The organism is Streptomyces sp. NPDC025651 (assembly GCF_055558735.1).
This window is the reverse complement of the sequence record NZ_JBVHLZ010000008.1, coordinates 115,344-524,921: the sequence shown is the minus strand read 5'-3', so window position 1 is coordinate 524,921 and position 409,578 is coordinate 115,344. Positions and strand designations below refer to the sequence as shown.

Annotated in this window: 369 protein-coding genes, 2 tRNA genes, 8 pseudogenes and 1 riboswitch (1 of these 380 cut by a window edge); of the genes and pseudogenes, 140 read left to right on the top strand and 239 right to left on the bottom strand. The window is 72.2% G+C overall.

Annotation, left to right across the window (positions count from 1 at the left end; genetic code table 11):
• On the bottom strand, nt 1–2,093 hold a 2,093-nt coding region (locus tag ACZ4D5_RS28830; protein WP_467775329.1), incomplete at its 3' end, for a condensation domain-containing protein.
• A gap of 15 nt (nt 2,094–2,108) precedes the next feature.
• Entirely contained in the window at nt 2,109–10,766 is an 8,658-nt protein-coding gene (locus ACZ4D5_RS28825; RefSeq protein WP_467775328.1) for an SDR family NAD(P)-dependent oxidoreductase, read from the bottom strand.
• A gap of 609 nt (nt 10,767–11,375) precedes the next feature.
• Between ACZ4D5_RS28825 and ACZ4D5_RS28820 the strand changes: the two genes are divergently transcribed.
• Nucleotides 11,376–12,134 carry a 3-hydroxyacyl-CoA dehydrogenase gene (locus tag ACZ4D5_RS28820; RefSeq protein ID WP_467775327.1) on the top strand — a complete coding sequence of 253 codons (759 nt, stop codon included), beginning with the start codon at nt 11,376–11,378 and terminating at the stop codon, nt 12,132–12,134.
• A 278-nt stretch (nt 12,135–12,412) separates the two neighbouring features.
• The gene (locus ACZ4D5_RS28815; RefSeq protein ID WP_467775326.1) at nt 12,413–13,591 is read left to right on the top strand and encodes an acyltransferase family protein; all 1,179 of its coding nucleotides are present in this window, start codon (nt 12,413–12,415) and stop codon (nt 13,589–13,591) included.
• A 62-nt stretch (nt 13,592–13,653) separates the two neighbouring features.
• On the opposite strand, the gene ACZ4D5_RS28810 is transcribed toward ACZ4D5_RS28815, so the two are convergent.
• A tRNA-Pro gene (locus tag ACZ4D5_RS28810) sits at nt 13,654–13,727 on the bottom strand.
• A 109-nt stretch (nt 13,728–13,836) separates the two neighbouring features.
• Here ACZ4D5_RS28810 and ACZ4D5_RS28805 point away from each other — a divergent pair.
• On the top strand, nt 13,837–14,367 hold the full coding sequence (locus tag ACZ4D5_RS28805; RefSeq protein WP_467775325.1) for a DUF309 domain-containing protein: 531 nt from the start codon (nt 13,837–13,839) through the stop codon (nt 14,365–14,367).
• A 112-nt stretch (nt 14,368–14,479) separates the two neighbouring features.
• Nucleotides 14,480–16,546, top strand: coding sequence for an MDR family MFS transporter (locus tag ACZ4D5_RS28800; RefSeq protein WP_467775324.1), 2,067 nt, complete (start codon nt 14,480–14,482; stop codon nt 16,544–16,546).
• A gap of 38 nt (nt 16,547–16,584) precedes the next feature.
• On the opposite strand, the pseudogene ACZ4D5_RS28795 reads toward ACZ4D5_RS28800, so the two are convergent.
• From ACZ4D5_RS28795 to ACZ4D5_RS28765, 7 genes and pseudogenes are all read right to left on the bottom strand, one after another.
• Nucleotides 16,585–17,168 (bottom strand): annotated as a pseudogene (locus ACZ4D5_RS28795) (sulfite exporter TauE/SafE family protein); the annotation flags it as partial.
• Between the two features lie 43 nt (nt 17,169–17,211).
• Nucleotides 17,212–18,729 (bottom strand): long-chain-fatty-acid--CoA ligase, encoded by a 1,518-nt coding sequence (locus ACZ4D5_RS28790; RefSeq protein WP_467775323.1) that lies wholly within the window; start codon nt 18,727–18,729, stop codon nt 17,212–17,214.
• Nucleotides 18,730–18,836: 107 nt separating this feature from the next.
• On the bottom strand, nt 18,837–20,024 hold the full coding sequence (locus tag ACZ4D5_RS28785) for a thiolase family protein (RefSeq protein WP_467775322.1): 1,188 nt from the start codon (nt 20,022–20,024) through the stop codon (nt 18,837–18,839).
• A gap of 117 nt (nt 20,025–20,141) precedes the next feature.
• On the bottom strand, nt 20,142–20,594 hold the full coding sequence (locus ACZ4D5_RS28780; RefSeq protein WP_467775321.1) for a MarR family winged helix-turn-helix transcriptional regulator: 453 nt from the start codon (nt 20,592–20,594) through the stop codon (nt 20,142–20,144).
• Between the two features lie 121 nt (nt 20,595–20,715).
• Nucleotides 20,716–21,936, bottom strand: coding sequence for an NAD(P)/FAD-dependent oxidoreductase (locus ACZ4D5_RS28775; RefSeq protein WP_467775320.1), 1,221 nt, complete (start codon nt 21,934–21,936; stop codon nt 20,716–20,718).
• On the bottom strand, nt 21,936–23,363 hold the full coding sequence (locus ACZ4D5_RS28770) for an FAD-dependent oxidoreductase (RefSeq protein ID WP_467775319.1): 1,428 nt from the start codon (nt 23,361–23,363) through the stop codon (nt 21,936–21,938). The genes ACZ4D5_RS28775 and ACZ4D5_RS28770 overlap by 1 nt, the downstream gene beginning before the upstream one ends.
• Nucleotides 23,363–24,823: an FGGY family carbohydrate kinase gene (locus ACZ4D5_RS28765; RefSeq protein WP_467775318.1), complete on the bottom strand. Its 1,461-nt coding sequence runs from the start codon at nt 24,821–24,823 to the stop codon at nt 23,363–23,365. The genes ACZ4D5_RS28770 and ACZ4D5_RS28765 overlap by 1 nt, the downstream gene beginning before the upstream one ends.
• A gap of 300 nt (nt 24,824–25,123) precedes the next feature.
• On the opposite strand from ACZ4D5_RS28765, the gene ACZ4D5_RS28760 reads away from it, so the two are divergent.
• Nucleotides 25,124–26,140, top strand: coding sequence for a hypothetical protein (locus tag ACZ4D5_RS28760; protein ID WP_467775317.1), 1,017 nt, complete (start codon nt 25,124–25,126; stop codon nt 26,138–26,140).
• A gap of 54 nt (nt 26,141–26,194) precedes the next feature.
• Nucleotides 26,195–27,721, top strand: coding sequence for an amino acid permease (locus tag ACZ4D5_RS28755; protein WP_467775316.1), 1,527 nt, complete (start codon nt 26,195–26,197; stop codon nt 27,719–27,721).
• Nucleotides 27,722–27,758: 37 nt separating this feature from the next.
• On the opposite strand, the gene ACZ4D5_RS28750 is transcribed toward ACZ4D5_RS28755, so the two are convergent.
• The 6 genes from ACZ4D5_RS28750 to ACZ4D5_RS28725 form a co-directional block, all read right to left on the bottom strand.
• Nucleotides 27,759–28,313: a GNAT family N-acetyltransferase gene (locus ACZ4D5_RS28750; RefSeq protein WP_467775315.1), complete on the bottom strand. Its 555-nt coding sequence runs from the start codon at nt 28,311–28,313 to the stop codon at nt 27,759–27,761.
• 51 nt (nt 28,314–28,364) lie between these two features.
• Complete coding sequence (locus ACZ4D5_RS28745; RefSeq protein WP_467775314.1) at nt 28,365–29,099, bottom strand: SDR family oxidoreductase; 735 nt, start codon at nt 29,097–29,099, stop codon at nt 28,365–28,367.
• Between the two features lie 97 nt (nt 29,100–29,196).
• Nucleotides 29,197–29,562: a hypothetical protein gene (locus tag ACZ4D5_RS28740; RefSeq protein WP_467775313.1), complete on the bottom strand. Its 366-nt coding sequence runs from the start codon at nt 29,560–29,562 to the stop codon at nt 29,197–29,199.
• Nucleotides 29,563–29,606: 44 nt separating this feature from the next.
• Nucleotides 29,607–29,716, bottom strand: a riboswitch (SAM riboswitch).
• Nucleotides 29,717–29,738: 22 nt separating this feature from the next.
• Nucleotides 29,739–31,097: a radical SAM protein gene (locus ACZ4D5_RS28735; protein ID WP_467775312.1), complete on the bottom strand. Its 1,359-nt coding sequence runs from the start codon at nt 31,095–31,097 to the stop codon at nt 29,739–29,741.
• A 107-nt stretch (nt 31,098–31,204) separates the two neighbouring features.
• Nucleotides 31,205–32,725 (bottom strand): alpha/beta fold hydrolase, encoded by a 1,521-nt coding sequence (locus ACZ4D5_RS28730; protein ID WP_467775311.1) that lies wholly within the window; start codon nt 32,723–32,725, stop codon nt 31,205–31,207.
• On the bottom strand, nt 32,725–33,189 hold the full coding sequence (locus ACZ4D5_RS28725) for a hypothetical protein (protein ID WP_467775310.1): 465 nt from the start codon (nt 33,187–33,189) through the stop codon (nt 32,725–32,727). Before ACZ4D5_RS28725 ends, ACZ4D5_RS28730 begins: the two co-directional genes overlap by 1 nt.
• A 217-nt stretch (nt 33,190–33,406) precedes the next feature.
• On the opposite strand from ACZ4D5_RS28725, the gene ACZ4D5_RS28720 reads away from it, so the two are divergent.
• From ACZ4D5_RS28720 to ACZ4D5_RS28710, 3 genes are all read left to right on the top strand, one after another.
• Nucleotides 33,407–34,576, top strand: a complete 1,170-nt coding sequence (locus tag ACZ4D5_RS28720; protein WP_467775309.1) for a sensor histidine kinase — start codon at nt 33,407–33,409, stop codon at nt 34,574–34,576.
• Entirely contained in the window at nt 34,573–35,256 is a 684-nt protein-coding gene (locus ACZ4D5_RS28715) for a response regulator (RefSeq protein WP_467775308.1), read from the top strand. The genes ACZ4D5_RS28720 and ACZ4D5_RS28715 overlap by 4 nt, the downstream gene beginning before the upstream one ends.
• Before the next feature lie 108 nt (nt 35,257–35,364).
• Complete coding sequence (locus ACZ4D5_RS28710) at nt 35,365–37,158, top strand: translation initiation factor 2 (protein ID WP_467775307.1); 1,794 nt, start codon at nt 35,365–35,367, stop codon at nt 37,156–37,158.
• Nucleotides 37,159–37,222: 64 nt separating this feature from the next.
• On the opposite strand, the gene ACZ4D5_RS28705 is transcribed toward ACZ4D5_RS28710, so the two are convergent.
• The 7 genes from ACZ4D5_RS28705 to ACZ4D5_RS28675 form a co-directional block, all read right to left on the bottom strand.
• Nucleotides 37,223–39,331, bottom strand: a complete 2,109-nt coding sequence (locus tag ACZ4D5_RS28705) for a hypothetical protein (protein ID WP_467775306.1) — start codon at nt 39,329–39,331, stop codon at nt 37,223–37,225.
• 42 nt (nt 39,332–39,373) lie between these two features.
• Nucleotides 39,374–40,396: a Gfo/Idh/MocA family protein gene (locus ACZ4D5_RS28700; RefSeq protein WP_467775305.1), complete on the bottom strand. Its 1,023-nt coding sequence runs from the start codon at nt 40,394–40,396 to the stop codon at nt 39,374–39,376.
• The gene (locus tag ACZ4D5_RS28695; RefSeq protein ID WP_467775304.1) at nt 40,393–41,412 is read right to left on the bottom strand and encodes a Gfo/Idh/MocA family protein; all 1,020 of its coding nucleotides are present in this window, start codon (nt 41,410–41,412) and stop codon (nt 40,393–40,395) included. The genes ACZ4D5_RS28700 and ACZ4D5_RS28695 overlap by 4 nt, the downstream gene beginning before the upstream one ends.
• Nucleotides 41,413–41,466: 54 nt before the next feature.
• Nucleotides 41,467–42,351, bottom strand: coding sequence for a carbohydrate ABC transporter permease (locus ACZ4D5_RS28690; RefSeq protein ID WP_467775303.1), 885 nt, complete (start codon nt 42,349–42,351; stop codon nt 41,467–41,469).
• Entirely contained in the window at nt 42,344–43,291 is a 948-nt protein-coding gene (locus ACZ4D5_RS28685; RefSeq protein WP_467775302.1) for a carbohydrate ABC transporter permease, read from the bottom strand. The genes ACZ4D5_RS28690 and ACZ4D5_RS28685 overlap by 8 nt, the downstream gene beginning before the upstream one ends.
• Nucleotides 43,288–44,544, bottom strand: a complete 1,257-nt coding sequence (locus tag ACZ4D5_RS28680) for an ABC transporter substrate-binding protein (RefSeq protein ID WP_467775301.1) — start codon at nt 44,542–44,544, stop codon at nt 43,288–43,290. Before ACZ4D5_RS28680 ends, ACZ4D5_RS28685 begins: the two co-directional genes overlap by 4 nt.
• Nucleotides 44,545–44,611: 67 nt before the next feature.
• Nucleotides 44,612–45,745 (bottom strand): ROK family transcriptional regulator, encoded by a 1,134-nt coding sequence (locus ACZ4D5_RS28675; RefSeq protein ID WP_467775300.1) that lies wholly within the window; start codon nt 45,743–45,745, stop codon nt 44,612–44,614.
• Between the two features lie 232 nt (nt 45,746–45,977).
• Between ACZ4D5_RS28675 and ACZ4D5_RS28670 the strand changes: the two genes are divergently transcribed.
• The gene (locus ACZ4D5_RS28670; protein ID WP_467775299.1) at nt 45,978–46,790 is read left to right on the top strand and encodes an SAM-dependent methyltransferase; all 813 of its coding nucleotides are present in this window, start codon (nt 45,978–45,980) and stop codon (nt 46,788–46,790) included.
• 26 nt (nt 46,791–46,816) lie between these two features.
• Here the strand turns inward: ACZ4D5_RS28670 and ACZ4D5_RS28665 are convergent, their stop codons facing one another.
• Nucleotides 46,817–47,959, bottom strand: a complete 1,143-nt coding sequence (locus ACZ4D5_RS28665) for an amidinotransferase (RefSeq protein WP_467775298.1) — start codon at nt 47,957–47,959, stop codon at nt 46,817–46,819.
• A gap of 182 nt (nt 47,960–48,141) precedes the next feature.
• Between ACZ4D5_RS28665 and ACZ4D5_RS28660 the strand changes: the two genes are divergently transcribed.
• From ACZ4D5_RS28660 to ACZ4D5_RS28640, 5 genes are all read left to right on the top strand, one after another.
• Nucleotides 48,142–49,155: an SPFH domain-containing protein gene (locus ACZ4D5_RS28660; RefSeq protein ID WP_467775297.1), complete on the top strand. Its 1,014-nt coding sequence runs from the start codon at nt 48,142–48,144 to the stop codon at nt 49,153–49,155.
• Nucleotides 49,152–50,066, top strand: a complete 915-nt coding sequence (locus ACZ4D5_RS28655) for an NAD(+)/NADH kinase (RefSeq protein WP_467775296.1) — start codon at nt 49,152–49,154, stop codon at nt 50,064–50,066. Before ACZ4D5_RS28660 ends, ACZ4D5_RS28655 begins: the two co-directional genes overlap by 4 nt.
• 225 nt (nt 50,067–50,291) lie before the next feature.
• Nucleotides 50,292–51,383: a mechanosensitive ion channel family protein gene (locus ACZ4D5_RS28650; RefSeq protein WP_467775295.1), complete on the top strand. Its 1,092-nt coding sequence runs from the start codon at nt 50,292–50,294 to the stop codon at nt 51,381–51,383.
• A gap of 94 nt (nt 51,384–51,477) precedes the next feature.
• Complete coding sequence (locus ACZ4D5_RS28645; protein ID WP_467775294.1) at nt 51,478–52,404, top strand: cation diffusion facilitator family transporter; 927 nt, start codon at nt 51,478–51,480, stop codon at nt 52,402–52,404.
• An 81-nt stretch (nt 52,405–52,485) separates the two neighbouring features.
• Nucleotides 52,486–53,490, top strand: a complete 1,005-nt coding sequence (locus ACZ4D5_RS28640; RefSeq protein WP_467775293.1) for a YdcF family protein — start codon at nt 52,486–52,488, stop codon at nt 53,488–53,490.
• A gap of 9 nt (nt 53,491–53,499) precedes the next feature.
• Here ACZ4D5_RS28640 and lipB read toward each other — a convergent pair whose 3' ends face one another.
• Nucleotides 53,500–54,162, bottom strand: a complete 663-nt coding sequence (gene lipB, locus ACZ4D5_RS28635) for a lipoyl(octanoyl) transferase LipB (protein WP_467775292.1) — start codon at nt 54,160–54,162, stop codon at nt 53,500–53,502.
• A 180-nt stretch (nt 54,163–54,342) separates the two neighbouring features.
• On the opposite strand from lipB, the gene ACZ4D5_RS28630 reads away from it, so the two are divergent.
• Nucleotides 54,343–54,768 carry a hypothetical protein gene (locus ACZ4D5_RS28630; protein WP_467775291.1) on the top strand — a complete coding sequence of 142 codons (426 nt, stop codon included), beginning with the start codon at nt 54,343–54,345 and terminating at the stop codon, nt 54,766–54,768.
• Nucleotides 54,769–54,780: 12 nt separating this feature from the next.
• Here the strand turns inward: ACZ4D5_RS28630 and ACZ4D5_RS28625 are convergent, their stop codons facing one another.
• Nucleotides 54,781–55,152 carry a hypothetical protein gene (locus ACZ4D5_RS28625; protein WP_467775290.1) on the bottom strand — a complete coding sequence of 124 codons (372 nt, stop codon included), beginning with the start codon at nt 55,150–55,152 and terminating at the stop codon, nt 54,781–54,783.
• 118 nt (nt 55,153–55,270) lie between these two features.
• Here ACZ4D5_RS28625 and ACZ4D5_RS28620 point away from each other — a divergent pair, with 118 nt between their 5' ends.
• Nucleotides 55,271–59,074: a BTAD domain-containing putative transcriptional regulator gene (locus ACZ4D5_RS28620; protein WP_467775289.1), complete on the top strand. Its 3,804-nt coding sequence runs from the start codon at nt 55,271–55,273 to the stop codon at nt 59,072–59,074.
• Here ACZ4D5_RS28620 and ACZ4D5_RS28615 read toward each other — a convergent pair.
• Both ACZ4D5_RS28615 and ACZ4D5_RS28610 read right to left on the bottom strand, forming a co-directional pair.
• On the bottom strand, nt 59,049–60,086 hold the full coding sequence (locus tag ACZ4D5_RS28615) for a helix-turn-helix transcriptional regulator (RefSeq protein ID WP_467775288.1): 1,038 nt from the start codon (nt 60,084–60,086) through the stop codon (nt 59,049–59,051). The genes ACZ4D5_RS28620 and ACZ4D5_RS28615 overlap by 26 nt on opposite strands.
• A gap of 287 nt (nt 60,087–60,373) precedes the next feature.
• Nucleotides 60,374–61,051, bottom strand: a complete 678-nt coding sequence (locus ACZ4D5_RS28610; protein WP_467775287.1) for a formylglycine-generating enzyme family protein — start codon at nt 61,049–61,051, stop codon at nt 60,374–60,376.
• Between the two features lie 55 nt (nt 61,052–61,106).
• Here ACZ4D5_RS28610 and ACZ4D5_RS28605 point away from each other — a divergent pair, with 55 nt between their 5' ends.
• Nucleotides 61,107–62,882 carry an ankyrin repeat domain-containing protein gene (locus ACZ4D5_RS28605; RefSeq protein WP_467775286.1) on the top strand — a complete coding sequence of 592 codons (1,776 nt, stop codon included), beginning with the start codon at nt 61,107–61,109 and terminating at the stop codon, nt 62,880–62,882.
• A 24-nt stretch (nt 62,883–62,906) separates the two neighbouring features.
• Here the strand turns inward: ACZ4D5_RS28605 and dctA are convergent, their stop codons facing one another.
• The 4 genes from dctA to ACZ4D5_RS28585 all read right to left on the bottom strand — a co-directional run bounded on the left by dctA (nt 62,907) and on the right by ACZ4D5_RS28585 (nt 66,800).
• Nucleotides 62,907–64,247 carry a C4-dicarboxylate transporter DctA gene (gene dctA / locus ACZ4D5_RS28600; RefSeq protein WP_467775285.1) on the bottom strand — a complete coding sequence of 447 codons (1,341 nt, stop codon included), beginning with the start codon at nt 64,245–64,247 and terminating at the stop codon, nt 62,907–62,909.
• A 47-nt stretch (nt 64,248–64,294) separates the two neighbouring features.
• Entirely contained in the window at nt 64,295–65,350 is a 1,056-nt protein-coding gene (locus ACZ4D5_RS28595) for a tartrate dehydrogenase (RefSeq protein ID WP_467775284.1), read from the bottom strand.
• A gap of 132 nt (nt 65,351–65,482) precedes the next feature.
• Nucleotides 65,483–66,349, bottom strand: a complete 867-nt coding sequence (locus ACZ4D5_RS28590) for a LysR family transcriptional regulator (protein ID WP_467775283.1) — start codon at nt 66,347–66,349, stop codon at nt 65,483–65,485.
• Nucleotides 66,350–66,359: 10 nt separating this feature from the next.
• Nucleotides 66,360–66,800: a MerR family transcriptional regulator gene (locus tag ACZ4D5_RS28585; RefSeq protein ID WP_467775282.1), complete on the bottom strand. Its 441-nt coding sequence runs from the start codon at nt 66,798–66,800 to the stop codon at nt 66,360–66,362.
• 130 nt (nt 66,801–66,930) lie between these two features.
• On the opposite strand from ACZ4D5_RS28585, the gene ACZ4D5_RS28580 reads away from it, so the two are divergent.
• Together ACZ4D5_RS28580 and ACZ4D5_RS28575 are read left to right on the top strand one after the other, a co-directional pair.
• Nucleotides 66,931–67,758 carry an oxidoreductase gene (locus ACZ4D5_RS28580; RefSeq protein WP_467775281.1) on the top strand — a complete coding sequence of 276 codons (828 nt, stop codon included), beginning with the start codon at nt 66,931–66,933 and terminating at the stop codon, nt 67,756–67,758.
• A gap of 797 nt (nt 67,759–68,555) precedes the next feature.
• Nucleotides 68,556–68,858, top strand: a complete 303-nt coding sequence (locus tag ACZ4D5_RS28575) for a hypothetical protein (protein ID WP_467775280.1) — start codon at nt 68,556–68,558, stop codon at nt 68,856–68,858.
• A gap of 581 nt (nt 68,859–69,439) precedes the next feature.
• On the opposite strand, the gene ACZ4D5_RS28570 is transcribed toward ACZ4D5_RS28575, so the two are convergent.
• Nucleotides 69,440–69,513 (bottom strand) — tRNA-Pro (locus ACZ4D5_RS28570).
• Between the two features lie 137 nt (nt 69,514–69,650).
• On the opposite strand from ACZ4D5_RS28570, the gene ACZ4D5_RS28565 reads away from it, so the two are divergent.
• Nucleotides 69,651–70,373: a transketolase gene (locus tag ACZ4D5_RS28565; protein ID WP_467775279.1), complete on the top strand. Its 723-nt coding sequence runs from the start codon at nt 69,651–69,653 to the stop codon at nt 70,371–70,373.
• Between the two features lie 84 nt (nt 70,374–70,457).
• Nucleotides 70,458–71,381, top strand: a complete 924-nt coding sequence (locus ACZ4D5_RS28560; protein ID WP_467775278.1) for a transketolase family protein — start codon at nt 70,458–70,460, stop codon at nt 71,379–71,381.
• A 180-nt stretch (nt 71,382–71,561) separates the two neighbouring features.
• On the opposite strand, the gene ACZ4D5_RS28555 is transcribed toward ACZ4D5_RS28560, so the two are convergent.
• Together ACZ4D5_RS28555 and ACZ4D5_RS28550 are read right to left on the bottom strand one after the other, a co-directional pair.
• Nucleotides 71,562–71,942, bottom strand: coding sequence for an MmcQ/YjbR family DNA-binding protein (locus tag ACZ4D5_RS28555; RefSeq protein ID WP_467775277.1), 381 nt, complete (start codon nt 71,940–71,942; stop codon nt 71,562–71,564).
• A 77-nt stretch (nt 71,943–72,019) separates the two neighbouring features.
• Nucleotides 72,020–72,997, bottom strand: coding sequence for an alpha/beta fold hydrolase (locus ACZ4D5_RS28550; RefSeq protein ID WP_467775276.1), 978 nt, complete (start codon nt 72,995–72,997; stop codon nt 72,020–72,022).
• 138 nt (nt 72,998–73,135) lie between these two features.
• Between ACZ4D5_RS28550 and ACZ4D5_RS28545 the strand changes: the two are divergent.
• A pseudogene (locus tag ACZ4D5_RS28545) lies at nt 73,136–73,510 on the top strand (sugar phosphate isomerase/epimerase); the annotation flags it as partial.
• Here the strand turns inward: ACZ4D5_RS28545 and ACZ4D5_RS28540 are convergent.
• The 5 genes and pseudogenes from ACZ4D5_RS28540 to ACZ4D5_RS28520 all read right to left on the bottom strand — a co-directional run bounded on the left by ACZ4D5_RS28540 (nt 73,480) and on the right by ACZ4D5_RS28520 (nt 76,868).
• Nucleotides 73,480–74,061: a GNAT family N-acetyltransferase gene (locus ACZ4D5_RS28540; RefSeq protein WP_467775275.1), complete on the bottom strand. Its 582-nt coding sequence runs from the start codon at nt 74,059–74,061 to the stop codon at nt 73,480–73,482. The pseudogene ACZ4D5_RS28545 and the gene ACZ4D5_RS28540 overlap by 31 nt on opposite strands.
• Nucleotides 74,058–74,621: a helix-turn-helix domain-containing protein gene (locus ACZ4D5_RS28535; protein WP_467775274.1), complete on the bottom strand. Its 564-nt coding sequence runs from the start codon at nt 74,619–74,621 to the stop codon at nt 74,058–74,060. The genes ACZ4D5_RS28540 and ACZ4D5_RS28535 overlap by 4 nt, the downstream gene beginning before the upstream one ends.
• Nucleotides 74,622–74,686: 65 nt before the next feature.
• A pseudogene (locus ACZ4D5_RS28530) lies at nt 74,687–74,875 on the bottom strand (ABC transporter ATP-binding protein); the annotation flags it as partial.
• 65 nt (nt 74,876–74,940) lie between these two features.
• Entirely contained in the window at nt 74,941–76,077 is a 1,137-nt protein-coding gene (locus ACZ4D5_RS28525; protein ID WP_467775273.1) for a PQQ-dependent sugar dehydrogenase, read from the bottom strand.
• 161 nt (nt 76,078–76,238) lie between these two features.
• A complete protein-coding gene (locus ACZ4D5_RS28520) occupies nt 76,239–76,868 on the bottom strand; it encodes a TetR/AcrR family transcriptional regulator (protein WP_467775272.1) in 630 nt (209 codons plus the stop codon).
• A 211-nt stretch (nt 76,869–77,079) separates the two neighbouring features.
• Here ACZ4D5_RS28520 and ACZ4D5_RS28515 point away from each other — a divergent pair, with 211 nt between their 5' ends.
• The gene (locus ACZ4D5_RS28515; RefSeq protein WP_467775271.1) at nt 77,080–77,895 is read left to right on the top strand and encodes an SDR family NAD(P)-dependent oxidoreductase; all 816 of its coding nucleotides are present in this window, start codon (nt 77,080–77,082) and stop codon (nt 77,893–77,895) included.
• Between the two features lie 37 nt (nt 77,896–77,932).
• On the opposite strand, the gene ACZ4D5_RS28510 is transcribed toward ACZ4D5_RS28515, so the two are convergent.
• The 6 genes from ACZ4D5_RS28510 to ACZ4D5_RS28485 form a co-directional block, all read right to left on the bottom strand.
• A complete protein-coding gene (locus tag ACZ4D5_RS28510; RefSeq protein ID WP_467775270.1) occupies nt 77,933–78,832 on the bottom strand; it encodes a LysR family transcriptional regulator in 900 nt (299 codons plus the stop codon).
• 87 nt (nt 78,833–78,919) lie between these two features.
• The gene (locus tag ACZ4D5_RS28505; RefSeq protein ID WP_467775269.1) at nt 78,920–80,119 is read right to left on the bottom strand and encodes a glycine C-acetyltransferase; all 1,200 of its coding nucleotides are present in this window, start codon (nt 80,117–80,119) and stop codon (nt 78,920–78,922) included.
• A gap of 42 nt (nt 80,120–80,161) precedes the next feature.
• Complete coding sequence (gene tdh, locus ACZ4D5_RS28500) at nt 80,162–81,190, bottom strand: L-threonine 3-dehydrogenase (RefSeq protein WP_467775268.1); 1,029 nt, start codon at nt 81,188–81,190, stop codon at nt 80,162–80,164.
• A 123-nt stretch (nt 81,191–81,313) separates the two neighbouring features.
• The gene (locus ACZ4D5_RS28495; RefSeq protein WP_467775267.1) at nt 81,314–82,498 is read right to left on the bottom strand and encodes a Gfo/Idh/MocA family protein; all 1,185 of its coding nucleotides are present in this window, start codon (nt 82,496–82,498) and stop codon (nt 81,314–81,316) included.
• A 240-nt stretch (nt 82,499–82,738) separates the two neighbouring features.
• Nucleotides 82,739–83,482: a hypothetical protein gene (locus ACZ4D5_RS28490; RefSeq protein ID WP_467775266.1), complete on the bottom strand. Its 744-nt coding sequence runs from the start codon at nt 83,480–83,482 to the stop codon at nt 82,739–82,741.
• Nucleotides 83,483–83,731: 249 nt separating this feature from the next.
• Nucleotides 83,732–83,971, bottom strand: coding sequence for a hypothetical protein (locus ACZ4D5_RS28485; RefSeq protein ID WP_467775265.1), 240 nt, complete (start codon nt 83,969–83,971; stop codon nt 83,732–83,734).
• 36 nt (nt 83,972–84,007) lie between these two features.
• Here ACZ4D5_RS28485 and ACZ4D5_RS28480 point away from each other — a divergent pair, with 36 nt between their 5' ends.
• The gene (locus ACZ4D5_RS28480; protein ID WP_467775264.1) at nt 84,008–85,897 is read left to right on the top strand and encodes a DUF2264 domain-containing protein; all 1,890 of its coding nucleotides are present in this window, start codon (nt 84,008–84,010) and stop codon (nt 85,895–85,897) included.
• A 26-nt stretch (nt 85,898–85,923) separates the two neighbouring features.
• Here the strand turns inward: ACZ4D5_RS28480 and ACZ4D5_RS28475 are convergent, their stop codons facing one another.
• The 7 genes from ACZ4D5_RS28475 to ACZ4D5_RS28445 form a co-directional block, all read right to left on the bottom strand.
• Complete coding sequence (locus ACZ4D5_RS28475; protein ID WP_467775263.1) at nt 85,924–86,505, bottom strand: GAF domain-containing protein; 582 nt, start codon at nt 86,503–86,505, stop codon at nt 85,924–85,926.
• The gene (locus ACZ4D5_RS28470; protein ID WP_362326578.1) at nt 86,502–87,095 is read right to left on the bottom strand and encodes a GTP-binding protein; all 594 of its coding nucleotides are present in this window, start codon (nt 87,093–87,095) and stop codon (nt 86,502–86,504) included. The genes ACZ4D5_RS28475 and ACZ4D5_RS28470 overlap by 4 nt, the downstream gene beginning before the upstream one ends.
• Nucleotides 87,073–87,444: a DUF742 domain-containing protein gene (locus ACZ4D5_RS28465; protein ID WP_362326575.1), complete on the bottom strand. Its 372-nt coding sequence runs from the start codon at nt 87,442–87,444 to the stop codon at nt 87,073–87,075. The genes ACZ4D5_RS28470 and ACZ4D5_RS28465 overlap by 23 nt, the downstream gene beginning before the upstream one ends.
• Nucleotides 87,445–87,446: 2 nt before the next feature.
• The gene (locus ACZ4D5_RS28460) at nt 87,447–87,881 is read right to left on the bottom strand and encodes a roadblock/LC7 domain-containing protein (protein ID WP_362326572.1); all 435 of its coding nucleotides are present in this window, start codon (nt 87,879–87,881) and stop codon (nt 87,447–87,449) included.
• A gap of 85 nt (nt 87,882–87,966) precedes the next feature.
• Nucleotides 87,967–89,748: a sensor histidine kinase gene (locus tag ACZ4D5_RS28455; RefSeq protein WP_467775262.1), complete on the bottom strand. Its 1,782-nt coding sequence runs from the start codon at nt 89,746–89,748 to the stop codon at nt 87,967–87,969.
• A 340-nt stretch (nt 89,749–90,088) separates the two neighbouring features.
• A complete protein-coding gene (locus ACZ4D5_RS28450; protein WP_467775261.1) occupies nt 90,089–92,254 on the bottom strand; it encodes a GH36-type glycosyl hydrolase domain-containing protein in 2,166 nt (721 codons plus the stop codon).
• 34 nt (nt 92,255–92,288) lie between these two features.
• Nucleotides 92,289–93,464, bottom strand: coding sequence for an MBL fold metallo-hydrolase (locus tag ACZ4D5_RS28445; protein ID WP_467775260.1), 1,176 nt, complete (start codon nt 93,462–93,464; stop codon nt 92,289–92,291).
• 167 nt (nt 93,465–93,631) lie between these two features.
• On the opposite strand from ACZ4D5_RS28445, the gene ACZ4D5_RS28440 reads away from it, so the two are divergent.
• Nucleotides 93,632–94,201 carry a carboxymuconolactone decarboxylase family protein gene (locus tag ACZ4D5_RS28440; protein WP_467775259.1) on the top strand — a complete coding sequence of 190 codons (570 nt, stop codon included), beginning with the start codon at nt 93,632–93,634 and terminating at the stop codon, nt 94,199–94,201.
• Here the strand turns inward: ACZ4D5_RS28440 and ACZ4D5_RS28435 are convergent.
• Nucleotides 94,186–94,923, bottom strand: a complete 738-nt coding sequence (locus ACZ4D5_RS28435; protein WP_467775258.1) for an SIMPL domain-containing protein — start codon at nt 94,921–94,923, stop codon at nt 94,186–94,188. The genes ACZ4D5_RS28440 and ACZ4D5_RS28435 overlap by 16 nt on opposite strands.
• Nucleotides 94,924–95,253: 330 nt before the next feature.
• Between ACZ4D5_RS28435 and ACZ4D5_RS28430 the strand changes: the two genes are divergently transcribed.
• Entirely contained in the window at nt 95,254–97,152 is a 1,899-nt protein-coding gene (locus tag ACZ4D5_RS28430) for a propionyl-CoA synthetase (RefSeq protein ID WP_467775257.1), read from the top strand.
• A 72-nt stretch (nt 97,153–97,224) separates the two neighbouring features.
• On the opposite strand, the gene ACZ4D5_RS28425 is transcribed toward ACZ4D5_RS28430, so the two are convergent.
• Together ACZ4D5_RS28425 and ACZ4D5_RS28420 are read right to left on the bottom strand one after the other, a co-directional pair.
• Nucleotides 97,225–98,058, bottom strand: coding sequence for an SGNH/GDSL hydrolase family protein (locus tag ACZ4D5_RS28425; RefSeq protein ID WP_467775256.1), 834 nt, complete (start codon nt 98,056–98,058; stop codon nt 97,225–97,227).
• Between the two features lie 85 nt (nt 98,059–98,143).
• Nucleotides 98,144–99,946, bottom strand: coding sequence for a glycoside hydrolase family 36 N-terminal domain-containing protein (locus ACZ4D5_RS28420; RefSeq protein ID WP_467775255.1), 1,803 nt, complete (start codon nt 99,944–99,946; stop codon nt 98,144–98,146).
• 189 nt (nt 99,947–100,135) lie between these two features.
• On the opposite strand from ACZ4D5_RS28420, the gene ACZ4D5_RS28415 reads away from it, so the two are divergent.
• Nucleotides 100,136–100,933 carry a tyrosine-protein phosphatase gene (locus tag ACZ4D5_RS28415; protein WP_467775254.1) on the top strand — a complete coding sequence of 266 codons (798 nt, stop codon included), beginning with the start codon at nt 100,136–100,138 and terminating at the stop codon, nt 100,931–100,933.
• 32 nt (nt 100,934–100,965) lie between these two features.
• Here the strand turns inward: ACZ4D5_RS28415 and ACZ4D5_RS28410 are convergent, their stop codons facing one another.
• The 19 genes from ACZ4D5_RS28410 to ACZ4D5_RS28320 all read right to left on the bottom strand — a co-directional run bounded on the left by ACZ4D5_RS28410 (nt 100,966) and on the right by ACZ4D5_RS28320 (nt 122,160).
• Complete coding sequence (locus ACZ4D5_RS28410; RefSeq protein WP_467775354.1) at nt 100,966–101,088, bottom strand: DUF6126 family protein; 123 nt, start codon at nt 101,086–101,088, stop codon at nt 100,966–100,968.
• Between the two features lie 53 nt (nt 101,089–101,141).
• On the bottom strand, nt 101,142–101,786 hold the full coding sequence (locus tag ACZ4D5_RS28405; protein WP_467775253.1) for a helix-turn-helix domain-containing protein: 645 nt from the start codon (nt 101,784–101,786) through the stop codon (nt 101,142–101,144).
• A gap of 94 nt (nt 101,787–101,880) precedes the next feature.
• Complete coding sequence (locus ACZ4D5_RS28400) at nt 101,881–103,266, bottom strand: aspartate aminotransferase family protein (protein WP_467775252.1); 1,386 nt, start codon at nt 103,264–103,266, stop codon at nt 101,881–101,883.
• On the bottom strand, nt 103,263–105,221 hold the full coding sequence (gene dxs, locus ACZ4D5_RS28395; RefSeq protein WP_467775251.1) for a 1-deoxy-D-xylulose-5-phosphate synthase: 1,959 nt from the start codon (nt 105,219–105,221) through the stop codon (nt 103,263–103,265). The genes ACZ4D5_RS28400 and dxs overlap by 4 nt, the downstream gene beginning before the upstream one ends.
• A gap of 25 nt (nt 105,222–105,246) precedes the next feature.
• Nucleotides 105,247–106,413 (bottom strand): flavodoxin-dependent (E)-4-hydroxy-3-methylbut-2-enyl-diphosphate synthase, encoded by a 1,167-nt coding sequence (gene ispG, locus ACZ4D5_RS28390; RefSeq protein WP_467775250.1) that lies wholly within the window; start codon nt 106,411–106,413, stop codon nt 105,247–105,249.
• 4 nt (nt 106,414–106,417) lie between these two features.
• Nucleotides 106,418–107,440, bottom strand: coding sequence for an adenosyl-hopene transferase HpnH (gene hpnH / locus ACZ4D5_RS28385; RefSeq protein WP_467775249.1), 1,023 nt, complete (start codon nt 107,438–107,440; stop codon nt 106,418–106,420).
• 5 nt (nt 107,441–107,445) lie between these two features.
• Nucleotides 107,446–108,099 (bottom strand): phosphorylase family protein, encoded by a 654-nt coding sequence (locus tag ACZ4D5_RS28380; RefSeq protein WP_467775248.1) that lies wholly within the window; start codon nt 108,097–108,099, stop codon nt 107,446–107,448.
• Entirely contained in the window at nt 108,099–110,087 is a 1,989-nt protein-coding gene (gene shc / locus ACZ4D5_RS28375) for a squalene--hopene cyclase (protein ID WP_467775247.1), read from the bottom strand. Before shc ends, ACZ4D5_RS28380 begins: the two co-directional genes overlap by 1 nt.
• Nucleotides 110,088–110,191: 104 nt before the next feature.
• Nucleotides 110,192–111,337, bottom strand: coding sequence for a polyprenyl synthetase family protein (locus ACZ4D5_RS28370; RefSeq protein WP_467775246.1), 1,146 nt, complete (start codon nt 111,335–111,337; stop codon nt 110,192–110,194).
• On the bottom strand, nt 111,334–112,743 hold the full coding sequence (gene hpnE / locus ACZ4D5_RS28365; RefSeq protein ID WP_467775353.1) for a hydroxysqualene dehydroxylase HpnE: 1,410 nt from the start codon (nt 112,741–112,743) through the stop codon (nt 111,334–111,336). Before hpnE ends, ACZ4D5_RS28370 begins: the two co-directional genes overlap by 4 nt.
• Before the next feature lie 124 nt (nt 112,744–112,867).
• Nucleotides 112,868–113,818, bottom strand: a complete 951-nt coding sequence (gene hpnD / locus ACZ4D5_RS28360) for a presqualene diphosphate synthase HpnD (protein ID WP_467775245.1) — start codon at nt 113,816–113,818, stop codon at nt 112,868–112,870.
• Nucleotides 113,815–114,714, bottom strand: a complete 900-nt coding sequence (gene hpnC, locus ACZ4D5_RS28355) for a squalene synthase HpnC (protein WP_467775244.1) — start codon at nt 114,712–114,714, stop codon at nt 113,815–113,817. Before hpnC ends, hpnD begins: the two co-directional genes overlap by 4 nt.
• A 347-nt stretch (nt 114,715–115,061) precedes the next feature.
• Nucleotides 115,062–115,868: an ABC transporter ATP-binding protein gene (locus ACZ4D5_RS28350; RefSeq protein WP_467775243.1), complete on the bottom strand. Its 807-nt coding sequence runs from the start codon at nt 115,866–115,868 to the stop codon at nt 115,062–115,064.
• A complete protein-coding gene (locus tag ACZ4D5_RS28345; RefSeq protein WP_467775242.1) occupies nt 115,861–116,802 on the bottom strand; it encodes an ABC transporter permease in 942 nt (313 codons plus the stop codon). Before ACZ4D5_RS28345 ends, ACZ4D5_RS28350 begins: the two co-directional genes overlap by 8 nt.
• A 95-nt stretch (nt 116,803–116,897) precedes the next feature.
• Nucleotides 116,898–117,743 carry a glycosyltransferase family 2 protein gene (locus ACZ4D5_RS28340; RefSeq protein WP_467775352.1) on the bottom strand — a complete coding sequence of 282 codons (846 nt, stop codon included), beginning with the start codon at nt 117,741–117,743 and terminating at the stop codon, nt 116,898–116,900.
• A gap of 44 nt (nt 117,744–117,787) precedes the next feature.
• Nucleotides 117,788–118,567: a CDP-alcohol phosphatidyltransferase family protein gene (locus tag ACZ4D5_RS28335; RefSeq protein ID WP_467775241.1), complete on the bottom strand. Its 780-nt coding sequence runs from the start codon at nt 118,565–118,567 to the stop codon at nt 117,788–117,790.
• A complete protein-coding gene (locus ACZ4D5_RS28330) occupies nt 118,545–119,612 on the bottom strand; it encodes an iron-containing alcohol dehydrogenase family protein (protein ID WP_467775240.1) in 1,068 nt (355 codons plus the stop codon). Before ACZ4D5_RS28330 ends, ACZ4D5_RS28335 begins: the two co-directional genes overlap by 23 nt.
• Nucleotides 119,600–120,352 carry a phosphocholine cytidylyltransferase family protein gene (locus ACZ4D5_RS28325; RefSeq protein WP_467775239.1) on the bottom strand — a complete coding sequence of 251 codons (753 nt, stop codon included), beginning with the start codon at nt 120,350–120,352 and terminating at the stop codon, nt 119,600–119,602. The genes ACZ4D5_RS28330 and ACZ4D5_RS28325 overlap by 13 nt, the downstream gene beginning before the upstream one ends.
• Nucleotides 120,349–122,160, bottom strand: a complete 1,812-nt coding sequence (locus ACZ4D5_RS28320) for a DUF5941 domain-containing protein (RefSeq protein ID WP_467775351.1) — start codon at nt 122,158–122,160, stop codon at nt 120,349–120,351. The genes ACZ4D5_RS28325 and ACZ4D5_RS28320 overlap by 4 nt, the downstream gene beginning before the upstream one ends.
• Nucleotides 122,161–122,713: 553 nt before the next feature.
• Here ACZ4D5_RS28320 and ACZ4D5_RS28315 point away from each other — a divergent pair.
• The 3 genes from ACZ4D5_RS28315 (at nt 122,714) to idi (ending at nt 125,897) form a co-directional block, all read left to right on the top strand.
• Nucleotides 122,714–123,652: a cation diffusion facilitator family transporter gene (locus ACZ4D5_RS28315; RefSeq protein WP_467775238.1), complete on the top strand. Its 939-nt coding sequence runs from the start codon at nt 122,714–122,716 to the stop codon at nt 123,650–123,652.
• 246 nt (nt 123,653–123,898) lie between these two features.
• Nucleotides 123,899–125,158: a GNAT family N-acetyltransferase gene (locus ACZ4D5_RS28310; protein WP_467775237.1), complete on the top strand. Its 1,260-nt coding sequence runs from the start codon at nt 123,899–123,901 to the stop codon at nt 125,156–125,158.
• A 145-nt stretch (nt 125,159–125,303) separates the two neighbouring features.
• Nucleotides 125,304–125,897 (top strand): isopentenyl-diphosphate Delta-isomerase, encoded by a 594-nt coding sequence (gene idi, locus ACZ4D5_RS28305; RefSeq protein WP_467775236.1) that lies wholly within the window; start codon nt 125,304–125,306, stop codon nt 125,895–125,897.
• 3 nt (nt 125,898–125,900) lie between these two features.
• Here idi and ACZ4D5_RS28300 read toward each other — a convergent pair whose 3' ends face one another.
• Both ACZ4D5_RS28300 and ACZ4D5_RS28295 read right to left on the bottom strand, forming a co-directional pair.
• Nucleotides 125,901–126,377 carry an ATP-binding protein gene (locus ACZ4D5_RS28300; RefSeq protein WP_467775350.1) on the bottom strand — a complete coding sequence of 159 codons (477 nt, stop codon included), beginning with the start codon at nt 126,375–126,377 and terminating at the stop codon, nt 125,901–125,903.
• 129 nt (nt 126,378–126,506) lie between these two features.
• Nucleotides 126,507–127,154 (bottom strand): HdeD family acid-resistance protein, encoded by a 648-nt coding sequence (locus ACZ4D5_RS28295; protein ID WP_467775235.1) that lies wholly within the window; start codon nt 127,152–127,154, stop codon nt 126,507–126,509.
• A gap of 110 nt (nt 127,155–127,264) precedes the next feature.
• On the opposite strand from ACZ4D5_RS28295, the gene ACZ4D5_RS28290 reads away from it, so the two are divergent.
• Nucleotides 127,265–128,017: an enoyl-CoA hydratase/isomerase family protein gene (locus ACZ4D5_RS28290; RefSeq protein ID WP_467775234.1), complete on the top strand. Its 753-nt coding sequence runs from the start codon at nt 127,265–127,267 to the stop codon at nt 128,015–128,017.
• 25 nt (nt 128,018–128,042) lie between these two features.
• Here ACZ4D5_RS28290 and ACZ4D5_RS28285 read toward each other — a convergent pair whose 3' ends face one another.
• On the bottom strand, nt 128,043–128,675 hold the full coding sequence (locus ACZ4D5_RS28285; protein WP_467775233.1) for a DJ-1/PfpI family protein: 633 nt from the start codon (nt 128,673–128,675) through the stop codon (nt 128,043–128,045).
• Nucleotides 128,676–128,682: 7 nt separating this feature from the next.
• Complete coding sequence (locus ACZ4D5_RS28280) at nt 128,683–129,678, bottom strand: GlxA family transcriptional regulator (protein WP_467775232.1); 996 nt, start codon at nt 129,676–129,678, stop codon at nt 128,683–128,685.
• A 115-nt stretch (nt 129,679–129,793) separates the two neighbouring features.
• On the opposite strand from ACZ4D5_RS28280, the gene ACZ4D5_RS28275 reads away from it, so the two are divergent.
• The 3 genes and pseudogenes from ACZ4D5_RS28275 to ACZ4D5_RS28265 all read left to right on the top strand — a co-directional run bounded on the left by ACZ4D5_RS28275 (nt 129,794) and on the right by ACZ4D5_RS28265 (nt 133,428).
• Entirely contained in the window at nt 129,794–130,684 is an 891-nt protein-coding gene (locus tag ACZ4D5_RS28275) for an SCO6745 family protein (protein ID WP_467775231.1), read from the top strand.
• Between the two features lie 95 nt (nt 130,685–130,779).
• Nucleotides 130,780–130,908: pseudogene (locus ACZ4D5_RS28270) on the top strand (LPFR motif small protein); the annotation flags it as partial.
• Nucleotides 130,909–131,022: 114 nt separating this feature from the next.
• Nucleotides 131,023–133,428: a Tex family protein gene (locus tag ACZ4D5_RS28265; RefSeq protein ID WP_467775230.1), complete on the top strand. Its 2,406-nt coding sequence runs from the start codon at nt 131,023–131,025 to the stop codon at nt 133,426–133,428.
• Between the two features lie 37 nt (nt 133,429–133,465).
• Here ACZ4D5_RS28265 and ACZ4D5_RS28260 read toward each other — a convergent pair whose 3' ends face one another.
• From ACZ4D5_RS28260 to ACZ4D5_RS28240, 5 genes are all read right to left on the bottom strand, one after another.
• Complete coding sequence (locus tag ACZ4D5_RS28260) at nt 133,466–135,124, bottom strand: ABC-F family ATP-binding cassette domain-containing protein (RefSeq protein WP_467775229.1); 1,659 nt, start codon at nt 135,122–135,124, stop codon at nt 133,466–133,468.
• A gap of 230 nt (nt 135,125–135,354) precedes the next feature.
• On the bottom strand, nt 135,355–136,386 hold the full coding sequence (locus ACZ4D5_RS28255; RefSeq protein ID WP_467775228.1) for an oxidoreductase: 1,032 nt from the start codon (nt 136,384–136,386) through the stop codon (nt 135,355–135,357).
• Between the two features lie 214 nt (nt 136,387–136,600).
• Nucleotides 136,601–138,280: a BCCT family transporter gene (locus ACZ4D5_RS28250; RefSeq protein WP_467775349.1), complete on the bottom strand. Its 1,680-nt coding sequence runs from the start codon at nt 138,278–138,280 to the stop codon at nt 136,601–136,603.
• Nucleotides 138,281–138,414: 134 nt separating this feature from the next.
• Complete coding sequence (locus ACZ4D5_RS28245) at nt 138,415–139,695, bottom strand: M14 family metallopeptidase (RefSeq protein ID WP_467775227.1); 1,281 nt, start codon at nt 139,693–139,695, stop codon at nt 138,415–138,417.
• A complete protein-coding gene (locus ACZ4D5_RS28240) occupies nt 139,692–141,680 on the bottom strand; it encodes a Xaa-Pro dipeptidyl-peptidase (protein ID WP_467775226.1) in 1,989 nt (662 codons plus the stop codon). The genes ACZ4D5_RS28245 and ACZ4D5_RS28240 overlap by 4 nt, the downstream gene beginning before the upstream one ends.
• Before the next feature lie 201 nt (nt 141,681–141,881).
• On the opposite strand from ACZ4D5_RS28240, the gene ACZ4D5_RS28235 reads away from it, so the two are divergent.
• Nucleotides 141,882–143,408 carry a M1 family metallopeptidase gene (locus tag ACZ4D5_RS28235; protein ID WP_467775225.1) on the top strand — a complete coding sequence of 509 codons (1,527 nt, stop codon included), beginning with the start codon at nt 141,882–141,884 and terminating at the stop codon, nt 143,406–143,408.
• A 27-nt stretch (nt 143,409–143,435) separates the two neighbouring features.
• Here ACZ4D5_RS28235 and ACZ4D5_RS28230 read toward each other — a convergent pair whose 3' ends face one another.
• Nucleotides 143,436–144,263, bottom strand: a complete 828-nt coding sequence (locus ACZ4D5_RS28230) for an oxygenase MpaB family protein (protein WP_467775224.1) — start codon at nt 144,261–144,263, stop codon at nt 143,436–143,438.
• 66 nt (nt 144,264–144,329) lie between these two features.
• Nucleotides 144,330–144,716 carry an oxygenase MpaB family protein gene (locus ACZ4D5_RS28225; protein WP_467775348.1) on the bottom strand — a complete coding sequence of 129 codons (387 nt, stop codon included), beginning with the start codon at nt 144,714–144,716 and terminating at the stop codon, nt 144,330–144,332.
• Nucleotides 144,717–144,853: 137 nt separating this feature from the next.
• Here ACZ4D5_RS28225 and ACZ4D5_RS28220 point away from each other — a divergent pair, with 137 nt between their 5' ends.
• Together ACZ4D5_RS28220 and ACZ4D5_RS28215 are read left to right on the top strand one after the other, a co-directional pair.
• Complete coding sequence (locus ACZ4D5_RS28220; RefSeq protein WP_467775347.1) at nt 144,854–145,741, top strand: oxygenase MpaB family protein; 888 nt, start codon at nt 144,854–144,856, stop codon at nt 145,739–145,741.
• 3 nt (nt 145,742–145,744) lie between these two features.
• The gene (locus tag ACZ4D5_RS28215; protein WP_467775223.1) at nt 145,745–147,205 is read left to right on the top strand and encodes an aldehyde dehydrogenase family protein; all 1,461 of its coding nucleotides are present in this window, start codon (nt 145,745–145,747) and stop codon (nt 147,203–147,205) included.
• A 206-nt stretch (nt 147,206–147,411) separates the two neighbouring features.
• Here ACZ4D5_RS28215 and ACZ4D5_RS28210 read toward each other — a convergent pair whose 3' ends face one another.
• The 4 genes from ACZ4D5_RS28210 to ACZ4D5_RS28195 form a co-directional block, all read right to left on the bottom strand.
• Nucleotides 147,412–148,206, bottom strand: a complete 795-nt coding sequence (locus ACZ4D5_RS28210; protein ID WP_467775222.1) for an alpha/beta fold hydrolase — start codon at nt 148,204–148,206, stop codon at nt 147,412–147,414.
• A 70-nt stretch (nt 148,207–148,276) separates the two neighbouring features.
• On the bottom strand, nt 148,277–148,843 hold the full coding sequence (locus tag ACZ4D5_RS28205; RefSeq protein ID WP_467775221.1) for a F0F1 ATP synthase subunit B family protein: 567 nt from the start codon (nt 148,841–148,843) through the stop codon (nt 148,277–148,279).
• A gap of 338 nt (nt 148,844–149,181) precedes the next feature.
• Nucleotides 149,182–150,660 carry an amino acid permease gene (locus tag ACZ4D5_RS28200; RefSeq protein WP_467775220.1) on the bottom strand — a complete coding sequence of 493 codons (1,479 nt, stop codon included), beginning with the start codon at nt 150,658–150,660 and terminating at the stop codon, nt 149,182–149,184.
• Between the two features lie 159 nt (nt 150,661–150,819).
• Nucleotides 150,820–152,625 carry an AMP-dependent synthetase/ligase gene (locus tag ACZ4D5_RS28195; RefSeq protein WP_467775219.1) on the bottom strand — a complete coding sequence of 602 codons (1,806 nt, stop codon included), beginning with the start codon at nt 152,623–152,625 and terminating at the stop codon, nt 150,820–150,822.
• Nucleotides 152,626–152,803: 178 nt separating this feature from the next.
• Here ACZ4D5_RS28195 and ACZ4D5_RS28190 point away from each other — a divergent pair, with 178 nt between their 5' ends.
• Entirely contained in the window at nt 152,804–153,532 is a 729-nt protein-coding gene (locus ACZ4D5_RS28190) for a MerR family transcriptional regulator (RefSeq protein ID WP_467775218.1), read from the top strand.
• Here the strand turns inward: ACZ4D5_RS28190 and ACZ4D5_RS28185 are convergent.
• The 6 genes from ACZ4D5_RS28185 to ACZ4D5_RS28160 form a co-directional block, all read right to left on the bottom strand.
• Complete coding sequence (locus tag ACZ4D5_RS28185; protein ID WP_467775217.1) at nt 153,519–154,289, bottom strand: hypothetical protein; 771 nt, start codon at nt 154,287–154,289, stop codon at nt 153,519–153,521. The two genes, ACZ4D5_RS28190 and ACZ4D5_RS28185, sit on opposite strands and share 14 nt — an antisense overlap.
• 108 nt (nt 154,290–154,397) lie before the next feature.
• On the bottom strand, nt 154,398–156,581 hold the full coding sequence (locus ACZ4D5_RS28180; RefSeq protein WP_467775216.1) for a 3-hydroxyacyl-CoA dehydrogenase NAD-binding domain-containing protein: 2,184 nt from the start codon (nt 156,579–156,581) through the stop codon (nt 154,398–154,400).
• Between the two features lie 236 nt (nt 156,582–156,817).
• Complete coding sequence (locus tag ACZ4D5_RS28175; protein ID WP_467775215.1) at nt 156,818–158,032, bottom strand: acetyl-CoA C-acetyltransferase; 1,215 nt, start codon at nt 158,030–158,032, stop codon at nt 156,818–156,820.
• A 49-nt stretch (nt 158,033–158,081) separates the two neighbouring features.
• Nucleotides 158,082–159,224, bottom strand: coding sequence for an acyl-CoA dehydrogenase family protein (locus ACZ4D5_RS28170; protein WP_467775214.1), 1,143 nt, complete (start codon nt 159,222–159,224; stop codon nt 158,082–158,084).
• 44 nt (nt 159,225–159,268) lie between these two features.
• The gene (locus ACZ4D5_RS28165) at nt 159,269–160,294 is read right to left on the bottom strand and encodes an LLM class F420-dependent oxidoreductase (RefSeq protein ID WP_467775213.1); all 1,026 of its coding nucleotides are present in this window, start codon (nt 160,292–160,294) and stop codon (nt 159,269–159,271) included.
• The gene (locus tag ACZ4D5_RS28160; protein ID WP_467775212.1) at nt 160,294–161,469 is read right to left on the bottom strand and encodes a CaiB/BaiF CoA transferase family protein; all 1,176 of its coding nucleotides are present in this window, start codon (nt 161,467–161,469) and stop codon (nt 160,294–160,296) included. Before ACZ4D5_RS28160 ends, ACZ4D5_RS28165 begins: the two co-directional genes overlap by 1 nt.
• A gap of 145 nt (nt 161,470–161,614) precedes the next feature.
• Here ACZ4D5_RS28160 and ACZ4D5_RS28155 point away from each other — a divergent pair, with 145 nt between their 5' ends.
• A complete protein-coding gene (locus ACZ4D5_RS28155; RefSeq protein ID WP_467775211.1) occupies nt 161,615–162,064 on the top strand; it encodes a 2-thiouracil desulfurase family protein in 450 nt (149 codons plus the stop codon).
• Between the two features lie 28 nt (nt 162,065–162,092).
• Here ACZ4D5_RS28155 and ACZ4D5_RS28150 read toward each other — a convergent pair whose 3' ends face one another.
• Entirely contained in the window at nt 162,093–162,479 is a 387-nt protein-coding gene (locus ACZ4D5_RS28150) for an MmcQ/YjbR family DNA-binding protein (RefSeq protein WP_467775210.1), read from the bottom strand.
• A gap of 84 nt (nt 162,480–162,563) precedes the next feature.
• On the opposite strand from ACZ4D5_RS28150, the gene ACZ4D5_RS28145 reads away from it, so the two are divergent.
• Nucleotides 162,564–163,757 (top strand): saccharopine dehydrogenase family protein, encoded by a 1,194-nt coding sequence (locus ACZ4D5_RS28145; protein WP_467775209.1) that lies wholly within the window; start codon nt 162,564–162,566, stop codon nt 163,755–163,757.
• 78 nt (nt 163,758–163,835) lie between these two features.
• On the opposite strand, the gene ACZ4D5_RS28140 is transcribed toward ACZ4D5_RS28145, so the two are convergent.
• Both ACZ4D5_RS28140 and ACZ4D5_RS28135 read right to left on the bottom strand, forming a co-directional pair.
• On the bottom strand, nt 163,836–165,281 hold the full coding sequence (locus tag ACZ4D5_RS28140; RefSeq protein WP_467775208.1) for a glyceraldehyde-3-phosphate dehydrogenase: 1,446 nt from the start codon (nt 165,279–165,281) through the stop codon (nt 163,836–163,838).
• Nucleotides 165,282–165,339: 58 nt separating this feature from the next.
• Nucleotides 165,340–166,065 (bottom strand): endonuclease V, encoded by a 726-nt coding sequence (locus ACZ4D5_RS28135; RefSeq protein WP_467775207.1) that lies wholly within the window; start codon nt 166,063–166,065, stop codon nt 165,340–165,342.
• Between the two features lie 282 nt (nt 166,066–166,347).
• Between ACZ4D5_RS28135 and ACZ4D5_RS28130 the strand changes: the two genes are divergently transcribed.
• On the top strand, nt 166,348–166,863 hold the full coding sequence (locus ACZ4D5_RS28130) for a hypothetical protein (RefSeq protein WP_467775206.1): 516 nt from the start codon (nt 166,348–166,350) through the stop codon (nt 166,861–166,863).
• Nucleotides 166,864–166,935: 72 nt separating this feature from the next.
• Entirely contained in the window at nt 166,936–168,369 is a 1,434-nt protein-coding gene (locus ACZ4D5_RS28125) for a flotillin family protein (protein WP_467775205.1), read from the top strand.
• A 30-nt stretch (nt 168,370–168,399) separates the two neighbouring features.
• Here ACZ4D5_RS28125 and ACZ4D5_RS28120 read toward each other — a convergent pair whose 3' ends face one another.
• Genes ACZ4D5_RS28120 through ACZ4D5_RS28100 form a run of 5 tightly spaced genes read right to left on the bottom strand, consistent with a single transcriptional unit; the run spans nt 168,400 to nt 172,438 of the window.
• Entirely contained in the window at nt 168,400–169,656 is a 1,257-nt protein-coding gene (locus ACZ4D5_RS28120) for a PP2C family protein-serine/threonine phosphatase (protein WP_467775204.1), read from the bottom strand.
• The gene (locus tag ACZ4D5_RS28115; RefSeq protein WP_467775203.1) at nt 169,653–170,657 is read right to left on the bottom strand and encodes a SpoIIE family protein phosphatase; all 1,005 of its coding nucleotides are present in this window, start codon (nt 170,655–170,657) and stop codon (nt 169,653–169,655) included. The genes ACZ4D5_RS28120 and ACZ4D5_RS28115 overlap by 4 nt, the downstream gene beginning before the upstream one ends.
• The gene (locus ACZ4D5_RS28110; protein WP_467775202.1) at nt 170,654–171,172 is read right to left on the bottom strand and encodes an anti-sigma regulatory factor; all 519 of its coding nucleotides are present in this window, start codon (nt 171,170–171,172) and stop codon (nt 170,654–170,656) included. Before ACZ4D5_RS28110 ends, ACZ4D5_RS28115 begins: the two co-directional genes overlap by 4 nt.
• On the bottom strand, nt 171,156–171,551 hold the full coding sequence (locus ACZ4D5_RS28105; protein WP_467775201.1) for an STAS domain-containing protein: 396 nt from the start codon (nt 171,549–171,551) through the stop codon (nt 171,156–171,158). Before ACZ4D5_RS28105 ends, ACZ4D5_RS28110 begins: the two co-directional genes overlap by 17 nt.
• An 8-nt stretch (nt 171,552–171,559) precedes the next feature.
• Complete coding sequence (locus tag ACZ4D5_RS28100; RefSeq protein WP_467775200.1) at nt 171,560–172,438, bottom strand: STAS domain-containing protein; 879 nt, start codon at nt 172,436–172,438, stop codon at nt 171,560–171,562.
• A 438-nt stretch (nt 172,439–172,876) separates the two neighbouring features.
• Here ACZ4D5_RS28100 and ACZ4D5_RS28095 point away from each other — a divergent pair, with 438 nt between their 5' ends.
• Nucleotides 172,877–174,388, top strand: a complete 1,512-nt coding sequence (locus tag ACZ4D5_RS28095; protein ID WP_467775199.1) for an MFS transporter — start codon at nt 172,877–172,879, stop codon at nt 174,386–174,388.
• Nucleotides 174,389–174,631: 243 nt separating this feature from the next.
• On the opposite strand, the gene ACZ4D5_RS28090 is transcribed toward ACZ4D5_RS28095, so the two are convergent.
• Nucleotides 174,632–175,774, bottom strand: coding sequence for an MFS transporter (locus ACZ4D5_RS28090; protein WP_467775198.1), 1,143 nt, complete (start codon nt 175,772–175,774; stop codon nt 174,632–174,634).
• A gap of 248 nt (nt 175,775–176,022) precedes the next feature.
• Nucleotides 176,023–176,616, bottom strand: coding sequence for a malonic semialdehyde reductase (locus ACZ4D5_RS28085; RefSeq protein ID WP_467775197.1), 594 nt, complete (start codon nt 176,614–176,616; stop codon nt 176,023–176,025).
• 144 nt (nt 176,617–176,760) lie between these two features.
• Here ACZ4D5_RS28085 and ACZ4D5_RS28080 point away from each other — a divergent pair, with 144 nt between their 5' ends.
• From ACZ4D5_RS28080 to ACZ4D5_RS28060, 5 genes are all read left to right on the top strand, one after another.
• Nucleotides 176,761–177,267: a MarR family winged helix-turn-helix transcriptional regulator gene (locus tag ACZ4D5_RS28080; protein WP_467775196.1), complete on the top strand. Its 507-nt coding sequence runs from the start codon at nt 176,761–176,763 to the stop codon at nt 177,265–177,267.
• A 373-nt stretch (nt 177,268–177,640) separates the two neighbouring features.
• Nucleotides 177,641–179,464: an AMP-dependent synthetase/ligase gene (locus ACZ4D5_RS28075; RefSeq protein WP_467775195.1), complete on the top strand. Its 1,824-nt coding sequence runs from the start codon at nt 177,641–177,643 to the stop codon at nt 179,462–179,464.
• 182 nt (nt 179,465–179,646) lie between these two features.
• Nucleotides 179,647–180,909 carry an ABC transporter substrate-binding protein gene (locus ACZ4D5_RS28070; RefSeq protein WP_467775194.1) on the top strand — a complete coding sequence of 421 codons (1,263 nt, stop codon included), beginning with the start codon at nt 179,647–179,649 and terminating at the stop codon, nt 180,907–180,909.
• Nucleotides 180,910–180,921: 12 nt separating this feature from the next.
• On the top strand, nt 180,922–183,738 hold the full coding sequence (locus tag ACZ4D5_RS28065; RefSeq protein WP_467775193.1) for an ABC transporter permease subunit: 2,817 nt from the start codon (nt 180,922–180,924) through the stop codon (nt 183,736–183,738).
• Entirely contained in the window at nt 183,735–184,559 is an 825-nt protein-coding gene (locus ACZ4D5_RS28060) for an ABC transporter ATP-binding protein (protein ID WP_467775192.1), read from the top strand. Before ACZ4D5_RS28065 ends, ACZ4D5_RS28060 begins: the two co-directional genes overlap by 4 nt.
• Here the strand turns inward: ACZ4D5_RS28060 and ACZ4D5_RS28055 are convergent.
• The 6 genes from ACZ4D5_RS28055 to pqqA are packed head-to-tail and all read right to left on the bottom strand — an operon-like array spanning nt 184,556 to nt 188,865.
• A complete protein-coding gene (locus tag ACZ4D5_RS28055; RefSeq protein ID WP_467775191.1) occupies nt 184,556–185,665 on the bottom strand; it encodes a PQQ-dependent sugar dehydrogenase in 1,110 nt (369 codons plus the stop codon). The two genes, ACZ4D5_RS28060 and ACZ4D5_RS28055, sit on opposite strands and share 4 nt — an antisense overlap.
• Nucleotides 185,666–185,703: 38 nt before the next feature.
• Nucleotides 185,704–186,810: a pyrroloquinoline quinone biosynthesis protein PqqE gene (pqqE, locus tag ACZ4D5_RS28050; protein WP_467775190.1), complete on the bottom strand. Its 1,107-nt coding sequence runs from the start codon at nt 186,808–186,810 to the stop codon at nt 185,704–185,706.
• Entirely contained in the window at nt 186,807–187,085 is a 279-nt protein-coding gene (gene pqqD / locus ACZ4D5_RS28045; RefSeq protein WP_467775189.1) for a pyrroloquinoline quinone biosynthesis peptide chaperone PqqD, read from the bottom strand. The genes pqqE and pqqD overlap by 4 nt, the downstream gene beginning before the upstream one ends.
• Nucleotides 187,082–187,807, bottom strand: coding sequence for a pyrroloquinoline-quinone synthase PqqC (pqqC, locus tag ACZ4D5_RS28040; RefSeq protein ID WP_467775188.1), 726 nt, complete (start codon nt 187,805–187,807; stop codon nt 187,082–187,084). Before pqqC ends, pqqD begins: the two co-directional genes overlap by 4 nt.
• Entirely contained in the window at nt 187,804–188,712 is a 909-nt protein-coding gene (gene pqqB, locus ACZ4D5_RS28035) for a pyrroloquinoline quinone biosynthesis protein PqqB (protein WP_467775187.1), read from the bottom strand. The genes pqqC and pqqB overlap by 4 nt, the downstream gene beginning before the upstream one ends.
• 12 nt (nt 188,713–188,724) lie before the next feature.
• Complete coding sequence (pqqA, locus tag ACZ4D5_RS28030) at nt 188,725–188,865, bottom strand: pyrroloquinoline quinone precursor peptide PqqA (RefSeq protein WP_467775186.1); 141 nt, start codon at nt 188,863–188,865, stop codon at nt 188,725–188,727.
• Between the two features lie 298 nt (nt 188,866–189,163).
• Between pqqA and ACZ4D5_RS28025 the strand changes: the two genes are divergently transcribed.
• Nucleotides 189,164–189,955 carry an aldo/keto reductase gene (locus tag ACZ4D5_RS28025; RefSeq protein ID WP_467775346.1) on the top strand — a complete coding sequence of 264 codons (792 nt, stop codon included), beginning with the start codon at nt 189,164–189,166 and terminating at the stop codon, nt 189,953–189,955.
• Between the two features lie 170 nt (nt 189,956–190,125).
• On the opposite strand, the gene ACZ4D5_RS28020 is transcribed toward ACZ4D5_RS28025, so the two are convergent.
• The 3 genes from ACZ4D5_RS28020 to ACZ4D5_RS28010 all read right to left on the bottom strand — a co-directional run bounded on the left by ACZ4D5_RS28020 (nt 190,126) and on the right by ACZ4D5_RS28010 (nt 192,287).
• Nucleotides 190,126–191,079, bottom strand: a complete 954-nt coding sequence (locus ACZ4D5_RS28020; protein ID WP_467775185.1) for a class I SAM-dependent methyltransferase — start codon at nt 191,077–191,079, stop codon at nt 190,126–190,128.
• Between the two features lie 150 nt (nt 191,080–191,229).
• Nucleotides 191,230–191,970 (bottom strand): class I SAM-dependent methyltransferase, encoded by a 741-nt coding sequence (locus ACZ4D5_RS28015; RefSeq protein WP_467775184.1) that lies wholly within the window; start codon nt 191,968–191,970, stop codon nt 191,230–191,232.
• Between the two features lie 8 nt (nt 191,971–191,978).
• The gene (locus ACZ4D5_RS28010; RefSeq protein ID WP_467775183.1) at nt 191,979–192,287 is read right to left on the bottom strand and encodes a 4a-hydroxytetrahydrobiopterin dehydratase; all 309 of its coding nucleotides are present in this window, start codon (nt 192,285–192,287) and stop codon (nt 191,979–191,981) included.
• An 82-nt stretch (nt 192,288–192,369) separates the two neighbouring features.
• On the opposite strand from ACZ4D5_RS28010, the gene ACZ4D5_RS28005 reads away from it, so the two are divergent.
• A complete protein-coding gene (locus ACZ4D5_RS28005; RefSeq protein WP_467775182.1) occupies nt 192,370–193,221 on the top strand; it encodes a helix-turn-helix domain-containing protein in 852 nt (283 codons plus the stop codon).
• Nucleotides 193,222–193,231: 10 nt separating this feature from the next.
• On the opposite strand, the gene ACZ4D5_RS28000 is transcribed toward ACZ4D5_RS28005, so the two are convergent.
• Entirely contained in the window at nt 193,232–193,654 is a 423-nt protein-coding gene (locus tag ACZ4D5_RS28000; RefSeq protein WP_467775181.1) for a hypothetical protein, read from the bottom strand.
• Between the two features lie 229 nt (nt 193,655–193,883).
• Between ACZ4D5_RS28000 and ACZ4D5_RS27995 the strand changes: the two genes are divergently transcribed.
• The 4 genes from ACZ4D5_RS27995 to narI are packed head-to-tail and all read left to right on the top strand — an operon-like array spanning nt 193,884 to nt 200,467.
• Nucleotides 193,884–197,567: a nitrate reductase subunit alpha gene (locus tag ACZ4D5_RS27995; RefSeq protein WP_467775180.1), complete on the top strand. Its 3,684-nt coding sequence runs from the start codon at nt 193,884–193,886 to the stop codon at nt 197,565–197,567.
• A gap of 1 nt (nt 197,568) precedes the next feature.
• Nucleotides 197,569–199,170: a nitrate reductase subunit beta gene (gene narH / locus ACZ4D5_RS27990; RefSeq protein ID WP_467775179.1), complete on the top strand. Its 1,602-nt coding sequence runs from the start codon at nt 197,569–197,571 to the stop codon at nt 199,168–199,170.
• A complete protein-coding gene (gene narJ / locus ACZ4D5_RS27985) occupies nt 199,167–199,745 on the top strand; it encodes a nitrate reductase molybdenum cofactor assembly chaperone (protein ID WP_467775178.1) in 579 nt (192 codons plus the stop codon). The genes narH and narJ overlap by 4 nt, the downstream gene beginning before the upstream one ends.
• Nucleotides 199,742–200,467, top strand: coding sequence for a respiratory nitrate reductase subunit gamma (gene narI / locus ACZ4D5_RS27980; RefSeq protein ID WP_467775177.1), 726 nt, complete (start codon nt 199,742–199,744; stop codon nt 200,465–200,467). Before narJ ends, narI begins: the two co-directional genes overlap by 4 nt.
• Nucleotides 200,468–200,515: 48 nt before the next feature.
• Here the strand turns inward: narI and dnaK are convergent, their stop codons facing one another.
• Nucleotides 200,516–202,393 (bottom strand): molecular chaperone DnaK, encoded by a 1,878-nt coding sequence (dnaK, locus tag ACZ4D5_RS27975; protein ID WP_467775176.1) that lies wholly within the window; start codon nt 202,391–202,393, stop codon nt 200,516–200,518.
• 150 nt (nt 202,394–202,543) lie between these two features.
• Nucleotides 202,544–202,969, bottom strand: a complete 426-nt coding sequence (locus tag ACZ4D5_RS27970) for an OsmC family protein (RefSeq protein WP_467775175.1) — start codon at nt 202,967–202,969, stop codon at nt 202,544–202,546.
• 312 nt (nt 202,970–203,281) lie between these two features.
• Here ACZ4D5_RS27970 and ACZ4D5_RS27965 point away from each other — a divergent pair, with 312 nt between their 5' ends.
• Nucleotides 203,282–204,913, top strand: coding sequence for a DUF6345 domain-containing protein (locus ACZ4D5_RS27965; protein ID WP_467775174.1), 1,632 nt, complete (start codon nt 203,282–203,284; stop codon nt 204,911–204,913).
• Nucleotides 204,914–204,976: 63 nt separating this feature from the next.
• Here ACZ4D5_RS27965 and ACZ4D5_RS27960 read toward each other — a convergent pair whose 3' ends face one another.
• The 3 genes from ACZ4D5_RS27960 to ACZ4D5_RS27950 all read right to left on the bottom strand — a co-directional run bounded on the left by ACZ4D5_RS27960 (nt 204,977) and on the right by ACZ4D5_RS27950 (nt 209,106).
• Nucleotides 204,977–206,371, bottom strand: a complete 1,395-nt coding sequence (locus tag ACZ4D5_RS27960; RefSeq protein ID WP_467775173.1) for an amino acid permease — start codon at nt 206,369–206,371, stop codon at nt 204,977–204,979.
• 81 nt (nt 206,372–206,452) lie between these two features.
• Entirely contained in the window at nt 206,453–208,591 is a 2,139-nt protein-coding gene (locus ACZ4D5_RS27955) for a phage holin family protein (RefSeq protein WP_467775172.1), read from the bottom strand.
• An 86-nt stretch (nt 208,592–208,677) separates the two neighbouring features.
• Nucleotides 208,678–209,106, bottom strand: a complete 429-nt coding sequence (locus ACZ4D5_RS27950) for a recombinase family protein (protein WP_467775171.1) — start codon at nt 209,104–209,106, stop codon at nt 208,678–208,680.
• An 84-nt stretch (nt 209,107–209,190) separates the two neighbouring features.
• Between ACZ4D5_RS27950 and ACZ4D5_RS27945 the strand changes: the two genes are divergently transcribed.
• Nucleotides 209,191–209,976 carry an MBL fold metallo-hydrolase gene (locus tag ACZ4D5_RS27945; protein WP_467775170.1) on the top strand — a complete coding sequence of 262 codons (786 nt, stop codon included), beginning with the start codon at nt 209,191–209,193 and terminating at the stop codon, nt 209,974–209,976.
• Nucleotides 209,976–210,587, top strand: coding sequence for a DedA family protein (locus ACZ4D5_RS27940; RefSeq protein ID WP_467775169.1), 612 nt, complete (start codon nt 209,976–209,978; stop codon nt 210,585–210,587). The genes ACZ4D5_RS27945 and ACZ4D5_RS27940 overlap by 1 nt, the downstream gene beginning before the upstream one ends.
• On the opposite strand, the gene ACZ4D5_RS27935 is transcribed toward ACZ4D5_RS27940, so the two are convergent.
• The 3 genes from ACZ4D5_RS27935 to ACZ4D5_RS27925 form a co-directional block, all read right to left on the bottom strand.
• Nucleotides 210,584–211,579, bottom strand: coding sequence for an MBL fold metallo-hydrolase (locus tag ACZ4D5_RS27935; protein ID WP_467775345.1), 996 nt, complete (start codon nt 211,577–211,579; stop codon nt 210,584–210,586). The genes ACZ4D5_RS27940 and ACZ4D5_RS27935 overlap by 4 nt on opposite strands.
• 59 nt (nt 211,580–211,638) lie before the next feature.
• Nucleotides 211,639–212,886, bottom strand: coding sequence for an aminotransferase class I/II-fold pyridoxal phosphate-dependent enzyme (locus ACZ4D5_RS27930; protein ID WP_467775168.1), 1,248 nt, complete (start codon nt 212,884–212,886; stop codon nt 211,639–211,641).
• A 256-nt stretch (nt 212,887–213,142) separates the two neighbouring features.
• On the bottom strand, nt 213,143–213,850 hold the full coding sequence (locus ACZ4D5_RS27925) for an ANTAR domain-containing response regulator (protein WP_467775167.1): 708 nt from the start codon (nt 213,848–213,850) through the stop codon (nt 213,143–213,145).
• A gap of 74 nt (nt 213,851–213,924) precedes the next feature.
• On the opposite strand from ACZ4D5_RS27925, the gene ACZ4D5_RS27920 reads away from it, so the two are divergent.
• Nucleotides 213,925–215,097, top strand: coding sequence for a PAS domain-containing protein (locus tag ACZ4D5_RS27920; RefSeq protein ID WP_467775166.1), 1,173 nt, complete (start codon nt 213,925–213,927; stop codon nt 215,095–215,097).
• On the opposite strand, the gene ACZ4D5_RS27915 is transcribed toward ACZ4D5_RS27920, so the two are convergent.
• Nucleotides 215,045–215,857, bottom strand: a complete 813-nt coding sequence (locus ACZ4D5_RS27915; protein ID WP_467775165.1) for an RNA polymerase sigma factor SigF — start codon at nt 215,855–215,857, stop codon at nt 215,045–215,047. The two genes, ACZ4D5_RS27920 and ACZ4D5_RS27915, sit on opposite strands and share 53 nt — an antisense overlap.
• 273 nt (nt 215,858–216,130) lie before the next feature.
• Here ACZ4D5_RS27915 and ACZ4D5_RS27910 point away from each other — a divergent pair, with 273 nt between their 5' ends.
• Nucleotides 216,131–217,933 carry a thiamine pyrophosphate-requiring protein gene (locus ACZ4D5_RS27910; protein WP_467775164.1) on the top strand — a complete coding sequence of 601 codons (1,803 nt, stop codon included), beginning with the start codon at nt 216,131–216,133 and terminating at the stop codon, nt 217,931–217,933.
• 97 nt (nt 217,934–218,030) lie between these two features.
• On the opposite strand, the gene ACZ4D5_RS27905 is transcribed toward ACZ4D5_RS27910, so the two are convergent.
• The gene (locus tag ACZ4D5_RS27905; protein WP_467775163.1) at nt 218,031–218,165 is read right to left on the bottom strand and encodes a hypothetical protein; all 135 of its coding nucleotides are present in this window, start codon (nt 218,163–218,165) and stop codon (nt 218,031–218,033) included.
• A gap of 152 nt (nt 218,166–218,317) precedes the next feature.
• On the opposite strand from ACZ4D5_RS27905, the gene ACZ4D5_RS27900 reads away from it, so the two are divergent.
• Nucleotides 218,318–218,758, top strand: coding sequence for a CBS domain-containing protein (locus tag ACZ4D5_RS27900; RefSeq protein WP_467775162.1), 441 nt, complete (start codon nt 218,318–218,320; stop codon nt 218,756–218,758).
• Between the two features lie 4 nt (nt 218,759–218,762).
• On the opposite strand, the gene ACZ4D5_RS27895 is transcribed toward ACZ4D5_RS27900, so the two are convergent.
• The 4 genes and pseudogenes from ACZ4D5_RS27895 to ACZ4D5_RS27880 form a co-directional block, all read right to left on the bottom strand.
• Nucleotides 218,763–219,194, bottom strand: a complete 432-nt coding sequence (locus tag ACZ4D5_RS27895; RefSeq protein WP_467775161.1) for a TIGR03086 family metal-binding protein — start codon at nt 219,192–219,194, stop codon at nt 218,763–218,765.
• Nucleotides 219,109–219,300: pseudogene (locus tag ACZ4D5_RS27890) on the bottom strand (maleylpyruvate isomerase N-terminal domain-containing protein); the annotation flags it as partial. The pseudogene ACZ4D5_RS27890 and the gene ACZ4D5_RS27895, both read right to left, overlap by 86 nt.
• Nucleotides 219,301–219,374: 74 nt before the next feature.
• Nucleotides 219,375–219,608: a DUF6158 family protein gene (locus ACZ4D5_RS27885; protein WP_467775160.1), complete on the bottom strand. Its 234-nt coding sequence runs from the start codon at nt 219,606–219,608 to the stop codon at nt 219,375–219,377.
• A gap of 129 nt (nt 219,609–219,737) precedes the next feature.
• Complete coding sequence (locus tag ACZ4D5_RS27880; protein ID WP_467775159.1) at nt 219,738–221,366, bottom strand: ABC-F family ATP-binding cassette domain-containing protein; 1,629 nt, start codon at nt 221,364–221,366, stop codon at nt 219,738–219,740.
• A 140-nt stretch (nt 221,367–221,506) separates the two neighbouring features.
• Here ACZ4D5_RS27880 and ACZ4D5_RS27875 point away from each other — a divergent pair, with 140 nt between their 5' ends.
• The 3 genes from ACZ4D5_RS27875 (at nt 221,507) to ACZ4D5_RS27865 (ending at nt 224,203) form a co-directional block, all read left to right on the top strand.
• Nucleotides 221,507–223,039 (top strand): phosphatase PAP2 family protein, encoded by a 1,533-nt coding sequence (locus tag ACZ4D5_RS27875; protein WP_467775158.1) that lies wholly within the window; start codon nt 221,507–221,509, stop codon nt 223,037–223,039.
• A 103-nt stretch (nt 223,040–223,142) separates the two neighbouring features.
• Entirely contained in the window at nt 223,143–223,952 is an 810-nt protein-coding gene (locus ACZ4D5_RS27870; protein WP_467775157.1) for a class I SAM-dependent methyltransferase, read from the top strand.
• 80 nt (nt 223,953–224,032) lie between these two features.
• Nucleotides 224,033–224,203 (top strand): hydrophobic protein, encoded by a 171-nt coding sequence (locus ACZ4D5_RS27865; protein ID WP_467775156.1) that lies wholly within the window; start codon nt 224,033–224,035, stop codon nt 224,201–224,203.
• A gap of 44 nt (nt 224,204–224,247) precedes the next feature.
• On the opposite strand, the gene ACZ4D5_RS27860 is transcribed toward ACZ4D5_RS27865, so the two are convergent.
• From ACZ4D5_RS27860 to ligD, 11 genes are all read right to left on the bottom strand, one after another.
• Nucleotides 224,248–224,511, bottom strand: a complete 264-nt coding sequence (locus ACZ4D5_RS27860) for a gas vesicle protein K (RefSeq protein ID WP_362326817.1) — start codon at nt 224,509–224,511, stop codon at nt 224,248–224,250.
• A 36-nt stretch (nt 224,512–224,547) separates the two neighbouring features.
• The gene (locus tag ACZ4D5_RS27855; RefSeq protein ID WP_467775155.1) at nt 224,548–224,736 is read right to left on the bottom strand and encodes a gas vesicle protein; all 189 of its coding nucleotides are present in this window, start codon (nt 224,734–224,736) and stop codon (nt 224,548–224,550) included.
• Complete coding sequence (locus tag ACZ4D5_RS27850) at nt 224,733–225,599, bottom strand: GvpL/GvpF family gas vesicle protein (protein WP_467775154.1); 867 nt, start codon at nt 225,597–225,599, stop codon at nt 224,733–224,735. The genes ACZ4D5_RS27855 and ACZ4D5_RS27850 overlap by 4 nt, the downstream gene beginning before the upstream one ends.
• Complete coding sequence (locus ACZ4D5_RS27845; protein ID WP_467775153.1) at nt 225,580–225,942, bottom strand: gas vesicle protein; 363 nt, start codon at nt 225,940–225,942, stop codon at nt 225,580–225,582. The genes ACZ4D5_RS27850 and ACZ4D5_RS27845 overlap by 20 nt, the downstream gene beginning before the upstream one ends.
• Entirely contained in the window at nt 225,939–227,108 is a 1,170-nt protein-coding gene (locus ACZ4D5_RS27840; RefSeq protein ID WP_467775152.1) for an SRPBCC family protein, read from the bottom strand. Before ACZ4D5_RS27840 ends, ACZ4D5_RS27845 begins: the two co-directional genes overlap by 4 nt.
• Complete coding sequence (locus tag ACZ4D5_RS27835) at nt 227,101–227,811, bottom strand: DNA primase (RefSeq protein ID WP_467775151.1); 711 nt, start codon at nt 227,809–227,811, stop codon at nt 227,101–227,103. The genes ACZ4D5_RS27840 and ACZ4D5_RS27835 overlap by 8 nt, the downstream gene beginning before the upstream one ends.
• A gap of 3 nt (nt 227,812–227,814) precedes the next feature.
• The gene (locus tag ACZ4D5_RS27830) at nt 227,815–228,054 is read right to left on the bottom strand and encodes a gas vesicle protein GvpG (RefSeq protein ID WP_467775150.1); all 240 of its coding nucleotides are present in this window, start codon (nt 228,052–228,054) and stop codon (nt 227,815–227,817) included.
• A 4-nt stretch (nt 228,055–228,058) separates the two neighbouring features.
• Nucleotides 228,059–228,799 (bottom strand): GvpL/GvpF family gas vesicle protein, encoded by a 741-nt coding sequence (locus tag ACZ4D5_RS27825; RefSeq protein ID WP_467775149.1) that lies wholly within the window; start codon nt 228,797–228,799, stop codon nt 228,059–228,061.
• Nucleotides 228,799–229,224, bottom strand: coding sequence for a gas vesicle structural protein GvpA (locus ACZ4D5_RS27820; protein WP_467775148.1), 426 nt, complete (start codon nt 229,222–229,224; stop codon nt 228,799–228,801). The genes ACZ4D5_RS27825 and ACZ4D5_RS27820 overlap by 1 nt, the downstream gene beginning before the upstream one ends.
• A 67-nt stretch (nt 229,225–229,291) precedes the next feature.
• Nucleotides 229,292–229,708: a gas vesicle protein GvpO gene (locus ACZ4D5_RS27815; protein WP_467775147.1), complete on the bottom strand. Its 417-nt coding sequence runs from the start codon at nt 229,706–229,708 to the stop codon at nt 229,292–229,294.
• A gap of 66 nt (nt 229,709–229,774) precedes the next feature.
• Complete coding sequence (ligD, locus tag ACZ4D5_RS27810) at nt 229,775–230,701, bottom strand: non-homologous end-joining DNA ligase (protein WP_467775146.1); 927 nt, start codon at nt 230,699–230,701, stop codon at nt 229,775–229,777.
• 187 nt (nt 230,702–230,888) lie between these two features.
• On the opposite strand from ligD, the gene ACZ4D5_RS27805 reads away from it, so the two are divergent.
• Nucleotides 230,889–231,440, top strand: coding sequence for a hypothetical protein (locus tag ACZ4D5_RS27805; RefSeq protein WP_467775145.1), 552 nt, complete (start codon nt 230,889–230,891; stop codon nt 231,438–231,440).
• 6 nt (nt 231,441–231,446) lie between these two features.
• Here ACZ4D5_RS27805 and ACZ4D5_RS27800 read toward each other — a convergent pair whose 3' ends face one another.
• A complete protein-coding gene (locus ACZ4D5_RS27800) occupies nt 231,447–233,294 on the bottom strand; it encodes a transketolase (RefSeq protein WP_467775144.1) in 1,848 nt (615 codons plus the stop codon).
• Nucleotides 233,287–234,681 (bottom strand): NAD(P)/FAD-dependent oxidoreductase, encoded by a 1,395-nt coding sequence (locus ACZ4D5_RS27795; protein ID WP_467775143.1) that lies wholly within the window; start codon nt 234,679–234,681, stop codon nt 233,287–233,289. The genes ACZ4D5_RS27800 and ACZ4D5_RS27795 overlap by 8 nt, the downstream gene beginning before the upstream one ends.
• 199 nt (nt 234,682–234,880) lie before the next feature.
• Here ACZ4D5_RS27795 and ACZ4D5_RS27790 point away from each other — a divergent pair, with 199 nt between their 5' ends.
• The 3 genes from ACZ4D5_RS27790 to ACZ4D5_RS27780 are packed head-to-tail and all read left to right on the top strand — an operon-like array spanning nt 234,881 to nt 237,564.
• Nucleotides 234,881–235,840: a TIGR03557 family F420-dependent LLM class oxidoreductase gene (locus tag ACZ4D5_RS27790; protein ID WP_467775142.1), complete on the top strand. Its 960-nt coding sequence runs from the start codon at nt 234,881–234,883 to the stop codon at nt 235,838–235,840.
• 31 nt (nt 235,841–235,871) lie between these two features.
• Nucleotides 235,872–236,969, top strand: coding sequence for an enolase C-terminal domain-like protein (locus ACZ4D5_RS27785; protein ID WP_467775141.1), 1,098 nt, complete (start codon nt 235,872–235,874; stop codon nt 236,967–236,969).
• A gap of 43 nt (nt 236,970–237,012) precedes the next feature.
• A complete protein-coding gene (locus tag ACZ4D5_RS27780; RefSeq protein ID WP_467775140.1) occupies nt 237,013–237,564 on the top strand; it encodes a hypothetical protein in 552 nt (183 codons plus the stop codon).
• 11 nt (nt 237,565–237,575) lie between these two features.
• Here ACZ4D5_RS27780 and ACZ4D5_RS27775 read toward each other — a convergent pair whose 3' ends face one another.
• Nucleotides 237,576–238,067, bottom strand: a complete 492-nt coding sequence (locus tag ACZ4D5_RS27775) for a phage holin family protein (RefSeq protein ID WP_467775139.1) — start codon at nt 238,065–238,067, stop codon at nt 237,576–237,578.
• Nucleotides 238,068–238,154: 87 nt separating this feature from the next.
• Here ACZ4D5_RS27775 and ACZ4D5_RS27770 point away from each other — a divergent pair, with 87 nt between their 5' ends.
• The 4 genes from ACZ4D5_RS27770 (at nt 238,155) to ACZ4D5_RS27755 (ending at nt 241,439) form a co-directional block, all read left to right on the top strand.
• The gene (locus ACZ4D5_RS27770) at nt 238,155–238,703 is read left to right on the top strand and encodes a hemerythrin domain-containing protein (protein ID WP_467775138.1); all 549 of its coding nucleotides are present in this window, start codon (nt 238,155–238,157) and stop codon (nt 238,701–238,703) included.
• A 130-nt stretch (nt 238,704–238,833) separates the two neighbouring features.
• Nucleotides 238,834–239,187, top strand: coding sequence for a VOC family protein (locus ACZ4D5_RS27765; RefSeq protein WP_467775137.1), 354 nt, complete (start codon nt 238,834–238,836; stop codon nt 239,185–239,187).
• Between the two features lie 55 nt (nt 239,188–239,242).
• Nucleotides 239,243–239,947: a GntR family transcriptional regulator gene (locus tag ACZ4D5_RS27760; RefSeq protein WP_467775136.1), complete on the top strand. Its 705-nt coding sequence runs from the start codon at nt 239,243–239,245 to the stop codon at nt 239,945–239,947.
• Between the two features lie 187 nt (nt 239,948–240,134).
• Complete coding sequence (locus ACZ4D5_RS27755; RefSeq protein ID WP_467775135.1) at nt 240,135–241,439, top strand: amidohydrolase; 1,305 nt, start codon at nt 240,135–240,137, stop codon at nt 241,437–241,439.
• Nucleotides 241,440–241,482: 43 nt separating this feature from the next.
• Here ACZ4D5_RS27755 and ACZ4D5_RS27750 read toward each other — a convergent pair whose 3' ends face one another.
• Nucleotides 241,483–243,456, bottom strand: a complete 1,974-nt coding sequence (locus ACZ4D5_RS27750; protein WP_467775134.1) for a DUF5107 domain-containing protein — start codon at nt 243,454–243,456, stop codon at nt 241,483–241,485.
• A gap of 179 nt (nt 243,457–243,635) precedes the next feature.
• On the opposite strand from ACZ4D5_RS27750, the gene ACZ4D5_RS27745 reads away from it, so the two are divergent.
• Nucleotides 243,636–243,977 (top strand): DUF6204 family protein, encoded by a 342-nt coding sequence (locus ACZ4D5_RS27745; RefSeq protein ID WP_467775133.1) that lies wholly within the window; start codon nt 243,636–243,638, stop codon nt 243,975–243,977.
• Here ACZ4D5_RS27745 and ACZ4D5_RS27740 read toward each other — a convergent pair.
• The 12 genes from ACZ4D5_RS27740 to ACZ4D5_RS27685 form a co-directional block, all read right to left on the bottom strand.
• Nucleotides 243,952–244,524, bottom strand: a complete 573-nt coding sequence (locus tag ACZ4D5_RS27740) for a GNAT family N-acetyltransferase (RefSeq protein WP_467775132.1) — start codon at nt 244,522–244,524, stop codon at nt 243,952–243,954. The genes ACZ4D5_RS27745 and ACZ4D5_RS27740 overlap by 26 nt on opposite strands.
• A 31-nt stretch (nt 244,525–244,555) precedes the next feature.
• The gene (locus ACZ4D5_RS27735; protein WP_467775131.1) at nt 244,556–244,870 is read right to left on the bottom strand and encodes a hypothetical protein; all 315 of its coding nucleotides are present in this window, start codon (nt 244,868–244,870) and stop codon (nt 244,556–244,558) included.
• On the bottom strand, nt 244,867–245,112 hold the full coding sequence (locus ACZ4D5_RS27730) for a LapA family protein (RefSeq protein ID WP_467775130.1): 246 nt from the start codon (nt 245,110–245,112) through the stop codon (nt 244,867–244,869). The genes ACZ4D5_RS27735 and ACZ4D5_RS27730 overlap by 4 nt, the downstream gene beginning before the upstream one ends.
• Nucleotides 245,113–245,331: 219 nt before the next feature.
• Nucleotides 245,332–246,276 (bottom strand): S66 peptidase family protein, encoded by a 945-nt coding sequence (locus tag ACZ4D5_RS27725; protein ID WP_467775129.1) that lies wholly within the window; start codon nt 246,274–246,276, stop codon nt 245,332–245,334.
• On the bottom strand, nt 246,273–248,252 hold the full coding sequence (locus tag ACZ4D5_RS27720; RefSeq protein WP_467775344.1) for a dipeptidyl-peptidase 5: 1,980 nt from the start codon (nt 248,250–248,252) through the stop codon (nt 246,273–246,275). The genes ACZ4D5_RS27725 and ACZ4D5_RS27720 overlap by 4 nt, the downstream gene beginning before the upstream one ends.
• A 26-nt stretch (nt 248,253–248,278) precedes the next feature.
• Nucleotides 248,279–249,658, bottom strand: coding sequence for a M20/M25/M40 family metallo-hydrolase (locus ACZ4D5_RS27715; protein ID WP_467775128.1), 1,380 nt, complete (start codon nt 249,656–249,658; stop codon nt 248,279–248,281).
• Nucleotides 249,651–250,484, bottom strand: coding sequence for a M55 family metallopeptidase (locus ACZ4D5_RS27710; RefSeq protein WP_467775127.1), 834 nt, complete (start codon nt 250,482–250,484; stop codon nt 249,651–249,653). The genes ACZ4D5_RS27715 and ACZ4D5_RS27710 overlap by 8 nt, the downstream gene beginning before the upstream one ends.
• Before the next feature lie 111 nt (nt 250,485–250,595).
• Complete coding sequence (locus ACZ4D5_RS27705; RefSeq protein WP_467775126.1) at nt 250,596–251,111, bottom strand: copper chaperone PCu(A)C; 516 nt, start codon at nt 251,109–251,111, stop codon at nt 250,596–250,598.
• Nucleotides 251,108–253,438 (bottom strand): heavy metal translocating P-type ATPase, encoded by a 2,331-nt coding sequence (locus tag ACZ4D5_RS27700; protein ID WP_467775125.1) that lies wholly within the window; start codon nt 253,436–253,438, stop codon nt 251,108–251,110. Before ACZ4D5_RS27700 ends, ACZ4D5_RS27705 begins: the two co-directional genes overlap by 4 nt.
• On the bottom strand, nt 253,438–253,662 hold the full coding sequence (locus ACZ4D5_RS27695) for a hypothetical protein (protein ID WP_467775124.1): 225 nt from the start codon (nt 253,660–253,662) through the stop codon (nt 253,438–253,440). The genes ACZ4D5_RS27700 and ACZ4D5_RS27695 overlap by 1 nt, the downstream gene beginning before the upstream one ends.
• Before the next feature lie 50 nt (nt 253,663–253,712).
• A complete protein-coding gene (locus ACZ4D5_RS27690; RefSeq protein ID WP_467775123.1) occupies nt 253,713–254,189 on the bottom strand; it encodes a Fur family transcriptional regulator in 477 nt (158 codons plus the stop codon).
• Nucleotides 254,190–254,233: 44 nt separating this feature from the next.
• Nucleotides 254,234–255,202: a GHMP family kinase ATP-binding protein gene (locus ACZ4D5_RS27685; RefSeq protein ID WP_467775343.1), complete on the bottom strand. Its 969-nt coding sequence runs from the start codon at nt 255,200–255,202 to the stop codon at nt 254,234–254,236.
• A 192-nt stretch (nt 255,203–255,394) separates the two neighbouring features.
• Here ACZ4D5_RS27685 and ACZ4D5_RS27680 point away from each other — a divergent pair, with 192 nt between their 5' ends.
• The 6 genes from ACZ4D5_RS27680 to ACZ4D5_RS27655 are packed head-to-tail and all read left to right on the top strand — an operon-like array spanning nt 255,395 to nt 261,423.
• On the top strand, nt 255,395–256,387 hold the full coding sequence (locus tag ACZ4D5_RS27680; protein WP_467775122.1) for a pyridoxal-phosphate dependent enzyme: 993 nt from the start codon (nt 255,395–255,397) through the stop codon (nt 256,385–256,387).
• A 29-nt stretch (nt 256,388–256,416) separates the two neighbouring features.
• On the top strand, nt 256,417–257,256 hold the full coding sequence (locus ACZ4D5_RS27675; protein WP_467775121.1) for a Rossmann-like domain-containing protein: 840 nt from the start codon (nt 256,417–256,419) through the stop codon (nt 257,254–257,256).
• Nucleotides 257,253–258,530 carry an MFS transporter gene (locus ACZ4D5_RS27670; RefSeq protein ID WP_467775120.1) on the top strand — a complete coding sequence of 426 codons (1,278 nt, stop codon included), beginning with the start codon at nt 257,253–257,255 and terminating at the stop codon, nt 258,528–258,530. Before ACZ4D5_RS27675 ends, ACZ4D5_RS27670 begins: the two co-directional genes overlap by 4 nt.
• A complete protein-coding gene (locus ACZ4D5_RS27665; protein WP_467775119.1) occupies nt 258,527–259,633 on the top strand; it encodes a FecCD family ABC transporter permease in 1,107 nt (368 codons plus the stop codon). The genes ACZ4D5_RS27670 and ACZ4D5_RS27665 overlap by 4 nt, the downstream gene beginning before the upstream one ends.
• Before the next feature lies 1 nt (nt 259,634).
• Complete coding sequence (locus tag ACZ4D5_RS27660; RefSeq protein WP_467775118.1) at nt 259,635–260,408, top strand: ABC transporter ATP-binding protein; 774 nt, start codon at nt 259,635–259,637, stop codon at nt 260,406–260,408.
• Between the two features lie 16 nt (nt 260,409–260,424).
• Complete coding sequence (locus ACZ4D5_RS27655) at nt 260,425–261,423, top strand: ABC transporter substrate-binding protein (protein WP_467775117.1); 999 nt, start codon at nt 260,425–260,427, stop codon at nt 261,421–261,423.
• Between the two features lie 2 nt (nt 261,424–261,425).
• Here ACZ4D5_RS27655 and ACZ4D5_RS27650 read toward each other — a convergent pair whose 3' ends face one another.
• Nucleotides 261,426–262,307, bottom strand: a complete 882-nt coding sequence (locus tag ACZ4D5_RS27650; RefSeq protein ID WP_467775116.1) for an SMP-30/gluconolactonase/LRE family protein — start codon at nt 262,305–262,307, stop codon at nt 261,426–261,428.
• On the bottom strand, nt 262,307–263,074 hold the full coding sequence (locus tag ACZ4D5_RS27645; protein ID WP_467775115.1) for an IclR family transcriptional regulator: 768 nt from the start codon (nt 263,072–263,074) through the stop codon (nt 262,307–262,309). The genes ACZ4D5_RS27650 and ACZ4D5_RS27645 overlap by 1 nt, the downstream gene beginning before the upstream one ends.
• Nucleotides 263,075–263,255: 181 nt before the next feature.
• Here ACZ4D5_RS27645 and ACZ4D5_RS27640 point away from each other — a divergent pair, with 181 nt between their 5' ends.
• The 6 genes from ACZ4D5_RS27640 (at nt 263,256) to mmsB (ending at nt 270,505) form a co-directional block, all read left to right on the top strand.
• On the top strand, nt 263,256–264,422 hold the full coding sequence (locus ACZ4D5_RS27640; protein WP_467775114.1) for a mandelate racemase/muconate lactonizing enzyme family protein: 1,167 nt from the start codon (nt 263,256–263,258) through the stop codon (nt 264,420–264,422).
• A 37-nt stretch (nt 264,423–264,459) separates the two neighbouring features.
• Nucleotides 264,460–265,479 carry a zinc-dependent alcohol dehydrogenase gene (locus ACZ4D5_RS27635; RefSeq protein ID WP_467775113.1) on the top strand — a complete coding sequence of 340 codons (1,020 nt, stop codon included), beginning with the start codon at nt 264,460–264,462 and terminating at the stop codon, nt 265,477–265,479.
• 129 nt (nt 265,480–265,608) lie between these two features.
• On the top strand, nt 265,609–266,577 hold the full coding sequence (locus ACZ4D5_RS27630; RefSeq protein ID WP_467775112.1) for a hypothetical protein: 969 nt from the start codon (nt 265,609–265,611) through the stop codon (nt 266,575–266,577).
• A gap of 3 nt (nt 266,578–266,580) precedes the next feature.
• Complete coding sequence (chvE, locus tag ACZ4D5_RS27625) at nt 266,581–267,693, top strand: multiple monosaccharide ABC transporter substrate-binding protein (RefSeq protein WP_467775111.1); 1,113 nt, start codon at nt 266,581–266,583, stop codon at nt 267,691–267,693.
• The gene (gene mmsA, locus ACZ4D5_RS27620; RefSeq protein WP_467775110.1) at nt 267,690–269,255 is read left to right on the top strand and encodes a multiple monosaccharide ABC transporter ATP-binding protein; all 1,566 of its coding nucleotides are present in this window, start codon (nt 267,690–267,692) and stop codon (nt 269,253–269,255) included. The genes chvE and mmsA overlap by 4 nt, the downstream gene beginning before the upstream one ends.
• A gap of 8 nt (nt 269,256–269,263) precedes the next feature.
• Nucleotides 269,264–270,505, top strand: coding sequence for a multiple monosaccharide ABC transporter permease (gene mmsB / locus ACZ4D5_RS27615; protein WP_467775109.1), 1,242 nt, complete (start codon nt 269,264–269,266; stop codon nt 270,503–270,505).
• A 92-nt stretch (nt 270,506–270,597) separates the two neighbouring features.
• On the opposite strand, the gene ACZ4D5_RS27610 is transcribed toward mmsB, so the two are convergent.
• Nucleotides 270,598–271,596 (bottom strand): methyltransferase, encoded by a 999-nt coding sequence (locus ACZ4D5_RS27610; RefSeq protein ID WP_467775342.1) that lies wholly within the window; start codon nt 271,594–271,596, stop codon nt 270,598–270,600.
• Between the two features lie 147 nt (nt 271,597–271,743).
• The gene (locus ACZ4D5_RS27605) at nt 271,744–272,763 is read right to left on the bottom strand and encodes a LacI family DNA-binding transcriptional regulator (RefSeq protein WP_467775108.1); all 1,020 of its coding nucleotides are present in this window, start codon (nt 272,761–272,763) and stop codon (nt 271,744–271,746) included.
• A gap of 182 nt (nt 272,764–272,945) precedes the next feature.
• On the opposite strand from ACZ4D5_RS27605, the gene ACZ4D5_RS27600 reads away from it, so the two are divergent.
• The 5 genes from ACZ4D5_RS27600 to ACZ4D5_RS27580 are packed head-to-tail and all read left to right on the top strand — an operon-like array spanning nt 272,946 to nt 277,390.
• Nucleotides 272,946–274,004 carry an ABC transporter substrate-binding protein gene (locus ACZ4D5_RS27600; protein ID WP_467775107.1) on the top strand — a complete coding sequence of 353 codons (1,059 nt, stop codon included), beginning with the start codon at nt 272,946–272,948 and terminating at the stop codon, nt 274,002–274,004.
• Nucleotides 274,001–274,786 (top strand): ABC transporter permease, encoded by a 786-nt coding sequence (locus ACZ4D5_RS27595; protein WP_467775106.1) that lies wholly within the window; start codon nt 274,001–274,003, stop codon nt 274,784–274,786. Before ACZ4D5_RS27600 ends, ACZ4D5_RS27595 begins: the two co-directional genes overlap by 4 nt.
• Entirely contained in the window at nt 274,750–275,589 is an 840-nt protein-coding gene (locus ACZ4D5_RS27590; RefSeq protein WP_467775105.1) for an ABC transporter ATP-binding protein, read from the top strand. Before ACZ4D5_RS27595 ends, ACZ4D5_RS27590 begins: the two co-directional genes overlap by 37 nt.
• Nucleotides 275,586–276,341: an ABC transporter permease gene (locus tag ACZ4D5_RS27585; RefSeq protein WP_467775104.1), complete on the top strand. Its 756-nt coding sequence runs from the start codon at nt 275,586–275,588 to the stop codon at nt 276,339–276,341. The genes ACZ4D5_RS27590 and ACZ4D5_RS27585 overlap by 4 nt, the downstream gene beginning before the upstream one ends.
• A 35-nt stretch (nt 276,342–276,376) precedes the next feature.
• Nucleotides 276,377–277,390 (top strand): amidohydrolase family protein, encoded by a 1,014-nt coding sequence (locus ACZ4D5_RS27580; protein ID WP_467775103.1) that lies wholly within the window; start codon nt 276,377–276,379, stop codon nt 277,388–277,390.
• 24 nt (nt 277,391–277,414) lie between these two features.
• On the opposite strand, the gene ACZ4D5_RS27575 is transcribed toward ACZ4D5_RS27580, so the two are convergent.
• From ACZ4D5_RS27575 to ACZ4D5_RS27540, 8 genes are all read right to left on the bottom strand, one after another.
• Nucleotides 277,415–278,755: a S41 family peptidase gene (locus ACZ4D5_RS27575; RefSeq protein WP_467775102.1), complete on the bottom strand. Its 1,341-nt coding sequence runs from the start codon at nt 278,753–278,755 to the stop codon at nt 277,415–277,417.
• A gap of 121 nt (nt 278,756–278,876) precedes the next feature.
• Nucleotides 278,877–279,602 (bottom strand): class I SAM-dependent methyltransferase, encoded by a 726-nt coding sequence (locus tag ACZ4D5_RS27570; RefSeq protein ID WP_467775101.1) that lies wholly within the window; start codon nt 279,600–279,602, stop codon nt 278,877–278,879.
• A 159-nt stretch (nt 279,603–279,761) separates the two neighbouring features.
• Nucleotides 279,762–282,209: a SpoIIE family protein phosphatase gene (locus ACZ4D5_RS27565; RefSeq protein WP_467775100.1), complete on the bottom strand. Its 2,448-nt coding sequence runs from the start codon at nt 282,207–282,209 to the stop codon at nt 279,762–279,764.
• A 141-nt stretch (nt 282,210–282,350) separates the two neighbouring features.
• Complete coding sequence (locus tag ACZ4D5_RS27560) at nt 282,351–284,786, bottom strand: MFS transporter (protein ID WP_467775099.1); 2,436 nt, start codon at nt 284,784–284,786, stop codon at nt 282,351–282,353.
• A gap of 239 nt (nt 284,787–285,025) precedes the next feature.
• Nucleotides 285,026–285,469, bottom strand: coding sequence for an SRPBCC family protein (locus ACZ4D5_RS27555; protein ID WP_467775098.1), 444 nt, complete (start codon nt 285,467–285,469; stop codon nt 285,026–285,028).
• A gap of 117 nt (nt 285,470–285,586) precedes the next feature.
• A complete protein-coding gene (locus ACZ4D5_RS27550) occupies nt 285,587–286,834 on the bottom strand; it encodes an SLC13 family permease (protein WP_467775097.1) in 1,248 nt (415 codons plus the stop codon).
• Nucleotides 286,835–286,878: 44 nt separating this feature from the next.
• Nucleotides 286,879–288,255 carry a phenylacetate--CoA ligase family protein gene (locus tag ACZ4D5_RS27545; RefSeq protein WP_467775096.1) on the bottom strand — a complete coding sequence of 459 codons (1,377 nt, stop codon included), beginning with the start codon at nt 288,253–288,255 and terminating at the stop codon, nt 286,879–286,881.
• Nucleotides 288,252–288,932 (bottom strand): TetR/AcrR family transcriptional regulator, encoded by a 681-nt coding sequence (locus ACZ4D5_RS27540; RefSeq protein ID WP_467775095.1) that lies wholly within the window; start codon nt 288,930–288,932, stop codon nt 288,252–288,254. The genes ACZ4D5_RS27545 and ACZ4D5_RS27540 overlap by 4 nt, the downstream gene beginning before the upstream one ends.
• 96 nt (nt 288,933–289,028) lie before the next feature.
• Here ACZ4D5_RS27540 and ACZ4D5_RS27535 point away from each other — a divergent pair, with 96 nt between their 5' ends.
• The 4 genes from ACZ4D5_RS27535 (at nt 289,029) to ACZ4D5_RS27520 (ending at nt 292,728) form a co-directional block, all read left to right on the top strand.
• The gene (locus tag ACZ4D5_RS27535; RefSeq protein ID WP_467775094.1) at nt 289,029–290,063 is read left to right on the top strand and encodes an Rv2578c family radical SAM protein; all 1,035 of its coding nucleotides are present in this window, start codon (nt 289,029–289,031) and stop codon (nt 290,061–290,063) included.
• Between the two features lie 191 nt (nt 290,064–290,254).
• Complete coding sequence (locus ACZ4D5_RS27530) at nt 290,255–291,811, top strand: alpha/beta hydrolase (RefSeq protein ID WP_467775093.1); 1,557 nt, start codon at nt 290,255–290,257, stop codon at nt 291,809–291,811.
• Complete coding sequence (locus ACZ4D5_RS27525) at nt 291,808–292,206, top strand: RidA family protein (protein WP_467775092.1); 399 nt, start codon at nt 291,808–291,810, stop codon at nt 292,204–292,206. The genes ACZ4D5_RS27530 and ACZ4D5_RS27525 overlap by 4 nt, the downstream gene beginning before the upstream one ends.
• Nucleotides 292,207–292,728, top strand: coding sequence for a GNAT family N-acetyltransferase (locus ACZ4D5_RS27520; protein WP_467775091.1), 522 nt, complete (start codon nt 292,207–292,209; stop codon nt 292,726–292,728).
• 43 nt (nt 292,729–292,771) lie between these two features.
• Here the strand turns inward: ACZ4D5_RS27520 and ACZ4D5_RS27515 are convergent, their stop codons facing one another.
• Nucleotides 292,772–293,341 (bottom strand): adenylosuccinate lyase, encoded by a 570-nt coding sequence (locus ACZ4D5_RS27515; protein WP_467775090.1) that lies wholly within the window; start codon nt 293,339–293,341, stop codon nt 292,772–292,774.
• Nucleotides 293,342–293,694: 353 nt separating this feature from the next.
• Between ACZ4D5_RS27515 and ACZ4D5_RS27510 the strand changes: the two genes are divergently transcribed.
• The 9 genes from ACZ4D5_RS27510 (at nt 293,695) to pssA (ending at nt 304,595) form a co-directional block, all read left to right on the top strand.
• Complete coding sequence (locus tag ACZ4D5_RS27510; protein ID WP_467775089.1) at nt 293,695–295,476, top strand: 3-hydroxyacyl-CoA dehydrogenase family protein; 1,782 nt, start codon at nt 293,695–293,697, stop codon at nt 295,474–295,476.
• Between the two features lie 94 nt (nt 295,477–295,570).
• Complete coding sequence (locus tag ACZ4D5_RS27505) at nt 295,571–296,395, top strand: TetR family transcriptional regulator (RefSeq protein ID WP_467775341.1); 825 nt, start codon at nt 295,571–295,573, stop codon at nt 296,393–296,395.
• 418 nt (nt 296,396–296,813) lie between these two features.
• Entirely contained in the window at nt 296,814–298,151 is a 1,338-nt protein-coding gene (ccrA, locus tag ACZ4D5_RS27500; protein ID WP_467775088.1) for a crotonyl-CoA carboxylase/reductase, read from the top strand.
• A 22-nt stretch (nt 298,152–298,173) separates the two neighbouring features.
• Entirely contained in the window at nt 298,174–300,222 is a 2,049-nt protein-coding gene (locus ACZ4D5_RS27495; RefSeq protein ID WP_467775087.1) for a protein meaA, read from the top strand.
• Nucleotides 300,219–301,184 (top strand): HpcH/HpaI aldolase/citrate lyase family protein, encoded by a 966-nt coding sequence (locus tag ACZ4D5_RS27490; protein ID WP_467775086.1) that lies wholly within the window; start codon nt 300,219–300,221, stop codon nt 301,182–301,184. Before ACZ4D5_RS27495 ends, ACZ4D5_RS27490 begins: the two co-directional genes overlap by 4 nt.
• A gap of 6 nt (nt 301,185–301,190) precedes the next feature.
• A complete protein-coding gene (locus ACZ4D5_RS27485) occupies nt 301,191–301,718 on the top strand; it encodes a MaoC family dehydratase (RefSeq protein ID WP_467775085.1) in 528 nt (175 codons plus the stop codon).
• Between the two features lie 4 nt (nt 301,719–301,722).
• Complete coding sequence (locus ACZ4D5_RS27480) at nt 301,723–302,928, top strand: acyl-CoA dehydrogenase family protein (protein WP_467775084.1); 1,206 nt, start codon at nt 301,723–301,725, stop codon at nt 302,926–302,928.
• 169 nt (nt 302,929–303,097) lie between these two features.
• Nucleotides 303,098–303,754: a phosphatidylserine decarboxylase gene (locus ACZ4D5_RS27475; RefSeq protein ID WP_362325603.1), complete on the top strand. Its 657-nt coding sequence runs from the start codon at nt 303,098–303,100 to the stop codon at nt 303,752–303,754.
• Entirely contained in the window at nt 303,741–304,595 is an 855-nt protein-coding gene (gene pssA / locus ACZ4D5_RS27470; protein WP_362325600.1) for a CDP-diacylglycerol--serine O-phosphatidyltransferase, read from the top strand. Before ACZ4D5_RS27475 ends, pssA begins: the two co-directional genes overlap by 14 nt.
• A 141-nt stretch (nt 304,596–304,736) precedes the next feature.
• Here pssA and ACZ4D5_RS27465 read toward each other — a convergent pair whose 3' ends face one another.
• From ACZ4D5_RS27465 to ACZ4D5_RS27445, 5 genes are read right to left on the bottom strand one after another with little or no spacing between them, the layout of a single operon-like run.
• Nucleotides 304,737–305,993: an ABC transporter substrate-binding protein gene (locus tag ACZ4D5_RS27465; RefSeq protein WP_467775340.1), complete on the bottom strand. Its 1,257-nt coding sequence runs from the start codon at nt 305,991–305,993 to the stop codon at nt 304,737–304,739.
• 41 nt (nt 305,994–306,034) lie between these two features.
• Nucleotides 306,035–307,141, bottom strand: a complete 1,107-nt coding sequence (locus tag ACZ4D5_RS27460; RefSeq protein WP_467775083.1) for a branched-chain amino acid ABC transporter permease — start codon at nt 307,139–307,141, stop codon at nt 306,035–306,037.
• Complete coding sequence (locus tag ACZ4D5_RS27455; protein ID WP_467775082.1) at nt 307,134–308,024, bottom strand: branched-chain amino acid ABC transporter permease; 891 nt, start codon at nt 308,022–308,024, stop codon at nt 307,134–307,136. The genes ACZ4D5_RS27460 and ACZ4D5_RS27455 overlap by 8 nt, the downstream gene beginning before the upstream one ends.
• Complete coding sequence (locus tag ACZ4D5_RS27450) at nt 308,021–308,911, bottom strand: ABC transporter ATP-binding protein (protein ID WP_467775081.1); 891 nt, start codon at nt 308,909–308,911, stop codon at nt 308,021–308,023. Before ACZ4D5_RS27450 ends, ACZ4D5_RS27455 begins: the two co-directional genes overlap by 4 nt.
• Nucleotides 308,908–309,720 carry an ABC transporter ATP-binding protein gene (locus tag ACZ4D5_RS27445; RefSeq protein WP_467775080.1) on the bottom strand — a complete coding sequence of 271 codons (813 nt, stop codon included), beginning with the start codon at nt 309,718–309,720 and terminating at the stop codon, nt 308,908–308,910. The genes ACZ4D5_RS27450 and ACZ4D5_RS27445 overlap by 4 nt, the downstream gene beginning before the upstream one ends.
• 262 nt (nt 309,721–309,982) lie before the next feature.
• On the opposite strand from ACZ4D5_RS27445, the gene ACZ4D5_RS27440 reads away from it, so the two are divergent.
• Nucleotides 309,983–311,227, top strand: a complete 1,245-nt coding sequence (locus ACZ4D5_RS27440; RefSeq protein ID WP_467775079.1) for a PucR family transcriptional regulator — start codon at nt 309,983–309,985, stop codon at nt 311,225–311,227.
• Nucleotides 311,228–311,257: 30 nt separating this feature from the next.
• Here the strand turns inward: ACZ4D5_RS27440 and ACZ4D5_RS27435 are convergent, their stop codons facing one another.
• The 3 genes from ACZ4D5_RS27435 to ACZ4D5_RS27425 all read right to left on the bottom strand — a co-directional run bounded on the left by ACZ4D5_RS27435 (nt 311,258) and on the right by ACZ4D5_RS27425 (nt 314,139).
• Nucleotides 311,258–312,013 (bottom strand): bestrophin-like domain, encoded by a 756-nt coding sequence (locus tag ACZ4D5_RS27435; RefSeq protein ID WP_467775078.1) that lies wholly within the window; start codon nt 312,011–312,013, stop codon nt 311,258–311,260.
• On the bottom strand, nt 312,010–312,600 hold the full coding sequence (locus ACZ4D5_RS27430) for a hypothetical protein (RefSeq protein WP_467775077.1): 591 nt from the start codon (nt 312,598–312,600) through the stop codon (nt 312,010–312,012). Before ACZ4D5_RS27430 ends, ACZ4D5_RS27435 begins: the two co-directional genes overlap by 4 nt.
• A 417-nt stretch (nt 312,601–313,017) precedes the next feature.
• Complete coding sequence (locus ACZ4D5_RS27425) at nt 313,018–314,139, bottom strand: glycerate kinase family protein (protein ID WP_467775339.1); 1,122 nt, start codon at nt 314,137–314,139, stop codon at nt 313,018–313,020.
• Nucleotides 314,140–314,380: 241 nt separating this feature from the next.
• Here ACZ4D5_RS27425 and ACZ4D5_RS27420 point away from each other — a divergent pair, with 241 nt between their 5' ends.
• Nucleotides 314,381–316,105 (top strand): BCCT family transporter, encoded by a 1,725-nt coding sequence (locus ACZ4D5_RS27420; protein WP_467775076.1) that lies wholly within the window; start codon nt 314,381–314,383, stop codon nt 316,103–316,105.
• A gap of 74 nt (nt 316,106–316,179) precedes the next feature.
• Here the strand turns inward: ACZ4D5_RS27420 and ACZ4D5_RS27415 are convergent, their stop codons facing one another.
• Entirely contained in the window at nt 316,180–316,398 is a 219-nt protein-coding gene (locus ACZ4D5_RS27415; RefSeq protein WP_467775075.1) for a hypothetical protein, read from the bottom strand.
• Nucleotides 316,399–316,511: 113 nt separating this feature from the next.
• Here ACZ4D5_RS27415 and ACZ4D5_RS27410 point away from each other — a divergent pair, with 113 nt between their 5' ends.
• Nucleotides 316,512–317,600 carry an ADP-ribosylglycohydrolase family protein gene (locus ACZ4D5_RS27410; RefSeq protein WP_467775074.1) on the top strand — a complete coding sequence of 363 codons (1,089 nt, stop codon included), beginning with the start codon at nt 316,512–316,514 and terminating at the stop codon, nt 317,598–317,600.
• A gap of 19 nt (nt 317,601–317,619) precedes the next feature.
• The gene (locus ACZ4D5_RS27405; RefSeq protein WP_467775073.1) at nt 317,620–318,120 is read left to right on the top strand and encodes an NUDIX domain-containing protein; all 501 of its coding nucleotides are present in this window, start codon (nt 317,620–317,622) and stop codon (nt 318,118–318,120) included.
• Between the two features lie 30 nt (nt 318,121–318,150).
• Here ACZ4D5_RS27405 and ACZ4D5_RS27400 read toward each other — a convergent pair whose 3' ends face one another.
• The 7 genes from ACZ4D5_RS27400 to ACZ4D5_RS27370 form a co-directional block, all read right to left on the bottom strand.
• Nucleotides 318,151–318,654: a methylated-DNA--[protein]-cysteine S-methyltransferase gene (locus tag ACZ4D5_RS27400; RefSeq protein WP_467775072.1), complete on the bottom strand. Its 504-nt coding sequence runs from the start codon at nt 318,652–318,654 to the stop codon at nt 318,151–318,153.
• 80 nt (nt 318,655–318,734) lie between these two features.
• Nucleotides 318,735–320,231, bottom strand: a complete 1,497-nt coding sequence (locus tag ACZ4D5_RS27395) for an AlkA N-terminal domain-containing protein (protein ID WP_467775071.1) — start codon at nt 320,229–320,231, stop codon at nt 318,735–318,737.
• 92 nt (nt 320,232–320,323) lie between these two features.
• Complete coding sequence (locus ACZ4D5_RS27390; RefSeq protein ID WP_467775070.1) at nt 320,324–320,851, bottom strand: O-acetyl-ADP-ribose deacetylase; 528 nt, start codon at nt 320,849–320,851, stop codon at nt 320,324–320,326.
• Nucleotides 320,848–322,260 carry a phytoene desaturase family protein gene (locus ACZ4D5_RS27385; protein ID WP_467775069.1) on the bottom strand — a complete coding sequence of 471 codons (1,413 nt, stop codon included), beginning with the start codon at nt 322,258–322,260 and terminating at the stop codon, nt 320,848–320,850. The genes ACZ4D5_RS27390 and ACZ4D5_RS27385 overlap by 4 nt, the downstream gene beginning before the upstream one ends.
• An 89-nt stretch (nt 322,261–322,349) precedes the next feature.
• Nucleotides 322,350–323,177 (bottom strand): inositol monophosphatase family protein, encoded by an 828-nt coding sequence (locus tag ACZ4D5_RS27380; RefSeq protein ID WP_467775068.1) that lies wholly within the window; start codon nt 323,175–323,177, stop codon nt 322,350–322,352.
• A gap of 92 nt (nt 323,178–323,269) precedes the next feature.
• Nucleotides 323,270–325,117 carry a gamma-glutamyltransferase family protein gene (locus tag ACZ4D5_RS27375; RefSeq protein ID WP_467775067.1) on the bottom strand — a complete coding sequence of 616 codons (1,848 nt, stop codon included), beginning with the start codon at nt 325,115–325,117 and terminating at the stop codon, nt 323,270–323,272.
• An 85-nt stretch (nt 325,118–325,202) separates the two neighbouring features.
• On the bottom strand, nt 325,203–326,174 hold the full coding sequence (locus ACZ4D5_RS27370; protein WP_467775066.1) for a MerR family transcriptional regulator: 972 nt from the start codon (nt 326,172–326,174) through the stop codon (nt 325,203–325,205).
• A gap of 99 nt (nt 326,175–326,273) precedes the next feature.
• On the opposite strand from ACZ4D5_RS27370, the gene ACZ4D5_RS27365 reads away from it, so the two are divergent.
• Complete coding sequence (locus ACZ4D5_RS27365; RefSeq protein WP_467775065.1) at nt 326,274–326,888, top strand: RNA polymerase sigma factor; 615 nt, start codon at nt 326,274–326,276, stop codon at nt 326,886–326,888.
• Nucleotides 326,889–326,914: 26 nt separating this feature from the next.
• A complete protein-coding gene (locus tag ACZ4D5_RS27360; protein ID WP_467775064.1) occupies nt 326,915–327,568 on the top strand; it encodes an SDR family NAD(P)-dependent oxidoreductase in 654 nt (217 codons plus the stop codon).
• Nucleotides 327,569–327,614: 46 nt separating this feature from the next.
• Here the strand turns inward: ACZ4D5_RS27360 and ACZ4D5_RS27355 are convergent, their stop codons facing one another.
• Nucleotides 327,615–328,988, bottom strand: a complete 1,374-nt coding sequence (locus ACZ4D5_RS27355; protein WP_467775063.1) for a cryptochrome/photolyase family protein — start codon at nt 328,986–328,988, stop codon at nt 327,615–327,617.
• A gap of 265 nt (nt 328,989–329,253) precedes the next feature.
• On the opposite strand from ACZ4D5_RS27355, the gene ACZ4D5_RS27350 reads away from it, so the two are divergent.
• Nucleotides 329,254–330,318 (top strand): lipoate--protein ligase family protein, encoded by a 1,065-nt coding sequence (locus ACZ4D5_RS27350; protein ID WP_467775062.1) that lies wholly within the window; start codon nt 329,254–329,256, stop codon nt 330,316–330,318.
• Between the two features lie 19 nt (nt 330,319–330,337).
• On the opposite strand, the gene ACZ4D5_RS27345 is transcribed toward ACZ4D5_RS27350, so the two are convergent.
• Entirely contained in the window at nt 330,338–331,009 is a 672-nt protein-coding gene (locus ACZ4D5_RS27345) for a DUF4232 domain-containing protein (protein WP_467775061.1), read from the bottom strand.
• A gap of 117 nt (nt 331,010–331,126) precedes the next feature.
• On the opposite strand from ACZ4D5_RS27345, the gene ACZ4D5_RS27340 reads away from it, so the two are divergent.
• From ACZ4D5_RS27340 to ACZ4D5_RS27330, 3 genes are read left to right on the top strand one after another with little or no spacing between them, the layout of a single operon-like run.
• Nucleotides 331,127–331,792, top strand: a complete 666-nt coding sequence (locus ACZ4D5_RS27340) for a TetR/AcrR family transcriptional regulator (protein ID WP_467775060.1) — start codon at nt 331,127–331,129, stop codon at nt 331,790–331,792.
• 13 nt (nt 331,793–331,805) lie between these two features.
• Nucleotides 331,806–332,405: a DUF2867 domain-containing protein gene (locus ACZ4D5_RS27335; protein WP_467775059.1), complete on the top strand. Its 600-nt coding sequence runs from the start codon at nt 331,806–331,808 to the stop codon at nt 332,403–332,405.
• A 10-nt stretch (nt 332,406–332,415) separates the two neighbouring features.
• Entirely contained in the window at nt 332,416–333,264 is an 849-nt protein-coding gene (locus tag ACZ4D5_RS27330) for a helix-turn-helix domain-containing protein (RefSeq protein ID WP_467775058.1), read from the top strand.
• On the opposite strand, the gene ACZ4D5_RS27325 is transcribed toward ACZ4D5_RS27330, so the two are convergent.
• On the bottom strand, nt 333,233–334,387 hold the full coding sequence (locus ACZ4D5_RS27325; RefSeq protein WP_467775057.1) for an MFS transporter: 1,155 nt from the start codon (nt 334,385–334,387) through the stop codon (nt 333,233–333,235). The genes ACZ4D5_RS27330 and ACZ4D5_RS27325 overlap by 32 nt on opposite strands.
• Before the next feature lie 172 nt (nt 334,388–334,559).
• Here ACZ4D5_RS27325 and ACZ4D5_RS27320 point away from each other — a divergent pair, with 172 nt between their 5' ends.
• Nucleotides 334,560–335,543 carry a carbohydrate kinase family protein gene (locus ACZ4D5_RS27320; RefSeq protein WP_467775056.1) on the top strand — a complete coding sequence of 328 codons (984 nt, stop codon included), beginning with the start codon at nt 334,560–334,562 and terminating at the stop codon, nt 335,541–335,543.
• On the opposite strand, the gene ACZ4D5_RS27315 is transcribed toward ACZ4D5_RS27320, so the two are convergent.
• The 13 genes from ACZ4D5_RS27315 to ACZ4D5_RS27255 all read right to left on the bottom strand — a co-directional run bounded on the left by ACZ4D5_RS27315 (nt 335,518) and on the right by ACZ4D5_RS27255 (nt 348,088).
• Nucleotides 335,518–336,024: an NUDIX hydrolase gene (locus ACZ4D5_RS27315; protein WP_467775055.1), complete on the bottom strand. Its 507-nt coding sequence runs from the start codon at nt 336,022–336,024 to the stop codon at nt 335,518–335,520. The two genes, ACZ4D5_RS27320 and ACZ4D5_RS27315, sit on opposite strands and share 26 nt — an antisense overlap.
• A 41-nt stretch (nt 336,025–336,065) precedes the next feature.
• On the bottom strand, nt 336,066–337,361 hold the full coding sequence (locus ACZ4D5_RS27310; protein WP_467775054.1) for a UbiD family decarboxylase: 1,296 nt from the start codon (nt 337,359–337,361) through the stop codon (nt 336,066–336,068).
• On the bottom strand, nt 337,358–337,951 hold the full coding sequence (locus tag ACZ4D5_RS27305) for a phosphoribosyltransferase (protein WP_467775053.1): 594 nt from the start codon (nt 337,949–337,951) through the stop codon (nt 337,358–337,360). Before ACZ4D5_RS27305 ends, ACZ4D5_RS27310 begins: the two co-directional genes overlap by 4 nt.
• Nucleotides 337,948–339,105 carry an IMP dehydrogenase gene (gene guaB, locus ACZ4D5_RS27300; protein WP_467775052.1) on the bottom strand — a complete coding sequence of 386 codons (1,158 nt, stop codon included), beginning with the start codon at nt 339,103–339,105 and terminating at the stop codon, nt 337,948–337,950. Before guaB ends, ACZ4D5_RS27305 begins: the two co-directional genes overlap by 4 nt.
• Nucleotides 339,106–339,124: 19 nt before the next feature.
• Nucleotides 339,125–339,793: a GTP cyclohydrolase I gene (folE, locus tag ACZ4D5_RS27295; protein ID WP_467775051.1), complete on the bottom strand. Its 669-nt coding sequence runs from the start codon at nt 339,791–339,793 to the stop codon at nt 339,125–339,127.
• Nucleotides 339,793–340,416 (bottom strand): 7-carboxy-7-deazaguanine synthase QueE, encoded by a 624-nt coding sequence (locus tag ACZ4D5_RS27290; protein ID WP_467775338.1) that lies wholly within the window; start codon nt 340,414–340,416, stop codon nt 339,793–339,795. Before ACZ4D5_RS27290 ends, folE begins: the two co-directional genes overlap by 1 nt.
• Before the next feature lie 188 nt (nt 340,417–340,604).
• Entirely contained in the window at nt 340,605–341,006 is a 402-nt protein-coding gene (locus tag ACZ4D5_RS27285) for a 6-pyruvoyl trahydropterin synthase family protein (RefSeq protein ID WP_467775050.1), read from the bottom strand.
• A gap of 479 nt (nt 341,007–341,485) precedes the next feature.
• Nucleotides 341,486–342,505 carry a TIGR03842 family LLM class F420-dependent oxidoreductase gene (locus ACZ4D5_RS27280; protein WP_467775049.1) on the bottom strand — a complete coding sequence of 340 codons (1,020 nt, stop codon included), beginning with the start codon at nt 342,503–342,505 and terminating at the stop codon, nt 341,486–341,488.
• A gap of 36 nt (nt 342,506–342,541) precedes the next feature.
• Nucleotides 342,542–343,945 (bottom strand): dihydropyrimidinase, encoded by a 1,404-nt coding sequence (hydA, locus tag ACZ4D5_RS27275; protein ID WP_467775048.1) that lies wholly within the window; start codon nt 343,943–343,945, stop codon nt 342,542–342,544.
• 36 nt (nt 343,946–343,981) lie between these two features.
• The gene (locus tag ACZ4D5_RS27270; RefSeq protein WP_467775047.1) at nt 343,982–345,265 is read right to left on the bottom strand and encodes an aspartate aminotransferase family protein; all 1,284 of its coding nucleotides are present in this window, start codon (nt 345,263–345,265) and stop codon (nt 343,982–343,984) included.
• Complete coding sequence (locus ACZ4D5_RS27265) at nt 345,262–346,104, bottom strand: nitrilase-related carbon-nitrogen hydrolase (protein WP_467775046.1); 843 nt, start codon at nt 346,102–346,104, stop codon at nt 345,262–345,264. Before ACZ4D5_RS27265 ends, ACZ4D5_RS27270 begins: the two co-directional genes overlap by 4 nt.
• 204 nt (nt 346,105–346,308) lie before the next feature.
• Entirely contained in the window at nt 346,309–347,667 is a 1,359-nt protein-coding gene (locus ACZ4D5_RS27260) for a hypothetical protein (RefSeq protein ID WP_467775045.1), read from the bottom strand.
• A 169-nt stretch (nt 347,668–347,836) separates the two neighbouring features.
• Nucleotides 347,837–348,088, bottom strand: coding sequence for a helix-turn-helix domain-containing protein (locus tag ACZ4D5_RS27255; RefSeq protein WP_467775044.1), 252 nt, complete (start codon nt 348,086–348,088; stop codon nt 347,837–347,839).
• Nucleotides 348,089–348,136: 48 nt separating this feature from the next.
• On the opposite strand from ACZ4D5_RS27255, the gene map reads away from it, so the two are divergent.
• Together map and ACZ4D5_RS27245 are read left to right on the top strand one after the other, a co-directional pair.
• On the top strand, nt 348,137–348,904 hold the full coding sequence (gene map, locus ACZ4D5_RS27250) for a type I methionyl aminopeptidase (protein WP_467775043.1): 768 nt from the start codon (nt 348,137–348,139) through the stop codon (nt 348,902–348,904).
• A gap of 46 nt (nt 348,905–348,950) precedes the next feature.
• On the top strand, nt 348,951–350,828 hold the full coding sequence (locus tag ACZ4D5_RS27245; protein WP_467775042.1) for a WD40 repeat domain-containing protein: 1,878 nt from the start codon (nt 348,951–348,953) through the stop codon (nt 350,826–350,828).
• Between the two features lie 41 nt (nt 350,829–350,869).
• Here ACZ4D5_RS27245 and ggt read toward each other — a convergent pair whose 3' ends face one another.
• Entirely contained in the window at nt 350,870–352,678 is a 1,809-nt protein-coding gene (gene ggt / locus ACZ4D5_RS27240; protein WP_467775041.1) for a gamma-glutamyltransferase, read from the bottom strand.
• Between the two features lie 104 nt (nt 352,679–352,782).
• Between ggt and ACZ4D5_RS27235 the strand changes: the two genes are divergently transcribed.
• From ACZ4D5_RS27235 to ACZ4D5_RS27225, 3 genes are all read left to right on the top strand, one after another.
• Complete coding sequence (locus ACZ4D5_RS27235; protein WP_467775040.1) at nt 352,783–353,538, top strand: hypothetical protein; 756 nt, start codon at nt 352,783–352,785, stop codon at nt 353,536–353,538.
• 134 nt (nt 353,539–353,672) lie between these two features.
• Nucleotides 353,673–354,860 carry a L,D-transpeptidase gene (locus ACZ4D5_RS27230; protein WP_467775039.1) on the top strand — a complete coding sequence of 396 codons (1,188 nt, stop codon included), beginning with the start codon at nt 353,673–353,675 and terminating at the stop codon, nt 354,858–354,860.
• Nucleotides 354,861–354,987: 127 nt separating this feature from the next.
• Nucleotides 354,988–356,583 (top strand): alpha/beta fold hydrolase, encoded by a 1,596-nt coding sequence (locus ACZ4D5_RS27225; RefSeq protein ID WP_467775038.1) that lies wholly within the window; start codon nt 354,988–354,990, stop codon nt 356,581–356,583.
• 54 nt (nt 356,584–356,637) lie between these two features.
• Here the strand turns inward: ACZ4D5_RS27225 and ACZ4D5_RS27220 are convergent, their stop codons facing one another.
• From ACZ4D5_RS27220 to ACZ4D5_RS27195, 6 genes are all read right to left on the bottom strand, one after another.
• The gene (locus ACZ4D5_RS27220; protein WP_467775037.1) at nt 356,638–357,519 is read right to left on the bottom strand and encodes an amino acid ABC transporter permease; all 882 of its coding nucleotides are present in this window, start codon (nt 357,517–357,519) and stop codon (nt 356,638–356,640) included.
• Entirely contained in the window at nt 357,516–358,160 is a 645-nt protein-coding gene (locus ACZ4D5_RS27215; protein WP_055697800.1) for an amino acid ABC transporter permease, read from the bottom strand. The genes ACZ4D5_RS27220 and ACZ4D5_RS27215 overlap by 4 nt, the downstream gene beginning before the upstream one ends.
• Nucleotides 358,161–358,169: 9 nt before the next feature.
• Nucleotides 358,170–359,111: a glutamate ABC transporter substrate-binding protein gene (locus tag ACZ4D5_RS27210; RefSeq protein WP_467775036.1), complete on the bottom strand. Its 942-nt coding sequence runs from the start codon at nt 359,109–359,111 to the stop codon at nt 358,170–358,172.
• Between the two features lie 15 nt (nt 359,112–359,126).
• Nucleotides 359,127–359,870: an amino acid ABC transporter ATP-binding protein gene (locus ACZ4D5_RS27205; protein ID WP_467775035.1), complete on the bottom strand. Its 744-nt coding sequence runs from the start codon at nt 359,868–359,870 to the stop codon at nt 359,127–359,129.
• A 144-nt stretch (nt 359,871–360,014) separates the two neighbouring features.
• Nucleotides 360,015–360,461 carry a DUF6278 family protein gene (locus ACZ4D5_RS27200; RefSeq protein WP_467775034.1) on the bottom strand — a complete coding sequence of 149 codons (447 nt, stop codon included), beginning with the start codon at nt 360,459–360,461 and terminating at the stop codon, nt 360,015–360,017.
• A gap of 115 nt (nt 360,462–360,576) precedes the next feature.
• Nucleotides 360,577–361,068, bottom strand: a complete 492-nt coding sequence (locus ACZ4D5_RS27195; RefSeq protein WP_467775033.1) for a MarR family winged helix-turn-helix transcriptional regulator — start codon at nt 361,066–361,068, stop codon at nt 360,577–360,579.
• Between the two features lie 143 nt (nt 361,069–361,211).
• Here ACZ4D5_RS27195 and ACZ4D5_RS27190 point away from each other — a divergent pair, with 143 nt between their 5' ends.
• The 11 genes and pseudogenes from ACZ4D5_RS27190 to ACZ4D5_RS27140 all read left to right on the top strand — a co-directional run bounded on the left by ACZ4D5_RS27190 (nt 361,212) and on the right by ACZ4D5_RS27140 (nt 371,395).
• Nucleotides 361,212–362,135: an SDR family NAD(P)-dependent oxidoreductase gene (locus ACZ4D5_RS27190; RefSeq protein ID WP_467775337.1), complete on the top strand. Its 924-nt coding sequence runs from the start codon at nt 361,212–361,214 to the stop codon at nt 362,133–362,135.
• Between the two features lie 5 nt (nt 362,136–362,140).
• Complete coding sequence (locus tag ACZ4D5_RS27185; protein WP_467775032.1) at nt 362,141–363,022, top strand: amidohydrolase family protein; 882 nt, start codon at nt 362,141–362,143, stop codon at nt 363,020–363,022.
• 12 nt (nt 363,023–363,034) lie between these two features.
• Nucleotides 363,035–364,570 (top strand): acyl-CoA synthetase, encoded by a 1,536-nt coding sequence (locus tag ACZ4D5_RS27180; protein WP_467775031.1) that lies wholly within the window; start codon nt 363,035–363,037, stop codon nt 364,568–364,570.
• Nucleotides 364,567–365,022, top strand: coding sequence for a MaoC family dehydratase (locus ACZ4D5_RS27175; protein ID WP_467775030.1), 456 nt, complete (start codon nt 364,567–364,569; stop codon nt 365,020–365,022). Before ACZ4D5_RS27180 ends, ACZ4D5_RS27175 begins: the two co-directional genes overlap by 4 nt.
• Nucleotides 365,023–365,032: 10 nt before the next feature.
• Complete coding sequence (locus ACZ4D5_RS27170; protein ID WP_467775029.1) at nt 365,033–366,394, top strand: MFS transporter; 1,362 nt, start codon at nt 365,033–365,035, stop codon at nt 366,392–366,394.
• Nucleotides 366,395–366,411: 17 nt separating this feature from the next.
• Nucleotides 366,412–367,788, top strand: a complete 1,377-nt coding sequence (locus ACZ4D5_RS27165; RefSeq protein ID WP_467775028.1) for an alpha/beta hydrolase family protein — start codon at nt 366,412–366,414, stop codon at nt 367,786–367,788.
• Nucleotides 367,789–367,859: 71 nt separating this feature from the next.
• Nucleotides 367,860–368,006: a hypothetical protein gene (locus ACZ4D5_RS27160; RefSeq protein ID WP_467775027.1), complete on the top strand. Its 147-nt coding sequence runs from the start codon at nt 367,860–367,862 to the stop codon at nt 368,004–368,006.
• Nucleotides 368,007–368,071: 65 nt separating this feature from the next.
• Nucleotides 368,072–368,692 carry a PRC-barrel domain-containing protein gene (locus ACZ4D5_RS27155; RefSeq protein ID WP_467775026.1) on the top strand — a complete coding sequence of 207 codons (621 nt, stop codon included), beginning with the start codon at nt 368,072–368,074 and terminating at the stop codon, nt 368,690–368,692.
• The gene (locus ACZ4D5_RS27150; protein WP_467775025.1) at nt 368,692–369,150 is read left to right on the top strand and encodes a PRC-barrel domain-containing protein; all 459 of its coding nucleotides are present in this window, start codon (nt 368,692–368,694) and stop codon (nt 369,148–369,150) included. The genes ACZ4D5_RS27155 and ACZ4D5_RS27150 overlap by 1 nt, the downstream gene beginning before the upstream one ends.
• A gap of 97 nt (nt 369,151–369,247) precedes the next feature.
• Nucleotides 369,248–369,547, top strand: a pseudogene (locus ACZ4D5_RS27145) (hypothetical protein); the annotation flags it as partial.
• A gap of 75 nt (nt 369,548–369,622) precedes the next feature.
• Nucleotides 369,623–371,395 (top strand): SGNH/GDSL hydrolase family protein, encoded by a 1,773-nt coding sequence (locus tag ACZ4D5_RS27140; RefSeq protein WP_467775024.1) that lies wholly within the window; start codon nt 369,623–369,625, stop codon nt 371,393–371,395.
• Between the two features lie 24 nt (nt 371,396–371,419).
• Here the strand turns inward: ACZ4D5_RS27140 and ACZ4D5_RS27135 are convergent, their stop codons facing one another.
• The 3 genes from ACZ4D5_RS27135 to pcaDC are packed head-to-tail and all read right to left on the bottom strand — an operon-like array spanning nt 371,420 to nt 374,215.
• Nucleotides 371,420–372,199 (bottom strand): exodeoxyribonuclease III, encoded by a 780-nt coding sequence (locus ACZ4D5_RS27135; protein WP_467775023.1) that lies wholly within the window; start codon nt 372,197–372,199, stop codon nt 371,420–371,422.
• Between the two features lie 30 nt (nt 372,200–372,229).
• On the bottom strand, nt 372,230–372,907 hold the full coding sequence (locus tag ACZ4D5_RS27130; protein WP_467775022.1) for an MBL fold metallo-hydrolase: 678 nt from the start codon (nt 372,905–372,907) through the stop codon (nt 372,230–372,232).
• Between the two features lie 12 nt (nt 372,908–372,919).
• Nucleotides 372,920–374,215: a bifunctional 3-oxoadipate enol-lactonase/4-carboxymuconolactone decarboxylase PcaDC gene (gene pcaDC / locus ACZ4D5_RS27125; protein WP_467775021.1), complete on the bottom strand. Its 1,296-nt coding sequence runs from the start codon at nt 374,213–374,215 to the stop codon at nt 372,920–372,922.
• 172 nt (nt 374,216–374,387) lie between these two features.
• Here pcaDC and ACZ4D5_RS27120 point away from each other — a divergent pair, with 172 nt between their 5' ends.
• Nucleotides 374,388–375,341, top strand: a complete 954-nt coding sequence (locus ACZ4D5_RS27120; protein WP_467775020.1) for an ornithine cyclodeaminase family protein — start codon at nt 374,388–374,390, stop codon at nt 375,339–375,341.
• 17 nt (nt 375,342–375,358) lie between these two features.
• Here the strand turns inward: ACZ4D5_RS27120 and ACZ4D5_RS27115 are convergent, their stop codons facing one another.
• The 12 genes and pseudogenes from ACZ4D5_RS27115 to ACZ4D5_RS27060 form a co-directional block, all read right to left on the bottom strand.
• Nucleotides 375,359–376,552 (bottom strand): MFS transporter, encoded by a 1,194-nt coding sequence (locus ACZ4D5_RS27115; protein WP_467775019.1) that lies wholly within the window; start codon nt 376,550–376,552, stop codon nt 375,359–375,361.
• Between the two features lie 49 nt (nt 376,553–376,601).
• A complete protein-coding gene (locus ACZ4D5_RS27110) occupies nt 376,602–377,204 on the bottom strand; it encodes a TetR/AcrR family transcriptional regulator (protein WP_467775018.1) in 603 nt (200 codons plus the stop codon).
• Between the two features lie 62 nt (nt 377,205–377,266).
• A complete protein-coding gene (locus ACZ4D5_RS27105; RefSeq protein ID WP_467775017.1) occupies nt 377,267–378,895 on the bottom strand; it encodes an ATP-binding cassette domain-containing protein in 1,629 nt (542 codons plus the stop codon).
• A gap of 147 nt (nt 378,896–379,042) precedes the next feature.
• A complete protein-coding gene (locus tag ACZ4D5_RS27100; RefSeq protein WP_467775016.1) occupies nt 379,043–379,645 on the bottom strand; it encodes a sugar kinase in 603 nt (200 codons plus the stop codon).
• A gap of 4 nt (nt 379,646–379,649) precedes the next feature.
• Nucleotides 379,650–380,807: an ROK family glucokinase gene (locus tag ACZ4D5_RS27095; RefSeq protein ID WP_467775015.1), complete on the bottom strand. Its 1,158-nt coding sequence runs from the start codon at nt 380,805–380,807 to the stop codon at nt 379,650–379,652.
• Nucleotides 380,808–380,988: 181 nt separating this feature from the next.
• Entirely contained in the window at nt 380,989–381,810 is an 822-nt protein-coding gene (locus ACZ4D5_RS27090) for an ATP-binding cassette domain-containing protein (protein ID WP_467775014.1), read from the bottom strand.
• Complete coding sequence (locus tag ACZ4D5_RS27085; RefSeq protein ID WP_467775013.1) at nt 381,807–382,862, bottom strand: ABC transporter permease; 1,056 nt, start codon at nt 382,860–382,862, stop codon at nt 381,807–381,809. Before ACZ4D5_RS27085 ends, ACZ4D5_RS27090 begins: the two co-directional genes overlap by 4 nt.
• A complete protein-coding gene (locus tag ACZ4D5_RS27080; RefSeq protein WP_467775012.1) occupies nt 382,859–383,878 on the bottom strand; it encodes a sugar ABC transporter substrate-binding protein in 1,020 nt (339 codons plus the stop codon). Before ACZ4D5_RS27080 ends, ACZ4D5_RS27085 begins: the two co-directional genes overlap by 4 nt.
• A gap of 118 nt (nt 383,879–383,996) precedes the next feature.
• Nucleotides 383,997–384,992, bottom strand: coding sequence for a sugar ABC transporter substrate-binding protein (locus ACZ4D5_RS27075; protein WP_467775011.1), 996 nt, complete (start codon nt 384,990–384,992; stop codon nt 383,997–383,999).
• Nucleotides 384,993–385,134: 142 nt separating this feature from the next.
• Nucleotides 385,135–385,866 (bottom strand): GntR family transcriptional regulator, encoded by a 732-nt coding sequence (locus ACZ4D5_RS27070; protein ID WP_467775336.1) that lies wholly within the window; start codon nt 385,864–385,866, stop codon nt 385,135–385,137.
• 938 nt (nt 385,867–386,804) lie between these two features.
• Nucleotides 386,805–387,239, bottom strand: a pseudogene (locus tag ACZ4D5_RS27065) (transposase); the annotation flags it as partial.
• Nucleotides 387,240–387,281: 42 nt separating this feature from the next.
• Nucleotides 387,282–387,611, bottom strand: a complete 330-nt coding sequence (locus tag ACZ4D5_RS27060; RefSeq protein ID WP_467775010.1) for a hypothetical protein — start codon at nt 387,609–387,611, stop codon at nt 387,282–387,284.
• Nucleotides 387,612–387,773: 162 nt separating this feature from the next.
• Here ACZ4D5_RS27060 and ACZ4D5_RS27055 point away from each other — a divergent pair, with 162 nt between their 5' ends.
• Nucleotides 387,774–388,046: a hypothetical protein gene (locus ACZ4D5_RS27055; RefSeq protein WP_467775009.1), complete on the top strand. Its 273-nt coding sequence runs from the start codon at nt 387,774–387,776 to the stop codon at nt 388,044–388,046.
• Here ACZ4D5_RS27055 and ACZ4D5_RS27050 read toward each other — a convergent pair.
• The 4 genes and pseudogenes from ACZ4D5_RS27050 to ACZ4D5_RS27035 form a co-directional block, all read right to left on the bottom strand.
• Nucleotides 388,043–388,210 (bottom strand): hypothetical protein, encoded by a 168-nt coding sequence (locus ACZ4D5_RS27050; RefSeq protein ID WP_467775008.1) that lies wholly within the window; start codon nt 388,208–388,210, stop codon nt 388,043–388,045. The two genes, ACZ4D5_RS27055 and ACZ4D5_RS27050, sit on opposite strands and share 4 nt — an antisense overlap.
• A 65-nt stretch (nt 388,211–388,275) precedes the next feature.
• A pseudogene (locus ACZ4D5_RS27045) lies at nt 388,276–388,659 on the bottom strand (hypothetical protein); the annotation flags it as partial.
• A 153-nt stretch (nt 388,660–388,812) separates the two neighbouring features.
• A complete protein-coding gene (locus tag ACZ4D5_RS27040) occupies nt 388,813–389,277 on the bottom strand; it encodes a hypothetical protein (RefSeq protein ID WP_467775007.1) in 465 nt (154 codons plus the stop codon).
• Nucleotides 389,278–389,301: 24 nt separating this feature from the next.
• Nucleotides 389,302–390,363, bottom strand: a complete 1,062-nt coding sequence (locus ACZ4D5_RS27035) for a twin-arginine translocation signal domain-containing protein (RefSeq protein ID WP_467775006.1) — start codon at nt 390,361–390,363, stop codon at nt 389,302–389,304.
• Between the two features lie 1,160 nt (nt 390,364–391,523).
• Between ACZ4D5_RS27035 and ACZ4D5_RS27030 the strand changes: the two genes are divergently transcribed.
• Together ACZ4D5_RS27030 and ACZ4D5_RS27025 are read left to right on the top strand one after the other, a co-directional pair.
• Nucleotides 391,524–392,480 carry an ArsR/SmtB family transcription factor gene (locus tag ACZ4D5_RS27030; protein ID WP_467775005.1) on the top strand — a complete coding sequence of 319 codons (957 nt, stop codon included), beginning with the start codon at nt 391,524–391,526 and terminating at the stop codon, nt 392,478–392,480.
• A gap of 461 nt (nt 392,481–392,941) precedes the next feature.
• Nucleotides 392,942–393,946, top strand: a complete 1,005-nt coding sequence (locus tag ACZ4D5_RS27025) for a Gfo/Idh/MocA family protein (protein WP_467775004.1) — start codon at nt 392,942–392,944, stop codon at nt 393,944–393,946.
• Between the two features lie 30 nt (nt 393,947–393,976).
• Here the strand turns inward: ACZ4D5_RS27025 and ACZ4D5_RS27020 are convergent, their stop codons facing one another.
• From ACZ4D5_RS27020 to ACZ4D5_RS27010, 3 genes are all read right to left on the bottom strand, one after another.
• A complete protein-coding gene (locus ACZ4D5_RS27020) occupies nt 393,977–394,369 on the bottom strand; it encodes a PaaI family thioesterase (protein ID WP_467775335.1) in 393 nt (130 codons plus the stop codon).
• Between the two features lie 203 nt (nt 394,370–394,572).
• Nucleotides 394,573–395,268, bottom strand: a complete 696-nt coding sequence (locus ACZ4D5_RS27015; protein ID WP_467775003.1) for a response regulator — start codon at nt 395,266–395,268, stop codon at nt 394,573–394,575.
• On the bottom strand, nt 395,265–396,536 hold the full coding sequence (locus tag ACZ4D5_RS27010; protein ID WP_467775002.1) for a sensor histidine kinase: 1,272 nt from the start codon (nt 396,534–396,536) through the stop codon (nt 395,265–395,267). Before ACZ4D5_RS27010 ends, ACZ4D5_RS27015 begins: the two co-directional genes overlap by 4 nt.
• A gap of 158 nt (nt 396,537–396,694) precedes the next feature.
• Here ACZ4D5_RS27010 and ACZ4D5_RS27005 point away from each other — a divergent pair, with 158 nt between their 5' ends.
• Complete coding sequence (locus tag ACZ4D5_RS27005) at nt 396,695–396,901, top strand: hypothetical protein (RefSeq protein ID WP_467775001.1); 207 nt, start codon at nt 396,695–396,697, stop codon at nt 396,899–396,901.
• 33 nt (nt 396,902–396,934) lie between these two features.
• Here ACZ4D5_RS27005 and ACZ4D5_RS27000 read toward each other — a convergent pair whose 3' ends face one another.
• The 3 genes from ACZ4D5_RS27000 to ACZ4D5_RS26990 all read right to left on the bottom strand — a co-directional run bounded on the left by ACZ4D5_RS27000 (nt 396,935) and on the right by ACZ4D5_RS26990 (nt 399,079).
• Complete coding sequence (locus ACZ4D5_RS27000) at nt 396,935–397,342, bottom strand: ribonuclease (RefSeq protein WP_467775000.1); 408 nt, start codon at nt 397,340–397,342, stop codon at nt 396,935–396,937.
• A 108-nt stretch (nt 397,343–397,450) separates the two neighbouring features.
• The gene (locus ACZ4D5_RS26995; RefSeq protein WP_467775334.1) at nt 397,451–398,362 is read right to left on the bottom strand and encodes a DMT family transporter; all 912 of its coding nucleotides are present in this window, start codon (nt 398,360–398,362) and stop codon (nt 397,451–397,453) included.
• A gap of 108 nt (nt 398,363–398,470) precedes the next feature.
• Nucleotides 398,471–399,079, bottom strand: a complete 609-nt coding sequence (locus ACZ4D5_RS26990) for a dihydrofolate reductase family protein (RefSeq protein ID WP_467774999.1) — start codon at nt 399,077–399,079, stop codon at nt 398,471–398,473.
• A 222-nt stretch (nt 399,080–399,301) separates the two neighbouring features.
• On the opposite strand from ACZ4D5_RS26990, the gene ACZ4D5_RS26985 reads away from it, so the two are divergent.
• A complete protein-coding gene (locus ACZ4D5_RS26985; RefSeq protein ID WP_467774998.1) occupies nt 399,302–400,042 on the top strand; it encodes an SDR family oxidoreductase in 741 nt (246 codons plus the stop codon).
• A gap of 80 nt (nt 400,043–400,122) precedes the next feature.
• Here the strand turns inward: ACZ4D5_RS26985 and alc are convergent, their stop codons facing one another.
• Nucleotides 400,123–401,238 carry an allantoicase gene (gene alc / locus ACZ4D5_RS26980; RefSeq protein WP_467775333.1) on the bottom strand — a complete coding sequence of 372 codons (1,116 nt, stop codon included), beginning with the start codon at nt 401,236–401,238 and terminating at the stop codon, nt 400,123–400,125.
• A 19-nt stretch (nt 401,239–401,257) separates the two neighbouring features.
• Nucleotides 401,258–402,631, bottom strand: a complete 1,374-nt coding sequence (gene allB / locus ACZ4D5_RS26975; protein ID WP_467774997.1) for an allantoinase AllB — start codon at nt 402,629–402,631, stop codon at nt 401,258–401,260.
• A 350-nt stretch (nt 402,632–402,981) separates the two neighbouring features.
• On the opposite strand from allB, the gene ACZ4D5_RS26970 reads away from it, so the two are divergent.
• Nucleotides 402,982–403,797 carry an IclR family transcriptional regulator gene (locus tag ACZ4D5_RS26970; protein WP_467774996.1) on the top strand — a complete coding sequence of 272 codons (816 nt, stop codon included), beginning with the start codon at nt 402,982–402,984 and terminating at the stop codon, nt 403,795–403,797.
• Nucleotides 403,798–403,937: 140 nt separating this feature from the next.
• Here the strand turns inward: ACZ4D5_RS26970 and ACZ4D5_RS26965 are convergent, their stop codons facing one another.
• Nucleotides 403,938–404,663: an ABC transporter ATP-binding protein gene (locus tag ACZ4D5_RS26965; protein ID WP_467774995.1), complete on the bottom strand. Its 726-nt coding sequence runs from the start codon at nt 404,661–404,663 to the stop codon at nt 403,938–403,940.
• Nucleotides 404,660–405,763: an ABC transporter permease gene (locus tag ACZ4D5_RS26960; protein ID WP_467774994.1), complete on the bottom strand. Its 1,104-nt coding sequence runs from the start codon at nt 405,761–405,763 to the stop codon at nt 404,660–404,662. The genes ACZ4D5_RS26965 and ACZ4D5_RS26960 overlap by 4 nt, the downstream gene beginning before the upstream one ends.
• 227 nt (nt 405,764–405,990) lie before the next feature.
• Here ACZ4D5_RS26960 and ACZ4D5_RS26955 point away from each other — a divergent pair, with 227 nt between their 5' ends.
• Both ACZ4D5_RS26955 and ACZ4D5_RS26950 read left to right on the top strand, forming a co-directional pair.
• A complete protein-coding gene (locus ACZ4D5_RS26955) occupies nt 405,991–407,202 on the top strand; it encodes a sensor histidine kinase (RefSeq protein WP_467774993.1) in 1,212 nt (403 codons plus the stop codon).
• On the top strand, nt 407,199–407,852 hold the full coding sequence (locus ACZ4D5_RS26950) for a response regulator (protein WP_467774992.1): 654 nt from the start codon (nt 407,199–407,201) through the stop codon (nt 407,850–407,852). Before ACZ4D5_RS26955 ends, ACZ4D5_RS26950 begins: the two co-directional genes overlap by 4 nt.
• A gap of 38 nt (nt 407,853–407,890) precedes the next feature.
• On the opposite strand, the gene ACZ4D5_RS26945 is transcribed toward ACZ4D5_RS26950, so the two are convergent.
• Nucleotides 407,891–408,385: a universal stress protein gene (locus ACZ4D5_RS26945; protein WP_467774991.1), complete on the bottom strand. Its 495-nt coding sequence runs from the start codon at nt 408,383–408,385 to the stop codon at nt 407,891–407,893.
• Between the two features lie 102 nt (nt 408,386–408,487).
• Here ACZ4D5_RS26945 and yczR point away from each other — a divergent pair, with 102 nt between their 5' ends.
• Nucleotides 408,488–409,578, top strand: the 5' portion of a protein-coding gene (gene yczR / locus ACZ4D5_RS26940) for a MocR-like transcription factor YczR (protein WP_467774990.1). It continues 379 nt past the right edge of the window; the window shows 1,091 of its 1,470 coding nt (coding positions 1–1,091); it begins with the start codon at nt 408,488–408,490; its stop codon lies off the right edge, out of view.

Sequence of the window (409,578 nt, the reverse complement as noted above, 5' to 3'; positions counted from 1 at the left end):
CCATCCGTCGCCGTGAACAGACGCGTCACATTCCGGTGCTCGACCATCACACCCTTCGGCGTCCCCGTCGACCCCGACGTATAGATCACATACGCGAGATCACCCGGAGCGGAACCGACCTCGGCCCGACCCAGATCACCCTCGGGCAGCCCGGCCCACACCTCGGCATCCACCCGCACGTCCACCACCGGGATACCGGCCGTTTCCAGCCCGTCCGGGATCGCCCCGTCGACCAGCAGCACCTGGGGCGCGCTGTCGCTCAGCACGTGCTCAAGTCGCTCGACGGGGGCCGCGGGGTCCAGCGGCACGTAGCCGCCGCCCGCCTTGAGGACGGCGAGGACGCACACGACGATCCACTCGCTGCGCGGCAGGCACAGCGCCACCAACGTCTCGCGTCCGACGCCGAGTTCACGCAGGTGGCGTGCCAGACGGTTGGCGCGGGCGTTCAGCTCGCCGTACGTCAGCGCACGACCCTCGAACTCCACCGCCACCGCGTCCGGCGCACCCGCCACCACCCCCTCGAACCACTCATGCACACACCGCTCCTCCGCCACCAGACCCGCCGGAGCCTCGTTCCACTCCTCCACCACACGCCGACGCTCGGTCTGCGGAAGCTCGGTGAGCCGGGAGATCCTCTCCTCCGGCTCGGCGGCGACGGAGGCGAGCAGGTGGGTGTAGTGGCGCACGAAGCGCCGAATGGTCTCGGCGTCGAACAGGTCGGTGTTGTACTCGATGAAGCCGGCGAGCCCGTCCGGGGTCTCGCGCAGGTCGAGGGTGACGTCGAACTTGGTGGCCTGTACGTCGAACTCGACCGGCAGGACCTCCAGTTCGCCCAGCCTGGCCTCTTCGGAGGTCTGCGCCTCCTGGAGCACGAACATGTTCTGGAAGACCGGCGAGTGGCTGAGGCTGCGCTCCAGGCGCAGGGCGTCCACGACGGCCTCGAAGGGCACGTCCTGGTGCTCGTACGCCTCAAGGGCCCGCCGCTTCACCTGGGCGAGGAGCTCGGGGAAGGTCGGGTCGCCGGACAGATCGGTGCGCAGCACCAGGGTGTTGGCGAAGAAGCCGATGAGCCCCTCGAACTCGGCGCGGCCGCGGTTCGCCACCACCGTGCCGACGGCGACGTCGGTCCGCTGCGTGTAGCGGTGCAGCAGGGCGGAGTAGGCGGCGAACAGCGTCATGTACAGCGTGGCGTCGTTGCGGGCGGCGATCTCCCGCAGGGCGTCGAGGAGTTCGGCCGGGCAGCGGAAGGTCTCGCGTGCGCCGTTGTACGTCTTGACCGGCGGGCGCTCGCGGTCCGTGGGCAGGGAGAGCCGCGGATCGACGCCGGCGAGCCGCTCGCGCCAGTAGGCGATCTGCGGCTCGCGCACCCCGTCGTCGAGCCACTCGCGCTGCCAGTTCGCGTAGTCCGGGTACTGGATCGGCAGCGGCTCCAGCGGCGAGGGACGGCCCTCGCACAGCGCCTCGTAGAGGGCGACGAGGTCGCGGTAGAGGACGCCGATCGACCAGCCGTCGGAGACACCGTGGTGCATCGTCACGAGCAGGACGTGCTCCTGGTCGGACCGGCGCAGCAGCCGGGCCCTGATCAGCGAGTCGTGCTCCAGGTCGAAGGGGGCGGCGGCCTCCTGCGCGCAGATGCGGGGCAGCTCGTCGGGGTCGGCGAGGTCCTCCTGCCGGACCTCGAAGTCCGTGCCGTCGCCGATGTGTTGGTACGGGACGCCGTCGCGGTCCACGAAGCGGGTGCGCAGGGCCTCGTGCCGCCGCACCACCTCGCGCAGCGCGCCCACGAGGGCGGGGCGGTCGAGGTGCCCGCGCAGCCGCACCGCCATCGGGATGTTGTACGCCGAGCCCGCCCCGTCCAACTGGGTGAGGAACCACAGGCGTTGCTGGGTGAAGGAGAGCGGCACGGGCTCGCCCGGGCGGCGCGTCGGCAGCGGAACGCCACCGGACGCGGAGAGATCGCGTACGAGGTCGAGTACGGAGAGGTCGACGCCCTGCTTCTCCAGCAGCGTCATCAGGGCGCGCCGCCGCTTGGGCGGCAGCGATCGGATCCTGTGCGCGAGATCCTGCACGCCCGGCTCATTGATGATGGTCATCGTCGTCCTGTCTGCTTACTTCGCGATGTCCAGTGCGTCGAGCTCCGCGTCGCTCATGGCTTCGACGAGGGCGATGCCCTCGAGAATCGCCTTCACGTCGAGGGCTCCGGTGGATCCGACGGGGGTACGGCGCTCCAGCTCGGCGGCCATGTCGGCCAGGCGCGGCGCTTCGAAGAGCGCCTGGACGGGGAGCTCCGCTCCGGTCCGCCGCTTGAGCAGGTTGATCAGCCGCGTGGCGAGCAGCGAATTGCCGCCCAGGGAGAGGAAGTTGCTGGTCGGCCCGAGGTCGCCGGCGTCGATGCCGAGGAGCTCCGACCAGGCGTCGAGCAAGGTCTGCTCGGCGTCGGTGAGGGCCGGGTCCTGCCGCCGCGTGGAGCGGTCGGTGGCGGCGCTCGCGGCGCTGTCGGGTGACGCCGCGCCATGAGCCGCGCCGTCCCGTGCGGCGGGCACGGCTCCCGGTCGGCGCCCGACCCAGTACTGCCCCGGCATGAAGGCCGTCGGAGGAAGCGGCGCCAGACGGCGGCGGCCGTCGTGCAGTCCGCCCCACGGCACGGCCGCCCCGCGCACCCACAGCTCGGCGAGGTGCTCCAGCGCGCGGTCCGCGACGAGCCCCGCGAGGAACGCCTCGCCCCGGGTGCCGGAGAGGACCGTGCCCAGCGGGCCCGCGTCCTCCTCGGCGTTGCCGTGGTGGACCGGCACGGGGGCGAGCGCGTCGCCCGCCTCGCCCGCGCCGTCCGCGAGGTACCAGTCGAGGCCCCGCTTCAGCTCGTCCGCGGAGCCCGCCACCACGGCGAGCCGCTCGGGCATCGGTTCACGGCCCAGCTGCGAGGTGTACGCGATGTCGGCGAGGCCCGCGGACACGTCGTCGTCCAGGTACGCGCTCAGCCGCCGTGCCGCCGTCCGCAGCCGCTCGGGCGTGGCCGCGGACACCACCACCAGCTGGGGTCCCGCGTCCCGTGCGGAGTCCGTGTCCTCCCGCGCGGCCGGCGGCGCCTCGACGACCAGGCTGACGTGACTGCCGCCCGCGGCCACGGAGTTGATGAGCGCGCGGCGGGGCGACGGCGCACCGTCCGCGTCCGCGGTGCCGCGCGGCCGCCACTCCGTGAGCTCCTCGCACAGGCTCAGCGGGGTGCCGTCGAAGTCCAGGTTGGGGTTCGGGTCGCCCGCCGCCGCCAGGGGCGTGAGCTCCCGGTGCTGGAGCTGGAGGACGACCTTGGTCAGCTGGGCGATGCCGGAGGCGGCCTCGGGGTGGCCGAGGTTCGACTTCACGGTGCCGAGCGCCACCGGCTCGGCCACCCCGTCGAACACCTCGCGCAGGGCGCGGAACTCGACCTCGTCGGAGAACGCCGTTCCGTTGGCCGCGGCCTCGACGTATCCGATGGAGTCCGCCGCGACACCGGCCTGCTCCAGGGCCCGCCGCATGACCTTCACCTGCGTCCTGCGGCTCGGCGTCATGAAGCCGTTGGCCCGGCCGCCGTGCATGGAGGCCGTGCCCTTGATGACGGCGTGGATCCGGTCCCCGTCGCGCACCGCCGCGTCCAGCGACTTGAGCAGTACGGCCCCGACGGCCTCGGCGGGCAGATAGCCGTCCCCGTCGCGGAAGCTGCGGCTGCCGGGGCCGCTGCCGAGCAGCTGCAGCTCGGCGAGCGCCACGTACTTGTCCGGGTGGACGGTGAGGTTGATGCCTCCGGCGACCGCCAGTTCGGCCTCGCCCCGCAGCACGTCCGCACAGGCCAGGTGGATGGCCATGGCCGACGACGCGCACATGCTGTCCACGGCGAGGCTCGGCCCTTCGAGGCCGAAGAAGTGCGAGACGCGGTTGGCGATCATGTTGTACGAGGCCGCGGAGGTCAGCGCCGCGAGGGCGGGGTCCGCCGACTCGTCGGCGCGGTACAGGTGGTAGGCCGCGCCGACGTAGACGCCGACGCGCCGCCCGTAGCGCCGCTCGATGGCCTCCTGGGTCACACCGCTCTGCTCCAGGAGCTGCCAGACGGTCTCCAGGAAGAGCCGCTGCTGCGGGTCGAGGGCCGCGGCCTCGCGGGGCGAGATGCCGAAGAGCAGCGGGTCGAACCGGTCGACGCCGTCGAGGAAGCCGCCCCACTTGCCGGGCCGGGCCCGGCTCTCGTCCAGGCCGCCGAACAGGGCCTCGTGGTCCCAGCGGTCGGCCGGCACCTCGGTGACGCCGTCCTTGCCGTCGCGGAGGTTCGCCCACAGCGCGCCGAGGTCGCCGGCCTGCGGGTAGCGCCCGCTGATGCCGATGATCGCGACGTCCTTGGCGGGAGCGGACTCCTGTGCGGGGGCCGCGGCTTCCCCGGCGGGGGCAGCGGCGCGGTCACGTACCTCGACACGGGCCTCGGGGGCCGCGGGGGCGGGCGTTTCCGGGGTCCTTGAGGCCTCCGGCGCGGGCGCCGCGACCGCGGGACGTGCCGGTTCGCCGAGCAGTGCGCGCAGCGCCTGCGGGTGGTCGGTGATGAAGTACCGGGCCAGGTCGCGGATGGTCTCGACCTCGAAGAGCAGGGTCCGGGACAGCCGCCCGAACGACTCCTCCAGGCCGGAGATCACGCCCACCGCGATGACCGAGTCCATGCCGTACCGCTCCAACGGCGCGTCGACGGCGATGCGTTCGGGACCGAGCTTGAGCGACGCCGCGAGCACGCGGCGCAGGTGGGCCACCGTCTTGTCCTCGAGGGCCGCGTCGTCGGGCGTACCGGAGGGGGCGGTGACGGCGGCGGGAGATGCGGGCTCCGCCGCGGGTGCGGCCTCGGGCGCGTTCGCCGCGGCCCGCGGCTCCTCCTCGTCGGCGATGAGCCGGGACAGCACCCCGTCCCGCTCCCCCACGACGACGATCAGCCTGCCGTCGGCGAGGCCGTTCTCCGCGGGGGCCAGGGCGCACCGCAGGGCCGTGAGACCGCGGGCCGTGTCCAGGGGTGCCAGGCCGACGCCGCGCAGGTTCTCGCGCACAGCGGCGCCTCCCATGCCGCCCTCCTCCCACAGCGGCCAGCCGATGGACACGGTCCTGCCGTGGCGCGCGCCCGCGTCGGCGAGGCGGTTGCGGTAGGCGGCGTACGCGTCCATGAACGCGTTGCCCGCGGCGTAGTCGGCCTGCCCGGCGTTGCCGAAGGCCCCGGCGATGGACGAGAAGCACAGGAAGACGTCGAGCGGCTGGTCCGCGCTGAGCTCGTCCAGGTTCACCAGGCCCGAGACCTTGGGGGCAAGGACCCGCGCCAGCTCCTCCTCGCTCTTGCGCAGGAGGTAGCCGTCCTCGACGACGCCCGCGCTGTGCACGATGCCCGTCAACGGCCCGTGGTTGTCCGCCACATGGGACAGCACACGGGCGACCGCGGCACGGTCGGCGACGTCGGCGCGCTGGTAGTCGACGGTGAGGCCCGCCGCGCGCAGGGCGTTCAGCGCGCCGCGCCGCTCCTCGCCGAGCGGCGAACGGCCGGTGAGCACCACGGTGGCGTGCCCGACGGACGCGGCGATCTCGTGCGCCACGATCCGGCCGAGGCCGCCGACGCCCCCGGTGATCAGGTAGACGCCGTTCTCCCGCCAGGGCGCGGCCGCGCTCGTCGCGGAACGGATCTCCGTCGGCCGTACCAGCAGGCGGCGCCCGTCGCGGTGGCGCACCTCGGGCTCGGGGTCGGGCACGGCTTCCGCGGCCAGGCGGGCGGCGACGGTCGCCGGTGCCGCTCCGTCCAGGCACTCGACGTACTGCGTGCGCAGCAGGGGGTTCTCCTGGTGGGCCGTGCGCAGCAGCCCCGCGAGGCCGCCGAAGCAGGCAAGGCGCTCTCGTTCGGCTTCCGTTCCCGCGGCGCCGACCAGGGCGACCTGCAGCAGCGCCGGCTGCCGCACACCGCCCTGGAGGATCGTGCGGGCCAGTGTGAACACGCGCGCGGCGGCCAGAGCGTACCGTCCGTCCAGCGCGCCGTCCGCGAGGTCCACGAAGTGGTGCGCCGTACCGGCGGGCAGCGCGGACCGCAGGGCGTCGCGCTCCGCCTCCCCGAGGCCGCCGATCACGACGACGTGGCGCTCGCCGAACTCCGCGCCCCCGGCGCCCTGTTCGCGTACGGCGGCCCGAGTGTCCTCGACCCACTCGGGGCGCAGCAGCACCATCTCGCCCTGCACGTCGCCTCCGACCGGTCCGTTCTCCACGCGTACGTCGCCTCCGACCGGTCCGTTCTCCACGCGTACGTCGCCTCCGGCCCGGCCGCTCTGTACGCCACCCGTGGCCTGCCGTCCGTCCGGCGCTCCGCCCGGCTCCGGGTCGAACCAGCACCGGTCGCGGGCGAAGGGGTATCCGGGCAGGCTGACGCGCCGGGGAGAGGGGTGCGAGCGGTGCAGCGCCTCCCAGCGCACCGCGGCTCCCCGCACCCACAGGCGCAGCAGCTCGCCGGGCTCCCCCCGGTCCGTCCAGTCCGCCACCGCGGCGCCCAGCGGGCCGTCACCGGAGCCGTCGGGCCGATCCCCGAGGCGTACGGTGCCCCGCGCCCACGCACCCGGGCTCCCCGGGGCGGCGACGAACGCGTCGAGCAGCGCACCCGCCTCGTCGAGGGAGGCCGCCGCGAAGGCCAGGCGCTCGTCCAGCGCCATGCGGCCCGTCTGCAGGGTCCACGCGACGTCCTGAAGGGTGCCGTCGGCGAGCTCCGGCAGGCGCGCACGCAACTGCCGTGCCTGCTGGACGAGTTGGTCCTCGGTCTGCGCGGAGAGCACGAGCAGCTCGGGGCGCGCGGGTGCCGCGCGGCGCGGGGTCTGCGGCACGTACTCGGCGACGACGACATGGGCGTTGGAACCGCCCGCGCCGAAGCCGGAGACCCCGGCGGTCCTCGGGAGCGTCCGCGGCTCCCCGTCGACCACCGTGGTGGGCCGGTGCCACGGCTCCAGGCGCTGCTGCACCCGCATCGGGGTGCTGTCGAAGTCGATGCGCCGGTTGAGGGTGTCGGAGTGCAGGCTCGGGACCAGTTCGCCGTGCCGCATCTGCAGGAGCACCTTGGTGAGCCCCGCGATGCCGGCCGCGCTCTCGCAGTGTCCGATGTTGGACTTGACCGAGCCGATCGCGCAGTGGTCCGGCAGGACGCCGTGCGCCTCGAACGCCTTGTTCAGGCCGACGACTTCGAGGGGGTCGCCCAGGGCCGTTCCGGTGCCGTGCGCCTCCAGGTAGCCGAGCGAGCGCGTGTCGACGCCGGACGCGGTGAGCGCCTCCGCGATGACCGCGCCCTGCGCCGACGGGGAGGGCACCGAGTAGCCGGAGGTCCGGCCGCCGTGGTTGAGGGCGGTCGCCTTGATGACGCCGTGGATGTGGTCCCCGTCGGCGACAGCCCGGTCCAGGGGCTTGAGCAGCACGGCGCCGACGCCCTCGCCGGGGACGTAGCCGTCGCCGCCCTCGCCGAAGCTGCGGCACCGGCCGTCGCTGGAGAGGAACCTGCGCTGACTGAGCATCAGGAACTTGTTGGGGTGGGAGTGGAGGTTCACGCCGCCGGCGAGCGCCGTCTCGCACTGACCGCTCCTGATGGCCTCGCAGGCCAGGTGGATGGCGGTCAGGGACGACGAGCACATGGTGTCGACGGTCATGCTCGGCCCGGTGAAGTCGTAGAAGTACGACACCCGGTTGGCGACGCTCGACGCGCTGCCCGACAGCGCTGCCTGCTGTCCGCGCTCCTGCGCCTGCGCGCCGTGGAGCTGGTACTCCTGGTACATCACACCGACGAAGACGCCGACCTTGCCGGCCGGTCCCGCCGCGTATCCGGCGTCCTCCAGCGTGTGGTGGGCGCACTGGAGGAAGAGCCGCTCCTGCGGGTCGAGCAGCTCGGCCTCGTGCAGCGAGATCTGGAAGAACAGCGGGTCGAACCGGTCGATCCCGTCGAGGAACCCGCCCCACTTGCCCGAGGAGGAGCCCTCGGCGGCGGCGTTGCGGCGGTGGTCCCAGCGGTCCGCGGGCACCTCGGTGATGCAGTCGCGGCCGGAGCGGAGGTTCTGCCAGAAGGCGTCCAGGTCCGGCGCCTGCGGGTAGCGTCCGCTGACTCCGATGATCGCGATGTCGGTCGCGGCCCGCGGCGCGGGCTCGGCCAGGAGGGCGGGCTGGGCCGAGGGCTCGGGCGAGGGCGCGCGCTCGACCGGCGGGGCGACGTCCGCGGGGCGGGAGGCCTCCGCCAGGACCCGCGTGCACAGCCCGGTGACGTCCGCGCACACCCGGCCGTACTCGTCGAACACGGTCACGTCGAGGCGCGCCGTCGCGGAGTCGGGGTCGCTGCCCGACTGGTGCCGCACCCAGGCGTACGCCGTGGCGGGCGTGGCGGCGACGGCCTCCACGTGGTCCAGGGCGAACGGCAGCGCGGGGCGGGCCTGTCGGCCGTCGCCCCGCCCCGGCGCGAGGCGCAGTCCGACGGTGGCCTGGAGGGCTCCGTCGATGACGCTCGGGTGCAGAAGGCAGTCGTCCAGGGCCGGCGCCTCCGGGGGAATCCGCAGCTCGGCGAGGACCTGGGGCCGCCCGGCGTCGTCGGTGCCGAGGCCCAGCTCCACCAGGGACCGCTGCGCCGGGCCGTAGTCCATGCCGACGGAGGCGTACAGGTCGTAGACGTCGGCGGCGGGAATCGTCCGCTCGGCGCAGCGCGCACGCAGGTCGTCGAGGCGCGGCAGGCTCCGCCCGCCGGTGGTCACCAGGCTCGCCCGGCCCTGGCTGTACGGTGTGGCCGCGCCGTCCGCGCCGACGCCAGTGATGGCGTACTCCCAGTCACCCGCGGCCACCTCCCGTACGTCGACGCGCAGTTCGAGTCCGTCCGGACCGCTGACCGCAGGCCGCAGCCACACCACGTCGTCCAGGCGTACGGTGCCGGTGCGCCCCTCACCGAGGGTGCGGGTCACCGCCGCGCGCGCCATCTCCAGCTGCGCGACGGCGGGGAGGATGCGGTCGCCGCGCACCTGGTGGTCGCGCAGGAACGGCTCGTCGCCGGCGAAACGGGCCCGGTGGGCGGTGGTGCCGTCGTCGGCGGGCACGGCCGCGTGCAGCAGGGAGTGCAGGCGCGCCGGAGCCTCCTCGGCGGAAGCGGCCTGCGGGAGTTTCCGCCGAGCCCCACCGAGCTCCGCCGCGAGGTCCCGTACGGTCCGGTGGGCCGGGAAGGCGGCAGGGGCGAGCGGCACCCCGAAGCGGTCGGCGAGCCGGGCGGCCAGGCGGCCGATGCCGGTCATGTCGAGGCCGAACTCGGCGAACTCGGCGTCCGGGTCGACCTCCGCGGCAGGCACACCCACCTGCGCGGCGATCTCGTCGGCCAGGACGGCGAGGGTCGCGGACTCGGCCGCGACAGCCGCACGCACCCCGACCTCGGACACTCCAGCCTCACGCACCCCAGCCGCAAGCACCCCGGCCTCACGCACCCCGGCCCCGGACGCCCCGGCCTCACGCACCCCAGCCTCACGCACCTCGGCCCCGGACGCCCCGGCCTCACGCACCCCAGCCTCAGCCACCCCAGCGGACCGCCCCCCGGCGGCCGCACCCGTCGCCTCCGCCGCGTCCTCCCGAAGCCCCGCCGCCACCTCGGCGATCGACCGGTACTCGAACATGACCGTCGGCGAGAGCTGCCGGGCCAGCCGGTCCTCCAGCTCGGGCACCAGGGAGACCAGGTCCGCCGAGGCGAGCCCCAGCTCGTAGAAGCTTCCGTCGACGTCGACCCGTGCCGCGGGCACACCGAGGCGCGCCGCGACCAACTCCCGCAGCACGGCCCCGACATCGCGCCCCGCGGCGGGCGCGGCCACAGGCACAGCGGCCGCAGGCACGGCGGCCACAGGCGCGGCGGAGGCGGCCGCACCGGCGACCCCGGCACCGGAGCCCGCATCGCCCCGCACGTCCAGCGCCGTCACGGCCCGCACCCGCTTGGCCGAGAGCCGGCCGATCTCGGCGACCTTCGCCCCGCTCTCGTCGTAGAACTCCACGGCGAGGCGGATGAGTTCGTCGTCCCTGCCCATCGAGTCGGCGGGGACCCGGACGAAGCAGCGCCTGCCCAGCGGCGAGGCCGCCCGGAACGACTCCAGGACCAGAGGCAGGTAGAGCCCTTCGGCGGCCTCGCCCTCGTGCAGCATGTGGCTGCCCACGCTGCCGCCGAGCAACCCGCCCTCGAACAGCGCGGGGTGGAAGAGGAATCCGTCCGCGGTGGCGTGGTACGCGGGATCGAGTTCCACCTCCGCGACCCAGTCCCCGCCGCGGTGGTGCACGGCGCCCCTGATCCTCATCAGCCCCGAGTGGACCAGTTCGCGCCCGCGCAACCAGTCGTAGATGTCGGAGAGTTGGGTGACCCGTTCGGCCCCGGCGAGCGGCAGCGAGAGCCGCTCGCCGAAGGCGGGGCGAGTGTACCGGTCGACCGACACCACCGCGTGCAGGACGTCCGTGGCGTCCTGGCTCCGGCGGCTGCGCACCTCGACGCGCAGCCCTCCCGCGGGTGCGGGCCGACCGGTCACGGTGGCCCTGACCTCCTCACCCGGCGCCGCGACCAGCGGCGCCAGGATGGTGAGGTTCCGCAGTTCGACCTCGGGCATGGCGTGACCGTGCCGGGCCAGGACCTGCAGCACGAGGTCCACATAGCCGACACCGGGCAGAAGATGACGCCCGTGCACGACGTGACCGTGCAGCAAAGGATTGTCGGAGGTGACGGTGAAAGTCTCGTCGAATGACGACACGTCGCTCATCGGTATCCATTCCAGAACAGCATCGGACCAGCCCTGGGGCACGGTCCTGGAACATTCACGGAACAACCGCGAAAACATTCCCGAACCGTGTAGGGCACTTATTGCTCACGCACGCGCGAGGTGGCGCGGAAGGAATCTGGGCACGACACCATCAACCGGGTTCGGATATGAACGACGGGTTGCGTCCAAGGGACGTAATGGCGTCCGGAAGGCATGAAGCCTCGACGGCACAGAAGAAACGGATAACGCCTCTACCATGCAGAACGCAGGAAAATGAACCTGCTACACCAACATGAGACTTATGCTGGCGCAAACATGGGAAGCAAAGTAAAAGTTTTCATAAAATCCCCCGTTACAGTACTGAAACTGCAAATTTGCACAGCCGCAAGGACTTCCACGTAGGGACTCGCTCCGCATTCGTTCATCCATAGGGCTGGGGATGACGCTACCCCGTCGGGAGCAACCCGATCAATAAGCAGAGTGTGATGATCCATTCCAGCCACTGAACGGAGCGTGACATCTCCCTCGGACACCGTCGACCGTCATCGGCGCAAGATAGGATCACGCCCCTTCTGGGCACATCGGAACTTCGCAGAACAGGAGCACAGGGTGCGAATCGAAGGAAGCGTCGCGCTGGTCACCGGGGGGACGTCGGGCCTCGGCCTCGCGACGGCGCGGGAGCTGCGCGACCGGGGTGCGACCGTGGTGGTCCTCGGCCGCTCCGCACGGGGCAAGGAGGTCGCCGAGGAGCTCGGCGACCGCGTCGCGTTCGCCCAGGGCGACGTGACCAGCGAGGAGGACGTCACCGCGGCCGTCGACCTCGCGTCGGACCTCGGCACCCTCCGCATAGCCGTCAACTGCGCGGGGATCGGCAACGCGTTCAGGACCGTCGGCAAGAACGGCCCGTTCCCCCTGGACGCCTTCAGCAAGGTCGTCCAGGTCAACCTGATCGGCACCTTCAACGTCGCCCGGCTCGCCGCCGCCCGCATGACGCGGTCCGAGGAGGACGGCGAGGAGCGCGGCGTGATCATCAACACCTCTTCGGCGGCCGCCTTCGACGGTCAGATCGGCCAGGCCGCCTACGCGGCCTCCAAGGCCGGCATCGCGGGCATGACCCTGCCGCTCGCCCGCGACCTCGCGCAGGAGCGGATCCGCGTCGTCACGATCGCCCCTGGCCTGTTCCGTACGCCGATGTTCGACGTCCTGCCCGATTCCGCCATCGAGGCGCTCGGCCGCCAGGTGCCACATCCGGCCAGGCTCGGCCACCCCGAGGAGTTCGCCGCGTTCGCCGCGCACGTCGTGGAGAACCCCATGCTCAACGGCGAGACGGTCCGCCTGGACGGAGCCATCAGAATGGCTCCCAGGTAAGGGAGTTGAAGAGAAACGGACCGCATCACTACGGAACGGCAAGAGTATTTTCCGGCCAGGATTTCTGAACTTGCCGTACTGTATGGCTGATTCAGCACTGTTCACCGTGTCCGGCTGTCCATTTTGATGATCGCCAGCTGTCGGCACCCTTCTGCCTGCCGCCCCTCTGGGCGTGCGGAGTACCGCGGCGTTCCCAACCGGTCTGCCCACACCAGTACTTGGGCGCCGTCCCTGTTCCGAAACACCTCACACCCTGGAGGCAAGGACTCATGTCCGGCGTGCCCACTTCCGGCCGTCTGCCGTCGCTGACAAGCCTGCGCTTCATCCTCGCCTGTCCCGTCATCTGGTACCACATGACCTTCTCCTCGGGACTCTTCGACGGCTCCCTGCACGATGGCCTCGGCACCGTCTTTCCGTTCGCCACGGGCGCGGTCAGCGGTTTCTTCGTCCTGTCCGGCTTCGTACTCGCGTGGGTGCACCGGCCGGACGACCGGCCGCGCGCCTTCATACGGCGCCGGTTGTGGAAGATCTTCCCGAACCATCTGCTCGGCTGGACCGCGACGTTGGTGTTCTTCGTCGTCACCGCCGCCCAGGTGCCCATCACCGCGCCGCCCGGCAACGACACGACGGCCTCCCTCACCAACCTCTTCCTGGTGCAGAGCTGGGTGCCGGACGGGGACGTGTACGGGGGCTTCAACACCCCGGCGTGGTCGATCTCCTGCGAGCTGTTCTTTTACGCCCTCTTCCCCGCGCTGATCGTCCTGGCCCACAAGATCACCGCCGAGCGGCTGCGCCGCGTGTGGCTGGGCCTGGCCGCCGCGATCCTCCTCATGCCGCTGGTGTCCACGCTCGTCCCGGGCCCGAAGCCGTACGACTGGTTCCCCATCAACGAGCGCAGCATGTGGTTCATCTACAACTTCCCGCCGGTGCGGCTCCTGGAGTTCGTCCTCGGCATCATCACCGCCCGCATGCTCCAGACCGGCACCTGGCCCCGCGTCAGCCGGTGGGCGATCACCGGTGGGTTCGTGGTGTTCGTCCTCGCGCTGCCGGCGCTCCCCCCGCAGTACGTGTTCGCCACCGCGATGGCGCCGATGCTCGCCGCGCTCATCGCCAAGATCGCCGTCAGCGACCTGGAGGGCCGCTCGCGGTTCCTGCCCCGCCCGGCCCTGATCACCCTGGGCGACGCCTCGTTCGCCCTCTACATCACCCACTTCCCGCTGATGATGGCCGTGCGCCACGTCATCGGCCCCGACCCCGACCTGTCGACGGGCGCCCGCTTCGCGGTCGTCGCCGGGATGATCGTGGTGGCCGTGGGGCTCTCCGTGCTCATCTGCCGGTACTTCGAGCTCCCCTTGATGCGCCGCTGGTCCAAGAAGCGCGGCGACAAGCAGCCCGCGCCCCGCCCCGACGCCACGGACGGCCGGCAGGACCCGGCCCCCGCGACGTCACGGGGCTGACAACACGCCAGAGGCCGTATCGGAATGCTCCGATACGGCCTCTGTTTCACGACTTCGAAAAGTCGGGACGACAGGATTTGAACCTGCGACCCCTTGACCCCCAGTCAAGTGCGCTACCAAGCTGCGCCACGTCCCGTTGTGTTCGGCGCGGTGCGTTCCGCGTGATCACAGGTAGAACTCTACCCCACGCTCCAGGGTGCTCCGTTCCACGGTGACCGCGGTCGGGCTCGCGCGACAATCGGTGTATGAGCACTGCACCTGGACCGTACGGCGCCGACCGCGAGCGGGATCGTGACGCGGAGGGACGGGCCCGCAACCAGCGGCCGCGCGACGGACTCGGACGCCCCCTGCCGTACGGCGCCAAGGGAGTGGCCCGGCAGCCCGAGGGCGTCGTGCGCACCCCCGAGGAGTCCGTCGCCGAGGCGCAGGACCTGCTGGACGCCGGGCGGCCCTTCCACGCGCACGAGGTCTTCGAGGACGCGTGGAAGTCGGGGCCCGAGGCCGAGCGCGGCCTGTGGAAGGGCCTGGCCCAGCTCGCCGTCGGCCTCACGCACGCGGCCCGCGGCAACACCAGGGGCGGGGCGCGGCTGCTGCTGCGCGGAGCCGGCGCCGTCACCGCCTGGAGCGCGCAGGCCGGGCAGAAGCAGCCGTACGGGATCGGCGTCGCCGAACTGGACACCTGGGCGCAGGCGTTGGCCGAGCGCCTGGAGCGCGAGGGCGCCGCGGTGGACGCGGCGGCCCACGCGCCACGTCTTCGCGGCGGCCCACGGGTATAGCACGCGCCGTGTGAGAGGGCGGGCCCGGAGCCTCCCGAGAGGCCGCCCGCCCCGTCACCGGACCGGACTCGCCCCGCATGCACCGGCCACGCCCCGGTGTGAGGGTGGCCGTGTGACCACCACCGCTCCCGCCGAGCCGCAGGCGCCCCCCGTCCTCGACCGGCGTCGCCGCAACGTCGTCTTCGTGACGATCATGCTGGGGATGCTGCTCGCCGCCCTCGACCAGACCATCGTGGGCACCGCGCTGCCGACGATCGTGTCGGATCTGGGCGGGGCGGAGCACATGTCATGGGTCGTCACGTCCTATCTGCTCGCGGAGACCGTCGCGACGGTGCTCGTCGGCAAGTTCGGCGACCTGTTCGGGCGAAAGATCGTCTTCCAGGTCTCGGCGGTCGTCTTCATCACCGGCTCGTTCCTGTGCGGCCTGTCCACGAACATGACGCTGCTCATCGCCTGGCGGGCGATGCAGGGCATCGGCGCGGGCGGCCTGATGGTGACGTCGATGGCGCTGATCGCCGACGTCATCCCGCTGCGCGAGCGCGGCAAGTACCAGGGTGCGATCGGCGCCGTCTTCGGCGTCTCCACCGTCATCGGGCCGCTGCTCGGCGGGCTCTTCACGGACCATCTGAGCTGGCGCTGGGCGTTCTACGTGAACGTGCCCATCGCGATCGTCGTGGTCCTCGCGGCGGCCAGGACGATCCCCGTCGTGAAGTCGGCGGCGCGGCCCGTCATCGACTACCTGGGCATCGCGCTCGTCGCTCTCGGCGCGAGCGCGCTGATCCTGGCGACGAGTTGGGGCGGCAACCAGTACGCGTGGGGGTCGCCGACCATCATCGGGCTCTTCGCCGGCGGCCTAGTCGCGCTCGCGCTGTTCTGCGTCGTCGAGACGCGGGCCGCCGAACCGATGCTGCCGATGCGGCTCTTCGGCAACCCGGTCTTCACGGTCTGCTCGATCCTCAGCTTCATCGTGGGCTTCGCGATGCTCGGCGCGATGACGTTCCTGCCGACCTATCTGCAGTACGTCGACGGGGACTCGGCCACGATCTCGGGCGTGCGGACACTGCCCATGGTGATCGGGCTGCTCATCGCGTCCATCTTCAGCGGCAACGTCGTCAGCAAGACCGGGACGTACCGGATCTTCCCGATCGTCGGGGCGCTGGTGATGGCGCTCGGCCTCTATCTGCTCTCGCTCATGGGGAGCGCCACGAGCGCCTGGCTGGAGTCGCTGTACATGTTCGTGCTCGGCACCGGCATCGGTCTGTGCATGCAGGTCCTGACGATCGCCGTGCAGAACACCGTCGCGTACGCGGATCTGGGCACCGCGACCTCGGGCGTCACCTTCTTCCGTACGCTGGGCAGCTCGTTCGGCACGGCCGTGTTCGGCACCATCTACGCCAACACGCTCTCGCCGAACCTCAAGGACGGGGTCGCCGAGGCCGTGCGGGCCGGGGGCGGCGACCCGGCCGCGGTCGGCAGGGCGGCGCAGAGCCCGGAGGGGCTGCACGAGCTGCCCGCGGCGGCCGCCGCGCCCATCGTCAAGGCGTACGCGGACACCCTGCACACCGTCTTCCTGTGGACCGTGCCGGTCGCGCTCCTCGGATTCGTGGTGGCGCTCTTCCTCAAACAGGTCGAGCTGCGCGACAGCGCGCGCCTGGGCGCCCCCGACATGGGCGAGGGCTTCGCGCAGCCGACCAGCGGCGACTCGGGGCACCTCCTGGAGCGGGGCGTCGCCACCATCATCCGCAATGTCGGGATGAACACCGCGCGCGGCATCATCCGGGACTCCGAGACGCGGCTCGACATCGCGGGGGCCTGGGCGGTCATGCAGGTCGCCCTGTTCACCCGGATGGTCGGCTACGCCAGTCTCGGTGTGATCGCGGCGCGGCGCAGGATTCCGCCGGAGGTCCTGGTGCCCGTCTTCGACCGCATGGTCGAGGAGGGGTATCTGACCCGCGAGGGCTCGTACTTCTCGCACACGCCCGCCGGGGAGCGCGAGGCGGAGATCATCGCGAAGGCGTGGTCGCAGTGGCTGGGCGAGGAGGTCCAGAAGGACATCGGCAGGCCGCCGGACAAGGAGCTGACCGCGGCGGTGGACGCGATCGCCAAGCGGCTGCTCGCCGAGGACCTGGAGCAGGGTCTGTCGCCGGAGACGGCGGGGGCCGCGGTCGGCGGCCGCTGAACCGGCCTCCGAACACCTTCAGCGCGGCAGGAGTTGGAGGCCGCCTTGCCGAGCAGCGCGCCGGGGACCACGAACAGCACGAGCGCCGCGTCGACCAGCAGGGAGCGGGCGTCGATCAGGCCGAGGCCCGCGCTGAACGGCACCTTCGAGGTGTCGACGATGAGGAAGAACCACGCGGACGTGCCCAGGAAGCCGAGCTTCCGGAAACCCGCCGAGAGCAGGTACATCGACATGACCGGGCCGCCCGCATCGGCGACCATCGTGGTGAAGCCGCCGAGGACGCCGTAGGAGCGGGCCTTGAGGCGGCCGCTCCGTGAGGCGTCCTCCTCCGGCTCCGGGCGTCCCGCGGCTCTGCGGCGCGCGACCGTGACCCCGGCGGCCGCGGGGAGGAGCCGCCAGAGGGTGGGCCAGTGGGCGTTGCGGCGGTAGATGAGCACGGCGAGGACGTCACCGGCGATGAGACGGGCAGCAGCACGCCGGTCGAGGCGCGGGCCGGCAGGACGGCGGCGAACACCGCGAGGCTGACGGTGTTGGCCCCGCTGACGGCGGTCTTGGAGAAGCCGACGAGCATCGCCGCCGCGGCCGGCGCGGCGAACTGGGCCGCCGAGAGATCCCACCCCATGGGGAGAACTCTTGCGCCTTGTGCTGCCTGCGCGCCCTCCTGCCTACGCGGCGTACCGGGTGCGCAGTTCCCGCTTGAGCACCTTCATGCTGGGGCCGAGCGGGAGCTGGTCGGTGAACTCCACGCGGCGCGGGTACTTGTGGCGGCCCAGGTGCTCCTTGGACCAGGCGATGATCGCTTCCGCGCCGTCCGGCACCGCGTCGGGCGCGGGGACGACGACGGCGCAGACCTCCTCGCCGTGCACGGCGTCGGGCAGGCCGATCACGGCGGCCTGGGCGACGGCCGGGTGGCGCATGAGGACCTCCTCGACCTCGCGCGGGTAGACGTTGAAGCCGCCGCGGATGATGACGTCCTTCTTGCGGTCGACGATGGTGAGGAATCCGTCGGCGTCCTTGGTGCCCAGGTCGCCGCTGCGGAACCAGCCGTCGACGAGCGCCTCGGCACTCGCCTCGGGGCGGCCCAGGTAGCCGGAGAAGACGTTGTGGCCGCGGATGACGACCTCGCCGAGCTCGCCGGTCGGCAGGAGTTCGACGCGGTCGTCCACGTCGGCGCGGGCGATCTCCACGTCGACGCCCCACAGCGGGTGGCCGATGCTGCCCGGCCTGGTGCCGAAGTCGGGCTGGTTGACGGAGGCGGCCGGGGAGGTCTCGGAGAGTCCGTAGCCCTCGTAGACGGGGGTGCCGAAGGCCTCCTCGAAGCGTTCGAGCACGGCGACGGGGAGCGAGGCGCCGCCGGAGACGCACAGTCGCAGCTTCGGCAGTTCGGCCGCGCTGGCGGCGGCCGCGACGAGGCCGACGAACATGGTGGGCACCCCGTGGAAGGTGTTCGCCCCTTCCGCCGCCATGAGTTCGATGGCGCGGGCGGCGTCGAAGCGGGGCAGCAGGACGAGCGTGGCGCCCGCGCGCCAGGTGGAGTTCATGGAGACGGTCTGGCCGAAGGCGTGGAAGAGGGGCAGCGCGCCGAGGGCGACGTCGTCGGGGCGGACGTCGTTCGCGTCGAAGGCGTTGACGGTCGCGTTCATGACGAGGTTGAAGTGGCTGAGCACGGCGCCCTTGGGGACGCCGGTGGTACCGCTGGTGTAGAAGACGACGGCCGGGTCGTCGGCGTCGCGCGTGACGTACGAGGCGAGGGGCTCGGTCCTCTCGGCCATGGCCTCCACCTCGCCCTCGGCGCCGAGCCGCAGCATCCGTACGCCGGTGGCCTCGGCCGCGGCCCCGCCCGTCGCCGCCTGGGCCGGGTGGCACAGGAGCAGCGTGGCGCCGCTGTCCCGCAGGACGTGCTCGACCTCCTCGGCGGAGAGCAGCAGGTGGACGGGGACGACGACACCGCCGGCGGCCAGGATCGCGTAGTAGGCCTTCGGGAACTCGGCGGTGTTGGGCGCCATCAGGGCCACGCGGTCCCCCGGCCGCACGCCGCACTCCGCGAGGGCCGCACCCTGGGCGCGGGCCTGGCGCCACAACTCCTTGAAGGTGAGCCGCAGTTCACCCTCGACGAGGGCGGTGCGGTCCGGGTGGCGGCGGGCGGGCTCGGCGAGGATCGCGGCGAGGGACAGCGTTGCCATGAGGGGTGGTGCTCCGTTCCGTGCGGCCTTGCGGTGGTTCGGACTGCTGCTCGACGGCGGCGCGCGGCGCCCGCCTCACCGGAAGAGGGGCAACCGCGCGCCCGGGTTCAGTCGCGCTCGACCAGGAGCGCGCTGCCCTGCCCCACGCCGACGCACATGGTGGCGAGGCCGCGCGTGGCCCCGGTGCGGCGCATCCGGTGCAGCAGCGTGGTGAGGATGCGGGCGCCGGAGCAGCCGAGGGGGTGGCCGAGCGCGATGGCGCCGCCGGAGGGGTTGACCAGCTCGGGGTCGATGCCGAGGGCGTCCACGCAGGCCAGGGCCTGGGCGGCGAACGCCTCGTTGAACTCGGCCTCCTGGAGGTCGGCGACGCTCCAGCCGACGCGGTCCAGCGCCTTGCGGGTGGCGGGGACGGGGCCGATGCCCATGACGTCGGGGTGCACGCCCGCCGAGGCCCCCGCGACATACCGGCCAAGGGATTCGAGGCCCAGGTCGTTGAGGGCCTCCTCGCTGACGAGGAGCAGGCCGGCGGCGCCGTCGTTCATCGGTGAGGCGTTGCCCGCGGTGACCGTGCCGCCCTTGCGGAAGACCGGGCGCAGGCCGCTGAGCTTCTCGTACGAGGTGTCCTCGCGCACGCACTCGTCCGTGTCGACGACGACGCCGTCGGGCCTGGTGACAGGGAGCAGCTCGTGCGCGAAGTGGCCGTCCTTGCGGGCGGCGGCCGCCCGCTGGTGGCTGCGGAGCGCGAAGGCGTCCTGGCGCTCGCGCGAGACGCCGTGGCGCCCGGCGACCTCCTCGGCGGTCTCGCCCATCGCGAGGACGCCGTGCAGGTCCTTCATCGCCGGGTTGACCAGGCGCCAGCCCAGGCGGGTGTCGAAGGTCTCCATCTTGTGCGGCAGGGCCTCGTCCGGGCGGGGCAGGACGAAGGGGGCGCGGCTCATCGACTCGGAGCCGCCGGCGAGGACGATGTCGGCCTCGCCGGCGGCGATGGTGCGCGCGGCCGTGGTGACGGCTTCGAGGCCGGAGGCGCACAGCCGGTTCACGGTCGCGCCGGGCACGGACTCCGGGAGTCCCGCGAGGAGGGCCGCCATGCGGGCGACGTTGCGGTTGTCCTCGCCCGCCTGGTTGGCGGCGCCCCAGTAGATGTCGTCGATCCGGGCGGGGTCCAGCTGCGGGATGTCGGCGACGAGCCCTCGCACGACGCCCGCCGCGAGGTCGTCGGGGCGTACGGAGGAGAGGGCGCCGCGCAGTTTGCCGATGGGGGTGCGGCGGGCGGCGGCGAAGTGGACGGTGCGCACGATACGGCTCCGGATCGGTCTCGCTACGTAAATTAGCGGTGCTAGTTTTGGAGTCTATGCGGGAGGCGGGGGCCAAGGGAAGAGGGGGCCGCCGCCGGCCCCGGAGCCCCTGCCGCCCTACGCCTGCGCCCGCCCCAGCTCCGCCAGGCGGGCCAGGACGGGCAGCGCCTGCGCGAGAGCCGTGCGCTGCTCGGGGGTCAACTGCTCGATGAGCGGCTCCAGATGCCGGGCCCTGTCGGCGTGCCGGGCGCGGCCGATCGCGCGGCCCGCCTCGGTGATGTGGACGAGCACGGCGCGCCCGTCGCTCGGATCGCGGCGCCGCTCCACCAGGCCGTCCCGCTCCAGGCGGGTGACCAGCTGGGTCATCCCCGGCTGGCTGACCTGCTCGGTCCGCGTCAGCTCGGTCAGCCGCTGCGGGCTGCCGCCGAACGCCAGGGTGTCGAGCACCGAGAGCGTCGTGAACGGCAGCTTCTCCAGGACGGGCATCCGGATGTAGAAGCGGTTGAAGTTCTCGATCGCCGCGGTGAAGGCACCCACGTCCAGCTCGTCGTTCAGGTGGTCGTCACTCAAGTCGTCGTTCCGCATCACAGCCGCCTCGGAGAGAAGCACATCACGTGCCTACGTGGATCGACTGCCTATTTAAGCGGCCCGCGCCGCTCCCCGTGGGGCAGGCCCCGGGGAGAGGCCCTGGTCAGCCGAGACCGATCCGTACCGCGCCGCCCCCGACGTCCACCCCGTCCGTCCAGGAGCCGGAGAGGCGGAACGGCCGGTTCGGGACCGCGGGGCGCCGCATGCGGGTGCGGTGCAGGGTCCTGCCGTCCTGTGTGACGACCAGAGTGGGGCGCGCACGGAGCGCGGCCGTCCGCAGGGTGAAGCCGCCGCACGGCTCGTCCGGGGTCAGGCGGTTCGGCGCGACCCAGGCGAGCGGGGCCGCGACCCGCAGCGGCACCGACGCCGCGGGCCAGTCGCCCTCGCAGAGGTAGCGCCGCACGGCGGCCGCCGCCGCGGCGCCCTCCCGCGCCACCACGCGGGCCGGCTCGACGGCGTGCAGGACGTTGCCCACCGCGAAGACGCCGCGCTCCGGCGTGCGGAAGGCCGCGTCGATCGCGGGCCCCCGCGTGCCGGGGTCCAGCGGCAGCCCGCCGCGCCGGGCCAGTTCGTGGTCGGGCACGAAGTCCCCGGTGAAGACCACCGTGTCGCAGGCGACGTACGCCGTCCTGCCGTCCCGGTGCCGCAGGCCGACCCCCGACAGGCGCGCCCGGCCGTGGAGTCCGGTCACGGTGGCGTCGGTGAGCAGGGGGATGCCGTGCCGCAGCCGGGCGTCCAGGGCGCGCAGCTGCGCCGCCTGGGGGCGCGGGTGCTCGGTGACCAGGGCGGCGACGGCGACCCCGGCCCGCCGCAGGGTGTCCAGAGCCGCGAAGCTCACGGGCTCGGCGCCGACCACGACGGCCCGGCTGCCGATCCGCTGCCGGTACAGGTGGACGGCCTGCTGGAGCTCGCCCGTGGTGTAGACCCCCGCGGGCCGCGTGCCCGGCACCAGGCGCGCGGCGCGCGGCCGCTCGCGGGCGCCGGTGGCGAGGACCACGGCGCGGGCGGTGATGCGCTCCAGGCCCCGCGGGCTCGTGGTGTCCAGGGTGAGCGGCGCCGCCCAGCCCGTCACGGTGACGCCGGTCCGCAGCACCGCTCCGGTGCCGACGGCCGCCGCGACACAGCGCTCCGCGTACTGCGGTCCCGTCATCCCGAGGCGTCCGAACCCGCCGTGCGGACAGTGCCGCGGCACGCCGCCGGCCTGCCGCTCGCGGTCCACCACCTCGACCTCGCCGACGCCTGCCGCGGCGAGCGAGGCCGCGGCGGCGAGGCCCGCGGGACCCGCGCCGACGACCAGCGCGTCGACGATGCGCTCGCGCCTCATCACTCCCCCAACTCCCGGCCTTCTTCGAAGCGTTCCCGCTCGAAGAGGGCCCGTACCTCGGCCCCGCAGTAGAAGCCCTGACAGCGCCCGCCCCGCGCCCGTGTGCGGCGCCGCAGGCCGTCCAGCGACGCCGGCGGCACCGTCGAGGCGAGGGCGTCGCGGATCTCGCCGCGCGTCACCCGCTCGCAGTGGCAGACCACGGCACCGTACGCCGGGTCGGCCGCGATGAGGTCGGCGCGCCGGTAGGGGCGGGGGAAGGCCTCGCCGAGGTTCGGCATGCGCACGGGCGCCAGGTCCCGCGCCGCGGGCAGGTCCAGACCCGTGGCGCCGAGGAGTTCGGTGACGTGGGCCGCGATGGCCAGGGACGCGGTGAGCCCGGTGGAGCGGATGCCGCCGACGGTGACGCAGCGCAGCTCCTTGTGGGCACTGATGCGGTAGTCGTCCTGCTCGGTGGCGGCGCGCAGGCCCGCGTAGACCGCGGTGACCTCCTCGTCGAGCAGCTCGGGCAGGATCCGGCGGCCCTGCTCGCGCAGCGCGGCGATGCCCTCGGCCGTCGACCCTGTGGCCGTCTTGTCGTCCGACTCCTCGGCGGTGGGCCCGAGAAGAACGTTTCCGTACACGGTCGGGGCCACCAGGACGCCCTTGCCGAGCGCGGTGGGGACGGGCAGCAGGATGTGCCGCACCAGATCGCGGGCGAGCTTGTCGAAGACGAGGAGCTGGCCGCGGCGCGGGGTGACGGTGAAGTCGTCGTGGCCGAGCATGCGGTCGACCGCGTCGGCGTGCACTCCGGCGGCGTTGACGAGGAAGCGGGTGCGCACGGGGCCGCGGGCCGTGGTCAGCACGTGCCGGTCGGCCTCTTGGCCGGCCCCCTCCACACGGCAGCCGAGGTGCAGGTCCACTCCCGCGCGCACGGCCTGGGTGGCGTACGCGAGGGTGGTCGTCCAGGGGCAGATGACGCTCTCGCCCGGGACGTCGAGCGCGCCGAGCGCCCCGGGGCCCAGGTGCGGCTCGCGGGCCCGCGCCTCGGCGGGGCCGATGATCCGCGCCTCCCGGTAGCCGTTGCGCTCCGCCTTGGCCAACAGGCCCGGGAGCGCGGCACGTTGCCCGGCGTCCCAGGCGACGAGCAGCGCGCCGACGGGCTCCACGGGGATCCCGCACTCGGCGGCGTACGCGGCGAGCAGCCGCTGCCCCTCGCGCACGAGGCGGGACTCGAGGGAGCCGGGCACGGCGTCGAACCCGGTGTGCAGGATCGCCGTGTTCGCCTTCGACGTGCCCTCGCCGACGTCGTCGGCGGCCTCGACCAGGGCGATCCGCAGGCCCTGGTGGCGGGCCAGTTCGCGGGCGATCGCGCAGCCGACGACTCCGGCGCCGATGACGGTCACGTCGTACGTCACGTCCGGCGGCGCGCCGTTCCTGGTGACCGCCATCAGGGCGTACGTTCCATCAGCGCGGCCACCGCCGAGCGGAAGCCGGCGAGGCGTTCGGCCGCCAGGTCGGCGTCGATCCGCGGCTCGTACACGGCGGCGGGCCGCCACCTGGGCACGGCGTCGGCGACGGTGAGCGCCGGGTCCAGGCCGATGCGGGCGACGGCGGCCGCGCCGAGGGCGGTGACGTCCGGCAACGCCGAGACCTCGACGGGCAGTTGGAGCAGATCCGCCTGGGTCTGCATGAGCAGCGCCGAGCGGGTCAGGCCGCCGTCGACCCGCAGGCTCGTCAGGGGCTCCCCCATGTCGCGGGCCACCGCGTCGGCGAGCGCGGCGACTTGGGCGGCGATGCCCTCGCACAGGGCGCGGACCAGGTGTCCGGGGGTGGTGTCGAGGCCGAGGCCGGTCAGTGAGCCGCGCAGGTCGCCGCGCCACCAGGGGGCGGCGAGCCCGGCGAGCGCGGGCACGAAGGTGACGCCGCCGGAGTCCGGGACGGCGGAGCCGACGGGGTCGATGTCCTCGGCGCCGCCGATCACGCCGAGGCCGGTGAGCCAGCGCACGGCGGACGCGGCGGTGTAGACCTGCCCGTCCAGGCAGTAGCTGCTCTCTCCGGCGAGCCGCCAGGCCACGCAGCTGACCAGGCCCGAGCCGCCGCGGCGGGGCCGCGGGCCGGTCTGGGCGAGGAGGAACGCGCCTGTGCCGTAGGTGCACTTGGCGCTGCCCGGCGTGGTGACGTCCTGGGCGAGCAGCGCGGCCTGCTGGTCGACGAGGAGCCCGGTGAGCGGGAGTTCGGGGCCGAACGCGGTGGTCGTGCCGACCGGTTCCGCGGCGTCGACGACGCGGGGCAGGCGCTCGTCGGCGAGCCCGTAGAGGTCGAGGGCGCGCGGCGACCACGCCACGGCGTCGAGGTCGAGGAGCTGGGTGCGGCCCGCGGTGGCGGCGTCGGTGACGAAGGCGCCGGTGAGGCGGTGGACGAGCCAGGCGTCGCTGGTCGTGACCACTCCGCGCCGGGTGCGGTGGCGACGTATCCACGCCATCTTGGGCGCGGCGAAGTAGGGGTCGAGCGGGAGCCCGGTGAGGCCGCGCAACTCATCGGCGTGGTCGGCCAGTTCGGCGCAGACCGACTCCGCGCGGCGGTCCTGCCAGACGAGGGCGTCGGTGAGGGGTTCGCCGGTCTCCGGGTCCCAGGCGAGGACCGTCTCGCCCTGGTTGGCGAGGCCGACGGCGGCGACGGGTTCGCCCGCGTCGGCGAGCGCGCGACGGCCCGCGTCGACGACGGAGGAGAGCAGCTCGGCGGGGTCGGCCTCGACCAGGCCGCCGGGCAGGAAGCGGGGGCGCACCGGCGCCGTGCCCGAGCCGATCACGCCGCGCTCCGGGCAGACCACGAGGGCCTTCGTGCCGGAGGTGCCCTGGTCGACGGCGAGCACGGGGCGCCGCGCCGAAGGCCGCTCATAGGTGATCACCGCGGAAGACTGCTACAGGGTGCCGGAGGGCGTCAAGGGACCCGGCCTGACCCGCCAGCAGACCGAACTCCCCGGTTCCGCCGCAGAAATGACAACGATGGCCATCAAATGAACACGCGGGGCGCCGCGTTGACAAAACGTCGACAGACCGTTGCCAAAACAGGGCCACAAAAGATCGCGGAAGTGCCCTGGAAACGGAAGGGCCGGATCTACACTGACCGCCGAACGACACCGTCAACTCCCTTGCAGGACAACTCCGTTCAGCCGCCGATCCCCTCCCTCTCCCCCGACTGAGGACTCATGCCCATGCCGTCAGGCCGCCCGGTGTACCACCCGGCGGGCCACGACGAAGCGCTGCGCGCGGTGCTCCAGGACCTCAAGGCAGGCCGCTGGGTCTCCACGCGCAACCTGCTGACCGAGACGCCCGACTGGGGGCTGTGGACACAGCGCACGCAGATCCTGGCGGCGGCCGTCGCCGGTTCCGACGTGGTGCGGACCTGGCGCGCCGAGGAGCCGCACAGCGCGTCGGCCGCCGTACTGCACACCCGGGTCCTGGTGGAACGTGCCCTGCGCGCCCACCGGTCGGGCCACCGGCGGACCAACGACCTGTGGCGCGAGGCCGTGACGGCGTGCGGCGCCGCGTCCGCCATGTCCCCCGAGGACCCCGTGCCGTGGATCTGCCTGCTCGCCCTGGCCCGGCTCGACGAGGGCCAGCGGTGGGACGAGCACCGGATGGCACCCCCTGAGCCGATGCTCTTCCCCGGGCCCTGGCAGCTCCTGGCCGAGGCCGACAAGCGCGACCCGGGCAACCGCGAGGCGTACCACCGGATGCTGCAGTTCGTGTACGGGCGCCGTGCCCACGGGCCGCTCACCGAGGCGTACAACTTCGTGCAGTGGGCGTCGGCGGCGGCCCCCGCGGGCTCCGCGCTGCACCTGCTGCCGCTGTACGTCCACGTGGAGCGCCACCGCAGGGAGGCGGGCCAGGAACGGGCCCTCGACCTGCACTGGATCTCCGAGGACGCCACGCGCGGCGCACTGCGCGCCCTGCAGCTGTGGTTCGACCACGCGCCGCCGCCCGCCACGGCCTCGCTCCTCGACCTCAACCACCTCGCGCACGCGCTGTGGGGCGCCCATCAGTTCCACGACGCGGCACGGGTGTTCACCGCCCTCGACCCGTTCTTCACGGTCGTGCCCTGGACGTACCGCACCCCCTCCCCCGGCACCCCCTCCCCCGGCACCGCCGACGCGGCCGCCGAGGTCTTCGTCCAGGCCCGCGCCCGCTGCTTCAACGCCGCCGGGGACCCCGGCCCCGCCTAGTCCCCCGCGGCTCCCCCGCCCCCCCACCACCACCGCTCCCCCGGAGGTCCATCCGTGTCCCGCACCACCTGGTCGTCGAGCACCGTCCCAGCACCACGCCAGGACGAGGAGGAGAGGCTCAGAGAGCTCGGCTACCAGCCCGTCCTGGCCCGCCGCATGGGCGGGTTCGGGAACTTCGCGATCAGCTTCTCTGTCATCTCCGTCCTCTCCGGCTGCATGACGCTGTACGGCTTCGGCCTGACCACCGGCGGCCCCGCCGTGATGCTGTGGGGCTGGGTCGGCGTCGGCCTCTTCGTGCTCTGCGTGGGCCTCGCACTCGCCGAGGTCACCAGCGCCTACCCGACGTCGGGCGCCCTCTACTACATGGCCGACCGGCTCGGCGGGCGCCGCTGGGGCTGGTACACGGGCTGGCTCAACCTGCTCGGCCTGCTCGGCGCCATCGCGGGCATCGACTACGGCGCGGCCCTGTTCACCGGCGCGTTCCTGAACCTCAGGTTCGGCTTCGAGCCGACCGCCGAGAAGACCTTCCTGATCTTCCTGTGCATCCTGCTGCTGCACGCCGTCCTGAACCTCTTCAACGTACGCCTGGTCAGCCTGCTCAACTCGATCAGCGTGTGGTGGCACGTGGCCGGCGTCACCGTGATCGTCGGCGTCCTCGCGATCGTCCCCGACCACCACCAGGCCCCCTCCGACGTCTTCTTCACGTACTTCGACGGCACCGGCTGGGACAACCCGCTCTACGTCACCGCGATCGGCCTGCTCCTCGCGCAGTACACGTTCTCCGGGTACGACGCGTCGGCACACCTGTCCGAGGAGACCTCCAACGCGTCGGTGACCGCGGCGCGCGGCATCGTGCGCGCCATCTGGGCGTCGTGGATCGCCGGCTTCGTGCTGCTGACCGGGCTGACCTTCGCCATCCGGGACTACGCGGGCACGCGGGCCACGGAGACCGGGGTGCCGCCCGCGCAGATCATGATCGACGCCATCGGCGAGTCCGGGGCGTCCGCCCTGCTGCTCATCGTGATCGTGGCCCAGCTGTTCTGCGGCAACGCCGAGACGGCCGCCGCGAGCCGCATGGTGTTCGCCTTCAGCCGCGACAACGCCCTGCCCGGCTCCGCCCTGTGGCGCAAGGTCAGCTCCCGCACCCAGGTGCCGGTGCCCGCGGTGTGGCTCTCGGTGGGCCTGGCCGCGGCGATCGCCCTGCCGTCCCTGTACTCGGCGACCGCGTACACGGCCGTGACCGCGATCAACGTCATCGGCATCACGCCCGCGTACGCCATCCCGATCTTCCTGCGGCTCCGCGCGGGCGACCGCTTCCGGCCGGGGCCGTGGAACCTGGGCCGCTGGAGCAGGCCCATCGGCTGGATCGCGGTGCTCTGGGTGGCGTTCGTGACGGTGCTGTTCTGTCTGCCGCAGGTCTCGCCGGTGACGGTCAGCACGATGAACTACGCCTCGATCGCGCTCGCCGTGGTACTCGTCCTGGCCACCGTCTGGTGGTTCGTCGCGCGCCGCTCCTACAGCACGCCGCGGGCCTACGGCTCGGACCGCGAGCAGGCGGAGGTCGCGGAGAACATCGTCTGAGGCCGCTCCCGCAGGAGCTTCGCCGGGCCGAACCCGCCTACACCGAACGGTCGTTGAGGATCTTCTGGAAGAGCCGGTGGTCGCGCCAGGCGCCGTTGATGTACAGATAGCCCGGCGCGAGCCCGTACTCCTCGAAGCCGCACTTGGCCAGGACGCGCTGCGACGCGGTGTTGTGGAGCAGGGTGCCCGCCTCGACGCGGTGCAGGCCGAGTTGGGCGTCGGCGGCCTCGCACACGTGCCGCGCCGCGCCGGACGCGAGGCCGCGGCCCTGGTGCTCCGCGTCGATCCAGTAGCCGAGGTTTCCGCTGCGGGCCGGGCCGAGCACGATGTTCGACAGGGCGGCGTGCCCGACGATCTCACCCCCGCTGTCGAGCACCCAGTGCGCCGAACGCCCCGCACGGCCGTCCGCCAACTGCGCCCGGACCCGCTCGACTTGGCCCTCCTCGGTGAAGAAGGCCTCGGGCCGGTCCGGGTCCCAGGGGCCCAGGTGCGCGCGGTTGCGCCGGTAGGCACGCGCGAGCGCCCGGGCGTCGTCGAGCGTGACGGGCCGGATGAGGACGTCTGCCGCGAGGGTGACCGCTCCACTGATCATGCGCCAAGCGTACGAGGGGCCCCCGGCGCGGAGGGTTCGCCCCTGGGAGCGTCAGCGCCCGCCCGCGACCCTCAGCACCGTTCCCGTCGTGTACGAGGCGTCGTCCGACAGCAGCCAGGAGACGGCCGCCGCGATCTCCGAGGGCCGGCCCGAGCGCCCCATCGGAATGCCGGACGCGAGCTTCGCGGGCCGCTCGGGGTCGGCGTGGAACTCGGTCCAGATCACGCCGGGGGCAACGGCGTTGACGCGGATGCCGTCGCCCGCGACCTCCTTGGACAGCCCGATCGTCATCGTGTCGACGGCGCCCTTGGCGGCGGCGTAGTGGACGTACTCGCCCGGGGAGCCGAGGGTCGCGGCGGCGGACGAGACGTTCACGATCGCGCCGCCGCCGTTCGCCCTGAGGTCCCGCACCGCGCGCCGGGCGCAGAGCAGATAGCCGAGGACGTTCACTTCCAGGGCCCGGCGCATGCCCTCGGCGTCGGCATCGGCGAGCGGGCCGACGGGGCCGCTCACCCCGGCGTTGTTGACCAGGCCGGTGACCGGGCCGAGCTCGGCCGCGGCGGTGTCGAAGAGGCGGTCGACGTCGGCCTCGTCCGCGGTGTCGACCTGCACGGTGACGCAGCGGCGGCCGGCCGCGCGCACCGCTTCGGCGGCCCGCTCGGCGGCCGCCTCGTCCGAGCGGTAGCCGATGACGACGTCGTGACCGTCCTCGGCGAGACGGGCGCTGACAGCGGCGCCGATACCGCGGCTGCCGCCGGTGACGACGGTGACGGGCTGGTGCTGCACGGGGACCTCCGGCTGTGGGTGGCTGACTGTCGCGCCGCCCGGCCGCGGGGATCGCCCGCGTCCGGCACGGCGTCATCCTACGAAGCGGTGATCTTCGTCAGCGGCCCGGGGCCGCGGGCTCCGCCCCGGGTGCCACGCACACCAGCGTGGTGCCGACGGTGTCGCGCCGCAGCCGCAGCAGGTTCCAGCGGGGCTGCCACTGGGCGAGGCCCTTGTGCTCCCGCAGCAGGGCGCGCAGCCGTGCCGGGTCGTGCGTCCACAGGGTGGCGGGCACGCCCCGGGTGGGGCCGAGCACATGGAGGGCGATGCTGCCGTCGTCCCGTACGTCGTGCGAGGACAGCAGCACGTCGACGAGCGTGCCGGGGTCCTTCGCGCTGCCGCGGGCCTGGATCCAGTGGACCTGGTGGCCGGGCGTACGGGTGGCGCAGGTGGCGTGGTCGCAAAGGGCGTTCGGGTACGTCATGGAGCGCCTCCGGAGTCGTGGACCCCGGGTGTCGCCGACCCGGTGATCCGCCGTTCCCCGCGCACGTCGCGCGGGGCGGGTCGTCACCCGGGGCACCCGCGACGGAGCGGGGTGCCGTCCAGCGAGCCGGGGCTTGACACTGGAACTCGTGACCCGCCCCGACCGTAACACGGGCCCTACCGAGGCGTCGCCGGAGTAATCGCGTCCTCCGGAGCGGCCGCCTCCGCGGGCAGGCTGTCCATGAAGGAGCTGACCGAGAAGACCGCGTTGCCGGGTCCCGCCGGTCCGTAACCGGGCGGCGAGGACAGGCCGTTGGCCTCCATCGTGGCCCGGTAGGCCTCCAGGAGGCGCACGTGGTACTCCAGCGGGGCGCCCTGCGGATTGGCCTTGCCCAGCGGCGTCGTGGGCTCCGGGCACCAGGTGGTGAAGCGGGGCGTGATGCCGCGCGACATGAAGTACTGCAGCCCCTCGACGGTGGAGTCGATGGCCTCGTCGACCGTCTTGAAGCCGAACGGCTCCGCCATCTCCACGCCCGCGACGAAGTTGGGGATCACGTTGCGCGGGCCGAACACCTCGGCGGAGTCCAGGATGCGGCGGTGCCACTCGTCACGGCCGACGTAGCGCTCCTTGCCGGGGCAGTACCGCTCGAAGAGATACGGGTCCCACACCTCGTAGTTGGGGTGGTAGATCCGCACGCCGTAGTCGTGGAACCGCTGGACGTCGGCCTTGGGCAGGGCCTGCGCGACGACCTTGCCGATCCAGCGGCCGGGGAAGCGCTCCTCGATGGCCTTCGCGTACTGGCCGTAGAAGTCGGCCTCGTCCTTGCCGCCGACCTTCGAGGTGACGGCGCCGCCGGTCAGCGTGTAGGCGGTGGAGGACTTGTTGGTGTCGTACTTGTCGATGATCGCGAGCGCTTCGAGTACCTCCTCCACCGGCTTCACACCGGTGTAGGGGCGCCCGGCCGCCTTGTGCTGGCGCCAGTTGTGGTTGATGTCGCAGTACTGGCACTCCTCCTTGGCGCCGAAGTACTGGCAGACCCGGAAGACCGTCAGATAGATGAGGTAGCCCCACTGGATGGTGGGCGCCACCTCCATCACGGACTTGCCGTTCTCCAGCGTGTGCCGGTAGTAGTCCGGCATCGGCGGCAGGCCCACGTCGGAGATCCGCACGCCGTCCAGGTAGAGGCCGAGCACGCCGTTGTCGTCGGCCGCGACCCGGTAGGGCGAGGCCGGGTTGACGCGGACCGAGACGACGGTGCGGCGCAGCTCGTAGGGGCCGCCGGTGAGGACGATCTCCTCGGGCGGGCGGCGCAGGGCCGCGGCGCCCAGCTCGGGGAGCGTGCCGTGGTCGAAGGAGAAGATGAAGTACGACTTCGGCTTGACGTCGCCGCCTTCGTTGTCGCTGAGCGCCGACTCGTCGAAGGCGATGCCCCCGCGCAGCAGATCCTCCTTGATCACGGCTTCCCGCGGCACGTGCGGGAACCGCTCCATGAGTGACTCGATGAGTTCGGTACGGCTCTCGCTGCGGCTTGGCATGGGCCGGGCACCTCGGAATCCTGTCGGTCGATCTGTCCCGTCCACGCTAATACGCGCCCGATCCGCCGCGGATCCGGCTCCGGTCGCAGGGCGCATCGCCCGTAGGGCTAGGCTCCTGGTGGCGTGCCTCCTTCGACGACGGTCCCCGGCTTCGGTACGTCGAGGTCCGTGAGATACCGCACGACCGTCTCCGCCTCCGCGCCGCCGTTGAAGATCTTCACGGCGTGGCCCCAGCCCGCGACCTCGACGAGCGTCGCCGCGTCGCCGAGCCGTTCCCTGGCCGAGCGCGCCCAGTCGATCGGCGTGGCGTTGTCGTGACGGGCGCCGATGAGGAGCAGCGGCGTCTCGACCTCGGTCGGCCCGGTCGCTTCGGCGCTCGGGGCCGGAACGCCCTGGCAGAGGTTGGCGTACGAGACGGTGTTCGGGGAGTGGCCGAAGCGGGGCGCGGCCTCGCGGGCGGCGCGCTGGTCGGCCAGGTAGGCGCCGGCGTCCGGTACGCGAAGGTTCAGGTCGGCGCAGACGGAGAAGTCGGCGCCGGGCAACAGCTTCCCCAGGGGGGCGTCGCCTTCGTCCGTCTCCCAGGCCTTGCCGGTGTCGAGGCTGTCCAGGTACTCGGCGACGGCGGGCCAGGACGGGGTCAGGAGCATCGCGTCGATCGTGCCGTCGAGCTCGGTGCGCGGGACGTTCTCGCCGCCACCCCGCAGCTTCCCCTCGGCGGCGCGCGCCGCGAGGCGGTCGTAGACCTGCCGGGCGTCACGCCCGCCCAGAGCGCAGTCGCCGCCGCGCTCACACCACCTGGCGAACTCCTCGAAGGCGTCCTCCAGGGCCTTCGCACCGGTCACGCCGAAGGCTCGGCGGCCCATGCCGGGATCCATGACGCCGTCGAGTACGGCGGCCCGCACCCGGTCGCCGTGCTCGGCGGCGTACCGCTGGCCGTAGACCGTGCCGTACGAGTGGCCGTACAGGGAGATCCTGTCCTCGCCGAGCGCGGCGCGGATGACGTCCATGTCGCGGCTGACGCTGCCCGCGTCGGTGTGCCGGGCGACAGGTCCGGAGGTCTTCGCGCAGTCCGCGGCGAGCTCGGTCACGCGCTTCTTCATCCGCGCGAACTCGCCGGGCGTCGCGGCGGGCCGCCGGTCCTTCAGCGCGGCGGCCATGGGCCCGGACGGGCACTGGACCGGGCTGCTGAGGCCGACGCCGCGCGGGTCGAAGCTCACGACGTCGAAGCGACGCTCGGCACCGCCCCACTCCTTGGTCTGCGCGACGTTCTGGACGCCGGAGTTGCCGGGCCCGCCGGGCAGGAACATCAGGGTGCCGATGCGCTGGTCGGGGCGGGTCGCCTGGCGCCGGACCACCGCGACGTCGATCTTCTCGCCGTCCGGCGAGGACCAGTCCACGGGGACGCGGACGGTGCCGCACTCGGCGCCCTCGGGCGCGCCTTCGGTGGCGTCGGCCGGGCAGGCCTTCCACGTGATGCGCTGCCGCTCGGGGCCCGCCTTCTGGGGGCGCTCGGGTGTGCCGGAGGAGCAGGCGGCCAGCGCGAGGAGAGCGGCGCCGGTGGTGGCGGCGGTCAGCGCCCCCTTCGTACGTGCCCCTTTCGTACGTGCCCCTTTCGTACGTGACCGCATCAGCGCTTCGCCTTCATCGCGACGTCCTTGTCCTGCCAGGCGTACAGCGCGCCGTCGACCTTCGCGCCGGACCACGTGCCGCAGTTCGTGTCGGCCTTGGCGGCGAGGTCGGAGGGGAACCAGTCGGCCTTCAGCCGCGGCTCGCCCTGCGGGTCGCCCTTGGTGCACTGGGCGGGGAACTTCCCGTCCGGGGTCCTGAACGTGATGATCCGGTCGTCGCCGGTCGTCGACATGACGTACTTGATGCCGGACGCGTCGTCGGGCAGCCAGCGCGGCATGGAGTTGCGGGCGCTCTTCGCCGCGGCCCCGTCCTGGTAGGACGCCTTCTCCTCGTGGTCGTCGAAGGGGTTCATCGAGCCGGCGCAGGCCGTCAGGGAGAGGGCGAGGGCCGCGGCGCCGAGCGCGCAGAGCGTGGTGCGCGCGGCGCGGGGGCGGAGCTGCGCAGGGCGGAGAGGTCGGTGCATCGTGGTCGCTTTCCTCGGAGTCGGAGCGGTTGAGCCGATCTGACTGAGTCGGGTGACTGAGTCGCGCCGACTGGACCGGAGTGGCTCAGTCGGAGTGGCTGCCTCCACGGTCGTCGCCCCGGGGGTCTTCGCGCCTCGGCCCATCGGTCGATCACCGACGCCCCCATCAGGCTTTCGGCTGATCCGTCCGGTACGACCTGATGCGTACATTCGGTACGTGGATGATCACCGCCCGCCGCCCGGGCCCGCCCGTACCCGCCTCGGCAGGACCCTGCTGTTCGCCGTCCCCGCCGTGTTCCTGTGGCTCGGCGACCTGGTGTCCAGCCGACCCGACGGCCCCTGGGCGACGCTCGTCTCGGGGCCACTGGCCGTCGCCGTGCTGCTGATGCGGCGCGGTCCCGGCATCGAGGTGCGGGCCGCCGTCGCCACGCTGGGGTCCGCGGCGCTGACCCTCGGCCTGTACCTCGCCTCCGCGACCGGCACCTGGGGCCTCCTGGAGTCCTTCGCACTGCTCGCCCTGCTCACGGTCACCGCCCGCACGGCGCGGCTGCCCGCCGCATACGCCCTGTGTCCGCTGCTCGCGGTGGCCGTCGCGGTGCTGCCCGTCCGGACGGGCATCCACTCCGACGCCGAGACCTTCGCGTTCATCCTCACCGTCGCGGCGGGCGGCGCCCTCGCGCTCGGCGGCTATCTGCGGTCCCTGGACAACCGGCGGGCCCTCGCGGTGACCGCCACGCAGGAGGAGGAACGCCGCCGCATCGCCCGCGACCTGCACGACTTCGTCGCGCACCACGTGACCGGCATCGTCGTACAGGCCCAGGCGGCGCGGGCCATCCGCGAGGTCGCCCCCGAACAGCTCGACCCGCTCCTCGCCGGGATCGAGAAGGCCGGCGGCGAGACCCTCGACTCGATGCGGCGCCTGGTCCACGTCCTGCGCGCCGAGCCCGGCGCCACGACCCGGCCCGACGACCTGCTCGCCGAGTTGGCCTCGCTGGTCGCGGCGGCCCACGGCGAGGCGGCCACCCTGGAGGTGAGCGCGCGGGCCCGTGCCGCCGCGCTCGCGCCCGAGGTGGAGACGGCTGTGCACCGCGTCGTCCAGGAGGCGCTCACCAACGTCACCCGGCACGCGCCCGGCGCCACGGACATCCGGGTGCGGCTCGCCACCGAGGCCGGGGAACTCGTCGTCGAGGTCGTCAACGGCCCCGCGGGGCAGCGCCGTTCGGGAGACCGGACACCGCCGGGCGGCCACGGCGGCCTCGGCCTGATCGGGCTGCGGGAACGGGTCAGCGCGGTGGGCGGCGGCCTCGACGCGGGCCCTCTGGAGGACGGGGGCTGGCGGGTCCGCGCCGCGCTCCCCGTGCTGCGCCTGCCAGAATCGGGGACATGAGCAGCGGAACGCCGGTGAGGGTGCTGATCGCGGACGACCAGGAGATGGTGCGGACCGGGTTCCGGCTCATCCTGTCCGCGCAGCCGGACATCGAGGTCATCGGCGAGGCCGCCGACGGCGCCGCGTGCGTGGAGCTCGCCCGGCGCCTGCGGCCCGACGTCTGCCTGGTCGACGTCCGCATGCCGAAGCTCAACGGCCTGGAAGTGACCCGCAAGCTCGCCGGGCCCGGCGCCGTCGACCCCCTGCACGTCGTGGTCGTCACCACCTTCGACCAGGACGACTACCTCGACGAGGCGCTGCGCGGCGGCGCCGTCGGCTTCCTCCTCAAGGACGCCGGCCCCGGACTGCTCGTGGAGGCGGTGCGCGCCGCCGCCCGCGGCGACGCGCTCGTCTCCCCCGCCGTGACACTGCGGCTCCTGGAACGCATGGCGGACCGGCACGGCCCGCAGTGCGGCGCTGCGGCCACCGCGCCCGCCCCCGGCACCCTCTCGGAGCGCGAGCTGGACGTCGTCCGACTCGTCGCCCGCGGCCGCACCAATCAGGAGATCGCCGAGGAACTGTTCATCTCCCTCGGCACCGTCAAGACCCATCTCGCGCACGTCCAGACGAAACTGGCCGTGCGCAACCGAGTGGAGATCGCCGCGTGGGCCTGGGAAGCGGGCCAGGTCGGTCGCCTCTGACACCCGTCGGACCGGCCCGGTACGATCTCCGGCATGCCGCCCGCCGACCCCCTCATACCCGCTCCGAAATGCGGAAACGGGCCCCCCTCCAACCCCACCCGGACTAGGATGAACCCTGCCGCAGCGGGCAGCGGGCAGCGGGCAGCGGGCAGCGGGCAGCGGGCAGCGGGCAGCGGGCAGCGGGCAGCGGGCAGCGGGCAGCGGGCAGCAGGTCCTTCCTCAGGTGAGAAGCGGGTCCTTTTCGCCGCGCGGTCGGCGACCGCTCTGCACCGGCTCCTCGACGTCCTGCCCGTCTTCGCGGGCGACGACCGCATCCGGCGTCGCTTCACCCTCGTCCCCGGCTCCGACTTCGCCGCCGACGCCCTCGCGGCCGTCGAACGCGCGGGCGGGCACACCATCCCCTGGGCCGAGGCCCGCGCCCACCGCCACGACCTGATCGTCGCCGCGAGCCCAAAGGGCCGACTCACCGAGCTGCGCGGGCCGCGCGTCCTGCTCCCGCACGGCGCGGGCTACAACAAGGCACTCGCCGAAGAGGACACAGCGAACGACTCCGCCTCCGGCATGGACCCCGAGCTCCTGATGCCGGACGGACGCCCCCTGGCCCACCTGCACGCCCTCGCGCACCCCTCCCAAGCCGCCCGCCTCGCCACCAAGTGCCCGCCCGCCGCCGCCCGAGCGGCCGTGACCGGCGACCCCACGCTCGACCGCGTCCTCGCCTCCCTGCCGCTGCGCGAACGCTACCGCGCCGCGCTGGGCACGGACGGCAGGAAGCTCGTCGTCCTCACCTCCACCTGGGGCCCGCACTCCCTCATCCGACGCCACCCGGAACTCCCCGCACGCCTGGCCGCGGAGCTCCCCCACGACGCGTACCAGCTGGGCCTCGTCCTGCACCCCAACGAACACAGCAGGACAGGGGAGTTCGACCTCGCACAGGACCTCGCGCCCGCCCTCGACGCCGGCCTGGTCCTGGCCCGCCCCCACGAGGAGTGGGCCGCGCTCCTCGTCGCCGCCGACGTACTCGTCACGGACCACGGCTCGGCCGCGCTGTACGTCGCCGCGGCCAAGGACGTCCCGATGGTCGCCGCGTGCGACGGCGGCGGCGAGCTCATCCCGGGCTCCCCCATGGCCGAACTCCTCGCCCGCATACCGGCGCTGGGACCCGTCGACCGGCTGACGACGGCCGACCTGGAGCGCGCCGTCGGCGCGCACAGGCCCGGTGTCCCCACGGCCCTCGCCGAGCCCGCGTTCGCCGAGCGCGGCAACGCCGTGCGCCGACTGCGCGAGGAGCTGTACCGCATCCTCGACCTGACACCCCGAGGCCACCCGGCCGGACCGCGCCCCCTGCCGGACCCCGCGCCACCCGCCCGTACCCCGGGCGCCTTCGCCGTACAGGCGTACGTACGGCCTGCCGACGAGGGCACCCCGCAGGTGCATGTCGAGCGGCGGCCCGCCCACTTCCGGTCTCCCGCACACCACCTGGCAGCCGAAGACGGCAAGGCCTCGGACACCCAACTCCAGAGCGCCGGGCTGCTGTTCCGCCGCGCCGCGCCCCGCTCCCCCGCCGCGCAGGGCGAGCGCTGGACCGCCGACGGCTGGACGCGCCACACGCTCACCGCCTACGGCGGCCTGCGCACCGCCGCGGTCGCCCTGGACGCCGAACACTGCCTGCTGCGCCGCACCGACGGCGACCTGTTGTCCGTCCGCGTCGAGCCGCACCACCTGCCGGACGGCCGGGTGCTGCGCGCGGACCCGGCGGCCGCGCTCTCGGCCGTGCACGCCTGGCTCGTCCACCAACAGGCCACGCCCCGACACCCGGTGACGATCCGCTGCGTCATCGCGTCCCGTACCCATCAGGCGACGCTCACCCCCGCCACCCCCGAGGAAGCCGGGTGGGAAGTCTGAGCACCCCACGCCCACGACGGGCGCGGGAAACCGGGCGCCGCCCGCCGGACAGCGAGCAGCAGGGCTACGCGGGCTCCGCCAGCCCCCCGCCCCTCTCCCGCACACTCCGCGCCGCCGCACGGAAGGACGCCGCGCCGCCCTCGTCCCCGCACTCCTGCGCCACCGAGGCCAGCGCGTCCAGGACCCGCAGTTCCTCGCGCACGGACCCGCTGAGGCGCGCCTCCTCCAGAGCCGCGTCGTAGAGCTCCCTGGCTTCGCCGGTACGCCCGACGCGGCGCAGCACATGGCCCAGGGCGAAGCCGGTGCGCGCGGCCATCCTGGCACGCCCCAGGCCCTCGGCACCCGCATGCGCGTCCCTCAACAAGCAGGCGGCCTCGTCCAGTTCACCCAGTTCCGTGAGGGCCTTGCCCCGTAAGTAGGTCTGCAGCATCACTCCGTACGCATTGCCGATCTCGGCGTGGACGCGCCGCGACGCCTCGTAGGATTCCGCCGCTGCCGCCCAGTCGCCCCGCGCCGACGCGAGCAGGCCGTGGAACTCGACGACCGATGCGCGCAGCTTCCTGTCCTGGACCCCGTCGCCCAACGCCTGCGCACCGGCCGACGCGAGCCGCAGCTCGGTCTCGGCCTCCTCGAAGCGCCCCCGCTCCCACAGCGGACGCGCGAGCTGACACCGCATGCGGACCAGGGCGGCGAGCGGATGCCCGGCGCGCAGCGCGGCGTCGCGCCCCGCGCCGAACGCCTCGATGACCTGGGCGTGGTGCGGGTGGTCGAGGTAGTGGGTCCACAAGGGCTCGCACAGCGCCCAGGCCTCCGTGTCCAGCCCGTGAGCGTGGGCCAGGCGTACGCAGCCGTGCAGCGCGAGCCGTTCGGCATCCAGCCAGTGCAGGGCCTTCGCCTTCCGCTGCCGGTCCGTGTCCCCCTCGGCGATCCCGAAGTCCGCGTCGGGGGTGTCCAACAGCGCGGCCACCGGCTCGGCGAAGGTCATGCGCGCTCCGGCCCGCAGCGCGTCGGCGCGCTGAGCCTGGCGCAGATACCAGCGGACGACTCGTCTCCTGCCCTCGTCGGCCTCGCGGCTGTCGCCGGCACGCCGTGCCCGGCGCCCCGCGTGCGCGCGCAGCAGATCGTGCAGGCGCAGTCGCCCGTCACGTCCGAGGGTCAGCAGGCTCGCCCGCACCAACTCGTCCAGGGCGTCCTCCGCTTCGTCCTGCCCCCTGCCCAGCAGCGCGGTGGCCGCTTCGGGGGTGATCCACGGCCCTGGGTGCTCGACGAGGAGCCGGTAGAGCGCGGCCGCCCCCGGGGCGAGGTCCTGGTAGGCGGCGTCCCATACGGCCTCCACCGTGGGCACTCCCTTGTCGTCGAGCTCGGCGGCGAGTCGGGCGGTGAGCCGTGCGATGCGGCGCGTGCGGTGCTTGCGCAGCCACTCGGCGGCCACGTGGAGGGCGGCGGGCAGGCCGCCGCAGATACGGGTGAGTTCGGCCGCCGAGGCAGGGTCGGCGGCCAGCCGCGGGTCGTCGACGATCCGGCGCAACAGCCGTCCCGCGTGCGGCTCTTCGAGCGGACCCACGGGAAGTTCGAGGTCGACACCGCCCTCGACGTCGTACAGCCTCTCCTGGCCCGCGGCGATCACGACGCTCTCCGTGGACGAGGGAAGGAGCTGGGTGATCTCGGTGCCGGAGCGGACGTTGTCGAGCACGAGGACGAGGTGCCGCTTCCCCGTCTGCTCCCAGTACTGCTTGCGGCGCCCCGCGAGGGTGCCTTCCAGAAGGTCGGTCACCCCGAAGGAGCGCAGCAGTTCGCCGAGGACGTCGGCCAGGTCGGCGCCGCCGTCGGGGCGGTGGTCGTCGAGGTCGACGTACCGCACCACGTAAGTGCTCGTCTCCGCGAGGCGGCGGGCGAGGTGTACGGCGAGGGCGGTCTTGCCGACGCCGTGCACTCCGGTGACCGAGACGACGAGGGGGCGACCGGGCGGTCCGGGCCGCACCACAGCGCCCAGCACGCGGGAACGCTCCTCGTCGCGATCCTCGAAGTGGCCTGCTTCCGGGGGCATCTGATGAGGCATCATGCCCTCGTCGGGCCCGCCGTGCAGGTGCAAGACCCCTATGGAGTCCGCCTGCACGAGCGCCCCGACATGTGCCCGCCCGCCCACGCTGTTCCGCGTCCGTTGCTCGTCCACGGCCCAACTCTATGCGGCGGCGCGGGTGGGCGGTCGGACGCCTCAGCCGTGCCCCACCGGCACCGGGACCCCGCTGCGCGCCGAGGCGTAACCGGCCGCCACGACCCGCAGCGTGCGCAGTCCGCCCTCGCCGTCGGCGACGTCCATGCCGCCCTCCTCGGGGCCGTACAGGAAGGCGCGCAGCATGCGTTCGTCCAGGTCGACGCCGAACGGCAGCTCCGTGCCGCGCCCCGCCCGCTCGCTGAAGCCGTGCACCTTCTGGTCGAAGGCGTCCATCTCCAGCGTGGCCCGCTCGCCGACGACGGTCATCTCCAGGCCGCCCCAGGTGTGGTGGGAGCGGGGGTGGGACCAGCTGCAGTCGATGGTGGCGACCGTGCCGTTGGCGTAGGTCACGCTGACCAGGCCGGCGGTCTCGGCGGCGACCTCGCCGGCGTAGAGGAGGTTGTTGGTCTGCGCGTAGACCTCGACGGGCGGGGCGGCCTCGCCGAAGAGGTCGTCGAGCAGGTCGGCGATGTGCACGGTGTGGTCCATCAGGGCGCCGCCGCCGGAGAGTTCGGGCTCCGCGAACCAGCGGCGGTCCCGGGTCGGCATGGCGCCGTTGTTGGCGCCGGACACCGCGAGGACCCGTCCCGCGTCGCCCGAGGCGACGGCCGCCTTCACCGCGGCGTACGCGGGACTGAAGCGCACCGGGAAGGCGACCGCGAGCCGCACCCCGGCCGCGCGACAGGCGGCGACCATCGCCTCGCCGTCCTCGACGGACGCGGCCAGCGGCTTCTCGCAGAGCACGTCCACGCCGTGCGCGGCGGCCCGTTCGACCAGGGGGCGGTGGCGGGCGTTCTCCGAGCAGACGATCACCGCGTCGGGGCGGCCTGCGAAGACTTCCTCGTACGTGTCCGCGTACGCGACGCCCAACCGGTCGGCGAGCGCCCGTCCGCGCACCTCGCCGGGCGCCGCGCGGTCGGTGTCGGGGTCGCTGCCAAGGACCTCGACGCCGGGCATCCTCGCCAGCAGGCGCAGATAACCCGCCGCGTGGACGTGGGCGAACGACAGGACGGCGACCTTCATCGCGCTGCCTCCTCGATCTCGACGACACGGCCGGTGCGGCTGGACTCCACGGCGGCCTCGGCGATGCGCACCGCCTCGATCCCGTCCCTCGCTCCCACCCGGGGTTCGGGCCCGCCGTCCTGCCACGAGGCGGCGAACTCGCGCAGCTCCGCCAGGTAGGGGCTCTCGCTCATGGGGGTGGACGGGATGCCTTCGTTCGCGGCGCGCACGCCCTGCGCGGTGATCCGGAAGCCGGGCACGGCGGTGGAGTCGTGGTGGAGCAGGCCGCCCGCTCCCGCGACCCTGAACGTGGTACGGAACTGCTGGTCGGGCAGGCCCCAGAGGCCGTTGATCTGGCTGACGGCGCCCGACGCGTGGGTGAGGACGGCGGTCGCGGTGACGACCTCGGCCGGGGTGCCGGTGGCGTGTTCGACGCCGCGGGTGCGGGCGTGCACGCGGACCACGTCGCCCGCGAGCCAGCGGGCGACGTCGATGTCGTGCACCATCAGGTCCATGATCACGCCGCCCGACTGGGCCGGGTCGCCGAACCACGGCGCCCACTGGGGACGCGCGCTGGCGCGGGTGAAGCGCAGCACGGCGGGCTCGCCCAGGTCGCCGCGGACGACGGCCTCGCGCAGCGCCGCGTACGCCGGGAAGTAGCGCACCACATGGGCGGGATGGAGGCGCACGCCCGCCGCCTCGGCCGCGGCCGCGATCTCCTGCGCGTCGCGTGCGGTGAGGGCCAGCGGCTTCTCGCAGACGACGTGCCGGCCCGCGGCGACGGCGGCCAGGGCGAGGTGCCGGTGGGTGGGGGTGGGCGTGCAGACGTCGACGGCGCGCACGTCCGCGAGGAGGCCGGTCAGGTCGTCGACGGCGCGTACGTCGTGGCCGCAATCGGCGTACTCGGACGCGAGCTTCTCCGCGGAGCCGTCGACGGTGTACACGCTCACCCGGGCGCCGAGCGCCAGCCAGCCGGGCAGATGGGCGCGGGCGATGCCGCCGGCACCGAGCAGGCCGATGTGAAGCGGTGGTGGCATGAAGGAGGCTGCCTTTCCGGAGGGAGGGGGATCGACTCGGGGATCGGCTCGGGATCAGCTCTTGGAGCCGGACAGGGCGACGCTCTGGACGAAGTGCCGCTGGAGGAAGACGTAGACCAGCAGCATCGGCAGGCTCGCGATGAGCGAACCGGCCATCATCACCGGGTAGTTGGTCTCGAACTGCCCCTTCAGAGAGGTCAGTCCCGCGCTGATCGGCATCTTCGTCGGGTCGGTGTTGACCACCAGGGGCCACAGCAGGTCGTTCCAGGACCACATGGCGGTGATGACGGCGAGGGCGGCCAGGGCGGGCCGGATCAGCGGCAGCATGATCGACCAGAAGATCCGGAAGGAGCCCGCGCCGTCGATGCGGGCCGCCTCCTCCAGCTCCTTGGGGAGCGTCAGGAAGAACTGGCGCAGCATGAACGTGCCGAAGGCGCTGAACATGCCGGGCAGGAACAGCGCGGGCGGGGTGTTGAGCAGGCCGAGGCCTTGGACGATGTCGTACTGCGGCAGGATCAGGAGTGAGCTCGGCACCATCAGGACGGACAGGAAGAGCGCGAACAGGACGTTGCGGCCGCGGAATCGCATGCGGGCGAACGCGTAGGCGGCCAGCGAGCAGAACACCAGTTGGCCCGCGGTGCGACCGACGGTGTTGAGCAGGCTGTTGGTGAGCATCTCCCGGAACGGCAGCGCGGTGAAGACCTTCTCGAAGCTCGCCCAGTTCCAGTCCTCGGGCAGGAAGGTGGGCGGGACGTGCGAGGTCTCGGGCAGTGTCTTGAGCGCGGTGAGCAGCTGCCACAGGAAGGGGAAGACCATGACGAGCGCGCCGAGCGAGAGGGCGGCGTGGGTGGCGATGGATCCGGCGTTCGGGCGCCGCCGTTTCGCCTCGGGCACGGTCGCTTCAGGCGCGGCGGCTTCGGACACAGTGGCTTCAGGCATAGTGCACCCACCTCCGCTGGAGCCGGAACTGCAGATATGTGAGGGCCGCGATGATCAGCATGAGCAGGAAGGCGAGCGCGGCCGCGGCTCCCTGGGCGTTCTCGATGAACGCCCATTTGTAGAAGAGCCCGACGACGGACTGCGTATCGCCGATCGCGGGATTCTTCTCCGCCATCATGATGTAGATCAGGTCGAAGGTCTGCAGTGAATTGATCATGCAGATGACGGAGGCGAAGAAGATGGTCGGGCTGAGCAGCGGGAGCGTGATGGTGAAGAACCGGCGCAGCGGCCCCGCGCCGTCGAGTTCCGCGGCTTCGTAGTAGTCCTGCGGAATTCCCTTGATGCCCGCCATGAAAATGACGAGGTAGTAGCCGGTGGTCGACCAGACGATCACCGTGCCGATCGCGTAGACCGCGGTGGCCGGGTCGGACACCCAGTAGTGGCGGTCGACGCCGAACCAGCCGAGTACTTCGTTGAGCAGGCCGAAGTCGCCGTTGTAGAGCCAGTTCCAGACCAGGCCGACGGCGACGGGCAGGGTCACGAACGGCACGAAGTACAGGGCCCGGTAGACGGGGACTCCGCGCAGTCCGCGCCGGTTCAGGAGCGAGGCGACGACGATCGCGACCGGCAGGGCGGTGAGCCCGATGGCGCTGTATATCAGCGTGTTGCCGAGCGCCTGCCAGACGGTCACGTCCTTGACGACGCGCGCGTAGTTGTCGCCGCCGATGAAGGTGTGGCCGCCGAACGCGCCGAATTCCGTGAAGCTGTAGTAAAAGGTCTGCAGCAGCGGCCAGAAGTAGAAGACGGCGAAGCCGATGCCGAGCGGCGCGATGAACCAGTAGGCGGCCCGCTGGTTTCCGGATCCGCGCCGCGCGCCGGACGCGGAGGCGCTGCCGCGTCCGGCCGCCTTCGCGGCCGCCGTGGCGGGAAAGACACTCATGAGGCGCGTTCCTCCTTCAGGACCCGGTCCATCTGTTCGCCCAGCGTGCGGGCGGCGCTCTCGATTCCGCCCTTGCCGCTGAACGCGGCGCCGAGCAGCGGGTACTGGAGGTTCTCCCAGACGGCGGTGTTCTCCGAGCTCGGATAGGGGACGCCGTACTCCTGCATCTCGATGAAGTGCTCGAGGTCGAATTCGGGCATCGACTTGAGCCAGGCGTCCTGCGTTCCCGCGTACGAGGAGATGGTGACGCCCGCCCTGGCCTGGATCTCGGCGGCCTCGCGGCCCGCCATGAAGTGGACGAACTTCCAGGCCGCCGCCTTCTTGCGGCTCTTGGCGGAGATGACGTTCGCCAGGCCGTGGATGATGGTGGCCCTGCGGCGGCCCTTGGGCAGGACGGCGATGCCGCCGTGGTCCTTGAGCGCGGGCACGGCGTACATCTGGCCCGCCATCGCGGAAAGGTCGTAGTTCATGGCGACCTTCTCCGACCAGTAGCGCACGCGCCCGATGGACTCGACCATCGCGCTCTGCGGCGGCGACCAGCCCCGGTCGATCATGTCGGTCAGGAAGCGCAGGCCCTCGATGGAGCGCTCGTCGCCGAAGCCGGAGCGGCCGTCCTCGAGGACGTAGCCGTCGGCTCCGCACATGGCCGGATAGATCTTGATCTGCCGGTCCATCTCGGCGGCGAAGCCGTGCACTCCCTCGCGGGGGTTGGTCAGTTCGGCCGCGGCGTCGCGCACCTCGTCCCAGGTCCAGCTCTCGTCCGGGTACCTGATGCCCGCCTTGTCGAAGAGCGCCTTGTTGTACCAGAGCCCGATGGTGTCGAAGTCCTTGGGGATTCCGTACTGCGTGCCGCGGTGGGAGTAGAGCTTCACCAGGGATTCCGGGTGACGGTCCACGGGGGTGGCGTCGGCCTTGATGTGTCCGGAGAGCGGTTCGAGGACGCCGCCCGCCGCGTACAGCTGGAAGTTGACGGCGTTCATCCAGAACACGTCCGGGGCCGTGCCGCCCCGCATCGACGTCTTCAGAGTGGTCCAGTAACTCGCCCAGGGCGTCAGCTCGATCCGCACGGAGATGCGGGGGTTCCGCTTCTCGAACGCGGCGATGATCTTCTCCATCCCCGGTGCCTGCGCCGGGTCCCACATCCCGTACGAGAGCGTGGTCCTGCCCCCGCCGTCCGTGCCGCCGCCCCCGTCGGAGCAGGCGGCGAGCAACGGGGCCGCGAGCGCCCCGCCGAGCAGAGTCCTTCTGCGCATGTGCGCCTTCGCCTCCCAGGAAGTCGTCGGGCACCGCGCCGGCACGTCACCGCGTCGGGGCGTGCGGTCACGGCGCCGTGTCAGCGAGCAGTTCCTCCTCCACCCGGTCGAGCGCCTTGCGTACGGCGCCGATGGCCACGCCCCGCTCACCGAGCGCGCTCAGGGCGATGCGCGGGACGTGCAGGGTCATGGGGCGCAGCCGCTCCTCCAGCAGCGGCACCAGATGCCGGCCGACGGGGGTGGCCCCGCCGGTCAGCACGATCAGTTCCGGGTCGACGGCGAGGGCGAGGGCCGCGATGCCCGGCGCGATGCGGTCGGCGAAGTCCGCGACGGCGGCGAGGGCCCGGGGGTCGGCGGTGTCCGCGGCGCGGGCGAGCGCGGCCACTTCGGACTCCCCGGCACGCCGTGCGCCCGGCCAGCTCAGGGCCTGGTGGGCGGTGTCCATGCCGAGCAGCGGAAGCATGCCGAGCTCGCCCGCGGCGCCGCGCCTGCCCCGGTGCAGGCGGCCGCCGATGGTGAGGCTGCACGCGACGCGGTGCCCGGTGAGCACGCACACGACGTCGCCCGCGAGGGCCGCCGCCCCCTGCCAGCGCTCGGCGAGGACCGCGAGGTTCACGTCGTTCTCGACGAGGGTGTGGCCCGGTTCGCCGTCCGAGAGCAGCCGCTCGAGGTCCACGCCGGACCACTCGGGCACCACCACGGAGGTGATGACCCCGCCGGCGTCGACCACTCCGGGCACGCCCACGCAGCGGGCGAGGACGGCGGCACGGCGCGGCGCGCGGGCGTCGAGGAAGGTCTCCGCGCCGCGGCGCAGCAGGTCGAGCCGGGCGCTTCCGCTCAACTCCGGGTCGATGTCGAAGCGTTGGGCGGCCAGGACGGTGCCGCCCAGGTCGGCGAGGAGCAGCACCATCTTGTGCAGGCCTATGTCCGCGCCGAGCACGTACCCGGCCTCGGCGCGGAAGCGGAAGCGGCGGGCGGGCCTGCCTGGCGCGCGCTCGCCGGTCTCCTCGGCGGACTCACCGACGAGGCCCCGCTCGGCGAGCTCCTCGACCGCGGCCTCGACGGTGGGCCTGGACAGGCCTGTGCCCGCGGCGAGTTCGGCGAGGGTCTGCGGGCTGCGGCGGTGCAGCGCGCGCAGGACGACGGTGGTGTTGAGCCGCCGCAGCGCGATCAGATCGTGACCACGCGCCCGGTATCGCATCAGTGCTTCACCTCGAAACCGCACGACGGCAGCCCTGTTGACGGCCTGGAACGTCCCCCGGGCCCCGGAATTAGGGAGGAGACTTGCATATCCATGACGGCGCGGGAAGCCCCTGGACGGCATGCGTCGGAAGGCTGGCGCGGGAACGGCCCGGCCACGATGATCGAACGGCGCCCCGTCGGGTGCTCGGTCCGCACACCTCATCAGCCGTTCGCTTCAAGGGAGTTGACGCATGCCCGCGACCTCACCGGACCCGTCCGCCGCCATCGACACGAGCAAGCCCCACACGGCCCGGGTCTACGACTGGTATCTGGGCGGCAAGGACCACTACCCGGTGGACGTGGAGCTCGGCCTGCGGATCGTGTCGCTGGAGCCGCAGGCCAAGTACGTGGCACGGCACAACCGTTGGTTCATGCAGCGCACCACCCGCCACCTGGTGAAGGAGGCGGGCATACGCCAGTTCCTGGACATCGGCTCCGGCATCCCCACCGAGCCCAATCTGCACCGGATCGCCCAGTCGATCGCGGCGGACGCCCGGGTCGTGTACGTCGACCACGACCCCACGGTCCTGGCGCACGCGGCCCCGCTCCTGAGCGGGACCCCCGAGGGCCGAACGGAGTTCCTGCAGGCGGACGTGCGCGAGCCCGGGAAGATCCTCGAACGCGCCGCGGCCGTCCTGGACTTCACACGCCCGGTGGCGCTCTCGATGAACGCGCTGCTGCACTTCGTCAGCGCACAGGACGGCGCCCGCGCCCTGGTGGAGCGGCTCGTGGCCGCCCTGCCCACGGGCAGCCATCTGACGCTCTCGCAGGTCGCGGTCGACTACGACCCGGAGCGCACGAAGGAGGCCGTGGCGATGTACAGGGCGGGCGGTGTCACGCTCGTACCGCGCTCGCGCTCGGAGGTGGCGGCCTTCTTCACCGGGCTCGACCTGCTGGACCCCGGCGTCGTGTGGCTGCCGGACTGGCGCCCGGAGCTCGCGGTCGACGAGGAGCGGGACGGCTCCGCGGTGCCGATGTACGCGGGGGTGGCGCGCAAGCCGTAGACGCGGCCGGCGGGCGGTGGCAGCGGTCAGCGGGTGTAGGACTCCAGCGTGCCGCGGCGCCGGACGTCGAGCGTCGCGCAGTGGAACGAGCCGCCGAACGGCGCGTAATGCAGCAGGTCACACGGGATCGGCTCGAACCCCCAGGACTCGAGCGCGCGCAGCATGCCGGTGTGGTGCCGTTCGGCGATGACCCGCTTCTCGTCGATCATGAGGACGTTCATGCTGAGCCACTTGCCGCACAGCGAGGTCATCTTGAGGAGCCGTTCGTCGATCGGGTCGGGCTCGGGGGCTATCAGGACGTCCCAGGAGCTCAGCGCCTCGGGCAGCCGGTCGACGTCGACGTACTCGGGGTTGACGAGGACCTTGCCGGGCGCGAGCGGGACGAGCGTGGTGTCGATGTGCATGGGCGTGCGGCAGCTGCTCTCGATCTCGTGGATGCGGTAGCCGGGGCCGAGGTGACGGCGCAGCCATTCGATACCCAGGCGGTTGGTGACGTTGCTGCGCGTCACGAACAGGTCCCGGCCCGCGCGCGCGAAGTCCGCCGCGTCGAAGACCGGTTCGAACTCGGTGAGCAGGTAGCGCATGGGCTCGCCGTCCGCGGGGGGACGGAAGTCCGGCTCGAAGAGTTCGTCGGTGAGCTGCGGTTTCGGTGCCGCCGTCCAGCGTGCGCCGCGCCGGAAGTAGTCCTTGAGCAGCGCGCGGTAGGAGTGGGTCTCGAAGTACCGGCACGGCCATGCCATCGGGGTCTCGATGATCTCGTCGCCGATGACGAGCATGCTGTCGCGCGGGCAGGTGTTGCAGAACCCGCGTGAGGACCAGTCGGGGGCGGCGAAACGCTGCCGGTGCTCGACCGCGTCCGGGCGCTTGACGGTGACACCGAGGGACCGCAGCAGCTCCACGAACCGATCGAGTTCCTGCTGCGCGGGCTCGATCAGCACGCGCGGATATCTGCGGCCTGCGGCGAGCCCCTGCAGCCGGGCGGCCCACGGCGGGATGTTGCAGGCCACGGCCGGATGGCCGGAGGGGATCGTGGCTCCGTCGAGGCGCCCGACGACGACCTCCTCCAGCGGGTCCCACTCGTTGTGGGAGCCGACCGGCGAGACGAGAGCCGGTGCGGCACCGCTGTCGCCGTCGCCCGGCAGGACCTCGGAGTTCTCCACCACAGTCATGGTCACCGAGTACCGGGTTCCGCCATGTCTATGCCATCCAGGCGACGAACGCGCCCACCTCGCCATTTCCGGTCCACTTGACCATAAAGGTGGAGCCTCATATCGTCGGAGCGACGAAAAGGGGGCTTCGGAAGAGCATCGCCCGCCCCGTCAGCGAAGACCGACCGAAGACAAGGCCCGCCATGCCCGACATCACCCGCCGCCTCGGCCTGCGCCACCTGCGCTCCGCGCCCACCGCCCACGTCCGCCACCACAGGCGCGGCAAGCTCGTCCACGACGGCCCCGGGCTCAGCTTCTGGTTCCGGCCGCTCAGCGCCGCGCTCTCCGAAGTGCCCGTCGACGACCGGGAGTTGGCGGTCGGCTTCCACGCCCGCACGGCCGACTTCCAGGACGTCTCCGTACAGGCCACCGTCACGTACCGGATCAGCGACCCGGCGCTCGCCGCCGCCCGCATCGACTTCTCCGTGGACCCGGACACCGGCGCCTGGCGCGGCGCCCCGCTGGAGCAACTCGCCGCGCTGCTCACCGAGTCGGCGCAGCAGCACGCGCTCGCCGTGCTCGCCCGCACCGACCTCGCGGCCGCGCTCGCGGACGGCGTCGCCACCGTGCGCGAGCGGATCGCCGCGGGCCTCGCCGACGAGCCGCGCCTGCCCGCCACCGGCATCGAGGTGGTCGCCGTCCGCGTCGTCGCCATCCGCCCCGAGCCCGAGGTGGAGCGCGCGCTGCGCACCCCCGCCCGTGAGCGCATCCAGCAGGACGCGGACCGGGCGACGTACGAACGGCGCGCGGTGGCCGTCGAGCGCGAGCGCGCCATCGCCGAGAACGAGCTCGCCAGCCGCATCGAACTCGCCCGCAGGGAGGAGCAGTTGGTGGAGCAGCACGGCACGAACGCCCGGCGCGAGGCGGAGGAGAACGCGGCCGCCGACGCCGTACGCGCCGAGGCCGAGGCCGCCCGCACCGTACGCCTGGCCCACGCCGAGGCCGAGTCGGCGCGCTCGGTCGGCGAGGCCCGCGCCCAGGCACAGGCGTCCTGGCTGCGGGTGCACGCCGACGTGGACGCCGCCACGCTGCACGCCCTTGCCGCCACCCGCCTCGCCGAGAACGTCCCGCGCATCGAGAGCCTCACCCTCTCCCCCGACGTCCTCACCGGCCTGCTCGCCAAGCTGGGCGGCCCGAACGGGGGCGGGCGGCGGTGAGCCTCGCGCCGCGCGCCGTCCTGGTCCACCGCACCACGGAGTACGAGGAGTTGCTCGCCCGGCACGGCACCCACGGGCAGGCCGCGTTCTTCCTCTCCTCGCGCGGCCGCAGCATCCGGGAGGTCGCCGAGCGGCACCACCGGGCGCGCCGCGCGCTCGACGAGACCGCCGCCGCGGTGCCGCTCGCCTGGCGGCAGAGCCGGGTGGAGCGCGCCGACCTCGACCGCTTCCTCTTCGGCCCGGAGGACGTGGTGGTCGTCGTCGGCCAGGACGGCCTGGTCGCCAACGCCGCCAAGTACCTGACCGGGCAGCCCGTCGTCGGGATCGACGCCGACCCCGGCCGCAATCCGGGCGTGCTCGTGCGCCACCGGGCCGCCGACGCCCCGAAGTTGCTCCCGGCCGCCGCTGACCGGCGTACGCCCGTCGAGGACCTCACCATGGTCGAGGCCGTCACGGACGACGCCCAGCGCCTGCTCGCCCTCAACGAGATCTACGTGGGCCCGCCCGGACACCAGACCGCGCGCTACTCGCTGAGCGCCGACGGACCGGGGGCCGACGGCGAAGAGACGCCCGCCGAGGCCCAGGCCTCGTCCGGCGTCCTGGTCGGCACCGGAACCGGCGCCACCGGATGGCTGCGCTCACTGTGGCAGCAGCGCGGCAGCACCCTGCCGCTGCCCGGCGCCGTGGAGGCGCGCCTCCTCTGGTTCGTGCGGGAGGCCTGGCCCTCGCCGGCCACCGGCACCGCACGGGTCGAGGGCGTCCTCTCGGCCGGTGAACGCCTGCGCGTGAGTGTGGAGTCCGACCGGCTCGTCGCGTTCGGGGACGGCATGGAGAGCGACGCCCTGGAGCTCGCCTGGGGGCAGACCGTGCGCCTCGGCGTCGCCGACACCGCGCTGCGGCTTGCCGGTTGACGGATCAGGCCAACCTGTGAAGATCCAGGTGGGGGTATGTGCGACCGCCGTGCACACATGCGGCAGGATGACGTCCGCGCCGGGCCGTGCCCTCGTCCCGGCGTGACCGCACTCCCCGGAATCGAGCAGGTATCACAAGGTGACGACACATCACATAGGCCGCGTGCGGGAGCATTCGCCCCGCCCCACGTCCCGTCCCGGCTCCCTCACGACGGGAGCGAACCGATGACCCGTGCGCTGACCCTGCACGACTGGATCACCGCCGGGATCGCCGTGGTCGCCGGCATCGCGGCGGGGCTGCTGCTCCGCATGGTGCTGCGGTGGCTGGGCGAGCGCGCGAGCCGGACCCGGTGGAGCGGCGACGACGTCATCGTCGACGCGCTGCGCACCCTCGTCCCCTGCGCGGCCATCACCGCCGGGCTCGCCGCCGCGGCGGGCGCGCTGCCGCTCACCCCGCGCACCGGACGCAACGTCACCATGACGCTCACCGCGCTGCTCATCCTCGCGGCGACGCTCACGGCGGCCCGGATCGTCACCGGTCTGGTCAAGGCCGTGGCGCAGTCCCGCTCCGGAGTGGCCGGGTCGGCGACCATCTTCGTGAACATCACGCGGGTCGTGGTGCTCGCGATGGGCTTCCTCGTCGTCCTGCAGACCCTCGGCATCTCCATCGCGCCGCTGCTCACCGCGCTGGGCGTCGGCGGTCTCGCGGTCGCCCTCGCGCTGCAGGACACCCTCGCCAACCTCTTCGCGGGCGTGCACATCCTCGCGGCGAAGACCGTGCAGCCCGGTGACTACATCCGGCTCAGCAGCGGCGAGGAGGGCTACGTCGTCGACATCAACTGGCGCAACACCACGGTGCGTCAGCTCTCCAACAACCTCGTGATCATCCCCAACGCCAAGCTCGCGGGCACCAACATGACCAACTACAGCCGCCCCGAGCAGGAGCTGTCGATCATGGTGCAGGTCGGTGTCAGCTACGACAGCGACCTGGAGCACGTCGAGAAGGTCACGATCGAGGTCGTGGACGACGTGATGACCGACATCACGGGCGCCGTCCCCGACCACGAGGCGGCCATCCGCTTCCACACCTTCGGCGACTCGCGGATCAGCTTCACGGTGATCCTGGGCGTCGGCGAGTTCAGCGACCAGTTCCGCATCAAGCACGAGTTCATCAAGCGCCTGCACCAGCGCTACCGCGCCGAGGGCATCCGGGTCCCGGCCCCCGCACGCACGGTGACCGTCCAGCAGGGCGAGCTGCCCCCGCCGCTCGGCATCCCGCACCAGCGCGACGTCTCGGACCCGCCGCGGGTGCACTGAGCGACGGACGTGCGGGGCCGGCCGCGGGACGCACTGAGCCGACTGGCCGACCGCTCGGTGGCGGCCTCCGGAGCCACGTGTTCCACTCGCGGGCATGGGGCACGACCACGGCCCGTCCGCGGCGACGGCGGGCGGCACGCTCAGCGGCACGTACCGCAACCGCCTGTTGTGGACCATCGGCATCAGCGGCTCGATCACCGTCATCCAGGTGGTCGGCGCGCTCCTGTCCGGCAGCCTCGCGCTGCTCGCCGACGCCGCGCACAGCCTGACCGACGCGGTCGGCGTCTCGCTGGCGCTCGGCGCCATCACCCTCGCCCAGCGGGCGCCGACGCCGCGGCGCACCTTCGGCTTCTACCGGGTGGAGATCTTCTCGGCGGTCCTCAACGCCCTGCTCCTCGTCGGCATCTTCGTCTGGGTGCTGTGGTCGGCGATCGGCCGGTTCAGCGAGCCGGTGGAGGTCAAGGGCGGCCTGATGTTCGTGGTCGCGGTGGGCGGACTCCTCGCCAATCTGGTGGGCCTGTGGCTGCTGCGCGACGCCAAGGAGAAGAGCCTCAATCTGCGCGGCGCCTACCTGGAGGTCCTCGGGGACGCGCTCGGCTCGGTCGCCGTGATCGTGGGCGGCCTGATCATCCTGCTGACGGGGTGGCAGGCCGCCGACCCGATCGCCTCGATCGTCATCGGTCTGCTGATCGTGCCGCGCGCCTACGGCCTGCTCAGGGACTCCGTGCACGTCCTCATGGAGGCGACCCCGCAGGACGTCGACCTCGGCGAGGTGCGCAGGCACCTGCTGGAGGAGCCGGGCGTCGTCGCGGTGCACGACCTGCACGGCTGGACAGTCACCTCGGGGATGCCGGTCCTCACCGCCCACGTGGTGGTCACGGAAGAGGCCCTCGCGGGCGGGTACGGGGAGCTCCTGGGGCGGCTGCGGCGGTGCGTGGGCGACCACTTCGACGTGGCGCACTCGACGATCCAGCTGGAGCCCGAGGGCCATGAGGAGGACGACGGAGCCCTGCACACCTAGGCACGCCTGGGCACATACGCCGGGGCACCCCCTGGGCACACCTGCCCCTCGACCTCATCCGATCACCCTTACCATTCGGACATGTTTGCCCATATCGGCGCCGCGCTGTTCTTCGTCCTCTTCGCCGTGGGCGTCCTGCGCGACCGCCGCCGCTTCAGCAACGCCGTCTTCCTCGGCATCGCCCTCGCCTTTCTGGGCATCAGCCTCATCAGTGAGCTGAGCAGGGCCCCGATGGGCGTCGCGGAGGTGGCGATGGTGCTGGTCCTGCTGCTGCCGGCGCTCGGCACGCTCACCGTCGCCGTCTTCCTGGTGGCCAACGGCGTGAAGATGGTCCGCAAGGAGGGCAGACGCCCCACGAACCTCCTCTCCCTCCTCGCCGGGCTCGCGATCTTCGGTGTCGTCGGGCTGCTCATCGCCTCGTTCAGCACCCACTCACGGCCGCTGATCATCATCACCGGCACCACGCTCCTCGTGGTCTGTTACGTCTGCTTCCTCTTCCTGTGCTTCATCACGTACGCCTTCCTGTACGGCCGCATGAGGGTGCGCGGCACCGTGGACTTCGTGATCGTCCTCGGCTCGGGGCTGATCGGCGGCACGCGCGTACCGCCGCTCCTCGCCAACCGCCTCGATCGGGGGCGCACCGTGTACGAGGCGCAGCGGGCGCGCGGCGGCGATCCGCTGCTGATCACCTCGGGCGGCCAGGGACCCGACGAACAGCTCCCCGAGGCCGAGGCGATGGCCGACTACCTCGTCGAGCGCGGCTTCCCCGCGGACCGGATCCTGCGCGAGGACCGCTCCCGTACGACCGAGGAGAACCTCGCGTTCAGCAGGGCGCTCATGGACGAGCGGCGGCCCGGCGGCCGCTGCGTGATCGTCACGAACAATTACCACGCCTTCCGCGCGGCGCTCGTGGCCCGCCGCACGGGCGTGAACGGGCAGGTGGTGGGCGCCCCCACGGCCGCGTACTTCTGGCCGAGCGCCACCATCCGCGAGTTCGCCGCGGTCTTCCTCTCCCACAAGACGGTCAACTTCGGCGCCTGTCTGCTGCTCGCGGCGCTCGGCACGGCGGCCTGGTGGAACGTCTGAGCCGCGCCGCTAGACCGGGGCTCCGGCCCGCCGCGCGCCGAAGGCCCGTGCCACCGCGTCCCGCACCGCCTCGTCGCCGGGCGCCGCGACACCGCGATCCGCGGCCATCTCGGCGAGGGAGGTCATCGCCACCTCGGGCAGCCCGCAGGCCGTGAAGCGGGTGAACTCGTCCAGGTCGGATGCGACGTTGAGCGCGAAGCCGTGGCTCGTGACGCCGCCGCGGATGCGCATGCCGATCGAGACCAGCTTGTCGTGACGCGGCGTCCACACGCCCACGAGGCTCTGCGCGCCGGACGGGGTGTCGCGCCGCACGGTCTCGAAGCCGAGCGAACCGACCGCGTCGATCAGCCCGTTCTCCACCCAGCGCACGATGTCGCCGGGCCCGCGCTCGCGCAGATCGAGAATCAGATAGCCGACGAGCTGGCCCGGCCCGTGGTACGTCGCCTGTCCGCCGCGGTCGACCTCGACCAGCGGGATCGGCGAGTCCGCGCGCGGCAGTTCGTGCGGCGGCGTGCGGGTGCCGTACGTGATGACGGGCGGGTGCGTGAGCAGGACGAGGCGGTCGCCGACGGTCCCGGCGCGGCGCTCCTCGACCCAGCCCCTCATCGCCTCCATGGCGTCGAGGTAGGGCACCTCCCCCAGATCCACACGTTCCAGCACCTGGGCACCCACCGCGCGGCCTCCTCGGATCGCTCACTCGTCCGACGGCTCCAACTCGCGGGCCGGGCGGAGCATTCCCGTAGGTCTCACCGACGTTCCTTTCACCCCATGCGCGTCGATTCACCACTGTTCGGGGCGTCTTGCCTATCTTGAGCCGTCACACGATCCGCACCGGGACCACCGAGACCTTGGATGGGCACGTTGAACATGCACCGCGCGCAGTACGCCTCCCTCTTCGCACTCGCCGCCGCGGCCGCGCTCCTGGGCCCCGTGGCGGGCCACGCGGCGGCGGCGCCGCGGTCGGCCGTGACCGCTCCCCCGGCCACGGCCGACCGCTCCCCCGTGCCCGCCCTCACCGCCAGTGCCACGGTGAGCAGTGTGCGGGCCTCCCAGCAGTTCCGCATCCAGGGCACGAGCCGGCACCTGCCGCCCGGCACCCCCGTCACCCTGCAGCAGCTGCAGGGCGGGCGCTGGGTGGACCTGCCCGCTTCGGTGAACACCACGTCCCGAGGGACGTACACCATGCGGGTCCTGCTCGACCTCACGGGCCGCAACGCCCTGCGCGTGGTCGGCGGTGGAGCCGTCTCGCCCGTCGTGTACGTGACGGTCCACCCCTGAGCGCCGACCGCGCTAGATGTGCGCCCGGAACAGGTATCCCCTGGCCGGAGACGTCGTCTTGACCCAGGACGTCCCCTGGGAACTGACGCAGGTGTAGTTGTAGCGAATCGTCCTGCCCTTCTTGACGATCGTCCTGATCGGCGCGCGGCTCGACATCCCCTTGCGTATGGGGGCCTTCCGCTTCGTGTGCGCGATCTTGGTTCCCACGTACGCGCAGTCGAAGCGTGGCGCCGCTCCGGGGGACACGGCCCCCGGAGCGGCCTCCGACGCGGCCGCCACGTCCTGGTTCCGGTCCGCCCACGCGGGACCGGAGGTGGCCGCGAACATCCCCGCCGCGACGGCGCAGACAGCGAATCCCCGCAGCGCCCTCCGCCCGTACCTCATGGATCTCCCTTCCTTTGTTCGTCGCGTGCTGTCCCCTGCGCAGCACCGCTCCCCTCGTTCCTCACTAGTGTGATCCAGGCAGTTGGACGGATCACTGGCAGAAGCACTGGGCGGTTGTATGGGCGGCGGAAAGGTCGAGGGGCCGTTACGGTTCTCCCTCCTGGGTCCGGTGCGGGCCCTGCGCGACGACGAACCCCTGGATCTCGGCGCCCCGCGGCAGCGATCCGTGGCCGCCGTGCTCCTGCTGCGGGCCAATCGGCCCGTCACGCGGGGGCAGTTGATCCAGGCGGTGTGGGGAGAGCCCTCGCCCGCCTACGCCGTCAACCAGCTCCAGAAGTACGTCTCCGCGCTGCGGCGGGTCCTCGAACCCGGCCGACGCCCCCGCTCGCCCTCGGGGATCCTCACCTGGTCCGACAGCGGGTACGTCCTCGAAGTGCCGCCGGACGCCGTCGACCTGACCGTCTTCGAACGCGGGGCGGACCTGGCCAGACAGGCACGGCTGCGCGGCGACGCGGAACAGGCGGCGGACGAACTGCGCACGGCACTTGGCCTGTGGCAGGGCCCCGCGCTCGCCAACGTGTCGAGCGCCTTCCTGGACGCCGAACGCGGCCGCCTTGAGGAACTGCGGGCCGCCGCCCTGGAGGAACGCGTCCAGGCGGAGCTCGACCTGGGGCACCACCGCGACGTCGTGCCCGAACTGTCGCGCCTGGCCGCCGAGTTCCCGCTCCGCGAGCGCGTCACGGCCCTGCTGATGCTGGCCCTGTACCGGTCGGGCCGCCAGAGCGACGCCCTGAACGTCTACGGGCGGACCCGCCGCCACCTGCGCGAGGAGCTCGGCGTTGACCCGGGGCCGGAGATCCAGGAGCTGCACGGCCGCATACTGGCGCTCGAACCGTCCTTGTCGCCCCGGCCCGCGTCGCCCGGGGCCGCTTCACCCAGGCCCGCTTCGCCCAAGTCCACGTCCCCCGGGGCCGCCGAGCCGCGGCCGGAGCGGCCGTCCGCCACGGAACCCGCGCAGGACCCCCCACCCACTCCGGAAGCCGTACAGGGCCTGCACCAACTCCCCATGGACATCCCCGAGTTCGTCGGCCGTGAGCAGGAGCTGAGCGCGCTGTGGGAGCTGGTGGGCGACGTCGGAGCCGCCGACGATCCCGGCGACAGGGGCGTCGTCGTGGCCGTCGTCGAAGGCATGGCCGGGGCGGGCAAGACACGGCTCGCCGTGCACGCCGCCCACCGGCTCGTCGCCGCGGGCCGCTTCCCCGACGTACAGCTGTGGGCCGACCTCAAGGGCTTCGCGCCGGACCGCGAACCGGCCGACCCCGCGGCCGTACTGGAGTACTTCCTACGGCTCCTGGGGGTGCCCGGCGCCCACATACCCGCCCAGCCGGAAGCCCGCGCGGCGCTGTACCGCGACCGGCTCGCGGGCAAGCGGGCCCTGGTGGTCCTGGACGACGCGGCCGACGACGAGCAGATACGGCTCCTCCTGCCCGGCACATCGTCGTGCCTGCTGCTCGTCACGACTCGGCGCGCCCTGACCGGACTTGACGGCGCCCACTCCCTGCGCCTCGGCGGATTCGCGCCCGTCGAGGCGGTCGCGCTGATGCGGCGCGTCACCGGGCGCGCACAGCTCGGCCCCGACCCCGCCCCGTCCCTGCGCGTGGCCGAACTCTGCGGACACCTCCCGCTGGCGGTGGCGCTGGCAGCACGCAGGCTCCGCAGCCGCCCCGCCTGGTCCATGGCCGATCTGGCCGCCCGCCTCGATGACGGCGAGGAGAGACTGCGGCGCCTCGCCCTCGGCAGCCGGGCGGTGGACGCCGCCTTCGCGCTCTCCTACCGGTCGCTTCCCGCCCGCCGGCAACTGGCCTTCCGGCGCCTCGCGCTGCACCCCGGCGAGGACTGCACACCGGGCTCGGCCGCCGCGCTCCTGGACACGGACCACCGCGAGGCCGAGGACCTCCTGGAGGCGCTGCTCGACGAGCACCTGCTGGAGCAGCACACCCGTGGGCGCTACCGTCACCACGCCCTCCTGCGGCTCTACGCCCACGAGCGCCTCCGCGACGAGGACGGCGGGCAGGGCGAGGGCGGCGGGCAGGGCGAAGACGGCAGGCATGGCGGGGACTGCGAGGACGGCGAGGACGGCGAGGACGGCGAGCAGCGGTGCACGGCCGCCCTGCGCCGCCTCGTCCGCTGGTACTGCGCCACGGCCGAGGCGGCCCGGCACGCGCTCGAACCATCGCGCGGGCCCTCCCTCGCACCGTCGCGCCGCCCTTCCCTCGCATCCCCCGAACCCGCGCACGACCCTCGGCCCGGGCCTCTGGAGTGGCTGGAGCAGGAGCGCGCCAACCTCCTCGCGGTCAGCCGCGAGGCCGCGCGGCGCGGCTGGCACGCCGACACCTGGCGCCTGGCCGCGGCGGCCCACTCCTTCCTGGGGCTGCACGCGTACGGCACGGACTGCCTCACCGGACTGCGCCTCGGCCTCGCGGCGGCCCACGCGACCCACGACCGGGCCCGGCAGGCGCGCCTCCTGTGCGACCTGGGTCTCGTGTACGACGCCCTCGGCCGCCACCCGGAAGCGGAGGAGCACCATCGCGGCGCACTGGAGCGGTTCGAGGAGGTCGGCGACCTGCGCGGCGCGGCCGACGCGCTGTACGGCCTCGGCCGCACCTCCGAGGCGTGCGGGCGGTACGAGGAGAGCGTCCGGTGGCACGAGCGGGCCCTGGCGCTGTTCCGGGAGGCCGGCGACCGGCACGGCGAGGCGCGCGCCACCTCGGGCCTCGGCCTCGCCCGCTGGTTCGCTCCCACGGGACACGGCGAGTCACAGGCGCGGCACCGCGACGCGCTGGTGCTGCTCCGGGAGACCGGGGACAAGCGGCGGCAGGCCCACGAGATCGGCAACCTGGGGCTCGCGCACTGGTTCTTCGGCAACTACGCGGACTGCGCCCGCGAGCACCGTCGCGCGCTCGCCCTCTTCGAGGAGGCCGGCGACCGCCGGGGCCAGGCCGCCGCCCACCACGGACTCGGCCTGGCCGACTGGCACATGGGCCGCCCGGGTGAGGCCCGCGAACACCATCAGTACGCCCTGGCCACCTTCCGCGACCTCCGCGACCCGCGGGGCGAGGCCCTGACGCTGCAGCGCCTGGGGTACGTCCACTGGACCATGGGCAGGTACGCACAGGGCGAGGCCGAACTCCGCAGGTCTCTCGCCCTCAGCCGGAGCACCGGGAACCGCAACACCGAGGCGTGGGCGCGCACTTCACTCGGGTTCCTGTGCCAGCGGCTGCGGCGGGACCGCGAGGCGCGGGAGCTGCTGCGGCAGGGCCTCGGCCTCTCCCGGAGCATCGGGGACCGGCACTCCGAGTCCAGCGCCCTGCTCGGTCTCGCCCTGGTCGCCCTGAACCAGGGCGAGTTGACGGTGTGCGAGGAGAGATCCCGGCAGTCCCTCGCCCTGACGCGGGAGATCCGCAATCCGCACGGCGAGGCCTGGGCGATGATCGGCCTGGGTCTCGCGCTGTGCTTCGGCGGGCGGCACGAGGAAGGCACCGTGTGGCACCAGCGTGCCGCCGCACTCGCGCGGCGGATCCACGAGCCCCACACCGAGGCCATGGCACTCAACGGCCTCGGCTACGGCTGCACGCACTTGGCGCGCCACGAGGAGGCCGAGCGGCACCTGCGCGCCGCGCTCGCGCACCGACGACGCATCCTGGACCGGCACGGCGAGGCCGAGACACTGACCGACCTGGCCGCCCTGCTGCGCGCCACGCACCGCCCGGAGGCGGCCCGCGCCGGGGCGGAGCGCGCCCAGGCGATCTACGAGGAGCTGCTCGGCCCCCGCCACCGCTCCCTGCCAACCTCCTTACAGGACGCGGAACTTGATGCCCAGGAAGCCGCCGAAGGACCTAGGAGGCGGCCAGACAGGCGATGAGTTCCTCCCTGCTGGATACGCCGGTCTTGCGGTAGACCGCCTTGAAGTGGTCGTTCACCGTGTGCGGCGACAGGTCGAGGCGGCGGGCGATCTGCTTGACGGCGAGGCCTTGGAGGGCCTGCTCGACAACGGCCCGCTCCCTGCGCGAGATGCCGTACCACCGGGCGAGCGCGGGCAGCAGTTCGGCGGCCGGGGCGGGGCGCAGCGTGACCACCACCTCGTCGGCCCGCGCACCCTCCAACGGCTGCGCCCGCAAGGAGAACCACCCCTGGCAGGTGGGCGCGCGGGTGAGCGCGGACGCGCCCGTGCGCCGTGCGGTGTACGTGATGTGCCGCAGGAAGCCGAACCGCTCCTGACCGCCGGTGGGGTAGACGCCGGGCAGGAGCCCGCGCAGGGCGTCGCGCCCCTCGGCGGTGACTCCGGCGACCTCGTTGTCCCGGTCGACGATGACGATGCCGAGCGGGAAGTGCCCGTTGCCCGGGCGCAGCGGCTTGCCGGTCACATAGCGCTGGACGGCGAGGGCGAGCGGTTGCGCGAGCTCGGCGGCGCGGACGGTCTCGGCGGGCGAGAAGGGCCGGGCGCCGCGCTCGCGCAGGAGCACCAACACGCCCCAGGTGACGCCGCGTTGGTGCAGGGCGATGCACATCTCGCTGCCGTAGCTGTCGGCGGCCATGATGGTGTGCAGCCTGCGCGCCTCGGGGCTCTCGTCCCGCGCGCCGGAGCCGAGCACGGTGACCGGGCAGGGGCCTTCGATGAGGGCGGCGATGGGGCTCCGGGTCCGGCCGAGGGCGTCCTCGCTGTCCATGCGGTGCCGTGCGCTCGCGCCGTAGCTGTTCTCGCAGGCGAGGAAGCAGCGCGCGCCGGTGACGGGGTCGAAGCCGGAGAGGAGGTACCCGTCGTGCGGGACGAGGTGTCTCAGGTGGCGCGAGAACTCGCCGCCGAGCTCCGCGACGGTCCCGGCCCGCGCCGCCGCTTCCGGCACCGAGCGGCCCACCGATTCCACTGAGCCCACCGCGCACACCCCCTGTGGCCGCCCCTCGGGTCTGGCACGACCGGACGATCCAACTCCCATGATGCACCGGTTCGTTGGTCGCCATCCCTGAATTTCGGGATACCGGGCGCCACGTGCGGCGACATACCTTCGGTGCGGCGGTTCGGGTCAACCGTCTTCACGGGGGAACATCCCCGCGCCGGGGGAGCCGGGCGGATCGTCGCCGCCGACTGCGGCGGTCCGCCCGGCAGCGCCCCGGCCGCGGCGCACGTGGCACGGACGTGACTCACGCGGCACACGGACGCAGCTCAGAGGGAGCGCGCGACGCGGAACCCCACGTCGTCCACCCGGAAGGTCGGATGGCTGCGGCGCCGCACGGAGGCCCGGCAGCTCCACCTCTCGTCGAACCAGCCGCCGCCGCGCAGCACCCGGTAACTGCCGTACACCTCGGGGTCGTAGAGGTCCCAGCACCACTCCCACACGTTCCCGAGCATGTCGTGGAAGCCCCACGGATTGGGCCGCTTGCCGCCCACTTCACGGATGCGCTCGCCCGAGTTGCCCCGGTGCCAGGCGATCTCGTCGAGGGGGCCGTAGCGCGGTCCTGTCGTGCCCGCGCGGCAGGCGTGCTCCCACTCCGCCTCGGTCGGCAGCCGGTATCCGTCGGCCCGCGCGTCCCACGCGACGCGTTCGCCGTCATCCCCGTCGTCCTGGATGCGGTAGGCGGCGGTCAGCCCTTCCCGGCCGGACAGGGCGTTGCAGAACCGGACCGCGTCCCGCCAGGAGACCCCCTCGACGGGCAGCGCGTCGCCCGCACCCGCGCTCGGCCGCTCCCCGGTGACCTTCGCGTACAGCGCCTGCGTGACCGGGTGCGCCGCGAGCCGGAATCCCGCGAGTTCGACCGTCCAACTGCGCTGTGTCCGCCGGTCCGAGAGCGTGACCGCCCCCGCCGGGACCGTGATCGTGTTCAGCTCCGCGCTCCCCTGCATGATGCGGACGATCTTAGCGACGTGAGTTGTCAGACCCCCCTGCCAGGATGCGCACATGGGATTCTTTGACGACTTGGTGCTGCCCGAGGAACCTGCGGAACCGCGCGACGTGGTGATCAGGCAGGGCCCGCCGGGGGCGGACGCGGGCCAGGAGCGGCCGCCCGCCGACTGGTTCGTGCCGGAGTTCGTGTCGCAGCTCGCGGTCGCCGGCGCCGGTCCCGCCGCCAAGGTGGTGGTGCGCGGCTGGTCCGTGTGGCCGCGTTCGGTCACGCTGCACCTTTCCGTGCACCGGCCCGTCCACCGGGGCGGCGACGAGGCGGGCAGGAGATCCGGTCTGCGGGTGGGGCTCCTGCTCTCCGACGGACGCCGGGTCACGTCGCTGGACGCATCGCGGGACGGGCCGGTGGCCGTGGCCGGACCGGCCCACGTACGGGCGGCGTTCGCGGCGCTGGAGGAGCCGACGGGCCTGATCCCGCTCGACACCGGCATGAGCCATGCGCGGACCTCGCTGTTCAGGACGGACGTCGACCTGTACCTGCCCGAGCTGCCGCCCCTCGGCGAGACGCGGCTCGTGGTGGAGTGGCCGGACGAGGACGTCCCTGAGACCAGTACGCCGGTCGACGCCGGGGCTCTGCGCGCCGCGGCCGAGCGCTCCTTCGAGGTGTGGCCGGATCTGCCGGAACCGGACCCGCTGACCCAGCCGGACTCCTTGGCGGTGTTCCACATGAGCGGGCCACCGTCCTTCCTCGCCCCGCCCCTGTCCAGGCACCACCGCGCGATGCTGCGCGAGCAGGAGGAGGCCCGGCTGCGCTATGTGCCGCGCGCCGACTGGAGCGGTATGGGGTACCGGGACTGGGCCGACGCGGAGTTGATCCGTGCCCGGCTGTCCGGCGGCGCCCCGCCCGACGGCCACGAGCCGTCGAGGACGACGCCCCTGCACCTGGCGGCGGAAGACGGCGGCGCCGAGGCCGTGGCCGCCCTGCTCCCGCACGTCACGCGGATCGACGCCCCCGACGACGCCGGTCATACACCGCTGTGGCACGCCGCCTGCGCCGTGGACGAGGAGAGCGTCCGACTCCTGATCGATGCCGGAGCCGACGTGTGGACACCGCAGAAGGGCCCCTGGTCGCCGGGCCGCCTGCTGCTGACGACGCGACTCGCTCCGCTCGTGGCGGGGCTGCCGGGCGCGGTTGCGCTGCCCGCGGAGGAGGCGGCCGCCTTCGCCGCGGCCGACGCACTCATCCAGGCCTTCGACGAAGAGGACATGTACACGGAGGGACTCGGCATCGCCTTCGTCCGCGACCTGGACGAGGACGAGGTGATCCGGCGGCTCGGCGGAGACCCGGCACACTGCCCTCGAGTCGGCCCGGAGGAAACGCCGTTCGACGAAGACTTCGGCGAAGACGACGAAGACGACTACGACGCCGAGCTCAACTTCGTGGCAGTGACCGCCCTGCCGGGTTCTCCTGGAGGCTGCGTCATCACCCAGCAGGCGTACATGCCCAACGACGACGGCGTACTGCGCGCGCTGTCGGCGGGCACCGCGGCGTACGGCGTGTACTTCAACCCCAAGGGCGGCACGTTCGGCACCCTGGCCCGCGACGGCGAGATCGTGCGGAGCGAGGAGATAGGCCTCTCGCCGGACGAGGACGAGGCGGCCGCCCACTGGCACTTCCGCTTCTGGCAGCGCGACGAGAACGCCCCCTACGGCGCGCGGGACCTCGCGTACTCCTGCGGCGCGGCCGGACTGCGCATCAGCGACGGTACGGCGGCCCTGGACCACGAGGCCCCGCGGCGCTGGGTCGAGCTGTCCCCTGAGCTCCGCCGCTGATCCGGAGCCTCAAGGCTCGCTCGCCTACTCCCCCGAGGGATCCCGCTCCGCCCCTGACCGGTCGCGCCCGCGCAGCACTCGGTTGACCCGCCCGGCGTCCAGGACGCCCTCCCAGCGGGCGACGACCAGGGTGGCCACGCTGTTGCCCGCGAGGTTGGTCAGGGCCCGGCACTCGGACATGAACTTGTCGATGCCGAAGATCAGCATGATCCCGGCCGCGGGGACCGTCCCCACGGTCGTGAGCGTCGCGGCCAGGGCGATGAACCCCGCGCCGGTGATCCCGCCGGAGCCCTTGGAGGTGAGGATCATGACCGCGAGCAGGCCCAGTTGCTGGCCGAGTCCGAGTGGGGTGTCGGTGGCCTGGGCGATGTAGACGGCGGCCAGGGACAGGTAGATGGAGCTGCCGTCGAGGTTGAAGGAGTAACCGGTGGGCACGGTGAGCCCCACGATCTCGCGGCGTACCCCGAGCCCTTCGAGCTTGGCCATCAGCCGCGGCAGCACGCTCTCGGAGGACGAGGTGCCGAGCACGATCAGGAACTCCTCGCGCAGATGGTGCAGGAGACGCAGGATGTTGATCCTGAGCAGCGCGGTGACCGAGCCGAGGACCACCAGGACGAAGAAGAGCGAGGTGCCGTAGAACAGCGCGATGAGCTGCCCGAGGCTGGTGAGGGTGGAGATGCCGTACTCGCCGATGGTGTAGGCCATCGCGCCGAACGCTCCGACGGGGGCGGCCAGCATGATGTAGTGCAGGATCTTGAAAACGACGGCGCTGAGCCGGTTGACCCCGTCGACGATCGGCTGCCCGACCGGGCCGACGGCCTTGAGGGCGACGCCGAACAGCACCGAGAAGAAGATGACTTGGAGGATGTTGCCCTCGGCGAAGGCACCGACGGCGCTGGAGGGCACGATGTCGGTGAGGAAGTGCCACCAGCTCTGGTCCTTGCCGTCCTCGACGTACTGGGCGGCGTCGCCCTCCAGGCGGAGGTCGCCGGGGTGGGCGTGTACCCCGGCGCCCGGCTGGAAGACGTTGACCGCGATCAGGCCCACCACGAGGGCCGCGAGCGTGCCTGCCTGGAAGTACGCCAGCGACTTCAGCCCCACGCGCCCGACCCGGCGCAGGCTGTCGACACCGCCGATGCCCGCCACGATCGTCAGGAAGACGATGGGCGTGATCAGCATCTTGATGGCGGACACGAAGGTGGTGCCGACCGGTTCCAGCGCGACGCCCACCGACGGCCACAGCCAGCCGGTCAGGATGCCGGAGGCGATGGCGGTGAGGACCCAGAAGTACAGCTGCTGGTACCAGGGGCGGGACGGCGTGCCGTCCGGGGGTGACACGGTGGGCGTGGACGCCGGCGCTGCCATGGCGTGACTCCTGTTACTCCTCGTCGAGGAACGGGGACGCGGGGCGCTCAGAGCAGTTCGAGCACCTTGTCGGTGAACGCGGCGGTCGTCGCGGTGCCGCCCAGGTCCGGCGTGCGGACGTCGGTCTTGGCCAGGACCGAGGCGAGCGCGTCGGTGACGGCCGCGGCGGCGTCGTCGTGGCCGAGGTGGTCGAGCATCATGGCGGCCGACCAGATGGCACCCATCGGGTTGGCGATGCCGCGTCCCGCGATGTCGGGGGCGGAGCCGTGCACGGGCTCGAACATGGAGGGGAAGTCCCGCTCCGGGTTGAGGTTGGCCGCCGGGGCGATGCCGATGGCGCCGGCCACGGCCGCGGCCAGGTCGCTGAGGATGTCGCCGAAGAGGTTGGAGGCGACGACCACGTCGAAGCGGGCGGGGTCCAGGACGAACTTGGCGGCCAGCGCGTCGATGTGCTCCTGATCCCACGTCACCTGCGGGTGCACGGCGCCGCGTTCGGCGACCAGCTCGTCCCAGAAGGGCAGCGTGTGGACGATGCCGTTCGACTTGGTGGCGGAGGTCAGGTGCCCGCCGCGCCGGTCGGCCAGCGCGAAGGCGTAGTCGAGGAGCCGGGTCACCCCGGCCCGGGTGAACACGGCTTCCTGCAGGGCCATTTCCTCGGGGAACCCCCGGTTGAGCCGGCCGCCGATCTCGCTGTACTCGCCCTCGACGTTCTCGCGTACGACGACGAAGTCGACCTCCCCCGCGGCAGCCGACCGCAAGGGGCTCTCCAGGCCTTCGAAGACGCGGATCGGCCGCAGGTTGACGTACTGGCGAAAGCCGCGGCGGATCGGTATCAGCAGGCCCCACAGCGAGACGTGGTCGGGCACGGCGGGGTGACCGACGGCGCCGAGCAGGATCGCGTCCTTGTCCCGCAGTCGATCGAGGCCGTCCTCGGGCATCATCGCGCCCTCGCGCAGATGCCGTTCACAGGACCAGTCGTACTCGGTGAAGGTCAGCCCGATGCCGTGGCGTCCGGCCACGGCCTCCAGGACCCGGCGCGCGGGCGGCAGCACCTCGGTCCCGATGCCGTCACCGGGGATGAGGGCGATGTGGTGGTTCGTCATGCGTCGATTCCAGCAACGGGGCCGTGCGGGCGTCCAAGACGTGCTGGTGATGTGCCTGATAGGCCGTGCCTGTCAGTGGAGCTCGGCGGGAAGGCCACCCCCGGAAGACCGGCCCCGGAAGACCGACTCACATCAGGCGCACTCCAGGAACGCCTCCGCGGCGGGCGAGAGCAGCCCGCGGCGGCTCACCAGCGCGATGCTCAGCTTCGTCTCGGGCTCGATGTCCAGGACGCGGACGCCGATCCGCTCGGCCGTGGTGCGCCAGGACTCCGTCACCACGGCGAGGCCCACCCCCGCGAGGACCAGCGGCAGGATCGCCACGCGGTGCTCGGTCTCGGCGGCGACGCGGAGGGCGATGCCGCGCTCCAGGAGACCGTCGACGTAGGCCCGCATGCCGGTGCCGCGCTGACCGACGATCAGCCGCTGTCCCGCCAACTCCTCGCAGGAGACTGCCTCTTGGGAGCCGAAGGGTCCGCCGGGCGGCACGAGCAGAACAAAGCGCTGCTCACCGACCGGACGGACGACGACCTCCTTGTCGGGCAACGGCCCCGAGGCCGCGAGCAGTCCCAGCTCCGCGGCACCCGTACGCACCATGTCGACGACGTCCCGCGAGGTGAAGGCGGCCTTGACGGCCACGGACACGTCCGGATGGCGGTCGTGGAAGGAGCGGACCATGGTGGTCAGCGGTTCGACCGCCTGCGAGGGCATCGCGGCCACGTCGAGCCGACCCGACCGCAGCTCCCGCACGGCGGCGACACTGGCCCGCGCCGTCTCCAGGCCGCGGACGGCGGCCCGGGCGGGCTCGATCAGCGCCCGCCCGGCCTCGGTGAGCACGGCCCGCCGCCCGATGCGGTGGAAGAGATCACTGCCCAGGTCCCGCTCCAACGCCCGCACCGACTGCGACAGCGAGGGCTGCGACAGGTACAGCGCGCTTGCCGCACGGTTGAACCCACCGTGATCGACGATCGCCAGAAAGTACTCCAGCTGCCGGATGTCCATGGCCCGATTCTCACCCGCCGCCTTCCTGAGGCCTGTCGGCCTCGGCGGCGCCGGGGAGGGTCGGGTTCCAGAGGCGGTCCGCTTCGCCGCGGGCGAGATGGTCCTCGTAGATCCGCACCTTGTACCGCATCACGTCCAGGGTGTCCCGCAGCTCGCGGATCTGCGCCTCCACGCGCCTCTCGTGCCGGCGCAGCAGTTCGAGGCGCTCGGTTTCGTTGCCCGGGCCCTGGCGGGCCAGCTCGACGTAGCGCCGGATCTCCGCCAGGGACATGCCGGACGAGCGCAGCTTCGTGCAGATGGCCAGCCACTCCACGTCTTCCTCGTGGTAGATCCGGCGCCCGTTGGACAGCCGGCGCACCGGATTGGCGAACAGGCCCTCCCGCTCGTAGAACCGCAGGGCGTGCACGCTCAGCCCGCTGCGTTGCGCCACCTCACCGATGCTCAGATCCATGAGCTCTCCTCCCCCGCACAACCGTTCACTCAGCCGTTCACGCAACCGTTGATCTAGACCCGACTCTAGGTTCTAGCGTCTCGGTGTCGGCCCGTCGGGCCGTGGAAACAGAGGGAGACAGGGGGAGAACATGAGCGTCTGGTTCGTCACCGGGGCATCGCGCGGGCTCGGCGCGGAGATCACCCGGGAGGCGCTGGACCGCGGACACCGCGTGATCGCCACGGCGAGGGACGCGTCCGCGGTGCTGCGGGCGCACCCGCAGGAGCCGGAGGGTCTGCTCGCGGTGAACGCGGACGTGACCGAGCCGGAGCAGCTGTCGGCCGCGGTCGAGGCGGGCCTGGCGCGATTCGGCCGGATCGACGTCGTGGCCAACAACGCCGGTTACGGCCTCCTGGGCGCGATCGAGGAGACCTCTGACGACGCCGCCCGGGCGCTGTTCGACGTCAACGTCTTCGGCGTGCTCAACACCTTGCGGGCGACCCTGCCGACGTTGCGCGCCCAGGGCTCGGGACACGTCCTGAACATCAGCTCCGTGGGCGGCTTCGCCACCGCGCCGGCGGTGGGTCTGTACGGAGCGTCGAAGTTCGCCCTCGAAGGCATCTCCGAGGCACTGCACGGCGAGCTGGCCCCGCTGGGCGTCCGCGTCACGATCGTGGAACCGGGCGGGTTCCGCACCGACTTCCTCAGCAGCTCCAGCATGCGGGTCGAACCGGCCTCCATCCCCGACTACGCCGCCGGCACGGGCCCGGTGCGCGAGGCGCTGGCCCAGAACGACGGCCGCCAGCCGGGCGATCCCGCGAAGGCGGCGAAAGCCGTCGTCGACATCACCGAGATCCCCGAGCCGCCGCTGCGCCTGCAGCTGGGCGCGGACGCGATCGAGCGCGTCGAGGCGAAGCTGGATCTGGTGCGCCGAGAACTCGACCAGTGGCGCCACGTGGCACTCTCCACCGGCGCCTGAGCGCCTCCGGCTCCGCCCCCGGCATGGGCACGGATACCCGGCCCAAGGGCGCCACCCGCCGCCGCCCATCCACAGCGCGCCGTCCCTGACCTCGGGGACGGCCGCTGCCCCGCCTGGAGGTTCAGCGTTCGGGGATGCTCGTCCGCGGCTTGACGTCGGTCCGCATCGACATCTCGCGCAGTACGCCCCACGCAGTACGCCCCACGTCTCGGCCGGGTTCATCCGTCCGAGCGCGAGTACGACTCCGGCCGCCCGGCCGACGGTCGCGTGCGTCCACACCGCATGCTTCAACTGGGCGGCCTCGTCGACCAGTTCCCCATCCTTTCCGCCGGGGGTACCCCCCGGCGGCGAGCCCGGGGTGGCGAGGGTCAGGTGTCGACGCGGTCTCCTCAGGACGCGTTCCCGTTCCACAGATCCCCTGGCCAGCCGGGACGACGCAGCCCTCAACCGAGCGTCTGATCCCGGAGAGTTGGCCCTCCGGTTCCGTTCCCGGGGAGTCGCGGGGGAGTGCCATGAGTCGTGCATGACCGCTCGAGGTCGGGCTATCCAGGGAGCCCGTGCGGGAGTAGATTCGTCGTAGCCCGTGGAATATACCTCGCCGTCAGCGCGGTGATGTGGTTTCGGCGATCTCTCAGGGCCAAGGAGCCCTCCACGCCAGCGGCTGTCTTCGCGGGACTCTGATCCCGCTTCATCAGCACCACTGCGATTCCGGATGGACGACGTCCGTCCCGGCTCCCCATGGCGGTGCACTCCCTTCGGGGTCCTTGATGCGTGACTACTTCGTAGACAAACTCCTGATGATCACTCCGCTTCACGGCACGCCCGGCGTATGCCTGTACGGCGAGGTCACCGGTGCCCACAAGGGCCCGCTGGCCATCGCCGTGACCGACCACAGCCGCACCGCACAAGAGATCACCATCGACCTCACCCGGGTCGAGTACCTCTCGAACGGCGTCCTGGAAACCCTCGCCGTCCTCGCCCGCAGCCTGGGCACACACCAGAGCCTCCACATCATCGCGGCCCCCGAACTGGGCCTCGAGGAACGGCTCGCCGCCCACGGCTGGGCCGACATCGAGTCCCTGCGGGTGAGCTCCGACTGACAGTGTGGTCCGCCCTGCCCCCCCGCAGGCCGTCGACGTCGGCGCGGCCGAGAACGAAACGGTCAGCATCAGGCGCGGTGGAAGGCCGCGTGCGGGCTGGGCCTGGGATGCGGATCTTGCAGGTGCGCCGCCTCGGGACGCCCCGGTCGAGGTCTACGCCGAGTGGCGCGCCCTCGGCGGGCCGACGGCCCGGGAGGAGTTCTTCCCCCTGAGGGCCACGGGCGCGGGAACGGCCCTTCGTACGAGTGAACCTGCCGCCGCGCCTCGTCGTGCTGAGCGCTCCGGCGGAAGTGGCGGCTCGGGAACGCCCCGCGGTCGTCGGCGGTCGCGCGGCACTGGCTGCCGTATCCGCGCCTGGGACGCGCACAAGATCACCGCTGCGGGCGCCGCGCTCTCGGCGCATCACACCTGGACGTGCCGCGCGCTCCCCGGTCCCCGCCGGACCCCGCCGTGATCACCCACTGACGCGGTCACGAGCGCTGGTCCCCGGCCGGCCCCGGCCCTCGGCTTGTCCCCGAAGACGATCGAAGGGCCGTATCAGAGAGATCTGATACGGCCCTTCGACCTGCGACTCTTACGAGTCGGGACGACAGGATTTGAACCTGCGACCCCTTGACCCCCAGTCAAGTGCGCTACCAAGCTGCGCCACGTCCCGTTGCCCGTGTGACCTGGGGTTTCCCCTGGCCGAACGCGCAGAGAAACCATACCGCACTCCGACTGGTGATCGCTCACCCCTTTCGCCGCCCGGGCCACTGTTGACCTCAAGCGCGGTTTAAGTTGCACGCTCTCCGCATGACGACGACCACGGAACGCACATACGGATACAGCGACCTGCCCGGCCTCATGGGCCTCATGACGGGGGACGAGAAGCACGGGCCCGCCGCGACGTCGACCCTCGACGCGCTCTGGGTGCTCTACGACCGAGTGCTCAGCGTCACACCGGAGCGGGTCGACGATCCGGGACGCGACCGGTTCCTGCTCTCCAAGGGGCACGGGCCCATGGCCTACTACGCCGTCCTCGCCGCCAAGGGGTTCCTGCCCGTCGACTGGCTCGAGGGCTTCGGCTCGTACGACTCCCCGCTCGGGCACCACCCGGACCGGGTGCTCGTGCCGGGTGCCGAGATCGGCAGTGGTTCGCTGGGGCACGGGCTGCCGCTCGCCGTGGGGACGGCGCTCGGCCTGAAGGCGCAGGGGCTCACCGCACCCCGCGTGTGGGTCCTCGTCGGCGACGCCGAGATGGACGAGGGCAGCAACCACGAGGCCATCGCCTATGCCGGGCCCGCGGGCCTGGAGCAGCTGCACACGCTCGTGATCGACAACAGCTCGGCGAGTTACGCGAGGCCCGGCGGGATCGCCGCCCGGTTCGAGGCCGCCGGATGGTCCGCCGAGACCGTCGACGGGCGTGATCACGAGGCGCTGTACGCGGCCTTCACCGCGCCGCATCCGGGGCGGCCGCGCGTGGTCGTCGCGCGCGTCGAGCCCAAGGAGTCCGCGCGCGAACCGAAGGTCGCGTGAGCCCTCGCCGCCGCCCCTGTCTCCTCTCACCCCACCCGTTCACCCCACCCCTGCCCGCGCACCTCCCGGAAGGACCCTTCTGCCATGGACACCATGCGTGACCGTTTCGCCCCCGTCGTCTCCCGGCTGCTCGACGAGGATCCCCGCGTCGCCGTCGTCCTCGCCGAGATCGGCAAGGACCCCTTCGAGGAGGCGATGCGCAAGCACCCGGACCGGGTGATCAATGTGGGGATCAGGGAGCAGCTCCTCGTGGGGGCGGGCGCCGGGCTCGCGCTCACCGGGCTCCGGCCCGTCGTGCACACCTTCGCGAGCTTCCTCGTGGAGCGGCCCTTCGAGCAGATCAAGCTCGACTTCGGGCACCAGGGCGTGGGCGGCGTCCTGGTGAGCGCCGCGGCGTCCTTCGACTGGCCCGCGGGCGGCTTCACGCACATGTCGCCGGCCGACGTGGCGCTGTTCGACACCCTCGACGACTGGACCGTGCACGTGCCGGGCCATCCCGACGAGGCCGAGACGCTGCTGCGGCACGCCGTCGCGGCGGGCGACGACAAGGTCTACGTACGCCTCTCGGTGCAGTCGAACGCGCAGGCGCTGCCCGTCGACGGTGCGGGGTTCCTCACCGTGCGTGAGGGCCGGGGCGGTGTGGTGATCGCCGTCGGGCCGATGCTCGACGAGGTCCTCGCCGCCACGGAGGGGCTGGATGTGACCGTGCTGTACGCGACGACCGTGCGGCCCTTCGACGAGCAGGCGCTGCGCCGGGCCGTCGGTGCCGACGCGGCCGCCGATGTGGTGGTCGTCGAGCCGTATCTCGCGGGGACCTCCACCACCGTCGTGAACGACGCCCTCGCGGATGTGCCGCACCGGGTGCTCGGCCTCGGCGTGGGACGGCGTGAGCTGCGGCGTTACGGCCAGATAGCCGAGCACATGGCCGCGCACGGGCTCGACGCGGAGTCGCTGCGCGGGCGGATCAGCGCCTTCCTGGGCGAGCGGACCGCGGTGCGCGCTGCGTGACAGCCGCGACGCGCGCTGCGTGACAGCGGCTTGCGGCCCGCTCCGGGGTGGGCGCCCACCGCCCCTGAGCGGGACCGACTCCGTCCGCAGGCGCTCGCGGCGAGGCCCGCGAGCGCCTGCCCCCAGGGGCGGCAGGGACCGGCGAAGGGTCCCGCTGGAAGAGAGAAAGGGCGTGTCCGGTCAGCCCGCGGACGGAACGCCCAACTCCGGGTGTGCTTCCAGGAGTCGGGGCGGTGCCGCCTGGCGCCAGGAGTCGGCCAGGATGTCCTCGAGCTCCGCCTCGTCCAGCGCCGCGAGGCGCACCCTCACCCATGCCGAGGCCGCCTCGTGGGCGGCGACCCAGAACTTGTCGGGCTCCGCGAGGACCAGTTCGTCGCGCTCGACCTTCGGGCAGCGCACGGCGAAGGACGTCTCGTCGTCGGGAACCGTCACGAACATCTTTCCGGCCACACGGAACGTGGGCATGCTCCACGCGATCTTCTCCACCGTGTCCGGCAGGGCGAGGGCGATGCGGCGCACGTCATCGGAGGTGACGCGCGCACGGGATCTGGACTTCGACATGCGATGAACCGTAACCAACCCCACTGACAATCACCCGGCGATCACCCGGCGCCCCGTGGCCGCGCGGACGCCACGGCTCACAGCACCCGCTTGTCCAGCCACGCCGTCAGATCCTCCTGGACCTCGTCCCGATTGGTCTCGTTGAGGATCTCGTGGCGCGCGTCCCGGTAGCCCTTCCACGTGAGGTCCTCGACCCCCACGTACCGGAAGTCCTCCAGGAGTTCGTGGACGAGCGTCATCCGCTGATTGCACGGATCCTGCTCGCCGACCACCACGTGGATCGGCAGATCGGCCAGCACGCGCGCGAGGTTCCGCGGGTCGTTGATCTTCCGGATCCCCCGCAGCCAGTCCACGCTGAGCCCCGCCGAGAAGGCGAACCCGCAGCGCTCGTCCTGTGCGTAGACGTCCACCTCGGCCTCGTCGCGCGAGAGCCACTCGAAGCCGGTGCGGTGGACGTACGGGGCGTTGAACGAGGCGAAGAGGTCGGGGACGTACGAGGAGGGCGCGGCCCGGCCGCGCTCGGCGATGTCGCGCTCCAGACGGGCGATGTCCCCCTCCGTGTCGGCACCCGGCAGCGAGCGGAACGTACCCGAGAGGATCACGCCCGCGAGTCCGTCCGCGTACTCCTGGGCGTAGTCCCGCGCGAGCATCGCCCCGAGGCTGTGGCCCAGCAGGAAGAACGGCAGGCCGGGGTGCAGGGTGCGCACCTGGTCGCCGATGGCCCTGAGGTCCTCGACGATCGCCCGCCAGCTGTCGGCGTCCTCGGCGCCGGATCCTCCGGAGGTCACGCCGTAGCCACCCGTGGCCTGCGCGGTGGCGCCGTGGCCGCGGTGGTCGGAGGCGACCACTCCGTAGCCGTGCGCGGCCAGGTGGCGGGCGAACCGGTCGTACCGCAGGGCGTGTTCGGCGGCGCCGTGCGCGATCTGCACATAGGCGCGCGGCCTGCCGTCCGCCGGCAGCCAGGTGTACGTGGCGACGGGCACGCCGTCCGCCGCGTTGAGCAGCCCTGCGGTGTACGCGGCACTGGGGGTGGTGTCGTCGGCTCGGTCGGGCATCGCTGCGGCTCCCTGGAGGTGCGGCTGGTTTCCACCGGGCAGCCTCCCCCGCGCGCGGGACGTCATGCGGACACAAGAGACACCGAAGAGCGCAGGGGGACGGCTCCGAGGGGCCCGTACGAGGACAGGCGCTGGGTCGCGCCGCAGACGCCGGACGGATTCCGGGAGGCGGCGCGGCAGTTCAACGGGATCGGGCGCGCTTCGCGCGACGCGGGTCTCGGCCCCGTGCTCTTCCACGACCACGGCACGGACCACGGGGCGGTGAGGGGCGGCGCGGATCGGGCGACGTACTTCCGGTGTCATCCGCGCCGCTTCCCCGCGCCGCAGGTCAAGGACATGGCGGCGGACGGCCGCTTCGCCGACGTCGGTTCGGACACGCTCGATTTCGCCGCGATGTTCGCGCACGCGCGCGTGGGCGGCGTCCGGCAGGGGCTGGTCGAACACGACACCCCTGCCGACCCGTTCGCGACGGCGCGCGACAGCTACCCGTGTTTGGCGGCGCTGCGCTCCTGACCGCCCGGGTCCGTGCCGAGCCGCTTGTAGAAGAACGTCGTCGACCGGAGGGCCCCCGCCGGGTCCGACGCGTAGTCGGGGATGGTCCCGGACCGGTTCCAACCCGCCTTCTCGTACAGGGACTCGGCGGGGCTGCCGGTCTCGGTGTCCAGGACCAGGAGGGTCACGCCCGCTTCGGTCGCCGCCTCCTCGGCCGTGGTCAGGAGCGCGCGGGCGAGGCCCTGCCCGCGCGCGGAGCGGTGGACCATCAGCTTGACGACCTCGGCGCGGTGGCGGCCGTTGGGCCGGTCGACGAAGGCCACACTGACGGTGCCCGTGACGCGCCCCGCGTCGTCGCGGGATGCCCAGACGGCGAGCCGCCCCTCGGCGACGGCCGTGTCGAGCCCGCGCCACCAGGCGGCCGCGGCGGCGTGGTCGAGGTCCGCGAGGAAGCCGACGGACGCGCCGCCGTGCACGGCGTCGAGCAGGAGGGCGGCCAAGCCATCGGCCGAAGAGCGGAACTGGTCCGCGTCAAGACGATCGACGCACGCCCGCTTCGGGAAGACGGTCACGGCTTGACCACCACGAGCGCGTACCGCACGGCCTCCTCGCCCAGGCAGCGGAACCGCGACGCGCCCCACAGCCGGTAGCGCAGGCAGTCGCCGGTGCCGATCGCGTGCGCCTCCCCGTGCACCGTGACCTCCAGGGTCCCTTCGAGCACCCAGATGTGCTGCTCCAGGCCGGGCACGGCAGGGCGGTCGTACGCGATGTCGGCGCCGGGCTGCAGCCGCCCCTCGACGAGTTCTCCGCGCATCCCGATCTGCGGCGGGGAGACCTGCCAGCGCATGAAGCCGGCGTCGTCGTCCGCCCAGACCGCCTGGTCGACGGCGCGCACCAACTGCGCGGGCTCCGCCTCCACCTCGCTCAGGAGCTGCGACATGGTCCGTTCGTAGACCGCGCAGAGCCGGTTCAGGAGGGCCGCCGTGGGGCTGATCTCCGCGCGCTCGGCACGTGACAGGGTGGAGCGGCTGATGCCGCTCAGCTCGGCCAACTCGCCCAGGGACCAGCCGCGTTCGGCACGCAGCTCGGACAGCCGGGCGGCGAGACGCGCGTCGACTCCATCGTGTTCCATATTCGGCACGCTATCCCGCATGTGGGACGACAACAAGCGTGATCCACCTCTCAGCCCTCCCCCCTTCAGTCGTGCGCCGAGACCGCCCCGAGCAGCTCCCCGGTCCGGCCGGTGGCGGCCCTGAACTCCGGGGAGGCGAGCGTGGCGGCGTACTCCCGCTCGGTCGGCAGACCCACATCGACGCCCTCCGTCACCGCGCCGGGACCCGGGCTCATCACGACGACGCGGTCCGCGAGGAACGCGGCTTCGGCGATCGGGCGACGCCCTCGGCCGCGAAGGACTGCACGGACGCGAGGGCCGCCGCCAAGCCGCCAAGCCGCTAAGCCGCTTCGATGCGGTAGACGCTGCCGCCGATGTCGAACACGTACAGCTCGCCGGTGCCGCCCTGCGCGAAGGAGATGACCTCGCCGCCGTTGACTCCGAGGTCGTTCACGCCGGTGACCTTGCCGTTCTTCATCTCCAGGGAGCGGACGGTGCCGTCGCAGTAGTCGCTGAACACGTACTGGCCCCTGAGGGTGGGGATCGCCTTGCCCCGGTAGACGAATCCGCCGGTCACCGAGCAGCCGAGGCCGGTGCGGTCGTACTCGTGCACCGGCGGCACGTGGTTCGCGGGCTCCGCGCCGTCCCGGAAGGGGTGGTTGCCCTCCATCTGGGACCAGCCGTAGTTCTCGCCGCCCTCGCTCCTCGCCGGGGCCCAGTCGATCTCCTCCCAGGCGCTCTGACCGACGTCACCGATCAGCAGGTCGCCCGTGCCCGCGTCGAAGGAGAACCGCCACGGATTACGCAGCCCGTACGCCCAGATCTCGTCCTTGGCCTTCGGATCGTCCACGAACGGATTGTCCGAGGGGATCGCGTACGGCTTGCCGCCCCTCGGGTCGATCCGCAGCAACTTGCCGAGCAGCGTGTCCAGGTTCTGCCCGTTGCCGTGCGGGTCGCCGCCCGAACCCCCGTCACCCAAGGCGATGTAGAGGTAGCCGTCGGGGCCGAACTTGATGTCGCCGCCGTTGTGGTTCGCGTAGGGCTGCGTCTGGGTGATGACGGTGCGCCGCGTCTCGGGCCGGAGCTTGCCGTGCCGCACGGCGAACTCGTCCACGGTGCTGGTGCCTTCGAGGTTCGTGTACGAGATGTAGAAGTGCGCGCGCTTGTTGTCGAACGCGATGCCCAGCAGGCCGCGTTCACCGTCGGTGGTGGTCTCCTTGGAGATGTCGAGGACGGGCTCCCCGAGCCCCTGACCGCTCAACACCCTTACGGTGCCCGCGCGTTCGGCGATCCAGAGCGTGCCACCTGGACCGGCCGCGCCGGCGATCGGATTCCGGGCCGTCGCCACCTTCTCGAGCGCGACCTTCGGCGCCTGGCGCGGGGCGGCGGACTCGTCGGCGGATGCCGTGGTCAGGGCGAGCGAGGCGACGAGGCAGATGGTGCCGACGATCGCCGTGGTTCTCGTGCGAACTTTCACCGTGATCCTCCTGGAGGCGGCGCATGGGAGGTCACCCGGCTGCGGGGGCAGAGCTGGGTGGGCGTCGCCCGTGCCGGCACGCAACCTGGGTGGGGGGATGGTGTGCCACTGGCCACGGCTGAGGATACTGGGACGGCGGAGGCTGGTATAGACCTACCGGGTCAGGATCCGGCGACACCTGACTGACCGCCACCGATGCCGCGCAGCAACGTGTCGACCACGAGCGTCGCCAGCGCGTCGACGTCGTCGTCGGCACCTTCGCCTTTCTCCTGACGGCCCTGGGCGGCCTCGTGGATGAGGGCGTAGTAGGCGCGGCGGGCCCAGTCCAGGTCGGTGTCGGGGCGCAGCACGCCCGCCTCGCGCGCCCGGCGGAAGAGGCGGTCGCACTGGTCGAGCACGTCGGCGTGCGCCTGCGCCACCTCCGGATCCTGCGGGGCGGTCCTGCTCATGGCGAACCCCCAACTGATCTTCACGCGAAGGACGTTGGCGGTCGCCTGGTAGAGGGCGATCAGCGGCGGCGCACTGTCGGGGCGGGCGCTGGTCACCGCCTCGTGGAACTGACGCGTCGCCCACGCGGTCAGCGCGTCCACCAAGGCGTCGCGGCTGGTGAACCGCCGGTGCACGGTGGTGCGCGCCACACCGGCCGCCGCCGCGATCTGCTCCATCGTCGCCGCCGGGTTGGCGCCGAGGACGCGCTCGGCGGCCTCGAGGATGGTGCGCACGGTCCGCTCCGCGTCCGCGCGCAGAGGCCGCCGCCCGTCGCCGCGCGACTCCTGCCGGGTGCGCTCCACGTGGCTCCCTCTTTCGTTCTTTCACCGAATCGCTCTCGCCAAGATGTTACGTCAGGGGCACTGGTACGCAGATAGTTGCAACACTGATGTTGCAGGTCCTATGGTTCAAGCGTCTTCGACGACTCACCTACGGCTCAAGAGTCGCCCTCAGGATCAGGACCAGGGCCAGAAACAAGACCAGGACCAGAACAGAACAGAACAGGGGAACTCCATGGATCTGCAGCTGACCGGCAAGACCGCCCTCGTGACCGGCGCGAGCCGCGGCATAGGACTGGCCACCGTCTCCGCACTGCTCGACGAGGGCATGCGCGTGGTGGCGGCGGCCCGCACCATCACGCCGGAACTCAAGGCCACCGGCGCCATCGGCATCTCCGTGGACCTGTCCACGGCCGAGGGACCCGCCCGCCTCGTGGAGCAGGCGATGGCGGCGCTCGGCGGAGAGGGCGGAGACGGCGGGGACGGCGGGCTCGACGTCCTCGTCAACAACGTCGGCGGCGGCGACTCGGGCGAGGGGTGGACGGGCGGCTTCCTCACCTTCACCGACGAACAGTGGCACGAGGCCTACGAGTTGAACTTCTTCGCCTCGGTCCGCGTCACCCGGGCGGCCCTCCCCCACCTCACCGCGCGCGGCGGCGCCGTCGTCAACGTCTCCTCCACCAGCGCGAAGACGCCGCACGCCGGGCCCATCACGTACAGCACCGCCAAGGCCGCGCTGACCGCGTTCGGCAAGGCGCTGGCCGAGGAGTTCGGGCCGCGGGGCGTACGCGTCAACACCGTCACGCCCGGCCCCGTCCGCACCGACATGTGGGAGAGCCCCAACGGGTACGGCTCCGAGGTCGCCAAGGCCATGAACGTGTCGCAGGAACAGCTCCTCGCCCAGCTCCCCGCCATCGCGGGCATGGTCACCGGCAGGCTCGTCACCCCGGCCGAAGTCGCCGCCCTCGTCGCCTACTTGGCCTCGCCGCTCGCCGCGAGCACCACCGGGGCGGACCACGTCGTCGACGGGAACTCGGTCAAGAGCGTGTGACGGCCCGCGCGTGCGGCAGCCCGCCGCGAGGCGACGCTCACCCCGCCGCGTCCCCCAGCGCGTCCAGCACCGGACGGATCAGCGGGTGCTCCTCCGCGCCGCACCGCACTGCCGCGAACACCCGGCGCGTGGGGGCCGCCCCCTCCACCGGGCGCACCACGGCCCCCGACACGTCCATGCCGCGCAGCGCCGAGCGCGGCACGAGGGCGACTCCCGCACCGGCCGCGGCGAGCGCCACCACCGCCCTGAAGTCATCCGACCAATGCTCCAACATCGGCTGGAATCCGGCCTGTTCGCAGGCGAGCATCACCACGTCGTGGCACGGGTTGCCCGCGAAGGGGCCGATCCACGCGTCCTTGGCGAGCTCGGCGAGCGGCACCCGCTCGGCGTCGGCGAGGCGGTGGCCGAGCGGGAGCACCGCGTCGAAGGGCTCGGCGTAGAGCGGGACGCGGGTCAGCCGGGGGTCGTCCGCGCCCGGCGCCCCCCGGTACTCCACGGCGACGGCCACGTCCACCTGCCGGTCGAGCACCATCGGCAGGCTCGCGTCGCCCTCGGCGTCCTGGACGCGGAGCCGGATGCCGGGTGCGGAGTCGGCGAGGCGGGCCACGGCGGGGGCGACGACCAGGCCGATCCCGGTGGCGAAGGCCGCGACGGTCACCGTGCCCGCCGCGCCGGAGCTGTAGGCGGCGAGCTCGGCCTCGGCGCGCTCCAGCTGGGCCAGGACCGCGTTGGTGTGCGCGAGCAGGATCTCGCCCGCCGCCGTCAGACGCACCCCGCGCGCCGAGCGCTCGACCAGGCGGTGGCCCGTCTCCTGCTCCAGGGCGGTGAGCTGCTGGGAGACCGCGGACGGGGTGAGGTAGAGCGCGGCGGCAGCGGCCGTGACCGTGCGGTGGTCCGCCACCGCACGGAGGATGTGCAGCCGCCGTGCTTCGATCATGCGGATGATTCTCCCTCACCGGGAGCCTCATCCGTACCCCGGGCCGCGCCACTCCCGGCAGGCCCCCCAGCCCTCCGGCTCGGCCCCCTAGCCCTCCAGCTCGGCCCGCGCCGCGACGAACGCGTCGACCGCGCGGTTCACGTCCTGCGTGGAGTGCGCGGCCGACAGCTGGACGCGGATGCGGGCCTGGCCCTGCGGCACCACGGGGTACGAGAAGCCGATCACGTACACGCCCCGCTCCAGGAGCAGCTCGGCCATCCGTCCCGCCACGGCCGCGTCGCCGATCATGACGGGCGCGATGGCGTGGTCGCCGGGCAGGATGTCGAAGCCCTCCTCGGTCATCCGCGAGCGGAAGAGCGCCGTGTTGGCGGCGAGCTGTTCGCGCAGGTCACCGGCGGACTCCAGGAGGTCGATGACCTTCAGCGAGGCCGCCGCGATCACCGGGGCGAGGGTGTTCGAGAAGAGGTAGGGGCGCGAGCGCTGGCGCAGCAGCGCGACGATCTCCGCGCGGGCCGCGACGTAGCCGCCCGACGCGCCGCCGAGCGCCTTGCCCAACGTACCCGTGATGATGTCGACGCGGTCCATGACGCCGTGCAGCTCGGGGGTGCCGCGGCCGCCGGGGCCCACGAAGCCGACGGCGTGCGAGTCGTCGACCATGACCATGGCGTCGTAGCGGTCGGCGAGGTCGCAGATCTCACGGAGCGGGGCGACGTAGCCGTCCATGGAGAAGACGCCGTCGGTGACGATCAGCTTGCGGCGCGCGCCGCCCTCGGCCGCCTCCTTCAACTGCCGCTCCAGGTCCGCGAGATCGCGGTTGGCGTAGCGGAAGCGGCGCGCCTTCGACAGACGGATGCCGTCGATGATGGACGCGTGGTTGAGGGCGTCGGAGATCACCGCGTCCTCGGCGCCGAGCAGCGTCTCGAAGACACCGCCGTTGGCGTCGAAGCAGGAGGAGTAGAGGATCGTGTCCTCCTGGCCGAGGAAGGCGGACAGGCGCGCCTCCAGCTCCTTGTGCACCTCCTGCGTACCGCAGATGAAGCGGACGGAGGCCATGCCGTAGCCCCAGCGGTCCAGCGCCTCGTGGGCGGCGGCGACGACCTCGGGGTGGTCGGCGAGGCCGAGGTAGTTGTTCGCGCAGAAGTTGAGGACCTCGCCGGGGCGGCCTCCCGCGGTGACGGCGACCGTCGCGGACTGCGGGGTGCCGATGACGCGCTCGGGCTTGTGCAGCCCCGCGGCGACGATCTCGTCGAGGGTGGCCTGGAGGTCTTCGCGTACGGAGTCGAACATGCGTGATTCCTTAGGGGTGTTCGGAGGACTACGGGCCGGAGGTCAGGCGGTCCAGTCGAGGATGACCTTGCCGCCGCGGCCGCTCGCCGCGTCGTCGAAGGCCGCCTCGAAGTCGCGGTGGCCGTAGCGGCCGGTGATCACGGGGGCCAGGTCGAGGCCGCCTTCGAGCAGGACGGACATCGCGTACCAGGTCTCGAACATCTCTCGGCCGTAGATGCCCTTGATCGTGATCATCGAGGTGACGATCCGCGCCCAGTCGACGGCGAACTCCTCGGACGGCAGGCCGAGCATGGCGATCTTGCCGCCGTGGGTCATGTTGGCGACCATGTCGCGCATCGCCCGCGGGTTGCCGGACATCTCCAGACCGACGTCGAAGCCCTCGCGCAGACCGAGTTCGCGCTGCCCGTCGGCGATCGTCGACTCCGCCACGTTCAGGGCGAGCCCGGCACCGACCTTGCGGGCCAGCTCCAGGCGCTCCTCGCTGACGTCGGTGACCACCACGTTGCGGGCGCCGGCGTGCCGGGCGACGGCCGCCGCCATCAGACCGATCGGCCCGGCCCCCGTGATCAGCACGTCCTCGCCGACCAGCGGGAAGGACAGGGCGGTGTGCACGGCGTTGCCGAAGGGGTCGAAGATCGCGGCCACGTCGAGGTCCACGGGGACGCGGTGCACCCATACGTTCGACGCGGGCAGCGCGACGTACTCGGCGAAGGCGCCGTTCCTGCCGACCCCGAGGCCGACCGTGGCGCGGCACAGGTGGCGCCGCCCGGCCAGACAGTTGCGGCACTTCCCGCAGACCAGGTGGCCCTCACCGCTGACCAGGTCACCGGCGGTGATGTCCGCGACGTCGCGGCCGGTCGCCACGACCTCGCCGACGAACTCGTGCCCGACCACCAGGGGCGCGGCGATCGTCTGCTGCGCCCAGCCGTCCCAGGCCCGGATGTGCAGGTCGGTGCCGCAGATCCCGGTGCGGAGCACCTTGATCAGGACGTCGCCGTGGCCGATCTCCGGCTCCGGGACGTCCATGAGCCGCAGACCCGGCTCCGCCTTCTCCTTGACCAGCGCCTTCAACGCAACGGCTCCTGTCGTACGTCGCTTCTTCCTCCGACGACACAGGAATCTTCCCTACGGCGGCGCCCCGGTCCATCGAGGATTTCTTAAGCGCCGCCGCAGCTTTCCTTCAGACCTCGCGGGTCAGCGGGTCTGACCGGCTGCGAAGTAGGCGATCAGCCCGGGGTCGAGCGCGGGCACCTCGCGCGGTGTCCCGCCGTCCCGCAGCGACTGCGTGGCCCGCACGCCGGCGGCCACCGCCATGCGCGCCGCGACGGGCGAGGTGTCGGTGCGGCCTCCCTCGCGTACGAAGCGGACGAACTCGTCGACGAGCAGCGGGTCGGCGCCGCCGTGCCCGCCGTCGTCCTGCGCGTCCGGCACGGGGTACGCGGCGTCGGGCTCGCCGCGGTAGCCGGACCGGCGCGCGTTCCACACCTTGACGACGCCGCCGGGTCCGTCGCCGAAGTTCTCCAGGCGGCCCGCGTCGCCGATGACGGTGTAGTTGCGCCAGTAGTCCGGGGTGAAGTGGCACTGCTGGTAGGCCGCCAACACCCCGTTGTCCAGGCGCATGTTGACCAGCGAGACGTCCTCGACGTCGATGACGGGGTTGAGGTCGCGCTGGGTGTGCGGCGGCCAGTGGCCGTCCTTGGTGTACCAGTCGTCCGTCTTCGGCTCGCCCGGCGCGCGGCGGTGCGGGTTGTCGCCGTAGACCATCAGGTCGCCGAGGGCCTGCACCTGCCGGGTGTAGCCGTTCGCCAACCAGTGCAGTACGTCGATGTCGTGGGCGGCCTTCTGCAGCAACAGGCCTGTGGTGTACTGCCGTTCGGCGTGCCAGTCCTTGAAGTACCAGTCCCCGCCGTAGCCGACGAAGTGGCGCACCCAGACGGTCTTGACCGCGCCGATCTCGCCGCGCTCGATGATGTCGCGCATCAGCCGGACCACGGGCATGTGCCGCATGTTGTGCCCGACGTACAGGCGCGTGCCCGTCTCGTGGGCGGTCCGCAGGATCTCGTCGCACGCCTCGACGCTCGTCTCCAGGGGCTTCTCGACGAAGACGGGCTTGCCTTCGCGCAGGGCCTCGCAGGCGAGCCGGGCGTGGGTGTGGTCGGGCGTGAGGACGACGATCGCGTCGACGTCCGGGTCCTCGACGACCTTGCGGTGATCGCCGGATATCAGCGCGCCGGGAAAGGCCACGGCCGCCTCGGCGCGGGCGGTGGCGTCGTGCTCGGCCAGCGCGGTGACGCGCGAGCCCGCTCCCGGCCGGTGTGCGGTGCGGGCGAGCGAGCCGCGCAGTCCGTAGCCGAGAACGCCGAGACGGAGGTCGGTCATGGAACTTCCTTCGCTTGTGCCGGTGTTGCGGGTGCGTGGCTCAGGGATCCCCGACGTGATTCCCGTGGTGGTTCCCTTGGTGATTGCTTCGGTGATTCCCGTGGTGCGGACGAGCTTGATCCTTATCTATCCGGCCCCGGCTGTCCGTGTCGAGGAGTGTGCGCGGGTGAGTACGCACGAAGGCCCGGCCCCCCAGCAAGTAGGGGCCGGACCTCCGTGGTTCGTGGGGCGCCGCGTCCGTCAGAGGATGCCGACGTGCAGGCCGAGTTCCAGGTCGAGGGAGACGTCGATGTCGGCGTCCAGCTCGACGTCGGCGTCGAGGCCCGCCTGGACCGCCGCGTCCAGGTCGACGCCGAGGTCGGCGGCCAGATCCGCGTCCAGGACCACGGCCGCGCCGATGGATCCGGTGAGCAGGGTCTGGTCCTCCTCCAACTGCACGCCCAGGATGCCGTGCAGCCGCGCCGCGGCGTCCGCGCCGAGGTTGATGTTGTTGTCGGACACCAGGCCGATGACGACGTAGAGCAGGTTCGAGCCCGCGTCCGAGCGCAGCCGCAGGCTGCTGGTGTCGATGGTGCCGAGGACCATCGCCTTGCCCGCCACGGTCGCCCGGACGGTGCCCGTGGCGATGTCGATGGAGATGTTCTTGACGGTGGCCAGGTTGTTGCCGGCCTTGAGGGTGACGGAGCCGCTGAGCCTGATGGTGCCGCCGGTGATGCGGTTGTTGCTGTGGATCAGGCTGCCGCCGGCGACCTTCAGGTTGGCGGCGCCCTCGAGGTCGAGCAGCGAGTCGACCTCCAGCGAGGTCGGGCCCGAGACGACCGGGGTGGTGTCGCCCGGCACCGACACCGGGGCGGCGGCGCGAGCGCTCACGGGGGTCGCCGATGCGGCGGCAGCGGGTCCCGCGAGGGCGGCGACGACGGCGACCGCCGCGGCCAGCGAGGCGGTGCGCAGCAGACGGGAGCGGTGGCCTGAGGAGTGGGGCATGAACCTCACGGTTCCCTTCGTGGAGTGCGTGGCGTCGGGTCGTGGAGTGCTTGACGTCAGGTCATGGAGTGCTTGACGTCGGCAGCGATAGTGCGACTGGTCACTTAGTGGGACAATTCCCTCGCCGTCGACCGCTCCGCTCCCCTCGGCCGCCTCTTCCACCCATACGGCCCCAGCGATGCGCCCCCGGCTAGGGATGCACGAGCACGTGGGAGAGGCCCACCCGTCCGGTGCCCGTCAGCCTGATCCTCACGAATTCGGCCGTATCGCCCCGCCGAGTTCCAGGAGGGTGGGGCGCAGCGCCCTCCCGCTCACGTGCCGGGTCCCGGCGTCGGCGAAGTCCGCGGTCCTCGACGGCTGGGCGTCGAAGTCCGCGGTCGTCATCGAGGCGTCGTTCCGCACCTCGATCTGCCGCACGCGCCGGACGCCGCCGAGCTCGGCCTGCCACGGCCCACCGTCGACGCGAGCCCCTACCGCGAATAGGGTCACCCGACCCGCATCACCCATCGAGGAGTTACGGACCCCATGCCCGCACCGCACCTGACCCTGCCGCCCACCGACCGTGTCCTGTCCCCCCTCACCGGCTGGACCCGGGCGCACTGGGAGGCGCTCGCCGACCGGCAGTTGGAAGCGCTCGTCCCCTACGCGACGCCGGGCTTCGCGCAGTACCGCCTGCCGGGGCGGGGCAGCTGGTCGGGGGTCGTTTCGGACGGGCTCGAAGGGTACGCGCGGTCATTCCTGCTGGCCTCCTTCCGGATCGCGGGAGCGGGCGGCGAGGTCGACCCCCGTCTCACAGAACGCTACGCGCGGGGTCTGACAACGGGCACGGACCGCGGCAGCGGCGAGGCCTGGCCCGAACTCACCGACTGCTCCCAGCAGATGGTGGAGGCCGCCTCGATCGCGATCGGACTGCACGAGACCCGCCCCTGGATCTGGGACAAGCTCGACCCCCTGGTCCAGGAGCGGGTGGTGGACTGGTTCTGCGGGTTCGTCGGCGCAAAGACCTGGGACAACAACTGGCGGCTCTTCCAGGTGGTGTCCGAGCAGTTCCTCGCCTCGGTCGGCGCCCCGTACAGCCGGTCGGACATCGACGGCGGCCTCGACCGCATCGAGGACTGGTACCGCGGCGACGGCTGGTACAGCGACGGCGACGGGCGCAACTTCGACTACTACATCGGCTGGGCCATGCACCTGTACCCACTGCTGTGGGCCCGCATGGCCGGCGACGACGACCAAGGCCGCGCCGAGGTCTACCGCGCACGCCTCGCCCAGTTCCTCGCCACGTACCCGCACTTCTTCGGGGGCGACGGTGCCCCCGTCCACCAGGGCCGCTCCCTGACGTACCGGTTCGCGGCGGCCGCGCCCGTGTGGATGGGCGCCCTCGCCGACTGCACCCCGCTCGCGCCGGGCCTGACCCGGCGGCTCGCCTCCGGCACGGCCCGGCACTTCGTGGAGCGCGGCGTCCCCGACGAGCGCGGCCTGCTCCCGCTCGGCTGGTACGGGACGTTCCTGCCCGCGACACAGGCCTACTCGGGTCCCGCGTCGCCGTACTGGGCGAGCAAGGGCTTCCTGGGGCTGCTCCTGCCCGCCGACCACCCGGTGTGGACGGAGCGCGAACTCCCGCTGCCCGTCGAGGAGTCCGACCGGTACACGGCGCTTCCGCAGCCGGGCTGGCTCCTGCACGGCACCCGGCACGACGGCATCGTCCGCCTGGTCAACCACGGCAGCGACCACAATCCTCTGGAGGGCCCGGCCCAGGACGACCCGCACTACGCCAAGCTCGGTTACTCGACGGCGACGGCCCCCGAGACCGCCCCGCGCGCGTGGGAGCGCGCCGTCGACGGCCATCTGGCGCTGCTCGCCCCTGACGGCACCCCCTCGCGCCGCCGCCGCATCCACCCGCTGCGGTGCGAGGGCCGCGTCGCCGCGTCCCGCCACGACGCCGAACTGCCCTCCCAGGACGGCGAGGTGTTCCCGATCGAGACGACCAGCGCGCTGCACGGACCGTGGGAGATCCGCGTGCACCGGGTGCTGGCCCCGGCCGGAGCGGGCGTCCGGGAGGGCGGCCACGCGGTCGCGGACGAGACGCCGCCGCACGCCGAACAGGGCCCCGGCTGGGCGCTCACCCGTACGACCACCGGCCTGACCAGCGCGGTCGTCGCCCTGCACGGCTGGGCCAAGGAGACGGGCATCGCCCGCGAGGTGGCGGCCAACGCGTACGGACCGCACTCCGCGACACCGTTCCTGACGGCGAAGGACCACCCCGGGGGCACGAGCGTCCACGTCACCCTGGTCGCCCTGTCCCAGGACACGGTCCACCCGCGGGCGCTGCGGGAGTCCCTCACCTGCGACGTGAGCGACGACGGCGGCCGTGTCCGCGTCCGCTTCCCGGACGGGGCCGAGCTCGACCTCTGAACCGGCCCTGGGCCCGAGGCCCTTGGTCAGATCCCGCCGTCCTCCCGTCGGTGGATCTGCTCGACCAGCTCCGCGGCCATGGACTTGATCGTGTCGAGCCCCGCCCTGCCCCAGCGGCGCGGCTCGACGTCCACGACGCAGACCGTGCCGAGCACGATCCCCGTCCGGTCGATGAGGGGCGCGCCCAGGTAGGAGCGGATGCCGATCTCGTCCACCACGGGGTTGCCCGCGAACCGCGGGTACTCGCAGACGTCCTCCAGGACGAGGGCCTTGCGGCGCACCACGACGTGCGGGCAGTAGCCGTGGTCACGGGCCATGTAGCGGTGCGCCTCACCGCCGCCGGGCGGCGCTTCGGCGTCGGCGGTCTGCTCCGCGCCGAAGCACGCCCCCTCCGGAGTGTGCAGCCCGGCGAAGAACTGCCGTCGCTCGTCGATGAAGTTGACCATCGAGTAGGGCGCTCCGGTCAGCTCGGCGAGCCGCTGCGCGAAGGCGTCGAAGGCCGGTTCGGGGCGCTGCCCGATGCCGAGCCCGCGCAGTCTGCGCACCCGCGCGGGCGCCTCCTTGTCCACGGGGGTGAGAAGCAGGTGCCCGGTCGGGTCGTACATCACGTGTGGGCTCCGTAGGTCGGCGCCGGGGCATGGTTGAGCAGGTGTTTGACGAGGGTGAGCAGCGTCTGGATGCCGGAACTGGAGATCCGCGCGTCGCAGCGCACGACGGGCACTTGAGGGTCGAGGTCGATCGCGGACCGCACCTCCTCGGGTTCGTAGCGGTAGGCCCCGTCGAATTCGTTGATCGCCACGATGAAGCCCATGCCGCGCTGCTCGAAGAAGTCCACGGCGGCGAAGCAGTCCTCCAGACGCCGGGTGTCGGCGAGGACCACCGCGCCGAGCGCGCCTTCGGAGAGCTCGTCCCACATGAACCAGAACCGCTCCTGGCCCGGTGTACCGAAGAGGTACAGCACGTGTTCGGGGTCGAGCGTGATCCTGCCGAAGTCCATCGCGACGGTGGTCGTGGTCTTGTTCTCCACGCCCGACAGGTCGTCGGTGCCCTCGCTGACCGTGGTGAGCAACTCCTCGGTGCTCAGGGGCGCGATCTCGCTGACCGCGCCCACAAAGGTCGTCTTTCCGACCCCGAAGCCACCCGCGACCAGGATCTTCAGCGCGGTGGGGAAGGGGTCAGAGCTGTCGTCGTAATCCATCGAGCACTGCCTCCAACAGGGACCGGTCAGTGGGGTTGTGGTAGAAGTCCGGGGCCTTCGTGGTGAGGACCCCGCAGTCGAGGAGATCGGAGAGGATCACTTTGGTCACGACCGCGGGCAGCTTGAGCTGCGCCGCGATCTCGGCGACGGAGACGGGCGCCTCGCACAGCGCGAGAGCCTCGGCGTGCTCGGGCCCGAGGTAGCCGAGGGGGGTGGATCCCGTCGCCATCACCTGGGAGAGCAGGTCGAGTTGGCTGGTCGGTCTGGTCCGTCCGTTGCTGACGGTGTAGGGGCGGACGAGCCGGCCCGCGGCGTCGTCGAGCCAGGGCCCGTCGTGCGGGGCCGCCATCCTCAGTGCCTCATCGGCGCGGGTTCGCCGGCGGGTTGCCGGGGCGCGGTGATCAGGTACGGGCGGACGCTCTTGACCAGCATGGCCATTTCGTAGCCGAGGACGGCGGCGTCCGCGTCGCGTCCGGCGAGCACGGCCAGACAGGTGCCCGAGCCCGCGGTGGAGACGAACAGGAGCGTGGAGTCCAGCTCCACGACGACCTGGCGGACGTCCCCGCCGTCGCCGAACCTGACCCCCGCGCTGCGCCCGAGCGAGTAGAGCCCCGAGGCGAGGGCGGCCATGTGGTCGGCGCTGTCCGGGTCGAGGCCGTGCACCGACTTCACGAGTCCGTCGGAGGAGAGCAGGACTGCGCTGTGGGTGTGCGGCACACGCTGGACGAGGCCGCTCATCAGCCAGTCGAGATCGGATACATGGCCGGTCGGCGCATCGCTCGCCATGGTGGATCGACTCCTTGGAGGTACGGACGTACGTGGGTCTGCCGGGGCAGAGGTGGTGGGGGGTGATCGGACGTGAGGGTGTGCGTCAGCCGCCTTGTTCGCTCCCGTCGTGAGGGACCCCGGCCCCGTGCTCCCGCTCCCGGGACGCGGGATCGCGCGCTTCCTGCGCCTGGGCGAGGCCGATGCCGCGCTGGAACGCCGCCATCAGGCCCGGGTCGTGTCCGACGACGTGCTCGCTCTCGGGGCGCGGCGCCGGGGAGTCGCGCAGCTGGGGCGCGATGTGCTCCTGGGCGCGGCGCTTGGGGAGTTGGGGTCTGCCGACGCGGCCGCGCACGGCGCCGTTGCGCGGGATCGGCGGCGCCCCGGCGTGCTCGGCGGCCGCCTGCCGGTCCTCGGGCCTGATGCCGGGGACGGCGTCGGCGGGCGTCGGCCGCTCCTGGCGCGCGCCGCGCACGGGGAGGGGGGCGGGCGCGGTGCCGTTCGCGGCGTGCGGCTGGGCGGGGACGGGGGCCGGTTCGGGGCGGGTCTCGGGGCGCGGCTCCTGCGGGACTTCCGGGCGGAGCTGGGGCTGAGGCTGGGCCTGGGGCTGAGGCTGGGGAGCGGGTGTGCGCACCTGCGCCGGGGCTTCGTCCCGCGCCTTGGCGCGCGGGTCCGGCTGCGGTTCGGCGCCGAGGAGCTCCTGCGGCAGGATCAGCACGGCCTGGACGCCGCCGTAGATGTTGGTCTGCAGCCGGACCGCGACCCCGTGCCTGCGGGCGAGTGCGGAGACCACGAAGAGTCCGATGCGCCCGTCCTGCAGGAGACTTGCGACGTTGACCTGGTCGGGGTCGGCGAGCAGCCGGTTCATCTTGTTCTGCTCGGTGAGCGGCATGCCCAGGCCCCGGTCCTCCACCTCGACGGCGAGCCCGGCGGTCACGAGGTTGGCGCGCAGCAGGACTTGGGTGTGCGGGGCGGAGAACACCGTGGCGTTCTCGATGAGTTCGGCGAGCAGGTGGATGACGTCGGCGACGGCGTGCCCACGCAGGGTGCCGTCGATCGGCGGCACCAGTTTGACGCGCGAGTACTGCTCGACCTCGGCGATGGCGGAGCGCATCACCTCGGTCATGGAGACGGGGTTGCTCCACTGGCGGCGCGAGACGGCGCCGCCGAGCACGGCGAGGTTCTCGGCGTGCCTGCGGATGCGGGTCGCGAGGTGGTCGACGTGGAAGAGGCCCTTGAGCAGTTCGGGGTCCTCCACCTCGTTCTCCAGGTCGTCGAGCAGGGAGATCTCGCGGTGCACGAGCGACTGCAGGCGCCGGGCGAGATTCACGAAGACCTCGACCTTCTGCTCGCTGCCCGCGTGGCTGGAGAGCTGTGCGGCCTGCACGACGGCGCCGACGGCGACCTCGTGGGCGCGCGTGAGTTCACCGGCGAGCAGGTCGAACTCGTCGCCGCCGGGCCTGCTCCGCTCCGGCGCCCTGCGGGCGGGCGGCTGCTCGCCGCGGCGCAACTGTTCGACGACGGACCGCAGTTCGGACTGGCCGCGCGCCGTGACGCGGCGCAGCGCGCCCACCCGCTCGCGCACGGCCCGCGCCGCGCGGTCGGCGGCCACACCGGCGATCACGATGCCGGCCAGGCCGACCAGACCGGCGGCGCCGAGGACAGCGAACAGGACGGGCCCGGGCCGGGTGCCGGTCGAGCGCAGCGTGAACAGGACGGCCGCGCAGGCGCTCAGGCCCACGGCGACGGCGGGCAGCACCGCGATGCGCAGGAGTTGGGGCCGTATGTGCGTCTCGGGCAGTGCGGCGGCGGTGCGGCCACCGGTCCTGCCGTGCCGGCCGCCCTCACGGCGGTCTGCACGGGCGGCCGGTGCGCGTAGGTGAGACATCAGCGTCCTCGGTACGTTGCGACGAGGGTCCAGCGGTCGGCCGACTCCGTCTTCTCGGCATGGTCGCGGCGTCTTTGTTGCGGCGCCTTTTCGGCATGGTTGCGGCATCGCCGTGCCGGTCGGCAGGTCGCGATGTCAGCCCTGGCTCGTGATCCCTGCGTCGCCCGACGGCCACACACGGTAGTCGGCAACGCATCATGTGCGGTGGGCAGTTGACAAAGTCTGCGGGACAGCATCCCGCTCTGGTATGACGCCTCGCACGGGATTCCGATTACCGTCGTACGCAGGTCCGATTCAGTCGTCGGACGTCAGTTCCCCGACGCCTTCGCGGTCCGCGGGGTCAGCCCCAGACGACCGCGCCACTGCCGCCGTACGTGCGCCCGTCGGCCGTCACGACCTCGGCGGGACCCTTCGCGCTCAGCCGCCCCGAGCCGTCGGGGCGGACCGTCAACACGCGGCTCTCGAAGAACCCTCCACCGTGTACGCGGAGTTGACCCGTGGGGGTGGGTTCGACACCCAAGAGGCGCAGATACGCCAGGAGCGGCTGGGCGTGGCTGTGCAGATTGGCGACCGGCCAGGCCTGCATGGCGACGCCGACGTCCGGCATCGCCCAGGTGTGTCCGGCCCGTTCGGACTCGGGCGGCAGATAGGCGTCGGGGCCGGAGAGCGTGCCCTCCCAGATCTCCGGGTACGCGGCCGCGTGCGCGTGGAGCGTCATGCGGCGCCAGTGCTCGCGCGCGAGGCCCGGCTCGACGCGGGCGGCCGCCCAGACCAGCGTCTGGTTGATCGCGTACCAGATGGTGCCGCGGTCCCCGGGGGCCGAGCCGTCGGCCGCGGGGCCGAGCAGCCGGGCGCCGAGCGGGGAGTCCTTGGCGCACAACTCCTCGATGGTGCCGAGCAGTTCACGCGCGCGGTCGGCGTCGGCGGCCCCGCACAGGATCGCCCAGGGCTGCACCTCCAGCCACAGCTCGTGCTCGCCGACGGGTGCGGCGCCCGGCCCGTGGGCGCGACGGAACCAGCGGCCGTTCCACTCCCCCGCGACCGCCTGCCGCAGCCGCTCCCCGAAACCGCGCGCCTCGGCGGCCGTCCCCGCGTCGCCGAGCCGCTCCGCGAGGCCCGCGTAGACGGGCAACACCCAGGCGGCCATCGCGGAGTTGAGCACGGACTCGCCGCGCTCGATCATCGTCTGCCGGTCGATTCCGGTGTCGTCGAGGACGAGGTCGTTCCAGTCGGCGTTGCGGATCCGCAGGTGCCCGCGCTCGCCGACGCCCACGACATCGCGTACGTAGTGGAACTGGCGCCGCAGGTGCTCCTCGAGCGGCACCTCGGGCGCCCCGTACGAAGGGTGGAAGCCGACCGGCTCCGCCAGCGCGGCGAGGTCGCCCGTCCCCGCCGCGTACTCGGCGGCGAGCCACAGCGCCCACAGGTTCTGGTCGGAGGGGCGGTAGAGATCGATGCGGGGGCGCTGCGACGGGTCGAGGGCGTAGGGGAGTTCGCCGTCGGGGCTCGCCCAGGCGCAGGTGTTGCGCAGCACGGACAGGGCGAGGTCCGGCTCGGTGTACACCAGCGGCAGCGCGTGCTGCAGCGGATCGCGCGCCGCGCCGTTGAAACCGTGCCGGAAGGAGTAGGCGGAGCCCTGGTCGAGCGTGTGGCCGCCCAGCAGCCCGTCGGCGCAGGCCCCTCCGGCGAGCAGGGCGGCGTGCCAGGGGATCTCGACGCAAGCGTGCGGCATCCCGTCCGCGTCCGCGCGCGGGAGGCGGTCGCGCAGCGCGCGCAGGCTCGCTTCGTACGTCTCCTCGGGATCGCCCCCGAAGGCGGCGCCGGCCACTCCGCACCGGAACCACACGGTGCGCCGCTCGCCGGGCCCCAGATCCAGGACGCACGCCGCCCGCAACGTCCCGCGGTCGGCGACGGATCGGGCGCCACCTCCCTTCGGGCCGAGCAGCTCGACGACCAGCGGAACGCCGCCTTCGCAGGGGATCGTCTCGGGGCGCGGCCCCACTTCGAGGTACGCCAACTGCCGCTGCCGCACGTCCCATTCCTCGACGAGCCGCCACCGCCCGACCTGCGCGCCGCGGTTGACGACCTCGACGCGGACGAGCACCCAGGGGTCCTCCCCCTCCGGACACAGCACGGTGCGTTCCAGCCCGGCGCCCGCCGCGGCGACCCGCACGCGCGCGTAGGCGGGCCCGAAGGCCACCTCGCCGCCCGCGTCGTCGGAGCGCAGCACTTCGGGCGACGGCGTTTGCACGCGCTCCAGCACGCTCACGCCCGTGCCGCGCGGCTCCGGTTCGGTGAGCCAGCGCAGCCCGTCGTGCTCGTCCCACAGACCGCTGCGGCCCTCGGTGTCGGCCACGAGCGTGACGCGGCGGTTGCCGAGGTGCAGCCAGCGACGCCGGGTCGGCGGGTCGAGGACGCGGTCCCACTCCGTGCGGGGCGCGTCGGGGTGCAGGACGAACGCGGGCAGACCGTGGTGGTCCTCGATCCAGTCGCCGTACGCGCTCATCCCTGCCTCCTCGGCGCCGCGGGGCCGTGAACGGCTATCCGACGGGTGCCGCCTCGGGGTCCCCGCTGGTCACGGTCACCGGCTCGGCCCACCCGCCGTCCGGCTCGACGGCGACGCCCCGCCACCACGGGGCGCTCGGCAGGTTCCCGGCCGCGGGCTCGAAGGGCTCACCGGGGCAGGGCAGCGCGATCCTGGCGCCCGCCCGGCGCGCGGCGGCGACCGTGCCCTCGCCGGGCTCCGACCAGGCGTGCGGGGCGAGGTTGAACGTGCCCCAGTGGATCGGCAGCATCACGCCGCGCGGCTGCCCGCCCTGGAGGTCCAGGTGGGCCCGCATCCCCTCGTCGGGCGTCATGTGGATGTCGGGCCAGAAGTCGCTGTACGCGCCGATCTGGATCATGGTCGCGTCGAAGGGGCCGTACTGCGCGCCGATCTCCGCGAAACCCCGGAAGTACCCGGTGTCACCGCTGTGGTACAGACGGTGCTCGGGTCCCGCCACCACCCAGGAGGCCCACAGCGTGTGCTGCTGGTTGCGCACGCCGCGGCCGCAGAAGTGCCGTGCGGGCGTGGCCGTCAGCGTCAGCCCGGCCACCTCGGCCGTCTCGTGCCAGTCCAGCTCGCGCAGCCGGTCCGCCGGCACGCCCCACCGCTCCAGATGGGCGCCGACGCCGAGCGGCACCGCGAAGACCGTGTCCGTTCCCGCGAGCGCCTTGATGGTGGGCAGGTCCAGGTGGTCGTAGTGGTCGTGGGAGATCACGACGGCGTCGACCGGGCCGAGAGCCTCCAGCGGCACCGGCACCGGGTGCAGCCGCTTGGGCCCCGCGAAGGAGAACGGAGAGCACCGCTCGCCCCACACCGGGTCGAAGAGCACGCGCCGCCCGTCGATCTCGGCGAGGACGCTGGAGTGCCCCATCCAGGTGATCCGCAACCCGCTGACCGGCGGCTTGGCGAGGTCGGCGAGGGTCGTGGCGTGCACGGGCACCGTGCCGGTCGGGCCCCTGCGGACGCGCTCCTCCTTGCGGAAGTAGATCTTCGCGAACTCCACCGACGAGCCGGACGGCCTGGTCCGCGCCCCCTCGGGGTTCCGGAAGGAGCCCTCGGCCACGGAGAAGTTCGGTGACCTGCGGATCCGCGCCAGCCGCTGCCCCGCTGGATCCGCACCGAAGGCAGCGGGGCGCAGCGAGCGGAGCCCGGGGATCAGGGACCGGGACACGGGACCTCCTGAAGGGGGGTGGATGGGCCTCCCCATTATGTCCACGACCCCCGATGTCACATTCCCGGAGCCCCGATCCGTCGCAGCAGTGATCCGGTGACCGCCGCCGGAGAACGACGGACGACGTACGACGAACCACGTACGCGGTACGACAACGGAGGCACTCCATGGCCCGCATCTCGCTCACCCCGCGCCGCACCCTCTTCTTCCGCCTCATGGAGTGGTACTCCAAGCGCGCCTACGGCCAGGTCCTCGACCCCGGCAAGGCGATGGCCCACCACCCGCGCCTGCTCTGGTCGTACCTCCGCATGGAGCAGGGCGCGGCCAGGTGGAACAAGCTGGACGCCGACCTCAAGGAGCTGGCCGTGATGGCGTCGGCGGCCTCGATCGGCTGCTCCTGGTGCATGGACTTCGGCTACTGGGAGTCGCACAGGCGCGGCATGGACCCGCGGAAGCTGCGCGACGTGCTCGCCTGGCGCGACAGCGACGTCTACACGCCGCTGGAGCGCGACGTCATGGAGTACGCGGAGGCGATGACTGCGACCCCGCCCGCCGTCGAGGACGACCTCGCCGAGCGCCTGCGCGTCCGGCTCGGCGAGCCCGCCTTCGTCGAGCTGACCACGATGGTCGCCCTGGAGAACCTCCGCTCCCGCTTCAACTCGGCCATGGGCCTGACGAGCCAGGGCTTCAAGGACTCCTGCGACCTGCGTGACGTGCGGAGTCAGCGCATCTCGTAGACCGCCGTCACGGAGACCTCGTCCTGGATCTGACCCGGCGCGATCGGCACGCCCTCCTTCGCGAACGCGGCCACCGGCATCGCCACCGGCCGCGGGCGTCCGCCGTCGCTCTCGTCGAGGGAGACCAGGCGGCCGAGGCGCCGCCCGGTCAGCTCGGCGTACTGGGCGGCCTTGTCGCGTGCGTCGCCGTACGCCGCGTCGCGCGCCTTGGCCCGCAGCTTGCCCGCGTCCTCGATGTCGAAGGCCACCGCGTGGACGCGGCCCGCGTCGCCCGTCGCGTCCACGACCGCCTGCACCACGGACCCGGTCTTCTCGATGTCCCGGATCTTCAGCGAGAACACCTGCGAGGCCTGGTAGCCGATGAGCTTCGCCGTGCCGTTCTCGTCGCGGTAGACGGCGGACAGGGAGAGGTTCTCCGTCTTGGTGTCCCGCTCGGCCACGCCCGCCTTGCGCGCGGCGGCCAGGAGCGCGTCGGCCGCGTCGCTCTGGGCGGCGAGCGCCTTGCCCGCCGTCGGCTCGGTGACCTCGACGCCTGCGGTGAGGATCGCCATGTCGGGCGCGGCGGACGCGCTTCCGGCGCCGGTCACGGTGACCGTCGTCGGCGCGGGGGCGGGGGCGGGCGCGACGGCCGGGGCGGCGGGCGCGGACTCGGCCGCCACGGCGGGCGCCGCGGGCAGGCCGAGGGCGGCGAGGGTGACGGCGGCGGCGCTGACGGAACGCACTGAACGCACTGAACGCATACGAGGGGGTCCTTCCGGCTCTCCGTCCCTCCAGGGACGATTCGCCGTCATCCCAGCACCGGCCCGCGCGCCCCCGTCCGCGCCACTCCCGCCCTGTCACCTCACCGGTCGAGCACGGAACGGCCCACCGCTCGCGTACGGAACCGATCCCCTCTGCCGCACAGGATCCGATCCCCTCTGCCGCACAGGATCCGATCCCCTCTGCCGTACGGGATCCGATCACCGCTCCCACCCCTTCGCGTGCTCGAATCCCTTTACGATGACGGGCGTTCGCCCTCAGGCGCGTACCCCGCAGATGATCGGAGTGACCGGTTGCCCAGTCCGACGAGCTACGAGAGCCTCCACCGCGAGAGCCTCCAGGACCCGACGGCCTTCTGGGGCCGCGCCGCCGAGGCCGTCGAGTGGTCCGTGCGGCCGCGCACGATCCTGGACACCGCCGCGCCCGCCCGGCCCCGCTGGTTCGCCGACGGTGAGCTGAACACCTGTCACAACGCCCTGGACCGCCACGTCCTGGCCGGTCACGGCGACCGCCCCGCGCTGATCCACGACAGCCCGGTCACCGGCTCGGTCCGCACCTTCACGTACCGCGAGCTCCTCGACGAGGTGGCCCGCACCGCCGGCATGCTGACCGAACTGGGCGTCGGCAAGGGCGACACCGTCGTCCTGTACCTTCCGATGGTCCCCGAGGCGGCCGTGGCGATGCTGGCCTGCGCCCGCATCGGTGCCGTGCACTCCGTCGTGTTCGGCGGCTTCGCCGCGCCCGAACTCGCGGCCCGCATCGACCACGCCCGCCCCAAAGTGGTGCTCTCCGCCTCGTGCGGCATCGAGGTGGACCGCGTCATCGCGTACAAGCCGCTCCTGGACGCGGCCCTCGACCAGTGCGCGCACCGCCCCGACGCCTGTGTGATCCTGCAACGCCCGCAGCGCCGCGCCGAGTTGCGCGAGGGCCGCGACCTCGACTGGGCGGCCACGCTCGCCGCGGCACCGGCCGTGGACTGCGTGCCGGTGGCCGCCACCGATCCGCTCTACATCCTCTACACCTCGGGCACCACGGGCGCCCCCAAGGGCGTGGTCCGCGACAACGGCGGGCACGCCGTGGCCCTGCGCTGGTCCATGGAGCACATCTACGACGCCCGGCCCGGCGAGGTGTTCTGGACGGCGTCCGACGTGGGCTGGGTCGTGGGCCACTCCTACATCGTGTACGCCCCGCTGCTGATGGGCTGCACGACCCTGCTGTACGAGGGGAAGCCGGTCGGCACGCCGGACGCGGGCGCATTCTGGCGCGTGGTCGAACAGCACGGCGTACGGACCCTGTTCACCGCGCCCACGGCGATCCGCGCCATCAAACGGGACGACCCGAAGGGCGAGCTCAAGGCCCGCCACGACCTCTCGTCGCTGCGCGCCCTGTTCCTCGCGGGCGAGCGGCTCGACCCCGACACCTACCACTGGGCCCGCGACCTCCTCGGCGTCCCCGTCGTCGACCACTGGTGGCAGACGGAGACGGGCTGGCCCATCGTCGCCAACCCGCTCGGCATCGAGGCGCTGCCCGCCAAGTCGGGCTCGCCCGGCAGGCCCGTGCCCGGCTGGGACCTGCGGGTCCTCGACGAGACGGGCGCTCCCTGCCCGCCCGGCACGGACGGCACCCTGGCGGTGCGGCTGCCGCTCCCGCCGGGCAGCCTGACCACCCTGTACCGCGACGACGAACGGTTCGCCGCCACCTACCTGAGCCGCTTTCCCGGCCACTACCTGACCGGCGACGGCGGCCACCTCGACGAGGACGGCCATGTCTTCGTGATGGGCCGCCTCGACGACGTCATCAACGTCGCCGGGCACCGTCTGTCCACCGGCGCCATGGAGGAGGTGCTCGCCGACCACGCCGACGTGGCGGAGTGCGCGGTGGTCGGCGTCGCGGACGAGCTCAAGGGCGAGATGCCGCTCGGCCTGGTCGTGCTGCGCCAGGGCGTGGACCGTCCGCACGCCGAGCTGGAGGCCGAACTGCGCACGCTGGTACGGACCCGCATCGGCCCCGTCGCCACACCGCGCCGCGTGGTGACGGTGGCGCGGCTGCCCAAGACGCGCTCCGGCAAGATCCTGCGCGCGACGGTCAGGGCCATCGCCGACGGCCGCGACTACACCGCCCCCGCCACGATCGAGGACCCCGCGGTCCTCGCCGAGATCAGCGCGTCGCTGGCAACGCTCCGCGCGGAGTGACCGACGACGCCGAAGGCGCCCCGCGCGGGGCGCCTTCGGCGTCGTCGATGTCCGCAGAGTCGTACCGGTCCGTCAGGAAGCCGCCTCGATCTGCATCTTGATGGTGTGGGGGTTGCGGAACCCCTTCGCCTCGACGTGGTCTCCGGAGCTCTCGCCCCGGATGCGCCGGCCGATCCACGGCACCAGGTACTCGCGCGCCCAGTGGATGTCGTCGCGCCGCACCTCCAGCGTGCCGCGCGGGGGCAGCGGCGGCCACGGCTGGTCGGGGTCGGCGGGCACTTCGAGGCCGAGGACCTGCCCCGCGCGCAGCGCCACGCGCGTGTGCCCCTCGGCGGAGAGGTGCAGCCGGTCGCCGTCCCAGGCCCTGCGGTCCTGGACGGTCTTGAGGGACCACAGGTCGAGCACCGGGCAGCCGTACCGGTCGGCGATCGCGCGGACGTGCATGTTGTACGTGGCGATCTTGCCGCGCAGGTGCTTGAGCACCGCGACGCCACGGGTGTCGAAGCCGGTGGTCACCATGACCGTGCCGACCGCGGACGAGAGGTCCGCGACGGCCCGCTCGAAGCGCTCGGCGAGCTCGTCGGGGTCGGTGCCGGGGCGGATGATGTCGTTGCCGCCGGCGCAGAACGTCACCAGCTCCGGGGCGAGCTCCTTGGCGCGCGGCACCTGGTCCGCGACGATCTGGTCGAGGAGCTTGCCGCGGACGGCGAGGTTGGCGTACCGGAAGGTGTGCTCGGGCACCCGGTCGTCCAGCAGGACGGCGAGGCGGTCGGCCCACCCGACGAACGCGCCGTCGGGCCCCGGGTCACCCACGCCTTCGGTGAAGCTGTCGCCGACCGCTGCGTAGGAGTTGAATACGCCGTTGTTGATGGGGTGATGGATGAAGGATGTCGACTCTGCGCTCACGGAGTCATATCCTTCACCTCCCTAAGTGACCTACGCCACCGTAGGGAGGGGTTGACGGGGCGTGAGATAAGCCATTGGTCAAGATTCACCCAAGCCGGAATAACCGCCGCAAGCGGAACACCGCCGCGTCCGTATCGCCGCCAAGCCCGGTCCGCAGCCCACGGCGCAGCAACACCGCCCCGCGGTACGACTCCCCCGTGTCCGCGCACGAGTAGAGCGCTGCGGGGTCGAGCCCGCGCAGCCGCAGCGGCGCCGGTTCCTCCCCCTGGGCCCGCTCCGACGGCAGGACGAGAACGACCGAGTGGTCGTCGAGGACGTACTGCACGGCGCTCAGTCCGCCGTTCGGGGGCCGCAGCCGGTAGAGGTCGCCGAACTGCACCACCGGCCTGATCTCCTTGTGGAGCTCCACCCAGTCGCGGGCCTCGGCCAGCTCGTCCTCGCTCCAGCGCGTCAGGTCCGCGCCGATGCCGAGCGCCCCTGCCATGGCGCCCACGAACCGGCGGGAGAGCGGGCCCGCGCGGTCGTTCACCCGGGTGGCCAGCATCTGGGTGGGGTAGAGCAGGCCGAGACCGTGCAGGGAGGGGGCGTCGAGGTCGCCCCGACCGCCGCCCCAACAGGGCTGGAAGGTCACACCGGGGTGATCCCTGCGCAGCCGGTCCACCAGGTCGTACGAGTGCTCTCCGAAGGCCCACGGATCGTCCCACGTCACGTGGTCGACCGGCGCCGCCGCGAGCAGGGCGCGAAGCCGACGCCGCAGCCGCACGTGGGCCTCCCCGAGCGAGAGGCCGCCGCCGGGGTCGACCGCGTCCGGCGCCACCCGCGTCCCGAACCGCATCCCCAGGGAGTGCACCTCGTCGGCGAGCGCCCGGAGCCCGCCCCGCGTCCCGTCGAGCGCGCCGTGCGTCCCGTCCACGACGAACAGCTCGACACCGAGCCCCGCCGCCTTCTGCGCCAGGGCCCGCTGCCGCTCCTCGGACAGGTCGGACCCGGCGGCCCCGCCCGCCTCGTACAGCACGGGCAGCACCGTGTCCGCGTCCGGCAGGACGTGCTCGCGCCGATAGGCGTGCCAGGCCCGGCCGGCGCCGCCGAACCCCTCGCCGCTCCACAGGCCGGCGAAGACGGGGGTGACGATCGCGGTGCGGGGCTCGAGGACCCTGGCACCGAAGCCGTCGTACCCCGTCCCGCCGGTGATCCGCACGGCGCCGTCCGGCAGTCGGCGCACGGCGATGCGCCAGGACTCCGCCCGTGCGAGCGCGCAGCTGTAGACCTCGCCGCTCTCCTCGCCCGCCCCCTCCGCGTCGAGCGCGACCCACGGCAGATGCGGATGCCAGGCGGACCCCCGGCCGCCGATGACCTGCTCCCCGTACGCGAGATCGCTCCGCACGAGCCGCGACCACGACCACACCTGCGCACCGCCCTGCCCGCCGCCGTGCAGCTGCGAGAGCCGCCAGCGCCCACGGCGGGGCAGGTTCCAGATCCCCGAGTCGACGCGCGGCAGTTCGACGCCCCGCGCGCGGTGATCGCCCTCGTGGACGAGGACGGCGTACCGCTCGACGACGTCGCCCCGCAGCCTGTAGGCGAGGGTCGCCTGCAGATGGCGTGAGGCGTCGCGGAAATGGACCTGCAACTCGTCGTCGCCCACTGCCGAGTTGCAGTACCGCCACTCGGCGGAGCCGTCGAGGGGATACTCCGCGCTGCCGCCCCACGACGAGGCGAAGTCCCGCTCCTGGGGCGGCGGCTCCGCGGCGAGGGCCTCGGCGTCGGCGAGCGCGACGCGCGCACCCCAGTACAGATGCCGCAGCTCGTCCCGTTCCGTGAGCCGCAGCGCGTAACTGCTCGTGGGCCCCGTCAGGAGCCAGGTCCGTCCGTCCTCGCCGACCTCGACCATCAGACCCCCCGCAGAGCCCGCCTGCGATCCGGACAGGGAACACGCGCGCGTACGTACGCACATGGTCAGGGCCGGGTTCCCGGCCAGGCAACCGTTGCGCGGGGGTGATTGCCTCAGGAACCCATGTCGTATCGTCGAAGGCGCAACCACCGGCGAGCGGCGCCGGACGCAGATCATGAGGGAGAGCCCGTGACGCAGCAGGTCCCGTCGACCGAGCCCGAGCTGGCCGGAGTGCGCAACTTCCGCGACGTGGGCGGACTGCCGACGGTGGACGGCCGCCGGGTCAGGACCGGCCGGCTGTTCCGCAGCGGTCACCTCGCGCACGCCACCGAGACCGACTCCGCCTTCCTCGCCTCGCTGGGCCTGCACACGATCTTCGACTTCCGCAACGTCGCCGACCAGCGCCTGGAGGGCCCGGACGTGACGCTGCCCGGCGTGCGCAACGTGAATCTGCCGCTGAGCGACCCGGCCGACGGCGCGGAGTTCTGGAAGATGGTCCGCGACGGCAACCTCGACGAGCTGCGTGCGCTCCTGTCGGACGGCAAGGCCGCCGACCGGATGTCGTCCTCGTACCGCTCGATCATCAAGGAGCGCACCGCCGAGCACAGCCAGGTGCTCCACGCGCTCGCCGAGGACAGCGTCCCCGCCCTGATGCACTGCGCGGCGGGCAAGGACCGCGCGGGCCTGTCCATAGCGGTCACGCTCCTCGCCGTCGGCGTCGAGCGCGACGCCATCGAGGCGGACTACCTGGAGTCGAACGCGGCGCACCGGCGCTACAAGGTGCACCGCACCGACGACTCCCCGAACGCCATGTCCCCCGAGGTCATGGAGCTCCTCAACCCGCTCTTCGACGCCCGCGCCGAGTACCTCGCGGCGGCCTTCGAGACGATCGAGCAGACCTGGGGCGACACGGACACGTACCTCTCCGAGGGCCTCAAGCTGAGCGCGGCGACCCGTGAGCGGCTCCGCGAGCGCCTCCTCGACTGACGACCACCGACCGGCCTGGGGGCGGACCGGCCCTACTGGTTCTGCGCCCCCAGCTCGAACAGCAGATAAATGAAGGCCGCGAAGATGTGGCCCACCGCCACATAGATGATCAGGCGGATCCAGAGCGCCCTGGGGAACTTCTCCTCCATGCGCATCGCCTTGCGGGCGGGCTGCTCCGGAGCGGCGGGCCCCTGCGGTTCCGGTTCCGTCATGTCGGGTCTCCCTGAGTAGGGCCACCGAGGCACAGCGCGGTGGCGGGGCTCTGCAGCAACGTGTGGACGAACAGGAGATCGGCGCCGGCCCGGTCGGCGGCGGCGATCCGGTGCGGGGTCAGCGAGTCGAAGTGCGCGCTGTCCCCCGGGCCGAGGGTGTGCACGGTGTCGCCGAGGGTCAGGCGCAGCCGCCCCCGCAGGACGTACAGCCACTCCTCGCCGGGGTGGACGCGCACGATGTCGCCCTGCGCCCCGTGCGGGACGTGGACGCGCAGGGCCTGCATGGAGCGGCTTCCGGCGCCCGCCTGCCAGTAGGTCCAGCCGCCGGCCCGGGTCGGTTCCATGTCCGCGGCGCGGACGACCGCGTCCCGGTCGGCGACCGTCTCGCCGAGCAGTTCCGAGACCGTCGTACCGTAGACGCGGGCGAGCGCGAGGAGCATCGGCAGCGACGGCTGGCGCTGCCCGGTCTCCAGGCGGGACAGATGGGCGGGCGAGAGCCCGGCGGTGCGGGCGGCGGCCTCCAGTGTGAGGGACGCGCGGCGGCGCAGTTCGCGCAGCTGGGGAGCGACGGCGGGCAGCGCTTCGGCCGCCTGCGGCGGCTCGGCCGGCTCGACGGGCTCTACTGGCTCGGCAGGGCTCATGCCTTGATTGAGCCAGAGCCTTGCCTCTCGGGCAACTTTCTTGCCCGAGAGGCAAAAGACTCCTGAACGGCGGGGATCTCCCCGCTCCGCGGTGTCAGCGGTTGGCGACCGCCTGCTTCACCAGCGTCTTGCCGAAGTCCCACATCAGCCCGCCGCCGCTGTGCGCCTCGTCCATGACGGCGGCGAAGGCCTCGACGAAGCGGTCCACCTCGCGCTCCCCCACGGTCAGCGGCGGGATCAGCTTGATGACCTCCAGGTGGTCGCCGGAGACCTGCGTGAGGATGCGGTGCTTCTGCAGCAGCGGCACGACGACCATCTGCGCGAACAGCCCCTTGCGGGCGGCCTGCAGCATCGTCCAACGGCCGCGCAGCTTCAGCGACTTGGGCCGGCCGAACTCGATGCCGACCATGAGACCGCGGCCGCGCACCTCGCTCAGGAGCTCGTAGCGGTCCACGAGCGCGGCGAGCCGCGTCCTGAGCAGCTCGCCCGTCACCCGGGCGTTCTCGACGACCTTCTCGTCCTCCAGCACGGACAGCACGGCGAGCCCGGCCGCCATGGCCTGGGCGTTGGAGCCGAAGCTCGCCGAGTGCACGAGCACCCGGTCCATCGACGAGTAGACCTTCTTGAAGATCCAGTCCTTGCCGAGCGTCGCGCCGACCGGCACATAACCGCCGGACAGCGCCTTGGCGACGCACACCAGGTCGGGCTCGACGCCCTCCTCGTGCTGGTAGGCGTAGAAGTCACCGGTCCTGCCGAGACCGGTCTGCACCTCGTCGGCGATCAGGAGCGCCTTGTGCCGGTGCAGCAACTCCTGGGCGGCGCGCAGATATCCGGGGGGCGTCTCGTGCACGCCCTTGCCCTGGATGGGCTCGACGATGAGCCCGGCGACGTCGCCCTTTGCCAACTCCCGCTCCAGGGCGTCCAGATCACCGAGCGGGACGGCCGTGTCGGGCAGCAGCGGCGCGAAGCCGTCCCGGAAGCCGCTCTCTCCGTTGACCGAGAGCGATCCCGTGGTCAGGCCGTGGAAGGCGTGCGCGCAGTACAGCACCCGGGGCTTCCCGGTCGCGTACCGCGCGAACTTCAGCGCGGTCTCGACGGCCTCCGTCCCGCTGTTGCCGAAGAAGACCCGCTCCAAGTGCGGGCTGTGCGTGAGCAGTTGCTCGGCGAGCAGACCCGGCAGCGGCTGGCAGTCGAACCGGGTGAGGTCGGCGAGCGAGGCGTCCAGGACGTCGTGCAGGGCCTTGCGTACGACGGGGTGGTGCCGACCGAGGCCCATCACCCCGAACCCGGCCAGCATGTCGAGGTAGTCGTTGCCCTCCGCGTCCCAGAAGTACGCGCCCTCGGCCCGCTCGTAGACCTTGTCGAAGCCGATGGTGTGCAGCATGCGCGGCAGCTGGTGATTGAGGTGCCTCGCGTGCAGTTCGTACCGCTCGGCGCCCCGCTCGGCGAGGAGCCTGCCGAGGTCGAACTCCTTGGTCATGCGCTGTGCTCCTTGCCTGGGTCCGGCTCCCCCGCGCCCCCCTTGCCCGGGTCCGGCTCCCCCGCGCTCTCCGTGCCCTGCCTGCTCTCCTTGACGGCCAGCGCGGCGCTGATCCGCCCCGCGATCTCGACCGGCGTGAGCCCGAGATCCGCGAGGACCTCGCCCCGCTTGGCGTGCGCGAGGAACTGCTCGGGGATCCCGAACCGCTTGACGGGTACGTCCACTTCGGCCTCGTCCAGCGCGAGCGCGACGGCCGCGCCGACCCCGGCGGCCCTGCTGTTGTCCTCGACGACCGCGACGACGCGGTGGCGGGCGGCGAGGCCGGGCAGCTCGGCGTCGACCGGTTTGACCCAGCGCGGGTCGACGACGGTGCAGCGCAGCCCGCGCTCCCGGAGCAGCTCGGCGGCCTGCAGACAGACCGGCGCCATCACCCCGACCGCGACGAACAGGACGTCGGCGTCGGGCTCCTGGAGCAGCACGTCCATGCCGCCGAGCCGGTCGACCGCGGGGATCGCCGGGCCCACGGACTCCTTGGGGAAGCGGATGAGTGTCGGCGCGTCGTCCACCGCGACCGCCTCCCGCAGCTGTGTGCGCAGCTGGTCCGCGTCGCGCGGGGCGGCGATCCTGAGGCCCGGCACGACCTGGAGGATGGAGAGGTCCCACATGCCGTTGTGCGAGGCGCCGTCCACACCGGTCACCCCGGCCCTGTCGAGCACGAACGTCACCCCGCACCGGTGCAGCGCGACGTCCATCAGGAGCTGGTCGAAGGCGCGGTTGAGGAAGGTGGCGTACACCGCGACCACCGGATGCAGCCCGCCCGTGGCGAGCCCGGCGGCCGACACCGCGGCGTGCTGCTCGGCGATGCCGACGTCCCAGACCCGGTCGGGATAGGCCTCGGCGAACTTCGTCAGGCCGACCGGGCCGAGCATGGCCGCGGTGATGGCGACGACGTCCTCGCGCTCGGCGCCGATGCGGACGATCTCGTCCCCGAACACCGAGGTCCAGGAAGGCCCGTTGGACGGCGCGAGCGGCTCGCAGGTGAGCGGGTCCATGACGCCGACGGTGTGGAAGCGGTCGGCCTCGTCGGCGAGCGCGGGCTCGTACCCGCGCCCCTTCTCCGTCAGGCAGTGCACGAGGACCGGCCCGTGGAAGCGTTTCGCACGTCGCAGCGCCGACTCCACGGCACCGGTGTCGTGCCCGTCGATCGGCCCGACGTACTTCAGGCCGAGGTCCTCGAACATGCCCTGCGGCGCGAAGGCGTCCTTGAACCCCTTCTTGGCGCCGTGCAGCGACTCGTAGAGCGTGCGTCCGATCACGGGTGTGCGCTGGAGTATGTCCTTGCCCCAGGCGAGCACCTGCTCGTAGCTGTCGGTCGTGCGCAGCGTGGCGAGGTGGTTGGCAAGGCCTCCGATGGTCGGGGCGTAGGAGCGTTCGTTGTCGTTCACGACGATGATCAGCGGCCGGTCCTTCGCGGCCGCGATGTTGTTGAGCGCCTCCCAGGCCATGCCGCCGGTGAGCGCGCCGTCCCCGATGACGGCGACCACGTGGCCCCGCTCGCCGAGCACCTGCCGCGCCTTGGCCAGGCCGTCGGCCCAGCCGAGCGCGGTCGACGCGTGGCTGTTCTCGACGATGTCGTGCTCGGACTCCTCGCGCGAGGGATAGCCCGAGAGGCCGCCCTTGCCGCGCAGCTTGGAGAAGTCCTGCCGCCCGGTGAGCAGCTTGTGTACGTAGCTCTGGTGGCCGGTGTCCCACACGATGCGGTCGACCGGCGACTCGAAGACCCGGTGGAGGGCGATGGAGAGTTCCACCACCCCCAGGTTGGGCCCGAGGTGTCCGCCGGTCCTCGCGACCGCGTGCACCAGGAACTCCCTGATCTCCTCGGCCAGTTCGCCGAGTTGGGCCTCGGACAGCGCCTTCAGGTCGCGCGGCCCCCGAATGGTGTCGAGAATGGTCATGCTCGGGCCCCCTCTCTGGTTGTTCTCAGCTCACGGTGACGTCGGGCGCCCCTGACGGGACGCCGGCGTCCTCCATCTGCGCGGCGATCTTCATCGCCTCTTCGATGAGGGTCTCGACGATCTTCGACTCGGGGACGGTCTTGATGACCTCGCCCTTGACGAAGATCTGGCCCTTGCCATTGCCGGACGCGACCCCGAGGTCGGCCTCGCGGGCCTCCCCGGGACCGTTGACCACACACCCCATGACGGCGACGCGCAACGGCACCTCCATGCCGTCGAGCCCCGCCGTGACCTCGTCGGCCAGCTTGTAGACGTCGACCTGGGCACGTCCGCAGGACGGGCAGGAGACGATCTCCAGGCGGCGCTGCCGCAGCCCGAGCGACTCCAGGATCTGGATGCCGACCTTGATCTCCTCGGCGGGCGGCGCGGACAGCGAGACGCGGATCGTGTCGCCGATGCCCTCGCTCAGGAGCGCCCCGAAGGCCACCGCCGACTTGATCGTGCCCTGGAAGGCGGGACCCGCCTCCGTCACACCGAGGTGCAGCGGATAGTCACAGGCCGCCGCCAGCTGACGGTAGGCGTTGACCATGACCACCGGGTCGTTGTGCTTCACCGAGATCTTGATGTCGCGGAAGCCGTGCTCCTCGAAGAGGGAGGCCTCCCAGAGCGCCGACTCGACGAGCGCTTCGGGCGTCGCCCTGCCGTACTTGGCGAGCAGTCGCTTGTCGAGCGAGCCCGCGTTGACGCCGATCCGGATGGGCGTGCCCGCGTCGTCGGCCGCCCGTGCGATCTCGCGCACCTTGTCGTCGAACTGCTTGATGTTGCCCGGGTTGACGCGGACCGCCGCGCACCCGGCGTCGATCGCCGCGAAGACGTACTTCGGCTGGAAGTGGATGTCCGCGATCACCGGGATCTGCGACTTCCGCGCGATCGTCGCAAGCGCGTCCGCGTCGTCCTGCGTCGGGCACGCCACCCGCACGATCTGACAGCCGGACGCGGTCAGTTCGGCGATCTGCTGCAGCGTCGCCCCGATGTCGGACGTACGCGTCGTGGTCATCGACTGCACCGAGACCGGCGCACCGCCCCCCACGGCCACCGGCCCGACCTCGATGCGCCGCGAGAGGCGGCGCTCGGCGATCGGCCGGACCGGCAGCTCCGGAAGGCCCAGAGAAACGGGCTCTCCAGGGGTCATGACGTCACCCGCGGTTTCCGGAGACCGTCTCGCGGGCCGCGCGGATGGACTCCTTGAGCGAGCCCATGGTGGCGAGGACGGCGGTGGGTTCGTAGCCGCAGTGCGCCATGCAGTTGGCGCAGCGCGGGTCCTTGCCGCGGCCGTACTTGCTCCAGTCGGTCTCCTCGATGAGCTGCCGGTACGTGGGGACGTAGCCGTCGCTCATCAGGTAGCAGGGGCGCTGCCAGCCGAACAGGGAGTAATTGGGGATCGCCCACGCGGTGCACGGGAAGTCCGCCTTGCCCTCCAGGAAGTCCAGGAAGAGCGGCGAGTGGTTGAGCCGCCAGCGCCGCCGGTTGCCGCCGGCGAAGGCCTTCTTGAAGAGCTCGCGGGTCTGGTCGACGCCCAGGAAGTGCTCCTGGTCGGGCGCCTTCTCGTAGGCGTAGGCGGGCGAGAGCATCATCTCGTCGACCTGCAGGTCGTCATTGAGGAAGTTCAGGACCTCGATGATGGTCTGCGGGGTGTCCGTGTTGAAGAAGGTCGAGTTGGTGGTGACACGGAAGCCGCGCCGCTTGGCCTCCTTGATGGCCTCCACCGCCTCGTCGAAGACGCCTTCCTTCGCAACGGACTCGTCGTGCCGCTCCCGCATGCCGTCGATGTGCACGGCGAAAGCGAAATACGGGGAGGGCTTGAACTTGTCCATCTTCTTGCGCAGCAGCATGGCGTTGGTGCAGAGGAAGACGTACTTCTTCTTCGCCACCAACTGCCGCACGATCTCATCGATCTGAGGGTGCATCAGCGGCTCGCCGCCGGCGATGGACACCATCGGCGCACCCGATTCCAGAACGGCGCCCACGGCCTGGGCGACCGGCATGCGCTGCTTGAGCACACCGGCCGGGTGCTGGATCTTCCCGCAGCCCTCGCACTTCAGGTTGCAGGCGAAGAGCGGCTCCAGTTCGACGATCAGCGGGAACTTGTCCCGCTTGCGCAGCTTCTGTTCAAAGAGATACGTAGCGACCTTGATGGACTGGCGCAGCGGCATGGCCATCTGGCTCACCTCCGGGGGAGCAAAGAAGAACGGTGCCATTCGAAGAAAGCGGGGAGCACGGCACGCAGGACGCGGAAAGCTGATATTCCACCGCGCACCGTGCCGATGCGGACGAGTTCGTGCTGTGGGGCGTCCACGACCACCCGGACGGCCGCAACGGGCCGCGCTCCGGCGCGTACGGCGCTGTGCAGCGTCGCGGCGGACTCCATGTCCACGGCGATCGCGCCGGTGGCCAGGAGGTCGCCGCGCTCATGGCCGCGGACGACGTGGTCGGAGCCGGTGAGCGGTCCGGTGTGCACGGTGCGTCCGGGCACGGCCCGCACCAGCTCCTTGACCAGCAGACCGGTTCCCGTGCAGGGGGTGCTGCCGCGCGCGTCCCTGGTCTCCTCGGCGACGACGAGGTCGCCGGGGTGCATACCGGGGGCGAGTCCGGCGCAGAAGCCGGTGGCCAGGACGGCCGCGTCGCGCAGGGGCTCCTTGCCGAGCGCCCCGCTGACGGCGCGCTCGGCGTTCCGCGGGCCCATGCCGGTGCGCAGCACGGTCATGGCTCCCGGCGCGCCGCTGCGGTCCCCGGTGCGCAGGGCGAAGTGCTCGATGCCGAGCGCGCAGGCGATCAGCAGCGGCGCGGGACCCGGCCGGGGGGCCGGGGTGCGGTCCATCAGCTCCCCTTGCCGCCCGCGAAGGGCTCTCCGTTGACGTACCTGCCGAGAGCGGTGAGGGGGAACACCTGCCGGTACAGGTGGTAGTTGATGGAGAAGTCCCACGGGAAGCCGGTGCCGGTGAAGTACGGCTCGTCCCAGGAGCCGTCCTCGCGCTGCGTCTCGGCGAGCCAGGCGATGCCCCGCTCCACGGACTTGGCCTCGCGCTCCCCGGCCGAGAGCAGCGCGAGCAGCGCCCAGGCGGTCTGCGAGGCGGACGAGGTGCCGTGGCCGACCCAGCCCCGGTCGCGGTAGGAGCGCAGGTCCTCGCCCCATCCGCCGTCGTCGTTCTGCACCGACTCCACCCAGGCGACGGCGCGGCGGATCGCGGGGTGCGAGGCGGGCATCCCGGCCGTGATCAGGGCGGGCACCACCGACCCCGTGCCGTAGATGTAGTTGACGCCCCAGCGCCCGAACCAGGCGCCGTTCTCCTCCTGTTCGGCGAGGAGCCACTCGATGCCGCGCCGGGTGCGCGGGTCGTGGGACCTGCCCTCGACGGCGAGCATCTCCACCACGTGACCGGTGACGTCGGCGGACGGCGGGTCGATGACCTCGCCGAAGTCGCAGAACGGCAGGCGGTTGGGGAAGGCGCTGGTGTTGTCGACGTCGAAGGCGCCCCATGCGCCGTTCTTCGACTGCATGCCGAGGTTCCAGCGCACCCCGCGCTCGATGGCGTTCTCCAGGCGCGCCTTGTCCGGGTGCTTGACCCGGCGCAGCGCGAGCGCGACCTCGGCGGTGTCGTCGATGTCGGGGTAGTTGTCGTTGTGGAACTCGAACGCCCAGCCGCCGGGCGCCAGTCGGGGTCTGCGCACCGACCAGTCGCCGGGCCGCACGATCTGCTCGCCGAGCATCCAGTCGGCGGCCTTGACCAACTGCGGGTGGTCCGCGGGCAGTCCGGCGTCCGCGAGCGCGATGGTGGCCAGACAGGTGTCCCACACGGGCGACTGGCAGGCCTCGATCATCCGGGCGCCGTCCTCGCGCCACACGGCGAACCGGTCGAGGGATGCGAGCCCGGCCCTGAGGACCGGGTGGTCGAGGTCGTAGCCGAGCAGGTGCAGCGCGATGACGGAGTACACGGCGGGCGGCTGGATCCCGCCCCAGCAGCCGTCGTTCTCCTGCCGCTCGATGATCCAACGCGCGGCGCTGTTCATGGCGGCCTTGCGCACCGGGCGCGGCGCGACCTTGTGGTAGAGGTGCAACGCCTTGTCGAGCCGCTGGAAGAGGCCGTCCCAACTGGCCACGGGGGCAAGGGGTTTGGCGGGGCGCGGGTTGCGCGCGTCGGCGTGCAGCTCGTCCAGGGCGAAGGGCGCGGGGCGCACCGGGCGCTTGGCGGAGACGATCGTGAGCGGCACGATGGTCTGCCGCGCCCAGCAGCCGAAGTCGTAGATGTTGAGCGGGAACCACTTGGGGAAGTAGATGAGCTCCGGCGGGAGTTCGGGCAGGTCGTCCCACTTCCACCAGCCGAAGAGGGCCAGCCAGATGCGCGTGAAGACCCGGCTCGCGGCGATGCCGCCCTGGTCACGGATCCACGCGGAGGCCTTCGCCATGTGCGGCGCGTCGGGCCCGTCCCCGGCCAGGCGCAGCGCGACGTACGCCTCGATGGTGGTGGAGAGTTCGCCGGGCCCGCCGTAGAAGGTGGCCCAGGTGCCGTCGTCGCGCTGCTCGCCGCGGATGAAGAGGGCGGCGGCGTGCGTGGTCTCCTCGTCCCTGATCCCGAGGAACTGCCGCAGGAGGAGGTCCTCGGCGTCCATGGTCACGTTGGTCTCGAGGTCGCCCTTCCACCAGCCCTGGGCGTCCTGTCGGGAGAGCAGGAACTCTGTGGAACGTTGTATGGCGCGCGCGGCGGCGTCGCGTGTGCCTGCCGCCGCGGCGGTCGTCTCGATGGTCTTGCTGGCCGAGGCTGCGCGGGGCGTGGCCGCTCCGGTGCTTCCGTCGGTCGTCGCTGTCATGGCTTCCCCTTCGTGCAGTGCAGTGGCTACGTCTGCTGTGGGTCCGCCGTCGGCCGACGCGAAGCGCCGGCCGGCGACTGCGAGTCATATCCGCGCGATAGTGATCATCTCTTTCGTACAACGACGAAGTCGGCGAGCGCGACGAGCTGCGCCCGTACCCGGTCCGGCATCTGGACGGTGTCCAGCGCCTCGATGGCGATGGTGTGCTGGCGCCGGGCCTCCTCGGCGGTCCACTCGCGCCCGCCGGCCTCTTCGATCAGGGCGGCGCGCGCGGCGAACTCCTCCTCGGAGAAGTTCTCGAAGTCACTGCTCTTGGCGTCGGCGGCGAGCAGCTCGCCGAGCCGCTCGGACGCGGGGCCGCCCGCGGCGAGAGCGGCGACGACCGGCAGCGACTTCTTGCGCTGGCGAAGGTCGCTCCAGGTCTGCTTGCCGGTGGCCTCCGGGTCGCCCCAGATGCCAAGCAGGTCGTCCACGGCCTGGAAGGCGAGGCCGAGGTGGTAGCCGTACTTCTCCAGGACGTCGGCGGTGCGGTCGTCCGCGCCGCCGAGCACGGCGCCGATGGAGACCGCGCAGGCGAGCAGGGCACCCGTCTTGTTGCCCTCCATCTCCAGGCACTCCTCGACGGTGACCCGCTCGCGGTGCTCGTACGAGATGTCCTGCGCCTGGCCGTCGATCAGCGCGCGCGTGGCGGTGGTCAGGCGGCGCGTGGCGCGGCCCGCCTCGACGGTGCCGAGCTCCAGGAGGACTTCGTTGGCGAGCGCGAAGAGGGCGTCGCCGACGAGGATGGCCTGCGCGGGGCCGTGCACCTTCCACACGGTGTCGCGGTGGCGGCGCTGCTCGTCGCCGTCCATCAGATCGTCGTGCAGCAGCGAGAAGTTGTGCACGAGCTCGACGGCCACCGCGCCGGGCACGCCGACCTCGGGCGCCGCGCCCGCGGCCTCCGCCGAGAGCAGCGCGAGCGCGGGGCGCACGGCCTTGCCGCCGTCGCCGTCGGCGGGGTTGCCGGCGGCGTCGATCCAGCCGAAGTGGTAGGCGGCGACGGTGTCCATGGGCGGCGCGAGGCGGTCCACAGCGGCCCGCAGCACCGGGGTGGCCAGGGTCCTTCCGCGCTCGAGCAGTGAGGCCACGTCCACCGTGTCGGCAGCCGTTTTTTCGGCCGGGGGCACAGTCGGCACAGTTTCTCCTCTTGTTCCGGTGCTTGTTCCGGTGCGAAGTTCCTGGGGACCTGCCCCCAGAAGATCCAGCTTCACGCCGCCGCCTCCTCGAATGCGAAGAGGTGATCACGGGGGCGATCGAGGGTGGAGAGGGCGGCTTCGGCCGCGCTGATGCCGCTGCGCACGGCGCTCTCCATGGTCGCGGGCCACCCGGTGGCGGTCCACGCGCCCGCGAGGTACAGCCCGCGGGCCTTGGTGCGGGCGCCGGGCCTGAGCCTGCCGACACCGGGGGTGGGCGCGAAGGTGGCGGTGCGCTCGCGGGTGACGAAGAAGTCCCGCACCCCGGCACCGTGCGCGGCGGGCAACAGCCGCTCCAGCTCGGGCAGATAGCGCTCTCGCAGCGCGGCCACGGGCGCGTCGATCTCGTCCTGTGCGGCCGACTGCGACAGCGCGAGGTACTGGCCCTCGGCGAGGCCGGAGGCCTCGGTGCGGTCGAAGACCCACTGGACCGGCGTGCCGAGCGCGGCGAAGAAGGGCCGCTTGAGGACCTTCCTGTCGTACACGACGTGGATGTTGAGGATCGGCGCGTCGTCGATGTCGAGCAGCCGGTCGGGCCGGTCCAGGGCGCCGTCCGGGAGCAGATCGTGCGTCTCGTGCTGCGGCACGGCGAGCACGACGGTGTCGGCCTCGATGGACTCGCCGGGAACCTCCACGCGCCAACCGCCGTTGTCCGTACGGGAGATGGAGGTGACGCGTGTCTTCAGTTCCGTACGGACTCCCGCGGAGTCGAGCGCCTTGCGGGCCAGCGTGTCGTGCAGATCACCGAGGGGCACCCGGGACCAGCCGATGTCGGCGGCGCCCGGGTCCGAGAGCAGCCCGGTCTTGAACACCATCGCGGCGAGCCCCAGCGAGGCATCTCCCGCGACGGCGTTGAGGGTGGCCACGCCCACGAGGTCCCAGAGGGCCTCGACGGCGCGCGCCGACTGGCCGTGCCCGGCCAGCCAGCTGCCGAAGTCCTGGCCGTCGAGCACGGGATCGGCCGGGTCGAGCCCCTTGAGGGCGAGCGCCGCGCGCCCCACCTTGGCGCGCTCGGCGACCGACAGATGCGGATACGTGGCAAGGCTCGCCGCCAGATGCAGCGGCACGGGCAGCGCGGTGCGCCGCAGCCGTCCCAGCCGGTTCCGGTCGGCGTCGAGCACGGGCACGTCGAGACGTTCCTGCAGGGGTGCCAGGTGCGCGCCCTCGATGCGGTCGAGGAACCACCGGTACGCGGTGCAGCAGCGCAGATAGACGTGCTGGCCGTTGTCGACGGTCAGCTCGCCGCGCCGGAAGGAGAACGCGAGCCCGCCAAGGCGCGGCCGCCCTTCGAGCAGTGTCACGCGCAGCCCCGCGTCGGCGAGCGAGAGCGCGGCGGTGATGCCGGCGAGCCCCCCGCCGACCACTACGGCGGCCGCCCCACCAGGGCGGCCTTCGGTATCCGCGATCAGCCCCTCGGGCCGCATGTCCTCGCTCTTCATGCACCCTCCCCTTCGGCCGTTGCAGTCTGTGACGCGACCATAGAGCGGAGGGTTGCCCGCCGCTTTGCGAAGGTTGTCCCAGCCGCCCCACGATCACCCTGGATGCGCATCACACACGCCTCCTGATGGTCTGTCGTGACACGTTCCGCGCGTCGAGGCCGGACAGGCCGCGCACGGCGACGTACGCCTTCTCGCGACCGGGCAGCGAGACGCGGCCACGCAGGACCGCCTCCGGCTCCCGCTCGATGCGGTCCAGGAGGCGGCGGTAGATGCCTGCCATGGCCGCCACACAGGCACCACTGCGCCGGTCCAGCATCGGCAGCAGGCGATAACCCTCGGCGAACAGGGCACGAGCGCGGCGCACTTCGAAGTGGACGAGGCCCGCGAAGTCCGACCCGGCGGGCGGCTCGGAGCCCGAAAACCCGGCGGAACAGCCGAACTTGGCGAGGTCCTCGGCGGGCAGATAGGTCCGCCCGCCCTCCGCGTCCTCGCGAACGTCCCTGAGAATATTGGTGAGTTGGAGCGCCAGACCGAGCGTGTCCGCGTACTCCGGCGCGCGGTCGGCGTGGAGCGCCCCCCGCTCCGTGCCGAACACGCCGAGTGAGAGCCGCCCGATCGCCCCGGCCACACAGCGGCAGTAGACCTTCAGGTCCTCCCACGTCTCGTAGGTCTCGCCGCGTACGTCCATCAGGACCCCGTCGATGAGTTCGTCGAGGCCGCTCATCGGGATGGGGAAGTGCGCGGCGGCGTGCGCGAGGGCGACCGCCACCGGGTCGGTGTCGTCCTCCTCCACCTCGCCCGCGCTGATCCGGGCGAGCAGCGCCCGGGTGTCGTCGAGCCGGTCCGCCTTGACGTCCGGCGCGAGCGCGCCGTCGCCGATGTCGTCCACCCGCCGCGAGAGCGCGTAGAGCGCGGACATGGCACGCCGCTTCGGCGTCGGCAACAGCCTGATGCCGTACGCGAAATTGCGCGCCTGCTGTCCGGTCACTGCCTCGCAGTAGCTGTACGCGGCGAGCACCGGCGCGGACACGTGCGGAACTGTCTCCACGGTCCGGCTCACCCCTCTCCTCGCAGAACCGCCCCTGCTTCACGCAGCAATCGGGGCTTGGTGGGCTTGGGTGGTCCAGGAAGCACGTCGTATCCGGCAGCGACGATCGCCTGGACCGCCGCCCTCCCCCCTGCCACGAACCCCGCCAGCAGCAGCTTCAGCCTGCCGTGGACGCTACCCACCAGGGGGGTGCCTTCATTCAGGAGGCCGCGGGCGCGTTCTGTTTCGTATGCGACCAGAGCGCGCACCGAAGCGCCCGCCGTGGGCCGGGCGAGATCGGACTCGCTCACGTGGAATCGCTTCATGTCCTCGGCGGGCAGGTAGATGCGGTCGCGCCGCAGGTCCTCGGCGACGTCCTGGAGGTGCTCGACGATCTGCAGACCGGTGCAGACGGCGTCCGACCTGCGGATGCGCTCGGGGGTCTGGGTGCCGGTGATGGCGAGTACGAGGCGGCCGATGGGGTTCGCGGAGAGCGCGCAGTAGGCGACGAGGTCGTCGTAGGTCTCGTAGCGCGAGACGAGCTGGTCCTGGCGGTTGGCCGCGATCAGGGCCAGAAAGGGCTCCGCCGTCACGCTCCCGCGCTCGGCGACCGGGCGCAGCGCCCGCAGCAGCGGATGACCGGCGCCGGCACCGTCGAAGACCCTGCGCAGGTCCGCCTCGACCGCGTCCAGCAGCCTCAGCGGATCCGTGGCGGCCGCCCCGTCCACCCCGAGATAGCGGGCGTGGGCGGCTCCGGGGGCGAGATCACCGTCGCCGATGTCGTCGATGAGGCGGACGACGCCGTACACGGCCATGAGGTCCTCGCGCCAGGCCCGGGGCAGAAAGAAGGGCGCCACGGGAAAGTTCTCGTCCGCGGCCTTGTCGAGGACGGCGGATGCATCGCGGAGCTGGAGATCATCCGTAGCCATTGCCGTCACATCTCCCGTTCTACACTGCCGACCCAATACATCCTATTTCGGACACGCCGCCCGGCTCTCCGCGACGCGGACCACGCTCCGGGCCGGGGCGCCGCGCGATATCGCCCCACTTGCCGCGAATCAGCACCGGTACAGCTTACGTTGTACAACCCATGGCGCATCGTCGGGGTGTTCCGCACATCACAACAACGCACCGATTGGCGTCAATCTTCCCTGGGCGAGGGTGAGTTGAGAGGCGGACGGGGCAGCGGGGACCCCAGGACACGACAGGGCCCCGCCGGGTTCTCCCCGGCGGGGCCCTGCTGCCGAACGGGTGGCGGCCCGATGGCTCGATCGGGCTACTTGCCCGTGAACTTCTCGTACTCCTTGATGACCTCGTCGGTCGGTCCGTCCATGCGCAGCTCTCCGCGCTCCAGCCACAGCACGCGGTCGCAGGTGTCGCGGATCGACTTGTTGTTGTGGCTGACCAGGAAGACCGTGCCCGCCTCCTTGCGGAGCTCGCGGATGCGGGCCTCGGAGCGCTTCTGGAACTTGCGGTCGCCGGTGGCCAGGGCCTCGTCGATCATGAGGACGTCGTGGTCCTTGGCGGCCGCGATGGAGAAGCGCAGGCGGGCCGCCATGCCCGAGGAGTAGGTGCGCATCGGCAGGGTGATGAAGTCGCCCTTCTCGTTGATGCCGGAGAAGTCGACGATCTCCTGGTAGCGCGCCTTGATCTGCTCGCGGGACATGCCCATGGCGAGCCCGCCGAGAATGACGTTGCGCTCGCCGGTGAGGTCGTTCATCAGGGCCGCGTTCACCCCGAGCAGCGAGGGCTGGCCGTCGGTGTAGACCTTGCCCTTCTCCGCGGGGAGCAGGCCCGCGATGGCCCGCAGCAGGGTGGACTTGCCCGAGCCGTTCGAGCCGATCAGGCCGATGGCCTCGCCCCGGTAGGCGGTGAAGCTGACCCCGCGCACGGCGTGCACCTTGCGCACGCCGCGCTCCTCGCCGCGCCGGAGGATGCGGCTCAGCGCGGAGGTGGCGCTGCCCTTGCCCGTCTTCGCGCCGTTGACGCGGTAGACGATGTGCAGCTCGTCGGCGATGACGGTGGGGATGTGCGCCTTGGCGACGTCGTCGGCCTTGTCGAGGGTGGTCTTGTCGTCAGCCACGGCCGTACCGCTCCTCAGCCTTCCAGAAGTACACGAACCCGCCGACGGCGACGAGGAGGGCCCAGCCGACGGCCACTTCCACGGCGTGCGGCGGCAGATTCCTCTCCCAGCCATAGCCGTCGATCAGCGCCCACCGCATCATGTCCATGTAGATGGCCGCCGGGTTCCACTGCAGGATGTCGGCCACCCAGCTCGGCCTGTCCTTGAGCATGATCGGGATGGAGAACATCACGCCGGACGCGTACATCCACGTACGCATCACGAACGGCATCAGCTGCGCGAGGTCCGGGGTCTTGCTGCCCAGCCGCGCCATGATCATCGCCAGGCCGGTGTTGAACAGGAACTGCAGCGCCAGGATCGGGACGATCAGCAGCCACTTCAGCGTCGGATAGCTGCCGAAGCCGATCGTGATGAGGAACAGCACGATCATCGAGAACAGCAGCTGCTGGAGCTGCTGCAGCGAGAACGAGATCGGCAGCGAGGCGCGCGGGAAGTGCAGCGCGCGCACGAGGCCGAGGTTGCCCGAGATCGCGCGGACGCCCGCCATCACCGAGGACTGCGTGAAGGTGAAGACGAACACGCCGGTCACCAGGAAGGGGATGTACACGTCCTTCCCCATGCCGCGGTCGGCGCCCAGGATCAGGCCGAAGATCAGGAAGTAGACGAGCGCGTTCAGGAGCGGCGTCGCCACCTGCCACAGCTGGCCGAGCTTGGCCTGGCTGTACTGGGCGGTCAGCTTCGCCTGCGAGAAGGCGAGGATGAAGTGGCGCCGTCCCCAGAGCTGGCGGACGTACTCGACGAGTCCGGGCCGTGCGCCGCTGACGGTCAGACCGTACTTGGCGGCGAGGTCGGCCCGGGAGAGCCCGTCATCGGGCGGCGGAGTCGACAGGGATGCTGTCACGGCGACCCCGCCGTCATGCGTTGTCTCACTCACGAGTGGAAACTTTCGTCTTCAGATGCGCAGCCGGTCGGGCGTAGGCGTGGGCCAGGGACCGGGGTATGGCCCAGATGCTCTCAGACCCGAGCTTGTCAGATGACAGGAGGTCGGCCCAGTCGGGTCAGCCGCCACACCGTACGCCACTTCATGGGCTTGCGCGGTCCGCAGGGCGTGGTCCAGCCCTCCTTGAAGCCGCCGAACCAGGCCTTGAGGGCGGGGCCCGAGGGGCGCCGGGCGAGGGTGAGGAGCAGCCAGACCCCGAGGTAGACGGGGACGAGCGGCGCGGGGAGGTTGCGGCGGGCGAGCCAGACGCGGTTGCGGGCCACCATGCGGTGGTAGACCGCGTGCCGCGACGGCGCGGTCGTCGGGTGGAACAGCACCATGTCGGAGCGGTAGTCGATCATCCAGCCCGCGTTCAGCGCGCGCCAGGCGAGGTCGGTCTCCTCATGGGCGTAGAAGAACTCGTCCGGGAGTCCGCCCACCTCGGCGATGACCTTCGTACGGACGGCGTTGGCGCCGCCGAGGAACGTGGTCACGCGCGAGGAGCGCATCGGGTCGGAGGCGCGCAGGCGGGGCACGTGGCGCCGCTGGGTCTCCCCCGTCTCCGGGTCCGCGATGCGGAAGCTGATGATGCCGAGTTCGGGATCGGCGGCGAAGGCCTCACGGCACAGCTGGGCCGTGTCCATGTTCGCGAGGAGGCCGTCGTCGTCCAGGAAGAGCAGGATGTCGACGTCGGTGCCGCCAGGGCCGAACGCCTCGATGCCGACGTTGCGGCCGCCGGGGATGCCGAGGTTCTCGGGCAGCTCGACGGTGCGTACGCCGGAGGGGACGTCCGGCACGGGGGCGCCGTTGCCGACCACGACCACCTCGACCGGGTCGCCGTCCTGCTTGGCGACCGAGTCGAGGAGGGCTCGCAGCTCCTGCGGCCGGTTGCCCATCGTGATGATGACGGCGCCGACCTTCAGCTTGTCTGCCGGGGTGTTCACTTCAACCTGCTCGATACGAGGATGGACACGAGGTGGAGCAGGGTCTGCAGGAGCGCGATGCCCGCGAGCACCGCGACGCCGAGACGCGAGAAGAACAGGTCGCCCCGTGCCTGGTCCACGATCGCGAGGACCAGGATCAGCAGGGACGCCTCGACACCGAGGATGAGGCGGTGGAACTTCAGCGCCGCGGCCGCCTTGCGGGCCAGCGCCATGCCGGACGAGCGCGGCTCGGACGCCGACTCCTTGACCGGCTCCTTGCCCGTCTGGTGGCGGGCGACGCCGACGAGGTCCGTCTCGGCCTTGATCAGGATCGCGCCGAGGGCGGCCAGGGTGCCGAGGAAGGCCCACAGCCAGTCGATGCGCCCGCTGCCCCACAGGTCGGCGGCGCGCAGGCCGAAGCCGACCAGGACCGCGGCGTCGCACAGGTAGGCGGCGACCCGGTCGAGGTAGACGCCGGCCATCGAGTACTGCTTCTTCCAGCGCGCGATCTCGCCGTCGACGCAGTCGAGCAGCAGGTAGAGCTGGACCGCGAGCACCCCGAGCACGGCACCGGTGATGCCCGGCACCAGCAGGGCCGGGGCGGCGAGGGCGCCGGCGACGGTCATCACGTAGGTCAGCTGGTTGGGCGTGACCCGCGTGTTCACCAGGTGCCGGTCGACGCGCAGGGAGACCTCGCGCATGTAGAGCCGGCCGGCCCAGTGCTCGCCGCTCCGCCGGTCCTTCACCCCCGGGGGGTGGACGACCGGGCGGAGCTCAGCTACCGATGGTTTTTGCATAGTCGGCGTATGCGTCCCTGATCTGGTCGGTGGACAGGTCGAGGTGTTCGAGGATCGTGTAGCGGCCCGGGCGGGTCTGCGGAGCGAACTCCACGACCTTCACGAACTCGTCCACGGTGAAGCCGATCTCCTCGGGCAGCACGGGCAGGCCGTGGCGGCGCAGGACCTGGGCCATGAACGCCGACTCCTCGCGGGCACCGCGCAGGTGCATCGCGAAGGCCGCCCCCAGGCCGCACTGCTCGCCGTGGCTGGCCGCGCGCTTGGGGTAGAGGAGGTCGAAGGCGTGGTTGATCTCGTGGCAGGCGCCGGACGCCGGGCGGGAGTCGCCCGACACGGACATCGCGATGCCGGTGAGGACCAGGCCTTCGGCGAGGACCTGCAGGAAACCGTCGTCGCCGACGCCGCCGGGGTGGCGCAGCACGGCCTCGCCGGCCTGGCGCGCCATGGCGGCCGCGAGGCCGTCGATGTCCTCGCCGCGCTCGCGGGCGGCGAGCTCCCAGTCCCGGATCGCGGAGATGTTGGACAGGGCGTCGCCGATGCCGGAGCGGACGAAGCGGACGGGCGCCTCACGGATCACATCGAGGTCGATGACGACCGCGATGGGGTTCGGCACGCCGTACGAGCCGCGGCCCGCGTCGTTGTCGAGGGTCGCGACCGGCGAGCAGAGGCCGTCGTGCGACAGGTTCGTCGCGACGGCGACCAGCGGCAGGCCGACGCGCGCCGCGGCGAACTTGGCGCAGTCGATGATCTTGCCGCCGCCGAGGCCCACGATCGCGTCGTAGCGGCCCGACTTCTTGATGGCGTCGGCGAGCTTGATGGCGTCGTCCAGCGTGCCGCCACCGACCTCGAACCACTCCGCGCCGCTCAGCGAGGGCGAGAGCCGCTCACGGAGCACCGCGCCGGAGCCACCGCTGATGGCGATGGCGAGCTTGCCGGTCGACGAGCAGATCCGCTGGTCGGCGAGGACATCGGCCAGGTCGTCGATCGCCCCCGGCCGAATGTCGACGACGACCGGCGAGGGGATGAGCCTCGTCAGTACTGGCACGCGATCTCCCGGCCCTTGGCGAGGTCGTCGTGGTTGTCGATCTCGACCCACTTGACGTCGCCGATCGGCGCCACGTCGATCTTGAAGCCGCGGTTGACGAGCTCCTGGTAGCCGTCCTCGTAGTAGAGGTCGGGGTCGCGCTCGAAGGTGGTCTTCAGCGCGTCGGCGAGCTCGTCGGCCGCCTCGCCCTCGATGAGGGTGACGCCGATGTACTCACCGGTGGCCGTGGCCGGGTCCATGAGCTTGGTGATCTTCTGGACGCCCTTCTCGGGGTCCACGATGACCTTCATCTCCTCGTCGGCGAGGTTCTTCACCGTGTCGAGGGCGAGGATGATCTTCTTGCCGTCGCCGCGGGCGGCGAGCAGCGTCTTCTCGACGGAGACCGGGTGCACGGTGTCGCCGTTGGCGAGGATCACCGAGTGCTTGATCGCGTCACGGCCGCACCACAGGGAGTAGGCGTTGTTCCACTCCTCGGCCTTGTCGTTGTCGATCAGCGTGAGCTTGAGGCCGTACTTCTCCTCCAGCGCCGCCTTGCGGTCGTAGACCGCCTCCTTGCGGTAGCCGACGATGATCGCGACCTCGGTCAGACCGATCTCGGCGAAGTTCTTCAGGGTGAGGTCGAGGACGGCCAGCTCGTTCTCGGTTCCCTCGCCCACGACGGGCACCAGCGCCTTCGGCAGCGTTTCGGTGTAGGGGCGCAGACGCCGGCCGGCGCCGGCGGCCAGGACGAGGCCGATCATGCGGGTTCTCCTTCATCGTGTACGGCGGGTGCACCGAGTTTGTGGGCGGTCACCCAGAAGCGGATGCTCTCGACGAGCACCACGAGTGCCACGGCCACGGCGAGCGCCGTGAGCGCGACGGTGAAATCTGTGGTGGGCAGCAGGGCCGCGGCCAGCGCGACCACGAGGGTCCTGCCCTCCTGGCCGCCGATCGCCCGCACCAGCCAGCGCGGGGGTGCGCCGGTGCCGCCCTTGATGCGGTACACCGTGTCGTAGTGATGGTAGGCGACCGCGGCCACGAGCCCGAAAGCCGCGGGAAGCGCTCCGTTCACATCGGCTTTGGCCGCCAGTACCAGGACCGTGCCGTACTCGGCGGCGCGGAAGAACGGCGGGACCAGCCAGTCGAGGGGGGCCTTGAGAGGGGTCCCCAGAGCGAGGCCCGACAGGATGACGTACGCCACCGCGGCCACCACGACGACAGGGCTGCCGTAGGAGTTGGCCAGTGCCGTGCCGACGACCGCGGCGCCGCCCGCGAAGGCGATGACCGGCGCGGGGCGCAGCCAGGGGCGACGGCCGAGGGCGGCGAACGCGGAGGCCAGCGGGCCGTTGTCGGCGAGGTCGCCGAGGGCCCGCGCGGCGCGGTCGGTGCGGGTCGCCTTGCGGGTCAGCGAGCGCAGGACGCGGCCCGCCGTGGTGTAGCAGGCGGCGAGCGCGCAGCCGACGAGCAGGACGACCAGGGTGACGCGCGGGGTGGTGAGCGCGGTGAGCACGGCGATCATCGCCCAGCGCTCGCCGATCGGCAGCACTATCATCCGGCGCGCCCAGACCGTCCACCCGACGCTGTCGAGCTTGTCCGAAAGGGCCGCGGTGGGGCTGGTGTTGGCGGTGGCGGCGACGCTGTCTGCGTTTGCCTCGTTGAAGGAGAAGTCCACGACGTGCCGGCAGGTCTGCAGGATCATCGCGCCGAGGGCAAGGGCCCACACGTCGTCGCCGCCGCGGGCGGCGCCGAGCGCGAGGCCCGCGTAGTACGCGTACTCCTTGGCGCGGTCGAACGTCGCGTCCAGCCAGGCGCCGAGCGTCGAGTACTGCAGGGAGTAGCGGGCGAGCTGTCCGTCCGTGCAGTCCAGGACGAAGGAGAAGAGCAGCAGCAGGCCTGCCGCGACGAAGCCGCCGCGCGTGCCGGTCGCCGCGCAGCCCGCCGCGATCAGGGCGGTGAGCAGCGAGGCGGTGGTGACCTGGTTCGGGGTCAGTCCCCGGCGGGCGCACCAGCGGGCGATGTAGCGGGAGTACGGGGAGATGCAGTACGTGGTGAAGAAGCCGTCCCGCGACTTGACCGCCGTACGCAGCCGCACGGCTTCGTCGTCGACGGCGGCGACGGCCTGCCGCGCCTCGTTCCGCGCCTGCGGATCGGTGGGCACGGTGGCGACGAGGGTGCCGAGCTCGGGGCGGTGCACGTCCGTGGCCGCGGACTCCATGGCCGCGGCGATGTCGTCCGGCAGCGCGTCGAGCGTCACGACGCCGCCCGCGGCGGTGGCCATCGCGCGCAGGGCGCGGGTCAGCTCCTTGCGGACCTGGGGCTGTGCGGTGACGGCGCCGGTCACGGCGGACGCGGGGAAGCGGGGGTCGGTGAGACCGAGGCGCAGGGCGTGGACGTGGCCGACGAAGCGCGCGTCGACGACCGCGACCCTTTGGTCGCCGGGCACGGCGGCGAGCAGCGTCTCGACGTCCGCCGCGTCGGAGGCGACCCGCACGTCGAAGCCGAGGGACCGCAGATCGCCTTCGAGCGGCGACCCGGGGACCGGCTGACCGGTGAGGATGGCGGTCGACAGACGAACTCACTCCTTGAGTCCCGGCGCGGCTCGCGCCGGGCACATGCGTAAGGGGGACGCCCATGGCCCACAGCGGCCGGGCGGCACGTCGGCAGAGGCTATCGGATGATGGGAAGCGGGCGTTCATCACCCGTTCACGCCCCGATAAGGGCGGCCTGCGAGGGCCTGGGCCTTGGCGATCATCATGGTGGAAGAGGGGCCGCGCCCACAAACCGCGCCCACACGGTGCCCGGCTTGCCCGCATAGCGCCCACTCGGTGCCCCGCACGGGCCGAAGCCGCTTTTGTACGCGGATCGAAGGCGTTCCCGTACGCGCAACGATCACCCTGATCGGTGAGATGTGTGCGGACAGCGCCCCGCCGCACCCCGGAGCTGATCGTTCCGAGGCTCTGACCTGCACCCTCTCCTTGCCGGTAATCATTGCCATTTTCGCAGGTCAGAGCATATGACAACGGTGTTCAGTGCCGCGTTGCCAGATACCCCCCACCCGTAGTTCACTGTGGGCGCGCGACCACCGAACAGCAGACCGATGACCGACGCGGGAGGGCGGCTCCATGGGGGCTGGGCACGATCACGGACACACGCACGGGGCACCGACCACGGGGACGGCGGCCAACGCCCACAAAGGGCGGCTGCGGACAGCGCTCATCATCACGATCACCGTCATGCTGGCGCAGATAGCGGGCGGCATCCTGGCCGACTCCCTCGCGCTCGTCGCGGACGCGGCGCACATGGCGACGGACGCGCTGGGCCTCGGCATGGCCCTGCTCGCCATCCACTTCGCCAACAGGCCCGCCACCGAGAACCGCACCTTCGGCTACGCACGCGCCGAGATCCTCGCCGCGCTCGCCAACTGTCTGCTGCTGCTCGGCGTCGGCGGCTACGTGCTCTACGAGGCGGTGCAGCGCTTCATCACGCCCGCCGAGACACACGGCGGCCTCGCCATCTGCTTCGGCGTCTTCGGCCTCGTCGCGAACATGATCTCGCTCTCGCTCCTGATGCGCGGCCAGAAGGAGAGCCTCAATGTGCGCGGCGCCTTCCTGGAGGTCGTGGCGGACACCCTCGGCTCGGTCACGGTCATCGTCTCAGCGACCGTGATCATGCTCACCGGGTGGCAGGCGGCCGACCCGATCGCCTCGCTCGTGATCGGCTTCATGATCGTCCCGCGCACGGTGAAGCTCCTGAAGGAGACCCTGAACGTGCTCCTGGAGTCGGCGCCCAAGGGCATCGACATGAGCGAGGTGCGGGCCCACATGCTCGAACTGCCGGGCGTCGAGGAGGTCCACGACCTGCACGCCTGGACGATCACTTCGGGCCTGCCCGTGCTCTCCGCCCACGTCGTGGTCGGCTCCGACACCCTCGACGCGATCGGCCACGAGAAGATGCTGCACGAGCTCCAGGGCTGCCTCGGCGACCACTTCGACGTGGAGCACTGCACCTTCCAGCTGGAGCCGAGCGGGCACGCGGAGCACGAGGCGAAGGTCTGCCACTGAGCGACCGGGCGAGGGCCGGGTCACCACGTTGCGTGTTATCGTGGCCAGAGATTCTTGAGGACTGAGGAGGTGGGTTGATGACTGTCGTGACGAGCGCTGCTCTCGCACTGCGCAGCGACACGTGCATCCCCACTTCCCGGGTCCACGGCTGACGTCCCTCACCTTTCACAGGTCTCCTCTTCGTACGTCTCGACGCGTACGTCGCACACGTCCGCCGGGCCCCTCTCACTCAAGGGTTTCCCTACGTTGACCGACAACGCTTCTTCCGTCACCGACGCCTTCTTCGCCCTGCACCACGGACTTCCCCGGCAGGGCCCCGGCTCCGACGACACCACCCGGCGGCTGCTCTCCCTCGTGGGGGCGCTGCCCGAGCGGCCGCGCGTGCTGGATCTCGGCTGCGGACCCGGCCGGGCCTCGCTCCTGCTCGCCGCCGAGGCCGGCGCCGAGGTGACCGCCGTCGATCTGCACGAGCCGTTCCTCGACGAGCTGCGCGCGTCCGCACGGGCGCGCGGGCTCGAAGGATCCCTCACCGCCGTCAACGCCGACATGTCCGAACTCCCCTATCCGGACGGTTCGTTCGACCTCGTCTGGGCCGAGAGCTCGGTCTACGGCATCGGCTTCGACACCGCTCTGGGCGCCTGGCGGCGCCTGCTCGCCCCCGGTGGGGCGCTCGTCCTCACCGAGTGCGAATGGACGACCGCCGAGCCGTCCGCCGCGGCACGCTCCTTCTGGGAGCGGCACTACACGCTGCGGACGGGCGAGGAGAACCGCCGGGCCGCCACCGGCGCCGGGTACTCCGTGCTCGGCGTGCACCCGCAGCCCGAGTCCGACTGGGACGAGTACTACGGCCCGCTGGCCGCCCGCGCGGACGCGGCGGATCCGGGCGCTCCCGGCATGGCCGAGGCGCTCGCCGCCACCCGCGAGGAGATCGCGATGCGGCGCGAGCACGGGACGGAGTTCGGCTACACCGGCTACGTCCTGCGGCCCGCGGACTCCTGGCCGACCCGGCCGGAGACCGCGGCCGACGTCGCGGCGGTGCACGCCGTGAACGCCACCGCCTTCGAGACCGAGGCGGAGGCCGACCTCGTCGACGCGCTGCGCGCGGACCCCGAGGCCTGGCTGCCGGGCCTGTCGTTCGTCGCCGAGGCGCCGAACGGCTCGGTCGCGGCGTACGCGCTGATCACCCGCTGCCGGGTGGGCGGCGCGCCCGCCCTCGCGCTCGCGCCCTGCGCGGTCCTGCCGGAGTACCAGCGGACGGGGGCCGGCTCGGCCGTCGTGCGCGCCGTACTCGATGCGGCACGCGCGCGTGGCGAGCGGCTCGTCCTCGTCCTCGGGCATCCCGCGTACTACCCGCGGTTTGGTTTCAAGCCTGCTTCCGGGTACGGGATCCGGCCAGGGTTCGAGGTGCCCGACGAGGCGATGATGGCGCTCGTCCTGAACGAGTCCGACGGTTCCGCGCCGCTGCCGCAGGGCACGATCAAGTATCCGACCGCTTTCGGGGTCTGAGGCCCTGAGGGACGCTTCTGCCCAGAGGCGTCCCCGCATGTCCCGTCGCGCCCGCGCGCGAGGGGACATGCGGGTCCTCGGAGGGCCGGGAGTGTCCGGAAAGTACGGCAGACTTGAGGTTCGAAGACCGAAGCGAAGGATGGGTATGCCGATCACACCTGCCACCGCGGCGAACAGCTCGTCGAACGGCACCGGAGAAGCGATCTTGCTGGAACTCGTGGACGAGGACGGCAGGACGATCGGCACAGCGGAGAAACTCTCCGCGCATCAGGCCCCCGGACAGTTGCATCGGGCCTTCTCCGTCTTCCTCTTCGACGAGCAGGGGCGGTTGCTGCTCCAGCAGCGGGCCCTCGACAAGTACCACTCCCCCGGCGTCTGGTCGAACACCTGCTGCGGTCACCCCTACCCGGGCGAGGCACCGTTCGCCGCGGCGGCCCGGCGCACGTACGAGGAGCTGGGCATCTCGCCCTCGCTGCTCGCCGAGGCGGGCACGGTGCGCTACAACCACCCGGACCCGGACTCGGGGCTCGTCGAGCAGGAGTTCAATCACCTGTTCGTGGGCATGGTGCAGGCCCCGCTGCGGCCCGACCCCTCCGAGGTCGGCGCGACCGCGTTCGTGACGGCACAGGAGCTGGCCGTGCGGCACGAGGAGGGACCGTTCTCCGCGTGGTTCATGACCGTGCTCGACGCGGCACGGCCCGCCATCAAGGAGCTGACCGGTCCCTCCGCGGGCTGGTAGCCGCTAGACGCCGTCGGGCTTCAGGGGCAGGGCCGCCCAGATGACCTTGCCCCCACTCGCGGTGTGCTCGACGTCGCAGGCACCGCCCGCCTCCTGGGTGATCTCGCGTACGAGAAGGAGTCCCCTGCCGCCCGTCTGCCCGTGGTCCGCGACCAGGGCCGTCGGGCGGTAGGGGTGGTTGTCCTCGACGGACACCCGCACCCACTCGGCGCCGACGGCGACCTCCACCGCGAGCATCGGCGAGAGCAGGGCCGCATGGCGCACCGCGTTGGTCACCAGCTCGGAGACGATGAGCAGCAGGCCCTGGATCAGGTCGTCGGACGCGGGGACGCCCTGCCGGGCCAGCAGGTCCCGCACCGCGTGCCGCGCCTGGGGCACGGAGGCGTCGACTGCGGGGGCGGTGAAACGCCATACGCCCTCGTACGGCACAGGTCCGTCGCACCTGGGGAGCGGGCCGGAGCCCCTCCCGTCGTTCTCCATCGTCCGGTCGCCGCCCTTGCGCTCGATTGTCACCACACATCGAGTGTTGGTAATGCTCTGGTCCGGACCGCGCTACTGACCAGAAGTCAGCGACTATCGACGGGATTTGATCGGTGGCGTATGACAGGGTCAGTTGTGTGACTGTTCCTGCTCTCCTTGTTCTGCCTTCACGCGTTCTTCAGGTTGTACGAGGCTGACGATGCGGCGCCCGCCGACGCCGGTGGCGATCAGGCCGAGGCCGTCGACGAGCAGTTCCAGGGAGAAGAAGAACCCGATGACGTACTGACTGCTGCTGGGCCAGTCGGCGAGGACCAGGATGCCGATCAGCAGGCCGAAGGCGCCCTGCAGCAGGGTCATGGCGAACTGCGGCCCCCGCACCACCAGGCTGCCGACCAGGCGGAACACGCCGCCCGTGAGGAAGAGCAGGGCGGCGAACATGGTCAGCGCCTCCGCCGCCACGTCGGGCCTGCGGATGATCACCACGCCCGCCGCGAGGTTCAGCGCGGCCACCACGACGCCCAGCCAGAAGAAACTGGTACCCCGCGACTGAATGGCGTGCAGCAGGCCGACGACGCCACCGATCAGCAGGAGCCAGCCGAAGAGCAGCATGGAGGTCAGCGTGGCGACGCCGGTGTAGACGAGGCCGACGAGACCGGCCACCGCCAGGATCACGCCGAGCACCGCGAGCCAGCCGAAGCTGCGGCTGAGGCGTGCGCCCTGGGCCTGCGCGCTCTCGTTCCCCGGGTCGGTGGGCTTGGCGTCCTTGAGTCTGGCCATGAGCGTCTCCGTATCGCTCGGCGGAGCCTTGTGCGCCCCATGTTCCTCGTGCGCGTTCCGTCCCACCCTTCTTGATCGTACGTTCGAGGGGTGCGGATAGCATCCGGCGCATGGAGCCGCAGCTGAGGCACACCGTCACGGACGGCGTCGCCACCGTCGTCATCGACCATCCGGCCAAGCGCAACGCCATGACGGCGGACATGTGGCGCCAGGTGCCGCCGCTGTTCGCGGGGCTCGCCGCCGACCCGGCCGTGCGCGCCGTCGTGCTCACCGGTGAGGGCGACACCTTCTGCGCGGGCGCCGACATCTCCTCGCTGCGCGAGTCGGGGGGCACGGCCCAGGAGCTCGCGGTGCTCGCCGAGGAGGCCGTCGCGGCCTTCCCCAAGCCGACGCTCGCCGCCGTACGGGGCTACTGCGTGGGCGGCGGCTGTCAGCTCGCGGGGGCGTGCGATCTGCGGTTCGCGGACGAGGGGGCCTTCTTCGGGATCACCCCGGCGAAGCTCGGCATCGTCTACTCCGCGTCGTCCACCCGGCGCCTGGTCTCCCTCGTGGGGCCCGCCACCGCCAAGTACCTGCTCTTCTCCGGGGAGCTGATCGACACCGAGCGGGCGCTGCGCACCGGCCTGGTGGACGAGGTGCTGCCCTCGGGCGAACTGGACAAGCGGGTCGCGGAGTTCACCCGGGTCCTCGCGGCGCGCTCGCAGCTGACGCAGGCCGCCGCGAAGGAGTTCGCGGCGGGGCGCACGGACCGGGACGCGTACTGGGCGCGGCAGGCGCGCGGCAGCGGCGACACCGCCGAGGGTGTCGCCGCCTTCCTGGAGCGCAGGCAGCCGCGCTTCACGTGGACCGTTCGGGGCGACTGAGCCACCGCAGGGCCCTCACCCGGCCTCACTGGTCGAAGCGGCTCCCGTCGCGGAACTTCGCGACGATGTGCGCGGGGGCCTTCTCCGGCGATCCGGCGTCGTACGGCGGCTGGGGGTCGTACTCGGTCAGGAGCTGGACGGTCTGCGCGTGCTCGTCGCCCGCGATCCTGCCCGCCAGGGCGAGGCCCATGTCGATGCCCGCGGAGACACCGGCGCCCGTCACGTACTTGCCGTCGAAGACGACCCGCTCCCCCGTCGGCTCGACGCCGAGCCTCGCCAGCTCGGGGAGGGCCAGCCAGTGCGAGGTGGCGCGACGGCCCTTGAGGAGCCCCGCGGCGGCGAGGGCCAGGGAGCCGGTGCACACCGAGGTCGTCCAGGTGGTGGTGGCGTCCACGGCGCGGAGCCAGCCGAGGAGCTCTTCGTTCTCCATCTGGTCGCTCTGCCCGGGGCCGCCGGGGACGACCACGATGTCGGGGCGCCGCACCTCGTCGAAGGTCTTGCCCGCGACGAGCCGGAGGTTGCCGCTGTCGTCGCCCACCGGGCCCGTCCGCTCGGCCACGAAGACCGTCTCGGCGCCGGGGAGGCCGCTGAGCATCTGGTACGGGCCGACGGCGTCCAGGACGGTGAAACGCTCGTACAGGGCGATGGCGATCTGCATGGTGTCCCTATCGGTGAGTGCCGGATGTGATGGATGTGGCGGTCCGCGCGGGGTGGAAGCGGCGGCGGTACTCGGCCGGTGCCGTGCCGAGCGCCTTGACGAAGGCGCGGCGCATGGCCTCGGGCGTGCCGTAGCCGCAGGCGCGTGACACCTCCTCCACCCCGTCGGAGGTGTCCTCCAGGAGCCTGCGCGCGTGTTCGATGCGGACGCGCTCGACGTACTTGCCCGGTGTCAGGCCGGTCTCCGTCTGGAAGGCGCGGGCGAAGTGGCGGGGCGAGAGGCGGGCGCGCGCGGCGAGCGCGTCGACCGAGAGGTCGTCGTCCGGGTGCTCGGTGATCCACTGCTGGACCTCGCGCAGCGGCTCGCGCCGCGCGGTCTGCGTGGCGAGCTGGACGCTGAACTGCGCCTGGTTTCCCGGGCGCCGCAGGAAGACCACGAGGTACCGGGCGACGGTGAGCGCCACCTCGCGGCCCAGGTCCTCCTCCACGAGCGCCAGGGCGAGGTCGATGCCGGCGGTGACCCCGGCGGACGTCGCGACATGGCCGTCGCGTACGTAGATGGGGTCGGGGTCGACCTCGATGCCCGGGTGGTCCTTGGCGAGCTGCTCGCAGGACGCCCAGTGCGTCGTCACCCGGCGGCCCTCCAGGAGGCCTGCCTCGGCGAGCGGGATCGCGCCCGTGCAGACGGACACCAGGCGCTCGGCGCGCGGGCCGTTCGCCCGCAGCCAGTCGACGAGCCCGGGGTCCGCGCCGCGGGTGCCGCTGCCGCCCGGGACGAGCAGCGTGTGCGGCACGGGGGCGTCGGGCAGCGCGCAGTCCGGGACCACGGTGAGGCCGCTGGAGGTCCGCACCGGGCCGCCGTCCAGGGAGGCGGTGCGCACGAGATAGCCGCCCTCGGGGTCGCCGAGGCAGTGTCCCGCGCCCGTGAACACCTCCACGGGGCCTGTGACATCGAGGCTCTGGACGTCGTCGAAGAGGACGACCAAGACGGTGCGCTGCTCCATGTCCTCGATTCTTGGCCCGGCGCGGGATGGCCGCAATGACGAGTACCCCACCTTTCCTGCCATCCGTGACGAAGGCCTCGCGCCCCACATACCAACCAGTAGGTACCGTGCCCTCATGACCTCTTCGACGACCTCGTCCTCGGCCGCCGCGCTCCACCCGCGCGCCGGACGCCGCTGTCACAACGTGCTCAACTCGCTGCACTCGACGCACTACTTCTCGTCCGACGTGACGCGGGAGCTGGGCGGGCTCGGGATAACCCACCCCAGCGCGGTCAACTTCGCCGTGCGCTCCGCGGCGCTCGGCGCCGTCGGCCCCGGCACCGTGGCCGCCGCGTTCTACAACTACAAGTACGAGCTCGTCGCGGCACACGTCCCCGACGTGTGGCGGACCGCCTCCCCCGAGGACGTGCTCGCGGCACGCCTGCGGGGCGTCGACACGACGCTGCGGCGCCTGCTCGGCGAGGAGCTCGTCGCCTCGCCGGAGATGGCGGAGGCCGCCACGCTCGCGCTGCGCGCCGCCGAGGCCTGCACCCGCGGCGCGCGTCCGCTGTACGCCGCACACGCCGACCTGCCCGTCCCCGAGGCGCCGCACCTGGCCTACTGGCACGCGGCGACGCTGCTGCGCGAGCACCGCGGCGACGGGCACCTGACGGTGCTGCTCGGCGCCGAACTCGACGGCGTCGAGGCCCTGGTGAGCCACACCGCGACCGGCAAGGGCATGACCCCGAAGTGGATCTTCACGACACGGGGCTGGAACCAGGACGAGTGGGACGCCGCCGTGGAGCGGCTGCGCGGCCGCGGACTCCTGGACGGCGAGGGCGAGTTGACGGAGGCCGGCGAGGCGCTGCGCCGGGACATCGAGGCGGAGACGGACCGCCTCGACCGGGCGCCCTACGAGCACTTGGGCGCGGCGGGCGTCGAGCGGCTCACCGAGCTCGGCACCACGATCATCGGGACGGCGCTGCGGGCCGGCGCGTTCCCCGCGGACCTGCTCGGCAAGCGCTGAGCCGTACGTCACGCATGGCAACGGGCGTGCGAGGTACCCGTCCGTCGTCCGGAGCCGCCGACCCGGCGGCTCCGGCGGACGAAAGGGGAAACTTCATGTTCCGTGCCATCGCGGACGTACTGCGACAGATCGCCGCCGCCATCGCCACCGTCGTCACGCTGCCGTTCCGGGCGCTGGCCCGGCTGTTCGGCGGAGCCTCCCGTTCCGCGGGGCGGGGCGGCAGGGGCGCCGGTCGGCGGTCGGGGCGCGTGGGCCGGGCCCGCCGGGTCTGATCACCCGTTGTCGGCACCACCTGCCACAATTGCCCGGCAACCTCAGTGAGAAGGCGGTACCGGAACGTGGCAGCTTTGACGACGTCCACTCCAGCGTCCATCGAAGGCAGGATCGCCGAAGAACTCGGCGTACGGGAGCGGCAGGTGAAGGCCGCCGTCGACCTGCTCGACGGCGGCTCCACGGTGCCCTTCATCGCGCGCTACCGCAAGGAAGCGACCGAGATGCTCGACGACGCGCAGCTGCGCACGCTCGAAGAGCGCCTGCGCTACCTGCGCGAGCTGGAGGACCGGCGCGCCGCGATCCTCGACTCGGTCCGTGAACAGGGCAAGCTCACCGACGAGCTGGAGGCGCGGATCCGCGAGGCGGACACCAAGGCGCGCCTGGAGGACATTTACCTGCCCTTCAAGCCGAAGCGGCGCACGAAGGCGCAGATCGCCCGCGAGGCCGGCCTCGAACCGCTGGCGGACGGGCTGCTCTCCGACCCGACCGTGGAGCCGCAGGCCGCCGCGGCCGCGTTCGTGGACGCCGACAAGGGCGTCGCGGACCCGCAGGCCGCACTGGACGGCGCCCGGGCGATCCTCGCCGAGCGGTTCTCGGAGGACGCCGACCTGATCGGCGAGTTGCGCGAGCGCATGTGGGTGCGCGGCCGCCTCGCCGCGAAGGTCCGTGAGGGCAAGGAGGAGGCGGGCGCCAAGTTCGCCGATTACTTCGACTTCGCCGAGCCCTTCAAGGAGCTGCCCTCGCACCGCGTCCTCGCGATGCTGCGCGGCGAGAAGGAGGAGGTCCTCGACCTCGTCCTGGAGCCGGAGGAGGCCGACGCCACACCGGGGGTTGCGTCTTCGTACGAGGGCATCGTCGCCCAGCGCTTCGGCATCGCGGACCGCGGCCGCCCCGCCGACAAGTGGCTTCAGGACACGGTGCGTTGGTCCTGGCGCACCCGGATCCTCGTCCACCTCGGCATCGACCTGCGACTGCGGCTGCGGACGGCCGCCGAGGACGAGGCGGTGCGGGTCTTCGCGTCGAACCTGCGCGACCTGCTGCTCGCGGCCCCCGCGGGCACGCGCGCCACGCTGGGCCTCGACCCCGGTTTCCGTACGGGTGTGAAGGTCGCCGTGGTCGACGCCACCGGCAAGGTCGTCGCGACCGACACGATCCACCCGCACGTCCCCGCCAACAAGTGGGACCAGTCCCTGGCCACGCTCGCCCAGCTCGCCAAGGAGCACGCGGTCGACCTGATCGCCATCGGGAACGGCACGGCGTCGCGCGAGACGGACAAGCTCGCCACCGAACTCATCGCCAAGCACCCCGACTTGAAGCTCACCAAGGTGATGGTCTCCGAGGCGGGCGCCTCCGTGTACTCGGCGTCGGCCTTCGCCTCCCAGGAGCTCCCCGACCTCGACGTGTCCCTCCGCGGCGCCGTCTCCATCGCGCGACGCCTTCAGGACCCGCTCGCCGAGCTCGTGAAGATCGACCCGAAGTCCATCGGCGTCGGCCAGTACCAGCACGACCTCTCCGAAGTGAAGCTCTCCCGCTCGCTCGACGCGGTCGTCGAGGACTGTGTGAACGGCGTCGGCGTGGACGTGAACACCGCCTCCGCCCCGCTGCTCGCCCGGGTCTCCGGCATCGGCGCGGGCCTCGCGGAGAACATCGTGGCGCACCGCGACGCGAACGGCCCGTTCAAGAACCGCAAGGGCCTCAAGGATGTCGCCCGGCTCGGCCCGAAGGCGTACGAGCAGTGCGCGGGCTTCCTCCGCATCCGCGGCGACGACCCGCTGGACTCCTCCAGCGTGCACCCCGAGGCGTATCCCGTGGTGCGCAAGATGGTGAAGTCGGCGGGCGGCGAGGTCGCCTCGCTGATCGGCAACACGGCGGCGCTGCGCGCGCTGAAGCCGGGTGAGTTCGTGGACGAGGTCTTCGGACTGCCGACGGTCACCGACATTCTCAAGGAGCTGGAGAAGCCCGGGCGCGACCCGCGTCCCGCCTTCAAGACGGCGACCTTCAAGGACGGCGTCGAGAAGATCTCCGACCTCGCCTCCGGGATGGTGCTCGAAGGTGTCGTCACCAACGTGGCCGCGTTCGGCGCCTTCGTGGACGTGGGCGTCCACCAGGACGGGCTGGTGCATGTCTCCGCCATGTCGAAGACGTTCGTCAAGGACCCGCGCGACGTCGTGAAGCCCGGCGACATCGTCAAGGTGAAGGTCATGGACGTCGACATCCCGCGCAAGCGGATCTCGCTGACACTGCGCCTGGACGACGAGGCGGCCGCCTCCGGCGAGGACCGGCAAAAGCGGGGCGGGCGTCCGCCGCAGCAGCGGCAGGGCCAGCGGCAGGGACAGGGGCAAGGTCAGCGCGGTGGCGGACGGGGCGGTCAGCGCGGGCAGAAGCCGCAGCGCCAGGCGCCGCCGCCCGCCAACGACGCGATGGCCGAGGCGCTGCGCCGGGCCGGGCTCGTCGACCCCAAGCGGCGCTGACGTACTGCCGTACCGAGCGGCGCCGAGGTGGCGGAGGTCAGAGTGACAGCTCGGTCACTTTGCCCTCCGCCACCTCCAGGCGGCGCGACACCTGGACGGCGTCGAGCATCCTGCGGTCGTGCGTGACCAGGAGCAGCGTGCCCTCGTAGGACTCCAGGGCCGACTCCAGCTGCTCGATCGCCGGCAGGTCGAGGTGGTTCGTCGGCTCGTCCAGGACGAGGAGGTTGACGCCGCGGCCCTGGAGCAGCGCCAGGGCCGCGCGGGTGCGCTCGCCCGGTGAGAGCGTCGCCGCCGAGCGCAGCACGTGGTCGGCCTTGAGTCCGAACTTGGCGAGCAGCGTGCGGACTTCGGCCGGTTCGGTGTCGGGCACGGCCGCGCAGAACGCGTCGAGCAGGGACTCCTCGCCGTGGAACAGCGCGCGGGCCTGGTCGACCTCGCCGACCAGCACGCCCGAGCCGAGGGCCGCGTGGCCCGCGTCCAGCGGGACGCGTTCCAGGAGGGCGCCGAGCAGCGTCGACTTCCCCGCGCCGTTCGCGCCGGTGATCGCCACGCGGTCCGCCCAGTCGATCTGCAGGGTGACCGGGCCCAGTGTGAACGCGCCGCGGCGCACCTCCGCGTCGCGCAGGCTCGCGACGACCGCGCCCGAGCGCGGGGCCGACGCGATCTCCATGCGGAGCTCCCACTCCTTGCGGGGCTCCTCGACGACCTCAAGGCGCTCGATCATGCGCTGCGTCTGGCGGGCCTTCGCCGCCTGCTTCTCGCTGGCGTCGCTGCGGAAGTTCCGGCCGATCTTGTCGTTGTCGCCGCCGCCTGCCTTCGCGGCCTTGCGGCGGGCGTTCTTGACGCCCTTGTCCGCCCAGGAACGCTGCATCTGGGCGCGGCTCTGGAGCGCGGCCTTCTTGTCGGCGTACTCCTCGTAGTCGTCGCGGGCGTGGCGGCGGGCCGTCTCCCGCTCCTCCAGGTAGGCGTCGTAGCCGCCGCCGTAGAGGTTGATCTGCTGCTGGGCCAGGTCGAGTTCGAGGACCTTGGTGACGGTGCGGGTGAGGAACTCGCGGTCGTGGCTGACGACGACCGTGCCGGCGCGCAGGCCGCGCACGAAGCTCTCCAGGCGCTCCAGGCCCGCGAGGTCCAGGTCGTTGGTCGGCTCGTCCAGGAGGAACACGTCGTACCGGGACAGGAGGAGGGAGGCGAGGCCCGCGCGGGCCGCCTGGCCTCCGGAGAGCGACGTCATCGGCTGGTCGAGGCCGACGGCGAGGCCGAGGGAGTCGGTGACCTCCTCGGCGCGCTCGTCGAGGTCGGCGCCGCCGAGGGCCAGCCAGCGCTCCAGGGCGTTGGCGTAGGCGTCGTCCGAGCCGGGGGCTCCGTCGACGAGTGCCTGGGTGGCCTCGTCCATGATCCGCTGCGCCTCGGCCACGCCGGTGCGGCGGGCCAGGAAGGCGCGGATCGTCTCGCCCGGGCGGCGGTCCGGTTCCTGGGGCAGGTGGCCGACGGAGGCGGTGGGCGGCGAGAGCCTCAGCTCGCCTCCCTCCGGGGTGGTCAGGCCCGCGAGCAGCTTCAGGAGGGTGGACTTTCCCGCTCCGTTGGCGCCGACCAGGCCGATGACGTCGCCGGGGGCGACGACCAGGTCAAGACCGGAGAACAGGGTGCGGTCGCCGTGGCCGGCGGCGAGATCTTTGGCGACGAGGGTTGCGGTCATCAGGGGGTGATTGTAGGACGTCGGGGGGGTTGGGGGTGGGCCTCGCGTGGGGGGCCTCGTGTGGGGCGGGGACGCGGGGGTATGTACGTGCTCGCCATCCCTGCGCCGCGCCGCACGGACAAAGGCGCCAATGTTTCCTCGGTGCTCCGCGCGCACATACCCCCGCGTCCCCTCGCGCGCGTTTACGGCCGCGGGGCCGGGGGTGTGCTGTGATCCCAAGGGGACCTTTCCTACGGTGACGTCGGTGCGACCAGCACGCTGGTGGAGGTGCGGGCCACCACGTAGGCGTCGCCCTTTGTGGTCTTGGGTGCCAGCGGGACCCTGTGCTCGCCCGGTTCGAGCACCTCGTCGAAGACCTCGTGCACGCGGGTGCGGGACAGGCGGTCCAGGCGGTAGGCCGTCAGTCGGACCCGGCACGTCGAGGTGACCTCGAGCTCCGCCGAGCGGGGGTCGGCCGCCAGGCGGGTGAGGCGGCGCTGTTCCTGGGGGCTGCGGTCCAGGGCGTACTCGATCTGGGCTACCAGGAGCGGGATGATCGGGGCGAGGCCGTCGACGTAGGCGACCTCGACCCCGGCCCGGTCGAAGGCCTCGCGCACGGAGGTCCGGGTCGTGTCGGGGACGGCGCGGCCGAAGGCGACGGCGCCGTAGGTGCGCAGTTCGTCCGGTGGGACGCCCGCCGCGTCCGCCGCGATCTCCGCGCCGATGCCGATCGTGCGGAGCGCGGCGGCCAGCTTGGCGAGGACCGCGACGCGGGCTCCGATCAGCAGGACGCGGCGGCGGGCCTGCGGTTCGCCCTCGGTGAGCAACTGGCCCAGCGCGTCGCGGTATTCGGTGCCTCTGAAGCGGAAGGGCCCTATGCCGTGGTAGCCGTTGAGCGTCAGATCGGCGGGTTCGGCGGTCTGCCAGGCGAAGTCCCGCCAGACGAAGTCGTCGCTGCCGTCGGTGGCCTTCTCGATCACCGCGGTGACCGCGCCGCACTCCAGGCCCTCGCATTCGGGGCAGCCGTATATGACGTACCGGCCGTCGCGCAGGGGTGCCTCCGCCTCCAGGAGCAGTCTGCGGACATGGGCCGTGAAGATCGCCGGCGGGATGTCGGCGGCGAGCGGGGAGACGGCGTCGAGGTCGGACAGTTGGAACAGCAGGGGGCGCCCGTTCACGATGAAGTCGACGAAATCACGGTGCACTTGATAGCCACCGTCGGCGAGGACCCCACCGGCGCGCATGGCCGGTGCCAGACCGAAGGTCGCGTACTCGGCAGACATGCTGTGAGTATCCCCACCAGATGTGTGATGTGAGCACGGCATCACACATTCCGCTACGCAGGCCGCTCACGTCCCTGTGTGTACGGGGAGTTGACGGGGCGCGGCGGGTTCCTCGGCGTACGGATGGTCGAGGGCGTACATGCCGGGACACCGTTGGACGGGCTGGTGCCCAGGAGGCGGCGCGGATGGTGGGCGTCGCCTCCTGGGCTGCCGGTCAGCGGGTCTCGACCGGGTCGTTGTCCCTCTCGGGGCCGTCGCCGTTGTCGTCCTGGGCGGGGCCGATCTGGAGCTCGAACTCGCCGTCGTACTGCTCGTGACCGGCGATCACGGCCTTCTCGACGGCTTCCGTGCCGTGCTCACCGCGCACGATCAGCGGGTCGTGGCGCAGGTCCCGCATCAGGGCCACGCACATGCCGATCATCACGAGGGTGAAGGGCGCCGCGACGAGGATCGTCAGATTGCGCAGGCCCGTGAGCGCGTCGTCCTTTCCGTCGCCGATCAGGAGCATGATCGCGGCGACGGCGCCGGTCACCATGCCCCAGAAGATCACGACGAGCCGGCCGGGTTCGAGGGCGCCCTTCTGCGAGAGCGTGCCCATCACGATGGACGCCGCGTCCGCGCCGGACACGAAGAAGATGCCGACGAGGATCATCACCAGCAGGCTGGTGACCGTGGCGATCGGGTACTCGTGCAGGAGGCCGAAGAGCTGCGCCTCGGGCGTCGTCTCGTCCTTGAGGCCGCCCCGGCTCGCGACCGTCATGGCGCTGCCGCCGAAGACGGCGAACCAGATGAGGCTGACCGTGCTCGGCACCAGGATGACGCCGCCGACGAACTGGCGGATCGTGCGGCCGCGGCTGATGCGCGCGATGAACATGCCGACGAAGGGCGTCCAGGAGATCCACCAGGCCCAGTAGAAGACCGTCCAGCCGCTCAGCCACTCCGCGACGCCCTTGCCGCTGGACGCCTCGGTGCGGCCGATCAGCTGCGGCAGGTCGTCGAGGTAGGCGCCGATCGACGTCGGCAGCATGTCGAGCATGATGACGGTGGGGCCCGCGATGAAGACGAACACCACGAGCAGCAGCGCGAGCACCATGTTGATGTTGGACAGCCACTGGACGCCCTTCTCCACACCGGAGACGGCGGACGCCACGAAGGCCAGGGTCAGCACGGCGATGATCACGACGAGCAGCCCCGTGCCCGCGTTCTTCATCCAGTCGAGGACCTCGATGCCGCTGCCGATCTGCAGGGCGCCCAGGCCCAGCGAGGCGGCCGAGCCGAAGAGCGTGGCGAAGATGGCGAGGATGTCGATGACCCGGCCCCACGCACCGCTCGCGTGCTTCTTGCCGATGAGCGGCTCGAAGACGGCGCTGATGGTCTGCCTGCGGCGGCGCCGGAAGGTGCTGTACGCGATGGCGAGGCCCACGACCGCGTAGATCGCCCAGGGGTGCAGCGTCCAGTGGAAGAGGGTGGTGGCCAGCGACGTCTCCATCGCCGCGGCCTTGTCCGCCGGGTCGGTGCCCGGCGGTGGCGTCATGAAGTGGGCGAGCGGTTCGCTCACGCCGTAGAACATCAGGCCGATGCCCATACCGGCGCTGAACATCATGGCGACCCACGAGACGGTGCGGAACTCCGGCTCCTCGCCCTCCTTGCCGAGGGTGATCTTTCCGTACCGGCTGACGGCCAGCCAGAGCGCGAAGACGACGAAGCCGGTGGCGGTCAGCATGAAGAACCAACCGCCGTTGTGCATCAGACCGTTGAGCATGTCCGTGGAGACATCCTCGAGCGAGTCCGTCGCCACCGCGCCCCAGACCACGAAGGCCAGGGTGAGCCCGGCGGTCACGCCGAACACCACCCGGTCCGTCTGTGGGGACCGGCCGGCGGGGGCGGGCGCCATGATGTCGTGCGCCCCTCCCCCGTCGTCCGCCTTTTGCTGATCCTGCGTCACAGGTGACACCTTTCAAGGGGTCGATTACGTCGAGACTTTGTTCTCCGTTACCCCCTACCACATGTGACGCACATCTCACCCGCTCAACAGCTCATGTCGGGCCGACCTGTGACGATGTGATAGGTGGCACGCTCGTCCAGGAGCAGCGGCACGAGGGCCCGTGCGGACTGCCGCAGGGGGACGTACGCGCCGTTCTTCTGGCGCCTTACCGTGACGCCGTGCAGGGCCAGTTCGTCCTTGACGTCGCGGTACTGGGCGGCGTCCAGGCGGTAGCCGCAGGGCGGGTCCTGGATGATCTCGGACGGCTCGGCCGGGTCGTTGTCCGCGCCGCCGACGTAGACCGGGCCACGGTCGCGGAAGCCCTCGACGCGGGCCGCGTCGGTGGCCCTCTCCAGCTGCCCGCGGCGCTCGTCCGTGAAGTCGAACAGACCGCCGAGCGCGGAGCGTTGGGAGGCCACGCGGCGCCGGTTGTTCAGTGCCTCGTCCTTCTTCTCGGCCTCTGTGAGGGGGTCGACGCGGCTCTCGATGAGCAGGCCCGCGGCGTGCTTGATGCCGGAGACGTTGCGCAGGATGCGCTCCTGGCCGTCGCCCGCCACCTGCTTGATCGGCTCGCCGGTTTCGGGGTCGGTCCAGATGCCGTAGGTGCCCGTCGTGTAGCCGTCGTGCTCGGCGGCCGGGCGCACGTACGCCTTCGAGAGGGTCTGTGCCTCCTTGTGGACGGCCTCGTCGGTGTTGAGGTTGCGCGGCCAGAGGTCGAAGAGGTCCTTGTCGTAGTACTTGGGGGTCGCGCCGTACTCGTGCAGGTCGTAGATGACGTCGGGCTCGCGGTCGCGGATCACGGCGGCCATGGCGCGGCCCTCCGCGGTCCGCAGGGCGATGTGGTCGCGGTTGATGTCGACGCCGTCGGAGTTGCCGCGGGTGTCGGCGGCGCGCCCGTCCGGGTTGGCGGTGGGGACGAAGAGGAGCGTGGTGCGGTTCAGGAAGCGCTGGGTCTTCTTGTCCTTCGCGTACGCCAGGTCGCGGATCGTCGACAGGCAGGCCTCGCGGCCCGACGGCTCGTCGCCGTGCTGGCTGCAGATCAGCAACACCGTGTTCTTCGTGCGGCGTTCCCCGATGCGGACCAGCTGGAGCGGACGGTCCTGCTTGGTCTCGCCGATGCGGGACACGGACACCCGGTCGCTCGCCTTGTCGACGGCGGCCAGGAGGTCCTGCTCCTCGGGCTGCGAGGTCCAGCGGGCGCCGTTGGTCTCCTCGAAGCCGGTACGGGGCGGTGTCGGCGTCGCCTGCGCGGGCGCCGACAGGAGTGGCGCGGCGAGCGCTACGGCGGCGCAAGAGAGCGCCAGGGTGCGGATGCGCGGTGTCATGAAGTGCTGCCTCCCGGGCGGGGGTTGAGCGGACGCGGCGGGGCCACGCCGTCGAGACGGGGTTCGCGGGGGGTGACGGCCTCTGAGGTGGTGAACGCGCCCTTGCCGCCGACCAGCGGCAGCTTCGCGAAGGTGCGGCCCAGGTCGATGGCGAGCGTCGGGGTGTCCGCGGGCGGCACGATGAGGTTCTTGTCGGTGCCCGCGATGATCAGCGCGAGGCGGTGGCCCTTGGGCACGACGTGGTCGCTCGCGGCGAGGTCGAGCGTGATGGTGTGGGGCTTGCCCGGGGTGAGCGGGCGGCCCTTGTGGGGGTCGGCCCAGTTGCCGAGGTCGGCCCAGCCGCGGCTGAAGATCGTGTACTCCACGTCGGCGGTCTTCGCGCGCGTCTCCTTGAAACAGGAGCTGTCGCCCTCGGTGCTCGCGCCCCAGCAGGTGCGCTCGGGGAGGGTGACGATGCCCTCGTCGTCGTCCGCGTAGTCCCGGATGGTGGCGGGGCCGAGGTCGACGAGGACCGCGGAGAGGTGGGCGGTGCGCGTCGTCGGGGTCGCGGTGACCGTCACGGTCGAGGAGCCCGACAGGCGCAGGTCACGGGCGAGGGGCTTGCTGAGGAAACCGGCCTTGTCGGGCGTCGGGGTGTCGATGCGCTCGGCCCAGTCCGTCTCGCTCAGCCGCCGGTCGTCGGTGAAGGTCTCGGTGCCCTTGCCGCGGCGCGGGCCGAGGGCGCCGACGCCGGGTGAACCGCCCTTGGACGGGCGCAGCGTGACGGTGTCCGTGCCGCGCGGCGGCCAGACGCGGTCGGTGGTCCAGCGGTCGGGCGCGCGCTCGATGTCGGCCATCGGCTCGCGGTCGATGCCGTTGTCGTAGCCGAGGAGTTCGTGGTCGAACCAGCGGTGCAGGGTGCGCACCCATGCCTCGCGGCGGAAGTCGAAGGGGTCGACGTGGCCTGCCTGGCTGAGCCAGAGCTTGCGCTCGACGCCGTTCGCGGCGAGGGCGTCCCACCACTGACCGAAGTGCTTGGTGCGGACGTTGAGGTCCTGCATGCCGTGCACGGCGAAGACGCTGGCCCGCACCTTGCCGGCGTCCGGCACGTGGTCGCGCTCGCTCCACAGCGGGGTCCAGTCGCCGGTGCGGGGCGCCCCGTCGATCAGGCGCTGCTGCACGGCGCCGCAGCGGTCGCGGGCCTCGGGGCTCTGCACGCCGCGGGCCAGGCCGTCGGGGCCGCTGTTGAAGAGCGGGGCGCCCTTGGCGAAGTAGTAGTCGTACCAGGAGGAGATGGCGCCGATCGGCACGATGGTCTTGAGACCTCGCGCTCCGGTGGCGGCCACGCCGTTGGCTATGGTCCCGTCGTAGCTCTTGCCGATCATTCCGGTGTCGCCGTTGGTCCACGACGCCTTCGTACGCTCGTTCCCCGTGCGGGTGGTGTAGGCGCGGGCGCCGCCGTTCAGCCAGTCCACGACGGCCTTGGCGGACCGGACGTCGGAGCGGCCGCCGATGTCGACGCAGCCGTCGGAGCGGTTCGTGCCCGTGAGGTCCACCGCGACGTAGCCGTAGCCGCGCGGCACGAAGTAGTTGTCGTAGTAGAGCGGGAAGAGGACGGGGTTGCCGTCCGCGTCGTAGGTCTTCTTCTGGCTCTCGTTGCCCCGGCCGCAGCAGGAGTAGTACGGGCTCGCGTCCATGATCACGGGTATTCGGCGGCCCGCGCGGTCGAGTTCGCGGGGCCTGACGATGTCGACGGCGACGCGGTCGGTCCTGCCGTCCGCGTCGCCGTCGATTCCGGTGTCGACCCATACGGATTCGCGTATCGCGTCCTCGTACGAGTACACGGGTCTGCTCTCGTCCGGCGTCCTTGAGGCCTGGTCCGGCGTGCGCGGGGCCTGTGCGGCTCCCGCGGCGCCCGGGGACAAGAGGGTGGCGAGCAAGGCGGTCAGGGCCGCCGCTAGCAGCGTTCTCCACAGGAGGCGGGTGCGTCGCGCACGTATCGGCATGGCGCGAAAGGTACATCGGTGAACTCCCGTGCGACAGAGGGCCGCACGCTGTCGTGTCATGCGTGTGGGACATCAAGGCACATGTCGGCCGAATGGCGATCGTGTGACGTCCGGGGCCATGGACATGACGCGTGAGGGAGGGCTGAATAGGGTCGACGATCAGGACGAACAGATGATGTGCCCCTACGACTTGGAGTTTTCGTGCACCGCAGACTCATCGCCCCGGGCGCGCTCGCGGCCTCCCTCCTGCTGGCGATCCCGGCATCGGCGGCGGACTTCTCCCCCGGGGCCCCGGGCATCGGCGACCCCTACTACCCGGCGAGCGGCAACGGCGGATACGACGTCTCGCACTACGACCTGCGTCTGAAGTACCAGCCCGCCACCGACCTCATCGAGGGCACGGCGACGCTCAACGCCAAGACCACGCAGAACCTCTCGCGCTTCAACCTCGACCTCGGCCTGAAGGTCTCCGAGGTGCGGGTCAACGGCAAGAAGGCGAAGTTCCAGAAGACCGGCGAGCAGGAGCTGGAGATCACCCCGGTCGCGGGGCTGCCCAAGGGCACGCCGATCACCGTGGTCGTGCGCTACTCGGGCAAGCCGTCCGAGGTGAAGATCAACGGCTACACGGCCTGGCACCGCACGCCGGACGGCGGCGTCGCGGCGCAGGAGCCGGAGTCGGCGGCCTGGTGGTTCCCGTCCAACGACCACCCGCTGGACAAGGCGACGTACGACGTGTCGGTTTCGGTGCCGGACGGCACCCAGGCGATCTCCAACGGCGTGCTGCAGTCGCAGAGTTCGAAGCTGGGCTGGACCCGCTACAGCTGGCGGTCGAACAAGCCGCAGGCCAGCTATCTCGCCACGCTCGCGGTCGGCAAGTTCGACATCACGACGGACAAGACCGAGAGCGGTCTGCCCGTCCTCAACGCCTACAGCAAGGACCTCGGCGACAACGCGGGCGCCGCGCGGGCCAGCATCGAGCGGACCACCGAGGTCACCGAGTGGCTGGAGACGGTCTACGGGAAGTACCCGTTCAACGCGCTCGGCGGCTACGTCCCGAACGTGAAGAGCAGCTACGCCCTGGAGACCCAGACCCGGCCCTTCTACAGCCCGGCCGCGTTCTCCAACGGCTCCAACCCGTCGCTCGTCGTCCACGAGATCGCCCACCAGTGGTACGGCGACAGCGTGTCCGTGCACGGCTGGAAGGACATCTGGGTCAACGAGGGCTTCGCCCGCTACAGCCAGTGGCTGTGGTCGGAGAAGGAGGGCGAGGGCACGGCCCAGGAGCTCGCGGACTACGTGTACGCGCAGCACCCCGCCGACGACCCGTGGTGGCAGGTCAAGCCGGGCGACCCGGGTCCGGACAACCAGTTCCACGGCGCGGTCTACGACCGGGGCGCGCTCGCCCTGCAGGCGCTGCGCAACGAGGTCGGCGACGACGCGTTCTTCGCGATCCTCAAGGGCTGGCCGCAGAAGTACCAGTACGGCAACGCGAAGGTCAGCGACTTCGTGAAGTACGCCGAGAAGGTCTCGGGCAAGCCGCTGGCGGAGCTGTTCGACACCTGGCTCTACCAGCCGTCGCGTCCCGAGGCCCCGGCGGTGCGGGACGCCGGCATCGCGCGGTCGGCCGCCGCTGTGGCCAAGCCGAAGTCGTGGAAGCAGATCGCCGCGACGAACGGCGTGCACGGGCACGGGCACGGCCCCGAGGCCGCGGACAAGCACGGTCACTGACGAACGGGTGCGCCGCGCCGTCCGGGCCTACCGCCCGGCGGCGCGGTTCCGATTCCCAGCGGCGCCGTGCCGATTCCCGGCGTCGCGGTGCCGATTCCCGGCCCGCCGGGCGATCGGCAGACAGCGCAGCCGCTCCGGCAGCAGCGGCACCACCGTGCGGACCGACCTGCCGAAGCGGCGCAGTCCGCGCTCCTGCGCGGCCGTCCACGGGAGGCCGATCGCCTCGCGGGCCTCGGGCGGCATCAGGCCGATCGTGACGAAGCGGCGGAAGCGGGCCAGCGGGGGCGGCAGCCACGGCCACAGGGCGCGAAGGAGCAGGCGCAGGGCTCGCGGGCCGCGGTCCGGCGGCGGCACCGGGCGGTCGGTGGCGGTCAGTTCCTCGGCGACGGCGGTGAGCTCGACCTCGTCGGCGAGCACCTTGCGGCAGTACGGCCAGAACTCCTCCGGCGTCTGCGGCATGTCGCGGTCGTGGATGCCGAGGATCCGCCCGACCTGGAGCCACTCCGCGTACAACCGCCGTTCCTGCGCCTCGGTGAAGGGACGGCCCAGGTACTTCTGAGCGTGCCGGTAGACGGGGAACCCGGTGGCGTGGACCCAGCCGTAGTGGGCGGGCGTCAGCGCGTGGTAGCGGCGGCCGCGGGTGTCCGTGCCCTGGATGGTGCGGTGCGGCGCGCGCAGTCTGCGGCCCTCCGCGGCGGCCTCCTCGCCGCCGTACACCCACAGCAGGACGGAGCGGACCGAGCGCTCGCCGCGGCCCCACGGGTCGGTGCGGAACACCGAGTGGTCGTCGACGCCCGCGCCGACCGCGGGGCGCGCCACCTGGAGGGTGAGCGCGGGCGGCAGCATCAGGAGCATGCGGATGTCGCCCGCGATGCTCCAGAGGATGCCGCCGGGCGGGGGGCGGGATCGCGTCCGTCGTCCTTAGGTCATGCGACGTGCTCCTCGGCGGTGCGCGGCGGCACGGCCCGGGGCGCCGAGGGGGCGCCTGGTCTGCGGGTCCGCCCCCGGTGTGTGCGTGTTCCAGTGTGCGACCGCGAGCGTGACCGCGATCCTCAGGGGCGGTGGCACCAGCGCCATCAGGACGCGGAGCAGGCGCGTGAAGCGGCGCGGGGCGCGCTCCTGGCCCGGGGGCCGGGTGAGGCCGAGTCGCTCCCGCAGGACCTGCGGCAGCGTGCCGACGGTGACCAGCAGCGCGTCACGCCAGTTCGCCGAGCGCCTCACGCACCGACTGGTTGAGTTCGAGGCGCTCGCGGACCATCTCGTCGTAGGACGCCAGGACGCGCAGAAGGACGCCCGGTCCGGCGGCAGATGGTGGTGCTTGAGGCCGTCGAGATCCCGTTCCCGAGCTCACCACGGAGCCGGTGACGGCCGGTCAGGTCCTCGTCGACGCCGCCGATGTGCGCTACACCGTTCTCAGCAGCGCGCCACGCCGTGAGGAGACGCCCATGGGCCGCTACAGCCGGCTGCGCGAGATCCGCCGGATGGATCCCGCCCGCGACTACGCACACATCCACAAGCTGATCTCGCAGTACGAGTTCCCGTGGGACTACACGCAGGGCATCAGCGTCGCCTTCCTCCGTGACTACGGAGTGCCCCGCATCTCCCGACTCCTCGACCACACGCAGGAGTTCGAGCGTGCGGGGCAGAAGCGGTACGACGACACCGTCCTGTTCGGCTTCGAGATGGCGCAGGACGGCTTCGACTCCGAGCGGGGCCGGGCCGCCGCCCGCCATCTCAACCGCATCCACGGCAAGTACCGGATCCCCAACGAGGACTACCTGTACGTCCTCGCGACCACCGTCGTGGGCCCCGTGCGCTGGATAGACCGGTTCGGCTGGCGGCGGCTGTGCGCCAACGAGCGGGAGGCGCTTGCGCTGGTGGGCCACAAGATGGCGCGGATGATGGAGATCGACGGTGCCCCCTCGACGTATGCGGGCTTCGAGGAGCTCCTCGACGACTACGAGGCGCGGATGTTCGCCTACGACCCGGCCAACCGCCGCGTGGCGTCGGCGACGTTCCGCGTGACGGCCGCCTGGTATCCGCGGCTCGTGCGCCCCGTGGTGTCCCGCCTCTCCCTCGCCCTGCTCGACGAACCGCTGCTTCGCGCACTGGGGTTCCGGCCGCAGCCCCGATGGGTGCAGGCTGCTGCCGAGCGGGCGGTCCGGGGCCGTTCGGCGTTCGTGAGGCTGCTGCCCGCGCGACCCCACCGGTGGCCCGCGCTGCCCAAGCCCCGGTCGTATCCCTTCGGCTACACCCTCGACGACCTGGGTCCGCACTGGGCACACAGCCGTCCGGTGCGGCCGCTGCCCGACGAAGTACCCCTGGAGCGCTGACTTATGGCCACTTTCTCCGTACGTTCCCCTGCCACCGGAGACGTCCTCGGCGAGCACCCGGTGGGCGGCCCCGAGGAGGTCGCGGACGCCGTCGCGCGCGGCCGGGGCGCGGCCGCCGACTGGGCGGCGCTCGGCTGGGCGGGCCGGCGGTCCCGGCTGCTCGCGTGGAAGCGGTCCCTGGCCCGGCGCATGGACGAACTCGCGGACGTCGTGTCGGCCGAGACGGGCAAGCCCGCGCACGACGCGCGGGCCGAAGTCCTGCTCGCCCTGGTCCACTTGGACTGGGCCGCCCGCAACGCGCGCGGCGTGCTGCGGGTGCGCCGGGTGCCGTCCGGGCCGCTCTCCGTCCACCAGCGGTCCTTCCTCGGCTACCGTCCCCTGGGCGTCGTGGGCGTCATCGGGCCGTGGAACTACCCCGTGTACACACCCATGGGGTCGATCGGCTACGCGCTCGCCGCCGGGAACGCCGTCGTCTTCAAGCCGTCCGAACTCGCCGCGGGTACGGGGGTGTTCCTTGCGTCGAGCTTCGACGAGGCCGTGCCGGACTGCGCGGGGCTGCTGCGTACGGTGACGGGGCCCGGCTCGACGGGGCGGGCGCTCGCCGAGGGCGGGGTCGACAAGCTGGCGTTCACCGGGTCGCCCGGGACGGCGCGTCAGGTCGCCGAGGTGTGCGCGCGCTCGCTCACGCCGCTGCTCGCGGAGTGCGGCGGCAAGGACGCCGTCCTCGTGGGCGCGGACGCCGATCTGGTGGCGGCGGCCGAGGCGATCGTGTGGGGCGCGATGGCGAACGCGGGGCAGACCTGCGCGGGCGTGGAGCGCGTCTACGCGGTGGAGTCCGTGCACAGGCGGCTGTGCGAGCTCGTCGTCGAGCGGGCCCGGTCCCTGGCCGCCGGGGAGCACTACGGCCCCATGACGCTGCCGACCCAACTCGGCGTCGTGGAACGGCACATGAAGGAGGCGCTGTCGACCGGCGCGCGGGCGCCGCTCGGCGGCCCCGAGTCCGTCGCGGCACCCTTCGTGCACCCCGTGGTCCTCGTGGACGTCCCCGAGAACTCCCCCGCGATGACGGAGGAGACGTTCGGGCCCGTCGTCGCGGTCAACCGGGTGCGGGACCTGGACGAGGCCGTGGAGCGGGCCAACGCCTCGCCGTACGCGCTGGGCGCGGCGGTCTTCACCGGGTCGCGCGCCGCGGGTCTCGCGGTGGCACAGCGACTCAACTCCGGTGCCGTGGCAGTCGGTTCGGTGCTCGGCTTCGCCGCGGTGCCCTCGCTGCCGTTCGGCGGCACGGGCGAGTCGGGGTTCGGGCGGATCCACGGCGCGGAGGGGCTGCGGGCGTTCGCCGTGCCGCGCTCGGTGACGGTCAAGCGCTTCGCGCCGTACGCGGATCTGACGTCGTTCGCGACCGCACCGGACAAGGCGGCGCGGGCGGTGGAACTGGGACGCAGGCTCCACGCCCGCTTCTGAGGACCTGCGGGGCCATCGGTCGAGCAGCGGGAGCAGGTGGCGCCGCGCGAAGTCCCGTACGTGGTCGCCCTTGTCGAGCGCGAAGCAGTCGACCGGGTGGAGCAGGAAGGAGACCGTGATCCGCATTCCTGGCAGCAGCCCCCGGCCGGCCGGGGGGCGGGAGCGTCGCGGGGCAGGAGGGGCGCCCCGCGACGCTCCCCGACCGGTCAGCGCGCCATGGCGTACGCGTCCAGGACAAGGTCCACGATCGCGTCCGGTTCGCGCACCGTCGGGAAGTGGTCGCTGTGGGCGAGCCGCACCACGCGACAGCCCGGGATGCGCTCCGCGACCGTCTCGTTCACGCGGATCACACCGGGCTGGTCGTGCTCGGCCAGGGCGAGGACGCAGGGCACGTCGAGCTCGCCGAGCCGGTCGTAGACGGGCGGGTCGGGCACGTGGTGCGGAACGACGGCGAGCCACGCGGGGACCACCGCCGTGAGGTACGCCGTCACCTCGGGGTCGTCGCCGGTACCCAGGGCGGCGGAGGTGTGCCTTATCACCGCGACGATGCCGTCCACGTCACCCGCCTCGGCGAGCCGGCCGACCTCGGCCATGACCTTTGGCGGCAGCGGGTCCTCGGCGCCGGTGACGGTCGGGGTGATCAGGGCGAGGCTCGCCACCCGGGCCGGGTCGCGGAGCGCGAGGCTGAGGGCCGTGCCGCCGCCCATGCTGTATCCGATGAACACCGCGCGGGCCACACCGAAGTGGTCGAGGACCGCGATCAGATCCTCGACCAGCGAGAAGGGGGCGGTCGGGGCGGGCGACCTGCCGTACGCCCGCGCGTCGTAGCGGATCACCCGGTACCGCTCCGTGAGGCGCGGCAGGATGCCGTCCCAGACGCGGGAGTCGGCGACTCCCGGGTGCAGCAGGATCAGCGGAAGACCCTGGCCGTCCCCGCCGCTCGGTTCACCCGAGTCCTGCGCCCACAGTTCGCCGTCCTTGACCGAGACCATGACGTCCATGCCCCGAGTGTCGGGGGCGGGGGGCCCGGCCGCCAGTGAGGGCAGCGGACCAGGGCGCGAAAGCGTAGGCCTAGCGACCGGAACCCGTCGGCCCGGCGCCGGGCTCGGTGATCGCCCCGCCGACCGAGGGCTTGATCGCCCCTCCGCCCTGCGCGGGGACCGGCTCGCCGTCCGGTGCCGCGGGGATCGGCTCGCCCACGATGCGGCTCGCCAGCGCGGAGGCCAGCTCGGAGACGCGGCAGCGCAGTTCGGCCTCGGCCGCGGCGCGCTCCGCCTCGACCCTGGCCTGGCCGGTGACCACGACCTCGGCACGCTCCCGCAGGCCCTCCGCGCGGGCCGAGGCGATCAGGGCGGCCCCCTCCTCGCGGGCCTCCTGACGGATGCGGGCGGCGTCGCGCCGGGCCTCCGAGAGCAGCGCCCCCGTCATCTCGCGCATGCGCTCGGCCTCAGCCCTGAGCAGGTACGCGGTGCCTCCCGCGACGTCGTCGAAGATCGCCTCCCGGTCCAGGATCACGCGGTTGACGCGAGACAGGCAGCGGACGACGAAGAGGTGCACGACGCCGAACAGGACGAGGCCGAACGCCAGATGTTCGACTTCCGGGTTCAGCGGGCCGAGGTCCGTGGGGATGAGCCGCATGCCAGAGCCCTACCCGCTCATCCGTGCGCAACAACGCACATCTGCAAGGGAGTTGAGTGATACGGACCACGCCACCACCCCTGACGTCCCACCCGGACCAATGGGACCGACCGGGCCGCGACGCTCGCCCGGACCAAGGCGCCGAGTTCGACGCCCTTGCCGAACGGCGCGGTGGCGCCACCTCGGACATACGCGATCTCCGACATGACGCCACCGTGAGGACTGCCACTGACAACGGCCGTCGAGCGGCCGCCGCCCTTGCTGTTGCCGGTCCTTCGACCTGTTGTGGTCCTTCGACCTGTTGTGATCCTCGGACCTGTTGCTGGTCCTTGGACCTGTTACTGCTCCTTCGACTCCTGCGGCACCGTGAGGCCCTGGGCCTCGCGCTCCACCCGGCGGCGGACGCCGAACCAGCCGATGACCAGGGCCGCGCCCACGATCGGGATCAGGAACAGGGTCTTGCGGCCGACCTCGGCGTCCTTCCACATCAGGCAGAGGACGGCCAGCAGGAACGCGATGGTCACGTACTCCGTGACGCCGCTGCCGGGGAGGCGGAACTTCGGCCGGGTGATCTCGCCACGCTTCGCGCTGCGCACGAAGGCCAGGTGACAGACCATGATCGTGATCCAGGTGCCGATGATGCCGAGCGAGGCCACGTTCAGGACGATCTCGAAGGCCTTGTCCGGGACGATGCGGTTCAGGCCGACGCCGAGGACGCCGATCGAGGCGGTGAGCAGGATGCCGCCGTAGGGCACCTGGCTGCGGTTCATCTTCGCGGTGAACTTCGGGGCCGAGCCCGACATCGCCATGGAGCGCAGGATGCGGCCGGTGGAGTACAGGCCGGAGTTCAGCGAGGACATGGCCGCGGTGAGGACCACGAAGTTCATCACGTCGCCGGCGGCCGGGACGCCGATCTTGGAAAGGACCGTCACGAACGGGCTTTGGTCGGCCGAGTACAGCGAGCCGGGCAGCAGCAGCGCGAGCAGCACCACGGAACCGACGTAGAAGAGACCCACGCGCCACATGATGGAGTTCACCGCGCGCGGGACGACCTTCTGCGGGTCCTTGGTCTCGCCCGCCGCGACGCCGACCAGCTCCAGGGAGGCGTAGGCGAAGACGACACCCTGCATGACGATCACGACCGGCATCATGCCGTTCGGCAGGAACCCGCCGTGGTCGGTGATCATGTTCAGACCCGGCGTCTCGCCACCCACCTTGTGCTGGCTGGCCAGCAGGTAGATGCCGATGATCATGAAGGCGGTCAGCGCGGCGACCTTGATGATCGCGAACCAGAACTCCATCTCACCGAAGTACTTCACCGAGATGAGGTTCACGGAGAGCACCACCGCGAGAGCGATCAGCGCGAGCACCCACTGGGGTATGTCGGTGAAGAAGCTCCAGTAATGGGTGTACAGGGCGATCGCCGTGATGTCGGCGATGCACGTGGTCGACCAGTTGAGGAAGTACATCCAACCGGCGAAGAACGCGCCCTTCTCGCCGAGGAACTCACGCGCGTACGAGACGAACGAACCCGACGAGGGCCGGTACAGGACCATCTCGCCGAGCGCCCTGACGACGAAGAACGCGAAGATGCCGCACACGAGGTACGCGAGGGCGAGCGCGGGACCCGCCGAGTTGAGGCGGCCGCCCGCCCCCAGGAAGAGGCCGGTGCCGATCGCGCCACCGATCGCGATCATGTTGACGTGGCGGGCCTTGAGGTCCTTGCTGTAACCGGCGTCGCCGGCGTCCGCGGGGGCCTGGGCTGCGTCGTTGCGGGACGCATCCACGGCGGCCGTGTCTACGGCTTCCTTGCTCACGTGGTCGATCTACTCTCTGGTGCCCGGAAGAGCTCCGGGGTCCGGATGTGCTTCGGCCCGCGACACCCCTGACGCGCGCGGACCGACGGGACACCTTCCCCCACACACCACCCCCCACGCGGTGGCGCACGTCACATAGCGGAACTTCTCACATGGTGATCAGGGGGTGTACAGGTCCTCGATGACCTGCTTGTACCTGTCGCGGATCACGCGGCGGCGCAGCTTCAGGGACGGCGTCAGCTCGCCCGTCTCCGGGCCCCACTCCTCGGCGAGGACGCGGTAGCGCTTGATCTGCTCGGTGCGGTTCAGACGCGCGTTGGCGGCCTCGACGGCGCGCGCCACCTCCTCCCGGACGGCCTCGCTCGCGACCGGGTCCCCCTCGATCCCGCGCGCCGCGGCCCACGCGGACGCCATCTCCGGGTCGAGGACGAGGAGCGCCACCAGATAGGAGCGGCCGTCCCCGTGCACGAGGGCCTGGCCGATCAGCGGGTGCTCCTTGAGCGTGTTCTCGACGAGGGCGGGCGAGACGTTCTTGCCCGTCGACGTCACGATCATTTCCTTCTTGCGGTCGGTGAGCCAGAGGAACCCGTCCTCGTCGATCCGCCCGATGTCGCCGGTGGCGAACCAGCCGTCCGCGTCGCAGGCGCTGTCGACCCCGCCGTCGGGCCGCAGATAGCCGTCGAAGACCGTCGCGCCTCGTACGAGGATCTCGCCGTCGTCGGCGGTCCTGATCTCCAGGCCTTCGAGGGGGCGGCCCACCGAGCCGAGACGGAACGCGTCGGGACCGTTCGTCGTGACGACACCCGTCGTCTCGGTGAGGCCCCACGCATCCATGATCACCAGGCCGAAGCCCGCCCAGAAGCGGGCGACGTCCGGCGGCATCGGCGCCGCGGCGGTCGCGGTCCACACCAGGCGGTCGAACCCGGCGAGCGCGAGCAGCGGATCGAGCACCTGCTCCTTGGCCTCCTGGTACGCGGCCCGGAGCTCGGCCGAGGGCTCCTCACCGCGCTCCAGGCAGGCCACGCGCGCGCGTGCCGTCTCGTTCGCCGCCTCGATGGCGCGGCGCCGCTCCTCGGGCAGCCCGGTGAGCGCGGCCTTGACGGACGCGGCGAGCTTCTCCCACACGCGCGGGACACCGAAGAACTGGAAGGGATGCAGCTCGCGCGCGGTGGCGGCCACCTGTGCGGGGTCCGCGCACAGATAGACGTGCGCGGCGCGCAGCACCGGCAGGTAGATGCCGAGCATGCGCTCCGCGATGTGCGCAAAGGGCAGGTAGCAGATATGGCCGACGTGGGCGGGGAACTCGATGACGGCGTCCAGTGCGATGCCGTTGAGGACGACGTTGCGGTGCGTGAGGCGCACGCCCTTGGGGTCGCCCGTGGTGCCCGAGGTGTAGACGACGGTGAGCGCGTCGGTCGAGCGGCTCTCGCGCCAGGCCTTCTCGAAGGCGTCGGGGTTGAACAGACGGCCGCCGGAGGCGTGCAGGGAGCCGTACGTGCGGTGCGGTCCCGCCTCGGCCGCCTCCACGACGACGAGGCGCTCCAGCGGGGCCGTCTCGTCGTCCAGCAGGGGCTCCCAGCGCGGCAGTTCACGGGCGCTCTCGACGATCGCGAACCGGGCCCCGCTGTGCCGGACGATGTGCGCGACCTGTTCGGGTGCGGAGGTGCCGTACACACTGACGGGGACGGCGCCGAGGTGCGTCAGGGCGAGGTCGCTCAGCCAGTGCTCGGGGCGGTTGCCCATCATCATCAGGACGTGCTCGCCACGCCGCACGCCGAGCGCGCCGAAACCGGCGGCGAGGACGGCGACCTTGCGCCGGGCCTCGCGCCAGGTGAGCGTCGACCACTCGTCGCCCGTGCGCCAGGAGAGCGCGGGAAGGTCTCCGTGGTCCTCGGCGTTGCGGAGCATCAGGGCGGGGAGCGTGATGTCGGCAAGGTCCCCGGGGAGTCGCAGGGTCGTGGTCATGACCGCCTCCTGGCGCCATCGGCTGTGCGTGAGCGGACGCGTGACTGGGTGCCTGGCTGGACGTGCGAGAGACGTGCGAGAGACGTACGACGGAGCATGTGACTGGCCCGGAGGGTTTCACAACACTGGTGTGCCAGCAATACTGTTGCACCGCATTGATGCACAGGAGGGCGCTGCCATGACGACGGACACCGAGGAGCCGACACTCACCGTCGACGAACTGGCCGCGCGCGCGGGCGTCACCGTCCGCACCGTCCGCTTCTACAGCACCAAGGGCCTGCTGCCACCGCCGGCGATCGGCCCGCGCCGCGTCGGTCACTACGGCCAGGCGCATCTGTCCCGGCTCGCCCTCATCGAGGAGCTGCAGCACCAGGGCATGACGCTCGCCGCGATCGAGCGGTACCTGGAGCAGCTGCCCGCGGACCTGAGCGCGCACGACCTCGCCATCCACCGTGCCGTGGTGGCCTCTTGGGCGCCCGACTCGGCGGAGGACGTCACGCTCGCCGAGCTGGAGCGCAGGGCGGGCCGGGCGCTGGCCGGGCAGGACCTGGACCGGCTCGCGGCGATGGGCGTGATCGCGCGGACGCAGACCCCACAGACGTACCGCGTGGACCTGGGGCTGCTGCGGCTCGGGGTGCAGCTCCTGGACGTGCCCATCGAGCACGAGACGATCCTGGCGGCGCGCACGGTGTTGATGGAGCACACCCGCGAGGCCGCGCACGAGCTGTCGCGGCTGTTCCGCGACGAGGTGTGGGGGCCCTACCGCGAGCGGGAGTCGGACCCGGAGCACGTGGCCGCGATGCGGTCGCTCTCGGCCCACATGCAGCCGATGGTGGTGCAGGCGCTGGTGACCGCGTTCCAGCGCTCCCTCAAGGAGGAGCTGCGGGAGTGGCTCAAGGAGAGCTGAGCCGCTCCCGACCCGCTCGCTGCACCCTGACGTCGGCCGCGGTGGCGGTCGGCGTCTCGTCCCGCGCGGCCTGCAGCATCCGCGTGGCGTAGACCTCGGCGAGGGCCTGGAGGTCCTTGCGCGCGTACGCCTGACCGGAGTTGTCCCTGAGGTCCAGCGTGGCGACGTACCTGCCCTGGCGGATCACGATCGACTGCGAGGTCTTCTTCGCGGGCGTCGTGTATCCGTACGTGATGCTCGCGTCGCCCCGCGGCGGCCCGTCGAGGGCCTTGAGCTCGTGGTGGCTGTTCTCCACATGGCTCTTCCAGGCCGTGAAGGCGCGCTCGGCGGACCTCTCGTTCCGGTACACGATGAGGTCGTAACCGGCGCTCTCGGCGTTGTCTGTACTGCGGTAGCCGGCCTGGCCGCCCGCGACCGCGCCCTTGCACGTGCGGCCCGGGTCCTTGCACACGGACGGCGCCTTGGCACGGCTGTACGGCTTGACGGAGACGGTGCGCAGGGCGGCGGGCATCGTCTCGCGCGGCGGCAGGATCGCCTCGGCGTCCCGGGCGCCGCTCAGCGAACCGCCGCCCGTCCTGGCGCCGCCCGATCCGCCTGATCCGCCCGTCGCGCCGCCGACGGTGCGGCTGTGCGAGGACGACGAGCCCCGCTTGTGCTTCTTCTTGTCCTTCTTGCCCCCGCAGCCCGTCAGGGCCAGCGAGAGGATCAGCACTCCGACGCCGGCCGCTCGCGTCGTTCCCCCGGTCGTGAACCGCACAGCGGCCACCCTCCACTTGTCGTGATCATGCTCTACGGCAGGATACGACGCTGGAGCAGGCGCCTCCGGTTCCGCCCCGACCAGGCGGAACCGGAGGCGCCGACAGGGTCAGGCGTCGCTGAACCTCTCGCCCTTCTCCGCCTTTTCGACCAGCAGCGCGGGCGGCGTGAACCGCTCTCCGTAGCGCTCGGCGAGCTCACGCGCGCGTGCCACGAATCCGGGCAGGCCGCCGTCGTAGCCGTTGATGTACTGCAGCACGCCGCCCGTCCAGCCGGGGAAGCCGATGCCGAAGATGGAGCCGATGTTGGCGTCGGCGACCGACGTCAGGACGCCCTCCTCGATCAGGCGCACGGTGTCGAGCGCCTCGGAGAAGAGCATGCGCTCCTGCATGTCCTCGAACGGGATCTCGTGCCCCGGCTTGGTGAAGTGCTCGCGCAGGCCCGGCCAGAGCCCCGCGCGCTTGCCGTCCACGTAGTCGTAGAAGCCCGCTCCCCCGCTCCTGCCGGGGCGCTCGAACTCGTCGACCATGCGGTCGATGACGACGTCCGAGGGGTGGCCAGCCCAGGTGCCGCCCGCCTCCTCGACGGCCTTCTTCGTCTCGTTGCGGATCTTGCGGGGCAGGGTGAGCGTCAACTCGTCCATCAGCGAGAGGACCTTGGCGGGGTAGCCCGCCTGGGCCGCCGCCTGCTCGACGGAGGCGGGCTCGATGCCCTCGCCGACCATCGCGACGCCTTCGTTGATGAAGTGCCCGATGACGCGCGAGGTGAAGAAGCCGCGGGAGTCGTTGACCACGATCGGCGTCTTGTTGATCTGGCGCACGAGGTCGAAGGCGCGCGCCAGGGCCTCGTCGCCGGTCCGCTCGCCCTTGATGATCTCGACGAGCGGCATCTTGTCGACGGGCGAGAAGAAGTGCAGGCCGATGAAGTCGACGGGGCGCGAGACGCCCTCGGCGAGCGTGGTGATGGGCAGCGTCGAGGTGTTGGAGCACAGCAGCGCGTCCGGCTCGACGACGTCCTGGATCTCCTGGAACACCTTGTGCTTGAGCGAGGTGTCCTCGAAGACCGCCTCGATCACCGCGTCGCATCCCGCGAGCGCCTGCGGGTCGGCGGTGGGCGTGATGAGGGCGAGCAGCGCGTCCGCCTTCTCCTGGCTCGTACGGCCCCGCTGGACGGCCTTCGCGCAGAGCTTCTCGGAGTAGCCCTTGCCCTTGGCGGCGGCCTCGGCCGAGACGTCCTTGAGGACGACCTCGATGCCCGCGCGTGCGCAGGAGTACGCGATGCCCGCGCCCATCATCCCGGCGCCGAGCACCGCGATCTTGCGGACCTGGCGCGGCTCGACGCCCTTGGGGCGGTTGGCGCCGGAGTTGACGGCCTGCAGGTCGAAGAAGAACGCCTGGATCATGTTCTTGGCGACCTGGCCGGTGACCAGCTCGGTGAAGTACCTGGCCTCGATGGTCAGCGCGGTCTCGAAGTCGACCTGCGAGCCCTCGACGGCCGCCGCGAGGATGTTGCGCGGAGCGGGGTAAGGGGCGCCCGCCGTCTGCTTCTTGAGGTTGGCGGGGAAGGCCGGGAGGTTCGCCGCGAACTTCGGGTTGGCGGGGGTGCCGCCCGGGATGCGGTAGCCCGGCTTGTCCCAGGGCTGCTGCGACTCGGGGTTGGCGTCGATGAAAGCGCGGGCCTTCTCGATCATCTCCTCGGGCGTGGCGGCCAGTTCGTGGACGAGGCCGTTCTCCAGGGCGCGCCTGGGGTTGTACTGGGTGCCCTGGAGGAGCACCTTCAGGAGCGCGTCCGTGATGCCCATGAGGCGTACGGTGCGGGTGACGCCGCCGCCCGCAGGGAGCAGTCCGAGGGTGACCTCGGGCAGGCCGATCTTGGAGCCGGACACGTCGAGGGCGACGCGGTGGTGCGAGGCGAGGGCGATCTCGTAACCGCCGCCGAGCGCCGCGCCGTTGATGGCGGCGACGACGGGCTTGCCGAGGGTCTCGATGCGGCGGAGCGAGTTCTTGATGGCGGTGCCCGTCTCGAACGCCTGCTGCGCGTCCTGTGGGCCGACCTTGATCATTTCCTTCAGGTCGCCGCCCGCGAAGAACGTCTTCTTCGCGGAGGTGTAGATGAAGCCGCGGATGGCGTCCTTGTCGGCCTGGACGGCGGCCTCGGCGCGGTCGGCGATCGCCGCGATGGAGTCCTTGAACGCCTGGTTCATGGTGTTCGCGGACTGGTTGGGGTCGTCGAGGACGAGGGTGACGACGCCGGTGTCGTCCTGTTCCCAGCGGATGGTGGTGCTTGCGGTCATGTCGATGTCTCCGTGAAGTCTGTGGCGAGCGGAATCTGGGGAGGGCGGCGGGGTGTCGTGCCCGACCGGCCGCCGGTGGGGGCTGGTCGCGCAGTTCCCCGCGCCCCTGAGGCATGCGGCTGCGCCGCGCCTCAGGAGGCGCACGGAGTGCGCCTTTCAGGGGCACGGGGAACTGCGCGAGCAACCACGACGCACCCGCGGTCGGCAGCGCGCCCCAGCCCCTACGGCGAGGAGCCCTACAGCCGCTCGACGATCGTGGCGATGCCCATCCCGCCACCTACGCACAGCGTGGCCAACCCGTACCGGAGGTCCCGCAGCTCCAGCTCGTCCACCAGCGTGCCGAGGATCATCGCGCCGGTCGCGCCCAGCGGGTGACCCATCGCGATGGCCCCGCCGTTGACGTTCACCTTGTCCAGGGACAGCCCCATGTCCTTCACGAAGCGCAGCACGACCGCGGCGAACGCTTCGTTGATCTCGACGAGGTCGATGTCGTCGATGGTCAGGCCGGCCTTGGCGAGCGCCTTGCGGGTGGCGGGCGCGGGCCCGGTGAGCATGATCAGCGGCTCGGACCCGGAGACGGCCGCGGAGACGATCCGCGCGCGCGGGGTGAGGCCGTAGCGCTCGCCGACCTCCTTGGTGCCGATGGCGACCAGCGAGGCGCCGTCGACGATGCCGGAGGAGTTGCCCGCGTGGTGGACATGGTCGATCTCCTCGATCCAGTGGTACTTCTGCAGCGCGACCGCGTCGAAGCCGCCCATGTCGCCGATGTCCTTGAAGGACGGCTTCAGCTTGGCGAGGGAGTCCGCGGTGGTGCCGGGCCGCATGTGCTCGTCGTGGTCGAGGACGACCAGGCCGTTGCGGTCCTTGACGGGCACGACGGACCGGTCGAAGCGGCTGTCCTTCCAGGCCGCGGCGGCGCGCTCCTGGGAGAGGGCCGCGTACTCGTCGACGTCGCGCCGCGAGAAGCCCTCGATGGTGGCGATCAGGTCGGCGCCGATGCCCTGCGGCGCGAAGTTGGTCTCGAAGTTGGTCATCGGGTCGGCGAACCAGGCACCGCCGTCCGAGGCCATCGGCACCCGCGACATCGACTCGACGCCGCCCGCGAGGACCAGGTCCTCCCAGCCCGAACGGACCTTCATAGCGGCGAGGTTGACCGCCTCCAGGCCCGAGGCGCAGAAGCGGTTCTCCTGGACCCCCGCGACCGTGTCGGGCAGCCCCGCGGCGATGGCGGCGATCCGCGCGATGTCGGAACCCTGGTCGCCGACCGGACCCACCACGCCGAGCACGATGTCGTCGATGGCGGCCGGGTCGAGGCCGGGGAAGCGGGCCTGGATCTCGTGGATCAGGCCGACCACGAGGTCGATCGGCTTGGTGCCGTGCAGGGCGCCGTTGGCCTTGCCGCGTCCGCGCGGGGTGCGGATCGCGTCGTATACGTACGCTTCGGTGGTCACGCGAGTGCCTTTCAGGGGTTCTTGAGGGTGAGGGGTCGGCCGCTGGGGCTCAGCCGAGGAGGGAACGCCCGATGATCTCCTTCATGATCTCGGTCGTGCCGCCGTAGATGGTCTGGATGCGTCCGTCGGTGAAGGCCTTGGCGACGCGGTACTCGGTCATGTAGCCGTAGCCCCCGTGCAGTTGCAGACAGCGGTCCGCGACGCGCTTCTGCAGCTCGGTGGCCCACCACTTCGCCATCGACGCGTGCACGGCGTCGAGTTCCCCGTTCGAGTGATCGACGATGCACCGGTCGAGGAACGTGCGGGTGACGGCGCACTCCGTGGCCATCTCCGCGATCTCGAAGCGGATGTGCTGGAGCTTGGCGAGCGGCCGCCCGAAGGCCTCGCGCTCCTTGACGTACGTCGTGGTGATGTCCAGGAGGTGCTCGGCGGCGGCGATCCCGGCGACGGCGATGCCCATGCGCTCCTGCGCGAGGTTCGTCATCAGGTGGACGAAGGCTCCGTCGAGCTCGCCGAGCAGGTTCTCCTTGGGAACGCGTACGCCGTCGAAGAACAACTCGGCGGTGTCCTGCGACTTCTGGCCGATCTTGTCGAGGTTGCGGCCCCGCTCGAAGCCCTCCATGCCGCGCTCGACGACGAGCAGCGACAGGCCGTGCGCGCCGCCCTCGGGCGACGTCTTGGCGACGACGATCACGAGGTCGGCGAGGATGCCGTTCGAGATGAACGTCTTGGAGCCGTTGAGCACCCAGTGGTCGCCGTGGTCCTCGGCGCTGGTGCGGATGGCCTGGAGGTCGGAGCCCGCGCCCGGCTCGGTCATCGCGATGGCCGTGATGATCTCGCCGCTGCAGAACCCGGGCAGCCAGCGCCGCTTCTGCTCCTCGGTGGCGAGCGAGGTCAGATACGGGCCGATGATGTCGTTGTGAAGACCGAGCGCGAGTCCGGGCGCGCCCGCGCGCGTGAACTCCTCGGCGAGCACCGCGGAGTAGCGGAAGTCGGCGTTCCCGCCGCCCCCGTACTCCTCGGGGACGGCGAGCCCGAGCAGCCCCTGCCTGCCGGCCGCGAGCCACGCGTCGCGCGAGACGATGCCGTCCCTCTCCCACTGCTCGTAGTGCGGAAGGACCTCCTTGGCGAGGAAGGTGCGGACGGTCTCGCGGAACGCGTCGTGCTCGGCGGAGAAGATCTGCCGTTTCATCTGTACGTGGCCTCCTGGAGCCCTTCTGGAACCATCGAGCCCTGTCAGAGCCAGCCCTTGACGGTTTCGATCAACCTGGCCGGCTCGGGGCCGACAGGGACGACGTTGAGCATGGTGACGCCCGCGGCCCGGAAGGCCTCGACGCGCTCGCGCACGTAGCCCTCGGGTCCGCACAGCGACGTGAGTTCGCAGAGCTCGTCCGGGACGGCGGCCTCCGCCTCCTTCTTCTTCCCGGAGAGATAGAGCTCCTGGATGCGCGCGGCCTCCTTCTCGTAGCCGTAGGCCACCGCGAGGTCGTTGTAGAAGTTCTTCCCCTTGGCGCCCATGCCGCCTACGTAGAGGGCGATCTGCGGGCGCGCGAAGTCCCGTGCGGCCGCCGCGTCGTCACCGATGGCGAGCAGCCCTCCGGCGACCGTCTGGAGCGGTCCGAGGGCCGGATCGCGCTTCTCCATGCCCTCGGCGAGCGGGGCTCCCCACACCTGGTGGGCCTTCTCCGGGACGAAGAGGGTGGGCAGCCAGCCGTCGGCGACCTCGGCGGTCATCGCCACGTTGGCGGGGCCCAGGGAGGCGACGTACAGCGGGACTTGGGGGCGCACCGGCCTGGTGAGGATCTTCAGGGGCTTGCCGAGCCTGCCGCCCTTCTCCGGAGGCAGCGGCATGTCCGTGATGCCGTGGTGGTCGATGACCTCGCGGCGCAGGATGCGGCGGGTCAGCTCGATGGTCTCGCGGGTGCGGCCGAGCGGCTTGTCGTACGCCTTGCCGTGCCAGCCCTCGACGACCTGCGGGCCCGAGGCACCGAGCCCGATGACCGCGCGCCCTCCGGAGATCGCGTCCAGGCCCGCGGCGGTCTGGGCGATCAGGGCCGGGGTGCGGGAGTAGACGTTGAGGATCGCGGAGCCGATCTTCATGCGCTCCGTGCGCGCGGCCAGGTAGCCCATGATCGTGGGCGAGTCGAATCCGTACGCCTCCGCGACCCACACGGCGTCCAGGCCCGCGGACTCCAGGGCGGCGACGCCGTCGGCGGCCTCGCGCGGGTCGCCCGCGTAGGCGAGCGTGGCGGAGATCTCCATCAGTGGTGTTCCTCCTCGTTCGGCACCTGTGCGTCGTTCGGCCCCGGCACACCGTTCAGCGCCGGTACGTCCCAGTCGCGGGCCACGTCGGCGGTGTCGGCGCCGGGCTGCGCGGGCCCCGATCGCACCCGCGTCGGGGTGGCGGAGAAGCGGGGCGCGGGGGCGGGCTGGGTGATGCCGCCGTGGTCGGTGAAGGTGCCGCGCGCGGCGAGGTGCGGGTGGGCCGGTGCCTCGCGCAGCGAGAGGACGGGCGCCACGCACGCGTCGGAGCCCTCGAAGACGGCCGTCCACTCGTCGCGCGTGCGCTCCTTGAAGCGGGCGGCGACGGCCTCGCGCAGCTCGCCCCAGCGGGCCAGGTCCTTGCGGGCTGGGGCCACGTCGGCCAGGCCGAGCAGCGCGATGAACTCGTCGAAGAACTGCTGCTCCAGGGAGCCGACGGCCATGTAACCGCCGTCCGCGGTCTCGTAGTTGCCGTAGAAGGGGCAGCCGCCGTCGAGGAGGTTGGCGCCGCGGCGGTCCTGCCAGCCGCCGGCCGCGAGCATGCCGTGGATCATCGCGGACAGGTGGGCCGCGCCGTCGACGATCGCGGCGTCCACGACCTGTCCGGCGCCGTGCACGCGCGCGTGGTGCAGCGCCGCGAGGATGCCGACGACGAGGTAGAGCGAGCCTCCCGCGTAGTCGCCCACGAGGTTCGCGGGGATCGCGGGCGGCTCGTCGGGGTTGCCGATCATGCCGAGGGTGCCGGTGATGGCGATGTACGCGATGTCGTGCCCGGCGCGCTGGGCGAGCGGCCCCTCCTGGCCCCAGCCGGTCATCCGGCCGTAGACGAGCCGCGGGTTGCGGGCGTGGCAGTCCTCGGGGCCGACGCCGAGGCGCTCGGCCACGCCGGGGCGGTAGCCCTCGATGAGCACGTCGGCGCGCTCGACGAGGTCGAGGACGCGGGCCGCGCCGTCGGCGGCCTTCAGGTCGACGACCACGGAGCGCTTGTTGCGGTTGGTCACGTCGTACTCGGGATTGATCGCGAGGCCGCTGCCGCCCGGCCGGTCGACGCGTACGACGTCGGCGCCGAGATCGGCCAGGAGCATGGCTGCGAAGGGGCCGGGGCCGATGCCCGCGAGCTCCACCACCCGCACTCCGGCCAGCGGTCCGTGAACGCCCTTGCCCGGCACTGCCATTGAGCCCCCAGCGCTATGACACAACTGATGTAACACCAGTGATGCTAAGAACGTGTTCCACCGTGCACAAGCCCTTGGCGAGCAAGCGCTTAGACAATTGTGGCCCGCCGTCCGGCGCGAGCGTGCCGCGCCTAGCCTGGACGGCATGGATTCCGTACTGGTCAGCGCGTGTCTGCGGGGAGTTCCGTGCCGCTACGACGGCCGCGACAAGGCCTCGCCCGAGCTCGATGCGGCGGTGGCGGGCCGGGATGTCGTGTCGTTCTGCCCCGAGGCGGCGGGCGGCCTGCCGACGCCGCGCCGCCCCGCCGAGCTCGTCGGCGGCGACGGGCACGACGTCCTGGACGGCACCGCGCGGGTCGTCGAGGACACGGGGCGCGACGTGACGGCCGCGTTCGTGGACGGCGCACGACGCGCGCTGGCCGCCGCGCGGCACGGCGGCTGCGCCGAGGCGCTGCTGATGCCCCGCAGCCCCTCCTGCGGGCGCGGGGCGGTGTACGACGGGTCGTTCGCCGGGGAGCTGGTGGCCGGCGACGGGGTGACCGCGGCGCTCCTGGAGCGGAACGGGATCGCGGTGCGGACGGCGCCGGGGGTGTGATCCAGACGGTTCGCGCGCGCCGCGCGGATCAGCCCTGGCGGGCGTCCAGTTCCGCGACCAGCTTCTTCGTGGCGACGGTGCGGTAGCTCTCCTCGACCCAGTCGCAGAGCAGCTCGGCGGCGGGGGCGCCCTTCTCCTCCAGGGGGATGCGCACCCAGCCCGACCTGCCCAGGCCGTACCCGGCGGGTTCGGCGCCCGGCGCCGTCAGGGCGTGCGCGTGCGCCTCCTCGTCCTTGAGCTTGAGGGTGATGCCCAAGGGGTGGCTGCCGTCGTCCACGCCGAGGAAGACGAACACCTTCTTGTTGACCTTCGCGACCGACTCGCCCCAAGGGAAGTCCTCCACGGCGCCCGGCATGCCGAGCGCGAAGGCGCGCACGCCCTCCCACTTCGTGAGGGCGCTTTTCGGGACAGCCATGGGTACCTCCTGGTCGCGGTCCACTCCCCTCACGCTAGCCTCGGCCACCGACAACTGCGCGGGGGCGTACGGCTGAGAGGTGCCATGACGGGTGACAACAGGAACAGGGACCGCGCGTACGACATCGTGCTCTTCGGAGCGACGGGGTTCGTCGGCGTGCTCACCGCGGAGTACCTCGCCGCGCACGCGCCCGCGGGGCTGCGCTGGGCCGTGGCGGGGCGCGACACCGCGAAGCTGGAGGGGCTGCGCGAGCGCCTGGCCGCCATCGACCCGGCCTGTGCCGAACTCCCGCTGGTGCGGGCCGACGTGGCGGATCCCGCGTCGCTGCGGGACATGGCCGCGCGCGCGGGCGTGGTCGCCACGACCGTCGGGCCCTACCTGACGTACGGACAGGATCTGGTCGCGGCCTGCGCCGAGGCGGGCACGGACTATCTGGACCTCACGGGTGAGCCGGAGTTCGTCGACCTCATGTACGTGAAGCACGACGCCCGCGCGCGGGAGACCGGGGCCCGCATCGTGCACGCCTGCGGCTTCGACTCGGTCCCGCACGACCTGGGGGCGTACTTCACGGTGCAGCAGCTGCCGGAGGGCGTGCCGCTGCGGGTCGACGGCTATGTGCGGGCGTCCGCGCAGTTCTCCGGCGGCACCTTCGCCTCCGCGCTCAACCAGTTCGGGCGGGGGCCGCAGATGCTGGCCGCGGCGAGGGACCGGCGGCGCCACGAGCCCCGCGTGGTCGGCCGCAAGGCGTACGCGCCGCCGAGCGCGCCCCGGTACGCGGGCGAAGTCGGCGCGTGGGCGCTGCCGCTGCCGACGATCGACCCGCAGGTGGTGCAGCGTTCGGCGCGGGCCCTGGAGCGGTACGGCCCCGACTTCCGCTACCGCCACTACGCGGCCGTGCGTTCGCTGCCGGTCGCGCTGGGGGGCGCGCTCGCCGTCGGCGGCCTGGTCGCGGCGGCGCAACTGCCCGCCGCGCGGCGCTGGTTGTCCTCACGGGTCAGGCCCGGTGACGGACCGGGCCGGGAACGGCGCGCCAAGTCCACGTTCTCGGTGCGCTTCGTCGGCGAGGGCGGCGGGAAGCGGGTGTTCACCGAGGTCTCGGGCGGCGATCCCGGCTACGACGAGACGGCGAAGATGCTGGCCGAGGCGGCCATGTGCCTCGCGCTCGACCCGCTGCCGCCGGTCGCGGGGCAGTTGACCACTGCCGTGGCGATGGGCGACGCGCTGATCACACGGCTGCGGGCCGCGGGGCTCTCGTTCCGGGTCGCCGCGGTGCGCTGAGACACCGCGACGGGTGTCCCGCCCCGGGCAGGGCAGGACACCCGTCGAGCACGGCAGGACACCCGCCGGGCGGGCGAATCAGGCCACCGGCACGGGGTACGTCGGGTACTCCACCCCGGAGACGTGCTGGACGACCCGGATGACCTGGCACGAGTAGCCGAACTCGTTGTCGTACCAGAGGTAGAGGATCGCGTTGTCGCCGTCCACCTTGGTGGCGCCGGCGTCGACGATCGACGCGTGGCGCGAGCCCACGAAGTCCATCGAGACGGCGTCGGGGGCGGTGGTGAAGTCGATCTGGCGCTTGAGCGGCGAGGTCAGCGAGACGTTGCGCAGGTAGTCGAGGACCTCCTCGCGGGTGGCCTCGCGGCCCAGCGTCAGGCTGAGGATCGCGATCGAGACGTCCGGCACCGGTACCCGGATGGAGCTGCCGGTGATCGGCGCCTTCAGGTCGGGCAGCGCCTTGGCGACGGCCGAGGCGGCGCCGGTCTCGGTGATGACCATGTTCAGCGGCGCGGAGCGGCCACGACGGTCCGCCTTGTGGTAATTGTCCAGAAGGTTCTGGTCGTTGGTGAACGAGTGGATGGTCTCCACGTGACCGCGCAGCACGCCGTACTCGTCCGCCATCGCCTTCAGCGGCGGCACGATCGCGTTGGTGGTGCACGAGGCGCAGGACAGGATCTGCTCGTCCGGCTTGATCGTGTCGTGGTTGACGCCGTGCACGATGTTCGGGACGTCCCCCTTGCCCGGGGCGGTCAGGACGACCTTGTCGATGCCGGGGCGCAGGTGCTGCGAGAGGCCCTCGCGGTCGCGCCACTTGCCGGTGTTGTCGATGAGGATGGCGTCCTTGATGCCGTACGCCGTGTAGTCGACCTCGGAGGGGTCGTTGGCGTAGATCACCCTGATCGCATTGCCGTTGGCGACGATCGTGCTCGTCGCCTCGTCCACGGTGATGGTGCCCTGGAACTGGCCGTGGATCGAGTCGCGCCGCAGCAGCGAGGCGCGCTTGACGAGGTCGGCCTCGCCGCCGCCGCGCACGACGATGGCGCGCAGCCGCAGGCCGTTGCCGGAGCCGGCCTTCTCGATGAGGAGGCGGGCGACGAGGCGGCCGATGCGGCCGAAGCCGTAGAGGACGACGTCACGGCCGTCGCGGCACTCGATCTTGTTGGCGCCCGTGGCACCGGCGACCGCCTCGGCCGTGAAGGCCTCGACGCTCAGACCGCGGTCGTCGGTCTTGTACGTCGCGGCGAGCATGCCGATGTCGATCTGCGAGGGGCCGAGGTCGAGCGTGGTGAGGGCCTGCAGGAACGGCAGCGTCTCGCCGACCGAGAGCTCCTCACCGGCTATCTGCCGGGCGAATCGGTGGGTCTTCAGAATGCTGACCACCGACTTGTTCACCAAGGAGCGGCTGTGCAGCAGGACCGTGACGTCCCGCTCGCGGTGCAGCTTCCCGATGATCGGGATCATCGACTCCGCGGTCTCCTCGCGGTGCTTCCAATTGGTGAACGAGTCGTCATTGACAGTCACGTGCGTCTCTTTCGAGCTAGGCGGCGCTCATATGCTAACCCGGCCCCCTTTTGAACGTTCAACCCGGTGCCGTCACCGGCCGGCCGTCCCGCCCGGACTCCGTCGCCTCGCGCAGGGCCGCTCGGCACAGGGCGTCCGCGCGGCGCGTGGACTCCGGGAGGCGGTAGCGGGGCGTCAGGCGCAGGGTGTGCTCGCAGGCGCGGGGCAGACCGACGCGGTGACCCGCCGAGACGAAGACCGGCTTCACGCCCTCCCGGGTGCGCAGCGCCCGGCCCACCTCCTCCGCGCCGTCCAGCAGGGGCGAGGAGCTCCCCCGCGGCGCGCCCGGAGCCTCGTACGAGAAGGTGAAGGGGTTCTTGGCGACGCCGATCGTCGCGAGCCCCGTCAGGACGCCGAGGTGGCTCGCGAGGCCGAAGCGGCGCGGGTGGGCGATGCCGTAGCCGTCGCAGACGACCAGACCGGGGTCGGCGCCGAGGCGGGAGAGCGCGGCGAGGACCGTCGGGATCTCGCGGAACGCCAGCAGGCCGGGGACGTAGGGGAAGGTGACCGTGCCGACCGCCGTCGCCTGCTCGACCACGTCGAGCGTCGCGGCGTCGAGGACGACGACGGCCGCGGCGACGACGTCCCGCTCGTCGTCGTAGGCGACGTCCACGCCGGTCACGTGGCCCGTACCGGGGGCGGGGCCCGTGTCGTCGAGGACGACGCGGGTGCGCAGGTCGTCCTGGACGGCGCGCGCCGCCCGCTCGTCGGTGGGCCAGTCGGAGGGCAGTGAGTAGCTGATCATGGTGCGGGCCAGCCTAGGCACTGCCCGACGGGACACGAGGCCGGGCCGGCACAAGCGTCGTTCCGGCCGGGGCGCTCCACCACGGACCCGGACGTCCGCGAACTCCACACGCCGCGCCGCGAGCAGCCCTCGCGCGCGAGCGGCCCCGCCGCGCCGACCGGCATTAAAGACGCGTAAAGATTGCCGGAAGCAGGCAATGTGCCACATCGCCCCGACCTGTCACGATCGGCCCGTACCGGGGGTGGACAGCAGAGTGAACGGCATGACGGGGGAAGTGGTCCGATGACGGTGTTTCTGGGTCTCGGCATCGCGGGGATCGTGCTGCTGGCGCTCTCGCTCCTTCTCGACGGGGTCCTTGAGGGACTCTTCGGAGGCGTGAGCGCGCTGGACGGGCTCTTCGACGGCCTCCTCTCGCTGCCGGTCATCGCCGGGTTCGTGTCCATGCTCGGCTTCGGCGGAGCGCTCGTGCTCGGCACGACCGGGCTCGGCGCGGGCCCCGCCACCGTCGCGGGAGCCTGTGCCGGCACCGGAGCGGGGTGGGTCACCTGGCGGCTCACCCGCGCCCTCATGCGCGACCAGACCGCGGCCACCGCGCGCGCCGACGACCTCGTCGGCACCGCAGGTTCCGTGGTCACCGCGATCCCGGCCGACGGCTACGGCGAGGTACTGCTTCAACTCGCCGGGCAGCCCGTGAAGTTCGCGGCCCGCAGCTCCGTCGCCGTGGCGCGGGGCACCGAGATCTGGGTCGACGCGGCGCTGTCGCCGACCTCGGTGGCCGTGCGGCCCGTCGAGCGCTGACCGACCGCCCTCACACACCACGCAACGTAACTCACCGATCTGCCGTCCCCGGGTGGCAGGGGGGAATGCACCATGAGTCCAGTCCTGACCGCCGTCGTCGGAGTCGTCGTACTCCTCGTCCTGTTGGCGCTCGTCGTCATCACCCGCTACAAGGTCGCCGGGCCCAGCGAGGCCTTCATCGTGACCGGGCGGCGCGGCAAGAAGTCCACCGACCCGAACACGGGCCGGGTCATGACCGACAACAGCGGCCAGAAGGTCGTGGTCGGCGGGGGCGTCTTCGTCGTGCCGTTCGTCCAGCAGAAGTTCACGCTCGACCTGTCCTCGCGGCACATCCCCATCGCGGTGCGCGGCGCCGTCACGCTGCGCGGCGTGAAGTCGAACCTCGAAGGCGTCGCCATCGTGAAGGTCGGCGGCACCGAGGACTCGATACGGGCCGCGGCCCAGCGGTTCCTGGTGCAGCAGGACGGCATCGTCGGCTTCACCCAGGAGGTGCTCTCCGGCGCGCTGCGCTCCATCGTGGGGCGGATGTCGGTGGAGGACATCATCCGTGACCGTGCCGCGTTCGCCGGGCAGGTCGCCGAGGAGGCCGAGGCCAGCCTGTCCGGGCAGGGCCTCGTCCTCGACGCCTTCCAGATCCAGGACATCACCACCGAGGGCTCCTACCTGGAGGACCTCGGGCGCCCCGAGGCCGCCCGCGCCAAGCAGGAGGCGGACATCGCCGAGGCCGTGGCGCGCCGCGCCGCCGAGCAGGCGCGCCTGAAGGCCGAGGAGGAGATCGCGATCGCCCAGCGGACGTTCGCGCTCAAGCAGGCCGAGATCAAGGCCGAGACGGACGAGGCGTCGGCGCGCGCCGGGGCCGCGGGACCGCTCGCCGAGGCCGCCCGCCAGCAGGAGGTCCTCACCGAGCAGGAGAAGGTCGCCAAGCGCCAGGCGGCGCTCACCGACAGCGAGTTGGACACCCAGGTCCGCAAGCCCGCCGACGCCGCGCGCTACCAGGCCGAGCAGGAGGCGGAGGCCCGCAGGATCGGCATGGTCAAGCAGGCCGAGGCCGACGCGGAGCGGGCGCGCCTGACCGGTGAGGGCGAGAAGGCGCAGCGTGCCGCGCTCGCCGACGCCGTGCGCCTGGAGGGTGAGGCCGAGGCCGCCGCGATCGGCGCGAAGGGCGCCGCCGAGGCGGAGGCGATGCAGAAGAAGGCCGACGCGTTCGCGCGGTACGGCGACGCGGCCGTCCTGCAGATGCTCGTCGAGGTCCTGCCGAGCGTGGTCGCCAAGGCGTCGGAACCGCTCGGCGCGGTGGACAAGATGACGGTGATCTCGACGGACGGCGCGAGCCAGCTCTCCCGCACCGTCGCCGACAACGTCGCCCAGGGCCTCGAACTCATCGGCTCCACCACGGGAGTCGACCTCGCCGAGCTCCTCAAGGGCATCACCGGGGGCAAGGCGTCGGCCCCGGCAGCCGAGGCGACCCCGGCAGCCGTCAACGGCCGGATCGACGTGACCGACTAGCGCCCTGCGCGCGGCGGCGGGTCCGGCCCGTCACGCCCCGGTGCGCCGCACCGCGATCGCCAGGGTGTCGTCCTGGTGGAGCACGTCACGGAGCAGGTCCTCGGCCACCAGGCCGGGGATCTGCTCCGTCGTCCGCGCCCGGTGACGGCACACGGCGTCCTTGAGCCGCCGCTCGCCCTCCAAGGGGTCCCTGCGGCTCTCGGTGAGACCGTCGGTGTAGAGGAACAGCACGTCGTCGACGCCCAGGTGCGCGGTCAGCAGGCGTTCGCTGCCCGGCAGGGGGAAGCCGATGCCTCGCCCGCGCACCTCCAGATAGCTCGCGCCGCCGTCGGCACGGGCCACCAGCGCCGGCGGGTGGCTGCCGTTGGCCAGGGTCAGCTTCCCGTCGGCGGGGTCGAGGCGGGCAAGGAGCAGGGTGGCCATGACGCTCTGGTCGAAGGGCGCGAGGACGCCGTCGGTCCGCGCCACGATGCTCTCCAGCGGATGGCCTTCGAGGGCGAGGGTGCGGACCGCGTGGGTGACGGTGAGCGCGGTGCGGGTGCTGGTTATGCCGTGCCCGAGGGCGTCGACGACCGTGATGTGGACGGTGCCGTCCGGGAGCGTGAACCAGTCGTACAGATCGCCGCCGGTGGGCGCCTCGTCGCTGGCCGGGGCGTAGTGCACGGCGAGCTCCAGGCCGTCCACATGCAGGGGCCTGGGGCGCAGCGCGTCCTCCAGGGCACGCAGGGTGCGGCCGTGCGCGGTGCGCAACTGCTCGTCGCGCTCTTCGAGTTGTACGTAGAGGGCGAGGACACCCCTGTTCGTCTCGGCCAGTTCGTGCTTGAGCCTGCGGTGCTCGTCGGCCAGGGCGTCCGCGCGGGCCAGCGACGCGCGGAGCTCCTCCTCCAGCAGGGCGGTGTCGGCCTCGCCGTGCCGTGCCGCCGCTGGGATGGCCACGGGGCGGGCGGTGTGGCCGGGTGAACCGCCGGGCGGCAGCGGCAGGTTCCACACCACGGTGCCGTCCGGCTGGGTCCGCGCGCGCAGCGGCAGGCTGTCGGTCGCCACCGCGTGCCCCGCGCTCTGGTGCGGCAGCCGCAGCGCGAGCGTCAGCCGGTGGGCACCGTCCTCGTCGGTCTCGCGGCGGCTGAGCAGGGTGACGGGGCGGCCGCCGCCGAGGGCCGCCTCGGCCACTTCGCTCAGCGAAAGGACGAGGCGGGCGCGGTCGTCGGCGGGCAGCCGGTGTCCGAGGGCGATGCTTCGTACGGTGTGCCGCAGGGCCTTGAGCGTACGGAAGGTTTCGCGGGTCATCTCATTCCCAGGTGGGGGCCGAGGGTCAGGACGGTGGCGTCGTCGCGTCTGCGGCGGTGGCTGTGGGCCAGCGAGGCCGCGAGCAGCACCGGGGGCAGCGTGAGGCGAGCGGCGGTGGGGGCGTGCGTCCACCGGTGGTCGATCCCGTCGGTGTACAGGGCCACGGTGGTGTGCGCGCAGAGGTCGACGAACCGGCTCCTGGGCGCGGGCAGGGTGTATCCGACGATGCCGGCCTGCCCGGTGAACTGGTGGTGGATGCCCTCGGGGGACAGCACCGCGGCACGGACGTTGCCGACCCCGCAGTACTCGGCCCGTCCCGCGGTGATGCGCAGGGCCGCGACGGCTGCCCCGCGGGTGTGCCGCAGCGCCTTGTGCAGGACGGTGAGCACGTCCGCCAGCGGGGCCGCGGGGTGTGCGAGGAAGGTGCGTTCGGCGCGCTGCGCGGCCGTGGCGGCGTCGGGGCCGTGGCCGAGGCCGTCGATCACCAACGCGGTCCTGGCGCCGCCGTGTTCGGCGATCGCGTATCCGTCGCCGGTCGCGTCCTGGCCGTCGGCGGGCAGGCACAGTGCTCCCGGGGCCGCGGCGGTGCGCGGGGCGTCCGGGGCGGCGAGGCGGGCGTGGACCAGCGTGCCGAGCGCCGCGTCCGAGCGGATGGTGAACTCCGTGGCGATACGGCGTGCGGCGCCCAGGCCCGCGCCCATCGTCCGGGTGGTGCTGTACCCGTCCGTCAGGCTCAGGTCGATGTCGGGCATGCCGGGGCCGCTGTCGACGGCGACGATGTCCAGGCCTTCGCCGAGCGGTGACCGCTGGACGAACAGGGCGCCGTTGCGGGCGTGCTTGACGATGTTGCTGGCCAACTCGCTCGCGAGGACGGCAGCTTGGTGGGGCAGCGCGCCGGGCATCTCGCGGGCGAACGCCCTGGCCTGGTCGGCGGCGCTCTGCACGGCGCTGGGGTGGTCGATGGCGATGTGCGTCGTGCGGGCCGCCGCGGCGGTGTTCACCGCGGCCCGATCCAGCGCACGGCGGTGATGGTCGTGCCCCGCCCCGGGGTGGACCGCACCTGGAACTCGTCCATGAGGCGACGCGCGCCGCCGAGGCCGTGCCCGAGCCCCGCGCCCGTGGTGTATCCGTCCGTGAGGGCCTGGTCGATGTCGGCGATGCCGGGACCCTGGTCGCTCACCACCAGCTTCAGCCCCCGGCGGCCGCCCCGCCGGACGATCTCCAGGGTGAGGGCGCCCCCGCCGCCGTGCACATAGGCGTTGCGGGCCAGTTCGCTGGCGGCCGTGACGATGCGCGTCTGGTCCACCAGCCCGAAGCCGACTTTCAGGGTCGCTTCCCGTACCGCGTGCCGCACCGTGAGCAGGTCCTCCTCCGCACGGATGGCGTGCTCGGCACGGATGGCGTGCTCGGCACGGGCGCCGTCGCTCCCCGGGGAGCCCGCGACGGGGCCGCGGCGGGCGGACGCTTGGCCGATCCCGCCGTAGGACGCTTCTTCGAGGTCACCGTAGAGGGACAACGGGGCCCCCCTTTGGGGGTCGGGGAGCGGGCTGCCAGCCCAGCGCGATCATTCCCTGCTCCGCGTTGAGCGTGGTCTCCACACCGGACAGCTGCAGCCCCAGTTCCACCAGGGTGATCGCGACCGCCGGGCGCATGCCGGCCACTATGACCCGCGCGCCCAACAGCCGGGCCGTGGTCGTCAGTTCCATCAGCGTACGGGCCACGAACGAGTCGATGATCTCCAGCCGTGAGATGTCGATGAGGATCGCGCGCGCACGGTCGGCGACGATGCGCTCCGTCAGCTCCTCGGTGAACGCGATCGCCGCTTTGTCGTCGAGCTCGTTCAGCAGACCGGTGACCAGCACGTCACCGAGTCGCAGGATCGGTACGCCGCTCAAGCCGCCGCTCACCGCGCGTCCGCGAGGGAGGCCTGGACCGGGTGGTCCGTGAGCAGCGGGATGGCGGCGGCGAGGGCGTCCGCCAACGTCGCGCGCGTCAGGATGGCCGACAGGTCGATGCCGAGCTGCGCGATGATCTGGGCGATCGGCGGGCGGATGCCGCTGATCACGCAGTCGGCGCCCATCAGCCGTACGGCGTTGACCGTCTGCATCAGGTGGTGCGCCACGGCGGTGTCCACCGTGGGCACGCCGGTGATGTCGATGATGGCGACCTGCGCCTCGTCCCGCTCGATGGCCTCAAGGAGGTTCTCCATCACCACCTGCGTCCGGGTGGTGTCGAGCGTGCCGATCAGCGGGACGGCGAGCACCCGGTCCCACAGGCGCACCACCGGCGTGGAGACTTCCAGGAGTTGACGGCTCTGCCGCCGGATGATCTCCTCACGGCCCTCGACGTAGACCTCGAAGGACAGGGCGCCCGCGGTGTCGAGGAGGCGGTTGATGAACCGCGCGGCGTGGTAGAGCGCGGTGACGTCGCGCGTGTCCTGCTGCACCGCCTCCAACAGGGCTTCCTTCAGGGCCAGTACGGCCAGCGAGGTGGCCGTGGGTGTCGCGCCGGCCCGGGCGCGGCGCAGCGACAGGTCGGTGACGGCCTGGCGCAGGCCGGGGTGCGCGGCCACGACGTCCCGCACCGGGTGGTCGGTCTCGAGGCCGGCCAGCAGGGCCTCGACCAACGCGTCGGCCTCCTCGTTCAGTTCGGCCTCGGTGATGCCGGTCTCCAGGACCGCCTGCTCCGACTGGAGCTCGACCCACCGGTCGGCCACCTTCTCCCCTTGCTCGCGCAGAGCGGAGCTGACGCGCGACCGGGCCTCGGACTCACTGGTGTTCATTCCATCCACCTTAGCAATTGTTGTCGCACGGCAAATGTTATCCGAGGGAAAGGATCTCCGGCCGTCCTGAACTCACGGAGCGTCAATTACGCGGTACGGCAGAGTTGTTGCCGACGGCTCCGTCGTCGCTGCTTTTTCGACCGTCTGCATGTACCTGGATGCGCCGGGAGTAAACCCACGCGATCAGGCTGACTCCACCGCACTGGCGTTCGCAGGGCCCCGGTCGGGCTCGGCCCCCTCCACCGCGCGACGGAAGCCGCTCAACCCCTTGAGCAGGGCGGCGCGTTCGGCGGGGCGCATCGTCGACATGGCTTCGAGCAGCGCGGCCTCGCGACGGGCCCGCAGCTCGCCGAGGTACTTTTCTCCCCGGCTCGACAGGCGCAGTTCGAGCTCTCGGCGGCGTACATCCGCCGACGACGTGGGACGAGGAGAAAGAGGATGCGTACATGGGGGCCGCTCACCGCGGTGTCTCTGGGGACGTTCATGCTGCTGCTGGACGTGACGATCGTGGTCGTGGCGCTGCCCGACATGGCGCGGGCGCTGGACGCCTCGCTGAGTGATCTGCAGTGGGTCATCGACGGCTACGCGCTCGCGCTCGCCGCGCTGCTCCTGGGCGTCGGCGCCGCCGCCGACGTGCTCGGCAGGCGGCGGCTCAACGTCATCGGCACCGCGCTGTTCGCCGCGGCCTCACTGGGCTGCGGGCTCGCCTCGGACGCGGACGTCCTCGTCGCGGCCCGCGCCGTGCAGGGGCTGGGCGCCGCCGCGATGTTCGCCACGACGCTGCCGCTGCTCGGCGCCGCCTACCAGGGCCGCGACCGGTCGGTCGCGCTCGGCGTGTGGGGCGCGGTGAGCGGGGCGTCCGCCGCGCTCGGCCCGATCGTGGGCGGGCTGCTCACCGAGGGGCCCGGCTGGCGCTGGATCTTCTTCGTGAACCTGCCGGTGAGCGTGGCGTCGATCTGGCTGACGCTGCGCGTGGTGCCGGAGTCGAAGGGTCCCTCCGGGCGGCGGATCGACTGGGCGGGCACGGCGGCGTTCGCCTGCTTCGCGGGGGCGGGTACGTACGGCGTACTGCGCGGCGGCGCGGACGGCTGGGCGTCGGCGGTCACCGGCACGGCCTTCGCGGTCTCGGCGCTCGCGCTGCTCTGCTTCGTCCTGGTCGAACGGCGCGTCGCGCACCCGCTCCTGGACCTGCGGCTGCTGCGCAAGCCGGCCTTCACCGGGGTGCTGCTCGGCGCGATCGGCTACAACGCCGCGGCCTTCGGCGTCATCCCGTACCTCTCCATCTGGCTGCAGACCGTGCTCGGCATGAGCCCGGTGCGCGGCAGCCTGGTGCTGCTGCCGCTCGCCGCGACGTCCTTCGTGGTGGCGGCGGTCGGCGGTCGGCTGCTGCACGGGGTCGCGCCGCGCCTGGTCATCGGCGTGGGGCTGCTCCTGATCGGCGCGGGCGGGCTGTGCATGGCGGTGCTCGACGCCGGCTCGTCCTGGGTGGCGCTCACGCCGGGGCTCACGCTCGCGGGGATCGGCGCGGGACTCGTGGCGCCCGCCCTCGCGGGGGCCGCGCTGGCCGCGGTGCCGCCCGCGAACGCCGGGATGGCGGGCGGCGCGGTCAACACGTTCCGCCAACTCGGATACGCGGTCGGGGTCGCCCTGTTCGGCACGGTCCTCACCTCCCGCATGCAGGACTCCCTCGGCCACGACGCCGCGCACACCGCGGCGGGCGGCGACGCCTCGGCCCTGCACGGCACGGTCTCCGTGGACGCGGTGCGCTCGGCCTTCGCCTCGGGCCTGAACGGCGCGTCCCTGACGGCGGGCGTCACGGGCCTGGTCGCCGGGATCCTGGTCCTCGTACTGGTCCGCACGCCCCGCAAGGAACCGGAAACGACTGCGACGCCGGTCCGGCCGGCGGCAACTCCCGCCCGGCCGGAGCGTGTCGAGGAACGGGTACGGTGACCGAACCCACCACACACCACGGCCACCCGGCCCCTGCCCGTCGCACGCGCCACCACCCGGGCCCTGCCCCTCGCACGCGCCACCACCCACGGAAGAAACCCCGACACACCCGCGGCCACGGCCCCGGCGGCGGGAACTACCCCGTGCGCGGGGCGGCTTGAGGAGTGTGCGCGGTGATTCGGGGCGGCACGCGCCGGTCGCCGAAACGCCCCTGTCCCGATGCCGGGCCAGGGGCGAAACGTGTCAGCCGCCCAGCGTGATCGCGGCCGCGATGGCCGGGCCGAAGGCGCCGCCGAGCTGGTAGCAGAGGCTGAACAGGCCGATCGCGGTGGGGCGTTGCGCGGGCGGCGTGGCCGTGGTCGCGTACACCGCGAGCGTCGCCTGGCCCCCGCTGGCGGTCAGCACGGCCAGCGTCGCGGCCAGCAGGAGCAGCGGCGCCCAGGGGGCGAGCGCGGCGGTGAACGGGGCGAGCACGCCGACGGTGAGCAGGATCGCGAGGACCCGGGGCCGGGCCATGCGGGCCGAGGCCGCGGCCAGTGCCATGGCGAGCGCCGAGCCCACGAGGAGGGCGACCAGCTGGCCGGTGCCGATCGTGGACGCCGACCATCCCGTGCGCTCGCGCAGCAGCTGCGGAACGGTGAAGAGCAGGGTGAAGTACGAGGTGGCGAAGGCGCAGGCGAGCAGCGCGGAGAGCACGAACGCGCGGGTCCGCAGCAGCGACACCGGCACGAATCCGGTGGGGTGGGAGCGGATGTGCAGGGCCAGCAGCGCGGCCGCCACCAGGGACGCGGCCACCGCGGGGAGCGGGTGGCGCGGGATGAGCACCAGGGCCGTCGCGGTCAGGACGAGCAGGGCGGCGCCCCGGCCGTCGAAGGGGCTGCCGGGCCGCGGTGCGGACAGGTCGGCGCGGCGCATGACCGCGGGCACGGCGAGGAGGGAGACCGCGCCGACGGCCAGGGACACCCGCCAGGACGCGGTGCCCGCGATCGCCGAGCCGAGCAGCGGGCCGACCGCGCCCAGCGTTCCGAAGCCCGCGGTGATCACGCCCATCCGGCGGACCGAGCCCGCCAGGCTCATCGCCGCGGTGACCAGGCCCGCGCCGCCCGCGGCCTGGGCCGCCCGGCCCGCCATGGCCAGGGGCAGCCAGGGCGCGACGGCGAGGACCGCGGTGCCCGCCACGACGAGGGCGGCGCTCAGCTTGAGCGCGGTGCCGAGGCCCTTGCGGCGCAGCAGGCCCGCCATCAGCGGGGTGCCGACGGCCATCGCCCAGGCGAAGACGGTGACGAGCCAGGTCGCGGTGGCCGTGCGGACGCCGAGGGACTGGGCCATGTCGGGCAGGATCAGGACGGGCCCGTTGGCGCTCGCGGCGACCGGAGTGGCCAGCAACGCCAGCCATACGGCGGGGACTTGGCGCGGGTCGGCGCCGGTTCGGGCGTGGGCTCGGGCGTGGGCTCGGGCGTGGGCTCGGGTCCGGGCTTGAGCCCGGGGCAGGGTCCCGGCTTCGGTGCGGGCTTCGGTTCGGGCTTCGGTTCGGGCTTTGGTTCGCGTGAGCAGAGACATGGCAGGTGACTCCGGCAGATGGGGCGGTCGGCGGTGAGGGGCGGTGCGGACGCGAGGACGGCGGTGCGCGTGGATCAGACCGTGGTGACGACCTCGTCGTAGGAGAGCCGCGGCGAGCGCGGGTACCAGGCGTCCGGGCCCGGACGGCCGATGTTCACGACCATCAGCGGGGTGTGGTCGTCGTCGAGGAACTCCTTCTGCACGCCCGGGAAGTCGAACCCGGTCATCGGTCCCGCGGCGAGCCCCGCCGCGCGCACGCCGAGGATGAAGTACGCCGCCTGGAGCGTCGCGTTGAGCAGCGCGGACTCCTCACGGACCCCGCGATCGGCGAAGAGGAGGTCCTTGGCCTGCGGGAAGTGCGGGAGCAGCGACGGGAGTTCCTCGTGGAACTCGTTGTCGGCGGCGAGTATCGCAACCAGCGGGGCGGTCGCGGTCTTCGGCCGGTTGCCCTCGGCCATGAGGTCCACGAGCCGCCCCCGGGCCTCGGCGGACCGCACGAGGACCACCCGCAGCGGCGACTGGTTGTAGGCGGTGGGCGCGTACTTGACCAGGTCGTAGACCGCCTGGATCCGCTCCTCGGTGACCGGCTCCTCGGTGAACGTGTTGGCGGTGCGGGCCTCGCGGAAGAGGAGGTCCTGGGCGGCGGGGTGGAGGGACAGCTCGGACATCGGGCGCTCCTGTCGTTCAGACTCGGCAATCTCAATGGCGAGATAAAAGCATCCGGCTTTCTCAGAGTCAAGTATCTCGAATCTAAGAGATTTATGACTGGTAGAGTCCGCGTCGAGAGAGTCCGAATCGAGAGGAGTGCGGCGATGAGCGACGCCGTGGACGCGATCATCGGCCAGTGGGTCAAGGAACGCCCCGACGCGGCAGGGGACCTCTGGCCGGTGCAGCTCTTCGGGCGCATCCAGCGGCTCGCCCTGGTGGTCGACAAGTCGGTGAAGGAGATCGCGGCCCAACACGGCCTCGACGTCGGCGAGTTCGACGTCCTCACCACGCTCCAGCGCTCCGGGCCGCCCTACGCCCTCACCGCGGGGACCTTCCTCAAGGCGTCCATGGTGTCGTCGGGCACGATCACCAACCGCGTCGACAAGATGGAGGCCAAGGGCCTGGTGGAGCGGGTGCGCGACGGAGGCGACCGGCGCACCGTCAAGATCCGCCTCACCGAGCGCGGGCACGAGGTCACCCGGGCCGTCTTCTCCGACCACCTGGCGAACTACGCGCGACTGCTCGCCGACGTGGACCCCGAGCTGGTCGACAAGGCCGGCGACGGCCTGCGCCAGGTGCTCGAGGCGCTCGGCGACACGTCCATCACGTGAGGACCGCCGCCGGCGGACGCCCACCGCCGGGTGACGACCGGCACCGGGTGACGACCGGCACCGGGTGACGACCGGCACCGGGTGACGACCGGCACCGGGTGACGGTCGCCCGAAGTGACGCGCGCCCCTGGGGGGGCGCTCACCCGTGGGGATCCCTCACCCACCCTCTGTGTGCCGCGTACAGATTCGGTGGAGATTGCGCCACCGAAACTTACTCCAGCGTAAGTAAGTTGTCCGGCCCTTACCCTTGTGGCCGCATTTCACCGGCTGACCTGTGCCGATGGTCCGTGACCAGCGCACCGGAACCCTCTCCCGAAGCCGCGCGGCGTGGGGTACGGTCACGGCGCTGTGCGGAGCGCCACAAGGAGCATCATTGCGCGAGTTCACGAACCCTCCGATGGCGTCGGCGCCGCCGGTGGGCGGCCTTGCCGACGTCGTGTTCGACCATGCCCTTGAAGACCCCCTGCGCATCGCGTTCGGCCGCAAGACCGACGGGCGCTGGCACGATGTGACCTCGGCCGAGTTCCGCGACGAGGTGCTCGCCCTGGCCAAGGGCCTGATAGCCCAGGGCGTACGGTTCGGCGACCGCGTCGCCATCATGTCCCGCACCCGCTACGAGTGGACGCTCTTCGACTTCGCGCTGTGGAGCATCGGCGCCCAGGTGGTGCCGATCTATCCGACCTCGTCGGCCGAGCAGGTCTTCTGGATGCTGCACGACGCGCAGGTCTCCGCGGCGATGGTCGAGCACGAGGACCACGCGATGACGATCGGCTCGGTGATAGACCGCCTTCCGCAGCTGCGCAGGCTGTGGCAGCTGGACGCCGACGCGGTGGGCGAACTGAACGGCGCGGGCCACGACATCGACGACGAGGTGGTGCACCGCCACCGCCGCGCGGTCACGCCCGACTCGATCGCCACGATCATCTACACCTCCGGCACCACGGGCCGCCCCAAGGGCTGTCTGATCTCCCACGCGAACTTCATGTTCGAGGCGGACGTGATGGTGGGCCGCTGGGAGCCGGTCTTCCACTCCAAGCGCGGCGACGAGGCGACGACGCTGCTCTTCCTGCCGCTCGCGCACGTCTTCGGCCGCATGGTGCAGATCGCCGCGGTGCGCGGCCGGGTCAAGATGGGCCACCAGCCGAACCTCAACGCGGCGGCGCTGCTGCCCGATCTGGCGGCGTTCAGGCCCTCGTTCATCCTGGCCGTGCCGTACATCTTCGAGAAGGTCTTCAACGCGGCGCGGCGCAAGGCGGAGAAGGACGGCAAGGCGGGCCCGTTCGACAAGGCCGTGGAGTGCGCCGTGCGGTACGCGGACGCGATGGAGGCCAGGGCCTTCGGCGCGGGTCCGGGGCCCAGCGCGGGCCTTCGCATGCAGCACCAGCTCTTCGAGAAGCTCGTCTACTCCAAGGTCCGCGAGGCGATGGGCGGCCGGGTGCGGCACGCGATGTCCGGCGGCTCGGGGATGGACCGCCGGCTCGGCCTGTTCTTCGCGGGCGCGGGCGTGACGATCTACGAGGGGTACGGCCTGACCGAGTCGACGGCGGCCGCGGCCGCCAACCCGCCCGAGCGCACCCGCTACGGCACGGTCGGCCAGGCCATCCCCGGCACGACCGTGCACATCGCGGAGGACGGCGAGGTGTGGCTGCACGGCGACAACGTCTTCCAGGGCTACCTCAACGACCCCAAGTCCACCGACGCCACGCTGCACGACGGCTGGCTGGCCACCGGCGACCTGGGCTCGCTCGACGAGGACGGCTATCTGACGATCACCGGGCGCAAGAAGGAGATCCTGGTGACGTCCGGCGGCAAGAGCGTCTCGCCCGCCCAGCTGGAGGAGCGGGTGCGCGACCATCCACTGGTCGCGCAGTGCATCGTCGTCGGCAACGACCGCCCCTACATCGCGGCCCTCGTCACGCTGGACTCCGAGGCCGTGGAGCACTGGCTGACCATGCGCCGCAAGCCGCTGATGGAGCCGGGCGACCTGGTGCGCGACCCGGATCTGGAGACCGAGGTGCGGCGGGCGGTCGTGGCCGCCAACACCCTTGTCTCGCAGGCCGAATCGATTCGCACGTTCCGCATACTGGCGCACCAGTTCAGCGAGGAGCACGGCTTGCTCACGCCCTCCCTGAAGCTGAAGCGGAAGGCGATCGAGACGGCGTACGCCGCGGAGGTCGAGGCGCTGTACCGCAGCTGAGGCGCTCCGCGGGAGCGCGGTTCGCATCCGCGGGTGCGCCGTGGCCGGTCGCGCGGTTCCCCGCGCCCCTCCGGGGCCGCAGCATTTCTGACGGCCCATCAAATTTCGACACGCCAGTTATTGACGGTTCATCAGGTCGCACACAGAATCACCCTCACTTCGACGACGGAGGGGGCTCGACCGTGTCGCGATCGATCCGCACCATCACGGCCGCCGTGACGGCCCTGCTGCTCGCCACCGCCTGCAACTCGGCGTCCAGCGGCGGCGGTTCCAGTGCAGAGGGGAAGGACGGCGGCTCCGTACGCGGGGTGACCGACGACTCCATCAAGGTCGGCGGCATCGTCTCCATGACGACCGCGAGCGGCTACAGCAAGAAGGACACCGACCTCGGCGCGAAGGCCCGCTTCGACCGCGCCAACGCCGAGGGCGGCGTGCACGGGCGGACGATCGACTACCTGGGGGCGGAGGACGACGGCCAGGACCCCGGCAAGAACCTCGCCGCGGCCCGCAGACTCGTCCAGCAGGAGAAGGTGTTCGCGATCTCCCCGATGAGCTCGGTCACCTTCTCCGGCGCGGACTTCCTGCAGAAGCAGAAGGTGCCCACGTTCGGCTGGGGCACCATCCCGCCCTTCTGCGGACCCAGTTACATGTACGGATTCGGCGGCTGCATGGTGCCGATGCCCGGCGGCACCATCACGCAGAGCTGGCCCGAGGGCCTGAAGAAGGTCATGGGCGGCGCCAAGGGCAGGTCCGTGGCCATCCTCGCCAACGACAACGACGCGGGCACCTTCGCCATCCGCACCTACAAGCAGTCCTTCGCGTCCGCCGGGTACAAGGTGACGTACGCCAAGGCGACCGTGCCCGCCACCTCCGTGCCGAGCGACTGGTCGGCGTACACCAAGGAGATCCTGCGCTCCGACGGCGGCGAGGCGCCGGACGCGGTCGTCTCCGTGATGCAGACCCCGTACAACATCGGCCTGTTCACGGCGGTCAAGCGCGCCGGATTCAAGGGCCTCCTCACCGACCCCACCGACTACGACCCAGGTCTGCTCGCCAAGAGCGCGGCGAAGAAGGCCCTGGACGGCGTGCACGTCCTCCTGACCTTCCAGCCGTTCGAGCAGGACAGCGCGGACATGCGGCAGTTCAAGAAGGACATCAGGAAGGCGGCGGGCAAGGACGTACCGCTGAGCATGCACATGATGACCGGCTACATGTCGGCCGACCTCTTCCTCGCCGTCGCCGAGAAGGCGGGCAAGGACCTCACCGTCGACTCCTTCCAGGACGCGGCGGACGGCTACTCCGACACCGACACGATGGTCGGCGACCGCAGCCTGCCCAAGGGGCAGAAGGAGTCGTTCGGCTGCGGCGCCCTCGTCCAGCTCAAAGGCGGGAAGTACGCGGTGTCGTCCCCCTTCACGTGCTACGAACCCATCCCCTTCACATAGGGGCGGACCGCCATGTCGGACCTCCTGGGATTCGTGCTGAGCGGTCTCGTGTCGGGCGCCCTGTACGCCCTCCTCGCGACGGGCCTCGTCCTGTCCTACTCGGCCTCCGGCCTCTTCAACTTCGCACACGGAGCGACCGCGTACCTCTGCGCGCTCGCCTTCCACGAACTGCACTCCGGCTTCGGCTGGCCCGCCGTGCCGACGGCACTGCTGCTCGTCCTCGTGGCCGCCCCGGCGCTCGGCCGGGGCCTGGACCGCCTGATGTTCCGCAAGCTGGCGCGGGTCGGCGAGACCGCGCAGATCGTCGCGACGATCGGCCTGCTCGTCGCGCTGCCCGCGCTCGGCCTGTGGGTGGTGGAGCTCCTTGAGGACGCGGGGGCCCCGGTCGTACCGGCGGAGAACCAGTTCGGTCTGCCGGGCGTCGGCCCGAGCCCCGCGAAGTCCTGGCAGCTGATGGACGGCGTCGGCATCGACTCCGACCAGCTGATCACCTGGGTGACCACGGCGGCGGTGGCCTTCGGCCTCTGGATCCTGATGCGGCACACCCCGCTCGGCCTCAGGCTGCGGGCCGCCGTCGACAACCGCTCGCTGGTGGAGCTGCGCGGCATGAGCGCGGACCGGCTCTCCTCGGTGGCGTGGATGCTGTCGTCGGGCCTCGCGGGCCTGGCGGGCGTGCTCGCGACGCCGCTGCTCGGCCTGTCCTCGCACGACTTCACCCTGTTCCTGTTCGTGTCCGCCACCGCCGCAGTCCTCGGCCGCTTCCTCTCCGTCCCGCTCGCCTTCGCCGGCGGCCTCGGGCTCGGGGTGCTGCAGAACCTCGTGGCGGGGTACGCCGACTTCGCGGAGCGCGTCACCGGCTTCCGCACGGCCGTGCCCTTCCTGATCCTGTTCGCGGGGCTGCTCCTGCTGACGCGGCGGCAGCGGACGGCGGGCACGGCGACGGTGGACGCGCCGCCGGTCGACTACCTCGCCGGTCGGTCGTGGGGGCGCAGGTGGGGGCCTTGGGCGGTGGCGGCGGCGCTCATGGCCGTGGGCTTCTACACGGTGACGACCCCGTTCTGGAGCGGCATCCTCGCCCAAGGCCTCGCGATCTCCCTGGTGTTCATCTCCTTCACGGTGGTGACGGGGCTCGGCGCGATGGTGTCCCTCGCCCAGGCCACGTTCGTGACGGGCGCGGCGCTGGTGGCCGGCCTCCTGATGAGCCACGGGTGGCCGTTCGCCGGGGCGGCCCTGGTGGGGACGTGCGCGGCGGCGGCGCTCGGCGCGCTCGTGGCGCTGCCCGCGCTGCGGCTCGGCGGGCGCTCGCTCGCCCTCGCGACCCTGGCGCTGGCCTTCCTCGCCGATCACGTCCTCTTCCAGCTGGGGTGGTTGCGGAACGGCGACACCGGCTGGGAGATCCCCCGGCCCGTCTTCGGCCCCGTCGACCTCGCCGACGACCGGGCCATGGGGGTCGCGATGGTCGTCCTCGTCACGGCGGCCGTCGCGGCGCTCGGCGCGTTGCGGAACTCGGCTTCGGGGCGGGCGATGCTGGCGGTGCGGTCGGCGCCCGCGGCGGCGATGGCGTCCGGGGTCTCCGTGGTGCGCACGAAGCTGCTCCTGTTCACCCTGTCGGCGGGGCTCGCGGGGTTCGGGGGCGTGATGTACGCGTCCTTCAACACCCGCATCACCGCCACCGACTTCACCGCGATGACCGGGCTGATCTGGTTGGCGGTGGCGGTCGCGGCGGGGGTGCGCAGGGCGCAGTTCGCGGTGGTGGCGGGGCTGGTGTTCGCGATCGTGCCGCATCTGATGGCGGACTACGTGACGGAGTCCGTGCACCTTCCGGTAATCCTGTTCGGGCTCGCGGGGTTGGCGCTGGCCAACGATCCGGACGGGTACTGCGCGGCGGTGTCGGTGCGAAGGCATCGGAGAAGGGTGCGGAGGGTGGGGGGTGAGGTCGCCTCCGGCGGCTCCTTCCCCGAGCCCGCCCCTTCCCGGAACCGGGGCTCCGCCCCAGACCCCGCTCCTCAAACGCCGGAGGGGCTGAAAGGTTCAGTGCCGGAGGGGCCACGGGCGGCGGAGCCGCGGACTTCGGGAAGGGGCGGGGCCGGGGAAAGAGAACCCGCCCTCGCCCTCCGCCACCTCCACGCCGGATACGACGGCACCCCCGTCCTCCACGGAGTGACCCTCACCGTCCACGCGGGCGAGACCGTCGCGCTCCTCGGCCCCAACGGGGCCGGGAAGTCCGCCACTTGCCTCGCGGCGGCGGGCCTGCTCGCGCCGGCGCAGGGCCACGTGTACATCGCCGGACGCGACGTCACCCGCACCGGCGCCGTCCACCGCTCCCGCGCCGGCGTCGTCCTCGCCCCCGAGGGCCGCGGCGTCTTCCCCTCCCTCACCATCGACGAGAACCTCGCCCTGCGCCTGAGGGAACGGGACGAACGCGACGCCGTGTACGAGCGGTTCGCGGGGCTCGCCGCGCGCCGCAAGGTCACCGCGGGCTCGCTGTCCGGCGGTGAGCAGCAGCTGCTCGCCCTCGCGCCCCTGCTGCAACGCCCGCCGAAGGTGCTCATCGCGGACGAGCCCTCGCTCGGCCTCGCGCCGCGCGTGGTCGACGACGTGTTCCGCCTCCTGGTCGAACTCCGGGACGCGGGCGCCGGGTTGCTGCTCGTCGAGGAGAAGGCCGCGGAGATCCTCGGCGTCGCCGACACGGTCGCCTACCTCGCGCAGGGACGCGTCTCCTGGTGCGGACCACGCTCCGAGGTGAGTGCGGACCGCGTCGCGGAGGCGTACCTCGGCATGGCCGCCGACGGCGGACGGCGGACGACGAAGGGCGTGGCGCAGCCATGAGGGAGCACGGGAAGAAGGGGAGGCGGGAGTGCGTACTCGAAGCCGAGGACGTCGGTGTCCGCTTCGGCGGGATCCGCGCCCTCGACGGGGTGGGCCTCGCCGTCCGCCCCGGCGAGGTCTGCGGGCTGATCGGGCCCAACGGGGCCGGAAAGACCACCCTGTTCGACGTCCTGTCCGGTATCCGCAGGCCCGACCGGGGGCGCGTCCTGCTCGACGGCGGCGACGTCACACGGCGCTCCCCCGTGTGGCGCGCCCGCCACGGGATGCGCCGCACCTTCCAGCGGCAGCAGCTCTTCGGGCAGCTGACCGTCACCGACAATCTCGTCGTCGCGCAGGAGTGGCGGGGCGGTGGCGGCGGGTTCGCCGCCGATCTCCTTGCGGCCCCGACCCGGCGCAGGCACGAGCGGAAGCGGCGCGAGCGGGCCGCGGCCGTGCTGCGCGAGTGCGGCCTCGACGCGCTCGCCGGGCACTACGCCGGAGCGCTGCCGACGGGGCAGGCCCGCATGGTGGAGCTGGCGCGCGCGGTCGCGGACCCGCCCGGGGTGCTGCTCCTGGACGAGCCCGCGTCCGGGATGACGGCCGACGAGAGACGTCATCTGGCCGTCGTCGTCCGGCATCTCGCGGACGAGGAGGGCTGCGCCGTACTGCTCGTCGAGCACAACGTCGCCTTCGTGATGGAGCTCTGCGCCCGCGTCGTCGTCCTCGACCTGGGCCGGGTCCTCGCGCAGGGCACCACGGCCGAGGTGCGCGCGGACCCGAGGGTGCGGGACGCCTACCTCGGGACCGCGGGCACGGACGGCTCCGACGGCACGGACGGCTAGCCGATCGTCACGCGCAGGATCTTGTCGGCGCCGTCGGGCTGTCCGCCCATGTTGTCGGCGTTGGTGGTGGACAGCCAGAGCGCGTTCGCGCCGGGCACGGTGGTGACGGCGCGCAGACGTCCGTACGCGCCGACGTAGTAGGACTTCGCGGTACCGACGTCCTCGTTGCCCGCGTTGATCGGTATGCGCCACAGGCGTTGGCCCCGCAGCGCCGCCATGTAGACGGCGCCGTCGACGATCGCGACGCCGCTCGGCGAGGCCTCGGCGACGCCCCAGGTCTTCTTGGGGTTGGTCATGCCGGTGACGGAGCAGGTGCCTTCGCAGGTGGGCCAGCCGTAGTTCCTTCCGGGCTTGATCAGGTTCAGTTCGTCCCTGGTGTTCTGCCCCAACTCCGCCTCCCAGAGCCTTCCTTGGGCGTCGAAGGCGATGCCCTGCGGGTTGCGGTGGCCGATGCTGTAGGCGTAGTTGCCGAACGGGTTGCCGGGGGCGGGCGCGCCGTCCTTCGTCAGGCGCAGGATCTTGCCGTTGAGGGAGTTCCTGTCCTGCGAGAGCGCCGGCTGCTGGGCGTCGCCCGTGGTGGCGTAGAGATGGCCGTCGGGGCCGAAGGCCAGGCGTCCGCCGTTGTGGTACTTGTTCTTCTTGATCCCCTTGAGCAGCGGCTTGTAGCCGGACAGGGTCGTGCCGTCGTACGTCATGCGGGCGATGCGGTTGCCCTCGGTCGAGGTGTGCATCACGTACACGTGGTGGTTGGTGGCCCAGTCGGGGTCGACGGCGATGCCCATGAGCCCACCCTCGCCGCCGGTGGTCTGGGACTCGGGGACGGTGCCGAGCCGCTTCTTCTCCTTGCCGTCCCCGGAGACGCGCCACACGCGGAAGTCGTCGCGCTCGGTGACCAGGGCGGCCGATCCGTCGGGCAGCCAGGCGGTGCCCCAGGGGATGGTCCAGCCGGTGGAGACGGTGGTGACGCCGCCGGGTTCACCGACGGCGGTGGCGGGTTCACCGACGGCGGTGGCGGGTGCGGCGCCGGCGACCGCGGCCGGGGCGGAAGCGGCCGTCAGCGCGGCCGCCGCCGCGAACAGGGCAGCTCTCTTCGTGACACCGTTCATGGGGGTCCTCATCTCAACCAGGGGAGGGGGTTGGGGTGTTACTGGTTCACGGCGTCCGCCGTGTACGTGCGGTACACGTATCGAGGCGCCGTCCCGGCAGGGGCCCGCGCCTCGTCCACCAGCGCACGGACCAGGCCGTGGTCGGGCGAGCGGCGGCAGGCCGGGTCCGTCCGGGCGGCGTCGCCGGTCAGGGCGTACGCCTGGCAGCGGCAGCCCCCGAAGTCGACGGCGCGCAGCTCGCAGCCGCGGCAGGTCTCACTCATCCAGGACTCGCCGCGAAAGCGGGTGAAGGCCTCGGACTCCCGCCAGATCCAGGCCAGTCGGCTGCCCCTGACGCTGGGCGCCGCCGGGCCGAGCAGGTCGGCGGCGGCCGGACAGGGCAGCACGGTGCCGTCGGGGGCGACGGTCAGGGAGAGGGCGCCCCACCCACCCATGCAGGGTTTCGCGACGCCGTCCACGTAGTCGGGCGCCACCCACACCAGTTCCATGCGCCCCGCGAGCCGCTCGCGCCACCGCTCGACCTGCCCGCGGGCCCGCGCGACCTGGGCCCGGTCCGGGAGCAGGGCCGCGCGGTTGCGCAGGGCCCAGCCGTAGAACTGCGCGTTGGCCAGCTCGACGCGGTCGGCGCCCCAGGCGAGGCCCAGCTCCACGAGACCGTCGAGCGCGTCGAGGCTGCCGCGGTGCAGCACGGCGTTGAGACCGAGCGGCAGGCCGGCCTCCGCGACGAGCCGCGCCGCGCGCTCCTTGGCGGCGAACGCCCGTGCTCCCGCGATGCGCCCGGCCGCTTCGGGGTCGGTGTGCTGCACGGAGAGCTGGACACTGCGCAGCCCGGCGTCGACGAGCCGCGCGAGGCGCTCCGCGTGCAGGCCGACGCCGCTGGTGACGAGCTGCGTGTGGATACCGGCGGCGTCGGCCGCCGCGACGATCTCGGCGAGGTCGCGGCGCAACAGGGGCTCTCCACCGGACAGATGGGTCTGCACCACACCGAGGTCCGCTGCCTGACGCAGCACGTCACCCCACTCCCCCGCCGTCAACTCGGCCGAGCGTGCGGTCAGTTCGAGGGGGTTGGAGCAGTAGGCGCAGCGCAGGGGGCAGCCGTGGGTGAGCTCGGCGAGCAGCGCCCAGGGCGGCTCCGGCCCGGTCATCTGAGCCACCCTTCGCAGCGCAACCGCGCGAGGAACGGCGGGACTTCGGAGGCGACCGGCGCGTCGGGGTGACGGCGCGCCAGCTCCGCGACGATGCCGTCGACGTCGCGCTCGCCGTCGCACAGGGCGACGATGCTCCCGGCCGCGCCCCGCAGGACGACGACGCGCTCGGGCAGGAGCAGGAGGTCGACGCCGCGCACCCGGTCGTGGCGCAGGACGACGGAGCGGGCCAGTTCGGGGCGCCAGACACCTCGTACGACATCGTGGGTGGTCATGGCGCGCCTCCGGGTCCGCGGTCCACGGCGTCGAGGAGCGACCACAGCACGTCGCACTTGAACGCGAGGGCGGCGACGGCCCGTTCCTGTTCCTCGCGGGTGCGGGCCCACTTCAGGACGAGGCCGAGCGCCTCCTGCCCGTCGCGGGTGCCCTGTCCGACGCGGCCGCGGAAGTAGGCGAGTCCGTCCGCGTCGATCCACGGGTAGTGCCGTTCGAAGGCGGCGATCCTGGTCCGCATCAGATCGGGCGCGGAGAGTTCGGTGAGGGACGCGGCGACGGCGTCGAGCGCGGGCCTGAGCCTGCAGAAGTTGACGTACCCGTCGACGGCGAGCCGCACCCCGGGCAACACCCTGGAGGCGTCGAGGAGTTGCTCCCTGCCGAGACCTGCGGCCTCGCCGAGCCGCAGCCAGCGCTCGATGCCGCCCTCGCCGTCCCGCTCCCCGTCGTGGTCGCGGATCCTGCGCAGCCAGCCGCGGCGCAGCGCCGGGTCGTCGAACTTGGCGAGGACCAGGGCGTCCTTGACGGGGATGTGCCGCTGGTAGTGGAACCGGTTGGCGATCCAGCGGCGCACCTCGTCGCGGGTGAGGGCGCCCTCGTGCATGCGTACGTTGAAGGGGTGCCGGTCGTGGTAGCGCTCCGCGGAGACGGCGCGCAGCCGGTCCGTGAGCTCGTCCGGGGTCCAGGGGTCGTCGGCGTGGAGCCTCGCGGCCGTGGCCGTCACAGCTCGATCACCATCCCGTCCGCGGCGACGTCGATGCCCCACTCCGCGAGGAGCTTGTACTCCTCGGCGTGCGGGTCACCCAGGGGATTGGTGTTGTTGAGGTGCGTGTAGAGGATGCGGCCCGGCAGCCGCGCCAGGCGGTGGGCCGTGCCGGTGGGTCCCGCGATCGGGCGGTGCCCCATGGCGGTGGCGGTGCGGGCGGCGAACCCGGCACGCACCGGTTCGTCGTCGTCCCAGAAGGTGCCGTCGACGATGACGCAGTCGGCGTCGCGGGCGGCCTCGTCGAACGCCTCGCTCCAGACGGCGAGGGACGGGGCGTAGAGCACGGTGCGGCCGGTGGCGGACTCGGTCAGGCGCAGCCCGACGGACCAGGTGTCCGCGTCGGGCCCGGTCCCCGCGGCGTACCGCGGGCGCTTGGCCGAGATCGGTACGGCGGCGGCGCGGATCCCCGAGCCGCCGCTGAGCGGCAGGCCCTGCCCGGGGACCATTTCCCGCCACCGCACCCGCGTGTAGGGCTCAAGGAGGGTGTCGAGGCGCAGCCCTTCCCGGACGGCGTCGCGCACGGGCGCGGTCGCGAGGACCTCGACGCCGTCGCGGGCCTCGCGCAGCCGGGCGAGGCCGAGGGTGTGGTCGAGTTCGGCGTCGGTGAGGACGACCCCGGCGAGCGGGGTGCGGCGTGCGTCGGGTCCCGCGCCGGGGCGCAGGGCCGGGGTGGACTCGATCTGGTCGCCGATGTCGGGGGTGGCGTTGACGAGGTACCAGCGGTCCTCGCCCACATGGACGGCGAGCGCGGCATGCCGGCGGCGGCGTTCCGGGTGGGCGCGCGCGCCGGTGCACACGGGGCACGCGCAGTTCCACTGGGGCAGCCCGCCGCCCGCCGCGGTGCCGAGCACCTGCAGCAGCATGGCGGCGGGTCCCTACCGGTCGGCGAGCCGGTAGGCGGTGACCTCGAGGGCGGTGTCGACGATCGCGTACTCGGGGGTCTGCCAGCCGGTGGCGTCGGCGGCGGGCCGGCGCGCGGGCTCGGGGGCGGTCTTTTCCTGGTCGGTGCTGTGCATGTCGCTGCCTTCCTGAAGAGGTGGGGGTTTCAGGCCGAAGAGGTGGGGGTTTCAGGAGCGGGCCGAGGAACACGGGCGACGCGGGCAGGGACTCTGTTCACATGGGTGTCCTGCGTTCAGCGGTGTGCCGTTGTGCCATAGGGTCCCGGGGTGTCGGGACACCGTCAATGGTCCGGACCGATCTGGCAGGAATGCAGCACCGCCGCTGATCGTTGACCATGGGAGTACCACCCGACGACTTAAGGATCGAGAGCTCGTGAGCAAGGTCCCCCCGATCATCCTGAACAACGGCGTCGAGATGCCCCAGCTCGGATTCGGCGTCTGGCAGGTGCCGGACGACGAGGCCGAGAAGGCTGTCGCGACGGCCCTGGAGGCCGGGTACCGCAGCATCGACACCGCGGCCATCTACGGCAACGAAGAGGGCACCGGCAAGGCGATCGCCGCCTCGGGCGTGCCCCGCGAGGAGCTGTTCGTCACGACGAAGCTCTGGAACAGCGACCAGGGCTACGACGCGACGCTGCGCGCCTTCGACACCTCCCTGGACAAGCTGGGTCTGGACCACGTGGACCTGTACCTGATCCACTGGCCGCTGCCCTCCAAGGACCTGTACGTGGACACGTACAAGGCCTTCGAGAAGATCCAGGCCGACGGCCGCGCCAAGTCCATCGGCGTCTCGAACTTCCTGCCCGGGCACCTGGAGCGGCTCATCGCCGAGACGTCGGTCATCCCCGCCGTCAACCAGATCGAGCTGCACCCGCACCTCCAGCAGCGCGCGTCCCGCGAGGTCCACGCCGAGCAGGGCATCGCCACCGAGGCGTGGTCGCCGCTCGGCCAGGGCAAGGGCCTCCTCGAGGTCCCGGCGATCGTCGCCATCGCGCAGAAGCACGGCCGCACGCCCGCGCAGATCGTGCTGCGCTGGCACATCCAGCTGGGCAACGTCGTGATCCCCAAGTCCGTGACGCCGTCGCGGATCAAGGAGAACATCGACGTCTTCGGCTTCGAGCTCGACGCCGAAGACATGGCGGCGATCTCGGCGCTGAACGAGGACCGCAGGCTCGGTCCGGATCCGGCCGAGTTCGACGTGGCCTGACCGGCATCGGCCCGCCCCGCCGACCCTTCGGGGTCGGCGGGGCGGGCCGACCGTGTTTTCACCGCGCCGGCCCTCGGTTGGTCCGCTCTCCGTACGTCTATCCGTACGTCAACCGACCTTGTGGCACAGGCCGGTTGACGCCCGGTGCCCCTCAGGCGCCCTTCACCGGCTTACGCGTCCTTCACCGCCACATGCACCGTCTGCGCCGAGAGGACGAACAGGTCCGGGCGGCGGTACAGGCTCTGCGGGTCGTCCGCGTCCAGGAGGCGGTCGAAGGTGGCGGCGTCGTCCGGGGAGAGCCGGTCCGCCTGCATCTCGCGGCGGCGCGTGAACTCCGCCACCACATGGGCGCGGGCGTCGTCCGGGAGCGGGGCGGGCAGGTCGAGGAGGAAGCTGCGGGTGGCCTCGTACCGCAGGCCGGCGGCGGTCAGGAGCGCCGGCCAGTCCTCCGTCGCGCCCTTGGAGCCGTCCAGGCCCTCGCGCATCCCGGTGAACCACTCCTCGTCGGCGGCCTCCAGACGGGAGAGGAGCGCGGGACGGCCGAAGCCGATGTCACGGGGGAGGTAGCGGGCGGTCAGGCCGCCCTCCAGGAGGGCGACGGCGCCGCCGGGTGCCAGGCGGTCGGCGAGCGCGGCGAGGGCGCCGGCCTGGTCCCCGACGTGGTGCAGGGACCTGCACAGCCACAGCAGGTCCGCCCGCGGTACGTCCTCGATGTCGTCGGGGAGCGCGGCGCGCACCGTGCCGAAGCGGTCCGTGAGCCCTTCGTCCGCCGCGCGCTCGCGGGCGCGCTCCAGGAGCCGCTCCTCGGGGTCGGCCGCGACGACGCGCGCCTTGGGGAAGGCGTCGGCGAGCACGAGGGAGACGGCGCCGGGGCCGCTGCCGACGTCGACGACGACGCCGGGGTCGGGGACCCAGCGGTTCAGCCAGGCGGCCACCTCGCCGTACATGGGGGCGGCGATGCGGGCGAAGCGCTCCAGCATCTCGCCCATGGCGGACCAGTCCAGGTCGTCGTGGCTGTGGCTGTGGCTGTGCCCGTGGCCGGTGCCGTGACCGTGGCTCGCGCCCTGCCGCCCGTGGCCCTGTCCCTGCCCGTGTCCGTGGTCGTGGTCGTGGTCGTGACCCATCGTGTGGTGCCGCCTTCCGTCTCTGCCCTCGTGACCTTCGTGGCCTCGCGCCCCTCATGCGGGGCATGCGGGGACAGGACCAGCGTGCTCCCGACTTCCCGTTCTCGGCGAATGATGTTGCCGGGGCGGCAAAAACCGGCAGCCGGACCCTCAGCTCAGCTTCCGGTACGCCCGCAGGCTGAACTGCGGATCGGGCCGCGCGACCTCCTGGTCCGGCAGCTTCGCGAGGCCCGCCGCGAGGCGTTCGGCCAGCGGCCCGTCGGGCGGGATCCGCGTGAACCAGCCGCGGCGCAGGTCGTCGACCGTGGAGAGCGGGGTACGGCCCTGCCCGTGGCCGCGGAAGCCGGCCCGCCCCACCGGCGCGAGGCCCCGCTCGGCCGCGTACACGTCGACGTCGGCGGCGCGGTCGACCGCGGGCCGCACCGGGCGCGGGGCGAGGACGGCGTCGATGTCGCTGCCCACGTCGTGCGAGGCCGCCTTGTCGACGGTGGTGACGTAGACCCCGCCGGGCCGGAGCACCCGCGCGCACTCGGCGACGACCGCCCTGGTCTCCTCGGCGCCGGACAGCAGGTGCAGCAGCCAGACGGTGCTCACCGCGTCGAACACCCCGTCGGGGAAGGGCAGTTGACGGCTGTCGCCGAGGACGATGGCGCCCGGCACCCGGTCGGCGGCCATCCGCGTCATGCGGTGCGCCGCGTCGACCCCCGTCACCCGCAGCCCGTCGCGGGCGGCCAGGCACCGTGTGACCAGGCCGGTCCCGCAGGCCACGTCGAGGAGCGTGCGGGCGTCGGCGGGCACCAGGCCGAGCACGGCGGCCGCGGCCGCGGCGGCGCGGGGCTCACCCCCGCGCGAGGCGTCGTAGCGGTCGGCTTCCTTGCTGTAGTCCAGCATCGCCGGACTCACTCGGCGCCGTGCGCGGGGGCGAACTCCTCGACCCTGCGGGCGAGTTCGAAGTCGAGGTCGGTGAGCGCGCCGCCCGCGCTGTGCGTGTTCACCGCCAGCGTCACGGTGTTGTAGCCGAGCGTCAGGTCACTGTGGTGGCCGAGTTCCTCCTGCGTCTGGGCGACGTGGACCACCAGGGCGGTCGCCGCGAAGTGCGAGCCGAGGCGGTAGGTGCGGGTGATCCGGTCGCCGTCGAGGGACCAGCCGGGCAGTTCGGCGAGGCGGTCCTCGATCTCCTTCAGCGAGAGCGGTTCGGGGGTGGTCATGGTCACGCTCCTTCCAGGAAGTCCATCACCAAGTCCATCTCCGGCTCACCTTGCCACAAACTGTTTCGACTACCGTCTACGTATGACAACCGCCGCGCCCGGCAAGGGGAGCACCAAAGGCAAGGCCAAGGGGAACGCCCGGGACAACGCCTCCGGGGTGGGGCCGCTGCTGCGCGGCTGGCGCGAGCGGCGCCGCGTCAGCCAGCTGGAGCTCGCCCTGCGCGCCGACTCCTCGGCACGGCACATCAGCTTCGTCGAGACGGGCAGGTCGCGCCCGAGCGAGGAGCTCGTGCTGCGCCTCGCGGACCACCTCGACGTGCCGGTGCGCGAGCGCAACTCCCTGCTGCTCGCGGCCGGTTACGCACCCCGCTTCCGCGAGACCCCGCTGGACGACCCCTCGATGGGCACGCTGCGCGAGGGCCTGGAGCAGCTCCTGGCCGGCTACGAGCCCTACCCGGCCCTGGTCGTCGACGCGGCGTACGACGTCGTCGCGGCCAACCGCGGCATCGCGATGATCATGGAGGGTGTCCCGGAGCACCTGCTCCGGGAACCGCTGAACGCGATGCGGCTGACCCTCCACCCCGAGGGCCTCGCCCCCAGGATCCGCAATCTGCGCGAGTGGCGCGGGCACCTGCTGCACCAGATGGAGCGGCAGATCGCGCTGCAGCGCTCGGACGCGCTGCGCGCGGTGTACGACGAGGTCGCGGCGTACCCGGTGGGGGACCCGGGGGTGGACGCCTTCGCGGCGGGCACGGAGGTGCCGTACTTCGCGCTGCCCCTGCGCATCGAGCACGACGGCCACGTCCTGTCCTTCGTCTCGTCCATCTCGACGTTCAACACCCCGATGGACGTGACGGTCGCCGAGCTGGCCATCGAGACGCTGCTCCCGGCCGACCCGGCGACGGTCAAGTTCCTGCAGTCACGCATGTCCTGAGGGGCAACGCTCAGGCCCGCACCGCCCGCAGCGCCGCGTACTGCAGCGCGGCGAAGCCGCCCACGGTCACGGCCTGCAGCGGGATCCACACCGTCCCGGCCGTGGTGGGCGAGAACCAGGCGACCAGCGCGACGACGCTGAGCACCGCCCAGGCGGCGTTGATCTCGACGACCGCCTGCACGGCGGGCGTCGGCGGGCTCTTGCGCGCCCCGAGGAGACCGACGCCCGCGGCGTACAGGACGAGCCCGGCGCCGAGGCCGAGCAGCAGCCCCGGGTCGACCCCGAGGAAGCGCCCGAGCGGGCCGGACGCGGCGGCGTACGCGATGCCGTTGGCCCCGGTCACCACCGCGTCCAGGCCGAGGAAGCGGCGCAGCATCGTCGTCGGGTCGGTGGTGCGGGCCAGCGTGGCGAGGGGGTAGGTCGACGTGGTCATGGCGGGCTGCCTCCAAGCGGCGGTACGGAGCGGATACTGGTGACGGATCCGGTCTCTGCGGGCCGGCCCTGATCCGTTGCCACCACTGTGCCGAGCCCGCGCCACCCGGTCGATTACGTGCGAGGTAATGCCCGTCCCTCCCGTCCGCAACCCGTACGGCGGCTGCCAGCAGGTGCCCCGGGATCGCCGCACCTAGGTTCGATGGGAGGCAGACCTAGGGAGCTCCACGGTGACAGAGACGACCGAGCCCGCCGCCGCCCTCCTGCGGGCGGGGAAGTTCTTCCGGCGCGGCACCGCCGCCCCCGACCTGCACAGCGTGTCGCTGACCGGGGGAAGGGACGCGGACACCTTCTACCGGGACCGCTGGAGCCACGACAAGGTCGTGAACTCCACGCACGGCGTGAACTGCACCGGTTCCTGCCGGTGGAAGGTGTATGTCAAGGACGGCATCATCACCTGGGAGACGCAGGCGACGGACTATCCGAGCGTGGGTCCCGACCGCCCCGAGTACGAGCCGCGCGGCTGCCCGCGCGGCGCCGCGTTCTCCTGGTACACGTACTCCCCCACCCGTGTGCGCTACCCGTATCTGCGCGGCGTCCTCCTGGAGATGTACCGGGAGGCGAAGGCGCGCCTGAAGGATCCGGTGCTCGCCTGGGCCGACATCCAGAGCGACCCGGAGCGCCGCAGGACGTACCAACAGGCGCGCGGCAAGGGCGGGTTGGTGCGGGCGAGCTGGGACGAGGCCGTCGAGATCGTCGCCGCGGCGCACGTCCACACGATCAAGACGTACGGCCCGGACCGCGTCGCCGGGTTCTCCCCCATCCCCGCGATGTCGATGGTGTCGCACGCGGCGGGGGCCCGCTTCATGGGCCTGATCGGCGCGCCGATGCTCTCCTTCTACGACTGGTACGCGGACCTGCCGGTCGCCTCGCCGCAGGTGTTCGGCGACCAGACCGACGTACCGGAGTCGGGCGACTGGTGGGACGCCGCGTATCTGATGATGTGGGGCTCGAACGTCCCCGTGACCAGGACGCCCGACGCGCACTGGATGGCCGAGGCCCGCTACCGCGGCCAGAAGGTCGTGGTCGTGGCGCCCGACTACGCCGACAACGCCAAGTTCGCCGACGAGTGGCTGCATCCGCACCCGGGCACGGACGGGGCCCTCGCCCTCGCGATGGGGCACGTGATCCTCAAGGAGTTCTTCGTCGACCGCCCGACGGACTTCTTCACCGACTACGTACGCAAGTTCACCGATCTGCCCTTCCTGGTGACGCTGACCGAGCGCGACGGCGCGTACGTGCCCGCGAAGTTCCTGCGCGCCAGTGACCTGGGCGAGGAGGGCGAGGGCGGTGAGTGGAAGACGGCGGTGCTCGACGAGACGACGATGCAGCCCGCCGTGCCCAACGGCTCGCTGGGCTTTCGCTGGACCGAGTCGGGCAAGGGCAAGTGGAACCTCGAACTGGGCTCCATCAAGCCGCTGTTGACCCTGCACGGCGCGGACGTCGCGGCGGGCGTCGAGGTCCTGCTGCCCCGCTTCGACACCGAGGGCGGCACGCACGGCCAGGGCCGGGGCGAGGTCGTGCGGCGCGGGGTGCCCGCGACCCGGCTCGGTGGACAGGAAGGGCCGCTGGTCACCACGGTCTTCGATCTGCTGCTCGCGCAGTACGGCGTCGGGCGCGCGGGGCTGCCGGGCACGTGGCCCGCCTCGTACGACGACGCGGACACGCCGGGCACCCCCGCCTGGCAGGAGGCGCACACCTCCGTCCCAGCCGCCAAGTGCGTCAAGATCGCACGGGAGTTCGCGACGACGGCCGAGAAGTCGCGCGGGCGCTGCATGATCCTGATGGGCGCGGGGACCAACCACTGGTTCCACTCCGAGACGATCTACCGCGCGTTTCTCGCGCTGCTCCAGCTCACCGGCTGCCAGGGCCGCAACGGCGGCGGCTGGGCGCACTACGTCGGGCAGGAGAAGTGCCGCCCCTCCACCGGTTGGGCGACGCTGGCGAGCGCCAACGACTGGAGCAGGCCGCCGCGGCAGATGATCGGCGCCGCCTACTGGTTCCTCAACACCGACCAGTGGCGTTACGACAGGTTCGCGGCGGACGTCCTGTCCTCACCGCTCGGCGAGGGCCGCTTCGCGGGGATGACGGGCGCCGACTGCCTGGCCCTGTCGGCCCGTTCCGGGTGGATGCCGTCGTACCCGACGTTCGACCGCAACTCCCTCGACCTGGGCGCGACGACGGGCGACCCGGTGGCCAACGTCGTCGACGAACTCAAGGCGGGCACCCTGAAGTTCGCCTGCGAGGACCCCGACGCCCCCGAGAACTGGCCGCGCGTCCTGACGCTGTGGCGCGCCAACCTGCTCGGCTCGTCCGCGAAGGGCGCCGAGTACTTCACCAAGCACCTCCTTGGCACGCACTCCTCGCTGCGGGCCGAGGAGGCCGCGCCGAACGAGCGTCCCTCGACGGTCACTTGGCGCGAGCAGGCACCGGAGGGCAAGCTCGACCTGCTCGTCTCGCTCGACTTCCGGCAGACGTCATCGACGCTCCTGTCGGACGTGGTCCTGCCCGCCGCCACCTGGTACGAGAAGCACGACCTGTCGACCACGGACATGCACCCCTACGTGCACTCCTTCACCCCGGCCGTCGACCCGCCCTGGCAGGCCCGCACCGACTTCGACACCTTCCGCGCCCTCGCGGACCGGCTCAGCGAGCTGTCCGTCGAGCACCTCGGCGTACGCAAGGACGTCGTCGCCACCGCCCTGCAGCACGACACCCCGGGAGAGACGGCGCAGCCCGGCGGCGTCGTCCTGGACTGGCGCAAGGGCGAGTGCGAGGCGATCCCGGGCAGGACCATGCCGAACCTGGCGGTGGTCGAGCGCGACTACACCGCGATCGGCGCGAAGTTCGCCTCGCTCGGCCCGCTCGTGGAGCGGCTCGGCCTGCCGGTGAAGGGCATCGCCTTCCACCCCGACCAGGAGGTGGAGGACCTGCGCGAGCGCAACGGCGTGGTGCGCGGCGGCCCCGCCGACGGCCGGCCCGCCCTGGACACCGCGGTCAAGGCGGCCAACACGATCCTCGCCCTGTCCGGCACGACCAACGGCCGCCTCGCCACCCAGGGCTTCCACACCCTGGAGGCGCGCACCGGCCAGCAGATGGCGCACCTGGCGGCCGAGCACGAGGGCAAGCGCATCACGTACGCCGACACCCAGGCCGCGCCCGTGCCGGTGATCACGTCGCCGGAGTGGAGCGGCAGCGAGTCCGGCGGGCGCAGGTACACGGCGTTCACGCTCAACACCGAGCACCTCAAGCCCTGGCACACCCTGACCGGGCGTCAGCACTTCTTCATCGACCACGACTGGATGCACGAGCTGGGCGAGGCGATGCCCGTCTACCGGCCGCCCCTGGACATGAACCGGCTCTTCGGGGAGCCACGGCTCGGCCCGGACGGCGAGAAGGAGGTGACGGTCCGTTACCTCACCCCGCACAACAAGTGGTCGATCCACTCCGAGTACCAGGACAACCTCTTCATGCTCTCGCTCTCGCGCGGCGGCCAGTCCATCTGGATGGCGCCGCAGGACGCGGAGGCGATCGGCGTGCAGGACAACGACTGGATCGAGGCGGTCAACCGCAACGGCGTGGTCGTGGCGCGGGCGATCGTCTCGCACCGGATGCCCGCGGGCACGGTCTACATGCACCACGCGCAGGAGCGCACGGTGAACGTCCCCAAGGCGGAGACCACCGGCAAGCGGGGCGGCATCCACAACTCCCTGACCCGTCTCATCCTCAAGCCGTCCCATCTCATCGGCGGCTACGCCCAGTTGTCGTGGGCGTTCAACTACCTGGGCCCGACGGGCAACCAGCGCGACGAGGTCACCGTCATCCGCCGCCGCTCGCAAGATGTGGAGTACTGACATGAGGGTCATGGCCCAGATCGCGATGGTGATGAACCTCGACAAGTGCATCGGGTGCCACACCTGTTCGGTCACCTGCAAGCAGGCGTGGACCAACCGCGACGGCATGGAGTACGTCTGGTTCAACAACGTCGAGACCCGCCCGGGGCAGGGCTATCCGCGCCGCTACGAGGACCAGGAGAAGTGGCGCGGTGGCTGGGAGCTGAACAGGCGGGGCGCCCTGAAGCTGAAGAACGGCGGCCGCGTCAAGTCGCTCCTGGAGATCTTCTCCAACCCCAAGCTGCCGGAGATCAAGGACTACTACGAGCCCTGGACGTACGAGTACAAGAACCTCACCGACGCCCCGCTCGGCGACGACTACCCGGTGGCCGAGCCGCGTTCGCTGATCTCGGGCAAGCCGATGAAGATCGAGTGGTCGTCGAACTGGGACGACAACCTCGGTGGCGCCACCCGGTACGGCGACCTGGACCCGATGGTGGCCAGGACCCGCCAACAGGCCGCGGAGAAGGTGAAGTTCGCCTTCGAGCAGACGTTCATGTTCTATCTGCCGCGGATCTGCGAGCACTGCCTGAACCCGGCGTGCGTGGCGTCGTGTCCGTCCGGCGCGATGTACAAGCGGTCGGAGGACGGCATCGTCCTGGTCGACCAGGACCACTGCCGGGGCTGGCGCAAGTGCGTGACCGGCTGCCCGTACAAGAAGGTCTACTTCAACCACCGCACCGGCAAGGCCGAGAAGTGCACGCTGTGCTACCCGCGCGTCGAGGTGGGGCTGCCCACGGTCTGCTCGGAGACGTGCGTGGGCCGGCTTCGCTATCTCGGCGTGATCCTGTACGACGCCGACAAGGTGACGGCGGCCGCCTCGGAACCCGACGAACACAAGCTGTACGAGGCGCAGTTGGGTGTCTTCCTCGACCCCGAGGACCCCGAGGTGCGGCGTGAGGCCGAGCGGGCCGGGATCGCGCACGACTGGATCGAGGCCGCGCGCCGCTCCCCCGTGCACGCCCTGATCAGCAGGTACAAGGTGGCGCTCCCGCTGCACCCGGAGTACCGCACGATGCCAATGGTCTGGTACATCCCGCCGCTGTCGCCGGTGGTGGACGCGCTGAACGAGACGGGCCACGACGGCGAGGACGCGGCGAACCTCTTCGGCGCGATCGACACCCTGCGCATCCCCCTGGAGTACCTGGCGGAGATCTTCACCGCGGGCGACGTGGAGCCGGTCCGCTCCTCGCTGGAGAAGCTGGCGGCGATGCGGGCGCACATGCGGGCCATCAACCTCGGGGAACGGCCCGACAGTTCGGTCGCCGGGTCGGTGGGCATGTCGGGACCCGAGATCGAGGAGATGTACCACCTGCTGGCCATCGCCAAGTACGAGGACCGGTACGTGATCCCGACCGCGGCGGTCGCCGACGCGCAGCGCCTGGAGGAGTCGGCGCTGCCGGACTCGTGCAGCCTCGACTACGAGGACGGCCCCGGGATGGGCGGCGACGGGCCGTTCGGCCAGGACTCGGGACGCAGGCAGCTGCCGCTGGTCACCATCGAGAACTTCCACGCGCTGCGCAAGCGGCAGACCGCCGACACTCCGGAGGAGGAAGAGCGATGAACGAACACGCCGTTCTCTACCAGGCCGCCGCGCTGTGCCTCGCCTACCCGGACGAGGAGTTCCACGAGCGGCTGCCCCTGCTCAAGGCCGCGGCACCGCCCCGGTTCGACGCCTTCCTCGCGTACGCGGCCGACGCCGACCCGCGTGAACTGGCCGCGCACTACGTCCAGGTCTTCGACTTCAAGAACCGGCACAGCCTGTATCTGAGCTGGTGGAGCGATGGCGACACCCGGCGGCGCGGCATGGCCCTGGTCCGCTTCAAGGAGGTCTACCGCGCGCACGGCCTGGAGTTCAGCGACGAGGAGCTGCCGGACTTCCTGCCGGCGGTCCTGGAGTTCTCCGCGCACGCGGGTCCCGTCCTGCTCACCGAGCACCGCGGCGGCCTCGAACTGCTGCGGCTCGCGCTGAGCGACTTCGGCACGCCCTACGCCGCGGTCGTCGAGGCGGTGTGCGCGACGCTGCCGGGGCCCTCGCCCAAGGACCGTGCGCAGGCCCTTGAGCTGGCCCGCTCGGGGCCGCCGCGCGAGGACGTCGGCCTGGAACCCTTCGCACTTATCGGGGAGCGACCTTCATGAACACGCTGCTGTGGGGCGCCCTTCCCTACATCGCCTTTGTCCCGCTCGTCGTGGGCACCGCCTGGCGCTATCGGTACGACAAGTTCGGCTGGACGACGCGCTCCTCGCAGGTCTACGAGTCCAAGCTCCTGAACATCGCCTCGCCGATGTTCCACTACGGCATCCTGTTCGTGTTCGTCGGCCATCTCATGGGCCTGTTCGTGCCGGAGTCGTGGACGGACAAGGTCGGCCTGACCGAGAGCGCGTACCACAAGCTGTCGCTGTGGGGCGGCACGGCGGCGGGCGCGCTCGCGGTGCTCGGCATCCTGATGCTGCTCCACCGCCGCCGCACCAAGGCTCCGGTGTTCCGCGCGACCACCACCAACGACAAGGTGATGTACCTCGTGCTGCTCGCGGCGATCGTGATGGGCATGTGGGCCAAGCTGACCAACTCCGGTCTCGACGAGGGCTACAACTACCGCGAGTCCCTCGCCCCTTGGGCCCGAAGCCTGTTCACGCTGCAGCCCGACGTGGACCTGATGGTGGGCGTCCCGCTCACCTTCCAGATCCACGCCGTCATCGGGATGCTGCTCTTCGCGCTGCTGCCCTTCACCCGCCTCGTCCACATGTTCAGCGCGCCGGTGCAGTATCTGTTTCGGCCGTATGTGGTGTACCGCAGCAAGGATCCGAAGCGTGTCGCTGCGCGGCCTGAGCGGAGAGGGTGGGAGCGCGCAGATTCATGACGCCGTCTGCGGGTACGTCGTGGCTTGTCGCGCAGTTCCCCGCGCCCCTTACGGGGCGCCTCCGTCGCCCCTACCCTCCTTCTCGTCGTCCACGATCTCCGCGTCCACCACGCCCTCCTCGGCGGCCGAGTCCTGGGGCGGCTGCTCCGCCGAGGCTCCGGCGCCCGTGTTCGCGTACATGGCCTGGCCCATCTGCTGGCTCACGGCGGCGAGCTTCTCGGCGCCCGCCCGCAGGGCCGCCGTGTCGTCGGCGCGGTTCTTGAGCAGGTCCTTCAACTCGGCTGCCGCGGACTCCACTTCGGTCCTCGTGGCCGCGGGGACGCGCGCCATGTTCTCGGCGTTGTCGCGCAGGAACCGCTCCGTCTGGTAGACGAGCTGCTCGGCCTGGTTGCGGGTCTCCGCGGCCTCGCGGCGCCTGCGGTCCTCCTCCGCGTGCTCCTCGGCCTCCCTGACCATGCGGTTGATGTCGTCCTTGGGCAGCGCGGAGCCGCCGGTCACCGTCATGCGCTGCTCGCGGCCCGTGGCCTGGTCCTTGGCCGAGACGTGCATGATTCCGTTGGCGTCGATGTCGAAGGTGACCTCGATCTTGGGGACGCCGCGCGGCGCGGGCGGCAGCCCGGTGAGGTCGAAGACGCCGAGCTTCTTGTTGTAGGCGGCGATCTCCCGCTCGCCCTGGAAGACCTGGATGCCGACCGAGGGCTGGTTGTCCTCCGCGGTCGAGAAGGTCTCCGAACGCTTCGTGGGGATCGTGGTGTTGCGCTCGATGAGCTTGGTCATGATGCCGCCCTTGGTCTCGATGCCGAGCGACAGCGGCGTCACGTCGAGGAGCAGGACGTCCTTGACGTCCCCGCGGATCACTCCGGCCTGCAGGGTCGCGCCGAGCGCCACCACCTCGTCCGGGTTGACGCCCTTGTGCGGGTCCTTGCCGGTGAGCTCCCTGACGAGTTCCGTGACGGCGGGCATCCGTGTGGAGCCGCCGACCAGGATCACGTGGTCGACGGCGGAGAGCTTGACGCCGGCGTCCTTGACCGCCTGGTGGAAGGGCTGCTTGCAGCGGTCGAGCAGGTCCGAGGTGAGCTCCTGGAACTGGGCGCGCGTCAGTTTCTCGGCCAGGTGCAGCGGTCCTTCGGCGGAGGCCGTGATGTAGGGCAGGTTGATGTCGGTCTCGCTCGACGAGGACAGCTCGATCTTCGCCTTCTCGGCGCCCTCGCGCAGGCGCTGCAGGGCCATCTTGTCCTTGCCGAGGTCCACGCCGTGCGCGTTCTTGAACTGCCGCACCAGGTACTCGACGATCCGCTGGTCCCAGTCGTCGCCGCCCAGCTGGGTGTCGCCGTTGGTGGCCTTGACCTCGATGACGCCCTCGCCCATCTCCAGGAGCGACACGTCGAAGGTGCCGCCGCCGAGGTCGAAGACGAGCACGGTCTGGTCGTCGCCCTTGTCCAGGCCGTAGGCGAGGGCCGCCGCGGTCGGTTCGTTGATGATGCGCAGGACGTTCAGGCCCGCGATCTCGCCGGCCTCCTTGGTGGCCTGGCGCTGGGTGTCGTCGAAGTAGGCGGGCACGGTGACGACCGCGTCGGTGACGTCCTCACCCAGGTAGGACTCGGCGTCGCGCTTGAGCTTCTGCAGGACGCGCGCGGACAGCTCCTGCGCGGTGTAGCGGGTGCCGTCCACGGAGCCGCTCTCCGGGAAGCGCCAACTCCCGTCGCCCATGTGGCGTTTGACGGAGCGGGCGGTGCGCTCCACGTTGGTGACCGCCTGCCGCTTGGCGACCTCGCCCACCAGGACGTCGCCGCTCTTGGCGAAGGCGACGACCGAGGGGGTGGTGCGCGCGCCCTCGGCGTTGGCGACGACGGTGGGCTCACCGCCCTCCAGCACGGCCACCACTGAGTTCGTCGTCCCGAGGTCGATCCCGACCGCACGTGCCATGGTCCAGTCCCTTCCGCAGCGAGCCCAAGTCCCCCGTTTCCAGGTCTACTCCACTCCCCATCACAAAACTTGAGTGAGATCCTGTCAACCCCCGGATGCGACAATGCCGCCGCCCCGGAGGGGGCGACGGCATCGTCAACAGGCGTCGGGTCAGGCCAGCTTGGCCGAAAGCGTGATGGTGGTGCCCGACAGGGCCTGGCTCACCGGGCAGTTGGCCTTCGCGTCCTCGGCGGCCGACACGAAAGCGGCCTCGTCGAGACCCGGCACGGTGCCCTCGACGGTGAGGTGGATGCCGGTGATGCCGGTGCCGGGCTGGAAGGTCACGTCGGCGGACGTGGTGAGCCGGGTGGGCGGGGTGCCCGCTCCGGTGAGGCCGTGCGACAGCGCCATGGAGAAGCAGCTGGAGTGCGCGGCAGCGATCAGCTCCTCCGGGCTGGTCTTGCCATTGGCCTGCTCGGCGCGCGACGGCCAGGACACCGCCTGCTCCCCGATGCCGGAGGAGTCGAAGGTGACGGTGCCCGAGCCCTCCGTCAGAGAGCCTTCCCAGACCGTGTGCGCGGAGCGCGTGGTTGCCACGATGCAGTTCCCTTCAGTGCGGTTCCGTGATCGGAAGTTCCGTGGCCCCCCATCCGATCACACTCCGGATGAAAACGGGCCGCGCGGGCCCCCGTCCGGCCCGCGACGTGTTCGATCGGGGTGCGCAGGTACGGCTCCGCCGATACGAACACATTGTGTGCGACGCCGCGCCACAGAGGCCGCTGATGTGCGGGAACAGGCCTGTGACGGGGGCTCTATGGCCGGAATGACAACTGGGCAACACCCGTCGACGGTGACACTTTTTTGGCCCCTCGCGCACGGCGCGAGGAGAACCGTCCAGGGGGTATGGCCATGCGCATCAACTACTCGGACCACGGTCCGTCCCCGCTCGAACCGGAGAAGCCGGGAGCTGCGGGCACACGCGACTCGACCTTCGGCTGGTGGGGTGCCTTCAGCATCCAGAAGTTCGTCAACCAGTCACCGCTCTTCCACACGCACGCCGACGCCACGGGCTGGCTGGCGTACCTCCAGCAGTTCTACGACCGCAACTTCTGGTTCGCCGACGGCGGCGCGCAGGTGTGGGCGTACGAGGAGACGTACGACAACTGGCAGGACCGCTACGGCATGGACGCGGTCTGCGCGGTGTACCACTCGGGCCACGGCGGCATGGACGGCAACGGCGTCTTCTTCGCGCCGCTCGGCGGCGTGTGGGACGGCCGCAGTGACGCCATCTCCAACCGGATGGCGCTCGGCAACGAAAAGGCCAACTACGTCTTCTGGTCGACGTGCACCTCGCTGCGCGTCCTCGGCGGCCACTCCCCGATCCGCACCTGGGCCGGTCCCAACATCGGCTTCCGGATGATCTTCGGCTTCGAGACGGTCAGCATCGACAGTCCCGACTACGGCAAGAAGTTCTGGGAGAAGTGGCGGGCCGGACAGACGTTCTGCGACGCGTGGCTCAACGCCAGCTGGGACATCTACCACGGCCAGGCGCCCTCCGTGTGCGCGGTCGGCGCCACCCAGGCCGAGGCCACCAACCGCCTCAACACCGAGCGGAACTTCTTCCGCGAGCACGTGCCGGACAACTGGTACGCGTGGCGCTGGTACAACGCGCGCGAAGGCGTCAGGGAGCCGCTCGCCCAGCTCCCCGGGCAGCACAAGATCGTGCAGCTCGCGCCCCGCGACCCGAGCGCGGAGCTCACCAGGATCGGGCAGTTGGCGGAGTTCCCCTCGGCGGCGCTGCAGGACGTGCAGATCGAGCGGCAGGGCGTGCTCAACGCCTCCTCCGGCGACCGGATCGTCTCCACGGGCCCGCAGGGCGTGCGCTGGGTCAGGCTCGCCGAGGGCAACCACCGCAACACCCAGCAGCTGCCCACCGACCGCGCCGTCGAGGCGGCGCGCGCGTTCGCCGAGAGGTACGCGGACGGTGCCGAACTGGTCGTCGACAGCGTGCACGACCTGATGCAGAACTCCGGGACGAAGGACGGCTCCGAGGTCGGCCGCCCGGTCTCCCTGGAGACGCACGTGACGTTCCGCCAGGTCTTCGACGGCGTGCCCGTCATCACCCCGGGCCGCGGCCTGATCCGCGTCGGTCTCGACAACGACGGCACGGTCGTCCAGTCCCAGATCGCGACCCGCGAGGCCACCGGCGTCACGCGCGAGCCCAGCACGGAGATCTCGCCGCCTCCGCCCAAGGGCGGCAAGGCGACGGCGGCCCCGCTGGAGCGCGACCCGCGCAGGGCGCTCGACGCGGCGCAGCGCAGGCTCCTCGCCGAGCTCGCGGCGGTCACCGCGGACGAGCCGGAGCAGGGCGCCGCGGCACAGGCCGTGCCCGAGGTCCGGGACGTCCCCGGCACCTTCGAGGTCGGCTACGAGATGGAGGGCAACGAGGCCTACCCCGCGGCCCGCAAGCTGATCGAGATCGGTCCGCAGGACGGCATGTTCAAGACACGCCGCTGGGTCGTCGCGCCGCTGGCGAGGTAGGCGCGACCGCGGGTCGCCCCCGCCGTTGGGGGCGGAGGGGGCGACCCGCCACCACGGAACGGATCAGCTGTGCGAGGTGGCGGCCCGCTGCTTGCGGGCCGCCATCCACGCGTAGACGAGGACACCGACGAACAGGAACAGCACGCCCTGGTAGACGGCCGCGTAGCCGGATCCGGCGACGAGCCACATGGAGAACGCGAACGCGACGCCCGCGAGGACGGAATCCCGTACGAGACGGCCGCGGTTGACGCGCTCGCGCTGCCCGGAGACCAGGAAGTAGATCTGCGCCGCGGTGGCGAGGAGGTAGGGCACGGTCGCCGTGAACGTGGTGATCAGGACGAGCGACTCGAAGACGCCGCCGGAGCCCGCCGTGTAGTTGTAGACGGTCAGGAGCGAGGCGAGGACGACGGTGACGAGGACGCCGACGGTCGGCACGCCGCGCTTCTTCTTCCCGAACGCGCTCGGGAAGAGGCCGTCCCTGGCGGCCGCGTACGGCGTCTGGGCGCTCAGCAGCGTCCAGCCGTTCAGGGCGCCGACCATCGAGATCAGCGCGGCGAGGGCGACCGCGGTGCCGCCCCAGGACCCGCCGAACATGACGTCGACGGCGTCCGAGAACGGGGCGGTGGAGGTCACCAGCTTGTCGTGGGCGACGGTCCCGAAGACGGCGAGGGTGCCGAGCAGATAGACCAGGGCGGCGCCGAGGGTGCCGAGGATGGTGGCGCGCCCCACGTTACGCCGCGGGTCGCGCACCTCGCCGGCGCTGACGGCGGCGGACTCGACCCCGAGGTAGGAGAAGAGCAGGATCGCGGCGGCCGCGGAGACGGCCCCCAGCGGACTGTCGTCGCTCGCCTGGAACGGCCCGAGGTTGGCGCTGTCGAAGAAGAAGAGCCCGCCGATCGCGACGAGCAGCAGCGGCAGGAACTTCAGGACGGTGGCGACCAGCTGGACGGCGCCGACGTACCGCGTACCCGCGAAGTTGGCGAGCGCGGGAAGGAGTTGGAGGACCAGCGCGGCCAGGCAGGCGGTCCACTTGTGGTCGTTGACCGGGATCAGGACGTCCAGATAGCCGACGGCGGCGACGGCGAGCGCGGCGTTGGACACCCAGGTGGTGATCCAGTACGACCAGGCGGCGAGGAATCCGGCGAAGTCGCCGAAGGCCTCGCGGGCGTAGACGTACGGGCCGCCGGTGCGCGGGTCGCGTTCGGCGAGCCGTCCGAAGACGAGCGCGAGGGCGATGGCTCCCACGGTCAGGACGGCGAACGCGACGAGGCTGATCGTGCCGAACGGCGCGACGGAGGCCGGGAGCAGGAAGATGCCGCCGCCGATGATGTTGCCCATGACGAGGCACGTGGCGATCGGAAGCCCGAAGCGCCGGGAGTGCCTGCTCTGCGCCTCGGTCGGTTCCCCCTGCTCAGGGGCCGGAGCCGGCTGCTGTGCCGCGGTTCCGGTGTGGTGCATGGGGTGGTGCCTCTCGTCGTGCCACGTGCCCGGGATCGCCGGGCGGAAGCCATGGTCGGGCACGGCGGACGCTGCTCAAAATCAGTGTGTTTTGTCCTGCGCGACGCCGTCGGCGGCCGCAAATGCTGTGCTGCCGGGGACTTCCGACGGGGAATCATCCACCGGGACCTCGGGGCCGAGGCCCTCCCCCAGCCAGCGGCGCAGCACGCGGTGGATCCGCTCGGCACCCACCAGCTCCGCCCCGTGCGCGACCGGGTCGCCGAGCACGAGCGGCGACAGGAGGAAGGGGCGGGACTGCGCGCCGCCGAGCCCGCCGTGCGAGCCGATCTGCTCCTCGAAGGCGAGGACCTCGCCCTCCTCGGGGTCGTACCAGGAGTTGACCATGATGTCGGCGGTGTGCGGGAAGCCGTCGGTGCGGCGCACGGCGTCCGCGGCGCCGGGACCGAAGTCGGCGAGCGGCCCGAGGTCGGCGGGGGCCTCGTCCAGGTACACCTCGGCGCCGCGCGCCCCGAGGACGACGGGGCCGCGCCCCTCGCTGCGGACGAGGAGGAAGCCGATCCCCGGGTGGTTGGCGAGGGTGGGGAGCAGCGCCGGATGGCGGCGGTCGATCTCCTCGCGGGTCATGCGGTGAGGCACGTCGGGGAACGAGACGAGCCCGAGGTTGCCCGAGGCCAGCACGATCGGCTCGGCACGGCGGGCCGGGCGGCGCTCGTCGGCGCCCTCCTCGACGGGCCTGCGCAGGGCGGCGCGCACGGCCGACCTGGCCTCGGCACCGCTGTGCGTGCGCTGGGCCCTGCGCGGCACGGGAAGTCCGCAGCCCGCCCTGACGAGGTCGCCGAGGGTGAGGCCGTAGCGGGCGCGGAAGGTCTCCCCCGGGCTCTGTCCGTGGTCGGAGAGGACCACGATGCGGTAGGCGCGCGGCGCGTGGTCGGCGACCTGGTCGAGCAGCGCGAGCGAGCGGTCCAGGCGCCGCAGGACCTTCTCGACGTCGCCGCCGGTGGGGCCGGAGTGGTGCGCCACTTCGTCGTACGCGACGAGGTCCGCGTAGACCGCGCTGCGCCCGGCGAGCATGTCCCCTATGACGGCGGCGACCACGACGTCGCGCTCGACGACGGTCGCGAAGGCGCGGATGAAGGGGTAGAGCCCGCCGCGGCCGACGCGGGGGCGGCGCCGGGCGATCCTGGCGCGCATGGACTCGCCGATCTCGCGGAACACCTCGGCGACGAAGGAGAGGGCGGTGCGCACCGCGTTGGCGGGGTCGGAGAAGTAGGCGAAGTACCCGGCGCGCGAGCGGTTCTCCTTGCCGCGGCGCGCGGCCATGGACAGGACCAGGGCGAGCTGCTCGGCGCCGCCGCTGAAGAGGTTGCCGCGGCTCGCGCCGTCGACGGTGAGGAGGCCGCCGTCGCCGGTGCGCCGGATCGCGCGGCGCTGCAGCTCGACGGCGGAGGCGGGCCGGTTGCTGACCATGACCTCGCCGGTGTCCTTCTCGTACCACCGGAAGGCGGGCACGTCGTGGTTGGAGCCGTGCAGGATGCCGAGCTGGCTGGCGCCGGTCTGGCTGGACCAGTCGGTGCGCCAGGGGGTGAGCCGGTGGGTGGGGGCGCCCTCCTCGCCGAGCCAGCGGGCGACGGTGGGCATGAGGCCCTTGCGGACGGCGGCTTCGAGCACGTCGTGCCCCACGCCGTCGAGCTGGATGAAGACGGTGCCGGGGGTGGTGGGTCCCGGCGCCCCGTCCGCGCCACGCCTCCTGCGGCGGTCGGCGAGGCGGTAGAGCCTGCGGCGGTAGGCGTCGTCGTCCCGCACGGCGAGGGCACCCCCGGTGGCCGACGCGACGGCGGACATCACGGCGGCGACCACGACGGCGGTCTCGGCGCCGGCCTCGCCGCGGCCCTCGGGGATGAGGTTCAGGGCGAGCAGGAGCAGCGACCCGTTGAGGAAGAAGGCGAGCAGCCCGAGGACGAGCGCGGGCACGAGGAGCAGGGCCCGCACGAGCAGCGGCCACACCAGCGCCGAGAGCAGGCCGAAGGCGCCCGCGCCGAGGGCGGCGGTGACGGCGATGCGGGTGGCGCTGTCGCCGTCGGCGGACTGGAGCTTGAAGTCCGGCAGGATCCCGGCGAGCACGAGCATCGTCAGGGTGCTGACGGCCCATACGGCGACCACACGCCACAGAGCGCTGCCGACTCTCCGCCATCGCCCGTGCGTCACGCCCAGCCCTTTCATGTTTTTTCAGCCCGAACCGGACACCAGCGTGTCATACCCCCGCAGGGGCGTACGGAGGGGTGCGAGAAGCGGCACGGGAGGCGGTCTCAGCAGCCGTTGTACCCCGCGGTCGGCATCGAGAGCCGCCGGTGCACGCACGCCTTCATCTGCGAGTCGTACGCGGGCTCGGCGAGCCCCGCCGTCTCGATCCGCACCCCCCGCCGCGCGCACTCCGCGGTGAACTCGTCCGCGGAGCGCAGCGCGCGCTCCAGGACCCTGCGGCTCGGCACGACGAAGAGGTCCACGAGGCCCGCCTCGACGTCGCCCCACAGGACGGCGTGGTCGGCGCGCAGGCCCCGTACGACGAGCTCGCGCGTGATCACGTACCCGTGCTCGGCGGCCCAGCGCGCGCACATCGCGTGCTGGCTGCGCGAGTCGACCAGGAAGGGGTCGGCGTCGAGCTCCTCCAGAGGTGTCAGGCTGGCGATCGCCGCCACACGCACCACGACGGTGCCGGCACCAGCGGCATCTCCCATGGCGTCCCCCTCACCCTCGGCGTAAGAGCGTCGACCCTACTCCTGGCCGTAGGCTCTCAGACAGTCGCACGAAGGAGGAACCGGGTGCCCGTCGAGGTCACGTGGTGGGGACACGCCACCTGCACGGTCGAGGATTCGGGCGTCCGCGTACTGACCGACCCGCTGTTCGCAGGGCGCCTGGCGCATCTGCGGCGCCGCAGGGGCGCACTGCCGCCGCCGCACGCCGCGGTCGCCGACGTCGTGCTGCTCTCGCATCTGCACGCCGACCATCTGCACATCCCCTCGCTCGCCCGGCTCGCGCCCGGCACCCGTGCGCTGGTCCCGCGCGGGGCGGCGCGCGCCCTGCCCGGACTGACCCGCAGGCTGCCCCATCTGCGCTTCACCGAGGTCGTGCCGGGCGACGAGGTGCCGGTCGGCGACGGCAGCGGCGTCGTCGTACGCGTGGTGCGCGCGCTGCACGACGGGCGGCGGCTGCCCGTCGGACCGCACCGCTCGCCGGCCCTCGGCTACGTGGTGAGCGGCGAGGCCCGCACGTACTTCGCCGGGGACACCGGCCTGTTCGACGAGATGGCCGCCGAGGTCGGCGAGGTGGACGTGGCGCTCCTTCCGGTCGGCGGCTGGGGCCCCTATCTCGGCCACGGGCATCTGGACGCGGGGCGCGCCGCCGAGGCGCTCGCGAGGATCGCGCCGCGCAGCGCCGTCCCGGTGCACTACGGCACGTACTGGCCGATCGGCATGGACGCCGTGCGCCCCCATGAGTTCCACGCGCCGGGCCAGGAGTTCGTGCGCCAGGCCGCGCGCCTGGCGCCCGAGGTGAGCGTGCACCGGCTCGCCCACGGGGAGAGCGTGCTGCCGGAGGTGGCCAAGTGATGCTCGCCGTGACCCAGGTGCCGCCGGAGAGCACGCAGCAGGCGGTCGGCTATCCCTCGCTGTTCCTGCTCGTGGTGATCGGCGCGCTGGTCCCCGTGGTGCCGACGGGCGCCCTCGTCAGCTCGGCGGCGGTGGTCGCCCTCCATCAGACGGCACCGTTCTCGCTGCTCGTCGTCTTCGGCGTGGCGGCGCTCGCGGCCTTCGTCGGCGACGTCGCGCTGTACTGGCTCGGGCAGCGCGGCATGCGGTCCAAGAACGGCTCGCGGTGGCTGGAGGCGATCCGGGACCGGGCGCCCGAGGAGCGGCTCGCCCAGGCGCAGGCCAAGCTGAAGGACCACGGCGTGCTGGTCCTCGTCCTCTCCCGGCTCGTCCCGGCCGGGCGGATCCCGGTGATGCTGGCGTGCCTGATGGCGAAGATGCCGCTGCGCCGGTTCGCCCGCGGGGACGTGCCCGCGTGCCTCGCGTGGGCGGTGACGTACCAGTTGATCGGCATCCTCGGCGGCTCCCTCTTCAAGGAGCCGTGGGAGGGCGTCGCGGTGGCGGTCGCGCTGACGGTGCTGATCAGCGTGGCGCCGACGGTGTGGCGCAGGGTGCGCCGCGCCACCGCCTAGGCCAGGACGCGCGAGGCCCCCACCGGCAGGTCCCAGAGGTCCTCGCGGGGCAGGCCCGCCTTCTCCCAGGCCGCGCGGACCCGGGTGAGGGGTTCGAGGACCGGCTCGGCGGAGAGCAGGAACGTACCCCAGTGCATGGGCGCCATCCGGCGTGCGCCGAGGTCGCCCGCCGCGCGCACCGCCTCCTCGGGATCGCAGTGCACGTCGCTGAGCCACCAGCGCGGGTCGTACGCGCCGATCGGCAGGAGCGCCAGGTCGATGCCGGGGTAGCGGGCGCCGATCCGCTCGAACCAGTGGCCGTACCCGGTGTCGCCCGCGAAGTAGACCCGCTGTCCCTCGCCGTCCGTGAGCACCCAGCCGCCCCACAGCGTGCGGCAGGTGTCCAGGAGGCTCCGCTTGGACCAGTGGTGGGCGGGCACGAAGTCGAAGCGGACCCCGCCCAGTTCGGCCGCCTCCCACCAGTCGAGCTCGGTGACCCTGCGGAAGCGGCGGCGGGTGAACCAGCGGCCGAGCCCGGCGGGGACCAGGACCGGGGTGTCCCTGGGGAGCCGTTTCAGCGTCGGCGCGTCCAGGTGGTCGTAGTGGTTGTGGCTGATGACGACGGCGTCGACACGCGGCAGGGCGCTCCAGGCGACACCGACGGGGGTGACGCGGGCGGGGGTGCCGAGGATCCTGCGGGACCAGACGGGGTCGGTCAGGACGGTGAGGCCGCCGATGCGGACGACCCAACTGGCGTGTCCCGCCCAGGTGACGGCGACGGTGCGGGCGTCGACGCGGGGCAGGGGGCCCGGGGCGAAGGGCAGCCGCTGGATGTCGCTGAGCCCGTCGGGGCGCGGCCGCAGGGCGCCCTCTCGGGCGAATCTCGCGAAGGCGCGCAGGCCGGGCAGCGGCGCGGTCAGCCGGTCGGCGAACGACGTGGGCCACATACGGACGCCGCCCGGCGGGCGGGGTGGGGCGAGGGCGTCGGGCCCCTGGCCGGGACCCGGCCGCACCCCCTGCCCCCGTGCTCGGCCGTGCGTCTGCTCCTGCGTCTGCTGCTGCGCCTGCTGGGTCACCGAGGAGGCTCCATTCGCTGTGTGTCCGCGCGGAGATCGTCGAAGGCGGATCCGAACATGCTCAACGCCCGTTCCACGTGCGGCAATTCCAGGGGGTCCGCCGCGGTGAGCGCCGCCAGGCGTTCCTGCCGGGTCGTGCCGAGGAGCGGTCCTGTGGAAAGGCGGACGCGCAGGGCGTCGATGTCGTCGCCGAAGCGGTGGCCGCCCGGCGCGGGCATGCCGAGCCGTTCGCCGAGGAAGTCCTCCAGCTCCTGGGCGTCGCCGACGCCGCGCGCGGCGAGGGCGGACCGCAGGGGGCCGAGGTCGGCGTAGAAGTGGCGGCCCGCCTGCGGAGGCCTGGCGAAGGCGCCCGCCGCGAGCACGGCGCGGTGCGCGGCGGCGGCCACGCGCGCGTGCAGCCGGACGGCGGCGGCCAGGCGCTCGGTCACCGGGTCCGGTTCGCCCAGTGCGTACGAGGCAGCGGCGGCGGCAGGTGCCGCGAGGCTCGCGCCGAGCGCGGTCAGGACGTCGAGGGTGCGGGCGCGCAGGGCGGCGCCCTCGGCGGTGGCGGGGAAGCGGGCGACGGCGGCGGGCAGGGACGGCGGCAGGAAGGCCCCGACGAGGTCGCTGACGACGATCACCCGCTCGCGGTCCATCTCGGCGGGGCCGATCAGGAGGGTGTGGCGGGGGTGGTGCAGCGTGTCGCGCCAGGTCTCGTCGCCGACGACGTACAGGCCCTCGTCGGCGGCCGCCTCGACGGCCTCGTGCAGGACGTCGGGGGGCGGCACGGTGGCGGTGGGGTCGTCGGCGACGCAGAGCACGAGGAGGCGGGGTCTGCCGCCCTCGGCGCGGACGCGGCGGACGGTCTCCAGAAGGGCGTACGGGTCGGGGACGCCGCCGCACTCGGCAGGCGTCGGCACGTGGTAGACCCCGCGGCCGAGCAGCCGTACCTGGGGCGCCCACCAGGCAGGGCAGGGGCGGGGCAGCAGGACGTCGCCGCCGAGGGCCGCGGTGAGGGCGAGCAGGAGGGGCGGGGCGCCGGGGGCGGCGACGACCTGGCCGCGCTCCACGGCCAGGCCGCGTCTGGCCCAGTAGCCTCTCGCCGCGTCGAGGAGGGCGGGGGCGCCGCCCGCCGGTTCGCACGGGGAGCGGCCCGACGCGGCGGCCGCGGCGGCCGCGAGCTCGGGCAGGACCGGGAGGCCCGGCTCCGGCGGGGGCGGCCCGTACCGGACGGGGCCGCGCCCCTCCGTGTCCGTCCGCCGCATCCGTACCTCCGTGCGCTCACGTGACTGTGTCCTGCCCCGTCGCACCCGTGCGTATCCGGCACGACAGGACATGGCCGTACGTGCCCATCACAGCGTGCCCCCACCCCTCCCGCCCGCTCTGGCCCCCGCCCGGGTGAGCGGTGCGCGCCGCCCCCGCGGGTGGGCGCGGCGGGGACGCGGAAGGCCCGGACCGGTCGGTTCCGACCGGTCCGGGCCCTGGTCGCCGCGTTCAGCGGGCCGACGACACGGGATCCGTTCAGCGGGCCAGTGACACCAGCTCCCTCTCCAGGCCCCTGCCCTTCGTCTCGACCAGCGCCGCGGCGACGTCGGCCAGTTTCCTGTTCGTCGTCTGGGAGATCCGCCGCAGTACGCCGAAGGCGGCGTCCGCCTCGCACGCCAGGACGTGCATGACGATGCCGCACGCCTGGTCGACGACGGGCCGGGTCCGCATGGCCGCGCCCAGCTGGTCCAGCTCGGTCAGCGCGGCGCGGTAGTGCCGGTCGCGCACGAAGCTCGTCGTGGCGAGGTCGCCGAGGGCCTGCGCGGGGCCGTGCTCGGCGTCGTCGAGCGCGCCGGGGCGGAAGCTGAACAGACTCAGGGTGACCGTGAGCCCTGCGCGCTGGAAGGGCAGCGTGACGCTGGAGCGCACGCCGGAGTCGAGGGCCAGCGCACGGTACTCGGGCCAGCGCTCGTCGCGGAGCAGGTCCTCGGAGTCGACCGGCTCGCCCCGCTCCTCGGCGGCGGGAATGGGCCCGTCGCCCGAGCGCAGCTGAACCGAGACGAGCCCCGCCAGATCGGGGTGGGTGACCGCGGCGGGGTGTTCGTCGCCGCCGTCGGAGACCGTCGTGCTCGCCCCGCAGCAGCCAGGAGTGCAGCGCACGGCCTGTTCGGCGAGTTCGGAGAGCCTGCGGCCGGGTAGGGATGATTCCGGTCGGAGCAGGTCGGAGTCCGGCAAGGGCGCCATGGCGTGTTCCTCCTCTCTCCTTCGGCTTCCCTACGAGCCCTCCGGAAAACGGTCGCAGCGGTTAGGTTCGACACATGTCTCAAATGGAGGAGTTCGGTGAAGAGCTCGCGGACTTTCTGCGCCGGGTCTCTGAGTTGAAGTCCGCACGTTCCGTCCCCGCGGACGACCTCAGCACCGTGCTCGACGCGGCGATCTTCGAACTCGACCACGTGGCCGACCAGTTGTGGCCCGCGTACGAACGCTTCACGGCGGACGGGCAGTCGAGCGTGGCCCCTTCGGAGCGCGGGGACGAGCAGCGGCTGCTGCGGTCCCTGTTCCAACGGCTGCCGCTGCCCGTCGCGTTGATCGACAGGGAGGCCGTGGTCCGGCGGATGAACTTCGCCGCGACGAGCATCACCAGGGTCCGCGCCGGCTATGCGACGGGGCGACCGCTGACCGGCTTCCTGGTCCACGCCGACCGGGTCGCTTTCCGCTCGCAGACCGCCGCCGTCGCGCGCGGCGAGGGCGACCGGAGCCTGACCGTCCACCTCCAGCACAGCCCGGACACCCCGGTCCGCGCGACGCTCACGGCGCTGCGCCCCGGTGCCGAGACGCGCACATCGGTCCTCGTCGTGCTGCAGCCTTCGGGGAGCCGCGCGCCGCAGGAGCCCCGCGCGGCGGGCCCCGCGCCCGACCTCGGCGAGGCGACCCGGCACGCGGCCCAGCTCGAACTGGTGGACGCCATGACGTCGGCGCTCCTGACCGCGCCCGCCGGGGACAAGGCGGCCGTCCTGGAGACGGCGTCCGCGGTCCTGCACGAGCGGTTCGCGGACTGGGTGATCGCCGACCGGGGTGCCGCGCGCCCGCGGCGCGTGACGGTCCTCGGGCCGCCGGGCGCCCCGGTCGACGACGTGCTCGCGCAGGACCCCGCCGCGTGCCCCCTCGTCGTGGAGGTGGCCCGCGGCGGGGCCGCGTCGCTGCAGGTGCGCCCGGAGGACCCGGACGCCTTAGGCAGGGACGCGTCCGGCGCGCACGTCCTGGTCCGCGCCGAGGTCACATCGCTGCTCTGCGTGCCGCTCGCCACCGGGCCACAGGGCCCGGTGGACGGCGTCCTCACGCTCTTCCGGAGCGGGCCCCGGCTCGCCTTCTCGATGGCCGAGGCCCGGGTGGTGGACATGATGTCGCGGCACATCGCGCTCGCCATGCGGCGCGGCGCTAGGCGGCGTCCCGCATCACCTGGTCCCGCAGCCGGTCGCAGCAGCGGCTGATCAGCCGGGAGACGTGCATCTGGGAGATGCCCATCTGCTCGGCGATACGGCTCTGCGTCATGTCTCCGAAGAACCGCATGTACAGGATGGTCCTTTCCCGTTCGGGCAGTTGGGCGATGCGCGGCTTGACGGCCTCGCGGTCGACGACGACGTCGAGCGCGGGGTCGGGGCCGCCGAGCGCGTCGCGCAGGGCGTATCCGTCCTCGCTGCCCGGGAGTTCGGCGTCGAGGGAGAGCGCGGTGAAGCTGTCGAGGGCCTCCAGGCCGGTCGCCGCGTCCTCCACGCTCATGTGCGCGTGCTCGGCGATCTCGGCGGTGGTGGGGGCACGCCCCGAGACCGTCTGGGAGAGGTCCTGGCGGGCGAACCGCACGCGGTTGCGCAGGTCCTGGACGCGGCGCGGCACATGCAGGGTCCACATGTGGTCACGGAAGTGGCGCTTGATCTCGCCGGTGACGGTCGGGACGGCGTAGCTCTCGAACGCGCTGCCGCGCCGCGGGTCGTAGCGGTCGACGGCCTTGACCAGACCGAGGGCCGCGACCTGACGCAGGTCGTCGAGGGACTCTCCGCGGTTGCGGAAGCGTCCTGCCAGGCGTTCGGCCATGGGAAGCCACGCCTCGACGATCTCGTCGCGCAGGGCGTCGCGCTCGGGTCCGTCGGGCAGTTCGACGAGCCGGGCGAAGGCCGACGCGGTGTCGGGGGCGTCGTCGTGGGGATGTCGCTTCGTCCTGGCCGGTAGCGCGGTGGTGGTGTGGGATCGCATGGGGGTCGCAACTCCCTTGTGGGTGCCTTGGGGTGGACGGTCACCGTGGGAGTGCGTGCGGGTCGGGCCACGACGGGAGCACACCCGGGGCCGACTGCGCGGTCGCTCCCACGGACGTGCCTCCGGTCCGAAGCACTGTCTCTTCGCCTGCCCCGCGCCTTCGGGGCCAAACACCGGGAGGTTTCCTCCCCCACCGGCCGGACACCCGGACGGGACGGCTGTTTCCCGGGCCGCTCGCCCGATCCGCTTCCCGATCCGCCGGAGGGTTACGTCATGAGCGTCAAGGTCGCCGACCACATCCTGGAGAGGCTGCGTGCCTGGGGCGTCGAGCACGTCTTCGGCTATCCGGGCGACGGCATCAACGGCCTGCTCGCCGCGTGGGGCAGGGCCGAGGACCGGCCGCGCTTCGTGCAGTCGCGGCACGAGGAGATGTCCGCGTTCGAAGCCGTCGGATACGCCAAGTTCGGCAGGCGCCTCGGCGTGTGCGCGGCGACGTCGGGCCCCGGCGCGGTCCACCTCCTCAACGGCCTGTACGACGCGAAGCTCGACCACGTGCCGGTGCTCGCCCTGGTCGGGCAGACGCACCGCAGCGCCATGGGCGGCTCGTACCAGCAGGAGGTCGATCTGCACACGCTGTTCAAGGACGTGGCGTCCGACTTCGTGGAGACGGTGACGGTTCCCGAGCAGCTGCCGAACGTGCTCGACCGGGCGATCCGCACCGCGTACGCGCGCCGCTGCCCGACCGCCGTGATCGTCCCCGGCGACGTCCAGGAGCTCGCGTACTCCCCTCCCCCGCACGCGTTCAAGATGGTCCCCTCCAGCCTGGACCGCAGCGCCTGGACGGCGATGCCGTCACCGAGCGCCCTGGAGCGAGCCGCCGAGGTCCTCAACGCCGGCGACAAGGCGGCGATCCTGGTCGGCCAGGGCGCGGCGGGCGCCCGCGCCGAGGTCGAGGAGATCGCCGAACTGCTCGGCGCGGGCGTGGCCAAGGCGCTGCTCGGCAAGGACGCGCTGAGCGACGAACTCCCGTACGTCACCGGCGCGATCGGCCTGCTCGGCACCCGCCCCAGCTACGAGCTGATGCGCGACTGCGACACGCTCCTGACGATCGGCTCCAGCTTCCCGTACACGCAGTTCATGCCGGAGTTCGGCAGGGCCCGCGGCGTCCAGATCGACATCGATCCGCACATGGTCGGGATGCGCTATCCGTACGAGGTGAATCTCGTCGGCGACGCGCGGGCGACGCTGCGCGAGCTGATCCCGCTGATCGACAAGGACCGCCGCGCGGTGAGCCGCGAGTGGCACGAGGAGATCCGCGCCAACGTCGTGCGCTGGAACGGCGTGATGGAGCGCAGGGCGGCGCTGTCCGCGGACCCGGTCAACCCCGAGTACGTGGCCCGCGCCCTCGACCCCCTCCTCCCGGACAACGCGATCGTCACGTCCGACTCGGGCTCGGTGGCGAACTGGTACGCGCGCCATCTGACGATGCGGGGCGACATGCGCGCCTCGCTGTCGGGGACGCTCGCCACGATGGGCTGCGGTGTGCCGTACGCGATCGGGGCGAAGTTCGCGCATCCCAACCGGCCCGTCCTCGCGCTGGTCGGCGACGGCGCGATGCAGATGAACGGCATGGCGGAGCTGATCACGGCCGCCAAGTACCGCCACCGCTGGGACGATCCGCGGCTCGTGGTCGGCGTGTGGAACAACCGGGACCTGAACCAGGTGACGTGGGAGATGCGGGCGATGGAGGGCGCGCCGTCCTTCCTGCCGTCGCAGGAGATCCCGGACGTGCCGTACGCGGAGTTCGCCCGCTCGATCGGTCTGACCGGGATCCGCGTGGAGCGGCCCGAGGACGTCGAGGCGGCGTGGCGGGCCGGGCTCGACGCGGAAGGTCCCGTGGTCCTGGACTTCCGCACCGATCCGGCGGTGCCGCCGATCCCGCCGCACGCGACGTGGGAGCAGATGGAGGCGACGGCCGCCTCGATCCTCAAGGGCGACGCGGACCGCTCGTCGGTGGTGAAGCAGGGCCTGAAGGCGAAGGTGCAGGAGTTCCTGCCGGGCAAGGGCGCCTCGTAGGCCCTTGGAGGCGCGTCCTCAGCACTGTTGGAGACGTGCACTCAGCACTGTGCCGCCCCAGCCATACGCAGAGCCGGGGCGGCACCTTCATGCCGCGTCACGCGACACCGCTCCGTACGCCGTCCACCTCGTTCGGATCCTTCGCGGGCGGCAGCAGCAACTCCTCGTACCGGCCGAGTGCCAGGATCACGCCCAGCATCACCACCGGGATGAACACAGCGAGAACCGCCATGACCCCATCCCTCCCAGATTCGTCGTGGGGGGTGCAGGGGCCGGGTCTCCCTGGCCCAACAGCGCAAACCTCCCGCGCGGTCCGAGGCATACCGCTGTGACACAGGGGTACTGCGAGCGGAGTCACGCAGACGCAGGCAGGAAGGCCCAGCCATGGCTGATTTCGTAAGGGACGTCATGACCACGGGCGTCGTGGCGGTGCGCCCCGACGCTTCCCTCGTCGAGGCGGCACAGTTGATGCGCGCGCAGGACATCGGCGACGTCCTGGTCGCCACGGACGGTCAGGTCCTCGGCGTGCTCACCGACCGGGACATCACGCTGCGCGCCGTGGCCGACGGCGCGGACCCGCTGACGGTCAGCGCCCAGGCGATCTGCACGCCCAACCCGGTGGTGGTGACCCCCGACGACGCGGTGTCGGCGGCGGTCGACCTGATGCGCGACCACGCGGTGCGCCGGCTGCCCGTCGTCGAGGACGGGCACCCGGTGGGCATGGTCAGCCTCGGCGATCTGGCGCTCGCGCAGGACCCGTCGTCCGCGCTGGCCGACATCAGCGGCGCCGATCCGGACAACTGGCCGGGCATCGGCCAGGCCTGAGCGGTCAGACCCGGCGTCCGAGGAGGCTCAGCAGCTTCGTCTGGACGTCGGCACCCGCGGGTGGCTCCACCGCGGCGGCGAAGAGCCCGCTCTTCTCCAACTCGGCGGCGTACGGCGAGATCTCCCGTACGGAGAAGTTCACGAGGTCGTCCGGAAGCGTCTCGTCGGCTCCGATCGCCCGGGACAGGTCCCAGGCGTGCACCACCAGGTCGGTCGTCATCTGCCCGCAGTAGAACGCCGCGGAGGTGTCCCCGAAGGAGAGGTGGACGGTGCGGTCCAGGGCGCCCGGTTCGCGGAAGGCGGCGCGCGAGGCGGCGGCCGCGGTGTCCCAGGAGGAGGAGGGTCCCCCCCTGCTCTGCGGAGCCCGGAGGAGGGACGGGTCCCAGCATGTCGCCGTCGAAGGCGTCGCCGACCGCCTCGACGGACGCTCCGTCACGGACCAGCGGCGGCACCCACAGCTGTTCGGACACGAGGTGGTTGACCAGGTCGCGCACGGTCCACTCGGTGCAGGGCGTGGGGGCGTCCCACTGGTCGGCGCGCACGGCGTGCACCCGGTCGGTGAAGAGGTCGAGCGCTTCGGCGTGCCGGTCGAGCAGCGGCGGTACGGCCTTGTCCGTCACGGGCTCGTGGCTCCCCTCTCCCGCGCTCCCGCACGGGTCCGTCCGGCGGCGATCGACCTGCGCGGGTGGCGGCGCAGGTACTCGCCCTCCAGTTGCGCCATGCGTTCGTTGTGGGCCCGCAGGGCGTCGTTCGAACCGTGCAGCAGGGTCGTGTGGCGGGTGCGGTGGATCGTCTCCAGCTCCTTGATGAGCTGCTGGTCGTCCAGCCGTCCCGGGTCGACTCCGGTCATGGATCGCTCCGATCACTGTGGCGCGTCGCTCCCTGCCCCCCGGGTACCCGCCAGGCGCGTACTACCCAGGATGCACCGCGCACGGCCCCCGCGCGCCCCGCATGGCGGAAGTGGCATGCGGGCCCCCGGCTACCGCACGCGCTCGACGCGCCGCTCGTCCCACACGGGCTCCTGCGTCTCACGGACCCGGCCGTCGCTGCCGAAGACCAGGTACCGGTCGAAGGAGCGGGCGAACCAGCGGTCGTGGGTGACGGCGAGGACGGTGCCCTGGAACGCCTCCAGGCCTTCCTGGAGAGCCTCGGCCGACTCCAGGTCGAGGTTGTCGGTGGGCTCGTCCAGGAGCAGGGCGGTGCAGCCCTGCAGCTCCAGGAGGAGGATCTGGAAGCGGGCCTGCTGGCCGCCGGAGAGCCGCTCGAAGTTCTGCTCGGCCTGCCCCGTCAGTTCGTACCTCCGCAGGCGGGACATCGCCGCGCCGCGGTCCTGCGCGTGCTCGCGCCACAGGATGTCGAGCAGGGAGCGGCCCATCAGCTCGGGGTGCGCGTGGGTCTGCGCGAAGTGTCCCGGCACGACGCGCGCGCCGAGCTTCCAGGCGCCGGTGTGCGCCACGGGGTTGTCGGTGTCACCGGCGAGCAGGCGCAGGAAGTGGGACTTGCCCGAGCCGTTCGAGCCGAGGACGGCGACGCGCTCGCCGTAGAAGACCTCCAGGTCGAAGGGTTTCATCAGGCCGGTGAGCTCAAGGCCCTGGCAGGTCACGGCGCGCACGCCGGTGCGGCCGCCGTGCAGGCGCATGGTGATGTCCTGCTCGCGCGGCGGCTCGGGCGGCGGCCCCGCCTCCTCGAACTTGCGCAGCCTGGTCTGGGCCGCGTGGTAGCGCGAGGCCATGTCGGGGCTGTTCTCGGCGGCCTGGCGCAGATTGCGCACCAGCTTCTTCAGCTGCTCGTGCTTCTCGTCCCAGCGGCGGCGCAGCTCCTCGAACCGCGCGAAGCGCGCCTTGCGGGCCTCGTGGTAGGTGGCGAAGCCGCCGCCGTGCACCCAGGCCTCGGCGCCCCCGGGGCTCTGCTCGACGCTGACGATCTTCTCGGCGGAGCGGGCGAGCAGCTCCCGGTCGTGGGAGACGAACAGGACGGTCTTGCGGGTCTCCCTCAGCCGCTCCTCCAGCCAGCGCTTGCCGGGCACGTCGAGGTAGTTGTCCGGCTCGTCCAGGAGCAGGACCTCGTCGGTGCCGCGCAGCAGGGACTCCAGGACGAGGCGCTTCTGCTCGCCGCCGGAGAGCGTGCGGACCTCGCGGAACTGGGCCTTGTCGTAGGGGACGCCGAGCGCGGCCGTGGTGCAGATGTCCCACAGCGTCTCGGCCTCGTACCCCTGCACCTCCGCCCAGTCGGAGAGCGCCTGGGCGTACTGGAGCTGGGCGGCCTCGTCGTCGACCGTCATGATCGCGTGCTCGGCGGCGTCGACGGCCTTCGCCGCCTCGCGGATCCTCGGGTGGGAGACGGAGACGAGCAGGTCGCGCACGGTCGTCTCGTCGCGTACGGAGCCGACGAACTGCGGCATCACGCCGAGCCCGCCGCTCACGGTGACGGAGCCGCCGTGCGGCTGGAGCTCGCCGGAGATCAGCCGGAGCAGCGTGGTCTTGCCCGCGCCGTTCGCCCCGACCAGGGCGACGACGGCGCCCTCGCCGACCCGGAAGGAGACATCACCGAGCAGCGCCCGCCCGTCCGGCAAGTAGTACTCGAGGTGTGCGGCTTCCAGATGTCCCATGAGGCGGATTGTCCGTGGCCGGAGGGTGCCCGGGCAAACCGTTTCCGCGCACGGGGCGCGAGCGGCCCCGGTCACGGGCCCCACCTGCGGCTTCACCGGGCGGTGGCCTGATTCGCGGGGCACGGGGTACACGCGTCGCCATGCCTGACTTCGTGGATGCCTCCTCCGACATCGACCTGCCCCTGCCCGAGGGCGGGCACCGGCCGTTCAAGGCCCGCCTGGTCTCGCTCGACTGCCGGCTCTTCGAGGCCGTCGCCAAGCGGCACTGGCCCGGCGGCGACCGGGTGCTGCCCCGGCTGAGCCACAGCGCCAACCACGGCGTGCTGTGGTTCGCGGCGGCCGCGGGGATCGCCGCGACCCGCACCCCGCGGGCCCGCCGCGCCGCCGTGCGGGGCGTGGCCTCGCTGGCCCTGGCCTCGGCGACGATCAACACGCTCGGCAAGCGCTCGGTGCGCCGGGCCCGGCCGCTGCTCGACGCGGTGCCGCTGATACGGCAGCTCAAGCGCCAGCCGATCACCACGTCGTTCCCTTCGGGCCACTCGGCCTCCGCCGTGGCCTTCGCCACGGGGGTGGCGCTGGAGTCGCGGGCCTGGGGCGCCGCGGTCGCGCCGCTCGCGGCCGCCGTCGCGGTCTCCCGCGTCTACACCGGGGCGCACTTCCCGAGCGACGTCCTGGTGGGCGGGGCGCTCGGCGCGGGCGCGGCGTTCGCGGTGCGCGGCCTGGTGCCGACGCGGGCCCAGCTCGCCCCGCCGGGACGGCCCCGGGTGGAGGCTCCCGCGCTGCCCGGCGGCGCGGGCCTGGTCCTGGTGGCCAATGCGCAGGCGGGCACGGCGGACCGGGTCAAGGCGCTGCGCAACGCCCTGCCGGCCGCCGAGGTCGTCCTCGCCGAACCGGCCGACCTGGGCGCCGAGTTGGAGAAGGCGGCGGCGCGCGCGACGGTCCTCGGGGTGTGCGGCGGCGACGGCACGGTCAACGCCGCGGCCACGGTGGCCCTGCAGCACGGCCTGCCGCTCGCGGTGCTGCCCGGCGGCACGCTCAACCACTTCGCGTACGACCTCGGGGTCGAGGACGCGCGTGACCTGTCCCGCGCGGTGGAGGGGGGCGACGCGGTCGCCGTCGACGTGGGCCGCTTCTCGACGCGGGAGGAGGAAGGGGCCGCCGACGTGGAGCGGTACTTCCTCAACACGTTCAGCCTCGGCGTGTACCCGGAGCTGGTACGCCGTCGCGAGCACTGGTCGCCCCGCATCGGCGGCAAGGCCGCGTCCGTGCTCGCCGCGCTGCAGATCCTGCGCTCCGACGAGCATCCGATGACCGCTCAGTTCCGCGGCAGCAAGCGGGCGTTGTGGCTGCTCTTCGCGGGCAACTGCACCTACCACCGGCCGGGCCTCACCCCGGGCCGCAGGCTCGACCTCGCGGACGGGCTGCTCGACGTACGCATCGTGCACGGCGGGCGCAGGCCGGGTGCGCGTCTGATGGCCGCCGCGCTGACGGGTCCCGAGGTGCGCTCCCCCGCCCAGGCGGCGGTCCGGCTGCCCCGGCTGCGGGTGGACGGGCTCGGCCCGGACACGGCGGTGGCGTACGACGGTGAAGTCACCCGTGTCCAGGGCTCGTTGCTCATCGACAAGCTGCCGGAGGCGCTGACCGTGTACCGGCCGCTGACGCCCGTCCGATGACCGCTCGGCGAACCCGCCGATGACCACATACTGATACGCGGGTCTCATCATTCGGCATGACGGCGTACGGTGCCGTGTACACGCACACGAAGGAGTCACCGTCATGCCGAAGGAGACCGCCGTCTACACGCACGGACACCACGAGTCCGTGCTGCGCTCCCACACCTGGCGCACCGCCGCCAACTCGGCCGCCTACCTCGTCGGTTCGCTCAAGCCGACCATGTCGGTCCTCGACATCGGCTGCGGCCCCGGCACCATCACCGCCGACCTGGCCGAGCTGGTCCCCGAAGGCCGGGTCACCGGCGTGGACCACGCGCCGGGCATCCTCCACACGGCGCGCGCCACCGCGGCCGAACGCGGCCTGGAGAACGTTGAGTTCGCGGTCGCCGACGTCCACGACCTCGACTACCCCGACGACAGCTTCTGCGTCGTCCACGCCCATCAGGTGCTCCAGCACGTGGGCGATCCGGTGCGGGCGCTGCGCGAGATGCGGCGGGTCTGCAGGCCGGGCGGCATCGTGGCGGTCAGGGACGCGGACTACGCGGCGATGACCTGGTATCCCCGGACGCCCGCCATGGACGACTGGCTGGACCTGTACCGGCGGGTCGCGCGGGCCAACGGCGGCGAGCCCGACGCGGGGCGCCGCCTCAAGTCCTGGGCCCTGGAGGCCGGTTTCACGGACATCACCGCCTCCGCCGCCACCTGGTGCTACAGCTCCGCGGACGAGCGCGCCTGGTGGAGCGGGCTGTGGGCGGACCGCACGCTCGCCTCCACGTACGCCGAGCGGGCCAGGGAGGGGGGCCACGCCGACGACGAGCGGCTGCGGGCCGTCTCGGCGGCCTGGCGCGAGTGGGGCGGCCGCGAGGACGCCTGGTTCGCGGTGCTGCACGGCGAGGTCCTCTGCCGGAAGTGACGCTCCGCACAGGCCGAAGGGGCACGAAGGGGCGTAGAACGGCCGTTTGGGGAAACCCGGCCAGCAGGAGGTAGACAACTATGGTTCCTATTCTGCTGGTCCTTCTGCTGGCCCTTCTCCTCTTCGGAGCGGGCTTCGCCGTGAAGGTTCTCTGGTGGATCGCCATTGCCGTGCTCGTCATCTGGCTGCTCGGATTCCTGATGCGGAGCACGACCGCCACGGGCACGAGGTCCCGCTGGTACAGGTGGTAGTGGCACTCCCGTAGCCCCCGCAGCAGCCGACCCCCGCCCCCGGTTCAATCCCTGGGGAGCAGGGGGCCCAGCGGCCCGAGGTCCAGATTCAGGTCCTCGGGCCGCAGTCCGTACCGCTCCCGGAGCTCGGCCATCCGGTCCTCCAGGAGCATCAACGTGAGCCCGATCCGCTCTTCCTGATCCTCCGTCAGCTCACCGGTGTCGAAGCGGCGCACGGCCTGCCGCTCCATCAGCTGACGCAGCAGCTCGACGACGGTCAGGACCAGCTTCACCAGGTCCCGCTCCACGGTGTCGGGGTCCAGGTCCATGCGCTTACGGTCCACGGGGCGGTTGCGGTCCACGGGTCACTCCATCTCCCGCCACGGCGAGGGAACTTGCTCGTTCACCGAGCTGATCAGGGCGTTGAGGTCGATGCGCACGAGGTCCACGTCCGCGATCCGCAGGGTGATGTCGCCCGTGATGACGACACCGCCGGCGAGCAGGCGGTCGAGCAGGTCGACCAGGGCGATCTCGCGGCGCTCGACGACGGTCATGTCCCGCCTCCCGTGCCGTCGCCTCCGATGCCGTCACCGCCGCCTTCAACGCTGTCGCCACCGGTGTCGTCACCGCTGTCGTCACCGGTGAAGGAGTAGGCGGCCCACGGGCCCGTCAGCTCCACCCGCAGGCCGTCCGTCTCCCGCCCCTCGTCCTTCGTGCGGTCGACGAGCTCGACGAACTCCTCGGAGCGCGAACGCGGCACCAGATAGGCGGCGTTGAGGACGTTGCGGCCCGGCGCGCGGGACAGCGCCGCGTTCTGCGGCGCGTGCAGCCGCGCGTCGTCGGCGCGCGAGGAGAGCTCCTCGTGCAGGCGCCGCGCGAAGGCCTCGGCCCGCTCCCAGCTCTCCTCGTGCGCCGTGCGCTGGCGGCGCCGCTGGCGCAGGTAGTCGCGCCCCGTGCGGGGCCCGCGCCGCGCCGGCTCCTCCGCGCGGACCGCCGCGGACGACGCCTCGCCCTCCATGTGGACCTTCACGCCCCACTCGACGCGCCCCTCGATCCGGTCCAGGGCGCGCCCGAAACGCTCCGCCTGCTCCTCCAGCATGGCGCGTACGCCGCTGTCGTCCCGGAAGACGGTCGCGAGCCGCAGCGGCAGCGGGCAGGTGACGGTGGCGAGCGCGGCGATCACGCGCTGGTGGGCGCGGGCCGTCTCGGCGAGCCAGTCCAGGTCCTCCAGGTGCGCGCGCAGCGCATCCTCGGCGAAGTCCCGCTCCGGCACCGGGCCGACCAGGGCGACCAGGCCCCTGTGGGTGAGCTGTTTGGGCGGAACGCCGCCGACCCCGGTCAGGTCGGCGGCGAGTGGTGCGGTGGGCGGGCGGCACACCGCGTAGACGTAACGCAGTTCATCGTGTGCGACGCTCACGTGACTCCTTCTTAGCGGGCTCGATGGCCTGCATCTCCTCCAGTTCCTCCACGCGCTTCTTCAACTCGGCGTTCTCACGCGAGAGTTCGGTGCGGCGCGCCCCCGAGGAGAGCGCCGGGTCGTCCTCCCACCAGTCGATGCCCATCTCCTTGGCCTTGTCGACGGAGGCGACGATGAGGCGGAGCTTGATGGTGAGCAGTTCGATGTCGAGCAGGTTGATCTTGATGTCGCCGGCGATGACGACGCCCTTGTCCAGGACGCGTTCGAGGATGTCGGCGAGGTTGGCCCCGCCGCCGTCGCGTCCATAGGGGTCGGGGAGCCGGCCGCCGGGGGCCGCCGTCATCGGCGGCCCCGCCCGCCGCCGGTCTCGGCGTACTCGCGGCGTTCGGCCTCTTCCGCGTCGGCCTCTTCGCCTTCGCCTTCGTCCTCGTACTCGTCCTCGTACTCGGCGGCGTCGGCGTCGGCGTCGCGGTCGGTCTCGTCTTCGGCCTCGTCTTCGTCCTCGTACGCGCCTTCCGGATCCTCCTCGGGGTCCTCTTCCCGCTCCTCGTCCTCGTCGTACTCGTCCTCCGGCTCGTCCTCCGGCTCGTCCTCTTCGTGCGCCTCGGCTTCGTGCGCCTCAGCCTCGGGGACGTCCCGCTCGCCCTCGTCCCGGCCCTCGCGCTCTTCGCGCTCCTCGTCCTCGTCCGCCACCGCGTCCTCGTGGCTGCGCACGACCTCGCCGTCGCGGATCTCGCCGCGCCAGCCGTCGCTCGCCTCGCCGCGCAGCGAGATGTGCCGGGCGAAGTGCTTGAGGTCCAGGCGGGCCCTGCGGCCCTGCGCGCGCCAGATGTTGCCGGTCTTCTCGAACAGGCCCTTCGGGTAGTACTCGATGACCAGCAGCACCCGGGTGAGGTTGTCGCCGAGCGCATGGAAGGTGACGACACCCTTCGTCGTGCCCTTGCCGCCCTCGGACGTCCACGTGATGCGCTGGTCCGGCACCTGTTCGGTGGTGTGCGCCTTCCAACTGCGGTTGGACCAGAAGACCTTGAGCTTCCAGTCGGAGTCCGTGTCGCTCGCCACGGTGGCGCCCTTGACGCCCTTGGCGAAGGTGGAGAACTCCTGGTACTGCGTCCACTGGTCGTACGCCTCGCGCAGGGGCACGCCGACGTCGACGTACTCCAGGATGACCGTGGGCTTCTGGCCCGCGCCGCCCTTCTTGCGCTTGCCGCCGAGGCCCTTGAAGGCCCCCTTCACCGAATCCTTCAGGTGGCCGCCGCCCAGTTCCAGCGCGCTGCGCACGGGGCCCTTGCCCTCCGCGACCTTGCGGCCCGCCTCCAGGGCGAGCTTGCCGAAGCCGGGGCTCTTGCCCTCCGCGATGTCGTTCAGCTTGACGGTGGCGTCGCCCAGCCGGTGGCCCACGCCGACGAGCATGCGCTCGACCTGGGCCATGAGGTAGGCCTGCGCCTCCTCCTTCAGTCGGTCGGCGGCGGGGCCGCGCGTGATGTCCTTCAGCGGTGACTCAGCCATGGTCGCGGCCTCCCTTCGACCGTCCCGCGCCCGACCGTCCCGCGCCGGCCGTGGAGGTCGCCCTGCGGGCGGTGCCGCGAGCCGCCGCGGTGGACTTCTTCTGGGCGGTCTTCTTCGCCGGGGCCTTCTTCGCCGCGGTCTTCTTCGCCGACGGCTTCTTGGCGGCCGACTTGGGGGCGGGGGCCCGCTTCGCCGACGCCTTCTTGCGGGGCGCCGACTCCTCCGCCCCGGCGTCCTCGGAGTCCCGGTCCTCGGAGCCTCGGCCCTCTGAACGGCGCCCCTGGGACCGGCGGCCCCTCGGCTCCCTGTCCTCCGCGGGCTCGTCCTCGTCCTCGTGGCCGTCCTCGTCCTTGAGCCCGGCCGTGTCCTTCACCTCGCCCGGCACCACACCGGAGAGGCGGTCCTGGACGCCGAGGGTGCGCTCGTGCAGGCGGTCGGCGAGGCCTTCCATCTGACGATTGACGAGGGAGCCCGTCGCGGCCTTGCCCACGCCCCGCAGGTCCTGGCGCAGCTGGTCGCCGATCTCCTTGAACTGCGGGTTGTTCTCCAGCTGTTGGGTCACCATGGTGACCAGCGCCTTGGGGCTGAGCTGCAGCCGCTTGCCTGCCACCATCGTCCCCACGGCGAACGCGAACTTCGCCTTCTTCGTCCGTCCGAGGACGTACCCCGCGCCCACGGCGAGGCCCACTGCCAGTCGGTTCATCACTCAGAAGTCCTGTCCTGTGCTGTGCTGCAGCCGGTCGAGGAGCTCGTCCTCGCAGCGCTCGAATTCGGCTTCGTCGATCTCTCCCGCCTCGAGGCGTTCCTCGAGGAGGGAGAGTTCACGACGGATGGCCGAGGGGTCGTAGTACTGCCGTTCCGCCTCGGTGACCACTTGTCTGAGCACCCAGAGGGAGCCGCGGGCCGGGGCGAGCGGCAGCAGGAGAATTTCGCCGATGAGTCCCACGCCGTCACCCCGCGGGCTCCGCGGGCCCCGGATCGACGAAGCTGTACGGGGGCAGCGGGCCGTGCACCCGCAGCTCCAAGTGGGGCTGGGTGGAGCGGAGTTCCTCGACGGCGGCGAGGAAGCCGTCCGCCGACTTGCGGCTCACCAGGAACGAGATGTTGGCCAGCCATCCGGTGCCCTCGGGCCCGACGCCGACCGCTTCGGCGGCCGGTTCCAGGGCGCGGCGCACCTCGATGGCGTCGCTCGCCTCGCGGGCCCGCACCGTGGCGGTGACCATCTCGCCGAGCTGCAGCTTCTGTTCGTAACTGCCGCCGCCCTCGCGCTGGTTGGCCTCGACCATGGCGCGCAGCTCCGGGTTCTCGGCGAGGACCTGGTGGAGCACGGCCTGTTCGTTGTGGGTGGCCTTCACGTTGTACTCGACCTTGCCGTCGAGGGTGCGCAGGCGCTCCTCGTAGTGCTCGGACCGCTCGCCGAGGACGGTGGTGACCGCCTCGTCGTCGGGGGCGAGGCTGCCGAAGCGCATCGGGAGCACGGCGCCCGCCGCGCCCGCCTCGGACAGGACGTTCTGGTGGGCGAGCAGGTCGCGCCGCTTGGGCTTGAGGTCCTCGGGGGCGTCACTGACGATCGCCGCGAGTTCCCCCTGCTTGAGGACGCGCACGGTGCACGCCGGGCTGCCGATGCCCTCCATGCCGTCGGGCAGCGCCGGGTGCGAGCTGCTCGCGATGCCGTAGATGTAGGTGCTCACTACTCCTTCTCCTCCTTCCTGCGGGAGGTGCTGGAGCGGCGGGCCCTCGGCCGTTCCTCCGGCTGCCCTTCCTCACGGGCCTGCTTGAAGGCGTCCGAGATGGTCTCGGCGGCGCCGGAGAGCGCGCCCTTCGACTTGCCCCGGGCGCCGGACTCGGTCAGCTCGCCCATCATGTCGGGCAGACCGGGGCTCTTGTGGGGCCCGGCCTCCAGGTCCAGTCGGTTGCACGCCTCGGCGAACCGCAGGTACGTGTCGACGCTCGCGACGACGACACGGACGTCGACCTTGAGGATCTCGATGCCGACGAGGGAGACCCGCACGAAGGCGTCGATGACCAGGCCTCGGTCGAGGATGAGCTCCACGACGTCGTACAGGCCACTGGTGCCGCCTCCGCCGCCGGACTGTTGTGCAGGGACAACGGTCATGCCGACCGCCCCTCCTTGTCTGTGATGGCTTGGGTGCGTGTGCTGTGCGTACGCGGAACGGGGCGGTCTACTGACCGCCAGGACTGTGTGCGTCCGAACGCCCCCGCTCGTAGCGGCGGATCCGGCGGTAGCCGGTCAGTTCGCCGTGCGGGTCGAGGCGCACCTCGTAGCTCGCGAGCAGGCTCATCGTGTCGGGGACCCGGGCGAGTTCGAGCACCTCGATCTCCAACAGCCAGCCGTCGTCGGTGCGTTCGAAGGACGACACCGATTCGGACGTCATGCCGGTGAGCTCGGCGAGCTGGGTGCGGGCGTGCCGGAGCACGACCATGGGGCCGGGCAGTTCTTCGTCCGCGCCGTGGTTCCGCCGTGCGTCTGTAGCTGTGTCGGTCTCTGCGTCCGACTTCGTTTCTGTCTTTGCGTCTGTCTTTGCGTCTGTCTTTGTGTCTGTCTTCGCGTCTGTGGTCTTGCGTGACGTATTCGCCATGGCCACCTCCGGGTCCGGGTGTCCTGGTGGGCGTTGGCCAAACCTCGACGGTCGGGTGACGTGCCGTCAGCCGCGCAGCGCCCGCAGCTTGCGGCGGGCCGGGCCGAGCGCGCGCCCCGAGCGCAGGACGCCGTCCCACGGTTCGGTGCGGGCCTGGTCGACGGCGTCGTCGATGGTCCAGCGGCGGGCGTGCACCGCGGGGTCCTCCAGCTGCTCCCACGCGAGCGGCACGGCGACGGGGGCGCCCGGCGCCGACCGCACGGAGAAGGGGGCGACGGCGGTCTGCGCGTACCCGTTGCGCTGCACGTCGAGATAGAGGCGCCCGCCGCGGGCCTCCTTGCGGACGGCCGTGGTGAGGCGCTCGGGGTGGGCGGCCGCGAGGGTCTCGGCGACGTCCTTGGCGAAGGCGCGGGCGTCGTCGAAGTCGTGGTGGCCGCCCAGCGGCACGACGACGTGGAGGCCGCGCGAGCCCGTCGTCATCAGGGCGGACACCAGGCCGAGGTGGTCGAGGAGTTCGCCGAGGAGCCGGGCCGCGTCCCGCACGGTCTCGAAGTCGTCCTTCGCCGGGTCGAGGTCGAAGACCAGCCGGTCGGGCCGGTCGATCCGGCTCGTCCTGGAGAGCCAGCGGTGCAGGGTGAGGCAGGCCTGGTCGGCGAGGAAGAGCAGCGTCGCGGTGTCGTCGCACACGGTGTGGGTGACGGTGCCGCCCTGCTTGGCGACCTCGGCCCGGGTGATCCAGTCCGGGTAGTGGTCGGGGGTGTCCTTCTGCATGAAGCGGGGGCCTTCGAGGCCGTCGGGGTGGCGCTCCAGCATCAGGGGGCGGCCGCGCAGGTGGGGCAGCATGAAGGGGGCGACGGCCCGGTAGTAGTCGAACAGGTCCTCTTTGGTGCGGTCCTTGCCGCCGTCGCCGTCGTGGGCCGGGAAGAGGACCTTCTCCGGCCGGTGCAGCCGCACGGTGCGACGGCCGGCGCGAACCGTCCGTACGTCGTTCATGGGGTTCCCTTCATGATCTCCGCTGGTACGTGCCGGTGGTCGACGGGGTGGCTGGCACCACCCCGAAGTGGGGGCCCTGCGGGCGTGCCGCGGGCCCGCGGGCCCGGAAGGATCGGAGGTACCGACCAGCCGTCCCGCGACGGGCCCCCGGCTCCCGCGCGGCAGCGACCGACCAGTGAGGCCCGCCATGACGCACAGCACCCGCAGCACCGCTCCGCCCCGCGCCCCGCACCCCCGGCCGCGCCCGCACGAGCCGCGGCTGCTGCCCCGCACGCTCCCGGGGGCCGACGAACCACCCGCTCCCCCCACCGTCGGAACCGCCTTCGCCCTCTGGCTCACCGCGGTCGCGGCCGGCGTCTTCGAGACGGTGCTCGCCGTCGCCGGAACCGTGGCCGACGGCGACGCGTCGACCGGCGGACTCATGAGCGGCCTGCTGCTGCGCATGGCCGTGTTCTCGGCGGCCGTACTGGTAGCGGTGCGGATGCGGCGCGGCGCGAACTGGGCGCGGCTGACGCTGGCAGGCGGGCTCGGTGTCCTCGGCACGCTGTCCCTGGTGGCCGTGCCCGTGCGCCGGCTCGCCGACGGCCATGGGCTCGGCGCGGCGGTCAGGGACGCGGGCGTGCTGGACGTCCTGTTCGGCGGGAGCCGCGTGCTGCATCTGGCCGCCGTGCTCACGGCCACGGCCCTGATGTTCCGTCCCGCCGCGAACGCCTGGTTCAGGGCGGCGCGACACCCCTGACCCCCCTCACCGCACCACCGCCCGCTCCACCAGCAACCGCACCGCCGCCGCGATCGAGGCCGCGTCGATCCCCGCGGACCTCAACTGCTCGGCGGGGGACGCCGATCCCGGCATCGTGCGTACCGCGAGCCGCACCACGCGCGGTGTCGGCCTGCCGTCGCCGAAGGCTTCCATGACCGCGTCACCGAGGCCGCCCTCCTCCCTGTGGTCCTCCACGGTGAGGAGACAGCCCGTGCGCGCGGCCGCCTCGCGCAGCGTGGCGCGGTCGACGGGCTTGACGCTGTACAGGTCGACGACCCGCACGGCAATGCCCTCGCGGCCGAGCGACTCCGCCGCGGCCAGGGCCTCGTGGACGGTCACCCCCGCGGCGACCACGGTCAGCCGGTCCGCGTCACTGGCGCGCAGCACCTTGGAACCGCCGATCGGGAACTCCTCGCCGGGGCCGTAGACGACGGGCGTGTCCCCGCGCGACGTACGCAGGTAGCGGACACCGTCGAGCTCCGCCATCCGCGCGACGAGGCGCCCGGTCTGATGGGCGTCGCACGGGTACAGGACCGTGGAGTCGTGCACGGCGCGGAACATCGCCAGGTCCTCCAGGCCCATCTGGGAGGGCCCGTCCTGGCCGATCGCGACACCCGCGTGCGAGCCGACGAGGTTGATGCCGGCGCCGCTGACCGCCGCCATCCGCACGAAGTCGTACGCGCGCGTGAGGAACGCCGCGAACGTCGACGCGTACGGCACCCAGCCCCGCGCCGCCAACCCCACTGCGGCGGCGACGAGTTGCTGCTCGGCGATGTAGCACTCGAAGAAGCGGTCGGGGTGCTCCTTGGCGAAGTACTCCGACCGCGTGGAGTCGCCGACCTCGCCGTCGAGGGCCACGACGTCGCCGCGCGCGGTGCCGAGCGCGGCGAGCGCCTGGCCGAAGGCGGTGCGCGTCGCGACGGCGTCGCCGACGTCGTGGCGCGGCAGTTCGAGGTGTCCGCTGCGCACCGCGTGCATCGCCCGCGCGGCGGCGGGCCGCCGCACCTCCACGCGTACGTCGCGTACGCCGCCCAGCTCCGCGATGGCCGCGTCGGCGTCCGGCAGCGGTTTGCCGTGCAGCCCCTCGCGGTTCTCGACGGCGGCGACGCCCTTGCCCTTGACGGTGCGGGCGAGGACCACGGTGGGCTGCCCGGCCGTGGATTCCGCTTCCTGGTAGGCGCGGTCGACGGCGTCGACGTCGTGCCCGTCGGTCTCGACGACATGCCAGCCGAAGGCCTTGAAGCGGTCGGCGTAGGCGTTCAGGTGCCACTCGTGGCGGGTCGGGCCGCGCTGGCCGAGGCGGTTGACGTCGACGACCGCGGTGAGGTTGTCGAGGTGTTCGTGCCCGGCGTGCTCGGCGGCCTCCCAGACGGAGCCCTCGGCCAGCTCGCTGTCGCCGCACAACACCCAGACGCGGTACGGGATGCGGTCGAGCCGCTTGCCGGACAGGGCCATGCCGACGCCGACGGGCAGCCCCTGGCCGAGCGACCCGGTGGCGACCTCGACCCAGGGCAGGGCGCGCGGCGTCGGGTGTCCCTCCAGGCGGCTGCCCCGGTCGCGGAAGGTCAGCAGCTCCTCGTCGGTGAGCGCGCCCGCCGCCTTGTAGGCGGCGTACAGGAGCGGGGACGCATGGCCCTTGGAGAGGATGAAGCGGTCGTTGCCGGGGTGGTCGGGGCGGTCGAAGTCGTAGTGCAGGTGGCGGCCGACGAGCACCGCCATCAGTTCGGCGGCGGACATCGACGAGGTGGGGTGCCCGGAGCCCGCGGCGGCCGCGGCCCGGACGGAGTCGACGCGCAACTGCCGGGCCAGGGCGTCGAGTTCACTCTCACTCATGGGGGTCCTCCTTCTCCTGTCGCTCACGGGGGTCCTCCTTCGCGTGCGGCTCCTGCCGTGGCGCGTGCGGCTCCTGCCGTGGCGCGCCCGGCACCCGGGCCACCTCCGGCGACGCGGTGTCCAGCGGCACGGACCACGAGCGGACCAGGCCCAACTGCACGGCCTGGCGCGGCAGTACGGCGTCCAGGAGCCAGTCCGCCGCGACCCGCACGCGGTTGCCTGGCATGGCCGCCAGGTGGTATCCGCGCGTGACGGCACCGGCGAGCGGTCCCGAGAGCGGCAGGCCCAGCGGGTTGGCGGCGGCCTGGACGCCGCCGAGGTCCACGGTGAAGCCCAGGTCGCGGTGGCGGTAGGAGCTCCGGGTGCCGATGCCGAGGGAGGCGGCGACGTTGCGGCCCGCCGTGGCGCCCTGCCGCCAGGCGTGCTGCGCGGTCATGGACGTGTACTGGCCGGGCTTGTGCAGGTCGGGCACGGCGGCGGCGTCCCCGCAGGCGAACACCTCGGGGTGGCCCGGCACCTGGAGGTAGGGGTCGACGAGCAGCCGGCCCCGCTCCAGCGGCCGGTCGAGGCCCGCGACGAGCGGGTCGGGCCGTACGCCGACGCACCAGACCAGCGTGCGCGTGTCGACGGACTCCCCGTCGTCGAGGAGCACGCCGTCCGACGTGGCCTCCTTGACGGAGGTTCCGGTGCGTACGTCGACTCCGCGCCGCCGCAGCACGCGGTCGGCGGTGACGGAGAGCCTCTCGTCGAGCTCGGGCAGCACGCGGTCGGCGATGTCGAGCAGCAGCCAGCGCGGGCGTACGCCCTGCCGCAGCGGCTGCCCCCGCACCAGCGCGTCGGTGAACAACCGCCCGTGCGCGGCCAGTTCGACCCCGGTGTAACCGGCGCCGACGACCACGAACGTGCAGCGGGCCCGGCAGGTCTCCGCGTCCGGCTCGGCGGCGGCCAGTTCTATCTGGCGGGTGATGTGGTCGCGCAGGTACAGCGCCTCGGGCATCCCGCGGAAGCCGTGCGCGTGCTCGGCGACGCCGGGCACCGGCAGCAGTTTGTTGACGCTGCCCACGCTGAGCACGAGGCGGTCGTACGCCAGCTCGCCGCGCCGCCCCTCGGGGTCGGTGTACGTCACCGTGTGCCCCTCCAGGTCGACGCCGTCGGCCTCGCCGAGCGCGAGGCGTACGTGCGGCAGCGTGCCGGAGAGCGAGACGGTGACGCGGCGCGGCTCCAGGACGCCCGCGGCGACATGGGGCAGCAGGGGCAGGTAGAGGAAGTAGTCGGTCGGGTTGAGCAGGGTGATGTCGGCCTTGTTCCGGGTCAGCCGGGACAGGGTGCGTGCGGTGCGGTAGCCGGCGAATCCGGCTCCGACGATGACGATGCGAGGTCGGCTCACGGTGTCCCTCCGGCGGGTCGGAACCTCCCGCGTGCCCCTGCGCGGCGGGCGCCAAACTCCGGCGCGCGGTGCCGGTCACGCGCGGGCCGGGCACCGTTTGTGCCCGCTCCTCGGGGTTACCCGCAGTCGTATCCGTCCTGGTCCGAACGCCGTCCCGGCCGAGGCCTTGCCGACCGACTCCACCCCGGAGGTGCGCCCCATGCCCGAGTACGGATACTTCCTGGCGACCGAGGAGTTCGGCCCCGCGGAACTGGTCGAGCAGGCACGCATGGCCGAACAGGCCGGGTTCGAGGCGCTGTGGATCTCCGACCACTACCACCCGTGGAACGCGGCGCAGGGCCAGAGCCCCTTCGTCTGGTCGGTGATCGGCGCGCTCGCCGAGGCGGTGTCGCTGCCCCTCCAGACGGCGGTGACCTGTCCGACCGTGCGGATGCACCCGGCGGTCGTGGCGCAGGCCGCGGCGACCAGCGCGGTGCTCACCGGCGGCCGCTTCCGCCTCGGCGTGGGCACGGGCGAGGCGCTCAACGAGCACATCCTGGGCGGCCCCTGGCCGCCGGTCCACGTCCGCCTGGAGATGCTGGAGGAGGCGGTGCAGATCATGCGGAACCTCTTCACCGGCCAGGAGGTCAGCCACCAGGGCACGCACTACACCGTGGAGAAGGCCCGCCTGTACACGGTGCCGGACGAGCCCGTGCCCATCGACGTCTCCGGCTTCGGCCCCAAGGCGACGGCGCTCGCGGCACGCGTCGGCGACGGCTTCGTCACGATGGCGCCCGACGAGACGCTGGTGACCCGCTACCGCAAGGGCGGCGGGGGCGGCAAGCCCGTCAGCGGCGGCCTCAAGGTCTGCTACGGCCCGGACCGCGACGCCGCGGCGCGCCAGGCCCGCGAGCTGTGGGGCAATCAGCTGCTGCCCGGCGAGATGGGCCAACTCCTGCCCACGCCGCGCCACTTCGAGCAGTTGGACCCGCTGATCACCGAGGAGATGGCCGCCTCGTCCTTCACCTGCGGGGACGACGTGGACGAGCACGTGGCGGCGCTTTCCGCGTTCGCCGACGCCGGGTTCGACCGGGTGTACGTCAGCCAGATCGGCCCGGACCAGCGGAGCTTCTTCGACTTCTACCGCACGAAGGTGCTGCCGCAGGTCCAGGGCCGGTGACCGAGGAACGAAGACCGGGAAAAGACATCCGATGAAGCACGAAGTTCCCCTCGAAAGGCCCGCCGTCTCCGCGTACACGGTGCCCGCGGACGGACCCGAGGCAGACGGCACCTTCGCCTGGGACGCCACGACGATCGTCGTCGCCGAGATCACGGCGGGCGACGCGACGGGCACCGGCTGGACCTACGCCCCCGCCTCCGTCTCCGCCCTGGTCGACGAGCAGCTCACCCCCGTCGTCACCGACCGCGACGCCCTCGACATCCCCGCCGCGCACGACGCGATGACGAAGGCGGTCCGCAACACCGGCCGCCCCGGGGCCGCCTCGTGCGCGATCTCGGCGGTCGACATCGCCCTGTGGGACCTCAAGGCCCGCCTGCTCGAGCTCCCCCTCGTACGCCTCCTCGGGGCGGCCCGCGACGAGGTCCCCGTCTACGGCAGCGGCGGCTTCACCACGTACCACGACACGCACCTGGCGGCGCAGTTGAACGGCTGGGTGCACGGGCAGGGCATCCCCCGCGTCAAGATCAAGGTCGGTGAGGCCTGGGGCCGGGCGGCCGCCCGCGACGTGTCCCGGGTCCGCACCGCGCGCGACGTGATCGGCCCGCAGGCCGAGCTGTACGTCGACGCGAACGGCGGCTACACCCGCAAGCAGGCGGTGCGCGTGGGCCGGGTGCTCGCGGAGCACGGCGTGGGCTGGTTCGAGGAGCCGGTGTCCTCCGAGGACCTGCGCGGACTCGCCCTGATCAGGGACGCGTTGGTGTGCGACGTGACGGCGGGCGAGTACGGCTACGACCTGCCGTACTTCGCCCGCATGATTCCCTCGGTGGACTGTCTGCAGGTGGACGCGACGCGCTGCGGCGGCATCACGGAGTGGCTGCGCGCGGCGGCCCTCGCGCAGGCGCACGGCCTGGAGGTCTCGGCGCACTGCGCGCCGCACGCGCATGCCGCGGTCGCCGCGTGCGTGCCGAACCTGCGGCACATCGAGTGGTTCCACGACCACGTCCGGATCGAGTCGATGTTCTTCGACGGGGCGCTGGACCCGACCGGGGGCGTGGTCCGCCCCGACGCGGGCGTCGGACACGGCCTGCGGCTGCGGACGGACGAGGTGGCGGAGTTCCGGGTCGCGTGAAACCCGGTCGCGTACGGGACCGAACGGCTGCCAGGCTCCCCGCATGGGGACCGTCACGGGGAACAGCCCGGATCACGCCGAAGTACTGCTCATCGGAGGCCGCTCGGGGGTCGGCAAGTCGTCGGTCGGCTGGGAGGTCTCGGCACAGCTGCGGGCGGCCGGCATCGGCCACGCGATGGTCGAGGGCGACTTCCTGGACGCGGTCCACCCGACGCCGCCGGGCGACCCGGACCGCTCCCGGATCACCGTGCGCAACCTCGCGGCGATCTGGGCCAACTACAGGGAGCTCGGCTGCCGTCGGCTCGTCTACACGAACACGGCGAGCGTGCTCGGCAGCGAGGAGTGGCTGTTCACCGAGGCGCTGGACGGGCCGCGCATCATCCGCGTCCTGCTGACCGCGACGGACGCCACGGCCGAGGCGCGTCTGCGCGGGCGCGAGCTGGGCTCGGAACTCGAACAGCAGCTGCGCCGCGGCACGTTCATGTCCCGCCACCTGGACGCACACGCGGCACCCGACGCCCACCGCGTCCCCACGGACGGCCGCGCGCTGACGGACATCGCGAAGGAGGTGGTGGGGGTCACGGGCTGGCGGTGACGGGGCGTCGGTCAGGCCTCCTTGCGCCGCGGGGCCTCCGGGTCGGCCAGACCCTGGCCGCCAGGGCCGGCGGCGGGCGCGGCGGGCGGCATCGGCGGGGGCGCGGGGGCGCCGAGCCCGCCCGGCGGGACCATCGGGACGCCGAGTCCGGTGCCCGTGGGGTCGGCCCGCAGCGCGGCGTCCGTCCGCACCGCGGAGTCACGCGCCTTCCGCGGCCGTGCCGCGTTGCGCAGCACCAGCGCCGTGACACCGAACAGCACGGCGACGACGAGGGCCGCCGCCCAGTCCGGCATGCCGAGCGCCAGGGCGAGGCCGATCGCCAACGCGACCGCGGCGCCCGCGTAGAGGGCCGCGGTGCCGGAGGCCGCGTAGAGCGTGGCCTTGCGGCGCTGCCTCCTGGTCTGCTCGCGGAGTTCCTCGCGCAGCTCGGCGCGGATCGCCCGGACCAGTTCGTCGGTCACGGACTTGTCGAGTCCGGTCGGAAGGTTCTCGGGACCAGTCATGGCGCCCGGGTACCCGCGGCCCGGGACGCCTAACGGCGTGCCGCCCGGGTACCCGGCGCGTCCGCACCCCGACCCGGGAGGGACACCATGCCCGAGCGCAACGACGTCGTGGAGCTGCTGAAGGCGCAGCACACGAGGATCCGCGGTCTGCTCGACGAGGTCGCGGCCACCAAGGGCGACGAACGGAAGCAGACCTTCCATGAGCTCGTCCGGCTCCTCGCGGTGCACGAGACCGCGGAGGAGGAAGTCGTCCACCCGTTCGCCCGCCAGAACATCGACGGTGGGGAACTGGTGGTCAAGGACCGTGTCAAGGAGGAGGAACAGGCCAAGAAGGCGCTGTCCCGCCTGGACGACATGGACACCGAATCCCCTGAGTTCCTCGACCAGTTCGCCGCGCTGCGGCAGGACGTCCTGGCCCACGCGGACGCCGAGGAGCGGTACGAGTTCGCCCACTTCCACCGGATCGCCGACCGCGCGAAACTGGAACGCCTGGCCACCGCGGTGAAGGCGGCCGAGGCGATCGCACCGACCCGTCCGCACCCCGGCACGGACACCGCCCTGAAGAACGTCGCGGTGGGCCCGCTCGCGTCGGTGGTCGACCGCACCCGTGACGCGATCCGCGAGGCGATGCGCTGACGCTCCGCGGAGCGCGGCCGGCGTATTCCGTGGTGCGGTGCCGGCGCGCTCCGCAGAGTGCGGCCATGCCACGCGGTGATTTCCCGAGGGCGGTGGCGACGGGGCGGTCAATCATGAAAGCTTTCCGGCTATGGAGATCCTCGGAACCACACTGCGCATCTGCGTCGAGGACCTGGAGTCCTCGGTCGCCTTCTACGAACGGCTTGCGGGCGGCAAGGCGATGCGCTTCGAGCGCGGGGGCGTGTCCGTCGCCGCGGTCGGCTGCTTCCTGTTGATGAGCGGTCCGGCGAAGGAACTCGACGTGCTCCGCAAGATCTCCGCGACCATCGCGGTGCGGGACGTGGACGAGGCGAACGAGGTCCTGAAGTCCTCCGGAGCCCAGATCATCGCGGGACCGCTGCCCACGCCCGCGGGCCGCAGCCTCATGGCGCTGCACCCCGACGGCTCCGTCTTCGAGTACGTGGACCGCCGCGCCGCGAGCTGACCCGTATCCTCCACGGCGGGGCGGTAGGCCCCGGCCGGAACGGAGGACGGTGCACGTGGCAGGCAACACGGCGGGCGGCGCGGAACGGACGTCGCTGAGCGCCCAGGCGCGCGAGGCCGTCCGGCAGCGGATCGTCGACCGGCGCTACGCACTCGGCGCGCGCCTCGTGGAACGCGAGGTCGCCGAGGAGCTGCGGATGTCCCGCGTCCCCGTCCGCGAGGCCCTGCGCGCGCTGGTCGCCGAGGGCCTGCTCGAACTCCTTCCGCACAGCGGCGTCCGGGTGCGCCGCCTGGACCGCGACGACGTACGTCATCTGTACGAGGTGTGGGAGCCCCTGGCCGTCCAGGCGTCGCGGCTCGCGGCGCGCCGGGTGGCACGGTGCGCACCGGAGGAGCCGCCGGGCCTGGCCGCGCTCCGGGCCACCCTGGGCCAAGCCGAGCAGGCGTCCGACGCGGACGACGGGCCGCGCGAGGTCGCCGCGCACACCGCGTTCCACGAGGGCATCGTCGCCCTCTCCGGCAACCCGCTCCTCGCCCGCACGATGGACCAGCTGAGCTGGCAGCTGCAGCTCCTGTTCGGGATCCGCGCGGAACCGGCCCACATGCGCTCGCAGCACCGCCTCATCCACGACCGCATCGCCTCGGGCGACGAGGAGACGGCGGCGGCCGTCACCCTGCTCCACGTCAGGGACAGCCGGACCGTGGCCCTGCGCTCGCTCTTCGAGGCGTCGACTCTGTATACCAACACCTCCGGCACCTGACCGTTTCCCGGACTTTCTCGCGCAATACCCCCACCTCCTCCGGTCACTCTTGCGGCCCTCTGACTCTTGGTATACAAACTGGCGGACGCCTCCCCTCCGCTCTTCCTCCCCACTCCCGGCTCACCCGGCGCGGAGAAGCCCGTACGCGTGGTGCGTTCACTGCCCGCCCCTCACTGAAGGAGTCCCCATGACCCCGTTGTCCCGCCGCGGTGTGCTCGCAGGTGCCGCGGCCCTCGCCGGAACCGGCGCCACGACCGCGTACGCCGACACCCGCGACCGCGACGACCGCGACGAGCACGGCGACCGGCACCGCGCCAAGACCGTGGTCTTCAGGAACGTACGCCCGCTCGGCGCGAAGAAGCCCGTGGACCTCACGGTGGTCGACGGGCGGATCTCGGACCGGCCCGCGCCCCAGGGCGCCGACGTCGTCGAGGGCGGCGGCCGGATCGCGCTGCCCTCGCTCGTGGACGCCCACATCCACCCCGACAAGACGACGTGGGGCGGCGACTGGATCACGCGGAAGCCCGCGAGCGGCATCGCCGACTACGTCGCCCAGGACGTGGAGCTGTTCAAGAGCCAGTCCCGCACGGTCGGCGAGCGCGCGTACGGCCTGATGGCGCACGCCGTGACCCGCGGCACCCGCGCGATGCGGGCCCACGCGGACGTGGCGCCCGCCTACGACCTCGCGGGCCTCGAAGGCGTCGCCCACGCCCGGGGGCGCCTGAAGCACGCGCTCGACGTCCAGATCGTGGCGTTCCCGCAGCACGGCGTGGTCCGCACGCCCGGCACGGCCGAGCTCCTGGAGGAGGCGGCGCGCTCCGGCCTCGTCGACTTCGTCGGCGGCATCGACCCGATCAGCTTCGACCACGCCATGGACGAGCAGCTCGACCTGGTCTTCGGCCTCGCGGACCGGCACGGCATCGGCGTGGACATCCATCTGCACGACCGCGACGAGAAGGGCACCGAGGTCCTGCGCGCCGTCATCGACCGCACCCGCGCGCTCTCGCTGCGCGGCAAGGTCACGGTCAGCCACGTCTTCTGCCTGCCGAACCTGTCCGACACCGAACTGGGCCGGATGGCGGCCGACTTGGGCGACCTGGACATCTCCCTGACGACCGTCGCGCCGAACGAGTCACTGGTCCTGCCCATCGCGAAGCTCCAGGAGCACGGGGTGCGGGTCGGGCTCGGCTCGGACGGGGTGCGCGACGCGTGGAGCCCGTTCGGCAACGCGGACATGTTCCACCGCACGCACATCCTCGGCTGGGTCACCGACGTACGCCTCGACGAGGAGCTGACGGACTGCTTCCACGTGGGCGCCCACGGCGGCTCGGACGTGATGGGGCTGCGCCGCGCGGACCTCACGCCCGGCGCGCCCGCCGACTTCGTGCTCGTACGCGCCGAGTGCCTGCCGCAGGTCGTGGTGGACATGCCGCGGCGGGACCTCGTGGTGCACGGCGGCCGGGTGGTCGCGCGCGACGGCGAGCTGGTCTGACGCACGCGGTGGCGCGGCCCGCGCAGGCTCGCGCCACCGCGCCTCACCCCTGCGGCGGCCGCATCCTGAAGTCGTACCGCTCCGGTATCTCCTCGCCCGTCGCCGCCGCCCACAGGTCGCCCAGCTCCTCCGCGCCCTCACGGAGGTCCGCCGCCTCGAAGCCGGACTCGAAGACGGCCCGCACCGCCGCCATGTCGCCCTCCGCGTAGTGGAGTTGGGCCTCGACGAGCCGGAAGCGGCCCTCTTGGCGGGTTGCCTCGTGCAGCCGCTCCCAGACCGTACGGGCCGCTGCGGGGCGACCCGCGGCGAGCAGCGCGGCGATGGCCTCGGCGCCGAGCGCGGCGGTCGCCGCCCGCCAGACGACGCCGTCGTCGCGCCGCTCCTGGCACAGGTCGTCGAAGGCTTCCGCGTACCGGTCGGCGGCCCGCTCCGCATGGCCCTCGGCGCGGTCGGCGACGGCGAGGCAGCGCAGCAACGGCCAGCGCGAGGGCGCGAGTTCCAGGCCCCGCTCCCAGCTGCGCACCGCCTGCGCCCGGTCGCCCGCGTGCCACTGCGCGACGCCCAGGTGGTACTCGGCGAGCGGCCGCGCGGGCGCGGTCTCCAGCATGTCCCGCCAGTGCGGCGCGACCAGCGTCGGTCCGGGCGGCACGACCTTGCGCGGCTCGGGCACCGCGCCGGTCCGCAACAGCTCCACCCACGGCTGCTGTTCGGGCCCGAGCGTCGACTCGTCGAAAGGCGTGCCCGGCAACTTGTACTCGGCGCGCAGGACTTCGAGCGCGCCCCAGCCGGATCCCGTGGCGAGCACCTCGCCGGGCTCGGTGTCGGCGCAGGCCAGCCACGCCTCGTACGCGGCGTCGACCTCGCCCCTCGGCAGCGCGTCGGCGAGCCGCGCCGCCACCTCGCCCCGGGCGCCCGCCCACTCGCCGTGCACGCGGTCGGCGGGTGCCGACAGCGGTCCGTACGACTCCAGCCAGCTGAACTCGGCCTCGGCGTCCAGGCGTACGTGTTCGAGCTGGGTGCGCGCGAGGCCCGACTGGATCTCCGCGTAGCCGCCGGTGCCCGGCTCGGTGAGCCACTCCTGCCAGCGGCGTCCGCCGGTGCCCGTGCCCCACAGGAAGAGCTTGCGGCCGCGCGGCAGGTCGGTGGAGGTCTGGACGAGGCCGTGCCCTTCGTCGTCGAGCGCGGCGATCCACCGCCGCTCGCCGTCCGGCACGTCGTAGAAGTAGTCGGCGGGGTACTCGCTGCGCCGCGGGTAGGTGCGGTCGGCGCCGTCGTACTCCGGCACGGGCACCTTGCTCAGGCCGCCGGGGTAGGCGAAGCGCCAGGCCTCGTCGGCCGGGGCGAGGACCCTGCGCTCCTCGGGCACCGCGATGTTCGACCACCAGTAGACGGGGGCGGGCCTCTCGTGCGGGTTACGGATCCGGACGCCGACGTGCAGGAAGTCGGAGCCCTCCGGCAGCCACAGGTCCACCTGGAAGGGCAGGTCGCGCAGCCGCTCCCACTCCCACAGGCGCAGCATCTCGCCGCCGTCGGGCCCGGGCACGCGGGCGGCGTGGACGGGCGCGCAGGACAGCGTGGTATGGCCGGTGGCGCCGATGTTCCACTCGATGCCGCCGGAGAACCACGCGCCGTTGAGCGCGAACGCGGCGGGCTGCAACACCGGGTTGCGGTAGAGCAGTTCACGCCCGGACGGCTTGTGGAAGAGGGAGTGGACGCGGCCGCCGTACCCGGGAAGGACCGTGGCGCGCAGCCGGTCGTTCTCGACGACGATCACGTCGAGCCGGGTCTCGGTGCGCTCGCGCCCGTATCCGTCGAGGACCCGGGTGGGCAGCGGGGAGCGCAGCGGTGCGTACCCGAGCTGCCGGGCCATGTCGCGCGGCAGTCCCTCCTTGTCGCGCTCGTCCAGGGTGTGGACGGCGCGCAGCGGAAGGAGCGGCGGCAGCGGGTTCTCGGGCCCCGACTCGGCGGCGGGCAGGGTCAGTACGTCGCGTCGCACGGTGGTCTTCACGATCACCATGGAACACGTTCGCCGCGGCGCCGAACAGAGGGTGCCCAGGTCAGGATTGCGCAAAAGCGCGCGGGCTCAGGTCGGGCGGGGCGTCACCCCCCCCCCCGGCGATATTCCGTGTGCGGCCCGTCCCCGGCGACGTAGGCTGACGCTCTCATACGATTCCGATCGGGAGAGCAGTACAGATCATGGGCACGCAGCACACCTACCGGGTGATCGTCCGGGGAACCTTCGACGGCCTGACGGACGCCTCGCGCGCCACGCTCCTCGCCGAGGTCGAGGAACACGGCCTGGCGCAGATGAAGTTCACGCCGGAGGGCTCGCTGACGTACGACCGCGCGCTCAAGCACTTCTCGTACCGCTTCGTGGTGCTCTCGGACGCCGAGGACGGCGAGGAGATGGCGGGGGCGCTGGCCGAGGAGAAGGCGGAGGGGCTCCTCGCGGGCCTCGGTCACGGCTTCCGCGACCTGCGGTCCACGGTGACGGACATGGACACCATGAAGATCAACCGGAAGCCGTCGCGCCGCTGATCCGCGCCCGGGGCATGTCGGCGGTGACCGCCCAGCGTTCGTGGTCGCGCCAGGCGCCGTCGACGAAGAGGAAGTCCGGCGAGAACCCTTCGAGGCGGAATCCCGCGCGGCGCACCAGCGCGATCGAACCGGCGTTGCCGGGCTGGATGTTGGCCTCCAGGCGGTGCAGCCCGAGCGCCGTGAACGCGTACGTCGTGACGAGCCCGAGCCCCTCGGACATCAGGCCGCGCCCCGCCGCGTGCGCGAAGGCGCCGTATCCCAGGGCGCCGCACCGGAAGGCGCCGCGCACGATGTTGTTGACGTTGATGAACCCGCCGATGGCACCGCTGTCGCGGGCGCAGACGAGGAATCCCGCCTTGGTGGGATCCTCGATCAGTACGCCCGCGTACGCGCGATAGGCGTCGTCCGTGGTCGGCGGGAAGAGCCAGGGGCGGTGCAGCTCCCGGCTCTCCCTGGCGCGTGCGGTGAACTCGGCGCCGTCCGCGGGGGTGAAGGGGCGTATGCCCACGCGGGGGCCTTCGGCGAGACAGGGGGCTCTGTCGGACATCGGGCCACGCTATCGCCGACCGTCCGGCCGGCTACTTCTTCGGGCACTTCTCGCCGTTCTTCACGACGCCGATGGTGACCGTCCCGCCGTTCAGCTGCTTGCCCGCGGCCGGCGACTGCGTGCAGACCTTCCAGCTCGGCGGCCACAGGACGTGCCGGTGGAAGCCGCTGGCGTCGTGCACGTCGACCCGGGTGCGGTAGTCGACCGTGGAGAAGACGTGCATCAGGCCCCGGCCCCGGAAGTCCGGCATCGGCGGACCCGCGGCGGCCGCCGTGGTGACCGCCATGAGGGTCGCCGCGGCCGCGCCGCCGACGACCACTCCCGCGCGTTCGAGCTGCACCTTCACTTGCGCCTCCTGACGAAATAGGCCCCGCACAGTGCACCGATCAACGCCGTGCCGAGCAGAGCCATCCACAGGGGCAGGGTCACCTCGGGGATCAGCAGTCGGATCTTGGTGTTGCGGGTGTTCTCGAAGATGAAGACCAGGGTGAGGACGGCGACCGCGATCACGGCCACCCTGCCGGGCGTGAACAGGCCGCTGCCCGAGCCGCCGCTCTTGGAGCCGCCCGTGGAGGTGTTGGGGCTCATGGTGTGACCCTTCCGTCGGAGGTACGCCGGCCTCCCCCGGCACCAGCATGGGCAGCTGGGCCGGGATCGCGCGCGGTGGGCGTGTCTCCGGGGTGGGGCGGTGGGCCATGCGGGTGACGTCGGCGTCAGGTACGTCTGCCGTGGGGGCGGTACGTCTCCTACGTCCGCCGTGGGGGCGGTACGTCTCCTACGTCCGCCGCGCGAGGGCCGGTACGTCTCCTAAACGAGCGCCGGTACGTCGAGTGTCAGCGTGCCCGCGTCCGCGTCCAGTTCGCCCGGCACGCCGAACGGCACCGTCAGCGCCCCCTCGCAGTGCCCGAAGCCGAAGTCCTCGACCACCGGCACGCCGAGCCCGCCGAGACGGTCCGCGAAGACCGCCCGCACGTCGTCGTACGGCCCGCACTCCTCCCACGAGCCGAGGGCGATGCCGGCGACGCCGTCCAGCCAGCCCGCGCGCAGGAGTTGGGTGAGGATCCGGTCCAGGCGGTAGTCCTCCTCGCCGATGTCCTCCAGGAACAGCAGGCCGCCGCGCGCGGACGCCCGCGCCCCCGGGGTGGCGAGGTCGGCGGCGAGCAGTGACACGCAGCCGCCGAGGGTGACACCCCTGGCCCGGCCGCCGGCCAGCGCCCCGGCCCGTGCCGGGTCGGCCCGCACCACCTGCGCCGCCTCCGGCGTGAAGAGCGTCGTCCGCAGGTGTTCCTGCGCCCGCGCGTTCTTGAGGAAGCCGGTCACGGCGGTCATCGGGCCGTGCAGCGTGGCGACGCCCAGGCGCGTGGCGAAGGCCTCGTGCAGCGCGGTGATGTCGCTGTAGCCGAGGAACACCTTGGGCCCCGCGGTCCGCGTCGCCGCACGCAGCGCCGACCAGTCGACGAGGTCCACCATCCGCTGGGCGCCGTACCCGCCGCGGGCGCAGAACACGGCGGACACGGACGGGTCGCACCAGGCCCGCTCCAGGTCCCTGGCGCGGTCGGCGTCCGCCCCCGCGAGGTAGTCCAACGTGTCGTGCCGTGCCAGGACGTGGGGCATGACGAGCGGCTCCAGGTCCCAGCCGCGCAGGATGTCGAGGCCCGCCTGGAGCGCGTCCTCGGGGACGGGGCCGCTCGGGGCGACGACGGCGACCCGCGCGCCGGGAACGAGGCGCGCGGGCCGGGCGAGGGGTCTCACTTGGCGAGCTCCAGGGTCGGGACGCGGCCCGCCAGGTCGAGTCTGAACACCTGGGCGTACAGGGAGAGTTCGGCCTCCAGGGCGCGGACCATGGTGTCGGAGCGGCGGAATCCGTGCCCCTCGCCCTCAAAGGCGATGTAGGCGTGCGGGACGCCGCGCCCCTCCATCTTGGCGAGGAACCGCTCGGACTGGGCGGGCGGGCAGACCACGTCGTCGAGCCCCTGGAGCAGCAGGAACGGCGTGGTGATCCGCTCGGCCTGGTCGACCGGCGAGCGCTCCGCGTACCGCCCGGGGACCTCGGCGAGGGGTCCCACCAGGGACTCCAGATACCGCGATTCGAGGTCGTGGGTCTCCGACGCGAACGCGGTGAGGTCGAGCACCGGGTAAATGATCGTCCCGCAGGCGTAGACGTCGGTGCTGGTCAGCGAGACGGCCGTGGTCCAGCCGCCCGCGCTGCCGCCGCGGATCGCGAGTCGGCTCCGGTCGGCGGTGCCCTCGTCGGCAAGAGCGAGGGCGACCGCCGCGCAGTCGTCGACGTCGCCGATGCCCCACTGCTCGCGCAGCCGGTTGCGGTAGGCGCGCCCGTACCCGGTGGAACCGCCGTAGTTGACCTCGGCGACGCCGATGCCGCGCGAGGTGAAGTAGGCGATGGCCAGGTCGAGGACGAGTGGCGAGCGGCCGGTGGGGCCGCCGTGCGCCCACACCACGTAGGGCGGGAGCTGGTCGTCTGGCGCGATGTGGGTGGGGTTGTGCGGGGGGTAGATGTGCGCGTGGATCTCCCGCCCCGCCGGCCCGTAGAACGTACGGATCTGCGGTTCCGGGTAGTACGTGGGGTGCACCGGGTCGTCGTGGGCGGCGCCGACGACGCGGGCGCGCCCCGTGCCCGTGTCCAGCTCCACGACCTCGTACGCGCTGCGAGGGCTCGCGGCGACGCCGACCACGCGGGGGCCGTCCGCCGCGACGGTCGCGGACCACTCCGTCCAGGGGCCCGCCGCGTCGACGACCTCGCCGGTCTCGGGGTCGAGTATGCCGAGCGCGGTGGCGCCCTTGCCGTGCACGACGGCGACGAGGCCGCTGTCCAGCGGCGCGAACCAGCTCAGGCCGATCTGCCAGAGCGGCCCCGCGAACTCCTCCTGGCGCGGGCAGAGCGGCTCCGCGGTGCCGCCGTCCGGCGCCGTGCGGTACAGGTTCCACCAGCCGGTGCGGTCGCTGGAGTACAACAGCCGTCCGTCGTGGGCCCATTCGACCTGGGCGATCGACTCCTCGGGGCCGCCCGCGAGGGTCCGGGGCGCGCCGAAGGTGCCGTCCTCGCGCACCTCTGCGGCGAGGAGCTCGGTGCCGTCCCACGGCATGCGCGGGTGGTCCCAGGCGATCCAGGCGACCCGGGTGCCGTCGGGCGACAGGCGGGGCCCCGTGACGAACCGGTGCCTGCCGTCGGAGAGTTCACGGACCGCGCCCCGGTCGTCGGCCGCCGAGCCGTCCAGCGGCACCGCGGCGATGACGCGCCGCACGTCGGTGGGCTGATCGCCCGTGAACTCCTCCAGGACGCACCAGACTTCGCCCCGCTCCGGGCACAGGAGGGGGTCGGCCCAGCGCAGCCCGCCGCCCACGCAGGAGAGCGGAGTCAGGGGGCGCGGCGGTGTTTCCGGGGCGTCCGGCTCGTACGCGTACAGACGCTGGTCGGCGAAGTCGGCGAAGACCAGCAGCGGCCCTTCGGGGCGGTCGGCCCCGGTCCAGGCGCGGCCGCCGTACTCGACGACGCGGGTGCGCACGTTCCACGGCGCGGGGAGCACCGAGCGCTCCTCGCCGTCGGGCAGGCGCCGCACCAGGGCGCGCCGCCCTCCTTCGGTGGGCCGTGGCTCCGTCCACCAGGCCTCGCCCCCGACGAACCCCACGTGCCCCGGGGCGCCGTCGTGGGCGGCGGCGAGTCCGGCATCGATCGGTGACGGCCATGATCCGTACGCCCGGGTCTGCATCATGTCCTTTACTTCCCCCATTTTTCCTAGGCCGTACGCAGAAAGCGGTCGAGGACGCGGACGCCGAAGTGCAGTGCGTCGACCGGGACGCACTCGTCGACGCCGTGGAAGAGCGCCTGGTAGTCGAAGCCCTCCGGTGTCCTCAGCGGCGAGAAGCCGTAGCCGGTGATGCCGAGCCGCGAGAACTGCTTGGCGTCCGTGCCGCCCGACATGCAGTACGGCACGACGTGGCCCTCCGGTGCGAACTCCTCGACGGCCGCCCGCATGCGCGCGTACGTCGGCGAGTCGACCGGAGCCTGCAGCGCCACCTCGCGGTGGTGGAACTCCCAGTCGACGTCAGGGCCCGTGAGTCGGTCAAGCGTGCGACGGAACTCTTCCTCGCCGCCGGGTAGAAAGCGGCCGTCGACGTACGCCACCGCCTCCCCTGGGATCACATTCACCTTGTAACCCGACTGCAGCATCGTCGGGTTGGCGCTGTTGCGCACCGTCGGCGCGACCAGGTCGGCGGTCTGACCGAGCTTCTCCAGGAACGCGTCGACGTCGAAACCGGGCGCCTCGGGGTCGCTCTCCAGGCCGTACAGCGTGGCGAGTTCGACGAGTCCGGCCCGCACGGTCGGGGTGAGCCGCACCGGCCATCGGTGCTCGCCGATGCGGGCGATGGCGGCGGCCAGCCTGCTCACCGCGTTGGCGCGGTTCACCTTGGAGCCGTGGCCCGCCTTGCCGCGTGCGGTGAGCTTGAGCCATCCTGTGCCGCGCTCGCCCGCCGCGATGGGGTAGATCTGGTTGCCGCGCCCGTCGTGGAAGGTGAAGGCCCCCGACTCGCTGATGCCCTCCGTGCAGCCCTCGAAGAGGGAGGCGTGGTGGTCGGCGAGGAAGCCGGAGCCGTCGACCGCGCTGGCCTCCTCGTCGGCGGTGAAGGCGATCACCAGGTCGCGCCGGGGCCGGACGCCGGAGCGCGCCCAACTCCGCACGACGGACAGGATCATCGCGTCCATGTTCTTCATGTCGATCGCGCCACGGCCCCAGACGATGCCGTCGCGGACCTCCCCGGAGAACGGGTCGACGCTCCAGTCGGCGGCCTCGGCGGGCACGACGTCCAAGTGGCCGTGGACGAGCAGCGCGTCGGCACCGGGGTCGGTGCCCTCGATGCGGGCGACGACGTTCGTGCGGCCCGGGGTGCGCTCCAGGAGCGTGGGTTCCAGGCCCGCGTCCGCGAGGCGCTCCGCGGCGTACTCGGCGGCGGGCCGCTCGCGGCAGTCGCCGCTGCCGCGGTTGGTGGTGTCGATGCGGATGAGCTCGCTGGTGAACGTCACGACCTCGTCGAGTGCCCGTGCGTCCACCTGGTCGTCTCTCCCCCGGCCCTGCTCCCGACCGGTCGTCTCCCGGCCCTGACCCTGGTCACCCATACTGCTCCTCCACGGCGGCAGAGGCGATCGTCGTAACCGCCTTGAAGGTACGGATCCCCTCGTACATGGTCTCGCTGTCATAGGCGACGCGGCGCTCCCCCGTACGGCGCACGCCCGGTACGACGGTCGAGGCCATCGAAAGGTGCTCGGCGTCGAACTCGACCTCGACGGTGAACGGCCCGCCGACGACCGGCTCGTGGCGCACGGCGAGCGGCGCGGCCTGCTTCGCCGCGGCGCGGATGTCGGCGGCGGTGCGGGCCGGGGTGCGGCAGACCGCCGCGTACCGCGAGACGTGGTCCTTGACGGCGACCTTCAGCGCGCCCGGCGCGTAGCCGAGGGCGTCCTCGCAGGCCAGGTCGTCGCCGGTGACGAGCACCACGGGGACGCCGTACTCGGCGACGACATGGGAGTTGAGCAGCCCCTCGCTGGCCCGGACGCCGTTGACCCAGACGCCGGTGATCTGGTTGGCGAGGTAGGTGTGCGCGAGGACGCCCTCCATGCCGGCGCCCGCGTGGTACCCGATGAACGCGATGCCGTCCACGTCGTCGTGCTGCACACCTTCGACCATGGAGAGCGACTTGTGCCGTCCCGTCAGCATCTGGGCCCGCTCGTCCAGCTGCTCCAGCAGCAGATTGCGCATGGTCCAGTGCGCTTCGTTGATGAGCACCTCGTCGGCGCCGCCGTCGAAGAAACCGAGCACGGCGGCGTTCACGTCCGAGGTGAACATCGCCCGGCACCGCTCCCACTGAGGGGTGCCGGGCAGCACGTCCGCCGGCCAGGTCACGCCGGTGGCGCCCTCCATGTCGGCGCTGATGAGGATCTTCATGGGGCGCCACGTTACGCGCCAATGCAGGAGCGGACCAGGAAGACTTGTGCCCGGTTCCCGTGGTGCGGCGCGTGGCCGGGAGGCCGGGGGCAGGAGGTCGGGAGGCCGGGGTCAGGAGGTCGGGCGGACCACCACCGCCTCGGCGTTGACGCGGCCGCCGTGGCGGAAGGTCAGCACGAACGGGATCCTGTCGCCCACGCTCAGCGGTGCGCGCGTGCGAGCCATCACGTCCACGCCCTGAGGGGTCATGGTGAGGCCCTCGCGGGCCGGGACGGCGGCCGAGTCCAGCATGCGCATGGTGGCGGCCCCGTCGCCCGCGGCCGTGTACCGGCCCAGCATCACCTCGTCGAGGACCGGGGACGTCACCGACGTCAAGCGGTCGTCGGAGCCTCCCGAGTTGGTGATGCGGAAGAACGCGGCGGTCTCCTGCCGGTCGCCGTACGGCAGGTAGACCGTGCCGGGCCCGACCGCGACGCGGGCCGGGCTCCCCGCCGCGCCGGACCCGGTCCACGCGGTGAGAGCGCCCAGGGCCATGGCGCAGGCCGTCAGGGGCGCGAGCGCGGCGCGACCGGCTTCGCGGAGCCTGCGGCGGGACGGCCGCCAGGGGTTCTGTTCGGCGCTCGTCATCGCGCGCCTTTCCGTGCCGGAGGCGAGGGTCTGCCGGGCGCCGGGTTCCAGGTGCGCAGCCGCAGGCTGTTGCCGACCACCAGCACGGAGCTCGCCGACATCGCCACCGCCGCGACCATGGGGCCGAGCAGGCCGACCGCGGCGAGCGGCACCGTGACGGCGTTGTAGCCGAAGGCCCACAGGAGGTTGACGCGGATCGTGGCGAGGGTGCGCCGGGCGAGGCGGACCGCGACGGCGACGGCCTCGATGTCGCCGCGCACGAGCGTCACGTCGGCGGCCCCGATGGCCACGTCGGTGCCGCCGCCCATGGCGATGCCGAGGTCGGCGCGGGCGAGCGCGGCGGCGTCGTTCACCCCGTCGCCGATGACCGCGACCCGGTGTCCGCGCTCTCTCAACTCCCTTACGAGGGCCGCCTTGTCGTCCGGTGTGCGGCGGGCGTGGACCTCGTCGATGCCCAGGCCTTCGGCGACGGCGCGGGCGGTGGCCTCGCGGTCGCCGGTGGCGAGGACGGGGCGCACTCCGAGGCGGCGCAGCCGGTCCACGGCGCGGTAGCTGCCGGGCCGCACCAGGTCGCCGACCGCGACGACCGCCTCGGGGACGCCGTCGACGCGGACCAGGACCGGGGTGTGGGCGGCGGCCTCGGCGTCCGCGACGGCGCGGGCCAGCGGGCCCGTCAACTCGTCTCCCGGCGCGTGGACTTCGACGCGCCGCTCACCGACCAGGCCGCGTACGCCCCACCCCGCCACCGCGTGGAACTCCCGTGCCCGCGGCAGCGGGCCCGCGTGGCGCGTCTGCGCGTACGCGGCGACGGCCCGGCCCAGCGGGTGTTCCGAGCCCTGCTCCACGGCCCCGGCCAGGCGCAGCGCCCGCTCTTCGCCGATGCCGTCGGGGGCGGCCGTGACGGCGGTGACGCTCATGTGCCCGGTGGTGAGGGTGCCGGTCTTGTCGAGGACGACGGTGTCGATGTGCCGCAGGGTTTCCAGGGCCTGCGCCCCGCCGACCAGGACGCCGAGTTGGGCGCCGCGGCCGGTGGCGGCCATCAGGGCGGTGGGTGTGGCGAGGCCCAGAGCACAGGGGCAGGCGACGACCAGGACGGCCACGCAGGCGGTGACGGCGGCCTGGGGGTCGGCTCCGGCGCCGAGCCAGAAGCCGAGGACCGTGGCGGCGAGCGCGAGCACCACCGGCACGAACAGGCCCGCCACCGTGTCGGCGAGCCGCTGCGCCCGCGCCTTGCCCGCCTGAGCGTCGGTCACCATCCGTGTGATGCGGGCGAGTCGGGTGTCGGCGCCGACGGCCGTGGCGCGGACGAGGAGCAGCCCGCCCGCGTTGACGGCCCCGCCGGTCACGTCCGCGCCCGGCCCGACCTCGACCGGTTCGCTCTCCCCGGTGACCAGCGACAGGTCCACGGCGGAGCTGCCCTCCACCACGACGCCGTCGGTGGCGACGCGCTCGCCGGGCCGTACGACGAAGACCTGACCGAGCCCCAACTCGCCCACCGGGATGCGCCGTTCGCCGCCACCCTCCCGCACGGCGACGTCCTTGACGGCGATCCCGGCGAGCGCGCGCAGCGCGGCGCCGGTGCCGCGCCGGGCCCGCGCCTCAAGGAACCGCCCGGCGAGCACGGCCAGCGGCACGCCGACGGCCGCCTCCAGATAGACGTGCGCGGTGCCGTCGTCGGCGGAGGGCAGCAGGCTGAACGGCATCGTCATGCCGGGCACGCCCGCGCCGCCGAGGAACAGCGCGTACGCCGACCACCCGAAGGACGCGGCGACTCCGAGCGAGACCAGGGTGTCCATGGTCGCGGCGGAGTGCCGCAGGCCGCGCAGCGCCCGCGCGTGGAACGGCCACGAGCCCCAGGTGGCGACGGGTGCGGCGAGCACGAAGCAGAGCCACTGCCAGTTGCGGAACTGCAGGGCGGGCACCATGGAGAGAACGAGCACGGGCACGGCGAGCAGGGCGGTGACGACCAGCCGCCGCCACTCGGGGGCGGCGCCGCCCTTCCCGGCCGCCGGGCCGCCGACCGCCTTCTCCGCCGCCGGGTCCGCGCCGGATTCCTCCGACTCCGCCTCCCCTGCCGGGTGTTCGCGGACCGGCTCGTTCACCGGCTCCGGCAGGTGGGCCGGGTAGCCGGCCCGCTCCACCGCGGCGATCAGCGCGCTCGGCGGTACGTCCTGCGGGTGGCTGACGCGGGCGAGGCCCGTCGCCAGGTTGACCGTGGCGCTCACGCCGTCCAGCCTGCCGAGCCTCTTCTCGACCCGGTTCACGCAGGCCGCGCAGGTCATGCCGCCGACGGCGAGGTCGGTGCTGACCAGGGCCGTGGCGCCCATCAGTGACCTCCCCCGTGCATGCCGCCCATGTCACCCATGTCGTCACCGCCGCCGCGGCCACCGCCGCCGTCGGAGTCCGTCACGCTGCCGCGCATGCCGGGCGCGACCGGGCCGACGGCCTTTCCGACCGCGTACGAGACCACGAAGACCAGGACGAGCAGCAGCAGGAATCCGCAGAGCGCGGGCGGCGGCAGGAGTCCGTGCCATCGCTTCTGGTCAGCCATCACCGCTCCCGGATCGCGTGAAGACGCGGACCGACCGGATCCGCGCCGCCTCAGGAGTCGGGCGGGTGCGGCGCCCAGTTCCCGCGGGGTTCAGTGGCGCGCGTCACATTCCGGGCGCGCGTGAGATCACCGCGCCCGGTGGCCCCGGTGGGCCCGCACGGTCCGCACACACCGCTGAGTTCGAGGGTGTGCTCCAGGTCCGCGAAGCCCGTGGTCTCCCCCAGGCGCTCGGCCCACGCCTCGACGTCCCGCGCGTCCACCGCCTGACTCCGGCCGCAGCGGCGGCAGATGAGGTAGTGCCGGTGTTCTTCGCTGGGCCGCCGCAGGTAGAGGCGTTCGCCGGTGTCGTCGCGTACGACGTCGACGAGCCCCGCGCGCTCGAGGTCCCGCAGCGCGCGGTAGACGGTGGTGAGGCCGACCGCGCTGCCGGCGCCGGCGAGCAGGGCGTGCAGCTCCTGCGCGGAGACGAACTCGCTGCAGCGGCCGAGGGTTTCGAGGACGGCGGTGCGCTGGCGGGTTCTGCGCATGCCCGCCCGGGGCTCCCCTTCGCGCGTGCGCCCCGCGGTGCCCGTCACGGCACACGCCCGTCGATCGTGCCCGCCCCGCACGAGGCGTTGCCGAAGCTCAGCGTGCGGTAGACCGTCACGCCGCCCGCCAGTTCCGCGCACGCCTGCGCCGCGGCGGTGACGCGGCGCGTGTACGCGGGGTCCGTGGCGTCGAGCAGCACCCCGAGCGTCGTACCGCTGTGGCCGACCGCGACGCCGAGGCCGCCGACCTCGCGGCAGATCGCCCGCATCGGGTCCAACAGGCGTTTGTGGCGCAGGGTTTGGTTCATCAGGGCGCTGCGGGTCGCGATGCGGCCGACCTCCGCGAGGTCCTGGCGGCGCACGGCGGCGGTGAGTCCGTCGAGGAGGCCCGCGTAGGCGTGCCGGTCGGCCGTCGTGAACGGCTTGGGGATGCGGTTGAAGTCCACGGTGTCGACCGAGCCGCCCTCGTCGACGCCGACGACGGCCATGGCGGGCAGCGAGCCGAGGACCGCGCGGAGCCGCACGCTGCGGTGGTGGAAGGCGACGATCGCGGGGTAGAGCACGCCGTCGGTGGGTTCGATGCGGGACAGGAGCCGTTCGATCCCGGCGGGCGGCATGGGGACGTCGAGGGCGCGGCCGACCGCCCTTGCGGTGGCGACGAGGTCGGCGGAGGAGCTGGCGAGCCCCTTGCCCTCGGGGATCACGCTGCTGACGGTGAGCACTCCGCCGGGCGGGGAGCCGAGCCTCCTGGGGGCCAGGTCGGCGATCATGCGCGCCAGTCGGAGCGCCTTGGTCTTGTGCGCGGGCCGGACCTCGATCTCCCCCGAGACGGATCCCCGCCGGAACGTGGCCATCGTCCAGCGGGCCACCGGCAGCGTCACGAGGAAGTCGCCGTCCTCCTCCGGCAGCACTCCCTGGAGCAGTTCGCCGAAGGTGCCGAAGGCGGTGCCGACCCCCGTCGTCGGCGCCCCTCGGCGCGGCGGGCGGGACCTGGGTCCGGCCTCCTGGAACAGCTTCACGCGACTCCTCTCGACGGCGCGGTGCACACGGCGCGGCACCCCGCGTGCACCAGTGTGCCGAGCTTACCCGGTCTTGACAATCATTTTCATCTGGTGTGATGCTCTCGGCGTTCCCGGGGGCCGCCGAGCGGCGCCCGCACTCCCCGGGCCCCTTCCTGCCCTCACTCCCTACGGGGGATCCCAGCCATGCACGCACACATCGCGGAAGCGGTGAAGAAACCCGATCTCATATCCCTCGCACCGGATCTGGCCTGTCTCCGGTTCGAGACCATGAAGATCTACTCGGCCCTCGGCGCCGTCCGGCACCTGCTCGAATCCGGTGCCGTCCGGCCGGGCGACACGCTCGTCGACAGCTCCAGCGGCATCTACGCGCAGGCCCTGGCCCTCGCCTGCCACCGCCACGGAATGAAGTGCCACATCGTGGGCTCCACCACCGTGGACCGCTCGACCCGGGTGCAGCTGGAGATACTCGGCGCCACCCTGGAACAGGTCGCACCCTCCAGGAACCTGCGCCTGGACCAGGAGTTGAGGGTGCGGCGCATCGCCGAGATCCTGGCCGACAACCCCTCGTACCACTGGATGCGGCAGTACCACGACGAGATCCACTACTACGGCTACCGCGAGGTCGCCGAGACCATGGACGCGGAGCTCCCCGCGGGCCCTCTCGCCCTGGTCGGCGGGGTCGGCTCGGGCGCGTCGACCGGGGCCATCGCCACGTATCTGCGCGAGGCGGGCCGTGACGTGTCGCTCGTCGGCGTGCAGCCCTTCGGCAGCGTCACCTTCGGCTCGGAGCACGTCGCCGACCCGGACATGATCATCGCCGGGATCGGCAGCGCCATCGCCTTCCAGAACGTCCGGCACGAGCTCTACGACCGCGTGCACTGGGTCAACTTCGACAGCGCCGTCTCCGGAGCGGTCGCCCTGCTGCGCACCACCGGCATCTTCGCCGGGCTCTCGGCGGGCGCCGCCCATCTCGCCGCCCTGTGGGAGCGGCGCGGGGGCGACTCCCGTACGTACGTCTTCATCGCGGCCGACACCGGACACCGCTACGTCGAGAGCGCCTACGCGCGGCACGAACAGGCCCTGGACATCGACGAGTTGAAGCCGCACGAGATCACCTCGCTCGACGAGCTGCGGCACCCCTGGTCCACCACGGCCTGGCCGCCCGCCACTCCGTGAACACCCCGGCAACCCCAGAGAGAACACGCATGTCACACCCCACGCCCCACACCGTCGCCGACCTCACCGACGCGGTCCTTTCGGGCGCCCATGGACCCGACCCCGCCGAACTCGTCGTCACCAGCGCGTTCTGGCTCTACAACACCACCCGGCTCGCCGGCGGCGAGGTCACGTACCACAACCACTACCTGCTGCTGCGCGTCGGCGACTCCTTCGGCGCGTGCTCCTTCGAGGCGGGTGAACTCGCCCCGGACTTCTGCGAGAACGCCTCGGGGCAGTCCCTGGACAAGCTGCTGCGCGACGAGTCCGCGCCCGTGCGGACCGCGGCGCTCGACGCCTATCTCGCCCGGGTGCGCCCGCACCGCGACGCCGAGGACGCCGAGCGCGTCATGCTGCCCACCGGCACGCCCGAGGTCCGTGCCGAGGCCCGCGACGCTGCCATCGCCGGGCTGCTCGACATCGCGCCCGGCGCGAAGGTCGCCCTGATCGGCGTGGTCAACCCGCTCGTCGCGGCGATACGGGAGCGGGGCGGCGACTGTCTGCCCTGCGACCTCAACCTGCGGACGACCGCGTGGGGCGAGCCGGTCACCGACGACATGACCGAGGTCCTCGCGCGGGCCGACGCCGTGGTCGCCACCGGCATGACGCTCAGCAACGGCACCTTCGACCTGATCCTGCGCCACTGCGTCGAGCACGACGTGCCGCTGGTCGTCTACGCCCAGAGCGGCAGCGCCGTCGCCCGCGCCTTCCTCGGCGCGGGCGTCACCGGGCTGAACGCGGAGCCCTTCACCTTCTCCCAGTTCAGCGCCGACGCCACGCCGATGTACCGCTACCGCGCGCCCCTCGCCCCGAACGGAGCGGCAGCGTGAGCGTCGACGCCACCAAGAACGACGTGGCCGGGGCTGGCGCGGAGGAGGCGCTGCCGGGCGATCTGCGCATGGCCCGCGCCCTGTGGCCGGTCCTTCTCGCCTCGGCGGTCGGCCTGCTGCCGTTCACCGTCTTCAGCACCTACCTCGTGCCCATCGCCGACGAGGCCGGCAGCGGTGTCGCCGCGATGGGCGGTCTGCGCGGGCTCGGCGGCCTGGCCGCCCTGCTCGTCGGCACCGCGCTCGCCCCGCTCATCGACCGGGTCCCCAGGGAGTGGGCGGCGGCGGGCGCGCTCGCCGCGCTCGGGGCGTCCGCCGCGCTCGGCGCCACCGGGGGCTTCGTCCAACTCGCCGTGTTCTGCCTGCTCATCGGCGCCAGTACGGCCGTCCTGAACCCAGCGCTGACCGCCGCGGCCGCCGACCGCTTCGGCACCGGCAAGGCCGCGGGGCGCGCGGCGACCCTGGTCACCGCGACACAGTCCATGACGGCCATGCTCGCCGCGCCGGTCATCGCGCTGCCCGCGCTGTTCTGGGGCTGGCAGGGCGACCTGTTCGGCGTGACGGTGGTGGCGCTGCTGCTCGCCGTGGTCTTCGTGGCCCGGCGCGGCAGGCGGGCCCAACCGGGCGCGGACAAGGCCACCGCGCAGGGGCAACGCCTCGGCTACCTCGCCTCGTTCAGGGCGCTCGCGGCCGTGCGCGGCGCGGTGCCCCTGCTGCTCATCGGGTTCCTGCGCACCGCCGTGTTCATGGGCTACCTCTCGTACCTCGCGGCCTTCTACGAGGAGCGGTTCGACCTCGACGCCGGGCTCTTCGCGTTCGTGTGGACGCTGAGCGGCGCGGCGTTCTTCGTCAGCAACCTCCTCACCGGGCGGATCACCAACGCGGCCGCGCCGCGCCTCGGGACGGAACGCCTGCTCGCCCTCGGTCTGGTCGCCGCCCTCGTCTCCGTCGTGGGCTTCTACTTCACGCACTGGCTGCCGCTGGCCCTCGCCATGACCGCGCTGCACGCGGCGAGCCACGCGGTCGTCGCCGCCTGCGTGGTCAGCCTCATCGTGCGGCGCTGCGGGACGGGGCTGCGCGGCTCGGCGCTGAGCCTCAACGCGGCGGGCCAGAGCCTCGGCGTGTTCGTCGGCGCGGCGCTCGGCGGCGCAGGGCTCGGTCTGGCCGGTTACCCCGGTGTCGCGGCGGTCTTCGGCGCCCTGGTCCTCGCGGCGCTCGGCGCGGCCGTGCCGGTGCTGCGGGCGGACCGGATCGACGACGGGGCGGAGGCCGCGTGAGCACCGTCACGGAGGCGGCTCCCGCGGACACCTCCCGGCCCCGGGCCGCCGTGCGGGAGCGGCTCGCCTCCCCCAGGGCCCTGGTGCTGACCTGCCTCGCGCTCTTCCTCGCCCTGGTCGCCTCGGTCGTCGTGGCGATCGGCCTGGGCGCCGCCGCCGTGTCGCCCGCCGAGACCGCCCGCCTTCTGTGGGCGGCGCTCAGCGGGGGCCGCGTCGGCGCCGACGAGACGACCACGTACCAGATCATCTGGCAGATCCGTACGCCGCGGGTGCTGCTCGCCGCGCTGGTGGGCGCCGGTCTGAGCGCGGTCGGCGTGGCCATCCAGGCGATGGTGCGCAACGCCCTCGCCGACCCGTTCGTCCTCGGCGTCTCCTCGGGGGCGTCGGTGGGCGCGGTCGGCGTGACGGTGACCGGGGGCCTGGCCGCGCTCGGTGTCCACGCGGTCTCGGCGGGCGCTTTCATCGGCGCGCTCCTCGCGTCCTTCCTCGTGTACGCGGCCTCCAGCGACCGGGGCTCTCTCTCGCCGCTGCGTCTCGTCCTGACGGGCGTGGCCATGTCGCTGGGGTTCCAGGCCGTGATGAGCGTGATCATCTACTTCGCGCCGGACAGCGAGGCGACCAGCATGATCCTGTACTGGACCATGGGCAGCTTCGGCGCGGCCTCCTGGGGCTCCCTGCCCGTGGTGTCGGCCGTCGTCCTGCTCGGCCTCGTCGTCCTCCACCGGCACGGCCGCGCCCTGGACGTCCTCGCGCTCGGCGACGAGACCGCCGCGAGCCTGGGCGTCGGCCCCGACCGGCACCGCAGGTCGCTGCTCGTGGTCGTCTCGCTGGTCACCGGCGTGATGGTCGCCGTGAGCGGCGCCATCAGCTTCGTCGGGCTCGTCATGCCGCACCTGGTGCGGATGGTGGTCGGCGCCACGCACGCGCGCGTGCTCGCCGTCGCGCCGCTGGTCGGCGCGGTGTTCATGGTCTGGGTGGATCTGCTGTCCCGGACGGTGGTGGCCCCGCGCGAGCTGCCGCTCGGCGTCATCACGGCGCTCGTCGGGGTGCCGGTCTTCATCGGCCTGATGCGCCGCAAGGGCTATACGTTCGGGGGCCGTTGAGATGGATCTCCGTATCGAAGCGCTCTCCGTGGCGATCGACGGCAAGAGCCTGGTGCGTGACCTCTCCCTGGACGTGGGGCGCGGCGAGGTCGTGGGCCTGGTCGGCCCGAACGGCAGCGGCAAGTCGACCGCGCTGCGCTGCGTGTACCGGGCGCTGCGTCCGACGTCCGGCGCCGTGCTCGTCGGCGGGGACGACATCACCCGCCTGACGATGCGGCGCGGCGCGCAGCTCGTCGCCGCCCTGACGCAGGACGGCACGGTCGACCTGGACTTCACGGTCGAGGAGGTCGTGGCGCTGGGCCGGGCCCCGCACCGGCGCGGCAACCAGGCGCTCACGGCGCGCGAACGGGAGCTGTGCGCACGGGCGATGGAGCGGCTCGACATCCGGCACCTGGCCGGGCGCGGTGTCCTCGCGCTCTCCGGCGGCGAGCGCCAGCGCGTGCTGCTGGCCCGCGCCCTCGTCCAGGAGCCGCGGGTCCTCGTCCTGGACGAGCCGACCAACCACCTCGACGTACGCCACCAGATCGCGGTCCTCTCGCAGCTGCGCGGCGCCGGGCTCACCGTCCTCGTCGTACTGCACGACCTCAACCTCGCGGCGGCCGCCTGCGACCGGATCGGAGTGCTGTCCCAGGGGCGGTTGGTCACGTCCGGGACGCCCGCGGAGGTGCTCACCGAGGAGCTGGTCGCCGACGTGTTCGGCGTGAAGGCGAGCGTCGTGCCGCATCCGCTGACGGGCGACCCGCAGCTTCTGTACTCGCTCCACCCCTCCCTCTGAAAGGCGACAAGTCCCCATGTCCCACACCCGATCCATCGCGGCCGGATCCGCGCTCGCGCTGACGCTGCTCGTCGGCTGCGGCGCCGAGGTCGCATCGGACGGCGGCGCGAAGGCGTCCGAGAAGACCACCGTCGAGCGCTGCGGCGAGCCCGTCTCCTACAAGGTCCCCCGGCGGGCGGTCGCGTACGAAGGCGGCAGCGCCGACAAGCTGTTCAGCCTCGGCCTGACCGAGCACGTCCACGGGTACGTGATGCCGCCCGCCAACCCGCCCGTGAGCGAGTCGCCCTGGGCGAAGGAGTACGCCAAGGTCAAGATGCTCAGCGACGACCTGCTCAACAAGGAACTCGTCGTCGAGGCCAGGTCGGACCTCGTCGTCGCGGGCTGGAACTCCGGCTTCAGCGACCAGCGCGGCATCACCCCGAAGATCCTCGACAAGCTCGGCATCCAGAGCTTCATGCACACGGAGAGCTGCTTCAACTACCCGAAGCACCCGCAGAAGGTGACCCCGTTCAAGGCGCTCTACAGCGACCTGGAGCGGCTCGGGAAGATCTTCCAGGTGGAGAAGAAGGCCGATCAGGTCGTCGCAGGGCTGAAGAAGCGGGTGGCGGCGGTCGAGGCCAAGGCGCCGGGGGGCGAGCGGGTGCCGGTCTTCCTCTACGACTCCGGCACCGACCAGCCCTTCACGGCCGGCAGCCAGGTCCCGCCCACCGACATCATCAAGAGCGCGGGCGGCAGGAACATCTTCGACGGCCTCGACGAGCGCTGGACCCAGGTCAACTGGGAGGCCGTGACGAAGGCCGAGCCGGAGGTCGTCATCATCTTCGACTACGGCGACCAGCCCGCGAAGAAGAAGATCGAGTTCCTGAAGAAGTCCCCGCACACGAAGGAGCTGCCCGCGGTCAGGAAGAACAACTTCTTCGTCCTCGACTACAACGAAGGCATCAGCGGTCCGCGCAACGTGGACGGTCTGGAGAAGTTCGGGAAGTACCTGCGCGAACTGGACCACGAGGGCTGAGTTCAGCCCTGGAAGGCGACGCCCGGCAGCCCCCGGCCCGCGTCCGGCACGACCAGCACCGAACCCGCGAGCGGATGCGGCCGGCCGAGGCCGGTGCGGGCCGTGGTGACGTACAGGTCGCGCAGGTCGGGGCCGCCGAAGACGCAGGCCGTGGGGCGGCGCACGGGCAGCTCCACGGTCCGGTCGAGCCGTCCTTCGGGGGTGTAGCGGCGGAGCGCCGCGCCGTCCCAGAGCGCCACCCAGACACAGCCGTCGGCGTCGACCGTGAGCCCGTCGGGGTAGCCCGCACCGTTCTCGATGTGGGCGAACGGCCTTCTGTTCAGGACACGTTGACCCCCGCCCCCGCCCCCGCCCTCGGCCTCGTATGCGTGGTCGAGTACGTCGATACGTCGCGTGGGACTGTCCACGTAGTAGACGAGGCGCCCGTCGGGGCTCCACGCCGTGCCGTTGCTGACGGCCACCTCGCCGAGCTGTTCGGTGACGGTGCCGTCGGGGGCGACGCGGGCGAGGCTGCCGCCGCCGGGCGCCTCGTCGTAGCGCATGGTGCCCGCCCAGAGCGCGCCGTCGGGCGCGACGGCGGCGTCGTTGCCGCGGCGGCCCGGCACCGGGTCGCGCACCAGCCAGGAGAAGGGCGCGCCGCCGGGGCCGTACAGGCCGATGCCGTCACGGAGGTTGACCACCAGGCCGCCGCCCGCGCGCGGCTTGGCGGCGCCGACGTGCTGCTCGGTGGCCATGACCGTGCGGCGCCCGTCCCCGGGGGCGTACGTGTGGACGCGCGAGCCGAGGATGTCGACCCAGATGAGGCGTTCGGCCGCCGGGTCCCAGGTGGGGCCCTCGCCGAGGGACGCCTCGGCGCGCACCGCCACTTCGTACGCGCGGCTCATCACGCGCCCCGGTGGCCGAGGCGGACCGACAGGTCGCCCGCGCCCTTGACGGCGAGCTCGGCCAGTTCGCGCTCGCGCTCCTCGCTCCAGCGGATCATCGGCACGGAGACGGAGAGCGCCGCGACGACCTGTCCCGTGCCGTCCCGCACCGGCGCCGCCACGCAGCTCACGTCCGGGTTGGACTCCTGGTGCTCGACCGCGACGCCCCGCTCGCGGATGCCCGCGAGGGCGGCGAGGAGCTCGTCGTGGCCGGTGACGCTGTTCGGGGTCATCGCGGTCAACTCCCGTCCCCGCAGCCGGGATTCGAGCTCGTCCGGCGGCAGCGAGGCGAGCAGCATCTTGCCGACCGACGTGCAGTGCGCGGGCAGTCTGCGGCCCGCCGCGGAGACCATGCGCACGGCGTGCGTGGAGTCCACCTTGGCGATGTAGATGACGTCGGTGTCCTCCAGGACGGCGACGTGGACGGTCTCGTCGCACGTCTCGGCGACCTCGCGGGCCACCTGCTGCCCCTCGGCGGCGAGGTCGAGCTGCTCGGCGTACCGGCTGCCGAGCTGGTAGGTGCGCACCCCGAGGCGGTAGCAGCCCGGCTGGCCGGGGATCTGGACGAGATACGAGCGGGCGGCCAGGGTGGTGAGCAGTTCGTGCACGGTGGTGCGCGGCAGCTGGAGTCTGCGGGTGACCTCGGGCGCGGAGAAGGTCCCGTCGCCCTCCAGGAACAGTTCGAGTATGTCCAGCGACCTGGTCACCGCGGGCACCAGTCGTCCCATGAGTTCGGCCTTCCCTCCCTGCGCGTCCGATACTTCGGTCGCTGATCGGTATGACGAACACAGGTTAGACACGGGGCAGTTCGGCGCGCGACCCATTGACACGTTCCGGCCGCCGTGAATACCGTCTCGCCAACATTTCGAACGTGTGACGAAATACCGAACAAGTCGAGGGGCAACTGCCTTGCGCATCACGGGAATCAGCACGCACGTGGTCGGGACACCCTGGCGGAACCTCACCTACGTCCAGGTCCACACCGACGAGGGCCTGACCGGTGTCGGCGAGACCCGGATGCTCGGCCGCACCGACGCGCTCATCGGCTATCTCCGCGAGGCGGAGGCCAACCACATCAAGGGGTCCGACCCGTTCGCGATCGAGGACCTCGTCCGCAGGATGAAGTACGGCGACTACGGCCGCGCCGGCGAGATCGTCATGTCGGGCATCGCGGTCGTCGAGACGGCCTGCTGGGACATCAAGGGCAAGGCCCTGGGCGTCCCGGTCTGGCAGCTGCTCGGCGGCAGGGTGACCGACCGCGTCAAGGCGTACGCGAACGGCTGGTACACCACCGAGCGCACCCCTGAGGCGTACCACAAGGCCGCCCAGGGGGTGATGGAGCGCGGCTACCGGGCCCTGAAGATCGACCCCTTCGGGACGGGCCACTACGAACTGGACCACGAACAGAGCCTGTACGCCGTGTCGTTGATCGAGGCCGTGCGCGACGCGATCGGGCCCGACGCCGAGCTGATGCTGGAGATGCACGGCCGGTTCTCGCCCGCCACGGCGATCCGGCTCGCCCGCGAGCTCGCGCCGTTCCGCCCCGCGTGGCTGGAGGAGCCGGTGCCGCCGGAGAACCTCAAGGCCCTGGAGAAGGTCGCGGCCAGGGTCGACATGCCGGTGGCGACCGGTGAACGCATCCACGACAGGATCGAGTTCCGCGAGCTCTTCGAGAGCCAGGCGGCCGACATCCTCCAGCCCGACGTCGGGCACATCGGCGGCATCTGGGAGACCCGGAAGCTCGCGGCCACGGCCGAGACCCACTACATGCTGGTCGCCCCGCACAACGTGGGCGGCCCGGTGCTGACCGCGGCCTCCCTCCACGTCGGCTTCACCGCGCCGAACTTCAAGATCCTGGAGCACTTCAACGACTTCGCGGACGCGGACATCAAGAAGGTCGTGAAGGGCGCGCCGCGGGTCGATCCGGAGACGGGCTGCTTCGAGCTGTCGCACGAACCGGGCCTGGGCGTCGAGCTCGACGTCGACGCGGCGGCCGAATTCCCGCAGCAGCGGGCGCGGTTCGACCTGTGGGCCGAGGGCTGGGAGAAGCGGGCTCCCGGCGGGTCCGGGGCGTGAGGGCGATGGCACCCGCCCACGCGCGAGAGGAACGGCCATGAGCGGGACATCGCGCGCGATCGTGATCGACAGACCCGGCGCGCACCGCCTCACCACCGGGCCGCGCCCGGAGCCCGGCCCCGGCGAGGTCCTCGTCGAGGTCGCGGCCGCCGGGATCTGCATGAGCGACCGCGAGGTGTACGACGGCCGCCGCGACGCCGGGTACGTCCGCTACCCCGTGACTCCGGGGCACGAGTGGTCCGGGACCGTGGTGGCGGCGGGCGCGGGGGTCGACCCGGGCCTCGTCGGACGCAGGACCGTCGCCGAGGGGTTCCGGGCGTGCGGCGTCTGCGAGCGCTGCCGGTACGGGGAGACCAGCCTGTGCACCGGCGGCTACGCGGAGACCGGGTTCACCGAGCCGGGCGCCTTCGCCGACCATCTGGTCGTCCCCGCACGGCTCCTGCACCCGCTGAGCGACGACGCCGACCTGCGCGCCGCCGCCCTGCTCGAACCGGCCGCGGTGATCGCGGCCGCCGTGCGGGCGGGGCGGCCGCGAGCCGGCGAGCGCGTCGCGGTGGTGGGTGCGGGGACGCTGGGGCTGCTCGCGGTGCAGTTGCTCGCGGCCTGCGGACCCGCCGAATTGGTCGTCGTCGATCCGCGCGAGGCCCGCGGGGCGTTGGCACTGGACTTCGGGGCGGCCTCGGCGGTTTCTCCTGCCGGGGCGGAGTCCTTGAACGGGGGTTTCGATCTCGTCGTGGAGACGGCGGGGGCGCCCGCCACCGCCGCTTCGTCCTGTCTGCTCGCGCGCAGGGGTGGACGGGTCGTGCTCACCGGGATGTTCACGGCGGGGGCGGTCGGGATCGACCCCGTACATCTGTCGCTGAGCCAGTTGGAGGTGCGGTCCGTGTTCGGGGCGCCTTCCTCCGCGTGGGTGGACGCGGTCAGGGCCTTCGGCCTCGGGTTGCTCGATCCCTCGTCGCTCGTGACGCATGAGTTTCCGCTGGAGCGCTTCGACGAGGCAGTCGCGTTGGTCGGTGGTGGTGATCCGAAGGTGGGGAAGGTGCTGTTGCTTCCCTGAGTTGCGCCCCGCCAGGGGCGCGGGGACCTGCGCGACCAGCCACATACGGCCCGCGGCCGACGCACACCCAATGAACCGAACCTCGTTCGAGATATCGGACGAGCGCGCATCGAACGCAAAGGACACTTCGTGACCGACCCCTCCTTCCCTCGTCCCCGGAAGCCCGGCGAACCCGCCCTGACCGCCCTCGGTCTCGCCGCACCGCCCACCGATCCCGCCGACTCCTCCCCCCACGCCTTCCCCGACGGCGGGACCTGGCGGGTGGAGATTCCCTCCGTCGAAGGGCCCGAGGCGCTCACCGTCGTGCTCAAGGAGGCCGCGCGGCACGACGTGCCGATCCACCGCGTCAGTCAGGGCAGCGGCGTCTGGATGCTGTCCGACGCCGAGATCACCGAGATGGTGGAGGCCGCCGCCGAGCGCGACATCGAGCTCTGCCTGTTCACCGGGCCGCGCGGCACCTGGGACACCGGCGCCTCCGTGCGCACCGACTCGCGCGGCGCGGGGCTGCGCGCCCGAGGGCACGACGCCGTCGCCGGGTGCGTCGAAGACGCCCTGCGGGCCACCGAGTTGGGCGTCACCTGCCTGCTCGTCGCCGACGAGGGCGTGCTGTGGACGCTGCATCGCGCGCGGAGTGCAGGGATCATCCCCGCCGACACCACCCTGAAGGTGTCCGCGCTGATCGGTCCGGTCAATCCGGCCTCCTACGCGGTCTACGAGCGGCTCGGCGCGGACTCGCTGAACGTGCCCAGCGATCTGACGCCCGCTCATCTCACGGAGATTCGGCGGGTATCGGCCGCCCCGATGGACATGTACGTCGAGGCGCCGGACGACCTCGGCGGCTACATCCGCATGTACGAGATCGCCGAGCTGATCCGGCGCGGCGCGCCCCTGTACCTGAAGTTCGGCCTCGCCAAGGCGCCCGGCATCTACCCCTACGGCGCCCACCTGCGCGACACCGCCCTGGACACCGCCCGTGAGCGCGTGCGCCGCGGCCGGCTCGCCCTGGACCTGCTGGCCCGGCACGGCGCCGACGCCGGGATGTCGCCGCTGGGCTCGCGCCTGCCCGGCGCCCTCAACCGCTTCCCGGAAAGGAGCTGACCCATGCGCACCCGCGCGCGCCTCGCCGCCGCGGTGGCCACCGCGGCCCTGCTCGGCTCGCTCACCGCCTGCGGCCAGGAGGCCAAGGGCGGCAGCCGCTACAGGCCGGACGACGGCAAGGGCGGCACCATCGGCCTCGCGATGCCGACCAAGGCGTCCGAGCGGTGGATAGCCGACGGCAAGAACATGGCCTCGCAGTTCAAGAAGGCCGGATACGAGACCGACCTGCAGTACGGCGACGACAAGGTGGAGAACCAGGTCGCCCAGATCGAGAACATGATCACCAAGGGGCACCGGCTCCTGGTGGTCGCCGCGATCGACGGCTCCGCGCTCACCGACGTGCTCGAGCGGGCGCATGACGCGGGCATCCCCGTGATCTCGTACGACCGACTCATCCTGGGCACGAAGAACGTCGCCTATTACGCCTCCTTCGACAACGAGCGCGTCGGCCGCATGCAGGGCCAGTACATCGTCGACAAGCTGAAGCTCGGCAAGCCCGACAAGGACTCCGAGGACACGCACACCGTCGAACTGTTCGCGGGCTCCCCGGACGACAACAACACCAAGTACTTCTGGACCGGCGCCATGAAGGTGCTCCGGCCGTACCTGGACAGCGGGCAGCTCGTCGTGCGCAGCAAGCAGACGAGGATGAACCAGGCCACCACGCTGCGCTGGGACGGCGGCACCGCGCAGAAGCGCATGGACGACCTGATCAGCAAGAGCTACGGCGAGCAGCGCGTCGACGCGGTCCTCTCGCCGTACGACGGGATCTCAATCGGCATCATCTCGGCGCTCAAGAGCGCCGGTTACGGCACCAGGAGCGAGCCGCTGCCGGTCATCACCGGGCAGGACGCCGAGCTGGCGTCGGTGAAGTCGATCATCCGGGGCGAGCAGACGCAGACCGTCTTCAAGGACACGCGCAAGCTGGCCGCGCAGACGGTGAAGATGGGCGACGCGGTCCTGACGGGCAAGAAGGTCCAGGTCAACAACACCAAGGACTACGACAACGGCGAGAAGGTCGTGCCGTCCTATCTGCTCGACCCGGTCAGCGTCGACAAGAAGAACACCCGACTCCTGGTGGAAGAGGGCTACTTCACCGCAGGGCAGCTCACATGAGCGCGCCCGTCCTGGAAATGCGCGGGATCACCAAGACGTTCCCCGGCGTCAAGGCGCTCTCCGGCGTGAACCTGACGGTGCGGCCCGGGGAGATCCACGCGATCTGCGGGGAGAACGGCGCGGGCAAGTCGACGCTGATGAAGGTCCTCAGCGGCGTTCATCCGCACGGCAGTTACGACGGGGAGATCCTCTTCGAGGGCGAGCCGATGGCCTTCAAGGACATCCGCGCCAGCGAGCGCCACGGCATCGTGATCATCCATCAGGAACTGGCGCTTGTCCCCTATCTGTCGATCGCGGAGAACATCTTCCTCGGCAACGAGCGGACCACCGGCGGCTTCATCGACTGGAACGACACCCTGCGCAGGGCGAGCGCGCTCCTGAAGCGGGTCGGCCTGCGCGAGAAGCCGCAGACGCCGGTCGCCGACATCGGCGTGGGCAAGCAGCAGCTCGTGGAGATCGCCAAGGCCCTGTCCAAGGAGGTGAAGCTGCTCATCCTGGACGAGCCGACGGCCGCGCTCAACGACGAGGACAGCGCGAAGCTCCTCGACCTCATCCTGGAACTGCGCGAGCAGGGCATCGCCTGCATCATCATCTCCCACAAGCTGGGCGAGATCCGGCAGATCACGGACGCGGTGACGATCCTGCGCGACGGACGGACCATCGAGACCCTGACGGTCCGTGAAACCCCGGCCGCCGAGGCGCGGTTGTCGCAGGACCGCATCATCCGCGGGATGGTCGGCCGTGACCTCGACCACCGCTTCCCCGACCGCACCCCGTACGAGGGCGCGGACGCGGGCGAGCTCGCCCTGGACGTCCGCGGCTGGACGGTGCGGCACCCCGTCGACCACCAGCGCACGGTCGTCGACGACGTGTCGCTCACCGTGCGGCGCGGCGAGATCGTCGGCATCGCGGGCCTGATGGGCGCGGGCCGCACCGAGCTCGCGATGTCCGTCTTCGGTCGCTCGTACGGGAGTTACGTCGCCGGAGAAGTGGCGGTGAACGGCCGCACGGTGGCGACCAGGACCGTCCCCGCGGCGGTCGACGCCGGGATCGCGTACGTCACCGAGGACCGCAAGCAGTACGGCCTCAACCTCATCGACAACATCAACCGGAACATCTCCCTGGCCTCGCTGCCCGGCATGCGGCGCCGCGGGGTCGTGGACGAGCACCACGAACGCTCGGTGGCCGAGCGCTACCGCACCTCGATGAACATCAAGGCGCCCACCGTCTTCGAGGAGGTGGGCCGGCTCTCCGGCGGCAACCAGCAGAAGGTCGTCCTGAGCAAGTGGATCCACGCCGATCCCGAGGTGCTGATCCTCGACGAGCCGACGCGCGGCATCGACGTGGGCGCCAAGTACGAGATCTACACGGTGATCGACAAGCTCGCGGCGCAGGGCAAGGCGGTCCTCTTCATCTCCTCCGAGCTGCCGGAGCTGCTCGGGATGTGCGACCGGATCTACACGATGACCGAGGGCCGCCTGACCGGTGAGGTCACGCGCGCGGAGGCCACCCAGGAAGTCCTGATGCGCCATATGACCAAGTCCAGAAGCACCAAGAGCTGAGGCCCGCCATGACCACGACGACCACTCCTGCGGGCGCCTCCCGGGACGCGTCCGCCACGCCGCCACCCGCACGGCCCTCGGCCGGCGCGCTGCTCGTCCAGAGCGTGCGCTCCAACATGCGCCAGTACGGCATGCTGATCGCCCTGGCGTTCATCGTCGTGCTGTTCCAGATCTGGACCGACGGCACGCTGCTCCTGCCGAACAACGTCTCCAACCTCATCCAGCAGAACGGCTACATCCTCATCCTGGCGATCGGCATGATGATCGTCATCATCGCCGGGCACATCGACCTGTCCGTCGGCTCACTGGTCGCCTTCGTGGGCGCCATGTCGGCGGTGATGATGGTCAAGCACGACATGCCGTGGGTGCTCGCCCTGGTCCTGTCCCTGCTGATCGGCGCGGTCGCGGGGGCCTGGCAGGGCTTCTTCATCGCCTACGTCGGCATCCCGTCGTTCATCGTGACGCTGGCCGGGATGCTGCTCTTCCGCGGTCTGACGCAGATCGTCCTGGAAGGCCAGTCGCTCGCGCCGTTCCCCGACGGGTTCCAGAACATCGCCAAGGGCTTCATCCCCGAGATGGGCCCCTACACCCAGTACCACAACCCGACGCTCGTGCTCGGCCTGCTCGCCGTCGCCTTCCTCCTCTTCCGCGAATGGCGGGACCGCAAGCGGCAGTTGGCGTACGAGCTCGACGTGCTGCCGACAGGCCTGTGGGCGGCGAAGTGCGTGGCGATGACGGCGGCCGTGGTGGCCTTCACGCTCACCCTCGCCAGCTTCCACGGCGTACCGGTGGTCATGCTCATCATGTGCGGGCTGCTCATCGCGCTCGGCTATGTGATGCGCAACGCCGTCATCGGCCGCCATGTGTACGCCCTGGGCGGCAACAAGGCGGCGGCGAAGCTGTCGGGCGTCAAGGACAAGCGCGTCACGTTCCTCGTCTTCGTGAACATGGGCGTCCTCGCGGCGCTCGCGGGCTGCGTGTACGCGGCGCGGCTCAACGCGGGCACCCCGCAGGCCGGTCTCAACTTCGAACTGGAGGCCATCGCCGCCTCGTTCATCGGCGGCGCGTCGATGAGCGGTGGCGTCGGCACGGTGATGGGCGCCGTCATCGGCGGGCTCGTCCTCGGCGTCCTCAACAACGGCATGTCGCTGGTCGGCATCGGCACGGACTATCAGCAGGTCATCAAAGGGCTCGTGCTGCTTGCCGCGGTCGGCTTCGACGTGTGGAACAAGCGCAAGGCCGGCCGGTAGTCCACCCCACCTGGTCCGCCGTCGGCTCCCCTCCTGCCGGCGGACACGGGCACCACGGCGGTGCCCGTGTCCGCCGGCAGGTCGCCGGCCGGTCAGGCGGCCGCGGCCTCGATGACGCAGAACGGGCTGGGCGCCCCCACGGGGGTCACGGACAGGACGGAGAGCCCCGCCCGGCCGCAGAGTTGCTCGAACTCGGCCCTGGTGCGCTCCCTGCCGCCGACGTTCACCAGCATGTTGAGGTCGCTGAGGTAGGTCATGCCGGCCGTCTCCGGGTCGACGACCTCGGGCAGGACGGGCTCCACGATCAGCACGCGGCCCTCGGGCGGCAGGACCGCGCGACAGTGGCCGAGGACGGCCGCGCACCGGTCGTCCGGCCAGTCGTGGACGATGCTCTTCAGGAGGTAGAGGTCGGCCCCCTCGGGCACCGACCGGAAGAAGTCCCCGGCCACCAGCGAGCACCGGTCCGTGAGCCCGTGCCGCGCCAGTGTCTCTGGGGCCTGGGCCAGGCCTTCCTGTGTGTCGTGGACGATGCCCCTGAGCTCCGGGTTCGCGCGGAGCACGGAGGCCAGCAGGGTTCCGGCGCCGCCGCCGACGTCGGCGACCGTGCGGAACCGGCCGAAGTCGTAGACCTTGGGCAGCATGTCGGCGGTGGCCCGTGAGCTCTGGCTCATCGCCGCGTTGAACCGCGCGGACTGCTCGGGGTGCGCCTTGAGGTGCGAGAAGAAGTCGGTGCCGAAGACGGCATCGAAGGTGGTGTCGCCGGTGCGTACGGCCTTGTCCAGGTCGTCCCAGGCCCGCAGCATGGCCGGCTCGGTGAACATGTCCACCATGGCCGCCATCGAGTCGGGGTGTGCCGGGTCGAGCAGGGCACCGCGGGCCGTCACCGAGAAGGTGCCCGGCGTGTGCTCCCGCAGCAGGCCGAGAGCCGTGAGGGCGCGCAACAGCCGTGTCATCGGCTGGACCCCGGCCCCGGCCCCCGCGGCCACCTCCGCGGCCGGGCGCTCCCCCGAGCCGATCAGTTCGACCACCCGCAGCCGCAGGGCCGCGCGCAGGGTCTGCGCCGCCATGCTCCCGAAGACGAGCCCGACCATCGCCAGGCGCTCCTCGGTCTCCGCCGCCCCCACCTCTCGGGCTTGGCCGTGCGTCACAGTCGTTCCCCTTCCGTTCCGGACGGTGCGCGACCCGCGGTGCCGAACCCGTCGGAGGATCACCCGGCGGGCCGCACAAGTTAGGTAAGCCTAACTCGCCCGGCGGGCCGTGGTCTCGCGGGGAACGAGCCGATGGCTGAGCGTGGTGGTCGCCTCGGGGGCGACGTCGGGGCCGGGCGCGGCGTCGATGACGTGGCGGGCCGCCATGGCGCCCATCTCGTACAGCGGCAGGCTCACCGTCGTCAGACCGACGTGCCGCGCCACCCTGAGGTCGTTGATGCCCGCGACGGAGATCTCGCCCGGCACGTCGATGCCCGCCTGCCGCAGGGCGCTGAGCGCGCCGACCGCGACCTCGTCGTTCGCGGCGACGACCGCGTCCGGCAGCGGCGGCCGGGCGATCAGCCGCAGGGCCGCGGCGTGCCCCGCCTCGTGGTCGAAGCCGCCCGGGACGCGGCGCGCCTCGTCGGCGAGACCGGCGGCGGCCATGCAGGCGAGGAATCCGTCCCCGCGCTGCCGGGTGACCGTCATGCCGGGCGGGCCCTCGATGAACGCGATCCTGCGGTGCCCCAGCGAGACGAGGTGGTCGGTGACGTCATGGGCGGCCGCGTGGTTGTCGACGGTGATCGTCGGGCAGCCGAGGGACCGGTCGGCGAGGGCCACGGCGCGCACGCCCTGCTCCCGCGCCTGCCGGACGGCCTTGACCAGGTCGGGCAGGCGCGGGTCGTCGACGAGGCCGCTGCCCGCGAAGACCACGCCCGCGGCGCGGTAGTCCCGCATGACGCGCAGCCTGGCGATCTCCGTGTCGGTGCGCCGGTCGACGTTGGAGAGCAGGGTGACGTAACCGGCCCTGGTCGCCACGTCGTCCACGCCGCGGGCGATGACGGAGAAGTACGGGTTGACGATGTCGCTCACCAGGACGCCGACGAGGCGGCTGTGGGGCGAGACCATCGCGCGCGCCAGGGCGCTCGGCGAGTACTCGAGACGCTCGGCGGCCGCGAGGACCTTGGCGCGCGTCGCGGCCGACACGGGATGGTCGGAGCCGCTGAGCACGCGCGACGCGGTGGCCACGGCCACGCCCGCCTCCCGCGCGACGTCCACCAGTGAACTCACGGCCCACCCCCATGGGAAAAGGTTTTCCCCAACGTCCCACAGGGCGGCGGGGATTCACAAGCCATGAGCACAACTTCTGGGCGATTGGCCCGACTTGAGGCTTGACGATTCCGCGAAACAGCTCGCTAGCATCCTCGGAAGGAAGACGTTTTCCTCTCCACAGTCCTCTGCGGAAACCACCGATGACCTTGGAGGAGGCCATGCACGTCCGCACGCGCACACAGCACCTCCGCACACGTACGAAACAGCGCGCCGCCCTCGCCCTCGCGTCCCTCGTGGCCGCGACCGCCTGCGGCGGCCCCGGCACCCACACCCGCGCCGACGGAACCCTCTCGTTCACCGTGGCCCTCGTCGAACCGGACCTGACGACCGTGCCGATCCTCGCGGCCCTCGACACCCTCCGCGAGCGGGGCCACGAGGTCGAGGTCGTCGAGCTCGCCGAGCCCGAACTGGCCGTCGAGGGCCTCGCCAAGGGGGAGTACGCGATCTCCGCCGAGGCGACGGGACCGGCGCTCAGCGCCATCGAGCAGGGCGCCCCCATCAAGATCATCGCCGATGCCGTCGGCAACCAGTGGGCCCTCTACGGCAGGTCGGACATCACGTCCTGCGACGACCTGGGCGGCCGCCCGTTCGGCATCTTCAGCGAGGGCGCGGTGGCGACGGCCATCGCCAAGGACTGGGTGGACGCCGAGTGCGGCGCCGGGAAGCGCCCCCGCTATCTGACGATCGGCGGCTCGGACGTGCGCGCCCAGGCCCTCGCGTCGGGGGAGATCGACGCGACGCCGCTGGAGCTCTCCGACGCGGTGGCCCTGGAGGCGTCCGGCGTCTCCGGGTTCACCGAGGTCGTCGACTTCGCCGAGAGCCTGCCGGACCTGCGTCCGCAGACCGTGTACGCGAACTCCGGCTTCCTCGGCGAACACCGCGAGGTGGCGCAGGAGTTCGTCACCGCCCTGGTGCGCGAACACGCGAGGATCACCGCCGACCCGGATCACCTCGTGGACCTGGCGCGGGATCACCTGCCGCGGGAGGAGCGGGAGGACGTGGCCCGGGTCGCCCGGCGGTACAGCGACGCGAAGCTGTTCGACGCGGCGGCCCTGACCCCGCGCAACGTCCAGGGCACCATCGACTTCTTCGCCCGCGCCGGTGTGATCGGACGGGGGATGACGGCGAAGGACGCTGCGGACCTCGGCTTCGTCGAAGGCGCGGCGGATCCCGGCTCCGCGAAGGAGGCGTCGCCATGACGTTCCAGCGGCGCGTCGCGCACTCCCCTCTCCCCTACCAGCTCCTGACGTTCGCGCTCTTCGCCACGGCCTGGGAGCTGTACGCCCGCGCGCGGGGCGGGCTGCTCCTGCCGACCTTCACCCAGACGGCACGGGCCACGGTCACCCTCCTCGGCGAGGCGGAGCTGTGGCGTGCCCTGTACGTGAGCAACCAGGCGCTGGTGCTCGGCTTCGCCCTCGCCCTGGCCCTGGGCGTCCCCGCGGGCATCGCGCTCGGCAGGTTCCGGCGCGTCGAGCGGTTCGCGGACGTCTACGTGAACATCCTCCTCGTCACGCCGATGGCGGCGCTCATCCCGCTCCTGGTGATGGCGATGGGCGTGGGGACCGCCTCGCGCGTCGCCCTCGTCACGGTCTTCTCGGTCGTGATGGTGATCGTCAACAGCCGTGCGGGCGTACGGCAGGTGGACCCGTCGCTGATCGAGATGGCCCGCTCCTTCGGCGCGGGCGAGCGGCAGATCTGGGCGCGGATCCTGCTGCCCGGCGCGCTGCCCGCGGTCATGACGGGCGTACGGCTCGGCCTCGGGCGCGCGGTGACCGGCATGGTCGTGGTCGAACTCCTCATGGTCTCGGACGGGTTGGGCGGACTGATCCTCACGTACCGGGGCCTGCTCAAGGCGCCGCTTCTCTACGGCACCATCGTGATCGTTCTGGTGGAGGCGCTCGTGCTGATCTCCGTCGCGCGGTGGGGCGAACACAGGCCGACCCGATGGACACGGACACGGACGACAGGGGGCGCACGGTGATCAGGATCCAAGGACTGGCCAAGAGCTTCACCGGGCAGGACGGCAGCACCGTCGAGGCGCTGCGGGACGTCGATCTCGACGTGGCCGCGCACGAGTTCCTGACCGTGCTCGGGCCCAGCGGCTGCGGCAAGACCACGCTGCTCAAGGCCGTCGCCGGGCTCGTGCCCTGGGACGGCGGCGACATCCTCGTCGACGGTGCCCCGGTGCGCGGTCCGGGACCCGACCGCAGCGTGGTCTTCCAGAACTTCGCGCTGCTGCCGTGGGCGACCGTCCTCGACAACGTGGCGTTCGGGCTGCGGATGCGCGGCGTCGGCCGGGCCGAGCGCGAGGAGCGTGCCCGCGCGCTGATCGCCGCCGTGGGCCTGGCCGGCTTCGAGACCAAGCTGCCCGGTGAACTGTCCGGCGGCATGCAGCAGCGGGTCGGCATCGCCCGCGCGCTCGCCGTACGCCCCCAGGTGCTGCTCATGGACGAGCCGTTCGGGGCGGTCGACGAGCAGACCCGCCGGCTGCTCCAGGAGGAGCTGCTCTCGATCTGGGAGGAGCACCGGCCGACCGTCGTCTTCGTCACCCACAGCATGGAGGAGGCCGTCCTCCTGGGCGACCGCGTCGTCCTGATGAGCGCCCGCCCCGGACGGATCGCCGAGATCGTGTCGGTGGACCTGCCCCGGCCGCGCTCGGGCGACGTCGGCGCCCTCGGACGCTCGGGCCGGTACGCGGAGATCACGGCGTATCTGTGGGACCGGTTGCGCTCCATGCACGCGGAGCACCGACCGTCCGCCCTCCGGTCCGGGGCGGCGTCATGACCCTCCCCGCCGCGCCGCTCGCGCTGGCCTGCGGTGCCGGGGCCTGGGAGCTGACCGCGCGCCTGGCGGACGCGTCGTTCCTCCCTCCGCCGAGCACGGTGGCGGCCAGGCTCGCCGGCCTCGTGGCCGACGGGGAACTCCTGGGCAGCCTGGGCGACAGCCTGGTCAACCTCGCCGTCGGTTTCGCCCTCTCCCTGCTCGGCGGTCTGCTCACCGGCCTGGCCATGGGCCGCTCCCGCAGGGTCGAAGCCGCCCTCGACGTGTATGTGAACGCGCTGCTCACCGCCCCGACGCTGGTCTTCGCGCCGGTGTTCTTCTCGCTGCTGGGCGCGGGCCGTGGATCGGTCGTCGCGGTGGTCGTCACGTACGCGATGTTCGTGATCATCGTGAACACGGCGGCGGCCGTCAGGGCCGTGCCCGCGCACCTGGTCGAGATGGCGCGCTCCTACGGGGCGGGCGAGTGGCAGATCCTCGTGCGCGTCATGCTCCCGGCGGCCGCTCCCCTGATCATGGCGGGCGTGCGGCTCGGTGTCGGGCGCGCGGTCACCGGCATGGTCAACGGCGAGATGTTCATCGCCGTCGTGGGCCTCGGCCATGTCGTCACCGAGGCGGGCGGGCGCTTCGACAGCGCGAGCGTGCTCGCCGTTCTCGTGGTCGTGATCGCCGTGGCGCTCGGGGCGATCGGCCTCGTCCAGGCCGTCGACCGCAGGCTCAACCGCTGGGTGCCCGACACGTCGAGGGGAGCACGGTGAAGACCACGCGGAGCACGGGAGATCGAGGGGACACGATGAAGATCGACGCGTACAGCCACATCCTGCCCGCGCCCTACTTCGCCCGAATGCGCGAACTCGCCGTGGACCGGCTGGCGTTCAAGCGCTGGCTGGAACTGCCCGCGCTGCACGACGTGGACGCGCGGCTGCGGATGATGGACGAGTTCGGCGACGGCTACCAACAGGTGCTCACGCTCTCCTCGCCGCCCGTCGAACTCCTCGCCGGGCCCGGCGATTCGGCGGCCCTCGCGCGGCTGGCCAACACGTCGATGCGGGAGCTGTGCGACCGCCACCCCGACCGCTTCCCCGCGTTCGTCGCCGCGCTCCCGATGAACGACCCGGACGCGACGGCGACCGAACTGGCCCACGCGGTCGACGACTTGGGCGCACGGGGCGTGCAGGTCTTCACGAACGTCTGCGGACGGCCGCTTGACGACCCCGAGTTCGCTCCGGTCTTCGACGAGATGGCCCGCCGCGACCTGCCCGTGTGGCTCCATCCGACCCGCGGCGCCGCCTTCGCGGACTACGCCGCGGAGAGCTCCTCCGCGTACGAGATCTGGTGGGCGCTCGGCTGGCCGTACGAGACGAGCGTGGCCATGGCGCGCCTCGTCTTCTCCGGGCTCCTGGAACGGCACCCGGACATCAAGATCATCACCCACCACCTGGGGGCGATGATCCCGTACCTGGAGGGCAGGATCGGGCTCGGCTGGAGCGACCAGCTCGGCAGCCGCACCGCGGGCGAGGAGTACGAACTCCTGTGCCGCGCACGGCTGCCGAGGCGCCCGCTGGAGTACTTCCGCCGCTTCTACGCCGACACCGCCCTCTCGGGCTCCGCCATCGGCACCCGCTGCGGCCTGGACTTCTTCGGCGCCGACCGCGTCCTGTTCGGCACCGACTGCCCCTTCGACCCCGAGGGCGGCCCCCTGTACATCCGCGAGACGATCCGCGTCGTCGACGGCCTCGACGTCACCGAGGCCGAGCGGGAACGGATCTACCACGGCACCGTGCGGCGGCTGATGCGGCTGGACTGAACGGGCACGGCCCGCGCCGGGCGCTCACCGGAGCGTGGCGAGAGCCGCGTCGAAGGCCGAGTCGCGGTTCTTCGCGAACTCCTCCTCGGTGAAGACCGGCGTGCGCAGGTGCGGCGGGATGCCGGTGCCGTCGAAGGTCCGCCCCGAGCGGGTCAGGAACTCCTCGTTCGGGAGCCAGGCCTGCATGCCGTTGGGGAGCCCACGCTGCATGACGTCCGAGAAGACGCCCTGCGTGGGCTCCCCGATGCGGACCGTCCTGCCGGGGCGGTCCATGAGGGCCTGGGTGAAGGTCTCGCCCGCGCTGACCGTGGAGCCGCCGGTCAGCACGGCGACCGGCCCGGTGTAGCGGGGAACGCCCGGCGCGGGCCGTACGGCGACGGGCTGCGGGCGGGTGTACCGGGTGCGCTTGCGGTAGGCGACGTACGGAGTGTCGGTCAGGCGCTCGGCGATGTGCAGACCGAGGGCGTCGGAGCCGCCTCCGTTGATCCGCAGGTCGATGACCAGGCCCTTGAGGGAGGCCGTGCGCCCGGGGCTGAGGACGGTGTCCAGCGCCTTGTCGAGCTCGGCGAGCTGGGCGGCGTACGAGGGATCCTCCTTGTCGTAGGCGGCGAATCCGGAGATGCGCAGATAGCCCCGCCCTTCGGGCAGATCCGCGTAGCTGATCCGGCCGTTCGCGAACTCCTGCGGCTGCTCGCCCTTCAGGTCGCGCCGCACGACGTACTTCTTGACCTTCGCGTCCAGCTCCGCGCCGGGCGCGACGGTCCCCGGACGGACCTGGTAGAAGCGGCGCTCCCCGTCCAGGACGAGGACGTGCGCGTCGTACAGCGGCTTCACCATCTCGCTGAAGACGGCGAAGAGTTCGTCCCTGGTCGTGCCGGCGTGCACCTGGGGCCGGTACGTGTCCCGCACGGCGTGCCAGTCGATGCCCTTGGCGGCGAAGAAGGGGTAATTCTCCTCGAAGGACTGCCAGAAGACGTCGAACGCCGTCACCGGGTCCTCGGGCATCCGCCGCCCGCAGGACTCCGGAAGCCGCGCCACGCGCCGCAGCTTCCGGTCGCCCGCCGAGCCGGCCGCGTGCAGCGACCCCTCCTGGCCTCGCCGCCGGACGGTGAGGACCGACCCGTCGGCGGTTCTGTACACGCCCCGCGCCGTCTCCTTCGCGGAGTCGCCCTTCAGGCAGCTGACCGCCGTCGTCTGGTACTCCTGCAGCCGTCCGTCCGCGATCGACAGGACGGTGCCGTAGCCGTCCACGCGCCAGACGCCGTCGAGGGTCGGCCGCCCGGCCGCCGTGGCGGGCGCGATCGCTCCGCCCGCGAGAGCCAGTGCCACGATGGCCGTTGCGGCCTTGGAACTCGTGTGTCGCACGGTGTCTCTTCGTCCTTTCCCGGTACGCGACCTGCGCACAGGGAGTCAACGATCACTCATCGGCCCGCCCGGGGGACATCCGGCGTGCCGGTCGATCGGCAGGGGGGTTATCCCCCGCATGTCACTCCCGGCGGCCCAACACCAGCCATCTGGAGGGCAGTTCGATCCGCGTGCCGTCCTGCGTGAACTCCGTGGTCGTCAGCGGCAGTTCGCCCTCGGCGATGACCGTGAGCCCGGCGGAGGCGACGTACGTGTCCACCACCGCGTCGACCACCTCCGCGGGGGCGATGCCGTGGGCGAAGACCGGCGCCAGCTTCGGGGGCGGTCCCGCCGGGCTCTGGGCCAAGCCCAGCAGGACGGGGCGCGCCGCCTCCGAGAGTTCGACGACGAAGGCGCGGCCGCGCTCGCCGAGCAGCGTGGCGATGCCGTCGAGCAGCGGCTGCCGGTCGGCGGGCTCGCACTGGTGGAGGACGCCCCGCATATAGACGTTGGCGTCGCCGAGTTCCGCGTGCAGCTGCTCCGGCGCGCTCTTCTCCACGGCGTCGAGCTGCCGGAAGTCCGCCTGCCCCGCCGGGTCCGAGCGCCGGGCGTGGTCGATGGCGGCCGCCGACAGGTCGACGCCGAGGACGCGGGGGTAGCGGTCGGCGAGGAAGCGCGTCTGGGTGCCGTTGCCGCAGCCCAGGTCGACGACGGGCAGCCCCGCGGCCGCCAGGTGCGGCTCGAAGAGCGCGAGATGCAGGCCCGCGGTGAGGGCGGGCTCGGCGTCCCAGAAGACCGCCCCCTGTTCGTCGGCGGCCTCCCGCCAGAACCCCTCCCACGCCTCCTTGTACCGACTCGTGACGCCCATGCCAGTGCTCCCCGGGGTGCGACGGAGCCGCCGAAGCCGACGACGAGATCGGTGTATCGCGCCCGGGGCGCGCGGACAAGGCACCCGCGCACACCTTCTGCGCCGTTCGATGCGTTCGCGCCCGGCACACGCCCGCGGGCACGCCCGCGAAGGCCGCCCTCAGCGGCGCGGCAGGGCCAGTTCGAACCACACGGTCTTGCCCGCGCTGGTCCGGCTCGTGCCCCACTCCTTGGCGAGCGCGCTCACCACCCGCAGGCCGCGCCCGAACTCGTCGCCGGGGCCCGCGCTGAGCAGCGTCGGCAGCGTCTGGTCGTCGTCCTCGACCTCGCACAGCAGCACCCCGGAGCGGACCAGGCGCAGGTCGATCCTGCCGCTGCGGGCATGGCGCACGACATTGGTGACGAGCTCGCCGACGAGCAGCTCGGCGGCGTCGCTCAGGGCCTCCAGCGACCAGGCGCGCAGCTGGGCGCGGACCAGCTCGCGGGCCCTGCTGACCTCGCTCGGGTCGGGGGCGAGACGCCGGTGCGCGACGTCCTCGGGCGCGATGCCGTTGAGCCTGGCCATCAGGAGCGCCACGTCGTCCTTGCGGCCGCCGCGGGTGTTGAGCGCCCGGATGATCGTGTCGCAGGCGTCGTCCATCGAGGCGGCCGGGTGCGCGGCGGACTCGGTGAGCGTGGCGAGGCCGACGCCGATGTCCTCGCCGCGGACCTCGACGAGTCCGTCGGTGCACATCAGCAGCCGGTCGCCGGGCGCCACGCGCACCAGGACCGACTCGAAGGGCACACCGCCGACGCCGATGGGCGCGCCGGTGGGCAGGTCGAGGAGTTCGCTGCGGCCGTCCGCGGCGCGCACCAGGACGGGCGGGATGTGCCCGGCGTTGGCGAGGTGGAGCTCGCTCGCGATCGGGTCGTAGACCGCGTACAGACACGTGGCGAGATAGTGCTCGCCGAGGCGCTGCGCGAGGTCGTCGAGGTTGCGCAGGAGCTGTTCGGGCGGCAGGTCGAGGGCGGCCATGGTCTGCACGGCGGTCCGCAACTGGCCCATCATGGCCGCGGAGTTGAGGCCGTGTCCCATCACGTCGCCGACGACGAGCGCGGTCCTGGACCCGGGCAGCTTGACGGAGTCGAACCAGTCGCCGCCGACCCGGCCGAGGAGTGTGCCGGGCAGATAGCGGGTGGCGATGTCGCAGCCGGACATGCGGGGCTGGATGTGCGGCAGCATGCTGTCCTGGAGGGTGTCGGCGACGCTCTCCTGGTAGGTGTACATGCGGGCGTTGTCGAGCACGAGGCCCGCGCGGGCGGCCAGTTCGGCGCCGGTGACGCGGTCCATGTCGTTGAAGACGGGCCGCTCCTGGTGCCGGAGCAGGATCATGAAGCCGAGCACCACATTGCGCGCCTTGAGCGGTACGACGAGCATCGAGCGGTGGTTGATCAGCGGGCGGATGTCGCGCTTCTCGAACTGGGAGGCGATGGCATTGCCCATCTCCTCGGTGATGCGCGGCACGAGCACCGGGTCGCCCGAGGTCATGCACTGGAAGAACGGCGTGTGCGCGGGGAACGGCATGGACTCGCCGACCGGCACCACGTCGTCCCAGCGGCCCGGCTCGTCGGTGTGCTCCACGGCGACGCGGTGCCACAGGGTGGTCTCGTCGGGCGGCCCCTCGGGGAACCCCTCGCCCGCGACGACCTGTTCGCGCAGGTAGGTGCCCGCGACGTCGGTGAAGCGCGGCACGACCGCCCGGCTGACCTCCAGGACCGTCCGCGACAGGTCGAGCGAGGAACCGATGCGCCCGCTGACCTCGTTGAGGAACTCCAGGTGCTCGCGCACCGCCGCGTACTCCAGGTCCTCGCCGTCGTCGTCCGCGCCGCCCGGTGCCGTCGGAAGACCTCCCGCGGCGGCCTGCGCGGCGCGCCGCCTGCGCTCCCTGCGCTCGACGCGGCGGGCCACGCCCCAGTCGGGCGTGACGGGCACCCGGTCGTGGTGGCTGAACTCCAGGACGGGATAGCCCAGTTCGAGGACCTGCGCGACGATGCGGGTGCTCTCGCCGACGCTCATGCTCGGCAGGATCTCGGGGAGTCTGGCCGCGAGTTCGTCCGCGCCGGGGAAGTCCGTGTGCAGGGCGAAGCCGGGCGCGATCCGCTCGACCTGCTCGCCGCGCTCGTCCCCGCCGCCGCCCGGCTCATCGGCCTCGGTCAGCCGCGTGGCGTCGGCGGCGAGCACGAGGAGCCGCTCGGGGCCGGGGCCGACCAGCGGATACGCCCACCAGAGCACGTCGACGCGGGCGGCAGGGCCCCGCCCGGGACCGGTCAGCCGCGCACGCCCCGCGGCCGGGTACGCGATGCGCCCGTCCAGGGAGGTCTCCAGGTCGGGCCCGAGTCCGTCGTACGCCCCATAGGGCTCGCGGTCCTCCGGGATCGCGCCGTGCACCGGGAGCAGGTCGCCCACGGGACGGCCGACGGCCTCCTCCTTCGCGTACCCGAAGAGGCGGCGGGCTCCGACGCTCCAGTGCGAGACGAGGCCGGCGCCGTCGACGACCACGACGGCCAGGGGGATGCGGCCGGCCGCGGCACTCTGCGTCGCCGGCGCGCCCGGAGTGCCTCGGTCCATGGCCCATGCTCCTTCCCGCGGCAGCGCAAGATCTGAGCCGCCACCAACCACGGTACGGCCGGGGCCGGTTGCCGTGCGGGACAATGCGGGAAATTGACCGGGAGGCAGGACACCGGCGCACGCCCCCTCGCCCCGCCCGGGTCAGTCCTCGTGGCCCAGCTGGAGATCCCGCTCCGTACGCCCGCCGCCCGCGACCTGGAGGACCGTGGCGACCGGCGGGTAACCGGCGGCGATCACGGTGTACTCGCCGGACGACAGGTCGACGAAGCGGAAGGTGCCGTCCGCTCCGGTGGTCAGCGTGTCGACGACGTTGCCCGCGGCGTCGAGCAGCGTCACGCGCGCGTCCTCGACGGGCCGTCCGCCGCCGGCCCGCACGGTGCCCCGCAGCACCGCGCCGCCCGCGAGCTCGACGTCCTGGCGGGTCTCGCGGGACGCCTGGACGCTGACGGGCAGCGCGGCGGGGCGGAATGCGGGGGCGCTCGCCGCCAGGGTGTACTCCCCCGCGACCAGCTCCGTGATGACGTAGCCGCCTTCGCGCCCGCTGCGGGTGGTGGCGACGACCTCTCCGCGTACGTCGGTGAGGGTGACGGCGGCGTCCCTGACCGGGGTGCCGTCGGCGGTCACGACGGTCCCCGCGAGGCGTCCGGCGCCGCCGAGGACCACGTCGAGCTCGACGGGCCGCTCGCCGACGGTGACGGTGACGGCCTGCGGCTGGTGCCCGCCCGCGGCCGCGATCAGGACGAACGAACCGGTGCCCGGGGTGGACAGGGCGTACCGCCCGTCGTCGCCGCTCGCGCCGCGCCCGATCTGCTGTCCTGCCACGTCGATGAGGGTGAGCGCGGCGCGGGGCACCACGGTGCCGTCGGGGTGCTGCACGGTGCCGCAGACCGGGACCCCGGCGGCGTACGCGGTCGTACGGGCCTGGGGCACGGTCACGGGCTCGGCGGCGGGCGCGTTGGGGGAGGTTGCGCTGGACAACAGGGGGGTCTCCTTGAGGAAGAAGGCGAGCAGCATGCCGAGGACGAGCACCGGCACCAGGTAGAGGAAGATCCGCGGCATCGCTTCGGCGTAGGCCTGGATGTAGCCGTCGCGCAGCGGCGCGGGCAGCGCGTGGACGAGCTGCGGGGTGATGGACTCGGGGTCGGGCAGCCGCCCTTCGCCGGACCCCGCGGGGAGGTGGTCGGCGAGCGCGTCGGCGAGCCGGTCGGCCAGGAGGGTGCCGAAGATCGCGGCGCCCACGCTGCCGCCGATCTGCCGGAAGTAGTTGTGCGCGCTGGTGGCGGTGCCCAGGTCACCGGCCGGCACCGCGTTCTGCACGGCGAGGATCAGGACCGGCATGACCAGGCCGACGCCCGCGCCGAGTACGCCCATCCAGATGCTGTACTGCCAGCGGGCCGTGTCGACTTCGAGGCGCGAGAGCAGCCACATCCCGATGACGGACAGGGCCCCGCCGAGGATCGGGTAGACGCGGTAGCGGCCGGTGTGACTGATGAGCTGTCCGGAGATGATCGAGGCGCCCACGACGCCGCCCATCATCGGCAGCATCAGGAGGCCGGACTCGGTGGCGCTCGCGCCGTCGACCATCTGCAGGAAGGTCGGCAGATAGCTGGCCGCTCCGAAGAGGGCGACGCCGACGACCATGCCGACGAGCGAGGTGAGGTTGAAGACCGTGTCGCGGAAGAGGTGCAGCGGAATGATCGGTTCTGCCGCGAACTTCTCGACGATCAGGAAGAGCACGCTCGTGACGACGGCACCGGCGCCGAGCCCGAGGATGACGCGGTCGCCCCACTCGTACTCGGTGCCGCCCCAACTGGTCAGCAGCACCAGGCAGGTGGAGGCGGCGGCGAGCAGGATCGCGCCGAGCACGTCGAGCCGGGCCCGTGCGGTGGGCTTGGGCAGCTTCAGGACGAGCGTGACGACGAGCAGCGTGACGAGGCCGAAGGGCACGTTGAAGTAGAAGCACCAGCGCCAGGACGCGTGGTCGGTGAAGAAGCCGCCGAGCAGCGGGCCCGCGACCGAGGCGAGACCGAACGCGGCGCCGATCAGGCCCATGTAGCGGCCGCGCTGCCGGGGCGGCACGATGTCCGCGATGATCGCCTGGACGCCGATCATGAGGCCGCCCGCGCCGACGCCCTGGATCGCGCGGAAGGCGATGAGCTGGTCCATCGTCCGCGACCAGCCGGCGAGCGCCGAGCCGACGATGAAGACGACGATCGCGAACTGGAAGACGCCCTTGCGGCCGAAGAGGTCGCCGAGCTTGCCGTAGATGGGCAGGCCGATGGTGGAGGTCAGCAGGTAGGCGGTGATCGCCCAGGACATCTTGTCCAGGCCGTGCAGCTCACCGACGATCTTCGGGAGCGCGGTGGCGACGATCATCTGCTCCAGGGCGGCGAGCAGCAGGGCCAGCATCAGCCCGACGAAGACCATCCGCACCCGGCCGGGGCTGAGCCCGTCCGCCGCCGTCGGACCGGGGGCCGGTGGCGGTGCCTGGCCCGCGCCCGGACCCGTCTCCGCCAAGGGCACGTCGGCCGCCTCGCCGTCCCGCTCGGCGGCCTTCACCAGCGTCGTCCCGCCCACGTCCTGCTCCCCTCGTCGCGCCTGCGCCGCCCATTTCTCGCATTACGCGACAACTGCGAGCAAGCGCGACGAGTCGCCCTTACGTGGGGGCTCACGGACGTAAGCGCCGGTCGGAGCCCTACGGCGTACAACGGCGTCGAGCGGAAAACCACTCGAAACGGTGAGCGTGACAACAACCCTGATGGGTTACACGGGAGTTGGGCCGCCGGGTGATCCCGGCGGCTCGTACCCACGCGCGGCTACTTCTCCAGCTCGGCGGCGAGCTTGCCGAGCACGGTGTCGTAGATCCGCCCGAGACCCTTGGGCGCGAAGGTCCTCTCGAAGAAGCCGCCGATGCCGCCCGCGCCGTTCCACACGGTGGAGACGACCACGCGGGACTGCCCCTCGCCGGCCGGGGTCACGCGCCAGGTCGTGACCATGGAGGAGTTGCGGTCCTTCTCGACCAGCTCGCCGTCGGTGGGCTCGCTGACCTCGAGGAGGCAGTCGCGGATCCGCTTGCTGGTGGCCTGCAGCTTCCAGTGGACGAGGGTGCCCTCGCCGTCGCCGCCCTCGCGCACCTCGTACTCGCTGAAGTGCTCCGAAAGCAGCTTCTCGCGCGTGCCGTCGTAGTCGGCCAGCGCGTCGAAGACGTCGTCCGGCTTCGCCGCGATGATCCGCTCCGTGGTCGCCTCGACCTGCGCCATTGCACTTCCTCCAGCTTGGTTACTCGGGGGGTTCGCGGAAAGCCAACCACCCGGTGCACCGGCCCCCCAAATCGGGTGGCGGTCAAGGCCTCGCCGTGTGGGCGTTCGAGGCTTCGCTCAGGCGGGCAGCAGCCGCAGCGAGATCCACAGCGCGAGGGTCGACAGGGCGAGCGCGGCGGGGGTGGTGAGGAGCCCGAGGCGGGTGAACTCCTTGAGGTCGACCTCGTGTTCGTGCTGATGGGCGATGCGGCGCCACAGAAGGGTGGCAAGCGATCCGGCGTAGGTGAGGTTGGGGCCGATGTTCACGCCGATCAGCACGGCGAGGACGGCGCCGGGTCCGGACGGCGCGGCCAGCGGGACCAGCGCGAGGACGGCGGGCAGGTTGTTGATCAGGTTAGCGAGCAGTGCGGCGACGGCGGCCGTGCCGAGCAGCGCGGGCAGCGCGGTGCCGTCCGGCACGGCCTTCCCGAGCGCGTCGCCCAGGCCGTTGTCGACGACGGCCCTGACGACGATGCCGAGGGCGAGGACGAAGGCGAGGAACGGCAGCGAGGCCGCGCGCAGGATCGCCGCCGGTGTCGTGCGACGGCGTACGAGAGCCCGTACGCCGAGGACGGCCGCCCCGGCGGCCGCCGCCCAGGCCGGGTCGACGCCGACGGTGGAGGCCACCGCGAAACCGGCGAGCGTGGCGGCGACGGTCACCAGGGCGAACAGCGGCATCCGCGGCGGCTCCTCGGCGTCGGCGCCCTCGGCGGGGGCGTCGAGGTCCGCGGCGAAGAAGCGCCGGAAGACGGCGTACTCGACGGCGACGGCGACCAGCCAGGGCAGCGTCATGAGCAGCGCGAAACGCGTGAAGCTCAGCCCGGTGGCGGTGAACGCTAGGAGGTTCGTCAGGTTCGACACGGGCAGCAGGAGGGACGCGGTGTTGGACAGATGGGCGGCGGCGTGGACATGCGGCTTGGCCCTGGCGCCCATGCGTGCGGCCGTGGCGAAGACGACCGGGGTCAGCAGGACCACCGTGGCGTCCAGGCTCAGGGCGGCGGTGATCACCGAGGCGAGCCCGAACACGGCGGTGAGCAGCCGCCGCGGGCTCCCCGCGGCACGGCGTGCCATCCAGGTGCCGCAGGCGTGGAAGAGCCCTTCGTCGGCGCAGAGCCCCGCGAGCACCAGGACGGCGGCGAGGAAGCCGATCACGGGGCCGAGCCGCGCGGCCTCCTCGCCCACCTCGGCGAGCGGGATGGCCCCGGCCGCGATCACCACGCAGGCGGCGGGCACGGCGAAGACGGCCTCGGGCCGGCCGAAGGGACGGACGACGGCGCAGACCAGGACCACGGCCAGGGCGACGACGGACAGGAACTCGACGAGCATGGGTCCGATCATGCATCGCCTGTCCGTGCCGCCCCACGGCGGGATCAGGAGCGCACGAGCGGGATCACCGTGCGGTACTTGCCGCCGGGCGTCTGGCGGGGCGGTTCCCCGGCGCGCTCGACGGTGACGTTGCCGAGCCCCTGGTCGGCGAGCAGACGGGTGAGCTCCTGCCGGACGGCACGCCACACCCGCTCGGGGTCGGCGCCCTCGGCCAGGTGCAGGCGCACCCGCAGCGTCGCCGGTGCGGTCTGCTCGACCTGGAACACCTCGACGCCGGGCGTGCGGTCGATGAGCGTGCCGAAGGACAGCGGGGCGATGTCGACGTCCTCGCCCCGCCCGGTGGGGAAGGTGAGCACGTCGCCGGCGCGGCCCTGGACGCGGAGCGCGGGCAGGGGATCGCCGCACGGGCAGGGGTCGGGCCTGAGCAGGACGCTGTCGCCGAGGTCGTAGCGCAGGAAGGGCTGTACGCGGTTGGCGAGGTTGCTGAGCAGGACGGTGTGCGAGAACTGCCCCGGCGGGGTGGGGCTGTGGTCGGCCTCGACCGGTTCGAGGACGGCCCAGTCGCTGTTGACGTGGTACCAGCCCTCGGCACAGCTGTTGCTGAGGTAGGTGCACTCGGTCGCGCCGTAGATCGTGCGGACCGTGGTGCCGAAGGCGTCCGCGACGCGGTCGGTGTCCCGCGCGGTCATCGTCTCGCCCGCGGGCTGGATCAGCAGCGGGTCGATGCGCAGGCGGCCCGCCTCCCGCTCGGCGGCGAGCAGCGTGATCATGCCCGCGTAGCCGATGAGGACGGCGGGTCGGTAGGCGTTGAGGCGGGCGACGAGCTCGGGCATCGGCACGTGCACCGAGAAGGCACGGACCAGCTTGCCGCGCAGGCCGGACTCGCGGACCGTGCGGGAGTATCCGGCGTAGCCGACGTAGTGCCCGCCGGTGGCCACGAGTTGGGCGAAGCGCCCGCCGCGGACGGCGGCCCTCAGGGTGCCCGCCGTGCCCAGGCAGGAGGTGAGGGCGCGGGTGCCGAGCGCGGCGCCCACGTTCATGTACCGGTCGTCGAGCACGAACAGGCCGCGCCGTCCGCTGGTGCCCGAGGTGGTGGCCACCAGGTACTTGCCGAGGAACCGCTGCCCGATCAGGTCGGGGTCGCCGGTGAAGGCGAGCATCCTCTCCAGGGTGACATCGCGGTCGGTCGCCCAGTCGTCGAAGTGCTCCATCAGCCGCTTCTTGTCGGTGACGGGTAACAGCGCCGGGTCGGTCACCCGCTCGGGCAGGCCGCGGTACAGCGCGCGGTAGTAGGGCGACGCGGCGCGCGCGTGGGCGACCAGGTGGGCGAGGCGCTCGCGCTGCCGCCGGGCGACCGCGGGCATGCCTCCCTTGCGGGCCAGGCGGATGTCCCTGCCGAGCCACGGCATGGTGTCGGTCATCGCTGTGCACTCCTTCGGGTGGCGGGCCTCGCGGACAGGCCGACCTGCCTGAGGACCGCGTGGAAGTAGGCCTTGATCTCGTCCGCCCCCGTGGTGTCGGGGCGGGAGGCGAGGTGCTGCAGCGCCGCGCCGCTGAGCAGTTGCCGCAGGACCTCGGGGTCGCTGCCCGGGGGCAACTGCCCGGCCGCGCGGGCGCGTTCGAGGGCGGTGAGCACCGCCGCGTCGCGGTGGCGGCCGTATGCCTCGTGGTACGCGCGCAGCAGTTCGGGGAGGTCGTCCACCGTGCCGTAGAGACGGCGGATCAGGCGGCGCGCCCGGGGGTTGCCGAGGTACTCCGCCCAGTCCTCGACCATGCCGTCGAGGTCCGCCCGGTCCGGCGAGCCGACGGCCACGTCCCGGTACTCCCACTCGATCGCCCGCACCAGCAGGTCGGTCGCGGTCGGGAAGCGCCGGTACACGGTCGCGCGGGTGACCCCGGCGCGGCGGGCGACCTGCTCGATGCTGAGGAGCGCCGCGCCGCGCTCGACGAGCAGGTCGAGCGCGGCGGCGAGGATCGCCTCGTCCGCCTCTCGGCTGCGGGGTCGGCCGGGAGGCCGCGCGGCGTCACGGCTGCCTCCACCGGCGTCGCCGTTTCCCCTGTCGTCGCTGTCGTCACTTGCGTCGTTGTCGAACGTCACGCGAAAAACAATACGGTACAGCTCTGTATTGTATCTAGCCGCACGATCAAGGGAACACGTGTTCTATTCTGTGGTCAGAGCTACAGAGGAGGCGTCATGCGCTGGGAGAATCTCTCCGACGGGCCGCGTCAGGGCACCGCGGACGCCGCGCTCTTCGGCGCGGACGCGGTCACCACGCGGACCTTCGACACCCCTGAGTTCCGGGGGATCACGTTCCACGAGATCCGGGCCAAGTCGATCGTGAACCGGGTGCCGGGCGCGTCCCGCATGCCGTTCGAGTGGACGGTCAACCCCTATCGGGGGTGCACGCACGCGTGCGTCTACTGCTTCGCCCGCAAGACGCACAGCTACCTCGACCTGGACACCGGCCTCGGCTTCGACAGCCAGATCGTCGTCAAGGTCAACGCCGCCGAACTGCTGCGCCGCCACCTCGCCTCGCCGCGCTGGCACGGCGACCACATCGCCATGGGCACGAACGTGGACTGCTACCAGCGGGCGGAAGGCCGCTACCGCCTGATGCCCGGGATCATCGCGGCACTGCGCGACCGGGGAAACCCCTTCTCGATCCTGACCAAGGGCACGCTGATCCTGCGCGATCTCGACCTGCTGCGCCAGGCGGCCGCCGTGACCGACGTCGGGATCTCCGTCTCCGTGGGCTTCACCGACCACGAGCTGTGGCGCACCGTCGAGCCGGGCACGCCCGCCCCCGAGCGCCGCCTGGACGTCGTACGCACCCTGACCGGGCACGGCATCGGCTGCGGGGTCCTGATGGCGCCCGTCATCCCCTTCCTCGGCGACCACCCCGACCAGTTGCGCGCCACGGTGCGGGCCATCGCCGCGTCCGGCGCGAGCTCGGTGACGCCCCTCGTGCTGCACCTGCGGCCGGGCGCGCGCGAGTGGTTCATGGCGTGGGTCGCGCGCCACCACCCCCATCTGGTGCGGCGGTACGAGCGGTTGTACGCGGAGGGCGCCTACGCCCCCAAGTGGTACCAGCGCCGCATCACCCGCCATGTGCACGAGCTGGCCGAGGAGTTCGGCATCGGCCCCACGCGCGCGGGTGCCGCGCGGCGGATCCGCGTCCCCGAGGAGCCGGAGCCCGCGGCGGGCCCGACGCAGCTCACGCTTCTGTAGAGCTCCCTGAAGACCTCCCTGCGGGCCTCCCTGCGGGCCTCCTTGCGGACCCCCGGTAGGAACGCTTCCCCTTTCGGGTCATCCCTCGGCCGAACCCGCCCTCCCCGTCCCGGCTTCCGGGACGATGCGTCCGGGGTCGTGGCAGGCACCGGCCCCGCCCCGCAGCCCCAGCCCCAGCCCCGGGAGGCCGGATGAAGAAGCGCGCCGTCGCACTCGGCTCGGTCGCCGCCGTGGTGGCCGCCGTCCTCACGGCGGTACCGCACGCCGCGTCCGCCACGAGCACCCCGCTCGCGTGGAAGAAGTGCGCCACCAAGGACCGACCGACGCTCCAGTGCGCGTCGTTGGAGGTCCCGCTGGACCACGACCGCCCCCATGGCCAGCGGATCACCCTCGCCCTGTCCCGCGTCCCGCACACCGCGAAGACCTTCCAGGGGCCGCTCCTGGTGAACCCCGGCGGGCCCGGCGGCAGCGGCCTCGGCATGGCGGGTCCCTTCGCCGACGCGCTGCCGGAGAAGGTCGCCGCGCAGTACGACGTCATCGGCTTCGACCCGCGCGGCGTCGGAAGGAGCGAGCCCGCGCTGAACTGCCGCCCCGGGCACTTCTCCCCCGTCCGCCCCGCCGCCGTCCCGGCCACGCCCGCCCTGGAGAAGGCCAACGTCGACAGGGCACGGGCGTTCGCGCGGGCGTGCGCCTCGACGTACGCGGACGTCCTGCCGTTCATCGACACGGTCAGCGCGGCGAAGGACCTGGACGCCATCCGCGCGGCGCTCGGCGCACGCCGCATCAACTACTTCGGCTACTCGTACGGCACCTACCTGGGCGCCGTCTACGCCAAGCTCCACCCGCACCGGGTGCGCCGCATGGCGCTCGACTCCCTGGTCGACCCGACGGGCACCTGGTACGCGAACAACCTCCGCCAGGACCACGCCTTCGACGCCCGCCACAAGGCGCTCATGGCCTGGATCGCCCGGCACGACGCGACGTACCGCCTGGGCAAGGACCCCGCGAAGGTCGAGGCCAAGTGGTACGCGATGCGCAAGGCGCTCGCCAAGAAGCCCGCGGGCGAGAAGGTGGGCCCCGCCGAACTGGAGGACACCTTCCTCCCCGGCGGCTACTCCAACGGCTACTGGCCCCGCCTGGCCGAGGCGTTCGCGGCATACGTGAACGGCGGCAGGAGCGCCCCGCTCGTCGAGGCGTACGAGAGCCTCGGCGCGGTCGACGCATCCGGCGAGAACAACTACAGCGTCTACACGGCCGTGCAGTGCAGGGACGCCGCGTGGCCGCGCGACTGGCGCACATGGCGCGAGGACAACGCGAGGGTGCACGCGAAGGCGCCGTTCTCGACCTGGAACAACGCCTGGTACAACGCCCCGTGCGCGTTCTGGCCCACGCACGCCCTCACCCCGCCGGACGTCGCCAACTCCGCGCTGCCGCCGGTCCTGCTGTTCCAGGCCACCGACGACCCGGCCACCCCCTACGACGGCGCGATCTCCCTGCACCGCAAGCTGCGCGGATCCCGCCTGGTCGTCGAGCAGGGAGGCGGCAACCACGGCGTCACGCTCAGCGGGAACGCCTGCCTGGACGAGCACTTGGCGGACTACCTGGCCACCGGCGAAGTCCCGGTCGGCGGCGGCGGGATCGACGCGGTGTGCCCGGCCCTGCCCGACCCCGGGCCGCCGAGCGGCAAGGCCGCGTCCGGGACCGGGCGCGGGGCGCTGTCAGTGCCATGGTCCACCATGGGGGCATGAGCCGACTGACCCACATCAGCGCCCCCGAGGGCGTCGCCCCCGCCGCCGCGTACACGCACGTCGTGACGGGGACGGGCCGATTCGTAGCGATATCCGGCCAGTTGGCCCTCGACGAGCACGGCAGGCCGGTCGGCGTGGGCGACGCAAAGGCGCAGGCCCACCAGGTCTTCGAGAACCTGCGGCGCTGCCTCGCGGCGGCGGGCGCGACGTTCGACGACGTCGTCAAGCTGACGTACTTCGTGACGGACATGGCCCACATGCCGGCGGTGCGCGCCGCCCGGGAGGCCTTCCTGGACCCCGAGCGCCTGCCCGCGTCCTCGGCGGTCCAGGTCGCCTCGTTGGTCGCGCCCGAATTCCTGATGGAGATCGAGGCGTTCGCGGTGGTGGCCGAATAGATGGCCGACCTGCGCATCCGGACGATGGCCGAAGCCGACTGCGAGGCCGTGGCCGAACTCCGCGTCCTCGGCTGGCAGTCGGCGTACGCGGATCTGATGCCCCGTTCGTTCCTGGCCGCGCTCAGCGTCGAGGACGGCGCGGCGGACCTGCGCGAGCGTCTCGCCCGTGGCGGCGCCGCCACGGTGGACCTGGTCGCCGAGCGCGCGGGCCGCACCGTCGGCTGGGCCGCCTTCGGCCCGGCACGCGACGCCGACCTCCCACCGGGCGAGGCCGAGTTGTACGCGCTGTACGCCCACCCGGAGCACTACTCCACGGGCGTGGGCCGAGCCCTCACCGAGGAGTGCGTGACCCGCTGCGCGGCGTCCGGCCATCCGCGGCTGCGCCTCTGGGTCGTCGAGGGCAACGCCCGCGCCCGACGCTTCTACGAGCGCGCGGGCTTCGCCCCGGACGGCGCCCTCGACCCCCGGACGGTGGGGGACATGTCCGTACCCGAGCTCCGCTACGGCCGCGACCTCCGCTGAGCCGCGGCCGCCGGGCCTCGCACACCACCGAGCCGCGGCCGCCTCACTCCGGCAGCCGCGCCAGCGCGGCCGATGCCGCGGCCGCGAGGCGGGGGTGGGCGCGTGCCGCCGTCAGGACCGGGCGGGCCCTGCCGTCCCCGAGCGCGCCGAGGCCCTCCACGCACGCGAGCGCGATCTTGCCGAAAGGATCGTGCGGCGCGAGCCTGCGCTCCAGCGTGGTGATCAGCGCGGGCACGGACTCCGGGGCGCGCAACTCCGTGAGCAGGCGCACCGGGTGCAGGGCGTAGGCGACGCGGAGTTCGTTGGTCGCGAGGGCGGCCGCCGCGCGCGCCGTGCGCGGGTCGCCGAGCCGTGCCAGGGCGTGGGCCGCGGCGGCACACCGCGGCGGGTCCCGGTGGTTGAGGAGCAGGACGAGCGACTCGAAGGCCCTGCGGTCGCCCGCGACGCCGAGCCTGACGGCCGCCAACTCCCGCGCCCACAAGGGCTGCCCGGGCGAGACGAGCACCTCGGCGAGCTCGTCGAGGTCGTCGGTCCCGATCAGCCTCTCGTACTCCTTGCCCCCTCCCGACTCACCGCGTAAACGTTCCGTCACCGTCCGCAACTCCTGATCCATGGCCGCGAGCCTAAGCCTTACCCAGCGGTCGCGACGTAGATCACAGACATCGGTCAACATCGAGGGCTGGCGCGCTCATTACTCGCGGGTTAATCTCAGGTGAGCGGGGCACACTCCCCTCAAGCACTTCCTCGCGACGGCCTGGTGACGCAGCCGTCGTGAGTGCAGGTCGGTTCGGTACCTCAGGTACCTCAGTACGACTTGGCTCCGGGACAGGGCCGGTCGGTTCCTTCACCGGGCGCTGCCCTCGCGCCGCCCGGGCACGAGACCACCACTCTCCGCACGCCGCACGGCCGTTGGCCCTCCCGCGTGCGCCCCTCAGTCGTCACCCTCTTCCTTCCTGGAGTCCTCGCATGGACGCTCCCTTGAACACCGTCGCCGTCATCGGCCTGGGCACGATGGGCACCGGCATCGCCGAGGTCCTGGCCCGGGCGGGCCGCGAGGTCATCGGCATCGACATCAGCCAGGCCGCGGCCACCCAGGCGGTCGCCGCCCTGGAGGCCTCGACCGCCCGCGCCGTGCGCCGCGAGCGCCTCACCGACCAGGAGAGGCGCGACGCCCTCGCCCGCTTCCGCACCTTCACCGATCTGCAGGCCGCCGCCGACGCCGACCTGGTGATCGAGGTCGCCCCGGAGTCGTACGAGATCAAGCAGCAGATCGTCCGCGAGCTCGACGCGGTCGTGCGCCCCGACACGATCATCGCGACCGGCACCAACGCCCTGTCCGTGACCCGCCTGGCCGCCGAATCGGCCCGCCCCGAGCGCGTGTTGGGCCTGCACTTCTTCAACCCCGCGCCCGCGATGAAGCTCGTCGAGGTCGTCTCGTCCGTGCTCACCGCGCCCGCCGCCGTCGCCGCGGTCACCGACCTGGCGTACGCGCTGGGCAAGGAGCCCGTGGCGGTCGGCGACCGGCCCGGCTTCGTCGCCGACGGACTGCTCTTCGGCTACCTCAACCAGGCCGCCGCGATGTACGAGGCGAAGTACGCGTCCCGCGAGGACATCGACGCCGCGATGAAGCTGGGCTGCGGCCTGCCGATGGGCCCGCTCGCCCTGCTCGACCTGATCGGCGTGGACACCGCCCGCACGGTCCTGGACGCCATGTACGCGGAGTCCCACGACCGTCTGCACGCCCCCGCGCCGATCCTCAAGCAGCTCAGCGAGGCGGGCCTGACCGGACGCAAGTCGGGCCGCGGCTTCTACACGTACGCCGAGCCGGGCAGCGCGGAGGTGGTGCGCGACGCGCTGACCCCGCTGGAGGGCGGGCCGAGGGCCGAGGGCCGCACGGTCCGCTCGGTCGGCGTCGCGGGCTCGGGGACGATGGCGTCCGGCATCGCGGAGGTCTTCGCCAAGGCCGGCTACGACGTGGTGCTCGCCGCGCGCACCGACGAGAAGGCGCAGACCGCCAAGTCCCGTATCGGAAAGTCCCTTTCGCGCTCCGTCGACAAGGGCAGGATGACGGCGGAGGCCGCCGCGCAGACGCTGGAGCGGATCACGCCGACCGGTTCGTACGAGGCGCTCGCCGACGTCGACCTGGCTCTTGAGGCCATCGCCGAGGACCTGGAGGTCAAGCAGCAGCTGTTCGCGACGCTGGACAAGGTCTGCAAGCCGGGCGCGATCCTGGCCACCACCACCTCCTCGCTGCCGGTCGTCGCCTGCGCCCGCGCCACCTCGCGCCCGCGCGACGTGATCGGCATGCACTTCTTCAACCCGGCCCCGGCGATGAAGCTCGTCGAGGTGGTCCGCACCGTGCTCACGGGAGAGGACGTGCACGCCACGGTCCGCGAGGTCTGCGCGAGGATCCGCAAGCACCCGGTGGACTGCGGCGACCGCGCGGGCTTCATCGTGAACGCGCTGCTCTTCCCGTACCTGAACAACGCGATCAAGATGGTCGAGGAGCACTACGCCTCGCTCGACGACATCGACGCCGCGATGAAGCTCGGCGGCGGCTACCCCATGGGCCCCTTCGAGCTCCTGGACGTCGTCGGCCTGGACGTCTCGCTGGCCATCGAGAAGGTCCTGCACCGCGAGTTCCGCGACCCGGGCCTGGCGCCCGCGCCGCTGCTGGAGCACCTGGTGGCCGCGGGCTGCCTCGGCCGCAAGACGGGCCGCGGCTTCCGCGAATATGCCCGCCGCTGAGCCCTCCGAGGGGCTCCTGGGCGAACGGACGGACTGGGGCGGGCTGCTCGGACCCACGGGTGGCCCCGTCCCGCAGGAGCAACGCGGCGCGCATATGCAGTACGTTCATGGCATGTCCAAGGCCGCCAAGTCCTCACGTAACGCCACCGCCGACGCTCCGGAGAGCGCCGCGGGCAGTCGTGCCGCCGCCCAACGGCTCAAGATGCGCCGGGAGCTGGCGGCGGCGGCCATGGAGCTCTTCGCGTCCAAGGGGTACGAGGCGACGACGGTCGACGAGATCGCCGCCGCCGCGGGCGTCGCGCGCCGGACCTTCTTCCGGCACTTCCGCTCCAAGGAAGAGGCGATCTTCCCGGACCACGACGACACCCTGATCCGCGCCGAGGCGGTGCTGAACGCGGCGCCGCCCCACGAGCACCCCCTGGACACGGTGTGCCGCGGCATCAAGGAAGTCATGAAGATGTACGCGGCGCAGCCCTCCGTCTCCGTGGAGCGCTACCGCCTGACCCGCGAGGTCCCCACGCTCCGCGAGCGCGAGATCGCCTCCGTGGCCCGGTACGAGCGACTGTTCACCCGCTATCTCCTGGGCCACTTCGACGAGCAGGCCCACCACGACGGCAACGACGACCCGCTGCTCGCCGAGGTGGCCGCCTCCGCGGTCGTCACGGCCCACAACCACGTCCTGCGGCGCTGGCTGCGGGCCGGCGGCCAGGGCGACGTGGAGACCCATCTGGACCACGCCTTCGCCATCGTCCGCCGCACCTTCGGCACGGGGATCGGCGCGGGCCGGGACGCCTCGCCGGCGACGGCCCCCGCGGCGGTCTCCGCGCAGGGTGAGGTCCTCGTCACCGTCGCCCGCACGGACGCGCCGCTGGACGAGGTCATGCGGACCATCGAGAAGGCGCTCAGGGAGCGCTCGTGACGGTGCCGCGCGGGCACTTCTAGGTAGGTTTTCACCCGATTCGTCCTTGGCTTTCGAGGGGGCGCTACCGACCGGTAGCGCCCCCTCTGACATGCCGCCACCCCCTCTGACCTGCACTGATCGATCATCGGTCAAAAAATACTGGCACCCAGTGTCTTGCCCGTTGGCACGCGGTGCCATACGTTGATGTTGTCCGGGCGGCCGGCGTGCAGAGATCATCCGTACGTCGGCTGTCCCCTCAAGCCACGGCTTGTGCGCCCGGACGCCTGCGTCACAGGCACCTCCCACGCCCCACCAAGGGGTTGCCGAGCACCACCCTTCGCCGAACCGACGGCACACCTCCACACAGCTCCACCAGCACCCCGACGCAACCCTCAAGCAGCGCTCCCGTAGGCGCTTCTTCGCCGGAGGCAAAACCGTGAAGGAAATCCTGGACGCGATTCAGTCGCAGGACGCCGAGTCCGCCGACTTCGCCGCTCTCCCCCTGCCCGACTCGTACCGCGCGATCACCGTGCACAAGGACGAGACGGAGATGTTCGCGGGCCTGGACAGCCGCGACAAGGACCCCCGCAAGTCCCTCCACCTGGACGAGGTGCCGATCCCCGAACTCGGCCCCGGCGAGGCGCTGGTGGCCGTCATGGCCTCCTCGGTGAACTACAACTCCGTGTGGACCTCGATCTTCGAGCCGCTGTCGACCTTCGGCTTCCTGGAGCGCTACGGCAGGCTCAGCGAGCTCACCAAGCGCCACGACCTGCCGTACCACATCATCGGCTCCGACCTCGCGGGCGTCGTGCTGCGCACCGGACCCGGCGTGAACGCCTGGAACCCCGGCGACGAGGTCGTCGCGCACTGCCTGAGCGTCGAGCTGGAGTCCTCCGACGGCCACAACGACACGATGCTCGACCCCGAGCAGCGCATCTGGGGCTTCGAGACCAACTTCGGCGGCCTCGCCGAGATCGCGCTCGTCAAGTCCAACCAACTCATGCCCAAGCCCGACCACTTGAGCTGGGAGGAGGCCGCGGCGCCCGGACTGGTCAACTCGACCGCCTACCGCCAGCTGGTCTCGCGCAACGGCGCCGGCATGAAGCAGGGCGACAACGTCCTGATCTGGGGCGCGAGCGGCGGACTCGGCAGTTACGCCACACAGTTCGCGCTCGCCGGCGGCGCCACCCCCATCTGCGTCGTCTCCAGCGAGCAGAAGGCGGACATCTGCCGCTCGATGGGCGCCGAGGCGATCATCGACCGCAGCGCCGAGGGCTACAGGTTCTGGAAGGACGAGCGCACCCAGGACCCGAAGGAGTGGAAGCGCTTCGGCAAGCGCATCCGCGAGTTCACCGGCGGCGAGGACATCGACATCGTCTTCGAGCACCCCGGCCGCGAGACCTTCGGCGCCAGCGTCTACGTCACCCGCAAGGGCGGCACCATCACCACCTGCGCCTCCACATCGGGCTACATGCACGAGTACGACAACCGCTACCTGTGGATGTCCCTGAAGCGCATCATCGGCTCGCACTTCGCCAACTACCGCGAGGCGTGGGAGGCCAACCGCCTCATCGCCAAGGGCAAGATCCACCCCACCCTCTCCAAGGTGTACTCGCTGGAAGAGACCGGCCAGGCGGCCTACGACGTCCACCGCAACCTCCACCAGGGCAAGGTCGGCGTCCTCGCGCTCGCCCCGAAGGAGGGCCTGGGCGTGCGCGACCCGGAGATGCGGGCCAAGCACATCGACGCCATCAACCGTTTCCGCAACGTCTGAACCCAGCTAGGAGCAGCGGAGCATGACAGAGCGTCAGAAGGACCGGCCGTGGCTCATGCGGACGTACGCCGGTCACTCCACGGCGGAGGCGTCCAACGAGCTGTACCGGCGCAACCTCGCCAAGGGGCAGACGGGCCTCTCGGTCGCGTTCGACCTGCCCACGCAGACCGGCTACGACCCCGACCACATCCTCGCCCGCGGCGAGGTCGGCCGGGTCGGCGTGCCGGTCTCGCACCTCGGTGACATGCGACGCCTGTTCCAGGACATCCCCCTGGAGCAGATGAACACCTCGATGACGATCAACGCCACCGCCATGTGGCTCCTGGCGCTCTATCAGGTGGTCGCGGAGGAGCAGGGCGCGGACATCACCCAGCTCCAGGGGACGACGCAGAACGACATCGTCAAGGAGTACCTCTCGCGCGGGACGCACGTCTTCCCGCCGGGCCCCTCCCTGCGCCTCACCACCGACATGATCACGTACACGGTGGCGAACATCCCCAAGTGGAACCCCATCAACATCTGCAGCTACCACCTCCAGGAGGCGGGGGCCACTCCGGTCCAGGAGATCGCGTACGCGATGTCCACCGCCATCGCGGTTCTCGATGCCGTACGCGACTCCGGGCAGGTCCCCGAGGAGAAGTTCGGGGACGTCGTGGCCCGCATCTCCTTCTTCGTGAACGCGGGCGTCCGCTTCATCGAGGAGATGTGCAAGATGCGGGCGTTCGGGCGGATCTGGGAGCAGATCACGCGCGAGCGGTACGGCATCGAGAACCCGAAACAGCGCCGCTTCCGCTACGGCGTGCAGGTCAACTCCCTCGGCCTGACCGAGGCCCAGCCGGAGAACAACGTCCAGCGGATCGTCCTGGAGATGCTGGCCGTCACGCTCTCCAAGGACGCACGCGCGCGTGCCGTGCAACTCCCGGCCTGGAACGAGGCGTTGGGCCTTCCCCGCCCCTGGGACCAGCAGTGGTCCCTGCGCATCCAGCAGGTCCTCGCGCACGAGAGCGACCTGTTGGAGTACGAGGACATCTTCGCCGGGTCGCACGTCATCGAGAAGAAGGTCGACGAGCTGGTCTCCGAGTCGCTCACCGAGATCGACCGGATCCAGGAGATGGGCGGCGCGATGGCCGCCGTCGAGTCGGGCTACCTCAAGTCCCAGCTCGTCTCCTCGCACGCCGAGCGCCGGGCCAGGATCGAGGCCGGCGACGAGAAGATCGTCGGCGTGAACGTGTACGAGTCGACCGAGCCGAACCCGCTCACCGCCGACCTGGACGCCGCGATCATGACGGTGGACCACGCCGTCGAGGCGAAGGTCGTGCGGGCCATCGGCGACTGGCGCACCACGCGCCAGGAGTCGTCGGACCGGCAGGGCAACGGCGACCCGTACCACTTCCCGACCACCCGGCAGGCCCTCGACCGGCTCAAGGAGGCGGCCGAGGGGACGGAGAACCTCATGGCGGCCACCCTGGAGTGCGCCCGCGCCGGGGTCACCACCGGCGAGTGGGCGGGGGCGCTGCGCGAGGTCTTCGGCGAGTTCCGCGCGCCCACCGGGGTCTCCTCTGCGCCGGTCGCGGTGACCGCCGAGGAGGGCACGCCGCTGGCCGAGGTCCGGCGCAAGGTCGACCGCACGGCCGACGAGCTCGGCGGCAGGCTCCGCCTCCTCGTCGGCAAGCCGGGCCTGGACGGCCACTCCAACGGCGCCGAACAGATCGCCGTGCGGGCCCGCGACGCCGGGTTCGAGGTGGTCTACCAGGGCATCCGGCTCACCCCGGAGCAGATCGTGTCCGCCACGCTCGCCGAGGACGTGCACTGCGTCGGCCTGTCGATCCTGTCCGGGTCGCACGCCGAACTCGTGCCCGACGTCCTGGACCGGCTGCGCGAGGCGGGCGCCACCGACATCCCCGTGATCGTCGGTGGCATCATCCCCAACGCCGATGCCGAGGAACTGAAGCGCGCGGGTGTCGCCGCCGTCTTCACGCCCAAGGACTTCGGCATCACGGAGATCATCGGCCGTATCGTCGACGAGATCCGGAAAGCGAACAACCTCGACCCTCTGGAGGTCCCCGCATGACAGCGCCCATCAACCGCCTTCGCCCGCGCCGCTCGTGCCTGGCGGTCCCGGGAAGCAACCCCCGCTTCCTGGAGAAGGCCCAGGGCCTCCCCGCCGACCAGGTCTTCCTCGACCTGGAGGACGCCTGCGCGCCGCTGGCCAAGCCGGAGGCCAGGCACACCATCGTCAAGTTCCTCAACGAGGGCGACTGGACGGGCAAGACGCGGGTCGTGCGCGTGAACGACTGGACGACGGAGTGGACGTACCGCGACGTCGTCACGGTGGTCGAGGGCGCGGGCCAGAACCTCGACTGCATCATGCTGCCGAAGGTCCAGAGCGCCGACCAGGTCGTGGCGCTCGACCTGCTGCTCACCCAGATCGAGAAGACGATGGGCTTCGAGGTCGGCAAGATCGGCATCGAGGCGCAGATCGAGAACGCGCGGGGCCTCAACAACGTCAACGCGATCGCCGAGGCCTCCCAGCGCGTCGAGACGATCATCTTCGGCCCGGCCGACTTCATGGCGTCGATCAACATGAAGTCCCTGGTCGTCGGCGAGCAGCCGCCCGGCTACCCGGCCGACGCCTACCACTTCATCCTGATGAAGATCCTGATGGCCGCCCGCGCCAACAACCTCCAGGCGATCGACGGTCCCTACCTCCAGATCAAGAACGTCGACGGCTACCGCGAGGTCGCGAACCGCGCCGCCGCGCTCGGCTTCGACGGCAAGTGGGTCCTGCACCCCGGCCAGGTCGAGGCGGCCAACGAGGTCTTCTCGCCCTCCCAGGAGGACTTCGACCACGCCGAGCTGATCCTGGACGCGTACGAGTACTACACGTCCGAGGCGGGCGGCAAGAAGGGCTCGGCGATGCTCGGCGACGAGATGATCGACGAGGCGAGCCGGAAGATGGCGCTCGTCATCTCCGGAAAGGGCCGTGCGGCGGGCATGCAGCGCACGTCCAAGTTCGAGGCTCCGGAGGCGTAGGACACCATGCAGTTCGGCCGCACTTACGAAGAGTTCGAGATCGGCGCCGTGTACAAGCACTGGCCCGGCAAGACGGTCACCGAGTACGACGACCACCTCTTCTGTCTGCTCACCATGAACCACCACCCCCTCCACATGGACACCAACTATGCGGAGAAGACGACGGACTTCGGGAAGAACGTCGTCGTGGGCAACTACATCTACTCGCTGCTCCTCGGCATGTCCGTCCCCGACGTCTCCGGCAAGGCCATCGCCAACCTGGAGATCGAGTCGCTCAAGCACGTGGCGCCGACCTTCCACGGCGACACGATCTACGGCGAGACGACGGTCCTCGACAAGACCCCCTCGAAGTCCAAGTCGGACCGCGGGATCGTCCACGTGGAGACCAAGGGCTACAAGCAGGACGGCACGCTCGTCTGCGTGTTCCGCCGCAAGGTGATGGTGCCCACCGAGACGTACGTCAAGGAGCGCGGCGGCGAACAGCCCGGCCGCCCCACGCCCTTGAACGTCGCAGCCAAGTCCCAGGAGAAGTGACCCCATGAGCCGACTCGCGCAGACCGCCGGTCTCACCGACATTCAGCAGGAGATCCTCTCCACCGTCCGGGACTTCGTCGACAAGGAGATCATTCCTGTCGCGACGGAGCTGGAGCACCGTGACGAGTACCCGCAGCAGATCGTCGACGGCCTCAAGGAACTGGGCCTCTTCGGCCTGATGATCCCGGAGGAGTACGGCGGCCTGGGCGAGTCGCTGCTCACCTACGCGCTGTGCGTCGAGGAGATAGCGCGTGGCTGGATGTCGGTCTCCGGCATCATCAACACCCACTTCATCGTCGCCTACATGCTCAAGCAGCACGGCACGCAGGAGCAGAAGGAGACCTTCCTGCCGCGCATGGCGGCCGGCGAGGTGCGCGGCGCGTTCTCGATGTCGGAGCCGGGGCTCGGCTCCGATGTGTCGGCCATCACATCGAAGGGCGTCAAGGACGGGGACGAGTACGTCCTCAACGGCCAGAAGATGTGGTTGACGAACGGCGGCACCTCCACTTTGGTGGCCGTCCTGTGCCGAAGTGACGAAGGACACCCCGAGGGTACGGCGCCGCACAAGTCGATGACCACCTTCCTCGTCGAGAAGGAGCCCGGCTTCGGAGAGGTCCGCCCCGGCCTCACCATCCCCGGCAAGATCGACAAGATGGGTTACAAGGGCGTCGACACGACCGAACTCATCATGGACGGGCTGCGAATTCCGGCCAATCGCGTACTCGGCGGCGTCACGGGCCGTGGGTTTTACCAAATGATGGACGGTGTCGAAGTCGGCCGCGTCAATGTCGCGGCGCGTGGCTGCGGCGTCGCTCAGCGTGCATTTGAGCTCGGTGTCTCATATGCCCAGCAACGTCACACTTTTGGGAAGCCGATCGCCCAGCACCAGGCCATCCAGTTCAAGCTGGCCGAGATGGCTACCAAGGTCGAGGCCGCCCATGCGATGATGGTGAATGCAGCTCGCAAAAAGGACTCCGGGGAACGAAACGACCTCGAAGCAGGGATGGCGAAGTACCTCGCCTCCGAGTACTGCAAAGAAGTCGTGGAGGACGCGTTCCGGATTCACGGCGGTTACGGCTTCTCGAAGGAGTACGAGATCGAGCGCCTCTACAGGGAGGCTCCGATGCTGCTGATCGGTGAAGGTACCGCCGAGATCCAGAAAATGATCATTGGTCGTCGACTGCTCGAAGAGTATCGATTCCAGGGCTGAATGCCCGGTTTGGGGTGTTTTCTTCGCGAAGAAGATCACACCCTGTCAACACTCTTCGGCCGCCGACTCGGCTTCCTGGCTTGCCCAGTTGTGGCTCGCAACCGATAGCATCCGGAGAAAGCCGCCGTCCCCCGTTCATGCGCGGCATCATCCGCTACGAAGGTCATCCATGCCCCACAGCCAAACCTCTGCACCACGCGACGGCATTCTTAAGGGACGCCTTGCTCGCGGAGCATCGCCGTGGCTCCTGCCGACCGTCGCCACCGCGGCACTCAGCCTCGCCCGCGCGCGCCGCTCCAAGGGCGCCGCGGCCGTTGCCGTACCCGCCACCGCTCTGGCGGCGGGCATGCTGTGGTTCTTCCGCGACCCCGAGCGCGAGATCGCTCAGGGCCGGGTCATCTCCCCCGCCGACGGCGTGGTGCAGAGCATCATGCCGTGGAAGGACGGGCGTACCCGCGTCGCCATCTTCATGAGCCCGTTGAACGTCCACGTCAACCGCGCGCCCCTCGCGGGCACGGTGACGTCCGTGGAGCACGTGCCCGGCGGGTTCGTGCCGGCGTTCAACAAGGAGAGCGAGAACAACGAGCGCGTTGTCTGGCACTTCGACACCGAGCTCGGCGACATCGAGATGATCCAGATCGCGGGCGCGGTGGCGCGGCGCATCGTGCCGTACGTGCCGCAGGGTTCGAAGGTGGAGCAAGGCGAACGGATCGGCCTGATCCGCTTCGGCTCCCGCGTCGACATCTACCTCCCCGAGGGTGTCGAAGTGGACGTCGAGGTGGGTCAGAAGACCGTGGCTGGGGTGACTCGAATTGACCGTGGTTGATCCGGAGACGCAGGCCGGCTGGGTGCCGGAGGCGGCGGAGGACGAGGCCGAGGAGGAGATGCCTCTGTCACTGCGCCTCTCAATAGCGGACACCCTCACGCTCGGTAACGCCACGTGCGGGTTCATGGCGGTGTACTTCACCACCACGGGCATCCTCATCCCGCATCTGCAGGGCAGCGAGGAAACCGGCATGGCGCGGCACTCCGCCGCGACCACCGTGATCCTGATGCTCTGCGCGGCCGTCTTCGACCTCTTCGACGGCCTCGTGGCCCGCAAGCTGCGGTCCTCGCCGATGGGCGCGGAGCTGGACAACCTCTCGGACCTGATCAGCTTCGGTCTCGCCCCCGCGTACTTCGTCCTCGTCTACGGCATGGTCGCGAACGACGCGCATCAGCGGGTGGCGGCGGTCGGCGCGATCGTGGTGCTCCTGGCGGTGGTGCTGCGGCTTGCGCGGTTCTCGTGCGTGACCGTGAAGGACGGCACCTTCCAGGGCATGCCATCGCCCTTCGGTGCCCTCACGGTCGTCTCGATCGTGCTCCTGGAGCTGCCCTTCTGGGCGACGCTCCTCGCGATCGTCGGCACGGCGTGGCTCATGGTCAGCCGGGTCGAGTACCCCAAGCCGCGGGGTCCCCTCGCGGTGGCCATGCTCTCGTGGATCGTCGCGGCCATGGGGCTGCTCGCGGCCTGGGCGTTCGACGCCCCGGGCGGCCTGCTGCTCCTGCAGACCGGCTGCGCGCTCCAGGTCGTCCTCGGCGCGGTGATCCCCCTCTTCGCCACGGCCCGACGGGTGAACAACTTCCGCGACAACCGTCGCGAGGCGCGGGCGGCACAGCTTCCCTAGCTTGCGCACCTCGCCCCTGAGGGCCCGGACCACACGGTCCGGGCCCTCTGTGCGTCGCCAGGAGGTCGCACGTGGCCGGATTCACCACCCCGCGCGCTGCGAAGCGCCCTGGCGCCCCGCGCGACGAGCGTCGCCGCTGACTCACTCCCCCGCCGTGTACCCCCGCGCGGCGTCGGCGGCGCCCGGTGCGCGGACGACCTTCATGCCGCCCGTCGCCTTCCTGTCCGGCTTGAGGATCACGCTCTCCTTGGATGACGGCGCCTTGGGGTCGGTGAAGTCCTGGGTGACGCCGAAGCCCGAGTCGAAGTCGTCGATCGTCAGCAGGGCCTTGTCCACGCCCTCACGCGTGAGGTCCTTGTCCTCGCAGGCCTTCTTCAGGGCCTCGCCGAAGACCGAGGCCGCCGTCCAGCCCGCGACGACGCCGTTGTCGAGGGAGTCGTCCGGGTGGGCCTTCTTGTAGTCGGCGACGAGCTTCTTGGCCGCCGCCGTGTCCGCGCCGATGGGCAGGGTGGGCGAGGCGACGTAGTAGTTCTTCTGCAGGGCGGGGCCCGACTGGGTGGCCAGGAGCTGCGGGGCGAACGCCGAGTTGTTGCCGATGACCGGGACGTCGAAGCGGCCGGCCGCGGCGACGCCGACGAGGGAGGCGGCCTGGCGGGGGCCCGCGCTGATCACGACGGCCTTGACGCCGGCCTTCTTCAGGGCGGAGACCTGCGCGGTCATGTCGTTGTCGGTCGGTTTGATCTTCTGCTCGACGACGGTGAGGCCCGCGTCGTCGGCCATGTGCCTCGAGCCCTTGAGGGCGCTCTCGCCGTAGTCGCCCTCGAAGTAGACGTGGCCGAGCTTGTCGCCCTTCTTGAGGCCCTTCTCCTTCATCAGGAAGTCGATCGCGTTGATCGTCTCCAGGTCGTACGTGGATCCGATGACGCGCACGTACGGGCTGCCCAGGAGGTTCGCCGACCAGGCCTGCGGCAGGACGAGGCCCTTGTTGGCGTCGACGCGCTTCTCGACGGCGGCGACGAACGGGGAGCCGATGAACTGGGCGAAGCCGAGAACCTTCGGCTCCAGTTCGGTGTACGCGGCGACGGCCTTCTGCGGGTCGTAGCCGTGGTCGCGGACGGTGAGCTTCAGCTTGCGGCCGCAGATGCCGCCGTCCGCGTTGACCTGGTCGACGTAGAGCTGCTGGGCCTGGGTGACGCTCTTGCCGAGGGTGGCGTAGACGCCGGTCATGTCGGTGAGCACGCCGAGTTCGATGGTCTCGCTCGTCACGCCGTCACCGGTCTTCACCCCTCCCGCGCCCTTGTCGCCGTCGTCGTTCTTCGCCTTGGAGCTGCACGCGGTGAGCGCGAGGAGCGCGGCGAGGGCGGTGACGGCCGCCGTGGCCCTGACCGTTGTGTTCATGCGCTTCGTGTTCATGCGCTTCGTGTTCATGCGCTTGGTGTTCATGCTTCCTCCCCTGGAGTGCCTGGACGTGGCCTGCCCTGCCGGGCGGCGATCCTCGCCAGGCCGCCGGGCAGGAAGAGCACCACCGCCACGACGGCGGCGCCGTACAGATACCGCGATGCCTCGCCCGGTGAGATGCCGCCGGTGCCGGGCGCCGAGACGAGGGGCAGCGCGTCGCTGTACCGGGTGAGGAGCTGAGGCAGCAGGGAGACGAGGGCGGCGCCCGCGACGGCGCCCGCGACCGAGCCGAGGCCGCCGATCACGATCATGGCGAGGTATTCGAGGGAGAGCGTCATGCCGAAGTAGTCGGGCACGGTGCGCTGGAAGACCAGGGCGAGCAGCACCCCGGCCAGGCCCGCGTACATCGACGACAGGACGAAGACGCCCGCCCGGTAGCGGGCCACCGGCACACCCATGACGCCGGCGGCGACGCGGTGGTCGCGGATCGCGTTCATGGCGCGTCCGGGGCGGCCGCGCAGCACGCCCCGGGCGAAGAGGCCGCAGGCCAGGAGCGACACCAGACCGGCGTACCAGAGCTTCTCCGCGGAGCCGAAGGGCACGGCGGCGACGAGGACCTCGCTGTCGTCGAAGGCGACGCCGAAGAGGTTCAGGGGCGGTACGTCGCGCCCGTTGGAGCCGCCCGTCAGGTCGTGCGCGTTGAAGAGCACGTGCTGCCCGATGAAGATCAGCGCGAGCGTCGCGATGCCGAGGTAGGCGCCGCGCAGGCGTCCGGCGATGGGGCTGAAGAGGCCGCCCGCGAGTCCGGCGGCGGCCACGGCGAGGGTGGCGGCGAGCCAGGTCGGCAGGCCGAGCCCGGTCAGCCCGTCACCGCCGTCCGCGGCCAGGACGCAGTATCCGTACGCCCCGATCGCGAGGAAGAAGGCGTGCCCCATGGAGAGTTGGCCGGTCGCGCCGGTCAGGAGGTTGATGCCGATGGCGCCGATGGCGGCGGCCATGGCGAACAGGCCCGCCTGGAGCCAGAAGCGGTCGAGGTAGAAGGGCACGGCGAGCAGCACGGTCGCCGCTGCGGCCCACGCGTAGCCGCGGCGGCGCTTGAGGAGCGTACGGCCCAGGGAGCGGGCGGAGCGGGCGACGACGTCAGACACGGGCGAGCTCCTTGGTGCCGAAGAGCCCGGCGGGCCGCACGAGCAGGATGGCGGTCATGACGAGGTACGGCGCGAGGTCGCCCAAGCCGCGCCCCAGGAAGGTGAGTTCGCTCTGGTAGCCGGTGGCGAGGGACTCCGTCACGCCCACCACGAGTCCGCCGACGAGGGCGCCCGTGGTGGAGTCGAGGCCGCCGAGGATGGCGGCGGGGAACGCCTTCAACGCGGCCAGGGAGGTGGCGCGTTCGAGGCCGGGTGTCGGGAAGACGGTGAGGAACAGCGCGGCCACGGCGGCGAGCGCGCCCGCCACCGCCCACGCGCCGAGCGAGACCCTGCCCAGGCGCACGCCCATCAGCGCGGCGGTCTCGGGGCTCTCGGCGGCGGCCCGCATGGCCACGCCCCAGGAGGTGTAGCGGAAGGCGAGCAGGAAGGCGGTGATGAGCAGCGCCGCCGCGACGAACGCGGCGATGCGGGTGTGGGCGAGGGAGAGGGGTCCGACGGTGAGCACGTCGTCGCCCCACGGGTCGCCGAGCGGCAGGACGTCCGTGCCGAGGCGGCGGGTGAGTTCGGTGGTCAGCAGGATGTCGACGCCGATGGTGACGATGGCGAGCACGCTGTGGTCCGCGCCCCGGTAGCGCCGCATGACCAGGAACTCGACGGCGGCGCCGACCACGGCGGCGCCCGCGATGCCGACGAGCAGCGCCGCCCAGAAGCCGAGGTCGTCGTGGAGGGACGCGGTGATGTAGCCACCGGCCAGGAGCAGCGAGGCGTGGGCGAAGTTCACCACCTCGGTGGCGCGGAAGATGACGACGAAGCCGAGGGCGATGAGGGCGTAGACGGACCCCAACGAGAGTCCGTTGAGGAGGAGTTCGGTGAAGGTGGTCATGGACGGGCCTCCCCTTCGCCGGGCCGTGTGCCGCCGGACCGGCCGCCCTCGCCTTCCTCGGGGCCCGGGCCGCCGGACCGATCGCCCTCCCCCAGGTACGCCCGCACCACCGCCGGGTCGTTCTGGACGTCCGCCGGGGCGCCGTCGGCGATGCGGCGTCCGAAGTCGAGTACGGTCACCGCGTCCGCGAGCCGCATCACCACCCCCATGTCGTGTTCCACCAGGACGATCGAGATGCCGAGGCTGTCGCGGACGCCCGCGATCACGGCCGCGGTGCGGCGCCGTTCGTCGGCGGTCATGCCCGCGACCGGCTCGTCGAGGAGCAGCAGGCGCGGCTCCATGCACAGGGCGCGGGCGAGCTCGGCGAGTTTCTGCTGGCCGTAGGGCAAGGCGCCCGCGGGCAGGTCGAGTTGGCGCTCCAGGCCGACGAACGCGGCGATCTCGCGGACGCGTTCGCGGTGGCGGCGCTCCTCGCGGGCCGCCGAGGGCAGCCGGAGGCCCGCGGCCACGAACCCGGTGCGGGTGAGGCGGTGGCGGCCCAGGAGCAGGCTGTCGGCGACGGTGGCGCGCGGCGGCAGGGCGAGGTTCTGGAAGATCCGGGCGACGCCGAGCTCCGCGATGCGGTGCGGACGCATGCCGGTGAGCTCGTGGGCGCCGAAGCGGACGCTGCCGCCGGTGGCGCGGTAGACGCCGGACAGGACGTTGAAGCAGGTGGACTTGCCCGCGCCGTTGGGCCCGATGACGGCGTGCACGGTGCCGGGGCGGACGGTGAAGCTGACGGCGTCGAGTGCGGTGAGCCCGGCGAAGCGGACGGTCAACTCACGCACTTCCAGGGGCGGTACGGCCGTCCGCACCTTCGGCGACGGGTAGGGCGCTCGGTCGCTCATGCCCCGCCCTCCCAGCGCGGCAGTACCGGCAGCTCGCCCAGGCCCCGCGAGGCGTCGGCCGCCGCGTCCTCGTCGACCACCCCGAGGTAGCGCCGGCGCACCTCGTCGGAGGCGGCGAGCTCGTCCGCGGGCCCCGACAGGGCGACTTCACCGACGTCGAGGACGTACGCGGTGGAGGCGAGCCGCAGCGCGAGGGCGGCGTTCTGCTCGACGAGGAGCACCGAGGTGCCCTGGGCGTTGATCTCCCGGACGGTGTCGGCGATCCGCGCCGCCATCAACGGCGCGAGCCCCAGGGAGGGTTCGTCGAGCAGGAGCAGGCGCGGGGAGGCCATCAGCGCCCTGCCCACCGCGAGCATCTGCTGCTCGCCGCCGGAGAGCAGCCCGGCCCGCTGGGCGCCCCGCTCGGCGAGGACCGGGAAGAGGCCGTGGACGCGCCGCAGGGCCTGTGCCTTGGCGGCGCGCGAACCGGTGGAGCCGAGGGCGCCCGCCCGCAGGTTGTCGGCGACCGTCATGCGGGCGAACACCCGTCTCCCCTCGGGTACGTGGGAGATCCCGGCGGCCACTACCCGGTCCGGCGCGAGGGCGTCGATGCGCCGGCCCGCGAAGTGGACGGTGCCCGAGGTGAGCCTGCCGCCCTGGAAGGAGAGGGTGCGCGAGACGGCGCGCAGGAGCGTCGACTTGCCCGCGCCGTTGCCGCCGAGCACGGCGACGACCGCGCCGTCCGGCAGGTCGAGCGAGACCCGGCGCAGGGCGCGCACGGGACCGTAGCCGACCGACACGTCCCGTACGACGAGTCCGGATCCGTCCACGTACCAACCCCCTTGTCCCGCACGGCCGTCCGCCGTCGCGTGGCGCTCACCCCAGCACCGCGGGAGGGGCCCGTCCACGGGCAGTGGACGAAACGCTGCGGGAGACCAGCGGGGGCGCTCCGCCGTTGTGCACGCGCACAACACCGCGTGTCAGGGGCCTGTCGGAGGGGGCCGGGCAGTGGCATCCTCCGCACCAACGACGTCCGGACGACCGGCCGACGACGCCCCGGAGGCGTCCTGGAGCGCAGCTGCGGGGGGATCCATGACCGGGCCCAAGAACGGGCGCAGGCCTCGGACCGGGCACGACTGGAAGCTCCTCAAGGAGGCGTGCACGGCGCTGCTCCCGCGCCTGCCCGAGCTGGTCGACGAGCATCTGCGGCAGCTCACGGAGCACTCGCCGGTGTACGGCCGCGTCCTGCCGTACGACCTGCAGTGGCGGGAGGCCGAGGAGGCCATGCGCATCGGCATCGAGACGATCTCGGCTCCGCGGGCCTCGCCGCGCCGCGACCTGGAGTACGCGGAGGAGGCGGGGCGACGCCGGGCCCAACAGGGGCTTCCGCTGGACCTGTTGGTGCACTCGTACCGCAACGCGGGCTATCTGGTGTGGGATTCGCTCCTGGAGGGCGTGGCGGGCAAGGACCCCGAGAAGCTGCGGGTCCTGATGCGCTCGGCGACGATGGTGTGGTCGGCGGTGGACGCGCAGGTGGCGGTGGCGTCCGACGCGTACCGCGCGACGGAGCTTGAGCTGCGCCGGCGCACCGACGAGCAGCTGCAGGCGCTGCTCGACGCCCTTCTGGAGGGCCGGTCGGCGCCGGGCCTCGCGGCGCGCGCGGCGGCCGGGCTCGACCTGCCCGAGCACGGCCCGTACGCGGTGGTGGTCCTGCGCGCGGACCGGCGCGACGGGCGCGAGGCGTTCCACCGGCAGATCCAGCGGGGCGGGTTCCGTTTCATCTGGCGGATGCGGACGGACTGCGAGGTCGGCGTGGTCGCGCTCGGCACGGCGGGCGGTGAGCCGGGGAGCGGCCCGGTCGGCCTGGACGACCTCGCCCGGCTGCTCGACGGGCGCTGCCCGGGGCCCGGCGGCATCAGCCCCGTGGTCGGCGGCCTGGCGGAACTGGGCCGTGCGCGGCGGCTCGCGGAGCTTGCGCTGCGCACCTGCCCGCCGGGCGCGACCGGCATCGTACGCCTGGACCAGCGGATGCCGACGGCCCTGGTGGTGAGCCAGCCGGAGCTTGCGGAGCACTTGGTGGCGGGGGTGCTCGGCGAGGTCCTCGCCCTCGAACCGGCGGACAGGGCCGTGCTGTTGGAGACGTTGGACGCGTGGCTGGCCTGCGAGGGGTCCGCGGGGCGGGCGGCCGGGCGGCTGTACTGCCACCGCAACACGGTGTTCAACCGCCTGCGCCGCCTTGAGCAGTTGACGGCGCGTTCGCTCGCGCGGCCGCGGGACCTGGTGGAGGTGGCGCTGGCGGTGGAGGCGCACCGGCTGTGCCGGGGGGCGCGCCCGTGATGACCGAACGCGCCCTGTGGGCAGGGGTTTTCAGGTGGAGAGCAGATCCTGGAAGACACCGGCCGACTCCGTCGCGGACCTGCCGAAGGGCGCGTCGAAGTTCCAGACGAGGAAGAGCAGGAAGGCGATCAGCGCGCTGAAGGTCCCGGCGAGCAGCAACTCCCTGGCGGAGCGCCTGATCTGCAGGGTGAAGATGAGGCCCACCGTGACGAGCGCCCCGACGACCAGGCCGAACCAGACCACGCCGGGGAGCGTCTCCTCCGCGTTGTCGGCCCTGGCCCTGCGCGCCTCGTCGGCGGCGGCCACCTGGTCGAGCAGCGGCTGGTAGGTCTGGGCCTCCAGTTCACTGGCGGGTGTGCGCCCGGCGATGTCGCGGCGCAGCGTGTCGAGCAACTCGGTTCCCCGGTCGGTGAGTTGGTGCTGCTCGATCATGAGCGGCCACTCGACGGCGGTCACGTGCCGGGTGTACCGCCGCACGTCTTCCTGAATGCGCCGCTCCGCGTCGGCCGGGTAGATCTGCGCGCGCCTGGTGATCTCGTGCAGCGCCTGGGCCTCCTGGCGGGCGCCGTCCTCGGCGGCGCCGCGGGCCTCCCAGACGCCGGCGATGGCGAGGCCGAGGACGATCGCGTACACGACGCCGACCATCATCACCATGTACTCGATGACGTCGGGCGTCTGGCTGGGGTCGTCGTCCGCGGGCACGCGGCGGTGCCTGATCACGGTCACGGTCAGAACGACCGCGCAGGCCAGCGCCATGGCGACGCCGAGGACGAGCCATTCCGTCACGAAGGGCCTCCGGAAGAGGAGTTGGGGCGGGATCGGGTGCCTGAGGAGCCGGCCGCGGCGGAGCGCGACCGCGGCCGCAGCAGGGCCGCGGCGAGCACGGCGGGGGTGGTGACGACCATCGTGGTGGTGACCACGGACCGCCCGCCCTCGCGCTCCCGCTCGGCGGCCGCGTGGTACGGCGGCGCGGTGAAGGAGGGCGGGGGCGGTGGCGAAGCACGGGGCCCGGGCGGCCGGGGTCGCGGCGTGCTCGTCAGGCGTACGGGGATGAGCAGCTCGCGCACGCGGGGCGGGGCCGGGGGTGGGGGCGGTGGTTCCGGCGCGGGGCGGGTGGTCGGCGCGGCACGGGGTGCCGCAGGGCCGGGTGGCACCGGCTCAGGGCGCGGCGGCGAGGCGGTACGCGCCTCGGGACCGGACGCCGGCCGCGGCGCCGGCTCCGCCTCGGCAGGCGCCGACTCCTCCCGGCAGATCTCCACCTGCCCCGACAGCACCACACCGAGCGCCTCGACATGCGCACCGACGGACACGGCTCCCACGGGGCACAGCGTCGCCACCACTCCGAGCCCCCCGAGCTGCGCCCACCCCGTCAAGATCGACTCCTCATCACGTACTGAAGAAACGATCAAGTTCCCGGTTCGATACGGGTGACCGGACGAAGTCCGGGGGGCGGGCGAAGTCCGGGGGGATCGGACGAAGTCCCGGGGGGGGGGACGGGCGAAGTCCCGGGAGGATGAGCGAAGTCCGGGCTGATCGGACGAAGCCCCCCCCGGGGGGGGCGGTCGGCCACGAGGCCCCGAGGGTGGGGCGGGCGGTCAGACGCAGCTCGGCCGCCACCGAGCCCAGCCCCTCAGCACCCACGGCCGCCCCCGGCCCCGCGGCCGGACAGGCGGCGCGGCCGGGCCGAGGCACCACCGAGCGGAAGCACCACCAGGCCGAGGCATCACCGAGCGGAAGCACCACCGAGCCGAGGCGCCGCCAAGCCGAGACGCCGCCCCGCCCAGCCGAGGTCAGTTCAGGAAGTCCCTGGCGATGCGTTCCGCCACCGTTTCCAGGATCGGGCCCGCCTCCGCGATGCAGCGGGTCACGTCCGGCTCCACGTCCGTGAGGGCGTACGCGCGGCGGATTCCCGCCTTGCCGAGGGTCTCCGGGGGCAGGGCCAGGCGGCCGCAGACCGCGACCACCTCGACGCCGGCGGCCCTGGCCGCGGCGGCCACGCCTGCCGGGGCCTTGCCGTGCAGGGTCTGCTCGTCCAATGAGCCCTCGCCCGTGATGACCAGCGTGGCCTTCTCCAGGGCCGGTGCGAAACCGAGGACGTCCAGCATGACCTCGATGCCGGGGCGGAAGCTCGCCCCGAGCCCGACCAGCGCGCCGTACCCGATGCCGCCCGCGGCGCCCGCGCCCGGCGACTGCGCGTACTCGGCGGCCTTGGGGCCGACGGACTTCTCCAGGACCGCGGCGAAGTGCGCGAGGGCCGCGTCCAGGGCCGCGACGTCCTCGGGGGACGCGCCCTTCTGCGGGCCGTAGACGGCGGGGGCGCCCTTCGGTCCGGTCAGCGGGTTGTCGACGTCGCTGGCGAGGACCAGCTCGATGTCCTTCAGGCGGGGGTCCAGGCCCGAGAGGTCGGCGCTCGCCAGGTCCTTCAGCGGGCCGCCGCCGGGCGCGACGGACTCGCCGTCCGCGTCCAGGAAGCGCGCGCCGAGCGCGGCCAGCATGCCCGCGCCACCGTCGGTCGTGGCGCTGCCGCCGACGCCGAAGACGATCGTGCGGGCCCCCGCGTCGAGCGCGGCGAGGATCAGCTCCCCGGAGCCGTACGTCGTCGCGGTGAGCGGCGCGAAGACGCCATCGGGGAGCAGCTGGAGGCCCGAGGCCTCGGCCATCTCCACCACGGCGGTGCCGTCCTTGAGCGCGTACGCCGCCGTCACCTCGTCACCGGTCGGCCCCGTGACGCGGACCTCCCGGCGCTCGAAGCCGCCCGCGACGGCCGCGGCGACCGTGCCGTCACCGCCGTCGGCGACCGGCAGCGCCTCGACCGACACGTCGGGGGCGCCCCTGCGCAGCCCGGCCGTCACCCGCTCGGCGACCTGCACGGCCGTGAGCGACCCCTTGAACTTGTCCGCGGCGATGAGCACGTGCTGCGCCTGTCCGCGCGGCGCCCCCGCGCCCCGAACCTGCGTCTGCCGCTCGCTTCCCGCCGTCCCTGCAGCGTCCGCCACCTTGCATTCCCCTTGCTTTCCGGGCCTTGCTCGCGTCAAGGCAGTCGCGCCGCTGCGACCATAACCGCAGACGGGGCCCCCTGCCCATGGTCAGCTGGAGCATGAGACGGCGCGCCCCTCCCAAAAGTCCCCCCATATCGCTCCATAGTGGTGCGCCATGAGCACGGAAATGATCGATCAGCCCCAGCCCGGCGAGGGCCCACCGGGCCCTCCGTCGACCGGTCACGACCGCGAGCACGGCTCGCCCCCGGACGGCACCCCCGACTTCGCGGTCGTCGGCATCGGCGTGGCCGCCGTCCTCGGCGTGGTCGCCTGGGCGGCGCTCGGCAAGAAGTCCTTCGAGAAGGCCTCCGACACCGCGCTCGCCTGGGTCCTGGACAACTTCGCCTGGCTCTTCGTGATCGCCGCGGACGTCTTCCTCGTCCTGTGCGTGTTCCTCGCGCTCAGCCGCTTCGGCCGGATCAGGCTCGGCAAGGACGACTCCGAGCCGGAGTTCACCAACCTCGCGTGGATCGCGATGATGTTCAGCGCGGGCATGGGCATCGGCCTGATGTTCTACGGCGTCGGGGAGCCGCTCACCCACTACCTCGACCCTCCCCCGTCCTCGCCCGCCGATCCCCGCACCGGCGCCGCCGCCCGCACCGCCCTCGAGTACTCCTTCTTCCACTGGACGCTGACCCCCTGGGCGATCTACGGCATCGCCGGCCTCGCCCTCGCCTACGCGGGCTTTCGCAAGGGCCGCGGCAACCGCCTCAGCTCGGTGTTCGTACCGCTCATCGGCGCCCGCCGCGCGGCGGCCTGGCCGGGCCGGGTCATCGACCTGCTCGCGGTCTTCGCCACCGTCTTCGGCACCGCGACCAGCCTCGGCGTCGGCGCGCTGCAGGTCGCCACGGGCCTCAACCTCACGACGGGCGTGGAGAGTTCCACCACCCTCCAGCTGATCATCATCGTGTCGCTCGGCGCCGCCTTCGTGGTCTCCGCGTTCTCCGGGGTGCACAAGGGCGTGAAGTGGCTCAGCACCCTCAACATCATGCTGGCCGCCTGCCTGATGCTGTTCGTCTTCGTCCTCGGTCCGACCGTCTACGTCCTGGACGCGATCCCCGCGAGCGTCGGCGGCTATCTCCACCAGCTGCTCCCGATGGCCTCGCGCACCGGCGCCTTCACCGACAGCTCCTGGCTCGGCGCCTGGACGATCTTCTACTGGGCGTGGTGGCTTTCGTGGGCGCCGTTCGTCGGCACGTTCATCGCCCGCATCTCCCACGGCCGCACGATCCGCGAGTTCCTGATCGGCGTCCTGCTCGTGCCGAGCGGCGCCACCGTCGTCTGGTTCTGCGTGATGGGCGGCACCGGCATCCGCCTCGACGCCACCGGCAAGGTCGACATGGCGGAGAAGGTCAAGGAGGGCGCCGAGGCCTCGCTCTTCGCGATGCTGGACGCGCTGCCGCTGGGCACGGTCACGTCCTGGGTCGCGATGATCCTCGTCATGACGTACTTCGTCACGAGCGCCGACTCCGCCTCGCTGGTGATGGGCTCCCTCAGCAGCCGCGGCTCGCTCCACCCGCCCACCTGGCTGGTCGTCACCTGGGGCGTCCTGATGGCGGCGGTGGCCGCGGTGCTCCTGGTCGCGGGCGGCCTGAACTCCCTGCAGAGCGCGACGATCCTGGTGGCACTGCCGTTCGTGGTGGTGATGCTGACGCTGTGCTGGGCGCTGTTCAAGGAGCTGCGCGAGGACCCGGGCGCGGGCCCCGCGCGCGGCCACGCGCTGCACGGGCTGCGGGACGCGGTGCGCACGATGGTCGGCGACGCGATCACCGAGCAGACCCCCGACCGGCACCGCCGGCTGCGACGGATCGTCAGATCCCGCAGCCAGGACGGCGACTGAGCGGATCGTTTCCGGAAGACGCTCGTTTCCGGAAGACGGCCGAGCCGCTCGCTTTCCGGCGGCGACCGCGCCGCTCACTTCCCCGGGCGGCCGCCGGTACGGGAGTCGTACAGCTGGTGGATGGTCTTGCTGCCGTCCCCCACCGGCACGCTGATGTGCTCCAGGACGTCCTCCAGGAGGTCGATGTCCCCGGTGCGCACCAGCGGATCGGGCCCCGCCGCGTGGGCGGGGCCCGTCGCCGACAGCACACCGAGGACCGCGGCCGCCATCACCGTCGTCGTACGTCGCCTCATCCGCACTCCCAGTCCGACCGAACTCTGCCGAAAACACGACAAACGTCTCATGCGTCGCGCCACGTCGACGCCGGGGCCGCGCGGAATCGCCCCGAATTCGGTAGACCGGACGCATGACCTCCACGACCCCCGCGGGCACGGGACCCAGCGACGCCGCTCTCGCCGACCGCGTGCTCGGCGGCTGGCTCGGCAGGATCGCGGGCAACATGCTCGGCAAGCCGGTGGAGCGCGGCGACCACTGGACCCGCGACCGCATCGACCGCTATCTCAGGCGCACGGACGCACTGCCCCTCACCGACTACCTGCCCGAACCCCCCGAAGACTGCGGCGAGTTCGAGCTGCGCCCCGAGTGGCCCCGGTGCGTACGCGGCCGGATCCACGGCAGCTGCCGCGACGACGACGTCGACTACGCGGTCCTCGGTCTGCACCTCCTGGAGACCCACGGCTTCGCGTTCACGACCGAGCAGGTCGGCGGCCTGTGGCTGCTGCGGCTGCCGTATCTGCAGACGTTCACGGCGGAGCGGGTCGCGTACCGCAACCTCGCGAACGGGCTGCGGCCGCCGCTCACGGCGACGTACGAGAACGCGTACCAGGAGTACATCGGGGCGCTGATCCGGGCGGACATCTTCGGCTGGACCTCGCCCGGCGAACCGCGCCGCGCCGCCGCGCTCGCCCGCCGCGACGCCGTGCTCTCCCACACGGGCAACGGCGTCTACGGCGCGATGTGGGCGGCGGCCCTGATCGCGGCGGCGTTCACCGCGGGATCCGCGCGCGATGCGGTGGACGCGGCGCTCACGGTGATCCCCGCGAGCTCCCGCCTCGCCCGCACGGTCCGGCGCGTGACCTCGCTGCACGAGGCGGGGCTCGGCTGGGAGGACACGCTCACCGCCCTGGCCGAGGAGACGGCGGGCCTCGGCTGGATCCACGTCGTGCCGAACGCCGCCGTCCTGACCGCCGGGCTCCTGTACGGCGAGGGCGACTTCACCCGCACCATCGCCCTGACGGTCCGCGGCGGCCTGGACACCGACTCCAACGGCGCGACGGCGGGCTCGGTGGCGGGCGTCCTGTGCGGCGCGCCGGCGATCGGGCCCCAGTGGACCGACCCCCTGGAGGACCGGATCAGCAGTGCGGTGTTCGGCTTCGACGGGGTGCGGATCAGCGAACTGGCGGAGCGCACCCTGGAGTTGATCGATGCCCCATGACCGGGGCTACGCTTCCAGGGTGACCACTCAGGATTTCGCCACGTACATCGCGGGCCTCCCCCGCGTCCTCGTCGGGGCCGCCGCGCTCTTCCGCGACGCGGAGGGCCGGGTCCTGCTCGTCGAGCCCAACTACCGCGAGGGCTGGGCGCTGCCCGGCGGGACCGTCGAGTCGGACGACGGCGAGACGCCGCGGCAGGGGGCGCGCAGGGAGACGCTCGAGGAGATCGGGCTCGACGTCGCGCTCGGTCCGCTGCTCGCGGTCGACTGGGTGCCGCCGGGGCCCGTGCGGCCGCGGCCGCCGCTGGTGGCCTACCTGTACGACGGCGGGGTCCTGGACACCGAACGGCTGAAGTCGATCAGACTCCAGGAGGAGGAGCTGATCTCCTGGCGCCTGGTGGCCCCCGCGGACCTCACGGAGTACCTGCCCGACGAGCTGGGCCGCCGGGTGGCCGCCGGGCTCGACGTGCTGACGCGGGGCGGCGGGCCGGCGGAGCTGGAGGACGGGTACCGGGTCGGCTGACACCCGCCCCCTGCCGCTGTGGACCGGCCGCTAGAACAGCACGTCCTCGCCGCCGCTCGCCCTCGCGCCCTCGAACGCCAGCAGCCGCCGCTTGCGGTCGAGGCCGCCGCCGTAGCCCGTCAGGCTGCCGCCCGCGCCGATGACGCGGTGGCAGGGGACGATGACGCCGATCGGGTTCTTGCCGTTGGCGAGGCCCACCGCGCGTGAGGCGCTGGGCTTGCCGAGGGCCTCGGCGAGCTCTCCGTACGTACGGATCTCGCCGTAGGGGATCTGCTGGAGCTCGTGCCAGACCGTGCGCTGGAACGGCGTGCCGTCCAGCCGCAGCGGCAGGTCGAACTCCGTCAACTCCCCGGCGAAATAGGCCTCCAGCTGACGGATCGCCTCGCCGAACGGCGCCGGGTCGGGGGCGCCGAAGCTCTCCTGCGGCGGGCGGTGGCGCTGCTCGGTCATGTAGAGGCCGCTGAGGACGCCGTCGGTGGCGACGAGCGTGAGCGGCCCGTAGGGGCTGTCGATGAGGGTGTGCAGACGTTCCATCAGTGCTGTCCCTTGATGTTCTTTGACGTTCCTTGACGTTTCCCGGAGTTCCGTGCGCGGCGCCTCTCGCGCGATGCCTCTCACGCGGGGATGAAGTTGATCGGGTGGTCGTCGATGGCCCACAGGTACTGGACCGCGTACGCGCGCCAGGGCCGCCAGGCCGCGGCGCGGGCGGTGAGCGCCGCGGGGGTGTGCGGCAGGCCCGACTCCTGGGCCGCGCGCCGGATGCCGAGGTCCGAGGGGAGGAACGCGTCCGGGTCGCCGAGCGCCCGCATCGCGATGACCTCGACCGTCCAGGGGCCGAAGCCGGGCAGTGCGGCGAGGCGGGCGCGGGTCTCGTCCCAGCCGCTCTCCACGCCGAGCCGGAGGCTGCCGTCGGCGAGATGACGTACGAGCGTCGTCAGGGTGGCGCGGCGGCTGCGGGGCAGGGCGAGGGACTCCGGGTCGAGCGCGGCCAGCTCCCTCGGGGTCGGGAAGAGGTGGGTGAGGCCGCCCTCGGGGTCCTCGACCGGGCGGCCGTGCGCGGTCACGAGGCGTGCGGCGTGGGTGCGGGCCGCGGCCGTGGAGACCTGCTGGCCGAGGACGGCGCGCACGGCGAACTCGGCCTCGTCGACCGTGCGCGGCACGCGCCGTCCCGGTGCCTTGTCGACGAGCGGCGCGAGCAGCGGATCGTCCCTCAACTGGCCGTCGACGGCGGCCGGATCGGCGTCCAGGTCGAGCATGCGGCGGCAGCGGCTGATGGCGATGGTGAGATCGCGCAGGTCGGTCAGGCTCAGCCGGCAGCCGATGTGGTCGGGGTGCGGGGTGAGGGCGACGACGCCGTGCCCGTACGGCAGGTTCAGCGTCCGCCGGTAGGCGCCGTCCCGCCACTCCTCGACACCCGGCACGGCGGTCGCGATCAGATGCCCGAAGAGGTTGTCGGGGTTGAGCGGGGCGCGGAACGGCAGCCGCAGCGACAGGACGCCGCCCGCGGCTGCGGAGGGCGCGGCTGCGGAGGGCGCTGCTCCCGCCTGCCGGGGCGCGCGGGCCCGCAGCTCTTTGGGGGCGAGCGCGAAGACCTCGCGCACCGTGTCGTTGAAGGTGCGGATCGAGGAGAACCCCGCGGCGAAGGCGATCTCCGCCATGGGCAGCGCGGTCGTCTCGACGAGCAGCCGCGCGGTCTGCGCGCGCTGGGCGCGGGCGAGCGCGAGCGGCCCGGCGCCCAGCTCGGCGAGCAGCTGGCGCTCGACCTGCCGGGTGCTGTAGCCGAGGCGGGTCGCGAGGCCGGGCACACCGTCGCGGTCGACGACGCCGTCGGCGATCAGACGCATGGCGCGGGCCACGAGGTCGGCCCGCTGGTTCCACTCCGGGGAGCCGGGGCTGCTGTCGGGGCGGCACCGCTTGCAGGCCCGGAATCCGGCCTGCTGGCAGGCGGCGGCGCTCGGGTAGAACGTCATGTTCTCGGCCTTGGGCGGCACGACCGGGCAGCTGGGGCGGCAGTAGATCCGCGTGGTGACGACCGCGGTGAAGAACCAGCCGTCGAAGCGGGCGTCCTTCGACTGAACGGCGCGTACACAGCGCTCTGTGTCGGTGTGCATGCCCTCAAGCATCGTGGATCCCGCCCGGCGGGGCTGGCGAGAATCCGACATCAACCTCGCGCGACCTGGAGGGCCCCGCGCCCCCCCTCCCGCTACCCCTGTGCGGCGACCTCGGCGGCGAACGCGTCATGGGCGTCCTTGCCGAAGAGCACGAACCGCACCTCGTCGAAGAGCGCGGGGTCGGCGGCCTCCCGCACGGTGTGCACGGCGATGCGGGCGGCGTCGTCGAGCGGCCAGCGGTAGACGCCGGTGGAGATGGCGGGGAAGGCGACGGTGCGCGCCCCGAGCTCGGCGGCGACGCGCAGCGCCTCGCGGTGGCAGGAGATCAGCAGCTCGGAGCGGTCCTCGGTGGCCGACCAGACGGGGCCCACGGTGTGGATGACGTGCTCGGCGGCGAGGCGCCCGGCGGTGGTGGCGACGGCCTGTCCGGTGGCGAGGCCCTTGCCGTAGTGCCCGGCGCGCAGGCGGCGGCAGTCGGCGAGGATGTCGGGCCCGCCCTTGCGGTGGATGGCGCCGTCGACGCCCCCGCCGCCGAGGAGCGAGGAGTTCGCGGCGTTCACGACGGCGTCGGCACGCTGTTCGGTGATGTCGCCCTGGACGACGGTGATGGCAACGGTCATGACTGGCTCCTGAGCCGCTTCCAGACGGCCTTCGCGGCGTTGTGCCCGGACATGCCGTGTACGCCGGGGCCCGGCGGGGTGGCGGACGAGCAGAGGAAGACGGCCGGGTGCTTGGTGGCGTACGGGAAGAGGGAGAGCTTGGGGCGCAGGAGCAGCTGCAGTCCGCTCGCGGCGCCGCAGGCGATGTCGCCGCCCACGTAGTTGGCGTTGCGCGCGGCGAGTTCGGGCGGGCCCGCGGTGGCGCGGGCGAGGACGCGGTCGCGGAAGCCGGGCGCGAAGCGCTCCAGCTGCCGCTCGATGACGTCGGTCAGGTCGCCCTCCCAGCCGTTCGGGACATGGCCGTACGCCCAGAAGACGTGCTTGCCCTCGGGGGCGCGGGAGGGGTCGACGACGCTGGGCTGCACGGTGATCAGGAACGGCGCGTCGGGCGCCCTGCCCTCGCGCGACGCGGCGTGCAGGGCGGCGCCGATCTCCTTGCTGCTCGCGCCGACCTGCACGGTCCCCGCGACGCGCGGCGCCTGTGCGGTCCAGGGGACCGGGCCGTCCAGTGCGTAGTCGATCTTGAAGGCGCTGGCGCCGTACCGATACCCCTCATAGGCGCGCCCGAGGCCCGCGATCCGGGCGAGCGCGGTCGGTGCGGTGTCGAAGACGTAGGCATGGGCGGGGGGCAGGTCGTCGAGGCGCTTGACCTCGTAGTCCGTGTGGACGGAGCCGCCGAGGTCCTTGAGGTACGCGGTGAGCGCGTCGGAGATCGACTGCGAGCCGCCGCGCGCCACGGGCCAGCCGCGGGCGTGCGCGGCCAGGGCGAAGACCATGCCGACGCCGCCGGTGATGATGCCGTCGAGGGGCGCGATGACGTGGGCGACGAGGCCTGCGAACAGCGCGCGGGCCCGGTCGTCGCGGAAGCGGCGCATCAGCCAGGTCGACGGCGGAAGGCCCGCGAGTCCGAAGCGGGCCAGCGTCACGGGGTCCCGGGGCAGCGAGCTCATCGGCAGCGCCATGAAGTCCCGCAGCAGGGTGTCCCACTTGGGCAGGAAGGGCTCCACGAGGCGTCGGTACGCCCCCGCGTCGCGCGGTCCGAAGGAGGCGGCGGTCTCGGCGACGGAACGGGACAGGACGGCGGCGCTGCCGTCCGGGAAGGGGTGCGCCATGGGCAGCTCGGGCTGGAGCCACTCCAAGCCGTACCTCTCCAGCGGCATGGCGCTGAACGCCGGGGAGTTGACGCCCAGCGGATGGGCGGCGGAGCAGGGGTCGTGCCGGAAGCCGGGCAGCGTCAGCTCCTCCGTGCGCGCCCCGCCTCCCACCGTGCTCCTGGCCTCGAACACGGCCACGGAGAAGCCCCTGCGGGCCAGCTCGACGGCAGCGGTCAGCCCGTTCGGTCCCGCCCCCACGACGACGGCATCAAGCATCGACGGCACCTTCGGACTCCTTTGTCAGCCGATGGCCACTGCCGCCCAGGATAGGACGGGGCACCGACACCCTCCCCGCAGCCCCTCCCTCAGGCGCCCTTCGCGAGCAGGTCGACAACGCGCCGGGCGGTGGCGGCGTCGCGCGCCGCGGTGAACGGCAGGGTGTTGCCCCCGCCGATCCGGAACGGCTCGCCCGTGAGCGTCAGCTCGGCGCCGCCGGCCTCGGCGACGAGCAGCAGCCCCGCGGCGTGGTCCCAGGCCAGCTCCCACGAGAAGGCGACGGCGTCCAACTCCCCCTTGGCGATGGCCAGATACTCAAGGCCCGCCGAACCGCACGGCCGGGGCCGCACGCCGTCCACCCGCAGCCCCAGCAGGGACCGCTTCTGCTCCTCGGTCGTGAAGTCCGGGTGGGAGGTGGCCACTTCGAGGTCCGCGCCGGCCTCCGGGGAACCGGCGAGCAGGCGTCGCCCGTCCAGCCATGCGCCCTTGCCGCGCACCGCCACGGCGCACTCGTCCAGGACGGGGGCGTACGTCCAGGAGGCCTTCACCTCGCCGCCGACGGCGAGGGCGACGAGCATGCAGAAGCCCGGGTCGCCGCGGACGAACTGGCGCGTGCCGTCGACGGGGTCGACGATCCAGACCGGCTCGTCCCCGCGTATCGCCTCGTACGTCGACGGGTCCGCGTGCACCGCTTCCTCGCCGACCACGACCGAGCCCGGCAGGAGGGCCGCGAGGTCGACGGTGAGCTGCTCCTCGGCGCGGCGGTCGGCGACGGTCACCACGTCATGGGGGCCGCTCTTCTCCACGACGTCGCCCTCGGCGAGCTGCCGGAAGCGGGGGGTGACCTCCGCCGCGGCGGCCTTGCGGAGGGCCTCTTCCACGTCGCGCACACCGTGCGTCAGAAAGTCTTCGATCATGCCTCCATGAGAGCACGCCGCACTGACATCCCGTACGACCAGGCCGAACGGCACCTGAACCCTGGGTGAACCCCTGGAGCGGCGGGCACCGGCTAGCGGCCCACCGCGTACCCCTGCATCCCCCGGGGATTCGCCGCCGCCGACAGCAGCCCGCTCCTCGGGTCCCGTGCCACCGCGCACAGGCGGCCCTCCGACCACGGGCCTCCCACCGTCACCTCGTGGCCCCGCCGGCGCAGCTCGTCCACCACCGCCGCGTCCATGCGCGACTCCACCGCGAGGCTGCCGGCCCGCATCCCCCGCGGGTGGAACGAGCCCGGGAACGCCTCCGTGTGCCAGTTGGGGGCGTCGATCGCGCCCTGCAGGTCCAGGCCGCCCCGCACCGCGTCCCGCATGACCACCCCCAGGAAGAAGTGCACCTGCCACTGGTCCTGCTGGTCGCCCCCGGGCGTCCCGAAGGCCATGACCGGCACGCCGTCCTTCAGCGCCAGCGACGGCGTCAGCGTCGTCCGGGGCCGCCTGCCCGGCGTGAGCGAGTTGGGCAGGCCCTCCTCGAGCCACGCCATCTGCAGCCGCGTGCCCAGCGGGAATCCCAGCTCGGGCACGACGGGGTTGGACTGCAGCCATCCTCCGCTCGGCGTGGCGGCGACCATGTTCCCCCAGCGGTCGACGACGTCCAGATGGCAGGTGTCGCCCCGGGTTCCCCCGTCTCCCGCCACCGTGGGCTCCCCCGCACCGGCCGCCGCGTCGAAGCCGACCGTCCCGCCCTCTCCCGAAGCCACCGCGAGCGCGTGTGCGGAGAGCCGCGGCTCGCGCCCGCCCGGCGCCCCGGGCCGCAGCTCGCGCGAGGCCTTGTCCTCGACGAGGCGCCGCCGCAGGGCGTTGTACTCGGGCGAGAGCAACTCCCGTACCGGCACGCCCTCCGCGCCGCCGGGACCCGCGTCCCCGTACCAGGCCTCGCGGTCGGCCATGGCCAACTTGCAGCCCTCGGCCAGGAGATGGACGTACGCGGCGGAGCCGTACGCGGGGAGGTCCGCGACGTCCGGGGGCAGCAGCGCGAGTTGCTGGAGGAAGGCGGGCCCCTGACTCCAGGCCCCGGCCTTGCACAGGGTCCAGCCGTTCCAGTCGTACGTGACGGGGTCCTCGTAGGAGGCGGACCAGCCGCGCAGGTCCGCCGCGCGGAGCGTCCCGACGTGCCGCTCACCGCTCGTGTCCAGCGTGGGCCGCCCGGCCTGCCGTACGAGCGCCTCGGCGATGAACCCGGCGCGCCACACCTCGCGCGCCGCCTCGATCTGCGCGACGCGCAACGCCTCCCCCGACAGGTTCCCGGCACAGGCGTCCGCCTCCGCCTCCCGTATCAGCCGCCGCCACGTCCCGGCGAGCGCGGGGTTGCGGAACAGTTCGCCGGGCCGCGGCGCGCGCCCGCCGGGCAGGTAGACCTCGGCGGAGGACGGCCACTCCCGCTCGAAGAGCTCCCGTACGGTCTCCACGGTCCCGGTGACGCGCTCCACGGGCGCGTGTCCGTCCTGCGCGTACCCGATCGCGTACGTGAGGACGTCGGCGAGCGACTTCGTGCCGTGGTCCCGCAGGAGCAGCATCCACGCGTCGAAGGCCCCGGGCACGGCGGCGGCGAGCGGCCCTGTGCCGGGCACCAGGTCGAGGCCGAGGGAGCGGTAGTGGGCCACGGTGGCACCGGCGGGCGCGCCGCCCTGCCCGCAGAGCACCCGTACGGCGCCGTCGGCGGGGGCGAGGATGATCGGGACCTCGCCCGCGGGGCCGTTGAGGTGCGGTTCGACCACGTGCAGGACGAACCCCGCGGCGACCGCGGCGTCGAAGGCGTTGCCCCCGTCCTCCAGTACGGCCATCGCGGACTGGGAGGCGAGCCAGTGGGTGGACGACACCATGCCGAAGGTGCCCTGCAGTGTGGGACGCGTCGTGAACATGATCCGCAGGCTAGCCGCGGGGGTCGGCGCTCGTCAGGGGTCCGGGCGCACCCCGCGGCCCTCTCACGACATGAACGGCGCCTCGTCACGACATGAACAGCGCCTCGATCCGGTCCGCCGCCGTCCGCAGCCCCGTCAGCCGCTCCACGCCCGGCGCGTACGCCCCCGCCGCCGTCGACCACCCGGGCCCCGCGACCAGCACCACAGGGTGCGTCCTCGCGCCTCGTACGCCCCACTCCACACCCGTGATCAGGTGCACCAGCGCGCGGTCCGCGGTACCGCGGGAGTGGGCCCACAGGACCACCGCCGAGGGGCCGATGCGCCGTACCGCCTCGTACAGCGCCTCCGCGGGGAGCGCGGCGCCGAACATCCTTGTGGGCAGGCCCCGTTCGCCGAGGACCGCGGTGAGGGCCTCCAGCGGGAGGGTGTGCTGTTCGCCCGGCACGCAGGTCAGCAGGACGGGAGCGACGGCCATCGGGGCCGCGGCACCCGTGCCCGCGGGGCGGCGCAGGACCGAGGAGACGTGCCAGGAGAGCAGGTGCTCGACCTCCACGTACCGTTCGCCGGACGACGCCCACTTGCGGCCGATGGCGTGCAGGGCCGGTGCCATCACCTCCTCCCACGCCGTGGTGAAGCCGTGCTCGCCCAGCGTGGTCCTCAACTGCGCCTCCACCGCGGGCGCGTCGAGCCGCACCGCCGCGCGGGCGAGACCGCGGCACTCGCGGCGGACGTTGCCGAGGGAGAGCGCGCCGGGCTCGCCCCCGTGGCGCGAGCGCGGGCTCTCGGCCTCGGCCTCCTGCAGGGCCACGCGCGCGGCCTCGGCCGGCGGCACGCCGAGCGCGGTCAGCCGGCACATCTCCTCGACGCGCCCCACGTCCACGGGCGTCCAGCGCCGGTGGCGGCCCTGCTCGCGGTGGACGGGGCCGATGCCGTAGCGCCGCTCCCACGAACGCAGCGTGGTCGGCGCGACGCCCAGTCTGCGTGCGACGGATCCCGTGGTCAGAGCGGCCTCGGCATCGCTCGGCCAGGAAGTTCCCCGCGCCCTTGAAGCACTCATGGGGCGACCATACGACGCACAAACGCTGCGGGTTGGCGTCTCTTTCCCGCTGTCACCAATCTGAGGGGACCTCCGGCCCCAGCACGAGGAGTACGCATCATGGTGGCGCTCAACTCCCCTGTCCCTCCAGGCCCTCCGGGGCCGCGGGGCCCCGATGCCCCGCTCGCGGACGAACAGTTGGCGGCGGGCCTCGCCGCCGGTGACGAACGCTGCCTCGCCGCGGCCTACCACCGCTGGGGACCGCTCGTGCACCGGCTCGCGGGACGCGCCCTCGGCGACGGGCCCGACGCCGAGGACGTGACGCAGCAGGTCTTCCTCGCCGCCTGGCGGGGCAGGCACGGGTACCGGCCCGGCGCGGGCGGCCCGGGCGCCTGGCTGGTGGGCATCACCCGCCACAAGGTCGCCGACGCGCTCGCCGCGCGGGCCAGGCGGGCCGTGCTCGTGGCCGCCGTGGGCACCCGGCAGGAGGCGGCGCCCGCGCCCTGCCCGTGCCCGGAGCAGGTCCTCGACCGGGTCCTGGTCCAGGACGAACTCGCCAACCTGCCGTCGGCCCAGCAGCTGGTGCTGCGCCTGGCGTTCTACGCGGACCTGACGCAGACCCAGATCTCGGAGCGAACCGGTCTGCCGCTCGGCACCGTCAAGAGCCATACGCGACGGGGGCTGCGGGCGCTCAGGGAGGGCCTGGGAACCGCCCCCTCCGCCTGCCCCAACTGACCCTCGCCCCACCCTGGGAGAACACTGTGGAACTCTTCGGCGCCCGCGTCCTGGTGGTCGGCGCCACCGGCACCCTCGGCGGTCTCTCCGCCTACGCCCTGGAGGAGCACGGGGCGCAGCTGGCGCTGGCCGGGCGCAACCCGGTCCGGCTCGCCGCGCTCGCACGCGAACTGCGGGACTGCCCCGCCCGGTCCTTCGAGGCGTACGACCTCGACCAGTGCTCCGCGCTCGCGCCCTGGGCCGACCGTGCGCTCTCGGGGCTCGACGGGGTGCTCGTGACGGTCGGGGCCGCGGGCTTCGGCGCCGTCCAGGACGTGTCGAACGCGGCGGCGGGCCACCTCCTGACGGTGAACGCGCTGTGCCCCATGGCCGTCCTGCGGGGAGCCGCTCCGGTGGTGGCGGACAAGGGGTTCCTGCTGGCGGTCACCGGCCCGGCGGAGGAGGGCCCCGGCGAGGGCAGCGCCGACTACACCGCGTCGAAGGCCGCACTGAGCGGCTGGCTGGGGGTCCTTGCCGACGAGCTCGCGCCGCGGTCCGTCGCGGTGCTCGACATCCGCTCGCCGCGCCTGGACACGGGCTTCACCGACCGGCCGGTGACCGGCAGCCCGCCCCCGCTCCCGCCGGGGGCGGACGCCCTGGAGGCGGTGCGGTCCCTGGTGGACAGGATCGCCTCGTCCTGAGGCGGCCCCTCCGCCGGGTGCCCGCGCCGCCCGCCCGGTGCTCCGGTCAGTCGATGCCCCGTGCCTGCTTGAACCGGGCGAGCCCGTCGGCGAGTTCGACCAGCGGGTCGGGGTAGTCGTGCCGCGCCCGCTCAAGGCCCGACAGCTTCCACGGCTCGTGGACCGCGGCGCCCTTCAGTCCTTCGAGTTCGGGGACCCAACGGCGTACGTAGGCACCGTCCGGGTCGTAGCGCTTGGCCTGGAGCAGGGGGTTGAGGACGCGGTTGGGGCGGCTGTCCGTGCCGGTCCCGGCCATCCACTGCCAGTTGAGCTGGTTGTTGGCGACGTCGCCGTCGACCAGGAGCCGCTGGAAGTGGCGGGCTCCCACGCGCCAGTCGACGTAGAGCGTCTTCGTCAGGAAGCTCGCGGTCAGGAGGCGGCCGCGATTGTGCATCCACCCCTCGTGCAGCAGCTGGCGCATGGCGGCGTCGACGACGGGGTAGCCCGTGCGCCCCTCCTGCCACGCCAGCACGTCCTCCGCCGCGGACTCCTCGGTGCGCCAGCGGTCGTCGCGCGTGCGGTAGTCCTCGGTGGCCGCCTCGGGGCGTGCGGCGAGCACCTGGTGGTGGAAGTCGCGCCAGCACAGCTGCCTGACGAAGTCCTCGGCGCCCTCGCCCGCCCTGCGGTGTGCGGCGTGGACGAGTTCGGCGCTGGAGACCGTGCCGAAGTGCAGGTGGGGCGAGAGCTTCGACGTGGCGTCGCCCGCCAGGTCGTCGTGGCGGTCCCGGTAGCCGTCGATGCCGTCGCGCAGCCACGCCTTCCACCGCGCGCGTGCGACGCTCTCGCCGCCGCGCGCGAGCCCCGGCGACGTGCCGGTGACGTCGCCGCGTTCGGGCAGGGCGTCCGAGCGCACCTGGTCGGGGACGCGCACGGTGCGGGGCGCGGCGAGCACGGCCCGTACCCCTTGCGCGGACCAGCGGCGGAAGTACGGGGTGAAGACCGCGAAGTGGTCGGAGTTCGCGGGGGTCACGGCGCCGGGCGGGACCGCGGTGACCACGGCCTCGTGGACGTACAGACGCCGCCCGTCGCACTCCAGCGCCTCGCGCAGGCGCCGCTCCCTCGCGTGCGCGTACCGGCTGACTCCGGCGGCCATGTGGACCTCGTCGGCGTCCGTCGCCGCCACGACGGCCCGCACCTGCTCGACGAGGTCGCCGGTGCGCACCACGAGCCGGCCACCGCGGTCCCGCAGCTGCCGGTCGAGGTCGGCCAGGCAGTCGGCGAGGAACGCCTCCTTGTTCGGTGCCGCGAACCCGGTGCCGCAGATGGCCCGGTCGCGGACGAAGAGCGGCACCACGGCGTCCGCGCTCGTGACGGCGGCGTGCAGGGGCGGGTGGTCGTGGACGCGGAGGTCGGAGGTGAACAGGACGACCGAGACGTTCATGGTGGGACTCCAGTGGTGCGGTGCCGGCGCCGGCAGTTCTCCCTGCCGCCGCGTGCCGCCGGAGCTGCCTGCCGGCGCGTGCCGCCGGTGCTCCTGGCGCCTTCTCTCTTCTCTCTGTGCTTCGGCCGGTCGGCCCTCCAAGGATGCGCCCTACGGTGTGCGATCCCGCGCACCGCGGGACAATCCGGGGCTCGGCTAGCGTTGGGGGACGATTCGGAAACATCGAGCCGAGGGCGCTGCGTCCCGCGGGCATGGAGGAAGCACGGTGCACGGTGAGTACAAGGTCCCCGGCGGCAAGCTCGTCGTGGTGGACCTGGACGTCGAGGACGGCGAGCTGCGGCACACGCGCGTGGCGGGCGATTTCTTCCTCGAACCGGACGAGGCGCTCGACGCGATCAACGGCGCCCTGGACGGCGCTCCCGCCGACACGGACGCCGCGGGCCTGGCCGCCCGCATCGACGCCGCGCTCCCCGAAGGCACCGTCATGTACGGCCTGACGTCCGACGGCGTCGGCGTCGCCGTGCGCCGCGCCCTCGCGCACGCGACGGACTGGACGGACTACGACTGGCAGTTGGTCCACGAGGGCCCGCAGCCGCCCGCGCTGCACATGGCCCTGGACGAGGTGCTCACCCAGGAGGTCGCGGCGGGCCGGCGTCCGCCAACGCTGCGCGTGTGGGAGTGGGCCTCGCCCTCGGTGATCATCGGCAGCTTCCAGTCGCTCGCCAACGAGGTCGACCCGCAGGGTGCGGCCCGGCACGGCATCGACGTCGTGCGCCGGATCTCCGGCGGCGGGGCGATGTTCGTGGAGCCGGGCAACACCATCACGTACTCCCTGTCCGTTCCTGACGCCCTCGTGCAGGGGCTCTCCTTCCAGGACAGCTACGCCTACCTCGACGACTGGGTGCTCAGCGCCCTCGCCGACATGGGGATCAAGGCGTGGTACCAGCCGCTGAACGACATCGCGACGGACGCGGGGAAGATCGCGGGCGCCGCGCAGAAGCGGATGGTGGCGCCCGGGGGCGGGCCGGGCGCGGTGCTGCACCACGTGACGATGTCGTACGACATCGACGCGGACAAGATGCTGGAAGTGCTGCGCATCGGCAAGGAGAAACTGTCCGACAAGGGCACGAAGAGCGCCAAGAAGCGGGTCGATCCGCTGCGCCGCCAGACGGGCCTGCCCCGCGAGGCGGTGATCGACCGCATGATCGACTCCTTCCGCGGCCGCTACGGCCTCGCCCCGGGCAAGGTCACCGACGAGGAGACGGCCCGCGCCCAGGAGCTCGTGCGCACGAAGTTCGGGACGTCCGAGTGGACGGCCCGGGTGCCGTGACCCGGGGGCGCCGGGCGTCTCAGCGGGCGGCGTCGTCCGACGGGCTCCTCTGCCAGGCCGTCGTGCCGAGCATGCCCGTCTCGCCGATGTCGAGGCCGCCGTCCGGCTCGATGGTCTGGCGAGGGGCGCCCTCGGCGGGGCCGATCTCCACATGGACGCCGCTGCCCCGCTCGGTGGCGGCGTCGACCGCCGAGTACCGCCAGACCAGGGAGGTGTAGGCGGACTCCCCCGGCTTCAGGGTGACGCGGCGCGGGCCCGGGTCGTCCATGGTGGTGACCGGCTCCGTGCCTTTGAGGACCGTCACGTCGAACAGCTCGCGGTCGACGCCGCGGACGCGGATGTCGGGGTAGCCGTGGACCTCGCGCACGCCCTTGCCGCAGTTGGTCAGCGTCACCGACATCGCGCGCAGCCCCATGGCGGCGGTCACCATGCCGGGGGACATCGTCAAGCCCGACTTCGGGCAGCCGGAGGCGGGTCCGGGCGGGGCGTCCCGGCTCCGCGGCGGATCGGCGGGCCGCGCGGCCGCCGCGGAGCCGCTCGGGCCCGGGTCCGGCAGCGTCGCCGCGGGAGTCGGCCTGCGCTCCGGGTTCGCCTCGCGGTCGAGCTCCTCGGAGAGCCCGCAGCCGGCCAGGAGCAGCGCGCAGGCCGAGAGGGCGGTGGCGTGTCTGAGCGATCTCGGCGCGACGGTCACGCAGCGATCATGTCATGGCCACCGTTCAGGCCCATTTCGGGCAATTACCGCCGGGCTCGGCGTCCCGCACCCCCCCCCCGAGACCCGACCGTCGGGCCGCCGCAGTAACATACATACATGCATGTAGGTGCTGAGCGAATCACTCAGGCCGAGCGCCGCGCACGCACGCGGGACGCTCTCCTGGAATCGGCCACGCGAGGCCTCTCCCGCTACGGCTACGGGAACCTCGTCCTCGAACAGGTGGCGCGCGAGGCCGGGTTCACACGGGGCGCGCTGTACCACCAGTTCAAGGACAAGCAGGACCTGACGCTCGCGGTCATCGAGTGGATCGGCGAGACCTGGATGCGGGAGGTGGGCCCGCTCATCGAGCGGGAACCGGACCCCGTGGCCGCCCTGCTGACCCTGGCGCGCGGGCACGCCGTCTACTGCCGGCGCAACGGCGCCCGCGTGGCGACCGCCCTGCGCCTCGAGTTCAGCGGGCAGGACCATCCCGTCGGGCATGAGATCGAGCGGGCGTACGAGAGTCTCGTCACGCGCTGCGAAGAGCTCATCGGCGCGGGACGCGAGGCGGGCACCGTGCCACCGGGCCCGCCGGTCAGAACCCTCGCTCTCGCCTTCGTCGGCGCGCTCGACGGCACCGTGATCGCCCTGGCGGGACAGGAACCGCACGACGAGCACCTCACCGTCCGCGCCGTCGCGGGCGTCCTCGGGCTCGCGCCCTCCGCGTACCCCGCGTACTCCGCGGGCCCGACCGGCCTTCCCCGTACTTCCTCACCGGACTGACGGAGGTCCACGCATGAAGCTGCCCGACGCCGCGCACACGTCGCGGCCCTGGAGGATCCACGAGATCACGCCCGACTTCCGCCTCTACGACGTGTGGGCACTGCCCACGCCCGGCGGGCCCGACGACTTCCCGCTGCTGATCCAGGACACCGTCGGGGGCGACACCTCCGACTCCCCGTCCTGGATCGCCCGCGCGCTCTTCGCGATCCGCTGGAAGCTGGGCGAGCTCCTCGGCTGGGACGGCGAGGACTCCGCCGTCGGCCGCCGGGTGCCCACGCTGCGCGACCGGCTGCCGGCCGATCTGCGCGAGGGGCCCTCGGGGCCCGAGTTCGCGAAGCTGCCCTTCACCTCGATCTACCAGACGGACGACGAGTGGGCCTCGGAGATGGCCAATCGGACCGTGCACGGCGTGATGCACATGAGCTGGGTCCCGGACGGCAAGGGCGGCCACCGCGGCCAGATGGCCGTCCTGGTCAAGCCCAACGGCCTGTTCGGAAAGGCCTACATGGCCGCGATCTCGCCGTTCCGGCACCTGCTCGTCTATCCGCCGCTGATGCGGGAGATCGCCCAGACCTGGCAGGCACACGGCACGCACGGCACGCGCCGCACGTAACCTGGAGCACATGGAGGCGGATCCGTTCGAGGCCGAGCGGGCGAGCGGCTGGGAGGTCGTCCACCCGCTCGGCGGCACGCCCTTGGACGGCGTGGACGTCGCGGGGTTCCGCGACCGACGCGCCGTCGGCCTGGACGCACGGGTGCTGCCCCAGCCGACCGTGACGGTCGTGATCGACCTCGGCGACCATCCCGTCGCCCTCGAAGGCACGGACGGGACACGGCAGTTGAGCGGCCTGCTCGCCGGGATGGCGCCGAGGCCGACTCGGGTGCGAGGACGGCAGGTCGACTGCGTCGAGGTGCACCTGTCGCCCCTGACGGCCTACGCCGCGCTCGGCGTCTCGCCCACCGACCGGGAGCGCGCCGTGATCGACCTGGCGGACCTGTGGGGACGCCACCATGCCCTGCTCCGCGAGGAGTTGGCCGCCGCCGAGGGCTGGGAGGCACGCTTCGCACTGCTCGACCGCTTCCTGGCCGAGCGCTGCGGATCAGGGGCGCCGGTGGACCCGGAGGTGGCCACCGCCTGGCAGCGGATCGTCTCCCGGGGCGGCCTCGTGGGCGTCAACACCCTGGCCGAAGCGTGCGGTTGGAGCCGCAGGCGGCTGTGGTCCAGGTTCACCGCCCAGGTCGGCCTCACCCCCAAGCGCGCCGCGATGCTCGTCCGCTTCGACCATGCCGCCCGCGCCCTGTCGGCGGGCCTGCGCGCCGCCGAGGCCGCGGCCGTGTGCGGGTACGCCGACCAGTCCCATCTGCATCGCGACGTGCGGGCCTTCGCGGGGTGCACGCCGGGTGAGCTCGGCCCGGCGCGGGAGCGGTGGTCGGCGGACCTCACGCAGCCCGGGCCCGCCCGCCGCGCGTAGCCAGACACAGCAGCACCGTCCCTGCCCCGCACCCCACGAGCAGACACAGGCCCACGGCCCACCATCCGCCCGCGACCGTGACCGCGAGCCCCACCAGCGGCGGCGCCGCGAGCGCGCCGATGCTGCCGAGCTGCGCGACCAGGCCGTTCGCCGAGTCCATGTCCGAACTCGCCTGCACGGCAAGGGGGATGGCCGCGAAGACCGTCGCCACCACCAGTTCGTTGCTGAACGCCACCACGAGCGCGCTGCCCACCGAACCCCAGGTGCCGCCCACCCCGCCGAAGGCGGCGAACGCCCCGGCCGGCATCAGCAGGGCGACCAGGAAGAGGTACGTCACGCTCTTGCCCCTGCGCAGCAGCGCGCTCGCCAGGAAGCCGCCGGTCACGCCGACGAACGACACGACGCCGGTGAGCGTGCCCGCCGTCTCCGTGGGGACGTCGAACTCCTCGTGCAGATAGGTGGGATAGAGGGTGACGCAGGTGACGATCGCGCCGCTGATCGTGGCGAAGCCCGCGCCGAGCGCGATGGGCCGCGCCAGGCGGCGCACCCGCGCGCCGAGGGCGCCGCGGCCCTCCCCGGCACCGCTCCCCCGCCCGGCGACCGGGCGGCCCGCGGCGCTGTCCGCGGGCAGCCTGGTCACCGCGAGCGCGACCACGAGGGTCGTCACCGCGGCGATGGTCAGCCAGGCCCGCCAGTCGAACCACGCGGAGAGCACACCCCCGGCGAACGACCCCACCGCGAGGCCCACCGGCATGAACGTCCCCCAGATGGCGAGCGCGGTGGTCAGGCGGCTCCCGCTGCCGAGGGCGAAGAGCAGGACCGGCGCGACGATCACCACGACCACATAGCCGACGCTCTCCACGAGGCGCCCCGCCAGCATGCCCGCGAAACTTCCGGTATGGGCGCAGAAGAGCCCGGCCGCGCCCATCACGAGCAGCCCCGCGATGAGCATCCGGCGCGCGTCATAGGGCCGGAGCACATAACTGACGGCCAGGCCGAGTACGGCGGCCACCGCGGTCACCAGGGAAGTGACAAGGGCGACTTGGCTGAGGGAGAGCGACAAGTCCGCGCGTAATTCCACGGATACCGGCGTCATCTTTCCCATGCTGGTGGCGGCGGTCACGCCCGCGAGATAGATTAGCCAGAACTTCCACCAGAACGCCTGCGCCCCAGAATCCTCCCCGGTTTCTCGGCCCGTTCCGTCCGACGTCGCGTCAACTTCCACGCTGCGCACGGCGTTTGCCTTCTTGTCTTCCACGAAACGTCATTTCCTCTTGTTCTGGGGGCTCGATCCGGTGCGGAAAATACACGGTGCGAACGGCGAGGTCGGCGCGGTCGACGAAATCGGCGAAGCCGCGGAAGTCGTGGTGCTGGGATCGCTCGTCATGGACCGCAAGTTCTTCACCGCGGGCACTTACCGCCTCGGCGCACAGAGCCCGGAGGGAACGGTCTGGAGCGTGGAGCGGCACCACGGCGGAGTGGGGCGCAACGTCGCCGTCAACATGGCCCGATTAGGGGCTCGGCCCACCTTCGTCGGCCTCTCCGGATTCGGCCCCGACGCCATGGACCTGGAAAGGGAGATGGCCGGGCTCGGCATCGGCATCCGGACGCACCGCACGGCCGACGGCGTCGGACGCTTCGACGTCGCGCTGGACGCCCTGCGGCGCCAGATCTCCTCCCGCATCGCGCTGCCGGACCCCGCGGCGGCCGCTCCGCTGGCCGGACCCGCGCTCGACGGCCTCGTCGCCCGCGCGAAGGCGGTCGTCACCGAGGGCGGGCTCGACGAGAAGCTGCAGCTCCGCGCCTCGCGTCAGGCGAGGAAGCACGCGGTGCCGATGTGCTGCATGCCCACCCGGCAGGCCGACTTCGGCCCGCGGACCCACCTCCTGCCGCTGTACGACGTCCTGATCCTCAACGCGCGCGAGGCGCAGACCCTGACGGGCCGGGCCGCGGAGCCCGCCGAGCAGGCGGTCCTGCTCCGTCACCGGGGCCCCCGGACCGTCGTCGTCACCTCGGGAGCGGACGGCGCGGCCGTGGCCACCGCCGACGAGCCCGAGGCGACGCTGCTTCCGGCCGAGGACGGCGCGTGCGCGGACGACACGGGCGCCGGTGACGCGCTGGCCTCCGCGTTCGTCCTCGGCCTGGTGCGCGGCGCGAGCCCCAGGGACGCCCTCGCCCAGGGGCTGCGGGCGGCCCGGGTGACCCTCGGGTGCCGGCAGAGCACCTGCCGCACGCTGTCGCGGGGCACCGCGCTCAAGGTGCCAGGAAGCGCGCGGTAGAGCCCACCCGGTGCGCGTGCATGGTGATGCCGTCCTCGGCGAGCGCCCGCGCGATGGTCTTGTCGTCGTACGAGGCGAGGCCCGCGTCGGTGAGGATCTGCAGATCGGTGGAGTGCATGGCGATGTCGTCGATGCGGGCCTGGCGGATCTCGCCGACGTTGTGGCCGTCGAACCCCGCCGGCAGCTCGTACGCCCGGTCGGCGCGGAAGGCGAACATCAGCAGGTGGTAGTGGCCCTGCTCCCACTTGCCCGTGAACTCGTAGACGGCGAAGAGGGAGCAGGACTCGGCGGCGATGCCGGTCTCCTCACGGGCCTCCCGCAGGGCCGTCGCCTCGGCGGCCTCCCCCGGCTCGATGCCTCCGCCGGGCAGCAGCCAGCTGCCCGCGTACGGCCCCTTCAGCTGGTGGACGAAGGTCACGGTCCCGCCGGGGCCGGGGATCGCGAGGAGGGCAGCGGGCAGGGCGCGTGAGAATCGGTTCATCGTTGCGTGTCATCCTCGTTCGGTGCTCGGTCGGCCATCCGTCAGTACTCGGTCGGCCATCCGTCGGGCGGGATGACCAGGGCGAGGCCGATGCGTTCTCCCTCCACCCGTCCCTTGCGGTAGTAGGGCTCGGTGCGGGTGGTGAAACCATAAGTTGCCAGTGCCTGGCCCGGGTTGGCGAGGTCGGGGCCGCAGATGATCACTTTCGAGCGTACGTCGAAGGCCATCGCGTCCCGCACCAGCGTCTGGCTCGGCTCGTCCGTCTCGATGTACGCGACGAACTCGCCCCGGGCGCGCAGGGAGTAGCGGACCGACCGGATCGGGTACCCGGCACCCCGCAGGTGGGCGTACATCAGGTACTCGTTCTGGAAGCTCATCAGCGTCAGGCCGGACTCGGCGCCCGCCACGATCGTCGGGAACGGCGCCCCGGGCGTCGCGGACACGGACGACACCGCGAGGACGTTGCTGCGCCTGGCCTCGGCGTAGTAGCCCTTGAACTCGCCGAAGGGGCCCTCGACTTCGGTCTCCTCCAGGACGGTGCCGGTGACGACGTGCGTCGCGTCGTCGGGCACCGGAGGGGTGCCGCCGATGCCGATGCGGTGGCCGACGAGGCGGGACGCGATGTCGTAGTCGTCGCCCTCGGCGGGCAGCCGGGACGCCGCCACCACGGTGACCGCGGGATCCGCGCCGAGGAAGATCGAGATCGGCATGGGGCGGCCGGTCTCCAGCCAGGCGAGGAGGTTGCGGTGCCCGTCGGTGCGCGGGTCCAGGAAGATCCGCGCCCGGTCTGGTCCGACCACCTGGATGCGGTAGAACCCCAGGTTGACGCCGCTGCCGTCCGGCCGCGTCGTCACCCCGACGCCCGCGGTGACGTACGGTCCCGCGTCGCCGGGACGGTGCTGGAGGATCGGCAACTCGTCCATCAGTCCCGGGAGTTCGATCCGCTTCGGCGCTCCGTTACCGGGTGCGGGGGCGGTGGGGACCGGGCCCGCCAGGCGGTCCGACATCTGCTCCAGGTGCCGTTCCTCGGTGGTGCTCAGGGCGGCGAGCAGGACGTCGCGCGGGTAGGGGTGGCACAGCACGCGGGCGCCGGGGCGCTCGGTGAGGTGGGTGAAGACCACCGTGGGCCGGCGCCCGTGCGCCTTCTCGATCTCGGCGAGCGTGCGGGCCGCCTCGACGCGGGTGCTGATCGGAGCGTCGTACGTGTACAGGTCGACCGCGTCGTAGCAGGCGGGCAGGCCCAGGCCGGCGGCGGTGGCCGCGGGGGTGAGGCCGCTGCCCGGGAAGGCGCCGCCCGTGGGCGGCGCCGTACGCGGTCCCGTGGTGCTCGTGGTCACTTCCTCACCCTCAGTTCGGCCGGGAAGGGGCGGCAGTCCGCCGTGGACTCCCTGGACGTCTCCCAGGGGAAGACGATCCAGTCGTCGATGACGGCCGGGCAGTAGTCGGGCACGTAGCCGCTCCGGTGGTTGCGGACGACCGCCGCGAACCGGACGTCGCCCGGGTCGACACCCGCCGCCGCGAGGTACTCCAGCACGGCGTCGGCGGTCGCGCCGGTGCCGACGATGTCGTCGACGACCAGGACCCGGCCGCCGGGAAGCGGGCCCGCGCCCTCCACGACGGGCCGCTGCTTGTCCGCGTACCGGCTGTCGTCCTTGGTCCTGCGGACACGGATCGTGTGCATCGCGGGGACGTCGAGGGCGCAGGTCAGATGGCCTGCCGGGGTGAGGCCGCCGCGGGCGACGGCCAGCACGGTGTCCGGCACGAAGCCCTCGGCGCGGACGGCGTCGGCGAGGTCGTCCAGGAGGGTGCCGAAGGAGTTCCAGTCGAGCAGGTAGGGGCCCTGCCGCGACCACATGCCGGGGTGTCCGTCCGGCTCCTGCGACCCCCCTGCCTCCCGCGACTTCTGTGTGAGGGGTGATTCGGTCATCCTCGTACGGCCTCCGCGACGTGGTCGACATCGATCTGCACCGAGCGCTCGCGGGCGTGCGGGCGGTTCTCCGCGCGGCCCGCGCCGGTGACCCTGATGAACTCGGCCTTCTCCCGGAACGCCGCCAGGTCGCGCGCGCCCGAGTAGCTCATCGCCGACTGCACGCCGCCGGTGAGCGCGCGCAGCGTGGTGGACAGCGGGCCGGACGCGGGGAAGGTCGCCTCGACGCCCTCGGGGACGTAGTCGTCGACCTCCTCCCGCGTGACCTTGCCGCCCGCGGCCTTGCGCAGCGTCAGCTCCATGCCGAGGGAGACGAAGCCGTTGCTGATGCGGTACTTGCGGCCGTCCCGCTCCACCGGCGTGGCCTCGCTCTCGTCGGCGCCCGCGAGCGCGGAGCCGAGCATGACGGCGTCGGCGCCCGCGGCCAGCGCCTTGGCGATGTCACCGGCCTGCCGGATGCCGCCGTCGGCAATGATCCGCACGCCGGACCCGACCGCCGCGGCGGCGCAGTCCAGGACCGCGGTGAGCTGCGGCACGCCGGTGCCCGCGACCAGACGCGTGGTGCAGACGCCGCCGGGCCCGATGCCGACCTTCACCACCTGCGCCCCGGCCTCCGCGAGGTCGCGCACGCCCTCGGCGGTCGCCACGTTGCCCGCGATCAGCGGGACGTGCGGGTACTCCTTGCGCAACTCACGGACGCTGTCGATGACTTGGTCGCTGTGGCCGTGCGCGACGTCGACGAGAAGGATGTCCACGCCGTGCTCGACCAGGGCGGCGGCCCGCTCGCGCCAGTCGCCGGTGACGCCGACCGCCGCGCCGGTCAGGAGCCGTCCGTCGGCGGCCAGCGTCGCCCGCTCGGCCGCGTCCCCTTCCGGGCGCAGGGACTTGACCGCGTCGAGCTGGGTGACCTGCTGGTCCAGGGTCTGCATCCGGTGCAGGATGCCGAGCCCGCCCTGCAGGGCCATGGCGGCGGCCATGCGGTCGCCCGTGCACCACTGCGTGTTGGCGGAGATGATCGGTACGCGCAGCCGCACGCCCGGCAGCAGCTCCGAGGCCGTGTCGGCCTGGCGCCTGCTGGTCAGCGAGGTGCGCTGCGGCACGAACAGGACGTCGTCGAAGCTCAGCCCGGTCCGCAGCGGTTCAGTGATCCGCATCGTCGGCTCTCTCCTCCGTTCAGCCGCGGGTGTCGGCGGTCAGTGCGGTCAGCTCCTGGCGCAGCACCGGCTCCTGGAGCGCGCCGCGCCACACGGCGGTGGTCATCGTGGCGGGCGTGCGGATGCCGCGCATGGCCATGCACAGGTGCTCGCCGCGGGCTATGACGGCCACGTCGGGCGAGCCCGTCAGCTTCTCGACGTCGTCGGCGATGTCCTGCGAGAGCTGCTCCTGGGACTGGAGCTTGTGGGCGTGCAGGTGCGCGATGCGGGCGAACTTGCTGAGGCCGAGCATGCTGCCCTGCGGGAGATAGCCGATGGTCACCCGGCAGGAGAAGGGCAGCAGGTGGTGCTCGCACAGCGACCAGACGCTGATCCCGGAGACCGCGACCAGGTTGCCGCTCGCCGTGGTCTCGAAGACGGTGTCGACGGAGCCGGGGTCGTACTGGGTGAACTCCCGCCACCAGCGGGCGTAGCGCGCCGGCGTCTCGCGCAGGCCCTCGCGCTGCGGGTCCTCGCCGATCTCGACGAGCAGGCGCCGGGCGATCTCCTCCAGGGGGTCCGGGGCCGCGCCCGCGCCGGCCGTCCCGCCGTGCAGTAACGACTCCTCGGTCAGCCCCTCCTCCTCGGCCAGCGCCTCACTGTCGGCCAGCACTTCACTGTCGGTCAGAACTTCGAAGCCGTTGCTCATCAAACCCCCCGCTTGCTTCCCCAGATGTTCACGTGCAGCCTTCCCGAGAGATTCCACTTGCGTGCGATCACCGCGTCCGCCAGGTTCCGCATCCCGGAGTCGATCTCCTCGGGAGACTGACCCCTCGGCATGATCCAGACGTTGCGCAGAGCGAACTCCTCGACGAGTGCGTCGACCTCCTCGAGGTCGGACGCGTCGCCGCAGACGAACTTGAAGGCGACGCCCGGCAGTTGGGCGAAACGCTTCAGCACCTCCGGTACGAGCCGGCGGTCCTTCGCCACTCCGGAGTGCGCCAGCTTCGGCGACACGTTGAAGCCCGCGCCCGCCTCCACCAGCGCGTCGCCGGGGGCGACGGTGCCGTTCGTCTCGAACTCCACCGCGATGCCCCTGGCGCGCAGCGCGCGGACCACGGGCAGCACACGGTCCTGCTGGCTGAGCGGCTCACCGCCGGAGATCACGATCAACTCGACTCCGAAGCCGAGCAGTTGATCCGTCACCTGGTCCGGAGTGAGCGCGTGCAGCTCGTCGGCCGCCCGATAGGCGACGCCGGCGTCCGACTCGCCCTTCCAGTCCCAGGTGTACGGGGTGTCGCACCACCGACACGTCAGGTTGCAGCCACCCAGCCGCAGGAACGCGCACGACCTTCCCGTGGAAGGCCCTTCGCCCTGTACGGCCCTAGGTGGGCCCGAAGATCTCGTTGACCACGAGCTTCGGAACCGCCATGCACACCACCCCCTTCGCGCCCTTTCGGGCCCGCGTCGGATCCAGCATCAAAGAGAGACGGAACGTCGGACGGAACAGGGATGAACGGTCAGTGGTCCCGCAGATCCGACCGGGCCGCATCCGCCGATTCCGGCCGGTACGTCGCCCAGGTCTTCGGCGTCTCGGAAACCCGCACGGCAGTCAGCTCGGGGTATTCCTTCGACCACATCTCGTGGATCCACATGCATAAGTTCTCCGCCGACGGATTCCGCCCTTCGAGCACGTCATTCAGGTGGCGGTGGTCCACCGTCTCGTCCACCCACTTCTGGAATCGGCCGAGCTCGCCGTAGTCGCGGACGAACCCGGCCTCCGTCAACTGGTCGGGAGTGGCGGAGAGTTCGAGCACCACGACGTAGTTGTGACCGTGCAGCCTGCCGCAAGGGTGTTCCGCGGGCAGATGGGCCAGCTGGTGACTGGCCGAGAAGCGAAACTCTTTCGTGATGGAAAGCAAGGCCCCAGCACCTTTCTCCGTGTGCACACCGAAAGCGGTGTGGCGACATGGCAGTTGTGTGATTGTGAGTGAGCCCTGACGCCCACCGCAACCCCGCCATGTGAATGCCTTCACTTTTGAGCGGGGTCAACAGGACCAGAATTCGGCCCTTCCGGATGCCCTCCGACCACCGGTCCGCACGTTCGCTGACGGGATCGCGCCACGGCCCCGCGCCGGGCGCACGGCCCCGCCCCGCCTGTCATATGCCTGGCCGCGCACACGTCGTTCGACGCTCAACTCCCTTAGCACGCGCAACCTTTCGCCGTTCCCCCCTACCGGACGGAAGAGACGGAAGAGGCTCACCTCCCCGCCCGGGACGGGTGCCGCGCCCCGCAAGTGTCTTGAATGCGGCCGCCCGGAACACCCGAAAGGCCCCCTGCGCGCCTGGTCACAGGGGGCCTTGAGGGAGCGTCGCCGCCCGGCGGACAGCGGCGTTCCGGTCAGCCGCGCACGGCGGGAATGACGTCCGCGCCGTAGGCGTCGATGACGCCCTCGCGGGCGTCGTGCATGGCGTAGAGAGCGAACTGGTCGACGCCGAGCTCGCTCAACTCGCGCAGTTTGGCGACGTGTTGCTCGGCCGTGCCGATGAGGCAGAAGCGGTCCACGATGTCGTCAGGGACGAAGGCCGTGTCGGGATTGCCCGCGCGGCCGTGGTGGGCGTAGTCGTAGCCCTCGCGGGCCTTGATGTAGTCCGTGAGCTCCGCGGGGACGGCGTCCGAGGTCTCGCCGTACTTCGCCACCAGGTCGGCGACGTGGTTGCCGACCATGCCGCCGAACCAGCGGCACTCGTCGCGGGCGTGGGCGAGCGCGGCGGGCGAGTCGTCCTCGGTGACATAGGCCGGGGCGGCGACGCAGATCGTCACGTCCGCCGGATCCCGGCCCGCCGCGACGGCCGCGTCACGGACCGCCTTGACCATCCACTGGGTCAGATACGGGTCGGCGAGCTGCAGGATGAAGCCGTCGGCCTCCTCCCCCGCCATCTTCAGGGCCTTGGGGCCGTACGCCGCCATCCACACCGGGACCTCCGCGCCCTCGCGCACCCAGGGGAACCTGAGGAGCGTGCCGCCCAGATCCACCTCGTCGCCCCGCCCCAGGGCCCGGATCACCTTCATCGCCTCGCTGATCCGCGCCAGCGTGTTCGGCTTGCGCCCCGCCACGCGCATCGCCGAGTCGCCCCGGCCGATGCCGCACACGGTGCGGTTGCCGTACATGTCGTTCAGCGTGGCGAAGGTCGACGCGGTGACCTCCCAGGTGCGGGTGCCCGGGTTGGTGACCATGGGGCCGATCTTCAGCGTGCTCGTCTCCGCCAGAATGCGGCTGTAGATGACGAACGGCTCCTGCCACAGCACGCACGAGTCGAACGTCCACCCGTATGTGAACCCCACCCCCTCCGCACGCTTCATCAGGTCGACGACCCCGGCGGCGGGCGGGTCGGTCTGCAGGACGAGTCCGAAGTCCATGTGAAACCCCTTCCTGTTCGAGCCGTGGCCCGGGGTCTACCGCAGGTACTGACAGGTGCCGCGCGCGACGAACGCGCCGTGGCCCGCGCGCCCGGTGAACTCCCGCTCCGTGATCACGGGTTCACCGCGCGAGAGGACGGTCTCCACCTGGCCGGTGAGCCGCTTTCCCTCGTACGCGGAGTAGTCGACGTTCATGTGGTGCGTCGCGGCGGAGATCGTCTGCTCGGCGGTCGGGTCGTAGACGACCACGTCCGCGTCCGCGCCCGGCGCGATGGTGCCCTTCTTGCCGTACAGACCGAACATCCTGGCCGGGTTGGCGCAGGCGATCTCGATCCAGCGGCGCCGGCTGATGTGCCCGTCGACGACCCCCTGGTGCAGCAGGTCCATGCGGTTCTCCACGCCCGGCATTCCGTTGGGGATCTTCGAGAAGTCGCCGCGGCCCAGCTCCTTCTGCCCCGAGAAGCAGAACGGGCAGTGGTCGGTGGAGACCACCTGCAGATCGTCCGTGCGCAGTCCGCGCCAGAGCGCCGCCTGGTGCTCCTTGGGCCTAAGCGGCGTCGAGCACACGTACTTGGCGCCCTCGAAGTCCGGCTCGGCGAGGTTGTCGGTGGACAGGAAGAGGTACTGCGGGCAGGTCTCGCCGAAGACCGGCAGGCCGTCGTCCCTGGCGCGGGCCAGCTCGGCCACCGCCTCCTGCGCCGACACGTGGACGACGTACAGCGGCGCGCCCGCGACCTGCGCGAGCCGGATCGCGCGGTGCGTCGCCTCGGCCTCCAGGAGCGCCCTGCGGACCTCGCCGTGGTAGCGGGGGTCGGTGCGCCCCGCCTGCAGGGCCTGCTCGACCAGGACGTCGATCGCGATGCCGTTCTCGGCGTGCATCATGATCAGCCCGCCGTTGGCCGACGAGCGCTGCATGGCGCGCAGGATCTGCCCGTCGTCGCTGTAGAAGACGCCGGGGTACGCCATGAAGAGCTTGAAGGAGGTCACCCCCTCCTCCACGAGCTGGTCCATCTCCTTCAGCGTCCGCTCGTTCACATCGGAGACGATCATGTGGAAGGCGTAGTCGATCGCGCACTTCCCGTCCGCCTTCGCGTAGTAGGCGTCGAGCCCCCCGCGCAGGCTGTGCCCCACCGACTGCACCGCGAAGTCGACGATCGTGGTGGTGCCGCCCCAGGCCGCGGCCCGGGTGCCGGTCTCGAAGGTGTCCGACGAGGCGGTCCCGCCGAACGGGAACTCCATGTGCGTGTGCGCGTCGACACCGCCCGGGATCACGTACTTGTCGGTGGCGTCGATGACGCGCTCGGCGGTCCACGCCCGCGCGGCATCACTGCCGCTCGCGGCGAGGGCGGCGATCCTGCCGTCCTCGATCAGTACGTCGGCGTGGGTCTCCTCGGCGGCGGTGACGACGAGTCCGCCGCGGATCAGGGTGCGGGTACTCATGGGGTGCGCTCCCCTTTCTCGGTCGTACGGGGTGAACTAGGCGCTCCGCAGGGCCCGTTCGAGGATCGCGGCGCCCTCCTCGGCCTCCGCGACGGTCAGCGAGAGCGGTGGGGCGACGCGCAGCACGCTGGTGTCGTGCCCGCCTCCCTTGCCGATGAGCAGGCCGCCCTCGCGGGCCGCTTCGAGCACGGCGGCCGCCGCCCGCGGGTTCGGCCGGTCCGTGCCGGGCTCGACCAGTTCGATGCCGATCATCAGGCCGCGGCCGCGCACCTCGCGTACGACGGGCAGCTGGGCGCAGATCGCCCGCAGCCGCTCGATGAGCAGCCCGCCGACGCGCCGCGCGTTGCCCTGGAGGTCGTGCTCCAGGAGGTACGCGAGGTTGGCGAGGCCGGCCGCCATGGTGACCGGGGAGCCGCCGAACGTCGAGATGGAGTTGGCGTCCAGGGAGTTCATCACCTCGGCGCGGGCCACCACGCCGCCGATCGACATGCCGTTGCCGATGCCCTTGGCGAAGGTGAGGATGTCCGGCGGCCCGTTCTCCGCGTGCGCCTGCCAGCCCCAGAAGTGCTCGCCGGTGCGGCCCCAGCCGGTCTGCACCTCGTCGGCGATCCACAGGATGCCGTGCTCGTCCAGGACTTCGCGGAAGGCGGCGTACAGGCCGTCGGGCGGCGAGGTGAAGCCGCCCACGCCCTGGATCGGCTCGGCGATCAGCGCCGCCACTCCCCCGCGCGCCTGCCCGAGCATGTCGCGCAGGTCGCCGACGCAGGCCTCGGTGAACTCGGCGTCGCTCAGCGCCGCGTACGGACCGCGGCTGCGGACGCCCCCGTGGACGTACAGCGTCTGGAGCGGCGAGAGGCTGGTCGGCGACCACGCCTGGTTGCCGGTGATGCCGACGGCCGTGAAGGAACGGCCGTGGTAGCTGTTGCGCATCGCCAGGATCTGGTTCGAGCGGCGGTGCGAGGTCGCGAGCAGCAGCGCGGCGTCGTTGGCCTCGGTGCCCGAGGTGGTGAAGAAGACGCGGGCGTCGGGGATGCCGGACAACGACGCGACGCGCTCGGCGAGTTCGACCATCGGGCGGTCGAGGTAGAGCGTCGAGGAGTGGATGATCCGGCCCGCCTGCTCGCTCACCGCCTTGGTGACCTCGGGCAGGGCGTGCGCGGTCATCGTGGTGAGGATGCCGCCGAAGAAGTCGAGGTACTTGTTGCCCTCGGCGTCCCAGACATGGCGGCCCTCGCCGTGGGTGAGCTCGATGGGCCGCTGGTAGTAGAGCGCGAGCCAGTCGGGCAGCACGGCCCGGTGGCGGTCGTACAGGTCGGTCACGGCTGCACCAGTCCTTCGTAGGCGTCGGGTCGGCGGTCGCGGTAGAACGCCCACTGCTGGCGTACTTCCTCGATGAGGCCGAAGTCGAGGTCCCTGACGAGGAGTTCCTCGGACTTGTCGCTGGCGGGTTCGCCGACGAACTGGCCGCGCGGGTCGACGAAGTAGCTCGTGCCGTAGAAGTCGTTGTCGCCGTACTCCTCCTGGCCGACGCGGTTGATCGCGGCCACGAAGTACTCGTTGGCGACGGCGGCCGCGGGCTGTTCGAGCTGCCAGAGGTACGCGGAGAGACCACGGGAGGTGGCGGAGGGGTTGTACACGATCTGGGCGCCGCCCAGCCCCAACTGCCGCCACCCCTCGGGGAAATGGCGGTCGTAGCAGATGTAGACACCGACCTTGCCGACCGCGGTGTCGAAGACGGGCCAGCCCGCGTTCCCCGGCCTGAAGTAGTACTTCTCCCAGAAGCCCTTCACCTGGGGGATGTGGTGCTTGCGGTACTTGCCGAGGTAGCTGCCGTCGGCGTCGATGACGGCCGCGGTGTTGTAGTAGAAGCCGGACTGCTCGACCTCGAAGACGGGGACGACGATCACCATGCCGGTCTCGCGGGCGAGTTCCTTCATGCGCGTGACGGTCGGCCCGTCCGGCACGGGCTCGGCCCAGCGGTAGTGCTCGGGCTCCTGGACCTGGCAGAAATAGGGGGCGTTGAAGACCTCCTGGAACCCGATGATCCTCGCCCCTTGGCGGGCCGCCTCGCGGGCGTGCTCCTCGTGCTTGGCGATCATGGATTCGGTGTCGCCTGTCCAGGTCGCCTGGACCAGTGCGGCGCGTACGACGTTGACCATGAGCTGCTCCTTCGCATGTCCTTGAGAGGACGTCAGAGAGCCTCTACGCCCGTAGACTTGGTGCGTAGACAGGAAAACGTATGCCTCCTCCCGCGGGCTGAGCAAGACCATCTCCGTCAACCGCTGGAGTCGATCATGTTTCGCACCCGAGCGGGCGAGAAACGGACGGAAAGGGGCACGTGGCCCTCCGGCGGGCCGCCCTCGTCAGGCGCTGAATCCCGCCACGCGCAGGGCGTGCACCAGATCCCAGTGATGCTCCTCCGACACGTCCTTCGCCGTCTCCAGGAGCAGGGGTATGAGGCGGTAGGGGTCCGCGTGCGCGCAGCGGGCCGCGTCCTCGGGGGTGCGGCAGCGGAGGTAGGAGTCGAGGAGGGCGCGGGCCTCGCGCTCGCGGCCCGCGTCGATCAGCGCCAGGATCGCCTCGGCGATCTCCGGGGCGGGGCGCGCGACGCCCTGGCGCAGCAGTTTCCTGCAGTCGTCGGCGCGCCCGGCCCCGGCGAGCGCGTCCGCGAGCGCGACGAGCCGGTCGGGCGGCAGCGAGGCGGCCTCCCAGAGCAGCGTCGCCCAGTCGGCGGCGAGTCCCGCGCGGTGCAGCTCCACCGCGAAGTCCGGCAGCCGGGCGGCGGGCCATCCCGTGGCCTCGACGAGCACGCCGTGCGCTTCGCCGCTGCGGCCTTCGGCACGGAGCCGGAGGAGGTCCTGGACGGCGTCGGCGGTGGTGCGGGGGGCTTCGCCGTCCGCGTCGGCTTCCTCGCCGGGGAGGGCCCAGGACGGGGCGGGGGTGTGCTCGGCGGGGGTGTGCTCGGCGGGGGCGAAGCGGGCGCCGCGGGGTGCGGTGCGACTCCCGTCGGCAGGGGCGCCCAGCGGGTCTCCCACCGACCTTCCCGCCCCGTACTCGTCCGCACCCGCACCCGTGCCCTCGACGCCGGCGTACCGGGCGCCACGGGGGCGGCGGGAACTCCCGGGCGCGGACGCCTGCGCGGGCACCCGGTGGCCTGCGGGCACCTGATGACCTTCGGGCCCCCGGTGGCCGAGGTCCACCCACGACGGGCGCCCGGCCTCGTCGAGGCGGTCCATCCGCTCCTGGAGTTCGGCGCAGCGGGCGGTCGCGCGCTCGTGGTCGTCCCGTACCCACGCCAGGTCGAGATTGATGCGGTCGACCTCGTCGGCGCCGGTCGCCTCGGTGAGGCGGCGCGTGAGGTCCGCCTCGCGCTCCAGGGCGATGCGCTGCTCCGTGAGCATCATGTCGAGCCGGTCGCTCAGGAGCTCGCGGCCGCCGGGCCGGGCGTCGTAGGCGTCGAGGGAGGCGCGGTGCAGGGCGCGCGCCGGGCCCGCCTCGCGCTCGGCCTCGGGGACGCCGCGGTCCGCCGCGAGGTCGTGGAGCAGCGCCTGCACCACGTCCCAGGGAGGGACCTCGGCGCCGTCCAGGCAGGCGCGCATGCCGTCCGGGTCACGCTGCCAGAACACGCCGCACCACCCGGCGTCCTGGTCGAGCCTTTCCAGGAGCCCCCTCAAGTATTTCGCGAACTCCGTTACGTGATCCGGGAGTTGTCCCACTGCCATCTACCCAGCACCGCCCCGTGGAGACAGGAGTCTTCCGGTCCGGAAGATAACACCAGACGTGTTACGGGACGACTACACGCAGTTTTCCGTGACAGCACGGGGGCGGGCGGGAGACATCCGCCGCCAAGCCGCGGCCGAGGAGACACCCCGAGCACCGACGGATCCCCGCTCAGGCCACCGCCAACTCGCACCGCACCACGATCTCGTCCAGCGAGAGCCCGAGCACCGACGCCAGCGCCGCCACCGTGAACAACGCGGGCGTAGGCGCCCGCCCCGTCTCGATCTTGCGGAGCGTCTCCGCGGAGACCCCCGCCTCCGCCGCCACCGACACCATGCTCCGCGGCCCGCGCGCATCCCGCAGCAGCATCCCGAGCCGCTCACCGCGCTCACGCTCTTCGGCAGTCAAAGGAGTCCGTACCATGCCGCCATCCTAGCCGACCCCCATTCAAATACCGGTATAGTAATTGGCATGGTGGAACTCAAGACGGAACAATCGATCGAAGCGATGCGCGAAGCGGGCCGCGTCGTGGCACAGGCCCTCACCGCCGCCCGCGAGGCCGCGGCCGTGGGCGTCTCCCTGCTCGATCTGGACGCCGCGGCCCACGCCGTGATCCGCGGGGCCGGCGCCTCATCGCCCTTCCTCGGCTACAAGCCGCACTTCGCCCCCACCCCCTTCCCCGCCGTCCTCTGCGCCTCGGTCAACGACGCGATCGTGCACGGCGTCCCCGACACCTACCGCCTGCGCGACGGCGACCTCGTCTCCCTCGACTGCGGCGCCACCCTCGATGGCTGGGTCGGCGACTCGGCCATCAGCTTCATCGTGGGCACCCCGCGCCCCGAGGACGCCCACCTCATCGAGACGGCGGAGCGCGCCCTCGCGGCCGGCATCGCCGCGGCCATCGTCGGCAACCGCATCGGCGACATCGCGCACGCCATCGGCACGGTCTGCCGCGCGGAGAAGTACGGCATTCCGGAGGACTTCGGCGGCCACGGAATCGGTCGCAAGATGCACGAGGACCCCGGCGTCCCGAACGAGGGCCGCCCGGGCCGCGGCATGCCCCTGCGCGCCGGCATGGTCCTGGCCATCGAGCCGATGGTGACCGCGGGCGGCCGCGACGACTACCACGCCGCCCCGGACGGCTGGACCCTGCGCACGAACGACGGCAGCCGCGCCGCCCACGCGGAGCACACCGTCGCGATCACGGAGGACGGTCCCAGGATCCTCACGGCACTGTGACCCCTCGGGGACATTTCCCGACGTAGATCATCCGTACGATTCCCCGGTGACGGCAGAGATCATTGATTACGGACAGTTCGCGGAACGGCTGAAGGAGCAGCAAGAGGGGCGCCCCCGCTGGGAGTTGCTCGACGCGGTGCAGCGCGAGTGGGGCTACGAGGACCCGGGCGGCGAGCCCGGCCACTCCCGGTGGGGCGGCGAGAACCGCACCGACGGCATCGACTGGACGCTGCCCGTCCCCGAGGCCCTCAACGAGTGGTGGGACTCGGCGTCCTTCAACTCCTTTGCCTTCAAGCCCCGTCTGTACTGGGTGCACACGCAGTGGCCGCCGAGGATCTCGGACCTCGACGTCGCCCCGGACAGCGGCCTCGTGGCGGACGGCGGCGACGCGCGCGTGTGCGTGTTCATGTCCGAGTACCACTACAGCCACGAGTGGGGCTATCTCGCCGCCGAGGCCGAACTGCCCGACCCCCGGGTCGTCGTGAGCGTCGGCGGCGAGTGGGTCGTGCAGAGCCGGTCGCTGTCGGAGTTCCTGACGCAACTGGCCTTCGAGCGGCTGCCCGCGCACTACGGCTGGACGCTGCGGGTCCGCCGCGCGGCCGTCGACGCCGACCCGGAGATCGTCCGGCGTCTGGAGTCCTCGTACCGCGAACTGGGCCTGCTGCCCTGGCAGGAGATGGGCACGGACGCCCTGTCGTACGGCGCGCCCGACGCCGTCATACGCCACGGCCGCGGCCCCGGCGCCGACTTCCGCGTCGTCGTCAACGCCCGCACCCGCGAGGCGCTGATCGCGGTCGCCGAGACGCTCGGCGTGGACTGGTCCGGCGACAAGGCGATCCGCCCGCCCGCCGAGGTCCCGTCCCCCCTGGAGGACCTCGGCCCGGTCTCGCTCGCGCAGGGCGAGGCCGACGCGCGCGGCCGCTGGACCGTCCTGTCACGCGGGTACGGCAACCCGCCCTCGGTGCCCGGCGCCGCCGCCGCGCTCGTCCAAGTCCCCGGCGCCCTGCGGTCGGTGGCCGCCGATCAGGACGGGACCACACTGGCCGCGGGCGACACGGAAGGCTTCGTCCACGTACGGGAAACCGACGACGAGTCCCCCGAGACCATCAGCCTGGCCCTGCACCGCGCCCCGGTGAGCGCGCTCGCCTGTCTGAAGCTGGACAGCGGCAGGCGCCTCGTGCTGAGCGGCGACGAGAACGGCGTGATCCGCTACTGGAGCACCCGCCGCAAGCCGATGCGCGCTCCCTTCGCCCGCCGCCGCACCCCCGTACGGGCTCTGGCCACCGCCCAGTTGGAGACCGGGCCCGCGCTCGCCGCCGCCTGGGACGACGGCCTGGTCCGCGTCTGGGACATCGGCTCGGACGCGGTGGCCGGGCTGCGCCTCGGCACCGGCATCACGTTCCTCGGCCTCGACGAGGACGCCACGCTGCACGTCACCGACGCGCACGGCACCGCCTCGCTCGCCCTGGACACGGCGAAGCTCTGGCCGCACCGCGATCTCCAACTGCGCCTGGACGGCGTCGACTGGGGCTCCCTGTGGACGGCGCGCGGCCCCGGCCACATGATCCCGGAGCTGATCGGCAAGGTCGCGTCCGACGACAAGAAGACCGCCATGGACGCCGTCCACGACCTGTACCGGCTCCTGGTCTCCAAGGAGGCCTCCTCGACCGCCGCGGTCCCCGCGATCCCGTTCCTGGTCGAGCTGATGACGGACCCGGACAACATGTCGCGGAGCACGCTGCTGCTGCTCATCGCCGACCTCGCGGACGTGCGACAGGCCCGTGGCGGCCGCGGCGACGCCCAGCTCGCCGCCGTCCGCGAGGCGCTGCCCACGCTGCGGTACCTGCACGACGACCCCGAGTCGTCGATCCGCTGGGCGGCCAACGAGCTGGAGCAGAACTGCGCGGCGTCGCCCGCCCCGTAGCCGACGTACGGGTCCGGGCCGTACGGCCCGGACCCGCCGCGTCACGTGGCGGGGTGCACCACCATCGCCGAACCGCCGCCCCTGCGGACCTTCTCCGCTGCCGCGAGCCACCTGCCATCCGGCAGCCGCTGGACGCCCGTGGCCGCCCCGATCTCCGGGTTCTCCTTGAAGGAGTGCCCGATGGATTCGAGCGACTTCCTCAACGGGCTGTTCCACAGGCCGGGTTCGAGCTCGGTCTGCGCGGCGTTGCGCTGGCTGGCGCGCGGCGCCGCGATGGCGTCGACCAGCGGCAGGCCCCGGTCGACGAAGCCCGTCAGGGTCTGCAGGACGGTGGTGATGATGGTCGACCCACCGGGTGAGCCGAGGGCCACCACCGGCTTGCCGTCCTCCAGCACGATCGTCGGCGCGAGCGAGGAGCGCGGGCGCTTGCCGGGACCCGGCAGGTTCGGGTCGTGCACCGCCGGATCGGCGGGCGCGAAGGAGAAGTCCGTCAGTTCGTTGTTGAGCAGGAAGCCGCGGCCGGGGACGGTGATGCCGCTGCCGCCGGTCTGCTCGATCGTGAGGGTGTACGCGACGACGTTGCCCCACTTGTCGGCCGCCGTGAGGTGCGTGGTGTTCTCGCCCTCGTACGTCGTCGGGGCCGCCCTGTCACCCGCCGCGCAGGCCCTCGGCTTGCGCGGATCGCCGGGCGCGAGCGGGCTCTTGAGGACCGCGTCGTCCTTGATCAGGCACTCCCGCGAGTCGGCGAACCTCTGCGTGAGGAGCTCCTTGGTCGGTACGTCCTCGAAGGCCGGGTCGCCCACCCAGCGCCCCCGGTCGGCGAACGCGACGCGGCTGGCCTCGATGTAGCGGTGCAGGTACTTCTTCTCGGACGCCTTCGACAGGTCGGTCCGCTCCAGGATGTTGAGCGCCTCGCCGACGGTCGTGCCGCCGGAGGACGAGGGCGCCATGGAGTAGACGTCCAGGCCGCGGTAGGAGGTCTTCGTGGGCTTCTGGCGCTTCGCCTCGTACGTCGCGAGGTCCTTGAGGGAGAGGTCGCCGGGCCGGGCCACGCGGCCGGAACGGGGGTCGACGGGCGGCTTGTTCACGGTGCGCACGATGTCCTCGGCGAGCTTGCCGTGATAGAGCGCGTCGACGCCCTTGCGGCCCAACTCCGCGTACGTACGCGCGAGATCGGGGTTCTTGAGCGTCGAGCCGACGACGGGCAGCTTGCCGCCCGGCAGGAACAGCTTCGCCGTGGCGGGGAAGTCCTTGAACCGCCGCTGGTTGGACTCGGTCTGCGAGCGGAAGGTCGCGTCGACCGTGAAGCCGTCGCGGGCGAGGCGCTCGGCGGGCTTCAGCACCGTGCCGAGTCTCTTGGAGCCCCACTTGTCGAGCGCCGACTGCCAGGTGGCGGGCGTGCCGGGGGTGCCGACGCCGAGGCCGCTGGTGACCGCGTCGGCGAAGGGGATCGGCTTGCCGTTCTCCAGGAAGAGCCCGGAGTCGGCGGTGCGCGGGGCCGTCTCGCGGCCGTCGATCGTGGAGACCCTGCGGGTCTTCGCGTCGTAGTGGACGAAGTACCCGCCGCCGCCCACACCCGCCGAGTACGGCTCGGTGACACCGAGCGCGGCGGCGGTGGCCACGGCCGCGTCCACGGCGTTGCCGCCCTTCCTCAGGACCTCGATGCCGGCGGCCGACGCGTCCGGGTCGACGCTGGCGACCGCGCCACCGTGGCCGACGGCGACCGGCGTCTTCTCCGGTGTGGCCGGTTCCGCTGAGCGCGTAGGCGAAGGGGGCGCGGCCGCACCGACCGACACCAATACCCCTCCGACCGCCCATAGCGTCAGATTACGTACGACAGCGCGCCGCATTCGTACCTCCAGTCAACAGCCGTCTGCGCAGCGTAACTTCGGGGCCCTGTCCGCGTCAGGACCCCCTCGAACACGGATCCGACGGGCCGCTAGCATGCGCCCCCATGACTGAAGACGTGCGCACCATCGTCCTCGGCCTGATCGCGGTCGGCGTCGCAGCCGTCCTTGGCTGGCTCGCCCGCGGCCACCTCGCCAGGCGCAGGCTCCGCCGCAAGCAGGCCTTCTTCGGGCTGCCCGACAACTCCGAGTCGCTGCTCGTGGTCAACCGCGACGCGGGCGGGCCCGAGCTGACCGTGGTGCGCCACGACGTGTTCGCGCTCATGGAGCTCGCCGCGGTGATCAAGGAGTGCGGGGCGCACGCCCAGATCGTCGCGCACGACGCGGCCCAGCAGGGCTTCGGCGAGCGCACCGAGTTCTGCGTCGGCAGCCCGGTGGCCAACCGCAGGATGGCCGCGCACATGCACTCGCTGCTGCCCGGCGTACGCGTGAACACCGAGCCCGAGCCGATCCCCGACCGCGGCGCGTTCCAGATCGGCAGCGAGCGCTACCGCCTGGAGGCGGGGCTCACGGAGTACGTGATCCTCGCGCGGCTCACCGCCGACCAGGACCAGGAGGCGAGACCGGTCTTCCTCTTCTGCGGCCAGCGCGCGGTGACCAGCCAGGCGGCGACCCGCTATCTGGCCCGCCACCACGAGAAGCTCGCCCGCAAGCACGGCAGCAGCTCGTTCGTGCTGCTCCTGAAGATCGTCAATTCGCAGGCGTACGGACCCGACGTCGTCGAGCTCGTCGCGGACGTGACGCGCGCGGCCCGGACACCCGTCCCCACGCCGTCGGCCCGGGGCTCCCATCGCGCCAAGTGACGGGAACCTCACCGTGCGCCGACACCGCCCGGGCCCTTCTGTGACCTAGCGGTCAATTTCCGGACATCAGGCAACCTGTAGCCGCCTTCAGGACTCTCTCCGTGCAGTCCACATTCGCACGGAGGTACGTTTCCTTGACGCCGCAGCGCTCTTCGAGCCGCCGACGCCCCCTTCGCACCCGTCACGCGGTGACCGCGGGAGTCGCGGTCCTTGCCGCCACTCTGAGCGCCTGCTCGGGCGGCAGTGACGGATCGGGCGACGACAAGGCCGCCGAGAAGCCGAAGATCTCCGTGAACCTCACGGGACAGCAGGCCAAGGCCGGCGAGCCCGTGAAGGTCAGCCTGGCCGACGGCAAACTGAAGCAGGTCACGGTCGCCGACGACAAGGGCGCGAAGCTGCCCGGCAAGGTCTCGGCGAACGGCACCACCTGGACCTCGGAGCGCAAGGCCGCCCCCGGCACGGCGTACCAGGTCGAGGCGACCACCGACAAGGGCGGCAGCGCGAAGCACTCCTTCAAGACGGCGGCCCCCGCCAAGGTCAACAAGGTGACGCTCGCCCCGGGCAAGAACACCACCGTCGGCGTCGCCCAGCCCCTGTCGATCACCTTCGACAACCCGGTGCGCAACAAGGCCGAGGTCGAGAAGCACCTCAAGGTGACGACCTCGAACAACACGACCGGGTCCTGGGGCTGGATCAAGAACTACGACGGCAAGGACCGCGTCGACTGGCGCCCCAAGGAGTACTGGAAGTCCGGCACGAAGGTGCAGCTCGACGCCCGGCTCAACGGCATCGACTCGGGCGGCGACGACTGGTTCGTGCGCGACTACTCCACCAACTTCACCGTCGGCAAGAACCAGGTCGTCAAGGTGAACCTGGACAGCAAGACGGCGACGCTGGTGCGCGACGGCAAGACCCTCAAGTCGCTGCCGATGTCGGCCGGCACGCCGGGCGGCGAGAAGGCCTCCTGGGGCGGCACGTCCGTCCTGATGTCGAAGGAGGGCACGATCAACATGCGCTCCGAGACCGTCGGCCTCGGCGACGCCTACGACAAGATGGTCGACTACTCGATGCGCCTGACCTGGTCGGGCATGTACGCGCACGCGGCCCCGTGGAACGCCTCGTACTTCGGCAACACCAACCACAGCTCCGGCTGCGTCGGCATGAGCAACGGCGACGCGGGCTGGCTCTACGGCCAGGTCCAGATAGGCGACCCCTTCGAGGTCACGGGGAGCGGCTCGAAGGGCGTCCCCGACCCGGGCAACGGCTACGGCGAGTGGAACATCTCCTGGTCGGACTGGCAGGCCAAGAGCGCCCTGAGGTAGGCCCGAGGGGAAGGCCGGAGGTTCAACTATCGTTACCGGGGCGTAACTTACCGACGGGTTACCCCCGGTAAAGGATCACGGTTACCGTCAGGTCACTTTGCACTTTCAACGAGTGAGGAAGTGACCCGTGAGCCATCCGCACCGCGCCCTGCGCACCACCGCCGTGGGCGCCGTCTCGGCGAGCCTCGTCGCCGGCGCCGCCCTCGGCCCGGCCCCGGCGGCGCAGGCGGCACCGGCCGCCGCGCCGCGGGCCGCGAGCTCCACCGACGTACGCTTCGTCGACATCCCCGGCGACGGCGGCACGATCCTCAAGGCGAACGTCTTCACCCCGAAGAACGCGAAGTCCGGCGCCGCCCACCCGGCGATCGTCCTGCCCACCAGCTGGGCCATGCCCCAGATCGAGTACGTGGCGCAGGCCCAGAAGCTCGCGGACTCCGGCTATGTCGTGGTCAGTTACAACTCCCGCGGCTTCTGGCAGTCGGGCGGCGAGATCGAGACCGCGGGCCCCGAGGACATCGCGGACGCCTCCAAGGTCATCGACTGGACCCTGAGGAACACCCCTGCCGACCCGGAGAAGATCGGGATGGCGGGCGTCTCGTACGGCGCGGGCATCAGTCTGCTCGCCGCGGGACACGACAAGCGGATCAAGGCCGTCGTCGCGATGAGCGGCTGGGCCGACCTCATCGACTCGATCTACAGCGGCCGCACCCAGCACTCCCAGGCCGCGGCTCTCCTCGGCGGCTTGGGCTCCCTCACCGGACGCCCCAGCGCCGAACTCCAGCAGACCCTCAAGGACTTCCTCGGGTCCAACCTGGACAAGGAGGACGAGATGATCGCGTGGGGCAAGAAGCGCTCCCCCGCGACCTACCTCGACCGGATCAACGAGAACGGCGCGGCCGTCATGCTCGGCAACGCCTGGGGCGACACACTCTTCCCGCCCAACCAGTACGCCGAGTTCTACGAGCGTCTGACCGGCCCCAAGCGCCTGGAGTTCCGCCCCGGCGACCACGCGACCGCGGAGGGGACCGGCCTGCTCGGCCTGCCCAACGACACCTGGACGAACACACAGCGCTGGTTCGACCACTACCTCAAGGGCCGGGACAACGGCATCGACAAGGAACAGCCGGTCCAGCTCGCGTCACGCTCCACGGGCGGCTACGAGGGCTACCCGGACTGGAAGTCGGTGGGTCCGACGCGCAAGAAGATCGCGATGGCGGGGACCACCACGATCCGCACCAACGTCGACTCGGGCGCCAACGGCGGCATGGCCATCCTCTCGAACGCCCTGGACCAGTTCCTCAGGATTCCGCCGATGGCCTCGGTGCCGCTGCTCCCGCGCCGCTACACGGGCGTGTGGCAGTCGCAGACGTACACGACGCCCCAGCGGGTGCGCGGGACGGCCGAGCTCCACACGACGCTCACCAGTACCAAGGAGAGCGGCACCCTCGTCGCGTACCTCTACGACGTGGGCCCGCTCGGCCTCGGCAAGCTGGTCAGCAACGCGCCGTTCACCTTCCACGGCAAGACGCCCGGCAAGCCGTTCGGCGTGGACCTGGAGCTGTTCTCCACGGCCTACGACGTACCGGCAGGACACAAGCTCGCCCTGGTGGTCGACACGGTCGACCCGCTCTACATCGAGCACAACCCGTCCGGCGCGCAGCTGACCTTCTCCTCGCCCGAGGCAGACCCGTCGTACGTGTCCGTCCCCCTGCGCGAGCAGTGATCTCCGGCTGCTGCCGGGTGGGCCTGGCCCTGTCGCTACTGCTCCCCCGAGGTCCTAGTGACCAGGGGGCACCCCCCTCGGCAGCAGCGTCCCTGGTTCGGCCGGGGCGACTTCCGCGGCCTCGGTCTTGGGATTGCGCCGCTGACGCTTGGACACCCACTGGGCGAACCACGACAGCAACATGCACATCCCGATGTAGATCGGTGAGATCACCATGACCACGGGGATGAAGGGCAAATCGTAGTCGAGATTCGACGCGATGAGCTTCCCCGCGTGGAGGAACTCCTCATAAGTGATCAGATAACCGAGCGACGTGTCCTTCAGGGCCACCACCAACTGGCTGATGATGGCGGGCAACATGGCACGCACGGCCTGCGGTACGAGGACGTGTCCCATGACCTGTGTCTTGCGCATGCCGAGCGCGTACGCCGCCTCCCGCTGCCCCCTCTCCACGGAATTGACGCCGGATCGGAAGACCTCGGCGAGCACGGAGCCGTTGTAGAGCGTGAGCCCCGCGACGAGCGCGGGCAACGGCTGGACCTTCAGTGCCACGAAGACGAAGAAGATCATCACCAGGACCGGCATCGCGCGGAAGAACTCCACGACGAGCGTGGCCACCCAGCGCACGGGCCGGTGGTCGGAGAGCCGCCCCATGGCGAGCAGACCGCCGAGCGCGAGCGAGAGGACCGCGGCGATCGCGAAGGCCTTGAGCGTGTTGCCGAGGCCGCGCAGGAGCAGCTCCTGGATGCCCTTGTACTCGAAGGGCGTCCACTTCGTGGCGGTGAACTGGTCGGTGTCGAAGAGCAGATACAGGATCCACGCGAGGAGCCCGAGCACCACCAGCGTGGACAGCACCCCGTACAGCTTGTGCCGCCGCACGGTCTTGGGCCCGGGGATGTCGTACAGGGCGGTGGAATCGTGGGAGAGGGCTTTCATCGGGCGACTCCCCAGCGCTTCTCGAGGACATTGAAGATCGCGCTGATGGCGAGGGTGATGATGAGGTAGCCGAGGGCGATCCAGACGAACGTCCAGATGATGTTGTAGCCCAGCTCGCTGAGCGTCTTGTACGTGCCGAGCAGCTCGGTGACGCTGAACGCCCCGGCGATCGCGGAGTTCTTGGCGAGCGCGATGAGGTTGGAGCCGACCGGCGCGATGACGGACCGGAAGGCCTGCGGCAGCACGACCATCGACAGGGTCTGGCCGAAGGTCATCCCGAGGCTGCGCGCCGCCTCGCCCTGCCCCTTGGGCACGGTGTTGATGCCCGACCTGAGCGCCTCGCAGATGAAGGCGGAGGTGTAGCAGCCGAGCGCGAGCACCGCGAACACCTTGAAGGGCAGCACGAGGCCGAAGCGCGGCAGACCGAGCAGCACCGCGAAGAAGAGCAGCGTGAGCGGGGTGTTGCGCAGGACCGTGACCCACACCGTGCCGAAGACCCGGAAGGAGCCGACGGGCGCGACCCGGAACGACGCCATGACGAAGCCGAGCACGAGCGCCAGGATCGAGGCGTAGACGGTGAGTTCGACGGTGCCGAGGAAGCCGTCGCCGAACGTGGAGAAATTGTCTGTCAGTACGTCCACGACGCCTCCTCAGCTCGCCGGGTAGCGGTCGATGGCGGGCGGCCGCGGCGCCGGGACCCCGGAGAGGCCGAGCGTGGCGTCGTAGGCCTTCTTCCAGTCGCCGTCCTTCTCGCGGGCCGCGAGGGCGTCGTCGATCGCGAACCGCAGGGCGTTGTCGCCGCGGGGGACGCCGATGCCGTACGGCTCCTTGGAGAACGGCTTGCCGACCAGCTTGAGTTCGTCGGGCACCTTGGCGGCGTAGCCGATCAGGATGGCGTCGTCGGTGGTGACGGCGTCGACCTGATAGGTCAGCAGGTTGTCGACACACACGGAGTACGTGTCGTACGCGACGAGGGTGGCCTTCGGGTAGTCCTTCTGGATCCGCTGGTACGGGGTCGACCCGGCCGCGGAGCAGACGCGCTTGCCGGCCAGGTCCTGGGGGCCGTCGATGTCGTCCTCGTCCTTGCGGACCAGCAGGCCCTGACCCGCCATGTAGTACGGACCGCCGAAGCCGACGAGCTTCTTGCGGTTGTCGTTGATGGTGTAGGTGCCGACGTAGTAGTCGATCTGCCCGTTCTGCAGGGCGGTTTCGCGGTTCGCCGACGCGATGGTCTTGAACTCGATCCGCTTGGGGTCCAGGCCCAGCGACGCCGAGATCATCTTGGCGATCTCGATGTCGAAGCCCGAGTACGTCCCGGTCGCCGGGTCCTTCTCGCCGAGGTAGGGCTGGTCCTCCTTGGCGCCCACGATGAACCGGCCGCGGCCCTTGGCCTTCTTCCAGGTCCCGGAGTCGGGCAGCTGGAAGCCGGTGGCCACCGCGTACTTGGGCAGCTCTTCGGCCGAGGGGCCCTTGGTCGGCGGGCTGCCGTCCTTGCCGCAGGCCGCGGAGGCGCAGGCGGCCAGGACGAGCGCCGCGAGCAGACGTGTCGTACGCGTGGTGTGTCGTTTCGTACGCGTGGTGTGTCGCTTCATGAGCACGTCCCCCCGTCAGTGCTTGAGGATCTTGGAGAGGAAGTCCCTGGCGCGCTCGCTCTCCGGGTGGGTGAAGAAGTCCTCGGGGGCCCGGTCCTCGACGATGCGGCCGTCGGCCATGAACACGACGCGGTTGGCCGCGGAGCGGGCGAAGCCCATCTCGTGGGTGACGACGACCATCGTCATGCCGTCCCGGGCGAGCTGCTGCATGACCTCCAGGACCTCGTTGATCATCTCGGGGTCGAGGGCCGACGTCGGCTCGTCGAAGAGCAGCGCCTTGGGGTCCATGGCCAGCGCGCGGGCGATGGCCACGCGCTGCTGCTGGCCGCCGGAGAGCTGTGCCGGGTACTTCTCGGCGTGCGCGGACAGGCCCACGCGCTCCAGGAGTTCACGGGAGCGCCTGTCGGCCTCGTCCTTCTTGCGGCCGCGTACCTTGACCTGCGCCAGCGAGACGTTCTGGAGGACGGTCTTGTGCGCGAAGAGGTTGAAGGACTGGAAGACCATGCCGACTTCGGCGCGGAGCTTCGCGAGGGCCTTCCCCTCCTCGGGCAGCGGCTGCCCGTCGAGCCTGATCTCTCCCGACTGGATGGTCTCGAGCCGGTTGATCGTCCTGCACAGTGTCGATTTGCCCGACCCCGACGGGCCGATGACCACGACCACCTCCCCCTTGCCGACGGTGAGGTCGATGTCCTGGAGGACATGCAGCTCTCCGTAGTACTTGTTCACATCACGCAGCTCGATCAACGGATCGACGGCCATGGCAAGACCTGCCCACTCTCAGCTGTGTACGTCCGCGCAAACTATCCACGCGAAAACGGGACTTACGGGACGACACGCACGTATGGGCATTAACCGTATTTGAGGCAATTACGGCCGCGTCGGCTGCGCTTACGGCCGCGTCGGCTACGCCTCGGAGGCCTCGGCATAGACCTGGGACAGCTCGGGCGCCCCCTGCACAGCCCAGTCGAGGCCCGCCTCGACGACCGGGATGTCCCGGCCCGACTTCAGCCGCACGACCGGACTGCCGCCCGGCCACACGTGCCAGGTGGCGCCCGGCACCGTGCGCACGACGACGGTGCCCAGGTAGAGCCCCGCGTCGTTGCCGAGCCAGGGCAGCATCTCGGGGTCGTCGCGCCAGCGCGGCAGGAGCTGGTCGAGGGCGGCCAACGACGCCGGGGAGTCGTCGAGTTCGAGGCCCGCGGCGGCGGCCTGGGAGCGCAGCAGCTCGCACTCGGAGAGCAGCTCGGCCACGCCGTCGGGGTCCTCCGCGAACGCGGCCGCGAGCCCCGCCTCGGCCCGCTCCGCCGCCGAGTGCCGCCTGCGCCAGTTGTCGAGGAACGGGATGTGCATGATCGGCCTCTCCGTCGGGGGCGCCGCCGGATGCGCGGCCGGGCGCGGATTCCGTGTGTCCAAGAATGTATCTTGCATCAGTTGATCACGGAATCAGGCGAATCACGCCGTACGCTCACGCACCGTCCGCACGGGCCACACGGGCGAGGAGTCCGTGCAGCGCCGCCCGCTCCTCGGGGCCGAGCGGCGCGAGGAGTTCGTCGGTGACGCCGCGGGCCGCCTCGTCGGAGTCGGCGAGGAAGGCCCGGCCGCCCGGGGTGAGGGCGACGATGCGGCGCCTGCGGTCGTCCGCCGCGGGGCGGCGCTCGACGAAGCCGAGGCGCTCCAGGTCGTCGACCAGGCCGACGATCGCGCTGGGGTCGTAGCCGATCCCGCGGCTCAACTCGCGCTGGGCGGCGCCCTCCACGGTGGCCAGGTAGCGCAGCAGCGCGTAGTGGCGCAGGCGCAGTCCCGATCGGTGCAGGGCCGCGTTGAAGAGCTGCCCCGAGCGCAGGCCGAGGCGGTACAGGAGGTAGCCCGCGTCGGCGTGGAGGCCGCGCATCCAGGGTTCGCGCGCGTCCACGGCCCCTTGCGTGGCGCGTTCGACGGTCGTCTCGCTGATGGTCATGCGGCTCAGCATGTCCCATCCGCGATGTCGACGACAACCATTGACGACAACAATGGTTTGTCTTAGCTTCCTTCTCGTCGGCCCACCTCCGGCTCACCTCCAACTCACCTGATGTCGCTTCCTGTTGAAGGGGTCTCTCAGTGCTGGACACGAACACCGTCGACCTGCGCGGCAAGGCCGCCGTCGTCACCGGGTCGGGGCGCGGCCTCGGCCTCGCCTACGCCACCGCCCTCGCCCGCGCCGGGGCCGCCGTCGTCGTCAACGACGTCGACGAGGAGGCGGCCGAGCGCGCCGCCAAGACCATCGCCGAGGCCGGCGGACGCGCGGTCGCCGAGGCCGTCGCGGTCGGCACGGGCGAGGCCGCCGACCGCCTCGTCGCCCGCGCCGTCGAGGAGTTCGGACGGCTCGACGTGATGGTCACCAACGCCGGCATCCTGCGCGACCGGGTGCTGTGGAAGATGACCGACGACGACTTCGACGCGGTGCTCACCACGCATCTGCGGGGCACCTTCACCTGCGCCCGCGCCGCCGCCGTCCACATGCGGGAGCGGGGCGGGGGCGGCAGCCTGGTCCTGGTGGGCTCGCCCGCGGGGCAGCGCGGGAACTTCGGGCAGACCAACTACGCGGCCGCCAAGGCCGGGATCGCCGCGATGGTGCGTACGTGGTCGATGGAGCTGGCCAGGGCCGGGATCACCGTCAACGCGATCGTGCCGGTCGCCGCGACCGCGATGACCGAGACCATCCCGGCCTTCGCCCCCTACGTCGAGGCGATGCGGCAGGGGCGGCCGCTGCCGGACTTCCTCCGCAAGGGCGAGGGGTTCGGGACGGCGGAGGACTGCGCGGCGCTCGTGCCCTTCCTCGCCTCCGACGCGGCCCGGGACGTCACCGGCCAGTGCATCGGCATCGGCGGCGACCGGCTCGCCCTGTGGTCGCACCCCCGGGAGACCGCGGTCGCGTACGCCGACGGCGGCTGGACCCCGGATGCCATCGTCGCCGCGTGGCACACCTCCGTGGGCAGCGCCCCGGAGAGCGTCGGCGTCCCCGCGCCCAGGATCCCCGGGGAGTGAGGGAGTTGGACCCCGCAGAGCTCTCCGCGCTCACCGCCATCGACGTCCACACCCACGCGGAAGTGTCCGGCGAGGGGCACGCCTCGCTGGACGACGAGCTGCACGCCGCGTCCGGCGCCTACTTCAAGGTCGAGGGCCGCACCCGCAAGCCCACGCTGGAGGAGATGGCCGCCTACTACCGCGAGCGGAGGATGGCCGCCGTCGTCTTCACCGTGGACGCCGAGTCCGCCACCGGCACACCGCCCGTCCCCAACGAGGAGGTCGCCGAGGCCGCGGCCGCCAACCCGGACGTCCTCATCCCCTTCGCCTCGCTCGACCCCTTCCGGGGCAGGGCCGCGGTCAAGCGGGCCCGCAGGCTCGTCGAGGAGTACGGCGTCAAGGGCTTCAAGTTCCACCCGAGCATCCAGGGCTTCTTCCCCAACGACCGTGCGCTCGCCTATGAGTTGTACGAGGTCATCGAGGAGGCCGGGGCCGTCGCGCTCTTCCACACCGGGCAGACCGGCATCGGCGCGGGCGTGCCCGGTGGCGGCGGGATCCGGCTGAAGTACTCGAACCCGATGCACGTCGACGACGTCGCCGCCGACTTCCCGCAGCTGAAGATCGTGCTGGCGCATCCGTCCTTCCCCTGGCAGGACGAGGCCCTCGCGGTCGCCACCCACAAGCCGGGCGTCCACATCGATCTGTCCGGCTGGTCGCCGAAGTACTTCCCGCCCCAACTCGTGCACTACGCCAACACCCTGCTCAAGGACAAGGTGCTCTTCGGCTCCGACTTCCCCGTCCTCACCCCCGACCGCTGGCTCGCCGACTTCGCGAAGCTGCCGATCAGGGACGAGGTCCGCCCCAAGGTCCTCAAGGAGAACGCCGCCCGTCTGCTCGGGCTCGAGTAGAGGGGCGTCGCCATGCGCAACGAAGGACTCGGGTCCTGGCCCGCGCGCCGGGCCCGCAGGACCCCGCACCGCACCGCCCTCGTCCACGAAGGGCGGGCCGTCAGCTACGCCGCCCTGCACTCCCGTACGCTCCGCCTCGCGCACGCCCTGCGCGCCCGCGGCATCCGGCGCGGCGACCGGGTCGCCCACCTCGGCCCCAACCACCCGGCCTTCCTGGAGACCTTCTTCGCCGCGGGCACGCTCGGCGCGGTGTTCGTCCCGCTCAACACCCGCCTGACCGGGCCCGAGATCGCGTACCAACTGGCCGACGCGGGCGCCGGGGCCCTGGTCCACTCCCCCGCGCACACCGCCCTCGTCACCCAGCTGCGGCGGGCGGGAGAGGCCGCGTCGGTGCACCTCCTCGTCGAAGTGGGCGCGGAGTACGAGGAGTTGATCGAAGGCGCCGCCGAGGAGCCGCTGGACGAGGCGGTCGCCGGGGACGACGTGTGCCTCCTGATGTACACCTCCGGGACCACGGGCCGCCCCAAGGGCGCCATGCTCACCCACGCCAACCTCACCTGGAACGCCCTCAACGTCCTCGTCGACGCCGACATCGCCTCCTGCGCGGTCGCGCTGGTCTCGGCGCCGCTCTTCCACGCCGCGGCGCTCGGCATGCTCGCCCTGCCCGTGCTCCTCAAGGGCGGCAGCTGTGTGCTCGCCGAGTCCTTCGACCCGGCGGGGACCCTCGACCTCGTCGAACGGCACGGCGTCACCGCGCTGTTCGGGGTCCCCACGATGTACGAGCGCCTCACCCGCGAGCCGCGCTGGCCGACCGCCGACCTGTCCTCGCTGCGGATCCTGATGTGCGGCGGGGCGCCGGTGCCCGCGCCCCTCATCGAGGCGTACGCCGAGCGCGGCCTCGCCTTCCAGCAGGGGTACGGCATGACCGAGGCCTCCCCCGGCGCGCTCTACCTCGGCGCCGAGCACGCCACGCGCAAGGCCGGTTCCGCCGGGGTGCCGCACTTCTTCACCGACGTACGCGTCGTACGCCCCGACCTCACCCCGGCCGGCGCCGGCGAGAGCGGGGAGGTGCTGGTGCGCGGGCCCCATGTGATGGCCGGGTACTGGCAGTTGCCCGAGGAGACCGCCGCCGCCTTCGCCGACGGGTGGCTGCGCACGGGGGACGCCGCGCGGGTGGACGCCGACGGCTTCGTCACCATCGCCGACCGGCTCAAGGACATGATCATTTCCGGCGGCGAGAACATCTACCCCGCCGAGGTCGAGAGCGCCCTGCTCGCCCACCCCGACGTGCTGGAGTGCGCCGTCATCGGCGTGCCCGACGCGCGGTGGGGCGAGGTGCCGCGCGCCGTCGTCGTACCCCGCGAGGGCGCGGACCCGGCACCGGAGGACCTGCTCGCCTTCCTGGCCGGGCGGCTCGCCAAGTACAAGGTCCCCGCGTCGGTGGTGCGCGTGCGCGAACTGCCGCGCACCGCCTCGGGGAAGCTCCACAAGCCCAGCCTGCGCCGCGACCACGGCGGCGCGCCCACCGACAAGGGAGTACCCCGATGAGCCGTACCGTCAACGGACTTGACGAGCTGCACGCCCTCGCAGGAAGCGAACTCGGCGTCACCGGCTGGCTGGAGGTCGGCCAGGACCGCATCGACACCTTCGCCGACGCGACCGATGACCACCAGTGGATCCACACCGACCCCGACAAGGCCGCGCGCGGCCCCTTCGGAGCGCCCATCGCGCACGGCTACCTCACCCTCTCCCTCTTCATCCCGCTCTTCACCGACCTGCTCGACGTCCGGGGCGTCACCACGAAGGTCAACTACGGCCTGGACAAGGTGCGTTTCCCCGCTCCCGTGAAGGCAGGGGCGCGGATACGGCTGCGCGCCGTCCTCGCCTCCGTCGACGAGGTGCCCGGCGGCGCGCAGATCGCCGTCGACGGCACCGTCGAGATCGAGGGCGGCGACAAGCCGGCGTGCGTCCTGCGGAGCCTGTCCCGCTTCTACGCGTAAGGAGCCCGCCATGTCGCACCCATCCGGCACGGCCGCGAACCCGGGGACCAGATCCGGGGCCGCGCCCGGGCAGCTGCGCCGCGTCGCGCTCTCCGGACTGCTCGGCACGGCCGTGGAGTTCTACGACTTCCTCGTGTACGGCACCGTCGCGGCCCTCGTCTTCGGCGACCTCTTCTTTCCCGAGGCCGACCCGGCGGTGGGCACCGTGGCCGCCTTCGGCACGTTCGCCGCGGGCTATCTCGCCCGCCCCCTCGGCGGCATCGTCTTCGGGCACTTCGGCGACCGGCTCGGCCGCAAGTCGATGATGCTCCTGACGATGGTCCTGATGGGCACCGGCAGCTTCCTCATCGGCCTCCTTCCCACCTACGACACGATCGGCGTCTGGGCGCCGGTGCTGCTCGTCCTGCTCCGCGTCGTGCAGGGCCTCGCGATCGGCGGCGAGTGGGGCGGCGCGACGCTGATGGTCGCCGAGCACGCGGGCGAGCGGCCGCGCGGCCTGTGGACCAGCTTCACCCAACTCGGCGCCCCGCTGGGCACGGTGCTCTCCACCGGGGTCGTCACGCTGGTGAGCACGCTGCCCGACGACGACTTCCGCGCCTGGGGCTGGCGGGTGCCGTTCCTGCTCTCGCTGCTGCTGCTCGGCGCGGGCCTGTACGTACGCCTCAAGGTCGCGGAGAGCCCCCTGTTCGCCTCGCTCTCGCGGCGGCGTGAGCGGGCCCGGATGCCGCTGCTCGACGTCCTGCGCGCGCCGCGGCCCGTCCTGCTCGCCTCGGCGGTCGGCATCGGCCCGTTCACCGCGCAGGCCCTGATGACCAGCTTCATGATCGCGTACGCCGTCGACGAGGGGTACACGCGACCGCAGGTCCTCACCGCGGTGACCGTCGCCTCCTGCGTGGCCCTCGTCGTGCTGCCCTGCGCCAACCACCTCTCCGACCGCCTCGGGCGCCGCCCCGTGGTGCTCGCCGGGGCCCTGCTCTCGGCGGCCACCGCCTTCCCGGTGTTCGCGCTCGTGGACAGCCATCGGCCCGGCCTGCTGATCCTGGCCTGCGTGCTCGGGCACGGGGTCGCCCAGTCCGTGATGTACGGACCGCTGGGCGCCCTGTTCAGCGAGATGTTCTCGACCCGGGTGCGCTACACCGGGGCCTCGCTCGGCTACCAGACGGCGACGCTGCTCGGCGCGGGGTTCTCCCCGCTGATCGCCGGCGGCCTGCTGAGCGCCTACGGCTCCAGCGACGCCGTCGCGCTGCTGCTCACCGCCGGGGGCGCGATCACCGCGCTCGCCGTGTGGCGGGTCAGGGAGACCAGCACCGACAGCCTCGCCGGGCAGGAAGCCGCGCGAGAGCCGGTCGCCGTGGAAGGAGAACGCGCATGACGACAAGGAGAAGGCGCATGACACGCCGCCCCGTCGCCGGTCTCGCCGCCCTGCTGCTGCTCGCGGCGCCCGGGCCCGCCGCGGCCTCCGCGCCGCCGGCTGCCGCCCGCCACCTGGAGGGCAGCCTCCCCTCCGGCGCGACGTACGTGATCGACACCCCGGCCCGCTGGAACGGCACCGTGCTGCTCTTCAGCCACGGGCACCGCCCGCCGGGCACCCCGAATCCGGCCGTGAACGCCACCGACGACGCCACCAAGAAGCTGCTCCTGAAGGAGGGTTACGCGCTCGTCGGCTCCTCGTACGCGAGCACCGGGTGGGCGCTGGAGCAGGCGGTGCCCGACCAGCTGGCCGCGCTCGACACCTTCACCGCGCGGATCGGCGAGGCCCGCAGGACGCTGGCCTGGGGCCAGTCCCTCGGCGGCCTCGTCACCACGACGATCGCCGAGCGCCACCCCGGGCGGATCGACGGCTCGCTCTCGCTGTGCGGCCTCGTGCACGGCGGCGTCGCCAACTGGAACTCCACCCTGGACGCCGCCTTCGCGCTGCGCACCCTCCTCGCGCCGCACTCCGGGATCCGGCTGACCGGCTTCACGGACGCCTCGGACGCGGCCACGTCGGCGAAGCGGCTCGGCGACGTCCTCGGCTCGGCACAGGGCACCGAACGCGGCCGGGCCCGCATCGCGCTCGCCGCGGCCCTGCACGGCATCCCCGGCTGGAACGACCCGGCCACGCCGCGCCCCGCCCCCGACGACCACGAGGCACAGCAGGCGAACCAGTATCCGGCGGTACGGGGGCTCGTGGCGGGGCCCGGCTTCGTCTGGCGCGAGGCCGCCGAGCGGCGCGCGGGCGGCTCCATGTCCTGGAACACGGGCGTCGACTACACGGCCATGCTGGCACGTTCGGCCGCGTACAAGGAGGTCAAGGCCCTCTACAAGGCCGCGGGGCTCTCCCTCGGCGCCGATCTGCGCACCCTCGCGCGGGCGCCGCGGCTCTCGGCGAAACCGCGCGCGGTGCGCTACATGAACGACCACGCCTCGCCCTCGGGGCGGCTGCGGAACCCCCAACTCGACGTCCACACCACGGGGGACGCGCTGGTGCCGGTGCGGGTCGAGGCCGCCTACCGCGACGCGGTGACCGGCGCGGGCCGTGGCTCGCTGCTGCGCCAGGCGTACACGGACCACGCGGGGCACTGCACGTTCAGCCCGGCCGAGCAGCTCGGCGCGCTGCACACGGTCGACCGGCGGATCGCCGCGGGACGGTGGGGCGACACGTCACCGGGCGCCCTCAACTCCCGTGCGCACCAGGCGGATCCGACCACGCCGAGCCGTTACGCGGCCTACCGTCCCGGCCCCTACCCGCGCCCCTTCGTCGGGAGCGCCCCGGCCGCCGGGTGACGGTTCGGCCCTGAGGGGTACCCGTGGATGCCGGAGGGTGCCGGAGGGTCGAGCCGGGAGGTGGACGGTCGATGGAGTGGTGGGTCTGGTTCATCGCGGTGGTCGTCGTGGCGGGGCTGGTGGCGGCCACGGTGGTGGGGGTGCAGGCGCGGCGGCGCAGCGGGGGTGTGGTCGTGGTGCGGCGCGGCGGGCGGCCCGGTCGGAGGGGTGTGCGGTGAGCGTCGGGAGGGGTGTGCGATGAGTGGCCGGAGGCGGTTGCGATGAGTGGCCGGAGGCGGGTGCGATGAGCGTGCTGATGCGGGCGTCCCGGCTCACCAAGCGCCCGGTGGTCACGCTCGGCGGTGAGGCGGTCGCCCAGGTCAAGGACGTGGTCCTGGACGCGGCCGGCGGCCGGATCGCCGGGTTCACGCTGGCCGGGCGCGGGCTGCTTTCGGGGCCGCTGCGCAGGAGCCTGCCGTGGGCGGGGGTGCACGCGCTGGGCGTGGACGCCGTGATGGTCGCCTCGGTGGAGGCGCTGGAGGACAGGTCCGCCGTGGCCTCCTGGGAGGAGGCGTCCGGCGGCCTGGTCCGCGGGGCCGGTGTCCTCACGGACCAGGGGGTGCGCGTGGGCACCGTGGTCGACGTGGTGGTCGAGGCGGGCACAGCGGGCCGGATCGTCGGCGTCGAGATGTCCGCGGCCGAGTCGCCGGGGCGTCATGAGCGCACGCTCTTCCTGCCGTTGGGGGGCCGGCCCGCCATGACGGGCGACACCTTGATGGTCCCCGCGCACGACATGGAGCGCGCCGTCGAGGACCTGGACGGGCTGGCCGCCGCGGTGCGCCGCGGGCGACTCACCGAGAAGGAGGACGAGGCGGGCAAGAACGGCCCCGGAACCATGGGTACGGGTGAGGAGCGGATGCCGTGATGCTGCTCAGCGAGACCGTGGGACGCCCTGTCGTCAGCGCGGCGGACGCCACCCGCGTCGGCACCGTGGCGGGTGTCGTCGTCGACCCGGAGACCGCCCGGATCGCGGCCGTCCGCCTGGACGGCGTCAAGGGCAGGGGCGACGTCGTCGCCTGGGCGGACGTGAGCGCCGTCGGCCCCGACGCGGTCGTGGTCGGTGCGGCCACGGCGGTCCGCTACGCCTCCGCCGGCTCGGCCAAGGCCCAGAACCTGCTCGGCAAACGCCTGTTGACGGAAGTGGGCGAGTCCGCGGGGACGCTGGCCGACGTCGCCTTCGACCCGGAGTCGGGCCTCGTCGAGGCGCTGCACACGTCACGCGGTGTGCGGATCCCGGGCGGTGACCTGCTCGGGATCGGGGCGTACGCGGTGGTGGTGCGTGCCCTCGCCCACTCCGGCGGCCCGCCCCTCACATCTCCCTGAGGGCCGCCCCTCACCCATCCCACAGGCTCACCCCTCACCCATCCCGGCGGCCCACCGTGGCCGTGACCGCGGCGATCGCCGCCGCTGACAGGGGTCAGCGGCCCAGGATGCCCTGGCTTCGGTGCGTGTCCTCGCGCGCGGCGCGGCGCCGATCGCCGGCCTCACGGACCGCGTGCGCGAGGTCCTCACCCCGGTGGGCACCGCGAAGGCGTATCTGGCCCGGCTGCTCGCCGAGCTCGACGCCCGCGACCGGGTGCGGCTGGTGATCATCGCGTACGAGAAGGGGCCGACGTCGGCGGATCGCCGAACGGGCCCCCGACCGAACCCCCGCACCGTCGAGCCGAGTTCGCGCGCAGTTCACGCGCGACTCATTGACGCGCCTCTGACGCCTCCTTAGCTTCATGGCGCATCCATGACGTGATGGCGCCACCGTCATCATCACTCGGATCACCACACGCGGGAGGGGACTGTCGTGCGCCGACACATCTGGGGAACGGCCGCCGCGCTCACCCTGTTCACGGGCCTCGTCCCGGTGGCATCGGCGCAGGCCGCGGCCCCGCACAGACCCGGGCCGCTCCCCCTGGAGCGGCTCTTCGACAACAGCGCGGTCAGCGACGACGCCCGCCCCCTCGACGCGGACTTCGACGGGTCGGGCGGCTCGCTGTCCGCGCGGGACCTGTCCGCCGCGGGCTGGACTCCCGGGCGCTCACTGGCCGTTGACGGTGCCCGGCTCACCTGGCCGCGCACGGCTCCGGGCACACCGGACAACGTGCGCGCCGACGGCCAGGCCGTGCGGGTGCGAGGCCGCGGCGACGCCCTGGCCTTCCTGGTCGCGGGCACGGGCGGCGAGGCGAGCGGCACCGGCACGGTCCGCTACCGCGACGGCTCGCGCGGCACTTACCGTCTGACGGCGCCCGACTGGCGCTCGGGCCCGCTCGCCACGAAGGCCGTGGCCCTGCCGCACGTCAACACGCCGGGGGGCCAACTCGCCGAGAAGGCACGGCTGTACGTGGTGACCGTGCCGCTGGCCCGGGGACGCGAGGTCGCCTCGGTGCGCCTGCCGCGCGATCCCGGCGCCGCCGACCTGCATGTGTTCGCGCTCTCGGTGCGGGCCGCCGCCAAGGGCTGGACGGGCACCTGGTCGGCGTCGACCGCCGGGTACACGGCGGTGGGACCGTGGACCGACCGGACCCTCCGCCTCGTCGTGCACACGAGCACCGGCGGGCCGCGGGTGCGGATCCGGCTCGACAACACCTTCGCGGCGGCTCCGGTACGGATCGGCAGTGCGACGGTGGCGGTGCAGGAGTCCGGGGCGGGGGCCCGGGGCGAGCCGCGGCGGTTGTCCTTCCGGGGCGCTCCCGGCACCGAGATCCCCGCGGGCGCCCAGGCGTTCAGCGATCCCCTCGACTTCGACGTGCCCGCCGACGCGAACCTCCTGGTCAGCTTCCATCTGCCGGGCCCCGTGACGACGGCGCCCGTGCACAGCCAGGCCATCCAGCGCTCGTACGTCAGCGGCCCCGGCGACCATGCCGCGGACGGCTCCCCGGCCTCGTACACCTCGACGATCACGACGTGGCCGCTGCTCACGGGCGTCGACGTGGGCGGCGGGCCCGGCTCCGTGGTGCTGCTCGGCGACTCGATCACCGACGGCGTGAAGTCGACGCAGGACGCCAACCGCCGCTGGCCCAACGTGCTGGCGACGCGCCTGTTGAACCAGTCCGGCGTGCCGCGCTACGGCGTGCTCAACCAGGGCATCTCCGCGAACCGCGTGGTCGCCGACCGTTATCCGGGCGACGGCGTCTCCACCGACACCGGCGGCGTGAGCGCCCTGCACCGCCTGGACCGCGACGTCCTCGCCCAGACGTCGGCGCGCACGGTCGTGGTCTTCGAAGGGGTCAACGACGTGCGCTGGGGCGCGTCGGCGGAGCAAGTGATCGCGGGTCTGCGGGAGATCGCGGACCGCGCCCACGCGCGGGGGCTTCGGGTGGTCGGCGCGACGATCGCGCCGTGCGAGGGCGAAAGCCTGTGCACACCGGCGGCCGACGCCCAGCGCCGGGCGGTCAACGACTACATCCGCGACAACGACGACTACGACGCCGTGCTCGACTTCAACGCCGTGCTGCGGGATCCCGCGCACCCGGCGCGGATGTTGCCCGCCTATGACAGCGGGGACCATCTGCATCCGGGCGACGCGGGGCTCGCGGCGCTGGCGGACTCGGTGGACCTCAGGAAGCTGGCTCCCTGAGCCCCTGCTCCCCGAGGCCGTGGATCACACGTCCAGGTCCACCACGACCGGCGCGTGGTCCGACGCGCCCTTGCCCTTGCGCTCCTCGCGGTCCACGTACGAGTCGGTGACGGCCTTCGCGAAGGGCTCGTTCCCATAGACGAGGTCGATGCGCATGCCCTTGTTCTTGGGGAAGCCGAGCTCGCGGTAGTCCCAGAAGGTGAACGGGTGGTTGTACTTCAGGGGGCGCGGCACGACGTCGGTCAGGCCCGTCTCGCGCAGGGCCGCGAGGGCGGCGCGCTCGGCCTCGGTGACGTGCGTGGCGCCGACGAAGCGCGCGGGGTCCCAGACGTCGTCGTCGGTCGGCGCGACGTTGAAGTCGCCGAGGACGGCGAAGGGGCGCGGGCCCGCCGCGTCCTCGACGACGGCGGCCTTCAGGGCCTCGAACCACTGGAGCTTGTAGGCGTAGTGGGCGTGGTCGACCTCGCGGCCGTTGGGCACGTACACCGACCAGACGCGGACGGGGCCACAGGTCGCGGAGATGGCGCGGGGTTCGTCCGCGCCGTCGTACCCGGGGCCGCCCGGGAGGCCCTTGACCACGTCGTCGAGGCCGACCTTGGAGACCAGCGCCACGCCGTTCCACCGACCTGTCGCGTTCACCGCGGAGTCGTAGCCCAGCTCGCGGAGCTCGGCGGCGGGGAACTGCTCGGCCGTCGTCTTGGTCTCCTGGATGCACAGCACGTCCGTGCTGGTGTTCTCCAGCCAGGCCAGGAGCCTCGGCAGACGTGCGGTGATCGAGTTCACGTTCCAGGTCGCAATGCGCATGCCCCACAACCTACCGGGCGGCACTGACAGTCACAGATCGGCCGACTCCCCCGGCGTCAGACGCAGGTGCTCGGCGCCGCCCAGGGCACCGATCTGGCCGTCGTAGATCGGCCGGGCGAGGTCGGTGAGGAGCGCGTCGTGGATGTCGTAGGCGCGCCGCGGCTTGACCTCGCGCACGTAGTCGATGACCTCGGAGATCTTGTTCCAGGGGGCCATGACGGGGAGCATCAGCGTCTCGACGGGGTGGTCGGGCACCGTCAGCGCGTCGCCGGGGTGGAAGACCGAACCGTCGACCAGGTAGCCGACGTTGGTGATGCGCGGGATGTCCGGGTGGATGACGGCGTGCAGCTCGCCGTGCACCTGGACGTCGAACCCGGCGGCCGTGAAGGTGTCGCCGTGCCCGACGGTGTGCACGCGCCCGGGGAAGGTCGCCGAGATCTGGTCCGCGACGGACTTCAGGGTCCAGATCTCGGCGCCGGGGCGGGCCGCCATGGCGGCCCGCAGCCGGTTCTCGTCGAAGTGGTCCGGGTGCTCGTGCGTCACGAGGATCGCGTCGGCGCCGAGCGCGGCGTCGTCCTCGCTGAAGACCCCGGGGTCGATGACGAGCGTGCGACCGTCCTTGACGAGACGCACGCACGCGTGGGACTTCTTCGTGAACGTGGTGCGTGCGGGACGGGTGTCTGTGTCGGTCTCGGGAGAAGTCGTCATGCACCCATCCTGCTACTCCTGCGGCGTGGTTTCCTCGCGGATCACGGCCTGCGCGACCTTGAAGGCGGAGTTCGCCGCGGGGACGCCGCAGTAGACGGCGGCCTGGAGCAGGACCTCCTTGATCTCGGCCGGGGTGAGGCCGTTGCGCAGCGCGGCCCGGGTGTGGAAGGCCAGCTCGTCGAGGTGGCCGCCGGCGACGAGCGCGGTGAGCGTGACGCAGCTGCGGGAGCGGCGGTCGAGGCCGGGACGGTTCCAGATCTCACCCCAGGCGTAGCGCGTGACGAGCTCCTGGAAGTCCCCGGAGAAGTCGTCGGCGGAGGCGAGCGCCCGGTCGACGTGCGCGTCGCCGAGCACCTCGCGGCGGACCTTCATCCCGGCGTCGTACGGATCGGTCCTGACCCCTGCGGCCTCGGGCTGCTCCGCGGGGGCGGTGATCTCGGCCATGGGGGCGACGACCGGCGGGGCGAGGACCGGCTTGACGGGCGGCGCGGTGATGGCGGACTGGCCCGCCATCGTGTCGCCCGTGGCCTGCCAGGCGGACGAGAAGTGGCGTACGAGGAGGTCGGTGACCGCGGCGGGCTGCTCGACGGGCGCGAGGTGCGAGGCGCCGGGCACGACGGCGAGCCGCGCGTCGGGGATGCCCGCGACGAGGGTGCGCGCCTCGCCCTGCCCGGTGACCTGGTCCTCGGACCCCACCAGCACCAGGGTCGGCACGCCGACCCTGCCGAGCTCGGCGCGGACGTCGAAGGCGGCGAGCGCCTCGCAGGCGGCGATGTAGCAGCCCGGGTCGGTGGTGCGCACCATCTGCACGGCCCAGTCGGTGATCGCGGGCTGCGCCGCGACGAAGCCGGGCGTGAACCAGCGCTCGGGGGCGGAGCGGGCGATGGGGTCGAGCCCGTTGCTGCGCACGATCACCCCGCGCTGGCGGAACTCGTCGGCGGTGCCGAACCGCGGCGAGGCGGCGATCAGCGCCAGCGAGGCGACGCGCTGCGGGTGCCGGAGGGCGAGCTCGACGCCTATGGCACCGCCGAACGCGCATCCCGCGTACCCGAAGCGCTGCACCCCCAGCTCGTCGAGCGTCGCGAGCAGCCGCTCGGCGAGCTCCCCCACGGAACCGCAGGGGTGCGCGGGTGCCCCGCCGTGGCCGGGCATGTCGAAGCGGAACACCCGCCAGTGCCGGCTCAGCTCGGGTATCTGCCGGTCCCACATGTGCCACGTGGTCCCGAGCGACGCCCCGAGGATGAGCACGGGTGCGTCTTCGGGCCCGTCGAAGCGGTACTGGAGGGCAGGGGTATTCGTCTCACTCACCGCTCCACGCTAACCGGCGGAGTTTACGCGGGAGTCAGAGGGTTCCTACAAAGGGGAATGGATAGGGGACTGCTGCACAGACCCTCCACACGGCCTGCACGACATCGCCCGCGCCGCATCGTCCGCACGCGGTGCGACGTCGTCCGCACGGCCTGCGACGACAAGGAACCGCATGAGCGCACCGGCCCCGTCCCCCGCCACGCCCCACATCGACGCCGACTCCATGACCCGTCTCGTCCCCATGTCCGCCGCGATCGACGCGCTGGAGGCCGTGCTCGTGGCGGGGCTCGATCCGGCGGCGGAGCCGGCCCGCGGGATCGTGGAGGTGCCCGGGGGCCAGTTGCTCCTGATGCCGTCGGCCACCGCCTCGTACACCGGCGTGAAGATCGCCACCGTCACGCCGGGCAACGCGGAGCGGGGGCTCCCGCGCGTCCAGGGCCTGTATCTCCTCCTGGACGGGGTGACGCACGCGCCGCTGGCCCTGCTGGACGGCATCGCGCTGACGTCGCTGCGTACGCCCGCCGTGTCCGGTCTCGCGATCCGGCATCTGGCCGTGCCCGAGGCCGAGCGGCTGCTGGTGTTCGGGACGGGGCCGCAGGCGTGGGGGCACGTCGAGGCGGTGCGGGCGGTGCGTCCGGCGCTGCGGCACGTCGACGTGGTGGCGCGGAACGCGGAGCGCGTGGCGGACTTCGTCGGGCGCTGCCGTGCCGCCGGTCTCTCGGCGTCGGCGGCCGAGCCGCGGGACGTGGCCCGCGCGGACGTGGTCTGCTGCTGCACCACCGCGCGCGAGCCGCTCTTCGACGGCGCCCTGCTGCCCGACCACGCGACGGTCGCCGCGGTCGGCTCCCACGAGCCGGACGCCCGCGAGGTCGACGCCCGCCTCGTGGCCCGCGCCACGGTCGTCGCGGAGTCCGCCGACGTGGCCGCCAGGGAGTGCGGCGACCTGGTGCTCGCCGTCGAGGAGGGCGCCTTCGCCCTGGAGCGGCTGTGGACGCTGGACGCCCTGGTGCGCGGCGAGGTGAAGGCCGCGGACGGGCGGCCGCGGCTGTTCAAGTCGGCGGGCATGGCCTGGCAGGACCTGGGGGTGGCGGCGGCCGTGTACGAGGGGTGGAGCCGGCGGGCCTGAACCGGGAGCCGGAGGCGTCAGCGCTCCGCGGCGGCTGCCGGCTCGTACCGCGTCGTCTTCGACGCGCGGACCGCCAGGGCGAGCAGGGCCCATGCGGTCAGCCCGAGGACGCAGGCGACGACCGGCAGCTGCCCTGCCCCCACGCCGCTCACGGTCAGGCCGCCGACGGCGCCGCCCAGCGCGACCCCGAGGTAGGTGCCCGACGTGTTGAGCGCCAGCGCCTGCGTCGCGGAAGGACCGGCGAGCAGGTGGAGGCGCGCCTGGATCGCCGGGGAGTTCCAGAAGGCCATGCCGCCCCAGACCGTGCCCACCACGACGAGGACGGGGAACGGCACGGGCCGGACGAACCAGAACGTCCCCATCAGCGCCATGACGGCGACGAACGTGCCGATCCCGACGACCAGGCAGCGGTCGGGGCCCCACCGGTCGGTGGCCCTGCCGCCCGCCCAGATACAGACGACGCCCGCGACCCCGGAGAGGCCGAACGCCAGCGCACGCTGGTCCACGCCCGCCTCGCTCACCGCGTCCAGGTAGGGGGCGGTGTAGGTGAGCATCATCATGGAGCCGGTCATGAGCACGGAGTTGGCGAGGATCCCGAGGGACACCGGGGCGGCGGCCAGGGCCCTGAGCTGTTCGGCGACGCCCGGCACCTCGGCGGACCTGTCGCCCTCGCGCGGCAGCGTCGCGAGCAGGAAGGCGAGCGCCGCGGCTCCGGCCGCCGCCATCGCGACGAAGGTGGCCCGCCAGCCGAAGTGGCCGCCGATCCAGGTGCCGATCGGGACCCCGGCCGCGATCGAGCCCGTGACGCCGAGCGCGACGACGGCGACGTACCGGCCGATGTGGCTCCGCGGGGCGCGCTCGGCGGCGTGGGCGAACACGGCGGGGGTGGAGGCCGCCGCCCCGAAGGCCGCCGTGATCCGCAGGGCCACCAGCGCGCCGAAGCTGTCCGTCGACGCCGCCATGAGGTTCGCCGCGACGAACAGCGCGAAGGAGGCGGTGAACAGGCGCCGCCGTGACACCCGGGCCAGGGTGACGCCGGCGATCGGCGCGACCAGGGCGACGGTGAGGGAGAAGGCGGTCACCAGCTGACCGGCCCGCGCCTCGCCGACGTCCAGGTCCCCCGCCATCTCCGGCAGGACCCCCGCGATCACGTAGTCGTCGGTGTAGAGGACGAAGGCGGCGGCGAGCAGTGCGAACAGCCAGGCGGGCACGACGGGACTCCGGATCGGTCGGTGGCCGGTGCCGCGTCGGGCACCGGGATCAGTCGGGCTTCGGCATCAACAGCGAGCGCAGGTGCGCCCGCAGGGTCTTGCGGAGGCGGTCGGCGCCGAGCGATCCGTGCGGCGTCACCGCGTCGACGACCAGGCCGCCCAGGACGGCGACGACGCGTTCGGCCTCCTCGGCCGCCTCGGGCACGCCGAGCACGTCCAGGGCGTCCGTGATCACCAGGCGCATGTCGGCGGCCATCCGCTCGGTCACGGGGCGGAAGATCGGGTTGACCCGTGCGGCGACGATGAACTCCATCAGGACGATCGACTCGACGCGGCGCTCCTCGTCGACCGGGAGCAGCTCCTCCAGCAGGGCCTGGAGGGCGTCGACGGCGCGTTCGCCCGTGAGTCCGGCCAGGGTGTCGGTCGCGTACCGGGTGAGCCGCTTCCCCATGCGGTCGCCGACCTCGGTCACGGCCGCGACGAGGAGGGTGCGGTGGTCGTCGAAGTAGTGGCGGACCGAGCCGATGTTCCAGCCGGATTCGGCGGCCACCTTCCGCAGCGACACACCGCTGATTCCTTCGGCCACCACGAGACGGAAGGCCGCCTCGATGACATCTTTGCGGCGCTGTTCGAGGTCGATCCGAGCTGGCATTCCGGCACAATATCACGGCCGTGATAAACCGTGACCCTCTTCGTCCCCCGTGCCGTACGACTTCATTCCCTGTGCCGTACGACGCGCTTTTCGTCCCACACCGGTTCGGGCGCCTCGTAGACGGTTCCGTCGGAGCCGAAGACCAGGAAACGGTCGAAGTCCCTGGCGAACCAGCGGTCGTGCGTCACCGCGAGCACGGCCCCCTCGAAGCCGCGGAGCGCGTGCTGCAGGGCGTCGGCGGAGACCAGGTCGAGGTTGTCGGTGGGCTCGTCCAGCAACAGCAGTGTCGTGCCGCCGAGTTCGAGCAGGAGGATCTGGAAGCGGGCCTGCTGCCCGCCGGACAGCGACGCGAACTCCCGCTCCGCCGCGTCGGCCAGTTCGTAGCGGGCAAGGGCCCGTGACGCCTCCTCGCGCGGCAGTCCTTCGCGGTGCTCGTCGCCGCGGTGCAGGATCGACACCAGCGTGCGGCCCGCGAGGTCGGGGCGCCCGTGGACCTGGGCGAACCAGGCCGGACGGACCCTCGCGCCGAGGCGCGCCACCCCGGTGTGCGCGCTGTCGCCGCCGGCGAGCAGGCGCAGGAAGTGCGACTTGCCCGAGCCGTTGGAGCCGAGGACGGCGACCCGGTCGCCGAACCGGACCTCCAGATCGAACGGGTTCATCAGGCCGGTGAGTTCGAGCCCTTCGCAGACCACGGCCCGCTTGCCGGTACGCCCGCCGCGCAGCCGCATCGCCAGGTGCTGCCGCCGCGGCTGCGCGGGAGGCGGTCCCGCCTTCTCGAACCGCTCCAGACGCGTGCGCGCCGCGCGGTACCGCGAGGCCATGTCGGAGTTGTAGGAGGCCTTCTGCTGGTACATGTGCAGGAGGGCCTTCAGCTTGGCGCGCTCCTCGTCCCAGCGGTTGCGCCGCTCGTCGAAGCGCTCGAACCGTTCGGCCCGCGCCCGGTGGTAGGTGTCGAAGCCCCCGGGGTGGACCCAGGCGGTGTTCCCCGCCGCGCCGAGCTCGACGGTGACGGTGCTCTTCGCGGTGCGGGCGAGCAGTTCGCGGTCGTGGCTGACGTAGAGGACGGTCTTCGGCGTCTCGGTCAGGCGGTCCTCCAGCCACCGCTTGCCGGGCACGTCGAGGAAGTTGTCCGGCTCGTCGAGCAGCAGGACCTCGTCGGGGCCGCGCAGCAGGGCTTCGAGGACGAGGCGCTTCTGCTCGCCGCCCGAGAGGGTGTCGACCGCGCGCCGCCGGCACCGGTCGAAGGGCATGCCGAGGGCCGCGGTGGCGCACACGTCCCAGAGCACCTCGGCCTCGTAGCCCCCCGCGTCGCCCCATTCGGCGAGCGCGTCCGCGTATGCCATCTGCGCCGCGGTGTCCCCGCTCGCCTCCATGGCCGCTTCGGCCGCGTCCAGGGCGGCCGCGGCGCGACGGACGCGCGGGGCGGCCGCGGAAAGGAGCAGATCGCGCACCCGGTCGCCCTCGCGGGCGATGAACTGCCGCATCACGCCCAGGCTTCCGCCCCGGTTCACCGCGCCGCCGTGCGGCGCGAGGTCTCCGGCGACGATCCGCAGCAACGTGGTCTTGCCGGAGCCGTTGGCGCCGATCAGCGCGGCCTTGGCCCCCTCGCCGACGCGGAACGAGATGTCGTCGAGGAGCACCCGGCCGTCCGGTAATCCGTACGAGACGGAATTGACGTCTATGTATCCCACGACGGCGAAGTTATCACAGGCGTGATAAAAAGAATCGCCGAATAAACTCCCCCTACCGGGCGCCGCGGGAAGGAGTAGCGGGTCCAGGCGTCGCGGCGCGGAGGGGGAGCAGGGTTCGGCGAGTGGGCGGGGGCAGGGGGGCAGGGGTCAGGGAGTCGTCGTCGACACCACGTACACCATCGGGTGCTCGGCGTTCGAGCGGTCCACCACGACGTCCTGCGTCGGTGCCGGGTCGTCCTGCTCGTGGGTGAGGCCCGACCACGGTCCCGGGCCCGTGAACTCCCAGCCGACGACCTTCCGGTCGCGCTCGCTGATGGTGATGTCGTTCGGCTTGAGGTGGGGCGTGGTCGTGCCGATCTGCTGGAGGAACTTGTCCAGGCCCTCGTTGCTGGTGAGGAACTGGACGTACAGGCGGCTGGTGCGCCAGTTGTTCGTCTCGTAGTAGGCGACCTCTTCGGAGTACGGCGGGATCGGTACGTCGTACAGACGGCGCTGCACCTTGGAGGGCCAGCCCGCGGTGAGGCCCGTCGCGGAGTACTTGCTCTCCTTGTCGCGGCCGCTGTCGCGGCTCTGGTTCGCGGAGATCACCAGGTAACCGGCGGGGATGCCGATCAGGAGGACGATGATCGTCGCCGTCAGCCAGCGGCGCCGGATCATGTGGCGGCGGTCCTCGGTCTTGCCCCCGTCGCGGCCCGACGGTTCGGGGGCTCCGGGGAAGTCCGGGGACGAGGGTTGGCGGGGCACGGTCATCTGCTTACTGCGTTCCCTGGGAGGTGCGGTCGTTGGTGCGGCGGGCCTCTGCGTACCGCTCGTAGCGTTCGTAGCGCTCCACGCGGCGGCGGTTGGCGCGGCGGAAGCGGCGGGCGACCAGGCGGGCCAGGTCCGCGGCGCCGACCATGCCGGCCTCGGGGCCGAGCTGGGCGCGGGCGATACGGGCCTCGGGGCGGTAGCCGCGGCCCGTGAGGTGGCGGCGGAAGGCGTCGCGGGCCGGGCCGATCAGGAGGTCGTCGGCGGCGCTGACGCCGCCGCCGATCACGAAGCAGGAGGGGTCGAGGGCGGCCGCGAGGTTCGCGATGCCGACGCCCAGCCACTGGCCGATGTCCTGGAGGAGCTCGACGCACATGGCGTCGCCCTCGCGGGCCAGCTCGGTGATGAGGGGGCCCGTGATGTCGGGGACGTTGCCCTTGACGCGCTCGATGATGCCGTACGCCACCGGGGAGTCGGCGGCGGCCAGCTCGCGGGCCTCGCGGACCAGGGCGTTGCCGGAGCTGTACTGCTCCCAGCAGCCGCGGTTGCCGCAGGGGCAGCGGTGGCCCCCGGGCACGACCTGCATGTGCCCGAACTCGCCCGCGACGCCGAACTTGCCGCGCTTGACCTGGCCGTCCTCCAGGATGGCGCCGCCGATGCCGGTGCCGAGCGTGATCATGACGAGGTGGTCCTCGCCGCGGCCCGCGCCGAACCGCCACTCGGCCCAGGCGGCGGTGTTCGCGTCGTTGTCGACCATCACCGGGACGGCGAGACGACCCGAGATGCGGTCGCGCAGGGGTTCGTTGCGCCAGGAAAGGTGCGGGGCGAACAGGACGCGGTTGCGGTCCGCGTCCACCCAGCCGGCCGCGCCGATGCCGACCGCGTGCACGTCGTGCCGGTCGGAGAGGTCGAGGACCAGCTCGACGATGGTGTCCTCGACGACGCGGGGGCTCTTGGACTTGTCCGGGGTCTCCGTGCGGAGGGTCTCCAGGATGTTGCCGTCGGCGTCGACGACCCCCGCCATCACCTTCGTGCCGCCGATGTCGATGCCGACGGTGGGGACGCGGGGTGCCGTCAGATGGGACCGGCGCTCACGCGTGCCCACGGTCCGCAGGACGGTGGCTCGTGCGGAGCCGCGGTGGGCTAGGTCGCGGTAGGTGCTCATTGCCTGGATTCTGCCTCACTCCAGCCGGGGCCCGCACAACGGGCACAGGGGGCTGCGCCCCCGTCAGGGGCGCGGGGAACTGCGCGAGCAACCACGAAAGAGCCGCAGTCGCATCTGCTCGGTCGTCCGGCAGACGCGACTGCGGCTTTTCGTGGGCTGAGCGCGCAGTTCCCCGCACCCCTTACGGGGCGCGGTCCTCCAGTTCGTGACGGAGGTCGTCCAGCTCGGAGCCGCCCGCCATCTGGCGGGTCAGTTCGTCGAGGGTCACCTCGTCACGGGTGTAGCTGCCGAACATCGCGCCCCGCTTCAGGAGGACGAAGCGGTTGCCGACCAGGTACGCGTGGTGCGGATTGTGCGTGATCAAGACCACGCCCAGGCCCTGGTCCCGCGCCGCGGCCACGTACTTCAGGACGACGCCCGACTGCTTGACGCCGAGCGCCGCGGTCGGCTCGTCGAGGACGAGGACCTTCGCGCCGAAGTAGACCGCCCGTGCGATCGCCACGCACTGGCGCTCGCCGCCCGAGAGCGTGCCGATGGGCTGGTCCACGTCGCGCAGGTCGATGCCCATGCGCAGCAGCTCCGCGCGGGTCGTCTCGCGCATGAAGTCGACGTCCATGCGGCGGAAGGGGCCGACCCCCTTCGTCGGCTCGGAGCCGAGGAAGAAGTTCCGCCAGACCGGCATCAGGGGGACGACCGCGAGGTCCTGGTAGACCGTGGCGATGCCCCGGTCCAGGGACTCCCGGGGCGAGGACAGCTTCGTCTCCTCGCCCTCGATGCGGAACGCGCCCGCGTCGTGCTGGTGCAGCCCTGCGATGATCTTGATCAGGGTGGACTTGCCCGCGCCGTTGTCGCCGAGGACGCAGGAGATCTCCCCCGCGTGCACCTCCAGGGAGACGCCTTCGAGCGCGCGGATGTTGCCGTAGTACTTGCTGACGTCGTCGAGCTCGACGAGCGGGGTGCGGGAGGCGGTCTCCGGCACGGCGTCGGTCGGTGTCTCGGTCACTTCGTCGCCTCCGCGCGCTTGCGGACCCAGTGGTTGAGCAGGGTCGCCAGGAGCAGCATCACTCCGAGGAAGAACTTGAACCAGTCCGGGTTCCACTCGGCGAAGACGATGCCCTTGCTGACCATGCCGAAGATCAGCGCGCCCACGGCCGCGCCGACCGCGGAGCCGTAGCCGCCGGTGATCAGACAGCCGCCGATGACCGCCGCGATGATGTAGATCAGTTCGTTGCCGACGCCCTCGCCGGACTGGACGACGTCGTACGAGAAGAGCAGGTGCTGGCCGGAGATCCAGGCGCCGAAGGCGACGCCCATGTACAGGCCGATCTTGGTCGCCGCGACCGGGACGCCGACCGCGCGGGCCGCGTCCTCGCCGCCGCCCACCGCGAAGATCCAGTTGCCGACGCGGGTGCGCAGCAGGATCCAGGTGGCGACCGCGATCAGGGCGAGCCACCAGACGATGGTGATCTTGAAGTCGACGCCGCCGACGGTGATCGACGAGGCGAAGACCTCCTTGGCGGAGGAGAAGCCCTCCATGTCGGAGATCGACTTGGTGGAGACCGTGCCGCTGATCAGCTTGGTGAAGCCGAGGTTCATGCCGGTCAGCATCAGGAACGTGCCGAGCGTGATGATGAAGCTCGGTGGGTCGGTGCGGGTCAGCATGACGCCGTTGAAGACGCCGATCGCGAGGGTGGCCAGGAGGGACACCCCGACGCCCACCCAGACGTTCGCCGTCATCTGGTAGCTGAACATCGACGAGATCAGCGCGGACGTCGTCACCATGACGCCCGCCGACAGGTCGAACTCGCCGCCGATCATCAGCAGCGCCACCGGCACCGCCATGATGCCGATCGTGGAGGCGGCGTAGAGGACCGTGGCCAGGCTCGTCGTGCGCAGGAAGCTGTCCGCGACGACCGCGAAGAAGATGAAGACGGCCACGGCGCCGACGACCGAGCCGAGCTCGGGGCGGCCCATCAGCTTCTTCAGGGGCGAGGTCTTCAGGAGGCGCTCGTCCGTCGTGGTTTCCGGTGCGGGCGCGAGGTCTTTCGCGGTCATCGGGTCCCTCGCTTCGCGTATTCCTCCAGCTCGGCGGCCTGGTCCTTGGTGATGATCTGCGGCCCGGTCAGCACCGGCCTGCCGCCGCCGAGGACGTCGGCGTTGTACTTGTACAGCCACAGCAGGTCCACGGCCTCGTAGCCCTGGAGGTAGGGCTGCTGGTCGACGGCGAAGCCGAGGGCGCCGGACTTGAGCCCGGCGGCGACCTTCTCGTTGAGGTCGAAGGTGTCGATCTCCGCCTTGCTGCCCGCGCCGTCCTTGGCCTTCACGGCGGCGTCCGCGAAGGGCGCGCCGAGCGTGACGACCGCGTCCACGTCCTTGTCGGACTGGAGCCTGGCCTCGATGGAGGACTGCACGTCGGGCATGTTGGTGCCCGTCACGTAGAGGTTCTCCATCTTCCCTTCGAAGGTCTTCTTGGCGCCCTCGCAGCGCTGCTCGTGGCCGACGTTGCCCTGCTCGTGCAGGATGCAGAGCGCCTTCTTCCTGCCCCGCTTGGTGAGCTCCTCGCCGACGGCCTCGCCCGCGATCGTCTCGTCCTGCCCGATGTGGGTGAGCGCCCCGAACTCCTTGGACTCCGCGGAGCCCGAGTTCACGGTGATCACCGGGATGCCGGCCTTCTTGGCGCGGGCCAGCGGGCCCTTCATCGCGTCCGGCTTGGCCAGCGACACGATGATGCCGTCGACCTTCTTGTCGATGTAGGAGTCCACGAGCTGGGCCTGCTGCTGGGCCTCGTCGTCGTGCGCGTACAGGAACTTGATGTTGTCCTTGCGGGCCGCCTCTTCGGCGCCGTTCTGGACGATGTCCCAGAAGGTGTCGCCATCGCCCGAGTGGGTGACCATTCCGAAGGTCCAGCGCGGCGTGCTCACCGCGGCCTTCCCCTGTGCGGCGGCCGCCTTGCGGGCGTCCTCGGCGCGCTTGCCTCCGGTACTGCTGCATCCGGTGAGGCCCGCGGTCACACCGAGCACCGCGACCAGCGCGGCGCCCACCGCTCGTACCCCTGTCTTCACCCTTGCCACGACGCCGTGCCCTTCTTGCTCTGCTGCTCTGTGCGGCCGGTCCGGATCCCCGGCCCCAGCCGCCCAAGTATCGACCACGCGGATCGCGCGTGTGTTCATCGGGTACCGCGGCGTGTGGTCACCTGGTTCCCCTGGCGGTGTACTTCTCCAGCTTCGGTACGTCCTTCTCGGTGACGATCGCGGGTCCGGTGAGGACGGGCTTGCCGCCTCCCAGGACGTTGGCGTTGGTCTTGTAGAGCCACAGTTCGTCGACGGCGAGGTAGCCCTGGAGGTAGGGCTGCTGGTCGACGGCGAAGCCGACCTCCTTGGCCTTGAGGCGCTTGACGACCTCGGCGTTCAGGTCGAACGTGTCGACCTCCGCCTCGCTGCCCGCGTCCTCCTTGGCCTTCACCGAGACCGCGGCGATCGGCGCGCCCAGCGTGACGACGGCGTCGATGCCCTTGGTGGCCTGCAGCTTCGCGCTGACGGACGACTGGGCGCCGGGCGCGTTGGTGCCCTCGACGTTCAGGTTCTCCACGGTGCCGTCGAAGGTCTTCCTGACGCCCGCGCAGCGCTGCTCCAGGGAGACGTTGCCCTGCTCGTGGATGACGCAGAGCGCCTTCTTCCTGCCGCGCTCGTTCAGCTCGTCGCCGACGGCCTCGCCCGCCACGGACTCGTCCTGGCCGATGTGGGTGAGCGCGCCGAACTTCGCGGAGAACTCGGCGCCGGAGTTGATCGTGACGACCGGTATCCCGGCCCTGGTCGCCTTGGCGAGGACGGCCTTCATCGCCTCGGGCTTGGCCAGCGTCACGACGATGCCGTCGACCTTCTTGTCGACGAACGACTGGACCAGCTCGGCCTGCCCCTTGGCCTCCTTGTCGTTGGCGTAGAGGAACTCGACGTTGTCCTTGCGGGCGGCCTGCTTGGCCCCGCTCTGGACGATGTCCCAGAAGGTGTCGCCCTCGCCGGAGTGCGTGACCATGGCGATCTTCAGGCGCGGTGTGGAGACGCCCTTGCCGCCGCCGTCGTCGTTCGCCTTGTCCTCGTCGTCCTTGCCGCCGGAGCCGCTGCAGCCGGCGGCCAGCGCGATCACGGCGATCAGGACCGCTGCCGTGCGGGATGTGCGCGTACGCATGGTGGGACCACCTCTTCTCCCGGCCGCCTCGGTGCGGCTGGGGGAGTTCTAGCGGTGGGCGCACGGGAGCGTCAATGGCTTTGTCAGAACATTCTGACGACCATGGGTGAGTTGGCGTCCGCGGTCGTCCGTCCGTCGAGATCTACGGCCGTACGAGGAGCTGGAACTCGAAGGAGTAGCGCGCCGCCCGGTAGACGTGCGAGCCGAACTCGACCGCACGCCCCGTGTCGTCGAAGGTCGTGCGCCGCATCGTGAGCAGCGGGGCACCGGCCTCCTCGGCGAGCAGCTCGCCCTCCTCCCCGGTGGCGGCGCGGGCGCCGACGGACTGGCGCGCGCTGTGCAGGGTGAGGCCCGCGGCGCGCATCAGACGGTAGAGCCCGGTGGCCTCGAGGCGCTCGGTGTCGAGGTCGAGGAGGCCGGTCGGCAGATGGTTGCGGAGGTGGGCCATGGGCTCGCCGTGCGCGAGCCGCAGCCGCTCGACGAGGTGCACCGCGTCCCCCTCTGCGACCCCGAGCGCTGCCGCGACCTCGGCGGACGCGGGCTCGACGGTGTTGCGCAGGACGCGGGTCTCGGGGCGCTGCCCCGCCGCCTCCAGGTCGTCGTAGAGGCTGCTGAGCTCCAGGGGGCGCTTGACCTGGCTGTGCACGACCTGGGTGCCGACGCCGCGGCGACGCACGAGCAGGCCCTTGTCGACGAGGGACTGGATGGCTTGGCGGACGGTGGGCCGGGACAGGCCGAGCCGCCCCGCGAGCTCGATCTCGTTGCCGAGGAGGCTGCCCGGGGTCAGGGCGCCGCGCTCGATCGCCGCCTCCAGCTGCTGGGCCAGCTGGAAGTAGAGCGGGACCGGGCTGCTGCGGTCGACGCCGAGCCGCAGCGCGACGGCGGGGTCCTTGACCGGCTTGTCCTGGGCTGCTTTGGCGACTGGTTTGGACACGGGGCGAGCGTAGTCCCGGGAAATGATGACGGGAAGTTCTGAAGTTCTGTTGTCCGGACAAAAGATGCACCGTACGCAAGGACTCTTCCGCTTCCGACCAGCACAGACGCATCAGTTCGCCCCCTCGGAGAGAGCTCCGAGGGGGCGATTCCGCATCCCCGGGGGGGCGACCGAGGGACAGCGCGTCAGGCGGCGTCCGGGTGGGCCTGGGTGAAGACTTTGCCGGAGTTGATGTAGGGGCCGTACTTGTCGGGGCCGTCTCGGTGCTTTTGTTCCCACTCGTCTCGTTGGGCTTTCTGTACGTCGCGCCAGGCTTTGAGCAGGGCGCAGGTGGCGTGGTCGAGTGGGGGCTACGCCTGCCTGCGCGGCTCTTGGGGGTGTCTGCCCATGCTTCGTAGGCGTTGTCGACAGATAGCTGCTCGACGATCCTGGCGGTGCCGCGGGTCACGTCGACTTCGGTCCAGGGCAGTCCTGTTGCTTCTCCGCGACGTGGGGCGCGGAACACCATGAGGTGCCACATGATGGACATGGGGTGTTGAACTGCGGCATCGAGGAACTCACCGGTCAGGTTGGGGTCCAGACCATGACAGAGCTGAGCCTTTCGCCGGTAACCCTCCAGCGGGCAATGCGTTCCCCTGTCCAGATCAGGGCTTCGGGGCGTTCGTATGTGGAGAGGGTGACGGAATTCGCCCGGTTACGTGCAGGCGAAGATGTCGAAGAAACGGGCCACGCGTGGTGCTCAACAACGCGCGACCGCGGGCGATCGGCACGACCGGGTCCGCGATCGGCATAGAGCCCAACAACACCTAAGAGGTGTCCCGTGACTGATCTTGGAGTTGGTGGGAGTAGGGTCGGCTGCAGTGCGACCCTCCCGCATATCCAGCAAGGGTGAGGTTGCACAGACGGGCAATGCCGAGCATGGCGTGATGGACTCCGTCACCCTTGAGTCGGCAATCGCGCAGGACCTTCCAGCCCTTCATCCGGGCGAAGGTGTGCTCGACGCGGGCGCGAACTTGCTTATGGGAGCGATTGTGCTGCTCCTTCCAATCCGGAAGCTCTTCGTCTCTGCGGCGGCGGTGCGGGATGGCCAGCTCGGTGCTCTGGTAGCCGACGTCGGCGATCGTCGTCGTGTTGCGGACGGCAGCCTTGGCGCCGGATTCCTCCCCGTCGACGATGAGGACGGTGCCCTTGCGGAACCGCTTGCGTGGCCGGAATGCGAGCAGCGGACCGAGGTGGCCGCCGAAGCAGCGCGGGCCCAGCCCGGTGAACGGACCTATCCAGGACGGCTCGGACGCCGTGATCACACCGGCCACACCGAGATCATCTCACTCATAGCCAGCGCCGATGGGCAACCCCTAATCGCCCTGGAGGTGGAGTTCCAGACTCGCGGCTTCCGCGCAACGCTCTGCCAGCTTGCGGACCTTCTCCAGGATGTCCCGCTCCCGCTGCCCCTTCACCAGGCCACAGGTGGCGTCGACCTCGGAGATGAACTGTGGCATATCCATCGACGTAAGGATCTGGGTGCGATACGGGTCCACGCGGTTGAGCATCGGCAGACTGCTGTTCACGCACAGACCAGCGAACAGGTCCGCCTCGTCCTGTACGAATTCCACCGTGGTCAGCCGACGCTTCTTGGAACTCGTCCCTCGTTGCGTCACCTGCATCAGCACTACGTCGACACCCATCCTCATGTCCCTTCCAGGATCCACGACACTCACCAAGGGCTCCGGATCGGGCACCAGGTTCCGTCCACCATCAGGACGGCGTCCGCCCTGTCACACCAGAATCGTCTCACTCAGGGCCAGCGGTTACGGGACAACCCTTACCCGTTCGTCTACTGGCCGTCCGTGGACGGCACGAATCAAGCGTTCATCAACGTCAGCGGCAGCAGTTCCGCGGATACGAACATCGGCATCAACTCCGGTACCTTCACCGACCCCGAAGGCAGTGAGATCTACCGGTGGCGGACGTTCTTCGACAACAACTTCTGCGTAGGGGAGCGCATCACCGCCAAGGGCAGCAAGCCGAATTCCTTGCAGTTCTTCATGAACTTGGCCTCCGCCTCCCACTCCTTGTGGAGGTTCTTGGTGAGCCTGGCGATGGTGTCCATGCCCTCCTAGATGTCGCCCTTGGCGCTCATCAGCGAGCCCAGCACGCCGAACGCGGACAGGTCGTGCGAGGCGGCCTTGAAATCGTGCAACGGCTTGCGGGTGTGGTCATCCACCTTGCCCAGCGCGGACGCCGCCTTGTGCAGGGACTTCGCGTCCTTCTTCAGGCCCGACATACCTGTCCGCCCCCGTGGGTTCAGATGGTTCTGCGTGTGGTGCGACGACTGGCCGACGGCCTCGGTCAGCGGTTGATGGACTGGATCTCCTGTACGTCCATGTCCTGGGTGGTCTCGAAGGTGCCATCCGGCAGATCACCCTTCGCTCCGCCCGTGCCGTGCCGTGCCGTGCCGTGCCACGAGACCTTCCACGTGACGGAAGCCGTGAACTGGAAGGGACCAGTTCCGGACGTGGACCTGGGTTAGGCCATCCCGCACGGCGGCTCCTGGTCCGCCTTGCCCTTGGCATACGGCTCGCCGATGCTGCCGTCCGCGTTGATCGGGCAGTCGCCGGATGCCGGGAAGACCTTGGCGTCCTCGGCCCCCGGCTCAATGTGGAGACCAACAGGTTCAGCGGTGGTCGTCGCCGTCATACCCAGGGCTGGCAGGCCGGCGGTGACGGACACGGGCCGGCCCGACCGGTCCGTGCCGCTCTCCGGCCGCTACGGGCCCCAGGCCCAGAGGCCGTGGCCGGCTTCAACCGCAAGCACAACCTGTTCACGCTCGCCGACTTCGACGGCCCCGCCCGTTCTCCGGGAACCGGTCGCCTCGCCTTCACACCGTCAGGCCCACGGGCTGCACGCCTCCACCTGGTTGTTGCTGTTGACGGTGCAGGCCCGCACCAGGAGGCCCTTGATGTTCACCCCGGCTTTGGAATGCGCGCTGCTGGACTTGGAGTCACCCTTTCCGCCCTCGGCCTTGCCGAAGATGCGGGTGGTCCACTCCCAGGTAGATCCGTTCTGCCAGTTGTAGCCCACCTCCATCCGCACTCCGTAGCCGTCAGCGGCGCGGTCCCACACGGTGCCCGACAGGCTCACCTTGTAGCCGTCCCACTCCACGCCGACGGAAGCGACGGCAGCCGTGAAGTTGGCGGCAGTGTCGGCGTAGCGGCCGTTGGGGTACGGGACGTATCCGTTGTCCCAGTGGTCGGGGCGCTCCACCGCCGAGGCCGGTGCGGCGGCCAGGGCCAGGGAGAGTGCGACGCCGAAGGTGGCGCCGGTGACTGCCTTGGACAAGCGAGTGGTCACGAATCTTCCCTTCCTCGTCGTGGCTCAGATGTCAGTGAGCCGGGCCTTGTAGATCCGCTTCTGCGTCTGGCCCGGTTGCGGGCGGGCCGCGACCCTCTGGGTCGGCCACAGGAAGTTGACCAAGTCGCTGCCGTATGCATCGTCGTCAGGAGCAGCAGTCCATACGCCACGGCCCGAGCGGTGCCTGGCGAAGGACTTCACATGCCGCAGTGGATAGGTCCACACGATCCGCGGACGCCCTGCGGACTTGTCGATCTTGAGTTGGTAGTCCGTGCCTGTCGCCCACAAGAACTGGGACTCCACCGGATCGGGCTGGAGATCGTGGCCGTTCTCGAATCGCTTGTCCTTCAGGACGGCGCTGTCCACCTTGGTGAGCTTCGCGGTCCCTTGCCACCCCGAAGGGCGGTAACCCACGATCTTGTCGCCGCCGAAGATCCACACAAGATTGCTGTTCGCGTCCCAGACGGCGCCGTGCGCCTGCCGGAAGGGCTGGAAGCCCCCTTGCGATTCAGGAATCCTCTTGAATGTGCCGGGCCCGTTCGGGGCCGCATACAGTTGAAAGCTCCCCCCGCTCCTTGCTCCCGGAGGCGGCGGATCCTTGTCGGGCAGCCCTCGCGTGCCGACCACGACAACGGCATCCACCGTCGGGAGGTACTCCAGGGAATGCGGGAAGATCTTGAGCCCGGTGTCCGAGCCGAGATGTACCGCATCCGAGAGGCGGTGGATCGTCACCCGTCCGTTGTCGGGGTCTCCCCCGCAGACCAGGAAGACAGACTCACCGCTGCGGAGTTTGCGGTACTTGCACTCCAGAGGGGCCCAGTCCAACCGACCACTGGGCGGAAACGTCGATTTCGGCTTCTCGAAGAAGTACGTCTCGTGGGGGCCTTCAACTATGTCGCCGGTGTAGTGGGTCTCGATGACGTTGTTCGCCGCGTCCACCAGAGCCACATGGAAGTTCTCCGCGGCCCGACCGGTCCGCCCGCCCTGGTCGGAGCCGTACGCCGGGGCAGCGAACGCGCTGAACGGCACCGCCGCAGCACCGGCCGCGAGCGAACCACGCAGCAACTGCCTTCTGTTTAAGTGCATCATGTCCTCTCTGAACGGTGCGTTGCACTTGTCGCACGCGTTCGTTATCAGTGACCTTCTTCAACGAGGTCCCTCAATGGGGATCGACTGGCTCGCGCCATTACGGCTCCAGCAAGGACTGCCGCCCGAACGGTGGCCGCTCTGAAGAAGCTCAGTGGCAGATGAGGTGCGAAGGCCGAGTGACTCACAACGGCAGGTGAGGTGGCCCCTTGGACGTACGGCAAGAGTGGCGGGTCACGATCCCATCGATCTCAGTGGGTCGAGCGCCAGGTACCGCACAGGTCGACGCGGCGGTCCCGTTCAACCGGCGTGGCAGGTGCCGTCCTGACCCACCGGCTGACGGGCGTCTGGTCCGCGACCAGGCGGTGGGCTGCACGCCCCTGGACAGATCTTGCTGCAGGGACGGATTCAACACTGGTTGAAGGTTGCGGCGTTGTACCAGATCTTCTGTACTCACCTGCGGCGGTCTGGCCCGTGTACTCGGCTGTCCCCCTGTCCTCTTGGAAGGTCATGTTCCAGCTCGCGGTGAAGAAGGTGTCGGGTCCCACCGCGCCATCGACCTCAAGGTGGCTGTGCCGCCTCTGCCATCGCTTAGTCGAGTACGTGGTCTCAGGCCCGAAACGGCAGTCGATATCCGAGATCTCCCAGGGCTTGTCATCGGATCGCAGTGATTTGTCCGCCCACAAGATCGCTTGCCACATCCCGGCGAGGTTGCTGTATGAGTGGGAAGAGGCCGACACGACGCCTTCGTCTGCCCAGTCGTCGCGTCCGACCCCCGTGCCGTGCACCACTCCCGTAGCCTCGTTGGCCGCGGCCGGCGTGACCGCGACGGCGGGCCCGACACAGACAGCCGTTGCCACGGCCGCCACAGCAGCTCGCCTGGGTATCGGCGTCAGCATGATGCGAAGTCCCCCTACGTCTTTGTCTCCTATGACGTTCTTCTCACGCGCTTCCGCAACAGGGCATGTGAGTCGAAGGGGCGCCGGCGCCTTTGGGATGCGACCTGGTCGGCTCAGAACCGCATTGCGCGAGGCCCACTGTTGCCGTGACGATCCGAGCGGCCAACCTATTCGAACTGCCTCGAATAGGTTGACATCGAGACGGAAAGCGGGGGTCCGATGGGGGTACGGATCCACTTCAGCGGTGATGACGTCCGGCGGGTGACGATCGCTCAGCGGCCCGCGCCGCTGTGGGAGATCGAGCGCAGCCTGCGTGCCCTGCAGGCGACGAACAGCGATGCGGCGACCGCGCCTTGGCGGGCCTGGGCGCGGACACGCCTGCCCCACAGCGCGCATCACCTGCTGACCCTGGTGCCGCCCAGCGGCCCCTGCCCCGATTTCCTGTCCCCGCTCGCACCCGCGCCCGACCTGGAGTGCGGCTTGGAACAGGTGCTGAGCACCCCGCGCTCCCTCCTGAACCGCGACATGGGACAACTCGCCGAGCGGCGCCGGCTCCCGCTCTGGGCACGAGAAGTGGGCCGGGGAGCACTGCCAGCTCTGCGCTCCCTGGAACAGGCCCTGCGCGACTACCACCAGAGGGTCATCCAGCCCGTACATCACCAACTTGCCGACGACTTGGAGACAGTCACAACGGGGCTGGTACACACGCTGTCCCAGCACGGCCTGGACGCACTTCTCTCGAGCCTGCACCCCTCGATCCGCTGGGATCCGCCCGTCCTGGATGTGGGCCACGAGGTGTTGGACGAGGACGTGCACCTCGACGGCTGGGGGCTCCATTTGGTGCCGTCGTTCTTCACCCCGACCAACGCCTTCTGCGTCAACCACACACCGCCCATGACGGTGATCTTCCCCATCACCCCCCAAGAGCCGTGGCGCCCGGGGCCCGGCCCAGGCCGGGCCCGTGCGACCGACACCCTCGCCGCGCTGCTCGGAGGCAAACGCGCCATGCTGCTGCGCGCCATCGCCGCCACCGACGGCATCACCACCACGCGACTTGCAGACACCGCCGCTCTCGCGCTCTCCACCATCAGCCATCACACTGCGGCCCTGCGCGACGCGGGTCTCATCACTACCCACCGCACCGGCACGAGCGTCCGCCACCGCACCACACCCCTGGGCCGCAGCCTGCTCCACGCCCAGCCCCGCGTCCTCGCGTGAACGCAGCCACTCGTCGGGGCTGCCTCCAGACGGGGACGGAACGTATCCAGCACGCGCAGTACCACCTGCCCGCTCTCAGTGAGCGACGGACGCCGGGAGTTTGGCTGGACCCACGGCGTCGCGTCTTCTGATGAGCGAGCTCGAAACCCTGCGCGAAGCCATCCGCCAGAACGCGAAAGCCTCTGGAGCGACTCGACACGGCCCGCGACGACGCCCTTCGCGGCTGCTGGTCCATGCGCTGCGGCCTCCTCACCCACCGCGTCAAGAAGCTCACCGCGCTCGTCGGCCCAACCCCCTGGCGGAACGTCGAGTTCTCGCTGCTCGAGGATGGCGCCCACCAGCGTGTGCATGCCGAGTTCGGGAAGCAGAAGCCACCATCTCTGAAGTTCTGTTGTCCGGACAGTTCAGTTGTCAGGACAAAGCATTGACAGGAGGGCCGGGGCGTCGCGAGGGTGGGGGCCATGCGTATCGGACTGATCGGAACGGGTCGCATCGGCGCCTTTCACGCGGCGGCCCTGAGCCGTCATCCCGAGGTGACGTCGCTGGTCGTCGCCGACGTGGACGCGGCGCGGGCGGGCGAGCTCGCCGCGCGGACCGGGGCGACGCCCGCGCCGTCGGTGGACGGCGTCTTCACCGCCGGTGTCGACGCCGTGGTGGTCACGGCGGCGACCTCGGCGCACGCCGAGCTCATCGGCAGGGCCGCGCGGGCCGGGCTCCCGGTGTTCTGCGAGAAGCCCATCGCGCTCGACCTGCCGGGCACCCTGTCCGCGCTCGCCGAGGTCGAGGCCGCGGGCACGGTGCTACAGCTCGGCTTCCAGCGGCGCTTCGACGCGGGGTACGCGGCGGCGCGCGAGGCGGTCCTCGCGGGCAGCCTCGGGCGGCTGCACACCGTCCGTGCGATCACCTCGGACCCGGCGCCGCCCCCGGCCGCCTATCTGCCGCTCTCGGGCGGCCTGTACCGCGACTGCCTGGTGCACGACTTCGACATCCTGCGCTGGGTGACGGGGCGCGAGGTCACCGAGGTGTACGCGACCGGGTCCGACGCGGGGCCCGCGATGTTCCGCGAGGCGGGCGACGTCGACACGGCGGCGGCCGTCCTCACCCTCGACGACGGCACGCTCGCCACCGCCACCGCGACGCGCCGCAACGGCGCCGGGTACGACGTCCGCATGGAACTGGCCGGTGAGCGCGACCAGTTGGCGGTCGGCATGGACGAGCGCACGCCTCTCACCTCGGTGGAACCGGCGGGCCCGCCCGCACCGGCCAAGCCCTGGTCCGGCTTCCTGGAGCGCTTCGCCCCCGCGTACGAGGCGGAGCTCGCCGCCTTCGTCGAGGTCGTGCGCGGCGAGCGGGCCAACCCCTGCGACGGCCGCGAGGCGCTGCGCGCGCTGCGGATCGCGGAGGCGTGCGAGCGCTCGCGCAGGGAGCGGCGCCCGGTGGCGCTGACGGAGATCGCCGGGGGCTGAGGCGGCCGGGCCCCGGCCCCCGCCACGCCGTCACCCCGTCGCGAGCACCGATCCCTGCGCCACCGCGCACAGCGTCTCCGTGCCGTCCTCGCCGACGGTGGACACCTCGCAGCGGACCACGGCCTGGCGGCGGCCCGTATGGGCCACGACGGCGCGGGCGACGAGCTTGACGCCGGTCGCGGGACGGACGTACTGGATGGAGAAGCCCGAGGTCAGCACGGCGGGCCCGAGGGTCGTTCCGGCGGCGAAGGTGATGCTGTTGTCGGCCGCGTAGGCGAGCACGCCGCCGTGCAGGAAGCCGTTCTGCTGGTGGAGTTCCTCGCGGATGCCGATCTCCAGCGTGGCCGCGCCCTCGCCGAAGCGCGTGATGCGGGCCCGGACGAGGCGGCTGAACGGCTGGGCGTCCAGGACCTTCTGGGCCATGGTGAGGTCGACGGGGTCGGCCGGCGGCTCGGCTGCTTCGGGCTCGGCGGCTCCCGACCCGGGCCCCGCGGGCAGGGGTTCGGCCGACGCAGGACCGGTCGACGAGGGATCAGCCGTCGTGGGGCTGTCCGTCCAGGGATCGGGCGACGAAGGATCAGCCGTCGAGGGCTCGTTCGTCCAGGGATCGGGCGTCCAGGGATCGGTCATGGACGACTTCTACCACCGGACGGGCCCTCCTCGTCCAGCAGTCCCGCGTCGTGCGCCAACAGCGCGATCTGCACACGGTTGTTGAGGTCCAGCTTCGTCAGGACCCGCGAGACGTGCGCCTTCACCGTGGCCACGCTCAGGAACAGCTGCGCGGCGATGTCCGCGTTCGAGCCGCCCCTGCCCACCGCGACGGCGACCTCGCGCTCCCGCTCCCCCAGCGCGTCGAGCCGGTCCAAGGCGCGGCGCTTCCTGTCCAGTTGGGGGTCGGTGCCGGTGACCTGGGTGATCAGCTGCTGGGTGACCGTCGGCGAGAGCACCGGCTCCCCCGCGGCCACCGCCCGCACCGCCGCGACGATCTCGGCGGGCGCGGTGTCCTTGAGGACGAACCCCGCCGCGCCCGCGCGCAGGGCCCGCAGCACCTGCTCGTCGGCGTGGAAGGTGGTGAGCACGATGACTTCGGGGGCGTCGGGGCGCTTGCGCAGCGCCTCCGTGGCGGCGAGCCCGTCCATCGTGGGCATGCGGATGTCCATCAGGACGACGTCCGGGCGGAGTTCGCCGACCAGCGGCGCCACCTCGATGCCGTCGCCCGCCTCGCCCACGATCTCGATGTCGTCCGCGCCGCCGAGCATGAAGGAGAGCCCGGCGCGCACCAGCGGGTCGTCGTCGACGAGCAGCAGCCTGATCGGTTTCATGACGCCCACGGTAGCCAGGCCTCCAGGTGGAATCCGCCGTCGGGTCCCGCCCGGTGGCCGAGCTTGCCGCCCGCGAGCGAGGCCCGCTCGGCGAGCCCGATCAGGCCCTGCCCCGAGCCGGGGACCTTCGGCACGTCGCCGGGCGGCGCGGGGTTGCGCACGGACAGGGTCAGGCCCTCGCCCGGCGCGCCCTCGACGGCGACGGTCACCTCGGCGCCGGGGGCGTGCTTGCGGGCGTTGGTCAGGCCTTCCTGCGCGATGCGGTAGGCGGTGCGGCCGAGGGCGGCGGGCACGGCGTCGGGGTCGGTGACGCGGTTGTCGAGGACGACCTTCATGCCCGCCTCGCGGGACTCGGCGACCAGCGTGTCCAGGGCGGCGAGCGTGGGCTGCGGGCGGTCCGGGGCGTCCGCGTCGCCGCCGCGCAGGACGCCGATCACCTGGCGCAGGTCCTGCAGGGCTTCGTGCGCGCTCTCCCTGATGACGCCGGCCGCGCGGGCGATCTCCGCGCGGGGCGCGTCCGGGCGGAACTCCAGGGCGCCGGCGTGGACGCTGAGCAGGGTGAGGCGGTGGGCGAGGACGTCGTGCATCTCGCGGGCGATGTCCTCGCGGGCCAGGCGCTGGGCCTGTTCGGCGCGCAGGGCGGCCTCGTTCTCGGCGCGGACGGCGCGGTCGCGCAGGCTGAGCAGGAGCTCGCGGCGGGAGCGGACGAACATGCCCCAGCCGACGACCGCCCCGGTCAGCACGGTCCCGAAGGCGATGGAGACCCCGTAGGGCATGTCCGCGTCGGGGCGCAGCCAGTAGGTGAAGGGGACCACCGCGATCGAGGCCCCGCCGATCCACGCGACGTACCGGAACGGCCGGTGCACGGCGAGGGTGAAGAGCGCCACCGCCGCGGCGCCGCCCGCCGTGTCCGAGACCACCGCGACCGGCACCATCGCGACGGCGAGGCCGACCGGCCAGCGTCTGCGCAGCCAGACGGCGGCGCAGGCGACCGCGCCGACGACCTGGTCGAACTCCGCGAGCCCCGGGGAGACGTGCGGGTTGTCGCCGACGGCGTCGGCGCCGATCATCCCGATGAAGAGGGCGGCGAGGAAACAGGTGAAGTCGGCGATCCAGTCCCGTACGGTCCGCCGGGACTTGCGCCCGGCGCGGCTCGGGTCGAACTCGCGGGCGATGGAGGAGGGCAGCGTCCACGGACTCCTGGCCAGCGGCCCGGGGCCGGACTCGGCCGCGGGCTCGGGGCGGGGCGTGGACTCAGTACCGCTCATGGTCGACAAATCTACGCTCAGCTGAGGGGCAGGGCCGCGCCCCGCACATGATCATCGACCAAAGTCGCGCGGGTCCCCGACTTTCGGACCCGGCTCCATGAGGGATCCTCGCCCGGCGGCGGATGTCCGCGGGGAAGGCACGGGGCGAGGATCGCCTCATGAAGCAGCTTCTGGAATTTCTCGGAGTGATCCTGCTGGTCCAGGGCGCGGTCGGCCTGATCCACCGGTTCACCGGTGAGCTGCGCGGCTGGGGTCTGGTGCAGCGCCTGGGCTTTTCCGACGGCTACGAGACGTACGCGAGCGTGGCGCTGATCGTGCTCGCGTGCGCGGTGTTCGCCGCCGTGGCGAGCCGGAGGGAAGGGTGACCGGGTCCGGCCCGCACGGCGGGGGCCGACTGCTCAGCAGCTGTGGTCGACCAGGTCGAAGGACGCGTAATGGTCGGCGGTGTAGTAGTCCTCCTGGCTCTTCTCGCCGGTGACGATGCGGCGGGCGCCGCGGTCGTCGGAGCCCGGCGTGATCACCGTGTACTCGTGGTAGTAGCCGGAGCTCTGCTGCGGCAGCTCACCCTCGCGGTTCTGGAAGACGGTGCCGTCCTGCGGGAAGGGGTAGGGGCCGCCCTTCTCGATCAGGTCGAGGGTGTCGTGCGCCTGGGAGGGCAGCGCGGAGTAGCAGATGTCGCCGACGGCGGTGACGGAGTACGCGACGGGGGCGGCCGGCGCGGCGCTCGCGGTGGCCGTGACGGGGCCGCCGACGAGCAGGGCGGCGGCCAGGGCAGTGACGCTGAGAATTCGTGGGGGGATACGCATGGGTCCAGTGTGACGCGCGTAGAGGTTGGCGTGTCAACGTCAAGTGCACTGAATTTTCCAGGAGTTAACCACGTGCCGCCGACCGGACACCGGACGTCCTCCCGCGCCTCAGCCGACGACCCGCCGCCCCCACCCCGTCCCCACCAGCACCAGCGCCGCGCCCAACAGGCCCGCGACGCCGAGGTGTTCGCCGCCGAGCGTGACGCCGACGGCGGCCGCCCACAGCGGTTCCGTGCCGAGCAGCAGACCGACCCGCGACGGGGAGGTCCTGCGCACCGCCCACATCTGCACGAAGAAGGCGAAGAGCGTGCAGCAGACGGAGAGGAAGAGCAGCCCCGCCCACGCGCGCGGCCCGAAGCCCGTCGCGACGGACCACGGCGCCTCGCCGACCCCGGACGCCGCGAGCACCGCGAACACCAGGACGGCGCCGCCCAGTTGGACCGTGGTGAGGGAGAGCGAGTCGGCGCCCCGCACGGCCTTCATCCGGGACATGGCGAGGACGTGGGCGGTGCGGGCGAGGGCCGCGAGGAGGATCAGCAGATCGCCGGGCGAGGGCGCGGTGAAGCCGCCGCCCTGGGTCAGCAGGGCCACGCCGAGCACGGAGAGCCCGGCCGCCGCGAGGAAGGCGCGCGGCGGCCGCGCGCGCCGCGCCACGGACTCCGCGAGCGGCGTGAAGATCATGGTGAGGCTGATGATGAGGCCCGCGTTGGTCGCCGAGGTGTGGACGACCCCGTACGTCTCCAGGAGGAAGATCCCACTGAGGATCAGCCCGAGGACCGCGGCCCCGCGCCACTGCGCCCCGGTCAGGGAGCGCAGCGAACGCCATCCCGCCGCCACGAGCGCGGGCAGCACCACGCCGAAGCGCAGCACGAGCACGGCGATGACCGTGTGCGTCGTGGTGATGCCCTTGGCGGCGAGATAGCTGGCGCCCCAGACCACGGCGACCAGCAGCACGGGCAGGTCGGTGAGCCAGGTACGGCGCGGGGCGAGCGCGGCGGGGGTGGCGGCGAGCGACGACACGGGCGCGGTCTCCAACGGGCGGAAGGGTGTGGAGACTTCGGCGGCTCGCACGCGGAGCGCACACCGTATCCGACGAAGATCGCGCCGGGAAGACCTCGGTGACCGCCCTCAGGAACGGCCGTGCTCCGGGCGGCCCGCGCGCTCGTACGTACTGATGACGACGCCCGTGGACGTCGTACGCGACTGCGCGAGACGGAAGGCGGTGGGCCCGCCCCCCTCCTCGAAGAAGCGCTTGCCGGTGCCCAGGGCGATGGGGAACGTCAGCAGATGCAGGGTGTCGATCAGGTCGTGCGCCAGCAGGGTCCGGGCGAGGTTGCCGCTGCCGTGCATCTGGATCTCGCGTCCGGGCTGCTCCTTGAGGGCGGTGACGTCCTTGACGAGGTCGTCGCGGCCGATGATCCGCGTGCCGTGCCAGTCGGCCCGGGTCAGGGTGGTGCTCGCGACGTACTTCGGCAGGGAGTTGAGCCGCGAGGCCACCGGGTCGGCGGGGTCCGTCATCTTCGGCCAGTACGCGGCGAAGATCTCGTACGTGCCCCGGCCGAGCAGGAAGGCGTCGACCCGGTCGTACACCTCGTTGATGAACGCGCCGAAGTCCTCGTCGTTGTAGGACATCGACCAGCCGCCGTGCTCGAATCCGCCGCTGCGGTCCTCGTCCGGGGCGCCCGGGCCCTGGAAGACCCCGTCGAGGGTGAGGAACTGGGTGAGGGTGAGCTTCATGGCGAACGCCTTCCTTCTCGGTCGAGGCTCTTTCCCCCTCAGACTCCGCGGCCGCCAGGAAGTCATCGCCGCGTCCGACGACCACGTCCGACATCCATGTCCGATCACCGCGTCCGATTACCGCCAGCCCGCGCCCACCCCGACGCGTTTCATTGAACCCGCAAGAACTTCTCGCCCACAGCGGCGGATACCGACGCATACACATGCAGAAGAGGTACGGACATGTCGACTCTCACCGGCAAGAAGGCCCTGGTCACCGGCGGCAGCCGCGGCATCGGCGCGGCGATCGCGCTGCGCCTGGCCGAGCAGGGCGCGGACGTGGCGATCACCTACGTGCACAGCGAGGACGCGGCCCACGAGGTCGTCGCGAAGATCGAGTCGATGGGGCGGCGCGGCTTCGCCGTCCGGGCGGACGCGGCCGACGCCGGGGACGCGGCGGGCGCCGTGGAGCGCGCGGCCGACGACCTGGGCGGCCTCGACATCCTGGTGAACAACGCGGGGGTCGGCGTCCTGGGACCGATCGGCGACCTGACGCTCGCGGACATCGACCGGGTCATCGCCGTCAACGTACGCGGGGTCTTCCTGGCCTCGCAGGCGGCGGCCGGCAGGCTCCGGGACGGCGGCCGGATCATCACCGTCGGCAGCTGCATGGCACAGCGGGTGCCGGGCCCCGGCGGCACGCTCTACGCGACGAGCAAGGCCGCCCTGATCGGCCTGAACAAGGCGCTCGCACGGGAGTTGGGCGGGCGCCGGATCACGGCGAACCTGGTCCAGCCGGGCCCCATCGACACGGACATGAACCCGGCGGGCGGCCCCTTCGCCGACGGGCAGAGCGCCATGACGGCGCTCGGCCGCTTCGGCTCCGCCGACGAGGTGGCGTCCCTGGTCGGCTACCTGGCCGGGAACGACGCCGCGTACATCACCGGCACCGAGCTGTCGGTCGACGGCGGTCACGCCGCCTGACCTCTCGGCCGCGAGGGAGGTTGGGTGCGGGGCGCACCGGGGCTGTCCACCCGGTGCGCCCCACGTTCGGTGGGGGCGGGTCAGCCGCCCAGCTCCTGGTGGCGGGCCGCCAGCTTGGCGGCGCCGTCCTCGGTCAGCGAACCGAACAGGCGCAGGCGGGAGATGCCGCCGTCCGGGAAGATGTCGATGCGCACGTGCGTGCCGACGACCGGGGCGTCCAGGACGAAGCGGTGGTTGGTGTCGGGCTGCAGCCGGGTGCGCGGCAGCGCCTCGACCCACTCGCCGTCCGCGCCGTCGCGCACCGAAAGGGACGCCCAGCCCGCCGAGTTGCCCTTGAGGTACGCGGTGTCGATCTCGACGGCGCGGATCTCGGACTGCTGCACCAGCTGGTAGCGGATCCAGTCGTTGCCGGTGTCGCGGCGCCGACGCGTCTCCCAGCCGTCGTCCATCTTGCGGGAGCGGCCCGGCTGGATGGTGTTGGTGGCCGGGGAGTAGAAGCGGTCGGAGGCGTCCTCGACCTGGCCGCCGTTCTCCAGGGCGACGACGTCGAACGTGCCGAGCGCGGCGAGCCACTTGGGGTCGGCCGCGACCTCGCCGTACACGCGCAGGCGGGCGATGCCGCCGTCGGGGTGCTGGTTGACGCGCAGGTGCGTGAAGCGCTGCTCGACGTCGACGGCGAAGCCGTTGGCGGCGTGGCCGCCGACGGGCGTGCGCGGTACGAGGGTCGTCCACTTCACGTCGTCGCCGAGGAGCTCCTCGGGGGTCGGCGAACCCTCGACGCTGGTGCCCTCGACGGACACGGCCTGCGGGTAGTTGCCGCGGAAGTGGGCGGTGTCGACGACGATGCCGCGGATGACACCGGGGGCGCCGAGCCGCACCAGGGCCCAGTCGTGGTCCTCGGCGGTGGGCCACGGGTGCTCGGCCGAGACGCCGCGCCTGCGGCGGGTCTCCCAGCCGTCCATGACCTTGCCCTTGTGCCCGAAGTGCTCCGGGTCGAAGACGGCGTCGTGCGGGAGCAGCAGATTCTCGCGCATCGCGAAGAACTCGTCGTTGGCGGCGATCACACCGGCGCCGAGCTGCCGGTCGGCGAGGTTGGCGTACTGGGTGAAGGGGAAGTCGGCCGTGCGGTAGTCGGCGAAGGGCTCGCCGCCGCCGTAGGGGCTCGCGTCACCGGTGAAGGAGGGCAGAGGAGATATGTGCTGCGCCGTCACTGTTTCAGTTGTTCCTTTCCAGAAGTCGGCCTGCGGGTTCGCTGAACTCGCCGCCGTGCAGGATGCGTTCGCCGCGCAGCCAGGTGGACTTCACGACGCCGCTGAGCGTCTTGCCCGCGTACGCCGTGACCCGGTTCCGGTGCTGCAGTTCCGCGGGATCCACGGTGAAGGTCTCGTCGGGCGCGAGGACCGCGAAGTCGGCGTCGCGGCCGACCTCGATGGCGCCCTTCTGGTCGAGTCCGACCAGCTGTGCGGTGCGCGTGGACATCCAGCGCACCACGTCGTCCAGGGTGTGACCGCGCTTCTTCGCCTCGGTCCAGACGGCGGGCAGGCTCAGCTGCAGTCCGGAGATGCCGCCCCAGGCGGTCGCGAAGTCGTCGGTCTTCAGGTCGGCGGTCGAGGGGGAGTGGTCCGTCACGACGCAGTCGATGGTGCCGTCGGCCAGCGCCTCCCACAGCAGGTCCTGGTTGCCGGCCTCGCGGATGGGCGGGCAGCACTTGAACTCGCTCGCGCCGTCCGGGACTTCCTCGGCGGTCAGGGTCAGGTAGTGCGGGCAGGTCTCGACGGTCAGCTCGACGCCCTCGCGCTTGGCGGCGGCGACGAGCGGCAGGGCGTCGGAGGAGGAGAGGTGCAGTACGTGGACCCGCGCGCCGATCCGCTTGGCGACGGCGATGAGACCTTCGATCGCCGTGTCCTCGGAGATACGGGGCCGGGTCTGAAGGTAGTCCGCGTACTTGGGGCCCTTGTTCCTGGGGGCCGCGTCGAGCTCGTGCGGGTCCTCGGCGTGCACGATGAGCAGCCCGCCGAAGCCGGCGATCTCGGCCATGGAGGTGGCGAGCTGGTCCTGGTCCAGCTCGGGGAACTCGTCCACGCCGGACGGCGACAGGAAGCACTTGAACCCATAGACACCGGCTTCGTGCAGCGGCTTGAGATCCTGCACGTTGTCGGGGAGGGCGCCGCCCCAGAAGCCCACGTCGATGTGGGCCTTGGCGCGGGCGACGTCCTGCTTGGTCCGCAGGTTGTCGACCGTCGTGGTGGGCGGAAGGGAGTTGAGGGGCATGTCGACCAGGGTGGTGATGCCGCCGGCGGCCGCGGCGCGGGTGGCGGTCCAGAAGCCCTCCCACTCCGTGCGGCCCGGGTCGTTCACGTGGACGTGCGTGTCGACGAGGCCGGGGAGCAGCGCGTCGTCCCCGAAGTCCTCCAGGCGCGCGCCGTCCGGGACCACGGCGTCGTACGCGCCGAGGGCCACGATCTTCCCGCCACGGACGGCGACCGATGCGGGCCGCGTCCCCTCCGGGGTGACGACACGGGTGGAGCGAAGGACCAGCTCCACGTCGGCACCCACAGTCGCGACCACGTCCACGCCCTTTTCGGACACCCCGCGTCCCCTTTCTTCTGTTCCGCTACACAGACCTTTTGCTTCCGCTTAACGGAATTCAACGTTCTGTTGAAGGAGTTTTCACGCTCGATCTCGCGGCGTCAAGGGTGTGCTTGCGCACCCGCTCCGCACCCCACGCCGCACTGGACGTTTCCACAACGTGGAATTAGAATTCCGCTTGCCAGAACGTACTTACGCACAACCTGAGCGTCAAGAGATCACGGGACAACCCCGCGGAGACACGGACAAACACACCCTGACCGGCGACGACGTCAGCCCGCGCAAGAACCCCTGTGAAGAACCGCCCGGTAGGCTGCTTCCTTGCCTGCCAGCACCGAAAGGAACGCGCCGTGCCGACGTCAAGCGCCAGCGACGCCCCTGCTGAAGTCGCCGCCTCAAAGCCCTCCGCCGCGAGCGGTGGTGTTCAGTCCCTCGAGCGCGCCTTCGACCTGCTCGAGCGGATGGCGGACGCGGGGGGCGAGGTCGGCCTCAGCGAGCTCTCCGCCAGCAGCGGCCTGCCGCTCCCCACGATCCACCGCCTCATGCGCACGCTGGTCGCCTGCGGCTACGTACGCCAGCAGGCCAACCGCCGCTACTCCCTCGGGCCGCGGCTGATCCGCCTCGGCGAGTCGGCGTCGCGGCTGCTCGGCACGTGGGCGCGGCCGTATCTCGCCCGCCTCGTCGAGGAGACCGGCGAGACGGCGAACATGGCACTGCTCGACGGCGACGAGATCGTGTACGTCGCGCAGGTGCCGTCCAAGCACTCCATGCGGATGTTCACCGAGGTCGGGCGGCGGGTGCTGCCGCACTCCACGGGCGTGGGCAAGGCGCTGCTCGCGCACACGGCGCCGGAGGAGGTACGGGCGCTGCTCGCCCGTACCGGGATGCCGGCGGCCACGGAGAAGACGATCACCACGCCCGAAGGCTTCCTCGACGCGCTCGAGGAAGTACGTCGTACGGGGTACGCGGTGGACGACAACGAGCAGGAGATCGGGGTCCGCTGCCTGGCCGTGCCGGTGCCCAACTCGCCCACGGCGGCGGCGATCTCCATCTCGGGCCCCGCGGGCCGGGTGACGGAATCGGCCACGGAGAAGATCGTCCCGATCCTCCAGGAAGTGGCGGTGGACCTCTCGGCGGCGTTGGCCTCGGCGGGCCCTGCGGCGTGAGCGGGGCGGGGGCCCGGTCGACCGCCTGCCCGGCGGCGTGAGCGGGACCGGGCCCTGTCGACCGCCTGCCCAGCGGCGTGAGCGGGGCCGGGCCCTGTCGACCGCCTGCCCGGCGGCAGCTCCTGCCCCGCCGGGCAACGTCACCCCAGGCGGCCGTCCGTCATCTCCACCACCCGGTCCGCGACGGTGAGGCTCGCGCGGTCGTGCGTGACCAGGACCGTCGCCGTCCCCCTCTCCCGCGTGAGCCCCGCCAGCAGGTCCATCACCACCGCCCCCCGCTCATGGTCCAACGCGCTGGTCGGCTCATCCACCAGCAGCACCGCGGGCCCGTTCATCAACGCCCGCGCGATCCCCACCCGCTGCCGCTGCCCACCCGACAGCTGATGCGGCCGCCGCCCGGCCTCCGCCGAGAGCCCCACCGCCGCCAGCAACTCCCGCGCCCTCTCCCGTACCTGACGCACCGCCCGCCGCCGCAGCCGCCCGTCCACATGAGCCATCAGCTCCAGCTGCTCCAGCGCCGTCAGCGACGCCAGCAGATTCGGCTGCTGGAAGACGATCCCCAGGCGCCGCCGCCGCAGCTCCGCCTTCTCCGCCCGGCTCAACTCCCCCGTGTCGACGCCGTCCACCACGACCCGCCCCCGATCGGGCGTGACGAGCGTCGCCGCGACGGCCAGCAGGCTGGACTTCCCCGACCCGGAAGGGCCGACCACCGCCGTCATGGTCCCGCCGGGCACGTCGAGCCCCACCCCGTCCAGCGCGGTCAGCCGCCCCGCGCCATCGGGATACGTCAGCAGGACGTCGTCCAGCACCAAAGAGGCCGTCCGGTTCTTCATCTGGTTCCTCATCTGGTTCTTCGTCTGACTCATCGCGCACTCCCCAGCGCCACCAACGGATCGACGGCGGTGATCCGCCGTACGGAAAGACCGGCCCCGACCGCGCCGAGGACGACCATCACGCCCGCGGGCCACAGCACGGTCGACGGTTCGAGGACGAACGGGACGTCACCACCGCTGATCGCACCGCCGACCGCCGCCGCGATCCCCGTCCCCACCGCCGTACCGACGACGAGCATCGCCACGGCCTGCCCCAGCGCGTCCCGCAGCAGATACGGCGTGGAGGCCCCGAGCGCCTTCAGCACGGCCACGTCAGCGCCCCGCTGGATGGTCCACACCGTGAAGAACGCGCCTATCACCAGCGCGGAGATCACGAACAGGAACCCCCGCATCAGCTGCAGGGAGCCGTTCTCGGCCTGGTAGGAACCGATGGCGGACAGCGCACCGTCCAGCGTCTTCGTCTCGGTCCCCGCGGCCGCGTCCCCCGCGGCGAGATCGACCCCGCCGTCGCCGGAGGTCCGCAGCGCCACCACCGTCGCCTGCTCGTCCACGGACGTGCCGCGGTGCCCGAGCTTCTGCCAGTCGTCGAGGGAGATCCACACCACGGGCGTATGGCTGTACGAGGCGTCCGACGCGACCCGCGCCACCTGCTCCTCGACCCCGACGCCCCCGAGCCGCACCCGGTCCCCGGCCCGGACGCCGAGGTCCGCCGCGGCCTTCTCGGAGAGCACGGCCCGCCCCGGCGCGACCCCGTCGGGCGCGATCCGGGAGTCCGGCTCGACGCCGAAGGCGGAGACCGCCGCGGAGGCACCGCCTGCGCCCTCGCCCGCGGTGGCGTTGAGGGTGCTGATGCCGATGGGCCGCGCCGACGTGACCCCGGGGCGCTCGGCCCACTTCTCCCAGGCACGCTGATCGACCAGCGAGTTGGTGAAGGAGACGGACTGGCCGTCGGGCGGCGCGGCGAACGCCAGGTGGTCGGCGGGCAGCCCGGTGATCGCCGAGGTGTTCTCCCTGGCGAGCCCGGCGGTCAGCCCGGACAACAGGCCGACGAGCAGGGTGATCAGCACGACGACGGCTCCCATCAGGGCGAACCGCCCCTTGGCGAACCGCAGGTCTCTCCATGCGACGAACATGCCCCCCACCCTGCGGCCACCCCCGCCCGCCGGGCATCGCGCCACAGCACGCTTCACCCGGATCGAAGGGGGGAGCCGACGGTCAACCTTTCGGTTGACGAACAAGGACGGCGGCACCCGTACGGTGGAAGGGGCGCGCCGCACACGCCGCGCGCCCACACCGTCACGCCGCACGAGCCACGCACCACACACCAGCCCCCCTCTCCCACACCCGGACCTCACGCCCCATGACCCGCACCCCCGTGACCCTCGCCCTCCGCCTCTGCCTGCACGCCCTCCTCGTGGGCCTGCTCGCGCTCGCCGCGGTCAAGGCAGTGACGGGCGCGGACGGCGAAGGGGCGGCGCGCCCCGCCGCGGTGGTCGCGGCGGCGCTCGCGATGGCCGCCGTCTACGCGGCGGGCACGCTCAGCCCGTCCGTCGCCCGCTCGCGGCGCGCGGCCGCCTGGTGGCTCGCGGCGCTCGGCGCGTGCTGGCTGGTCCTTCTCGCCCTCTCCCCCGACGGCCTCTGGGCGGCCTTCCCGCTGTACTTCCTCCAGCTGCACCTGCTGCCGACGCGCTGGGCGCTGCCCGCGGTCCTCGCCACGGCGGCCGCCGCCATCGCGAGCTACCTGGTGCACAGCTCCCAGATCACGCCGGGCAGCTTCATCGGGCCGCTGCTCGGGGCCGCCGTGGCCGTCGCCACCGTGCGCGGGTACGAGGCGCTGTACCGCGAGAGCGAGCGCCGCCGCGAGCTGATCGACGAGCTCGTGGCCACCCGTGCCGAACTGGCCGCCGCCGAGCGCACGGCGGGCACCCTCGCCGAGCGCGAGCGCCTGGCCAGGGAGATCCACGACACGCTGGCGCAGGGCCTCTCCTCGATCCAGCTGCTCCTGCGGGCGGCCCAGCGCGCGCTGCCGCCGGACTCCCCCGCCGCCCCGCACGTCGAGCAGGCGCGGGCGGCCGCGCAGGGCAACCTCGCCGAGGCGCGCCGCTTCGTGCGCGCGCTCGCCCCGCCGGACCTGGCGCGCGGCTCGCTGGCCGCCGCCCTGGAGCGGCTGAGCGCGTCGAGCCCGGGGCCGCGCGTCCGCTTCTCGCTCAGCGGCACACCGGCGGAGCTGCCCACTCCCTACGAGGTGGCGCTGCTCCGCGTCGCGCAGTCGGCGCTCGCCAACACGGTGCGGCACGCGCAGGCGGGGCGCGCCGAGATCACGCTGTCGTTCATGGACGCCTCGGTCACGCTGGACGTGGTGGACGACGGCCGCGGCTTCGACCCGGCCGCCGAACCGCCCGCGCGGGCGCCGGGCGACGACGCGGGCGACGGCGGCTTCGGGCTCGTGGCGATGCGTTCGCGGGCCACGTCCCTGGGCGGGACGTTCACCGTCGAGTCGGCCCCCGGGCAGGGCACGGCGGTGGCGATCTCGCTGCCGCTGCCCGCGCGCACGAAGGAGGTCGCGGCATGACGGCCGGTACGGGGACGACGGTGCGGCTGCTGCTCGCCGACGACCATCCCGTCGTACGCGCGGGTCTGCGCGCGGTCCTCGACGCGGAGCCGGACTTCGAGATCGTCGCGGAGGCGGCGACGGCGGAGGCGGCCGTCGAGCGGGCCGCCGTGGCAGGACCGGAGGGCGTCGACGTGGTCCTGATGGACCTCCAGTTCGGCGCGGGCATGCACGGCGCCGCCGCGACGGCGGCGATCACCGCGCGTGCGGGGGCGCCGCGGGTCCTGGTCCTCACCACCTACGACACGGACGCGGACATCCTCGCGGCGGTGGAGGCGGGCGCGGCCGGCTACCTCCTCAAGGACGCGCCGCCCGAGGAGCTGGCCGCGGCGGTCCGCACGGCGGCGTCCGGGCGCTCGGCGCTCGCGCCCGCGATAGCGCACCGCCTGATGGACCGGATGCGGACGCCCGCGGAGGCGCTGAGCCGCCGTGAGCTGGAGGTGCTGCGCCTGGTGAAGGCCGGTCTGTCGAACCAGCAGATCAGCAGGGAACTCTTCCTCAGCCAGGCCACGGTGAAGTCCCATCTGGTGCACATCTACGCCAAGTTGGGCGTGGACTCCCGCACGGCGGCGGTCGCCGCGGCGACCGCCCGCGGCCTGATCCGCACCTAGCGCCCCCTTCTTTCACTCCCCCACTTCGGTCCCCCGTTTCACTCCCCCACCAGCGCGAAGTCCTCCGCCGTCACCTTTCGCAGGGCCCTGCGCATGCCCCTCGGCACCGGCGGGGCCGGGACCGTGAGGACGGCGCAGGAGGCGTGCGAGCGGACGTGGCGGTGGATGCGGCTCGTCCGGCGCCTGCCGTGCCGGACACCGAGGACCAGGAGGTCGTCCGGGTCGGCGGCCGTCTCGCACAGGGCGTCGCCCGGCCGGGCCCTGATCACCCGGCGTTCGGCCTCGACGCCTGGTGGTGGGCCTCCGAAGACCTCGTCGAAGGCGCGGTCGAGGCGGGCCCGCGCCTCGCTCCACCAGTACCGCGCCCACTCCGGATCGGGGTGGCGTACGTAGAGCCCCTCCCCCTCCGGCGGCTCCCAGGCCATCACCGCGATCAGCGTGCGACCGCTGCGCCGCGCCTCCTGCGCCCCGGCCCGCAGCGCCGCGAGGCTCGCGAGCGAACCACCGACCCCCACCACGACACGCCCTGCCATCGGTACCCCTTCCCCAGGCCAAAACAAGCCGACTGAAGCTCTCTGGAGGGGAGTCTGTACGCTCATTGGCCTGGAGAGCAGGGCCAATACGCGGGAGTTGGCATGGCAGAGGCACGAGTGGTCCACACGGTGGACAGGAGAATGGGCAGCCGTCAGCTGGCCGCCCTGCTGGCCGGGACCGCGGGCGAGCACCCCGGCTACCGCGCGCTCGCCCACGGCGTACGCACCCTCCTGCTCGACGGCCGCGTCCCCCTGCACACCCGGCTGCCCGCCGAACGCGAGCTCGCGACGGCGCTGGCCGTCAGCCGGGCCACCGTCACGGCGGCGTACGACGTCCTGCGCGAGAGCGGCTACGCGCGCAGCCGCCGGGGCGCGGGCACCTGGACCGAGCTGCCGGAGGGACGGCGGCCTTCGAACGTCGCCGCGTTCCCGGCGGGCGACGACGTCCTCGACCTGGCGTCCGCGGCGCCCGGCGCGCCGCAGGCGGAGCTCACGGCGGCGCTCGCCGCGGCGGGCTCGATGCTGGTCGAGCACGCCCCGACGCCCGGCTACCACCCGTACGGAATCCCGGAGTTGAGGGCCGCCGTCGCCGAGCGCTTCACGCGGCGCGGGCTTCCGACGCTGCCCGACCAGATCCTGATCACCACCGGCGCCCAGCACGCGCTGTCCCTGACGCTGTCCCTCCTCGGTCGGCAGGGCGACCGGGTCCTGGTCGAGAACCCGTCGTACCCGAACGCCCTGGACGCGATGCGCGGGGCGGGCCTGCGCGCGGTTCCCGTGCCGGTCGCGGAGGACGGCTGGGACAGCGGTCTCGTCGAGTCGTCGCTGCGGCAGGCGGCGCCCCGCATCGCGTACCTCGTGCCGGACTTCCAGAATCCGACGGGCGGCCTGATGCCGCGCGAGCAGCGGGTGCGCGTCCTGGAGACGGCCCGCGCCACGGGCACCTGGCTGCTGATCGACGAGACCATCGCGGACATCGCGCTCGACGTGCCGCCGCCCCCTCCGTTCGCCTCGCTCGCGCCGCACGGGGCGGGCGAACAGGTCGTCACCGTCGGGTCGTTGAGCAAGTCGCACTGGGGCGGACTGCGGATCGGCTGGGTGCGGGCCGGCTCACGTCTGATCACCGAGCTGGCGATGAAGCGGGTGCCGAGCGACATGGCGACGCCGGTCATCGAGCAGTTGGTGGCGCTCCA

What these genes read in the sequence shown, in the direction of transcription:
- ACZ4D5_RS27655 (WP_467775117.1), top strand. Translation starts at nt 260,425, where the DNA reads ATGTCCCACACCCGATCCATCGCGGCCGGATCCGCGCTCGCGCTGACG.
- ACZ4D5_RS27740 (WP_467775132.1), bottom strand. Translation starts at nt 244,524, where the DNA reads ATGTCCGACAGAGCCCCCTGTCTCGCCGAAGGCCCCCGCGTGGGCATA.
- ACZ4D5_RS28775 (WP_467775320.1), bottom strand. Translation starts at nt 21,936, where the DNA reads ATGAGGCGCGAGCGCATCGTCGACGCGCTGGTCGTCGGCGCGGGTCCC.
- ACZ4D5_RS26960 (WP_467774994.1), bottom strand. Translation starts at nt 405,763, where the DNA reads ATGTTCGTCGCATGGAGAGACCTGCGGTTCGCCAAGGGGCGGTTCGCC.
- ACZ4D5_RS28630 (WP_467775291.1), top strand. Translation starts at nt 54,343, where the DNA reads ATGGGCACGTTGAACATGCACCGCGCGCAGTACGCCTCCCTCTTCGCA.
- ACZ4D5_RS27330 (WP_467775058.1), top strand. Translation starts at nt 332,416, where the DNA reads ATGGAGGCGGATCCGTTCGAGGCCGAGCGGGCGAGCGGCTGGGAGGTC.
- ACZ4D5_RS28190 (WP_467775218.1), top strand. Translation starts at nt 152,804, where the DNA reads ATGACGACGGACACCGAGGAGCCGACACTCACCGTCGACGAACTGGCC.
- ACZ4D5_RS27175 (WP_467775030.1), top strand. Translation starts at nt 364,567, where the DNA reads ATGAGCCGTACCGTCAACGGACTTGACGAGCTGCACGCCCTCGCAGGA.
- ACZ4D5_RS28020 (WP_467775185.1), bottom strand. Translation starts at nt 191,079, where the DNA reads ATGGGTCACGACCACGACCACGACCACGGACACGGGCAGGGACAGGGC.
- ACZ4D5_RS28460 (WP_362326572.1), bottom strand. Translation starts at nt 87,881, where the DNA reads ATGGCGAGCGATGCGCCGACCGGCCATGTATCCGATCTCGACTGGCTG.
- ACZ4D5_RS27785 (WP_467775141.1), top strand. Translation starts at nt 235,872, where the DNA reads ATGAAGCACGAAGTTCCCCTCGAAAGGCCCGCCGTCTCCGCGTACACG.
- ACZ4D5_RS27820 (WP_467775148.1), bottom strand. Translation starts at nt 229,224, where the DNA reads ATGACCGTTGTCCCTGCACAACAGTCCGGCGGCGGAGGCGGCACCAGT.
- ACZ4D5_RS28165 (WP_467775213.1), bottom strand. Translation starts at nt 160,294, where the DNA reads ATGGAGATCTCCGCCACGCTCGCCTACGCGGGCGACCCGCGCGAGGCC.
- ACZ4D5_RS27255 (WP_467775044.1), bottom strand. Translation starts at nt 348,088, where the DNA reads ATGGTACGGACTCCTTTGACTGCCGAAGAGCGTGAGCGCGGTGAGCGG.
- ACZ4D5_RS28205 (WP_467775221.1), bottom strand. Translation starts at nt 148,843, where the DNA reads ATGCGGCTCATCCCCACGGACCTCGGCCCGCTGAACCCGGAAGTCGAA.
- hpnH (WP_467775249.1), bottom strand. Translation starts at nt 107,440, where the DNA reads ATGGCCATGCCGCTGCGCCAGTCCATCAAGGTCGCTACGTATCTCTTT.
- ACZ4D5_RS27925 (WP_467775167.1), bottom strand. Translation starts at nt 213,850, where the DNA reads ATGGCGCCCTTGCCGGACTCCGACCTGCTCCGACCGGAATCATCCCTA.
- ACZ4D5_RS27450 (WP_467775081.1), bottom strand. Translation starts at nt 308,911, where the DNA reads ATGAGCGACCGAGCGCCCTACCCGTCGCCGAAGGTGCGGACGGCCGTA.
- ACZ4D5_RS28240 (WP_467775226.1), bottom strand. Translation starts at nt 141,680, where the DNA reads ATGCCGATACGTGCGCGACGCACCCGCCTCCTGTGGAGAACGCTGCTA.
- ACZ4D5_RS28230 (WP_467775224.1), bottom strand. Translation starts at nt 144,263, where the DNA reads ATGCTCCTGATGCTGCCGCCCGCGCTCACCCTCCAGGTGGCGCGCCCC.
- ACZ4D5_RS28300 (WP_467775350.1), bottom strand. Translation starts at nt 126,377, where the DNA reads ATGGAGAACGACGGGAGGGGCTCCGGCCCGCTCCCCAGGTGCGACGGA.
- ACZ4D5_RS27585 (WP_467775104.1), top strand. Translation starts at nt 275,586, where the DNA reads ATGACCCTCCCCGCCGCGCCGCTCGCGCTGGCCTGCGGTGCCGGGGCC.
- ACZ4D5_RS26990 (WP_467774999.1), bottom strand. Translation starts at nt 399,079, where the DNA reads ATGAAGCTCACCCTCACCCAGTTCCTCACCCTCGACGGGGTCTTCCAG.
- ACZ4D5_RS27180 (WP_467775031.1), top strand. Translation starts at nt 363,035, where the DNA reads ATGCGCAACGAAGGACTCGGGTCCTGGCCCGCGCGCCGGGCCCGCAGG.
- ACZ4D5_RS27680 (WP_467775122.1), top strand. Translation starts at nt 255,395, where the DNA reads ATGCACGCACACATCGCGGAAGCGGTGAAGAAACCCGATCTCATATCC.
- ACZ4D5_RS27815 (WP_467775147.1), bottom strand. Translation starts at nt 229,708, where the DNA reads ATGGCGAATACGTCACGCAAGACCACAGACGCGAAGACAGACACAAAG.
- ACZ4D5_RS27790 (WP_467775142.1), top strand. Translation starts at nt 234,881, where the DNA reads ATGCCCGAGTACGGATACTTCCTGGCGACCGAGGAGTTCGGCCCCGCG.
- ACZ4D5_RS28740 (WP_467775313.1), bottom strand. Translation starts at nt 29,562, where the DNA reads ATGACGTACCCGAACGCCCTTTGCGACCACGCCACCTGCGCCACCCGT.
- ACZ4D5_RS28095 (WP_467775199.1), top strand. Translation starts at nt 172,877, where the DNA reads ATGCGTACATGGGGGCCGCTCACCGCGGTGTCTCTGGGGACGTTCATG.
- ACZ4D5_RS27000 (WP_467775000.1), bottom strand. Translation starts at nt 397,342, where the DNA reads ATGCGTATCCCCCCACGAATTCTCAGCGTCACTGCCCTGGCCGCCGCC.
- ACZ4D5_RS27855 (WP_467775155.1), bottom strand. Translation starts at nt 224,736, where the DNA reads ATGACCGTCGTCGAGCGCCGCGAGATCGCCCTGGTCGACCTGCTCGAC.
- ACZ4D5_RS27710 (WP_467775127.1), bottom strand. Translation starts at nt 250,484, where the DNA reads ATGAAGATCCTCATCAGCGCCGACATGGAGGGCGCCACCGGCGTGACC.
- ACZ4D5_RS28335 (WP_467775241.1), bottom strand. Translation starts at nt 118,567, where the DNA reads ATGCAAAAACCATCGGTAGCTGAGCTCCGCCCGGTCGTCCACCCCCCG.
- ACZ4D5_RS27535 (WP_467775094.1), top strand. Translation starts at nt 289,029, where the DNA reads ATGCGCTGGGAGAATCTCTCCGACGGGCCGCGTCAGGGCACCGCGGAC.
- ACZ4D5_RS27305 (WP_467775053.1), bottom strand. Translation starts at nt 337,951, where the DNA reads ATGACCGAATCACCCCTCACACAGAAGTCGCGGGAGGCAGGGGGGTCG.
- ACZ4D5_RS28015 (WP_467775184.1), bottom strand. Translation starts at nt 191,970, where the DNA reads ATGCTGGACTACAGCAAGGAAGCCGACCGCTACGACGCCTCGCGCGGG.
- ACZ4D5_RS27530 (WP_467775093.1), top strand. Translation starts at nt 290,255, where the DNA reads ATGAAGAAGCGCGCCGTCGCACTCGGCTCGGTCGCCGCCGTGGTGGCC.
- ispG (WP_467775250.1), bottom strand. Translation starts at nt 106,413, where the DNA reads ATGACCCCTGGAGAGCCCGTTTCTCTGGGCCTTCCGGAGCTGCCGGTC.
- ACZ4D5_RS27200 (WP_467775034.1), bottom strand. Translation starts at nt 360,461, where the DNA reads ATGCACATCCCGTTCCTCGACAACTGGCGCAGGCGGCACTCGGCGGCG.
- ACZ4D5_RS27595 (WP_467775106.1), top strand. Translation starts at nt 274,001, where the DNA reads ATGACGTTCCAGCGGCGCGTCGCGCACTCCCCTCTCCCCTACCAGCTC.
- ACZ4D5_RS27885 (WP_467775160.1), bottom strand. Translation starts at nt 219,608, where the DNA reads ATGACCGGAGTCGACCCGGGACGGCTGGACGACCAGCAGCTCATCAAG.
- ACZ4D5_RS27205 (WP_467775035.1), bottom strand. Translation starts at nt 359,870, where the DNA reads ATGGCCGTCGATCCGTTGATCGAGCTGCGTGATGTGAACAAGTACTAC.
- ACZ4D5_RS27335 (WP_467775059.1), top strand. Translation starts at nt 331,806, where the DNA reads ATGAAGCTGCCCGACGCCGCGCACACGTCGCGGCCCTGGAGGATCCAC.
- ACZ4D5_RS27910 (WP_467775164.1), top strand. Translation starts at nt 216,131, where the DNA reads ATGAGCGTCAAGGTCGCCGACCACATCCTGGAGAGGCTGCGTGCCTGG.
- ACZ4D5_RS27280 (WP_467775049.1), bottom strand. Translation starts at nt 342,505, where the DNA reads ATGGACTTCGGACTCGTCCTGCAGACCGACCCGCCCGCCGCCGGGGTC.
- ACZ4D5_RS28005 (WP_467775182.1), top strand. Translation starts at nt 192,370, where the DNA reads ATGACAACCGCCGCGCCCGGCAAGGGGAGCACCAAAGGCAAGGCCAAG.
- map (WP_467775043.1), top strand. Translation starts at nt 348,137, where the DNA reads ATGGTGGAACTCAAGACGGAACAATCGATCGAAGCGATGCGCGAAGCG.
- ACZ4D5_RS27590 (WP_467775105.1), top strand. Translation starts at nt 274,750, where the DNA reads ATGGACACGGACACGGACGACAGGGGGCGCACGGTGATCAGGATCCAA.
- ACZ4D5_RS27840 (WP_467775152.1), bottom strand. Translation starts at nt 227,108, where the DNA reads ATGGCTGAGTCACCGCTGAAGGACATCACGCGCGGCCCCGCCGCCGAC.
- ACZ4D5_RS27415 (WP_467775075.1), bottom strand. Translation starts at nt 316,398, where the DNA reads ATGAGGCGACGTACGACGACGGTGATGGCGGCCGCGGTCCTCGGTGTG.
- ACZ4D5_RS27745 (WP_467775133.1), top strand. Translation starts at nt 243,636, where the DNA reads ATGGGCACGCAGCACACCTACCGGGTGATCGTCCGGGGAACCTTCGAC.
- ACZ4D5_RS28160 (WP_467775212.1), bottom strand. Translation starts at nt 161,469, where the DNA reads ATGGCAGTGCCGGGCAAGGGCGTTCACGGACCGCTGGCCGGAGTGCGG.
- ACZ4D5_RS27860 (WP_362326817.1), bottom strand. Translation starts at nt 224,511, where the DNA reads ATGGACCTGGACCCCGACACCGTGGAGCGGGACCTGGTGAAGCTGGTC.
- ACZ4D5_RS27120 (WP_467775020.1), top strand. Translation starts at nt 374,388, where the DNA reads ATGAGCGCACCGGCCCCGTCCCCCGCCACGCCCCACATCGACGCCGAC.
- ACZ4D5_RS28150 (WP_467775210.1), bottom strand. Translation starts at nt 162,479, where the DNA reads ATGGCTGTCCCGAAAAGCGCCCTCACGAAGTGGGAGGGCGTGCGCGCC.
- ACZ4D5_RS27905 (WP_467775163.1), bottom strand. Translation starts at nt 218,165, where the DNA reads ATGGCGGTTCTCGCTGTGTTCATCCCGGTGGTGATGCTGGGCGTGATC.
- mmsA (WP_467775110.1), top strand. Translation starts at nt 267,690, where the DNA reads ATGAGCGCGCCCGTCCTGGAAATGCGCGGGATCACCAAGACGTTCCCC.
- ACZ4D5_RS28700 (WP_467775305.1), bottom strand. Translation starts at nt 40,396, where the DNA reads ATGAAGGTCGCCGTCCTGTCGTTCGCCCACGTCCACGCGGCGGGTTAT.
- ACZ4D5_RS28245 (WP_467775227.1), bottom strand. Translation starts at nt 139,695, where the DNA reads ATGACACCGCGCATCCGCACCCTGGCGCTCTCTTGCGCCGCCGTAGCG.
- ACZ4D5_RS27780 (WP_467775140.1), top strand. Translation starts at nt 237,013, where the DNA reads ATGGGGACCGTCACGGGGAACAGCCCGGATCACGCCGAAGTACTGCTC.
- ACZ4D5_RS28825 (WP_467775328.1), bottom strand. Translation starts at nt 10,766, where the DNA reads ATGAGCGACGTGTCGTCATTCGACGAGACTTTCACCGTCACCTCCGAC.
- ACZ4D5_RS28495 (WP_467775267.1), bottom strand. Translation starts at nt 82,498, where the DNA reads ATGACCGACCTCCGTCTCGGCGTTCTCGGCTACGGACTGCGCGGCTCG.
- ACZ4D5_RS28255 (WP_467775228.1), bottom strand. Translation starts at nt 136,386, where the DNA reads ATGTCTGCCGAGTACGCGACCTTCGGTCTGGCACCGGCCATGCGCGCC.
- ACZ4D5_RS28250 (WP_467775349.1), bottom strand. Translation starts at nt 138,280, where the DNA reads ATGGCGCCCGCCCCCGCCGGCCGGTCCCCACAGACGGACCGGGTGGTG.
- guaB (WP_467775052.1), bottom strand. Translation starts at nt 339,105, where the DNA reads ATGCGGATCACTGAACCGCTGCGGACCGGGCTGAGCTTCGACGACGTC.
- ggt (WP_467775041.1), bottom strand. Translation starts at nt 352,678, where the DNA reads ATGCGGCGCGCTGTCGTACGTAATCTGACGCTATGGGCGGTCGGAGGG.
- ACZ4D5_RS27485 (WP_467775085.1), top strand. Translation starts at nt 301,191, where the DNA reads ATGCAGTTCGGCCGCACTTACGAAGAGTTCGAGATCGGCGCCGTGTAC.
- ACZ4D5_RS27385 (WP_467775069.1), bottom strand. Translation starts at nt 322,260, where the DNA reads ATGCTTGATGCCGTCGTCGTGGGGGCGGGACCGAACGGGCTGACCGCT.
- dctA (WP_467775285.1), bottom strand. Translation starts at nt 64,247, where the DNA reads ATGGCAGCGCCGGCGTCCACGCCCACCGTGTCACCCCCGGACGGCACG.
- ACZ4D5_RS27035 (WP_467775006.1), bottom strand. Translation starts at nt 390,363, where the DNA reads ATGCACTTAAACAGAAGGCAGTTGCTGCGTGGTTCGCTCGCGGCCGGT.
- hpnC (WP_467775244.1), bottom strand. Translation starts at nt 114,714, where the DNA reads ATGGCTACGGATGATCTCCAGCTCCGCGATGCATCCGCCGTCCTCGAC.
- ACZ4D5_RS26950 (WP_467774992.1), top strand. Translation starts at nt 407,199, where the DNA reads ATGACGGCCGGTACGGGGACGACGGTGCGGCTGCTGCTCGCCGACGAC.
- ACZ4D5_RS27510 (WP_467775089.1), top strand. Translation starts at nt 293,695, where the DNA reads ATGGACGCTCCCTTGAACACCGTCGCCGTCATCGGCCTGGGCACGATG.
- ACZ4D5_RS28710 (WP_467775307.1), top strand. Translation starts at nt 35,365, where the DNA reads ATGAACCCTGCCGCAGCGGGCAGCGGGCAGCGGGCAGCGGGCAGCGGG.
- ACZ4D5_RS28675 (WP_467775300.1), bottom strand. Translation starts at nt 45,745, where the DNA reads ATGCGATACCGGGCGCGTGGTCACGATCTGATCGCGCTGCGGCGGCTC.
- ACZ4D5_RS27800 (WP_467775144.1), bottom strand. Translation starts at nt 233,294, where the DNA reads ATGAGTGAGAGTGAACTCGACGCCCTGGCCCGGCAGTTGCGCGTCGAC.
- ACZ4D5_RS27700 (WP_467775125.1), bottom strand. Translation starts at nt 253,438, where the DNA reads ATGGGCGCCACGGCCCTGGTCAGCACCGACCTCGCCGTCGGCGGCATG.
- ACZ4D5_RS27095 (WP_467775015.1), bottom strand. Translation starts at nt 380,807, where the DNA reads ATGAGCACCTACCGCGACCTAGCCCACCGCGGCTCCGCACGAGCCACC.
- hydA (WP_467775048.1), bottom strand. Translation starts at nt 343,945, where the DNA reads ATGAGTACCCGCACCCTGATCCGCGGCGGACTCGTCGTCACCGCCGCC.
- ACZ4D5_RS28410 (WP_467775354.1), bottom strand. Translation starts at nt 101,088, where the DNA reads ATGCGCATGGAGGAGAAGTTCCCCAGGGCGCTCTGGATCCGCCTGATC.
- ACZ4D5_RS27465 (WP_467775340.1), bottom strand. Translation starts at nt 305,993, where the DNA reads ATGAACACAACGGTCAGGGCCACGGCGGCCGTCACCGCCCTCGCCGCG.
- ACZ4D5_RS28790 (WP_467775323.1), bottom strand. Translation starts at nt 18,729, where the DNA reads ATGGCAACGCTGTCCCTCGCCGCGATCCTCGCCGAGCCCGCCCGCCGC.
- ACZ4D5_RS27005 (WP_467775001.1), top strand. Translation starts at nt 396,695, where the DNA reads ATGAAGCAGCTTCTGGAATTTCTCGGAGTGATCCTGCTGGTCCAGGGC.
- ACZ4D5_RS27390 (WP_467775070.1), bottom strand. Translation starts at nt 320,851, where the DNA reads ATGACCGTTGCCATCACCGTCGTCCAGGGCGACATCACCGAACAGCGT.
- ACZ4D5_RS28515 (WP_467775271.1), top strand. Translation starts at nt 77,080, where the DNA reads ATGGATCTGCAGCTGACCGGCAAGACCGCCCTCGTGACCGGCGCGAGC.
- ACZ4D5_RS27870 (WP_467775157.1), top strand. Translation starts at nt 223,143, where the DNA reads ATGCCGAAGGAGACCGCCGTCTACACGCACGGACACCACGAGTCCGTG.
- ACZ4D5_RS28505 (WP_467775269.1), bottom strand. Translation starts at nt 80,119, where the DNA reads ATGTTCGACTCCGTACGCGAAGACCTCCAGGCCACCCTCGACGAGATC.
- ACZ4D5_RS27690 (WP_467775123.1), bottom strand. Translation starts at nt 254,189, where the DNA reads ATGCGCAGAACCCGCCAGCGCACCGCCGTCCTCGAAACCCTCGGCCGC.
- ACZ4D5_RS28565 (WP_467775279.1), top strand. Translation starts at nt 69,651, where the DNA reads ATGACGACGACCACGGAACGCACATACGGATACAGCGACCTGCCCGGC.
- ACZ4D5_RS28000 (WP_467775181.1), bottom strand. Translation starts at nt 193,654, where the DNA reads ATGACCACGTCGACCTACCCCCTCGCCACGCTGGCCCGCACCACCGAC.
- ACZ4D5_RS26945 (WP_467774991.1), bottom strand. Translation starts at nt 408,385, where the DNA reads ATGGCAGGGCGTGTCGTGGTGGGGGTCGGTGGTTCGCTCGCGAGCCTC.
- dnaK (WP_467775176.1), bottom strand. Translation starts at nt 202,393, where the DNA reads ATGGCACGTGCGGTCGGGATCGACCTCGGGACGACGAACTCAGTGGTG.
- ACZ4D5_RS28080 (WP_467775196.1), top strand. Translation starts at nt 176,761, where the DNA reads ATGAGCGACGCCGTGGACGCGATCATCGGCCAGTGGGTCAAGGAACGC.
- ACZ4D5_RS28285 (WP_467775233.1), bottom strand. Translation starts at nt 128,675, where the DNA reads ATGCAGATCGCCATCGCCCTGTACGAGCGTTTCACCGTCCTGGACGCC.
- ACZ4D5_RS27400 (WP_467775072.1), bottom strand. Translation starts at nt 318,654, where the DNA reads ATGGAACGTCTGCACACCCTCATCGACAGCCCCTACGGGCCGCTCACG.
- ACZ4D5_RS28275 (WP_467775231.1), top strand. Translation starts at nt 129,794, where the DNA reads ATGACCTCTTCGACGACCTCGTCCTCGGCCGCCGCGCTCCACCCGCGC.
- ACZ4D5_RS28220 (WP_467775347.1), top strand. Translation starts at nt 144,854, where the DNA reads ATGGGCCGCTACAGCCGGCTGCGCGAGATCCGCCGGATGGATCCCGCC.
- ACZ4D5_RS27155 (WP_467775026.1), top strand. Translation starts at nt 368,072, where the DNA reads ATGAGCGTGCTGATGCGGGCGTCCCGGCTCACCAAGCGCCCGGTGGTC.
- ACZ4D5_RS27015 (WP_467775003.1), bottom strand. Translation starts at nt 395,268, where the DNA reads ATGAAACCGATCAGGCTGCTGCTCGTCGACGACGACCCGCTGGTGCGC.
- ACZ4D5_RS27645 (WP_467775115.1), bottom strand. Translation starts at nt 263,074, where the DNA reads ATGGGACGACTGGTGCCCGCGGTGACCAGGTCGCTGGACATACTCGAA.
- ACZ4D5_RS28455 (WP_467775262.1), bottom strand. Translation starts at nt 89,748, where the DNA reads ATGTCTCACCTACGCGCACCGGCCGCCCGTGCAGACCGCCGTGAGGGC.
- ACZ4D5_RS28685 (WP_467775302.1), bottom strand. Translation starts at nt 43,291, where the DNA reads ATGAGTGTCTTTCCCGCCACGGCGGCCGCGAAGGCGGCCGGACGCGGC.
- ACZ4D5_RS28725 (WP_467775310.1), bottom strand. Translation starts at nt 33,189, where the DNA reads ATGCACCGACCTCTCCGCCCTGCGCAGCTCCGCCCCCGCGCCGCGCGC.
- ACZ4D5_RS28010 (WP_467775183.1), bottom strand. Translation starts at nt 192,287, where the DNA reads ATGACCACCCCCGAACCGCTCTCGCTGAAGGAGATCGAGGACCGCCTC.
- ACZ4D5_RS27260 (WP_467775045.1), bottom strand. Translation starts at nt 347,667, where the DNA reads ATGGCAGTGGGACAACTCCCGGATCACGTAACGGAGTTCGCGAAATAC.
- ACZ4D5_RS28450 (WP_467775261.1), bottom strand. Translation starts at nt 92,254, where the DNA reads ATGAGCGCGTACGGCGACTGGATCGAGGACCACCACGGTCTGCCCGCG.
- ACZ4D5_RS28535 (WP_467775274.1), bottom strand. Translation starts at nt 74,621, where the DNA reads ATGGAACACGATGGAGTCGACGCGCGTCTCGCCGCCCGGCTGTCCGAG.
- ACZ4D5_RS28645 (WP_467775294.1), top strand. Translation starts at nt 51,478, where the DNA reads ATGGGGCACGACCACGGCCCGTCCGCGGCGACGGCGGGCGGCACGCTC.
- ACZ4D5_RS27010 (WP_467775002.1), bottom strand. Translation starts at nt 396,536, where the DNA reads ATGAGCGGTACTGAGTCCACGCCCCGCCCCGAGCCCGCGGCCGAGTCC.
- ACZ4D5_RS27960 (WP_467775173.1), bottom strand. Translation starts at nt 206,371, where the DNA reads ATGCACCACACCGGAACCGCGGCACAGCAGCCGGCTCCGGCCCCTGAG.
- ACZ4D5_RS28510 (WP_467775270.1), bottom strand. Translation starts at nt 78,832, where the DNA reads ATGATCGAAGCACGGCGGCTGCACATCCTCCGTGCGGTGGCGGACCAC.
- narH (WP_467775179.1), top strand. Translation starts at nt 197,569, where the DNA reads ATGAGGGTCATGGCCCAGATCGCGATGGTGATGAACCTCGACAAGTGC.
- ACZ4D5_RS28735 (WP_467775312.1), bottom strand. Translation starts at nt 31,097, where the DNA reads ATGCCAAGCCGCAGCGAGAGCCGTACCGAACTCATCGAGTCACTCATG.
- ACZ4D5_RS27555 (WP_467775098.1), bottom strand. Translation starts at nt 285,469, where the DNA reads ATGGCGCAGGTCGAGGCGACCACGGAGCGGATCATCGCGGCGAAGCCG.
- ACZ4D5_RS28315 (WP_467775238.1), top strand. Translation starts at nt 122,714, where the DNA reads ATGGGGGCTGGGCACGATCACGGACACACGCACGGGGCACCGACCACG.
- ACZ4D5_RS27715 (WP_467775128.1), bottom strand. Translation starts at nt 249,658, where the DNA reads ATGGGTGACCAGGGTCAGGGCCGGGAGACGACCGGTCGGGAGCAGGGC.
- ACZ4D5_RS27950 (WP_467775171.1), bottom strand. Translation starts at nt 209,106, where the DNA reads ATGGGAGATGCCGCTGGTGCCGGCACCGTCGTGGTGCGTGTGGCGGCG.
- ACZ4D5_RS27525 (WP_467775092.1), top strand. Translation starts at nt 291,808, where the DNA reads ATGAGCCGACTGACCCACATCAGCGCCCCCGAGGGCGTCGCCCCCGCC.
- ACZ4D5_RS28025 (WP_467775346.1), top strand. Translation starts at nt 189,164, where the DNA reads ATGCCCCAGCTCGGATTCGGCGTCTGGCAGGTGCCGGACGACGAGGCC.
- hpnE (WP_467775353.1), bottom strand. Translation starts at nt 112,743, where the DNA reads ATGCGGCCCGAGGGGCTGATCGCGGATACCGAAGGCCGCCCTGGTGGG.
- ACZ4D5_RS27265 (WP_467775046.1), bottom strand. Translation starts at nt 346,104, where the DNA reads ATGGTCAACGTCGTACGCGCCGCACTGGTCCAGGCGACCTGGACAGGC.
- dxs (WP_467775251.1), bottom strand. Translation starts at nt 105,221, where the DNA reads ATGACCATTCTCGACACCATTCGGGGGCCGCGCGACCTGAAGGCGCTG.
- ACZ4D5_RS27755 (WP_467775135.1), top strand. Translation starts at nt 240,135, where the DNA reads ATGACCCCGTTGTCCCGCCGCGGTGTGCTCGCAGGTGCCGCGGCCCTC.
- ACZ4D5_RS27050 (WP_467775008.1), bottom strand. Translation starts at nt 388,210, where the DNA reads ATGTCGGGCCTGAAGAAGGACGCGAAGTCCCTGCACAAGGCGGCGTCC.
- ACZ4D5_RS28575 (WP_467775280.1), top strand. Translation starts at nt 68,556, where the DNA reads ATGATCACTCCGCTTCACGGCACGCCCGGCGTATGCCTGTACGGCGAG.
- ACZ4D5_RS28770 (WP_467775319.1), bottom strand. Translation starts at nt 23,363, where the DNA reads ATGGCGGTCACCAGGAACGGCGCGCCGCCGGACGTGACGTACGACGTG.
- ACZ4D5_RS28155 (WP_467775211.1), top strand. Translation starts at nt 161,615, where the DNA reads ATGGATTCCGTACTGGTCAGCGCGTGTCTGCGGGGAGTTCCGTGCCGC.
- ACZ4D5_RS27370 (WP_467775066.1), bottom strand. Translation starts at nt 326,174, where the DNA reads ATGAGTGCTTCAAGGGCGCGGGGAACTTCCTGGCCGAGCGATGCCGAG.
- pqqE (WP_467775190.1), bottom strand. Translation starts at nt 186,810, where the DNA reads ATGACCGGGCCGGAGCCGCCCTGGGCGCTGCTCGCCGAGCTCACCCAC.
- ACZ4D5_RS27750 (WP_467775134.1), bottom strand. Translation starts at nt 243,456, where the DNA reads ATGGTGATCGTGAAGACCACCGTGCGACGCGACGTACTGACCCTGCCC.
- ACZ4D5_RS28470 (WP_362326578.1), bottom strand. Translation starts at nt 87,095, where the DNA reads ATGGATTACGACGACAGCTCTGACCCCTTCCCCACCGCGCTGAAGATC.
- ACZ4D5_RS27490 (WP_467775086.1), top strand. Translation starts at nt 300,219, where the DNA reads ATGACAGCGCCCATCAACCGCCTTCGCCCGCGCCGCTCGTGCCTGGCG.
- ACZ4D5_RS27835 (WP_467775151.1), bottom strand. Translation starts at nt 227,811, where the DNA reads ATGAACCGACTGGCAGTGGGCCTCGCCGTGGGCGCGGGGTACGTCCTC.
- ACZ4D5_RS27165 (WP_467775028.1), top strand. Translation starts at nt 366,412, where the DNA reads ATGACACGCCGCCCCGTCGCCGGTCTCGCCGCCCTGCTGCTGCTCGCG.
- ACZ4D5_RS28290 (WP_467775234.1), top strand. Translation starts at nt 127,265, where the DNA reads ATGGAGCCGCAGCTGAGGCACACCGTCACGGACGGCGTCGCCACCGTC.
- ACZ4D5_RS28100 (WP_467775200.1), bottom strand. Translation starts at nt 172,438, where the DNA reads ATGAACACCAGTGAGTCCGAGGCCCGGTCGCGCGTCAGCTCCGCTCTG.
- ACZ4D5_RS27660 (WP_467775118.1), top strand. Translation starts at nt 259,635, where the DNA reads ATGGATCTCCGTATCGAAGCGCTCTCCGTGGCGATCGACGGCAAGAGC.
- pqqD (WP_467775189.1), bottom strand. Translation starts at nt 187,085, where the DNA reads ATGACCACCCACGATGTCGTACGAGGTGTCTGGCGCCCCGAACTGGCC.
- mmsB (WP_467775109.1), top strand. Translation starts at nt 269,264, where the DNA reads ATGACCACGACGACCACTCCTGCGGGCGCCTCCCGGGACGCGTCCGCC.
- ACZ4D5_RS26965 (WP_467774995.1), bottom strand. Translation starts at nt 404,663, where the DNA reads ATGAGTCAGACGAAGAACCAGATGAGGAACCAGATGAAGAACCGGACG.
- ACZ4D5_RS28760 (WP_467775317.1), top strand. Translation starts at nt 25,124, where the DNA reads ATGCCCATGCCGTCAGGCCGCCCGGTGTACCACCCGGCGGGCCACGAC.
- folE (WP_467775051.1), bottom strand. Translation starts at nt 339,793, where the DNA reads ATGAGCAACGGCTTCGAAGTTCTGACCGACAGTGAAGTGCTGGCCGAC.
- ACZ4D5_RS27100 (WP_467775016.1), bottom strand. Translation starts at nt 379,645, where the DNA reads ATGACCGTGCCCCGCCAACCCTCGTCCCCGGACTTCCCCGGAGCCCCC.
- ACZ4D5_RS28560 (WP_467775278.1), top strand. Translation starts at nt 70,458, where the DNA reads ATGGACACCATGCGTGACCGTTTCGCCCCCGTCGTCTCCCGGCTGCTC.
- ACZ4D5_RS28215 (WP_467775223.1), top strand. Translation starts at nt 145,745, where the DNA reads ATGGCCACTTTCTCCGTACGTTCCCCTGCCACCGGAGACGTCCTCGGC.
- ACZ4D5_RS27355 (WP_467775063.1), bottom strand. Translation starts at nt 328,988, where the DNA reads ATGAACGTCTCGGTCGTCCTGTTCACCTCCGACCTCCGCGTCCACGAC.
- idi (WP_467775236.1), top strand. Translation starts at nt 125,304, where the DNA reads ATGCCGATCACACCTGCCACCGCGGCGAACAGCTCGTCGAACGGCACC.
- ACZ4D5_RS28660 (WP_467775297.1), top strand. Translation starts at nt 48,142, where the DNA reads ATGCCCGACATCACCCGCCGCCTCGGCCTGCGCCACCTGCGCTCCGCG.
- ACZ4D5_RS27675 (WP_467775121.1), top strand. Translation starts at nt 256,417, where the DNA reads ATGTCACACCCCACGCCCCACACCGTCGCCGACCTCACCGACGCGGTC.
- ACZ4D5_RS28380 (WP_467775248.1), bottom strand. Translation starts at nt 108,099, where the DNA reads ATGGACCGCACCCCGGCCCCCCGGCCGGGTCCCGCGCCGCTGCTGATC.
- ACZ4D5_RS28125 (WP_467775205.1), top strand. Translation starts at nt 166,936, where the DNA reads ATGAGTCCAGTCCTGACCGCCGTCGTCGGAGTCGTCGTACTCCTCGTC.
- ACZ4D5_RS27580 (WP_467775103.1), top strand. Translation starts at nt 276,377, where the DNA reads ATGAAGATCGACGCGTACAGCCACATCCTGCCCGCGCCCTACTTCGCC.
- ACZ4D5_RS27135 (WP_467775023.1), bottom strand. Translation starts at nt 372,199, where the DNA reads ATGCGCATTGCGACCTGGAACGTGAACTCGATCACCGCACGTCTGCCG.
- ACZ4D5_RS27480 (WP_467775084.1), top strand. Translation starts at nt 301,723, where the DNA reads ATGAGCCGACTCGCGCAGACCGCCGGTCTCACCGACATTCAGCAGGAG.
- ACZ4D5_RS28650 (WP_467775295.1), top strand. Translation starts at nt 50,292, where the DNA reads ATGACCCGTGCGCTGACCCTGCACGACTGGATCACCGCCGGGATCGCC.
- ACZ4D5_RS27440 (WP_467775079.1), top strand. Translation starts at nt 309,983, where the DNA reads ATGACCGGGCCCAAGAACGGGCGCAGGCCTCGGACCGGGCACGACTGG.
- ACZ4D5_RS28555 (WP_467775277.1), bottom strand. Translation starts at nt 71,942, where the DNA reads ATGTCGAAGTCCAGATCCCGTGCGCGCGTCACCTCCGATGACGTGCGC.
- ACZ4D5_RS27720 (WP_467775344.1), bottom strand. Translation starts at nt 248,252, where the DNA reads ATGCAGACCCGGGCGTACGGATCATGGCCGTCACCGATCGATGCCGGA.
- shc (WP_467775247.1), bottom strand. Translation starts at nt 110,087, where the DNA reads ATGACAGCGACGACCGACGGAAGCACCGGAGCGGCCACGCCCCGCGCA.
- ACZ4D5_RS27730 (WP_467775130.1), bottom strand. Translation starts at nt 245,112, where the DNA reads ATGAGCCCCAACACCTCCACGGGCGGCTCCAAGAGCGGCGGCTCGGGC.
- ACZ4D5_RS28715 (WP_467775308.1), top strand. Translation starts at nt 34,573, where the DNA reads ATGAGCAGCGGAACGCCGGTGAGGGTGCTGATCGCGGACGACCAGGAG.
- ACZ4D5_RS28590 (WP_467775283.1), bottom strand. Translation starts at nt 66,349, where the DNA reads ATGGACATCCGGCAGCTGGAGTACTTTCTGGCGATCGTCGATCACGGT.
- ACZ4D5_RS27025 (WP_467775004.1), top strand. Translation starts at nt 392,942, where the DNA reads ATGCGTATCGGACTGATCGGAACGGGTCGCATCGGCGCCTTTCACGCG.
- ACZ4D5_RS28120 (WP_467775204.1), bottom strand. Translation starts at nt 169,656, where the DNA reads ATGACCCGCGAAACCTTCCGTACGCTCAAGGCCCTGCGGCACACCGTA.
- ACZ4D5_RS28480 (WP_467775264.1), top strand. Translation starts at nt 84,008, where the DNA reads ATGCCCGCACCGCACCTGACCCTGCCGCCCACCGACCGTGTCCTGTCC.
- ligD (WP_467775146.1), bottom strand. Translation starts at nt 230,701, where the DNA reads ATGAACGACGTACGGACGGTTCGCGCCGGCCGTCGCACCGTGCGGCTG.
- ACZ4D5_RS28060 (WP_467775192.1), top strand. Translation starts at nt 183,735, where the DNA reads ATGAGGGAGCACGGGAAGAAGGGGAGGCGGGAGTGCGTACTCGAAGCC.
- ACZ4D5_RS28260 (WP_467775229.1), bottom strand. Translation starts at nt 135,124, where the DNA reads ATGACCGCAACCCTCGTCGCCAAAGATCTCGCCGCCGGCCACGGCGAC.
- ACZ4D5_RS27365 (WP_467775065.1), top strand. Translation starts at nt 326,274, where the DNA reads ATGGTGGCGCTCAACTCCCCTGTCCCTCCAGGCCCTCCGGGGCCGCGG.
- ACZ4D5_RS27920 (WP_467775166.1), top strand. Translation starts at nt 213,925, where the DNA reads ATGTCTCAAATGGAGGAGTTCGGTGAAGAGCTCGCGGACTTTCTGCGC.
- ACZ4D5_RS28340 (WP_467775352.1), bottom strand. Translation starts at nt 117,743, where the DNA reads ATGGGCAACCGGCCGCAGGAGCTGCGAGCCCTCCTCGACTCGGTCGCC.
- ACZ4D5_RS27195 (WP_467775033.1), bottom strand. Translation starts at nt 361,068, where the DNA reads ATGACCATCAGCGAGACGACCGTCGAACGCGCCACGCAAGGGGCCGTG.
- ACZ4D5_RS28640 (WP_467775293.1), top strand. Translation starts at nt 52,486, where the DNA reads ATGTTTGCCCATATCGGCGCCGCGCTGTTCTTCGTCCTCTTCGCCGTG.
- ACZ4D5_RS27130 (WP_467775022.1), bottom strand. Translation starts at nt 372,907, where the DNA reads ATGACGACTTCTCCCGAGACCGACACAGACACCCGTCCCGCACGCACC.
- ACZ4D5_RS28130 (WP_467775206.1), top strand. Translation starts at nt 166,348, where the DNA reads ATGACGGTGTTTCTGGGTCTCGGCATCGCGGGGATCGTGCTGCTGGCG.
- ACZ4D5_RS27565 (WP_467775100.1), bottom strand. Translation starts at nt 282,209, where the DNA reads ATGGACCGAGGCACTCCGGGCGCGCCGGCGACGCAGAGTGCCGCGGCC.
- ACZ4D5_RS27955 (WP_467775172.1), bottom strand. Translation starts at nt 208,591, where the DNA reads ATGAAAGGGCTGGGCGTGACGCACGGGCGATGGCGGAGAGTCGGCAGC.
- ACZ4D5_RS27545 (WP_467775096.1), bottom strand. Translation starts at nt 288,255, where the DNA reads ATGACCGACACCATGCCGTGGCTCGGCAGGGACATCCGCCTGGCCCGC.
- ACZ4D5_RS28465 (WP_362326575.1), bottom strand. Translation starts at nt 87,444, where the DNA reads ATGGCGGCCCCGCACGACGGGCCCTGGCTCGACGACGCCGCGGGCCGG.
- narJ (WP_467775178.1), top strand. Translation starts at nt 199,167, where the DNA reads ATGAACGAACACGCCGTTCTCTACCAGGCCGCCGCGCTGTGCCTCGCC.
- ACZ4D5_RS27060 (WP_467775010.1), bottom strand. Translation starts at nt 387,611, where the DNA reads ATGGGTGTCGACGTAGTGCTGATGCAGGTGACGCAACGAGGGACGAGT.
- ACZ4D5_RS28135 (WP_467775207.1), bottom strand. Translation starts at nt 166,065, where the DNA reads ATGATCAGCTACTCACTGCCCTCCGACTGGCCCACCGACGAGCGGGCG.
- ACZ4D5_RS28170 (WP_467775214.1), bottom strand. Translation starts at nt 159,224, where the DNA reads ATGAAACGGCAGATCTTCTCCGCCGAGCACGACGCGTTCCGCGAGACC.
- ACZ4D5_RS28605 (WP_467775286.1), top strand. Translation starts at nt 61,107, where the DNA reads ATGGGATTCTTTGACGACTTGGTGCTGCCCGAGGAACCTGCGGAACCG.
- ACZ4D5_RS27570 (WP_467775101.1), bottom strand. Translation starts at nt 279,602, where the DNA reads ATGGGCGTCACGAGTCGGTACAAGGAGGCGTGGGAGGGGTTCTGGCGG.
- ACZ4D5_RS28295 (WP_467775235.1), bottom strand. Translation starts at nt 127,154, where the DNA reads ATGGCCAGACTCAAGGACGCCAAGCCCACCGACCCGGGGAACGAGAGC.
- ACZ4D5_RS28210 (WP_467775222.1), bottom strand. Translation starts at nt 148,206, where the DNA reads ATGGACGTCATGGTCTCGGTCAAGGACGGCGAACTGTGGGCGCAGGAC.
- ACZ4D5_RS27410 (WP_467775074.1), top strand. Translation starts at nt 316,512, where the DNA reads ATGACCTCCACGACCCCCGCGGGCACGGGACCCAGCGACGCCGCTCTC.
- ACZ4D5_RS28550 (WP_467775276.1), bottom strand. Translation starts at nt 72,997, where the DNA reads ATGCCCGACCGAGCCGACGACACCACCCCCAGTGCCGCGTACACCGCA.
- ACZ4D5_RS28420 (WP_467775255.1), bottom strand. Translation starts at nt 99,946, where the DNA reads ATGGTCGAGGTCGGCGAGGACGGACGGACCTGGCTCCTGACGGGGCCC.
- ACZ4D5_RS28065 (WP_467775193.1), top strand. Translation starts at nt 180,922, where the DNA reads ATGTCGGACCTCCTGGGATTCGTGCTGAGCGGTCTCGTGTCGGGCGCC.
- ACZ4D5_RS27900 (WP_467775162.1), top strand. Translation starts at nt 218,318, where the DNA reads ATGGCTGATTTCGTAAGGGACGTCATGACCACGGGCGTCGTGGCGGTG.
- ACZ4D5_RS27550 (WP_467775097.1), bottom strand. Translation starts at nt 286,834, where the DNA reads ATGCTCGTCGAGTTCCTGTCCGTCGTCGCCCTGGCCGTGGTCCTGGTC.
- ACZ4D5_RS26955 (WP_467774993.1), top strand. Translation starts at nt 405,991, where the DNA reads ATGACCCGCACCCCCGTGACCCTCGCCCTCCGCCTCTGCCTGCACGCC.
- ACZ4D5_RS27235 (WP_467775040.1), top strand. Translation starts at nt 352,783, where the DNA reads ATGACTGAAGACGTGCGCACCATCGTCCTCGGCCTGATCGCGGTCGGC.
- ACZ4D5_RS27915 (WP_467775165.1), bottom strand. Translation starts at nt 215,857, where the DNA reads ATGCGATCCCACACCACCACCGCGCTACCGGCCAGGACGAAGCGACAT.
- ACZ4D5_RS28665 (WP_467775298.1), bottom strand. Translation starts at nt 47,959, where the DNA reads ATGACTGTGGTGGAGAACTCCGAGGTCCTGCCGGGCGACGGCGACAGC.
- ACZ4D5_RS27170 (WP_467775029.1), top strand. Translation starts at nt 365,033, where the DNA reads ATGTCGCACCCATCCGGCACGGCCGCGAACCCGGGGACCAGATCCGGG.
- ACZ4D5_RS28690 (WP_467775303.1), bottom strand. Translation starts at nt 42,351, where the DNA reads ATGCCTGAAGCCACTGTGTCCGAAGCCGCCGCGCCTGAAGCGACCGTG.
- ACZ4D5_RS27765 (WP_467775137.1), top strand. Translation starts at nt 238,834, where the DNA reads ATGGAGATCCTCGGAACCACACTGCGCATCTGCGTCGAGGACCTGGAG.
- ACZ4D5_RS28180 (WP_467775216.1), bottom strand. Translation starts at nt 156,581, where the DNA reads ATGACCGCAAGCACCACCATCCGCTGGGAACAGGACGACACCGGCGTC.
- ACZ4D5_RS27375 (WP_467775067.1), bottom strand. Translation starts at nt 325,117, where the DNA reads ATGTTCACGACGCGTCCCACACTGCAGGGCACCTTCGGCATGGTGTCG.
- ACZ4D5_RS27635 (WP_467775113.1), top strand. Translation starts at nt 264,460, where the DNA reads ATGAGCGGGACATCGCGCGCGATCGTGATCGACAGACCCGGCGCGCAC.
- ACZ4D5_RS27770 (WP_467775138.1), top strand. Translation starts at nt 238,155, where the DNA reads ATGCCCGAGCGCAACGACGTCGTGGAGCTGCTGAAGGCGCAGCACACG.
- ACZ4D5_RS27930 (WP_467775168.1), bottom strand. Translation starts at nt 212,886, where the DNA reads ATGCGGCGGACGGACACGGAGGGGCGCGGCCCCGTCCGGTACGGGCCG.
- pqqA (WP_467775186.1), bottom strand. Translation starts at nt 188,865, where the DNA reads ATGCACAGCACCGACCAGGAAAAGACCGCCCCCGAGCCCGCGCGCCGG.
- ACZ4D5_RS28680 (WP_467775301.1), bottom strand. Translation starts at nt 44,544, where the DNA reads ATGCGCAGAAGGACTCTGCTCGGCGGGGCGCTCGCGGCCCCGTTGCTC.
- ACZ4D5_RS27220 (WP_467775037.1), bottom strand. Translation starts at nt 357,519, where the DNA reads ATGAAAGCCCTCTCCCACGATTCCACCGCCCTGTACGACATCCCCGGG.
- ACZ4D5_RS28145 (WP_467775209.1), top strand. Translation starts at nt 162,564, where the DNA reads ATGACGGGTGACAACAGGAACAGGGACCGCGCGTACGACATCGTGCTC.
- ACZ4D5_RS27875 (WP_467775158.1), top strand. Translation starts at nt 221,507, where the DNA reads ATGCCTGACTTCGTGGATGCCTCCTCCGACATCGACCTGCCCCTGCCC.
- ACZ4D5_RS27805 (WP_467775145.1), top strand. Translation starts at nt 230,889, where the DNA reads ATGACGCACAGCACCCGCAGCACCGCTCCGCCCCGCGCCCCGCACCCC.
- ACZ4D5_RS27340 (WP_467775060.1), top strand. Translation starts at nt 331,127, where the DNA reads ATGCATGTAGGTGCTGAGCGAATCACTCAGGCCGAGCGCCGCGCACGC.
- ACZ4D5_RS27775 (WP_467775139.1), bottom strand. Translation starts at nt 238,067, where the DNA reads ATGACTGGTCCCGAGAACCTTCCGACCGGACTCGACAAGTCCGTGACC.
- ACZ4D5_RS28085 (WP_467775197.1), bottom strand. Translation starts at nt 176,616, where the DNA reads ATGTCCGAGCTGTCCCTCCACCCCGCCGCCCAGGACCTCCTCTTCCGC.
- ACZ4D5_RS27075 (WP_467775011.1), bottom strand. Translation starts at nt 384,992, where the DNA reads ATGCGTACGCGCACATCCCGCACGGCAGCGGTCCTGATCGCCGTGATC.
- ACZ4D5_RS28055 (WP_467775191.1), bottom strand. Translation starts at nt 185,665, where the DNA reads ATGAACGGTGTCACGAAGAGAGCTGCCCTGTTCGCGGCGGCGGCCGCG.
- ACZ4D5_RS28805 (WP_467775325.1), top strand. Translation starts at nt 13,837, where the DNA reads ATGAGCACTGCACCTGGACCGTACGGCGCCGACCGCGAGCGGGATCGT.
- ACZ4D5_RS27650 (WP_467775116.1), bottom strand. Translation starts at nt 262,307, where the DNA reads ATGAGCCGCGCGTACGAAGTGGCGGTGCGCGCCGAGGCGTCCCTCGGC.
- ACZ4D5_RS27515 (WP_467775090.1), bottom strand. Translation starts at nt 293,341, where the DNA reads ATGGATCAGGAGTTGCGGACGGTGACGGAACGTTTACGCGGTGAGTCG.
- ACZ4D5_RS26985 (WP_467774998.1), top strand. Translation starts at nt 399,302, where the DNA reads ATGTCGACTCTCACCGGCAAGAAGGCCCTGGTCACCGGCGGCAGCCGC.
- ACZ4D5_RS27420 (WP_467775076.1), top strand. Translation starts at nt 314,381, where the DNA reads ATGAGCACGGAAATGATCGATCAGCCCCAGCCCGGCGAGGGCCCACCG.
- ACZ4D5_RS28750 (WP_467775315.1), bottom strand. Translation starts at nt 28,313, where the DNA reads ATGATCAGTGGAGCGGTCACCCTCGCGGCAGACGTCCTCATCCGGCCC.
- ACZ4D5_RS27880 (WP_467775159.1), bottom strand. Translation starts at nt 221,366, where the DNA reads ATGGGACATCTGGAAGCCGCACACCTCGAGTACTACTTGCCGGACGGG.
- ACZ4D5_RS27380 (WP_467775068.1), bottom strand. Translation starts at nt 323,177, where the DNA reads ATGATCGAAGACTTTCTGACGCACGGTGTGCGCGACGTGGAAGAGGCC.
- ACZ4D5_RS27150 (WP_467775025.1), top strand. Translation starts at nt 368,692, where the DNA reads ATGCTGCTCAGCGAGACCGTGGGACGCCCTGTCGTCAGCGCGGCGGAC.
- ACZ4D5_RS27395 (WP_467775071.1), bottom strand. Translation starts at nt 320,231, where the DNA reads ATGCACACCGACACAGAGCGCTGTGTACGCGCCGTTCAGTCGAAGGAC.
- ACZ4D5_RS28595 (WP_467775284.1), bottom strand. Translation starts at nt 65,350, where the DNA reads ATGACGAACCACCACATCGCCCTCATCCCCGGTGACGGCATCGGGACC.
- chvE (WP_467775111.1), top strand. Translation starts at nt 266,581, where the DNA reads ATGCGCACCCGCGCGCGCCTCGCCGCCGCGGTGGCCACCGCGGCCCTG.
- ACZ4D5_RS28325 (WP_467775239.1), bottom strand. Translation starts at nt 120,352, where the DNA reads ATGATCGGCCTCGTCCTGGCCGCCGGCGCCGGCCGGCGTCTGCGCCCC.
- ACZ4D5_RS28405 (WP_467775253.1), bottom strand. Translation starts at nt 101,786, where the DNA reads ATGAGCCCTGCCGAGCCAGTAGAGCCCGTCGAGCCGGCCGAGCCGCCG.
- ACZ4D5_RS28670 (WP_467775299.1), top strand. Translation starts at nt 45,978, where the DNA reads ATGCCCGCGACCTCACCGGACCCGTCCGCCGCCATCGACACGAGCAAG.
- ACZ4D5_RS27110 (WP_467775018.1), bottom strand. Translation starts at nt 377,204, where the DNA reads ATGCCAGCTCGGATCGACCTCGAACAGCGCCGCAAAGATGTCATCGAG.
- pqqB (WP_467775187.1), bottom strand. Translation starts at nt 188,712, where the DNA reads ATGCTGCTGCAGGTGCTCGGCACCGCGGCGGGCGGCGGGCTGCCCCAG.
- ACZ4D5_RS27610 (WP_467775342.1), bottom strand. Translation starts at nt 271,596, where the DNA reads ATGGTCGGGCTCGTCTTCGGGAGCATGGCGGCGCAGACCCTGCGCGCG.
- ACZ4D5_RS28695 (WP_467775304.1), bottom strand. Translation starts at nt 41,412, where the DNA reads ATGCCACCACCGCTTCACATCGGCCTGCTCGGTGCCGGCGGCATCGCC.
- ACZ4D5_RS27495 (WP_467775087.1), top strand. Translation starts at nt 298,174, where the DNA reads ATGACAGAGCGTCAGAAGGACCGGCCGTGGCTCATGCGGACGTACGCC.
- ACZ4D5_RS28280 (WP_467775232.1), bottom strand. Translation starts at nt 129,678, where the DNA reads ATGGAGCAGCGCACCGTCTTGGTCGTCCTCTTCGACGACGTCCAGAGC.
- ACZ4D5_RS28625 (WP_467775290.1), bottom strand. Translation starts at nt 55,152, where the DNA reads ATGAGGTACGGGCGGAGGGCGCTGCGGGGATTCGCTGTCTGCGCCGTC.
- ACZ4D5_RS28400 (WP_467775252.1), bottom strand. Translation starts at nt 103,266, where the DNA reads ATGACCAAGGAGTTCGACCTCGGCAGGCTCCTCGCCGAGCGGGGCGCC.
- narI (WP_467775177.1), top strand. Translation starts at nt 199,742, where the DNA reads ATGAACACGCTGCTGTGGGGCGCCCTTCCCTACATCGCCTTTGTCCCG.
- ACZ4D5_RS27475 (WP_362325603.1), top strand. Translation starts at nt 303,098, where the DNA reads ATGCCCCACAGCCAAACCTCTGCACCACGCGACGGCATTCTTAAGGGA.
- ACZ4D5_RS28490 (WP_467775266.1), bottom strand. Translation starts at nt 83,482, where the DNA reads ATGCCCCACTCCTCAGGCCACCGCTCCCGTCTGCTGCGCACCGCCTCG.
- ACZ4D5_RS27695 (WP_467775124.1), bottom strand. Translation starts at nt 253,662, where the DNA reads ATGGCTGACCAGAAGCGATGGCACGGACTCCTGCCGCCGCCCGCGCTC.
- ACZ4D5_RS27845 (WP_467775153.1), bottom strand. Translation starts at nt 225,942, where the DNA reads ATGACGGCGGCCCCCGGCGGCCGGCTCCCCGACCCCTATGGACGCGAC.
- ACZ4D5_RS28580 (WP_467775281.1), top strand. Translation starts at nt 66,931, where the DNA reads ATGAGCGTCTGGTTCGTCACCGGGGCATCGCGCGGGCTCGGCGCGGAG.
- ACZ4D5_RS27600 (WP_467775107.1), top strand. Translation starts at nt 272,946, where the DNA reads ATGACCTTGGAGGAGGCCATGCACGTCCGCACGCGCACACAGCACCTC.
- ACZ4D5_RS27505 (WP_467775341.1), top strand. Translation starts at nt 295,571, where the DNA reads ATGCAGTACGTTCATGGCATGTCCAAGGCCGCCAAGTCCTCACGTAAC.
- ACZ4D5_RS27865 (WP_467775156.1), top strand. Translation starts at nt 224,033, where the DNA reads ATGGTTCCTATTCTGCTGGTCCTTCTGCTGGCCCTTCTCCTCTTCGGA.
- ACZ4D5_RS27705 (WP_467775126.1), bottom strand. Translation starts at nt 251,111, where the DNA reads ATGACGAGCGCCGAACAGAACCCCTGGCGGCCGTCCCGCCGCAGGCTC.
- ACZ4D5_RS27520 (WP_467775091.1), top strand. Translation starts at nt 292,207, where the DNA reads ATGGCCGACCTGCGCATCCGGACGATGGCCGAAGCCGACTGCGAGGCC.
- ACZ4D5_RS27940 (WP_467775169.1), top strand. Translation starts at nt 209,976, where the DNA reads ATGCTCGCCGTGACCCAGGTGCCGCCGGAGAGCACGCAGCAGGCGGTC.
- ACZ4D5_RS28440 (WP_467775259.1), top strand. Translation starts at nt 93,632, where the DNA reads ATGGCCCGCATCTCGCTCACCCCGCGCCGCACCCTCTTCTTCCGCCTC.
- ACZ4D5_RS27085 (WP_467775013.1), bottom strand. Translation starts at nt 382,862, where the DNA reads ATGACCGCGAAAGACCTCGCGCCCGCACCGGAAACCACGACGGACGAG.
- ACZ4D5_RS28730 (WP_467775311.1), bottom strand. Translation starts at nt 32,725, where the DNA reads ATGCGGTCACGTACGAAAGGGGCACGTACGAAAGGGGCACGTACGAAG.
- ACZ4D5_RS27160 (WP_467775027.1), top strand. Translation starts at nt 367,860, where the DNA reads ATGGAGTGGTGGGTCTGGTTCATCGCGGTGGTCGTCGTGGCGGGGCTG.
- ACZ4D5_RS27315 (WP_467775055.1), bottom strand. Translation starts at nt 336,024, where the DNA reads ATGAACCGATTCTCACGCGCCCTGCCCGCTGCCCTCCTCGCGATCCCC.
- ACZ4D5_RS27210 (WP_467775036.1), bottom strand. Translation starts at nt 359,111, where the DNA reads ATGAAGCGACACACCACGCGTACGAAACGACACACCACGCGTACGACA.
- ACZ4D5_RS27455 (WP_467775082.1), bottom strand. Translation starts at nt 308,024, where the DNA reads ATGACCACCTTCACCGAACTCCTCCTCAACGGACTCTCGTTGGGGTCC.
- ACZ4D5_RS27020 (WP_467775335.1), bottom strand. Translation starts at nt 394,369, where the DNA reads ATGGCCCAGAAGGTCCTGGACGCCCAGCCGTTCAGCCGCCTCGTCCGG.
- ACZ4D5_RS28195 (WP_467775219.1), bottom strand. Translation starts at nt 152,625, where the DNA reads ATGACCACGACCCTGCGACTCCCCGGGGACCTTGCCGACATCACGCTC.
- ACZ4D5_RS28620 (WP_467775289.1), top strand. Translation starts at nt 55,271, where the DNA reads ATGGGCGGCGGAAAGGTCGAGGGGCCGTTACGGTTCTCCCTCCTGGGT.
- ACZ4D5_RS28610 (WP_467775287.1), bottom strand. Translation starts at nt 61,051, where the DNA reads ATGCAGGGGAGCGCGGAGCTGAACACGATCACGGTCCCGGCGGGGGCG.
- ACZ4D5_RS27965 (WP_467775174.1), top strand. Translation starts at nt 203,282, where the DNA reads ATGCGCATCAACTACTCGGACCACGGTCCGTCCCCGCTCGAACCGGAG.
- ACZ4D5_RS28585 (WP_467775282.1), bottom strand. Translation starts at nt 66,800, where the DNA reads ATGGATCTGAGCATCGGTGAGGTGGCGCAACGCAGCGGGCTGAGCGTG.